This is a genomic window from Streptomyces sp. AM25, from assembly GCF_058146165.1.
In genome coordinates this window covers 1-333,339 of record NZ_JBKIWN010000005.1, presented here as the reverse complement: position 1 = coordinate 333,339, position 333,339 = coordinate 1, and the positions used below count along the sequence as shown (strand labels likewise).

General features: G+C 70.7%; 278 protein-coding genes, 13 pseudogenes and 2 riboswitches. Of the genes and pseudogenes, 147 read left to right on the top strand and 144 right to left on the bottom strand.

Annotated features, from left to right (window positions below; genetic code table 11):
• Together ACLHRZ_RS08975 and ACLHRZ_RS08970 are read left to right on the top strand one after the other, a co-directional pair.
• Positions 1-1,411, top strand: a 1,411-nt coding sequence (locus ACLHRZ_RS08975; RefSeq protein ID WP_490417760.1) for an alpha/beta hydrolase, incomplete at its 5' end; no start/stop codon positions are given.
• 42 nt (positions 1,412-1,453) lie between these two features.
• Positions 1,454-4,510, top strand: coding sequence for a hypothetical protein (locus tag ACLHRZ_RS08970; RefSeq protein ID WP_490417759.1), 3,057 nt, complete (start codon positions 1,454-1,456; stop codon positions 4,508-4,510).
• On the opposite strand, the gene ACLHRZ_RS08965 is transcribed toward ACLHRZ_RS08970, so the two are convergent.
• The 5 genes from ACLHRZ_RS08965 to ACLHRZ_RS08945 form a co-directional block, all read right to left on the bottom strand.
• Positions 4,511-5,020: a hypothetical protein gene (locus tag ACLHRZ_RS08965; RefSeq protein ID WP_490417758.1), complete on the bottom strand. Its 510-nt coding sequence runs from the start codon at positions 5,018-5,020 to the stop codon at positions 4,511-4,513.
• Between the two features lie 74 nt (positions 5,021-5,094).
• Entirely contained in the window at positions 5,095-6,231 is a 1,137-nt protein-coding gene (locus ACLHRZ_RS08960) for a NucA/NucB deoxyribonuclease domain-containing protein (RefSeq protein WP_490417757.1), read from the bottom strand.
• Between the two features lie 156 nt (positions 6,232-6,387).
• A complete protein-coding gene (locus tag ACLHRZ_RS08955; protein ID WP_490417756.1) occupies positions 6,388-8,073 on the bottom strand; it encodes a hypothetical protein in 1,686 nt (561 codons plus the stop codon).
• A complete protein-coding gene (locus ACLHRZ_RS08950; RefSeq protein ID WP_490417755.1) occupies positions 8,063-8,905 on the bottom strand; it encodes a T3SS effector HopA1 family protein in 843 nt (280 codons plus the stop codon). Before ACLHRZ_RS08950 ends, ACLHRZ_RS08955 begins: the two co-directional genes overlap by 11 nt.
• A 56-nt stretch (positions 8,906-8,961) precedes the next feature.
• Positions 8,962-10,752 (bottom strand): hypothetical protein, encoded by a 1,791-nt coding sequence (locus tag ACLHRZ_RS08945; RefSeq protein WP_490417754.1) that lies wholly within the window; start codon positions 10,750-10,752, stop codon positions 8,962-8,964.
• A gap of 366 nt (positions 10,753-11,118) precedes the next feature.
• Here ACLHRZ_RS08945 and ACLHRZ_RS08940 point away from each other — a divergent pair, with 366 nt between their 5' ends.
• Positions 11,119-12,582: a Cys-Gln thioester bond-forming surface protein gene (locus tag ACLHRZ_RS08940; protein WP_490417753.1), complete on the top strand. Its 1,464-nt coding sequence runs from the start codon at positions 11,119-11,121 to the stop codon at positions 12,580-12,582.
• A 215-nt stretch (positions 12,583-12,797) separates the two neighbouring features.
• Positions 12,798-13,994 carry a lantibiotic dehydratase gene (locus tag ACLHRZ_RS08935; RefSeq protein ID WP_490417752.1) on the top strand — a complete coding sequence of 399 codons (1,197 nt, stop codon included), beginning with the start codon at positions 12,798-12,800 and terminating at the stop codon, positions 13,992-13,994.
• A gap of 6 nt (positions 13,995-14,000) precedes the next feature.
• Here the strand turns inward: ACLHRZ_RS08935 and ACLHRZ_RS08930 are convergent, their stop codons facing one another.
• Entirely contained in the window at positions 14,001-14,960 is a 960-nt protein-coding gene (locus ACLHRZ_RS08930; RefSeq protein ID WP_490417751.1) for a hypothetical protein, read from the bottom strand.
• Positions 14,961-15,216: 256 nt separating this feature from the next.
• On the opposite strand from ACLHRZ_RS08930, the gene ACLHRZ_RS08925 reads away from it, so the two are divergent.
• From ACLHRZ_RS08925 to ACLHRZ_RS08915, 3 genes are read left to right on the top strand one after another with little or no spacing between them, the layout of a single operon-like run.
• Positions 15,217-16,626 carry a fibronectin type III domain-containing protein gene (locus tag ACLHRZ_RS08925; protein WP_490417750.1) on the top strand — a complete coding sequence of 470 codons (1,410 nt, stop codon included), beginning with the start codon at positions 15,217-15,219 and terminating at the stop codon, positions 16,624-16,626.
• 60 nt (positions 16,627-16,686) lie between these two features.
• On the top strand, positions 16,687-17,460 hold the full coding sequence (locus ACLHRZ_RS08920; protein WP_490417749.1) for a lytic polysaccharide monooxygenase: 774 nt from the start codon (positions 16,687-16,689) through the stop codon (positions 17,458-17,460).
• Between the two features lie 37 nt (positions 17,461-17,497).
• Positions 17,498-19,015: a hypothetical protein gene (locus tag ACLHRZ_RS08915; RefSeq protein ID WP_490417748.1), complete on the top strand. Its 1,518-nt coding sequence runs from the start codon at positions 17,498-17,500 to the stop codon at positions 19,013-19,015.
• A 19-nt stretch (positions 19,016-19,034) separates the two neighbouring features.
• Here the strand turns inward: ACLHRZ_RS08915 and ACLHRZ_RS08910 are convergent.
• The 4 genes and pseudogenes from ACLHRZ_RS08910 to ACLHRZ_RS08895 form a co-directional block, all read right to left on the bottom strand.
• Positions 19,035-21,676 (bottom strand): annotated as a pseudogene (locus tag ACLHRZ_RS08910) (SpoIIE family protein phosphatase).
• 184 nt (positions 21,677-21,860) lie between these two features.
• A pseudogene (locus ACLHRZ_RS08905) lies at positions 21,861-22,644 on the bottom strand (alpha/beta fold hydrolase).
• Between the two features lie 77 nt (positions 22,645-22,721).
• Complete coding sequence (locus ACLHRZ_RS08900; RefSeq protein ID WP_490417747.1) at positions 22,722-23,171, bottom strand: VOC family protein; 450 nt, start codon at positions 23,169-23,171, stop codon at positions 22,722-22,724.
• Positions 23,172-23,240: 69 nt separating this feature from the next.
• Positions 23,241-24,350 (bottom strand): PP2C family protein-serine/threonine phosphatase, encoded by a 1,110-nt coding sequence (locus ACLHRZ_RS08895; RefSeq protein WP_490417746.1) that lies wholly within the window; start codon positions 24,348-24,350, stop codon positions 23,241-23,243.
• A gap of 216 nt (positions 24,351-24,566) precedes the next feature.
• Between ACLHRZ_RS08895 and ACLHRZ_RS08890 the strand changes: the two genes are divergently transcribed.
• Together ACLHRZ_RS08890 and ACLHRZ_RS08885 are read left to right on the top strand one after the other, a co-directional pair.
• Positions 24,567-25,037 (top strand): VOC family protein, encoded by a 471-nt coding sequence (locus ACLHRZ_RS08890; RefSeq protein ID WP_490417745.1) that lies wholly within the window; start codon positions 24,567-24,569, stop codon positions 25,035-25,037.
• Positions 25,038-25,080: 43 nt separating this feature from the next.
• Positions 25,081-26,049, top strand: a complete 969-nt coding sequence (locus tag ACLHRZ_RS08885) for an NAD-dependent epimerase/dehydratase family protein (RefSeq protein WP_490417744.1) — start codon at positions 25,081-25,083, stop codon at positions 26,047-26,049.
• Positions 26,050-26,342: 293 nt separating this feature from the next.
• Here ACLHRZ_RS08885 and ACLHRZ_RS08880 read toward each other — a convergent pair whose 3' ends face one another.
• Positions 26,343-27,143, bottom strand: coding sequence for a TolB family protein (locus ACLHRZ_RS08880; protein ID WP_490417743.1), 801 nt, complete (start codon positions 27,141-27,143; stop codon positions 26,343-26,345).
• Positions 27,144-27,302: 159 nt separating this feature from the next.
• On the opposite strand from ACLHRZ_RS08880, the gene ACLHRZ_RS08875 reads away from it, so the two are divergent.
• The 10 genes from ACLHRZ_RS08875 to ACLHRZ_RS08830 all read left to right on the top strand — a co-directional run bounded on the left by ACLHRZ_RS08875 (position 27,303) and on the right by ACLHRZ_RS08830 (position 36,683).
• Positions 27,303-28,169 (top strand): ATP-grasp domain-containing protein, encoded by an 867-nt coding sequence (locus ACLHRZ_RS08875; RefSeq protein WP_490417742.1) that lies wholly within the window; start codon positions 27,303-27,305, stop codon positions 28,167-28,169.
• A 108-nt stretch (positions 28,170-28,277) separates the two neighbouring features.
• Positions 28,278-28,658: a rodlin gene (locus tag ACLHRZ_RS08870; protein ID WP_490417741.1), complete on the top strand. Its 381-nt coding sequence runs from the start codon at positions 28,278-28,280 to the stop codon at positions 28,656-28,658.
• Positions 28,659-29,396: 738 nt separating this feature from the next.
• Positions 29,397-29,594, top strand: a complete 198-nt coding sequence (locus ACLHRZ_RS08865; protein WP_390781596.1) for a hypothetical protein — start codon at positions 29,397-29,399, stop codon at positions 29,592-29,594.
• A 175-nt stretch (positions 29,595-29,769) separates the two neighbouring features.
• Positions 29,770-30,324, top strand: coding sequence for a MauE/DoxX family redox-associated membrane protein (locus tag ACLHRZ_RS08860; RefSeq protein ID WP_490417740.1), 555 nt, complete (start codon positions 29,770-29,772; stop codon positions 30,322-30,324).
• Between the two features lie 12 nt (positions 30,325-30,336).
• Positions 30,337-30,888, top strand: a complete 552-nt coding sequence (locus ACLHRZ_RS08855) for a TlpA family protein disulfide reductase (protein ID WP_490417739.1) — start codon at positions 30,337-30,339, stop codon at positions 30,886-30,888.
• Entirely contained in the window at positions 30,885-32,783 is a 1,899-nt protein-coding gene (locus ACLHRZ_RS08850; RefSeq protein WP_490417738.1) for an ABC transporter ATP-binding protein, read from the top strand. Before ACLHRZ_RS08855 ends, ACLHRZ_RS08850 begins: the two co-directional genes overlap by 4 nt.
• Positions 32,780-33,256, top strand: coding sequence for a S26 family signal peptidase (locus ACLHRZ_RS08845; RefSeq protein ID WP_490417737.1), 477 nt, complete (start codon positions 32,780-32,782; stop codon positions 33,254-33,256). The genes ACLHRZ_RS08850 and ACLHRZ_RS08845 overlap by 4 nt, the downstream gene beginning before the upstream one ends.
• Before the next feature lie 122 nt (positions 33,257-33,378).
• Positions 33,379-34,050 (top strand): GNAT family N-acetyltransferase, encoded by a 672-nt coding sequence (locus ACLHRZ_RS08840; RefSeq protein WP_490417736.1) that lies wholly within the window; start codon positions 33,379-33,381, stop codon positions 34,048-34,050.
• Positions 34,051-34,243: 193 nt separating this feature from the next.
• On the top strand, positions 34,244-35,374 hold the full coding sequence (locus ACLHRZ_RS08835; protein ID WP_490417735.1) for an amidase domain-containing protein: 1,131 nt from the start codon (positions 34,244-34,246) through the stop codon (positions 35,372-35,374).
• Positions 35,375-35,483: 109 nt separating this feature from the next.
• Positions 35,484-36,683 carry a cytochrome P450 gene (locus tag ACLHRZ_RS08830; protein WP_490417734.1) on the top strand — a complete coding sequence of 400 codons (1,200 nt, stop codon included), beginning with the start codon at positions 35,484-35,486 and terminating at the stop codon, positions 36,681-36,683.
• A 7-nt stretch (positions 36,684-36,690) separates the two neighbouring features.
• On the opposite strand, the gene ACLHRZ_RS08825 is transcribed toward ACLHRZ_RS08830, so the two are convergent.
• Positions 36,691-37,200, bottom strand: coding sequence for an LURP-one-related/scramblase family protein (locus ACLHRZ_RS08825; protein ID WP_490417733.1), 510 nt, complete (start codon positions 37,198-37,200; stop codon positions 36,691-36,693).
• Positions 37,201-37,331: 131 nt separating this feature from the next.
• Between ACLHRZ_RS08825 and ACLHRZ_RS08820 the strand changes: the two genes are divergently transcribed.
• Both ACLHRZ_RS08820 and ACLHRZ_RS08815 read left to right on the top strand, forming a co-directional pair.
• A complete protein-coding gene (locus tag ACLHRZ_RS08820; protein WP_490417732.1) occupies positions 37,332-38,144 on the top strand; it encodes an SDR family NAD(P)-dependent oxidoreductase in 813 nt (270 codons plus the stop codon).
• 106 nt (positions 38,145-38,250) lie between these two features.
• Complete coding sequence (locus tag ACLHRZ_RS08815) at positions 38,251-39,126, top strand: SAM-dependent methyltransferase (protein ID WP_490417731.1); 876 nt, start codon at positions 38,251-38,253, stop codon at positions 39,124-39,126.
• A gap of 3 nt (positions 39,127-39,129) precedes the next feature.
• Here ACLHRZ_RS08815 and ACLHRZ_RS08810 read toward each other — a convergent pair whose 3' ends face one another.
• The 8 genes from ACLHRZ_RS08810 to ACLHRZ_RS08775 form a co-directional block, all read right to left on the bottom strand.
• The gene (locus ACLHRZ_RS08810; RefSeq protein WP_490417730.1) at positions 39,130-39,876 is read right to left on the bottom strand and encodes a hypothetical protein; all 747 of its coding nucleotides are present in this window, start codon (positions 39,874-39,876) and stop codon (positions 39,130-39,132) included.
• 183 nt (positions 39,877-40,059) lie between these two features.
• Positions 40,060-41,526: a hypothetical protein gene (locus tag ACLHRZ_RS08805; protein WP_490417729.1), complete on the bottom strand. Its 1,467-nt coding sequence runs from the start codon at positions 41,524-41,526 to the stop codon at positions 40,060-40,062.
• Positions 41,523-41,885, bottom strand: coding sequence for a hypothetical protein (locus tag ACLHRZ_RS08800; RefSeq protein WP_490417728.1), 363 nt, complete (start codon positions 41,883-41,885; stop codon positions 41,523-41,525). Before ACLHRZ_RS08800 ends, ACLHRZ_RS08805 begins: the two co-directional genes overlap by 4 nt.
• Entirely contained in the window at positions 41,882-42,652 is a 771-nt protein-coding gene (locus ACLHRZ_RS08795; protein ID WP_490417727.1) for a thioredoxin domain-containing protein, read from the bottom strand. The genes ACLHRZ_RS08800 and ACLHRZ_RS08795 overlap by 4 nt, the downstream gene beginning before the upstream one ends.
• Positions 42,649-42,870 (bottom strand): hypothetical protein, encoded by a 222-nt coding sequence (locus ACLHRZ_RS08790; protein ID WP_490417726.1) that lies wholly within the window; start codon positions 42,868-42,870, stop codon positions 42,649-42,651. The genes ACLHRZ_RS08795 and ACLHRZ_RS08790 overlap by 4 nt, the downstream gene beginning before the upstream one ends.
• Positions 42,867-44,441 carry a hypothetical protein gene (locus ACLHRZ_RS08785; protein ID WP_490417725.1) on the bottom strand — a complete coding sequence of 525 codons (1,575 nt, stop codon included), beginning with the start codon at positions 44,439-44,441 and terminating at the stop codon, positions 42,867-42,869. The genes ACLHRZ_RS08790 and ACLHRZ_RS08785 overlap by 4 nt, the downstream gene beginning before the upstream one ends.
• 203 nt (positions 44,442-44,644) lie before the next feature.
• Positions 44,645-45,541, bottom strand: coding sequence for a trypsin-like serine peptidase (locus tag ACLHRZ_RS08780; protein ID WP_490417724.1), 897 nt, complete (start codon positions 45,539-45,541; stop codon positions 44,645-44,647).
• Positions 45,542-46,951: 1,410 nt separating this feature from the next.
• On the bottom strand, positions 46,952-47,818 hold the full coding sequence (locus ACLHRZ_RS08775; RefSeq protein WP_490417723.1) for an alpha/beta fold hydrolase: 867 nt from the start codon (positions 47,816-47,818) through the stop codon (positions 46,952-46,954).
• A gap of 103 nt (positions 47,819-47,921) precedes the next feature.
• Here ACLHRZ_RS08775 and ACLHRZ_RS08770 point away from each other — a divergent pair, with 103 nt between their 5' ends.
• Positions 47,922-48,401 carry a CGNR zinc finger domain-containing protein gene (locus ACLHRZ_RS08770; protein WP_490417722.1) on the top strand — a complete coding sequence of 160 codons (480 nt, stop codon included), beginning with the start codon at positions 47,922-47,924 and terminating at the stop codon, positions 48,399-48,401.
• A 241-nt stretch (positions 48,402-48,642) separates the two neighbouring features.
• Here ACLHRZ_RS08770 and ACLHRZ_RS08765 read toward each other — a convergent pair whose 3' ends face one another.
• The 4 genes from ACLHRZ_RS08765 to ACLHRZ_RS08750 form a co-directional block, all read right to left on the bottom strand.
• Positions 48,643-49,365: a Pr6Pr family membrane protein gene (locus ACLHRZ_RS08765; protein WP_490417721.1), complete on the bottom strand. Its 723-nt coding sequence runs from the start codon at positions 49,363-49,365 to the stop codon at positions 48,643-48,645.
• Positions 49,366-49,757: 392 nt separating this feature from the next.
• Positions 49,758-51,185, bottom strand: a complete 1,428-nt coding sequence (gene xylB / locus ACLHRZ_RS08760) for a xylulokinase (protein WP_490417720.1) — start codon at positions 51,183-51,185, stop codon at positions 49,758-49,760.
• A 1-nt stretch (position 51,186) separates the two neighbouring features.
• Positions 51,187-52,185, bottom strand: a complete 999-nt coding sequence (locus ACLHRZ_RS08755; protein ID WP_490417719.1) for a zinc-dependent alcohol dehydrogenase family protein — start codon at positions 52,183-52,185, stop codon at positions 51,187-51,189.
• Between the two features lie 57 nt (positions 52,186-52,242).
• On the bottom strand, positions 52,243-53,046 hold the full coding sequence (locus ACLHRZ_RS08750; RefSeq protein ID WP_490417718.1) for a DeoR/GlpR family DNA-binding transcription regulator: 804 nt from the start codon (positions 53,044-53,046) through the stop codon (positions 52,243-52,245).
• A 198-nt stretch (positions 53,047-53,244) separates the two neighbouring features.
• Between ACLHRZ_RS08750 and ACLHRZ_RS08745 the strand changes: the two genes are divergently transcribed.
• Positions 53,245-54,516 carry an MFS transporter gene (locus ACLHRZ_RS08745; RefSeq protein WP_490417717.1) on the top strand — a complete coding sequence of 424 codons (1,272 nt, stop codon included), beginning with the start codon at positions 53,245-53,247 and terminating at the stop codon, positions 54,514-54,516.
• A 79-nt stretch (positions 54,517-54,595) separates the two neighbouring features.
• Here ACLHRZ_RS08745 and ACLHRZ_RS08740 read toward each other — a convergent pair whose 3' ends face one another.
• The 3 genes from ACLHRZ_RS08740 to ACLHRZ_RS08730 all read right to left on the bottom strand — a co-directional run bounded on the left by ACLHRZ_RS08740 (position 54,596) and on the right by ACLHRZ_RS08730 (position 57,032).
• Positions 54,596-55,549 (bottom strand): alcohol dehydrogenase catalytic domain-containing protein, encoded by a 954-nt coding sequence (locus tag ACLHRZ_RS08740; protein ID WP_490417716.1) that lies wholly within the window; start codon positions 55,547-55,549, stop codon positions 54,596-54,598.
• Positions 55,550-55,558: 9 nt separating this feature from the next.
• On the bottom strand, positions 55,559-55,942 hold the full coding sequence (locus ACLHRZ_RS08735; RefSeq protein ID WP_490417715.1) for a hypothetical protein: 384 nt from the start codon (positions 55,940-55,942) through the stop codon (positions 55,559-55,561).
• Positions 55,943-56,051: 109 nt separating this feature from the next.
• The gene (locus ACLHRZ_RS08730) at positions 56,052-57,032 is read right to left on the bottom strand and encodes a GlxA family transcriptional regulator (protein ID WP_490417714.1); all 981 of its coding nucleotides are present in this window, start codon (positions 57,030-57,032) and stop codon (positions 56,052-56,054) included.
• A gap of 149 nt (positions 57,033-57,181) precedes the next feature.
• On the opposite strand from ACLHRZ_RS08730, the gene ACLHRZ_RS08725 reads away from it, so the two are divergent.
• Positions 57,182-57,478 carry a putative quinol monooxygenase gene (locus tag ACLHRZ_RS08725; RefSeq protein ID WP_490417713.1) on the top strand — a complete coding sequence of 99 codons (297 nt, stop codon included), beginning with the start codon at positions 57,182-57,184 and terminating at the stop codon, positions 57,476-57,478.
• 92 nt (positions 57,479-57,570) lie between these two features.
• Positions 57,571-58,005: a VOC family protein gene (locus ACLHRZ_RS08720; protein ID WP_490417712.1), complete on the top strand. Its 435-nt coding sequence runs from the start codon at positions 57,571-57,573 to the stop codon at positions 58,003-58,005.
• Positions 58,006-58,149: 144 nt separating this feature from the next.
• Here ACLHRZ_RS08720 and ACLHRZ_RS08715 read toward each other — a convergent pair whose 3' ends face one another.
• Together ACLHRZ_RS08715 and ACLHRZ_RS08710 are read right to left on the bottom strand one after the other, a co-directional pair.
• Positions 58,150-58,725: a peptidase inhibitor family I36 protein gene (locus tag ACLHRZ_RS08715; RefSeq protein ID WP_490417711.1), complete on the bottom strand. Its 576-nt coding sequence runs from the start codon at positions 58,723-58,725 to the stop codon at positions 58,150-58,152.
• A gap of 382 nt (positions 58,726-59,107) precedes the next feature.
• Positions 59,108-59,458: a winged helix-turn-helix transcriptional regulator gene (locus tag ACLHRZ_RS08710; protein WP_490417710.1), complete on the bottom strand. Its 351-nt coding sequence runs from the start codon at positions 59,456-59,458 to the stop codon at positions 59,108-59,110.
• An 88-nt stretch (positions 59,459-59,546) separates the two neighbouring features.
• On the opposite strand from ACLHRZ_RS08710, the gene ACLHRZ_RS08705 reads away from it, so the two are divergent.
• Together ACLHRZ_RS08705 and ACLHRZ_RS08700 are read left to right on the top strand one after the other, a co-directional pair.
• Entirely contained in the window at positions 59,547-60,371 is an 825-nt protein-coding gene (locus ACLHRZ_RS08705) for a polysaccharide deacetylase family protein (protein WP_490417709.1), read from the top strand.
• Positions 60,368-61,291: an NmrA family NAD(P)-binding protein gene (locus tag ACLHRZ_RS08700; RefSeq protein WP_490417708.1), complete on the top strand. Its 924-nt coding sequence runs from the start codon at positions 60,368-60,370 to the stop codon at positions 61,289-61,291. Before ACLHRZ_RS08705 ends, ACLHRZ_RS08700 begins: the two co-directional genes overlap by 4 nt.
• Positions 61,292-61,457: 166 nt before the next feature.
• On the opposite strand, the gene ACLHRZ_RS08695 is transcribed toward ACLHRZ_RS08700, so the two are convergent.
• The gene (locus ACLHRZ_RS08695; protein ID WP_490417707.1) at positions 61,458-61,823 is read right to left on the bottom strand and encodes a VOC family protein; all 366 of its coding nucleotides are present in this window, start codon (positions 61,821-61,823) and stop codon (positions 61,458-61,460) included.
• Positions 61,824-61,951: 128 nt separating this feature from the next.
• Between ACLHRZ_RS08695 and ACLHRZ_RS08690 the strand changes: the two genes are divergently transcribed.
• Positions 61,952-62,587, top strand: coding sequence for a nucleoside deaminase (locus ACLHRZ_RS08690; RefSeq protein ID WP_490417706.1), 636 nt, complete (start codon positions 61,952-61,954; stop codon positions 62,585-62,587).
• On the opposite strand, the gene ACLHRZ_RS08685 is transcribed toward ACLHRZ_RS08690, so the two are convergent.
• Positions 62,515-63,210: a helix-turn-helix transcriptional regulator gene (locus tag ACLHRZ_RS08685; RefSeq protein ID WP_490417705.1), complete on the bottom strand. Its 696-nt coding sequence runs from the start codon at positions 63,208-63,210 to the stop codon at positions 62,515-62,517. The genes ACLHRZ_RS08690 and ACLHRZ_RS08685 overlap by 73 nt on opposite strands.
• Before the next feature lie 215 nt (positions 63,211-63,425).
• On the opposite strand from ACLHRZ_RS08685, the gene ACLHRZ_RS08680 reads away from it, so the two are divergent.
• Both ACLHRZ_RS08680 and ACLHRZ_RS08675 read left to right on the top strand, forming a co-directional pair.
• Positions 63,426-64,472, top strand: coding sequence for a zinc-binding dehydrogenase (locus tag ACLHRZ_RS08680; protein ID WP_490417704.1), 1,047 nt, complete (start codon positions 63,426-63,428; stop codon positions 64,470-64,472).
• Between the two features lie 31 nt (positions 64,473-64,503).
• Positions 64,504-65,463, top strand: coding sequence for an alpha/beta hydrolase (locus ACLHRZ_RS08675; protein ID WP_490417703.1), 960 nt, complete (start codon positions 64,504-64,506; stop codon positions 65,461-65,463).
• 60 nt (positions 65,464-65,523) lie between these two features.
• Here the strand turns inward: ACLHRZ_RS08675 and budC are convergent, their stop codons facing one another.
• The 3 genes from budC to ACLHRZ_RS08660 all read right to left on the bottom strand — a co-directional run bounded on the left by budC (position 65,524) and on the right by ACLHRZ_RS08660 (position 68,267).
• Positions 65,524-66,297 (bottom strand): meso-2,3-butanediol dehydrogenase, encoded by a 774-nt coding sequence (budC, locus tag ACLHRZ_RS08670; protein WP_490417702.1) that lies wholly within the window; start codon positions 66,295-66,297, stop codon positions 65,524-65,526.
• Between the two features lie 104 nt (positions 66,298-66,401).
• Positions 66,402-66,839, bottom strand: coding sequence for a hypothetical protein (locus ACLHRZ_RS08665; protein ID WP_490417701.1), 438 nt, complete (start codon positions 66,837-66,839; stop codon positions 66,402-66,404).
• 105 nt (positions 66,840-66,944) lie between these two features.
• Complete coding sequence (locus ACLHRZ_RS08660; RefSeq protein WP_490417700.1) at positions 66,945-68,267, bottom strand: NsdA family TPR-like regulatory protein; 1,323 nt, start codon at positions 68,265-68,267, stop codon at positions 66,945-66,947.
• Between the two features lie 204 nt (positions 68,268-68,471).
• Here ACLHRZ_RS08660 and ACLHRZ_RS08655 point away from each other — a divergent pair, with 204 nt between their 5' ends.
• From ACLHRZ_RS08655 to ACLHRZ_RS08645, 3 genes are read left to right on the top strand one after another with little or no spacing between them, the layout of a single operon-like run.
• Positions 68,472-68,678, top strand: coding sequence for a hypothetical protein (locus ACLHRZ_RS08655; RefSeq protein ID WP_490417699.1), 207 nt, complete (start codon positions 68,472-68,474; stop codon positions 68,676-68,678).
• Positions 68,678-69,838, top strand: a complete 1,161-nt coding sequence (locus tag ACLHRZ_RS08650) for a phosphotransferase (RefSeq protein ID WP_490417698.1) — start codon at positions 68,678-68,680, stop codon at positions 69,836-69,838. Before ACLHRZ_RS08655 ends, ACLHRZ_RS08650 begins: the two co-directional genes overlap by 1 nt.
• Complete coding sequence (locus ACLHRZ_RS08645) at positions 69,835-71,877, top strand: lactate/malate family dehydrogenase (protein ID WP_490417697.1); 2,043 nt, start codon at positions 69,835-69,837, stop codon at positions 71,875-71,877. The genes ACLHRZ_RS08650 and ACLHRZ_RS08645 overlap by 4 nt, the downstream gene beginning before the upstream one ends.
• 90 nt (positions 71,878-71,967) lie before the next feature.
• On the opposite strand, the gene ACLHRZ_RS08640 is transcribed toward ACLHRZ_RS08645, so the two are convergent.
• The gene (locus tag ACLHRZ_RS08640) at positions 71,968-73,722 is read right to left on the bottom strand and encodes a fatty acyl-AMP ligase (protein WP_490417696.1); all 1,755 of its coding nucleotides are present in this window, start codon (positions 73,720-73,722) and stop codon (positions 71,968-71,970) included.
• Positions 73,723-74,118: 396 nt separating this feature from the next.
• Here ACLHRZ_RS08640 and ACLHRZ_RS08635 point away from each other — a divergent pair, with 396 nt between their 5' ends.
• A complete protein-coding gene (locus ACLHRZ_RS08635; protein ID WP_490417695.1) occupies positions 74,119-74,541 on the top strand; it encodes a GNAT family N-acetyltransferase in 423 nt (140 codons plus the stop codon).
• A gap of 94 nt (positions 74,542-74,635) precedes the next feature.
• Here ACLHRZ_RS08635 and ACLHRZ_RS08630 read toward each other — a convergent pair whose 3' ends face one another.
• Positions 74,636-75,340 carry an SDR family NAD(P)-dependent oxidoreductase gene (locus tag ACLHRZ_RS08630; RefSeq protein WP_490417694.1) on the bottom strand — a complete coding sequence of 235 codons (705 nt, stop codon included), beginning with the start codon at positions 75,338-75,340 and terminating at the stop codon, positions 74,636-74,638.
• Entirely contained in the window at positions 75,337-76,374 is a 1,038-nt protein-coding gene (locus tag ACLHRZ_RS08625) for an amidohydrolase family protein (protein WP_490417693.1), read from the bottom strand. The genes ACLHRZ_RS08630 and ACLHRZ_RS08625 overlap by 4 nt, the downstream gene beginning before the upstream one ends.
• A gap of 151 nt (positions 76,375-76,525) precedes the next feature.
• Here ACLHRZ_RS08625 and ACLHRZ_RS08620 point away from each other — a divergent pair, with 151 nt between their 5' ends.
• Positions 76,526-77,530: an Lrp/AsnC family transcriptional regulator gene (locus ACLHRZ_RS08620; RefSeq protein WP_490417692.1), complete on the top strand. Its 1,005-nt coding sequence runs from the start codon at positions 76,526-76,528 to the stop codon at positions 77,528-77,530.
• A gap of 17 nt (positions 77,531-77,547) precedes the next feature.
• On the opposite strand, the gene ACLHRZ_RS08615 is transcribed toward ACLHRZ_RS08620, so the two are convergent.
• The 5 genes from ACLHRZ_RS08615 to ACLHRZ_RS08595 all read right to left on the bottom strand — a co-directional run bounded on the left by ACLHRZ_RS08615 (position 77,548) and on the right by ACLHRZ_RS08595 (position 88,333).
• A complete protein-coding gene (locus tag ACLHRZ_RS08615) occupies positions 77,548-79,233 on the bottom strand; it encodes an acyl-CoA dehydrogenase (RefSeq protein ID WP_490417691.1) in 1,686 nt (561 codons plus the stop codon).
• A gap of 45 nt (positions 79,234-79,278) precedes the next feature.
• Positions 79,279-85,023, bottom strand: a complete 5,745-nt coding sequence (locus tag ACLHRZ_RS08610) for a type I polyketide synthase (RefSeq protein ID WP_490417690.1) — start codon at positions 85,021-85,023, stop codon at positions 79,279-79,281.
• A 32-nt stretch (positions 85,024-85,055) separates the two neighbouring features.
• Complete coding sequence (locus ACLHRZ_RS08605; RefSeq protein WP_490417689.1) at positions 85,056-86,729, bottom strand: methyltransferase; 1,674 nt, start codon at positions 86,727-86,729, stop codon at positions 85,056-85,058.
• Positions 86,730-86,834: 105 nt separating this feature from the next.
• The gene (locus ACLHRZ_RS08600; RefSeq protein WP_490417688.1) at positions 86,835-87,464 is read right to left on the bottom strand and encodes an NADPH-dependent F420 reductase; all 630 of its coding nucleotides are present in this window, start codon (positions 87,462-87,464) and stop codon (positions 86,835-86,837) included.
• A gap of 56 nt (positions 87,465-87,520) precedes the next feature.
• Complete coding sequence (locus ACLHRZ_RS08595; protein ID WP_490417687.1) at positions 87,521-88,333, bottom strand: inositol monophosphatase family protein; 813 nt, start codon at positions 88,331-88,333, stop codon at positions 87,521-87,523.
• A gap of 117 nt (positions 88,334-88,450) precedes the next feature.
• Here ACLHRZ_RS08595 and ACLHRZ_RS08590 point away from each other — a divergent pair.
• The 14 genes and pseudogenes from ACLHRZ_RS08590 to ACLHRZ_RS08525 all read left to right on the top strand — a co-directional run bounded on the left by ACLHRZ_RS08590 (position 88,451) and on the right by ACLHRZ_RS08525 (position 105,763).
• Positions 88,451-89,432, top strand: a pseudogene (locus ACLHRZ_RS08590) (LysR family transcriptional regulator).
• A 48-nt stretch (positions 89,433-89,480) separates the two neighbouring features.
• Entirely contained in the window at positions 89,481-90,017 is a 537-nt protein-coding gene (locus tag ACLHRZ_RS08585) for a GNAT family N-acetyltransferase (RefSeq protein WP_490417686.1), read from the top strand.
• Positions 90,018-90,451: 434 nt separating this feature from the next.
• Complete coding sequence (locus tag ACLHRZ_RS08580; RefSeq protein ID WP_490417685.1) at positions 90,452-90,967, top strand: P-loop nucleotide/nucleoside kinase family protein; 516 nt, start codon at positions 90,452-90,454, stop codon at positions 90,965-90,967.
• 264 nt (positions 90,968-91,231) lie between these two features.
• On the top strand, positions 91,232-92,338 hold the full coding sequence (gene speB, locus ACLHRZ_RS08575) for an agmatinase (protein WP_490417684.1): 1,107 nt from the start codon (positions 91,232-91,234) through the stop codon (positions 92,336-92,338).
• A 444-nt stretch (positions 92,339-92,782) separates the two neighbouring features.
• Positions 92,783-93,871 carry a cytochrome P450 gene (locus tag ACLHRZ_RS08570; RefSeq protein ID WP_490417683.1) on the top strand — a complete coding sequence of 363 codons (1,089 nt, stop codon included), beginning with the start codon at positions 92,783-92,785 and terminating at the stop codon, positions 93,869-93,871.
• 59 nt (positions 93,872-93,930) lie between these two features.
• Positions 93,931-95,142 (top strand): MFS transporter, encoded by a 1,212-nt coding sequence (locus ACLHRZ_RS08565; RefSeq protein WP_490417682.1) that lies wholly within the window; start codon positions 93,931-93,933, stop codon positions 95,140-95,142.
• Positions 95,143-95,897: 755 nt separating this feature from the next.
• On the top strand, positions 95,898-97,733 hold the full coding sequence (locus ACLHRZ_RS08560) for an amino acid adenylation domain-containing protein (RefSeq protein WP_490417681.1): 1,836 nt from the start codon (positions 95,898-95,900) through the stop codon (positions 97,731-97,733).
• Positions 97,730-98,683: a chlorinating enzyme gene (locus ACLHRZ_RS08555; RefSeq protein ID WP_490417680.1), complete on the top strand. Its 954-nt coding sequence runs from the start codon at positions 97,730-97,732 to the stop codon at positions 98,681-98,683. The genes ACLHRZ_RS08560 and ACLHRZ_RS08555 overlap by 4 nt, the downstream gene beginning before the upstream one ends.
• A complete protein-coding gene (locus ACLHRZ_RS08550) occupies positions 98,683-99,873 on the top strand; it encodes an alpha/beta fold hydrolase (protein ID WP_490417679.1) in 1,191 nt (396 codons plus the stop codon). Before ACLHRZ_RS08555 ends, ACLHRZ_RS08550 begins: the two co-directional genes overlap by 1 nt.
• Positions 99,870-101,270 carry an FkbM family methyltransferase gene (locus ACLHRZ_RS08545; protein ID WP_490417678.1) on the top strand — a complete coding sequence of 467 codons (1,401 nt, stop codon included), beginning with the start codon at positions 99,870-99,872 and terminating at the stop codon, positions 101,268-101,270. The genes ACLHRZ_RS08550 and ACLHRZ_RS08545 overlap by 4 nt, the downstream gene beginning before the upstream one ends.
• On the top strand, positions 101,267-102,496 hold the full coding sequence (locus tag ACLHRZ_RS08540) for a benzoate/H(+) symporter BenE family transporter (RefSeq protein WP_490417677.1): 1,230 nt from the start codon (positions 101,267-101,269) through the stop codon (positions 102,494-102,496). Before ACLHRZ_RS08545 ends, ACLHRZ_RS08540 begins: the two co-directional genes overlap by 4 nt.
• Positions 102,493-103,284 (top strand): thioesterase II family protein, encoded by a 792-nt coding sequence (locus tag ACLHRZ_RS08535; RefSeq protein WP_490417676.1) that lies wholly within the window; start codon positions 102,493-102,495, stop codon positions 103,282-103,284. The genes ACLHRZ_RS08540 and ACLHRZ_RS08535 overlap by 4 nt, the downstream gene beginning before the upstream one ends.
• Entirely contained in the window at positions 103,281-104,471 is a 1,191-nt protein-coding gene (locus tag ACLHRZ_RS08530; RefSeq protein WP_490417675.1) for an acyl-CoA dehydrogenase family protein, read from the top strand. Before ACLHRZ_RS08535 ends, ACLHRZ_RS08530 begins: the two co-directional genes overlap by 4 nt.
• Entirely contained in the window at positions 104,471-105,763 is a 1,293-nt protein-coding gene (locus tag ACLHRZ_RS08525; RefSeq protein ID WP_490417674.1) for a cation:proton antiporter, read from the top strand. The genes ACLHRZ_RS08530 and ACLHRZ_RS08525 overlap by 1 nt, the downstream gene beginning before the upstream one ends.
• A 479-nt stretch (positions 105,764-106,242) precedes the next feature.
• On the opposite strand, the pseudogene ACLHRZ_RS08520 reads toward ACLHRZ_RS08525, so the two are convergent.
• Positions 106,243-106,374, bottom strand: a pseudogene (locus ACLHRZ_RS08520) (helix-turn-helix domain-containing protein); the annotation flags it as partial.
• A gap of 113 nt (positions 106,375-106,487) precedes the next feature.
• Here ACLHRZ_RS08520 and ACLHRZ_RS08515 point away from each other — a divergent pair.
• Positions 106,488-106,901: a nuclear transport factor 2 family protein gene (locus ACLHRZ_RS08515; RefSeq protein ID WP_490417673.1), complete on the top strand. Its 414-nt coding sequence runs from the start codon at positions 106,488-106,490 to the stop codon at positions 106,899-106,901.
• Between the two features lie 34 nt (positions 106,902-106,935).
• Here ACLHRZ_RS08515 and ACLHRZ_RS08510 read toward each other — a convergent pair whose 3' ends face one another.
• The 3 genes from ACLHRZ_RS08510 to ACLHRZ_RS08500 are packed head-to-tail and all read right to left on the bottom strand — an operon-like array spanning position 106,936 to position 108,018.
• Positions 106,936-107,271: a winged helix-turn-helix domain-containing protein gene (locus tag ACLHRZ_RS08510; protein WP_490417672.1), complete on the bottom strand. Its 336-nt coding sequence runs from the start codon at positions 107,269-107,271 to the stop codon at positions 106,936-106,938.
• Positions 107,268-107,783, bottom strand: coding sequence for a hypothetical protein (locus ACLHRZ_RS08505; RefSeq protein ID WP_490417671.1), 516 nt, complete (start codon positions 107,781-107,783; stop codon positions 107,268-107,270). The genes ACLHRZ_RS08510 and ACLHRZ_RS08505 overlap by 4 nt, the downstream gene beginning before the upstream one ends.
• Positions 107,784-107,838: 55 nt before the next feature.
• Positions 107,839-108,018 carry a hypothetical protein gene (locus ACLHRZ_RS08500; RefSeq protein ID WP_490417670.1) on the bottom strand — a complete coding sequence of 60 codons (180 nt, stop codon included), beginning with the start codon at positions 108,016-108,018 and terminating at the stop codon, positions 107,839-107,841.
• A 321-nt stretch (positions 108,019-108,339) separates the two neighbouring features.
• Between ACLHRZ_RS08500 and ACLHRZ_RS08495 the strand changes: the two genes are divergently transcribed.
• Positions 108,340-109,755, top strand: a complete 1,416-nt coding sequence (locus tag ACLHRZ_RS08495) for an RICIN domain-containing protein (protein WP_490417669.1) — start codon at positions 108,340-108,342, stop codon at positions 109,753-109,755.
• Positions 109,756-109,824: 69 nt separating this feature from the next.
• Here ACLHRZ_RS08495 and ACLHRZ_RS08490 read toward each other — a convergent pair whose 3' ends face one another.
• Entirely contained in the window at positions 109,825-110,748 is a 924-nt protein-coding gene (locus tag ACLHRZ_RS08490; protein WP_490417668.1) for an SDR family oxidoreductase, read from the bottom strand.
• An 86-nt stretch (positions 110,749-110,834) separates the two neighbouring features.
• Between ACLHRZ_RS08490 and ACLHRZ_RS08485 the strand changes: the two genes are divergently transcribed.
• Both ACLHRZ_RS08485 and ACLHRZ_RS08480 read left to right on the top strand, forming a co-directional pair.
• On the top strand, positions 110,835-111,401 hold the full coding sequence (locus ACLHRZ_RS08485) for a TetR/AcrR family transcriptional regulator (protein ID WP_490417667.1): 567 nt from the start codon (positions 110,835-110,837) through the stop codon (positions 111,399-111,401).
• Between the two features lie 293 nt (positions 111,402-111,694).
• Positions 111,695-112,567 carry an SGNH/GDSL hydrolase family protein gene (locus tag ACLHRZ_RS08480; protein ID WP_490417666.1) on the top strand — a complete coding sequence of 291 codons (873 nt, stop codon included), beginning with the start codon at positions 111,695-111,697 and terminating at the stop codon, positions 112,565-112,567.
• Between the two features lie 101 nt (positions 112,568-112,668).
• On the opposite strand, the gene ACLHRZ_RS08475 is transcribed toward ACLHRZ_RS08480, so the two are convergent.
• Positions 112,669-113,622, bottom strand: coding sequence for a GNAT family N-acetyltransferase (locus ACLHRZ_RS08475; protein ID WP_490417665.1), 954 nt, complete (start codon positions 113,620-113,622; stop codon positions 112,669-112,671).
• A 293-nt stretch (positions 113,623-113,915) separates the two neighbouring features.
• A complete protein-coding gene (locus ACLHRZ_RS08470) occupies positions 113,916-114,521 on the bottom strand; it encodes a TetR/AcrR family transcriptional regulator (RefSeq protein WP_490417664.1) in 606 nt (201 codons plus the stop codon).
• A 249-nt stretch (positions 114,522-114,770) separates the two neighbouring features.
• On the opposite strand from ACLHRZ_RS08470, the gene ACLHRZ_RS08465 reads away from it, so the two are divergent.
• The gene (locus tag ACLHRZ_RS08465; RefSeq protein WP_490417663.1) at positions 114,771-115,211 is read left to right on the top strand and encodes a hypothetical protein; all 441 of its coding nucleotides are present in this window, start codon (positions 114,771-114,773) and stop codon (positions 115,209-115,211) included.
• A gap of 28 nt (positions 115,212-115,239) precedes the next feature.
• Here ACLHRZ_RS08465 and ACLHRZ_RS08460 read toward each other — a convergent pair whose 3' ends face one another.
• Entirely contained in the window at positions 115,240-116,625 is a 1,386-nt protein-coding gene (locus ACLHRZ_RS08460; protein WP_490417662.1) for an FAD-binding oxidoreductase, read from the bottom strand.
• 67 nt (positions 116,626-116,692) lie between these two features.
• Positions 116,693-117,973: a serine hydrolase domain-containing protein gene (locus ACLHRZ_RS08455; RefSeq protein ID WP_490417661.1), complete on the bottom strand. Its 1,281-nt coding sequence runs from the start codon at positions 117,971-117,973 to the stop codon at positions 116,693-116,695.
• A gap of 254 nt (positions 117,974-118,227) precedes the next feature.
• Here ACLHRZ_RS08455 and ACLHRZ_RS08450 point away from each other — a divergent pair, with 254 nt between their 5' ends.
• The 3 genes from ACLHRZ_RS08450 (at position 118,228) to ACLHRZ_RS08440 (ending at position 120,696) form a co-directional block, all read left to right on the top strand.
• A complete protein-coding gene (locus tag ACLHRZ_RS08450; protein WP_490417660.1) occupies positions 118,228-119,307 on the top strand; it encodes a glycoside hydrolase 5 family protein in 1,080 nt (359 codons plus the stop codon).
• A 115-nt stretch (positions 119,308-119,422) separates the two neighbouring features.
• Complete coding sequence (locus ACLHRZ_RS08445; protein WP_490417659.1) at positions 119,423-119,854, top strand: Rrf2 family transcriptional regulator; 432 nt, start codon at positions 119,423-119,425, stop codon at positions 119,852-119,854.
• A 95-nt stretch (positions 119,855-119,949) separates the two neighbouring features.
• Positions 119,950-120,696, top strand: coding sequence for an SDR family NAD(P)-dependent oxidoreductase (locus ACLHRZ_RS08440; protein WP_490417658.1), 747 nt, complete (start codon positions 119,950-119,952; stop codon positions 120,694-120,696).
• Between the two features lie 330 nt (positions 120,697-121,026).
• On the opposite strand, the gene ACLHRZ_RS08435 is transcribed toward ACLHRZ_RS08440, so the two are convergent.
• Entirely contained in the window at positions 121,027-121,791 is a 765-nt protein-coding gene (locus ACLHRZ_RS08435) for a thioesterase II family protein (RefSeq protein WP_490417657.1), read from the bottom strand.
• 15 nt (positions 121,792-121,806) lie between these two features.
• Positions 121,807-122,508: a GPP34 family phosphoprotein gene (locus ACLHRZ_RS08430; RefSeq protein ID WP_490417656.1), complete on the bottom strand. Its 702-nt coding sequence runs from the start codon at positions 122,506-122,508 to the stop codon at positions 121,807-121,809.
• 129 nt (positions 122,509-122,637) lie between these two features.
• Here ACLHRZ_RS08430 and ACLHRZ_RS08425 point away from each other — a divergent pair, with 129 nt between their 5' ends.
• The gene (locus ACLHRZ_RS08425; RefSeq protein ID WP_490417655.1) at positions 122,638-130,173 is read left to right on the top strand and encodes an SDR family NAD(P)-dependent oxidoreductase; all 7,536 of its coding nucleotides are present in this window, start codon (positions 122,638-122,640) and stop codon (positions 130,171-130,173) included.
• 138 nt (positions 130,174-130,311) lie between these two features.
• Here the strand turns inward: ACLHRZ_RS08425 and ACLHRZ_RS08420 are convergent, their stop codons facing one another.
• Both ACLHRZ_RS08420 and ACLHRZ_RS08415 read right to left on the bottom strand, forming a co-directional pair.
• Positions 130,312-130,665, bottom strand: a complete 354-nt coding sequence (locus ACLHRZ_RS08420) for a cold-shock protein (RefSeq protein ID WP_490417654.1) — start codon at positions 130,663-130,665, stop codon at positions 130,312-130,314.
• A 37-nt stretch (positions 130,666-130,702) separates the two neighbouring features.
• Positions 130,703-131,149, bottom strand: a pseudogene (locus ACLHRZ_RS08415) (alpha/beta fold hydrolase); the annotation flags it as partial.
• 95 nt (positions 131,150-131,244) lie between these two features.
• Between ACLHRZ_RS08415 and ACLHRZ_RS08410 the strand changes: the two are divergent.
• A complete protein-coding gene (locus ACLHRZ_RS08410; protein ID WP_490417653.1) occupies positions 131,245-132,240 on the top strand; it encodes a GlxA family transcriptional regulator in 996 nt (331 codons plus the stop codon).
• Between the two features lie 121 nt (positions 132,241-132,361).
• Here the strand turns inward: ACLHRZ_RS08410 and hpaB are convergent, their stop codons facing one another.
• The 3 genes from hpaB to ACLHRZ_RS08395 form a co-directional block, all read right to left on the bottom strand.
• Complete coding sequence (gene hpaB, locus ACLHRZ_RS08405; RefSeq protein WP_490417652.1) at positions 132,362-133,846, bottom strand: 4-hydroxyphenylacetate 3-monooxygenase, oxygenase component; 1,485 nt, start codon at positions 133,844-133,846, stop codon at positions 132,362-132,364.
• A 124-nt stretch (positions 133,847-133,970) separates the two neighbouring features.
• On the bottom strand, positions 133,971-134,840 hold the full coding sequence (locus tag ACLHRZ_RS08400) for an NmrA family NAD(P)-binding protein (RefSeq protein ID WP_490417651.1): 870 nt from the start codon (positions 134,838-134,840) through the stop codon (positions 133,971-133,973).
• Complete coding sequence (locus tag ACLHRZ_RS08395; RefSeq protein WP_490417650.1) at positions 134,837-135,265, bottom strand: nuclear transport factor 2 family protein; 429 nt, start codon at positions 135,263-135,265, stop codon at positions 134,837-134,839. The genes ACLHRZ_RS08400 and ACLHRZ_RS08395 overlap by 4 nt, the downstream gene beginning before the upstream one ends.
• A gap of 90 nt (positions 135,266-135,355) precedes the next feature.
• Here ACLHRZ_RS08395 and ACLHRZ_RS08390 point away from each other — a divergent pair, with 90 nt between their 5' ends.
• Positions 135,356-135,964 (top strand): TetR/AcrR family transcriptional regulator, encoded by a 609-nt coding sequence (locus tag ACLHRZ_RS08390; RefSeq protein WP_490417649.1) that lies wholly within the window; start codon positions 135,356-135,358, stop codon positions 135,962-135,964.
• 108 nt (positions 135,965-136,072) lie between these two features.
• Here ACLHRZ_RS08390 and nicT read toward each other — a convergent pair whose 3' ends face one another.
• Positions 136,073-137,203 (bottom strand): Nickel transporter NicT, encoded by a 1,131-nt coding sequence (gene nicT / locus ACLHRZ_RS08385; RefSeq protein ID WP_490417769.1) that lies wholly within the window; start codon positions 137,201-137,203, stop codon positions 136,073-136,075.
• Positions 137,204-137,235: 32 nt separating this feature from the next.
• A riboswitch (cobalamin riboswitch) is annotated at positions 137,236-137,412 on the bottom strand.
• A gap of 80 nt (positions 137,413-137,492) precedes the next feature.
• Here nicT and ACLHRZ_RS08380 point away from each other — a divergent pair.
• On the top strand, positions 137,493-137,855 hold the full coding sequence (locus ACLHRZ_RS08380; RefSeq protein WP_490417648.1) for an ArsR/SmtB family transcription factor: 363 nt from the start codon (positions 137,493-137,495) through the stop codon (positions 137,853-137,855).
• On the opposite strand, the gene ACLHRZ_RS08375 is transcribed toward ACLHRZ_RS08380, so the two are convergent.
• The 6 genes from ACLHRZ_RS08375 to ACLHRZ_RS08350 all read right to left on the bottom strand — a co-directional run bounded on the left by ACLHRZ_RS08375 (position 137,842) and on the right by ACLHRZ_RS08350 (position 145,269).
• Positions 137,842-138,636 (bottom strand): enoyl-CoA hydratase, encoded by a 795-nt coding sequence (locus ACLHRZ_RS08375; protein WP_490417647.1) that lies wholly within the window; start codon positions 138,634-138,636, stop codon positions 137,842-137,844. The two genes, ACLHRZ_RS08380 and ACLHRZ_RS08375, sit on opposite strands and share 14 nt — an antisense overlap.
• Entirely contained in the window at positions 138,633-139,562 is a 930-nt protein-coding gene (gene mmsB / locus ACLHRZ_RS08370) for a 3-hydroxyisobutyrate dehydrogenase (RefSeq protein WP_490417646.1), read from the bottom strand. Before mmsB ends, ACLHRZ_RS08375 begins: the two co-directional genes overlap by 4 nt.
• Positions 139,559-140,641: an enoyl-CoA hydratase/isomerase family protein gene (locus ACLHRZ_RS08365; protein ID WP_490417645.1), complete on the bottom strand. Its 1,083-nt coding sequence runs from the start codon at positions 140,639-140,641 to the stop codon at positions 139,559-139,561. Before ACLHRZ_RS08365 ends, mmsB begins: the two co-directional genes overlap by 4 nt.
• Positions 140,638-141,795 (bottom strand): acyl-CoA dehydrogenase family protein, encoded by a 1,158-nt coding sequence (locus ACLHRZ_RS08360; protein ID WP_490417644.1) that lies wholly within the window; start codon positions 141,793-141,795, stop codon positions 140,638-140,640. Before ACLHRZ_RS08360 ends, ACLHRZ_RS08365 begins: the two co-directional genes overlap by 4 nt.
• On the bottom strand, positions 141,792-143,291 hold the full coding sequence (mmsA, locus tag ACLHRZ_RS08355) for a CoA-acylating methylmalonate-semialdehyde dehydrogenase (protein ID WP_490417643.1): 1,500 nt from the start codon (positions 143,289-143,291) through the stop codon (positions 141,792-141,794). The genes ACLHRZ_RS08360 and mmsA overlap by 4 nt, the downstream gene beginning before the upstream one ends.
• Positions 143,292-143,506: 215 nt before the next feature.
• Positions 143,507-143,677, bottom strand: a riboswitch (cobalamin riboswitch).
• Positions 143,678-143,835: 158 nt separating this feature from the next.
• Positions 143,836-145,269: a short-chain fatty acyl-CoA regulator family protein gene (locus ACLHRZ_RS08350; RefSeq protein ID WP_490417642.1), complete on the bottom strand. Its 1,434-nt coding sequence runs from the start codon at positions 145,267-145,269 to the stop codon at positions 143,836-143,838.
• Between the two features lie 211 nt (positions 145,270-145,480).
• Here ACLHRZ_RS08350 and ACLHRZ_RS08345 point away from each other — a divergent pair, with 211 nt between their 5' ends.
• The 3 genes and pseudogenes from ACLHRZ_RS08345 to ACLHRZ_RS08335 form a co-directional block, all read left to right on the top strand.
• Positions 145,481-146,989 (top strand): MmgE/PrpD family protein, encoded by a 1,509-nt coding sequence (locus ACLHRZ_RS08345; RefSeq protein ID WP_490417641.1) that lies wholly within the window; start codon positions 145,481-145,483, stop codon positions 146,987-146,989.
• Entirely contained in the window at positions 146,989-147,894 is a 906-nt protein-coding gene (gene prpB / locus ACLHRZ_RS08340; protein WP_490417640.1) for a methylisocitrate lyase, read from the top strand. The genes ACLHRZ_RS08345 and prpB (ACLHRZ_RS08340) overlap by 1 nt, the downstream gene beginning before the upstream one ends.
• Positions 147,895-147,917: 23 nt before the next feature.
• Positions 147,918-149,048: pseudogene (locus ACLHRZ_RS08335) on the top strand (bifunctional 2-methylcitrate synthase/citrate synthase); the annotation flags it as partial.
• 109 nt (positions 149,049-149,157) lie between these two features.
• On the opposite strand, the gene ACLHRZ_RS08330 reads toward ACLHRZ_RS08335, so the two are convergent.
• Positions 149,158-156,156: an SDR family NAD(P)-dependent oxidoreductase gene (locus ACLHRZ_RS08330; protein WP_490417639.1), complete on the bottom strand. Its 6,999-nt coding sequence runs from the start codon at positions 156,154-156,156 to the stop codon at positions 149,158-149,160.
• A 469-nt stretch (positions 156,157-156,625) separates the two neighbouring features.
• Between ACLHRZ_RS08330 and ACLHRZ_RS08325 the strand changes: the two genes are divergently transcribed.
• Together ACLHRZ_RS08325 and ACLHRZ_RS08320 are read left to right on the top strand one after the other, a co-directional pair.
• Positions 156,626-158,008: an alpha/beta hydrolase family protein gene (locus ACLHRZ_RS08325; protein ID WP_490417638.1), complete on the top strand. Its 1,383-nt coding sequence runs from the start codon at positions 156,626-156,628 to the stop codon at positions 158,006-158,008.
• Between the two features lie 115 nt (positions 158,009-158,123).
• Complete coding sequence (locus tag ACLHRZ_RS08320; protein WP_490417637.1) at positions 158,124-159,674, top strand: RICIN domain-containing protein; 1,551 nt, start codon at positions 158,124-158,126, stop codon at positions 159,672-159,674.
• Between the two features lie 91 nt (positions 159,675-159,765).
• On the opposite strand, the gene ACLHRZ_RS08315 is transcribed toward ACLHRZ_RS08320, so the two are convergent.
• From ACLHRZ_RS08315 to ACLHRZ_RS08305, 3 genes are all read right to left on the bottom strand, one after another.
• Complete coding sequence (locus tag ACLHRZ_RS08315) at positions 159,766-160,653, bottom strand: hypothetical protein (RefSeq protein ID WP_490417636.1); 888 nt, start codon at positions 160,651-160,653, stop codon at positions 159,766-159,768.
• Between the two features lie 14 nt (positions 160,654-160,667).
• Positions 160,668-161,129: a papain-like cysteine protease family protein gene (locus tag ACLHRZ_RS08310; RefSeq protein ID WP_490417635.1), complete on the bottom strand. Its 462-nt coding sequence runs from the start codon at positions 161,127-161,129 to the stop codon at positions 160,668-160,670.
• A 66-nt stretch (positions 161,130-161,195) separates the two neighbouring features.
• A complete protein-coding gene (locus ACLHRZ_RS08305; protein WP_490417634.1) occupies positions 161,196-161,510 on the bottom strand; it encodes a hypothetical protein in 315 nt (104 codons plus the stop codon).
• 351 nt (positions 161,511-161,861) lie between these two features.
• Between ACLHRZ_RS08305 and ACLHRZ_RS08300 the strand changes: the two genes are divergently transcribed.
• Positions 161,862-162,653, top strand: coding sequence for an SDR family NAD(P)-dependent oxidoreductase (locus tag ACLHRZ_RS08300; protein ID WP_490417633.1), 792 nt, complete (start codon positions 161,862-161,864; stop codon positions 162,651-162,653).
• A 100-nt stretch (positions 162,654-162,753) separates the two neighbouring features.
• Here the strand turns inward: ACLHRZ_RS08300 and ACLHRZ_RS08295 are convergent, their stop codons facing one another.
• Positions 162,754-162,981 (bottom strand): hypothetical protein, encoded by a 228-nt coding sequence (locus ACLHRZ_RS08295; protein WP_490417632.1) that lies wholly within the window; start codon positions 162,979-162,981, stop codon positions 162,754-162,756.
• A 178-nt stretch (positions 162,982-163,159) separates the two neighbouring features.
• Between ACLHRZ_RS08295 and ACLHRZ_RS08290 the strand changes: the two genes are divergently transcribed.
• Positions 163,160-163,930 carry an alpha/beta fold hydrolase gene (locus tag ACLHRZ_RS08290; protein WP_490417631.1) on the top strand — a complete coding sequence of 257 codons (771 nt, stop codon included), beginning with the start codon at positions 163,160-163,162 and terminating at the stop codon, positions 163,928-163,930.
• Positions 163,931-163,946: 16 nt separating this feature from the next.
• Here ACLHRZ_RS08290 and ACLHRZ_RS08285 read toward each other — a convergent pair whose 3' ends face one another.
• The 4 genes from ACLHRZ_RS08285 to ACLHRZ_RS08270 all read right to left on the bottom strand — a co-directional run bounded on the left by ACLHRZ_RS08285 (position 163,947) and on the right by ACLHRZ_RS08270 (position 170,246).
• The gene (locus tag ACLHRZ_RS08285; RefSeq protein ID WP_490417630.1) at positions 163,947-166,778 is read right to left on the bottom strand and encodes an NHLP bacteriocin export ABC transporter permease/ATPase subunit; all 2,832 of its coding nucleotides are present in this window, start codon (positions 166,776-166,778) and stop codon (positions 163,947-163,949) included.
• A 1-nt stretch (position 166,779) separates the two neighbouring features.
• Positions 166,780-168,921 carry an NHLP family bacteriocin export ABC transporter peptidase/permease/ATPase subunit gene (locus ACLHRZ_RS08280; protein ID WP_490417768.1) on the bottom strand — a complete coding sequence of 714 codons (2,142 nt, stop codon included), beginning with the start codon at positions 168,919-168,921 and terminating at the stop codon, positions 166,780-166,782.
• A 104-nt stretch (positions 168,922-169,025) separates the two neighbouring features.
• The gene (locus ACLHRZ_RS08275; protein ID WP_490417629.1) at positions 169,026-169,832 is read right to left on the bottom strand and encodes a biotin/lipoyl-containing protein; all 807 of its coding nucleotides are present in this window, start codon (positions 169,830-169,832) and stop codon (positions 169,026-169,028) included.
• 195 nt (positions 169,833-170,027) lie between these two features.
• Positions 170,028-170,246: a hypothetical protein gene (locus tag ACLHRZ_RS08270; protein WP_490417628.1), complete on the bottom strand. Its 219-nt coding sequence runs from the start codon at positions 170,244-170,246 to the stop codon at positions 170,028-170,030.
• Between the two features lie 458 nt (positions 170,247-170,704).
• Between ACLHRZ_RS08270 and ACLHRZ_RS08265 the strand changes: the two genes are divergently transcribed.
• Positions 170,705-171,976 carry a xylan 1,4-beta-xylosidase gene (locus tag ACLHRZ_RS08265; protein WP_490417627.1) on the top strand — a complete coding sequence of 424 codons (1,272 nt, stop codon included), beginning with the start codon at positions 170,705-170,707 and terminating at the stop codon, positions 171,974-171,976.
• Positions 171,977-171,990: 14 nt separating this feature from the next.
• Here the strand turns inward: ACLHRZ_RS08265 and ACLHRZ_RS08260 are convergent, their stop codons facing one another.
• From ACLHRZ_RS08260 to ACLHRZ_RS08250, 3 genes are read right to left on the bottom strand one after another with little or no spacing between them, the layout of a single operon-like run.
• The gene (locus ACLHRZ_RS08260; protein ID WP_490417626.1) at positions 171,991-173,061 is read right to left on the bottom strand and encodes an MAB_1171c family putative transporter; all 1,071 of its coding nucleotides are present in this window, start codon (positions 173,059-173,061) and stop codon (positions 171,991-171,993) included.
• Positions 173,058-173,576, bottom strand: coding sequence for a ParH-like protein (locus tag ACLHRZ_RS08255; protein ID WP_490417625.1), 519 nt, complete (start codon positions 173,574-173,576; stop codon positions 173,058-173,060). Before ACLHRZ_RS08255 ends, ACLHRZ_RS08260 begins: the two co-directional genes overlap by 4 nt.
• Entirely contained in the window at positions 173,573-173,998 is a 426-nt protein-coding gene (locus tag ACLHRZ_RS08250) for an XRE family transcriptional regulator (protein ID WP_490417624.1), read from the bottom strand. Before ACLHRZ_RS08250 ends, ACLHRZ_RS08255 begins: the two co-directional genes overlap by 4 nt.
• A gap of 193 nt (positions 173,999-174,191) precedes the next feature.
• Between ACLHRZ_RS08250 and ACLHRZ_RS08245 the strand changes: the two genes are divergently transcribed.
• Positions 174,192-174,905, top strand: coding sequence for a ricin-type beta-trefoil lectin domain protein (locus ACLHRZ_RS08245; protein ID WP_490417623.1), 714 nt, complete (start codon positions 174,192-174,194; stop codon positions 174,903-174,905).
• Positions 174,906-174,948: 43 nt separating this feature from the next.
• Here ACLHRZ_RS08245 and ACLHRZ_RS08240 read toward each other — a convergent pair whose 3' ends face one another.
• Positions 174,949-175,815, bottom strand: coding sequence for a DMT family transporter (locus tag ACLHRZ_RS08240; RefSeq protein WP_490417622.1), 867 nt, complete (start codon positions 175,813-175,815; stop codon positions 174,949-174,951).
• Between the two features lie 205 nt (positions 175,816-176,020).
• On the opposite strand from ACLHRZ_RS08240, the gene ACLHRZ_RS08235 reads away from it, so the two are divergent.
• Complete coding sequence (locus ACLHRZ_RS08235; RefSeq protein ID WP_490417621.1) at positions 176,021-177,556, top strand: carboxylesterase/lipase family protein; 1,536 nt, start codon at positions 176,021-176,023, stop codon at positions 177,554-177,556.
• A 43-nt stretch (positions 177,557-177,599) separates the two neighbouring features.
• Here the strand turns inward: ACLHRZ_RS08235 and ACLHRZ_RS08230 are convergent, their stop codons facing one another.
• From ACLHRZ_RS08230 to ACLHRZ_RS08205, 6 genes are all read right to left on the bottom strand, one after another.
• On the bottom strand, positions 177,600-179,651 hold the full coding sequence (locus tag ACLHRZ_RS08230; protein ID WP_490417620.1) for a phosphocholine-specific phospholipase C: 2,052 nt from the start codon (positions 179,649-179,651) through the stop codon (positions 177,600-177,602).
• Between the two features lie 189 nt (positions 179,652-179,840).
• Positions 179,841-181,436 (bottom strand): serine/threonine-protein kinase, encoded by a 1,596-nt coding sequence (locus ACLHRZ_RS08225; protein ID WP_490417619.1) that lies wholly within the window; start codon positions 181,434-181,436, stop codon positions 179,841-179,843.
• Positions 181,433-183,010, bottom strand: a complete 1,578-nt coding sequence (locus ACLHRZ_RS08220) for a serine/threonine-protein kinase (protein ID WP_490417618.1) — start codon at positions 183,008-183,010, stop codon at positions 181,433-181,435. The genes ACLHRZ_RS08225 and ACLHRZ_RS08220 overlap by 4 nt, the downstream gene beginning before the upstream one ends.
• Before the next feature lie 171 nt (positions 183,011-183,181).
• Positions 183,182-183,769, bottom strand: coding sequence for a GerMN domain-containing protein (locus ACLHRZ_RS08215; protein WP_490417617.1), 588 nt, complete (start codon positions 183,767-183,769; stop codon positions 183,182-183,184).
• Positions 183,766-185,244, bottom strand: coding sequence for an ATP-binding protein (locus ACLHRZ_RS08210; protein WP_490417616.1), 1,479 nt, complete (start codon positions 185,242-185,244; stop codon positions 183,766-183,768). Before ACLHRZ_RS08210 ends, ACLHRZ_RS08215 begins: the two co-directional genes overlap by 4 nt.
• Entirely contained in the window at positions 185,241-185,951 is a 711-nt protein-coding gene (locus ACLHRZ_RS08205; protein ID WP_490417615.1) for a response regulator, read from the bottom strand. The genes ACLHRZ_RS08210 and ACLHRZ_RS08205 overlap by 4 nt, the downstream gene beginning before the upstream one ends.
• A gap of 224 nt (positions 185,952-186,175) precedes the next feature.
• Here ACLHRZ_RS08205 and ACLHRZ_RS08200 point away from each other — a divergent pair, with 224 nt between their 5' ends.
• The 5 genes from ACLHRZ_RS08200 to ACLHRZ_RS08180 all read left to right on the top strand — a co-directional run bounded on the left by ACLHRZ_RS08200 (position 186,176) and on the right by ACLHRZ_RS08180 (position 189,698).
• Positions 186,176-187,018 carry an SGNH/GDSL hydrolase family protein gene (locus ACLHRZ_RS08200; RefSeq protein ID WP_490417614.1) on the top strand — a complete coding sequence of 281 codons (843 nt, stop codon included), beginning with the start codon at positions 186,176-186,178 and terminating at the stop codon, positions 187,016-187,018.
• 41 nt (positions 187,019-187,059) lie between these two features.
• A complete protein-coding gene (locus ACLHRZ_RS08195) occupies positions 187,060-188,334 on the top strand; it encodes an acyltransferase family protein (protein ID WP_490417767.1) in 1,275 nt (424 codons plus the stop codon).
• Positions 188,331-188,843, top strand: a complete 513-nt coding sequence (locus ACLHRZ_RS08190) for a DUF1990 domain-containing protein (RefSeq protein ID WP_490417613.1) — start codon at positions 188,331-188,333, stop codon at positions 188,841-188,843. The genes ACLHRZ_RS08195 and ACLHRZ_RS08190 overlap by 4 nt, the downstream gene beginning before the upstream one ends.
• Positions 188,844-188,904: 61 nt before the next feature.
• Positions 188,905-189,150 (top strand): hypothetical protein, encoded by a 246-nt coding sequence (locus ACLHRZ_RS08185; protein ID WP_490417612.1) that lies wholly within the window; start codon positions 188,905-188,907, stop codon positions 189,148-189,150.
• A gap of 5 nt (positions 189,151-189,155) precedes the next feature.
• A complete protein-coding gene (locus tag ACLHRZ_RS08180; protein WP_490417611.1) occupies positions 189,156-189,698 on the top strand; it encodes a Clp protease N-terminal domain-containing protein in 543 nt (180 codons plus the stop codon).
• A 185-nt stretch (positions 189,699-189,883) separates the two neighbouring features.
• Here the strand turns inward: ACLHRZ_RS08180 and ACLHRZ_RS08175 are convergent, their stop codons facing one another.
• A complete protein-coding gene (locus ACLHRZ_RS08175; protein WP_490417610.1) occupies positions 189,884-191,404 on the bottom strand; it encodes a DHA2 family efflux MFS transporter permease subunit in 1,521 nt (506 codons plus the stop codon).
• Between the two features lie 32 nt (positions 191,405-191,436).
• Complete coding sequence (locus ACLHRZ_RS08170; RefSeq protein ID WP_490417609.1) at positions 191,437-191,856, bottom strand: hypothetical protein; 420 nt, start codon at positions 191,854-191,856, stop codon at positions 191,437-191,439.
• A gap of 141 nt (positions 191,857-191,997) precedes the next feature.
• Between ACLHRZ_RS08170 and ACLHRZ_RS08165 the strand changes: the two genes are divergently transcribed.
• Complete coding sequence (locus ACLHRZ_RS08165) at positions 191,998-192,492, top strand: MarR family winged helix-turn-helix transcriptional regulator (protein ID WP_490417608.1); 495 nt, start codon at positions 191,998-192,000, stop codon at positions 192,490-192,492.
• Positions 192,493-192,640: 148 nt separating this feature from the next.
• On the opposite strand, the pseudogene ACLHRZ_RS08160 reads toward ACLHRZ_RS08165, so the two are convergent.
• The 3 genes and pseudogenes from ACLHRZ_RS08160 to ACLHRZ_RS08150 all read right to left on the bottom strand — a co-directional run.
• Positions 192,641-193,147, bottom strand: a pseudogene (locus tag ACLHRZ_RS08160) (class I SAM-dependent methyltransferase); the annotation flags it as partial.
• Positions 193,148-193,185: 38 nt separating this feature from the next.
• Positions 193,186-193,359, bottom strand: a pseudogene (locus ACLHRZ_RS08155) (methyltransferase domain-containing protein); the annotation flags it as partial.
• 267 nt (positions 193,360-193,626) lie between these two features.
• Positions 193,627-194,385 (bottom strand): S1 family peptidase, encoded by a 759-nt coding sequence (locus ACLHRZ_RS08150; protein ID WP_490417607.1) that lies wholly within the window; start codon positions 194,383-194,385, stop codon positions 193,627-193,629.
• A gap of 569 nt (positions 194,386-194,954) precedes the next feature.
• Between ACLHRZ_RS08150 and ACLHRZ_RS08145 the strand changes: the two genes are divergently transcribed.
• A complete protein-coding gene (locus ACLHRZ_RS08145; protein ID WP_490417606.1) occupies positions 194,955-195,164 on the top strand; it encodes a cold-shock protein in 210 nt (69 codons plus the stop codon).
• Between the two features lie 162 nt (positions 195,165-195,326).
• Positions 195,327-195,713 (top strand): hypothetical protein, encoded by a 387-nt coding sequence (locus ACLHRZ_RS08140; protein ID WP_490417605.1) that lies wholly within the window; start codon positions 195,327-195,329, stop codon positions 195,711-195,713.
• A gap of 12 nt (positions 195,714-195,725) precedes the next feature.
• Here the strand turns inward: ACLHRZ_RS08140 and ACLHRZ_RS08135 are convergent, their stop codons facing one another.
• On the bottom strand, positions 195,726-197,267 hold the full coding sequence (locus tag ACLHRZ_RS08135) for an IucA/IucC family protein (protein ID WP_490417604.1): 1,542 nt from the start codon (positions 197,265-197,267) through the stop codon (positions 195,726-195,728).
• 48 nt (positions 197,268-197,315) lie between these two features.
• On the opposite strand from ACLHRZ_RS08135, the gene ACLHRZ_RS08130 reads away from it, so the two are divergent.
• Positions 197,316-198,815 carry an IucA/IucC family protein gene (locus ACLHRZ_RS08130; protein WP_490417603.1) on the top strand — a complete coding sequence of 500 codons (1,500 nt, stop codon included), beginning with the start codon at positions 197,316-197,318 and terminating at the stop codon, positions 198,813-198,815.
• Between the two features lie 18 nt (positions 198,816-198,833).
• Here the strand turns inward: ACLHRZ_RS08130 and ACLHRZ_RS08125 are convergent, their stop codons facing one another.
• Together ACLHRZ_RS08125 and ACLHRZ_RS08120 are read right to left on the bottom strand one after the other, a co-directional pair.
• Entirely contained in the window at positions 198,834-200,042 is a 1,209-nt protein-coding gene (locus ACLHRZ_RS08125; RefSeq protein ID WP_490417602.1) for a sensor histidine kinase, read from the bottom strand.
• 11 nt (positions 200,043-200,053) lie between these two features.
• Complete coding sequence (locus ACLHRZ_RS08120) at positions 200,054-200,719, bottom strand: response regulator transcription factor (RefSeq protein WP_490417601.1); 666 nt, start codon at positions 200,717-200,719, stop codon at positions 200,054-200,056.
• A 145-nt stretch (positions 200,720-200,864) separates the two neighbouring features.
• Here ACLHRZ_RS08120 and ACLHRZ_RS08115 point away from each other — a divergent pair, with 145 nt between their 5' ends.
• The 6 genes from ACLHRZ_RS08115 (at position 200,865) to ACLHRZ_RS08090 (ending at position 206,748) form a co-directional block, all read left to right on the top strand.
• Positions 200,865-201,350 (top strand): hypothetical protein, encoded by a 486-nt coding sequence (locus ACLHRZ_RS08115; protein WP_490417600.1) that lies wholly within the window; start codon positions 200,865-200,867, stop codon positions 201,348-201,350.
• A 25-nt stretch (positions 201,351-201,375) separates the two neighbouring features.
• Positions 201,376-202,437, top strand: a complete 1,062-nt coding sequence (locus ACLHRZ_RS08110; RefSeq protein ID WP_490417599.1) for a peptidoglycan-binding protein — start codon at positions 201,376-201,378, stop codon at positions 202,435-202,437.
• Positions 202,434-203,174, top strand: coding sequence for an ABC transporter ATP-binding protein (locus ACLHRZ_RS08105; protein ID WP_490417598.1), 741 nt, complete (start codon positions 202,434-202,436; stop codon positions 203,172-203,174). The genes ACLHRZ_RS08110 and ACLHRZ_RS08105 overlap by 4 nt, the downstream gene beginning before the upstream one ends.
• Positions 203,156-204,355, top strand: coding sequence for an ABC transporter permease (locus ACLHRZ_RS08100; protein ID WP_490417597.1), 1,200 nt, complete (start codon positions 203,156-203,158; stop codon positions 204,353-204,355). Before ACLHRZ_RS08105 ends, ACLHRZ_RS08100 begins: the two co-directional genes overlap by 19 nt.
• A 320-nt stretch (positions 204,356-204,675) precedes the next feature.
• The gene (locus ACLHRZ_RS08095; protein WP_490417596.1) at positions 204,676-205,119 is read left to right on the top strand and encodes an ATP-binding protein; all 444 of its coding nucleotides are present in this window, start codon (positions 204,676-204,678) and stop codon (positions 205,117-205,119) included.
• 75 nt (positions 205,120-205,194) lie between these two features.
• The gene (locus ACLHRZ_RS08090) at positions 205,195-206,748 is read left to right on the top strand and encodes an alanine/glycine:cation symporter family protein (protein ID WP_490417595.1); all 1,554 of its coding nucleotides are present in this window, start codon (positions 205,195-205,197) and stop codon (positions 206,746-206,748) included.
• A gap of 163 nt (positions 206,749-206,911) precedes the next feature.
• Here ACLHRZ_RS08090 and ACLHRZ_RS08085 read toward each other — a convergent pair whose 3' ends face one another.
• The 3 genes from ACLHRZ_RS08085 to ACLHRZ_RS08075 form a co-directional block, all read right to left on the bottom strand.
• Positions 206,912-209,188, bottom strand: coding sequence for a thiamine pyrophosphate-binding protein (locus tag ACLHRZ_RS08085; RefSeq protein ID WP_490417594.1), 2,277 nt, complete (start codon positions 209,186-209,188; stop codon positions 206,912-206,914).
• Between the two features lie 125 nt (positions 209,189-209,313).
• Entirely contained in the window at positions 209,314-210,321 is a 1,008-nt protein-coding gene (locus ACLHRZ_RS08080; RefSeq protein ID WP_490417593.1) for a 1-aminocyclopropane-1-carboxylate deaminase, read from the bottom strand.
• A 249-nt stretch (positions 210,322-210,570) separates the two neighbouring features.
• Positions 210,571-211,065: an Lrp/AsnC family transcriptional regulator gene (locus ACLHRZ_RS08075; RefSeq protein ID WP_490417766.1), complete on the bottom strand. Its 495-nt coding sequence runs from the start codon at positions 211,063-211,065 to the stop codon at positions 210,571-210,573.
• Between the two features lie 330 nt (positions 211,066-211,395).
• On the opposite strand from ACLHRZ_RS08075, the gene ACLHRZ_RS08070 reads away from it, so the two are divergent.
• The 4 genes from ACLHRZ_RS08070 to ACLHRZ_RS08055 all read left to right on the top strand — a co-directional run bounded on the left by ACLHRZ_RS08070 (position 211,396) and on the right by ACLHRZ_RS08055 (position 216,340).
• Entirely contained in the window at positions 211,396-212,649 is a 1,254-nt protein-coding gene (locus tag ACLHRZ_RS08070; protein ID WP_490417592.1) for a 2-oxo acid dehydrogenase subunit E2, read from the top strand.
• A gap of 70 nt (positions 212,650-212,719) precedes the next feature.
• A complete protein-coding gene (locus ACLHRZ_RS08065) occupies positions 212,720-214,240 on the top strand; it encodes an MmgE/PrpD family protein (protein ID WP_490417591.1) in 1,521 nt (506 codons plus the stop codon).
• The gene (gene prpB, locus ACLHRZ_RS08060) at positions 214,240-215,145 is read left to right on the top strand and encodes a methylisocitrate lyase (RefSeq protein ID WP_490417590.1); all 906 of its coding nucleotides are present in this window, start codon (positions 214,240-214,242) and stop codon (positions 215,143-215,145) included. Before ACLHRZ_RS08065 ends, prpB (ACLHRZ_RS08060) begins: the two co-directional genes overlap by 1 nt.
• A gap of 28 nt (positions 215,146-215,173) precedes the next feature.
• Positions 215,174-216,340, top strand: a complete 1,167-nt coding sequence (locus tag ACLHRZ_RS08055; RefSeq protein ID WP_490417589.1) for a bifunctional 2-methylcitrate synthase/citrate synthase — start codon at positions 215,174-215,176, stop codon at positions 216,338-216,340.
• A 327-nt stretch (positions 216,341-216,667) separates the two neighbouring features.
• On the opposite strand, the gene ACLHRZ_RS08050 is transcribed toward ACLHRZ_RS08055, so the two are convergent.
• The 5 genes from ACLHRZ_RS08050 to ACLHRZ_RS08030 form a co-directional block, all read right to left on the bottom strand.
• Complete coding sequence (locus tag ACLHRZ_RS08050; RefSeq protein ID WP_490417588.1) at positions 216,668-217,348, bottom strand: GntR family transcriptional regulator; 681 nt, start codon at positions 217,346-217,348, stop codon at positions 216,668-216,670.
• 407 nt (positions 217,349-217,755) lie between these two features.
• Positions 217,756-218,994, bottom strand: coding sequence for an ABC transporter permease (locus tag ACLHRZ_RS08045; RefSeq protein ID WP_490417587.1), 1,239 nt, complete (start codon positions 218,992-218,994; stop codon positions 217,756-217,758).
• A complete protein-coding gene (locus ACLHRZ_RS08040; RefSeq protein WP_490417586.1) occupies positions 218,991-219,677 on the bottom strand; it encodes an ABC transporter ATP-binding protein in 687 nt (228 codons plus the stop codon). The genes ACLHRZ_RS08045 and ACLHRZ_RS08040 overlap by 4 nt, the downstream gene beginning before the upstream one ends.
• A complete protein-coding gene (locus ACLHRZ_RS08035; protein ID WP_490417585.1) occupies positions 219,674-220,735 on the bottom strand; it encodes a peptidoglycan-binding protein in 1,062 nt (353 codons plus the stop codon). Before ACLHRZ_RS08035 ends, ACLHRZ_RS08040 begins: the two co-directional genes overlap by 4 nt.
• Positions 220,736-221,359 (bottom strand): hypothetical protein, encoded by a 624-nt coding sequence (locus tag ACLHRZ_RS08030; protein ID WP_490417584.1) that lies wholly within the window; start codon positions 221,357-221,359, stop codon positions 220,736-220,738. It abuts the gene before it with no gap.
• A 176-nt stretch (positions 221,360-221,535) separates the two neighbouring features.
• On the opposite strand from ACLHRZ_RS08030, the gene ACLHRZ_RS08025 reads away from it, so the two are divergent.
• The 3 genes from ACLHRZ_RS08025 to ACLHRZ_RS08015 are packed head-to-tail and all read left to right on the top strand — an operon-like array spanning position 221,536 to position 224,185.
• Positions 221,536-222,252 carry a response regulator gene (locus ACLHRZ_RS08025; protein WP_490417583.1) on the top strand — a complete coding sequence of 239 codons (717 nt, stop codon included), beginning with the start codon at positions 221,536-221,538 and terminating at the stop codon, positions 222,250-222,252.
• Complete coding sequence (locus tag ACLHRZ_RS08020; RefSeq protein ID WP_490417582.1) at positions 222,249-223,691, top strand: ATP-binding protein; 1,443 nt, start codon at positions 222,249-222,251, stop codon at positions 223,689-223,691. The genes ACLHRZ_RS08025 and ACLHRZ_RS08020 overlap by 4 nt, the downstream gene beginning before the upstream one ends.
• A complete protein-coding gene (locus tag ACLHRZ_RS08015) occupies positions 223,688-224,185 on the top strand; it encodes a hypothetical protein (RefSeq protein WP_490417581.1) in 498 nt (165 codons plus the stop codon). Before ACLHRZ_RS08020 ends, ACLHRZ_RS08015 begins: the two co-directional genes overlap by 4 nt.
• Positions 224,186-224,303: 118 nt before the next feature.
• Here ACLHRZ_RS08015 and ACLHRZ_RS08010 read toward each other — a convergent pair whose 3' ends face one another.
• From ACLHRZ_RS08010 to ACLHRZ_RS07990, 5 genes are all read right to left on the bottom strand, one after another.
• Entirely contained in the window at positions 224,304-224,672 is a 369-nt protein-coding gene (locus ACLHRZ_RS08010) for a helix-turn-helix domain-containing protein (protein ID WP_490417580.1), read from the bottom strand.
• Positions 224,673-224,783: 111 nt separating this feature from the next.
• A complete protein-coding gene (locus ACLHRZ_RS08005; protein WP_490417579.1) occupies positions 224,784-226,055 on the bottom strand; it encodes a sugar ABC transporter permease in 1,272 nt (423 codons plus the stop codon).
• Complete coding sequence (locus ACLHRZ_RS08000; RefSeq protein ID WP_490417578.1) at positions 226,052-226,855, bottom strand: ATP-binding cassette domain-containing protein; 804 nt, start codon at positions 226,853-226,855, stop codon at positions 226,052-226,054. Before ACLHRZ_RS08000 ends, ACLHRZ_RS08005 begins: the two co-directional genes overlap by 4 nt.
• A 29-nt stretch (positions 226,856-226,884) precedes the next feature.
• Positions 226,885-227,991 carry a substrate-binding domain-containing protein gene (locus ACLHRZ_RS07995; RefSeq protein ID WP_490417577.1) on the bottom strand — a complete coding sequence of 369 codons (1,107 nt, stop codon included), beginning with the start codon at positions 227,989-227,991 and terminating at the stop codon, positions 226,885-226,887.
• Between the two features lie 574 nt (positions 227,992-228,565).
• The gene (locus ACLHRZ_RS07990) at positions 228,566-228,982 is read right to left on the bottom strand and encodes an SsgA family sporulation/cell division regulator (RefSeq protein WP_490417576.1); all 417 of its coding nucleotides are present in this window, start codon (positions 228,980-228,982) and stop codon (positions 228,566-228,568) included.
• Between the two features lie 172 nt (positions 228,983-229,154).
• On the opposite strand from ACLHRZ_RS07990, the gene ACLHRZ_RS07985 reads away from it, so the two are divergent.
• From ACLHRZ_RS07985 to ACLHRZ_RS07965, 5 genes are all read left to right on the top strand, one after another.
• On the top strand, positions 229,155-230,003 hold the full coding sequence (locus ACLHRZ_RS07985) for a peptidoglycan-binding domain-containing protein (protein WP_490417575.1): 849 nt from the start codon (positions 229,155-229,157) through the stop codon (positions 230,001-230,003).
• Between the two features lie 86 nt (positions 230,004-230,089).
• Positions 230,090-231,583, top strand: coding sequence for an SDR family NAD(P)-dependent oxidoreductase (locus tag ACLHRZ_RS07980; protein ID WP_490417574.1), 1,494 nt, complete (start codon positions 230,090-230,092; stop codon positions 231,581-231,583).
• A complete protein-coding gene (locus tag ACLHRZ_RS07975) occupies positions 231,580-233,610 on the top strand; it encodes a hypothetical protein (protein ID WP_490417573.1) in 2,031 nt (676 codons plus the stop codon). The genes ACLHRZ_RS07980 and ACLHRZ_RS07975 overlap by 4 nt, the downstream gene beginning before the upstream one ends.
• Positions 233,546-234,262, top strand: a complete 717-nt coding sequence (locus tag ACLHRZ_RS07970; RefSeq protein WP_490417572.1) for a response regulator — start codon at positions 233,546-233,548, stop codon at positions 234,260-234,262. The genes ACLHRZ_RS07975 and ACLHRZ_RS07970 overlap by 65 nt, the downstream gene beginning before the upstream one ends.
• A gap of 246 nt (positions 234,263-234,508) precedes the next feature.
• On the top strand, positions 234,509-235,618 hold the full coding sequence (locus ACLHRZ_RS07965) for a sensor histidine kinase (RefSeq protein WP_490417571.1): 1,110 nt from the start codon (positions 234,509-234,511) through the stop codon (positions 235,616-235,618).
• 8 nt (positions 235,619-235,626) lie between these two features.
• Here ACLHRZ_RS07965 and ACLHRZ_RS07960 read toward each other — a convergent pair whose 3' ends face one another.
• From ACLHRZ_RS07960 to ACLHRZ_RS07950, 3 genes are all read right to left on the bottom strand, one after another.
• Complete coding sequence (locus tag ACLHRZ_RS07960) at positions 235,627-236,853, bottom strand: sensor histidine kinase (protein ID WP_490417570.1); 1,227 nt, start codon at positions 236,851-236,853, stop codon at positions 235,627-235,629.
• Between the two features lie 526 nt (positions 236,854-237,379).
• Positions 237,380-238,042, bottom strand: a complete 663-nt coding sequence (locus ACLHRZ_RS07955) for a M23 family metallopeptidase (RefSeq protein WP_490417569.1) — start codon at positions 238,040-238,042, stop codon at positions 237,380-237,382.
• 185 nt (positions 238,043-238,227) lie between these two features.
• Positions 238,228-239,883, bottom strand: coding sequence for an alanine/glycine:cation symporter family protein (locus ACLHRZ_RS07950; protein ID WP_490417568.1), 1,656 nt, complete (start codon positions 239,881-239,883; stop codon positions 238,228-238,230).
• A gap of 258 nt (positions 239,884-240,141) precedes the next feature.
• Here ACLHRZ_RS07950 and ACLHRZ_RS07945 point away from each other — a divergent pair, with 258 nt between their 5' ends.
• Genes ACLHRZ_RS07945 through ACLHRZ_RS07935 form a run of 3 tightly spaced genes read left to right on the top strand, consistent with a single transcriptional unit; the run spans position 240,142 to position 243,958 of the window.
• Positions 240,142-240,963, top strand: a complete 822-nt coding sequence (locus ACLHRZ_RS07945) for a PIG-L deacetylase family protein (protein WP_490417567.1) — start codon at positions 240,142-240,144, stop codon at positions 240,961-240,963.
• Between the two features lie 11 nt (positions 240,964-240,974).
• Positions 240,975-243,098 (top strand): UDP-N-acetylglucosamine 2-epimerase, encoded by a 2,124-nt coding sequence (locus ACLHRZ_RS07940; RefSeq protein WP_490417566.1) that lies wholly within the window; start codon positions 240,975-240,977, stop codon positions 243,096-243,098.
• On the top strand, positions 243,095-243,958 hold the full coding sequence (locus ACLHRZ_RS07935; RefSeq protein WP_490417565.1) for an HAD family hydrolase: 864 nt from the start codon (positions 243,095-243,097) through the stop codon (positions 243,956-243,958). The genes ACLHRZ_RS07940 and ACLHRZ_RS07935 overlap by 4 nt, the downstream gene beginning before the upstream one ends.
• Positions 243,959-244,064: 106 nt before the next feature.
• Here the strand turns inward: ACLHRZ_RS07935 and ACLHRZ_RS07930 are convergent, their stop codons facing one another.
• Entirely contained in the window at positions 244,065-246,335 is a 2,271-nt protein-coding gene (locus ACLHRZ_RS07930) for a hypothetical protein (protein WP_490417564.1), read from the bottom strand.
• Positions 246,336-247,437: 1,102 nt separating this feature from the next.
• The gene (locus ACLHRZ_RS07925; protein WP_490417563.1) at positions 247,438-248,853 is read right to left on the bottom strand and encodes a hypothetical protein; all 1,416 of its coding nucleotides are present in this window, start codon (positions 248,851-248,853) and stop codon (positions 247,438-247,440) included.
• 441 nt (positions 248,854-249,294) lie between these two features.
• Here ACLHRZ_RS07925 and ACLHRZ_RS07920 point away from each other — a divergent pair, with 441 nt between their 5' ends.
• The 17 genes from ACLHRZ_RS07920 (at position 249,295) to ACLHRZ_RS07840 (ending at position 267,505) form a co-directional block, all read left to right on the top strand.
• Positions 249,295-251,544, top strand: a complete 2,250-nt coding sequence (locus tag ACLHRZ_RS07920; protein WP_490417562.1) for a sensor histidine kinase — start codon at positions 249,295-249,297, stop codon at positions 251,542-251,544.
• Entirely contained in the window at positions 251,537-251,986 is a 450-nt protein-coding gene (locus ACLHRZ_RS07915; protein WP_490417561.1) for a roadblock/LC7 domain-containing protein, read from the top strand. Before ACLHRZ_RS07920 ends, ACLHRZ_RS07915 begins: the two co-directional genes overlap by 8 nt.
• 18 nt (positions 251,987-252,004) lie before the next feature.
• Positions 252,005-252,946, top strand: a complete 942-nt coding sequence (locus ACLHRZ_RS07910) for an ABC transporter substrate-binding protein (protein ID WP_490417560.1) — start codon at positions 252,005-252,007, stop codon at positions 252,944-252,946.
• Between the two features lie 6 nt (positions 252,947-252,952).
• A complete protein-coding gene (locus ACLHRZ_RS07905; RefSeq protein ID WP_490417559.1) occupies positions 252,953-253,996 on the top strand; it encodes an Lrp/AsnC family transcriptional regulator in 1,044 nt (347 codons plus the stop codon).
• A 394-nt stretch (positions 253,997-254,390) separates the two neighbouring features.
• Entirely contained in the window at positions 254,391-256,016 is a 1,626-nt protein-coding gene (locus ACLHRZ_RS07900) for a phage tail sheath family protein (protein ID WP_490417558.1), read from the top strand.
• Positions 256,017-256,081: 65 nt separating this feature from the next.
• On the top strand, positions 256,082-256,558 hold the full coding sequence (locus ACLHRZ_RS07895; RefSeq protein ID WP_490417557.1) for a phage tail protein: 477 nt from the start codon (positions 256,082-256,084) through the stop codon (positions 256,556-256,558).
• An 11-nt stretch (positions 256,559-256,569) separates the two neighbouring features.
• Positions 256,570-257,034 (top strand): hypothetical protein, encoded by a 465-nt coding sequence (locus tag ACLHRZ_RS07890; protein ID WP_490417556.1) that lies wholly within the window; start codon positions 256,570-256,572, stop codon positions 257,032-257,034.
• Positions 257,031-257,195 carry a DUF6760 family protein gene (locus ACLHRZ_RS07885; protein WP_490417555.1) on the top strand — a complete coding sequence of 55 codons (165 nt, stop codon included), beginning with the start codon at positions 257,031-257,033 and terminating at the stop codon, positions 257,193-257,195. Before ACLHRZ_RS07890 ends, ACLHRZ_RS07885 begins: the two co-directional genes overlap by 4 nt.
• Before the next feature lie 1,738 nt (positions 257,196-258,933).
• Positions 258,934-259,722 (top strand): hypothetical protein, encoded by a 789-nt coding sequence (locus ACLHRZ_RS07880; protein WP_490417554.1) that lies wholly within the window; start codon positions 258,934-258,936, stop codon positions 259,720-259,722.
• On the top strand, positions 259,712-260,158 hold the full coding sequence (locus ACLHRZ_RS07875; RefSeq protein WP_490417553.1) for a phage tail protein: 447 nt from the start codon (positions 259,712-259,714) through the stop codon (positions 260,156-260,158). The genes ACLHRZ_RS07880 and ACLHRZ_RS07875 overlap by 11 nt, the downstream gene beginning before the upstream one ends.
• A gap of 806 nt (positions 260,159-260,964) precedes the next feature.
• On the top strand, positions 260,965-261,693 hold the full coding sequence (locus ACLHRZ_RS07870) for a CIS tube protein (protein ID WP_490417552.1): 729 nt from the start codon (positions 260,965-260,967) through the stop codon (positions 261,691-261,693).
• Positions 261,690-263,420: a VgrG-related protein gene (locus ACLHRZ_RS07865; RefSeq protein ID WP_490417551.1), complete on the top strand. Its 1,731-nt coding sequence runs from the start codon at positions 261,690-261,692 to the stop codon at positions 263,418-263,420. Before ACLHRZ_RS07870 ends, ACLHRZ_RS07865 begins: the two co-directional genes overlap by 4 nt.
• 62 nt (positions 263,421-263,482) lie before the next feature.
• Positions 263,483-263,815, top strand: coding sequence for a PAAR domain-containing protein (locus tag ACLHRZ_RS07860; RefSeq protein WP_490417550.1), 333 nt, complete (start codon positions 263,483-263,485; stop codon positions 263,813-263,815).
• A gap of 2 nt (positions 263,816-263,817) precedes the next feature.
• On the top strand, positions 263,818-264,279 hold the full coding sequence (locus ACLHRZ_RS07855; RefSeq protein ID WP_490417765.1) for a GPW/gp25 family protein: 462 nt from the start codon (positions 263,818-263,820) through the stop codon (positions 264,277-264,279).
• Complete coding sequence (locus ACLHRZ_RS07850) at positions 264,266-266,218, top strand: putative baseplate assembly protein (RefSeq protein WP_490417549.1); 1,953 nt, start codon at positions 264,266-264,268, stop codon at positions 266,216-266,218. Before ACLHRZ_RS07855 ends, ACLHRZ_RS07850 begins: the two co-directional genes overlap by 14 nt.
• A 34-nt stretch (positions 266,219-266,252) precedes the next feature.
• Positions 266,253-266,864, top strand: coding sequence for a phage tail protein (locus ACLHRZ_RS07845; RefSeq protein ID WP_490417548.1), 612 nt, complete (start codon positions 266,253-266,255; stop codon positions 266,862-266,864).
• Positions 266,861-267,505 carry a Pvc16 family protein gene (locus tag ACLHRZ_RS07840; RefSeq protein WP_490417547.1) on the top strand — a complete coding sequence of 215 codons (645 nt, stop codon included), beginning with the start codon at positions 266,861-266,863 and terminating at the stop codon, positions 267,503-267,505. The genes ACLHRZ_RS07845 and ACLHRZ_RS07840 overlap by 4 nt, the downstream gene beginning before the upstream one ends.
• Positions 267,506-267,518: 13 nt before the next feature.
• On the opposite strand, the pseudogene ACLHRZ_RS07835 reads toward ACLHRZ_RS07840, so the two are convergent.
• Both ACLHRZ_RS07835 and ACLHRZ_RS07830 read right to left on the bottom strand, forming a co-directional pair.
• A pseudogene (locus ACLHRZ_RS07835) lies at positions 267,519-268,346 on the bottom strand (RNA-guided endonuclease InsQ/TnpB family protein); the annotation flags it as partial.
• Positions 268,347-268,833: 487 nt separating this feature from the next.
• Positions 268,834-269,514 (bottom strand): response regulator transcription factor, encoded by a 681-nt coding sequence (locus ACLHRZ_RS07830; RefSeq protein WP_490417546.1) that lies wholly within the window; start codon positions 269,512-269,514, stop codon positions 268,834-268,836.
• A 269-nt stretch (positions 269,515-269,783) separates the two neighbouring features.
• On the opposite strand from ACLHRZ_RS07830, the gene ACLHRZ_RS07825 reads away from it, so the two are divergent.
• Positions 269,784-270,470 carry a peptidoglycan-binding protein gene (locus ACLHRZ_RS07825; RefSeq protein ID WP_490417545.1) on the top strand — a complete coding sequence of 229 codons (687 nt, stop codon included), beginning with the start codon at positions 269,784-269,786 and terminating at the stop codon, positions 270,468-270,470.
• Between the two features lie 89 nt (positions 270,471-270,559).
• On the opposite strand, the gene ACLHRZ_RS07820 is transcribed toward ACLHRZ_RS07825, so the two are convergent.
• Positions 270,560-270,853, bottom strand: a complete 294-nt coding sequence (locus tag ACLHRZ_RS07820) for a hypothetical protein (RefSeq protein WP_490417544.1) — start codon at positions 270,851-270,853, stop codon at positions 270,560-270,562.
• A gap of 451 nt (positions 270,854-271,304) precedes the next feature.
• Between ACLHRZ_RS07820 and ACLHRZ_RS07815 the strand changes: the two genes are divergently transcribed.
• The 8 genes and pseudogenes from ACLHRZ_RS07815 (at position 271,305) to ACLHRZ_RS07780 (ending at position 280,795) form a co-directional block, all read left to right on the top strand.
• A complete protein-coding gene (locus ACLHRZ_RS07815; protein WP_490417543.1) occupies positions 271,305-272,186 on the top strand; it encodes an NADase-type glycan-binding domain-containing protein in 882 nt (293 codons plus the stop codon).
• Positions 272,183-273,484, top strand: a complete 1,302-nt coding sequence (locus tag ACLHRZ_RS07810) for a COG1470 family protein (RefSeq protein ID WP_490417542.1) — start codon at positions 272,183-272,185, stop codon at positions 273,482-273,484. The genes ACLHRZ_RS07815 and ACLHRZ_RS07810 overlap by 4 nt, the downstream gene beginning before the upstream one ends.
• A gap of 107 nt (positions 273,485-273,591) precedes the next feature.
• Positions 273,592-275,091, top strand: coding sequence for a peptide MFS transporter (locus ACLHRZ_RS07805; protein ID WP_490417541.1), 1,500 nt, complete (start codon positions 273,592-273,594; stop codon positions 275,089-275,091).
• 11 nt (positions 275,092-275,102) lie between these two features.
• Positions 275,103-277,091 carry a CocE/NonD family hydrolase gene (locus ACLHRZ_RS07800; protein ID WP_490417540.1) on the top strand — a complete coding sequence of 663 codons (1,989 nt, stop codon included), beginning with the start codon at positions 275,103-275,105 and terminating at the stop codon, positions 277,089-277,091.
• An 83-nt stretch (positions 277,092-277,174) separates the two neighbouring features.
• Positions 277,175-277,699 carry a PadR family transcriptional regulator gene (locus ACLHRZ_RS07795; RefSeq protein ID WP_490417764.1) on the top strand — a complete coding sequence of 175 codons (525 nt, stop codon included), beginning with the start codon at positions 277,175-277,177 and terminating at the stop codon, positions 277,697-277,699.
• Positions 277,696-278,391, top strand: coding sequence for an ABC transporter ATP-binding protein (locus ACLHRZ_RS07790; RefSeq protein ID WP_490417539.1), 696 nt, complete (start codon positions 277,696-277,698; stop codon positions 278,389-278,391). Before ACLHRZ_RS07795 ends, ACLHRZ_RS07790 begins: the two co-directional genes overlap by 4 nt.
• Positions 278,378-279,397 (top strand): annotated as a pseudogene (locus tag ACLHRZ_RS07785) (FtsX-like permease family protein); the annotation flags it as partial. The gene ACLHRZ_RS07790 and the pseudogene ACLHRZ_RS07785, both read left to right, overlap by 14 nt.
• Positions 279,398-279,763: 366 nt before the next feature.
• Complete coding sequence (locus tag ACLHRZ_RS07780) at positions 279,764-280,795, top strand: FtsX-like permease family protein (RefSeq protein WP_490417763.1); 1,032 nt, start codon at positions 279,764-279,766, stop codon at positions 280,793-280,795.
• 53 nt (positions 280,796-280,848) lie between these two features.
• Here ACLHRZ_RS07780 and ACLHRZ_RS07775 read toward each other — a convergent pair whose 3' ends face one another.
• Positions 280,849-281,823: a LysR substrate-binding domain-containing protein gene (locus ACLHRZ_RS07775; RefSeq protein WP_490417538.1), complete on the bottom strand. Its 975-nt coding sequence runs from the start codon at positions 281,821-281,823 to the stop codon at positions 280,849-280,851.
• 131 nt (positions 281,824-281,954) lie between these two features.
• On the opposite strand from ACLHRZ_RS07775, the gene ACLHRZ_RS07770 reads away from it, so the two are divergent.
• Together ACLHRZ_RS07770 and ACLHRZ_RS07765 are read left to right on the top strand one after the other, a co-directional pair.
• Entirely contained in the window at positions 281,955-282,506 is a 552-nt protein-coding gene (locus ACLHRZ_RS07770) for a peroxiredoxin (protein WP_490417537.1), read from the top strand.
• 5 nt (positions 282,507-282,511) lie between these two features.
• Positions 282,512-283,045, top strand: a complete 534-nt coding sequence (locus ACLHRZ_RS07765) for an alkyl hydroperoxide reductase (protein ID WP_490417536.1) — start codon at positions 282,512-282,514, stop codon at positions 283,043-283,045.
• Positions 283,046-283,239: 194 nt separating this feature from the next.
• Here ACLHRZ_RS07765 and ACLHRZ_RS07760 read toward each other — a convergent pair whose 3' ends face one another.
• From ACLHRZ_RS07760 to ACLHRZ_RS07745, 4 genes are all read right to left on the bottom strand, one after another.
• The gene (locus ACLHRZ_RS07760) at positions 283,240-284,571 is read right to left on the bottom strand and encodes an AI-2E family transporter (RefSeq protein WP_490417535.1); all 1,332 of its coding nucleotides are present in this window, start codon (positions 284,569-284,571) and stop codon (positions 283,240-283,242) included.
• Positions 284,572-284,728: 157 nt separating this feature from the next.
• On the bottom strand, positions 284,729-285,445 hold the full coding sequence (locus tag ACLHRZ_RS07755) for an aggregation-promoting factor C-terminal-like domain-containing protein (RefSeq protein WP_490417534.1): 717 nt from the start codon (positions 285,443-285,445) through the stop codon (positions 284,729-284,731).
• Between the two features lie 406 nt (positions 285,446-285,851).
• On the bottom strand, positions 285,852-287,174 hold the full coding sequence (gene phoH2, locus ACLHRZ_RS07750) for an RNA 5'-3' helicase PhoH2 (RefSeq protein ID WP_490417533.1): 1,323 nt from the start codon (positions 287,172-287,174) through the stop codon (positions 285,852-285,854).
• Positions 287,175-287,546: 372 nt separating this feature from the next.
• Positions 287,547-288,308: an isoprenyl transferase gene (locus ACLHRZ_RS07745; protein WP_490417532.1), complete on the bottom strand. Its 762-nt coding sequence runs from the start codon at positions 288,306-288,308 to the stop codon at positions 287,547-287,549.
• 109 nt (positions 288,309-288,417) lie between these two features.
• On the opposite strand from ACLHRZ_RS07745, the gene mgrA reads away from it, so the two are divergent.
• Positions 288,418-289,455 (top strand): L-glyceraldehyde 3-phosphate reductase, encoded by a 1,038-nt coding sequence (gene mgrA / locus ACLHRZ_RS07740; RefSeq protein WP_490417531.1) that lies wholly within the window; start codon positions 288,418-288,420, stop codon positions 289,453-289,455.
• Positions 289,456-289,962: 507 nt separating this feature from the next.
• On the opposite strand, the gene ACLHRZ_RS07735 is transcribed toward mgrA, so the two are convergent.
• Positions 289,963-290,688 (bottom strand): prepilin peptidase, encoded by a 726-nt coding sequence (locus ACLHRZ_RS07735; RefSeq protein ID WP_490417530.1) that lies wholly within the window; start codon positions 290,686-290,688, stop codon positions 289,963-289,965.
• Between the two features lie 58 nt (positions 290,689-290,746).
• Here ACLHRZ_RS07735 and ACLHRZ_RS07730 point away from each other — a divergent pair, with 58 nt between their 5' ends.
• Positions 290,747-291,088, top strand: a complete 342-nt coding sequence (locus ACLHRZ_RS07730) for a DUF192 domain-containing protein (RefSeq protein ID WP_490417529.1) — start codon at positions 290,747-290,749, stop codon at positions 291,086-291,088.
• Here ACLHRZ_RS07730 and ACLHRZ_RS07725 read toward each other — a convergent pair.
• The 12 genes and pseudogenes from ACLHRZ_RS07725 to ACLHRZ_RS07670 all read right to left on the bottom strand — a co-directional run bounded on the left by ACLHRZ_RS07725 (position 291,085) and on the right by ACLHRZ_RS07670 (position 301,897).
• Positions 291,085-292,239, bottom strand: coding sequence for a hypothetical protein (locus ACLHRZ_RS07725; protein ID WP_490417528.1), 1,155 nt, complete (start codon positions 292,237-292,239; stop codon positions 291,085-291,087). The genes ACLHRZ_RS07730 and ACLHRZ_RS07725 overlap by 4 nt on opposite strands.
• Positions 292,240-292,403: 164 nt before the next feature.
• Positions 292,404-293,018 carry an OmpA family protein gene (locus ACLHRZ_RS07720; RefSeq protein ID WP_490417527.1) on the bottom strand — a complete coding sequence of 205 codons (615 nt, stop codon included), beginning with the start codon at positions 293,016-293,018 and terminating at the stop codon, positions 292,404-292,406.
• A gap of 7 nt (positions 293,019-293,025) precedes the next feature.
• Entirely contained in the window at positions 293,026-293,610 is a 585-nt protein-coding gene (locus ACLHRZ_RS07715) for a hypothetical protein (RefSeq protein ID WP_490417526.1), read from the bottom strand.
• A gap of 35 nt (positions 293,611-293,645) precedes the next feature.
• Positions 293,646-294,191: pseudogene (locus tag ACLHRZ_RS07710) on the bottom strand (pilus assembly protein TadG-related protein); the annotation flags it as partial.
• Between the two features lie 32 nt (positions 294,192-294,223).
• The gene (locus ACLHRZ_RS07705) at positions 294,224-294,421 is read right to left on the bottom strand and encodes a Flp family type IVb pilin (protein ID WP_490417525.1); all 198 of its coding nucleotides are present in this window, start codon (positions 294,419-294,421) and stop codon (positions 294,224-294,226) included.
• A 416-nt stretch (positions 294,422-294,837) separates the two neighbouring features.
• Positions 294,838-295,734 (bottom strand): DUF5936 domain-containing protein, encoded by an 897-nt coding sequence (locus ACLHRZ_RS07700; RefSeq protein ID WP_490417524.1) that lies wholly within the window; start codon positions 295,732-295,734, stop codon positions 294,838-294,840.
• Positions 295,735-295,752: 18 nt separating this feature from the next.
• Positions 295,753-296,694, bottom strand: a complete 942-nt coding sequence (locus tag ACLHRZ_RS07695) for a type II secretion system F family protein (RefSeq protein WP_490417523.1) — start codon at positions 296,692-296,694, stop codon at positions 295,753-295,755.
• A gap of 6 nt (positions 296,695-296,700) precedes the next feature.
• Entirely contained in the window at positions 296,701-298,053 is a 1,353-nt protein-coding gene (locus ACLHRZ_RS07690) for a TadA family conjugal transfer-associated ATPase (RefSeq protein ID WP_490417522.1), read from the bottom strand.
• Positions 298,050-298,550 carry a TadE/TadG family type IV pilus assembly protein gene (locus tag ACLHRZ_RS07685; protein ID WP_490417521.1) on the bottom strand — a complete coding sequence of 167 codons (501 nt, stop codon included), beginning with the start codon at positions 298,548-298,550 and terminating at the stop codon, positions 298,050-298,052. Before ACLHRZ_RS07685 ends, ACLHRZ_RS07690 begins: the two co-directional genes overlap by 4 nt.
• A 1-nt stretch (position 298,551) precedes the next feature.
• Positions 298,552-300,195, bottom strand: coding sequence for a CpaE/TadZ family protein (locus ACLHRZ_RS07680; RefSeq protein WP_490417520.1), 1,644 nt, complete (start codon positions 300,193-300,195; stop codon positions 298,552-298,554).
• 13 nt (positions 300,196-300,208) lie between these two features.
• Positions 300,209-300,940: a Flp pilus assembly protein CpaB gene (gene cpaB / locus ACLHRZ_RS07675; RefSeq protein ID WP_490417519.1), complete on the bottom strand. Its 732-nt coding sequence runs from the start codon at positions 300,938-300,940 to the stop codon at positions 300,209-300,211.
• Between the two features lie 27 nt (positions 300,941-300,967).
• Complete coding sequence (locus ACLHRZ_RS07670) at positions 300,968-301,897, bottom strand: hypothetical protein (RefSeq protein WP_490417518.1); 930 nt, start codon at positions 301,895-301,897, stop codon at positions 300,968-300,970.
• A gap of 229 nt (positions 301,898-302,126) precedes the next feature.
• On the opposite strand from ACLHRZ_RS07670, the gene ACLHRZ_RS07665 reads away from it, so the two are divergent.
• Positions 302,127-303,812, top strand: a complete 1,686-nt coding sequence (locus tag ACLHRZ_RS07665) for a chitinase (protein ID WP_490417762.1) — start codon at positions 302,127-302,129, stop codon at positions 303,810-303,812.
• A gap of 286 nt (positions 303,813-304,098) precedes the next feature.
• Here the strand turns inward: ACLHRZ_RS07665 and ACLHRZ_RS07660 are convergent, their stop codons facing one another.
• The gene (locus ACLHRZ_RS07660) at positions 304,099-304,986 is read right to left on the bottom strand and encodes a S1 family peptidase (RefSeq protein WP_490417517.1); all 888 of its coding nucleotides are present in this window, start codon (positions 304,984-304,986) and stop codon (positions 304,099-304,101) included.
• 428 nt (positions 304,987-305,414) lie between these two features.
• Between ACLHRZ_RS07660 and ACLHRZ_RS07655 the strand changes: the two genes are divergently transcribed.
• From ACLHRZ_RS07655 to ACLHRZ_RS07645, 3 genes are all read left to right on the top strand, one after another.
• Positions 305,415-306,245 (top strand): helix-turn-helix domain-containing protein, encoded by an 831-nt coding sequence (locus ACLHRZ_RS07655; protein ID WP_490417516.1) that lies wholly within the window; start codon positions 305,415-305,417, stop codon positions 306,243-306,245.
• Entirely contained in the window at positions 306,242-306,439 is a 198-nt protein-coding gene (locus ACLHRZ_RS07650) for a DUF397 domain-containing protein (protein ID WP_490417515.1), read from the top strand. Before ACLHRZ_RS07655 ends, ACLHRZ_RS07650 begins: the two co-directional genes overlap by 4 nt.
• 196 nt (positions 306,440-306,635) lie before the next feature.
• Positions 306,636-307,709 carry an alpha/beta hydrolase gene (locus ACLHRZ_RS07645; RefSeq protein WP_490417514.1) on the top strand — a complete coding sequence of 358 codons (1,074 nt, stop codon included), beginning with the start codon at positions 306,636-306,638 and terminating at the stop codon, positions 307,707-307,709.
• Here the strand turns inward: ACLHRZ_RS07645 and ACLHRZ_RS07640 are convergent.
• Together ACLHRZ_RS07640 and ACLHRZ_RS07635 are read right to left on the bottom strand one after the other, a co-directional pair.
• A pseudogene (locus ACLHRZ_RS07640) lies at positions 307,667-307,846 on the bottom strand (hypothetical protein); the annotation flags it as partial. The gene ACLHRZ_RS07645 and the pseudogene ACLHRZ_RS07640 sit on opposite strands and share 43 nt — an antisense overlap.
• A 338-nt stretch (positions 307,847-308,184) precedes the next feature.
• The gene (locus ACLHRZ_RS07635; protein WP_490417513.1) at positions 308,185-308,346 is read right to left on the bottom strand and encodes a hypothetical protein; all 162 of its coding nucleotides are present in this window, start codon (positions 308,344-308,346) and stop codon (positions 308,185-308,187) included.
• 89 nt (positions 308,347-308,435) lie between these two features.
• Between ACLHRZ_RS07635 and ACLHRZ_RS07630 the strand changes: the two genes are divergently transcribed.
• Positions 308,436-308,717: an acylphosphatase gene (locus tag ACLHRZ_RS07630; RefSeq protein WP_490417512.1), complete on the top strand. Its 282-nt coding sequence runs from the start codon at positions 308,436-308,438 to the stop codon at positions 308,715-308,717.
• 19 nt (positions 308,718-308,736) lie between these two features.
• On the opposite strand, the gene ACLHRZ_RS07625 is transcribed toward ACLHRZ_RS07630, so the two are convergent.
• The 4 genes from ACLHRZ_RS07625 to ACLHRZ_RS07610 are packed head-to-tail and all read right to left on the bottom strand — an operon-like array spanning position 308,737 to position 312,322.
• Positions 308,737-310,116 (bottom strand): GntP family permease, encoded by a 1,380-nt coding sequence (locus tag ACLHRZ_RS07625; RefSeq protein ID WP_490417511.1) that lies wholly within the window; start codon positions 310,114-310,116, stop codon positions 308,737-308,739.
• Between the two features lie 19 nt (positions 310,117-310,135).
• Positions 310,136-310,540, bottom strand: coding sequence for a RidA family protein (locus tag ACLHRZ_RS07620; RefSeq protein WP_490417510.1), 405 nt, complete (start codon positions 310,538-310,540; stop codon positions 310,136-310,138).
• Positions 310,541-310,544: 4 nt separating this feature from the next.
• Positions 310,545-311,309, bottom strand: coding sequence for an IclR family transcriptional regulator (locus ACLHRZ_RS07615; RefSeq protein ID WP_490417509.1), 765 nt, complete (start codon positions 311,307-311,309; stop codon positions 310,545-310,547).
• Positions 311,306-312,322 carry a sugar kinase gene (locus ACLHRZ_RS07610; RefSeq protein WP_490417508.1) on the bottom strand — a complete coding sequence of 339 codons (1,017 nt, stop codon included), beginning with the start codon at positions 312,320-312,322 and terminating at the stop codon, positions 311,306-311,308. Before ACLHRZ_RS07610 ends, ACLHRZ_RS07615 begins: the two co-directional genes overlap by 4 nt.
• 203 nt (positions 312,323-312,525) lie before the next feature.
• Here ACLHRZ_RS07610 and ACLHRZ_RS07605 point away from each other — a divergent pair, with 203 nt between their 5' ends.
• From ACLHRZ_RS07605 to ACLHRZ_RS07590, 4 genes are all read left to right on the top strand, one after another.
• A complete protein-coding gene (locus ACLHRZ_RS07605) occupies positions 312,526-313,797 on the top strand; it encodes an amino acid deaminase (protein ID WP_490417507.1) in 1,272 nt (423 codons plus the stop codon).
• A gap of 420 nt (positions 313,798-314,217) precedes the next feature.
• Complete coding sequence (locus ACLHRZ_RS07600) at positions 314,218-315,819, top strand: N-acyl-D-amino-acid deacylase family protein (RefSeq protein ID WP_490417506.1); 1,602 nt, start codon at positions 314,218-314,220, stop codon at positions 315,817-315,819.
• Positions 315,820-315,895: 76 nt separating this feature from the next.
• Complete coding sequence (locus ACLHRZ_RS07595) at positions 315,896-317,107, top strand: pyridoxal phosphate-dependent aminotransferase (protein WP_490417505.1); 1,212 nt, start codon at positions 315,896-315,898, stop codon at positions 317,105-317,107.
• A gap of 75 nt (positions 317,108-317,182) precedes the next feature.
• A complete protein-coding gene (locus tag ACLHRZ_RS07590; RefSeq protein WP_490417504.1) occupies positions 317,183-317,578 on the top strand; it encodes an SCO4983 family protein in 396 nt (131 codons plus the stop codon).
• Between the two features lie 126 nt (positions 317,579-317,704).
• On the opposite strand, the gene ACLHRZ_RS07585 is transcribed toward ACLHRZ_RS07590, so the two are convergent.
• Positions 317,705-319,537 carry a phosphoenolpyruvate carboxykinase (GTP) gene (locus tag ACLHRZ_RS07585; RefSeq protein ID WP_490417503.1) on the bottom strand — a complete coding sequence of 611 codons (1,833 nt, stop codon included), beginning with the start codon at positions 319,535-319,537 and terminating at the stop codon, positions 317,705-317,707.
• A 257-nt stretch (positions 319,538-319,794) separates the two neighbouring features.
• On the opposite strand from ACLHRZ_RS07585, the gene trhA reads away from it, so the two are divergent.
• From trhA to ACLHRZ_RS07570, 3 genes and pseudogenes are all read left to right on the top strand, one after another.
• Positions 319,795-320,559 carry a PAQR family membrane homeostasis protein TrhA gene (gene trhA / locus ACLHRZ_RS07580; RefSeq protein WP_490417502.1) on the top strand — a complete coding sequence of 255 codons (765 nt, stop codon included), beginning with the start codon at positions 319,795-319,797 and terminating at the stop codon, positions 320,557-320,559.
• A gap of 695 nt (positions 320,560-321,254) precedes the next feature.
• Positions 321,255-322,493: pseudogene (locus ACLHRZ_RS07575) on the top strand (RNA-guided endonuclease InsQ/TnpB family protein); the annotation flags it as partial.
• Between the two features lie 27 nt (positions 322,494-322,520).
• Positions 322,521-323,162, top strand: coding sequence for a TetR/AcrR family transcriptional regulator (locus ACLHRZ_RS07570; protein WP_490417761.1), 642 nt, complete (start codon positions 322,521-322,523; stop codon positions 323,160-323,162).
• Between the two features lie 98 nt (positions 323,163-323,260).
• Here the strand turns inward: ACLHRZ_RS07570 and ACLHRZ_RS07565 are convergent, their stop codons facing one another.
• Positions 323,261-325,297: a thioredoxin domain-containing protein gene (locus ACLHRZ_RS07565; RefSeq protein ID WP_490417501.1), complete on the bottom strand. Its 2,037-nt coding sequence runs from the start codon at positions 325,295-325,297 to the stop codon at positions 323,261-323,263.
• A 579-nt stretch (positions 325,298-325,876) separates the two neighbouring features.
• Between ACLHRZ_RS07565 and ACLHRZ_RS07560 the strand changes: the two genes are divergently transcribed.
• Genes ACLHRZ_RS07560 through ACLHRZ_RS07550 form a run of 3 tightly spaced genes read left to right on the top strand, consistent with a single transcriptional unit; the run spans position 325,877 to position 327,923 of the window.
• Positions 325,877-326,860 (top strand): hypothetical protein, encoded by a 984-nt coding sequence (locus ACLHRZ_RS07560; protein ID WP_490417500.1) that lies wholly within the window; start codon positions 325,877-325,879, stop codon positions 326,858-326,860.
• Entirely contained in the window at positions 326,857-327,012 is a 156-nt protein-coding gene (locus ACLHRZ_RS07555; RefSeq protein WP_490417499.1) for a hypothetical protein, read from the top strand. The genes ACLHRZ_RS07560 and ACLHRZ_RS07555 overlap by 4 nt, the downstream gene beginning before the upstream one ends.
• The gene (locus ACLHRZ_RS07550) at positions 327,009-327,923 is read left to right on the top strand and encodes a hypothetical protein (RefSeq protein ID WP_490417498.1); all 915 of its coding nucleotides are present in this window, start codon (positions 327,009-327,011) and stop codon (positions 327,921-327,923) included. Before ACLHRZ_RS07555 ends, ACLHRZ_RS07550 begins: the two co-directional genes overlap by 4 nt.
• Positions 327,924-328,751: 828 nt before the next feature.
• On the opposite strand, the gene ACLHRZ_RS07545 is transcribed toward ACLHRZ_RS07550, so the two are convergent.
• The 4 genes from ACLHRZ_RS07545 to ACLHRZ_RS07530 all read right to left on the bottom strand — a co-directional run bounded on the left by ACLHRZ_RS07545 (position 328,752) and on the right by ACLHRZ_RS07530 (position 331,780).
• Complete coding sequence (locus tag ACLHRZ_RS07545; protein WP_490417497.1) at positions 328,752-329,561, bottom strand: phosphotransferase; 810 nt, start codon at positions 329,559-329,561, stop codon at positions 328,752-328,754.
• Between the two features lie 20 nt (positions 329,562-329,581).
• The gene (locus tag ACLHRZ_RS07540) at positions 329,582-330,553 is read right to left on the bottom strand and encodes a radical SAM/SPASM domain-containing protein (RefSeq protein ID WP_490417496.1); all 972 of its coding nucleotides are present in this window, start codon (positions 330,551-330,553) and stop codon (positions 329,582-329,584) included.
• Between the two features lie 323 nt (positions 330,554-330,876).
• A complete protein-coding gene (locus tag ACLHRZ_RS07535; protein WP_490417495.1) occupies positions 330,877-331,218 on the bottom strand; it encodes a DUF7848 domain-containing protein in 342 nt (113 codons plus the stop codon).
• Positions 331,219-331,513: 295 nt separating this feature from the next.
• Positions 331,514-331,780 carry a hypothetical protein gene (locus tag ACLHRZ_RS07530; protein WP_490417494.1) on the bottom strand — a complete coding sequence of 89 codons (267 nt, stop codon included), beginning with the start codon at positions 331,778-331,780 and terminating at the stop codon, positions 331,514-331,516.
• Between the two features lie 148 nt (positions 331,781-331,928).
• On the opposite strand from ACLHRZ_RS07530, the gene ACLHRZ_RS07525 reads away from it, so the two are divergent.
• Complete coding sequence (locus ACLHRZ_RS07525) at positions 331,929-333,095, top strand: helix-turn-helix domain-containing protein (protein ID WP_490417493.1); 1,167 nt, start codon at positions 331,929-331,931, stop codon at positions 333,093-333,095.
• Positions 333,096-333,339 lie beyond the last annotated feature (244 nt).

The following is a 333,339-nucleotide window of genomic DNA, read 5'->3' as shown; positions in this document are numbered from 1 at the left end:
ACGATCAACGAACTTTGCAATCGCCCTGGGGCAGAACCTCCTCCGGTGTACGAACGACGCGAACGAACTGAGCGGCATCTTCCCGCGCAATGCCGGCCGGGTGAAGCAGGTGATGGACGACAACACGGACTGTTCGCTGCTGGTCTACCACCCCTGGTTCAAGGGCCGCGGGCGCGCGGCCGTTGCCGTCGGCGACATGGAAACGGCCGAGTACGTGGCGGTCCTGGTGCCGGGCATGGGAAGTTCGCTGGAATCCCTCGGGGAACTGGTCGGCCACGCACGTCGGCTGCGCGAGCAGTGCCTGAGCACCCGGCCCCGGTCCAGGGTCGCCGTCGTGGCCTGGGTCGGCTACAAGGCTCCGGGGCTGAAGAAGGTGGCCTTCGAGGGGCCGGCCGGGGAAGGCAGCGAACTCCTCCTGCAGGACCTGGAGAAATGGCGCCTGTACTGGCGCCAGAGTGCAGTCCGCACGGGTCTGGGAATGGGCCCCTACCCCTTGCTGACCGTCAGCGGGCTGAGCTACGGGAGCGTGGTCACCGGGCATGCCGCCGCGAACGCCGGGAACGACACCGCGGGCAGACCCGTCATCGACAACCTGGTCTTCCTCGGCAGCCCCGGAACCGGGCTGCGTGCCCAGCACCTCGGTCGGTCCGACATCTTCGTCGCCGCCACCGCTTCCGACCCCGTCAGCTGGTTCAACTGGTTCAGCATCGACCCGGCGCACAAGAACTACGACAAGAACCATCCGGTCACCCGTATGAAGGTCGACTACAAGTGGACTGCGGCGAAGGACCTCACCAACCCGTTCACGAGTCACCAGAGTTACTACAATGCCGGCACCGAATCCCTGGCCAACATCGCCCGTGCCGTCGTCCGTAAATCGGAGGACATATCCCGGACGGAACAGCGCACCACACCTGTCGTCGCAGGTCACCGGAGCCTGGCCGGTCGTCCCGTCACCAGCCCGCCGGCCAAGATGCAGACCAGGAAGAAGCGCGACACGCGCGGCATGGACTCGCCGCACGGTGCTCCGGAGCCGACCGGGGCGACCGCTTCGTCGCAGGAGGATTCGTTCGCCGTCATCGATCCACTGCTGCGGGAGATCACCATCTCTTCGGAGGACAGAGCGAAGTCCTCGGCAAAGATCGACGAGATGATCCGGGCCGCCCTGGAGGCGGCGAGCGGATCGGCCGAAGCACGGACGGTGAACCTCAACACCCGGATCACCGCCACCTACCACAAGACCCTGCAGCGCTACGACCTGCACGATCCGCGCGGCATCCCGAAGAAGGAGCGCACCTTCACCCTGCGCGAGGTGCTGCTCGGCGAGATGCATCGCGAGAACGACCTGACCAGCAGTGGCTGGTCCCGCAGCTACACCACCCCGCCCGGCCACCTGCCCAAGGATCTCTGACGGGCGGCCACCGGCGACTCCGCCCGCCAGCAGGTCGGCACCATGGTCCTGGAGGACGCGCTCAAGGTCGTCGACACCGCGGAGAACAGATCCTCCTACCTGACCTACGCACGGAACCGGGTCGCGGGCGCACTGGGGAGACTGTTCAGCGAACTGCCGGACAGCAGCCCGGTGTCCGACGTGGTCGGTGCAGCCATCGCCGGCGAGCAGCAGCCCCGGCTCGTGGTCTTCAACGGTGAGGTGGTCCCCAACCTGGTCACGTTCGGATCCGGCGACGACCACCTGATCGTCTCGGTCGCCACCGGCGAGGCCCGGTGGCTGCCGCAGATGTTCTACTCCACGGACTGGGAGCGCTTCGTGCGCGAGCACCTGTCCGCGTACGAGAGCGGTCGCGTCTCCTCCAGCGACTTCAAGCCGCTGCGCGCGCGGCTGCCCACGATGGCCGGGTCGCGGGAGATCAAGTACATTCCGTTCACCTTCCGCACGTCGCCCCAGGTGTACGAGAACCTGTGGGACGCGGGTCTGGCCAAGGTCCGCAAAGATGCGGACGCACTCGTCTACACACCCGAGGAGCAGCGGCGCGACGAGGGGCTGCGCTTCCGGCGCAATCTGATGACCGCGGTGAGCAACCTGGCCACCTTGGCGGCGGTCGGCCTGACAGGCGGCGCGGCGCTGGCGGTCAGCCTGGTGGCCGGAGCCGCAGGTATCGCCTCCTCCGTCTATCAGGGGCAGTTGGGCAAGGTCGCCGACCGCGGGGACGTGCGCCGCCACGCGGAGGACGACGCCGCCCTGGGCATGGTCTTCGCCATCGGCGGCACGGTGCTGGACGCAGCTGCCGCAGCGAAGTTCCTGCGCGCCGCGGCGCCAGGAGCCAAGGCCGCCGCGGCCAAGAACCTCCGATCGGTGATCGCCAGGGGCCAGGAGAAGATCCTGTCCCGCAGGATCATCGGACGCATCGAGGGCGGGGTGACGGGGAAGGCACCCCTGGAGCGCACGTCCGCGTACGCCTCGGCCATCGCTCACCACCAGGACCTGCCGACGGCCGCGTTCCGGCGCGGCGACGTGTGCTGGGACGCGGCGATCCGGGTGGACGAGCTCGCGGGGGTCATCACACCGGCGGAGGCGGCGAGGCTGCGCTCCACGACCCGGGCGAACTCCTTCGACGCATTCCTCGGTGGCAAAGAGATGAAGCCGGTCGCCAACCCGGAGAGCCTGGGCCGCATTCCGGCCGGCGAGCGGGTGGCGATCGTCCGGGGCACCGGCAGTGAGCAGACGATGCTGCACGCCATGACCTCGACGGGCAACGGCCGGGTGGCCGGACTCAACAACGCGGGCATCAACCCGCGACTGAGCCCCGGCTACAGCGAGTTCGACCTGGTGAACGATGCGGGCCTGCGGTTCCGCAGCGACGGGGTGTGGGAGCTCGCCGACGGGCAGCAGGTACGCGTGTACGTGCATGCGGACGCACCGGAATTCCGTATCGAGTCGATGCGTACGCAGAATGCGGCACGACAGCTGGACGCGGCGCAGCAGCTGTCCGAGGCCGACCGTGCGCTGTCGGACAAGCTGGTGAAGTCCGCCGGGAAGGACCGTGACATCGGCAAGCTGATGGCCAACCCGAGCGAGAACTGCGAAAAGCTGATGGAGCCGGTGGGCCGCTTCGCGAAGAGGAAGGGTTTCACCGACATCCGCTACGCGGGGATGGACATCTGGGCCAACGGCGGTCGCAAGACCCTCAACGACAACCACTTCGTGGTGATCGGCAGCAAGGGCGGGCGGGAGTGGGTGTTCGACCTCTCGGCCGGTCAGTTCGCCAACAAGGGGATGCAAGGGCTCGACGGTCCGCTCGTCCTCCCCATGGAGAACTGGCTGTCGACGTACCGGCAGAGCACGACCACCAAACTGATGAAGATGCGGGAGTTCGGCAACAGTGGCAGTGCCGCGACGGAGTTCAGCACGCATGCGCCGCGCTGGGCGCTGGACTACCGGGAGGGGACACAGCTGCTGACCCGCCCGGCCTGGTACGACAAGGGGATGGCTGCACGTCTCGCGGACCGTACGGTTCGGGTGTCCGTCAAGGCCAACACCGTCCCGAAGGCGACGGCGAGCGCAGTGGTCGGAGGCACCCCGACGGTGACCCCGGCGGTGGGGCAGCGAGCCGGCACCGTCGACGTGGTGTTCCCCGGCTTCCTGGGGGAGGTCGCCGAGCTCGTGCTGCACCCGCGTGTGCGTTTCCACCTCAAGTACGCCGGGCGCATCATCAAGTGCACCATCGCCCCGAAGCGGGGCACGGCGGCCGTCGTGCGCGGCGGTGACGTGCCGGCCACCGAGGTCGGGTCGGAAGAGACCCGGACCGTGGAGTTCCCGGCGGGGACCGCCATCTCGCTGGAGGTCTTCCCCACCTACACCGTGCAGCAGGGCGACAGCCTGTGGCGGGTCGCGGCGGCCGAACTCGGGGACGGGGACCGGTGGCGGGAGATCTACACACTCAACAAGTCCGTCATCGGGAACCTGCCTGCGGGGAGGGAGTACCAGGCCGCGACCGTGCGGCAGGTGTGGCGGATGCCCGAGTCGGACGTGGAGTCCAATCGCCTCAAGGTTCAGAACCACATCTCGAACCGCTGGTGGGACAAGGCCTTCCAGGAAGAGGTGAAGCAGGCGGGGGATTCCAGCTGGGCCGTGGTCGCCGCGATGCAGCGCAGCACCGGCGTCATCGACGACGCCGAGATGCACAGGCTCGTCAACGTCACCTCCGCTCACGACTTCACCGCATTCCTGGGCGGGGAGGGCAGGGAGATCACGGACGCGTCGAGCTTCAGCCGGTTGAAGATGGGGTACCGCGTTGCCTTCGTGCGGGTGGACGGCGGGCGCCAGGAGATGATCCACGCCATGCTCAGCCTCGGCCACGGAGAACTGGTCGGCGTACGCAACGGGGTGCTGAAGGCCGGGCTGCCGGACACGCTGTCAAGGGAGTACCCGCTCGGCGACGAGTGGGAGACCCTGGAGGGGGCGCTGAAGTTCACCCCCCAGGGGGCGCAGCTCTCCGACGGACGACAGGTGCTGGTGCTGGCGGAATCCGGAGCCGTCCTCGCCGGCTGATCACTTCGTCCAGTGATGGGCCGTCTCGCTGGTGACCTTGATGACGTGCCCGGCGTCGTGCGGCGCGGCCCATACCTGGATGAGGTACTCCTCCACCGGATCGTCGTCCCCGCGGGGATCGCCGTCGTCGCGGTGGCGTCCGTGCACCCGCAGCCGGTAGGCGCCCGGGCCGGGCAGACGGAGGCGGTATGCGGGGTCGTCCTTCTCGCCGCTCGTACCGAAGTCGACGAACGGCGACCGCCATACGATGGGGACCTCGGCGACGTCCTCCCAGGCGTCGATGTCGGTGGTCAACGGAGGCGTGGCGTCCCACAGTTGCGCGGTGACGGCGACGGGGCCGATCTCCTGCCCGCACAGGATGCGGGCGCCGTCCCCGGCCGGGTCGGGCTCGACCAGGCCGTTGCCCGTCCACTCCGGTTCGAACTCCACCACCAGTTCGTCCCCGGCCAGGTCGACCGTGGCGGCGTCCACGTGCACGGTTGCAGCGGCCTGGCGGATCAGGTTGGGCATGGGACCACCTTCTTGTGAACGAGGAGGGTCGCACGCACCTGTGGCGCGTGCGACCACTCCGACAGTGTGCCGGTTCAGTCGTGGCCGCAGCCGACCGGGCCGTACGGGCCCGGCTCGCCGAGGTCCGGCTTTGCCTTCGGCACATTGACGACCTGCACATAGAACGCGTCGTTCTCCAAGACGCGTTGTCCGTTCAGATCGGCCTTGCGCACTGCACCCTCACGCGAGTTGGCCTGTGCGTTCAGGAAGTGGCAGCTGTAGTCCGGGTTCCGGCTGGCCCCCTCGTACGTCTGGGCGAAGGGGTACTCGTCGCAGGACAGATCGGGACGGTTCGGCGGGCGGGGCACGTCGCGGCCGCAGGCCACGTCGCGGTTGTTCCCCTGCAGCGTCGTGTCGAAGGTACGGTGCAGCGGGTAACGGCTGTTCACCACACCCCACGGATGCTTGAGGTTCCGCTGCGCCCACAGCACGTGCCAGCCGACCGCGGCCACGCGCGCGTTGGTCACGTCGATCTTGTACAGCGCGGGCACGTCCGGGTAGACACAGCCGCCGGTGGTCTGCGGCGTGATCCGCGGGGTGTTGTCGCACCGCGGCCGGAAGACCGAGCCGATGACGGCCGAGCCCTTGTCGTGCCGGGGTGCCGACAGTGTGGCGTACGGACGGATGCTGTCGCTCACCAGGGCACGGCCCGGTGAGGTCACGGTGAACTGGTAGGTGACGGTGAGGCCCGGGAACAAGTAGCGCTCGCCGGATGCGGGTACTCGGCAGTGGCCGCAGTCGAAGCCCACCGAGCCGTTCGTGGCGAACCCGGCCCACGTGGTGGGGTCGGTCAGGCGCAGCGCGACCGTCTGGTGCCAGGTGTACCGGTTGCGCGGGTCCAGCGTCGCGGTGGACTTGGCCCACAGAGTGGCGGTGCCCTCCGGCACCTTGTTGACGGTGTACTCGACCGGGATCCTCCAGTACGAGCACGACTGGGTACGGGTGAGGACGGACTCGCCCGGCTGGCAGTTCAGGTCGCCGGCGGTAGCGGCGTCGGCCTTCGTCACGGTGCGCAGCGGCTCCGGCGCACCGAGCTCGATGGCCCTGTGGCCGTCACCGGAGCCGGCAGGTGCGGCGGAGGCGGAGCCGCTGACGCCGAGCGGTATCAGCAGCGCGGCGCCGACCACGGCAACCAACCGGCGCAGTCGGGTGGTTGTTGCTCTCTTGCCCATGCTGGTGTGAGGTCCTTTCGCTGGTTCCGCGAAATTGACCTGCTCATGCTCAAACTGTTCTGACGATGCGTCAACGCGAACGGGAGACCATGGTCGAGAACATCACGCGTCCCCCGCCGGTCGCCCACGACCGGAACGTACCCGGCCGGTGTGTGATCAGCCGTCGACCCCGAGCCGGTCCTTCCACGCGTGGATGTGCTCGGCAGGCGCGAACCGCCCTGCATACGCAGGGGTGTTGAGCACCCGCTCGTAGGCCGCATGGTCCGCCGCCAGGCCGGACGCCTGCTTGGCCAGGTCCCGCCCATGCTTGCGGAACGCCTCGAACTCGTCCTCCGGAACGCCCCCGCCGAAGCACGAAGTGAACAGACCCCCGCGGGTACGGGCCTTCTCCGCCTTCCGCACGGCCGCCGCGAACTCCTCCGCCTGCGCCAGGTACTTCGCCTGCTCCTCCCGGAACAGGGCGTTCGCCCCGTCCCGGCCAAGGCGCGGAATCATGTCCCGCACCGTGCGGATGCGCTTCTCGTCCTCCACCTGCGACAGCAACTCCTCCAGCCGCTCCGCCGGATGGAAGCCGTGCACGTCCGCGATCCGGGCCCGCAGGAAGTCCGGCAGTTCGGCGGCCAGCTTCTGCTGGGTCTCCAGCGCGTGCGGACCGGTGAACGGAAGCAGGTACTGCAGCGCGAAGACCGTGCGCAGGTTGTCCTTGCCGGTGAGGAACAGGGCCTCGGCCTCCAGCTGCTTCAGCTTCTCGCTCTCCCGGTCCCGGTGGAACAACCGCAGCGGCATCGCGGCCCGCTTGCGCGCCAACCGGTCCTGGTGGCGGACCAGGAACTCCTGGACGTCGCCGGAGCGTGCGGCGGCGTGCTGGGCCCGGCAGCCCACCGCCGTCTCCCACAGCCGCCGCGACAGCGGATCCCGCAAGCCCGCCAGCCGCTCCACGTGGGCGTCGAGCTCCTGCCCGGGCAGGCCGGTCAGGGACGCGGCGAAGGCCCGGGCCTCCCGCTCGTGCAGCCAACTCCGGACGGCCCCGTGCACGGCACCGGCCTGTGCCGCCTCCGTCTTCCCGGACGCGGCGCCCGCCGCCTTGGCCAGCAGGCGTTCGGCCGCACGGACGGCCTCGACGGAGTGGCCCGCCAGGTCGAGGGCCGTCCCCGCGCCCACCGTCTGCCGTGCGGCGGCCGCGACGGCCGAACCGGCCACGTAGTCCTTCTCGTCGTCCGTCAACGTGTCCAGCTGCGGCAGCGTCGCCGCCAACTGGTCGGCAAGACGGCCCAGCTGCTCCACGTCGGCCTTGCGGCGGCGGCGCGCGAGACGGGCCCGCCGCGGCTGCAGCCCCGGCGGAAGATACTCCAACAGCCCCTTGTCGTGGTCGCGTTCGCGGGCCTCGGTGCGCCAGCCGGCCACGCGTCCCTCGGCCGCCGTCCGGTAGGCCTCCACGCCGCCCCGGGCGGCCACGGCCTTGAGCAGCCCCAGCCGCACCGCGGCCGCCGGATCGGCTGCCTGCGCGTCGTCCAGCGCGAGCAACCGCCCGGCCTCCCCGCCGGGCAACGGGCCCGCCTCCCGGGCGGGTTCCGCCCTCCCCAGCCCCCGGCGTATCCGCTCCAGCAGCGCGTCCGCCCAGCGCCGCGGCGCCGACCGGGCCGCACGCCGGCGCTCCCGCGCCTCCTCGTGCCGCTCCTTCTTCACCGCGGCCCGCGCCAGCTGACGCAGCTGCAGGTCCGCCAGCGACGTCTCCGCAGGAGCCGCGGAAGCCGCGGGCACCGCACCGGCCGGCCGCCCGGCGGCCGCCTGCGACCGCGCCGCGGACGACTTCTTCGGCTTCGGCAGCAGCTCATGCGTCATGGACGGCAGTCCTTTCGCTAGCCCCTTCGACGGTCCCGTCTACGGGTGGCGACGACAGATTGCGGGCGAGAGCCGCCGGGTCGATGCCCGCCCGGCGGCACGCCCGTGCCAGGACGTGCGGCAGATCGGCGCCCATGGGCGCCGTCGCCAGTGCCTCCGCCACCACCTCCGCCCGGTGCCGGCCGAACTCCGGCCGGGGGCCCGCGGGTTCCCACGCCACCGCCACCCCCGCCCCGAGCGGCTCCGCGAACCGGGACACCGAGGTGCCGACCCCGGGCAGCCCCTGCACGGCCGCTGCGACGGCACCGGCGGCATGCCGGTGCACGGCGGCGAGCCGCACCGTCAACGCGTCCCGCCGCGGATACCGGGCGGGATCCGCGAGGACGCGGGCGACGAAGGGCACGCCCGCTCCGTCCTCCAGCGCCCGCAGGACGGAACCCCAGACCGCCGGCGCGAGCACGGGGTCCGCGAGGTGGACGTACACGTTCAGCGCTTCATCTGCCGGTTCCTGCGCCCGCGACCCGTATGCCGTTGCCCAGCCGGGCGAGGCGTCCGGCACGGTCCGGCAGCCGGCCGGCACGGCCCCGGCGAGGTCCGCCGCGTACCCGGAGTCGTGACATGGCTCCGGCGGCGGTACCGGCGCGGGGTGCCCGACATGCAGGAGCGCGAGGAGCGCGTCGGCGAGCCCGCGCCGGAGCTCCTCGGGCGAGCCGCCGGGGATCCGGTGGCCCAGGACGTAGGCGGCGTGCCGGTCCTCGGCGATCTCGACGCCGCTCAGCGCCGTGAGCAGGTGGGTGGGGGAGCGGTGCGGGGCGGAGACATCGACGGTCACGCGGAAGGCCTTCCGGTGTCGTAAACCAACGGCTGAACATAGGAGATGACGGGACGTCAGTCTCGTAAGCACACCTCTTTGACGAGCCGGCGCGCGGCGTCCCGCCGTTCGCGCGGCACCGCCGCGACCACGTGCGGCGTGGCGATGCGCAGGCCCGTGGCGGCCGTGCTGACGTACGGCGTCATCTCCAGCACGGCCGGTACCACGATCTTCTCCGCCGCCCAGCCGGCGGCCTCGCCCGGCGTGCGCAGACGCCGCTCGCGCATGTACGCGGGCGGCAGCCCGCCTGCGACGGCGGCCTGCGCGTCCTTGACGCCCCGCACCCCCTGCAGCAGCCGGTCGACCGAGGTGGTGTCGACGGCCTGCGCGTGCGCGTCGTAGCGGACAGGCAGGCGGTTGACCGCCTCCTCGGCGGCTTGCAGCGGCGCCTTGTCCACGACAGCAGGTTTCTCCGCTCCGGCGTAATGGGCCACCATGCGCCCGGCGTTGGCCAGCCGGTACAGGTTCTTCACCGGGTTCACCACGACGCTCGGAACGGCCCCGCCCGTGACGGCGTTCACCGCGGCCTTGACGGGGGAGAACAGGTAGTCGAGGTACATCGCACTCTCCCACCACCGCTCCCAGGAGTCCTTCAGCCCGGAGAACGCGTGCGGTGCGCCGACCTTGCCCTTCACCCACGCCGAGTACGGGCTGTCGACCAGGTTCTTGTCCGCCACCAGTTCCTTCGGTTCGACCAGCAGGGTGCGCTGGGAATAGTCCCGCTGCCCCGACTGCTCGTGGCTCTTGCGCGGCTTGTGGCCGAACTCCCGGGCGACCGCCGACTCGTTGAGGCGCCACACCGTGTTGCGGGTCACGGCTGTCTCGTCGTACGTCCTCGCCAGGCCGGCCGCCTCCGTCGGCAGGGCGTCGCGGAAGGCGCGGGCGGTGCGCGAGGCAGCCTCGAAGGCGGGCAGCTGCAGGAAGTTGTCCGCGTGCAGGAAGGAGACGCCCGAGGCGCCCAGCAGCGCGTGCCGCAGCGCCGTCTTGTCGCCGAGCGCGATGGCGGCGCTGCGCGTGGTCGCGTACGTGCCGAAGGCGCCCGGCGTCAGCGTCCGCGGCACCGTGACGGGGGACGTGTCGTACGCCCCGGCCAGCATGTGGGTGGCGTGGCACAGCAGGCTCGCCAGCATCACCACCGGGCTCCACAGGAACGCGTCGGTGAGTCCGCCGAGTTGGAGCACGGTGGCGTACGGCAGGCCGACGACCGCACAGCTGCCGCGGCCGTCCCGCGCCGCCTCCGCGTCCTGCGGCACCACGGCCGTCGAGCGCACGTCGCGGCCCGCGTTGGCGATCAGCACCCGGATGTCCGCGGCAGGCCGGGGCGGCCCGCCCGCGGGATCGAGCTCGCGGAATCCGCCGTCGTGCGTGCGCGCGTCCTGCGTGCGTGCGTCACGCGTGCCTGCTCCGTCGGCGAGCGCCGGTACGGGCAGCAGCTTGGGCACTGCGGCCGTCAGCGCCCTGCCGGTGGGCACCTGTCCCAGCTGGTCGACCAGTTGCGCCGCGTACCCGGTGAAGGACAGCCCGCCGGCGGGCTTGCGGTCCTTCTCCCGGCCCCGGGACCGGCGCAGCGCCTCGGCGACCGGCAGCACGGTCTTCTGCAGGGCCTTGGTCGTCAGCCACGTGTCGGGCGCACCGTCGTGCCGGCGCTGCCAGTACGGCTGCGCGGCGCCGCCAGTCACCGACTCCAACGGTTCCTCGGTGCAGGCGATGCCGGGCGCGAGCATGACCGCGTCCACGTAGTACGGCTCGGGACGGCCGCTGCCCTGCTGTCTGTCCCCCAAGCCGGCGCCGCCGACGCGCGGGGGCATGGCCGCGGTCGTCGGCCGGGGGCCGGGAGCGCCCGGGAGCGCGCGGGTGCATGGCTGACTTCACGTGGACCCCCCATGGATTCTCGTTACAGGTGATCACGACGATCGCAGTATCCGCGGCCCCGGCCGAAGGACCGAAGGATGACAGCTGTGCATCAGAAGTTGACCGTCCGGTGGTCGGCGGGCCGGTGTCACCCCCGCCCGGCGACGAAAGAACATCAACCATCGACTGACACGCAGTCAACTTTACGGACTCTTTAACTCTCGTGGATCCGGGCTAGTTTTCGACCCGGTGCGGGGAACCTGATGTCGGATCGAGACCAACGCGAGGCATACCCCCGTCCGCCTCGCCCGGAAGGACAATCCATGTTCCGTGCACACAGCCGGCAGGCTGGTGCGGGTGCCGCCATGCGCCGGAGCCTCGTCGCGACGGTGCTCGCGGCGGCAGGAGTGCTCGCCGCCGCGGCGCCGGGGGCGGCGGACGGCAACAACGGCCTGTCCGGCGAGGGCGCCGGGGCCACTGCGACCCTCAAGGGCCTCGCAGCGGCGGGCACGGTGGAGCTCAAGCGCAACGGACGCCCGGAGCAGGTGCAGGCCGGTCTGTTCAACCTGGACGTCGCGGGAACGGGCACGCTGCAGACGTACTGCATCGACGTCTTCAACCCCACCCAGCCGCAGGCCCGTTACCAGGAGACGCCCTGGAAGCAGAGCTCGCTGCACGACAACCGCGACGCCGGAAAGATCAACTGGATCCTGCAGAACTCCTACCCGCAGGTGAAGGACCTCGCGGCGCTCGGCAGGGCGGCGGGCACCGGGACGCTCACCAAGGAGCAGGCCGCCGCCGGCACCCAGGCCGCGATCTGGCGGTTCTCCGACCACATCGAGACCCGCGCCAAGGACCCGGCGGCCGACAAGCTCGCCAAGTACCTGGAGAAGGCGGCCGAGCCCCTGCAGGAACCGCGCGCCTCCCTCACCTTCGACAAGCCGGCCGTCTCCGGCAAGAGCGGCGAGAAGCTGGGGCCGTTGACCGTCACCACCTCCGCCTCCGGCGTCCGCGTGGGACTGGACTCCCAGGAGAAGGACGTCAAACTGGTCGACGCCGACGGAAAGCCGGTCACCACCGCCTCCAACGGCACGCGCCTGTACGTCGACGTGCCCAAGGGAACCGCCGCCGGAACCGCCAGGCTCCGCGCCGAAGCCACCGCCACCGTCCCCGTGGGGCGGGTGTTCACGGGCGTCGGGCAGAACAAGTCCAGCCAGACCATGATCCTGGCCGGTTCCACCAGCAGCACCGTCACCGCCGCGGCCTCCGTGAGCTGGTCGGCCGACGCCAAGGCCGCCGTCCCCTCCGTCGAAGCGCGACAGAACTGCGGCAAGGGCACCGTCGACATCACGGCCACCAATAAGGGCGGCACGGAGTACACCTTCTCGATCGCAGGCAAGCAGCACACCGTCAAGGCGGGCGGCACCGTGACCGTCCCGGTCCCGGTCGCCGACAAGCAGACCTACGACATCAAGGTGACGCTGCCGGGCGGCGAGGAGCGCCGTTTCCAGGGCGTCCTGGACTGCCGCACCGTCGCCGAGGGCACCACGGGCAGCACCGGCGGCAAGCCCTCCGCCCCGGCCACGCCCGCCACGTCGAGCCCTGACGCCTCGCCCTCCGCCGGCACCGCGGGCGGCGGCTCGGGCAAGGCCCCCGGCGGCGACCTCGCGAACACCGGGGCCAGTACGACCACCGTCGCAGCGGGCATCGGTGCGGCAGTCCTGCTGGCCGTCGGAGCCGGTGCGGTCGTGCTGAGCAACCGGCGGAAGGCCCGCGCGGGCAAGTGACCTGGGGCGTCGGCCCCGTATGCGCGGACGCACGTCCGACGGGGACGGCCCCGGCAGGCGAAACCCTGCCGGGGCCGTCTCCCATTGCCTGCAACATGTCAACTTTGGAGAGCACCGCTCTCACCATCCGCCGACACGATCCCGGCCACCGGCCGCCTACAGTCGGGCGCCGGGGGAGGAGCCGCCCCGTCCCCGACCCCGAATGAGGCCCCCGGTTGCTGCTGGACGACCTCGACGCCGTACGCCGCTTGGCCGGACTGCTCGATCCCGACCTGCCGTTCAAGCTGGCCCTGTTGGCCATCCTGGACGACCGCTTCCCCCGGGGCACCGACTTCCTCACCCTCTACCGGTGCGTCCAACAAGCCGCCTGGTCACCGGCGCAGCCGGCCACCGGCCCCGGGCGCCTCGACGCCCATGAGCTCCAGGCGCACCTCCAGGGCCCACTCGCCCCGCACCTCGCCCTCCGGGACAGCACACTTGCCCCCGTCCGTCACCTCGACGAACTCCGCCGTCAGGCCTGGGAGTTCATGCGCTCCGTGTCGACGAGCCCGGCAGTCCTGACGGCGGACTGGCCCGCCCACGTGCGCGCACCGGAAACCGTCCGCTGCCATGTCCAGGACCTGCGGGCCGCCCCCGACGGGCCGCGGCTGGTCCTCAACGGTCTCGCCGTCGGCCGCGGTACGGACTCTGCACGCCCCGACAACGGACGGGTCCACGCCGAGGTGGGCATCTCGCCCGGTTCCACGGCCGATTACGTCATCGACCACCCCACGGACACCACCCGCCGAGCCCCCGCACGCCGGATCCCGCTCACCGACCTGACCGTGGTGCCCGACCGGCGACGAGGCGTACCGGTGCTGCGCTCCGCCGGGCTGGACGCCGAGGTGACTCCGCTGCACGCGGACACCCTCCCCGTCGCCCTCCTCCCGTCGGTGCTGCGCTTCCTGGTCCGCGGCTTCACCGTCCGCGGCACCATCGGCCGCCCCTTGTGGGTCCATGCACTCACCGGGGCCGACCGCCATCCGCGCGAGGTCCATCACCTGCCGCGCGCCACCCTGGGGCGGGTCGTCCTCGGCCGGGCGACGTGGTTCGTCCCCGCCCGTACCCTCCCGTCCCGGCTCACGGACGGCCTGCACGAACTCGGCCTCCCGCAGCGCTTCTTCGCCCGCACCGTGCCGGGTTGCGCCTGGGGGAAGGGGCCGCACCGCCTCGGCAGGCCGAACGCACCGCTGTACGTGGACGTGACGGCGCCGCAGCTGCTGGAATCCTTCGCGCGGCTGCAGCGCGGTGCCGCTACCGACGACGTCATCCTCCTCCACGAGGCACTGGAGACCGATGGTGCCGAGTACGCCCTCGACGTCTCCGCGTCGGAGCTGCGCGAGCGAACTGCCGCTTGCGCCGGCCCCGGGTGAGGCACTTCAGTACACGGTCACCGTGCCTGGCCCTGCCGGGATCCGTACCCAGGACATCCCCACCGCGCCCGTCACCCGCCACTGCCCCGGCCGGCCCAGGGCCACGTTCTCGGCAGCCCAGATTCCGCCTTCCAGAGCGCGCAGTTCGGCTGTCACCGTGCGGCCGTTCGCGACGTGAGTGAAGGTCAGGCCCACGGCCTGCAGGTCCCGTACGGTTCCGGAGCGGTCGGTGGCCACCGCGCGGACCGGGGATCCGCCGGAGTCGGCGCGGTCGAGGGTGACGCTGAGAACGCCCTTGCCGTGCAGGCCGCACAGTGACCCGGCGGCCGGATCGTAGCCCAGCGTGCCGGTCACCGGAGCCGTGCGCAGCTCCCGCGGTGTCGCGGGTGTCGCGGCGAGGTATCCCGACGTGCAGGCGGCCACGGTCACCGACAGCAGTACGGCGGCGGTGAGCACCTGGTGCCGTCCCCCGCGAGCGCGGCGCCACAGTGCGGCTCCCAGCACTGCGGCCGAGGCGAGCGCCGCCACCCTCGCCACCGAGGCCGCGCCGTAGCCGGTGTGCCACAGGGCCCATGCCGACCCCGCCTCGCCCACCGCCAGTCCGCCGGCACAGGCCGCCGCGACGGCCAGGGCGGCCAGGGCCCCACGCACTGGAGCGGTACCCCGGGGCCGTAGGCAGGCCAGCAGCACGGCCCCCAGCCCGTGGGCCGATGCGGCCAACTGGACGGCGGCGACGGCCGGGACGAGCAGTCCTGTTTCATCGGGGTAGGGGGACCGGGCCGCCCAGAGTGAGCTCAGGGCGAGAACCAGCGCCGCACCGCCCGTCCCGACTCGCGCACCGGGCCCTCCCGTTCCGCGCACGAGGCCGGTGAAGAAGCCCTTCAGGCGTGGTACGCACACGCCGGCGAGGAGCACGGCGGCCGTGAAGACCACGGCGTACGGGACGGCGGAGAGCAGCAGCCTCATGGATCCTCGGTCGGTGGAAGAGGGGCAGGGGGCGCCCTCGAAAGGGGCACGCGGTGTCCGACCGTAGGGAAGGGAATCGCGGATCACACGTGCACAACGGTGACGGCGGTCCGCCGAAGGTTGATCAAACGGTCCGTCAACTGTCAGCTATCGATGGTGGTCCGGCGACTTTCTGCGGACGCCGACAGGCCTGCGCGGTGGATAACTTGCCCGTGAACTCTCCCGTGCCGCCCGCGTTCCCGAAGAAGGACTGCCCATGCCCCTCCACAAGCGCCGGACTCGGCGGAAGGTCCTGATCTGCGCCGCGGCTGCCGCCGCGGCAGGTGCTCTGCTGCCGTTGGCCTCACTCGCGACCGCGGGGGAGGACACGTTCCAGGCCGAGCTCGACATGGGCCAGGCGACCACCTGGTGGTCCAACGCCGCCTTCGCCCTGAAGAACGGCACCTCGTCCGCCCAGAAGGACTGGACCCTCGAGTTCGAGGTGTCGGCGGGCACGGTCCAGATGAACTCCTCCTGGACCACCTCCGCCGAACAGCGGGACCGCCATGTGGTCCTCAGACCGACCGAGCACGGCGCCGTCGCCGCCGGGGCGCGTCAGCGCATCGACCTGGGCATCCAGGGCGACGGCAAGGCCGTCCCGGAGATCAGCGGCTGCAAGCTCAACGGCGAGCCGTTCTCCTGCGGCGGCAAGGACGACAAGCCCGACACCGAGGCCCCGACGGCACCCGGCAACCTCACCGGCAAGGCCGAGAAGGACGGCACCATCGCGCTGAAGTGGGGACCTGCCAAGGACGACCGGAAGGTCGTCTTCTACGAGGTGTTCGACAAGGACAAGAAGATATTCGCCACCAGCGGCGACGTCACCGACGCCGTGCTGACCGCGCAGAACGCCGGCATCCGTCCCGAGCAGCGCTACGAGTTGACGGTCAGGGCCGTCGATGCGGCCGGCAATGTCTCCGTGCCGAGCAACCGCATCACGGTCACCACCCCGGCGGACACCGGCGGGGACACCCGGCCGCCCACCGCTCCCACCGCGCTGGAGGCCAAGGCCACCGGGGCCACCACCGCCCGGCTGACGTGGAAGAAGGCCACGGGCACGGCGTCCCCCGTCGCCGGATACCGCATCTACCGGAAGGGCGTTGCGGAGCCGGTGCGTACCACCGGTCCGGACATGCTGGAGGCGGACATCGCGGGGCTGAAGGCGTCGACGGCCTACGCCTTCACCGTCAAGGCCTTCGACGCCAAGGGCAACCTCTCGCCCGCCAGCAACGAAGCCACGGTCACCACCGGCCCCGCCGACGAGCCGGCCCCCGGCGGCAGCGCCCCGGCGAACCTGGAGGCGAAGACCTGGGCGGTCGAGGACGGCCCGGCCGTCGTGCACTACCTCGGGCTGACCTGGGACGTCCCCAAGGGCCAGGGCGACATCCTGCGCTACGAGGTGTACGTGGACGGCAAGTTCAGCACGACCGTGAGCTACTACGACCCGGCCACCGCCACCGGAGTGCCGCCGGGCCCCGCCAAGGGCGGCAAGGCGCTCGCGGAGATCACGCTCGGCGGGGAGCCCGGCGCGACCCACAAGGTGAAGGTGCGGGCCCAGCTCAAGAACGGCAGCTGGGGCGAGTTCTCGGCCGAGAAGTCCGTGACCACCAAGAAGAACCCGTCCTGACCCCGACCCGCCCCCGGCCCGCCCACCGGCCCCACCCGTGAAGGAACACGAGCCCGACCCATGCGCATCCCTCACCTGAACCCCCGCCGCACCGCGGCCGTCCTCGCCGCCCTGTGCACCGTCCCCGCACTCGTCCTCGGCCCCGGCGCACCGCAGGCCACCGCCCACGGCTCCAACCAGGGCCCGATGTCCCGCAACTGGTACTGCGTCAGCGGTGCGGGCGGCAGCATCTGGAACCCCGACTCCATCAGCGACCCGGCCTGCCGCGCCGCCGCCCGTGCCAGCAAGGACCTGACCGCGTACGGCACATGGCAGCAGCTCGCCCAGGGCAACGTCGCGGGAAAGCACCGCAGCATGATCCCGGACGGGAAGCTGGCCAGCGCCAACGTCAAGGGCTTCGAAGGAATGGACCTGGGCCGCGGCGACTGGAAGGTCACCGACCTGTCCGCCATCCGCAAGAACGGCGGCGACTTCGAGTTCGTGTGGCAGGCCACCGCCTCCCACACCGGGCACATCTCCTACTACATCACCAAGGACGGCACGGACACCTCCAAGCCGCTCAAGTGGTCCGACCTCGAACCCACCCCCTTCCTCGTCGGCTACACCCACGCCGGGCGCACCACCTCCGGCGGCACCGCCGGCATGAGCGCCACCTACCGGCATTCCACCCGCCTGCCCGAGGGCAAGAAGGGCCGCCACGTCATCTACGCCATCTGGCAGCGCCAACTGCCCGCCGGCCACGACGCCTCACCCAACCACCGGCTCGAAGAAGAAATCTTCGGCTCCAACAACAGCGACGAGTCCTTCTACGCCACCTTGGACGTCACCCTCTGAACCCTCTGAACCGTCTGAACAGGAACAGGAGCTCTGCGTGTTCGACGCCATGCCCACCAGCACGACCCGCACGCAACAGCGACCCCCGGCCCCTCGTCCCCGGCCCGGCACGCCCGCCGCCGACGACCCCACCGTGGCAGCGCGCCGGCACCTGGCGGAGGCCGGGGACGACTGGGCGGAGGCCAAGCACCGCTACTCCGGCAGCCCGGCGGGCAAGGAGACCATGTGGAGCCTGGTCCGCTTCCGCAAGTGGTACGTCGACGCCAAACTCCTGGAACTGCGCTTCAGGTTCCCGGGCCTGCGCATCCGGTCGGTCGGCAGCGTGACCCTCACCTCCGACTACGACATCACCGTCAGCGGCCCGGGCGACGTGGACGCGGTCGAGTGGTTCAACGACACCTTCCGCCGGGAGTGGGGGAAGGAGTCCGCGACCGTCTTCGACACCAACCTCTACGTCAAGGACTTCATGCCGGAGCGCAGCAACTTCGCCCTCCCGCCGGTCGATACACGCGGCCCGGCCGCGCCCTGGTGGGGTCCGTCCCACCACCCTCGCCCCTGGAACCGTGACGCGGCCACGGGCGCGTGGCAGCCCGCGGGAAAGCCCCGCATCGACCCGGAGGGGACGGACACCCCTATCGCCCAGCCGCTCGCCGAACCGGGCCTCGGCGAGGCGGAGTTCGACCAGGACGTGGCCGCGCTCACCAAGCAGCGCACGTACATGAGCCAGGAGGAGTGGGACGCGTACGCCACCGACCTCGTCCGACGCACCGCGCCCGCACAGCGCGCCGCGGTCGTCACCCGCTACCGGATGGCCGACAGCGTGCACACCCGTGCCGTCACCGACCTCGCAGCCCAGCTCGCCGAGGAAACCGGCGGAACGCCGCACGGCCTCACCGGCCGGCAGCTGATCGACTTCCACGAGCACCACCAGCCCGACGCGGTCGTCAGGGCCCGCAACAAGCTCTACGTCCGCACGGCCCGGCAGGTACGCGCCACCCAGGCCGCCCACGCGCTCGCCCCCACCGACGCGCTCGCCGTGCTCGCCAAGCAACAGACGAGCTACTCCCTCTGCCACGCGATGGAGGCCTACCACTCGGAGGGAGCCGTCCGCCACGTCGTCGGCGGCCAGGCGGGCTCCGGCATCAGCGTCTCGGCGGCGCAGTATCTCCAGTCCTTCAACGAGCAGTTGGGCGACTTCCTCAAGGACCTCCTGCACCACCCGGAATCCGGGGAGGCCTTCTACCAGAGCGCCAAGTACTTGATGCGGCTGGTCGACGCCGCACAACGGGCGGTCGCCGCCACCGGCGCCACCCTCCGCGACGAGGACCTCGTCCTGCTGGAGCAGCTGTCCGAACTGGGCCACGACGACTACGTGCTGCTGCGCATGCGCAAGAACAAGGACCGCTTCGACGGCATGCCCGTGGCCGACAAGTCGGCCACGGCGACCTACGCCTACGAGTACGCCCTCGGCATCACCGACAAGGAGGAGCTGCGCCGCCGCGTCCTCGCCCTCGCCGCCGAGATCAACGCCCGCGTCCGCGGCCGGCTCGGCTGACGCGCCGGTCTCCGGCCTGTCAGCCGGAGACCGGCCCCGGGACCTCCTGCTCCGCCCAGATGATCTTGCCGGTCGGTGTGTAGCGCGTCCCCCAGTGTGCGGTGAGCTGGGCGACGAGGAAGAGGCCGCGGCCGCCCTCGTCCTCCATGGCCGCGTACCGCAGATGCGGCGAGGTGCTGCTGGCGTCGTGGACCTCGCAGGTGAGGCGGCTGCCGTACAGCAGGCGTACGTGGATGGGGGCGCTCGCGTAGCGGATGGCGTTGGTGACCAGTTCGCTGAGGACGAGTTCGGTGGTGAACTCCAGCTCGTCCAGGGACCATTCGCGCAGCTTCTGCAGGGCCCGGTTGCGGGAGTCGGCGACGGCGGCGAGGTCCGGCGGCACGTCCCACTGGGCGATGCGGTCGGCAGGGAGGGTGCGGGTGCGGGCGACGAGCAGAGCGATGTCGTCGTCCTGCCGGTCGGGCACCAGGGCGTCGAGCACGGCGGTGCAGGTGTCCTCGGGAGCGCGGCCGGGGCCGGTCAGCGTGGTGCGCAGGAGGGCGATCCGGGCGTCGATGTCGTGGGCGGGATGCTTGAGGAGGCCGTCGGTGTACAGGACGAGGCTGCTGCCCTCGGGCACGGACAGCTCGGTGGCCTCGAAGGGGATGCCGCCCACGCCCAGCGGCGGGCCCGTGGTCAGGCCGGGGAACTCCGCGGTGCCGTCGGGCCGGACGAGGACGGGCGCCGGATGGCCGGCCGTGGCGACGGCGCAGGTGCCGGTGGTGGAGTCGTAGACGGCGTAGAGACAGGTGGCACCGGCGACCTTCGGCTGCCCGTCGGCGGCCGCGGCCTCCTGGTCGATGCGCGCGGCCAACTCGTCAAGGTGACCGAGGAGTTCGTCGGGAGGCATGTCGAGGGTGGCGAAGTTCTGCACGGCGGTGCGCAGCCGTCCCATGGTGGCGGCGGCGTGCAGGCCGTGCCCGACGACGTCGCCGACGACCAGCGCGACGCGCGCCCCGGACAGCGGGATGACGTCGAACCAGTCCCCGCTCACCCCACCGGGAGCAGGAAGGTAACGGTGGGCGACCTCCAGTGCACGCTGATCGGGCATGCCGCGCGGCAGCAGGCTGCGCTGCAGGGCGACGGCCATGGCGTGCTCGCGGGTGAAGCGGCGGGCGTTGTCGATGCAGACCGCGGCACGCGCCGACAACTCCTCCGCCAGGGACAGGTCGTCCTCGTCGAGCGGGGCACTGTCCCCGGTGCGCCAGAAGGTGGCCACGCCCATCAGGACCCCGCGCGCGGCCAGCGGAACGGTGATGACCGAATGGAATCCGTGATCGAGGACGCGCCGGGTCACCGATGCGTCGGAGGACAGCGTGTGGGAGCCGGCCCGTACGTCCGCGACCAGGACGGAGCGTCCGGTGGCGAAGCTCTCGGCCGTCGGCGTGGTGGCGGGGCAGACGTGGAGTTCGTCCAGCCGGTCCAGGGGCCGGCCGTGCTCCTGGCAACTGGCCGCCACCCGCAGCAGTTCCGGCGCCGTGCCTTCCGCTTCCTGCGTGCCGGGCTGTGGCTCGTCGCCGCTCAGCACGGGTTCGGCGAGGTCGACGGTGGCGCAGTCGGCGAACCGGCGGGCCACATCGGCCAGTTCCTGGGCGGTGCGGCGGACGTCCAGCGTGGTGCCGATGCCGGTGCTCGCCTCGTAGAGCAAGCGCAGCCGCTGCTGGGCGAGTTCGACCCGCTCGGAGAGCACGTGCAGTTCCGTAGAATCCCGCAGTGTCGCCACGCCGCCGGGAGGGCCGCCGGCGCGGTCCGTCCGCCGGCTGTTGACCACCGGCCTCCGACCTGTACCACCTCGTCGCTCGTCGTCTGGCGGAAGCGCAGGAGACAGGACAGCCGGGGCGAGAGACCGAGGTCGCCGACCAGCAGACCTTCCACCTTGCGCGGCAGGCCGAGCAGCCGGCGGGCTTCGTCGTTGGCCATCCGGACCCGGCCGTCGCCGTCGACGATGATCACGCCTTCGCGGACCGAGTGGAGCACGGCGTCGTGGTGCTCGTACATGCGCGTCATCTCGGCCGGGCCGAGGCCGTGGGTCTGCCGCCGCAGCCGCCTGCTCACCCAGGCCGTCCCCATCGTCGACAGGGCCAGCGCCACCGCCCCGGCGCCCAGCATGATCGGCACGTCCTGCAGGACGGTACTGCTCACATGCCGGACCGTCACCCCTGATGCCACCAGGCCGACGACGGCGCCGCCCGCATCCGTCACCGGGACGATGGCCTGCACTTCCTGGCCCAGCGGGGAGGTGTCGATCTCGGTGGTGGCACGCCCCTGCAGCGGCGGGCCGAGTTCACCGTGGAACCTCTTCCCGATCAGCTCGGTCTTCCGGCTCGTGTAGCGGATGCCGTCGCGGTTCATCACGGTGACGAAATCGACCGCGGCCCGTGTACGGATGGCCTCGGTCAACGGTTGGAGCACCGCTGTGGGGTCGGGCCCGTGCAGGGCGTCCACCAGACCGGGGCCGTGGGCGAAGGCCTGGGCCGTGGCGGTGGTGTGCTCGCGTGCCGCCTGGATCCTGTCCGCCCGCTCCTTGAACAGCAGCGTGGTCGCCACGGCCGCGATGAGCAGCAGGGCGATCAGGAACTGCAGCACGAACATCTGTCCGGCGACGCTGCGCAGCCAGGCCATCGGGTCCGGACGCCGCTTCCCCGTCCTGCGGGAACTCCGGGAACTCCGGGAACTCCGGGGATCCGGGTCCGGCAGATCGCGCCGGGAGCGGCGGGGGAATCGGGACATGGCCACCTGTGTACCGCGCACCTTGTGCGAACACCGCCGCACACCACGCCGATTCCCCCGGCTGCCGCAGCGCCGGCTATCCGCAGCCGCCGCCGAGCGCCTGCGCGGTGGCGTGGACGAAGGCCTCAGGGTTGTCGAGCATGATGTTGTGCCCGCAGTCCGGGACCGGTATCAGCGTCACCCCGGCGGCGGCCAGCGCATCGGCGCCGGGAAGCGGCCCGTCGGCCTCGGGGAACAGGAAGGTGCGGGGAACCTCCAGGCCCAGCAGGAGTTCACGCATCGTGGGAACGGTGCCCCTGACGAGGTGGGCCGCGCTGCGGTACAGCGCCTCCCGTCCGGCCAGCCGCATCGTGGACCACCAGTGCGGCCCGACCCGGTCGCGGACCTCCTGCCAGCCCCGCTCCACGAACTCCCGCTCGGAGTACGCCGCGATGCCGCTGCTGCCGCCGGCGCCCGGCGCCCGGCGTGCGGGGCAGCGGGTCGAGGTTGGCGTCGACGAGCACCAGCCGCGAGACCGACTGCGGGTGCCGCGCGGCCAGGACGACGGCCACCGAGCCGCCCATGCTGTGCGCGATCAGCTCGGCACCGGCCACCCCGGCGGCGCCCAGCGCCTCGGCGAGGGCGTCGGCGTGCGACTCCAGGGTGTAGGAGAAGTCCGTGGGCCGGTCGCTGATGCCGTGTCCGAGCAGGTCGACGAGCAGGGACCGGCGGCCGGCCAGGAGCGGATGGACGGCGACCTCGGTGAAGTAGGCGGGCGAGGTCGAGCCGAGCCCGTGGAGGTAGACGCGGGACGGTTCCTCGCCGGGCAGTTCGACCCAGCGGATCCGGTCGCCTCCGGGCGTCACGGTGGCGTGGTGCATGTGGTGATTCCCCCTGTGACGGTGCTGATGGTCATGCTGGTGCCGGCATTCAAGATCGAGACGAGCCGCCGGTGAGGCTACTGCACACAGAACTCGTTGCCCTCCGGGTCCGCCATGGTCACGTGGCTGCCCGCCGGATCGTCGACGACCTGCAGCACGCGGGCACCGAGCCGTTCCAGCCGCTTCACCTCGCCCTCCCGCTTCTCAGGGCCCACATGCAGGTCCATGTGGAGGCGGTTCTTGCCCGGCTTGGACTCGGGGACGGTCTGGAACAGGATGCGGCGGCCGAGGCCGATGCCGGTCGATGCGTCGACCGGTTCCTCCGGGTGGCGCACCGCGGCGGCATGGATCCAGGCCTTGCGGCCGTCGACCACGGTCAGCAGGTCGTCGCCGATCGTGCCCGTGCCGAGCAGCCGCTCGATGAGCACGCTGTGGTCCTCCACCTCGTAGCCGAGGGCCTCGGCCCAGAAGGCGGTCAGACGCAGGGGGTCGGCGCAGTCGACGACGAGTTTCCAGTGCACGGCCATGGGGTCCTCCGGCGTCCAGGGGGACCGTCCGGTGCGCGGGCCCCTCGATGAGGGGATCATCGCGCAGGCCTATGACAGTGCGTCCGGGGCGATGACCAGGATGGCCACGTCGTCCTGGAAGACGAGCGTGTGCCGCGGGAGGTCGGCGTCGAGGAAGTCGACGACCTCGACGGGCCCGGGCGCCGGCCGCCCGGCGAAGCGGGCGTCGAGCCGGTCCAGCAGCGGATAGAAGGCGCCGTCCGGATCGCGGGCCTCGATCAGCCCGTCGGTGCACAGCAGCAGGACGTCGCCGTGGGCGACGGGATGGGTGTAGGCGACGGGACGCTCGGACGAGAGCGCCGCCAGCCCCAGTGGGAGGGAGGGCGGCCCGCTCAGGACGCGGACCTCGCCGCCGGAGATCAGAACCGGCTCGATGTGCCCGCAGTTGACGATCGTCACCCGGCGCGCGAGATGGTCGTACTCGACCAGGGCCGCGGTGACGAACAGTTCGTCGTCGGGGATCTCGGCGGCCTCGCGGGCGATGCACCGCTGCATGCTGGTGGCGACCGCCAGCAGCCCGCCGGGTTCGTGGGCGGCCTGCCGGAAGCAGCCGAGCAGGTCGGCGACGGTCCGTACGGCCTGCAGGCCCTTGCCGCGCACGTCGCCGATGACGGCGCGCTCCCCGGCCTCGGTGGCGCGGATGTCGAAGAGGTCGCCGCCGACCAGCGCCTCCGCGGGGCGGTAGAGGCCGGCCGCCAGCACCCGCCCCACCCGCTGCGGCACGGGGCGCAGCAGCGTGCGCATCAGCGCCTCGGCGACCGAGTGGGAGTGCACCAGCCGGGCCTGCTGATGCCGCCGGTGGGCGGCCAGGGCGGTGCCGAGGACGCCGACCAGGCCGGTGGAGACGTACGCGCCCACATAGTGGCGCTCGAACGCGAAGTGCGCCGGGCGCCCCGCGCAGCACAGGGTGCCGGCCAGGACGCCCTCCAGCGCGGCGGCGAAGACGGTGATGGCGGCAACGGCGACGGGCCCGTAGGAGTAGGCCGCCACCACGGGCAGCGCGATGAGCAGGAAGCTCACCGGCCATTCCACGGGGGTGAGCGGTTCGAGCAGCAGGACGAACGCGACGTAGGCGGCGGGCATCCAGCGCATCCAGCCCGGCGTGGTGGGCTCCTCGAGGACGGAGTCGCTCAGTCTCACCGCGCGGTGCTCCCCGGCCGTGGCGCCGCCCCGGTGTTGCCGGTTCACCCAATGCCCCCAGCGGACTCGCAGCTCAGGGCCCACAGCGTGCCGCGGCCGGGCGGCCCGCACCGGCCATTAGGCCGTCAGCGGCATGTCACAGACCGTCCGGCACGGTGGCCGTCGGGCCGGATATCCCCTCTACTGAGGCTTGACGGAGCAGCATGAGGAGACGCCATGCAGAAGATCACGACGTTCCTGTGGTTCGACGACCGGGCGGAGGAGGCGGTGGAGCACTACATGTCCTGCTTCGGCGACTCCCGCATCGTGGACGTGCGGCACTACGGAGAGGCGGGACCGGGCCGGCCGGGCGCGGTCATGACGATCCTCTTCGAGCTCGCCGGACAGCGCTTCATCGCCCTGAACGGCGGTCCCCAGTTCACGTTCAACGAGGCCGTCTCGTTGTCGGTCGACTGCACCACGCAGCAGGAGGTCGACGAACTGTGGGCGAAGCTCTCCGACGGCGGTGAAGAGGGGCCGTGCGGTTGGCTGAAGGACAAGTTCGGCCTGTCGTGGCAGATCGTCCCGCGCAGGCTCATGGAGCTGCTCGGCGACCCCGACCCGGACAGGGCGGACCGGGTCATGAAGGCCATGCTCGGGATGAAGAAGATCGACATCCAGGGGCTCGAGGACGCCTGCAAGCAGTGAGCCGGACGCGGTCGCGAGGGACGCGCGAGTAGGGTCAACGGCCATGAGGATACTCGTGCTTGGCGGCACCTCGTTCGTGGGCCGTGCCATCGTGGAGGACGCCCTGCGTACCGGGGTCGAGGTGAGCCTGTTCCACCGCGGCAGGACCGGGACCGACCTGTTCCCCGGGCTGCCCCGGTTCATCGGCGACCGGGACACCGGCGACTACGCCGCCCTGCGCGAGGGCAGTTGGGACGCCGTCGTGGACGTCAGCGGCTTCCGTCCGCGGGACGTCCGGCAGGCGATGGACGCGCTGGGCGACCGCGTCGGCCGGTACCTGTTCATCTCCAGCCACGCGGTGTACGAGAGCGCAGGGCTCGCCCCCGGCTCGACTGAGGACACCCCGCGGCGTGAACCCCTGCAGGACGCCGAGGTGCTCGACAACGACACCTATGGCCGCCTCAAGGTGGCCTGCGAGGACGCCGTCCTGGCCCGCCACGGCTCGCGGGCGACGATCGTGCGGCCGGGAAAGGTGGCCGGCCCGTACGACCCGACGGACACGTTCACGTACTGGGTGCGCCGGGCCGCGCGCGGGGGACGCGTGGCGTTGCCCGCCGACCCCGAGCAGCCGGTGCAGGTCGTCGACTCGCGCGATGTGGCCCGCCTGGTGGTGCAGTTGCTCGCCGACGACCGGCCGGGCGCGTTCCACGCGGTGGGCCCGGCCGAGCCGGTCACGCTCGGCGGGCTGATCGAGACGTGCGCGCGGGTGGCGGGCACCGAGGTGGAGGTCGTGCAGGTGTCGGCCGGCGGCGTGCCGCCCATGTTCCCCCTCGTGCGCCCGCACTGGCCGTCGCAGCAGCGCAGCCCGGCACGCGCCAGGGCGGCCGGAATGCCCGCCACCCCGCTGGAGGTGACGGCGGCCGACGTCCTGGCCTGGGACCGCGGGCGCGGTGAGCCGCCCTTGCAACGGGGGTTCTCCCCGGAGGAGGAGCGGGCGTTGCTCGCGCGTGCCGACGGGCGCCGCCCGGTTTAGGGAGCGTCGGGTGGGCGGCGGACGATTTGCCGGACAGTCGGCACGTCGACCCCGGCCCCGGAACTAAGCGGGCTTGGTGAAGTGCAGTGTGTGATCGCGCCCCAAAGGGGCGCGGGGAACTGCGCGAACAGCCACGACGAGCCCGCAGTTGACGCACTGCACTTCCCGCGGAGCGCTTAGTGATCTGGCAGCCGCCGTTGCGGAGGCGGCACGCCGGGACGGCATCGCACGCCGCTGAGGCGTCAGAGGCAGGAGGGGCCAGCCACCCGGAGGGTTGTCCGGCCCCTTGCCCGTCAGGGCAGGCGGCGCAGGAAGACGTCGCCGGCCTCGTTGGTATCGCCGGGGACGAGGTTGTGCGCCCAGCTGTCGAAGACCACGCGGTGACCGGACCGGTCGACCGAGATGCTGCCCGAGCCGGCGTCGCCCTCGGCTCCCTCGGCGGAGACGTCGAGCCGCTCGATGACGCCGGTGCGCAGATCCCGCATGTAGATGCCCCGCCGGCCGGGGGAGCCCGGAACCATGCTGCCCGGGACCGAGGTGAAGAACACCCGGCGGCCGTCCGGGCTCATGACCGGGTCGTTGCAGTCGCCGTCGGTCGGGGAGCCGTCCCGGGCGAGGTTGACCCGCCGGGTGGAACCCGTGCGCAGGTCCGTGACGTAGCAGTCCCAGGTGTAGGTGCCATGGTCGCGGCCCGGCGCGATGCCGGGCGTCCCGGAGGAGAAGGCGGCGTACCGCCCGTCGGGGGTGAGGCTCGAATTGAGCACGGTGTCGGCCGCCTTGCCGTCCCGGGTCCGGGCCGCCGGCACGGTGCGTCCGGTGCGTACGTCGTGGACGTAGAAGCTGGCCTCGGGCCAGGAGTGGAGCCTTGCCGCCCCCAGGTTGTCGGCCAGTGAGTCGAAGCCGATTCTGCTGCCGTCGGCACTGATCACCGGAGAGTCGGACAGCTCGTTCGCCCGGCTGCCGTCGGAGGCGATGCTCACGCGCTCGATGCGCGGGTGGTGGTGCTGTGCCGGGGCGTCCGCCGCGGCGGCGGGTAGGGCCGTCGCACAGGCCCCTAATGCGGCGGCGAGTACAGCAATTCGTCTGAGGCGCATGTCTTCCCTCCACGATGCCGCTTCGGTACGAACCGGGGCAGCCAATCCCGCGGGGCACGGGCAGTCAACAGGGACGGAGCGCCTCCGGCCACGGATACGGCCGTTGAGGGAGTGGGAGGGGCCACGTTCTCGTTCGATTGATTCGATTAAAGTGCCGCCATGCCGCCCCTGATCATCTTCTGCAGCGACCCCCTCGCGTCCCGCCGCGTCGACCCGCACTTCGCCGACGAGGCGCAGGCCGCCCGCGGGCTGGGGCTGCGGGTGGGGCTCCTCGACCACGATGCGCTCCTCGCCGGGGACGTGCGCGGTGCGATCGCAGGGATACCGCGCGATGCCGGCGCGGCGTGGTACCGGGGCTGGATGGTGCCCGCCGGGCGGTGGGGCGATCTCGGTGCGGCGCTCGCCGGCCGTGGGGTCACGCTGCTCACGTCCGTCGAGCAGTACCGCCGGGCCCATGAACTGCCCTGCTGGTACGGCACGTTCACCGAGGTCACGCCGCGCAGCGCGTGGTGTGCGACGGCCCCCGGCCGGGTGCCCGCCGCAGCGGAGCTGGCCGAGTGTGCTGCGGTGCTCGGTCCCGGTCCCGGCATCGTGAAGGACTTCGTGAAGTCGCGGAAGCACGAGTGGGACGAGGCCTGTTACGTCCCCGACCTCGCGGACACCGGCCGACTCGCGGCGGTGGTCGCCCGGTTCGTCGAGCTGCAGGACGCGTTCCTGGCGGGCGGCGTCGTGCTGCGTGCCTTCGAGCGCTTCGCGGACTCCGGCGAGGCGCGGGTGTGGTGGGTGGACGGCGTCCCCGTCGCCACCACGGCCCACCCCGACACCCCGGGCCGGCTGCCCGAGCCGGAACAGGCGGACGTGGCACCCCTGGTCGCCGCCCTGGACTGCCGGTTCGTCACGACGGACCTCGCGCAGCGCGAGGACGGTGCGTGGCGGGTCGTCGAGGTCGGGGACGGGCAGGTGAGCGACTGGCCGGCGGGAGCCGACATGGAGCCCCTGCTACGGGCCCTGGCCGCGGCCGGTTGAACGGGCGTCTGCGGCGAACGAGTGAGCGTTCGGAACTTCCCCGCCTGAGATCGGTTACCCAGGTGACCTCCCCTCGGAGGACATCCCTCGCAGGCGAAAGGCAAGAACGTGCTCAGGAAGGTACTCGCGACGGCCGCCCTGACGGCCTCGGCCGCCGGTGTCGTGGCCGCGCCCGCCGTGGCATCGGACAGCACCTCGGGACACGACGCGAAGAGCGCATACGGCGGCACGAAGACCGGGGGCGAGGAAAGCCCCACGTTGACTGCCCTGCAGGGCACGCTCAACGATCCGTGCATCGGCATCAGCGGACTCGGTGTCCAGTCGGTCCTGTTGCTCCTCAACATCGGGATCCAGGACGTTCCTGTGCTCACCTCGCAGCAGCAGTCGCAGTGCACCCAGAACTCCACCATCCAGGACGGCGACGACGCGCTGTCGCACCTGCTGGACGGGATCCCGGTGGTGTCCGGAAACGGCGCCGGCAACGGCTGAGTTCGTCGCCAACGGCCGGAACCGGCCTTCGTGGACCGCGGGGGCCGGTGTTCCGGTCGGCGGGGCCGGCGGGCAGAACGCGAAGTCACCCTGCTGCAGCCAGCGGTACCGGCCGCCGGGTGCAGCGGGAGGCGGACAGCCGTCGGCGTACGGCAGAGCCCGTCCGGAGTCCGGACATGTGGCCGCCGGGCGCCCACCGGCGGCGCATACGACTACGACACATGCGGGCAACGCGGGGCCGGGCGTCGACGCACATCCCCGCCGGCGCGCATCCGCGGGGTGCACTGCGGCGGAAATTTGGCCTGAACAAAGGCTGGACATGCGGCTGTTCGCTGCCCGGCCGGTGCAGAGGGATGCCGGTGCGTCCAGCCGGGAACCGGCTGCGCAGCGTCCGGAAAGTGCTCCCGTGGCTGCGGAGGGCGCCGTCCCGCATGGCGGAGAATCGTGGGTGCGCGGCGGCGGCCCGTGGTCCGGCTGCGAACCGGGACGGAGTGTCCGGTTCATCTTCGACAAGGGAATGTGCCGGTCCGGGGGGTGCCGCGGCTCCTGTGCCTGTCGTGCCCGTCTCCGATCGCCGGCTGTCGCAAGGGCTGCTTCCGGCTGCCCCGTGAACGCCGGGTGCTCCGCGCCGGCGCCCGCCGACCGGCCGGAAACAGCACTGTCCGCCCCGCCGCAACCCCATGAGACTCGGGCCGCGTAAGCACGAAACGCGCGTCCGATCAAGTGAGGAGTGTGGCAATGTTCGGGAAGGTCACCGGGATGGGCAGCCGCGTACTCCGGCTGTTCGTGCCCGAGATCGATGCCGAGGCCATGGAGATTCTCTCCTGCGGCAACTGGCCGGCCTGCTGGCAGTGCAGCGGCAAGTGCGGCTACAACGCGCCGTGTTGGGCCTGCTGTAACGACAACGGATGCCCGACGATCGTCTGCCAGTGCTAGGCGCTCCGCGGGAATCCGGTACTGCGGCTGCGGGCCGTCTTCGGCCGGCCGCGCAGTTCCCCGCCGCGCCCCTTCGGGGCACGGAACCGCATCGCCGGGTGAGAACGGCTTTTTACGGATAGCCGGTTGAAACGCCCCGACCGGGAACGCTGCGACGACAGCCGGAGGAGACGTCATGGAGTATCTGGCACTCGGAATCCGCTGTCTGATCGGTGCGGTGTTCCTCGCCTCGTTCTCCGGAAAAGTGGCGGGGCGAGGCGCATTCGGCCGGTTCGCGGCGTCGTTGCGAGACATGCAGGTGGTGCCTTCCCGCTCGACCCGGTCGGTGGCGCGGTGCGTGGTGGCGGCCGAGTGCGCCGTGTGGCTCCTGCTCGCGGTGCCGGTGCGGGTCGCCACCGTGGCGGGGTTGGCGCTGGCGGGAGGCCTCCTGGCCGTGTTCGCGGCCGGCATCGCGCTCTCCCTGCGGCAGGGCGTGCACGCGCCCTGCCGGTGTTTCGGCGTGTCCGCGGCTCCGCTCGGCCCGCGGCACGTCGCCCGGAACCTCACGCTCACGGCCCTGGCCGCCGTCGGCGCGGCGACCGCGCCCGCAGCAGGCGCGACCGCGGCCGGCGGCGCGGTCGTGGCCGCGGCCGCCGGCCTGCTCCTGGGCGGGCTGGTGACCGTGCTCGACGACATTCTCGACCTGTTCCTGAAATCCCCGGAAATCCCCGGAACCCCTGGAATCCCCTAGGAGACGACTTCCATGCCCGTCCTGATCGCGGCTGTGGTGCTGGTGGGACTGCTCTGTGCACTGGATCTGATCCTCACCCTGGGGGTGATCAAGCGGCTGCGCGAACACACCACTCTGATAACCAAGTTCGCCGCCAACTCTCCCGGCAGACCACCCGTCATCGAAGTCGGCACGGAAATCGGCGAGTTCAGCGCCGTCACCGTCGACGGCGCCGCACTGACCCGTGAGTCCCTTTCCGGCGACACCCTCGTGGCGTTCTTCTCGCCCAACTGCGGCCCCTGCCACGAGATGATCCCCAAATTCGTGGAGTACGCACGGGCGACCGCCGGCGGACGGGACCAGGTGCTGGCCGTGGTGGTCGGCACCACCGAGCGCTCCCGCGACCAGGTCGCCGCACTGGCACCGGCGGCCCGCGTCGTGCTCGAGGCCGGCGAACCCGTCGTGAGCGAGGCCTTCAAGGTCAGAGGCTTCCCCACGCTCCTGAAGGTCACCCAGGACCGCGACGGCCGCCAGGTGGTCGCCGGCAACCGGCTGGATCTCGACGCACCGGCAGTCGCGGCATGAACCACCGCGGCCCGGACGAGGCCGACCGGGCCCCTGCAGCGGCCCGCGGCGCAGCGGCGACCCTGCGGCGGATCGCCGCCGCGGGCGCCCTGGTCGCCCGAGCGGCTCCCGGCGTGCTCACCGTCCACGCGCTGCTCAGCCTGGCTGTCGGCGTGCTCCCCGTGGCCACCGCCTGGCTCACCAAGCTCATGCTCGACGGGCTGAGCAGCGGGGCCTCGTCGGCCCGGCTGATCGGACTGGGCGCGGGACTCGCCGCATCCGGGGTGGTGCTCGGCGTCGTACCCCAGGTCGACCGGTACCTGCGCACCGAACTCGACCGCAGGGTGGGGCTGTTGGCCGACGACCGGCTGTTCACGGTCGTCGAGGGCTTCGCCGGGCTGGGCCGGTTCGAGAACCCCCGGTTCCTCGACCGGCTGCGCCTCGCGCAGAACGCCGGAGGCGGCACCCCCGGCCAGGCCGTCGACGCCGCCATCGGCATCGCCCGGGCCGCCGTCACGATCGGCGGCTTCCTCGGCTCGCTCACCCTGCTCAGCCCGTGGATGACCGTCCTGGTGCTGGCCGCCGCCGTCCCCGCCCTGCTCTCCGAGGTCACGATGGCCCGCCGCAAGGCGCGCACACTGTGGGACGTGGGCCCGATCGAGCGTCGGCAGATGTTCTACAGCGAGCTGCTCTCCAGCGTGGAAGCGGCCAAGGAGATACGCCTCTTCGGCACCGGCGCCTTCCTGCGGGGGCGGATGCTGGCGGACCGGCGCACCGCCAACGCCGCGAAGCGGGCGGTGGACCGGAAGGAGGCGATCGTCCAGGCGGTGCTCGGGCTGCTGGCCGCGCTCGTCTCGGGCGGCGGACTGCTGTGGGCGGTCGGCGCCGCACACGCCGGCCGGCTCTCCGCCGGTGACGTCGTGCTGTTCGTGGCCGCGGTGGCCGGTGTGCAGGGCTCGCTGGGCGCGCTGGCGAGCGAAGTCGCCCGCGCGCACCAGGCGTTGCTGGTCTTCGACCACTATCTCGTGGTGACCCGCGCCGGACCCGACCTGCCCGTCCCCGAACGGCCCGCACCGCTGCCGCACCTGTCCCGCGGCATCGAGCTGCGCGACGTGTGGTTCCGCTACTCCCCGGACCTCCCCTGGGTGCTGCGCGGCACCAGTCTGCACATCCGGCACGGCCAGGCGCTGGCGCTCGTCGGGCTGAACGGCGCGGGCAAGTCCACGCTCGTGAAGCTGCTGTGCCGGTTCTACGACCCCGAACGGGGCGCGATCCTGTGGGACGGCGCCGACATCCGCACCGTCGACGTGGCGGAACTGCGGCGCCGGATCGGCGCGGTGTTCCAGGACTACATGCACTACGACATGACGGCGCAGGAGAACATCGCCCTCGGCGACCTGACGGCTCTCGGGGACCTCCCGCGTATCCGGGCCGCGGCCGAACGGGCCGGGATCCACGCCGCGTTGGAGGCCCTGCCGCACGGGTACGGCACGCTGCTGTCGCGGAGGTTCTTCATGGAGTCCGACAAGGACAACCCGGAGACCGGTGTCGTCCTCTCCGGCGGCCAGCGCCAACGCCTCGCGCTGGCCCGGGCGTTCCTGCGGGACCGGCGCGAGCTGATGATCCTCGACGAGCCCTCGGCCGGCCTGGACGCCGAGGCGGAGCACGAGGTCCACACCGCGCTGCGGCAGCACCGCGGCCGGCGGACCAGCCTGCTGATCTCGCACCGGCTCGGAGCGGTCCGCGACGCCGACGTGATCGCCGTGCTGGAGAACGGGCGCATCGTCGAACAGGGCCCGCACGACCGGCTCGTCGAGGCGGACGGGCGCTACGCGCGGCTGTTCACCCTGCAGGCCACCGGCTACCGGGCCGCCGGGGCGCCGGGCGATCCCGCGTTCACGGGGGACCTGCGGTGACGGCGGCGTCCGCACGATGGGTCCTGCCGGTCTGCGGGGTCCTGACCGTGGCCGGTCTGGTGGTGGCGGCGCGCAGGATCGTGGTGGTCACCGTGCACGGGGAGAGCATGGCGCCGGCCTTCCGCAACGGCGACCGGGTGCTCGTGCGGCGCAGCGGCCGGCAGCCGGCGGTGGGCGAGGTGGTGGTGGCCGAACGCCCCGCGACCGGCGGCACCTGGCCGCGGCCGCCCGTGCGCGCGGAGGACGGGGCGGCGGCCGTGCAGGGGCGGGTGTGGCTGATCAAGCGGGTGGCCGCGGTCCCCGGCGACCGGATCACCTTCCGCGGCACCGGCGGTGCCGAGCGCGTACCGCACGGCAGGCTGGTGCTGCTCGGCGACAACCGGGCGGTCAGCTGCGACTCGCGGCACCTGGGATACTTCCCGGCCGACCGCGTGCTGGGCCGGGTGCTGCAATGGAGGTCACCGGCCTCCTGAGCCCCGTTGCTCTTCGTTCACCCGGCCGTGGCCCGGCGTTCCCGGCCCGGCCTTTCATTCACCGCTGTCCTGACCCCATACTGAGCCGCCCACGTCACTTTCGTTGAAAGATCCACGACAGCGTGCCCATACCTGTTTTCCTCCACGGCCGCTCCGTGCGGCTGGAGCCGCTCGGCGAGCAGCACGTCGAGGCCCTGGCCGCTGCGGCCGGCGAGGACCGCAGCAGTTACCTCTTCACCCCCGTGCCCAGCGGCGTCGAGGCGATGGAACGTTACGTCCGCGACGCCCTGGAGGCCCGGGCGGCCGGCCGCGCGCTGCCCTTCGCCACGGTGCGCACCGCGGACGGCGCGGTGGTGGGCTCGACGCGGCTCTGCGAGCTGGACTACTGGCAGGGCCCGGTGCTCTGGCCGCCGGCCCCGCGCGGACCGCTGGGCGACCCGCTCACCGCGGTGCCCGACGCGGCGGAGATCGGCGGCACCTGGCTCGCAGCCGGCGCCCAGGGCACGGGGATCAACACCGAGACCAAACTGCTCCTGCTGCGCCACGCCTTCGAGGCCTGGGGCGTCCGCCGCGTCTCGCTGCGCGCCGACGCCCGCAACGTACGCTCGCGTGCGGCGATCGAGCGCCTGGGCGCGGTCCTCGACGGGGTCCACCGGGCCCACACCCGCGGCCTGGACGGCATGGTCCGGGGCACGGCGTTCTACTCGGTCCTCGACGAGGAGTGGCCCGCCGTGCGGGACGGGCTGGAGCGGCGCGTGGGGCGGCAGTTGCGCCCCCTCGTTCCGGCCGCGTAACAGAAGAACGCCCGATATCCACCGGTGTGTTCCGGTCGTCTCCGGGGCCGGATCCGGGTGTGTCACGGGATGTGTGGATTCACCGAACTGACGGGGTGTTTCACACGGTAACCAGCGCGTATTTGTATGATGGAAGTGTGTGCGAAGATTCCGTCTCCCGGTCCGCTCGGGCCGGGGGGCAAGGAGTCACTACGTGAAGAGAAAGACAAAAATCGCCGTCGGCGTGGCAGCGGCCGCGGGTGTGTCGGCAGTGCTGCTGCCGAGCACCTTCGCGAACGCGGGCGAGGCCCGCAACACCGTGGACAAGGCGACGACCGCGTCCTTCGGCCGTATCGCCGACGACGTGATAACCCAGCGCTCGGCCGTGCTGGTGGACGGCAACCGTCAGGGTAGCCGAATAGAGACGAACGAGAAGAAGGTCCGTCTCTCCAGCCGCTGGGAGCGCAACGAGGAGGACGGTCTGTCCTCGCTGCGGACCCGCAAGAAGCGCCTCAACTCGCTGGGCGAGGCGTACACCGGTGCCGAGACCCGGGTCACCACGGACAAGACCTCGGTCAAGGGCGGCCGCGCCACGGTCTACGTCACCGAGGTCACGGTCTACCACTACAAGCAGGTCCGTGGCGACGAGCCGCGCACGACCGGCTTCACGGCCCACCACGAGCTCAGCTTCCACCGCGTGTCGGGCGGCAAGTGGGAGCTCGCGGACATGAAGCCGCTGGACGACGGCCCCCGGGCCATCAACCAGCCCCAGAAGACGCCGACTCCGGCACCGGACAAGGGCGGCCCCCTCAAGGCGACGCCCGCGTCCATCAGCTGGCCCGCGCGTCAGATGCCCAAGTCCCAGAAGCCGGGCGGCTACGACTACAAGGCCATGGCCGCCTACGCGGAGAAGTACTGGCGGAACTACAACCCCCAGTACCGCGACTACAACGGCCAGGGCGGCGACTGCACCAACTTCATCAGCCAGGCCCTCAAGGCCGGCGGATGGAAGGACGAGGCCGGCGCGGCCTCGGACTCCCGCAAGTGGTGGTCCAACTCCAAGGGCGACTCCACCACCTGGGTGGGCGCCAACGAGTGGTCGTCGTACGCGATGTCCTCGAAGCGGACGACCAGCCTGGCGAACGTCTACCAGTTGGATGTCGGCGACATCCTCCAGATGGACTTCGAGGGTGACGGGTCCAAGGACCACTCCATGATCGTCACTCACCGGAGCCGCCTCGGCATCCCGTACGTGACGTACCACTCCACCAACACCTTCCGGAAGTCGGTGGCGAGCATCATCGCCGCCAACCCGGACGCGGTGTACTTCGCGTACCGCACCTGATGAATGGGCCGACCATGCACCTCCGGTGGGGGTGCATGGTCGGCTGCGGGTTGTGTGTGGTTGCTCGCGCAGTTCCCCGCGCCCCTGACGGGGCGCGTAGCATCCGCACATGTCGTTCGATCCCTGGTCTCCCGACTTCGTCGCCGACCCCTACCCCGGCTTCGCCGAACTGCGTGCCGCCGGCCGGGTCCACTGGTTCGCCCCGAGCGGGCAGTGGCTGGTGCCGCACCACACGGACGTCCGGGCCCTGCTGGGCGACCGGCGGCTGGGGCGGACGTATCTGCACCGCTTCACGCACGAGGAGTTCGGGCGCACCCCGCCGCCCGCCGAGCACGCACCGTTCCACGACCTCAACGACAACGGCCTGCTCGACCTCGAAGCCCCCGACCACACCCGCATCCGTCGCCTCGTGACACAGGCCTTCACCCCGCGCACCGTCACCGCCCTGGCGCCCGTGGTCGAACGGCTGGTGCGCGAGCTGGTGGACGGCCTTCTCGCCGAGGGCGGCGGCGACCTGATCGCGGACGTGGCCGAACCGCTGCCCGTGGCCGTCATCGCCGAGATGCTCGGCGTCCCCGCCGCCGACCGCGGGCTGCTGCGGCCCTGGTCGGCCGACATCTGCGGGATGTACGAGCTCAACCCGGACGAGGCGACGGCGCAGCGCGCGGTACGGGCCTCCGTCGAGTTCTCCGCCTACCTGCGCGAGTTGATCGCCGACCGCCGGGCCCGTCCCGCCGACGACCTGATCAGCGCGCTGGTGGCCGCCTGCGACGAGGGGGAGCGGCTGAGCGAGCAGGAGGTGGTCTCCACCTGCGCCCTGCTCCTCAACGCCGGCCACGAGGCCACCGTCAACACCACCGGGAACGGCTGGTGGGCGCTGTTCCGCCACCCCGACCAGCTCGCCGCCCTGCGCCGCGAGCCCGCGCTCGTCCCGCAGGCGGTCGAGGAACTGATGCGCTACGACACCCCGTTGCAGCTCTTCGAGCGCTGGGTGCTCGACGACATCGAGATCGGCGGCACCGTCGTCGAGCGCGGCAGCGAGGTGGCCCTCCTGCTCGGCTCCGCCAATCACGACCCCGCCGTCTTCCCCGACCCCGAACGCCTGGACGTGACCCGCACCGGCAGCGCCCACCTCAGCTTCGGCGCAGGGATCCACTACTGCCTGGGGGCGCCGCTCGCCCGGCTCGAACTCGCGGCCGCGTTCGGTGCGTTGCTGCAGCGTGCGCCGGGGCTGCGGCTGGTGGCGGAGCCGCAGTGGAAGCCGGGGTTCGTCATCCGAGGGCTGCAGGAACTGCGTGTGGAGTGCTGAACGCCCGTCACAGGTTGGTGAGCTTTTCGCCCTTCATATCCTGCAGGGTGTGATCCACGCACACCGCCAGAATGATCAGCAGCGTCGGGTCCTCCTGGCTCATCACGTCGACCGCGTAGGCGTCGCGGATGGTGAACCAGCGCCGGGAGATGTGGGCCAGGGTGACGCCCTGGTCCCGGTCCTGGATGTCGAACTCCTTGTCCCAGAAGTTGCCGGCGATCCGCAGCCGCCGCCCGTCGCGCAGGCTCACCTTGAAGCGGTCGCCGAAGAACGTGAACGCCCGCTTGCTGATCCGGGCCTCCACCACACCGTTCTGTTCGATGAGGATCGTGTGGTGGAGGGTGAAGAACTTCTTGACGATGCTGGCCACCTGGTTGCCCTGGGTGTCCACGAAAGCGAAGGTGCCGCGCAGCCGGAAGAACTTCCTGTTGACCTTGAAGATCTTCTCCCGGTGCTCGGTCTCGACCCACGCCTCCTCGTGGAAGGCGAGCATGCGGTCGCGTACCAGATAGCGCATTTTCCGAAACCCCCGTTCACCACGCCCTGTCCGGGCGGCGGCACTGTATCCCCTCCGAGCGTAGTCGGTCGGCGCGGGGGCTCCGTATGATCGAACACCCTGTACGCGATCACCCTGGAGGCAGGACGGCCATGTCGGACGGACGAGTTGTCATCGTGACCGGCGGGGGAACGGGCATCGGCGCCGCGACGGCGAGACTGCTGCGCGCCGACGGGCACCGAGTGGTCGTCTCCGGCCGCAGGCCCGAACCGCTGCAGCGCATCGCCGAGGAGACCGGCGCCCTGGCCCACCCGTCGGACGCCGCCGACCCGGACGCCGCCGCGGCGCTGGTCGAGGCGGCCGTCTCCGCCTACGGGCGGCTCGACGGGCTGGTGCTCAACGCGGGCATCGGCCGCAGCGGGGCCGTCGGCGACCTCGCGGTGGCGGACTGGGAAGCCGTCATGAGCATCAACCTCACCGGCCCGTTCCACCTCATGCGTGCTGCTCTTCCGCACCTGTTGCAGGTGCAGGGCTCCGTCGTCGCCGTCGCCTCCGTCGCGGCCCTGCGCAACGGGGTCGGCAACGCGGCCTATGCCGCTTCCAAGGCGGCCCTGTTGCAGCTGTGCAGCTCGCTCGCGGTCGACTACGGGCCGCAGGGCCTGCGCGCCAACACCGTCTGCCCCAGCTGGATCCGCACCGAGATGGCCGACCGGCGCATGGCCCGCTTCGCCGACGAGGAGCGGCTGGGGGAGGGGGCGGAGGGCCTGGAGGCCGCGTACGAGGAGACAGCCAGGCTCATCCCGGCCCGCCGTCCGGGCCGGCCGGAGGAGGTTGCAGAGGCGATCGGCTGGCTGCTGTCGCCGGCCGCCTCCTTCGTCAACGGTGCGGTGCTGACGGTCGACGGCGGGGTCACGTCCGTCGACCCGGGGACCGCGGGGTTCGCCTTCCGCATGGAGCCGCGCTGACGGTGCGTCAGGTCTGGAAGTTGCCTGGGGCTACGGTCTGGTGCGGACCGCCTGCACGTGCTTAGCATGGTCACCTGTTCAACGGGTTTGATCGCAGGAGGCGTTCGTGAGCACGGACCAGCAGTGGGACATCGTCTCGGGCATCGGCATCACCGCACTGGCAGTGGCGGCCGCCAGAGCCGTCGAGACCAGCCGGCCGGACGCCCTGATCCAGGACCCGTACGCGGTCCGCTTCGTCGAGGAGGCCCGGCCGCCCGTGCCGATGCCCACGACGGCGGCCGAGGCCGCGGCCGACGGCGCGCAGCAGTACTGGCCCGACACCTCCACGTACATCGCGATACGCACCAAGGCCTTCGACGACTTCTTCCAGGACGCCACCGCAGCCGGCATCACCCAGGCCGTGGTGCTGGCCTCGGGGCTCGACGCCCGGGCCGTCCGGCTGCAGTGGTCGGCCGGATCCGTCGTCTACGAGATCGACCAGCCGCTGGTCCTGGACTTCAAGCTGCGCGTCCTGGGCGAGCAGGGGGCGACCGCCTCCTGCGCACACCGCCCGGTCGCCGTCGACTTGCGCGACGACTGGGCCACGGCGCTGGAGGCGGCGGGCTTCGACCGTTCACGGCCCACCGCCTGGCTCGCGGAAGGACTCCTGCCCTACCTTCCCCCGGCTGCCGAGGACGAGCTCTTCCAGGAGATCCACCGGCTCTCCGCCCCCGGCAGCCGCTTCGCGGTGGAGGCCTTCGGCAACCCCTCGCCGGCAGCGCGGGGCGAGGAGGCCGTGAAGGGCAGTGTTCGCTCCCTGGGCGTCGACATCACCAGCCTGATCCACACCGATCAGCGGCCCGAGCCGGCGGACCGCCTCACGGACCTGGGCTGGCTGACGCGCAGCGTGCCGGCCGAGGAGACGGCCGTCGGCCATGGGCGCCCGCTGAGCGAGGAGTTCGCGAAGCGCGGAGCCGTGCACGTCTTCGCCCGGCTCCCGTAGCCGTCAGGCGGGTCCGCCGCTCCGGCCGGCTGCGTTCAGATAGGCGCCGGCCTGCGCCAAATAGAGCTCCCGGTAGGTGTCGTTGACCGCCATGAGCTCCTCGTGCGTCCCGCTCCCGACGACGCGCCCGCGCTGCAGCACGTAGATGCGGTCCGCCGCGGGCACCGTGGCGACGGCGAACAGCGGGAACAGCCACCACACCATGGTGGTCAGCGCCGCGCCGACCGCGACCGTCGTGGCGACGGCGCGCAGGGCGGTGACGAGCAGCGTCGGGAGCTGCGGAAGGTACGCCTGCGCGGCGGTGAGGGCGAGCCTGACCCGGTCGTGGAACCCCGGATCCTCGAACTCGGCCAGCCCGGCCTGCGCCGCGGCCGTCACGACCCGCTCCACCGCGTCACGCTCGATGCTCAGCCGGAACATCGACTGGTGGTATTCCAGGGCCTGTTTGACGATGCTGCTCATGAACCCCATGGCCAGCAAGGCCGCGATGTACCCGGCGGACGTGCTCAGTGACGGTGCGTGCGCCTGCTCGCCTGCCGATCCGGTCAGCCCGGACAGGGCGTTCTTCCCCACCAGGACCGCACCGCCCGCGCCCAGTGCCTGGACGCCCTGGAAGGCGAGGACGATGAGCAGCCGGCGCCGGTCGGCCCGCCAGGCGGCGGAGAGGCCGAAGGCGATGAGCAGCCGGAGGTCACCGAACGGGAGCCGCCGAGCGGTACCGCTGCGCGGGGCCTCGCGGTGTCTGCTCATCGGTTTCTCCTTCAGTTGCGGACCGCCGTGGCTGGTCGCGCAGTTCCCCGCGCCCCTTTGGGGCGCGGTACCGCTCAGCTTCCTTCGCCTCGGACGGGCGGCACAGGCATCCCGTGCCTGTGCCGCTGTGAGCCTCAGGTCCTCACTTGCCGGTGAGAGCCTTCAGCGCTTCTGCGTCCGCTGCTAGCCGCAAGCCCCCCGGCAGCAGTAGACCTTGTAACCGGTGACGCAGCACGCGCCCTCGCCGCAGGTGTCCGCACCACAGTTGTAGTAGCCCGACGGGCACATGCCCACGCAGAAGGGCGCCGTGCCGTTCCAGAAACAGCCGCCCTCGCGGGACGCGGTGTAGGACACCATGGTGATCCCGAGGCGTGTGGTGGCGATGTCTTCGAGGTTTCGCATGGTCGTGACTCCCTTTCCTTTCACGTGTGTTCGGTAATGTGCACATCCGTGCGCTGCCTCTATGCACGGTGGGTGCCGGACCGGCGCGGGGGCGGCTGCGGACGGGGGCTTTGGGACCGTGACGCAGGCGAACGCGGCATCGTGCCAGCGACGAACGGTGACCGGCCGCCTGCTGCCCGGCAGGTCGTGGCGCGACAGCCGGACGGCGGCCGTCGCCCCCGGGGCCATGTTCCACAACACGGCCTCGTTGCCGGCATGCAGGGTGGCGAAGCGAAGCCCGGCGGCGGTGCGCGGACCGACGGCCAGGATCTGCGAGGGAGTTGTCGGGTGGCCGTCGAGCCCTGTCACGTGCACGGCATCGTCGTCGACGACGATGACGGCGTGGCCGCCGTCGTGGTGCTGCGCCAGGACGGTCAAGGGTTCCCCGTGGTCGCTGTGCAGGAAGCGTCCGTGGTGCCGGTGGAGGAGGCGCTGCACGTCACCGTTCCAGGAGAGGACGTCGAAGCCGTCCGGACGCCCGGTGGCGAGGACGAGGTCGCCGAGCCACCGGAAGTCCAGCAGCGGGGCGTCGTCCAGGCCGATCACCTGCTCCCCGGCGCCGTCCGGCCGGACGGCGGCGACCAGGCCGGGTGCGTGGGCGGCGACCGCTCCCCGGGCGGTGGCACGGACGTCGCGGTAGCCGCGGGGCGCCAGACCCACGGGCCGGAGCGTGCCGGAGACGGGGTCGGCGAACCGGTAGTGCAGCCGCAGGTGTTCGGCGGTGGCCTCGGGCAGGGCCATCCGGATGCGCTGCCCCGGTTCGGCCTCGAAGAGGTACTGCGGATCGCGCCGCCGCGCGGGCGCGGCGGCGGGCAGGACGAGCGCGCCGCCGCTCCAGGCGACGGGTGTCCCGTCGCCCTCGGTCAGCGCCGCCGGGATGTTCAGCAGCCGCACCCGCCGCGTCCGCGCGGCGGCGATCCAGCAGCGGGGCTCGCCGCCGACGAGTGCCGTGCCCGCGAACCGTCCTGCGCTGTAGGCCGGTTGACCGAGTACGTCGTGGAGCTCGGCGGGCGTCCAGTGCCGCCCGTCCGGCGAGACGGTTTCCAACTGCCCGGTGCGCAGCCCGGCAGGAGCGCTGTCGGAGCCGGGCACGGCAGGCGGGTGGCGGTGCCGGTGCACCGCCCAGCCGTACCCCTCGCCGACCGAGCCGGTGACCGTTCCGGCCGGGCGGTTCAGCAGGGCGTGGACCGTCCGCTCGAAGCCGGTCATGGTTCTTCGGGGAACCTGGCGAGTTCGATCAGGTAGGTGTCGGGCGGCCGGTCGGTGTCGACCGGCACCCCGTCCACCGCGACCCAGGTGAAGACCGGGTACTCGCCGTCGTTCGCGGGCAACGGCTCGGCCCCCAGGACGAGTTGAGCGGGATACCCGCACTGCCGCAGGGCGGCGACGACGGCCGCGGTCTCGTCCATGGAGGTGCCGAAGCCGGACAGCAGTCGGCGCATGATCAGCACCGCGGTCACCGGCGGACGGCCCGTGGCCGTGCACGCACCGGACCGTTCCGCCTCCTCGATCAATTCCGGCAGCGTGTGCCGGCGCAGCCGCAGCGAGGTCCGCAGTTCCGCGATCATCGTGTGCTCCCCGTCATCGCGCGGTCGGCCGCGGAGCGCCGCAACATGTCGCGGATCGGCGACAGTCCGTGGACGGGCCCGGTCACCGGGACGCCGTCCCCGTCGTAGCCGACCACCGCCGGGAACGCCCGGCCGGCCTCTTCGGCGTCCTCCTCGGTGACCGCCTGCCGGAACTCCAGCGGCTTGTCCGTCAGCGCCGCGTACCTGCTGCGCTGGGCCTCCAGCGCGGCGCAGTACGGGCACGACTCCGCGGTGAAGACCACGAAGTGGTGGACGTCGCGCACCGGTTGGCGGGCGCGGGCGGCCGCGCGCCACCACAGCACCGCGGCCACTACGCTCGCCACCGTCACGGACGCGGCGGCCGCGACCGTGGCCGCGCGGACGGACAGGCCGCCGGGCACTCCGGTGAACGCGAGGGCGGCGATGCATGCGCAGCCCACCGCGTGCAGCGTGGAGAGGCGGGTGGGCAGCCAGCCGCCGAAGCAGGCGCAGCGGCGCCCGTGCAGGATCGTCGCGGCGGCCGCGTACGCGCTGAAGCACGCCGCGAGCGGCAGCAGCCGTACGGCCACCGGGAGCGGGGCCAGCAGCACGGCCACGACCACGGCCTCGGCGGCCGACACCGCTCCGGGCCCGAGGACCCGGCCGAAGCGGCCGGTCACCGGCCACACGATCCTCGCCGACTCGCGGTCGGCGAGCTTGGCCACCAGGCTGAGCCACAGCAGACCGCACCCCGCCGCGATGGCGGCCGCACCGGACAGGACGATCATGACCCCTCCTCGAACGACAGCCAGCCGTCCGCCAGGCCGCGGCGGATCTCCTCGGTGAGCGCGGGCGGCAGCAACCGGTGCACTGCGCCGCGCTGTTGGAGCAGGCCCGCGAGCCGGGCGCTGACCTGCTGGACGCCGAGCCGGGTGCGGTCGACGACGATGGCGTCGCCGAACGGCATCGTGACCAGGCACACTCCCTCCTCCAGTACCAGGGTCATTGCGGCACCGCCGTGTGCATGGCCTCGCCGTAGCGCTCCGCCGTGACGTACAGGCGGTGCAGGGCGGGCGCGTCGAAGAGGACCTTGCGGCTGTCGGCCAGCACGGCCTTGAGACGGTCGGCGTCGATCCACGGGCTCGACTCGACCCGGGCCAGCAGCCGGGCGCGCTGTTCCGCCGTCGCCAGCCGGCGCGTCACGAAGGCCGCCGCGAGCAGTTTGTCGCGCTCGGCCGGCGTGGTGTCGGCGGGCCGCCATCCCGCGGGCACCAACTCCCGCAGCAGCGGCACGGGATCGACGTAGCCGCCGCGCAGGCTTCGGCGCAGCCGGCCGTCGAGGGCGAGGTGTGCGATGGCCCCGACCACCATCGGGTGCGCGCTGATCAGTACCGGCTCGGGCCCGTCCGGCCTGCGCGTGGGCAGCGGCCTGGACTCCAGCGCGTCGATGACGGCGGAGAGCGTGGCGCCCGCGCCTTCGGCGGGCACCAGGTGGCTGCCGGCATCGGCGGCGCTGACCGGTGCCCGTGCCGCCCGCGCGGCCTGCGACATCCAGCCCGCGGGCTGCAGGAGGTCGCGCTCGGCGTCCGCCGGGGGAGGCGGCTGCGCGGCCGGGGGCGCCGCGGGAGGCTGAGGCAGCCAGGTGCGCCAGCCCCGCTGCCCGCGCAGAGCGGGCACCGGCGGGGCACCGGCCAGCCGCACCCAGCCGGTGCGCAGCCGTCCCGTGCCGGCGGGCGGCCCGGTCAGGGCCCGGGCGAGTGCCCGGCCGCTCAACAGACGGACCCGGCCCGGCCCGAGCAGGTCCGGGCCGGGCGGCCAGGGGTCGGCCTCGTGGGCGTAGCCGGGCCCGGTGCGGCCGCAGGCCCGCAGCCAGGCCCGCGTCCCGTCGATCAGGGTCGCGCCCGGGGCGATCCGTGCCCGCCTGCGCTCCAGCACCGGCACGTCCACGTGGAGGTACACCCTGCGCACCAGGTCGCCGCAGGCCGCTGCGACCGCCGCCGCCCCCAGGCCGCCGCCGTCCCCGAGCAGGCCGGCGACCGCGCCGTCCAGGGCGTCGGCACCGGCGTGGGCGAGCGCGCAGCGCAGTGTCGCCACCGGTCCGCGCCGCCCGGCCAGCCGCCGGGCGCGGTCGGCGAGTTCGGTGAGATCGAGTTCCGCGAGGTCCAGCCGTTCGCGCCCGCGGGTGACCGTGAGGGTTGTCCCGCAGGCCAGTTGGAAGACATTCTCGTAAGGGGTGAACGGTGCGGGCAGCACCGCTCCGTCCAGTGCCGCCGCGACCGCCGCCGGCCAGGGCTCCGCGGTTTCGCCGGCCAATTCTCCGAGATCGGTGGAGAAACGGACCGAATTGTTGAAGACGGAATAGAAGAGCGGGACCTGGGACAGTGCACCGCGCCCCAGCTGCCCGGTGCGCGGGCACACCCAGGTCTCGGCGATGCGGCCTGCGGCGGCGAACACCCCGGCCGTGACCGGATGTTCGCTGCTCTTCCCGGCCGCCGGCCGGTGGCGGTTGCCGCAGGAGCACAAGGCGTCCACGGCCACCCGCCCGTCCTCCACGACCCCCGCGAATCCGTTGCGCACACCTCCCGCGGCGCATGCGGCCAGAAAAGCCATCGGGAACCCCCATCCGAATGGCGGCGGAATTATGCTCCTTTCCGCGATGGTGGTCCTGCCCGCGTGAACGCGTCAAGGCATTGGAATGCCAAAAAAGACTTCCGATAATTGAATCGTCCTATTGGCCGCCCGTCGCATTGCCGCCGAATTCCCCGGGCTTTCGTACCGCGTCACCTCTCCTGGGCGACGGCCTGCCCGTAGAGTTTCTGGACCGAGGCGTCGAAGTAGGGGCTGTAGGAGACGTCGTCGGTGTCGCCGCCCTGCTGATAGCCGCCGATCACACCGATGACGGAACCGCTCTTGGTGGCCGGGTCGAAGCCGGCGAGCCACGGGCTGCCGCTCGTCCCGCCGCTGTAGCCCGTGCAGACGATGCGCATCTGGTGCGCGCTCTGCTGCGTGGTGCGGTTGCCGCAGGTGATCGGCTCGTTGCCGTTCTCCGGATAGCCCGTGATCCGCACCGCGTTGCTGAACCCCTTGTCGGTGCCCAGGGTGTTGGCGCCCAGCACCTCGGCGATGTGCTTGCCGTTCAGCGGCTTGAGCACGATGAACGCGACGTCGAAGTCCGGATCCCCCGTGTCGGCCCAGCGCGGGTCGACGACGATGGACGACGGCTGCCAGATCCCGTCCGGCGTCAGGCCGTTGCGGTAGGCGGGGGTGAAGACGATGTCGGTGTTGTCGCCGCCCTTGCCCCCGCTGTGCACGCAGTGCGCCGCAGTGATCAGGAGGGACTTGCCCGGGCTGGCCACGACGCTCGCCGTGCAGAAGTGGTCCCCCGAGGTGTCGTGGGCGAACAGCGCACCCACGCGCGCGTTGGACAGCGTCGGCTGTGCCGTGTGGGACGTGCCGGGATGGTGGACGAGCGCCTTCGCGTGCACCAGCCGTGAACTCGACCAGGGGCTCGGACGGGTCGAAGCGTCCAGCCCCGTCTCCTGCTCGTCGTGTTCCTGTCCGCAGCCGGCGAGGGGGAGCAGGGCGAGGAGGAGCGCGGCGGCGAACGGCCACGGGGTGCGCCGCCGGGGCGGCCGGGGCCTGTGCCCGGCGGCTGCCGGGCCGGTCGTCGAAGGCATCTGCGTCCTCGCGCTCTCTCGGTCCGGGGGATGCGGGTCTGCAGGGGGCGGCGCGGAATCAGGACGGAGGGTACACAGAATCGACTGCGACGTCCGGGATTTGACCGCCTTCGGCGGTCCGGCGGGTCGGAGACCACGGACGGCCCCGATGCGGTGTGCTCAGGGAATTTTCCGCCCATCGGAGGAATTCGCGGGTGAACTCTACTGCAGGCGTGGACGATTGAGCACGCTGTCCCGCGTGACGGTATGGCTGAGGACCGGATGTGCGGTGACGTTGACGGCACTGGCCGTGCTGGCGCCTGCGGGTGCCGCTGCCGCGGACGACGTGGGCGCGAACGCCGCGGTCGCCGGGGCGCCGGTGCTGTCGGCGGCCGCCAAGAACCTGCTCACCAGGAATCTGCCGCTCCGGGTGCCGGACCACCCGCCGTCGCACGCCCATGTGCGGGCGCTGGGAGGCGGGGTGACCGCGGATGCGGTCGACACCGGCCGGGGGCGGATCTGCGTGGACGCGCACGTGGTCGCCGTCGATCTGCACGTGGAGGTGACGCATCCGGGCCTGGCCTGCCCGAAACCGGCCCCTCCGGGGGCCGTGCCGCCGCCTGCGGCTCCACCTGCCCCCGCGCCTCCGCCTGCGGCCCCTCCTGCGCCTGCGCCGCCGCCGGGGGGAGCGCCTCCTGCCCCTGCTCCTCCGGGCGGAGCCCCGCCCGCTCCCGCTCCGCCTCCTGCGGCCCCTCCCGGAGGGGCGGCGCCTGCGCCCGTGCCGCCGGGGGGCGCCGTACCCCCGGCCCCGGCGCCGCCCGTTGGGGCGCCTCCTGCCCCCGCGCCTCCTGCGCCGGCACCGCCGGTCGTGGTGCCGCCTGCTCCACCGGCTCCGGCACCTCCGGCACCCGGGCCCGTACCTCCCGCCCCCGGTGCGCCCGGCCCGGCGGCTCCCGCTCCTGCCGGGCCGCCGGCCGGCGCCGTCCCCATCGTCAACCCCCCTGCTCCCAACCCGCCGAATGCTCCGTCCCCTTCCCCCTCCCCGTCTCCTTCGGCGCCGGTACCCAGGCCGCCCGCACACCCGCCGGTACCCCTGCACCCGAGCTATCACCACGCCTCGGCAGCCACCAACAAGCCACCCGCATCCGCGATTTCGCTCGTGACGTTCACCCTGCTCATCACCGCACCGGCCATCCTGGCCGCCGTACTGCTGCGCCCCCGCTCCGCCTCGGGGCAGAGTCGCTGACGCGGATCCGGCGAGGGCGCCGGGCCCTGTGCCCCATGTACGGAAAGGGGCTTCCAACGATGACGTGAGTCTTACGGCCGCCGCGGCCCGGCTTCGCCTTCAGTGACAGTACGAACCCGAGCAGGGGCGCCCGTAGCTGTTCCGGACCTACGTCATGTCGTCTTCCCCCCGCCGCGATCACTTGCTCAGCTCAGCACCCGCCCGAGGAAGCCGCGCAGGTAGCCCGCGACGACGTCCAGGTGGCTCTCCAGCAGGAAGTGGCCGCCGTTGATCAGGTGCACCTCGGCGTCCTTGGCGTCGCGGGCGAAGGCCTGCGCACCGGCCGGGCCGAAGATCTCGTCGTTGCGGCCCCACACGGCGAGCACCGGGACCTCGCTGGTGCGCAGGAACTCGTGCAGCAGCGGGTAGAGCGGGAGGTTGTTCCGGTAGTCGCGGAACAGCGCGAGCTGGACCTCGTCGTTCCCTTCGCGGGAGACCAGGGCGAAGTCGTGCTCCCAGGTGTCCGGGCTGACCAGGCTGGGGTCGGGCACGCCGTGCAGGTACTGCCAGCGGATGGCGTCGATGCCCAGTGCGGCGCGGACGGCGGGTTCGGTGGCGGGGCCGGGGTCCGCGCCGTAGGCCCAGACGTCGGTCCAGAACGATTCGACGAAACCGTCCTCGTAGCCGTTGCCGTTCTGGGTGATGAGGGCGGAGATCCGTTCGGGGTGCTTGAGTGCGAGGCGCCATCCGATGGGGGCGCCGTAGTCCTGGACGTAGAGGGCGTAGCGGTCCAGGCCCAGTTGGTCGAGCAGTCCCGTGGTGAGTTCGGCGAGGGCATCGAAGGTGTAGGTGAACTCGCCTGCGAGGGGGGCGGCGGAGTGGCCGAAGCCGAGGTGGTCCGGCGCGATGACGTGGTAGTCGTCGGCCAGCAGCGGGATGAGGTGGCGGAACATGAACGAGCTGGTCGGGTAGCCGTGCAGCAGGACGATCGTGGGGGCGTCTGCGGGGCCGGCTTCGCGGTAGAAGATCTCGTGGCCGTCGACGATGGCGGTCCGGTGGTGCACCGAGCTCATTTCTAACCCCTTCAAATGGTTGATCCGGTTAGCTATTCGCCATGCAAGCACGGGGTGAGCTAACCTGTCAAGCGATTCAATCCGGTTAGGTGGGTGGTACTCGATGGACGCGCTGCTGGACCTGCTCAACAGCAGGCCACTGGTCAACGGCGAGGAACAGGACGCGCTCGGCGACCCGGCCGGAGGCAGGCGCTGGGCGCGGGAGCACGGCGGCGAAGGCAGCCCCGCGGAACTGACGCTGCTGCGCCAGGCACGGGACACCTTGCAGGACGTCGTGCGCGGAGAAAGCCCGCCCGCCGCCTTGAGCCCCCTGCTCGCAGGGGTCCACCGGATCCCGGAGATCACTGCGGACGGTCTTGAGTGGACGCTCAGGACTCCGCCGCACGCCCGGCTGGCCGTCGAGGCGGTCCTCGCCTGGGCCGCCACCGAGAAACAACTGCCCGGCCGGCTGCGCCCCTGTGCCAACGGCGAGTGCCGGCTGTTCCTGCTCGACCGCAGCCGGGCCAACCGCGCCCGCTGGTGCTCGATGGCGGTCTGCGGCAACCGCGAAAAGGCACGCCGCCACTACGAACGCAACCGCTGACCCGGCCCCAACTCCATGAGCTGGGGCTGCCTCGGAGCCCTGCTCGGCTCCCTCGGCTTCGGATGCGACATCAAATCCTTCTTCCTCGGGCGCGGTGAACAAGTGAGGGGCGCACCCGCACCCGCCGCTCCGTAACACCGGAGCCTGCGGGGGAGTGCGCCCCACCATTTGTGGCGGCCCGTCGCCCAGTCGACGAGCCGCCACACCCGTATACGGCATGAAGGACGGCCGGCGCCGCGCCCTACCGAAGGGCGTGCAGCCCCGGCCGGTAGCGGTCGATCAGGAAGACCACCAGGCCCAGGACGTAGAAGGCCAGGCCGAAGGTCACGGCGTTGCCGAGCACGCCGAGGTAGCCGTGGAGGTCGACGTCGAGGAAGGGGTAGGGGTAGCGGCCGTCGGTGCCCGGGGAGAGGAGGGCGCCGCGGACGAGGGCGAAGGGGAAGTAGAGCAGCGGATACAGCAGCCACTGCGCCGCGAAGACGAACCGGAAGCGGCCCGGTGCGGTCAGCAGCAGCCAGTCGAGCACGGCGGCGACGGGGGCGACCGTGTGGAGGAGCTGGTTGGCGATCGATTCCAGCGGAGTGCGCTCGGCGGTCATGGAGAAGCCGCTGGAGGCGTTGTCGAGCACGAAGTGGAAGACGACGCCCGTGATGCAGATGTAGAGGAGGGCCGCGCCGGTGATCCTGGGGGAGAGGGCGGGCCGGGCGGTCCAGGCGCGGTGGGCGGACCAGGCGAAGACGAGCGCGATCAGGAGGTTGGACTGGACCGTGAAGTAGCTGAAGAGCCGCCCGAGGTCGTGCGAGTCGGTCACGTCGAAGGCGACACCGGTCAGCGCGGCCAGGGAGACGAGGGCACGGAAGACCGCCGCGACGGGACGGCGGTGCACCGGGACGACGGCCGCCGCCGGAACGCCTGCGGTGCTCGTCGTACCTATGCGGCTACGAGAGGAGGACGGTTCGATCATCCGTCCACGGTACGGGTGGGCCGGCGTGGATGATCCGCTCGCCGGCGGCGGGCGGGATGCGCGGGCCGGTGCGGCGGACCGGGGCGACCCGACGGATATCGCCGCCGCTCAACGGGCGTTCAGGAGAAAAAGGGGCACAACGCCCGGCGCCCGGGTTCTCGACCGAGGTCCGGCACTGTTATCCGTCCGTGACCGAATCCCCGGCGGTGAGGCTCGTGGCCTGTTCCGTAGCCACCCGAACCACCGCCCCAGCGCCCGCCTGCCCGCCATCCCCCACGCACACCCCTCGCCCCGCTGACCACCCACGGGCCGGCCACCGGCATCACGGCGGGGAGCAGATGGCGGGATCGGACGACCGACGTGCCAGGGAACCACCACCGCTCGTCGTGCGCTTACACGCCTGCGCCTGCGCCGTGGACCTGGGCGCGGGCCCGCGCATACGCGTGCCGGACCTCCCTCCCGGCCGCGCCCCCGTCGGCCGGTGCCGCTACGTCCGTGCCGTCGGGGCGGGGCCACGCGGGCGGTTCGGGAGTCCGGGCGAGGGCCCAGGCCGCTTGACGGGCGGCGCCCAGGGCCACGTATTCGTCGGGGCGCGGCACGGTCACCGGCATGCCGAAGATCTCCGCCGCAACCTCCCCGACCACCGGAGCCTTGGCGGCACCGCCGATCAGCAGCAGGCGGTCCACCGGCACGCCCTGCCCGCGCAGTTCGTCCAGGGCGTCGGTCATGCCGCACAGCATGCCCTCGACGGCGGCGCGGGCCAGGTTGTGCGGGTGCATGTTGCTCACCTGCATGCCGAGGAGACTGCCCGTGGCGTCGGGCAGGTTGGGGGTGCGTTCGCCGCCGAGGTAGGGCAGCAGGACCAGTCCTCCGGCGCCCGGTTCGGCCCGGCGGGCGAGGGCGTCGAGCTCCTCGAGGCCGGCGCCCAGCATGCGGGCCGTGGAGCTCAGCACGCGGGCGGCGTTGAGCGTGCACACCAGCGGGAGGAACTGCCCGGTGGCGTCGGCGAATCCGGCCACCGCACCGCCGGGGTCCGCCGTCGGGTGCGGCGAGCGGGCGAAGACGGTGCCGCTGGTGCCGAGCGAGACCACCGCCTCGCCGGGCGCGAGGCCGAGGCCCAGGGCGGCGCCCATGTTGTCACCGGTTCCCGCCGCGACGAGGGTGCCGCCGGGGGTGTGCCCGGCGGCCTCGTCCGGGGCCAGGACGCGCGGCAGTTGCGGGGTGCGGCCGCGGAAGGCGAGCCGCAGCAGGTCCGTGCGGTAACGGCCTTCGGCCGGCGACCAGTAGCCGGTGCCGGAGGCGTCGCCGCGGTCGGTGACGGGCTCCGCCGCGCCTCCGCCGCACAGTCGCCAGGTCAGCCAGTCGTGTGGCAGCATCACCGTCGCCGTACGGTCCGCGGCCCCGGGCTCGTGGTCGGCGAGCCAGCGCAGCTTGGCGGCCGTGAGGGCGGCGACGGGGACGGTGCCCACGGCATCCGCCCAAGCCTGGACGCCGCCCGACTCGCCGATGAGGTCGGCTGCCTGGGGCGCCGAGCGGGTGTCGTTCCACAGCAGGGCCCGGCGTACGGGCACGCCGTCGGCGTCGAGGGCGACGAGCCCGTGTTGCTGCCCCGCGACGGCGATGGCGTCGACGCCCTCCAGCCCCTCCGCCCCGGCGTCCCGCAGGGCCTGTCGGAGCGCCTGCCACCAGGCCTCGGGGTCGGCCTCGGTGCCCTCGGGGTGCGGGGCGCGGCCCTGGCGCAGTACGTCCCCGGTCTCCGCGTCGCAGACGACGACCTTGCAGGACTGGGTGGAGGAATCGACTCCGACGACGGTCGCCATGTCAGGCCGCCGGACGGATCTGGATCTTGCGGCCGGTTCCCTCGCGGAACGTCCGCAGCGCCTCGGGGAATTCCTCCAGCCCGAAGCTGTGTGTGATCATGGTGTCGGCGTCGACGACGCCCTTGCCCATGAGCTCCACGGCCCGGCCGAAGCTGTGCACCACGGCCATGGATCCCACGATGGTGATCTCGTCGTTGTACACGCGGAACGGCGAGATGCGTGCGGTCGCCCCGGACGGCGCGACGCCGAACTGCTGGAACGTCCCCCCGCGCCGCACCCGGGTCAGCGCGTCCTCGATGGCCGGGACGGCGCCCGTGCAGTCGATGACGACCTCCCAGCCCTGTGGCCGGCCCAGGTCACCCGAGCGCACCGCGACCGCGTCGGCCCCCAACTGCCGTGCGACCTCCAGCCGTCCGGGGTTGAAGTCGACGACGGACACGGAGGCCGCGCCCGCCTGGGCGGCGAGCTGAAGCATCATCAGGCCCATGGTGCCCGCCCCGTAGACGAGGTAGTGGGCGCCGAGGTCGCGGGGGAGCTTGTCGAAGCCGTGCACGGCACAGGACAGCGGCTCCACCAGCGTCCCCTGGGTGAGGGAGACGTTCTCGGGCAGCCGGTAACAGTTGGCGGCGGGCACCTTCACATACTGGGCCATCGCGCCGTCGACCGTGTCCCCGATCGCGCCCCAGTTCTCGCACAGGTTGCCCCGCCCGATGGCGCAGTAGTGACAGGCGCCGCAGAACAGCGAGGGGTCGACGGCGACCTTGTCGCCCTCGCGCACCCCGTGCACCCCTGCACCGAGCGCCACGACCTCGCCCGTGAACTCGTGTCCGGGGACGATCGGGTACGGGGTCGGGGCGAACTCGCCGTCGACGATGTGGATGTCGGTGCCGCAGATGCCGACCGCGGCGACGGCGACCACGACCTCGCCCGGGCCCGGAGTGGGGTCGGGCACCGTCTGGACGGAGAACTTACCCGGGGTCTCGACGACGAGAGCGCGCATGAGCCGGCTTCCTTTCGGCGGGGGTGGGGGGGTAACTCGGGGGTGGGGCAGGGGTGTTCAGTCGACGGGGAGCGGCACGCGCTCGACGGGCACGCCGAGCTCCTCGATCGCCCGGACCTCCTCCGGCGGGGCGGCCTCGTCGGTCACCACGAGGTCGTAGCCGGAGGCGTCGCCGTAGCCGTGGGTGGCCGTGCGCCCGAACTTGCTGTGGTCGACGGGCAGTACACGCCGCGCGGCGGCGTCCTGCATGGCCTCCTTGAGGTCGGCCCACTCCCGGACGGGGTGGTACAGCCGGCCCCGGTGCACCGAGGTGACGGAGGAGAACATCACGTCCGCCCGGATCCGGGCGAGCCGGCGCAGGGTCTCCGTGCCGGCGCAGGACTCGAAGTCGGCGTGGAAGCTGCCGCCGAGCAGGATCACCCCGGTGCCGTCGGCCGCGTCCTTGCCGACGATCCCCGCGACGCGCAGCGAGTTGGTGACCACGGTCAGGCGCTCGATACGGGCGAGGCGGCGCGCGAGCGGGAAGAGCGTGCTTCCGCAGTCCATCAGCACGGTCTGGCCGGGGCGCACCTGCCCCGCCAGCACCTCGGCGAGGGCTTCCTTGATCTGCAGCTGCCGGTCCTCGCGGAAGCGGGTGGCCGTCTCCATCGTGAGGCCGGCCAGCGCCACCGCGCTGCCGCGCCGCTTGTACAGCAGCTGCCGGGACTGCAGGTTGTCCAGATCCCGGTGGACGGTCATCGCGCTGACGCCGAGCTCGCCGGCCAGCGCGTCGATCCGTGCCTCGCCCTGCTCGATGACGCGCCGCAGCAGTTGCTGTCTGCGCTGCTCGACATCGGCTTCGGTGCCACGGCCGGCTGCCATGGTTTCTCCTTGCTCCGGGGTGCCCGCCACGGTGCGGACGCTGCCGAGATCACACACTTTCTGAGAAGTTCTGTCAATTCCATTGACAGAATGTGTTGCACAGAGCTTGTATCGGCAGCCGCTGCACCGCCGGCCGGGACTTTCTCCGTTTCTCGGGGCGAAGTGCGTGATTCCTGCTCATCTCCGGACGGAGCCCCCGTGTCCCAGGCCCCTGCCCTTCCCCGGTCCGCCGGCCCACGACGGCCGACGATCCTCGACCGGGCCGGCCTGCCCCGGCCCCTGCTCTGGGGCTACGCCGGACTCGTCCTGTTCATGACCGGCGACGGCATCGAGACCGGATACCTCGCGCCCTACCTCACCGGCCTCGGCTTCTCCGAAGGCGGCGTCGGCGCGATCTTCACGGTGTACGGAGCCGCCGCCGCGCTGGGCGCCTTCCTCGCCGGAGCCCTGGCCGACGCCTGGGGACCCCGGCGCGTGATGACCGTCGGCGCGGGCTTCTGGGCCGGCTGCCACGTCCTGCTGCTCACCGCCGCGATCCCGCTCGGCAGCTACCCGTTGATCACGGCCGTCTACGGGATCCGCGGGCTCGGCTACCCGCTCTTCGCCTACGGCTTCCTGGTATGGATCATGGCGGCGGCGCCGCAGCGGGGGATCGGCCGGGCGCTGGGCTGGTTCTGGTTCTCCTTCACCCTCGGGCTGCCGACCCTCGGCTCGCTGCTCGCCTCCGCGCTCGTGCCCGCCGTCGGCGCGTACGAGACACTGTGGATCTCCCTCGCCCTCGTCCTCACCGGAAGCGCCCTCGCCCTCGTACTGCTGCGGGAACCCACCGGCCGGCGGCCACTGCTGCCCGCCGGCCGCCGAGACGTGCGCGCGACGCTGCGGGGGAGCGTGACGATCCTCTTCAGCCGCCCCCGGATCGGCGCCGGCGCCGTGGTCCGGCTCATCAACACCACGTCCCAGTTCGGCATTTGGGTCTTCATGCCCTTCTACTTCACCGGCACGCTCGGCTTCGCGCTCTCCCAGTGGCTGCGGCTGCTGACCGTCATGATGGGCGCCAACCTCGTCTTCGTCCTCCTCTTCGGCGCCCTCGGCGACCGCTGGAGCCGACGCAGGACCGTCATGTGGTGCGGCGGCGTGCTCAGCGCGGCCGGATGCCTCGCCCTCTACTACCTACCCGCCGCCGCGGACCGGAACTTCCCGGTGGCGTCCGTGGCCGCCGCCGTCTTCGGCGCCGGCCTCGCCGGTTACGTACCGCTGCCGCCGCTCATGACGGCCCAGGCCCCCGACCGCAAGGGCCAGGTGATGTCGGCGTACAGTCTCGGAGCGGGCGCCAGCGTGGCACTCGGCCCGCTTCTCGGCACCCTGTTCATCGGCCCGATCGGGGTCGCGGGCGTGATGTGGATCTACGCGGGCCTGCATCTGCTCAGCAGCCTGCTGGTTCGGCTCCTGCCGGAGGCGGCGGACGGGTGAGCGCCCCAAAGGGGCGCGGGGCTGTTACATCTTGCGGCTCCGCCGCGTGGGCGCGACCAGCCACGACGGCCCGCAGTGTTCAGGTCAACAGGATGACCTTCCCGAACTTGCCCGGACCTGCCAGGCGTTCGTACGCCTCGGTGAACCGGTCGAGGGAGAAGGCCGCGTCGACGGGTACGCGCAGCGTGCCCCGCGCAAGCAGCGGTGTCACGGACGTCCGCACGGTGGCGGCGAGGACCGCCTTCTCGGCGGGTGAGCGCCCGCGGATGGTCGTGCCGATCAACTGGGCCCGCGCCAGCATGAGATCGAACATCCGCAGCGGCGCCGTGGTGCCGGCCTGGACGCCGACGACGAGGACCTTGCCCCGGCTGCGGAGCAGCGCGACCCGCTGCAGGCAGTCCTCGCCGCCGACCAGTTCCACGATCACGTCGTACGGCGCGTGCACGGCTTCGCCGTCGGGGGTGACGACGTCCAACCGCCCGCCGGGGGCGAGGGATTTCACCCGGCCGTGGAGTTCGGCCCGTCGCACACTGGCCACGGTATGCGCCCCGGAGGCCGCGGCGACCTGCACCATGGCCGTACCCACACCGCCTGCCGCGCCGGTGACCAGTGCCCGGTCACCGGCGCGGATCCCGGCCTGGACGACCAGGGCGTCCCAGGCGGTGCCGAACGCCTCCGGGAAACCGGCGGCCTCCTCCCACGACAGGCCCTCCGGCACCGGCATGAGGAGGTCGGCGGGGATCGCGATCCGCTCGGCGTGGCCGCCGCCACCGACCAGCGCCATCACCCGGTCCCCCGGAGCGACTTCCGTAACACCGGGTCCGGTCTGCTCGACCTCGCCGGCGACCTCCAGGCCGGGCACGTCGGCCGGCCAGCCCGGTGGCGCCGGGTAATCCCCGCGTGCCTGCTGCAGGTCGGCGGCGTTGAGCCCGGCAGCCCGTACCCGGACCACCACGGCCCCCGGCCCCGCGACCGGCTCCGGACGCCGCTCCAGCCGGAATGCTCCTTGAGGGTCGATCACCACGGTTCGCATGGGCGCAATCTATGCCCGGGCGCGGACGACCTTGTAACTGAGGGCCGGGGAGAAGAAGTTGCCCCACTGCAGGCTGCCGAGCGCGAAGGACAGGTCACTTGGCCGACCGGGCAGCCCGGTCCGGCAGTCGCGGTTGTAATAGACCTGGATATCGGCGGTGGTGAAGTTGACCGCGGACAGCGCGGCCTCCGGAAGGTTCTGGCAATCGGTGTTGCCCGTGTCGACCGGCATCTGTCTGCCCGTCAAGTCCTGGCCTGCGGAGAAATAGGCCACGGGGGCGTGGGGTAAGTCGGTCGCCGCGGCGGGCTGGGCGAGACCTAAGCCCATCAACAGCGCGGCCCCGGAGGCGGCAACAGCGCCACAGGTCAGATGCTTTTTCCTGAGTGCAGACATGAGTGTGCTCCCTTTCGGCAGAACGGTCCGGTCAGCGGCAAGCCGCTAAAGCCATTGCATCTTCAAACAAGAATATGGTGGCGTCAACTCTTTTCCCGCCGGGAGAAGTTCAGGAAGAATCCTGTCCCGAGCCGCCCTGGCGCAGCGCGTCCAGCGTGGTGCCGCGCTTGCGCCGCGCCAGCGCGCGCAAGGTGCCCACGTTGCGGTAGCCGACCCTGGTCGCGATCGCCTCGGCACTCAGCGAGGTGGTGCGCAGCAGGTAGGTGGCCTGGTCGAGCCGGACCTCCTGGACGAAGTCCAGCGGCGTCATGCCGAGCACGGCCTGGGCGGTGCGCTGGAGGGTCCGCTCGCTGACGCCCAGCTCCCGGGCGGCCTCGGCGAGCGGCGGCGGATCGGCCAGCCGGGCGCGCACCCAGCGTTCGAACGCGGTCATCATCGGGTCGGCCTGGGCCAGCAGCGTCGGCACCGCGAACGCGGCCTGGGAGGGCCGGTCGCCGATCAGCAGGTAGCGGGCGACCGTGTCCGCCAGTTCCGGGCTGTGGCGGCGCACCACCCACAGCGCGAGGTCGATGTGGGCGAAGGCGGCACCGGCGGTGGTCGCCCGGCCGTCCTGGACGAGGGTGCGGGACTCGTCCAGCAGCACCCCCGGGTAGCGACTGCGGAAGAACGGCCCCAGCCACCAACTGGTGGTGGCCCGCAGCCGGTCGAGCGCCCCGGCCTCGGCCAGGAAGAACGTGCCCGTACAGGCTGCGCCGACCGGCGTGCCGGCCTCGGCCAGCCGCCCGCCGAGCTCCAGCGCCCAGGCGTTGGCGGGTGAACGGACGGCCGCCAGCACCCCGTCGGGCGTCTTGAACCCGGTCGCGGGCATCAGCAGCAGGTCCGGCTGGTGCGGCAGCTCCCCGGCGGGCACGGTCGCCAGGGTGAGCCCGTTGCCGGTGCGCACCTCGGTGCCCGCCCCGACCACGGTCATCGTGAACGGCGGCGCCTCCTCGCCCTGGAGGCGCACCGCGTTCGCCGTGTTGAGCACGTCGAGGAGGGCGGAGAGTCCGGAGTCGAAGATGCCGTCGACGGCAACCATGGCGATGTGCATGGCGGAAACGGTAACGGACGTGTCGTTTCCGCCACTCGCGGGTCGATTTTCCGCCGCATAGCTTGTGATTCAGGCCGAACGCGAGGTGCGTACGGCCGGCCGGGGCCCACGATGCAGGGCCCGCCCGTCACGACACGAAGGAGACCGACATGACGCTCAAGCTGGGTGTGCTGGCCCTGCTCACCGCCAAGCCCGGCAAGGAGGCCGAGGTGGCCGCCCTGCTGGACACCGCCCGCGGCATCGCCGCCGAGGAGGCCGGGACCCAGGTCTGGTACGCCTTCCAGAGCGACGGCTCCACCTTCGGCATCTTCGACGCCTTCGCCGACGACGCAGGCCGCCAGGCCCACCTGACCGGCCGCATCCCCGCCGCCCTCGCCCAGGTCGGCCCGGACCTCCTCGCCGCCGACCCCGACATCCGCCTGATCGACATCCTTGCGGCCAAGTAGCCCTTCGCCGAACGCGGGCCCGCCTGTCCGGCACCAACATGCGGATCCGCACCGGGAGATCAACAACGGAGTCCCCCTGCTATGGTGCGCCGATGGCATCGGTCAAGAAGTTCCAAGTCACCTTCGACTGTGCAGAACCCGAGCGCGTCGCTCGCTTCTGGTGCGAGGTGCTCGGGTACGTCGTACCGCCGCCACCGGAGGGGTTTGCCACGTGGGACGACTTCAACAGCTCTCTGCCGCCCGAGCGGCAGGGTGCATCGTTCGCCTGCAGCGATCCCTCGGGCGTGGGCCCGCGGCTGTACTTCCAGCGTGTTCCCGAAGGCAAGGTCGTCAAGAATCGGGTGCATCTTTGCTCGCGGGTCGGCACCGGGCTCGTGGGTGAAGAGCGCCTCGCCGTGCTCGAGGCCGAGTGCACACGGCTGGTCGCGCTCGGCGCGGTACGCGTGCGAGTGCTGCTTGCCGATGAGGAGAACGAATCGTGCATCGTGATGCAGGACATCGAGGGCAACGAGTTCTGCATCGACTGAGTGAGGGTTGTCGCCGTCGAACTCACCATTCGGGACTGGGCGCGTAGGCCCGCTTCATCGAGAACGACAGAGGGGCGAGTACCGGTCGATGCGGGGCGTACGGGACCGTGCCCCGCATCGCCCCGCATGAGTGCGTCCGGCCGCTCAGTAGGAGAAGGTGGCCGAACTGGCCTGGTCGTTCATCGCGTCGCCCACGTAGGGGACGGCACCGCTGTAGGACTGGCTGAAGCCGAGGAAGTCGGCGTTCTGGTAGAGGGTGATGGCCCTGCAGGTGCCGGTGTTGACGGAGCTGACGCGGTCGTTCCAGTCGGCCGCGAAGCGGTTGAAGGAGCGGGTGTCGCAGCTGCTGCCCACGAGCGCGAGGGAATCGCCGCCGAAGTCCTTGTCCGCGTAGATCGTGGCGAGGACTTGGACCGACTGCGCTGCGGCCAGCGCCTTCCGGGCACCCGCCGAGCCGTTGATCCGGGTCTGGAGCGTCTTGTCCAGCGTCGCGGCCTTGGCGTCGTTCGGGGCGTCGGTCACCCGGCCGTGCGTGCCGAACGCAACGGCTTCCCGGTAGGTGCCGAAGCAGGACCGGGCACCACTGTCGACGTTGACCACGCAGTGCCTGGCTTCGGCGGCCTTGGGGGCGGTGCCCTGCTGCGCCAGGGCCGGGGTGGCGGCCGCCACGGTGGCCAGGGTGCCCAGCGCCAGAGCGAGTGCGGTGCGTGCGGATCTCATGTTTGCTCCATGGGTGAGGACGGTTTCCGAGGAGCCGGAGCACTGCGCCCGGCTGCTGGCATGGACACTGCTGCCTCACGTTCAACAAAGGGTCAACACGTGTCGCCGGCCGCCTCCGACGCCCGTCACCACGGAACGGGGCCGCCGTCGGCGCTGACTTCGCCCGGCGACGTCGAGCCGTCGTTCGTCGCAGGCCTGCGCCTGGCCGCCTACGCCGCCGTACCCGGCACCGAGGCCGTCGGCAACCTTCGCGGTAGCAGAGGGCACACTGACGGGCGGTTCAGGCCGCCGCTTTGAGCGGGTGTTCTGTGACGGCCTGCAGACGGTGGCGGTCTCCCGCCCGAACGGCGGTGGCGGGACGTGAGAGGGAGGCCGAGCGCGCTCAGTCGGTCTTGGACTCCTGGAATTCCGCCACGGCCGCGCCGTGCTCGTGAGCCCACTCGGTCAGCACGGCGATCGGCTTCACCAGCGTCCGGCCCAAGTCGGTCAGTACGTACTCGACCGTCCCGGCCCCGGCGCGGCGGTCGACCAGGCCGTACCCCTGCAACCGCCGCAGCGTCTGGGTCAGCACCTTCCGCGAGACCCCGCCGATCAGGCCGACCAACTCGCCGTGCCTGCACGGTTTCCGGCTCAGCGCGAACAGCACGGCCACCGCCCACTTGTCGGCGATGATCTCGATCGCCAGCCGGGCCGGGCAGTCGGCCAGGAAGACGCTGCCGGAGTATTCACGCATGCCCCGACGGTAGCCCGCTGCCGGGAACCTGGAGGTACCTGCCGCCTCACTAGCGTCCACAGCGGAAGCCACCGAGCAGGGAGACCGAATGAGGGCAGAGACCGAATGGCCGGGCGGGCGGAAGGTCGCCGCGCTGGTCACCGTCGCGTTGGAGCTGTGGTCACCGGGGCGCTGGCCCGCCTATGCGCCGATGGCCGCGGCGTGGCCGCTGTCCGGCATCGACGACACGCACAGCACCTCCTGGGCGGACTACGGCGTCACCACCGGCATCTGGCGGCTGCTCGACGTCCTCGGTGACCTGCCCGCCACCGTCGGCGTCAACGGACTGGTGGCCGAGCGGCACCCCGGGACCGTCATGGCCGTGCACGAGGCGGGGCACGAGATCGCCGCACACTCCTGGGCCCAGGACGTGGTGCCCGCGCTGCTCGATGCCGATGCCGAGCGGGCCAATGTCCGTCGTTGCACCGACATCCTTCGCCGAGTCACCGGCGTTCGCCCGACGGGGTGGATGAGCCCACGCGCCACCGGTTCGAGGCACACTGCCGGTCTGCTCGCCGAGGCCGGCTACCGCTGGACCGGCGACCACGGCGACCACGACCTCCCGCAGGTCCTGTCCACCGCTCACGGGCCGCTGGTCTCCCTCATGCACAGCGACCACTCCGACGTCCGCGACGCTGCGGCGGGCCCGTACGTCTACCGCGACCTGCACCGTGAGCTGCTGGACCAGCTGCTCGCCGCCCCCGGCCCAGGCGTCTTCCGCCTGACCGTCCACGCCCACGTCGGAGGCCGACCGCTCCTCGCGGGCATGGTCGGCCAGATCCTCGACCACATCCGTGAGTCCGGCGACGTCTGGGTCGCCACCCACGCCCAGGCGGCCGAACACGTTCTGACACACCAGGGAGGAACGCCATGACCCACGTCCTCGTCGGCGGCACCGGAGCCATGGGCAGCCACGTGATCCGGCACCTGTTGGCCACCACCGACGCCACCGTCACCGTCCCCACCCGCCACCCGCAGTCCGCCCACGCCACCGAACTCGCCGCCATCGCGCCCGGCCGCGTGCGACTGGTGCGCTCCGACTCGGCGGCCCTGGAAGTCCTGATGGGGCAGGCCGACCGCGTGTTCGCCAACACCGACTTCTTCGCGACGGGCAGCGCCGTGGGCGAATATCGGCAAGGGCTGCACTTGCTGGCCGCCGCGGAGCGGGCCGGCGTGGAGCGATTCATCTGGTCCTCGTTGGACAGCGCGGTGTCCCTGACCGGCCACCCCGTCCCGCACTTCGACAGCAAAGCCGCCGTCGCCGCCCACATCGACCTGATGCGGTCGGAGGAAATGCTCCGCAAGGAGACCGACGGCTGGTACACGGACCACGTCTCGGTACTGACCACCGCGCCGTACTTCGAAAACCTGCGGGACCGGCTCACCCCCCGACCGGACGGCCGGGGCGGCCTGACCTTCAGGCTCCCCCTCGGCACCGCGCACTACCCGCTCGTCGCCCTCGACGACATCGCCTGGTTCGCCGGCCACATCTTCGACAACTGGCAGTCCTGGGGCGCCCGCGACCTCGCGGTGATCGGCGACAGCCTCACCGGCGACGAGATCGCCGCCACCTTCGCACAGGTCACGGGCACCCCCAGCACCTACATCCCGATGCCGCACGACGACCTGCGCGCCGCCGTCCCCGACTTCGGCCACGACTACGCAGCGATGTTCCGGTTCTTCGCCGAGCGTGATCTCTACGCCCGGGACCGGGACATCAACCTCCTGCGCCGCCTGCACCCCGAGGTGATGACCTTCGAGGGCTGGCTGCACCACACCGGATGGACGGGATGACCACCCACGGCCCAGGGCACCTCCGCCGCGCAGCGCATGTGCGGCCACCGGGCGGATGCGGATCAGGGCGCAACGCTTGATGGGAGAGCCGTCGACGCCACCGTCATACGCAGCCTCCTGCTCCCCGCCGTCATACGGCCGGTCGGCAACGCCGATTGGCGGTCCGTCAGGCCCCGGTGTCCGGGAGCTCGTAGGCCACCTCGTGGCGGGGTTCGTACAACCGGAGTTCACCACCGCCCGGCAGGCGCAGGGTGGTCAGCAGGCCCCAGCCCTCCTCGCTGACGGGCTGGGTGAACTCGACTCCCTTGGCGGTCAGTTCGGCCATCGTGGCCCGTACGTCGTCGCACATCAGGAACAGTTCGTGGCCGCTCGGCTCGCCGGACGGGTGGACGGCGACCTCCGCGGGCGGGAGCTTGAAGATCAGCCATCCGCCGCCCGCATCGACGTGCGGATACCCCAGCATGTCCCGGAAGAAGGCGCGATCCGCCTCGGCGTCCCGGCTGAAGACGACGACGTGAGCACCGTTGATCATGCCCTGGCCCTTCAGGTCTCCAGATCTCCACGGTCGAGGATCTCCCGGCATCATCACACAGCCTGTGATCCGGCGCCCGATGACGGAAATCCCTCGTCACCCGCCGACGGGGCCGCTATACAGGCGGAATGACCACCTCGAACGCCTCCCGCCGCCGCTTCCTGCGCACGGCGGCCGTGGCCGCCCCGCTCTCCGCGCTCGGCGTGCTCGCCCCTCCCGCGAGCGCCCGGCCGCAGTACCGCAGCGGGGACTGGCCCGCGGACCTCGTGGACGCGGTGGAGCGCGCCATGCCCGTCGCCGTGGACTGGGCCGGCCAGGCCCACTGGCCCTACGGAGCCGTCCTCGTCGACACCGACGGCGGAGCCGTCGTGGCCGGCGCCCGCAACACCACGGACCTCTCCGGTGACCCCACGGAGCACGCCGAGGTCAACCTGCTGCGCAAGGCCGCCGAGAAGGGCCTGGACCTCGCCTCGCACGTGCTCGTCACCACCGCCGAGCCGTGCGCGATGTGCGCGGGCGCGATCCTGTGGGGCGGGGTGTGGGGCGTGGCCTACGGGACCTCCGTCGCCAGGCTCATCTCCTACGGGAACCCGCAGATCGACCTGTCCTTCACCGACATCGCCGGGCGCTCGCGACTGCGGGGACGGCCCACGGTGCTCGGCGACGTACGGACGGACCTCACCGACCCCCTCTACCGCCGGTCCACGGCGTCGGCCGGCGGCGCCGGTGGCCAGGCGGTGGGGGACAGCAGCCCGAGGACGTAGGCGCGGGCGACGAGCGCGGTGCGGTTGGGGGCGCGCAGCCGGCGGCACAGGCGGGTGAGGTGGTAGTTGACGCCGTCGTCGGTGAGACCGACCGTGCGGGCGACCACTGCCGTGGTGCAGCCCGCGGCAACCAACGCCAGGATCCGGGCCTCCTGCGAGCCGAGGAGAGGCGCCTCCGCATCGCGGTCCGGCGAGGCAGGGCGTTCGTCGATGTGCAAAGTGGCCAGCAGGGGCGGCGAATCACCGCCGGGGTCGCTCACCGGCTCGATGGTGAGCTGCCCCGAGTGCGTCGCCGCGCCCGTCGTCCAACGCACCCGGATGTGATAGCGGGAGCGCCGCCCCGTGGCCAACGCCCTCTCCGCCCGTGCCAGTTGGTCGGCGTCGGTCGGGGTGAACAGGTCCAGGAGGTTACGGCCCTCCAGCCGCCCCGGGGTCACGTCCCACAGGGCCGCGAGGGCCGGATTGACGACGGCGATCTCGCCCTCGGTGGTGCTGATCGCCGTAGGCATGGGGATGCGGTCGAACAGGTTCAGGAACCGGGTGCGCCAGACGGCCGGGTCCGACTCGGGGTCCGGCTCCGGGTCCGGGTCAGGGGCCGATGGAGGTGGGGCGGGAGGGCACATGGCGGGAGCAGCCTCTTCGTGTCGTGCGGGCCGTGCGATAGCACAATCCTGCTCCGGGCGAGCGGAGTGGCTCGGCCGAGCCACTACAAGATTTTGTGCGATCGGCGTGGCGTCGGCCGGCGGGCGGCGTGATCGTGGAAGCAGCAGCCGGCCGACGGCTCCCCGGAGCGGAGCCGGGCCGGCGGACCCCGCATGCAGTCAGGAAGAGACCGCCCATGCCCACCACCATGCGCGCCGCGCGCTTCGACACCGCCACCCGAGAACTGGCCGTACAGGACGTGCCCGTCCCGCAGCCGGGCCCCGGCGAGGCGCTGGTCAGGGTCGAGGCCTGCGGCATCTGTCACTCCGACCTCTCGCTGCTGCACGGCGTGGTGCCGGCCCGGCTGCCCGTCATCACCCCGGGCCACGAGGCCGCGGGCACCGTCGCCGCCCTCGGGTCGCCGGACTCCGGCTGGAACACCGGCGACCGCGTGGTGCTCGCATCGGGCCGCGCCTGCGGCCGGTGCACGACGTGCCGGGCGGGCGGGGCCTGGGACGACTGCCGTGACCTGCGGGTGATGGCCTTCGACTACGACGGCGCCTGGGCCGAGTACGTGCTCGTGCCGACCGTGGCCCTCACCCGGCTGCCCGAGGGCATCCCCATGGAACGGGCAGCGGTTCTCGCCGATGCGGTCTCGACCCCGTACGCGGCCGTCGTGGACACCGCCCGGCTGCGCCCGGCCATGGCGGTCGGTATCTGGGGCCTGGGCGGCGTCGGCGCCCACCTGGTGCAGATCGCGCGGCTGGCCGGCGCGGCCCCGATCATCGCCCTGGACCCGCTGGAGGCGGCCCGGCAGCGGGCCCTCGACCTGGGCGCCGACCACGCACTGGACCCCGCGGACGGTGAAGCGGTCGCGAGGATCCGGGAGTTGACCCAGGGGCGGGGCCTGGACACGGCCTTCGACGTGGTGGCCCGCCGGACCACGATGTCCCAGGCCGACGCCGCGCTGGGGCACCGGGGGCACCTCGTGCTCGTGGGCATCTCCACGGATGCCGTGGAGCTGGGCCCGGAGGCGGACTACGCCATCAAGCGACATGCCGTCACCGGTCACCTCGGCTACCGCAAGCGCCACATCGAGGAGTTGGTGACCCTCGTCGCCGCCGGGCGGCTGGACTTGAGCCGCTCGGTCAGCGCGGTGCTGCCCCTCGAAGAGATCGCGGAGGGCGTGCGCCGTCTGGAGGAGAAGGAGGGCAACCCCATCCGCATCGTCATCCGCCCCTGACCGCCTCCACCCCACGGAAAGGCTTTACTCCATGCCCCTCGACCCCGAAATCGCCGCCATCCTCGACCAGGCCAACGCCTTCACCGCAGCCCGCGTCCTCACGACCGACCCCGAGACGCTGCGCGAGGGGGAGCGCACCTTCTCCGCCGCGGTGGCGCTCGCCGAGCCGATCCGGGTCGGCTCCGTCGAGGACGGCACGCTGCCCGGCCCCGACGGCTCCATACCCGTGCGGGTCTACCGCCCCGAGGCACGGGGAGGTCTGCCCACGGTGGTCTTCTTCCACGGCGGCGGCTGGATCACCGGCGACCTCGACAGCCACGACGCGGTCACGCGCCGCCTGTGCCGGGACGTGGGCGCGGTCGTGGTCGCCGTCCACTACCGGCGGTCCCCCGAGCACCCCTTCCCCGCCCCTTACCAGGACTGCCTGGCCGTTACACGCCATGTCGCCGACCACATCGAGGAGTTCGGGGCACGACGCGACCGTCTGGCCGTGGCGGGGGACAGCGCGGGTGCCAACCTCGCCGCCGTGGTCGCCCAGACCTTCCGTGACGAGAACCGCCCCCTGGCCGCTCAACTCCTGGCCTACCCGGCGACGGACTTCGACGGGGACCACCCCTCCCGCGCCGAGAACGCCACCGGATACATGCTCACCGCCGAGAACATCGCCGACATCACATACCTTTACACCGGAGAAGACCCCGCCGTCCGCCGCTGCCCCCAGGTCTCCCCGCTGCGCGCCGAGAACCTCGCCGGGCTCGCTCCCGCGGTCATCGGCACCGCCCAGTACGACCCACTGCGCGACGAGGGCCTCGCCTACGCCGAGGCCCTCGGGACCGCCGGCGGCGACGTGTTCGTCCGCAACTACGACGGACTGATCCACGGATTCCTGAACATGTTCGCCGTCTCTTCCGCCGCTGACGCCGCCACCCGTGAACTCTTCGCCCAGCTCGGCCGACGGCTCGGCACCGGTGTCAGCCCGTCGTCGCGATGACGCAGGCGACGAAGGAGGACACCGTCGCCACTGATCATCTGCCCCCCTTCCGCTGAGTGCTCAGAACATGCGCGGTTGACCGTTGGATGCACCGAGCCCGCCGTCGACGGGAATATGGGCGCCGTTGACGAAGCGGGCGTCGGAGCCGGCCAAGAAGGCGATGACATCGGCGACTTCGGCCGGTTCGGCGGGGCGCTGCATGGGGATGCGCTGACGGAACGCGGCAAGTGCCTCCTCGTTCTCGACGATGGGTGCGGCCATCGGGGTGCGGGTCAGACTCGGGTGCACGGCGTTGACACGTACGCCCTCGTGGCCGTGGTCGAGCGCCATGGCGTTGGTGAGGTTGACCAGAGCCCCCTTGGCAGCGTTGTAGGCGGCCAGACCCCAGTCCGCCCCGAGCCCGGACACCGAGCCGACGTTGACGATGCAGCCGCCGACGCGACGCAGGTGGGGCAGCGCCGCCCTGGAGGCGAAGAAGACGCCGTCGATGTTGACCGCCAGGACGCGCCGCCACGCGGCGGTGTCGGTCTGCTCGACGGTTCCGGCCGCGCCGTGGCCTGCGTTGTTGACCAGCACGTCCAGCCGGCCGAATTCCTCGGCCACGCCGTCGATCAGCGTGGTGATGGCGGATTCGTCGGAGACGTCCGCGACGCGCGGGACGACCGTCGCTCCGGCGGGGGCACCGGCGGCGGCCTGCTTCAGCTTGTCCTCGGTCCGCCCGACGGCGATCACCGTGGCGCCTTCCCGCCCGAAGCGATACGCGGTGGCGGCGCCGATGCCGGAACCGCCCCCGGTGACGATGACGACCTTGCCGGTGAACCGGTTTCCGTCCACGGAAACTCCTCATGCGTAGGTGAGTTGCGTAGGAGGGACTCTGGCAGGTGGTGCGTGGCGCGGCCAGGGGCCGGTCCGGGGTCGTTCCCCGGCCGCGAAGGCGCTCACGCACCCATCATGTGGGGATCCATGGCTGTTTCCAGCATGATGAGGGTGTTTCCGTTGAGGCTGCTGTGAATGGTGCAGTCGTAGTGCTCGCAGCCCGGCCCCTCCAGTCTGCCGCTGGACATATGACTGTCCGGCGGGCCGCCCGTCACGGTAAAGGTGACGGGGCCATCGGCCACCTGGTAGCGGACTGCGGCTGCGCCGGACTCCCAGGGGAAGTGGACCGAGGTGACCCGGAACGTGTCCGATTCCCGGGGACTCAGGACGTGCCCTTCGTCCGGGGCTTCGTCGAACGATCCGGATACCGTCTTCGACGTCAGTACCAGAGCGTGAGCCGACTGGTTGCTGACAGTGACATCGTAGTGTTCGCGCTCCGGCATGGGGGTCCCGGTCGCGGTGGCTGTATCCCTGAGCTTCTTGGCGTATTCCTTGTTCATGCCGTCCAGCGTGCGCGCGGGAGCGCGGACGCCGGGTCATCCGGTCGTCGGGATGAGTGGGGGATCACCGGTCCTCCGATCGGTGGGGGAGTGTCTGCCCCTCCGCTACGTGACGAGCACGGCGGTCTTCTGCCGGAGACGATCCGCTTCGGGCATGCCGCGGAACCGGTTGAGCCGGGTACGCATGTCGCCGGCGGCCGTGTGGACTTTGACGGAACGGATACCGTCCGCGCAGTCGGCGAAGTCGTTCCAGGTGACGAGGGCGCCGTCGAGGTCGCCTTGGCGCAGGCGGACGCCGCCGAGGTCGGCGAGGACGATGGCGCGGGTGCGGCGGCGGTCGAGGCCGTGGATGTCGAGGGCGAGGCGGAGGTGTTCTTCGGCGGCATCGAGGTCGCCGAGGCGGGCGAGGATCATGCCTGATTCGTGGGCCCACCTGCCGGGCGAGTAGTGGGCCGCCCAGGACTCGCCTGCAATGGCGCCTGAGTGGCCGATGGCGGTCTCGGAGAGGGCGAGGTGTCGGGTGGCCAGCTTGTGGTCGTCGTCCTGGGCCGCGGCGTTGGCGAGGGTTGCTTGGTAGTAGGCGACGGCACGGGGGTTGTCGAGGTCCTTGCCGTAGCGCACGCAGGCTTCGCCGAGCTGGACGGCTTCGGCTCGGAAACCGAGGTCGGTGGCCTGGACGGCCAAGCCGCGCAGGGCGGTTGCGGAGAGTTCGGGGTCGCGGGCTTCGGCGGCGAGGCGGTAGGCGTGTGCGTAGTACTGCTGGGCCCGGCCCTGGTGTTCGGGGTCGTTGCCCTCGTCCTGGGCCATCCAGCCGGCGAGGTGGACGAGCTGGGAGGTGGCGGCGAACAGCTCGCGGCCCGTGGCTTCGGTGTACTTGCCGTTCAGCCAGGGGGCCACGTCGTCGGTGAGGTAGCGCACGGCCAGGTGGCGAGCGTGTCCGCCGCCGAGCTCGGCGGCGGCGTCACCCAGGGCCTTGACCATCTGCTTGACAGCAGCGACCTCGCCGGTGCCGACACGGAGGGCCCCGGCTGGGGAGGTTTTGGTGCGGCGGGTGATGCTGTCGAGGTCGGGCAGTGCGAGGGCGCTCAGGGCGTAACCGCTCGTGGCGGCCAGGAAGTTCCGGCGGTGCACGTCGCGCCTCCCCAACTGGATGACTGAAGCCACGGTATCGGTGGCCTCCGCCTCGCATGCGGCAGTCCGGGGCTGTCCGGAGGGCTCCAAGTCCAGGTCGAGGACCTTCGCGACATACGGGAGCCAGTGCGTCGGTGCCCGCTCGCCCTTCAGCCACCGGCGGGCGTACTGGCGCTCGATCGTGTCCGGAGGCTTCCCGGAGGCGATGCCGACTTCCCGGGCGAGCTTGGTGGGGCCCCAGCCGCGTTCTTCGCACGCGTGTCGGATGAGCTCGGCGAGTTCCTGTTTGGTCGGCACGATGCCGTCGCCTCCTGGCCTACACGGGCCTACAGCTGCCCTACATCCTGGCCCCTCTTCGCGCTGCCTGTACGGCCGTTCACTGAAGCTCACCGCCTGAGGTACGTGGGCGGACGAACGGCAGCGGGCCGTCTGCGTCCAACTGTCTCCTCGCCACGTCGGCGGCCCGCTGCCCCAACTCTCTGGGACGAGAAGGAGACGACGGTGACGTACACGTGCCGTACGACCGGCGGCAGGACGGCCCGCGGTGACTGGCTGGGACCCATGCCTGGCTGGATCCGGGCCCCGGGCAGCATCGCGGCGGCCGGCAGCCTGGCCGTCGTCGTCCACCACGGCCTCGACCGCCCCGGGCAGACCTCCGCCGTTCTGTCCCTGCCGACCGCGGCGACCACTGCGACGGGAGGCCGGTGATGACCGCCGGTTCGAGCGCCATCGCCGCCGCCGAGGTCTTCGCCTACGCGGACGAGAAGATCAAGCGGGCCGCCGCCGAATTGTGGCCCGGCGGCACCGTGCGGCTCGGCCGGCACACGCCCGGCGTCACCGCCTACGTCCGCCGCCTGACGGTGGACGGCCGCCCGTTGTACGCGAAGCTGTCGTTGCTGGGCCTGTCGCTGGTTTCCGTGTTGCGGGGCACAGCCGGGGACTGGGCCCAGATCCGCGCGGCCCAGGTGGCCTACCAGGGCTCGCCGGGGGCCCTGCTGGAGCGGGAGGCCAGGAGCCTGGCCATTGTGCAGGAGGCCGGAGCGCGGGCCTGCCCGGTGGCCGGTCTCCAGGGTGGGGTGCTGTTCACCGAGCCCGTTGCCGGTCCGACGCTGAGCGACTTGCTGGCCAAGGACCCGCACCGGGCCGGCGAGCTGATGACCCGCGTGATGGTCGAGCTGGCAGGGCTTCAGCGACCCGCCGTCGCCCGCGCCGTAGATGAGGTGGCCATCACGGAACGGGGCATCGGCTCGACCTTCGACCGTAAGTTCAACGGCATCAGCGGCCCCACCTACCTGCGCAAGGCCGGACAGGCCGGGGAGGTACTGGGCACGGTGGTCCTCCGGCTGCGACGGCTGCGGCCTGTTCCGGCGGCTGGGTACCGACCGGTCGTCTACGGAGACCTCAAGCCGGACCACATGGTCTTCCCCGACGGCGCGGGCGGGCGGCCGGTCTTCCTCGACCCGGGCCTGGGCCGGGGACGGCCACAGACGGATGCGGCCAGACTGGTCTCCCGGACCGTGCTCGGTCTGATCGCGTCCTCCCCGGATCCGGTGACGGCCGACGCGACAGCGACCGGGATCGAGGAGTTCACCGCCGCCCTCACGATCGACCTCGCCCCGGACGAGCGGGCTGCGTGGCTGCGACACCTGCTGGTGCTGTGGCTGATGGACACCGCCAACATCCTCAGCACCTACCTGACGTGCCCGCCCGATCTGCCCCTGCCCGAGCACGCCGGAAAGCTCACCGCCCGTGCGGAGACGGTGTGCGGCCTGCTGGACATCACGACGGCCGGTCTGGTTGCCGGGACGGACCCGCGGGCGGTCTGGCGGCTCGCTCTGGCCGACGTGGTGAAGGCGGCGAACCGGTGACGGCGGCCAAGGCCGGGGCGATCGGGGTGATCGGCGCCGGGGCCGTCGGCCAGAGCGTCGCCATGCTGCTGGCCGCAGGTGGCTGGTGCGAGTCCGTTCGCGTCGTCTCCCGTACGGGCCTCTCGGCCCAGGCCCTGGTGACCGACCTGGAGGACATGTGCCAGGTCACCGGCTCTCCCGTCCGGGCGATTCACGCCGCCGAACCGGGCAAGTTGGTGTCCTGCGAGGCGGTGGTGATCTGCCCGCGTGCCGAGTTCGTCAACACCAGCCATACCAATGTGCGGATGGCCGGGCTGAACGCGAACGCCCCCGTGATCGCCTCCCTGGCCCGCGCACTGGCCCACTATCAAGGGCTCGTGGTCATGGTGACCAACCCCGTCGACGTCATGACTCGCCTGTTCACCGAGGTCTCCGGCTGCCCTCGCGTCTACGGGGTCGGCTCGAACACCGACACCGCCCGCTACCGCCTCACCCTCGCCCACCTCCTGGGCGTGCCCGTCGAGGGCGTGGAGGGGCATGTGATCGGTGAGCACGGCGACCAGGCAGTGGTGTGCGCGTCGGCCACCCGTGTGAACGGCTGCCCGGTCGATGTCCCGGTCGGACGGGTCCGCCGCGAGCTGGCCGACCGCCCGGCCAGGATCAGCTCAGGACTCGGCCGAACCCGCTGTGGCCCCGCCGGCGCCGTCATCGCCGCCCTCCGTGCCGGCCTGGGCCTGGAGGACCGCGTGGTGGAGCTGTCCGTCAACCACGAGAGGCGGTGGGCGGGAATCGCGTTGCGATTCACCGCCGGAACCCCAAGCGTGTGCCTCCCCCGGCTCGATGCCGTCGAGGCCCGGCAGTTGGTGTCCGCGGACGTCAAGCTCCGTGACGCCTACGAACCGCTGGCCCTCCTGCACGTTCCCGTACGTCCCTCACGGAAGGAGAAGACCGCAGTGATCAGGACCGCTACCCGCATCGCGACGGCCGGCCAGGCCTTGACCGTCACCAGCAACAGCCCGGTGGTCACCGAATGGGCCCTCCGTTACTTCGGCCCCTGGTGGCACGCCACCAGTTCCACTGCTGACGACGACCCGCAGGTGATCGCTGACGTCAACCCGGCCGAAGTGACGGAAATCGCCCAGTACTTCGTCGACCACGGGCACGAGGAGACCGTCTACGCGAACTCGAGCATGCTCTTCGGCCGGGGCGACGACGGCACTGTCCTCGCCTCCCAGCCCGACGACGAGCTCGCCTACCGGGCCGAACCCGGCGGCCCCTTGCACATCTACGGCTGCGAGGACGTCCCCGTCGCCCTGGCCGCCGCCCGCCTCGCCCGCGAGGTCCTCCGTGGTCGGCTGGCGGCCGACGGTTGGTCAATCCTGCATGCCTCCGCTGTCGTTCGTGACGGGCGGACTGTACTGACGCTGGGCGACAAGGGCGCCGGGAAAACCACCGTGGGGCTCCTCCTGGCCCGGGCCGGCTGGCAACTGCTGGCCAACGACCGCGTCTTCATTCGCAGCGAAGACGACCGGCTGCGAGTGCTGTCCTGGCCCTCGGCCGCGGCCATCGGTCTCGGCCTGCTGGACGCCCTCGGCTGGTACGACCAGGTCCGCGAGCGCATCCTGCGCGGCGAACAGCTCCACCCCACCCAGCACCGGAAGGTCACCGACGCCCTCCACTCCGGCAGCCGCACACCCCTGTGGAAGGAGTCGGGCAAGGAGCTCAAGCCCCAGTTCTTCCCCGACCAGCTCGCCACCTGGCTCGGCCTGACCCTCGCCGCCGAAGGACACGCCGCCCGCATCCTGTTCCCCCGCATCACCCCGGACGCTGACCCGGCCCTGGCGGACACGGACCGAACCGTGGCCGTGGGCGACTTCTTCAGCGCCGGGACCGAAGACCGCTACCCCGATGTCTTCGGCCTCCTGCCCACCGGCGGTGCCGGCAGCCGGTCCCTGCTGAGCATCCTCGGCCGGCTGCCCCGGCACGCCGTGGCCCTCGGGCACGACGTGGCGGCCAACACCGCCTTCCTCCAGCAGATCACCGACCCGATCGCGGGCTGAACCGTCGCGAGCCAGATGCCCGGGAAGGGCGTCTGGCCCTCGACACCGCCCCATGCCCGCAACCCCATCACAGGGCGGCCCGCCCCCACGTCATCCGCGGGCGGTCACCGGTGCCAGATCACCGCCGGTGTAGAGCTGACGGCACGCGCGGCGCTGGACCTTGCCGCTGGTGGTGCGGGGCAGGGAGCCGCGCCGGATGACGACGACCTCGTCGACGTCCAGCCGCTGTCCGTCGTGGACGGCCTGCTGTACATTCTCGCGCAGCCGCGCAACTCCCGTGTCCCGCAGGACCCGTCCGTCCGCCTCGACGACGACCACCAGCCGTTCCGCGTCACCGTCGTCCACCGAGAACGCCGCAGCACAGTTGGGGCGCAGGCCGGGTGCTGCATCCTCGGCCGACAACTCGATGTCCTGGGGGTAGAAGTTGCGGCCGTTGCGGATGATCACGTCCTTCAGCCGGCCCGTGACGAACAGTTCGGTGCAGTGGAAGAAGCCGAGGTCGCCGGTGCGCAGGAACTCCGGGCCGTCGGGATCGTCGGCGAGGTGTGCCCGGAAGGTCTCCTCGGTCTCCTGCGGGCGTCCCCGGTAGCCGAGGGCGACGCAGGGTCCGCCGATCCAGATCTCGCCGATCAGGCCCGGTTCGAGGGGCTCGCGGGTATCCGGGTCGACGACGACGACGCGGGTGGGATACGACGCGAACCCCGAGCCGACCAGCGGCTGGGCACGCTCGTCCGCCTCGTCGAGCAGTTCGAGCCGGCCGTCCAGCAGGGCGGCGGACGAGGCCCAGAGGACCGTCGGCTCGTGGTCCGAGGGGCTGCCGGTGGCCTTGAGGGTGTTCTCGGCGAGTCCGTAGCCGGGAGCCATGGTCCGTGCGGCGAAACCCGAGCCGGCGAACGTTTCGGTGAACATCCGGACGGCCCGTCGGCGTACGGGCTCGGCACCGTTGACGGCGACGCGCCAGGAGGACAGGTCGATGTCGGGGCGGGCGTCCTCTGCGGTCTCCGTCCAGTCCTTCACGCACAACTCATAGGCGAAGCTGGGCGCGGCGGCGTGCGTGCCCCGGAACCGGGATATGGCCTCCAGCCAGCGGGCCGGCCGGCGGACGAACGCGGTGGGCTCCATCAGATAGGCGGGGACCCCCGAGCAGACGGGGACCAGGGCGCCGAAGAGCATTCCCATGTCGTGGAAGAGCGGCAGCCACGAGACGATGACGCCGTCCGGTCCGGTCGGCCACGTGTCCTCCAACTCCGCGACGTTCGCCAGGAAATTGGCGTGCGTGACCATCACCCCCTTGGGGTCGCCGGTGGAGCCGGAGGTGTACTGCAGCAGCGCGATGTCCGTCGGCTCGGGCGAAGGGACGTTCCACGGGCCCGAGGGCGTGAGGGACTCGGCGTCGACGAGCCTCAGTCCGGACTGTTCCAGGAAGGCGCCGAACTGCCGCTCCAAGTCCTTTTTGACGGCACAGGTGGTGAGAACGACGTCGGTCCCCGCGTCGTCGGCGATGCGGCGCATGCGCTCCAGGCCGCTTTCCCGGGTGGGTACCTGGATGGGGGCGACGGCGACCCGGGCGTACATGCACCCCAGGAGCGATCGGATGAATTCCGGCCCCGTCGGGCAGGCGAGCACGGCGCTGTCGCCGCCGCGGAGTCCGACCGTCTCCAGGGCCGCGGCCCGGCAGCGGGCGTCCTCCTCCAACTGCCGGTAGGTGAGACGCTCCTGCGGGGTCTCGCCGTCACGCAGGAATACGTAGGCGTCCTCGTCGGGCTGCTTGACGCTGCGCAATTGCAGGGCCTCCGTCACGGTGCCGACGACGGCCGCGTCGGTCGTGGGAAGGGTTCGGGCCATGGGGGCGGGTCCTCTCTTCAGCCTTGGGCGCCGACTTCCGGTCCACAGGGGCTTGTTGACCGTCATGCTCGGTATCGCCGCCGCAGTGGCACGCTATGGCCCGCGCGTTCGCAGCCGGTAGTGATTCCTGTCGCTTCTAGTGAAAGCCCTCGCGTTTACGCCGGGTAATGGTGTACGGCCGAAGTCGCGTTGGTTAAGAAGTGCGGATCGGCCGGTCGGGGCGGTCGACCCCGCCCGGACGCAGTTGCCGGTCGGGGTAGGGTGCTCGGGCTGTGTCCGCGTGCGGTCGTGGCGGGTCGCGCCCACGCGGCGGAGTCGCATAGGAAACCACCCCGCGCCCCGCACTTCACACGCTCTGAGCGAGTTGAGCGACCAGCACGCTGATAGCCTCGCGTCGTGACTGCGATGATCCTGCGTGCCGCCACTGCCGACGACGTACCCGAGATCCTCGCCTTCTGGAAGACCGCAGCCGAGGACGCCCACCGTCCGGCAGACAGCAATGAGACGGTTACGGCCCTGCTGACGCGGGACCCGGACGCCCTCATCCTCGCCATGGACGGCGAAACCATCGCGGGAACGGTCATTGCCGGCTGGGACGGCTGGCGGTGCAACCTCTACCGCCTTGCCGTCGCCCCCGAGCGACGACGGCAAGGCATCGGACGGACGCTCGTCCGCGCAGCCGAGGAACGGTTCGGGCGGCTGGGCGGAACGCGGGCAACGGCCATGGTGCTCAACGACAATGACCAGGCGCACCGCACCTGGGACGCCAACGGCTACACACCGCAGGCGGAATGGTCCCGCTGGGTGAAACCCTTGTGACCTGGCCCCGTATTGAGGCAGAAGACGAGCAGGGCCAGGCAGATCACCTGGGTGAGGGCGGCGAGAGGAGGGCGCGGCGAGGAGCGGCTGTTCCTCACCAGGCGACGGACCGGCCGCGGTAGTCGAGGTATTGCAGGCCGGCGCGGCCCCGTTGTGCATCGACGGTCGTGACGAGACGGGGAATGCTCTCGCCGATGGTGAGGCGAGCGTCGGGGCCGCCGAGCTCGGTCTTGACCCAGCCGGGCGCCATCAACAGCAGCGTTCGGTTGTCGTCGTGGTGACGGGCGGCGTAGCTGCGCATGAGTTGGTTGAGGGCGGATTTACTGGCGCGATAGATCTCGAAGCCACCGCGTTCGTTGTTGGCGATGCTCCCCTGGCCAGAGGACATGACCGTGATGGTGCCGTTCGGGTCGACGAGCTCGCCGAGCGTTTCGACGACCCGCATCGGGCTCAGCGCGTTGGTGATCATCAGGCGGGTGAACTCCTCGGTCGTCACGTCCGCGCTGGTCTCCTCCTGTCGATTGGTGACGCCCGCGTTGATGAAGAGCAGGTCGAACCTGCGGGCAGTGAGCCGGTCGCGGAGGGCTTGGACTTGTTCAGGCGCGTTGATGTCCACGTGCTCGATCTCCAGCCGCCCGTCGACGGTGTCGTGCAGCTCGTGCAGAGCGGTGCGGGCAGAGCCACGGACGGTTGCCACGACGCGGGAGCCCCGGTCGATGTATTCCGCCGCGATGGCGTGGCCCAGGCCGCGGGAGGCGCCGATGAGCAGAACGGTCGAGTTCTTCGAGGTCGAGTTCATGACTGCTCCTGGAGTCCTACTGCCGTCCCGGCCTTCGCCTCGGAGGGAAGCCGTTCAAGGCCGTAGAGCGCCTCGGCGTTGGCGTGGGCGATCTTGTGCTGATCCTCGCGGTCGGGAAGCGTCTGCAGGAAGTCCGTGATGGTCGCGGCGTCGAGCCGGTGGAAGGGATAGTCCCCCGAGAGCAGGATGCGGTCGGCGCTCGTGCAGTCCAGCGCATGACGGAGCAGACGCGGGGTCAGCATGCCGCTGGTCGCGACGTGGATGTTGGTGGCGAAGTACTCGGCGACCCGCCGCTCGAGGTGGGTTGCGATGTTGGAGAGGCTGTCGATCCGGTCGAGCCAGAACAGGAGCATCTCGCCCCAGTGCCCCAGGACGATCTGCAGGTCCGGGTGGCGGTCGAAGACGCCGCGCACGATGAGGCGGAGCGCCGCAAGTCCTGCTTCGACGTGCCACCCCCAGCCGAAGGTGGCCAGCGCGAGGCCGACGGTCGGGTCGAACCCGCGGTAGGACGCCTCTCGGACCGCGTTCGGGGGAATCTGCGGATGGATGAACACGGGCCGTCCCAGGCCGGCGGCGGTGGCGAGCAGTTCGTCGTAGGCGGGGTCGTCCAGCGGGCGTTCGCCGCTACGGCCGTAGGACATGATCCCCACGTGGCCGGGCATGTCCGCGGTGCGCAGCAGCTCGGCCACCGCTGCGTCCGGATCCGACATCGGCAACGTGGTCATGGCCCTCAGGCGGTTCGGATGGCGACGGACGGCTTCGCCGGCGCGGTCGTTCGCGTCGCGGCTCAGTACTGCCGCCTCGCGGGCCGGGAGCCCGTGAGTCCCCGGCGGGGCGATCGAGAGGATCTGGACGTCGATGCCCGCCGCGTCCATCGCCTCGATGCGTTGGTCGCCGATGTCGAGCAGACGCGCGGGGATGTCCCCGCGGTCGTTCAAACCCACGCTCTCGTCTCGCACCCCGGCCGGCTGCGCTCGCAGCGCCTGGTCGATTCCGGTGGTGTTCCAGTGTTCTTCGATGGCGATGACTCTCATCCCGCTCCTCCACACCGTTGTGTGTTCCGCCGTGCTCGTGCAAGCCTCGGCCACGCGCGGTGCACAACGGCCCGGGAGCAGCGATTTCTATAGTGTTGCCGCTATGACACGTCCCGTAATCGCTGATTCCGTCATTCTGGAGCCAGATGACGTGCGAATCCTTCGTGCTCTGCAGATCGATCCGCGGGTCGGGTTCGCGACCGTGGCGGCGGTCCTGGGGGTCTCCGAGCTGACCGTCGCCCGTCGATACCGCCGCATGCGGCGTGCCGGGGCGATCCGGGTGATCGGGGTGGTCGACCCGGGAGCGCTCGGGCAGAGCCGGTGGATGGTGCGCCTGCGCTGCCGGCCCGGCAGCGTCACGGCCATCGCCGAAGCACTGGCGCAGCGCGATGATGTCAGCTGGGTCGCGTTGAGCGCTGCCGGCTCCGAGGTCACCTTCGCGGTGCGCTCGCGATCACAGGAGCAGCGCGACGACCTGCTCGGCCGTCGGCTGCCCCGCACCGCCGCCGTGCTCGACCTGCAGGCATCGGTGATGCTCCGTCAATTCCTGGGCGGGCGCGGGCACTACTGGGCCGCACTCGCCGGAACCCTGACCCCCGAGCAGGAGTCCGCTCTCGGGCCCGCCGACGGACCGTTCATTGAACAGCCGGTCGTGCGGGATCAGCCGCCGGAGCTCAGCGCCCATGACGAGAAGCTGCTCGCGGCCCTCGCCGTCGACGGACGAGCCAGCCTCGTCGACCTCGCAGCCGCCGCCGACCTCACCCCGGGCCGGGCGTCTCGGCGTCTGCACGCACTGCTCTCCGGCGGGGTGGTCCACATCGACGTGGAGATCGCGCCGACGGCGCTGGGATACCGGGCTCGGGCGAACCTGTGGATGCGGGTCCACCCAGCCAAGATCAAAACTGTGGGGCGGGCGATGGCGCAGATGCCCGAGGTGGGATTCGTCGCCGCCGTGTCCGGACCGCACAACCTGCACGCCACCGTCCACTGCCGCGACCTCGACGGGCTGTTCGAGTTCACCACCGACCGCGTCGGAACCCTGCCCGGTGTCGAGGCCATGGAGATCAGCCCCGTCCTCCGCCAGATCAAGCAGGCCGGAACCCGCGTGGACGGTGACCGCCTGAGCGACCCGTTGAGTGATCACAGCCGCGGCTGACGTGTCCTTCCCGGCCGTCAGCGGACCGTGAGGAGGAGCCCGGCCGGGACGTCCAGCAGCTCGGTCAGGGCTTCGGCGTGGGGGAGGAGACGACGGCAGATTTCGTTGATCCGCTCGGGCAGCGCGAGGACCTGCTGCGGCGTGAGGAGTCCGTGTGCGAGGTACCAGCCGGTGTGGGGCGTTGCCTGCTGCAGGCAGTGGAGCCGGTACAAGTCGCGGAGCAGGGGCTGGGCAGCGTCGGGGGAGTCCGAGTCCGAGGCGCACAACGTCTCGCGCAGGGCCTCGGCCGTGGTGCGCGTCGCGTGGGCCCGGGCGAGGCGCTCGGCCAGTTCGGTCCGGGCGTTCCAGGACTCGAAGCGGACGGCCTGGTCGCCGTCGGTCCGCAGGGCCGAGACGAGTTCGGCGTGCAGGAGACGCTCGCCGGCGCGGAAGAGGCGTGACCAGTCGTCGGGCACGGACTCCTCGTCCGGCGGCCTGTACTCCGGGCCGGTGGCCATCGACCAGGCGGCATCGAGCAGGATGAGCCGGTTGTCGCCGCCGCCCGCTTGGAAGGCCGTGGTCAGGGCCTGGTATCCGATCATCCGGTGTTCCGGGAAGAAGCTGAGCGAACCGGATGCCGCGCGGCAGCGGGAGACGGCGGTGTCCGCGAGTTCGGCGACGGCGACCTTGTTCAGTGACAGTGTGCGCATCTCGGCGGCCGAAGGCCCGGTGCCGAGGCCGCCGCCGGGCGGAATGTGCCAGCTGCGTGCGGTCGTCCGGTGGGCGACCGCGGTGGCGGCCAGCGCGTCGGCCGCCGCGCCGAACAGGAGGCGCTGCTGGTTGAGATGGGCGATGGCCACGATGTCGCCGGCCAGGCGGTCGTTGGTGCGGCGGTGGCGGGCGTGGGTGAGCGCGAGGGCTGTGCTCGCCCGCGCGGTCGCGGCCAGGCCCGCCGTGACCGCACCGAAGGCGAAGCGGCTCATGCCGACGCTGCGTCGGCTGCGGGACTCGGGCCCGTCCAGCGGGTCGTGGAAGGACCCGTCGTCGGCGATGGACGCGCCGTCGCCGAGCCACCTGCGGTAGGGCACCCGGACCCGGTCGAACCGGACCTTGGCGAAGTCCATGGGGAGCGGCGCGTTCGGTGCGAACGGCTCGATCGTGACGCCCTCGCACGGTCCGTTCTCGTCGCGCAGGGGGACGAGGAAGAGCGCGGTCCCGCGATCGGTGCCGCCGGTCAGGAGGCGCGCGCTGACCACGGCCAGTTTGGCGAAGCCGTCCAGTCCTGCGGTGTTCGGCTGCTTGGCGGCCTCGGGGGTCGGGGTGTGCAGGACGAACTCGCGGGTGGCCGCGTCGAAGACCGCCTGGGTGCGGATGGCGGAGCTGCTGTTGCCGTGGGCGCGTTCGTCCATCAGGGCGGCGCCGATCCACTGCCCGGAGGCCAGGGCGGCCACGTCCTCGGGCGGGGCGCCGAAGTCGAGTGCGGGGCCGAGGGCCATGCAGTGGTGCAGGAGCATGGCGAAGAACAGGCGGGTGTCCGCCATCGCGCTCAGTTCCAGCACGGTCCGGAGTCGGATGGGGTTCGTCAGGAGCGGTTGCCGGTCGCCGAGCCGGGACTGGAGGTAGCGCAGCCCCGAGTAGGGCGAGGCCGGCGACGGCCCGTCGGTGGGGTGCGGCTGCGAGAAGAACACGTCTGTGAACAGCTTCGTGAGGTCGTCGTCGGCCATGACCGGTACTCCTGGGCACTGAGGATGGGCAGGGGGGCTAGGGGGCTAGCAGGGCGCATCCGTGATCCCGGCCCACCACGTTCGTATGGCATCGGCCACCGCGGTGGCGTGGGCGTCCAGCATGGTGAAGTGATCGCCTGGGACGGTGCGTTCGGTGTGCGGCAGCTGCCAGGGACGGGACCAGCGGTCGCCCTCCGTGAACCCGGGGTCGGCCTGCCGCGGGCGCAGCAGGAGCGTGGACGTACCGGCCGGTGCGGGTTCCCAGCCGTCCAGCAGGCGAAGATGGCCGCCGGCGGCGGTGAGCCGGTGGGCCGGGATGCCGTGCTCCGTGAAGGCCTGCTGTCGTACGGCTGCGCGGCCGAGGGCGTGGGGCAGCACCTCGTCCCGGAAGGCTCGGTCGGGCCACGGCGTGTCCAGCAGGACCAAGCCGCTTGCGGCGCGGCCCTGTTCCGCGAGCCGCGTGGCGACGGCGTGCGCGATCAGCCCGCCGGACGAGTGCCCGCACAGGAGGAACGGCACCTCGCCGGTGCAGCGGCCGACTGCCATCGCGTGCGCGGTGGTCAGGGCGTCGAGGTCGCGGGGGAGGGGCTCCTCCTCGGCGAAACCGGGCTGCGGGAGCGCGAGCACCTGGTGGTCGCCGTGCAACGCCTCGGCGAGACGGGCGTATTCGTGCGGTCCCGAGGCCGGGAGCAGTGAGGGGAAGCACAGCAGCGGGGGACCGCCTCCGGCCGGTCCGAGCCGGACGGGGCGGGGCGTGTTCTCCGGTGCGGACTCGGCGCCGAACGTGCGGCGCAGGCGAGCCGCTGCGCTGATCAGCTCGACCGCGGCCCGGCCTTCCCCGGTCAGACAGGCATGCCGGTACAGGGCGTCGAGGGTGTCCGGCAGTTCCACGTGCCGCTGGTCGCGCAGGAGGCGCCACAGGTGGGTGCCCAGTGCCCGGGGCGTGCGGTGATCGAGGACGACGGTGGAGGGCAGGGCGAGGCCGAGTGCGCGCGTCAGCCGGGCGCGCAGCTCGGCTGCGGCGAGCGACCCCGTGCCGATCTCGGCGAACGCCGTGTCCGGGCCGACCTGTCCGCCGTCGTGGAACCCGAGGACGACTGCGGCGTGGTTGCGTATGAGCGTCAGGAGGACGGATTCGCTGTCCGGGAGCGGAACTTCGTCGACGTCCTGGCGGGCCGGGACGGCCCCGGACGGGAGCCAGTGGCGCTCGCGCCGGAACGGGTAGGGAGGCAGTTCCACGTGATGGGCTGCGCGGCCGGTGAAGAGCTTCTTCCAGGCCACCGGAACTCCGTCGCAGTAGGCCTCCGCCGCGGAGAGCAGAAAGCGCCGTCGGTCGCCCTCGCCCCGCCGGAGGCTGCCCACCACGGAGACGGACCTGCCGGCCGACTCGGCGGTGTCCAGGACGGAGTGGGTGAGGGCCGGGTGGGGGCTGATCTCGATGAAGCGGGAGAAGCCGCCTTCCAGCAGCGCGCGGACCGCCTTGTGGAACTCGACCGGGCGGCGGAGGTTGCGGTACCAGTACTCCGAGGTCAGCCGCGTGGTGTCCAGCGGGCCCGGTTCGACGGTGGAGAAGAACCGCATCCGTGCGGGGCGGGGTTCGAGGCCGTCGAGCGCCTTCGCCAGGTGCCCCTGGAGGCTGTCCACGTGGGCGCTGTGGGAGGCGTAGTCGACGGCGAGGCCGGTCGCTCGCACGCCCCGGTCACCGAGTTCGTCGAGCAGGGCGGTGACGGCATCGGGGTCACCCGAAATCACGGTCGAGCCGGGGCCGTTGTCGGCCGCGATCGACAACACGCCCCGGCCGGTGTCCAGATGAGCGGGCACGTGGTCCCTGGACAGGGCGACGGCCGCCATCCGGCCCTGTGGCAGCTCCCGGACGGCTGCGGCCCGCCGGGCGACGACCTTCGCCGCGTCCTCCAGCGACAGGGCGCCGGACACACAGGCGGCGGCGATCTCCCCCTGACTGTGCCCGACCACGGCGTCCGGCACCACGCCCAGTGACTGCCACAGCTCGCTGAGCGCGATCATCACGGCGAACAGGGACGTCTGTGTGACGTCGACGCGGCTCAGAGGCGGCTGGCCGGCCTCCCCGCGCAGCACGGCGCGCACGGACCAGTCGACGTGCGGTGCAAGGGCCTCGTCGCATGCGGCCAATGACCGGGCGAACACCTCGGATTCGGTCAGCAGGTCCGCTGCCATGCCCTCCCACTGGGAGCCCTGTCCGGGGAAGACGAAGACGGTGCCGCCTCCCTGGGGACGGGCCGTGCCGACGGCCGCGTGGGCGGGCAGGGTGCCGTCGGCGATGCCGCGCAAACCGGCGAGCAGTTCGGTCCGTTGTCGTGCGACGACCACCGCACGGTGCTCGAAGGTCGACGGCCGGGACGTGGCCAAGGCCCGGCCCGCGTGGAACAGATCGGCCGACTCGGCGAGCGGCAGCAGCCGGGATGCCATGTCGCGCAGGGTGGGGGCGCTGCGGGCGGACAGTACCCAGGGCAGCGGCCGGTCGTCCTTCGGCTGTCCTCCGTCCTCGGCGGGAACCTCGACGGGGGCCTCTTCCAGGATCATGTGGGCGTTGGTGCCGCTGATGCCGAAGGCCGACACTCCGGCCCTGCGGATCCGGCCGGAGCGCGGCCAGGGCCGGGGCGTGAGCAGCAGCCGCACGCTGCCGGTCTCCCCGGCCTCGGGCGGGGACGGCAGGTCGGTGTGCAGGGTGCGCGGCAGCAGGCTGTGCCGCAGTGCCTGGACGGTCTTGATGATGCCGGCGATCCCGGCGGCGGCCTGGGTGTGTCCGATGTTGGACTTGACCGAGCCCAGCCACAGCGGCCGGCCCTCGGCGCGGTCGGTGCCGTACACGGCCTGCAGCGCCCCGGCCTCGATCCGGTCGCCCAGCGGAGTGCCCGTTCCGTGCGCCTCGACCGCATCGATCTGGCTTGACGTCAACTCCGCGTCGGTCAGCGCCTGCTGGATCACGTGCTGCTGCGCGCGCCCGTTGGGCGCGGTCAGGCCGTTGCTCGCGCCGTCCTGGTTCACGGCCGAACCGGCGATCACGGCGAGGACCGGGTGCCCGTGCCGTCGCGCGTGGGAGAGCCGTTCCAGTACCAGCACGCCCGCTCCCTCCGCCCACGCCGCGCCGTCGGCCCCGGCCGCGAACGCCTTGCACCGGCCGTCGGGTGCAAGGGCTCCCTGGCGGCTGAAGTCCACGAAGGAGGCGGGGGTGGCCATCACGGTCGCGCCGCCGGCCAGGGCCAGGGAGCACTCGCCGCGGCGCAGCGCCTGGACCGCGAGGTGCACGGCGACCAGGGAGGAGGAGCAGGCGGTGTCGACCGTGAGCGCGGGCCCGGTCAGACCGAGGGTGTAGGCGATGCGTCCGGAGGCGACGCTCGCCGCGTTCCCGGTGAGCAGCAGGCCGTCGAAGTGCTCGGGGGCCTCGGTCAGCCGGGGTGCGTAGTCCGGCGCCATCAGGCCGACGAAGACCGCGGTGTCGGAGCCGCGCAGCGCGGTGGGGTCGAGGCCTGCGCTCTCCAGCGCCTCCCAGCTCGTCTCCAGCAACAGCCGCTGCTGGGGGTCCATGGCCAGTGCTTCGCGGGGCGATATGCCGAAGAAACGGGCGTCGAACTCGGCGGCTCCGGCGAGGAAGTGGCCGTGGTGCGTGCTGGAGCGCCCGGGGCGGGCGGGGTCCGGGTGCCGGAGCCGGTCGAGGTCCCAGCCGCGGTCGTCCGGAAAGGGGGCGACCGTCTCCCGGCCGTCGACGAGCAGCTGCCACAGGTCCTCGGGGGAGCGGACGTCGCCGGGGAAGCGGCAGCCGATGCCGGTGATCACGACCGGGTCGTGGCCGGCGGGTGCCGGTGCGGTGTGCGGTTCGTCCCGTTCGTTCTGCGGCTGCGGCGGGCTCCCCTCGGCGAGGGCGACCAGGTGACGGGCCAGTTCCCCGGGCGTCGGGTGGTCGAAGACGACGGTCGTGGGCAGCACCAGTCCGGTCGCTTCCGACAGGCTCACGGCCAGACGTACCGCGGCGAGCGAGCCGATGCCCGATTCCCGGAACGTCCTCTGTGGCGCGGGGTCGCCCGGCGCATCGGCCGGCAGGAGACGGGCAAGCTGCTGGTGGATCAACTCCAGTGCGGCGTGGTGCCGTTCGTATTCGGGAAGGGCGGTGCCCGACTGCGGGCGGCGGGCGAGCAGTTCGGTCACGCGGGCGCGGGCGATCTTTCCGGTGGGGGTGAGCGGTACCTCGTCGACCAGGAGCAGCTCCAGCGGCTGCTGGTACTCGGCCGCGCCCTTGGCCGTCAGGTGGGCCCGTACCTCCTCCAGGCCGATGGCGGCCCCGGGGCGCAGGGCGGCGACCAGGCAGGGGTAGTGGCCGAGCCGGGCGTCGGGGCGGGCGGTGACGGCCAGCGCCGAGAACTGCGGCAGATCGCCGAGCATGGCCTCGATGTCGGAGGCGCTGACCTTCACTCCACCGACGTTGATCACTTCCGCGTCACGGCCCTGGTAGGTGAAGGTGCCGTCGGCGTTCCGGCGGGCCAGGTCCCCGGTGCGCAGCCAGCCGTCCGGGGTGAAGCTCTCCCGGGTCCGCTCGGGGTCCCCGAGATAGCCGAGGAACATGTGGGGGCCTCGGTACTGCAGTTGACCGGTGATGCCGTCGCGGCAGACGGAGCCCGTCTCGTCCACGACGTGCGCCTCGCAGCCGAGCAGCGGGCGGCCGATACTTCCAGCGGCGGCCTCCGGCGGGTCGTCGGGCCCGGTCACGGTACCCGCGCCCAGCTCCGACATGCCCCACTGGACGACGACGGACGCCCCGGTCAGCCGGCGCAGGTCCGTCACGAGCGGACCGGGCACCGCCGCGCCGCCCGTGCGCACCTGGCGCAGGTGCAGCCCGGAGGGTGCAGGGTCATCGCGCAATGCCGCTGCCAGATCCCGCAGTTGGGCCGGTACCGCGAACAGTACGTTCGCTGCGGTGCGGTCGGCGAGCGCGCGGAAGGCCGCGGCGTCCCACTGCGGCAGCAGGGCCTGCCGACTTCCGGTGAGCAGCGCCAGGTGGATGGACAGCAGGCCGAAGAGGTGGGTGAACGGGCCGGCGCTCACGATGGTGTCGCTGCCGCTCGCGCCGCCGTCCCGGGCCACCGTCGCGGCGTTCGACAACAGTGTGGCGTGGCTGTGCAGACAGAGCTTGGGACGGTTCGAGGTGGTGCCCGACGAGGGCAGCAGGGCGAACGGCATCTCGGCCGTCAGCTCCACGCGCCGGGGAGATGTCCGGCGGTGGCCGTCGACGAGCGCGTTGTACGGGACGATGCCGGTGTCCTGCCTTGCCGACGATGGCCGGGCCTCCCCGACGACCAGCACGCGTTCGAGCGAGTCCAGCTGCTCCAGCAGCCGCCGGCCCAGCGCGACACCGTCCACCTGCCGGTGGTTGGCCGGCAGGACGAGCACGCGGGCTGCCGCCCGCCGCATCAACGTCAGCAGATCCCGCTCACCGTAGGCGAGATGGAGCGGCAGGAGTACCGCCCCGGCCTCGGCCACCGCGGTGTGGGCGACCAGGAATTCCCAGCAGTTCGGAAGGTGGACGGCGACCACGTCGCCCACGCCGATGCCCCAGCTCTGCAGGCCCGCGGCCAGGGAGCGGGACTCGGTGCGCCACTGCGACCACGGCCGTGGTTCGCCGCAACCGACAACGGCCGGAGCATCGCCGTGCGCGTCGACGACAGCGGCGAAGATCTCCGGCAGTGTCCTACGGTCGCGTCCCTCGGCGGTGGCTTCCGAGGGAGCGACGAGATAGTCGTGGACCGTGACCGCCATGTGTGGATCCTTTCCTGCACCGGTACCGCCTGTCACCCCCGCCGGCGGGCGTGCAGCAAGTTGCCGTCCAGCGGCAGGCCCTGGACCGAGAGCAGTTCGAATCCGGCGGATGTCAGGAGGCATTCGTAGTGGCCGACCGTCCGCTCCTGGCCGCCCACGTTGCACATCATGTGCAGATCCCAGGCCACTGCCAGGGACGGCATCCCGGCGTCGGGCAACAGACGCTCCACCAGAAGGAGATGGGATTCCTCCCGCATGCTCTCGGCGCAGCGACGCAGGATGGTCAGGCACTGCTCGTCGTCCCAATCGTGCAGGACACGTGACAGCAGGTAGACGTCCCCGTCCTCCGGCACTGCGAGGGTGAAGTCGCCGGCCGTGAAGGAACAACGGTCGGCACAGCCCGCACCGGCCAGGTGCCGGCGTGCGCCCTCCAGCACGTGTGCCTGCTCGAAGAGCACGCCTCGCAGATGTGGCGCGTGGGCGAGAACCAGACCGAGCAACTGCCCGTTGCCCCCGGCGACGTCCACCACCACGCGGGTGTCAGAGAAGTCGAAGAGTCGGGGTATCGGCTCGAACATCGCCCCGCTGGCTGCCATCGCGGAGCCGAACAGTTCGGCCAGGCCGGGTCGTTCGGCGAAGTAGTCGAAGTGTCCCTTGCCGAAGAGCTCCTTGAACGCCTCCGTTCCGGTGCGGACGGCGTGGCTCAGCTCTCCGAAGGACTGGTAGAACGGCCCGCCGTACAGCAGTGCCAGGGAGCGCAGAGAGTGGCGGGCGTCCTGCCGGAGCAGCGCGCCGAGCTCCGTGAGCCCGTAGAAGTCGCCGACGGGAGTGACCACCCCGACGGCTGCGAGGTAGCGCAGCAGGCGGGTCAGGCCGGCCGGATCGACGGCGAGGCGGCCGGCCAGCTCGGCGACGGAGCCGGCCGCGGGCAACTGGTCGGCCAGCCCCAGCCCGGCGGCCACCGCGATGGCCTGGGTCGTCCAGGCCCCGGTCATCAGCTCCAGCAGCTGTTTCGCCGGATCGGCCGGCTCGGCGCCCCGGTGTGCGTCCAGGACCGTCCGGTGGTGGCCGCGGGACCGAAGTTCCAGGCGCTTGTCCGCACCGAGGAAGTACAGCACGGTGCAGTCCTCGACGGCGTTGTAGCCGCCGCCGTCGGCAGCCAGTCCACCGTGGTCGGCGAGGAGCGTGCGCAATCCCGCCAGCACCACGCCGTCCGGTTCCCTCACCTCGAGAGCGAGATGGGACTCATTCCGCTCCACCCGTTCCCTGGCGGCAATCCCGCACAGCTCCGCCCCCGGCGCCGTCTCCAGAACGAACAGCTCTATCTCACGCGGCCGTTGACCTGCGGTCGGCACTTGTGCATGCAGGATCGTGACGTCCAGCGCGGCGACCGGCACACCGTAGCGCCGGCTCAGCCGTTCTCGCACCACCACGCTGGGGATGGCGTCACCGACCGTGAAGCCATCGGCCCGGAGGCCTGCGGTCAGTCCGCCGGGCGAGGGCGGGAAGACCAGCGCGGCGGCATGAGCCACGTCGCAGTGCGCGGCGATGGAGTCCAACTCCCTTTCCGTGAGGCGGGGCAGCAGATCCCGCACGACAGCGCGTGCGTCCGCCGACTCGACGAGGGCCAGGGCGTCGTTGATCGCGGCAAGATCGGCCTGGTCGAGGCCGGCTGTGTGAACTGTCCGGCCATGCGGATCCAACAAGGTCAGCTCCCTCGACACGACAACCGGCTGGGCACCTCCAGCGTGCCCGCCGGGCACCGTCCGAACACCAACGCGTGGTCCGGCCGTCGGCGTTACGCAGTGGAGTCAGCGGGCGAGGGAGACGGCGAAGGGCTGGAAGCCGTGTCGGCGCAGGATGTGGGGGACCACCAGGACCAGGGCCTCGGTGGCGCGGGCCGTGGTGATGTCGCCGAGGTCCTCGATCCATGCGGGCTGCCAGCCCAGGTCGCCGAGCAGCCCGGTGACGGTCTTCTTCGCGTCTTCGTCGTTGCCCGAGAGATAGACGGTGGGCGGGGTGGCCAGGGTTTCGGGGGCGGTCATGACCATGAACAGCATGGTGTTGAGGGTCTTGACCACGCGGGTGTCGGGCAGCGCGGCCTGGAGCTGCTCGGCGAGGCTGCTGCCGGGGTAGCACAGGTCGCCGGGCAGGCCGTCGTCGGCGTCGCGGGTGGCGTTGGCGACGTCGACGAGGATCTTTCCGGCGAGTTCGGTGCGCAGGCCGGCGAGACGGTCCAGGGCGGTGTCGCCGGGCGTCGCGTTGAACACGATGTCCGCGGTGCGGGCGGCGGTGCGCAGGTCGGCGAAGGAGATGCCGGTCGCCGCGGTCTCCTCCTTCGGGCTCCGGCGGCCGAGGACGATGTGGTGTCCGGTTGCGGCGAGCTTGCCGGCGAGGTTGGCGCCGACGCGGCCCGCGCCCAGGATGCCGATGCTGCTCATGGGGCGATGCTCCTTGCGGTCTCGGGTGGGACGAACGGGAACGGGCCGCTTCGCGGTCAGGCGATCGGCGACAGGAGCGCGAGGGCGGCGGCGTGGATGCCGGGGGCGGCGGCCAGGAAGTCGCGGCTGCCCGTGCTCCAGGGCTCGCCCGCCAGATCGGTGACGGTGCCTCCGGCCTCGGAGACCAGCAGGGCGCCGGCGACCAGGCCGGAACGGACGTCGGAGAACTGCCAGAACGCGTCCATGCGCCCGGCGGCGACGTGGATGAGCTGCAGCGTGGCGGGAACGGACACCCGCACGACGAGTCCGCCTTCGAGCATGGCGGTGACCGATTCGCCGATCTGCCGGAAGGTGTGCTTGTCCTCGCCGGGCCTGGCCTGGCCGGTGCCGACGAGCGATGCGCCCAGGTCGGTCTTGGCGGACACCTTCAGGGGCCGGTCGCCCAGGCGGGCGCCGCCGCCGGCGACGGCGGTGTAGGTGTCGCCGGTGAGCGGCAGGTGGACGACGGTGAGGACCGGCCGGTTGTCGCGGACCAGGGTGGCGGTGACGGCCCAGTCCGGCATGGCGTGGACGTGGTTGATGTTGCCCTCGGCGGGGTCGACGACCCACCACTCCCCGGGCGGGAGCGCGCCGCCGGCCAGCTCGTCCTCGGCCCACTGCGATCCCCGCCGGGCCCGCAGCAGCGGCTCCCGCAGCACCTCCAGCACGGCGGCGTCGTTGGCGTGGATCTCCTCGACGACCTCGCTCAGGCTCACGCCGCGGGCGTGCGGGGTGCAGCGGTCGCGGAGCGTGAGGCCGGCGGTCCGCACCGCGGCGGTCACGTCGGACATGAGCGTCGTGCCGGCGTCGAAGGGCAGGGCTGTGCTCATGGCAGGCTCCCCGGATCCAAGTCGATGCGGGGCGGCTTCGCCCGCGCCCGCACGTCGAAGGTAGGCCGCCTTGCGAGTGTCAACAAGTGCATGCTCGGCACTCGTAGAGTTACTCGCATGCAATTGGACCTGAACCTGCTCACGGCTCTGGACGCGTTGCTGGAAGAGGGCAGTGTCGCCGGTGCCGCAGCCCGTCTCCACGTCACCGCACCGGCGATGAGCCGCTCCCTGGGCCGTATCCGCAAGGCCACCGGTGACCAGATCCTGGTCCGCACCGGCCGCAGCATGGTCCCCACCACGCGCGCGCTGGCCATGCGTGCACAGGTCCACACCCTCGTGCAGCAGGCCCACGAGCTTCTGTCCGCGCGGCCGGAAGTCGATCTGGCGGCTCTGGAGCGGGTGTTCACCGTGCGCTGGCACGACGCCCTGACCGCCGCGTGCGGCACCGCCCTGATCGCGGCCGTCCACCGCCAGGCCCCCGGCGTCCAGTTGTGCCTGCCCGCCGAACCCGGCACGGATTCCCCCGAGTTGCGACGGGGCGAGGTCGACCTCGAATCCAGCGCCGGCCGGCCGGCGCTCCCCCCCCCCCCTCCCCGACATCCGCCACCGCCTCGTCGCCCGCGACCGGCTCGTCGTCGCCGTCCGGCCCGGCCACCCGCTCACCGAAGGCCGACCGGACATCGAGCGCTACGCGGCCGCCGAACACTTCACGGTCTCGCGGCGCGGCCGCCTGCGCGACCCGATCGACGACGCCCTGGCGGCGTGCGGTCACGAACGCCGCGTCGTCGCCTCCGGCCCCGCCGTCGCCACCGCGCTGCAACTCGCCCTCGGCACCGACCTGGTGGTCACCCTTCCCGACGCGGTCACCCGCGCGGCCCGGGACGCACTGGGCCTGACCACGCTGCCGCTGCCGCTGCAGATGCCGGACGTCCCGCTGTACCTGCTGTGGCACCGACGCTACGACGACGACCGCGCCCACACCTGGCTGCGCGACCTGGCCACCGAAACCGTCCGGGCACTGTTCCCGCCACCGGCTGCGGGACCTGCTGCCGGGCCCGCCCGCCCGGAGCGGGTACCGGGGCCGTCGACGGGCGAGTGACTGCAGAGGCATACAAAGCCGAATGAAGCCTTATGTCATGATTTGCCTATGAAGCCCACGGATCATGTCGACATCATTCCCATGCAGCTGTCCCACCTGGACGGCGTTCTGAACCTCGGCTACCGCGCCTACGACGTGGACGCCATGCCGTACACCTCGTGGTCGCTGTCCTCGGTCGCCGTGCACTGGGACGCGCAGCCGGAGGCGTGCTGGGTCGCCGTGGACGAGGACGGGCTGCTCGGCTTCGTCCTCGGATCGCTCTCCTACGACGAGCGCGAGGACTGGGGCTATCTCGAATGGATCGCGCTGGACGAACGGGCGCAGGGCAAGGGCGTCGCGAGCGCGCTCGTGGAGCGGTGCTGCGCCGCGCTCTTCGCGGCCGGCGCCTCCCGGATCATCACCGACGTGGAAACCGGCAACCAGGCGTCGGCGGCCCTGATGCGCCGCAACGGCTTCACCGAGGGCGTCACCGTGACCCTGTTCGTGCGGCGCCACCCCGACAAGCCCGCCGGGGCGGCCGCCCACCCCACGCAGGACCCGGCCCGCGTCCGGCTGCGCCGCGCGGCCCGCGCCACCACCCGCTGACCCTGCGGGTGCGGGGGTGCACGCCCACTGTTGTCCCCGGTGTGCACCCTCCCGTTGAAGTCGCTGGTCAAAGGCTGATGTGACCGGTGCTCGGGGAGCTCACGCCGGCTGTGGGCGGCAGGCCGCTGCGCCCGCGAGGCTCGTCAAGAGGACAGGGTTGACTGCTGCGGGGATGAAGTCGACCGGAGCGTGAATGTCAGAGACGCAGCGGCCCTTCTGACCGGCCTGAACTCTCAGCGGGCGGGAGGCCGTTCGCGTCTGCCCAGCCGTAACGACGAGGAGTTCGTCATCCAGATTGGCCACCACACGCCCGGCCGATCTGGGTAAGCCCTTCACTGGCTTTGGCGTCGTCGATCTGCCTCTGTGTGACGGCCCGGACGGGCGCAGTCGCTGCGGCCCTGCCCGACGGCTTCGACACCCAGGGAAGGTCCGGCATGCCGATGCTCCACCTCGTGACCGGCGCCCCGGGCGCCGGGAAGTCCACCGTGCTCGCACACTTGGCGAAGTGCCCGTTCGCCGCAGTCGACTTCGACGAACTGCTCGCCCCCGTCAGCAGCCTGCTGGGCATCGACATCGCCTCCTCCGCAGCGAGCCCGGCGTGGCCCGGCTACAACGAGTTGTGGCTGAAGGTCATCACCATGCTGCTGCGTGCGGGCAGGCCCGTACTGGTCATGTGCCCTCTGTCGCCGGACGAATGGACGCGGGCGGTGTCGACCGCGGCGGACCCCGACCTGCCGGAAGCCGTCTGGGCGCGGCTCGACTGCGACGACGCCGACAGGCGGGCCCGCCTCACCGGGCGCGGCTGGGACCGGGGCCGGATCGAGAACGCGCTCGAGGACGCGTACGAACTCCGTCGTGTTGTTACCAGGGAGTTCACGACCAGTGGCCGTTCTCCGGCCGAGGTGGGTGCGGCTCTGGCCGCGTGGGCGGGCCCCTCCGGAAGTTGTTGAAGCCTTGACGGCGGCGGCCCTGTGATCGTCGGCGCGGTATTAGCCTGGAATGCAGAGGTGCACCAGTTGTCAGGGCCGCCATCTCGGCGCCCGGCGTCGTGGAAGGAACTCCCGATGGGTCACCGGTGTCCGAGAGACGAACGCCATCACCGCAATCCGATGCGTCCCGGTCCCGAACCGGCGGATCGAGGGGGAAAGCCGGACGTCATCGCGGCGAAGCGGGCGAGCCTTTCCGGTATGCGCGCCCGGCGACGTTTGAAAGACGTGCCCGGGGTCAAACGGCGCGAGATGGTCGAACGCGGGCTGGACCTCGGACTGGAGGCGGCGAGGTCGGTCAAGGACCGCAACATCTCACTGTTCTCCCGTGGCCTGGACCCGATGTTCGCGGGAGTCACGACCTTCCTGAAGTCGCCGTATGTCGAGAACATCCGCGATATAGGCCGCTACGACGTGGCTGTGGTGGGCGCTCCGTTCGACATGGGCACCACCTACCGCTCCGGAGCGCGCTTCGGCCCACAGGCCGTGCGGCGCATCTCGGCCCTCTACGACTCCTACAGCCCCGATCTCGGCATGGACCTCCTGGAGGAGATCAGCATCGGCGACGCCGGGGACATCTTCGTCATACCGGCCAACATCGAGAAGACCTTCGACCAGGTCGACCTCGGTATCTCCCACATTCTGGACGCAGGTGCCTTCCCCGTGATCATCGGAGGCGACCACAGCATCGGCTATCCGGACGCGAAGGCCCTGGCCAAGCGTATCGACGGCAAGCTGGGGATCATCCATTTCGACCGGCACATCGACACCGCCATCACGACGATGGACGAGCGCATGCACACCACGCACTGGTCCCATGCGACGGACCTGCCGAACGTGCCGGCGGCGAATCTCGTGCAGATCGGAATCGGCGGCTGGATCGGCAACCATTCCGGCGTCCAGGTCGCCGAAGAGCGCGACACCACGGTCATCACCATGTTCGACGTCGAGGAATTCGGCGTCCGGCACGCCATGGAGATCGCCCTCGAAATCGCATGGAAGGACGTCGACGCCGTCTACCTCTCCTTCGACATCGATGTCGTCGACCCCGGCTACGCCCCCGGCACCGGCACGCCCGAACCCGGGGGAATGTCCCCTCGCGAGGCACTGAAGGCCGTGCGCATGGCCGCTCAGCCGGGATTGGTGGGGATGGACCTGGTGGAGATCTCTCCGCCCTACGACGTCGCGGACTGCACGTCCCAGCTCGGCGCGCGCATCGTCATGGACACCCTCGCAACTCTCGTCGAGAACGGCCATCTCGGTACCCGCCTGAGCGCCGCTCAGCGTGCCGAGGCCGACGACCGGCGTGACCGCGCCGCAGGAATCACCGATTGATGATCGGGGGTCGGGTCACGGACCGTCCGCTGCTGAACGCATTCCTGATGATCATGTGGTTCTTCCTTTGCCTGCACGCGATCCGTCCCGCTTGGGCTCCGCTGTGCCCGCCGACACCGCCCGGCTGCCGTGGTACTGCTGGAATGCGAAGGCGGACAGGGGAATTTCAACGTTCGTGCCTCCCACCCAGTGGCCCCACCTGGACCCGACAACCTCTTTTGACCGCGGGTGTGTTGACGTGAAACGGGCCTCGCTGCCCTTCGCCTGTCCTCCTAGAGTGACCCAGCGGCAACAGCGCCGTCACAAGGGGGAAACATGGCCGTCGACGACATACCCGAGGCGGAGGTCCTGAAAGTGCCTCAGGACTTTCCGCCAGGCCCTCTGTTCACGATCCCCCCGGTCCTGGCAGAGTTGCGGGACCACCGCCCGGTGTGCCCCGTTCGGATGCCGAGCGGGAGGCGGCTCTGGCTGGTCACCCGGTACGAAGACGTCCGCTTCGTGATGTGCGACCCCCGGTTCTCCCGGGACCTGGTCTTCGCCGGGGCTCCGCGGATGGCCGGGGACGACCTCACCTCGGTCGCGGGATCCCTGTTCAACATGGAGGGCTCCGACCACACCCGATTGCGTACCGTCGTGGGCTCCGCCTTCACCCGCCACGCGGCGCAGGCATGGCGCTCCATGGCACGGCGGCACGCGCTCGATCTGCTCGACCGCATGGAGCGCTCGGGAGCCGGCGCGGACCTGGTCGCGGAGTTCAGCGAACCGCTTGTGGCCCGGTTCGCCGGTGATGTGATGGGCATCAGCCGCGAGGAGCACGCCTGGACGCAAGAGCGCATCCGCGAGCAGTTGGACCTGCTCGGCACCCCGGAGCAGATCGCCTCGGCCACTGCCGCCGTCGGTGACCTCGCCGCTCGCCTGGTGGACCGGGCCGACGACTCGGTGGAGGACACGGAAGGACTGGTGGCGGCGCTGGCGCGGGCCGCTCGTGCCGGGACCGTCAGCCGCCAGGAGGCCGTGGGCACTGTGGGCCTGCTGCTGATGAACGTCACCGACCCGCTCGTCCCGCCGCTGACGGTGGGCATCATGACGTTGCTGCTCCACGGTGACCAGTTGGCGGACTGCAGACGCGATCCCGGGCTGTGGCCGGAGGCGGTGCGGGAGGTGCTGCGCTACCACAACAATGGCATCACCAACTTCCCCAGAGTGGCTCTGGAGGACGTCGAACGGCACGGCGTCCTGGTGTCCCAGGGCGAAGGGGTGATCACCTCCGCGCTCGCCGCCGCGCACGATCCCCGGGCATTCGCCGCCCCCGGCGTCTTCGACATACACCGGGAGGAAAAGGGCTCGGTCTTCTTCGGCGCCGGCCCGCATTTCTGCCTCGGCTCGGCGCTGGCCACAGAGGTCCTGGCGATGGCCTATGAGACGCTCTTCGAGCGGTTGCCGGGACTGCGGCTCGCCGTGCCGCCGCACGAAGTGCGCAAGGCGGACGACAGTTTCTTCGCCTGCCCGGCAGCCCTTCCTGTGACCTGGTAAACGAGGGAAAGGCACACACTGCGCATGGTCCCCGCACCTGATGGCCGAGGGTTACCCGCATGACGGCCGCCGCACAGGACACCAGACCCGACGACACCGGTTTCCTCTCCCGGGGCACGCTGCTGCTGATGGCGGTCGCGACCGGTCTGTCCGTGGCCGGGAACTACTTCTCCCAGCCGCTGCTGGACGTCATCGCCCACCGCTTCGGCATGGGTTCCGGGACCGCCGCTCTCGTGGTCACCGTGAGCCAGGTCGGCTATGTGTGCGGACTGGTACTCCTGGTGCCACTGGGCGATCTGCTGGAACGGCGGCGGCTCACCGTCACGTTGTGCGCGACGACCGCTGTCGGCCTCGCCTGTACCGCCGCGGCGCCGGACACCGCGCTGCTGTTCGCCGGCCTCGCCCTGACCGGGCTGTGCTCGGTGGGCGCGCAGGTCATGGTGCCGTTCGCGGCCACCATGGCGGCTCCCGGGGCACGCGGCCGGGCCGTGGGCACCGTCATGGCCGGACTGCTGCTGGGCATCCTGCTGGCCCGGACGGCCGCGGGCGGCCTCGCGGAACTCGGCGGCTGGCGCACGGTCTACTGGGTGAACGCCACGCTGATGCTGGTGATGGCAGCGTTGTTGCGGCGCGTCCTGCCGCTCTTCCCCGCCGCCGAACGCGTCTCCTACGGCTCCGCGTTCCGCTCGATGGCCCGGCTGTGGCGCCACCATCCGGTACTGCGGTGGCGCACCCTGACCGGCGCGTCGAGCTTCGGTGCGTTCACGGTGCTCTGGGTCTCGCTGACCTTCCTGCTGTCGGGTCCCGGCTACGGCTGGTCCACCTCGGCCATCGGACTGATGGGCCTGGCCGGTGCCGCGGGTTCGGCCGCGGCGTCGGCCGCGGGGCGGCTGGCCGACCGGGGGCTGGTCCACACCGTGACGGGTGGCGGCGCGGTGCTGCTGACGGCATCCTGGGCCCTCCTGGCCGCCGGCGGGCACGCGCTCGCCTGGCTGCTCGCCGGCGTCCTGGTGCTCGACCTGGCCGTGCAGGCGGTGCACATCAGCAATCAGAATGTCGTCTACGCGCTCGATCCGCAGGCGCGCAGCAGGCTCAACTCCGTCTACATGACCACGTACTTCTTCGGCGGAGTGACCGGTTCCGCGCTCACCTCCGTCGTGTGGTCGCATGCCGGCTGGCCCGGGGTCTGTGCCCTGGGGGCCGGCTTCAGCATCGTCACCGTGCTGTCGTGTCTGGGGGAACGGCTCACGCGGGGCCGGCCCGCGCCGTAGCGCCCGGAGGAGCCGGGCCCCGGACGAGGGGCGCCGGGCGTGCCGATCCGTGCAGCGCACTGCCAGGGCGTCGGGAGAGCCGATGATGGAGGCCGCGAAGGGTGTTCGGCCGGTGTTCTGGTCGTGGCCGGTTCCGGGATCGGCGGTGCACGGGGTGAGCCGCATCCGGCCGAGTATCACGAAGGGCGCCACCCCGGAAGAGATCCGTCTGCCCCACCTAGAAGTTGACCGGACAACAATCACAACTGCCGACCGGACAAGTTCAGTCATGACGGTGGGCGGACGCGAGACTCAAGACGCACCGGCCGATCCCGGCCGGCACCCCGACGGCCAGCGGATTTGCCTCTTCCGTCGGGTTGACCCGCATGTCAACGCGACGTCGATCCGGCCAGGTTGGCAAGTGGCTTGAATTGCAGCCCGCCATGGATCGTCTTGCGAGAGGCGACTCGAAACCGCACGTCAGACGCATGTGCAAAGGCATGTTCCGAAAATGCGCGGCTCGCGATACGGGGCGAAGCGCATCATTGTGCTGCTTGCACGGGCGGTGCGGCTCGATGAAGATGCAGGAAGATGCGCAATCGTGGCCGAGGAGCCCGCTCGGAACGTGAACGGGACACCGGCCCATCTCGTGGCGCGCCCGCCTCAAAACCGTCGCGCTTTGGCGCGTTCCTGCCTCGTCGGGCCCACGCGCCGCCTTTCGTTCCGTCAATCAGGATGGATCCAGAGTGCAGTCAGGGCAACACACACTCGTCGATTTGTTCAAAGGCGTCGTCGCCCGCTTCCCCGACCGGGTGGCAGTGACGGCCGACGACCGAGAACTGACCTACCAGGAGCTCAACCGCCGGGCCGGCGCGGTCGCCCGGCGCCTGCAGGACGCGGGAGCCGGAACCGGCTCCCTGGTCGGCCTGATGGTCCCGCGCACCAGTGGGCTCGCGGTCGGCCTGCTCGGCATCCTCACGTCAGGTGCCGCCTACGTACCCGTGGACCCCGGCTATCCCGAGGAGCGGATCGCCTGGACTCTCAAGGACAGCAGTATCACCCACCTCGTCACGACGTCCGAACTCGCCGATCAGTCAGGCGACTTGGCTGTCGAACTCGTCGTACTCGACGACTCCGACTCCGGCGCCGGACCGGAGCCTGCCGGGGCTGCCGCGGACGACCTGGCCTACGTCATCTACACCTCCGGATCCACCGGCCTGCCCAAGGGCGTCCAGGTGGAGCACCGCAACGTCGTGCGGCTCTTCGACGTCACACGCGACTGGTTCGGCTTCGACGAGAACGACGTCTGGACGCTGTTCCACTCCACGGCCTTCGACTTCTCCGTCTGGGAGTTCTGGGGCGCGCTGCTGTTCGGCGGGCGGCTCGTCATCGTCCCGCAGGCGGCCGCGCGTTCGCCGCAGACGCTGCATGAACTGCTCCGTGCTCAACAGGTGACGATCCTCAACCAGACGCCGTCGGCGTTCGCCCGGCTGGCCGCGGCCGACGAACAGGCCGAGCAGCCGCTGACCGCTCTGCGCGTGGTGGTCCTCGGCGGCGAACGGCTCGAACCTGCCGGGCTGCGCGGCTGGCTCGACCGGCACGGCGGCGAACACCCGCGCCTGGTCAACATGTACGGCATCACCGAGACCACCGTGCACGCCTCGTACCGCCCGCTCACCGCCGCCGACACCGCTGCTTCCGGCATCAGCCCGATCGGGGTGCCGTTGCCGGACCTCGCCTTCCACGTGTTCGACGAGGGCGGCAGACCGGCCGCCGAGGGCACCCCGGGAGAGCTGTACCTGTCCGGAGCGGGGCTGGCCCGTGGATATCTGGGCCGTACCGCACTCGACAAGGACCGCTTCCTCGAACTCCCCGTCCCCGACGGCACGGTACGGCGCTGCTATCGCACCGGGGACCGCGTGGTGGCGCTGCCCGACGGCGGCTACGGCTATCTCGGCCGCACCGACGACCAGATGAAGATCCGCGGCTACCGGGTCGAGCCCGGGGAGATCGAGGCCGTCCTCCTCGGGGAGGCCGACGTCTCCGCCGCGGTGGCCATGGCCCACGGCTACGGCGAGGGCGACGTGCGAGTCCTCGCCTACGTCGCCTCCGGCACCCCGGCGGACGTCCTCGCCCCCCGGCTCGGCGAACGCGCCGCGACCGCCCTGCCCCCGCACATGCGCCCCTCGGCGTACGTCGTCCTGCCCGAGCTGCCGCTCACCCTCAACGGCAAGGTCGACAAGAGCCGGCTGCCGGAGCCGAGCGCCGAGGCGGCCTTCGCCCCGGTCGCCGTCGACACCGGCGAAGCCGCCGGACTCACCGACACCGAGCGGCGGATCGTGACGATCTGGCAGTCCGTCCTGGAGCTGCCGGAGGTCGGCCGCGACACCGAATTCTTCGACCTCGGCGGTACCTCGCTCTCCCTGCTGCGCATGTTCGCCCGGACCAACGAGGAGTTCGGCACGGATCTCGACATCACCGTGCTGATCGACGGCGCGACGGTGGCCACCCTGGCCCGCCACGTCGACTCCGCCGTGTCCGCCACGGCACCCACGCCCTCACCCCGGGCACACCGGCCCGCCGCACCGCACCTACCCCAGAAGGACATATGACCGCGCAACCCGCCTTCTCCCTGAGCCCCGACGACGTCGCCGCCTTCCACCGCAACGGTTACGCGGGGCCCTTCACGCTGTACGAACCGGACGAGATCAAGAAGACGTGGGGACGTACCCGGCTGGAACTCCTCGACCGCAGCGCCGCCGTCTACAGCGAGGACGCCGCCGTGTCGGCGGCGACGAACATCTCCAATTACGACCGTCACCTCGACCACCCGTTCCTGGCCGACCACATCACCCGGCCGGAGATCGTGCACCGCGTCGCCTCCGTCCTGGGCCCCGATGTGCTGTGCTGGCGTACCGAGTTCTTCCCCAAGCACCCGGGCGACGAAGGCACCGACTGGCACCAGGCGGACACGTTCGCCAACGCCTCCGGCACACCGCAGATCCAGTGGCCCGGCGGCTCCGACTTCGGCGGCACGATCACGGTGTGGTGCGCCTTCACCGAGGCCAGCGCCGAGATGGGCTGCCTGCAGTTCATCCCCGGCACGCACCGCACCATGCACTACGACGAGACCAAGCGCATGCACTACGCGCCCGAGCGGAACACCAGCGTCGACAAGGGCGGCATCCGGCGCGGCTTCTTCGGCTACGATTACCGCGAACTGCAGATCGACCCAGACTGGAAGCCCGACGAATCCCGGGCCGTCTCCATGGAGATGCGGGCGGGCCAGTTCATCATGTTCTGGTCCACGCTCATGCACGCCTCCCACCCGCACCAAGGCCGTACCCGGGACATGCGCATGGGCTTCGCCGCCCGCTACGTGCCCACCTCCGTGGAGATCTACCCCGGCACCGCCGCGATCGAGGAGTACGGCGGCCGGGTCGCCCTCGACCGGTACGGCGCGGTGCTGGTCAGCGGTGAGGACGCCTACGGCCACAACCGGCGGGCCGAGCGCACCACCCGCGACCACCCCTTCGTCACCCGGCCCCCGGCGGGGGTGTGATGCGGAGGGAACCCACAGGCGCCACCGCGCCCGATGACGGTTCGCCGACCGGGCTCGCCCGTGCCCTGCTGGACACGGCGTCGATCCTGCGCGCCGTGCCGCAGCGGATACGGGTGGCGCCCGCCGCGCCGCTCGCCGCAGGGGGACTGCCGTCCGCGCAGAAGCTGCTCGACCAGCTCGCCTCCGCCCTCGGCCTGCCCGAGGTGGAGGCGGTGGGCGAGCCCGACCGGCTGACCGCGACGGAACTCGCCGTCAGCCGGCGGCTGGCGCTGCGCGCACCCGGTGCCACGGCCGGCGACGAGCCGAAGCAGGCGGCACGGTCGGCCCTCTCCGCCTTCCCCGGGCCCGCCGTGGTCGTGCCCGCCCGCGACGGCACACCGCTGCGGTGCTGGGCCGCCGGCCCCGAGGACGCCCCGGCGGTCGCCGTCGTCACCGCCTGCGGCATGCCCGTCGGTCTCGCGGCGAAGTGGCTGGCCGCCCTCTCCCCGGAGCACCGCGTCGTGACCTGGGAGAGCCGCGGCCTGTTCGCACCGGACGACGGCACCGGACTCGGCGAGCCGGCCGCCCACACGCTCGACGCCCAGAGCGAGGACGTGCTGGCCGTCCTCGACGGATTCGGCATCGGCCACGCCCACGCGCTCGGGCTGTGCGGGGGAGCGGTGGTCGCCCTCGCGGCCGCCGCCCGGTCGGACCGGATCAGCTCCCTGAGCCTGTGGCACGGCGACTACGAACTCGGCGGCGAGGCCCCGAAGACGGCCCACCAGCGCGACGTCGAGTCACTGCTGACCATGGTCGCCCGGGGCCGCCCCCAGGCGGCCGCCATGCACCGGCTGCTGAACCGGCCCAGCACCCTGGAGGGGCTGCGCCCGGACATCGCCCACTACCTCATCCACCCCTACGCCACCCCCGAACTCCTCCACCGCTACGGCCTGCTGAACGGCGCCATCATGTCCGCCGACTGCCGTCGGCTGCTCGACGCCCCCCAGCCGGCCCTCGTCGTCACCAGCGACCGGGACACCACCGCCCACCCCGCCGGCTCGGCGTACGTCGCCCGGCACCTGCCCCGGGCCGAGCTGCGCACCCTACCCGACGGCGACCATCTCACCGCCTTCGACGCGGGGGGCGAACTGGTCGCCCTGGCAAAGGAGTTCCTGCACACCGTGACCGTCTCCGACCGGAAGGGCACATGAACGAGATCGCCGACAGCACCCGGAACGAGCGGCTGGCCGAGGTGCTCAGGGAACATCCCGCGGTGGCCGACGCGGTCGTCACCGACGGCCCCCACGGCCGGGGCGGGCACGCCCGGCTGCTGGCCGACCCCGTCGCGGCCCGGGTGCTGCACCGGTCCGCCGCCCTGGAGGCGGCGGACCGGCTCGGCGGCCTCGGCTGGCACGAACCCGCGGGCGAGATACGGGTGGCCGGCCTCAACCGCAGCGAGACCGAGTTCCTCCACCGCGAGATCTTCACCGACAACGCCTACTTCCGGCACGGCATCACCCTGCCCGGCGGTGCCGTCGTGGTGGACGTCGGGGCGAACATCGGCATGTTCACGCTCCGTGTCGCCCGGCAGAGTCCCGGCGCCCGGATCATCGCCGTCGAACCGGCCGCCGAACTCGCCGACGCCGTCGCACTCAACGCCGAACTGCACGACGTGGACGCCACCGTGCTGCGCACCGCACTGGGCAGCGCCGAGGGCGAGACCACCTTCACCTTCTACCCCAACAACAGCGTCATGTCGGGCCGGTTCGCGGACGCGGACGAAGACCTCGACGTGCTCAAGGGCTACTTGCTGACCGGGCAGAACGCGCGCCAGGGCGAGCACCTGGACCGGCTGGCGGCCGACCGGATGACCGCGCAGACCCGCCGGGTCCCCGTGACCACCCTCACCGCCGTCGCCCACGAGCACGGCCTCGCCCGCATCGACCTGCTGAAGATCGACGTGGAGAAGGCCGAGGCCGAGGTCCTCGACGGGATCGACGAGACCGTGTGGCCGCGCATCGAGCGGATCGTGATGGAGGTCCACGACATCGACGGACGCCTCGCGGCCGTCCTCGCGCAACTGCGCCACCGCGGCTTCACGGTCACGACGGAACAGGACCCCCGGCTGGTCCGCACCCCCTGCCACAACGTCTACGCCCGGCGCTCCGGCGCCGGCACCGCGCCCGCATCCCCCGCCGCACCCACCGGCGGCCCGACCCTGCGCCGGCTGGAGGAGGAACTGCGCGAACTGACCGCGCGGCGCCTGCCCTCGGCAGTACCGCCCAGCCACTACACCCTCACCGCCGACCTCACCCGCACCGACGACCACGAGCCCGCGGGGGAGCGGACTCTCTCCGCCTCCCCGCGGGTCGCCGTGCTCGCCCGCATCTGGACGGAGCTGTTCGGCCCGGACGCGGTACGGCCGGACGCGGACTTCTTCGACCTCGGCGGCGATTCCCTGACCGCCGTGCGTCTGATGGCGACCTTGGAGAGCGAACTCGGTGAGGACGCCCTCACCCCCGACCTGATCTTCACCGACAGCACCTTCGGCGCGCTGGCCGCCGCCGTCGAGTCGAGTGGAGAACCCGAAAGGACAGCGCACACATGAACTCCCTGCACCACCGGCTGAGGCAGGCCGCGCCCCCGTCCGCCGTCGCGGCCGGCCTCGTCGCCGTCGTGGTGGGCATCACCAGCTCGGCGGCGATCGTCTTCAGCGCGGCCAGGGCCGCCGGCGCCACCCAGGCCCAGCTCACCTCCTGGATGCTGGCCCTCGGCGTCGGCATGGGCGTGACCTGCATCGGCCTGTCCCTGCGGTACCGGATGCCCGTGGTCACCGCCTGGTCGACGCCGGGCGCGGCACTGATGGCCACCGGTCTGCACGGAGCGAGCATGGCGCAGGCCGTCGGCGCCTTCCTGCTCTCCGCGGCACTCATCACCCTGTGCGGGGTGACCGGCTGGTTCGAGCGGGGCATGAGCCGCATCCCCGTGCCCCTGGCATCCGGACTGCTCGCGGGCGTGCTCCTCGAGTTCGGCACCCGCCTGTTCAGCAGCATGCACGGCGACTTCGCCGTGGTCTTCCCGATGTTCGCGGTCTATCTTCTCTCGCGCCGCTGGCTGCCCCGCTACGCCGTCATCACGGCGCTGGCCGCGGGACTGGCCGCGGCGGCCGTCCGGGGCTCGCTGCATCTGGGCGGGGTGCGGTTCGCGGTCGCCGCACCCGTGTTCACCGCCCCGGACTTCTCCTGGCAGGTGCTGATCAGCGTGGGCCTGCCGCTGTTCGTGGTGACCATGGCCTCGCAGAACCTGCCCGGCGTGGCCGTGCTGCGCAACGACGGCTACAACGCGCCGGTGTCCCCGCTGGTCGGCTGGACCGGCGGCGTCAACCTGCTCCTCGCGCCGTTCGGCTGCTTCGGACTGAACCTCGCCGCCATCACGGCCGCCATCTGCACCGGCCGTGAGGCCCACGAGGACCCCGGCCGCCGCTACACGGCGGCCGTCTGGGCCGGCGTCTTCTACCTGTGCGTCGGCATCTTCGGCGGAGCCGTGGGCTCGTTGCTCACCGCCCTGCCTCCGGCCCTGGTCGCGGGCATCGCCGGGCTGGGCCTGCTGGGCACCATCGGCGGTTCCCTCAACGGCGCGCTCAAGGACGAGCGGTGGCGCGAGCCCGCCGTGGTCACCTTCCTCGCCACCGCCTCCGGGGTGACCCTGCTCGGCATCGGGTCGGCCTTCTGGGGCCTGCTCGCCGGCCTGGGCACCGCTCTTGTGACGCACCCCCGCCACCGACCCGCCCCGCGCCCCGCGCCGCAGCGGCAGCCCGACAGGAGCCGGACATGAACGTGAGCGCCGGGACACGCACCGCGGAGTCCGGACGCTGGTTCCACCGCCCGCTGCCCCGGCCCGACGCACGCCTCAGACTGGTCTGCGCCCCCTACGCCGGATCCGGAGCCGGGGTGTACCGGCCGTGGGCCGCACAACTCCCCGCCGACACCGAACTGGTCGCCGTACGGCTGCCGGGGCGGGAGAACCGGCTGCGGGAGCGGCCCGCGCAGGACTGGCCGTCGCTGGCCCGGGACTTCGCCGCCGCGCTCGAGGAGCAAGTCGCCTCCCCCTACCTGCTGTTCGGGCACAGCATGGGCGCGATGCTGGTCTACGAGACCGTCGTACGCTCCCCGGCCCGGCCGCCCGACCGGGTCCTGCTGTCCGGATGCCGCGCGCCGCACGTGCCGCGTGCCCTGCCGGCCATCCACGAGCTGCCGACGGACAGGTTCCGCGCGGAACTCGGCAGACTGGCCGGCACGCCCGAGGACGTCCTCGCCGACCCCCGCCTGATGGCCGTGCTCGACCCGATGCTCCGCGCGGACATCCGTCTCGCCGAGACCTGGGCCCACCCGGCACCGGACCCGCTGCCCGTGCCCGTCACCGTCTTCTGGGGCGCGCACGACGACGTGGCCCCGCCGGACGCGGTGGCCGCCTGGCGCACCCTCGCGCCGCACGGCTTCCGCGGCCACCGCATCGACGGCGGCCACTTCTTCCTGCACGAACGTGCCCGGGACCTGCTCGGACTGCTCGACGACGAGATCACGCTGTGCCTGGCGGAGCGGCAAAGGAGCAACAGATCGTGAGGTCACCCTATTTCGACGACACCCACGCCGCCTTCCGCGAGGAGGTCCGCGCCTTCCTGGCCGCCGAGGTGCTGCCGTACGCCGCCCGCTGGGAGGAACACGACACCGTGCCCGCCCCCGTGTGGAAACTCCTCGGCGAGCGCGGCTACTTGGGACTGCTGCACCCGCGTGCGGCCGGCGGCGGCGAACGCGACCTGTTCACCTCCGTCGTCTTCCTGGAGGAACTCGGCCGCACCGGATTCGGCGGGCTGCGGGCCGCCGTCTCCGTCCACGCCTACATGGCCACCCACTACCTCTCCCAGGTCGGCGGCCACGACCTGTGCCAGGAGTACCTGGCACCCGCCGTCCGGGGCGAGCGCCTGGCCGCCCTGGCGATCACCGAACCGGGTGCCGGAGCCGACCTGTCGGGGCTCGGCACCACGGCCGTCCGGGACGGCGAGCACTTCGTCGTCGACGGCACCAAGTCGATGGTCAGCAACGGCATGACCGCCGACTTCCTCGTCACGGCGGTGCGCACCGGCGCCGCCGCGGCCGGGCACCGCGGCGCGACCGGGCTGTCCCTGCTCGTGGTCGACACCGACCTGCCCGGCGTCTCCCGCACCCCGCAGCGCACCCTCGGCTGGCGCTCGGCCGGCACGGCCGGCGTCACCCTCGATGCGGTGCGGGTCCCCGCCGACCGGCTCATCGGCCGCCTCGGCAACGGCTTCTACTACCTCATGCGCGGGCTGCAACTCGAACGCCTCGTCGCCGCCACCCTGGCGCTCGGCGGCATGGACCGCAGCCTGGACGAGCTGAGCGCATTCCTGCGCGCCCGCGACGTCGGCGGTGAGGCTCTCGCCCGCAAGCAGGCACTCGTGCACCGCGTCGCCGACCTGGCCACCGAACTGGCGGCCGCACGGCACCTCGTGCACCACGCCGCGTGGCTGTACGAGCAGGGCGAACTCCCCGCTCTGGAATGCTCCATGGCCAAACTGCACACCACCGAGCTGGCCTGCCGACTGGCCGACACCGCCCTGCAACTGCAGGGTTCGCACGGCTACGCGGAGACCTCCTTCGCGGCCCGCACCCAGCGCGACGCCCGCGCCGCCACCATCGCCGCCGGCCCCAGCGAGGTGATGCGCGACCTCATCGGCCGGGCCGTCCTCAACCGGCCCGCCGAGCCCGTCACCGACGCCAGGACGCGGTGATGGGCGACCAGACCGCGTACTTCTTCCTGGCCCTGGCCGTCGTGCTCGGCGTGGCCCGGCTGTGCGGCGCAGGCGCCCGCAGGCTGGGGCAGCCCGCCGTGGTGGGCGAGATCGTCGCCGGCGTCCTGCTCGGCTCGACGCTGCTGTCCCACACCTGGGGTTGGCGGGACGCCGTGCCGTACGACGAGGTCCAGCCCCTCCTCGGGGCGCTGGCCAACGTCGGCCTGGCCCTGTTCATGTTCGTCATCGGCTACGAGATGGACCCGGCGTTCCTGCGCGGCAGCGGCCGTACGGCGCTGTACGTGGCGGCCGGTTCGGTACTGCTGCCCCTGGCCGGCGGCTGCCTCGCGGCACTGCCGTACGCGGCGGGCCACGCGCCCTCGGGCACACCGGGATTCGTGCTGTTCACCGGCGTGGCTCTGTCCGTCACCGCCTTCCCGGTCCTGGCGCGGATCCTCGCCGACCAGCAGCTCAACCGCACCCCCGTCGGCCGGATCGCCATGGCCGCCGCGGGCGTGAACGACCTGATCGCCTGGGCCTGCCTCGCCGTCGTCGCCGGGCTCTTCACCGCGGCTGCTTCCTGGCGCATGGCATTCCTGCCGGTCTACCTCGGGCTGCTGCTGTGGGGGGTCCGGCCGCTCGCCGCCCGGCTCCTGCGGGGCGGTGCACGCAGGGCGCCGGAGGCGGTGACCGCTGTGGTCGTGGTGGTCGCCGGGCTCATGGCCTCCTGCGCGGCCACCGAATGGCTCGGCGTCCACTTCGTCTTCGGGGCGTTCGCCTTCGGCGCGATCATGCCTCGCGACGGCGGCGGGGAGCGGATGCGGGTGGCGGTCATGGACGGGCTGGAGAAGTCGGCCACCCAGATCCTGCTCCCCGTGTACTTCGTGATCGCCGGCAACCGCGTCGACCTGACCACGTTCCGCGCCTCACAACTCGGCGGGCTCGCGGTGATGCTGGCGGTCGCCGTCGCCACGAAGATGGCCGGCGCCGGCCTGGGCGCCGTCGCGGCCGGGCTGCCCCGACAGGAGGCGATGACCGTCTCGGTGCTGATGAACACCCGCGGGCTCACCGAGGTGGTCATCCTCACCGTGGGGCTCCAACTGCACTTCATCGACGAGGCGTTCTACTCGATCCTCGTGGTGATGGCGGTACTGACCACCGTCATGACGGGGCCGCTGCTGCGCGCCCGCCGCGCCACGGCGGGAGACCGCGCGCCGGCGGATCGGGGGACGGGCTGCGCTCCCGGGCAGCCTGCGACAGGGGAGCCGTTGCACGGGGAGAAGCGGTCCTGATGACCCAGGAGACCTGACCGGAACGTGCCGTGCAGCGTCAGCTCACTCCCGGGCGCCGGGAGTTGGCGGTGCGAGCGGTGAAGCCGTGGCGTGGAGGGCAAGCCTGGTCGCGTTCGCCGTTGAACTCCTTCGGCTCCGCTGGTCCACGTGGCACCGCGCTTTCGAAGGCGCGGGCGTCGCCCCGCGAGCAGGACGTGGGCGGCATGCCCGGCATTGCCCCCCGTCGCCCCGGGCGCGGCGTCTTCGATCAGATTCCGCAGGGTGCCCTGCGTCCACCGGTAGCGCTCGGTCCGCAGTACGCCGGTGGAGGCAGTCTCGCGCGCGCGGATGAGGTGGCGGTTCTCCAGCTTGAAGCCGAGTAGCGCGTCAAGCAACGCGGTGATCCGTTCGCGTGCCGGTGCCCGGGATCCGAGCGGCGGCTCTTGTCCCTCCACGGCCTCGCGCACGGGCGTGAACTTCGCGTCCGACAGTGCGTCCAGGAGGCCGTCGCGACTGCCGAAGGCCCGGAACAGGGTCCCCTTCCCGACGCCGGCCGCAGCAGCGATCGCGTCCATCGTGACCGTGCCCGGGGCGTCGGCTTCGGCGAAGAGCGTGTCGGTGGCGGCGAGCACGAGCGCGGAGGGAACCGGGGGCCGGCCTCTCCGCGCCCTCGTTGCGGACGCAGCGTCCGAAGTATCGCTAGAGTGTTGTGGACTCACAGTCCGAAATTCTGACGGAGGGCCCCATGGCGCCTACGTCCGTTCTTCCCGAATGGCTCGCCGACGCGTTCGGCTGCCTTGCGGCCGGCGACGTCGACGGCTGGGCGAGGATCTACGCCCCCGACGCCGTACATGAGTTCCCCTTCGCGCCAGAGGGTCAGGTGAATCGGATCGAGGGCCGAGAGGCGATCGCCGCCCGATTGCGTCAGGTCTTCGATCTGACCGAAGGGCGCCTCCGTTTCGGCTCCTTCGACAACGTTCGCCTGCACGAGATCGGCGACGAGGTCATCATCGAGGGCGAAGGCCACCATCACCGGACCGTCGATGGAACCCCGGTCGACATCCGCTGCGTCTGGTTCATCACCCGCCGCGAGGGCATGGTGACGCACTTCCGCGACTACATGAACCCACTGACCCTCTCGACGCGCCGACCGGGGTGACCGCTGCACGCCTGCTATTCGCGCCCCGTTGGAGCTATGTCGGCTGGTCGGATTTCGGGCGCGGAGTCTGCTCGACGATCATCCGCAATGCCTCGACGTGCCGGAGAAATCGGTGTCTTCCTTCGTCGGTGGCTCGCGCTGTGGTCTTGGGTACCCGGCCAAGATACGTCCGCCGCTGCTCGACGTACCCTTCCTTGCGCAGCGTGGCCAATTGTTTGGACAGTGCGGAGTCCGACAGCGACACCGCGTCCCGCAGGAAGGTGAAGTCACACCACTCCACTGCGCACAATGCCGACATGATCGCCAGTTTGGTCGGATCCAACAGCCGGTCCAGTCCTGGTGTCTGGCCCGGCGGGACCGCGCCGCTCATCCGTTCGCCCGCCGCTGGGACGCCATGGTCAGCACTCGGCCCAGGGCGAACAGCCCGGTGAACGCCGCACCGTAGAGCACTCCCGATGCGGTGTTCGGGTAGTGACCCAGGCCGACCGAGTCGGCGACATGGTTGGCCACACCGGTGCCGTAGCGGGAGATCAGCGCCGCGCTCAGCCCACCGACGATCGCTACGGCGAGAAACACTCGCGGGTTGAACGACTGCCGGGGCTCCACCCCGCGCACCCGACCCAACAGTGACGACCCGGTGACGAAGGTGACCGCGAACGTGACCGCAAGCGCGGCCAAGACCACTGCGGCGATCAGCTTTGCGCCGCTGAGACTGACGAAGTCGTTGGCCGCCATGACCCCAGCGGTCAGGACGAACGTCGCCGCGTAGACCCACCACGGCACGTCGGCGGCCCGCCGGGTCCGGTCCTGGTGCTGCTGGATCGTCGCCAGAGCCTCCGCTGCCCGCCGGTCCTCGCCGTCCATGAATACCCCCTGGCCCATGACCCCTCCTTCGACTACTTTCCTAGTCGGCATGTGCTGATAAGGAATGTAGCGACTACTTGCCAGTGCGGCAAGTGGTCGAGGTGGAACCGATGACCCCGAGCTCGCCGCCCCGCAGATCCCCGTCGAGATGCCGCCCCGCGTCGGCCGTCCGCGCGTGACCCGGTGACGCGGCGACCTCGTCCGAACTCCCGCCCGCGTCCGCGACCTTGCCGGCCGCCCCATGCCGCAGCATGTGCGGGGACACCGCCGGCGACAGCCCCGCCCGCCGCGACGACCGCGTCAGCAACTCGGTGATGGCGTCCGGGCTCCAAAGCCTGGTGAGACAGCCTCACCCCCACCGTGCGCAGAGGGACTTCACCTGTGGCCACGCAGGGGCGCCGGCCAACCGCGCTTATTACAGGGCTCTTACCAAGTACGGCGAGGGCAGCCGATTCGCCGGTTCCGGTCCTAGCGTCGGAGTCGGGGCGCCCCGTCACCTTCCGGTGCCGGTGGGCTACCGGCTCCGCGCGATCGTCGCGGAGTTCACAACTCCTCATGAAGGAGAGCCCAAATCATGAAGTTCCATATGTTATTGCGCCGATGGCGGGCGAAGCGACCGCCTGAGGCGCCCACGATCCGGGCGCACGACAGACGGCCGCGCCGTGCAGCAGCCATCGTCGCCACCGCACTGATGCTCGGCGGCCTGCTGGTGGTGGGAGGAGGCACAGCGCAGGCGGCGAGTCCCGACAGTCACCGGCTGGTCACCTGGAACATGGAGAACGGGCGCGATCGCTGGGCCGGCGTGGCCACGATCGCGCAGACCAACAGCGTAGTGGCACTTCAGGAAGTGCCCAGTGTTCCGGCCCGGGGGGTCCGACAGCTGCGCTCGATCGGCAACGTCGAGGTCTATTCCTGGAGGATCGCCCGCAACACCTACCGCTACCTCTACATCCTCCCGCAGGCGTCACGGAACGTCGGAATGGTCACCTCGTTCCGCGCCGACCGGGTCGTGCAGATCGGCGGCAGGTACCGGGACGGGCTCGGTCTGGTCCGCCAGGCCGACAACGTCCTGTTCGCCAGTGTCCACGCCTCTGCCGGGCGGAACGGCGGGGGACGGGGTGCCGACGGGCCGTCGCTGGTGCGCAGGGTCGCCGCCGCGGCGGCGACGCGCAGCGTCACCAACTGGGTGGCTCTGGGGGACTTCAACCGTGATCCAGACCAGCAGAACCTCGGCGAATTCCCGACCGGATCCCGTATATACAACAGCGGCCAGGCCACCCAACGAAGTGGCGGTGAACTGGACTACATGGTCTCCAACATCCAGACGCAGAACTGGCAGGCCACCGTCCAGGCCAACGGCGGCAGTGACCACTGGCCCGTCTACTTCGGTTCGCTGCAGGCCGCGGCCGGGGCACAGGACCTCACCGTGACCTCGGCCCTGAGCGGCCTGAACCTGGACGTCTACCAGGACCGCCTGGGCGACGGGACGCACGTCGTCCAGTACCACGCCAACGGTGCCACCAACCAGTTGTGGAGCCTGCTGCGGAACGGGGGCATCGACACCAGCCCGCTGTACCGCTTGATCAGCTACAGCAGCCAGAAGTGCCTGGACGTCGACAGGGGGCAGCAATCCCGGCCCGGCGACGCCCTCAACATCTGGACCTGCCACGGCAGGGACGGCTCCCCGACCCCGGGCGGCCCGACGGCCGACACCCAGAACTGGACCCTGGTCCACCCCGACCCGTTCCGGCCGAACCGGACCGAGCTGCGGAACCGCTCCACGCGCCTGTACGCAAGCATCGACCACAACTCGAAATCGGACGACGCCACCATCGTGCAGCGTCACGACCAGCCGAGCGCCCCGCCGATCCCCGGCGAGATCTTCTACCTCCACCCGGACCCGGCCAGCGCTGCGGCCGAGCCGCCCGGCGGACCCGGGACACCCGGAGACCCCGGCGGCCCCGGGACACCCGGAGGCCCCTCGGCGTAAGCCTCGCCCCGGCCCAAGAGGGCGGTGGGCCCGCCGTTCACAGCGGCCGGACCCACCGCCCGTGGCTGATCAGGCGCTGGTGGCAGGGGTGTGGAAGTAGTGGCCCTTGTCGAGGTCTTCGAGCAGGCCGGGGTGGGTCGGTTCCCAGTCCAGCAGGTCGCGGGTAAGGGTGTTCGACGCTGTGGCGTCGAGGCCGAGGAAGGCGCTCAGCCAGGCGAAGTGCTCGGCCGCAGCCTCGGGGGCCACGGAGGTCACCGGCACATCGAGGTGACGGCCGATCACCTCGGCGACGTCGCGGATCGCGACACCCTCCTCCGCGACACCGTGCAGCACCGAGCCGGCGGGGGCCTTCTCGACCGCCAGGCGGAACAGCCGTGCGGCGTCGAGGCGGTGGACGGCCGGCCAGTGATTGGCGCCGTCGCCGAGGTATCCGGAGACGCCCCTGGCCCGGGCGATGGCGACCAGGGTCGCCATGAAGCCGTTGTCTCCTTCGCCGTGACAGGTCGGAGACAGTCGCACCACGCAGGAGCGCACGCCGCGCGAGGCGAGTGCGAGCGCCGCCTGGGCGGTGGCCGATCGGATCGAAATAGGCGAGCCGTCGATCGTGGGCATGTCCCGCTCGGTCGCCACGCGCCCGGGCGTGAGACCGAACAGGCCGGAGGCGAGGACGAAGGGGCGGTCTGTGCCGGCGAGTGCGTCGCCGAACGTGTCGACGGCGCGGCGATCGGCCTCGGCAGCGCCCCGGAAGTCGCCGGTGAAGGCGATGTCGTGCTTGAAGGCGAGGTGGATCACCCCGTCCGACGCGGCGGCCGCATTCCGCAGCACGGTGAGGTCGTCGACGGTACCGCGGACGACCTCCGCGCCGGCCGCGGTGAGCGCGGCGGCGGAGGTGTCGGACCGGGCGAGCCCGACGACCTGGTGTCCCGCGTCGATGAGCGCGGGAACGACGGCGGAGCCGATCCAGCCGGACGCGCCGGTTACGAAGATGCGCATGGGAAATACCCCAAACTGTCGATGTCAGCGACTGTCATCGACCCTAGCATCTGATGTCAGTCGCTGTCATCAAGTAGGATCTACACATGGGTAGATGGGAGCCGGACGCGCGCGGACGCCTGACGAAAGCGGCGTTGGAGCTCTATAGCGAGCGCGGCTACGAGCAGACCACGGTGGCGGAGATCGCCAGACGGGCCGGCCTCACGGAGCGGACCTTCTTCCGGCACTACGCCGACAAACGCGAGGTGCTGTTCGCCGGCTCCCGTTCGCTGGAGGAACTGTTCGTGCAGGCGGTCGCCGGTGCCCCGGAATCCGCGGCGCCGATCGACGCGATAGCGGCGGGGCTTGAGGCGGTCTCCAAGATGTTCGCCGACCGCCGCGAGTACTCCCGGCAGCGACAGGCCGTCATAGCGGCGAACGCGGAACTCCGGGAGCGCGAGCTGATCAAGCTTGCCTCGATCTCGGCCGCACTCACCGCCACCCTACGCCGACGAGGCGTTGCGGAGCCGGCCGCGAGCCTGACTGCCGAGGTGGGAATCGCCGTCTTCAAGGTCGGCTTCGAGCGCTGGATCACGGCGTCCGAGGAACGCGAGCTGTCGCAGTCGATGAGGGAATCGCTGGACGAGCTCAAGGCCGTGACCACGAGCGGCTAAACGGCGAACCGGCGGTCAGGACCGGCGGTGCCGGCAGTGGTGCCCCGCCTTTCCTCCCTCGGTGGTCAAGGGCGAGAGTGAGAGGGGGCGGGGCTCCATGCCGGCTCCCTTCGGGGTGTTCGTGGGCGTGACGCCCGGGAATCGCCCCAGGTCTCCGGCACAATTTCCATGACACAGCCGCACGTTGCCCCTCCCTCCGGCACCCTTGAAGGCAGGCTGTACAGCAGAAGCGTGTTCAACCCTGTGACGGGCGAGGCTGTCACCCGTCACAGGTGCAGCAGAAGGAGCCTTGAGTGACGGTACGCGCAGCACAGGGACGCCGGCGGGGGAAAGCCCTGTGGGCGGTGGCCCTGATCGGTGTCGCCTCGGTCCTCACCGCGGGTACCACTGCCGTCCCGGCACAGGCGGCCCCCGCGGGCGTGCCACGGGGCGCCGAGTACGTGGCCATGGGCAGCTCGTTCGCCGCAGGCCCCGGCATCACCCCGACCAAGCCCGGCAGCCCGGCAGCGTGCGGGCGCTCCGCGAACAACTACGCCAGTCGGGCCGCGGACCGCCTCGGTCTCGCGCTGACCGACGTCACCTGCAGTGGCGCCACCACTGCGAACATCCTCACCACCGGCCAGGACGGCCAGGCGCCGCAGATCTCGGCGGTCACCGCCGACACCCGGCTGGTCACCGTCACCATCGGCGGCAACGACGTGGACTACCTGGGCAGTTTGATGGCCTACTCCTGCCGGAACACCCAGCGCCCGCACTGCGACACCGTCGACCAGGACGCCATCGGTGCGGCACTCGAGACCGTGCACACCAAGATCGGCAACGTGGTCGCCGCGGTGCACCGGCGCGCGCCGGATGCACAGGTGCTCCTGGTCAACTACTTCACGGTCCTGCCGGCCGGTGGAAGCTGTTCCGGGGTGCCGCTGACCACGGCACAGGCCGGATTCGAGCGGCACGTGGCCGCCCGTCTGCGGTCGGCCACCCAGCAGGCGGCAACTGCCCAGCAGGCCACCGTGATCGACGTGGCCGGCGCCAGCAGCAGCCACAACGCCTGTTCGGCCACGCCATGGGTGGAGCGGTACGACGTCCCGTCCGGCCGCACGCCGTATCACCCGAAGCCGGAAGGCATGGCAGCCGTGGCCGACATGATCACGGCCCGGCTGGGCTGAGCCCACTTCCCGGAGGGTCATCTCGGTGGCGTCGGTCGAGGCAGAGATGGTCGGCTCGTCGTCATCCCGTAATTGACAGTCCTGGAACGGCCGTGCGGTGGTCACCGAAGGTCGTCGATGACGTAGGCGTCGGCACGGCAGTAGCCGTCCTCGTCGGGATTGAGCATGACCACGCCTTGGAGGAATGTCCTGTACCCCCGCTCCAGCATCCTGCGGTAGGCGTCGTGGCGGGCGACATTCACGCCCGCGACCATACGGCGCAGGCCCCGGTCCGCCGCCAGTCGCTCGCACGCCTCCAGCAGTCGTTCGAAGCGCTGTGCGGCGTTGCTGCCGGGCCGGACCGCACCGAACTTCACGAAGCAGGCGCCGGTACCGGCCTCGCCCGTGTCGCAGTGGCACACCGCGAACCCGGACCCGTCGTCCAGCAAGACGGTGTCGCCCAGGGACTGGTCATGCGTGGCGCGGATTTCGTGCTCGACGTCGAGACCATCGAAGATCGCGTGAGTGACGTCACGACAGGCGTTCAAGGCTCCAGGGCGTTCCGGGCCGGCGGTCTGCGAGTAGGTCGTGAACCGGGGCGGAGAGGCCGGTGGTGAGACGTCCTTTTCCATCACGGGAGTGAGCTGTCGCGGCCAGAAACCGAACTTCTGGTAGAGCCAGATGTGCTTGGTGCTCTGCGGGAAGGTGAACAAGCCTGCTTGACGAACCTGCCAGCTGTCGATCAGTTCGACGATCGGCTCCATCAGCCGGCTCGCGATGCCCCGGTCCCACAGATCGGGCCGCACCGTCAGCGGGCCGAAGAAGCCGAAGCTGCCCCAGCGCGTCGCAAAGTTCGAGCCGACCACTTCTCCCTCGCGCTCAGCGGCGAACGCCCAGTCCGGCGCAGCCGCGAACCGTGGGCGGACCAGATCCACGTCACCGAAGACAAGCATCGGATCCGGGGCCTCCAGAAAAGTGCCGAACGCCATTCGCATCACCTGGTCGGCGACTTCGAGGTCGCGCTCCTGGAGCGGGCGGATCGTCACATCGCTTGCTGGCTGCTTCGCCGACGTCATGTGTTCCCCTTGGGCCGTGGTCTGTGGTGTCGGGACAGGGCAGCGGCGGATTCCCGAGCCGAGACCCCGCGCTGTCGTTCGTGCGTGGCGGCGACGTCCGGGGTGAGTGCGGGCGGCAGCCGCGGGCCGGCAGCGAACAGACGGGGCATCGCATCCAGTGTGTCAATGCCCACCGTGGCCGGGGCACATCCACAGCGGCGGCCAAGGAGGCAAACGGTGCGACGTGTTCCCCCAGCCGCCGCCCGCCTCGACACCGCAATCGCCCTGTACGGCAAGCGGGAAGACGGCCGCGGTCACGACTGCCGCTGTGGGACGTTGCGCAGGCCGTCGATCAGGACGCCCACCATGCGCGTGCCGTGTTCGGAGTCTCCACCGGGTGCGGGCAGGCACAGATGGGCGATGGCGAACAGCAGGTCATGGGCGCCGACGTCGTCGCGGATCGCGCCGTCGGCCGCCGCGGTGGCGAGCAGCGCGGCGAGGGCGGGGGTGAGCTTCTGCAGGAAGTAGCCGGGCAGGGCTGCGTAGGCCGGGTCGCCCGAGTGCAGCGCTGAGGCAAGCCCCCGCTTGGTCTCCAGGAGTTGGGTGTACCGCTGGATCCACTTCACCAGTGCCGTGACCGGATCGTGTGAGGCGCCGAGCTGTGGTCCGGCAGCGGCGCAGGCGTCGATGCTGCTCTGCACCACTGCCTTGACGAGGTCGGAGCGCTGAGGGAAGTGACGGTAGAGCGTCCCGACTCCCAGCCCGGCCAGGTCGGTGATCTCCTTTGCGGGTGCGTCGACCCCCGAGGTGTCGAAGACCGCCTTCGCAGCCTTGAGCAACGCGGTGATGTTGCGTTGGGCGTCGGCGCGCCGGCGCGGCGCGGCCGGGGAGGCTTCGGGCAGTGACGCGTCCTCGGGCACGGGGCTCCTCCTCTTGCGTGACCGGAAAGGCTTTCCGTACAGTCGAGTTAAACGGAAAAGCTTTCCGTTTGACTCCAGAGCTCCAGGGTAGGACATCCCCCGGGAGACACCTCGCGCCACTGGACCGTGAAGCCGTCGAAGAGCTCCCTGCACCGCATGCAGCACGGCCCAGCCGATGATTCGTCATCCGACGGACCTGTCGTCGCGAACCCGTATTGCCACCATCCACCAGTGTGAGGACTCATCGTCATGAAGAATGCGCTCCGCACCGCACTGGCCGCCGCAATCGCGGCTACAGCTCTCGCAGTTGCCGGTTCACCGGCCGTCGCCGCCAACGCCACACCCCACCGGCCGGCGAGGGTGCCTTGTTTCGATATCCGCAGCGCCCTCGACACTCGAGACACTCTCGGCACCCGTGTGCCGGCCAACCCGAGTCAGATCAGCGCCGCCGCGTACAACCAGGCCCGGAGCATCCTGGCGCACGCCGGCAGCCGGACCGCGGCCAAGTCCCATCCCGTCCACGGCACCGGTTCCGTACCCGTGCGGTACGGAACCAGCCTCCTGACCTGCTCGCGGGACGAGTTCCGGCACGACGACCTCACTGCGCCGATCAAGCAGTCGGGCATGACGCCCTATCACTACCTCGCCATTCACGACGCGGCGCGGACGATGGGCATCACCCGCTGGTGAACCTGTCGGCGGCGCATCGGGATGACGTTCACGCTGTCGTCCCGGTGCCGTTCGGCAGCGGTATGGCGTGGAAGACGCCGTCGGGGTCGAAGCGGCGCTTCGCCGTGAGGAGCCGGTCGGTGTTCGGCGCGTAGGCGTACGCGATCTGTTCGTATTCATCGGGGGCGAGCAGGTTGGCGTAGCCGCCGGGCAGGGCCTCGGGTTCGAGGGCCGTGGACAGTCCACGGGCCCAGGCGCGATGGCCCTGCTCTCCGGCATCGCCCGGTTCCCAGAGGGCGATGATCTCCACCATGAGGTGCGGGGTGCGCTCGCCGAACGCCGTGTCGGTCGCGGGCACGCGGGCGGCGGCGCCGTGCAGGCTGTGCAGGTTGACGGCCGACAGCGGCGAGGTCAGGGTGCTGCCCGCGTCCTGGAAAGCCGCGCGTACCGCGGAGTTGAGTGCGGGGACGGTCCGATGGCGCATCTCGACGTGCCTGCCGGCGGGGAACGCGGCATCGGTGCCCGCCAGCAGGTCGGGCATGGTGGTGGGGCCGAGCCGGACGAACACGGGCTCGCCGAGAGCCTGCAGCCGTTCCAGGGCGCGTTCGCCCGCGCGGGCGTCGTCACCGCTCCAGGTCGGGGCGACGAAGACCACGCGCGCTCCGTCCGGGCCGGTGAGGATGCCCCACTGTATGGTCAACTCGTCCGGGCCGTCCGGCAGGAGACCCTCCAGCCGGGCCAGCACCGCCGGCGCCTGCGGCCAGGGAAACATGAGGGTGCCGGACAGGAGCGTCGGCACCGCGTGGAGCCGGACGCGCATCGAGGTGACCACGCCGAAGTTGCCACCACCGCCGCGCAACGCCCAGAACAGCTCAGGTTCCTGCGCGGCATCGGCTGTGACCAATGAGCCGTCGGCGAGCACGACGTCCACGGACAGCACATTGTCCAGCGCCAGTCCGAACCGTCCGCTCAGCGGCCCGTAGCCGCCGCCGAGACTCAGCCCTGCCATGCCGACCGCGCCGCAGGCACCGGTCGCCGCGGTGAGGCCGAACGGCTGGGCGGCACCGACGAGATCGGCGGCTGTCGCACCGCCGCCCACGTCCGCCACGGCCGAGGCCGGATCCACCCGCACCTGGCGCAGACCGGTCAGGTCGATCGTCAGACCGCCGTCGACCAGTGCCCGGCCGACCCAGTCATGACCGCCGCCGCGCACCGACAGCGGCACGCCGCACTCCTGGGCGGCCAGAACTGCCGCCTGGGCATGGGCCGGTTCGGCACAGCGGACGATCACGCCGGGACGGTGCCGGACCGCGCCGTTCCACAGAGCTGCGGCAGCGTCGTAGCCGGGGCCGGAAGTGACGACCCGGTCGGCGCCGATCACGCGACGCAGCGTGTCGGCCAGGCGGGCGAGCGTCTTCTCCGTCGATGGGGTCACGGGCGACCTCGCTTCGGCCGGTCAGGCAGGAATTTCAGAATATCCCGTGCCGTCGTCGTCGGTGCCTTCATGTCCTCGGTCCGCTCTCCGACTTGCCGGGGACGGGTTGGTCGAGCATGGCGCAGACCGCGGCGTCGACCACAGCCCGGTCGGCGGCGCCCGTCGCGGGTCGGGCCAGTCCGAAGACCGTGGAGGCGAAGACCGAGACCGTGCGACGGCCCGTGGCGTCGGTGTAGTCCTCGCTGGAATAGCCCGGTACCTGGCCGACGTGGCCCCAGACGGTGCCGCAGGGTGTGACGATCCTTTCCAGGCCGAGTCCGTACCGGTTCTTGATGGTCGGCTCTTCCGGGACCGTGGTGCGCATCTCCCGTAGCTCGGTCGCGGGGAGCAGCCTGCCCGAGAGCAACGCGGCGTCGAAGCGCGCCCATTCGGCGGCGGTGGAGACCATGGCCCCGGCTGCCCACTCCGAACTGAGGCCGATCTCCGTGGTGTCGACGTTGCCGCCGGGCCGGGCGGGGCCCGCGAAGGCCGTGCCTGCCGGAGTGCCCGGCGGCAGCAACGGCGCCAGACGGTCGGCATCGGGCTCGTACCCGTGCGCGAGACGCGGGGCGCCCGGCCGGGACGTCCCCGTGTCGAGGTAGGTGCTCTTCAGGTGCAGCGGTTCGGTGATGCGTCGGCGGATCAGGTCTCCCAGGCTGTGTCCGCCGGCCTTCTCGGCCACGAGGCCCAGCGCGATGTAGTTGGTGTTGCTGTAGGAGTACCGGGTGCCGGGGGAGAAGAGGGGTGCGTGGCGGACGGCTGCCGTGATCAGTTCCTGTGGTGTCCACGGCCGCGCGTCCTGGCCGGTGAACGCCTTCAGTGCATCAGAGTCGTTGGTGTAGTTGAACAGGCCGCTGGTGTGGTTCAGGAGCATCCGCAGTGTGATCGCCCGCCCGTCGGGCACGAGCCCGGGGAGCCATGTGTCGACGGGGTCGGACAGTGCGAGGCGGTGTGCGGCGGCCAGTTGCAGGATCACGGTGGCGACCATCGTCTTCGTGTTGGAGCCCATCTTGAAGCGGTCGCCCGCCGACAGCCGGTGGTCTCTGCGGGACCATGGTGCCTGCCGGGCAATCTCGACTGCCGGTCCCCGGCCGTCGTCGACGCGCACGACGACGCCGGGGGCACCCTCGTCCACGTCCCGCTGGACCAGCGCCGTCAACTCGCCCGGCCAGGCCGGGCGAGAGGTGTGTTCCGCTGTCGTGGCTGCGGGTGACGAGCATGTCGTGACGGCGGCAGTGAGAGCGGCGGCCGAGGTCAAGGCGAGTGCCGTGAGCCGGATGCGGCGCGAGGGCAGGGACTTCCCGTTCACGTACGTACTCCTTGTTCAGGGGCGGTAACTACCCTTCGTAGTCTGGGTGTTCATGCCGACGTGCCCCATGGGGCGGGCCCCCGGCTCCGGGGTGGGGCCGGCAGGAGTCGAGGATCCCCAGGGCGGCACCCTGCCGCGGGTTCGGCGTGTCCGAGGGATCCTCAGCAGGAACTCAGGGCAGATATTGCGGGTTCGGGAGAGCGAACTGTGGGGCGTAGGTTGATGTCGGCGGGATGCGCAGGGAGAGGAGCGGCATGGCCGCGCACGGGTACTTCACGCTGGACGTTTCGGCCCGGTGGCGGTTCATGACGCCCGGTGGAGATCCGTTCTTGTCCATCGGTGTCGTCCATGCGGACGACACGAATCTGCGGTATCCGCACAACGTGGGCCTGTTTGCCGAGCGTTACGGGTCCTCGCGTCGGCGTTGGCTGCATGAGGGTGTGGTGCCGGAGCTTTCGGAGTGGGGGTTCAACACGCTGGGGTGGAGCGCGGAGTACGTCAGCGGCAGTGGACTGTCGGCCACGCACGACGTGGTCGATCTCGGTCACTCGGACGGTTTGCCCGACGACGAGGCGGCCGGTGCCGGCCTGCCCTACACGCTGTCTCTGCGGGTGGCCGAGATCGAGCACTGGAACGGCCACCCGGCCTACCGCGACCCTCGGTCCGAGGCGTTCGCGCAGTGGTGCGACCACCTGGCCCGGACCCGGTGCCGGCCGGAGGATCCGAACCTGATCGGCTACTTCCTCGTCGACGCGCCGGCGTGGGCGCGGCACCCGGCCGGCGCGGGCTATTCCCGGAGCGAGCTCGGGGAGATCGCGGAGGCCTACTACCGGGTCTCGGCCCGGGCCATCCGCCGCCACGACCCGAACCACCTGGTCCTCGGCGACCGCTACGGGACGCGGGCGGGGATCCCGGAACCGGTGCTGGACGCGGCCGCGGCCCACGTGGACGTGCTGAGCCTGCAGAGCTTCCCGGCCGTCGACCAGGCGGCGATCGACGCGGTCGCCGACCGGTTCGACGCGTGGCACGCGCGCACGGGACTGCCGATCCTCGTGGCGGATACCGGCAACTGGTGCCCGACGGTCATGAGCCCTTCGCGTACCGGGTCGGCGCGCGACCAGGCCGGGCGTGGTGAGGGCTACCGGATGATCGCCGACACATTCGCGGCCCGGCCCTGGTGTCTGGGCTGGCACTGGTGCAGCTGGCTGGAGAACCCGCACCGCGGCTTCGGGCTCAAGGACCCGTGGGACGAGCCGTATGCCGATCTGGTGAGAGTCGCCGCGGAGACCAATCGGCGCTGGAGGGACGCGGTCGCCTCCGCGTCGCACGCATGATCCGGTACCCGGGGCCCGGGACGCCGCACGGGCTTCTGCTCGTGAGTCGGTGCGGGCGCATGCCGAGGACAGTCATAACTGTTATGGTTACAACCCGAAGGGAGGTGACGGACGCATGGGGGCCAACAGCAGACTGACCGTCGCCGCGCACGCCCTGACCTGGATCGGGCTGTATCAGCGCCGCGGTCACGACGTCGCCACCTCCGAGCAGATCGCGACAAGCGTCAACACCAACCCCGTGGTGATCCGGCGCCTGCTGGCCCAGCTGCGCAAGGCCGGCCTGGTCGACTCGCGAAGAGGCGCCGGCGCCGGCTGGACGTTGTCGCGGGGCCTGTCGGCGATCACCCTGCTCGACATTTACGAGGCGGTGGAGCCGGGGCCGGTCTTCGCCCTGCACCCCGCCGCACCCGACCCCGAGTGCGTCGTGGGCCACGGCATAGCGCCGGTGCTGGGCGTCGCCTACGACGGGGTCGAGACCGCTCTCCGCGCGGAGCTGGCGCGAACCACCCTGGAGGATGTACTGCGCGACGTACTGAAAGCCACCTAGCTTCGGCCGCAGGCCCCACCGGGCCGCGGCAGCAGGGCGCCTTTTGCGGCCCGAAATGTAACCACAACAGTTACATCAAGTATTCGGAGAATGTCATGGGACAGCTGGACAACAAGACCGCTCTGGTGACCGGGGCCTCTACCGGCATCGGCCTGGCCATCGCCCGCCGGTTCGCCGCCGAAGGAGCCACCGTCTACCTCACCGGCCGCCGCAAGGCCGAACTGGACGACGCCGTCGAACAGATCGGCGGCCGCGCCATCGGCATCCGCAGCGACGTATCGCAACTCGACGACCTCGACCGGCTCTTCGCCGAGATCACCGAGCGCAGCGGCCGTCTCGACATCATCGTGGCCAACGCCGGCGTCGGCGCCTCCGGCCCGCTCGGCACGATCACCGAGGAGGAGTACGAGCGCACCACTTCCATCAACCTCAAGGGCACGGTCTTCACTGTCCAAAAGGCACTTCCGCTACTGTCGGCCGGCGCCTCGGTGATCCTGCTCTCCTCCAGTGCGGCCCTGCGCGGTGTCCCGGGCCTGGGCGTCTACGCCGCCACCAAGGCCGCGATCCGCAGCCTCGCCCGCACCTGGGCCGCCGAGCTCGCCGACCGCGGCATCCGGGTCAACACCCTCACCCCCGGCCCCGTCACCACCCCCGGCGCCGACGAACTGCGCGCCGCACTCCCGCGAGACGGCCAGGCCGCCGAGCCCACCGCACCGACCCCCCTCGGCCGCGCCGGCCGTCCCGACGAGGTCGCCGCCACCGCCCTCTACCTGGCCGGGGGCCAGAGCTCCTTCACCACCGGCGCGGAACTGTTCGTCGACGGCGGTACCACCCAGCTCTAGGGCCTGTCCGATGGGTCAGCACAGACCCCGCGACGCTCCCCCAGCTACCGCTGGGAGGTGCCCCCAGGCACGGCACCTCGCCGCGTTGTCGCATCACCCGAGTACGCCCAGTACGCGGATGATGCTCCGCCTTGCGATGCTCCCCCAGCTACCGCTGGGAGGTGCCCCCAGCACCGGACGCCGCGGGGCCCGCACTGACCCATCGGACAGGCCCTAGTCACGCCAATCGCCCTCGGCTGCGGGGGGGGGGGGGGGCGGCTCCCGTGGCGAGGGCCTCTCCCAGGGCGCGGTCGGCACGGGCCCGCTCCAGGCCGACCCCGTGCAGCGTGCTCACGACGACCCGGGCGGGGAATGCGCGGCCTCGCGGTGCAGGGCGCGGGTGATCGGTTCGATGGCCTGGGGGGTGTTGAGGCAGTGGTGAGTGACGGGGAGGGTGTGGCGTGCGAGGGGATGGAGGGTCATCGGCTGCCACCGTTCTGCCGAGGTGGCGGGGACGACGGTGTCGTCGCGGGCACTCCATACGGTGATCGGGTACTCCAACGGCCGGGGGGAGGGGCCGTACTCGTAGGCATCGATCAGGGCAAGGTCGGTGCGCAGCGCCCGTAGTGCCGCTCCACGAGGCACGGGGATGGCCAGGGCGGTGGCGAGGCCGGTCAGGGCATCGTCGTCCATGGCCCGGCTGTTCAGGTCGAAGTCCCCGTATTCGGGCGGTGAGAAGGCCGCGCAGGCATGGAGGGCCAGGGCAGGCCGGCGTCGGCGGGCGAGGTGCCAGGCGGTCTCGTAGCCGAGGACCGCGCCCATGCTGTGACCGAAGATCAGCAGGGGTTCCGTGACGTGCTGCAGCAGGGTGTCGGCAAGCCGGGCCGCCAGTCCGGCAAGGCCGGCTGCCGGGTCAGGAGTCGCAGGGCCGGTCCGCCGCCCCGGACGGCCGGCGGACAGGATCCGGAATCCGGGGGTGAGGCGGCGGGGCCAGTGTGCGAAGTCCGCGGCGCTGCCCCCCACTCCGGGGAGGAGCAGCACGGCGGCGTCCGCGCTGCCGTACCACCCCTGCTCGGGCGTCAGGTCCGACAGCAGTCCGTCACCGAGTGCCCTCACTGTCGGATCGATTCCTTAGTCCTGGCCCCGCGACCGCTTGGGCACCAGCGCGGCGAGCACCTCGCTGGTGTCCCGCAGCTGCTTGGGTACGGATGCCACTGCCCCTGTCCCGCGGGCCCGGTCCAGCCCGCGCCGGATTGTGAGCCGTGGAATCCCCAGGTCCCTGTTCAGCTCGCTGTTGAGCACCATGTCGGACAGAAACAGCATGTGTGCGTCCAGTTGACGTCCCCCACCGGTGGCCAGAAGAATCCCGACGGCCAGGCGGACCTCGTTGATCAGCCTGTTCCGCATGGTCGGGTCCGGGTGATACCGCTCCCGCCGGAACCGTCCGCTGCCCGGCGCGTGCCGGATCAGACCGCGTGTGACGAGCGCGTCGCGGTGCCAGAGGAACGCGTTGCGCCGGCGTCGCCGCCGCAACCAGTTGTGTGCTGCCAAAGGCCCGCCCGTGTGCGCCAGTTCGGCCAGCAGCTCGTCGGCCCAGACCAGGCCGACCGGGGTGGCGTCGATCAGCTGGATCTCGGACGCGGGCGGGTTGTACGCGTCCAGGCCGAACATCTTGAACTTGCGCGGCCGGACCAGCAGCTTGCCGCGCAGCGCGAGCTCGCCGAGTTCTGCCAGCGCGCAACCGGTCTTGGCCTGGCCGGAGTCGATCACTTTGCCGGTGTCGGCGAGCGAGAGCAGCGCGAATTCCTCGGGCAGCATCAGCGGGCCAGCCATATGGCCATTCTGCCTGGACCAGGGGTGCGGACCGGAGGGTTCGCCTGTTCCGGGGGACGAATCTTTCCCTCACGGCATGGGCAGGTCTCCGACAGGCCAGTAGGGGAGTGTGCTGCCGTGGGGGCTGACATGGACGGTCGTGCCGAGGGCTGTGCGGGGGAGGCCGGCCGCGGAGGCGATGTGGCGGTCGTCGGGGTCGCTCTCCGCCTCCCGGGCGGTCTGAACAGCCTGGACACGCTGTGGTCCGCGCTCCTCGACGGACGGGATCTGGTCACGCGGATACCTGCTGACCGCTTCGACGCGCAGGAGTTCACCGACGCCGACCCGCGTCGGCCCGGGCGCAGTTATACGGCGGCTGCGGGGGTGCTCGACGACATCGCCGGCTTCGACGCCGAATACTTCTCCCTCTCCCCGCGCGAGGCCGGCCGCATGGACCCGCAGCAGCGGATCCTGCTGGAGCTGGCCGCCGAGGGGGTGGACGACGCCGGCATCGACCCGGCCCGCCTGGCCGGTTCCGGCACCGGGGTCTTCGTCGGGGTGTCCAACCACTCCTACGGCAACCTCCAGTTCAGCCGGCTGGAGACCGCCGACCGGCACACCATGACCGGGCTGGCGAGCAGCAACACCGCGGGCCGTCTCTCCCACGCCTTCGACCTGCACGGCCCCAGCCTGGCCGTGGACACCGCCTGCTCGTCGAGCCTGGTCGCCCTCCACCAGGGGTGCATGTTCCTCGGCTCCGGCGGGCAGCTGGCGCTGGCCGCCGGCGTCAACGTCCTCGTCGGGCCGCACGAGTTCGTCGGCTTCGCCAAGGCGTCGATGCTCTCGCCCACCGGCCGCTGCCGCGCCTTCTCCGCGGCAGCCGACGGGTTCGTACGGGCCGAGGGAGGCGTGCTCCTCGTCCTCAAGCCGCTCGGCCGGGCCCTCGCCGACGGCGACCGCATCCACGCCGTGATCGTGGCCACGGGGACCAACAGCGACGGCCGCACCCCCGGCCTGGCCCAGCCCAGTGCCCGGGCGCAGGCCGCCCTGCTGGGCCAGGTCTACGGCTCGTCGGGACCGGACGCCCGTGACCTGGTGTACATGGAGGCGCACGGCACCGGGACCCCCGTGGGCGACCCCCTGGAGTGCGAGGCCATCGCGGCGGCCCTGGCCGGCAGGTGCACGGTGGGGCCGCCGCTGCCCATCGGGTCGGTCAAGACCAACCTCGGGCACCTGGAGTCCGCTTCGGGGCTGGCCGGACTCCTCAAGGCCGTCCTCGTCCTGCGCCATCGCATCATCCCGCCCTCCTTGCACGGCCTGCCGGTCAACCCCGCCATCGACTTCCCCCGCCTGGGCCTGGCACCCGTGCCCGCGGCCACCCCGCTGGCGACGGCCTCCGGCGGGCTGGTGGGCGTCAACTCCTTCGGGTTCGGCGGCTCCAACGCCCACGCGGTCCTCGCGCCCGCCCCCGCGCCCGCCCCCCGGCAGGACCCGCCCGAGGGCCCACGCCCGGTGCTGGTCTCCGGACGCACGCCTGCCGCCCTCGCCGCAGCTGCCGCCGCGCTCGCCGACCGGCTCGACGCCACGGGCAACGACACCCGCACGTATTACGACATCGCCCACACCACCCTCATGCGGAGCGGCAGGCACCCCTGCCGCTCCGTCGTCCTGGCCGCCGACGCCCGCGCCGCCGCCGCGCGGCTGCGCGCCGCCGCCGGTGCGCCGCCCGCGCCCGCGCCCGCGCTCGCACGCGGCGCGATCGCCTTCGTCTACAGCGGCAACGGCGCCCAATGGACGGGCATGGGACGCCGGTTGCTCACTGCCTCCGAGCGCGTACCCGGGGCGACGGCGTTCCGCGATGCCGTCGCCGAGGCCGACGCGGCCCTGGCACCCCTGCTCGGCTGGTCCGTACAAGAGGAACTGGCCCACGGCACCGACACGGCCCGGCAGGCGCGGACCGAGATCGCCCAGCCCTTGCTGTTCACCGTGCAAGTGGCGCTCACCGCCGCCCTGGCGGCCTACGGGGTGCGCCCCGTGGGCGTGGCCGGGCACAGCGTCGGGGAAATCGCCGCCGCCCACGCCTGCGGCGCGCTCGACCTCGCCTCCGCCGCCCGGGTCATCACCCACCGCAGTCGCACCCAGGCCCGTACCGCCGGTTCCGGGCGCATGGCCGCCGTGGGCCTGCCTCCCGAAGAGGCGCTGAAGGAACTGGACGTCTTCGACGGCCTGTTGGAACTCGCCGCCGTCAACAGCCCCCGTGATGTGACGGTCGCCGGTGACGAGGCCGCTCTCGACGAGCTGGCCCGGAAGCTGGCCGCACAGGGCGTCTTCTTCCGGATGCTCGACCTCGACCACGCCTTTCACACCGCGCACATGGACCCCATCGAGGCGGAACTGCGCACCGCCCTGGCCACCGTGCACCCACAGGCCGGCACGATCCCGTTCGCCTCGACCGTCACCGGAGCCCTCCAGCCGGGAGCATCACTGACCGGGCCGTACTGGTGGCACAACATCCGCCGCCCCGTGCAACTTCCGGACGCGGTCAGGGCGCTGGCGGACGCGGGCTGCGACGCCTTCGTGGAGATCGGCCCGCACCCGGTTCTCGCCGGCTATCTGCAGCGCATCCTCGCGGACGAGGACACCGGGCCGACCATGGTGCTGCCGACCCTCTCGCGGGACCGGGACGGATCCGAGGCCCTGGAACGGACCGCCGCCGCCCTGCTCGCTGCCGGTGCCCGCACCGACGTCGGCGCCTTCTTCCCCGTACCGGGCCGGGTCCAGGACCTGCCCGCCTACCCCTGGCAGCACGAACGCCACTGGCACGGCTCACCGCGATGGTACGGGCGGGGCTGCGGCGACGGCCGGCAGCACCACCCCCTCCTCGGCGAGCGCACCGCCCACGCCGAACCCCTCTGGCACCTGCGCATCGACCCCACCCGCCACCGGTGGCTCGCCGACCACGTCGTCACCGGTGCGGTCGTCGTCCCCGCCGCCGCCTTCGCCGAGGCGGCCCTGGGCGCCGGCCGTCTCCACCTCCAAGGCACCGTCCAGCTCGAGGACCTGGCCGTCGAACGGGCCCTGACCCTGCCCTTCGACGACCCCGCCATGGACGTCCGCCTGCAGACCTCGCTCGACGCGGCCGACGGCACCGTGCGCATCACCAGCCGCGACGGCACCGGGCCCTGGCGCCCGCATGCCCGAGGCGTCGTACGCCGCCTGCTGCGCGACCGGCCCGCGGCGGAGGACGTCCGGGCCTTGCGCGCCCGCCTGCCGCAGACCGTCTCCGCGGCCGACGCCCACGCCCGGGCCGCCGCCGCAGGCATCACCTACGGACCCGCCTTCACCGTCCTCACCGGCCTGCACGTCGGTGACGGTGAAGTCCTGGCCCGGTACGCACTCCCCGAGCACCCGGGGCCGGCCGCGCCCGCCCCGTACGTGCTCCACCCCGCCCTCCTCGACGCGGCCCTCCAGGCGGGTGCCCCCCTGCTCGCCCAGGACGGCACCGGGGGAGGCCGTGCACCGGACGCTCCCTACCTTCCTGCGGCCATCACCACCCTGCGGGTATGGGCGGAGGCCCCCGCCGAGGGCTGGGCCTGCGTACGCCGCCGCGAGAGCACCCCGCGCGAGGTGACCTGGGACATCCGCCTCCTGGACGACCAGGGCCGCGTCACCGCCGAGGCCGACGGCTGCCGACTGCGCCGATTCGATGCCGCCGGCACCGCGCCGCGCCGCATGGTCACGGTCCTGCGCGCAGTGCCCCACGCACTCGACCCCGTCGCACCCGCCCCGTCCCTGCCCGCCCTGCGTGAACTGGTCCGTGCTGCCGAACGCACCTGCAACGGGGACTGGGACGGGGAGCGGTACGCCAACGCCGCCGTTCTGTTCGACCGGTTGAGCGCGCACTTCACCCTCCGCGCACTGCGCACTCTCGACCCCGGGGCCACCGCACACACGCCCGACAGCCTCATCCGTGCCGGTGCGCTCCCCGTCTACCGGCACCTGCTGCACGCCTCACTCGACCAAGGCGCACGCGCCGGGCTGCTGCACCACGACCGTGACGGGAACTGGGTGCCGACGGCCCTTCCCGAACCCCAGGGCGTTCTGGCGCAGTTGCTGCAAGCGGTCCCGGAGTGCGCCACGGAGGCGGTGCTGTATGCGTACTGCGGCACCCTGCTGCCCGAGGTGCTCCTCGGCCGTCGTGACGCCGTCGCCATGCTCTTCGGGGACAACGACCGTCACTGGGTGGAGAACTTCTACGCGACGAGCACCGTGGTCCGTCACGACAAGGCCCGGTTGGCCGCCCTCGTCCGCGAACTCGTCCGGCACTGGCCCGAGGACCGGCCCCTGCGCGTCCTGGAAGTCGGCGCCGGCACCGGAGCCCTGACCACGGCGCTCCTCGACGTCCTGCCGCCCGAGCGCACGCGCTACACCTTCACCGACATCTCCGCCACGTTCTTCCCCCGCGCCCAGGCACGCTTCGCCGGTCACGACCACATCGACTACCGCCCGCTCGACCTGGACCGGGACCCCGAAGGGCAGGGCTTCGCCCGGGGCGCGTACGACCTCGTCGTGGCCGACAACGTCCTGCACGCCACCACCCGGCTGCGCGAGAGCCTCACCCGCCTCGCCGGCCTGCTCGGCGAAGGCGGCCACCTGCTGGCCGCCGAGACCCACAACCTCGACCGGCTCCGCCCCTGTTTCGGCCTGCTGACGAGCTTCTGGAACGCCGACGACCCCGATCTGCGCCCGCGATCCCCGCTCCTGACGGCCGGGCAGTGGCACGAACTGCTCGCCGCCCACGGTTTCGACGAGACGGCTCAGGTGCATGCCGATGGCGCTGAAGACGACTATTCCGTCCTCATTGCGCGGCGGGCACACGGGCGGATCGGCCAACAACCCGCCAGAACCTCCGACTCACCGGCGGACCAGCGCATGGTCCCCGATCCTGCGACCAGTTGGATCGTCGCCGCCGAGCAACCGGACGACCCCCTCGCCCAGGCCCTCGCGACGGCCCTCGGCTCGGCGGACGACGCACCGGCGACCGTCGTCCAGGCCACCACCGACCCCGGTCAATGGGCGGCGCATCTACGGACCGGCCGGACCCGGCCCGCCCTGGTCCTCCTGCTCGCAGGCGGGAGCACGGACACCAACGGCGACGGTCCGAAAGGCCCGCACCACGAACGGACCGTCCTCGAACGGGCCGTCACCCGCACCGCCGTCCTGCGCGCCGTGGCCCGGAGCTGCGCACAGCTTCCTCGCCCGGTCGACCCCTCCTTGTGGCTGATCGCCCGCCCGTCGGGGGCCGTGCCCGGCACGGGAGCCGCGACGGCCCCGGCGGACTGCGTGCCCTGGGCGGCGGCCCGCTGCCTCGCCAACGAACAACCCCGGCCTGCCGTCAGGCGACTGGCCTTCGCACGCGGACCGTCGCCCGAGGACGACGCCGCCCGGCTGACACACGAACTGCTGGCCCCGACAGCGGAGGACGAGATCGTCCTCACCCCTGCCGGCCGCTTCGTCCCACGCCTGCGAGACCTGCCCGCCGCCACCGCCGCCGTCGGCGGGCGCTGTCATCGGCTGCGTCTGCGCCGCCCGGGGCTCGGCTTCGGCCTGGACTGGGTGCCCGCCCCCGCCCCGCCCGCCCCCGGCCCGGGTGAGGTGACCATCGAGGTGCGGGCGGCCGCACTCAACTACCGGGACGTCCTGCTGGCCACCGACTCACTGCCGCCGGGCGCCGAGGTCCCCGCCCCCGGGGAACACGGCCTGGGCCTGGAGTGCGCGGGCGTCGTCACCGCCGTCGGCGAGGACACGGAACCGACCGTCGGAGAACGCGTCTTCGCCTGCGCACCCGGCGCCCTGGCCTCGCACGTCGTGGTCCCGGCCGCATGCACCGGGCGCATCCCGGACCATCTGTCGTTCACCGAGGCGGCGACCCTGCCGGTCGCCTTCTTCACGGTCCAGCACTCCCTGGAACACCTGGCCCGCCTCGCCGAGGGGGAGACGCTCCTCGTGCACGGCGCCGCCGGCGGGGTGGGACTCGCCGCCCTGCAGTACGCCCGCCACGTCGGAGCCCGCATCATCGCCACCGCCGGCAGCCCTGCCAAGCGCAGGCTGCTGACCCTGCTCGGCGCCGACCACGTCCTCGACTCCCGCACGCTCGGCTTCGCCGACCAGGCGCTCGAACTGACCGGGGGCGACGGCGTCGATGTCATCCTCAACTCCCTTGCGGGCGAGGCCATCGACCGCAACCTCGGCATCCTGCGCCCCGGAGGCCGCTGCATCGAACTCGGCAAACGCGATATCCACACCGGAGGCCGCCTGGCCCTGCGGGCCTTCCGCAACAACCTGTCCTTCCACGCCGTCGACGCGCTCCAGATGTTCACGCGGCAAACACCGCTGTCGGCACGCCACTTCGCCGAACTCACCCACCGCGTCCAGGAGGGGACCTACCGCCCGCTGCCGCACCACCTCTACTCCGCCGACAACATCATGGACGCGTTCGCGCTGCTGCGCCGCTCACACCACGTGGGCAAGGTGGTCATCGACCTCACCCCCCGGCCGCACCTCACCGAGGCCCCCCGGCGCCTGGTCTGCGACCCCGACGCCACCTACCTGATCACCGGGGGCCTCACCGGTCTGGGAGCCGCCACCGCGGGTCTCCTCGCCGACCGGGGAGCCCGCCGTCTCGCTCTCGTCTCCCGCCGTGGCCCTGCAGCACCCGGCGCGGACGACCTGCTGGCCGACCTGGCCCGCAGGGGAGCCACCGCCGTCGCCCACGCCGCCGACGTGACCGACCCGACCGCCATGGCCGCCGTACTCGACGGCATCGCCGCCACCGGGCGGCCCCTGCGCGGCGTCATCCACTCGGCCATGGTCGTCGACGACGCAGTGCTGACCGAGTTGAGCGACGAGACCCTCGAAGCAGTACTCGCACCCAAGCTGAACGGCACCATGATCCTGGACCGGCTGACCCGCGACGCCCGCCTGGACTTCTTCGTCGTCCACTCCTCCATCTCCGCCACCATCGGCAACCGTTCCCAGTCCGCCTACGTCGCAGGCAACCTCGCCATGGAAGGCATCGTCCGCGCCCGCCGGGCGGCGGGACTCCCCGGCCTGACCGTCGGCTGGGGTCTGTCCGGAGAAGTCGGGATCGCGGCCCTGGACGACGTCGTCGAGGTGCTGGAACGCATGGGTCTCGCCCCCATGAGCACCACTCAGATCCTCACCGCTCTCGAAGACCTCATGACCCGCCCGGACAGTGGTCCCGACAACGATGCGAGCGTCGTACAGGCCGGGCACTTCGACTTCGCCCGCATGGCCATGATCCTGCCGCGCATGCACACACCGCGATTCACCGGACTGCTGCCCACCCGGACATCCCGCGGCGACCAAGCCACCGAGACCCGCCGCCTGTTGGCGGAGGGCAGCCCGGACATCACCGAGAACACGCTCGCCGACCTGCTCGTCACACTTGTCGCCCGCATCACCCAACGCGTCCCCGAGCGCATCGACCGCACCCGCGCCATGGACGCACTCGGCCTGGACTCCCTCATGGCCACCGAACTCGTCGTCGCCCTCCAGAGCGAACTGTCCTACGAGATCCCCGCCATGGAGGTCGTCAACGCCGACAGCATCGACGGCCTCGCCGCCCGCATCCTGACACTCCTCGGCACAGCGGGCCGCCCGTGAACCGGAGTGGACGGCAGAGCCGTGAGCGTGCTGTTCCGGTCGCGGGCGGACCCGTACGCGAGGCTCCGGCCGGACATGGGGACAGGCGCCTGTCCTGGGCTCGCCATCACTCGGTCGATCCCAGGACAGGTTCAACGGTCAGCCGCCGACAACGTGGACGTCCGTGGCCGTCAGGCCCTTCGGCCCCTGTCGGACGCTGAACTCCACCTTCGCGCCGGCGTGCATCCTGAAGATGTCGCCCGGAGCCACTGAGGTGTAGTGAACAAAGACTTCCTGCACGTTCCTGCCGATCCAGTAGGTGATGAATCCGAAGCCCTTCGCGGCATTCCACCACCTCACCACGCCGTGGCGGTCGGCGGACAACGTGCGGGCTGCGGATTCGTGGCCGGGGCCGGCGGAGGCGGCGGTTGCGGCGGTGCCCGCGACCGCGCTCCCGCCGACCAGGGCCAGCATCACGACGGTGGTGGCCAGGCCACGCTGTAGACGCTTCATCAGGTAATCCTTCGTTCTGGGCCGCAGCCATGACGGCGGCCTCGGCCGGGTCGACGTCGGCGGCGTAGACCTCGGCGAACTTGTCCGGCCGCAGGTAGGCCTCCTGCCCGCCCGGGTAGGCGCGGATGAGCAGGTTGCCGGGCGTGAGCAGGCTGCCGGGGAATGTGGAGTTGAGTTCGCTTGCAGTCTCGCCTGCGTCCTGCTGGAAGGCGGCCACGAACACCAGACCCCGCACGGCGGGGGTGAGCGCACCGGGATGGGACAGCACCGACCCTGCGTAGGAGTGCCCGGTGACGACGAGCGGGCCGGGCAGGCTCTGCAGGAACGCATGCAGGTAGGCGGCGTCGCCGGCGAGGCTGCGCATCGGGAGCGACGGTGCCACCACCCGGTGACCCGCGCTCTGGAGCCGGCCGGTGACGCCGCGCCAGACGGAGGCGTCGGTCAGGGCGCCGTGGACGAGGACGATCGCTGGTACCTCGGTCATGGCATCCAGTTTTGGCCGGGCCGCCTCGCTGCCGCGCGCGGCAGTCCTGCCACTCTTCGCAAGCATTCCGCCACACCGGTCGGTACGATTCTCCTATGACGCGGCATCGGCTGGTGGTCGTCGTCATCGACGATGTCCTTCCACTTGACATCGGCATTCCCCTGCATGTGTTCGCCAGGGAGGCGCCGGAGGCTTACGAGGTGGTCACCGCCTCACCCGGCGGCCGGCCGGTGCCGATGGCCGGTGGCATGACGGTTGTTCCCGACGGCGGGCTCGACCTCGTGCGCACCGCCGGGACCGTGATCGTGCCCGGCTACGCGGGGGCGGCCGACCGGCCGGCCGGCGGAGCCGTCGCCCGTGCGCTCGGCGACGCCGCCCGGCGCGGCGCGCGCATGATCTCCATCTGCTCCGGCGCCTTCGCGCTCGCGCAGGCCGGCATCCTCGACGGCCTGACCGCGACCACACACTGGTCGCTGTGCGACGCACTGGCCGCCCAGCACCCACGGGTCACCGTGGACTCCTCAGTCCTGTTCGCCGACAACGGCATGGTCCTCACCTCGGGCGGTGTCACCGCCGGCGTCGACCTGTGCCTGCACATACTGGCCAAGGATCTCGGTACCTCGGCCGCGCGGCAGGTGTCCCGCCGCCTGGTCATGCCGCCGACCCGGGGCGGCGATCAGCGGCAGTTCATCCAGACCAAGGCGGTGCCGCCCGCCGATGACGCGATTGCCGCCGCCCAGCAGTGGATGATCGCCTCCCTCGCCGAGCCGCTCACCGTCGCCCGGATGGCAGCCCATGCCCACATGTCCGAACGCAACTTCCACCGCCGCTTCACCGAACGAGCAGGCAACTCCCCGCTGGCCTGGCTGCGTGACCGACGCATCGCCCGTGCCAAGGAACTCCTCGAGGACTCAGACCTGTCAGTCGAGCAGATCGCGCGCCGGGTCGGCCTGGGCACCTCGGCCAACCTGCGCCTCCACTTCCACCGTGCGACCAGCCTGTCCCCCCAGGAACACCGACGCCGGTTCGCCTTCCCGGGTGTTCAGACCTCCGCATCCGTCAACCGTCCGATGGGGCGTGACCAACCCTGAACTGCGGTCGATGCGGCCGATGTCAGGTGCGGCTGTGGCGCATGCTCTGCGAAACGGCGGCCAGGGCAGAGGAGATCGGTTGCTGATCCTTCTCCACCCGGCGCTCCGCGCGGGCGTTCGCCTACCCGCCTGGCGCGAAAGGGCCGGCGGACGCCTCGTACCCGTCGAGGAACGCCCGCACTCTGGCCTTGCACGGCTCCCGGTCGTAGGAGGCGACGTACGCGCCGGCCATGCGGACCGGATCGCCGAAGAAGTAGTACTCGTACAGCGCCTGCCGGCCGGAGAAGGCCGAGATACAGGTGTCCCACACCAGCCGGAACAGCTTCACGCGCTCGGCTCCGGACAGCGTCGCCGACTGCAGGTAGGTGTCGATGTCACCGGCGGCCGGCCCCGTGACGTCGAACCCGGTGGGGGTGGCCATCAGCCCGGAGGCGCCGAGCTTGCGCAGGATCTGAGGGAAGCGCTGGTAGAGCCTGGGGTACAGATTGCGGGCGGCGTTCAGCGGGGCCCACGCCGGGGTCAGCACGCCGAACTCGTTGACCTGCGCGTCGGCTTCGGCGGCGCGCAGGAAGGCGCGGAGCGTCTCCAGGGTGGCGATGATCTCGGCGACGTCCTCCTGGACGTGCTGATACCCATCGATGCCGATGGCCTCCGTCAGCAGCGAGACCAGGCCCAGGACGTACTCGGTCTTCGTCACCGTCCGCGTGACGACCTGGTGGGACATGTGCACGACGGCCGACGTCCGGAAGAACAGGGCGTTGCACCTCTCGACGTCGCCCAGCAGGAAACACCGCTCGTACGGCACGTGCACGTCGTCGAAGACCACCACGCAGTCCGGCTCGTCGAAGCGCGAGGCGAGGGGGTGATCGTGGCGCGGCCGGCCGGAGTCGAGCGGTTCGCGGGCGATGCACCGCAGTCCCTCGGCGTCCATCGGGACGGCGAAGGCGTACGAGTAGGGCCTGTCCTCGGGGGTGCCGCGCAGCAACGTCGAGGGCAGGACGAGGAGTTCGTCGGCGAACGGTGCGATGGTCGCCAGCATCCGGGCGCCCCGGATCACCACCCCGTCGCCGTCCTCGCGCACGATGCGCGCGGCGACGCTCCCGCCGGCCTGCCGGGGGCCCGCCACGGCGCGGTTGACCTGGGGCGGGATGAGCGTGTGGCTGCACAGCAGGTCCTCTTCACGGACCTTCTCGTAGTAGCGGCGGATGTTGTCCCCGAAGGCCGGGTCGGCCCCGGCGAACCAGTCGGCGGCCGAGGCCAGGGCCATCAGGGCGCTGTTGAGGTAGTCGCCCGTGCGCCCGAGCATGCCGTTGCTGTGCTCGGCCCACACCCGGAACGCCCGGCGTCGTTTGACGAGTTCGTCGGGTGTGGTGGGGACGAGGAAGGAGGAGGCGACGGGCTCACCCGAGGTGGGGGAGCGGTACGTCAGAACGTCCTGGTGTTCGGCGGAGTGCTGCAAGTCGTACAACTCGGCGTACGTCTGCACGACGTTGCGGAACGCGGGATGGTGCTGGATCCCCCCGACGAACGTCTCCCCCTGGACGTGCACAGTGGGGCGGGAGTCGGCGAGCCGGGCGAGAAATTCCTCGCCGGTGCGTGCGGCCACTGGGGCTCCTCGGGGCTTTCCGTCAACGGTCACACCTCGGTCCACGCCGGATGCCCGGCGCCACGGCCGCCGCCCATCATGCCCGTATCCGCACCGGCCTTGCCAGTTGTCGAATGCGCGCGGTTCACGGCGCGGGTGCGCGCGTGGCGGCACATGGCGCCAGTTCCCGCTTCGCCACCGCCCGGAAGCCGTGCGGCGGGCGGCCGGTGAAGCGCTGGACGGTGTCGGTCGTACGGTTCTCGGAGCCCTCGGCGATGGCGCGGTCCATGCCGGCGAGCATCTCGGCGAACTCCAGGGGCATCCGCGCGGCCAGGCGGTCCCGCATCTGCTCGTACGTCAACCGGCGGTGGAGCACGGTCCGGTCCGTGGTCTCCGTGAGGATGGCGGCGATGTCGTCGTAGCCGAGTGCCTCCGGTCCGGTCAGGATCAGATCGCTGTTGGGCGCGTGGTCTCCGGTCAGGGCGTGGACGGCGACGGCGGCGATGTCGTCGGCGTCGACGAAGCCGACCCGGCCGGCCCCGGCCGCGGTCAGGATGATGCCGTCCTCGCGGATGCTGTCGGCGTGGAGGTGTGCGCCGGTGAAGTTCTGCATGAACCAGGAGGGCCGCAGTACCGCCCACTGGTCGAACAGTCCGGGCAGGGCCTGGTGTACCGCCCCCACTCCCGGCCTGCCTTCGGGGATGGCCGAGGAACTGAGCAGTACCGCACGCCGGACGCCTGCGCCGAGTGCTCGGTGGAGGAAGGGCAGCATGACGGTGGCGGGGTCCGGATCGCCGACCGGCGGGACGAGGTAGACGCGGTCGGATCCGGCGAGGGCGTCGTCGAAGGTGGCCGGGTCGTACCAGTCGAAGCGGACCGCTTCCGCACCCGGCAGCGGGGCGGGCCGACGGCTCGCGGCCCGGACGCGGTGGCCGGCGGCGATCAGACGGGCGGCCGTCCGGCTGCCGGTGGTGCCGGTGGCTCCGATGACCAGGATGGTGCCGGTGTCGGTCATCGGACGGCGCTCCCGGCGAAGTCCAGGCCGAGGTCCTGGACGGCGAGGGGGTTCCAGTAGTCGCGGTAGGAGGTGAAGAGCCCGCCCTGAACGGACACGACGGCGATGTAGGTCATGTCGAAGGGGGCTCCTGTCCGGACCAGGCGGCCCACCCCGCGCATCTCGACCACGATGGTCTCCGGCTGGGTGGTCCGGTGGATGTGCAGGTGCGGGAAGTCGTGCAGGTCGATGTGATCGGGATAGTCGCGCATGTAGGCGGCGATGGCCTCGCGGCCCTCCAGCCGGCCGGGTCGGCCCGGGGGCGCGAAGGGGAATTCCATGACGCCGCCCTCGGCCCACAGGCCGACCCAGGCGGGAATGTCCTTGTCGAGGAGCAGGCGCAGGCTGTGCCGGTAGAGCACTTCCGGTGAGGCGGGTGTGGGCATGGGGTTCCTCCGTCCCGTACGATACGGACCACTGGTCCGCTTCAATGAACGATACGGACCGGGGGTCCGTATCGTCAAGGGAGGAGTCACGTGACCGAGCGCAGACCGCGCAAGGACGCCGTGCGCAACAGGGCAGCCGTCTTTGCGGCCGCCGATGTGCTGTTCGCCCAGTGCCAGAGCCCCGACAGCGTCACCATGGCCGACATCGCGGCCGCGGCCGGGGTCGGCAAGGCCACCCTCTTCCGCGCCTTCGGTGACCGCACCGGGCTGATCCGTGCGCTGTACGAAGCCCGCCTCGAACCGGTCAGTACCGCGACCGAACAGGGCCCGCCACCCCTGGGGCCCGCCACCCCGCCCCTGGCGCGGGTGCCGGCCCTGCTCGATGCCGTGCTGTGCTTCAAGCTCGACAACCGCCACCTCGCCCTCGCCCTGGAAAAGACCGGCGCCGACAGCCCGTACGCGACGAAGCAGTACGAGCGGTGGCACACCCTGCTCCGGGAGTTGCTGGAGCAGGTCCTGGGGCCGGCCGACAGCGACTTCGCCGCCCACGCCCTGCTCGCCGCCACCCGGGCCGACCTCGTCGAATACCTGGTCGGCTGCAGGGGGGTGCCCCGCGAGGAACTGCGGGAGCAACTGGCGAAGTTCACCGCCACGGTCCTCGGCGCCCCTGCTCACCGGGGCTCGGCCGCCGACCGCTGACAGCGGCCGAGCCGTCTCCGGTGTATCCGGTGTCTGTGGCGGACTCGGTGCCGGTCCGGTCCGCCAGGGGCGCTGCGGTGAGGTGTGTGCCGGGTGCGCGGCGTCGTGTCAGGGTGCTGTCGGCGGTCGGTGTTGCCAGCGGCGTTCGACCCTGGCCAGGCGCCAGTAGCCCAGGGCGCAGGCCCATACTGCGACGAAGAGTCCGACGATGATGAAGCCGACGTTGTTGAGGTCGATGCCGGAGATCCAGTCGGTGACCGGGTCGTTGAGCGCGAGCTGGTCGTGCAGGACGCCGATGAGTTCGATGGTGCCGATGAGGAAGGCGACGGCGATCGACAGTCCGGTGATGGTGAGGTTGTAGTAGACCTTGCGGACGGGGTTGGAGAATGCCCAGTGGTAGGCGAAGTTCATGAACGTGCCGTCGAGGGTGTCGAAGAGGCTCATGCCGGCGGCGAACAGCAGCGGCAGGCACAGGATCGCGTACCAGGGCAGCCCGGCTGCGGCGCCGCTGCCCGCCATCACCATCAGGGTGACTTCGGTGGCTGTGTCGAAGCCGATGCCGAACAGCAGGCCCACCGGGTACATCTGGCCGGGACGGGTGATGGAGCGCGTGAGGCGGCCGAGGATGCGGTTGAGGAACCCGCGGTTGCCGAGGTGCTTCTCCAGCTCGGATTCGTCGAACTGCCCGGCGCGCATGGCCTTGAAGACGCGGTGGATGCCTGCCAGGGAGATCAGGTTGAGCGCGGCGATGAGGTAGAGGAAACCGCCGGAGACCGTGGTGCTGACCACGCCGAGGGTCTGGTGGGCACTGGAGTTGTCGTTGGTGAGCGTGCCGGCGACCTTGGCCCCGACGGAGATGAGGGCGGCGAGGACGACGATGATGGTGGAGTGGCCGAGGGCGAACCAGAAGCCCACCGATATCGGACGTTTGCCGTCGGCCATCAGCTTGCGGGTGGTGTTGTCGATGGCGGCGATGTGGTCGGCGTCGAAGGCGTGCCGCATGCCCAGGGTGTAGGCGGTCACGCCGAGGCCGAGGCCGAACACCTGCTTGCCGACGGTGTAGTGGTGCGGGGCGACCATGGCCACCAGGATTCCGAAGGCGACGACGTGGAGGGCGGCGATCACGGCCATCAGGCCGCCGGTGCGTATCCAGTCCTTGCGTTCCCATCGGAGGACCGGGGTGGCGGGGAGGGCCACGGCCTCGGCAGCGGTCGGGGGAGGGTTGTGGGGCGGAGTCATCTCGGGCAGCCTCTCCAGCACCTCGTGGATGGTCGTCGAGCGGTGCCGTGGCCGGTCTCCTGGCTGACGGGTCGAACGCTGCCGCACCGGCCTTCCAGGGCGAGGTGCCCCGTGGCCTTCCGCTGGTGCGCCGGCTTCCCGATCACAGTGGCGAGGGCCGCTCCGGCATCGCACCGGTCTTCCCGAACACCACGGCGCAAAAACGGTATTGGCCGAGAACCATCGCCTGCAAGACTGCGAAGGTATGCAGGTATCGATTTTCTGCCCAGCAATGGGCAAGGCTGAGATCATGCATCTGATCCCCGCGGAGCGTGCGCACCGGAGCGCGATCGACGAGCACACGGTCTGCGACGCCATCGAGGGCATCGGCGACCTCGCACGGGTCCGCGCCTGGTCGGAGCGGTTCGCCCTGCTCTCTGACCCCGGGCGGCTGGCCCTGCTGCTCGCCGTGCACCGGGCCGGGCCCATCGCCGTCTCCGACCTCGCCCTCGCCACCGGCATCAGGGACACCGCCGTGTCCCAGTCGCTGCGTCTGCTGCGTGCCGCCGGTGCCGTGGTGGCCGAGAAGGACGGCCGCATCGTCCGTTACCGTCTCTGCGATCAGGAGATCGCCGGACTCCTCGGCCGTCTCTCCACGTTCAGCGATGGGTGAAGCCCGGTGAGCGTTTCTCCACGAAGGCCGTCATGCCCTCCTTCTGGTCCGCTGTGGCGAACACCGCGTGGAACAGGCGGCGTTCGAAGCGCACGCCTTCCGTGAGGGTGGTCTCGAAGGCGCGGTTGACGGCCTCCTTGGCCATCATGGCGACCGGTGCGGACATACCCGCCACGGTCTCGGCGACCGCCAGGGCCTCGGCGAGCAGGTCGTCGGCCGGGACGATCCGGGACACCAGGCCCGCCCGTTCCGCCTCCTCGGCATCCATGGTGCGGCCCGTCAGGCACAGCTCCATGGCCTTGGCCTTGCCCACGGCGCGGGTCAGTCGCTGGGAGCCGCCGATGCCGGGGATGACGCCGAGTTTGATCTCGGGCTGGCCGAAGACGGCGGTGTCGGAGGCGAGGAGGATGTCGCAGAGCATGGCGAGTTCGCAGCCGCCGCCCAGCGCGTAGCCGGAGACGGCCGCGATCGTGGGGGTGCGGACCTGGGCCAGCCGGTCCCAGGCGGTGAACCAGTCGCTGAGGTACATGTCCATGTAGCTCTGCGGCCGCATCTCCTTGATGTCCGCCCCGGCGGCGAAGGCCTTCGCCGAGCCGGTGACGACGATGCAGCCGACCTCGGGGTCGCGATCGAGCGCCTCCGCCGCCGCGACGACCTCGGTCATGACCTGAAGGTTGAGCGCGTTGAGGGCCTTGGGCCGGTTGAGGGTGAGGAGCGCGGTGCGGCCCTTGCGCTCGACGAGGATGGTCTCGTACGTGTGGCCGGGGGTGTCGTCGCTCATGCCGGTGTTCCGTTCTCGTACTCGTGGGTGGGCGGTGCGGAGCGTCGGCGGATGGCCCGGACGATGCCGGAGAAGTCCTGTCCGGTTCCGTCTCCCTCCGCGAACTCGGCATACATCTGCGCGGCGCGCAGGCCCAGTTGGGCATCGACCGCACCCGCACGGGCGGCGTCTGCCGCGAGCCCGAGGTCCTTGGCCATCAGGGGCGCGGCGAAGCCCGGTGCGTAGTCGCGGTCGGCCGGGCTGCCCGGGACCGGGCCCGGTACGGGGCAGTTGGCGGTCAGGGCCCAGCACTGGCCGGAGGCGGTGGAGGCGACGTCGAAGAGGGCTTGGTGGGTCAGGCCGAGGCTCTCGCCGAGGACGAAGGCCTCGCTGACGGCGATCATCGAGACACCGAGGATCATGTTGTTGCAGATCTTGGCCGCCTGGCCCGCGCCGGCGGCCCCGCAGTACACGGCCTTCCTGCCCATGGCGGACAGCAAGGGCTCGGCCACGGCGAAGGCGTCCGCATCGCCGCCCGCCATGAAGGTGAGGGTGGCGGCCTCGGCGCCCGTCACCCCGCCCGAGACCGGCGCGTCGAGTGCCCGGTGGCCCAGGACGGTTGCAGCCTGGTGGGCGGCTCGGGCATCGGCCACGTCGATGGTGGAGCAGTCGAGGAACAGGGTGCCGGGCCGGGCGGCGGCCAGTAGCTCTTCGTCCCGGTAGAGGGCGAGGACGTGCCGGCCGGCGGGCAGCATGGTGATGACCACGTCGGCACCGTCGGCCGCGTCCGCCGCCGAGGAAGCAGCTTCGACACCCCTGTCGGCCGCCGTGCCGAGCAGGCCGGGCACCAGGTCGTAGCCGCGTACCCGGTGTCCGGCCCTGACCAGGCTGGCAGCCATCGGGCCGCCCATATGACCGAGACCGATGAAGGCTACGGTGCTGCTCACCAGGGCACCTCCTGCGACTGCGACGAACCGGCGCCGGCGAGCCGGAGTTCGCGCTCGCCGAGCGGGGAGAAGAAGCGTTCCACGTCCGCGTCCGTGACCTCGGCGAGGGTCGCGGGTGACCACTTGGGGGTGCGGTCCTTGTCGATGACCTGGGCCCGGATGCCCTCGACCAGGTCCGGCGAGGCGAGCGCCGCGCAGGAGACGCGGAACTCCTGCTCCAGGACCCGCTCCAGGGGGCCGAGGTCCCGCGCGCGGTGCAGCGCGGTCAGGGTGACCTTCAGTGCGGTGGGGGACTTGGCCAGGAGCGCAGCGGCGGCTTCGCTGGCTGCCGGGGCGCTGTCGGCGAGCAGCCGCTCCAGGACGGCCTCGACGGTGTCGGCCGCGTAGCAGCGGTCGATCCACTCGCGGTGCGCGGCGAGTTCGCCGGGCGGTGCCTCGCGCACGTACCGGGCGAGGACATCGTGCACGGGGTCGTGGGCCAGGTCGCCGACCAGTTCCGGCAGCAGCTCGGAGGGCACGTAGTGGTCCGCGAGTCCGCACAGCAGGGCGTCCGCCGCGCCCACCGCCGTGCCCGTCAGAGCGAGATGGGTGCCGAGCTCGCCGGGGGCGAGGCCGAGCAGGTGGGTGCCGCCGACGTCCGGGACGAAGCCGATGCCCGTCTCCGGCATGGCGATACGGGAGCGCTCGGTGGCGATCCGCACACTGCCGTGTGCGGAGACGCCGACGCCGCCGCCCATGACGATGCCGTCCATGACGGCCACGTAGGGCTTGGGGTAGTGGGCGATCAGGGCGTTGAGCCGGTACTCGTCGCGCCAGAAGTCCGCCGACGCCGAGCCGCCGGCCCGTGCGTCCTCGTAGATGGAGCGGATGTCGCCGCCGGCGCACAGGCCGCGTTCGCCGGCGCCGGTGATGACCACGGTCTCGACGGCCGGGTCCTTCTCCCATTCCGCCAGGGCCTCGTCGATGCGGCACACCATGGCGTGGTCGAGGGAGTTGAGGGCTTTCGGCCGGTTCAGTGTGAGGTACGCGGCGCGTCCCTCGGTATGCAGCAGGACGTGTTCGTCGCCGGTGGTGGTCATCGCACGGCCCCCGTCAGCTCGCGGGCCACGATCAGTTGCATGATCTCGTTGGTTCCTTCCAGGATCCGGTGCACCCTCAGGTCGCGGACGATCTTCTCGATGCCGTACTCGCTGAGGTAGCCGTAGCCGCCGTGGAGTTGGAGGGCCCGGTCGGCGACCGTGTAGCCGGTGTCGGTGGCGAACCGCTTGGCCATCGCACACAGCTGCGCCGCCTGTGGCAGCTTCCGGTCCAGGGCGTTCGCCGCCTGTCGCACGAGCGCCCTGGCCGCGGTGAGTTCGGTCGCCATGTCGGCCAGCCTGAACTGCAGGGCTTGGGCGTCCAGCAGCGGTGCCCCGAACGCCTCCCGGTCCCTGAGGTGGGTCAGGCTGTGGTGGAGGGCGCTCTGCGCGCCGCCGAGGGAGCAGGCGGCGATGCCGAGCCGGCCGCCGTTGAGGCCGTTCATGGCGATGCGGAAGCCGTCGCCCTCGGCGCCCAGGCGGCGGTCGGCCGGGATGCGGACGCCGTCGAGGATCACCTGGCGGGTGGGCTGGGCGTTCCAGCCCATCTTCTTCTCGTCGGGGCCGAAGGACAGGCCCGCGTCGTCGTGCCGTACGACGAAGGCCGAGATGCCGCGCGGCCCGGCCTCGCCGGTGCGGGCCATCACGAGGTAGAGGTCCGACGTTCCCGCGCCGGAGATGAACTGCTTGACGCCGGTGAGGACATAGTGGTCGCCCTTGTGCTCGGCACGGGTGCGCAGCGCGGAGGCGTCCGAGCCGGCGCCGGGTTCGGTGAGGCAGTAGCTGCCCAGGGACTCCATGGAGCAGAGTGCGGGAAGCCAGCGGACGCGCTGGTTCTGGTCGCCGTAGCGGTCGATCATCCACGCGACCATGTTGTGGATCGACAGATAGCCGGCGATGGACGGGCAGCCGGTGGCCAGCGCTTCGAAGACGACGACTCCGTCGGAGCGGATCAGGCCGGAGCCCCCGGAGTCCTCGCGGACGTAGATGCCGCCGAGGCCGAGCTGGGCTCCTTTGCGCAGGGTGTCGACGGGGAAGTGCTTGGCCCGGTCCCAGGCGACGGCATGCGGGGCGAGGTGTTCCTGGGCGAAGTCCAGGGCCGTCTCGGCAAGGGCGAGTTGGTCCTCGGAGAGCAGGGTGTCAGTCATCGCCGTCATCCCATCGTGGGGAGGGTGAAGCTCGCGCCCTCCTTGACCCCGGAGGGCCAGCGCGAGGTGACGGTCTTGGTGCGGGTGAAGAAGCGGATGGCGTCGGGGCCGTGCTGGTTGAGGTCGCCGAAGCCGGAGCGCTTCCAGCCGCCGAAGGTGTGGTAGGCGACCGGCACCGGGATCGGTACGTTGACGCCGACCATGCCGGTGTTCACCCGGCGGGTGAAGTCCCGGGCGGTGTCCCCGTCGCGGGTGAAGATGGCCACGCCGTTGCCGTACGGGTGCTCGCTCGGCAGGCGCACGGCCTCCTCGTAGTCGGCCGCGCGGACGATGCAGAGCACCGGGCCGAAGATCTCCTCCCGGTAGATCCGCATGCTTGTGGTGACGCGGTCGAAGAGGGACGCCCCGGCGAAGAACCCGTTCTCGTGGCCGGGCAGAACGAATCCGCGTCCGTCGACGACGAGTTCGGCGCCCTCCGTGGTGCCGATGTCCACATAGCGGCGTACGCGGTCGACCGCATCGCGGCTCACCAGCGGGCCGAAGTCGGCCTCCGGGTCGTCGGAGCGGCCGATGCGCAGCGTGCCGATGCGTTCCTTGAGCTTGGTGACCAGGGCGTTCGCCGTCTCCTCGCCGACGGGCACGGCGACCGAGATGGCCATACAGCGCTCGCCCGCGGAGCCGTAGCCCGCGCCGATCAGGGCGTCCACGGCCTGGTCGAGGTCGGCGTCCGGCATCACGATCATGTGGTTCTTGGCGCCGCCGAAGCACTGGGCACGCTTGCCGTGCGCGGCGGCGGTGGCGTAGAGGTGCGCGGCGATCGGGGTGGATCCGACGAAGCCGACGGCTTGGACGCGGGGGTCCTCCAGCAGCGTGTCGACCGCTTCCTTGCCGCCGTTGACGACGTTGAGCACCCCCGGCGGCAACCCCGCCTCCAGGAAGAGCTCCGCGAGGCGCAGCGGTACGGACGGGTTGCGCTCGGACGGCTTGAGGACGAAGGCGTTGCCGCAGGCGATCGCGGGTGCCGCCTTCCACAGCGGGATCATCGCGGGGAAGTTGAACGGAGTGATGCCCGCTGTGACGCCCAGGGGCGTGCGCAGTGAGTGGACGTCGATGCCGGTGCCCGCGTTGTCGGTGAATTCGCCTTTGAGCAGGTGCGGGATGCCGGCGGCGAACTCGACGACTTCGAGACCGCGTTGGACGTCGCCATGTGCATCGGCGATGGTCTTGCCGTGCTCGTCGGACAACAGCCGGGCCAGGGCGTCCCGTTCGCCTTCGACGATCTGGAGGAACTTCAGCAGGACCCTGGCGCGGCGCTGTGGATTCCATTCGCCCCACTCCGCCTGTGCCGATGCCGCGTCGGTGATCGCGGCCGTGGTCTCCTCGCGCCCGGCCAGGGGCACCTTGGCCTGCACCGTGCCGGTGTTGGGGTCGTGGACATCGCCGAAGAGCCCCGATATCCCGGGTGCGCGCTTGCCGCCGAAGAAATGGGTGAGTTCGTGGATCATGAACAACCTGCTCCCGTAGGTGGGATCCGGGGACGGCACGGCAGGCCGACGGCGGCACCGGGTGAGGTGCGCCGCGAGGGCAGCCGTGGGACGCGAAGGCGGGAGAGCCGTAGGAGCGTTACGGATGCGCGGTCGTTTCCGCGTCGTGCTCCGCCGGATCACCGGGGTCGTGGGTGCGGACCGGTGCCATGCGTGTCTGCTCCATCCTCGTGGACAACACGGAACATCCCGCGGCCGGTATCCTGACTCCCGGATCACCGCGTGCCGCCCGCCTTCCCGACGCATCGCGTCAGTGGCGTGCTCTCGACGGCACACTCCCCGGTCACAGTGGCGGGACCGTGCCGGATTCACACCGGCTTCCCTGCACCGCGGGCCTTGGTCACGAACATATAGTTGGACGTCCTAGTAAGTCCACCCCTCAAGCGCCTTGTCCGGGGGCGCGCCCAGTGGGTTCGCCGCGCCACGGAGAGGGCCGCACGGTGTGCTGGGTCGCCTTCACCCGGACCGAGATGCAAAACATGCCGGGCGCACGGGCCCGGCGCGGTCACAGGCTGCTGCTCTCCACCTGATACGGCACATACGTGCGCCGGTCCGGGTCGATGGCCAGCCGGCCGCCGGCCGGTGGCCGGGCCCGCTGTGCGCAGTTGCGCCGTTCGCAGATCCGGCAGCCCAGGCCGATCGGTGTCGCTGCGCGGGGGTCGTCCAGGGCGATGCCCTCGGCGTAGACGAGCCGGTGCGCGTGCCGCAGTTCGCAGCCGAGCGCGACGGCGAAGTCGGCACGCGGGGCATGGTGGCCGAAGCCACCCCGGGTGATGGTCCGTGCGATCCAGAAGTACCGCTTGCCGTCGGGCATTTCGGCGACCTGGGTCAGTATCCGCCCGGGTGCGGAGAACGCCTCGTACACCGTCCAGAGCGGGCAGGTGCCGCCGAGGCGGGAGAAGTGGAAGTCGGTCGCCGACTGCCGTTTGGAGATGTTGCCGGCCCGGTCGACCCGCACGAACGAGAACGGCACTCCCCGGTGACCGGTGCGTTGCAGCGTGCTCAGACGGTGACAGACGGTCTCGAAGCCGACGCCGAAGCGTGCGGACAACAGCTCGATGTCGTACCGCACCTCCTCGGCCGCGGTGTGGAAGACCGAGTACGGCATGAGCAGGGCGCCCGCGAAGTAGTTCGCCAAGCCGATGCGGGTCAGCGCCGCCGACTCCGGTGAGGACATGTCGGCGGCGTCGGCGAGTCGGCCGAGCAGCGGTGCGTGCTCCAGCAGGGCCAGCTGCGTGGCGAGTTGGAAGGCACGCTGACCGTCGCTGAGCCAGGGGGACAGGAACAGCAGTCCGGTGGCGGGATCGAAGTGCCGGGCGTCGGCCGAACGGCCCGGCGCAGCCTGGACCACCCGGACCCCGTGGCATTCGGCGAGGCGCGCGGTGAGCGGATCGGCGGTCCGGCCCGGCCGCAGTTCCATGGCGGTGGCCGTCTGTTCGGCCGCGGTGTCCAGCGGTCCGAAGTGGTTGTGGTGGGCGTAGAAGAAGTCCCGCACCTCGTCGTGCGGCTCCGCGGGCGGCAGCGGGACGCCCGTCCCGGGTGCAGCGAGGGCGGCGGCCTGTTCGGCGGTGTCGCGGTAGCGGCGGTGCAGCGCGACCAGGGCCCGGGCCACCTCCGGTTGGTCGCGGGCGGCCTCGGAGATCTCCTCGGCGGGGAGCGACACCCCGCACGCCTCGTCGGCGAGTGCGGTGCGCAGGTCGGCGGCGAGCCGGTGCTCGTCCGCCTCCGAGAAGAACTCCGCGTCGACGCCGAAGACTTCCGCGATCCGCAGCAGCACCGGGGCGGTCAGCGGGCGCTGGTTCTGTTCGATCTGGTTGGCGTAGCTGGTGGAGATGCCGAGCGCGCGGGCCAGGTCGACCTGGTTCATGCCTCGTTCGCGACGCAGCCGGCGCAGTCTGGCGTGGGCGTAGACCTTGCGGTCGGCCGGTCGCCGGGCCATGGCGCACCTCCTCGTCGCGAGCCGTCGGGCAACGGTACCGGAGGGCCGGGAAGTTGCGAACCCGGCATCCGCAGCATTCGCAGTCTTCGCAGATTCGCAGCTCCGTGCTGTACGGATTCCGCAGATTGGAGCGGTGGCCCGGCGGGCCGCACGCGGGCAGTCTTGATCACGTCAGCCCCCGCAGGACCGCCCGACACCCATGAGGAGTCCCGTGATCGAGCACCACGTCCGTGTCCACCCCAGTGCCGACCGGCTCCCGCGCGAGGACCAACTCGCCTGGAAGCTCGCGGCCGTGGCCACCGGCACCGAGGAACTGGAGGCCGACAGCGTCACGATGGCCGTCAACCGGGTCATCGACAACGCCTCGGTGGCCGTCGCCTCCCTGCTGCGCCGCCCGGTCGCCGTCGCACGGGCCCAGGCCACCGCCCACCGGGCAAGCACTGTGGGAGCGTCGGTCTTCGGCACCCGCGCCCGGGTCTCCCCGGAGTGGGCCGCGTGGGCCAACGGCACGGCCGTGCGCGAGCTGGACTTCCACGACACCTACCTCGCAGCCGACTACTCCCACCCCGGGGACAACATCCCGCCCCTGCTCGCCGTCGCCCAGCACGCCGGCCGTACAGGCGCCGACCTGCTGCGCGGCATCGTCGCCGCGTACGAGATCCACGTCGCCCTGGTGAAGGGCATCTGCCTGCACGAGCACCGCATCGACCACGTCGCCCACCTCAGCGCCGCCACCGCCTGCGGACTCGGCGCCCTGCTCCGGCTGCCGACCGAGGTCGTGCATCAGGCCGTTCAGCAGGCGGTGCACACCACGACCGCGACCCGGCAGTCCCGCAAGGGTGAGATATCCAGCTGGAAGGCGTTCGCACCCGCCTTCGCCGGCAAGGCCGCCATCGAGGCCGTCGACCGGGCCATGCGCGGCGAAACCTCCCCCTCGCCCGTATACGAGGGCGAGGACGGCTTCCTGGCCTGGATGCTCGACGGGCCCCGAGCCGACTACACCGTGCTGCTCCCCGAACCCGGCGAGCGGCGCCGCGCGATCCTCGACACGTACACCAAGGAGCACTCCGCCGAGTACCAGGCACAGGCGATCATCGACCTGGCCCGCCGGCTGCGCGAGAAGGCCGGCCCGCTGGAGGGGGTGCGCTCGGTGGTCCTGCACACCAGCCACCACACCCATCACGTGATCGGCTCCGGAGCGAACGATCCGCAGAAGTACGACCCCACGGCCAGTCGCGAGACCCTCGACCACTCCGTGCCGTACATCTTCGCGGTCGCCCTGGAGGACGGCACCTGGCACCACGAACGCTCCTACGCCCCCGAGCGCGCCCGCCGCCGGGAGACCGTCGAGCTGTGGCGGAAGATCACGACGATCGAGGACCCGGAGTGGACCCGCCGCTACCACGATCCTGACCCGGACCGCCGTGCCTTCGGCGGCCGAGCGGTGATCACTCTCGGCGACGGCTCGGTGATCGAGGACGAACTGGCCGTCGCCGACGCCCACCCCGCCGGTGCCCGCCCCTTCGACCGCCCGGCCTACGCGAAGAAGTTCCGCACCCTCGCCGAGGGTGTCGTCACCCCGGCCGGCCAGGACCGCTTCCTGGCCGCGGCCGAGCACCTCGCCGAGCTGACCGCCGTCGACCTCGACGGCCTGTTCCCGGCGGTCGACCCCCAGGCCGTCGCCGCGTACGACGAGTGTCTGCCGAAGGGCCTGTTCTGATGCTGCACACCCGCACCACTCCCGCGCAGCGCCGCCGCGCGCTGCGCGAACGACTGGCCACCGGACGCCTGTTGCTCATGCCCGGTGCCCTCAACCCGCTCTCCGCCCGCCTCATCCAGGACACCGGATTCGAGGCCGCCTACCTCTCCGGCGCCGTCCTCGCCGCCGATCTGGGCCTGCCCGACATCGGCCTGACCACCTCCACCGAGATCGCGGCCCGCGCCCAGCAGACGACCAGGGCGACCGACCTGCCCGTCCTCATCGACGCCGACACCGGCTTCGGCGAACCGATGAACGCGGCCCGCACCGTCCAGCTGATGGAGGACGCGGGCCTGGCCGGCCTGCACCTGGAGGACCAGGTCGACCCCAAGCGCTGCGGCCACCTCGACGGCAAGTCGGTCGTGCCGCGCGCGGAGATGACCCGCCGCATCCGCGCGGCCGTGGACGCCCGGCGCGACCCGGACTTCCTGCTGATGGCCCGCACCGACGCCCGCGCCGTCGAGGGCCTGCCCGCGGCGATCGACCGGGCGAAGGCATACGTCGACGTCGGCGCGGACGCGGTCTTCCCCGAAGCCCTCGCCGACGAAGCCGAGTTCGAGGCGTTCCGCAAGGCGGTCGACGTCCCGCTGCTCGCCAACATGACCGAGTTCGGCAAGAGCCGCCTGCTCGACGCCCGCACTCTGCAGGACCTCGGCTACGACATCGCCCTGTACCCGGTCACGCTGCTGCGCCTGGCCATGGGCGCGGTCGAGGACGGCCTGCGCACCCTCGCCGCGGAGGGCACGCAGGAGTCCCTCCTGCCCCGCATGCAGACCCGCTCCCGGCTCTACGAACTCCTCGGCTACGAGGACTACGCGGCCTTCGACTCGGCCGTCTTCGACTTCACCCTCCCGCCCAGCACCTGACGCCCGCACCGGAGGCACGACTCATGTCCACCACCGCGCCAGAGATCCACCGCGGCCTCGCCGGTGTCGTCGTCGACACCACCGGGATTTCCGCCGTCATCGAGGAGACCAACTCCCTCACCTACCGCGGCTATCCGGTCCAGGACCTGGCCGCCCGCCGCTCCTTCGAGGAGGTCGCCCACCTGCTGTGGTACGGAGAACTTCCCGACACCGCCGAGCTGCGGGAGTTCCGGGCCCGCGAACGCGCCCTGCGTCCCCTGGACCACACCACCTCCGAACTCCTCGCCCGGCTGCCCGAGACCTGCCACCCCATGGACGTCCTGCGCACCGCCGTGAGCTTCTTCGGCGCCGAGGACCCCGTCGAGGACGACGGCAGCCCCGCCGCCGACCGCGCCAAGTCCCTCGCCCTCCTGGCGAAGCTGCCCACGGTGGTCGCTGCGGACCAGCGCCGGCGGCGAGGGCTGGCACCGATCCCGCCGGACCCCGGCCTCGGGTACGCGGAGAACTTCTTCCACATGTGCTTCGGCGGCGTGCCCGACCCGGAGGTGGTCCGCTGCTTCGAGATCTCCCTCGTGCTGTACGCCGAACACAGCTTCAACGCCTCGACGTTCACCGCGCGTGTGGTGACCTCGACCCTCTCCGACCTCTACAGCGCGGTCACCGCAGCGATCGGTGCCCTCAAGGGCCCCCTGCACGGCGGCGCCAACGAGGCCGTGATGCACATGCTGGAGGAGATCGGCGACCCGCAACGGGCCGGGGAGTGGCTGGACGAGGCCCTGGCCGCCAAGCGCAGGATCATGGGCTTCGGCCACCGCGTCTACAAGCACGGCGATTCCCGTGTGCCGATCATGCAGGAAGCGCTGGACCGCCTGGTGGCGCGTGCCGCCGACCCGGAGGTCACACGCTTGGCCACGCTGCACGCGGCCCTGCGGCAGGCCATGCTCACCCGAAAGGGCATCCACCCGAACCTGGACTACCCGGCCGGACTCGCCTATCACCTGATGGGCTTCGACACCCCCGCCTTCACACCGATCTTCGTGATGAGCCGCATCACCGGCTGGACCGCCCACATCACCGAACAGCACGCGCACAACGCTCTCATCCGCCCACTGGCCTCCTACGACGGTCCTCGACAGCGCCCGGTGCCGGCCGTTCCACAGCGCGACCTCGGGGCGGGGCCGGGCAGCTCCCGCCGGCCACCGGCAGCAGGCGGCGCCATCGGTGCGTCCGATGCGGGCCGGGCAACCGGCCCGGCGTTCAACGTCAGCCCTCGGAGAGGAAGTCGGTGATACGAGGCCAGAGCGCATCCCACTGCTCGCCGTCGTGCCTGCTGTCGTGTCCGAGGCCGGGCACGGTAACGAGCGTCGCGTCGCGGCCCAGCCGCTTCGCCTCGGCGGCCAGGTCGCGGGCGTGCTCGACCGGGATGACTCGGTCGTCCTCGCCGTGCACGACGAGCATGGGGGAGACGACGTCGCCGAGCGAGGCCAGCGGCCGGCGCTCGGGGGCTGCGAAGTAGGAGGCCAGTTCGTCCGGTTCGAGACCGGGACGGGAAGGGACGAGGGAGCCCGGCCGGGCCTGCTCGGCCGCCACGAGCAGTGCCGGGTCGTACAGACCCATGAGCAGAACCGCCCGGTGCCAGCGGTCCGGTGCGCGCCCGAGCGCGGCGAGGGCGGAGTATCCGCCGCGGCTGGTGCCGAGCAGGCTCACCCGGGTGCCGTCGACCTCGGGGAGCGCTGCGAGGTGGTCGGCGGCGGCGAGGACGTCGGCGATGTCGCGGCCGCCCATCTCCGCCCGGGCCTCGAAGTCGGGGCCGTGCCCCGGGGCGCCGCGGTGGTCGACGGTGAAGACCGCGAAGCCCGCGGCCAGCAGAGGCGGGTGTTCGCTGACCCGGACGGGGTCGCCGTCCGCGTTCAGGGCACCGCCCGGGCCCGCGGTGCACACCACGACGGCCGGGTGCGGCCCGGGCCCCGGCGGCAGACTGAGGTGGCCGTAGACGGTCAGGCCGTCCGCCGACGCGAACTCGTGGGCGGTGGGGTCCCGGAAGGCGTCGGCCGGCACCCGGTCGAGTTCGTCCATCAGGAGTCCGACCAGGCCGGCCATGGTGAGGTTGCGCTGCAGCTTGACCGCGGGTACGGAGACGCCGAGCTCCTTGTGCAGCAGGACGCGCAGTCCGACGGCGGTCAGCGAGTCGATGTCGAACGGCTGGTCGTCTCCGAGGTCGTGGTCGGTCAGGCCGGTGCTCTGTTGCAGGATGGGCGCGAGCAGGGTGGGCAGCAGCGTGGCACGTTCCTCCGGGCCGAGGTCCTCCAGACGCGGCGCGGCCGGCCCGTCGCCGCCTGCCACGCCGGCCGGCACGACCGGGCGGACCCGCGGCAGCGGGGCGAGCTGCGGGTTGGCACGGGCCCAGCGCGGCCAGTCGATGTCGGCCACCGAGGCCTCGACGGGACGGGTTCGCAGCAGCGTTTCCAGCTCGGTCGTGAACCGGGCGGGTGACAGGCCGCCGTGCCCGTTGCGGCGGAGGTAGGAGCCGACCTCACCGTTTCCGCTGACCGCCACGCCGACGTCGTCGATCATGCCCCAGCCGACGCTGGTGGCGGGCAGGCCACGGGCGCTCCGGTAGCGGGCGAGGGCGTTCAGGAACTCGTTCGCGGTCGCGTAGGCACCCAGCGCGACGGAACCCAGTTGTGCCCCCACCGAGGAGAAGAGCAGGAAGAAGTCGAGGGTGTCCGGCCGGGTCTCCAGATGCAGGTTCCAGGCGCCGTCCGCCTTCGGCCGGGTGGCGCCCACCAGGCGCGCCCCGTCGGTGTCCGAGAGCACGGCGTCGTCGAAGTCGGCCGCGGCGTGGACGATGCCCCGGATCGGCGGCATCGTCGCGCGGACCCGCGCGAGCAAGGCGGCCACTTGGTCCCGGTCGGCCACATCGGCCTTCTCGATCCGGACCTCGACGCCCCGGCCGGTCAGTTCGGCCACCGTCTGCTCGGCCTCGGCCGTCGCGACACCGCTGCGCCCGACCAGGACCAGATGCCCGGCTCCCCGGTCCGCGAGCCGGCCGGCGACCGTACGCCCCAGGCCGCCCAGGCCACCGGTGAGCACATAGGTGGCGTCGGCCCGGACCGGCGATCCGGCGAGCGAGGAGGCGGGAACGGTGACCGGTTCACCGGCCAGGCGCACCACGATCTTGCCGAGGTGGTCCGGCCCGCCCATCGCCAGCATCGCCTTGTCGACCTGATCGGCGGGCAACTCGCTGACCGGCAGCGGGGCGATGACGCCCTCCTCGAAGAGGGCGGCCACCTCGCGCATGGCCGTGCGGACGTCCTCCGGCCGCAGCGCCATCAGCTGGTCGTAGTCGAACGAGTGGTGCGTCATCGCCCGCTGTGCGGGCCCGGCGTCGATGGCGGGCTTGCCCAGTTCGACGAAGCGTCCGAATGTGCGGAGGGCCCGGAGGTTGTGGTGGATCATCTCCCCGGGCAGCGAGTTGACGATGACGTCGACGCCTTCACCGCCGGTCCAGCGGAGCACCTCGTCGGCGAACGCCGTGGACCGGGAGTCGGTCACGTGCAGCACGCCCTGGTCGCGCAGGAACGCCCGCCGGGTCCGGCTGCCGGCGGTGGCGAACACCTCGGCGCCGAGCCGGCGGGCGATGCGGACCGCGGCCAGTCCGACGCCCCCGGCGGCGGAGTGGACCAGGACCCGGTCGCCCGGGCGCACTTGGGCCAGCCGTACCAGCGACAAGTAGGCCGTGGCCACCGGGAGCAGCGAGGCGGCCTGTGCCAGGGACAGGCCGACGGGCTTGCGCACCACCCGGACCGCGTCGAGCGTCGCGTGCGATGCGAACAGTGCCCGGCTGTGCGCGAACACCTCGTCGCCGGGGTGCAGTTCGGTCACGTCCTTGCCGACCCGGACGACGGTTCCCGAACACTCCAGTCCGAGTGCGTCCCGTGAATGGCTGCCCTCCCTCGCCTGTGGGGCGAGCAGTCCGGTCACCTTCAGCACATCCTTGAAGTTGACGCCGGCGTAGGCGATTTCGATCTCGACCTCCGTCGGGCCGGGCTCGCGCCGGGCGGCCGCGGCGTAGCGGAGGTTGTCGGCGGCGGTGCGGAGCACGCCGAGGCGGACCGGCGTGACGTCGGTGCGGGTGGTCACCTGGTGCAGCGGGGACAGGTCCCCGGCCGGTTCCAGCCGTCGGACGTAGCGTGTGCCGCCGCGCAACGCGACCTCGTCGAGCCCGTCGTGGAGGAGTTCCTCCAGCAGTGCGTCCTCGGTGCCCTCCCCGACGTCGATCAGGCGACAGCGCAGTTCGGGCCGTTCGGCGTTGACGACCCGGCCGAATCCCCACAGCGCGGCGGCACAGGGGTCGTCGGTCGGGTCCTCGGGGGAGACGCTCTGGGTACCGGTGGTGACGACGAACAGCGGCACTTGGGTGACCGGCATGGCCTGCACCAGCCGTAGCGGCTCGGCGACCGGTGTGCACACGGGCACGTCGGCCGTCCGGCGGTCCGCGACGCAGACCACGCCGCGGCAGCCCTCGACGCGTTCCGGCCAGTCCTCCGCGGCCGGGTCGGTGCGCACGACGGAGCCGCCCGAGGCGATGATCCGTCGTTCCAGCCCGGCTGCGATGTCCGAGGAGCCGACGAGGATCCAGGTGCCCTCGGCATCACCGGTGCGGTCGAGCGGTTCGGGCCGCCAGGCGTGCTCGTAGTAGAGGCGCTGCCCGGGTGCGGTGGTCACGGCGCCGTCGTCGGCCAGCCGTTGGGCGCGCAGGCCGGTCACCTCCGCGACCACCTCGCCGTCGTCGGTGACGAGGGTGAGGTCGCACTCGAACCGTCCCGGGACCGTGCTGTGCCGGTCGCGGCCGTGGACCCACAGCCGCCGGCCCGGTGCGCGGTAGTACCGGAGCCCGGCGATGCGAGCCGGTACGTAGGTGCCGGCCGCGGCGTCACCACCGAGCACGAGGGCCCCGGCGAACACGGCCTGGAAACCGGCGTCCAGGTGCACCGGGTGCAGACGGTGGCCCGCCGGGTCCACGGTGCCGAGGCCGATCTCGGCGAAGACCTCCCCGGTCTGCTCCCGGAGCCACAGCCGGTCGACGGCGCGGAACGCCGGTCCGTAGTTCAGGCCGCCGGCGCCGAGGACCGCGTACACCTCGTCGTGGCCGAGCACCGGCAGCGAACGGGTGTGTTCGGCCAGGGTGTTGGTGCGCGGCGGCGGAATCGGTGGTCCGGCGAGGTACGACCGGCGCAACTCGGTGTGCAGCGTCCAGTCGGGGGCGTCCGCCCGGTCGCGGCTGTGCAGGCTCACCTGCCGGCGCGCCGGGTCGTATCCGAGGCGCAGGGTGGTCACCGAGGACGGCGGGAGCACGAGCGGACGGTGGAAGGCGATGTCCTCCAGGAAGCAGGGCTCGTCGTCGGGGAACATCGCGAGCGCGGCCTCGACGTATCCGGCGCCCGGGAAGATGAGATCGTTGCCGATCCGGTGGTCTTCGAGGTAGGGGAGCTCGGTCCTGCCCAGTTCGACGTCCTGGACCGGCGTGGCCGAGGCGACGGTCCGGCCGGCCAGGGACAGGCCCGTGATGTTCAGCCGTGCCTGCCGGGAGGCGGGCGACTCGATCCAGTGACGGTCCCGCTGCCACGGGTAGAGCGGCAGGTCGAGATGGTCCGGAGAACCGGGGTGCACCCGCTCCCAGTCCGGCGTGACGCCGACCGCGTAGCAGGAGCCGAGCGTTTCCAGCAGTTGCCGGCGCTGCGGGCGGTCCCGGCGCAGTGAGGCCAGCCGCACCGCGTCGATGTTGCGCTCCGCCAGGGCCTCGTCCACCGCCGTGGCCAGGACCGGATGCGGCCCGACCTCCAGCACCGCTCCGGGTGCCCGGCCGAGCAGGCGCCGGAACGCGTCGGCGAAACGCACCGGCTGCCGCACGTTCCTCCACCAGTACTGGTTGTCGAGCTCGAAGCCGTCGACCTGCTCACCGGTCACCGTCGAGTACAGCGGCACCCGGGCCCGCCCCGGCCGGATCCCGGCCAGTGCCGTCAGCAGCGCTTCGCGGATCCCGTCCATCTGCGGGCTGTGGTAGGCGACTTCGACCCGTAGCGGCGTGACCGTCGCTCCCGCAGCCGCCAGCCGTCCGGCCACGGCGTCGACGGCCCGGTGATCACCGGCCAGCGTGGTCGCCGTGGTGCTGTTGATCGCGGCCACTGATATGTCTTCGGCCAGGTAGGGGGCGAGTTCGCCGGCGGGCAGGCCGACGGCGATCATGCTGCCGCGGCCGGCGAGCGTCGCCTGCAGGCGCGCTCGGTGGAAGCTCACCGTCAGCGCGTCCTCCAGCGTGTACACCCCGGCCGCATAGGCTGCGGCCACCTCGCCCACGCTGTGGCCCACGATCGCGGCGGGTTCGATCCCCCAGTCGCGCCACAGCGCCGTCAGGCCGGCCTGCACCACGAAGTTGGCGACCTGCGCGTAAAGGGTCCCGGTCAGCCGGGAGTCGGCCTCCTCGCGGAGCAGCTCGTCGCCGATCGAGACACCGAACCTTTCGAGCACCGCGTCGCACGCGGTGACGACCTCGGCGAAGCGTGCATCCTCCCGCAGCAGTTCCCGGCCCATTCCCCACCACTGCGGGCCCATGCCCGTGTAGACGAAGGCGACTGCGCACGGCTCGGCCCGCTGTGCAGTGATTTCGAGCTGCCGCAGCTTCCCGGCTGCCTCCTGGGCGTCGGCGGCGACCACGAAGGTCCGCAGGGAATGGTGGTCGCGCCGTCGTGCGGCGGCACCTGCGACGCGTCGCAGGGCCGGCGCGTCGGGCTGTTCGAGCAAGGACGCGTAGGCGTCGGCGAGCGCGCGCAGGGCCCCTTGGCTCCGCGCCGACAACGGGAGGAGCAGCGGCTCTCCGCCGTCCTTCCCGCCGGGCCGGCCGGGTCCGGCGGCCGGCGCCTCCTCCAGGAGGGCGTGGGCGTTCGTACCGCCGACGCCGAAGGAGTTGACCCCCGCCCGTCGCGGCCCGCCGTACCGCGGGAACGGGACCGACTCCGTGGGCACGCGCAAGGGCAACCGGTCGAAGGGAATCGCGGGATTGGGCCTTTCGAAGTGCACATTCGGCGGTACGAGCCCGTGGGCCAGGCACAGACTCGCCTTGATCACTCCCGCCACCCCGGCCGCCGCCTCGGTGTGACCGAAGTTCGACTTCACCGAACCCATCCAGTGCGTACGCTCCGAGCCCGCGAGCGCGTCACCGATGGCCGCCGCCTCGACCGGGTCTCCCACGGCGGTGCCCGTGCCGTGGGCCTCGAAATAGCCCACCGAACCCGGTTCGACACCCGTCGTCCGGAACACCCGCCGGATCAACGCACGTTGAGCCTCGGTGCTGGGCATCGGCACTCCGGGAGTACGGCCGTCGTGGTTCACCGCACTTCCGCGCACCACCGCGTGGATCCGGTCACCGTCGCGCCGGGCCGCGGAAAGCGGCTTGAGCACGACCATTCCCGCGCCTTCGCTGCGCACATATCCGTTCGCGCGGCGGTCGAACGACTTGCAGCGGGCATCCGGGGAGAGGAACTGCCCTTTCGCCATCGCCATCGTGGTGACCGGAAGGAACATCATGTTCACCCCGCCGGCCACCGCCAGCTCGCACTCGCCACGGTCCAGCGCGGAACAGGCCTGGTGGACCGCGACCAGCGACGAGGAACACGCGGTGTCGAGCGTGAAGCACGGACCGTGCCAGTCGAAGGTGTACGACAGCCGCGCAGCGAGCATGGTCATGCTCACCCCGGTCGGGGTGGCCACGCCGAGCAGATGCCGGTTCTGGTCGGCCATCGCCAGAGCCGCGGCGTCGAAAGTGAACCCGCCGACGAAGGTGCCCACGCCGCTGCCGGCGGTCGAACCCGGCGGAATTCCGGCGTCCTCGAAGGCCTCCCAGGTCACTTCGAGCAGCAGCCTCTGCTGCGGATCCAACGCGGCGGCCTCACGCGGCGGCATCCCGAAGAATCCCGCGTCGAACTCCTCCAGAGCCGAACGGAGAAACCCGCCCTGCCGGATGACCATCCGGCCCGGAGTGGCAGGATCGGTGTCGAAGAAACCATCGGCACCCCACCGGTCGGCCGGGATGTCGGTAATGGCGTCCGTTCCGGAGACGACCAGGTTCCAGAAGCTCCGCGGATCCGTGATGCCGCCGGGGAAGCGGCAGCCGATCCCGACGATCGCGATCGGCTCGGCCCAGCCGCGGTTCGTTCCCTCCCGATCATCAGCCGTGTCGAAGAGCTGCGTTGAGAAAGCCACCGAAAACTCCTCACTCACGGCTCTGACCACGGCTCCGACCGCGCAGGCGCGCCAGCCTACCCGCTGCGCATACGACGATCGGGGTGGAAGTGACCAGAGTTCTCGGACTGAAAGAAGCAGCCCAAACAGGCGGCGGCGAGCAAGATCGAGGCCTGCTGCAGGGGCAGTTCGGGAGCAGGAGAACACCCGTGTCGGTGGGCTTCGACGAGGAGCGATCGTCGTGGACGAGCATCACCGCAATGCGGTGGCCTACTCGTGCGCCGGGGCAGGACTGCGCCTGACCGATGCAGAGCTCGCGTTCATGTGGCCCGAGAACCTGACTGCGCCGCACTAGGCCAGCGTTGGGTGGTGCTATCCCCCCTCCCGCTGGAGGGCCTGCCGGATTGGCTGCCGTTGGCCTGTGCAGAAAGGTCGACGAGGAGCAACCGGCCGAGGCATTCGGTCGGGGCCTTGACGGTCAGGGGGAGGTATGCGGGCCTGGTGGGTCATGTGTCTCGTCGCGGCGCTGGCAGCGTTGGTGACGGCAAGCGGGGCGGCCGTGGCGGGTCCCGCCCGGGCGGGGGAGGAGAGCGAGCAGAGTGTGGAGTTCCGCAGCGGGGGCGTGACACTGCACGGCACGGTGACGGTACCCGCCGGGACGGTACGACAGGGGCGGCCCGGGATCGTGCTGGTGCACGGTTCGGGTCCGGAGACACGGGCGAAGTACCGGGCCGAGGCGCAGGCCATGGCCCGCTCCGGGTTCGTGGTTCTCAGCTACGACAAGCGGACCACGGGCTACTCGAAGACACGGCGGTCCTATGCCCAACTCGCCGACGACGCCCTGGCGGGTGTCCAGTTGTTGCACGGGCGCGCCGATGTGGATCCCCGCAAGGTCGGGCTCTGGGGGTTCAGCGAGGGCGGCTGGGTCGTTCCGCTCGCGGCTTCACGCTCGACGCAGGTCTCGTACGTGGTACTGGTCGGAGCATCCGGGGTGTCACCGGCCCGGGAATCGGCATGGTTCGTCGAGAACAGGCTTCGGCACGAAGGTGTCGCAGGATCACTGCTGCGGACTGCATCCGTCACGGGCACGAGGTTCCTCACGGACGCCGGTCTGCTCCCCGAGGCGGACTACGACCCGCTGCCGGCGCTGCGGCGCCTGCACCAGCCGGTCCTCGCCCTGTGGGGCAACGACCAGCAGTCGCCCCCGGCGGAGAGCGCCGTCGCCATCGAGAGGGCACTGCGGGACGGCGGCAACACCGATGTGACCGTCCGCTTCTTCCCGCACGGCGATCACAAACTGCGCACCTCCTCCGACGGGTTCCAGCGGGGCGAGCAACTGGTGCCCGGCTACGTCGACACCATGGCGTCCTGGGTCGCGGGACATGGACACCGGACCAACGATGCCCTGCCTCATCAGGCGAGGCGCAGCCATGCTCTGGCCCCTCTCCCTGAGTACGAGGCATCCACAGCACAGGTCGCAGCGTTTGCATTCATGGTCGTCTCGTTCGCTGCCCATCTTCTGGGTGAATTGGTACGCCGCTTGCGCAGGCGTCCCTGTGCTCCCGGGGTGGGCCGGGCACCTCGATGGCTGGCCGTGGCGGGACTGACCACCTTGCTCGGCTTCGTGGGCTACTTCGGCTTCGTGACGATGACGCTGACCGTCGGCCCGATGCTCGGCAACCGTCCGGTGTTCTGGCTCGTCCTGCACCTGCTCACCGCCGGGACGGCAGTGGCGGCCGTGGCAACGGCGGCGGTCTGGTGGCGAGTCAGGGCTTCGGTCTCCGGCCGGACCAACGCCCGGCTCGGGCTACTGGGTCTGACGAGCGCACTGTTCCTTCTCTGGGCGCTGTTCTGGGGCCTGGCGACGCTGTAGTTGCCGCACTCGCAGCTCAGCCAGGCCTGTTCATTCCGATTTCATCGGTCCGCGCACACTCACGGAGTGAGGACTGCAATCACAGGATGTTCACAGATTCACCACGGAAGGGCACATGCGTAGACACATCAAGGGCGTCAGACGACTCATAGCGGCCCCGTCGCTCGCCCTGCTCATGCTCACCACCGGCGTCGTCGCCACCACCGCCACCACGGCGCAGGCGGCAGACTCCGGTGCCTGGACGTTCGCCAATTCGAACGGCACTCTCAACGCGACGGGCAATGGTGACGGAAATCAGATCTCCGTCACCCCCGACGGCACCAACTACACGAACTGGCGTCTGATCAAGCTCGGTGACCCCGGCGCGTTCAACATCGCCAGCACCTCGTCCGGGAAGTGCATCTACGCCACCCAGCCGGCCACTCAGCAGTCCTGCGGCAAGGACGGCGAGCAGTGGCACTTCCGCCCCGTCGACGGCAAGCCCAACACGTTCGGCATCGTCCGCCGCGACGACAGCAGCAGCACCGAATGGTGCATGGACAACCGGGGCGGTCTGCACCTGTGGGGGATCCTCGCCCAGCCCAACATCTGCAACGGCAGCGCGAGCCAGGAATGGACGGTCCCTGCATCGAAGGCGGACGAGGCGAGGAAGCTCGCCCTCGACTACTACGCCGACCTGTGCTCCAAGAAGACCTCCACCTGCTCGTGGACACAGAAGTCCGAGGGGCAGCCCGAGGTCCTGCCCCGTCAGCCCGCTTCGTCGGTCTGGTACAACGACACTGCTTCGTCCATGAAGCAGGTCTTCACCACGATCTACCATTCCGGCTGGTCGCAGGGGTTCTCCGCGGGCGCGTCAACCTCCGTCGGTGTCTCCACCCCGGTCCAGGCCATGATCTCCAGCCAGCTGACCGCGACGACGGTGTACACCTCCGACGAGACGACGATCAACGGCATCGCCGTGGACGTCCCGTCGAAGAACTACGCCTGGGTCGACTTCGCGGCCGTCGGCAAGAAGGTCACCGGAACGTGGACGTTCGATACCGACAACCAGCCGTGGACCACGGACGCGACCGTCACCGTCCCCGTCGTCAACTCGACGGCCGGATCCACGATGTACGTCGCCCGCACCAGCACCGACCCGTCCGGCAGCAGTGGCAGTACGACCAGCCCTGATGTGAAGCCGCAGACCTTCGCCACGACCACGACGAAGACCTTCAGCCTTCCCGCGGGAAGTCAGGTGACGTCGTCCAACGGCACCGTCACCGCTACGGACACCGACGGCACTGTTGCCACCATCCTCCCCACCACACTGAAGGACGCCAACGGCACGACCCACAAGGTCGGCCTGACCGTCTCCGGCAACACGGTGACCCAGACCATCGAAGGCGTCACCGGCGACACGATCACCGGCACCATGAGCCCGCCGGTCTTCTCGGTGAGAGCAGCAGCCGCGCCGGCCGCCGCGAAGAAGACCCTGATGACGACGGCCGCCATGATGCGCCCCACTGCGTCCAGCGACAAGAGGGGCCGCATGAACTGCATCGGAGACAAGATGGGCGAGGGAGCCACCTTCGGCCTCCTCGGTGCTGCCCTGGGACAGCCCGAAGCCGTCCTGGGCGGAGTCTTCGGCGGCCTCATCATCGGCCTCGCCCAATGCACCAGATGACCTGACGACCTGAACGACCGCGTCCCCCCGCTTACGAACCGGCGGGGGGACGCGATGTTCTTCGAGGGAAAGGCGATGCCATCGCCTCCCGTCAGGCCGCCCGGCGTCGGCGCCGCAGCACCACCACCACACCCGCGCCCGAGGCCGCGAGCGCGACCGTGCCGAAAGCGGCGGGGAGCCACGAGGCGGAGGCGGCGGTGTCGTTCCGTACCGTGGTGTCCTCGGTCAGGGCGTAGCCGCCGGCCAGGCCCTTGCGGTCGTACGTCGAGCCGGGCAGCTTGTCGCCGTAGCGCTTGGCGACGAGCTGCCGGTAGGCGGCGAGCGTGACGTGCGGCTCGCCCTGCAGGGCCGTGGAGGCCTCCTTGTTGAGGGGTTCCACGGTTCCGGCGCCGGTCAGCCGGTACCAGGCGTGGAGCTGCGGCTCCAGGAACGTGCGGGCCTGGTCGGTGCCGCGTTCGGCGGCGTTGATGTCCGCTTCGCCGTCGCGGATGCCGGCCAGGTGCCACGAGCCGCTGCCGGGCCTGGGCATCAGGAGCACGGCGGCCTGGTGGCCGTCGGCGGCCGAGACGCGGGAGGCGAGGCCGGACAGTCGCAGCGCCGTACCGGCCGTGGGGCGGGCCTTGCCGGTGACGAACCCCGGGGCGAGTTCGTACAGGGGTACCGGCTTGCGGAGGTCGAAGTGCGGTGCAGCAGTGGGTTGTTGTACGAGTCCGCGCCGGTCGCCCCCGCCCGTGCCGCCGTCCGCACCGGCGGCCGGGGTCGGGTGCCCTGTGGCGGTCAGGAAGCGGGCCACGGTGGAGTGGACCTGGTCGGAGCGCAGGACCTGCTGGGCGGCGGCGTAGTCGGAGGCGGCGGGCACTGTGGGGCCGTCGGCGGCCTGCGCTGGGCCGGCCACGCAGAGGACGGTTGCGGCAGCGGCGGCGAGCAGGGTTGCGGCGGTGCGCCCGGTCATGTGCCGGGTCCGGATGTGGTGGTGCATGGTCGGTGGTCTCCTCAGCCCTGGATGCCGGTACGCGTGTGGGTCCACCGGAAGGAGTTGTTCCCGGCGTAGGTGGAGTAGTCCCACCACGTGTAGGTCTGCGTGCTCGGCCAGGGGTCGCCGACCGCGATCATGTTGCTGTTGCCGTCGTAGCCGTAGATGACGTTCATGTGGCCGCCGCCGGAGGTCCAGCCGATGCGGGCGGCGAACGGGCGCCCGCTCGCGATCTCGTTCTGCGTCTCGGAGAAGGACGCGTTGCGGTAGAGGTCGCGGCCGCTGTTGCGGAAGCCCATGTTGGCGAGGCCGTTGGCCATGTCGCCGAGCGTCGCGGGCCGGTTGTTGCAGTCGAGGCCGCTGTTGCCCTGGGCCGCCAGGCGGCAGAAGTCGTACTGGTTGTAGGCGGTGTAGCCCCAGTAGTTGGCGATGGTCAGCCCGGAGGCGTCCCAGCACCACTGGTCGCGGACCTGCTTCTGCATGCCGATGTTGAGCACCTTCTGAGCGGCAGGGCGGCTGGTGCCGCAGACCGGCAGGCCGCCGGTGTCCTAGCGGATGAACGCGTCGGCGAGGTAGTAGCCGCCTGACCAGATCCAGCGGGAGTTGTTCTCGACGACGTCGCCGGTGGTGCGGCAGACCATGGGAATGCGGTCGCCCGGCCGGGAGCTTCCGGTGACGCTGGAGGAAAGCGACGGCTGTGGACGCTGGTTGACCGTACTGAAGTTGCCTTGCCCGCCGATGACGGTTCCCGTGGCGGCGGCCTGGGCCTGGGGCCCTAAGGCCATCAACAGCCCGCCGGAGAGGGCGGCGACGAGGGTGGAGCGCAGCGCCTTCTTGCGCGCCGGTATGCGGGATCTGTGCATGGGGGGTTCCTTGGTCGTGCTGAGGACGTACTGAATCTGTGTGCTTCCTGTGTGAGGTGAGCGGGTGGCGGGAAGTGTGCCAGAACAGATGTGCTGTCAGGCAGTGGCGATTTCGCAGTGGGATGCGGCCGAAGGTCTCAGCCGATGAGGGGGAGGCGAGGGGACGCCGGGCAACTGACTTCGGAGTCAGGAGGCTTACCGGCCGGAAACAAATGGTCTGATCCAAGTCCCGCTGTTTTCCGATCCGTTGCTCAATGAGATCGTTATCGTGGAGCAGGAGAGTCCGGTTGTGTGCACTGGCCCTGAGTGGCGGCACTGTCACCCACGATCACTTCGACGGGAGTACGAGACATGGATCTGCGCGGCGCGAAGGTGTTGTTGACCGGGGCCACCGGCGGGATCGGGCGGGCGCTGGCCGTGGGCCTGGCCGCCCGCGGCGGCGAGGTGGTGCTCACCGGGCGCCGCGCGGACGTGCTCGAACCGCTGGCCGAGAAGCTGGGGGGACGAGCCATACCCGCCGACCTGTCCGACCGGGGCACGATCGACGAACTCCTGCAGGCGGCAGGCGAGATCGACGTGCTCGTCGCCAACGCCGCGTTGCCGGCGTCGGGTCTGCTGGCCGACTACTCCATCGACCAGATCGACCGCGCGCTCGACGTCAACCTCCGCGCGCCCATCGTGATGGCGAAACTGGCCGGTGAGCAGATGGCCGCACGGCGCCGCGGCCACTTGGTCTTCATCTCCTCGCTGTCCGGAAAGGCCGCGTCCGGGCAGGCATCCCTCTACAACGCCACGAAGTTCGGAATGCGCGGCTTCGCCCTCGCGCTCCGCGCGGACATGCGGCCGCACAACGTCGGTGTCTCGACGGTGTTCCCGGGCTTCATCAGGGACGCGGGCATGTTCGCCGACTCCGGCGCGCCCCTGCCCCGGGGCATCGGCACCCGTTCACCGCAGGACGTGGCGCGCGCGACCGTACGCGCCATCGAGCAGAACCTCGCCGAGGTGGACGTGGCCCCACTGGGCCTGCGTCTGGCCACCCTCATCGGCGGCGTCGCCCCCGGCCTGGCGGCCACCGTCCAGGGCCGCTTCGGCGGCGACAAGCTCGTCGAGCAGCTCGCCGAGGGGCAGCGTCACAAGCGGTGACGCTCCGCGGGGGGGGGGGGGGGGGCGTTGCGTCGGCTGCGGGTTCGTCGTGGCTGGTCGCGCAGTTCCCCGCGCCCCTTCGGGGCGCCAACGGCGCCTCTCACAGGAGCGGACGCGGGGTCCAGGGCTCCGCCTCGCGTTCCACGTTCTCCGCCGCGTAACGTCCCGTGTGCTTGGTCCACTTGTAGTATCCGGTGATCCAGTTCTGGAGGCCGGTGACGTAGCGGTCGGTGTCCGCTCTGACCTGCTCCGGCAGACGCTCGTACGGCTGTGACGTGCGCAGCGTCTCGTGGCGTCGCCGGAACCGGTCGATCGCGTCCTGGGCCATTCGATCGCCTCGTCCTTGCGCAGCCGGTTCTCGGCTTCGTGGATGTAGCTCACGAAGAACCGCTGGCAGCTCCGGAAGAACTGCCGGCACCAGCTGGTGGACATGCCGTCGGTCATGCGTGGCAGGCGTACGATCCGACACCGACAGCGAAGTCCGCCCTGGGACGAGGAGGGGCCGAGTGCCGTACGTCGACATCGGCGAAGCGCAACTCTGGGTCGAGGACAGCGGAGGCGACGGGCCGCCGCTCGTGCTGCTGCACGCCGCCGCGGGCAACAGCACCTGCTGGGCCGAGCAGCGCCCGATGTTCGAGGCCGCCGGCCACCGGGTCGTCACCTACGACATGCGCGGCTTCGGCAGGACACGCTCCGCCTCCGGAAAACGGGCCTCCGGATCCATGACCGGTGACCTCGAAGCCCTGGTGGCAGAACTCGGGCTGCGGCAGTTCTCGTTGGTGGGCACCGCACGAGGGGCCGTCTGCGCGCTCGAGTACGCCCTCGACAACCCGTCGTCGCTGAAGGCGCTCGTCGTCTCCACCACGTTCGGCGGGCTCGTCGACCCCGAGTTCGCCCGGTTCCGCGCGCGCTATGTCGACCCCGGCCTCCTCAGCCGCCGGACCGAGGAGCGGGAACTGGGCAGCACCTACCGGACGGCACACCCCGAGGGTGTGTCCGCCTTCCTGAACATGACGCAGGGCAGCGACTACGAGGAGCACGGCTCGTACCAGTCCGTCCGCGAGCCGATGACGCTCACCCGCCTTGCACGGATGTCCGTTCCGGCCATGCTCATCGCCGGGGACGAGGACCTCTACGCCCCGCCCCCGGTCATGAGAATGATCGCCGACAGCATTCCGGGCGCCCGCTTCGAGGTGGTGCAGCGCGCAGGGCACAGCGCGTACTGGGAGCAGCCGCAGGAGTGGAACCGTCTCGTGCGGGAATTCCTGCGGTCCTGACGGCCGAGCGCCCCCCTCACGTGATCTGCCGGCGCACCAGCTCGTGGAACAGGCCGGTCGTGTCCGCGAGGAGCCGGGCCGGCGGCCCCTGCTGGACGATCCGGCCCTCCGACATCACGACGACCCGGTCCGCGTCCATCACGGTGGAGAGCCGGTGGGCGATCACGATGCGGGTGGCCCGCAGGGCGCGGGTGGAGTCGATGACGATGCGCTGGGTCTCGTTGTCCAGCGCGCTCGTCGCCTCGTCCAGGAACAGGATGCGCGGCTTGCGGATCAGGGCCTGGGCGACCATCAGGCGCTGGCGCTGGCCGCCCGAGACGGCGCCGCCGCCGTCGGACAGCATGGTGTGCATACCCATGGGCATGGCCCTGATGTCGTCGGCCAGGCCCGCCGACTCGGCGGCCTCCCACGCCTCTTCGAGCGAGAAGCTCTCGGCCCCGCAGATGCAGTCGAGGATCGAGCCGGAGAACGGCTGGGCGTTCTGCAGGACGACGCCGCACTGGCGGCGAACGGCGGCCCGGTCGAGGGCCGCCAGGTCCTGGCCGTCGTACAGGACACTGCCGGCAGCCGGCCTGTCGAAGCCGATGAGCAGGCGCAACAGGGTCGACTTGCCGCAGCCGCTGGCCCCGACGATCGCGACGAACTCGCCCGGCTGCACCCGGAACGACACGCCGTCGAGGACGAGCGGGCCGTCGTCGGAGTACCGGAAGGTCAGATTCTTCGCCTCCAGGGCACCGCTGAGCGTTCCCGGCCGGACACTGGAGCCGCCCACCTCGGGGGCCTCCCGGAAGAGCGGTCCGACACGCTCGAACATGGGCTGCACGGCGGCAGCCGAAAGGAGCGCACCGGTCAGCTGGGTGACCGAGGACAGCAGCATCGTCATGGCGGTGCTGAAGGTCAGGAACGCGCCGGCGGACATGCTGCCCCGCGCCGGTCCCGCCAGCAGCGCGAACAATACGAGCGTGCACAGCGGCAGGCACACCGCGTTGAGCACCGTGACGACGTTCTTGATCCGGCCGATGCGCTGCTGCAGCACCCGCGTACGGGCGAACTCCCGCGCCCAGGCCGCGTACGCGAAGCTCTCGGCCGCGGCCACCCGCAACTTCGGCAGCCCGCGCAGGGTCTGGAAGGCACGATTGTTGAGCTTGTCCTCCAGCCCGATCAACTGCCGCTGGTAGCGCAGCTGCCACAGCCCCAGGCCCAGGAAGACCGCGGCGACGACGAGCAGCAGGGCGAGCGCCACCAGTGCCAGCGGCACGCTGTAGGCGAGCAGCAGCAGGAGGTTCACCGTCCCGACCGTGCTCGCCTGCACGACCACCGAGCCGATGCCCGACAGCACGCGGCGGATGGAGCTGATGCCCATGGCCGCGCCGGCCAGCTCACCGGTGGAGCGGCCGGTGAAGAACCGCGTCGGCAGCCGCAGCAGCCGGTCCCACACGGCGGGTTGCAGGGTGGCCTCGATGCGGCCCTCCAGACGGAGGACGGAGACGTTCTGCAGCAGCATGAAGGCGGCCGAGACGACACTGGTGGCGATGAGCGCCAGAGAGGTCTGCACGATCAGATCGTTCTCGGCCCGCGGGACGTACGTGCCGAGCACCCGTCCGGTGGCGACGGGCACGAGCGCACCCAGGCCCACCGCGACCAGCCCGCCCAGCAGCAGGGAGCGCAGCTCCCGCCCCGTCCCGCGCAGGCTGAAGCGCAGCAGCCGCAGCAGGCCCAACTTCCCGTCCGGCAGCGGGCGGTAGAACATCACGGCGCGCGGCGCGAAGTCGGCCTCGTTGGCCTTGCCGATGTGTTCGCGAGTGCCGGTGGCGGGATCGACGGCCAGATAGCCCCCACGTCGCCACAACAGCGCCACTGGCGCCTCGTCGTCCGCGCGCCGGCCCACCAGGGGCCCGCTGTCCTCCCGCCACCAGCGGCCGTCGAGCCCGACTGCACGGGTGCGGATCCGGGAGGCGAGCGCGATGCGCTCGACGGGATCCATGCGCTCAGAGCCGGCGGCACTGCTGCCGCCGGGCTCGGCCAGGGTGATACCGGCCGCCTCGGCGACCAGGCGGCACACGGCGAACGTCGCATCGTCCCCGGTGCTGCTGCGGTGCGCCGTGTCACGGGAACGGCCGATGGAGGCCAGCAACGCCCGGTCGGCCTGCGCGCGGGCGGCCTCGCCCGCTTCGATGCCGGCCGCCGCGCGGTCCTCGTGGGTGCGTTCGAGCTGCTCGATCCGGTCGTCCAGGGCGTACAGCAGGCGGTACTGCTGGTCGACCATGCCCTGCCACATCGCCGGGTCCATGAGGAGCACACCGGCGGTGTCGTGCCCTTCGTAGAGGGCGCCGTACTGCACGTCGCCGGGGGAGATCTGCATCCACAGAATGTCGTCGTCGGCCTGCGTGCCCTCCTGGTACAGGGCGCGCAGACCGCGCCCGACACCGAGCGCGAAGGCGTTCTCCAGGGGACTCGGTCCACCGCCGACGGCGCCGTAGGAGGCATGTCCGTACGGGTCGTGCCCGTACGGATCGTGGTCGTACGACGAACGCTGCAGCTCGCGCAGCTCCACGCGGCGCAGCCGGCAGCCGTGCACGGGCCGGCCGAGCAGGGTGTGCCGGGGGCCCTGGGCCGGGCCCAACAGCAGTGTGCCCGCTGCCAGTCGGCCCAGGAAGTGCCAGGGGCCGTCCTGCACCGCGTCGACCGCGAACAGATCCAGCTCGCCGTCCACGACGAGCCACAGGACGTGCGGCCCCTCCAGGGAGAGGCTGCGCATGCCCGCGCAGTCGACGGCGGTGCCGAGCCCGCCGAGTGCGTCCACGACCGGGTCGGTGGCGGCGGCCGTGGCGTAGTGGGGAGAGGTCACCTCAGTGCTCCTTGACCAGTCGGGCGTACGCGCCCTGCGCGGCGAGCAACTCCTCGTGCCGTCCGCGTTCGACGACCGTGCCCCGGTCGAGCACGACGATCTCGTCGCTGTCGCGCACCGTGCTCAGCCGGTGGGCGATGACCACGCAGGCGCAGCCGCGCCGCCGCAGGTTGTCCATGACGATCTGCTCGGTCGCCGCGTCGAGTGCGCTGGTCACCTCGTCCAGGACCAGGACACTGGGGTTACGGACCAAAGCCCGTGCGATCTCCAGGCGTTGGCGCTGGCCGCCGGAGAAGTTGCGGCCGTCCTGGTCGACACGGCTGTGGATGCCGCCGGGGCGCCGGGCCACGACGTCGTGGACGGCCGCGTCCTGCAGGGCGGCGACGACGGCCTCGTCGGGGACGGACGGATCCCACAGAGCCACGTTGTCACGGACGGTGCCCTCGAAGAGGAAGAGGTCCTGGTCTACGAAGGAGACGGAGGCGGCCAGCGCGCCGCGCGGTATGTCCTCCAGCCGCATGCCGTCGATGCGGACGGCACCTTCCCAGGGCGCGTACAGGCCGGACACGAGCCGGGAGACGGTGGACTTGCCGCTGCCCGACCCGCCGACGAGCGCCACCTGCCGGCCGGGGCCGACCGAGAGGGAAAAGTCCTTCAACAGGGGGGCGTCCAGCGGGCTGTAGCCGAAGGTGACGGCGTCCAGTTCGACATGACCCGTCAGGCGGCGGGCGGCGGTGAGGGGCTCGCGCCGCGCATGGAGCGGATCGGCGGGGAAGTTCTCCACGTCCTTGAGACGGGCGACGTCGGCGGCGAAGTCCTGGACGCGCCCGGCCACGCCGTTGAGGCGGGCGACGGGGGCGGTGAACCCCGTCACCAGGGCCTGGAAGGCGACCAACAGGCCGACCGAGAAGTGCCCTTCGACCGCCCGCAGGCCGCCGATCATCAGAATGAGCGCGCTGTTGAGCGCCGCCAGCGTGGGCGCGACGACCGCGAGCCAGGCACTGGGCACGCCGAGCCGCTGCTGCACGTCGAGGGTGACCGCGTGCCGGCCGGCCCACCGGCGGAAGAAGCCGTCCTCGCCGCCGGTGGCCTTCATCGTCTCGATGAGCTGCAGACCGCTGTAGGCGGTGTTGACGAGCCTGGCGTTCTCCGCGCGCAACTGCTCGGTCCCGGTGGCGCGTACATGAACGACCACCCGCAGGGCGACGACGTTGAGCAGCGCGATGCCGATGCCGACAACGGTGAGCTGCGGGTCGTACGTCCACAGCAGCACCGCATAGAGGATCACGACCACCGCGTCCACCGCCGCGGCGGCCACGTCCCGCGCCAGGGTCTCGGCGACGGCGTCGTTGGACTGCAGCCGATGGACGAGGTCGGCGGGGCTGCGCTGGGCGAAGAAGGTGACCGGCAGTCTGAGCAGGTGCCGCAGGAATCGGGCGCTGCCCAGGGTGGAGGAAATGATGCGCCCGCGCAGCAGGTTGGCCTGCTGCAGCGCGGTGAGTACGGCCGTGAGCAGCAGCGCGGTCGCCATCGCGGCGAGGAGCGCACCGGTCAGGGAGGTCCGGCCGCCGATCAGGAACGTGTCGATGTAGGTACGGCCGAGCGCGGGCACCGCCGTACCGACGACCACCAGCAGGAGGCTGGAGAGCACGGCGGCGAGCATGGTGCCCGACGTGCCGCGCAGGCGCGCGGGCAGGGCGGCGAGGACGCCGGGTCTGCGGCCGGTGCGGCGGAAGTCCTCGCCGGGCTCGAAGGTGAGGACGACGCCGGTGAAGCTGGTGTCGAACTCCTCCATGGGGACGAAGCGCCGTCCCTTGGCGGGGTCGTTGACGTACACGCCGCGGCGGCCGAGGCGGCGGCCCATGCCGTCGTAGACGACGTAGTGGTTGAACTCCCAGAAGAGAACGACCGGTGCGGGCACCCGGGCGAGGGCGGCCAGGTCCATCTGCATGCCCTTGGCCCGCAGCCCGTGGCCGCGGGCGGCCTTGAGGAGGTTGCCGGCACGCGAACCGTCCCGGGAGACGCCGCAGTCGATGCGCAGTTCCTCCAGGGGGACGAAACGCCCGTGGTGGGCGAGCACCATGCCCAGCGCGGCCGCGCCGCACTCCACGGCCTCCATCTGCAGCACGGTGGGGGTGCGCACGGGCCGCGGCGTCCTGCCCCTCGGCACGGACACGGTGGATGCGCCCCGGCGGCGCCGGTGGCCGGGGACGGGCGCGCGCAGCGGGGTGTTGTCCTGTGTCGCGGTCACGGCAGCAGCCAGTCGACGGGCCGCTGCGCGGCGAGGTGGACGGCGGCGGCGACGGGAGTCGTGGAACCGAGCCGGTACGGGGGACCGCCCGCGGAGGTCCACCGATAGCCCGACTTCGTGGCGGAGGAGCGCTCCAACTGCACGAGCACCGCGACGGGATCCCCCTGCCGGGAGAACTGCGCGGCGAGCCGGGCGTCACCGAGAAAGCTGCCGATCTGCGCCTGCGACTGCGGCGCTCGGCCGACGGCCTCGACGCGGCCGCGGAGCATGCCGAACCGTTCCCGGGGGACGGACTGGACCGTCAGATCGACCGCAGCGCCCGGGGAGATCGCGCCGCCGCTGTCGCCAGGTACGTAGAGCATGGCCACCAGCGGATCGTCCGGATTCCGCACGCGCTCCACGATCGCCACGTCCGCCCCTGTGGCGAGCACGCTGCCCGTCCTGGCGGCCAGTGAGGTGAGCTGTCCCTGCGCCACGGCCCGCACGGTCCGGGTGCCGTGGTCGGTGGAGACCTCGATGAGCGGGGTGCCCGGGGAGAGCAACTGGCCCTCCTTGGCGAGGACTGCGGTGACTTGCCCCGGGTAGGGGCTTTGCAGCAGGTAACTGCCGTCGGAGTGGATGAGGATGCCGGGTGCGCTCAGCCGGGAGGACACCGATCCGGTGAATACCCAGACACCGGCCGCGGCCATCACCAGGAGGGTGACGGCGAGGACGAGCCGCCCCTGCGGGCGGGCGAAGTGCACGGGCAGATCGAGCTCTTCGGGCGATTGCAGCTTGGAAAGCGCCTTCTGGCGGAACTGCACGGACTATTCCTTCTGTTCCTTCGACTGCAATCGTCGACAGGACTGTTGAATTACTCGGGGAAACGGCCATGAACCCCGGAACAGGGGAGGAGTTCCGGGGTCCACGGTTTTCCTGAGACACCTCACGGCAGCGCGGACGCGGCCGTCAGGCCGTGAAACTCACCGGACCGTGCGGCCCGGTGGCGGAGTTCACGCTCAGAGGCCGGCGACGCCGACGTTCAGGCCGGTGATGCCCTCGACCTCGCCGGGCAGGGCCTTGACGGCACCCACCGTGTTCAGCGAGGTCACCGTGTTCACCACGTTGTGGATGTCGCCGGTCACGGCGCCGAGGAGACCACCGGAGACGCTGACGCCACCGGCAATGGCGTCCAGCTCGGCGTCGGCGATCTCGCGGGTCTCGATGTCGATACGCATGATGTGTGCGCACCCTTCGTTCGTCTGAATCCTTGTCAAAAAGGCGGTGGGCAACGGAAATACCGTCGAACCGCCTCCCGCGTCGGCCCGGCCGAAATCGACCGCCGTTCTCAGGGCCGCCGCGGTGCCGCAGATATAAGCACGCGAACGGGCGATGCGGCCAACCGCGTTGACGGCAGGGCGCGGATGGTGGGGTGGCCCGACCAGTCAACTTTCCGATTCCTTTGCCGTATCGATACGCCTTCTCCATAGGATCGAGTAACAGATTCGGCCCCTCCCTCGCGCTCCCGGAACATAGCCGGACACAGCGTCATCAAGCTCGTCGGTCATAACCGGCATTTTGTGGAGTGGCCGGAGAGAGGGGGCGGTTGGGCGTCGCAGCTGTAAAGATTTTTTGAAGCGACGTACGGTGGCGGCACCGTCGCAAGCCGTGGCGGGCGGGAGTACCGTCGGATGTCGTGCGACGACATGAGGGGGACCGGTCGGGGACGGACCGTCGTGCGGCGGGGCTCCAGCCGGGCTGGGGTTTCACCCACACCCGGCACAGCGCGGACCACGGCACACCGGACGCCACCGGCAGGGCCGGCGCCCTGCTGTCCGTGCAACCCCTGCCGCAGAACCAGCACCTCATGGGCTGGGGCGCCGAGAACCCCGAACCGGCGCCCGGACGGTACGACTTCCAGGCCCTCGACGAGCGCGTCGCCCTGATGCGGGCCACCGGCGCCATGCCCGTCCTGACCCTGTGCGGCGCCCCGGACTGGATGAAGGGCGGACGCGCGGGGCACACCGACTGGTCACGGCTGGAGGCCGCGCCCGACCCCCGGCATTACGCGGACTTCGCACGGCTGGCGGGGGCGGTCGCCCGCCGATATCCGGACATCCGGCACTTCCTGGTATGGAATGAGCTGAAGGGCTTCTACGACGAGGACAAGCGCCGCTGGAACTACGAGGGTTACACCGATCTGTACAACCTCGTGTACGAGGAGCTGAAGCGGCAGAACCGGCAGAACCTGGTCGGCGGTCCTTATGTCGTCGCCGACCACGAGCCGCCCGGCGACGCGGACGGCTCCCCCGAGGTGCGGGGCCGCTGGGGCGGGCTCGACCGGCGCTCCGTCGACGTCGTCCACTACTGGAACGCGCACAAGGCGGGCGCGGACTTCGTCGTCGTCGACGGAGCGAGCTACACCCGTGAGGGCCACTGGACACTCCCCGACGAGTTCGCCGCCACCGAGAAGTTCGCGGACGTCACCCGCTGGCTGAGGAACGTCACGGGGCTACCGGTGTGGTGGGCCGAGTGGTACGTCGAGCCGCCCGCCGAGGACGACGGGCCGGGCGGCCGGGACGGCTGGAGCGAGCGGCACCGCATCGCCGTGCACGCCACCGCGCTGATGCGGCTGGCGGAGGGCGGCGCGTCGGCCGCCTTCTACTGGAATCCGCAGCAGACCGGGGACGACTGCCCCGGCTGCCTGTGGCGGAGCACCCAACTCCACGACGGCGGCGAGGGCTTGCCCATGGCCTGGCTGCTGACGCGGTTCGCCCGGGAGTTCCCTCCTGGCACCGCCTTCCGGCAGGTCGCCGCCACCGCGGCGTTCGGCGCCAGGATCGAGGTCCTCGCCGACGATGCGGCCGTGCTCGTCGTCAACACCGAACGCCGGCCCGTCGCGGCCCGGGTCGACGGGCGGGTGCTGGCCCTACGGCCGTACGAGGTGCGGTGGCTGGACAGGCCCTAGCCCAGGGCGGCTCGTCACGTGTCCGTCAGCCGGGCGAAGGCGCGGGAGACGTCGGCGAGCCGGGAGGCCGCGGCGTCGGTGCCGGGGGCGGCGTCCAGGGGGACCGGGCCGGGCAGGAGGCCCGTCGCCGGAGCAGGGGTACGCAGCGCAGCGGCGATCTGTACGGCCGCGGCGTGCACGGCATCGTCCCCCGAGGCGGCCGGCCGGAGGCGGGGGCGCAGCAGGAGCAGTCCGTCGTGGATCTCGATGACCCGGCGGTAGAGGGCGAAGCGGAGCCGGCGCGGAAAGAGGAGGCGGCGGTTCCCCGGGAGCGCCGTCTCGGGGAAGGCCCGGTGCAGCGCGGACCACAAGGGGCCCAGCGCCCGGTAGGTGCGGTGGCACCACCACCAGTGGCGCAGTGCGGGCCAGGCGGCCGCACTGCCTCCGGCGGTCACCAGGGCCGTGCACAGCAGGCCCAACGCCATCGAGACGGCATCGTCGCCGTCCGTGTGCCGGCCGGCGAACAGGGCCAGCCGGACGTCGTCGAGACCCCAGGCCGTCCACGCCAGCCCCGCGGCCGTGGCGGCGGTGAGCAGCCGCAGCCCGGTGCGCTGCGCGCCCGCGCCCGCCCGGCGGGCCCGTCGCCCGACCGTCCGGCACAGCGCCGTCAACTGCCAGGCGGGATAGAGCACGAGCACCGTGTCGTAGGCGGCCAGGACCGGACGGTGCCCTTCGTCGACGAAGAGCCGGCCGTCCACGTGGTGCAGGTGTGCCGCGGCGAAGAGTGCGGGCAGCGCGAGCAGGACCAGCGCCGCCACCGTCCCCTGACGCCGGACCGGCCTGTCGGTCAGCAGGCCCAGGCAGCAGACGGCGAGCATCCGCAGCACGTCCCCCAGCAGCATCGGCAGCCCCGGCAGACCGACCGCCCGCTCGACGGCGAGTGCGCCGGCCGGGGCGAGCACGAGCAGTGCGGTGCCCAGGCAGAAGGCGAAACGGTGCGCCTGGCACAGGGCGGGATCGGGCCGCCGGTCGCGTAACGCGGCTTTGCGGTACAGGCCGAAGGCGAACAGGGCCAGTCCGGCCAGACACGCGAAGACGTCGGTCATGACCGGCCCGTGCGGGGCGCGGGGCCGAGGAGGGGATCCGGCCGCCCGGCGGGGCCGTCCGTCCACACGGCGCGGTGGAGGATGAGCGATGCCAGCAACTCGGCTTCCTCCTCCTGCGGTTCGGAGTAGACCGTCCGGCCCAGGACTCGGCCGACGAGCCGGTCCGGGAGGTGGGGCAACAGCTCACCGGACGCCGTCCCGCGGTGTTCGCACAGCAGGTGGGCCAGTTCGTGGACGAGGATGTGCTCGCGGTGCAGCGGCGGGGTGTCGGCCACGTAGACGATGTAGTCGGCCTGGTCGGCGGTGACGAGCAGCCCGCACGGCAGCCCGGACCGCCAGTCGGTGGGCATCAGCTCGACGGGTCTGCCGCGGTGCTGCGCGACCGTTGCGGCCAGTTCGGCCGCGTCGAACGGTACGGGCAGGTCCAGGCCGGAGGCGAGCGCCCGGCAGCGGCGCAGCCGTTCGCCGGCCCGGCGCCGCGCTCGCAGGGCGCCCCACGGGGAGAGCGGTCTCACGAGGTCGGCCGGCGCCGTTCGGCCTCACGGCGCGCGATGGCGTCGATCAAGTCCCGTACCGTGCCCAGCCCGTCGGGGGACAGGTTGACCGCGCGCAGGGCGACGTCGCGCACCCCGGCGTCGCGCATGGCGGACAGGAGGGCGATCTCCTCGGCGACCGGCGCGCTCCGCGCGTCGTCGAAGAAGTACGCGACCGGCACTTCGAAGAACCCGGCCAGGGCTTCGAGATGGCGCTTGGTCGGATTATCCCGGCGGCCGGTGCGCAGCTGCCACAGGTACGTGGCGGAGAAGGTCTCGCCCGTCGACTCGCGGCAGCCCTTGGCCACTTCCTCGTTGCTGTACGGGGTGCGGTCCGGGCGGCGGACCGTCCGGAAAAGACGTTCTATGCGTTCTGCCAGTGACTGGTCTCCGGCCTCCGACACGGCCCCACCTCCGTTCGCACGGGCATCGTAACCGACATCTGCCGGACGACCGGAAGTCGCCCGATGTGGCAGCTGAGATGAATGGAACTACATCTTCCTTCACAACAGTTGACAGGTGATCGGGTGTCCAGCAGGCTTCGGATCGTTCCGAGAGCCCGACCGCTCAACACCTGTGAACGGAAGGAGCACCACCGTGAGACGCATCGCCGCCGCCTTATCGACGGCCCTGCTGGCCCTGGTTGCCGCCATCGGCCTGCCTGCCACCGCGCACGCCGACAGCCCCGGCAACTGCACCACCCACCACGACGGCCCGGCCGGCTTCGCGAGCTGCACCGGCGTCGCGCCGGGCACCATGTGGCGCGCCGAAGTCGCCTGCTTCTATCTCATCGGCAACCAGCCGGTCGACTACTGGGTGACGGGCACGGTCGTCACCGGCGACGGCACCTCGTCGGCCCTGTGCAACCGCCCCCGGTCCTGGGCGACCAAGACGATCCGCCCGGTCGTGGTCGGCGTGACCGGACAACAGGGCCGGCTCGTCGGCTACGGCGGCAAGTGCGCCGACATCCGGCACGGCAGCACCAACGTCGCGACTCCGGTGCAGATCCACGACTGCAACGGCACGGGCGCACAGTGGTGGACCCTCGGCACCGACCACACGGTCCGCGCCCTCGGCATGTGCCTGAACGTCGTCTGGGGCCGCAGCGAGAACGGCACCAACGTGGAGATCTACGACTGCATCCCCTCCAGCCAGGGCGAGCAGTGGATCCCGCAGGCCGACGGGTCGCTGAAGAACGTCCTCACCGGCAAGTGCCTCGACGACCTCGGCTTCAACACCGACAACGGCACCCAGCTGGGCATCTGGGACTGCAACGGCCTGCCCAACCAGAAGTGGACGCTGACGCCTTGACGCGTTGACGTACCGGACGTGACCGGCGGCCCGGGTCCGCCGGTCACGTCCGGTCCGGCAGGGGCTGCGACTCCACCCGGGGGAGCACCAGCACACCGGCAGTGATCATGAGCACCCCGACCGCCTCCGGGACCAGCCACCACCCGGTGCGCACGTGCTCCTCGTACACCAGAAGCCCCAGGGTGACGCTGACCAGCGCATCGCCCAGGGTGAGCGCGGGCTGCGAGGCGAGCAGCGGCCCCGATTCCATGGCGTTCGAGAGCAGGAAGAGGGAGATGGCGCCCACCACCACGAAGCCGTAGGTCTGCCAGGTGGCGAAGAAGGCGCCGGCGCCCCGCCGGGCGAAGGTGACCGCGGCGTCCTTCATCAGGGCGGCGGTCAGCGCGTATCCGATGGCGGCGGAGGCGGCGAACAGGGCGGCACGGGCCTTGCCCCGGGGCCGCGGCAGAGCGGCCACGACACACACCATCATCGCGGCGAGCCCGGCGGCCACGGCCGCCAGCCACCGCGCAGGGGCGACGTGCACATGCTCGCCACTGGGCGCGGCGGCGGCCAGAGCCAGCCCGAGGCCCCCGGCGACGGCCCCGATGGCGGCCCAGCCGTACCCGGGCAGCCGACGGCGCAGGACGGGACCGGCGATCAGCAGGGCGAACGGGAGCTCGCTGACGACGATCGGCTGCACCAGGGACAGGGACCCCAGCGAGAGCGCCAGGGCCTGGAAGACGGCCGCGCAGAGCACGGCGACGATCCCGCCGAGCCACACCGGGCTGTGCAGCAGGCGGCGCATCAGCCGCAGACTGAAGGCGTCCGACCGGGGCACGGTGCGGGCGGCCGTTCGCTGGAGCACCACGGCCGTGGCGTTGCTCAGCGCGGCCAGGACGGCGAACAGCACGGTGAGCACGTCTGCCACGGGGGTCCCTCCGGTCGCGGGCGGTCGTCGGCGCCACGATGACAGAGCCACCACCTGGCCTGCGCGGGGCGCCACGGGGGCGGTTGGCACGGTCACCCGGGCGCGCGGTCCGCCGCGCGTGCGGAGTGGCCCCGCCCGGTAAATGGCTGGCCCCTGCCCTGATCCGACGGGATGATGATGTCCCCCTGCCCGGAAAGGGAACGCGATGACGACTGCCGCATCCGAGCCGACCGGCTCCGACCCCGAAGTCCGCACTGCAGCCGGGGCGCTGCGCGGTCGCATGGAGGAGGGCGTGGCGGTCTTCCGTGGCATCCCGTTCGCCGAGCCGCCGGTGGACGCGCTCCGGTTTGCCGCGCCGCAGCCGGTCAAGGGCTGGGACGGGGTGCGTGCGGCCGTGTCGTACGGTCCGCCGCCTCCGCAGGCCGGGGCCTTCGGGATGGATGCGCTGTCGCGGGACGCGGCCGGGACCGACTGGCTGACGGTCAACGTCTGGTCGCCCGAGCCGCACGCGGGAGCGGGGCTTCCGGTGATGGTGTGGATCTACGGCGGGGCGTACATCATCGGCACCTCCGGCCTCCCCGAGTACGACGGGGCCCGCCTCGCGCGGGAGGGCGGTCTCGTCGTGGTGACGCTCAACTACCGCGTGGGTATCGAGGGCTTCGCACACATCGACGGAGCGCCCGCCAACCGGGGGCTGCTCGATCAGGTCGCCGCGCTGGAGTGGGTGCGCGACAACATCCGGGCCTTCGGCGGAGACCCGGACCAGGTCACGGTCTTCGGCCAGTCGGCGGGGGCGGGGTCGGTCGCCGCGCTGCTGGCCATGCCGCGTGCGGCCGGGCTCTTCCGCCGGGCGGTCGCGCAGAGCGTGTGCGGGACGTTCTTCTCGCCGGAGCTCGCTGCCGACATCACTGCCGCTTGCGCCGCCGAGCTGGGGCTGCGTCCCACCGTGGCCGACCTGGCGACCGTGGCCCCGGGGCGGCTGCCCGCAGTCGGTGATGCGGTCGCCGCCAAGTCGGCCTCGTTCGCGGATCGCTGGGGGCGGCCCGCGCACAAGTCGGTCCTGTTCTCGCCCGTCGTCGACGGTGACGTGCTGCCCGCCACGCCCTGGCAGGCCCTGGCCGACGGCGCCGGCCGCGGCATCGAGCTCCTCGTCGGGCACACCCGCGACGAGCAGCGGCTGTTCACGGTGGTCGGGGGCATGCTCGGCAAGGTGACGGACGAGCAGGCGGAGACCGCTCTGCGCCTCTTCGCCCCCGGCCCGGACGGCGCGCGCCGGTACCGTGACGGGTACCCGGCCGCAGGCCCGGCCGAGCTGTTCGAACTGGTCAGCTCGGACTGGCTGTTCCGCATGCCGAGCCTCCACCTCGCCGAGGCCCAGGCCGCCGGCGGCGGCCGGGCCCACCTGTACGAACTGGCCTGGCCCGCCCCGGGAATGGGGGGTGTCCTCGGCGCCTGCCACGGCCTCGACATCCCGCTCGTGTTCGGCAACCTGGACAAGGGCCAGCCCTCCGTGCTGTTCGGCGAGAGCCCGTCCCCTGCCGTGGAGGAGCTGTCCGCGCAGATGCGCACCGCGTGGACGTCCTTCGCCGCCCACGGCGACCCCGGCTGGCCCGCATACGACGCCGGACGACGCCTCACGCAGGTCTTCGACACGCGCTCGGCCGTCACCGCCTACCCGGAGGAGGCCTCCCGCCTGCTCTGGCAGGACCACCCCTTCCCGGTGCTGCCGCTGGTGGGTTGAGGGCGGCGCCTGCTGTCCGGCGCCACCCCCGCACCGACGGGCATCAATGCGTGATGATCCCCGGGTCGCTCACGCCCGGCTCGCCGTTCTCCACGTGGCCGGCGAAGCGGCGCAGGAAGCCGGGGTCGGTGTCGCACGACACCGACAGGTCGTACCACCGCTTGCTGTGCCCCAGGCCGACGGTGTGCACCTTGCGGGCCCCGGCACGCAGCGTGAACGTCTCGTGCTTGCTGCCGTAGGCACTGGTGACCGTCAGCCGGCAGGTGGTGCTGCCCGCGTTGGTCAGGGTCAGCTCCAGGCCGTGCTTGGTGTGGCGTGCGGTCACCTCGGGACCCTGTGCCTTCCCGGAGCCCTTGAAGGTGCGCAGGAAGCCGTTGGGGCCGAAGACCGACAGGTCGTAACTCCCGTGGGAGTAGGAGGTGTTCCAGGTGTCGGAGATCTTCTTGCCCGCCGAGGCGGTGTAGCTCCACGGGCCGTCGGTGCGGTTGGCGGAGGTGACGGTGAAGCACGCTCCGGCGGCATCGCCCCCGGCGAAGGTGAGGGTGATGCGGCCGGTCGCCGCGGCCACCGCGGAGTCCACCAGCGGGGCGTAGGGCAGCGGCCGGGTGGGCCGGGAGCCGGCCTCCTGCTTGGGCAGCGAGGGGTTGGCGGGCGGCTTGGGCACGTAGCTGCCGTGCCGGTCGTGGTCCTTGGGGACGTAGCCGGAGGTGTCCGGCAGCTCCGGGTGCCCGGTGCGGCGCAGCCGGAAGTCGAAGGCCGAGGTGAGGTCACCGCAGATGGCGCGGCGCCAGGGCGAGATGTTGGGCTCGTGCACGCCGAAGCGGCGCTCCATGAACCGGATGACGGAGGTGTGGTCGAAGACCTCGGAGCAGACGAAACCGCCGGTGCTCCACGGCGAGACCGCCAGCATGGGCACCCGCTGCCCCAGCCCGTAGGGGCCCTCGGCGTAGTGGGCGTCGCCCTTGAACCAGTCCAGCGAGGTGTCCACGGTGGAGGCGCCGCGGTCGGCGTTCGCGGGCGGGAAGGGCGGCAGGACGTGGTCGAAGTAGCCGTCGTTCTCGTCGTAGGTGATGAACAGGGCGGTCTTGCTCCACACCTCGGGGTTGGAGGTGAGCGCGTCCAGCACCTGGGAGACGTACCAGGCGCCGTAGTTGGCGGGCCAGTTGGGGTGCTCGCTGAACGCCTCGGGCGCGGCGATCCAGGAGATCTGCGGCAGCTTGCCGGACTTCACGTCCGCCTTGAGGATGTCGAAGAAGCCCTGGCCGTTCTTGGCGTCGGTGCCGGTGCGGGCCTTCTCGTGGAGCGGGTCGCCGGGCTTGGCGTTGCGGTAGTTGTTGAAGTAGAGCAGCGAGTTGTCGCCGTAGTTGCCCCGGTAGGCGTCGTTGATCCAGCCCCAGGAGCCGTGCGCGTCCAGTCCGTCACCCATGTCCTGGTAGATCTTCCAGGAGATGCCGGCCTTCTCCAGGCGCTCGGGGTACGTGGTCCAGTCGTATCCGGCCTCCTGGTTGCCCAGGACGGGACCGCCGCCCTTGCCGTCGTTGCCGACGTGGCCCGTCCACATGTAATAGCGGTTGGGGTCGGTGGCGCCCATGAAGGAGCAGTGGTAGGAGTCGCAGACGGTGAAGGCGTCGGCGAGCGCGTAGTGGAACGGGATGTCCTCGCGGGTCAGGTACGCCATGGTGCCGGTGCCCTTGGCGGGGATCCACCGGTCGTACTTGCCGTGGTTCCAGGCCTGGTGGCCGCCCGCCCAGTCGTGGTCCAGGCCCTCGATGAACTGCATGCCGAGGTCCTCGGCGTCCGGGTGGTACGGCAGGACCTCCTTGGTGCCGTCCGACTGGTGCCAGACCGGCTTGCCGCTGGGGAGGGTGACCGGTCGCGGGTCGCCGAAGCCGCGGACGCCGCGCAGGGTGCCGAAGTAGTGGTCGAAGGAGCGGTTCTCCTGCATCAGCACCACGATGTGCTCGACGTCCTTGAGGGTGCCGGTGCGGCGGTTCGCCGGGATGGCGGCGGCCCGCTCGATGCTGCTGGACAGCGCGGTGAAACCGGCGGTGGCACCGGCGATCTGCAGGAAGCGGCGTCGGTTGAGTTCAGGCATGGGCGTGGGAGACCTCGTGGAGCCGGGGGACGACCGTTGTGTTGGTCGCGGACGCGGACAGGATGCGTCAGAAGCGGCGGCAGGGGAAGTCTTGTGCACGTCTGGCAGGTGAATTCCAGGTGCCGTTTCCGGAGTCGGGGCGGTGCGGTGCCCCCATGACATCGAGAAAAGCGTCCTGCCGCTGTTCGGTCACTCCGCCCTCGGCGGCATCGCCCCCAGTGCAGCCCGCGCGATGTCCCGGGCCTCCGCCTCGCACGCAGGGTGCTTGGTGCCGTCCAGGTACACCCGTATCGCGAGGTTGCCGTCGCGGACGTTGAGCTGGCAGCTCTTCCGTTCGGTCGCGGAATGGGCGGAATACGCGGAGGTCAGCCAGTAGGCCTCGTCGCCGAAGCCGAGGCCGGTCTCGCGCCGTTCCTTCTTCGCGCTGTCGGCGAAGTCCTTCTGCTGCCTCTCCGTGCCGTTCTTGCGGGGGTCCGAGCGGAAGACTTCCCACGAGACGTCGGCGCTGGGGGACCAGTTCCAGCCGTCCGGCTGGGGCTGATCCCTGTCGTACCAGGAGCATTCGGTCTTCCCGGACGCCGAATCCTCGCGGGCGATGTCCTTGTCCTTCCTCCGCTCCTCCCGCAGCGGCAGCTTGGCCACGGCCTCCGAACACACCGGCATCGTCACGTACTTGTCCGGCGGGCCGCCACCGCTGTCGTCGCGCAGCAGCAGGTAGGCGCCCGCGCCGAGCCCCGCCGCGAGCACCGCACCCACCGTCACCCATGTCACGGGGCGCCGGCGGCGGGGCGGCCGGGCGGGGGCGTTGTACGCGGTGAGCACGGCCGTCCGCGGGGCGGCGGGGCCGGGGCCCCGCACGAGTGCCGTCCGTTCGGGGTCGCCGTCGAGGAGGCCCTCGACCCGGGCCCGCTGTTCGTCGACCATCCGGTGCACGGCGGGCGGCCACGGCCGGGCCGCCGGGGCCACCGGGCCCAGGAGGGCGAGCAGTTCGAGCGGCGTGGGCCGGTCGGCCGGGTTCTTGGCCAGGCAGCGGGCGACGATCCCGTACAGGGAATGCGGCACGCCGCTCAGGTCGGGTTCGGTGTGGATGACGTTGTAGAGGGTCTGGAGGGCGGACGGGCCGGCGAAGGGGCTGCGGCCGGTCGCCGCCAGGACGAGTACCGCGCCGAGGGAGAACACGTCGCTCGCCCCGGTCAGTTCGCGGCTCTCCGCCTGCTCGGGCGACATGAACGGCGGCGAGCCGACCACCCAGCCCGTGCCGGTGAGTTCGGTGGCGTCCCCGGTCTCCGCCGCCCGCGCGATGCCGAAGTCGATGACGCGGGCGCCGTCCTCCGCGAGCAGGACGTTCTCGGGCTTGAGGTCGCGGTGGACGAGGCCGGCCCGGTGGATCTCGCCCAGGGCCGTCGCCAGGCCCACCGCCAGGCGGTGCAGGGCCCCCTCCGGCAGTGCGCCCGCGCGCTCCACGGCCGCGCCCAGGGAGGGGCCGGCCACGAACACCGAGGCGAGCCAGGGCTGTTCGGCGTCCGCATCGGCGTCGAGGACGGCCGCGGTGTACGCGCCGGACACCTTCCGCGAGGCCTCGACCTCGCGCCGGAAGCGGGAGCGGAAGCCGGCGTCGGCCGCGTGCCGGGCGTGCACCAGCTTCACCGCCGCCGGCCGGCCGTCCGGCGCGAGCCCGAGCAGGACGCGTCCCATGCCGCCCCGGCCGAGCTCGGTGAGGAGGATGTACGGCCCGGCCTTCTCGGGTGTGGCGGGTATGCCGGGTATGGAGTGCGGTGCGTTCACAGGGACTTCACCGCCGCCACGCTCTGGCGGGCCATGTCCTTCGTGAGGTCCTCGCAGGTGCCCCTCGGGTAGTGGACGCCCTTGACTGCGACGAACAGCTCCAGGTTGACGTCCCGGGCGTAGAGCACGCAGCTGTTCTCGTCGGAGTCCTTGAGCCACATGCCTTCCTCCACGAAGCCGAGCCCGGAGTCGCGCGGGGTGCTGCCCCGCATGTAGAAGCCCTCGTAGTGCTTCTTCGCCTGCTCGGCACCGGTGGGTCCGCCCGGGTGGGAGAGGTAGAGGTCCCAGGTGATGTCGATCCGGTCGCCGGAGCGGGTGTCCCAGGTGCAGGCGTTCTGCGGGTGGGTGTGTCCTTCGCCGTCGCGGTACTGGAACACCTTGTCGGGGAAATTGCCCCCGGGTTTGCCGAAGGAGGACGGGGCCTTCATGCTGCGGGCGACCTGATTGCAGGTCGGGACCGTCTTGGTGTACTTGTCCCGCACCTGCGCGAGCGGGGTCGAGCCGGGCGTCGGTACCGGCTCGGGGAAGGCCGCGTAGTAGACGTTGTCCGGGCCGATCGCCAGGACCGCGGCCGCCGTCGTCGCGAGCACTGCGCCCGTCACGATCGCGGGGGTCCGCCACCGGGGTCGGCGGCGCGGCGCGGGAAGCACCGTCGGAGGGAAGGCGGGCGGGGGCGGCGCGGGGGCGGGCGTGGCCGCGAGCCGGTCCGCCCAGGCCCGGCGTTCCGCGATCTGCCCGTACACCGTTTCCGGCCAGGGGTGCGCGGAGGGGGCCAACGGGCCGATCAACTGGAGGAGTTGCGCGGGCGTCGGCCGCGCGGCCGGGTCCTTGGCCAGGCACGGTTCGACGATCCGGCGCAGCAGGGGCGGCACGGAGTTCAGGTCGGGGAGGTCGTGGGCGACGGCGTGCATGAGCGCGAACGGCGAGTCCCCGGCGAACGGGGTCCGGCCCGTGGCGGCCGTGACGAGCGTGACGCCGAGGGAGAACACGTCGCTGGCCGGGCCGGGCTGTTCGCCCCGGACCTGCTCGGGCGACATGAACGCGGGCGAGCCGATCAGGGCGCCGGTGTGGGTCAGCTTCGTCTCGTGGTCGGCCGCGCGGGCGATCCCGAAGTCGACGACCCGTACGCCGTCCTCGGTCAGGAGCACGTTGGACGGTTTGAGGTCGCGGTGCACGAGCCCCGCGCGGTGGATGTCGTCCAGGGCCTGGGCGAGTCCGGCGCCGAGCAGCCGCACCGCGTCCTCGGGCAGCGCCCCGCCCGCGTCCAGGGCCTCGCTCAGCGAGGGGCCCGCCAGGAACAGCGAGGCGAGCCACGGGGTCGGCGCGTCCGGGTCGGCGTCGACGACCGGCGCGGTGTAGGCGCCGGACACCCGCCGCGAGGCGTCCACCTCCCGCCGGAACCGGGAGCGGAACCCGGTGTCCTCCGCCAGGTCGGCGTGCACCCGCTTGACGGCCACGAACCGCCCGTCCGGGGCCACCCCGAGCAGCACCTGTCCCATGCCGCCCTGTCCGAGCACCCCGACCGTGCGGAACGGCCCCACGTGCGTCGGGTCGTCCACTCCGAGTGTGCGCATGCCGAATCGTTCCTCCCCCGTACCCCCGTGGCCTCCCCTGAGGCCCGGCTGGATCTTACTCAGTGGCATGCGCACGGCGCCGCTGCTGTCCGCCGGACTCGACCCCGGCGTGTGCGCGAACGAACTGGTCGACCCCTACGACCGCGCCGTGCGGTCCGAGTGACCGGCTGCTCAGGAGGCTTTGTTCCCCGGTCCCGTGGCCGGCAGGGCGGTGTCGTTCGGGCCGCAGCGGACGGTCCAGGGGCCCTGCTCGGCCGTGTTCTCCTGGATGCGGACACCGCTCTCGTGGATGCGGACATCGACCTCCGTGGCGGGCCGGCCGCCGGGAACGTCGGCATGGGCGACGGTGCAGACGATCTGGGAAATGGCCATCACATCGAGTTGGCCGGAGGCCACGCTCACCGGGACGCGGACATCCACGGCACCCGGCTCCGTCGTCGCACTGAACGTGCCGGACCCGGCCGGTACTTGGCTGACCAGGCCGCGGTCGCGTTCGGCGGCGTTGGGGCCGGCCAGGAGCAGGTCCAGAGCCTGCTGCGGGGTGACGGGCCGGTCCGCCGGCCGGGTGCTGGCGCGGATGCCGTACGGGCCCGCGAAGTACAGCCGTACGTCGTGCGCTTCGGTGCCGGGCTGCCGGATGCCCGACGCGGGGGCGCCCGCATGGACCGGGCCGGTGCCGGAGATGCCGCAGCCGGCGGCGGACGTGCCGAGGAGCAGCAGCGCCGCCGCGGTCGGGAGGAGCGTGTGCCGGGCTCTCATGTCGCCTCCGGAGATCGGGCGTCGAGGGGGAGGGCGAGGGTGAAGACGGCCCCGCCGCCGGGGGAGTTCGCGGCGGTCAGGGTGCCGCCGTGGAGCCGGGCGTTCTCCCGGGCGATGGCCAGGCCGAGGCCGCTGCCCTCGGAACGGGTGCGGGCGGAGTCGGCCTTGTAGAAGCGGTCGAAGACGTGCGGGAGCACGTCGTCGGGGATGCCCCGGCCGTGGTCGGTCACCGTCACGACGGCTTCCCCGTCCATGGCGCGCGCGGCGAGGGCGACCGGGGGACCGCCGTGGCGCAGGGCGTTGTCGAGAAGGTTGGCCAGCACGACGTCGATCCGGCGCGGATCGATGCGCACCGGCAGTTCGTCCGGCAGGTCGGCGGTCACGAGGGCGTTGTCGTTCCAGCCGCGCAGTTGGAGCGACTTGGTGACGACGGTCGTCAGGTCGACGTCGTCCCATGCGATGCGGGCCGCACCGGCGTCGAAGCGGGAGACCTCCATCAGGTCTTCCACCAGCCGGGCGAGCTTGCGGGTCTCGCTGCTGATCAGCCGGACGGCGTCCGCGGTGTCGTCGGGCAGGACCCCGGAGTCGGCGTCCTCGTCGAGGACCTCGGTCACCGCCGCCATCGCGGCCAGCGGGGTGCGCAGTTCGTGGGCCACGTCGGCGGCGAAGCGGCGGGCGCCCGCCTCCAGCCGGCGCAGTTCGGCGTCGTCCTTCTCCAGGGCCGACGCCATGGTGTTGAACGTACGGGTGAGGGAGGCGAGTTCGTCCTTGCCCGTGACGTCGAGGCGGGTGCCGAGCTCGCCGGAGGCGATCCGCTCCGCGCCCGCATGCAGGCGCCGCACCGGACGCAGCACGTGCCGGGCCGCGTACAGGGCCGGGACCAGGGCGAGCACGAGCGCCGGAGCGACGCCGAACTGCGCGGCCCCGATCAGGGCGGCGATGTCGGCCTCGTCGGCGTCGAGGGGGAAGGAGGCGTAGACGGTCAGCCCGCTGGGGCGGCCGGCGTCCTCGTGCGTGCGGTCGTCCGGCGCGTAGGCGACGGGCATGCCGACGGTGAGCCAGGTGTGCCCGTCGTACTCGGTGCGCTGGAAACCGGCCCGGCGGCCGTCCTCGACGTCCTTGCGCAACGCATCGGGGACGGGTGCCGCGGCCGGGGTGCCGGAGGCGGTGACCGGGGGACCGCCCGCGTAGGTGGCGGTGGTGCGCCAGTTGCGGGCACCGCCGGCCACGTCGAGCTGGGCGCTCAGGTTGCGGAGGTCCGCCTCCCCGGGAGGCGAGGGCAAACCCGTTGCGAGGGAGTCGAGTTGGGCCCGCAGATCGCGGACCGCGGACTTCTGGGTGCGGTCGACGATGGCCGAGCGGGCCTGGTGGACGATGAGCACCGCCGTGATCAGGGCACCGAAGGCCGTCGCGAGGAGAAAGGCGGAAACGAGACTCGCCCGCAGGCCGCGGGGGCGCCGGATCCCGCCGGTCATACGACGGGGCCGAAGCGATAGCCGAAACCGCGCACGGTCTGGATGTACACCGGGCTGCGCGGCTCGTCCTCGATCTTGGTGCGCAGGCGTTTGACACAGGCGTCCACGAGGCGGACGTCGCCGTAGAAGGAGTGCTCCCACACCTGTTCCAGCAGCTGCTGGCGGGTGTGGACCCGGCCGGGGGCGGAGGTGAGGAACAGCAGGAGCTTCAGTTCCGAGGGCGCCAGCGTGACGTCCGCACCGTCCTTGGCCACCATCAGCGCGGTGCGGTCCACGGTGAGCGCCCCGTACTGCTCCGCCCCGGTCCCGGCCGCCGGGTCCGCGCCCGGCGCGTCGTCCTCCGGGGGTACGACGCGCCGCAGCACGGCCTTCATCCGGGCTCCGAGGATCTCGCCGCTGGCCGGCTTGACGATGTAGTCGTCGGCGCCCGCCTCCAGGCCCACGACCGTGTCGATCTCGTCGCCGCGCGCGGAGAGGATGATGATCGGCAGCTGTTTGGACTCCCGGATGCGGCGGCACACTTCGAGCCCGCTCATGCCGGGCAGCATCAGGTCCAGGAGCACCAGGTCGGGCCGGAACCGTTCCAGGGCGAGCAGCCCGGTCTCGCCGCTGCCGGCCACCTCGACCTCGTGGCCGCGACGGCGCAGCGCAAGCAGGACGCCTTGCCGGACGGCGGGGTCGTCCTCGACGAGCAGCACTCGTGCCATGGGTCTGTCGCTCTTCTCCAACTGGTCCGATCGGGCGCCGCCGACCACCTTGCCGGACGCCTGTGACCGGACTTCGTGCGTCGTGTGATGGTTCGATGACAGGTGTGCCGGGCGGGGCCTTCGTGACCGGTGCGGGCGTGCTGTGTGACCGGGTGCGGCGCGGTGTGTGACGAGGCGATGACGGGCCTCCCGGCGGGCGGTGCGCGGGTGTTTGCCTCGACGGCATGAACAACGACACCACTGCTTCCCCTGCTTCCACCTGTGCACAGCGCCGCCGGCCCCGCGCAGCCGCCGCCATGGCCGCGGTCGCCGCCGTCACCGTGCTCGCCGCCGCCGGCTGCGGCGCGTCCGGCGACGACTCCCGCAAGGACTCCGGCGCCGCCGGCTCGTCCGGTTCCTCCGGCTCGTCCGGCTCGCAGGACAAGGGGAAGCTCTCGAAGCTGCTGTGGATGGGCGACTCCATCGCCGAGGGCGAGGCCCCCGCGGTGGGCGCCGCTCTGAAGGCGGGCGGCGTCGAGGTGACCTCCATGGCCGCCGCGGGCGGCGGCGGGGTCGTCGGCGACCTCGGCAAGTCGACGTGGGACACGCTCCCGCAGAAGGTGCAGTCGGTCCACCCCGACGTCATCGCCTACCAGATCACCACCTTCGACTGGGGCACGCCCGACGAACAGCGGGCGGGCTACGAGCGGTTGGCCAAGGCCGCGAAGGACGCCGGGGCCCGGCTCGTCATCGTCTCCGCCCCGCCGATCACGATCGACGACTTCTACAAGAAGCACGAGGCCGAGATGGGCACGGCGCCCAAGTCCGCCAAGGAGGTCGCGGACAAGAACCCGGACACGGTCCGCTTCCTCGACGCGTCGGCCCTGTGGGGAACCGACAGCAAGGCCGACAAGGCGCAGCGCAGCAAGGACGGCGTCCACGCCTGCCAGCAGGGCTCCGCGGCCTTCGCCAGCTGGTTCGGCAGGGAGCTCGCCCAGCCCTACGGGTTCACCCCGGCCGCACCCGACCAGTGGGCCAAGGGCTCCTGGACCGGCGACAAGGTCTATTCGAAGCTCGGCTGCAGCTGACGACCGCCCGGAAGGAGAGCAGGAAAGGACGGCTCGTGTCCGTGCAGACAGCAACACCCCCCACCCACCACGACGGCAGCCGGCGTCACCGGGCGGCCGGGCGGCACATCGCGCCGCTGGACGGTCTGCGCGGACTCGCCGTCCTGGGCGTCCTCCTCTTCCACGCCGGGCACTTCGGCGGCGGCTTCCTCGGCGTCGACCTGTTCTTCGTGCTGTCGGGATTCCTCATCACCTCCCTGCTGCTCAAGGAGGCGGCCGGCAACGGCGGGACCGTCCGGCTCGTCGCCTTCTGGGGGCGCCGCTGCCGCCGTCTGCTGCCCGCGCTGGCCGTCACGGTCGCCGGTACGCTCCTGCTGACCGCGGCCCTCGGTCCGCCCCACCTGCTGCGGTTCGCGCGCGAGGACACCCCCTGGGTCGTGGCCGACCTCGTGAACTGGCACTTCATCGCCGACCAGGTCGGCTACTGGGGCGCCGGCGACACCCGGGTCTTCGGTCACCTGTGGAGCATCGCCGTCGAGGAACAGTTCTATGTGGTGTGGCCCCTGGTCCTGATGCTCCTCGTGCGCGGCCGCACCACGCGCCGGTACCTCGCGCCCGTCGCCGGCGCGGGAGCCCTCCTGTCCCTCGCCCTCATGATCGTGCTGGTCGATCCCGCGGACACCACGCGCGTCTACGAAGGCACCGACACCCGCGCCTTCTCCCTTCTCCTCGGCGCCCTCGCCGCCACCGACCCCGTACGCGCCCTCGTCGCCCGCACCGGCACACGGGCGGCGAACCTGCTGTGCGCGGCCCTGGCCCTCGCGCTGGGCGCGTACTGGTTCCTCGTCCAGGGACAGGACTCGCCGAACCTGTTCCAAGGCGGGCTCTTCCTCCACGCCCTGGGCGCCGCCCTCCTCATCGCCCTCCTCGCCCACGCCCCCCGCACCCCGGTCGGCCGCGCCCTGGGCTGCGGTCCGCTGCGCGGGCTGGGGTCCGTCTCCTACAGCCTCTATCTGTGGCACTGGCCCCTCTACCTCCTCCTGGACGAGGACCGTCTCGGCCTCGCGGGGTGGTCCCGTACCGGCGTCATCGTCACCGCCTCGCTCGCCGCCGCCGTCCTGTCCAAGCTGCTGGTCGAGGACCCCGTCCGTTTCCGGGCCCGCTGGGCCACCGGCCGCCGCGGCCTGGCGGCCCTCGCCGCCACCTGCGCCGCCCTGCTCGCCCTGTGGGCCCTGCTGCCCCAACCGCCCACCGGCGCGGGCTCGGTCGACGTCACACGGCTCGCGGCAGCCCCGGACGGCCCCGCCGGAGCCGGTCGGCATACTGGGAGCCGATGACGACCTTCAGTTACCCCGAGGTGGGCGCCACCCGGCAGCACCAACTGCCCGACGGCTACCACCACCTGCGCGAAACCACGTACCTCGGCCGCGGCCGGGCGGTGTTCGAAGCGGCCGCCGACGCGGTGCTCGACTGGACCATGCACCGGGCCGCCGGCGTGCGCATCGCGCCCGGCACACCGTCCGCCGCGCCCGGCGTCGTCGTGACCCCCGTCCTGGCCCGCGGCCCGCTGCGGATCGCCGCGCCCTGCGAGGTGGTGTGGACCGTACGGGACGGACGGCGGGCCGGCTTCGCCTACGGAACGCTGCAGGGCCACCCCGAATGCGGCGAGGAGTCGTTCGTGGTGACCCTCGACGGGGCCGAGGACGTACGGCTGACGGTGACCGCCTTCAGCCGCCCGGCGCGCTGGTACACGCGGGCCGCCGGGCCGCTGGTCCCGGCCTTCCAGCGGGTGTACGCGCGCAACTGCGGGCGCGTGCTGCGCCGCAGGATCGGCGGCTCCGCGTGATGCTTCCCCTGTTGTGTCAGGGCGTCTTGACGCACCCGCGCTGTCAGGGAATCCTGACGGCATGAGCGCCGAGGACTCACCGGCCGCCGAACTGGCAGGCCGGGTCACCGACAAGGACCCCGCCATCGGGCTGCAGGCCGTCGTCTCGCTGCGGCGCCTGCTGGAGGAGCTGGAGCGCCTGCACGTGGACAACGCCCGTGAACAGGGCTGGACATGGCAGGCCGTTGCGACGGCACTGCAGGTCAGCAGGCAGTCGGTCCACGAGAAGCACGCAAGCCGGCGCAAGGCCATGGGCAAGGAGGAGTAGTCAACGTGTTCGATCAATTCACCGAGCTCGCCAAGCGGGCCGTGGTGGCCTCCCAGGATGCGGCTCTCTCCCTGGGGCACGACTTCATCGGCACCGAGCACATCCTGCTCGGCCTGGCCCAGACCGCGGGCACGGCAGGCGAAGTGCTCCGCGAACACGGCGTGGACCTGGTGCAGGCGCGCGAGGAGGCCGTACGGCTCCTGGCGGAGTCCGGGGTGACCGCGACCGGCGGCAAGGCGGCGAAGGACGCCCTCGCCTCGATCGGCATCGACGTCGCCGAGATCCAGCGCCGCGCCGACGACACCTTCGGCCCCGGGGCCTTCCACTTCCCGCGGCCCGCCTACACTCCGCACGCCAAGAAGGCCCTGGAACTGACCGTGCGCGAGGCGTGCGCCCTCGGGCAGCAGCGCATCGACACCGAGCACATGCTGCTCGGCCTCGTCGCAGAAGGCGAAGGCCTCGCCCTCGAGGTCCTGACCGCGCTCGCCGTGGACCCGGCGGCCCTGCGCACGTCGGTCCTCAACCGCGTGACGCCGCAGGCCTCGTAGGGCGCATCCCAGCCCGGTGGGAACCTGTGCTGGAAAATGCGGCCGCCCCGCACCAGCGAGCAGGAACGCGGCATCCGTGCGCACAAATTGCTGAAGGACCTGCTCCGGGGGGCTGGAACCCTCGCCGGACGTGGATGCGTCGCCGCCTGCTGAGTGCAGGCGGCGATACGCGGGGCGACGGGTTGTCAGGCGGGGATCAGGCTGTCGGTGTTCTCCTGCTTGGCGTCGGGGGTGTGGTGCCGGATGGCGTTGCTCTTGGGGAGGAAGAGCGCGGCGATGGCGCACAGGCCGTAGGCGGTGATGGTGACGAGGGTGGCGTGCAGGATGCCTTGTCGGATGCCGGGGAAGTCGAAGCGGGTGCCGATGGCGTTGAAGAAGACCACTCCGGTGACGGCGATGCCCAGGGACGCGCCGAGTTGCTGGAAGGTGGAGAAGACCCCGGAGGCGGCGCCGGCGTCGCGGGCGTCGACGGTGGCGACGGCGAGGTCGACCAGGGGCACGATGAGCAGGCCGAGGCCGATGCCGCCCAGGGCCATGGGGCCGATCAGGTCGGTGCCGCTCAGGTGGGTGTGGGCGGCGACGGCGTGCCGGGTCCAGAGGGTCGCGGCGGCCTGGGCGAGGGCGCCGAGGACGACCAGGGGCTTGCCGGCCTTGGCGGCCAGGGGCACCGAGACGGCGGACGCGAGCATGGAGCCGAGGGCGAAGGGCAGCAGGACCAGGCCGGCGCGGATGGCGGAGAAGCCGAGACCGAGCTGGACGAAGAGGGTGATGACCAGGAAGAAGCCGGCCATCGCGACCTGGAAGGAGAGGCTGACGATGCTGCCGGAGGCGAAGCCGCGGTCGGCGAACAGATTCATCGGCACGAGCGGGGAGCGGCCGGTCCGGGCGCGGCGGCGCTGGTGGACGGCGAAGATGCCGAGCAGGACGGGGGAGGCGGCGAGCATGGCCCAAATCCAGGCGGGCCAGCCCTGGGACCGGCCTTCGACGAGGGCGTAGACGCCCAGGGCGAGGCCGGTGCCCGACAGCAGTACGCCCACGATGTCGACCTTGAGGGGGTGGGCGGAGCGGGTGTTGGGCACCCAGGCCGCTGCGGCGGCGATGAGCAGCAGGCCAACGGGGATGTTGATCAAGAAGATGCCGCGCCAGTGGAGGCCGAAGGCGTTGGCGGTGACGAGCCAGCCGCCGAGGAGGGGGCCGATGACGGCGGCCATGCCGGTGACTCCGCCGATGATGCCGAGGACGGCGGCGCGTTCCTTGGGCCTGTACAGGGCGTGGGCGCTGGCGAGGACCTGGGGGACCATCAGGGCGGCGAAGGCGCCCTGGGTGATGCGGGCGGCGACGAGCATGGTGCCGTCGGTGGCCGTGCAGGCGGCCAGGGAGGCGACGGTGAAACCGGCCACGCCGGTGAGGAACAGGTGCTTGCGGCCGAAGATGTCGCCGAGGCGGCCTCCGGTGATCAGCGTGATTGCGAAGGCGAGGGTGTAGCCGCCGGTGATCCATTCGACCTGGGATGCGGTGGTGTGCAGGTCGTCGCGGATGGAGGGCAGAGCGACGTTGACGATGGTGACGTCCAGCAGGTCCATGAAGGACGCGAAGATCAGCACGAACATGGCCAGGCCGCGGCGGGTGGCCGCCGGGGCGCGCCTGGCGCCGGCGGCCGGGGGCGGGCCGGGCTCGGCGGTGCGGGGGGTGGTGCGGTGGGGCATGGGAGGGATTCCTTTGCGCGGTGCGCGGGTGATCAGGCGGCGGTGGCGAACGCGGCGGTGATCTTGTCGATCATGTCGGTCTGGGCGGGGCTGGTGCCCTTCCTGGCGGAGGCGGCGGCCTGACGGACCGCGGTGGTCACCGCCCGCTGGAACTCGTCCGCCGCGGCCGGGTCCTTGGCCCGGAGCGTGGTGAGAGTGGCCTTGACCGCGGCCAGGACGGTATCGGCGATGTCGGCGGTCGTGTCGCCCTTGAGATCGACCTTGCCCTTGCCGGACAGGACGCGGCCCACCGTGCCGGTGGAGCCGGTGAGGACCTTGGAGCCGACGATGTTCACCTTCGCCGAGGACCAGACGCCCGGGTAGGCCATGGAGACCAGGGTTACGGCGCCGTAGGCGGCCGTGCGCAGCGTGGTCTGCTCGTCGTCGGTCAGCGGGATGTAGATCTCGGGCATGGCGGGGACTCCTGGTGAAGGGGGAGGGAACGGGGCGAGGGCTGCGGGATCGCGCCGGCAACGCTCATCTATCGAGTAGCTCGGAGCTGAGGTATCTTGGTTTCCGAGCGATGTGGATAGCTTGAAAGGCGAGTGGCTCGAATGTCAAGTGAAATGCCGCCGGTCATGACGGAGCTGGGCATGGCGATCCGCGCCTACCAGGCATCCGTCGACGACTCCGACCGCGAGACGGCGCGCCTGATGGGCGTCAACGAGACCGACCTGCGCTGCCTGGAAATCCTCATCGAGGAAGTCGCCGAGGCCGCCCCCAGCCTCCTGGCCGCACGCCTCGGCCTGACCACCGGCAGTGCCACCACGATGCTCGACCGGCTGGAGAAGACCGGCTACATCACCCGCTCCCCCCACCCCACCGACCGCCGCAAGACGATCGTCCGCGCCACTCCCGAGGCCACCCGCCGCGCCTACGAGCTGCTCACCCCCCTCGTCGAGGAGGGGCAGCGGGACGTGCTCACCCGTTACAGCGTCGAGCAGATCAAGGTGATCACCGACTTCCTGCACCGCACCAGCGAACTCCAGGACCGCCACACCCAGCGCCTGCGCGCCACCCCCACCCCCGCGAAGAACCGCCCCGCCTGAACCGGCCGGCCCCCTCGTCCGCCGACAGCCTGCTCCGGCACCGCCGTGGAGCCGCTTCCGGCCCCGCACGGGGCGGTGCGTAGCGGATGGCGGCGGTGTCCTTGAGATCGGCATAGGTGCCGCCGGTCGAATCGTTCCTCGAACTTGATCACTCGTGGTGATACCTGCTGAGGGCGAAACGGGCCAGGGACAGGTCTTGGCGGGGGCGGTGTCCCTCGGCCTGCTCGATGAAGCGGCGCCGTGCACGTTCGCGTGCGGCGGGGTCGGCGGTGTGCAGCGGTTCGGCGAAGCCGTAGTTCAGGGCGCGCTGCCAGATTTCGGCGGGGTCGTCCAAGGGTTCGGGTTCCTCCCATACGATCCGCTGGATGTCCTCGGCCTCCAGGCCGAGAGAGATGGCCAGTTCGCGCAGCCGGTGTGTGGTGCCCAGCTTGGCGTGCGGGTCCGGCAGGTCGATGCCTTCGGCTTGTGCGGCCTGGCCCATCAGATGGTTGACGCTGACGCCCTCGGCTCGTGGCACGGTGAACACGATCGCCGCCCCGGGGCGTGCGACCCGGGCCCATTCCCGCATCGCGGCCGGGGCGTCCAGGTAGGGGAGGCCGGCGACACACATGACCAGGTCGAAGCGGTCCGCGCCGAACGAGAGTTGGTGGGCGTCGGCGACCGCGTGGAAGCAGTTGCCCGGTGAGCGCTCGTGAGCGGACGGAGCATACCGGGCGAGAGGTCCACGCCGATCACGCGGCCAACTCCGCCCGTCAGCGTGGCGGCCTCCCGCGCGGCCAGCCCTGTCCCGGTGGCCAGGTCGAGGACCCATGTGTGGGGGCGAGGCGCGGCCAGGCGGACGGCTTCTTGTGCCTGCCACCGGTGCATGGCACTGGCGTCGTACGTCGCTGCCCGCCGGTCGAACTCCGCGCTGATCCGCCCTCGCTCTCGTCGCACCCCCTACCCGTACCACACCGCCAACCACCGCCGTACCCGAGCAGTAGCCAGGCCGGTCAGCGACTGCGGAGCATCGACTTGACGGAGCGTTGCAGATCAATGGTCTGGCACAGCCGGCTACGCGGGGCGGGTCCGGGAGCGGTCAGGTCGGCGTCGGGATCAAGGCTGGTCCGAGTGCCGAGGACGGTGGGTGTGCGGTCAGGGGTTGATGACGGATTTGATCCAGTCGGCCTTGGCGATCACGTTGGTGTAGATGGTGGGGTCGACGTCGGGTTCGCCTCCGTTGCCGGATGTGGCGCCGGCCAGGGTCCACTGGCCGTCGGTCTTGACGAGGGCGGGGCCGCCGGAGTCCATGTTGGCTGCGCCACGGCCGTCGACAGCAGCGATGCACAGCTCCTTGTCGTGGACGATCCCCGAGCGGTCACACTCCTCGTCGGGCAGCCGCTTGGTGTCGAGTTCCCGGAGGTCCTTGGGCCAGTTGGCGGGGATCATCTCCTTTCCGGTCATTCCCCAGCCGAGAATGCGCACCGGGGCATGGTGCTCGGGGACGGTATCGGCGATCTTCACCGGTGTGGCCCTGGCAGGCCTTTTGAGTTTGAGCAGGGCGATGTCGTCACCCCAGTTGTTGCCGTCGGGCCAGACGGCGCGTTCGATGCCGATCAGTTCACCACCCCGGTCCATCCGGGGAGAACCGATCCTCACCTTCATGGTGTCAAGATCGCCGCGGTCCTTTACGCAGTGGCGGGCGGTGACCATCCATTCCTTGTCGACGAGGGTGGCACCACAGGCGTGTCCGTCGGGACGGGGCGAGTTGGGATTCTGCAGCGACCCCATGAAGGGGTAACGCTCCGTGGCCTTTTCGCCGTTGATGATGGCCTGGGCCTGGGGGGCCGCCACGAGCAACGCCGTCGCAGAGGCCAGGAAGGCGCACAGGGCGCCGCGCTTGAGGTAGGTCATGAAGGCAAGCCTGAAAACGGCATATGATCACTGAGTCATGACAAAGTGACTGTTTCATGATGATCATGCATCAACAGCGCATCACGCGAAACGAGTCCAGGCACACGGCCATCAGTCCAGCGGACCAACGCACCAGGCCCCCCACTCCGGACAGACCCCCGGGCCCGCACCCCGCCGCAGAACCGCGACCCGGCCCCGCCACCGCTGATCCAGCCGCCACTGCCCGGCCCGACGTGCCGCCGAGCAGAACACCGCCTCCGCACGGGCCTCCGGCCTCAACCGGCGGCCGCACTCCCGACAACGCCGCCCGCCGGCACCGGCCACCCACCCAACCCGGCCCCGCCACAAGGTCCATCACCCGATATCAAGCACAGGTTCTCCTGCAGGGCGGCCCCGAGGAGGCGCCGTCAGCGGTGGCCCAGCACATTGACCACCGGCCATGGGGATCGTGGACGAAGAACCGCTGCACATGCTTCGGGGGCGTGGCGCACTTGACGCGGGCCGTCCGACGGACATGAATCAGGGGAAGCACAGATCGAGCAGCGAACACCCAGCGTGAAGGAAGTGCGATGGCGACAGGGACCGTGAAGTGGTTCAACGCGGACAAGGGCTTCGGATTCATCGCCCAGGACGACGGCGGACCGGACGTCTTCGTGCATTTCTCTGCGATCCAGTCCGCCGGCTTCAAATCCCTCATGGACAACGACAGAGTCGAATACGACCTGACGCAGGGAGCGAAGGGGCCGCAGGCCGAGAACGTCGTGGTCCTCGAGCAGTAGGCAGCCCCTGTGCACGGGTCCGGGCGGAGGCCGGCAGGCCGCGCCCGGACCCGTTCGTCAACCGATGATCTCCGCACAACGTGACCGATACGACTGTCGGACGTTAGGGCAGGCGACCTCGCTCCCGCGGGGCATGCGGCTACGGAACGGAGACGGTTGACCATGGTTCGGCACGGCAGGATTCTGGCTGTTCTGGCGATTTCCGCCCTCGCCCTGTGCGGTGGTACGGGCGCTGCTTCTGCGCTCACCGGGGGCAGTGGCGGCGGCGAGGGAATCGGGAACGGCGTTCTGTCGAACACCGGCAGTGCCGGCAGCACGGGTCACAGTGCCCTGTGCGGAGACCCTCTCTCCCTCTTCTCGCCGGCGAACTGCACGGTCGGCGGCGACCGGCCGGGCTCTCACCGCGAGGGTGGTCAGAGCATCGGGGGCGGGGTCCTGTCCGGCGTGCTGAGCTGGAATTCGACGGGCCACAGCAACAATTGCGGAAACGCGCTCGTCGCTGCCTTCAACCAGACCACTTGCCTCACCGGGCACGGCGACAGGCACTGATTCCGTCCGGTCTCACGGCTGCACGGCCAGGGGATTGGGGACGGGGAGGTAGACGGGATCGGTACCGTCCGCGCCGATCCACCGGGACAGGAGGCTGGCCTTGCCCGGCAGCGTCGGCGTGGTGAGGAGCGCGGTGGTCCCCAGGAGGCCGCGCTCCTTCTCGTACCGTTCGAACTCCCCTCGCGCGAGGGGCCACAGTGCGTCCGCGGCCTTGGGGAAGCGGTGGACGAGGGCGTTCGCGATCTCGGTGAGGTTGTTGATCACGAGGCAGTAGGCCAGGCGCTGCGCGGCGGCCGCACCGGGCGTTCCGGGGAGCGCTCTGGCGCCCTCGGTGTCACGGAAGACGGCCTGGACGGGGAAGCCGTCCGCGTCGACGGCGATCAGGGTGTTCTGCAGGTGGCATTCGACCGCGACGCCGTGACGGTCGTAGGCCTCCAGCACGGGCGGGACGACCTGGCCCAGGTAGGCCGACCACCAGGGCAGCGGGTCGGTGAGACGGTCGAGGGGACTGCCGTCGAAGCCCTCGGTGAGGGCAGCGGCCAGCACGGCCGTGGTGCCCGGTACCAGGCGGCCGTCCAGGCCGTCGCGGACGAGGACGGGGAACGTCTCCTCGAGGCCGCGGACCGTGCGGTGCCCGCGCTCGCCCAGCCAGGCCGCGGGGCCGCCCATGGCCCGGAAGGCGGCGGCCACCAGCGGGTCGGTGCGGCGCACGTGCTGGAGCTCGTGCTGCCGGATCCGCCGGACGTCGTTGGTGATCTGCACCTCCAGGCTGAACTTCAGGAACAAGTCCCGGGTCCGCCCGGGGCGTTCGGGACTCCCGGGAACGTGCACCGTACGGACCGAGGACGTGGCCCTGGCCTCCCACGGCGTGACGCCCAGCCGTACGAGGCGGCCCTCGGCGAACGCGGCCCGCACGGCGGGCAGATGACGGGTGAGGCCGAACTGCCAGGGATGGACGGGCAGCAGACGATGGCCGGGCGGGGCCTGGCCCAGGGCGTCCAGGGCGTGCGTGTCGCCCTCGTCGATCACCGTGTCCTCGCGCACGCCCAGCAGGACGAGCGGGAAACGGCCGTACGCCTCGGGGGCGTAGCGCAGCCAACTGCCGGGCGGGCCACCGCCGGTGCGGGCCTTGGGGGCCGGGTGGTAGGGATGGCCCATGACCAGGGCCTGTTCGGAGCGCAGCCACGGGTCGTCGGGCGGCGTGGTACGGGCGCGGGCTACGAGGAGGGCCTCCACGGCCGCGCGGCTGGCGGTCATCTCGGCGGCCAGGGCGGCGTTGGAGTGCCCGGTGACGGCACGCATCTCCTGCACGGCCACCTCGACGAGACCGGAGTGGCACAGGTGTTGCCAGACCGTACCGGTCCACACTTCGGGAGCGGAGGGCCGGTGGCCGGTGCGGACACGCAACAGTCGGCCGCTCGCGCGCAGGCGGTGGACGGCGCGGCCGGCGGATGGTTCGCCAACTGGTGAGGCCGCTTCTCGGAGCAGGCAGTTGAGGAGGGGCGTGATGGCCAGTGTGTCGGCTGCGTCGGCTGTCCGTGCTGAATCATTCATCGACCGTCAGTATGTGTGGGAGGCGTTCGAATGCGGTAGGACACGCGCGTGTGCCGCACCGACACCGAGCGGGACCTCGTGAAGGAACTGGACAGCATCGGCCCGGAGTTGGCTGCCGCGTGCGACACCGCGCTGCCCGCGGCGCGGGCGGCGGTGCTGGCGCGGCTGTGGCGGGGGCTGGTCCACGAGCCGCTGCCCTGGGTCGCTGACCGGACCGCCGGAAGCGACGGCGTCACGCTGCATCTGGCCGACGGACGGCGGCTGCACGGCCCGCCGTCGGATCCCTGGGCCACGGGCACGGAAGTGGCCGTCCTGGAACTGGACGGACGCCCCTACGACCACCCGGCCCGGCTGCTGACGGCCCTGGCCGTGCCCGGCGGGGAGCGGCTGGCCGCCGAACTCGACCACAGCGTCGCCTCGCTGGCGCTCTCCCGCACGACGCCCCGCCCCGCGGGCCCGCCCGCGGCGCCGTGGGAGTGGGAGCAGCGGGCGCCGGACGGCCACCCCTACCACCCCACCTGCCGGTCCCGGCCCGGCTTCTCGGCCGCCGAGCAACTGGCGTACGCGCCCGAGCACCGCGCGGTGGTGAGCCTGCGGCTGGCACCGGTCACGCGGGCCACGGTGCGGGGCCCGTGGCCACGGCAACTGCGCGACGGTGAAGCCGTGCTGATCCCGGTGCATCCCTGGCAGGCCCGGCACGTCCTGCCCGGCCGCACGCTGCTCCCCGGGCCGCAGGCCCGTCCGCTGCTGTCCCTGCGCTCGCTCGACCTCGGCGGGGACGTGCACGTCAAGACCGCACTGAGCACCCAGCTCACCTCCGCCGTGCGGGACATCTCCGCCTACTCGGTCGAGAACGCCCTGGCCACCTCCGCGGTCGCCGCGTGCGTCGCCGACCGCCTGGAGGGCCGGCTGCACATCGCCCGGACGCTGGCGGCGGCCGGGGCCGGCACACCGGATCTGGCGGCGGTGCTGCGGGAGTCGCCGTACGTGTACGCGGGGGAGGGGGAACAGGTCGTGCCGGTGGCCGAGTTGCCCGCGGTCTTCGCCCCGCTCGCGCCCCCGGAACGGCGGGAGCGGATCACCGGGTTCGCACGGCTGGCCCTCGGGGTCTGCCTGGACCTGCTCGACCTGGGGGTGGCCGTCGAGGGGCACGGACAGAACCTCCTCGCCGTCGTCGACGCCGAGGGCCGGGCCCGGCGGCTGGTCTACCGCGACCTCGCCGACATCCGCATCAGCCCGGCCCGGCTGGCCCGGCACGGCTTCCCGGCGCCGCCGCTGACCGGCCGGCTGTTGAACGACGACCCCTGCGCCCTGCGCCGCAAGGTCTTCGCCTGCCTGCTCACCGGCGCACTGGGCCCGCTGGCCGGAAACGCCCCGGCACTGGGCGCCCTCCTCGAGGACGCCACCCGGGAGCTCGCCCCGACCGACGACCTGCGGTCGCTCCGGGAGGAACGGCTGCCGGTGAAGGCGCTCACGCTGATGCGGCTGTCCCCGGGACAGGACCACTGGGCGCTGCTGCCCAACCCGATGGCACCGGGGCGGGGCTGACGCGCTCGGCGGTGTCCGTCAGTTCTCCTCGGGGGAGGGGAAGGCGACCTGGACGGTCAGACCGCCGTCCGGGTTGGCCTCGGCGTCGGTACGGGCGTCGTGGGCGCGGGCGATCGAGGCGACGATGGACAGGCCCAGGCCGGCTCCCTCGCCGGGGCCGTGGCGGCGCTCGTTCAGACGGCGGAAGGGTTCGAAGAGGTACGGGACCGTGTCCGGCGGCACTTGGGGGCCGCTGTTGGACACTTCCAGGATGTCGTCGTGCACGGTGACCGTTACGTGGCCGCCGTCGTGGTTGTACCGGAGGGCGTTGCCGACGAGGTTGCGCACCAGGTGCGTCAGCAGGACCGGGTCACCCTGCACCGTCGTGGGCGAGGTGTCCGCCCGGACGGTGATTCCGCGCTCTCGGGCCTGACCCGATGCGGCGTACTCGGCGGTCACGGTGCGGGCCAGCTCGTCGAGGGCGACTGCTGCGCGGTGCTCCAGTCCCTGGTCGGAGACGGAGAGCAGCAGCAGGCCCTCGATGAGTTGCTCGCTGCTGTCGGCGACTTCGATCAGCTTGCGGCGGATGCGGGCGACGGCCTCCGGGTCGGAGGTGGCCAGCCCGATCTCCGCCGCAGCCCGTTGCACGGCCAGTGACGTGCGCAGCTCGTGCGCGGCGTTGGCGGCGAAGCGTTTCTGTGCGCCGACGAGATGTTCTATGCGGTCGAGCATGTCGTCGAAGGTGTCGGCGAGTTGCTTGAGTTCGCCTGACGGGGCGTCGAGGGCGATGCGTTCGTGGAGGTTCTCCCCGGACAGCCGCCGGGCGGTACGGGTGATCACGCCCACGGGACGCAGTACCCGTCCGGCCATCCACCAGGCCAGCGCGACCGAGAGGACGGCGAAGACGGCCAGGACGATCAGGGAGACGGACAGCAGTCTGCGCTGGGCGGCCTGTTCGGCGGCCAGGGTGAACGTTCTCGCTACCTTCAGGGCCGCCTGGTCTTCTGGGGACAGGGGGCCGCTGGGAGGGGATGCGCGGACGAACCCGGAGGTGGCGGCAGGGCTGGCACCGGCCTCGACGGGGCTCCGGGCCACGGCTGTGCTGATCGTCGTGTACAGGCCCTGGCTCACGAGGAAGTTGACCAGGCCGATGAGCATGGCTCCGGCGACGACGAGCAGTCCGCCGTAGAGCATCGTCAGGCGGGCCCGTTCCCCGCCGGGCAGCCGGACGCTGGAGATGCGGGGCATTGCGGGCCGTTTCACGCGCCGCCGCCGATGCGGTAGCCCTGCCCCGGCACGGTGTCGATGACCGGGGGCTCGCCGAGCTTGGTGCGGAGTTTGCTGAGCGTGACCCGGACCGCGTTGGTGCGGTAGCTGGTGTTCTCCTCCCACACCTGCTCGATCAGGTCGTCGCCGCTGACGACCGCACCCTCGGCACGCATCAGTACCTCCAGCACCCCGAACTCCTTGCGCGACAAGGCGAGATAGCGGCCGTCCCGGAAAGCCTGGCGGCGTGCCGTGTCCAGAGAGATGCCGGCGCGTTCGATGACGGGGGGCAGAGCGGGTCGGGCACGGCGGCCCAGCGCGAGCACGCGGGCGAGCAGTTCCTCGTACGCGAACGGCTTCGCCAGGTAGTCGTCCGCGCCCAGTCCCAGGCCCTCGACCCGTTCCCGCACGGAGCCGGCGGCGGTGAGCATCAGCACCCGGGTCAGCAGGCGCGCCTCGACGACGTGGCGGCACACCTCGTCGCCGTGCAGGCCGGGCAGGTCTCGATCGAGGACGAGCACGTCGTACTCGCCCAGGCGTAGTCGCTCCAGTGCCGCCAGGCCGTCGCGGGCGATGTCGACGGCCAGGGCGTCACGCCGCAGCCCCTCGGCAATCATGTCCGCCAGGAATTCCTCGTCCTCCACGACCAGCACGCGCATGACATCAGGTGTACCTGAGAGGGACCTTTCGTCGGTGTAAACGTCTCCGTTGAGAGAAACGAAACATGGCCCTGTGTGAGTCTCCGTGCCGTCGGACATCGGTCCTCGGACACGGAGGAATTCCATGGGGAACATCAGGTATGGCATGGCGGCTGCGTTCGTCACGGGAATGGCGTTGTTCGCCGTCGGTTGCACCGGGGGTGGCGGGGATTCCGGTAAGGACAACAGTGCGCAGGGCTCGGGCGGGTCCGGCGACGGCAAGGCGGAGGACGACGCCTACAAGCACCGTCAGTGCCTGCGCGATAACGGTCTGAAGATTGACGAGCCCAAGGATGGCCAGCTTCCGGGTATCCAGGGCGGGGACAGCAAGGCGATGAAGAAGGCCATGGAGGCGTGCAAGCACCTGCCCGGTGCCGGCGGCGGCAAGGAAATGAGCCAGGAAGAGAAGCAGAAGGCCCTCGACAAGGCGGTCAAGTACGCCCAGTGCATGCGCAAGAACGGCGTCGACATGCCGGACCCGAAGATGGACGAGGACGGCTCGTTGACTGCGCAGAGGGGAGACGTCTCCGATGCGAGCAAGGAGAAGATGGAGAAGGCCATGAAGGCGTGCAGTGATCAGAATGGGGAGTGAGCGCAGGCGTCCTCCCAGGAAGTATGTGATCGCTTCGCTGGTCGTGGCGAGCGCACTGGTGGGCGGGGCAGCCGTTGTGGCGACGAGCGGTGACGACGGCAAGGGGCAGGAGCGGCGCGCGGACGGTCTGCCGCAGAAGACCGACACGATCAAGCGGCAGGATCTGAGCAGTCGCACCCAGGTGGACGGGACCCTCGGCTACTCCAAGGAGCGCAAGCTCAACGGGGGAGCACAGGGAACGGTCACCTGGCTCCCGGACACCGGCTCGGTGATCAAACTCAATGAGGCACTCTACGAGGCCGACGGAGCCAAGGTCTGGCTGATGTACGGCGAGCGGCCCATGTACCGGAAGCTGAAGGCCGGGGACAAGGGTCCGGACGTCCGGCAGCTGAAGCAGAACCTCCGTGACCTCGGCTACGGAGCGGGCCTGACCGTGGACGAGACGTTCACCTCCGGAACCGCGGAGGCGCTCAAGCGCTGGCAGAAGTCCCACGGCCTGAAGCAGACCGGCGAGACGGGTCCGGAGCAGATCGCCTTCACACCGAGTTCGGTGCGGGTCAAGAAGAAGGAAGCGGCCGTCGGCGACCAGGTGGCTCCCGGCAAGCCGGTACTGACCGTCACCGGCGCCGAGCGCGAGGTGGAGATCAAGCTCGATGTCGCCGATGCCGGGCTTGCCGAGGTCGGCACCCGGGTGGAGGTCACCCTCCCCGGCGGCGACAAGGTCAAGGGGAAGGTTGCCTCCGTCGACCGCAGTGCCGGCTCGGACGAGGACAAGGGCCCAGGCGGCGGCGAGGACAAGTCCGCCAAGGTCATCGCGCGGGTGGCCTTCACCGATCCGTCGCAGGTCAAGGGCATCGACCAGGCCCCGGTCAGTGTCGAGCTCAAGGGTGAGACGCACGAGAACGTGCTGACCGTCCCGGTCAACGCGTTGCTCGCCCTGCCGGCCGGCGGTTTCGGCATCCAGGTCGTGGAGGACGGCAAGGCCCGCGAAGTCCCCGTCAAGCTCGGCCTGTTCGGGCAGGGCAGGGTCGAGGTCAGCGGTTCCGGTCTCAAGGAGGGCATGAAGGTCGGAGTACCCAAGACATGAGTACTGTCGTCGAACTGCATCAGGTCACCAAGGAGTACCCGGGCGGGGTCGCGGCGCTGCGCGGGGTGGACCTGTGCATCGGCCGCGGGGAACTGCTCGCCATCGTCGGCCCGTCCGGGTCGGGCAAGTCCACGCTCCTGCACATCGTCGGCACCCTGGACCGCCCCACCGCCGGGACGGTCGCCATCGCGGGCCACGACGTCGCGGCTCTGTCCGACCGCCGGCTGTCCGCGCTGCGGGCCCGGCACATCGGATTCGTCTTCCAGTCCTTCCACCTCGTCTCCGGGGTCACCGCCCAGGACAACGTCGCCGAGGGCCTGCTCTACTCCGGACTCACCCGGGCCGACCGTCGCAAGCGCGCGGCCGAGGCCCTGGAGCGGGTGGGGCTCGGGGACCGGATGCACCACCGCCCGCACGAACTCTCCGGAGGACAGCGCCAGCGGGTGGCCATCGCACGGGCAGTGGTGGGCGAGCCGGACCTGCTGCTGGCGGACGAGCCGACCGGCGCCCTGGACTCCGCCTCCGGCGAAGCCGTCATGCAGCTGCTGCACGACCTCAACGCCGACGGCGCCACCATCGCGGTGATCACCCACGACAGCGAGATCGCCGGCGCCCTGCCACGCCAGGTGCGCATCCGCGACGGCCAGATCGTCGAAGACAGGCGCATGGACACCCACGCGGACACACAGCCATTGGAAAGGGCGGGAGGCGAGGAACAATGCCACGCGACCGACTGACCCCGGCCCGGCTCGGCCCCCGCGACGTCCTGCACGTCGGCTCTGCGGGCCTGCGCAGCCGGCCGATGCGGGTCGTGCTCTCCGCGTTGGGCATCGCCATCGGCATCGCCACGATGATCGCGGTGGTCGGGATCTCCGCCTCCAGCAAGCAACAACTGCTGCAACAGCTCGACAGACTGGGCACCAACATGCTGGCGGTCGCTCCGGGTCAGGACATGTTCAGTGGTGAGAAGGTCAAGCTGCCCAAGGAAGCACCGGGCATGATCGGCCGCATCCCCGGCGTCGAGCACGTCGGCGCCACCGGCGACCTGGATCCGACGGTCCGGCGCAGCGAGAAGATCCCCAAGAGCAACACCGGCGGCATCACGGTGAAGGCCGCCAGTGAGGACCTGCTGAAGGCTCTGAAGGGCACCGTCGGTGCGGGCACCTGGCTCAACGATGCGACCGGGCGCTACCCCTCGGTGGTGCTCGGGAGTGTTGCCGCCGAACGCCTGGGCATCACCACGCCCGGACAGCAGGTCCTCATCGGCAAGCAGTACTTCACGGTCATCGGCATCCTCGACCCGCTGCCCCTGACACCCGAGATCGAACGGTCCGCACTGGTGGGCTGGAAGGCCGCGGAAACGCTCCTGGGCTTCGACGGCCACCCCACCAAGATCTACGAACGCTCCACGGACGCCTCCGTCGAAGCGGTCCGCAAGCTCCTCGCGCGCACCGCCAACCCGCAGGACCCGCAGAACGTCCAGGTCTCCAGCCCGTCCGCCGCCCTGCAGGCCAAGGCCGCCACTGAGGGTGCCTTCGACAGCCTGCTGCTCGGACTGGGCGGCGTGGCCCTGCTGGTCGGCGGCGTCGGGGTGGCCAACACCATGATCATCTCGGTGCTGGAACGCCGCCACGAGATCGGCCTGCGCCGCTCCCTGGGCGCCACCCGCGGACAGATCCGCATCCAGTTCGTCACCGAGTCACTGCTGCTGTCCGGACTCGGCGGACTGGCCGGCGTGGTGCTGGGCTCGGCAGCCACCTATGTGTTCGCCCTGTCGGGCGGCATGCCCTGGGTGGTCCCCCTGTGGGCGGTCGGCGGCGGCTTCGCCGCCACCCTCCTCATCGGGTCCGTGGCGGGGCTGTACCCGGCGGTCCGTGCTGCCCGCCTCTCGCCGACCCTCGCCCTCCAGGCGGCATAAACAGGCGGCAGTGGACGGTCACCATTCGGCGGGGCTGTGTGTACACGCACACAGCCCCGCTCGGGCGTGCCGCGGCCGCTGCGTGCAAGGCGACGCTTTTCTTTTTCAGCCGGTCTACTTTCGTCTCCCTTTCCACCCCATAGAAGATTGTTCCCCTCCCTGGGCCCGTGCTCTTCTTTTCGGTACAAGTTCCCGACCGGCGAGGAAGGGAACCCCCGGCTGAAGCGCCCGGGCCCTGAACACCATCGGGACCGGACGCCCTCTGGAAAGGTGCCGGACCCATGTCATCGGTTACCCGAGCATCCCGATATTGCCACGCCGTGACATGGACCCGGCACTGCTTCGGTGAGAAGCCCCTGCGCGATGCCCGACGACTGGCTCGCCAATGGCTTGTCGACCACGGGTGCGGCGACGATCTCGTCGACACCGTCGAGCTGGTCATCGCCGAACTGGCAGCCAACGCCGTCGAACACGGCGGACGCCTCACCGCACTGAGCCTCGACATCGTGCCGCCCCGGACCGGTGTTGCGGGATCCCTGCGGGTGAGCGCACACGACCCCAGCCCGGAACTGCCGCCCGTCGGCGGGGGAACGGGCGCCGGTACCGGTGCACCCCTTCGGGAATGCGGCCGTGGCCTGGGGATCGTGGCGGCCGTGAGTCACGCATGGGGAGCGGTCCGACATCAGGACCGGCACAAACACGTCTGGTGCGAACTGCTGGTTCCGCAGCTTGCGACCGGCGCCGGCAACCAGTCCCATCGATAGAGGAGTTCACATGCCAGACCGTGGTATTCCAAGACATTGCCAGGAAGTGGCACCTGACGTCCGAGGGGGCCGCTGATGTCTGCTCTGGACTCACTCACCTCCGGTATCGAGAACGCCGTCAACGGCGTCTTCAACCCGGTCTCCGAGAAACTCTCGGAAATCGTCTTCGGTGAAGTCACCGTCTTCGGTGTCACGTTCCCGTGGATCGTCGCCTGGCTGGTCGTCGCGGGCGCCGTCTTCTCCTGCTGGTTCGGGTTCATCCAACTGCGCGGGATACGCCTCTCCCTCGACCTGGTGCGCGGGAAGTACTCCCGGGAAGACGATCCGGGTGAGGTGAGCCACTTCCAGGCCCTGACCGCGGCCGTCTCCGGCACGGTCGGACTCGGCAACATCGCCGGTGTCGCGGTCGCCGTGACCATCGGTGGCCCGGGGGCCACGTTCTGGATGATCCTGTGCGGTCTGCTCGGCATGGCCACGAAGTTCGTGGAGTGCACACTGGGCGTCAAGTACCGGGAGGTCCACGAGGACGGCACGGTCTCCGGCGGCCCGATGCACTATCTGCGCAAGGGACTTGCCGAGCGCGGCATGGCAGGTCTCGGCAAGGTGCTCGCCGTTCTGGCATCCGTCGCCCTGCTGTTCTTCGGACTGTTCGGCGGCAACCTCTTCCAGGCCAACCAGAGCTTCTCCCAGCTGAAGTCCGTCACCGGCGGTGACGGCGGCCTCCTGGGCACCTCGGGCGGAGCCCTGGTGTTCGGACTGCTGCTGGCCGGCGTGACCGGCCTCGTCCTCCTGGGCGGAATACGCTCGATCGCCAAGGTCACCGTCCGCCTCGTGCCCTTCATGGCGGGCATGTACATCCTGGCCTGCCTGATCGTCATCCTGGTCAACGTGACGGAGATTCCGTCCGCCGTCGGCACCATCATCCAGGGCGCGTTCGCTCCCGAAGGCGTGGCGGGCGGCGTCATCGGCGCACTGATCGTCGGCTTCAAGCGGGCCGCCTTCTCCAACGAGGCCGGCACGGGATCCGCCCCCATCGCCCACTCGGCGGTCAAGACGCGGCACCCCGTCACCGAAGGCCTGGTGGCGCTGCTCGAACCGTTCATCGACACGGTCGTGGTGTGCACCATGACGGCTCTGACGATCGTCATCGCCTCCACCCCGAGCTGGGACAAGGCCCGTGCGGCTGCGGCCGACGGCGAGGCACCCGGAGGCGTGGTCCTCACCTCGGACGCCTTCGCCACGGTCATGCCCTGGTTCCCGTACCTCCTGACCGTCGCCGTGCTCCTCTTCGCCTTCTCGACGATCATCACGTGGGGCTACTACGGTCTGAAGGCGTGGACGTACCTCTTCGGGCGCAGCCGGGCCAGCGAGATCACATACAAGGTGATCTACAGCGTGTTCGTGGCCCTGGGCTCGCTGCTCTCCCTGACCTCGCTGATCGACATGGCCGACGCGGTGCTCTTCCTGCTCGCGGTCGTCAACATCACGGGTCTCTACCTGCTCGCCCCGGTGGTCAAGAAGGAACTCCACTCCTTCCTCGCCCTGGTGCGCAGCGGCAAGGTGGGGCCGGGTGCCGACGACGACCCGGAGCCTCCGAAGCGAGCGGAGGCCCCCGTCGCGATCGAGTGACCGCCGGAACCCGGCAGCCGAAGACAGGCTGAACGGTCCTTCCCTGTACGGCAGATGACGGCCCACCGTGCGCAGCACGGTGGGCCGTCATCATGTCGGGCTTCGGTGCGACGTGGGTGGTGCAGCGGGCCGCACATGCCTGACAGGACATACGAGTCACCGTTCAGTCGACAAGGTCGAGTGCGGCGGCGACCACGCTTGAGGCGTCGATGCCGTGGTACTGGTAGACCTCGTTCAGCGCTCCTGACTGCCCGAAGCGGCTGACGCCGAGAGTGGTGACGGTGACGTTGTTGACGGTGGCGAGGAACGCCAGGGTGTGTGGGTGTCCGTCGAGCAGGGTGACCATCGGGGCCGCCCGGCCGGCGGGCAGGACCTGGTCGAGGATCCAGCCCGGTTCACTCTCCACCCCCCGGCGCCCTTGGAGAGCCCGGAAGAGCAGGTCGGGGCTGGTCACGCAGACCACGTCCGCGTCGACGCCCAGGTCGGCCAGTCGTTCGGCGGCAGCCAGTGCTTCCGGCACGAGGGCACCCATGACGGCGATGGTGACCGTCGGCCGTTCTGCCCGCCGCAGGATGTACGCTCCGGCAACTGCTTGACGCCGTCGGCGCTCGCGGGCGGCCGGGTCGGTGGGCACTGCGGCGAGCGACTGGTCGATCGGCCTGGTGGACAGCCGGAGGTATGCGGAACTTCCGTCCGGCTTTCCGAGCTTGCCGAGCGTGGCCAGCAGGCACCATTCGGTATCGATGGCGAAGGCGGGCTCGTAGGCGACACAGCCGGGCTGTTCGATGCCGAGGGAGGGTGTGGTGATGGACTGGTGGGCACCGCCTTCGGGAGCCAGGGTGACGCCCGAGGGGGTTCCTACCAGGACCGACTGGCCCCCTGAGTAGATGCCGAACGACCATGGCTCCAGCGCACGGTTGACGAACGGGTCGTACACCACGCCGATCGGCAGCAGCGGCTGGCCCCAGCGGGACCAGGTGGCGCCCAGTTCCCCGAGCATGCCGACCAGATTCGTTTCGGCAATGCCCAGTTCGATGTGCTGACCCTCTGGCTTCTCCTTCCAGTGCAGGATGGTCTCGGCGTCGTCGGCGAACCAGTCAGTGCGCTCGGTGTGCGACCACACACCGACCTTGTTCAGCCAGCCGCCGAGGTTTGTGGACGAGCTGACATCCGGGCTGACGGTGACGATCCGGGCAGTAGCTTCGGGCGCTTGCCGTGAGAGGTCCAACAGAACCCGGCCGAGCGCCTGTTGGGTGTTTCCGGTCCCGGCTGGTGCGGTGCGTCCCAGGTCCTTGGGCAACGGGGGCGGCGGCGTCGGTGCGGATTGCGATCGGCGCAGCCGTGAGGCGGCGGCCGCACACAGTGCGGCTTCCGCGCTGTCAGCCGGGAACGGGCGCCACGGGTCATCGGCATCCGTCCCCAGATGAGCGGCCAGTTCCCGCATCTGGTCGGCGGTGAGCAGGGCGGAGTGGTTCTGCGGGTGCCCCTCGGTGGGCAGTCCGTGGCCCTTTACCGTGTAGGCGAAGATCACGGTCGGGCGTGTGTCGTCGACCGCCTCGTATGCGGACAGCAGAGCTCCGATGTCATGGCCGCCGAGGTTGCGCAGCGCTGCCAGCAGTGTTGCGTCGTCCAGGCCGTTGATGAGCCGGGCCACTGGTTCGGCAGTCGGGCCTGCGCCGGGCAGCCGTTCACGCAGTTGTGCGGCGTCGCAGCGCAGGAGTCTCTGGTATTCGGGGTTGCCCATGCTGTCGAGGCGGTTGCGCAGCTCAGGGCCGCCGGGTCGGGTGAACAGTTCGTGCAGCAGGCGCCCGTACTTCAACGTCTGTACCTGCCAGCCCGCTGCTGCGAACATTCCCTGCAGCTTGTCAGCGGCTGTGCCGGGCACGACGCGATCCAGGGACTGGCGATTGAGGTCGACGATCCACACGATCTCGCCCAGATCCTGCACCATCGGGTCTTGGACGGCTTCCCAGATCGCGCCCTCGTCGAGTTCGGCGTCGCCCAGGAGGGAGAACTGACGCCCGGTACCGGCGTTGCCGAATCGGCCGTCGACATATCGGCGGGCGATGGCGCCCCACACCGTGGCAGTCGCCCCGATGCCCACCGATCCGGTGGAGTAGTCCACCGGATCGGGGTCTTTGGAACGGCTGGGGTAGGAATGCAGGCCGCCGAAGGCGCGCAGCGTCGTGAGGTAGGCCGGATCGAGTTCACCCAGCAGATGGTTGATCGCGTGCAGCACGGGTGAGGCGTGTGGTTTGACCGACACGCGGTCGCCGGCGCCGAGGCTGTGAAACCAGAGTGCGGTCATGATCGATGTCATCGACGCACTGGACGCCTGGTGACCGCCCACCTTGAGTCCGGACGGGTTCGGGCGTATGCGGTTTGCGTGATCGACGATCGCCATCGCGAGCCATCGGACCCGTCGCTCGAGTGACTCCATCACGTCGAGTCCAGGAAGGGCCGGCGGATCGGGTGTCGAGTGCACGGGAGGCGGGCTGATCCTGGTGATACCCGTCATGTCGGACCCCTTTGCAAGTGGCGGCATGGGCTGCGCCGCGTTTTGGATCAGTGGAACAGGCCGCTGTAGGCGTTGAGGGCGGGCTGGCCGCCGAGGTGGGCGAAGAGGACGTTGGAGTCCTTGGGTATGTCCTTGCTTCGGACCAGATCGATGAGCCCGGCCATGGACTTGCCCTCGTAGACAGGGTCGATGATCATGCCTTCGAGGCGCCCGCTGAGCCGGATGGCATCCATGGTGGACTGGACGGGGATGCCGTACAGGTCGCCGGCCCAGCCGTCCAGGACGGTGATTTCGTCGTCACGGAGGTCGCGGCCGAGGCCGATGAGCTCGGCGGTATTCCGGGCGATCTTCTCCACCTGGGCCCGGGTCTCGGAGATCTTGGCCGAGGCGTCGATGCCCAGTACCCGGCGGGGGCGGTCCTGGCCGGCAAAGCCGGCGATCATGCCGGCGTGGGTGCTGCCGGTGACGCTGCATACGACGATGGTGTCGAAGAAGATTCCCAGTTCCCGTTCCTGCTCCTCGACTTCGTAGGCCCAATTGGCGAAGCCGAGTCCGCCCAGCCGATGGTCGGAGGCGCCGGCGGGGATGGCGTACGGTGTCCCGCCTGCGGTGCGGATGTCATCGAGCGCCTGCTGCCAGCTCTCCTTGAAGCCGATACCGAATCCCGCCCGGACCGAGCGTACGTCGGCTCCCATGATGCGAGAGAGGAGGATGTTGCCGACCTTGTCGTTCACCGCGTCCGGCCAGTCCACCCAGCTCTCCTGGACCAGGACAGCCTTCAGGCCCGCCTTGGCGGCGGCCGCGGCCACCTGCCGGGTGTGATTGGACTGCACCCCGCCGATACTGACCAGGGTGTCCGCACCCTGCTTGAGCGCATCAGGAATCAGGTACTCGAGCTTCCGGGTCTTGTTGCCGCCGAAGGCCAGCCCGCTGTTGCAGTCCTCTCTCTTGGCCCAGATACGGGCGCCGCCAAGATGATCACTGAGCCGGTCCAGCGGGTGCACCGGGCTGGGGCCGAACGGCAGCGGATAGCGCGTGAAGTCGTCGAGAGACACGGATACCTCCAAGGATGGCCAGGAGTTAGGGGATTGCCCGAAGTGGGTGAGCGCGGCGTGAACCACCATGGCTCTGTGGGTCTTCGCGCCTTCCGGCAACGCTCGATGTGATCGTGTGGTGCGTCAGGGCCGCCCGCTTCTGCGGCACCGACCCTTCCGGGCCGCGAGAGATCGACCCACATGCAATATATTGCATGCTGCCATCCTGATCCTGTCAAGAGTCCAGCCCAAGACCCCTCCCCGGATCGGTCAGCGCGGCGTGCCCGGATTTCCTTCTATGCGGCGCAGCAGCGGGGTGAGGCGGTACTGCACCAGTTCGCGCATAGCCACTGCAGAGGTGGTTCGTTCGACGCCGGGAACGGTGAGGATGTGTCCGGCTACCCGGTAGAGGCCCTCTGCGTCGCAGGCGACCACGCGGACGAGGAGATCGCCCTCACCGCTGAGGCCGAAGACTTCGACCACTTCGCGAATGCCCTCCAGTGCCCGGGCCACCTCGGCCAGGCGGTGCTGGTCCACCCGTGCTGTGACGAATGCGGTCAGGGGGTGGCCCAGTGCCGCCGGAGTGATGCGTCGTTCGAACGAGCCGAGAATGCCGCTTTGTTCCAGCTTGGCCAGCCGTGCATGGACGGTGTTACGCGACAGCGCCAGGGCGGATGCCAAGGCCACGATCGTGGCTCGGGGATCGTCCGCGAGGGCGAGCAGAATCCGTGCATCCGTGGTGTCGACTGCCGGGCCATTGTTCACAGTGTTCAAGTGCCGACCTCCATGTTGATTCTCGTCTGCGCAGATTGCTCAATTTTTGTGATGCATATTGCGCAGCCCTGGCGTCTCCTGTCTACATTTCGGCAAGCAGAACGGCCGTACCTGCTGAGCAGAGAGGCGCCAGCCGCCGCGGCCTCTTGCCGGAGGCCGATCGCGAGGGCCTGAGTCCTGCCGGACCAGGCAGTGGTGCTGAACCAGTCCTTTCGGAGGCCGCTCTCCCCGCGGTCGGCTGACGGCTTCCGAGTGTGATTTCCGGAAATTCCGGCCCCCGCGGCGTCTTCTCGTTGAAATGCATCATTAGGAGTGGCAACGATGACGATTTCTGTAACTTTGGCCGCGCTTGGTGAAAACGTAACCCAGGCCACCGTCACTCGCTGGCTGAAGAGTGAGGGCGAGCGTGTCGAGGCCGGTGAGCCGTTGCTCGAAGTCTCCACCGACAAGGTCGATGCCGAAATCGTTGCTCCCGAGGGCGGTGTGCTCGCCGTCATCAAGGTCGCTGAGAACGAGTCGGTGGGCATCGGCGTCGAACTGGCCGTCATCGACGAGGCCGGCGGTGCACTCGCTGCCTCCCGCATGCCGACTTCCAACGCAGGCGGCGCTGCTGCGCCGTTGGTACCGATCCCTGTCGAAACCGTCGGCTGCGCTGTACCTGCACCATCCGTTGGTGACGTGCCGGCTGCGCCCGCCACCTCCGACGCACCTTCGCTTCGCGGACAGACCGTCACGTTGACGCACATCCGCAAGGTGATCGCCGACAACATGGTCAAGGCGTTGCAGAAGTCAGCACAGTTGACCACTGTGGTCGAGGCGGACGTCACCGGCATCATGAACCTGCGAGCCAAGGCCATGGAGATACTTCGGGCTCAAGAGGGCATCAAGCTCTCCCCGATGCCATTCTTCATCAAGGCCGCTGCCGAAGCGCTCAAGGCTCACCCGGTGGTGAATGCCAGCCTCGACGAGGCGGAGGGCACCATCACCTACCACGACGTCGAACACGTCGGCATCGCGGTGGACACCGAGCGCGGCATGATGGTCCCTGTCCTCCATGACGTCGGCGAGCTGGACATCGTCAGCATCGCCAAAGGCGTCGACCACCTGGCCGCACGTGCTCGTAACCGCAACATCACCCTCGACGATCTGCCCGGCGCCACCTTCACCGTCACCAATACCGGTTCCCGAGGTGCCCTGTTCGACACCCCGATCGTCACCCTGCCTCAGGCGGCCATCCTGGGTGTCGGAGCGATCGTACGCCGCCCCGTCATCGCGCAGAGCGCCGAACTCGCCCCCACGATTGCCTTCCGTGACATGGTCCACCTGACTCTCTCCTATGACCACCGCATCGTTGACGGAGCGGACGCCGCCCGCTTCCTCAACACCGTCAAGTCCCGTCTGGAAGAGGTGGCCTGGTACAGCCGCCTCGACGGGATGCCGGTCACTCCCGCAGATCCGGTGCCCCCTCGACCGTCGGCTCCTTTTCGCAACCAGGTCGTCGGCGGACGGATCGGCCATGCGGCTGCACCGCATGTCCCTGCGGACTCGGCCTTCCTGGCTGATGACGAACAGTGATCAGCATCAGCCGTAACGCAGCAGTTCTCAACACCGCACACTGCCCAGGCCACTACCAAGGAGCATCCGTATGCTCGACCACCAGGTACACGTTCACCCGAGCGCAGAACGGCTGCCTCGCCAGCATCAACTTGCATGGAAGCTCGCCTCAGTTGCCACCGACCGTGAAAGCAATCACGTCATCGCCCCGGCTGCGGCCTCGATGGCCGTCAACCGGGTCATCGACAATGCTTCGGTTGCCACGGCCTCCCTTCGCCGCCGCCCGGTAGCGGTGGCCCGCTGCCAGGCGCTCGCTCACCCAATCGATCGCGGGGCTTCGGTCTTCGGTGCTCCCGAGGGTCTGCGCGTCTCGCCCGAGTGGGCCGCATGGGCGAACGGGACTGCTGTGCGTGAGCTGGACTTCCACGACACGTTCCTGGCCGCCGACTATTCGCATCCCGGCGACAACATTCCGCCGTTGCTGGCCGTGGCACAACGCACTGGACGCTGTGGCGCCGATCTGCTGCGCGGCATCATCACCGCCTACGAAATCCACGTCGCCCTGGTCAAAGGCATCTGCCTGCACAAGCACCGGATCGATCACGTCACCCACCTGAGTGCCGCGACCGCCTGCGGCCTCGGAGCCATGCTGGAACTGGACACCATGACCGTCTATCAGGCGGTCCAGCAGGCCGTGCATACCACCACCGCCACCCGGCAGTCCCGTAAGGGCGAGATCTCCAGTTGGAAGGCGTTTGCGCCCGCCTTCGCCGGAAAGTGCGCCATCGAGGCAGTAGACAGGGCCCTGCGCGGCGAAAGATCCCCTTCACCGATCTACGAGGGCGAGGACGGGGTCATCGCCTGGATGCTTGGCGGCCCCGATGCCGCCTACACCGTCTCCCTCCCGGAACCGGGTGAACCCCGTCGCGGCATCCTCGACACCTACACCAAAGAGCACTCCGCCGAATACCAGGCACAGGCGATCATCGACCTGGCACGCCGGATGCGCAACAGGATCGGACCACTGCACGAGATCCGCAGCATCGTGCTGCATACCAGCCACCACACTCACCACGTGATCGGCTCGGGCTCGGGTGACCCGCAGAAGTACGATCCCACCGCCAGTCGGGAGACCCTCGACCACTCGGTACCGTACATCTTTGCCGTTGCCCTGGAAGACGGCCACTGGCACCACGAACGCTCCTACCGTCCTGAACGCGCCCAGCAACCCACCACCGTGGAACTGTGGCGGAAGATCACCACTGTCGAGGACCCCGAGTGGACCCGCCGCTACCACGACCCCGACCCGTCACGTCGGGCCTTCGGCGGGCGCGCGGTGATCACCCTCGCCGACGGTAGGACCGTCGAGGACGAACTGGCCGTCGCAGACGCCCATCCTGCCGGCGCCCGGCCCTTCGACCACAGCGGCTACAGCGCCAAGTTCCGCACCCTGACGGACGACCTGGTCACCGGAGCAGCTCAGGACATATTCCTCGACGCGGCCGGACGGCTTGCCAAGCTGGACGCCGCCGAACTCGATCTGCTGTTCCCTGCCGTCGACACCGACGCAATCACGGCTAATGACTCCCTGCTCCCCAAGGGGCTGTTCTGATGCTCCACACCCGCACCACTGCTGAACAGCGCCGCTGCTCCTTCCGCGACCAGCTCGAATCCGGCCGCCTCCTGCGCATGCCGGGCGCGGTAAACCCCCTCTCAGCCCGCCTCGTTCAAGACGCCGGATTCGAGGCCGTTTACCTCTCCGGGGCCGTCCTCTCCGCCGACCTGGGCCTGCCCGACATCGGACTCACTTCCTCGACCGAAATCGCTGCCCGCGCCCAGCAGATCACCCGGGTCACCGATCTGCCTGCGCTCATCGACGCCGACACCGGTTTCGGTGAACCGCTGAACACTGCCCGCACCGTCCAGCTGATGGAAGATGCGGGCCTGACCGGACTCCACCTGGAAGACCAGGTCAACCCCAAACGCTGCGGCCACCTCGACGGGAAGACCATTGTGCCGCGCCAGGAAATGATCCTGCGCCTTCGAGCCGCCGTCGAGGCCCGCCGTGACCGCGACTTCCTGATAGTGGCCCGCACCGACGCCCGCGCAGTCGAAGGCATGGATGCCGCCATCGACCGCGCCAAGGCATATGTGGACGCGGGCGCCGACGCGATCTTCCCCGAAGCCCTCCAGAGCGAAGCCGAGTTCGAAGCGTTCCGCAACGCGATCGACGTACCTCTGCTCGCCAACATGACCGAATTCGGCAAGAGTCAACTCCTCGACACCCGCACATTGGAAGACCTCGGCTACAACATCGCTCTCTACCCGGTCACCCTTCTTCGTCTGGCGATGGGGGCTATCGAGGACGGATTGCACACCCTCGCCACCGAAGGCAGTCAGCGGTCGCTGCTCCCTCGCATGCAAACCCGCTCGCGACTCTACGAGTTGCTCGACTACCAGGAGTATTCGGCCTTCGACTCGGCCGTCTTCGACTTCACCCTCCCGCCCGGCCCGTGAAACCCGGCTTCACAGAAAGTGTGCGAAAATGACCGCCGCCACCAAGACCGCTGATATCCGCCGAGGGCTCACCGGTGTCGTCGTGGACACCACTGCCATCTCCACCGTCACGCAGGACACCAACTCCCTGACCTACCGCGGTTATCCCGTGCAGGATCTCGCCGCTCACTGCACGTTCGAAGAAGTCGCTTACCTCCTCTGGCACGGTGAACTGCCGAACGCCGGGCAATTGCAGGAGTTCCAGGCCTGCGAACGCGCCCTGCGCAGGCTGGACCGCACCACCGCCGAACTACTGACCCGGCTGCCCGAAACCTGCCACCCGATGGACGTGCTGCGCACCGCAGTGAGCTTCTTCGGAGCCGAAGACCCGATCGAAGAAGGCGACGACGCAACGAACCGTGCAAAGTCGCTGGCCCTGTTGGCCCGACTTCCGGTGGTGATCGCCGCCGACCACCGGAGGCGTCAGGGCCTGCCCCCGATCCAGCCCGACCTTACGCTGGGCCTGGCCGAGAACTTCTTCCACATGTGCTTCGGCACCGTGCCGGTACCCGAAGTCCTCCGGTGCTTCGAGATCTCACTGATCCTCTATGCCGAACACAGCTTCAACGCTTCCACTTTCACCGCCCGGGTCGTCACCTCCACACTCTCGGACTTATACAGCGCGATCACCGCGGCCATCGGGGCGCTCAAAGGACCGCTGCATGGTGGAGCCAACGAAGCCGTGATGCACATGCTCAACGAGATTGGCGACTCCGACCGCGTCGAGAGCTGGCTCGACGAGGCTCTCGCTGACAAGCGCAAGATCATGGGTTTTGGGCACCGGGTCTACAAGCACGGCGACTCCCGCGTCCCGATCATGCAGGAAGCCACCGATCATCTGGTGGCCTGCTCGAACAGCCCCACAGCGAGTCGGCTTGCCGACCTCCATTCCACCCTTCGGCAGGCCATGATCACCCACAAGGGAATCCACCCCAACCTCGACTACCCGGCCGGCCTCGCCTACCACCTCATGGGCTTCGACATTCCCACCTTCACACCCATCTTCGTCATGAGCCGGATTACCGGGTGGAGCGCGCACATCACCGAACAACTCGAACACAACGCGCTCATCCGCCCGCTGGGCGCATACACCGGACCGCAGCAGCGCAATGTCCCGGGTCGCTCCAGATCTGACGGGATACTCGGTTTGCAGTGAGGTGCCCGGCTGGATGCACTCGCGCGATGTGTGGCATGCCACGGTTCGGGCGGTGGGATGCCAGTGCTGATACTTTCGCGTTGGAAGCCACGTGGGAGAGGAGGTCGAGCAGCTGAAGGCCGCGCTCACCGCGCATGCCGTCGCGTTCCACCCGGACCAGGGAAGAGAGTGATGGACCTGAAGCCGGTAGCGGTCCCGCCCCGCGACGGCGCCATCTCAAGGTCGGCGTGCTGGAGTTGGTCGACCACACCACCGCCTCCGAGTGGTCGCTGCGGCAGGTCGCCGGCGTTCTCGGCCTCGATCACGTACGCATATCGCCATGTGTGCCTACACTGCAGGACCGTCGTCCGGCGCTAGGTTGTCGATCAGCGGCACCAGGGACTGCCAGTTTTCTCGGACTGCGGCCGCCGCGCCTTCCGCGTCACCGAGCTCACAGAGCTCGATGATCCGTCGATGCTGTGTGACGGAATCACGCCCGGATGCCGACGAGAACCGCAGCCGAGCCATGCGGCGCACCATCGGAGTGAACTGCTCCAGAACGTTCTGGATGGCCTTGTTGGCGCAAGCTGCAACGGCCACATGGTGGAATTCGTCATCGGCGGCCAGGGCTGTCGCAACATCCTTGTTGCGCAGAGCCGCGGCGAATCGGGTGTTTGCTGTGCGCATGGCATCGAGCTCGGCTGCGGACAGGTTCGGAGCCGCTTCCCGCATGGCCAGCTCGTGCATGGCGGCTGTGACCGATTGGGCGTTGTGCGTCGCCCGCACGTCCAGGGGGCTGACCATGGTGTGACGGCCCGGCTTCGTTTGCACCAGCCCTGCATGCTCCAGGCGGGTGAGGGCCTCCCGGATGGGTGTGCGGCTGACACCCAGCCAAGTGATCAGGTCAGCGTCATTGAGACGCTCGCCCGGGGCGAGTGTGCCATCGACAATGGCATCCCGAAGTGCGATGTAGGCCTTCTCGCGCAGAAGAGACCTGGCGACGAGTCCACGATCGGAGGGCACTGGCATGCAACATATTGTACGCAGGACTGCTGGGCTTTGAAGTCCAGGCGGCCCACCGTTCCGGCTTCGTCGCGGGTGTATCCGAGCAGACCGGCCAGGCCTCCGGGACACGAAGTGGTCAGCAGCCGCCGAAGGGCCGACGTGCTGGGCGTTTGCCGGACGGCGAGCGGTCCGGCGGTGCGGCAGCTGAGACGGGCCAGGGCGTCATGCGGAGCATGACGGGCCCACTGGCCCACTGCGGCAGGCCGGGACCGCATGGGGCGCGACCAGAAGCACCGATACCAGAGAGTGACGACGCCCACGCCGAACACGTGGCTATGGAAGACCTCCGGCACATCGAAGCTCCGGCTGTTCAGGTCGACTTGAAAGGTCACCCCGGCAACCGGAGTCTCGTTGTGTTCGACGCGCGCTGCCTACACCGCCGCCAGCGCCCGAGTGGGTTCCAGCCGCGCGGCCCGCGTCGCCGGATAGAGCCCGGCCAGCACGCCGATGAACAGCGTCGCCCCGAAACCGCCCACCAACGCCCACGGCGGCACCACCGGTGTCCACCCCTGGGCGGACGCGAAGGCGACGGTCGCCAGCGCACCGAGCACGGCCCCGCCGACTCCGCCCAGCGCGGACAACAGCAGCGATTCGCACAGGAATTGCGAGCGGATGGAACCGCGGGTGGCTCCCAGGGCCCGCCGCAGTCCGATCTCCGGCCGCCGCTCGAGAACCGACACCACCATGGTGTTGGCCACACCGACACCGCCTACGAGCAGTGCCACCGCGCCCAGCCCCAGCATCAGCGTCTGCAGCCCCTTGTCCGTGGCGGCCTTCGCCGCCAGCGCGTCCGACGGCCGGCTGACCTGCACCGTGCCCGGCTGGCCAGGGTTGACCGTGCGTGCCATGACCTGCTGCACGAGCGGAACCGCAGAGTCCTGCGACCGCGAATACACGGTCGTCGGATGCCCGTCGAAGCCGAGATACCGCTCAGCGGCGGCGAATCCGGTGAACGCGAAACGATCCAGGAGCGGTACCAGCTCGACCGGTGCCAAAATCCCTGTGACCACGAACCACTGGTCGTTGACGAGGATCTTCGCGCCCGGCTCGTGCACGCCCAGCCGCTGTGCGGCGACCGCCCCCAGGGCCACCGACGGCAGCCGCTCGCTCGCCGAGTCGAGCCACTTCCCCTTGGCCACCCGCCCGCTGACAGCCTCCAGCAGCCCGGGGCGGGCCGCCTGCACACCCACCCCCGGCCCGTACTCGACCGGCACCGCGTCGCTGCGCCGCACCTCGGCCTTCTCCACCTTGGCCGTGTCGGTCGCGGTCTCCACGGGCCTGATGCGCTCCACCATCGCGGAGACGTTCTTCGGCAGCTTCGGCGGCGGCTTGCCCTCGGGCGCGTTGGCATCGGCGGTGAGCAGGTTCGTACCGAGCCGGTCCAACTGCGCGAGCACATCGGCCCGGCTGGAGCTGGAGATGCCGACCACGGCGACCATGGTCGCGATGCCGATCGCGATACCGAGCGCGGAGAGCACAACCCGGCTGCGCCGCGCCCGCAGCCCCTCGGCCCCGACACGCAGGATGTCGGCGGGCCGCAGCCGGGCGGGCTTCGGCGGTGGCACGGCCTCCGGCTCCGGCACCGTCGGGAGCGGTTGCGTATCGCTCACAGCAGCACCGCCGTCTCGTCGGCGACGATCTCGCCGTCCCGCACCCGCACCCGCCGGGGCAACGCCGCCGCGATCTCGTTGTCGTGCGTGATGACGACCACCGTCGTCCCGCCCTGGTGCAGTTCGTGCAGCAGCCGCGTCACGACCTCGCCGGACTTCGTGTCCAAAGCTCCGGTCGGCTCGTCCGCGAGAAGCAGCCCGGGGCGCCCCACCATCGCCCGCGCGATCGCGACGCGCTGTTTCTCACCACCGGACAACTGGTGCGACAGGTGGTCGACGCGGTGCCCGAGTCCCACTTGCTCCAGCACCTCGTACGCTCGTGCCCGCCGTGTGCGCAGCGCCACGCCCGCATACAGCAGACCGTCGGCGACGTTGTCCACCGCGGTGCGGCCGGAGGCGAGGTGGAAGTGCTGGAACACGAAGCCGATGTGGGCGGCGCGCAGTGCCGACACCCCCGCGTCCGACAGCTGTGTGACACCGTGTCCCGCAACACGCACGACGCCTGTCGTCGGGCGGTCGAGGGTGCCGATCAGATTGAGCATCGTGGACTTGCCCGAGCCCGACGGTCCGACGATGGCCAGCAGTTCGCCCGCCTCGACTCTCAGGTCCACCTCCTGCAGGGCGTGGACGTCACCGGGGTACATCCGGCCGGCACCGATGAGTTCGATCATCGGGGTGGTCATCGTCCGGCCACCCCGACCTTCATTCCTTCCTGCAATCCTGTGCCCTTGACCTCGATCCGGCCGTCGGCGGTCACGCCGGTCTCGACCTTGACCGTGCGGGCAATCCTGCCGCCTTCGACGATCTCAAGACCGTAGCCGCCCTCGCGCAGTGCGACGATCGCGTCGACGGGGACGGAGAGCGCGTTGTCGCTCCGCTCGGTGATGATGGTGACAGTGGCCTGGTCGGGCTCACGATCCTTGTCGGTGATCTTCGGTCTGCCGTTCAGGGCGATCTCGGCCTTCGCCTCACCACCGTCGGCGTCGTCGTCACCGCGGGGAGAGACCAGCCGCTTCACCTTGCCTTTGGCCTTTGTGCCGCTGGGCAGTTGCACCTCGATCCTGGTGCCGGGCCGCACCAGCTTCTTGTCCTCGGCGGACACCGACATCTCCACCACCGGCACGTCCGAGCTCAGCGTCAGGACCGTCTTTCCCGGCTGCACCTGCTCGGCCTTCTCTGCATCGGCGGCCGCGATCCGCCCCGGACCATCGAGGAAGACGACGTCGCCCCGGGCCACCTTGCCGTCGGGCCGGTGATGCCCGAGGAACTTCTGCCAACGCTTGACGGCGTCCTCGGTCTCCTTGTCGAACTTCGGACCGAGGACGGTGGGCGGGCCGAACCCGAGGCTCTGCAGATTCCGCCGCAACTGCAGTACGTCGGGGCCGACGTCACCGGCCTTCAGGTCCCGGAACATCGGAGTCTCGCCGTACAGCAGGATCACGGGGCGGGCGTCCAAGTCGTACAACCGGTTGCCGCGGCCGACATTCTTCCCGGTCTCCGCCGCCCGCGTCACCGTGCCCTCGACGCTCGCCTTGACAGCGACACGGTCGGCATAAGTGACGGTCCCCGACAGGTTCTTGCTCTGCACGAGGTCGGTGCGGGTGATCCTGTCGGTGGCGGCCGGCACGCGCGCATCCTGGGTGGTGGCCGGGCGCTCCGCCCCGTCGAGCAGGGTGTACGTGCCGCCCCCCAGCGCGAGCACGGTGACGCCGACCGCGGCATAGATCGTCTGGCGCTTCACTCAGATCCACTCCCGGAATTCCTCGGGCACCTGCTTGTTGCAGGTGGTCTCGGCGCGCTCATAAACGTCGCGCGGGATTTGAGGGTTGGCGGGGTTCGGTTCGCCGCCCCGTGAGGGAATGCCGTCCTGCATCTGCGGGTTCTTGAACTTCGTGGCACCGTTGCTACGCATGCACTGGGCGAACTTCAGCATCGCCTCGTAGAGCTTCTGATTGTCGGGCTTCGGCTCGACCTCGTAGGCCGCCTTGAGCTGGTCGCTGCAGGTTTCCCGAGCATTGCGGACTTTGCCCAGCTCGGCGTCGCTGAGGTTGGGGTCCTTGGGCAGGCTCTGCATGTCCACCCGCTTCTTCGCATCGATTTCGGGCAGGCCCTTGACCCCCTCCTTGCGCAGACACTGATGGACCTTGACCAGCGCGTCGTGGTAAGCGGACTTCCCGCCCTGCGAGCCGCTGCCCTCACTCTTCTTGTCCTCTCCGGCCGTGGACGGAGTGGCTGTGGCTCCGTCGTCCGCCGACGCCACACCGTCCCCAGATCCGCTGCTGCCGCCACAGGCGGTGAGCAGGGCGAAGAGCGGGACGGTGACGACAAGTGCCCAGTGCGTCCTGGTGCGGGTTCGTGTGTTCATGCGAGCCACTTTCACCGAGGCGTTGTATGACCTGTGCATGGCTGTGTGATGGGCAGGTAACAAATATTCGCGGCTGCTGGATAATTCGCGTGATGAACGTGCAGCAGAGTCAGCGACGGCATATCTGAGCGATCTCAGCGGTCTGCCGGCGAATCAACCGCGGCATAATTGGCGACATGTCCCATGTGCTGCTGATCGAGGATGACGACTCCGTACGCGACGGCATGGCCCTCGTGTTGCGCCGCCACGGCCACCGCGTGGACGCATCCGCCACCGGAGAGGCGGGGCTGAAACTGCTGCAGCGGCCCGACAACGGCGTGGAGATCGTCGTCCTCGATCTGATGCTGCCTGGCATCGACGGTTTCGAGGTGTGCCGCCGCATCCGCGCCGTCGGCACCCTGCCGATCATCATGCTCACTGCCCGGGGCGACGACATCGACGTGGTCAGCGGCCTGGAGGCGGGTGCGGACGACTACGTGGTCAAGCCCGCAACGGCCCGGGTGCTGGAGGCCCGTATCCGCGCCGCTCTGCGCCGGGCGCCACAGCCCGGCAGCGACGCCGCCCTGCACTTGGGACCACAGAGCGCCCGGGAGGTGGAGGTGCACGACGAGCTGCGAATCGACCGGGACGCCCTCTCCGTCGCTGCCGGCGGCAAGCCGGTCGCCCTGCCGCCGACCGAGTTGCGACTGCTGCTGGAATTGTCCTCCACCCCCGGGCGCGTGCACACGCGCGAGCAACTGCTCCGCTCCGTCTGGGACCACGAATACCTCGGCGACTCCCGGGTGGTCGACGCTGCCGTCGGCCGGCTGCGCGCGAAGATCGAGCCGGTCCCGGTACGGCCTCGCTACATCCAGACCGTGCGCGGCTTCGGCTACCGCTTCGGGCCCATATGAGACGACTGCTCACCGCCCTCGGAGGCCTGCGCGGCCGGCTGGTGCTGGCCTTCACCCTGGTCGCCCTGATCAGCGCGGTCACGGCAACAGCGCTCGCCTACCGCGAAGCCCGCAACGCTCTCCTGGACCGCGCCCAGACCCGCACCGCCACCGAATTCCGCGAGCGCGTCGGCCAAGAGGCCGCCGAGCTCACCGCACCGCCGAACGAGAAGACGCTGCGGCGCCTTGCCGAGGCACTCGCGCAGCGGATGGAGGCCGACATCCAGGTCCGCTACGGCGACCTGTCCGCCGCCTCGAGCCAGGCCGCCGCCGACGCCCCGATCACCACCGACCTTCGCCAGTACATCGCCGACCGGGGACGGCTCGCCTTCCAACGGGTCGAGCGCGCCGGTGAGCCCTGGCTGGCCGTCGGCACCCCTGTCACCCTCAGCCGGACCGGTGACCGCTCCGTCCTGGAGGTGTACGCACTGGTCTCGCTCGTCCCCGAAGAGCGCGGCGGCGAGGCCATGCTGACCGCGGTACGCAGCGGCACCTTGCCCGTACTCGCCCTGGCCACCGTCCTCGCACTGCTCGCCGCCGCGACGGTGCTGCGCCCGGTCCGCAGCCTGGACCGGGCCACCGCGGAGCTGGCCGCCGGAAAACTCGACACACGCGTGCCCGCAAAGGGACGCGGAGAACTCGCCCGCCTGGCCCGCACCTTCAACTCCACCGCGGCGGCGCTGGAATCCTCCGTCGAGGAGTTGCGCGAACAGGACGAGAGAGCACGCCGCTTCGTGGCCGACGTATCGCATGAACTGCGCACTCCGCTGGCTGCGATGACGATGGTGGCCACGGTCCTCGACGAGGACGCCGACCAACTGCCACCCGACACTGCGGCGGCCGCCCGCACGGTGAGCGCCGAGACGGCCAAGCTCTCCAGGCTCGTTGACGACCTGATCGAGATCTCCCGCTTCGACGCGCACGCGGCACGGCTCAACGTCTCCGACACGGACATCGCCGACACGGTACGTGCCGCTCTCGCCGCACGCGGGTGGACCGGGCAAGTTGCAGCGGAGCTGCCCGAGGGCATCTGGGCACGGGTGGACCGGCGTCGCCTGGACGTCATCGTCGCCAACCTGGTCGGAAACGCACTGCGTCACGGCGCCCCGCCCGTCACCGTGGCGCTCACCGAGACCCGCGACGAGGTGCTGCTCACCGTCGCGGACTGCGGCCCCGGCCTGTCGCCCGAGGCCTGCTCGCGTGTCTTCGACCGCTTCTACAAAGCCGATGCCGCCCGTACCCGCTCCGAGGGCAGTGGACTCGGCATGGCCATCGCGCTGGAGAACGCGCGCCTGCACGGCGGCTCGATCGACGCCGACGAACGGCCGGGAGGCGGTGCGCTCTTCACGCTCCGCCTCCCGCATACTCTCCGGAACGAGGCGGAACCATGCGGAGCATGAGGGGCTGGTTCGCGACAGGCACCGCCCTGTGTCTGGCTGTCCTCACCGGCTGCGGCATCCAACCCAGCCGCGTCATCGACGCGGGCGCACCGGCCCCCGGCCCGTCCAACGGCATGCGGGTCTACTTCCTCCAGGGCGACAGGCTCGTCGGCGTCGAACGCCCCACCGACCAGATCACTGACCTGGACTCCGCGCTGGTGATGCTTTTCGCCGAACCGTCCGACGAGGAGCGACGACAGGGGATGCGCACCGAGGTGCACGTCTCCGGACCGGCATCCGAATGGAAGCCGGACGTGACGGCAGACGGCCCCGACATCCGCCTCGCGCTGCCCAGGGTCAAGATGCTCACCCGTGGCCTCGACCAGGTCACCTGCACCCTCGCTCGCGCCCAGCACGTGCTGCACCCCGAGATCCGCCCGGAACAAGTATCGGTCACCTTGCTCGACAAAACCGGTACACCTACGGGGCCGTATCGCTGCAGCACGGTGGGATGAGGCCCGGCATTCCGCGTGAGGCTCGACCTCGGGAGTGAGCCTGCGACACCGGCCCCAAGAGGACGCGCGATCGTCGTCCTCGGGGCCGGTGATTTCGTGACAAACCCTTCGGAAGAACTCAGCCGGAGCTCGGCTCGTCCGGACGGCGTGTCAGCGGTGTGGTCCAGAGCGGCGGACGAACCCCCGGCTGCCGGGGGATCAGCGAGGGGCCGGCGCTCGCCTCGTCGGCCGGCGCGGGTTTGGGCTTCTTCGGCCCACGCCAGGCGACCTTTTCCGGCTCGGGTATCAACAGATCGCCCACCTCGCAATCGAGGACGGCACAAATGACGTCAAGGTCTTTGAGCTTGATGGAGAGAGGCTGACCGGACCACAGCCCGGACATCTTCGCGGTCGAGACGACCAAGCCGTGTTCCGCCAGCTTCCGTTGCAGTTCGGCCGCCTTCCAGATGCCCTTCTTGGCAGCGGTCAGCCGCAGGTTCCAAATCATGAGCGGGAGTCCTTCCCAATCGCTGTTGTGGCACGTTGTCGGCCGTGCAGCCGGGCCGTGCCCCTGCCGTGTCCCCCCGCCGTGCTTTCCGTCGGCCCTCGGCATGGTCGGCTATGTCCGTCCTGCAGACTTCTGGGTCTTGCGGGAGACGGAGTCGATGACGACGGCGGCCAGTAGCACCGCGCCGGTGATCATGTACTGGACGGCGGAGGCGATGCCGAGGAGGGCCATGCCGGAGGCGATGGACTGGATGACGAGGACGCCGAGGAGCGCCGACCAGGTGCGGCCGCGGCCGCCGAAGAGGCTGGTGCCGCCGATGACGGCCGCGGCGATGGCGTTCATCAGCAGGCTGCCCGCGCCGGAGGACTGGTTGGCGGCGTTGATCTGCGAGGCCAGGAACATCCCGCCCAGCGCTGCCATCGTGCCGGACAGCGCGAACACCGAGATCCGCACGGCCGCGACGTTGATGCCCGCACGCCGCGCGGCCTCCACACTCCCGCCCAGGGCGTAGACGGTGCGCCCGTAACGGGTGCGCCGCAGCACGAAGTCGAGGGCGACGACCACCCCGAGGAAGATCACCACGGCCAGGGGCAGGCCCTTGTACTGGTTGAACAGCCAGGCGAGCACATAGGCCGGCACTGCGAAGGCGGCAGTCCGCAGGGCGATTTCGCTCAGCGGCCGGCTCGGCATGCCGGCCGCGTTCCGGCGCCTGCTGTCGCGGTACGAGAACAGGAAGAACGCCGCCACGCACAGGGTCGCCAGGCCGTAGGCCGCGGAGACGTTGCTGAAGTAGTGGTTGGTGAAGGAGGCGACGATGCCCGAGTCGTCGAGGTTGATGGTGCCGTTGGAGCCGAGCACTTGGAGCATCAGGCCGTTCCAGCCGAGGAGTCCGGCCAGGGTGACGACGAAGGCGGGCACGCCGATCCGCGCGAAGAAGAAGCCGTGCAGGGCACCGATCAGTGCTCCCGAGCCGATGGCCAGGACGAGCGCGAGCCATTCGGGCATGCCGTGGTTGATGTTGAGGACGGCGAAGACGGCGGCTGCGAGTCCGCTGACGGAGCCGACGGAGAGGTCGATTTCGCCGAGGATGAGGACGAAGACGATGCCGACCGCGATCAGTCCGGTGCCCGCGGCGGTGACGAAGAGGTTGGAGAGGTTCTCCGGGCCGAGGAAGGCGGAGTCCTTCAGCTGGAAGACCAGGCCGATGACGATCAGCCCGACCACCACGGGCAGCGAACCCAGTTCACCGCTGCGCAGCTTGCGCCCGAAGTCGCTCCAGTAGCCGGCGAAGCCCTCCTGGCGGACCAGCAGGCGCGGGTCGCGGCCAGGTGGGGTGTTGTCCGGAGGCTTGGGTGGGGTGATCTGGGAGAGGTTCATGCTCATTGCTGTGCCTTTGCAGTCTGGCCGTCATCTCCGCCGTCCTTCCGCGCCCGGCGGCGGGTGACGGCGTTGTCGGTGGCGCCGGTGATGGCCGAGATGATGTCTTCCTGGCTGGTGGTGCGGACGTCGAAGGTGCCGTTGTTGCGGCCCAGGCGCAGGACCGCGACGCGGTCGGCGACGGCTTTGACGTCGGCCATGTTGTGGCTGATGAGGATGACGGCGAGGCCGCGTTCGCGCAGCCGCTCCACCAGGTCCAGGACCTGGGCGGTCTGCTCGACGCCGAGGGCGGCGGTGGGCTCGTCGAGAATGACGACCTTGGGCTCGCCGAGGAGGGAACGGGCGATGGCGACGGTCTGGCGCTGCCCGCCGGAGAGCGAAGCGACGGGGATGCGGACGCTGGGGATGCGGATGGAGAGGGTGGCCAGCAGCTCACGGGCGCGGCGTTCCATCTCGACCTCGTCCAGCACCCCGGCGCGCACGGTCTCCCGGCCGAGGAAGAGGTTGCCGACGACATCGAGGTTGTCGCACAGTGCGAGGTCCTGGTAGACGGTCGCGATGCCCAGCTCCTGGGCGGTGTGGGGGCGGTCCACGGCAACCGGCCGGCCCTCCCACTCGATCACCCCCTCGTCCGCCGGGCCCACCCCGGCAATCGCCTTGACCAAAGTGGACTTTCCGGCGCCGTTGTCACCGACCAGGGCGACCACTTCACCGGCACGGATCTCCAGGTCGACCTCGGTCAGTGCCTGGACGGCCCCGAACCGCTTGGAGACACCACGCAACGCCAGCACGGGCACAGCGGACATGAGACATCAACTCCCTTTTGCTGCGCGGGCTACTTGAGGCCGGCCTTGGTGCAGTCGGCCTTGTACTTGGGCGTGCAGATGTCATCCAGGGTGAAGAAGCCTTCCTTGCCCACGTACTGCTTGATGTCGTCCTTGGTCAGGGCGAGCGGCGTGACGATGATGGCGGGGATCTCCTTCTCGGAACCGCTGTCGACGGTCGAGGTGGCGACGGAGTCCAGCTTCTCGCCGCGGGCGAGGGCGACGGCCAGCTCGGCGGCCGCGTCGGCCTCGGGCTGGTAGGGCTTGTAGATGCTCATGAACTGCTCGCCCTTCAGGATCCGCTGGACGGCGGAGAGTTCGGCATCCTGGCCGGTGACCGGAGGGAGTTTGTCGAAGCCGGCACTCTTGAGCGCGGTGATGATGCCGCCCGCCATACCGTCGTTCGCGGAATACACCCCGACGATGTTGTCCTTGCCGAGCGAGGAGATCGCGCCCTTCATGTTCTCGTTGGCGTTCTCCGGCTTCCACTCCTTGGTGTCGTACTCCTTGCCGATCTTCACCTTGCCGTCCAGGACGGAATGCGCACCGTCCTTGTACATCTTCGCGTTGGGGTCGGTGACGGAGCCGTTCATCATCACGATCTGGCCCTTGGAGGCGTTGTCGCCCAGCGCCTTGAGCAGCGACTCGGCCTGGATCTTGCCGACGCGCTCGTTGTCGACGGAGGTGTAGGCCTTCACCGGCCCCTCGGCCAGGCGGTCGTAGGCGATGACCGGGATGCCCTTGTCGGCGGCCTTCTTCACCGAGCTCGCTATCGACTTCGCATCCACCGCGTCCAGGATCAGCGCATCGACCTTCTTCGTGATCATCGTGTCGACCTGCTGCTGCTGAACCGACGCGTCCTGCTTGGCGTTGTCGTAGAGAATCGTGGTGTCCGCGCCCGCCAGCTCCTTGATCTTCTTCTCGATCAGTGGCTTGTCGAAGCGCTCGTAACGGGCGGTCTGGTTCTCCGGCAGCAGCAGCCCGATCGTCAGGGGGCCCTTCTTGTCCTTGTCCTTTGCTTCGCCGCCCGAGTCCTTCGCGCTACCGCAGGCTGCAAGGCCGACGGCCATGGAAACGGCTGTTGCTGCCACTGTCAGACGTCGCAGATTCTTGTTCATGGACTGATGCCTTCCTGACATGGCCGAATGTTTCGGCCTGGGTGGCAGGAATTCAACCCCGGAGGTCAAGAGAGCGTCAAGAAGTAAATTCTTGACGACACGGCAACAGGGTAGTTCGTTAGGTCCGTGAAGTAATGATCGAGCGAAGCGGGGTCGCGACTTCCTCGTGATCCGAGGGAAAATCTCGGACATGCCGATGAAATCGGAAGGCGAGGTTGGTTCCTGCCAAGGATTCAAGAGGCTGATCCTGCGGGCCCGGTGATCTGTCGAATGGCTCACATGGCGCCCCGTGCGGTAATTTCCTGAAGCAACGGGGAATCCGCATAGCTGAATCCGGAGAGGGTGTGCACAGCCACGTATGGGCCAGCTTTGCAGTATCGGGAATTTTCGGGCGCGCGGGGCAGCGCGAAAGGATATTCCTGACGCCAGAAGTCGACTGTGCCGACAGAGTCGCGGACGCGGACGCACGCAGGTCCACGGCGGGGGGCGTCGGCCCAGCACGGCGCCGGCAGCGGGCAAAAGAACCTTCATGATCTGTGGTGATTCCGCTGAGGGCGGGGGGGGGGAGAGGGCCTCACGGGTTGGTGAGGAGCTCGGCCAGGTCACTGTCGAAGTCCATTGCTTCAGAGCCGGGCGGGACCATTCCGTACGTGTGGCCCAAGAACCCGATGAGGGCGTGGGTCTGTACGACGGGGGCCAGGAAGCCGCCCCCTTGCAGAGGGTCTCCGGCCAGCATCAGGCGTGTCTCGTTGGGGCCCGCCCCGGGGCAGACCCGAGCGGCGTGCTGTCCCGTCTCCCGCGAGATTCCGAGGGCGAGGAGCTCGCGGCCGAGAACGGACCGGCAATATGCCCGGCTGTTCCTCAGCACTTCCACACCGATTTCATAAGGCGCCGCCCTCACGTACCGGAGGCGTAGATCCACGGGAAACCTGTGCCCCGTGTCCGTGGCCAGATAGGCCCGTATGTGCGCCTCGACAGCCGTGCTATTCATGGGCCATTCAGTCTCGCATCGGAAACCATGGAGGGCAGGCTACCGGCCGAAGTGATCGTTCTCGCAATCACCAAGGTTGATCCGGCCATGGCGGCGGTTGATTCAGCGGTCACTGTTCGACCTCGGATTCCAGCCCCATCGGCTATCGGTAACCACCACCTTGGGGGGCAAAATGGTGCCGTACCGGCGTGAGCCTTTGTCAAGGAATTTCGTCCTTTCGGCTCGGAGCCGGCCTGTCCGCGCTGCCTTGGCGGACCGAAAGGGGAGCGTCCGACCGATGAACGACCACGAGCGGCAGCCGCCGCCCGAACACGGCGAGACGGACTCGGAGACGACCCGGCCGCAGCGTCTCATCGTGCCGGAGCCTCCTTCCCACCGAAGGCGCGGCCTGCTGGCGCCCAGGCTTCCGGTGCTCGCTGCGTTGGGAGTCGTGGCCGTCCCCTGCATCGTCGTCGGTGCTGTCAACGGGCTTGACCGATCGTCGACTTCCGGACTCTCCGCCCAGAGCAGTCAGCGCCCCGAGCTGCCCGATGCGCAGGAGAGCGGGGCCGCGACCGGCGGTCCGGGTTCGCCGTCGCGGGGAAAGCCCGCCCGGGAGCACGCGGTGCCGTCCCCAACGCGGAGCGGTGACCGAGCGGGCAAGTCCGCGCGGGCCGAGGAGAACAGGCCCGGCCCGGCCCGGACATCACCTTCCGGCCGGCCGTCCTCCGGTTCGCCCTCTGCTGCGAACAGTCCCCAGGGGAAGGGGAGTTCCGCACCCACGCGTGAGTCTCCGTCGTCGCCGGGTGCTGCGGACGTTCTGAAGCGCGGCGACCACGGCCCCGAAGTGACGACCATGCAGCGCATGCTCCATCATCTCGGCTTCTACCACGGTCATCGCTACGGACATTTCGACAGCGCAACCGAGGAATCGGTCCGCAGGTTCCAGACGTGGTCGACGGTCGCGGACGAGGTCGTCGAGGACGAGCGGGGAACGTACGGCCCGGCCACCCGTGATGCGCTCGTGCGCCAGGCGTCCTGATGGCGCGCTCGCGGCTGTTACCCGATGCCGGCCCGGACCTCCGAGAAGCCGTACATCGTCCGCCTTCCGTGAACTGGTTGAGAAATATGCACCCAACTTCCCCTCCCGAGCGCACCGTCGCCGTCGTCCTGGCCGGCGGAACCGGGCAGCGCATCGGTCTCGCTGTTCCCAAGCAGCTGATCAAGGTCGCAGGCAGAGCGATCCTCGAGCACACGCTGCGCGTCTTCGACGACTCCCCGGACGTCGACGACGTCCTGGTCCTCATGCACCGTGACTTCCTCGCGCAGGCCGAAGAACTGGTGGCCGACGCAGGACTGCGCAAGGTCCGTGCCGTCGTCGCCGGCGGGGCCACCCGCAACGAGACCACGCAGCTCGCGATCGAGGCGGTCGAACAACTCCTGCCGGCAGGTGCGGACCCGAAGGTCCTGCTGCACGACGCCGTGCGTCCCCTGGTATCGCAGCGGGTGGTCTCCGACTGTGCGAGGGCGCTGGACAAGTACGACGCAGTGGACGTCGCGATCCCGTCGTCGGACACGGTCATCGTCACACGAAAGCACGGCGACGACGGGGAGTTCATCACCGACATCCCGCCCCGCGCCCGGCTTTCCCGGGGGCAGACTCCTCAGGCCTTCCGGTATTCGACTCTCCGCGAGGCGTACCGGATCGCTGCGACGGACCCGCGGTTCGAGGCGACGGACGACTGCGCCGTCGTCCTGCGCTACCTGCCCTCGGTCCCCATTCACGTCGTGCCCGGCGAGGAGCACAACATGAAGGTGACGCACCCGGTGGACATGTTCATCGCGGACAAACTGTTCCAGCTCTCCTGCCAGGTAGCGCCGGAGCACCGCTCGGAGGCCGCCTACCGGCAGGCGTTGGAGGGCAAGGTCATCGTGGTCTTCGGGGCCAGTTACGGCATAGGGGCCCACATCCGGGAGTTCGCCGAGGAGCACGGGGCCCGGGTGTTCGCCTACAGCCGCTCCGAGACCGGCACGTACGTGGAGCATCCCGAAGACGTGGAGAAGGCCTTGGCCGAGGCCCATTTCGAGGCCGGCCGCATCGATTACGTGGTCAACACCGCTGCTCTTCTCCGGATCGGAAAGCTGGCGGACAGCGACATGGGCAGGATCGCCCACGAGACCGCCGTCAACTACCTCGCTCCTCTCCACATCGCCCGCACCGCCCATCCCTACCTGGCCCAGACCGGGGGCCAGCTCCTGCTGTACACCTCCAGCAGTTACACCCGGGGGCGGGCGGGCTACAGCGTCTACTCCTCCGCGAAGGCCGCGACGGTGAACCTCACCCAGGCCCTCGCCGACGAGTGGGCCGAGGACGGGGTGCGGGTCAACTGCATCAACCCCGAGCGCACGAGTACGCCGATGCGGTGGAAGGCCTTCGGGCACGAGCCCGAGGACACCCTGCTGACGGCCCAAGAGGTCGCCCAGACCTCCATCGACGTGCTGCTCTCCGGCCTCACCGGCCAGGTGATCGACGTCCGCAGGCAGGAGTCTGCGGCTCCGCCTGCTCTCGTGGAGGGCACGTCCGAACCGTACGCCCCGTCCCTCCCCGGAGCCGTGGAGTGATACAGAGAGCCATCCGCCTGGCCCGGGTGGGCAGTCGAACCGAACTGGCCGCCGCCCTTGTGATGGGCTTCAGTTACCCGGTGCTGGTCCTGACCGCCGTCCTGCCCTCGCCTTGGGCGTTCGCGGTCGCCTGTTGCGCCTCATACGGAGCGGATCACCTTCTGCACCGGCGGCGCAGCTACTTGATCAACCGCCTCGGCAAGGTGCAGGTCGGTCTGACCTACCGGTTCCTGGTGCGTCAGATGCTGCTCGTCCTGCTGCTGGCGCGTTCGAGCTCCGAAAGCTCCTCCCCGGTCCACGTGTTGCTGGTCGGTCTGCTCCTGTTCCACGGACTCCAGGTCCTGCATACGGTGCCGGCCGTGCTCATCCGGATGCGGCGCAGGATGCCCGTCTCCACACGCAACATCGACTTGTCCGGGCTGCGGATCCCCGACGGCCCGCCTTCCCTGCTGGTGAACTGCTCCCGGCAGAAGATGGTCCATCTGGACGTGCCGTTGGCGGCGGGCACTCTGGCCACTGCCATCACGGGCAGCGGTGATTACGTGACGGCAGGCGCATGCGTCAGCGTCCTCGCAGCCCTGGTCTACGCGGCCGCTCTGGTCCCTTGGCTGCGACCGTCCCGCCTGCCGCCACGGACCGAGAGCGTCCTCGCAGCGGTCGACGAGTGGCTGCAGGAGCAACGGCCGCGGACAGTGCTCTATTTCTCGGGTTCCCAGGACTCCGCCTACCAGGTGAACATGTGGCTCGGGACCATGGCACAGCTGCCGGACCGACCGCTGATCGTGCTGCGGGAGCGCACTGTTCTCGACCGGCTCGCTCCCACCCCGCTCCCGGTGCTCTGCGTGCCGGGAGCCGTGCACCTGATGCAGATGGACCTGTCCAGCGTCCGCGTGGCGCTCTATCCCGCGAATGTCGGGCGCAACATCCACCTGCTGCGGGTGCCGACCATGAAGCACGCCTTCATCGGACACGGCGACAGCGACAAGACCGCCAGTATCAACCCGTTCAGCAAGGTGTACGACGAGGTGTGGACGGCCGGCCGGGCGGGCCGCGAGCGCTACCAACTGGCGAACGTGGGCATTCGCGACGCCGACGTGGCCGAGGTGGGCCGCCCGCAGCTGGGTCCCGTCCAGCCGTGGCAGGACGTTCCCGGAGACCGTGTCCCCACCGTCCTGTACGCCCCCACCTGGGAAGGCTGGGACGACCGTCCGGGCAACACCTCGTTGATCACCGCCGGCGAGAACATCGTGCGCCGTCTGCTGGAGTCCGAAACACCTCTCCGGGTGCTCTACCGGCCGCACCCCTTCACGGGTATGCGCAGTGCGCGGGCAGGAGCCGCCCACGCGCGCATCACAGCCATGATCGAAGCGGCCGCGGTACGGCGTGCCGCCGACCCGGCCTGGGCGGCGTACGCGGCCGACGACGGGCGCAGCGTGACGCAAGCCGGGCCGAACGAGACGTACTGGCGCTCCGTGGGCCGCTGGCAACACCATGTGATCACGGACAGCGGTCCGCAGCTGTACGACTGCTTCAACGAGGCGGACGCACTGGTCGCCGACGTCTCCAGCGTGGTGTCGGACTTCATCGCCAGTGGCAAGCCCTATGCGGTGACCGATTCCGCCGGTCTCGGTCCCGACCGATTCCGGGCACAGATCACTGCGGTCCGTGCCGCGGTGATCCTCGACACTGATGCCGAGCAACTCGACGATCTCCTCGAAGCGATAAAATCAAGGGGAACGGACCCGCTCGCCACCGCCCGCGAGGAGCTCAGGGAATACCTCCTGGGCCCTGGCAGGCCGGGTTCCGCCCAGCGTTTCAACGAGGCTGTCCGCAGACTCGCAACCGAGTCGGAGGCGCGGAACCGCACCGCTGCCGACGACCCCGCCCCGGGGAACCCCGGGCCGCAATCCTGGACTTCGTGTCTCAGGGGCACTCCTGCCGATCGAAAGGTGGACCTCCAGGGTGAGTTCACCCCTTGCCGCAGTGAAGGAAAAAGCGATGACCATCCGCGTTCTGATTGTCGATGACCAGAGCCTGATCCGCTCGGGTCTGCGCTCGGTACTCGAGGCCGACGAAGAATTCCTCGTCGTCGGAGAGGCGGCGGACGGGGTGGAAGCGGTCAGCGCGACCCAGGAGCACCGGCCCGATGTCGTCATCATGGACCTCCGCATGCCGCGCATCGGCGGGGTGGAGGCCACCATCCAGCTGATGCGGCTCGACAACCCTCCGAAGGTACTGGCTCTGACCACCTTCAATACCGACGACCTGGTGATCGAGGCCTTGAAGGCCGGAGCCTCCGGCTTTCTGCTCAAGGATCTCAGATCCGAGGAACTGACCGCTGCGGTGCGGACGGTGGCGGTGGGCGGCACGGTGATGTCGCCGGAGATCACGGCCAAGCTGGTGAGCCGGGCCCATGCGAGGATGCCGGCCGGAGCCAGCGGTCTGCAGGAGAAGATCGATTCCTTGAAGGAGAGCGAGCGCGAGGTCCTCGCCCTCATCGGCGCCGGCTACACCAACCAGAGGATCGCCGAGGAGCTCCACCTCTCCCTCGCCAGCGTCAAGACCTATGCATCCCGCACCCTCGCACGCCTGGGACTCGACAACCGGACGCAGGCCGCCATCCTCGCCTACGAAGCCGGCCTCGTGCCGGGCGAGAGGAGCCGGGATACCAAGGACTGACGGAGCTGTTCCGCAGGTAGTCAACTCTCTGCGCCCAATTGGTCAACTTCCGATGGGAAATAGACCTTGGTTCACGCAGGAAGTGCCGGTTGCGCCTCGGATACTCGGAAGACGTTTCCGTTCGACGAAAGCTTCCGTATGTCTGCCTCTCCCGCCAGCGAGGCCGATCCGATGGCCTATCACCCTGCGCCGTGCCTCGGAGTCCGGCCCGTTCTGGACCGACTGCGCTTTCCGGACCCACGTGTGGTGGATGCCGCAACCGCATCGGCGGCGCTGCTCCTCACGCTGCTCGCCGTCTCCGGTGAGTACCGCACCGGGCTCGTCACCGGCTACGCGGCTTCGATGGCCGTGGCCACCGGGTATGCCGCGACCCTCCTCGTACGCCGCAGGGTGCCCGAACTGGCGGCCGTCGGCAGCGTGCTGGCCACGCTGGCGACGGACGACACCACGCCGCTGATCTTCAGCACGTGGGCGGTCGCGCGCCACGGACGGCGCGCGCCGATCTGGTCGGTGTCCGCCATCGCCCTGGCGTACTACCTGACCAGGCCCCTGGTGGGGGAGACACTCTGGTCCGTTTCGGTGCTCTACCACGTCGGCGTGCACGTCGTGCTGGTCGCCGCGGTGGCCCGCGTACTGTGCCGGCAGGAACACCTCAACGCGTTCTTCTGCCGTCAGGTCGAGCGCATGCAGGGCACCGTCGACCAGGCCGCCCAGTATGCGGTACTGGAAGAACGCACCCGGCTGGCCTTCGACATGCACGACGGCATCGGCCATCAGGTCGCGGTGGTCAACCTGCAGGCGGCCGCAGTGAAGGTCAACGCACAGAGCCCGGAGAAGGTGCTCGAAGGGGTGGCCGCGATCGAGAACGCCTCACGGGCGGTCATGGCGGAACTGCGGGAGATCCTCGACATCCTGCGCAGCGACCCGGGCGACGGCTCCCCTCCCGCGCGCCTGGCCGAGACCGGCTACCAGGTGTTCCTGCAGTCGCTGGTGCGCAACATGAACGCCATCGGCGTCGAGGCGTCGTGCTCGTTCGAGGGCACTCCGGTGCGCCTTCCCCAGCAGATCCAGTCCGCTCTCTACCGTATAGGGCAGGAAGGACTGACCAACGCCCTCAAACACGCCCCCGGGTCCGCCATCCGCATGGTGCTCGCCTTCGAGGAGGGACAGGTCGGCTTCTGCATCGAGAACGGTCCTCCCACCAGCAAGAGCCCGGTACTCGGCGGAACCGGCATGGGTCTCGACAGCCTGTGCGCGCGGGTGCAACGCCTCGGCGGCCGCTTCCGGGCGGACCCGACGCCCACCGGAGGGTTCGTGATCCGGGCCCGGATACCGCTGCCCGACGAAGGCCGGTGACCGTGCGCTCAGGCGGCCGGTGACGGGCGGCGCCGTTCTCCGACATGCACCTGCCCGCCGAGCTCCTGCGGGGCGGGCAGAGCGATGTGCACCCTGAAGCCGCCGTCCACGGTGGGGTCCGCCTGGAGCCGTCCGCCTGCCCGGGACACCTGCTCCCGCATGCTGACCATACCGAGCCCCCCGGAGAGACGGGACACCACGGAGGCGCTGCCGGGGCCGTTGACCACCTCCAGGTGCACCTCCTGCTCGCTGAAGTCCAGTTGGAGGGAGATGGGCGCGCCGTGCCCGTGCTTCACCGCGTTGGTGAGCGCTTCCCGTCCGCAACTGCGGAGCACGTTGTCCGTACCTGGCGGAAGAGGACGTGGCAGGCCGGTCCGGTGGAACGAGACGTCGATGCCGGCGGCGGTGAGGTTCGACACGAGGGCAGCGGCGAACTGGTCGTAGGCCGGACCGCCGTGGGCCGAGGGATCGGACTCGCCGCGCAGGACATCGAGAATGTCCCGCATGTCCTGGAGCATGTCCCTGGCGCCCTCCTCCACCGCCGACGCCAGCGCGGACGCCTTCCCGGGCATCTCGGGCATGGTGCGCAGCGCTTCCGCCTGGAAGATGAGGACCGTCGCCCGGTGCCCCAGGCCGTCGTGGATGTCGAAGGCGAGCCGGGTCCGCTCCTCCAGCACCGCCTGGTGCGCGGCTTGGTCGACGGTATGTTCAACGGCCACCAGGCGCTGCTGGAGCAGCCCGGTCATCTCGCGCCGCCTGCGCATCAGTTCGCCCAGCACGGCGGGGAAGAACAGCTTGACGACGGTGTCGTAGGCCATGGCCGACGCCGACAGGGGCAACGGCTCCACCCACACCCGCGTGAGGACGTACAGGAACCCGCTGAGGGCGATCCCGGCCCAGCGGCTGCGTCCGCCGTAGTTGCCCAGGGCGTACGCGGCGAAGATCAGCAGGGTGGCCTCGTCGGAGGCCAGCGTGCTCAGCAGGGCGGCCGCCATGACCAGGGCAGGGGCCGTCCGCCGCAGCAGCAGGGCGCCCGAGGCGCCGCACACCACGAGGAACGAACCCCAGTAGCTGGGCACCATGCCGCTGTGATGGGCCTGCTCCAGGGCGAGGAGCGAGGCCGCACAGGCTGCCACGCAGGTGGCGGCATCCACGAGCCGGGGCTGCCGGACTGCGTCGAGGGCGCCGACGGCGAGGGTGCGACGAGGGTGCTCGCCTGAAGCGAAGGGACTCATTGTTCTGCTGCCGCTCGGACGAGATCTGATCGGGCCGGCACGGTGATGGGCCGCGCTCTTTGAATCTTCTCCGAGCCGGGGCCAAGAAGCCCTTATCAGCACGATCGATTCTTTTGCCGGGGCTGATCTGCACTTTTCCGCCGCGGAGGAGGAGTCGATCGGCGGAATCCGTTACGTGCAATTGTGCCGACCGGGGCGTCGCCGTGGCCCGGCGGCCGAAGGATGTTGACCGGCCGAATCCACCTTCGACTCCCGGAGTGAGCGGGCGCCCAAGATCTTCGACTTTCGGCAGATCCGGACCACGTGCCGACGGCCACATGCTGGATGTACTGGATCCGCCGCCTGCTCGGCCAGGCGCTCTTGCTCAGATGGGCGGTTCTCCGGAATGGAACTCACCAGGCGGGGCCGCGGTCACTCTTTTCTCGCGATTGTTCACCGTGCGGCCAGACAGTTCGTTCTGCGTGTCATGCGACGGAGCCGGAACAGGGACCCCGGCCGTTGACCGGCAACCGTGTCCGGTCCGGGATCAGGTGGAAACGCCTTTGCCGCGCAGGAACTTGACCGGGTCGACCGCGGAACCGTAATTCGGCGTGGTGCGGATCTCGAAGTGCAGGTGTGGGCCGCTGGAATTACCGGTGTTGCCCGACAGGGCTATCCGCTGGCCGGCCCGGACGGTGTCACCGACCTTCACATCGATCTTCATCAGGTGCGCGTACTGCGAGTAGGTTCCGCCCGCGTGCTTGATCACGATGGCATTGCCGTACGCCTTGCCGTCCCCGCCGCCGCCCGGTCCGGCCTTGACCACCTTGCCGTGGCCGGCGGCCGCCACGGGCGTACCGCTGGGTGCGGGGAAGTCGACACCGGTGTGACCGCGCGACCAGCGCCCGCCGGCATTGCCGAAGGCCGCGCCCGTGGCCCGGCCCTTGATCGGGTGCTGCCAGGGTTTGCCGTCACCGCCGCTGCTCTCGTCGCCGCCAGTGGCCGATCGCTGTCCGGTGCGCGACGGCGGCGCCGTGCGGGACGCCGACGGCGGCTGCTTCGTCTCCTCCTGGGACGGCGGCGGCGTCTCCTGCCCGGCTCCCGTCTCGCACCCCTCGGCCCCGGGGGAGGGACAGTCCTGGGAGGAGACCGGGGTCCCCGAGCCCGTCTGCCGGCGCTCCTGCGCCTTGTCGGACAGCGACGTGGCCAACAGGGCCACCACTACCGTGGACGCCGCGACAGCCGTCCCTGCGGCCTGTCGACCGAGCTCTCTTGCGCCCACCTTGAGCCTTTCCCAGTGTCCGTTGCGCACGTGCTGTGCTGAACCTACGAGCCGGACACCCCGGCCTGGAGCAGCAGGAGTTGACGCGGCACGACTGACGGATGAGCCCCGGTCTACCGAGAGCCGTCCGGCTGCGCGGCGTCCTGCGCGGCCTCCTTGCGCCTGAGGGTGCGCAGATGCTTGCGGTAGGCGTCGAACTCCCTGCGGACGACGGGCGCCAGCAGGAAGAGCCCGACGATGTTGAAGAGGGCGAGTGCGAACAGCAGGGCGTCGGCGAGTTCGAGCACCGCGCCCAGCGTCAGCAGCGAGCCGGCGATGGCGGAGCCGGCCGCCAGCAGCCGGTAGACCAGCAGGCTGGCGCGGCCCTGTCCGAAGAGGTGGGTCCAGCCCCGCTCGCCGTAGTAGGTCCAGGTGATGATCGTCGAGTAGGCGAAGAGGATCACGACCACGGCCAGGACGTAGGGGAACCAGGGCAGGACGGTGGCGAAGGCGTCCGAGGTGATGGTCACCCCCGTGGGGGCGTGCGGGCCGCCGGCGATCGCCTCGCGTGCCTCGACGAAGCTCTTGGGGTTGGCGATGACGATGGTCACAGCGGTGATCGTGCAGACGACCACCGTGTCGATGAGCGGCCCCAGCATGGCCACGAACCCCTCGGTGACCGGGTGGTTGGTCCGCACCGACGCATGGGCCATCGACGAGCCCCCGATACCCGCCTCGTTGGAGAACGCCGCCCGCTGGAATCCGGCGATCATGACCCCGGCGGCGCCGCCGATCACTCCTTCCGGGCGGACCGCGCCCATGACGATCGACTGGAGCGCGGCGGGGACCGAACCGAGGTTGGCGACGATGATCGTCAGGCAGGCGGCGAGATAGATGACGGTCATCGCGGGCACCACGCGCCCGGTGAACGCCCCGATCCACTTCATCCCGCCCAGCAGCGTCACCGCGATGAGGATCCCGGCCACGACACCGAAGGCCAGAGCGGGGGTCGAGTACTTGGAGAACGGACTGTCCTCGCCCCCTGTGGCCGCCGCCAGCTGCTCGACTGCCTGGTTGATCTGGAACATGTTGCCGCCCAGCGTCGCGAAGAGCGCGACGAGCACGGCGTAGATGCCGGCCAGGCTGCGGCCCAGCAGGGGCAGCCCGCGTTCGGTGAGGCCGCGGCGCAGGTACTGCATGGGGCCCCCGCGGACCGTGCCGTCCGGCAACTCCTCGCGGTACTTCACGCCGAGGGTGCACTCGACGAACTTCACCACCATGCTCAGCAGCCCGGCCACGACCATCCACAGCGTGGCGCCCGGCCCGCCGACGGTGAGGGCGATGGCGACGCCGGCGATGTTGCCGAGCCCCACGGTTCCCGAGACGGCCGTACTCAGGGCACGGAAGGGGGTGACCGCCCCCGGGTCCCCGGCATCGACGCGCCGCCGGCGCTTGCCGGACCGCACCAGGGAGACCGCGTGTCCGAACCAGCGGAACTGAACGCCGAAGAAATAGCAGGAGAACGTCACTCCGGCGAGGACCACCCAGGCGACGACCCAGGGGAAGGATGTGCCGAGAAAGGTGACTTCGGTGAAGAAGACACTGAACACGAAGTCCACGAACGGCTCGAAGACTTCGTTGAGCGTGTCCTCGACGACCTCTGCATGCTCGTCGGCGGGAGGCGGAATGTCGTCGGACGATGCAGCCCAGGTCCCGGAGTCGGCCGGGGAGAGCGCGGATCCGCCGGCCCGGTACGGACCCTGAGCGAACAGGGATCCGGCAGGCGTCATGAATGTTCCTCCATTGCTATTGACCGGCGGGCCGAGATTATGCGAACCGGTACGTCCGGATGGGACGTCGATGGTTGACGGTTCCTCATGCGAGTTGAAAGGGTCGTCACCGTCGGCCACACGCCTTCTGTCATCCGGCGGGACGTGAGGTCAACCGTGGGTGGTGGATGACAAGTTGCGTGGTCTGTAACTTCGAAAGAGCGGCTGAACGGGGTCGCCGAGGCAAGCTGGGACGGCTTCCTCGAAATCCACTGCATTATGTGCGCCGAGCCGCAAAGGGCTTTCATGACCAAGTTGATGATTCCTGGTGCGGTTCGGCGGAGCCGGGCAGCACACGAGCGGGGAGCCGGACGGCCGACGGTCCTGGCGGTCGGGGCGCATCCCGACGACATCGAGCTGGGTTGTGGGGCGACGCTGGCGGCTCATGCGGACGCGGGCGATCGTGTGGTCATGCTGGTGCTGACCGGCGGGGAACGCGGCCCAGGCGCCACGGAGGAGCTGCGGCGCCGCGAGCAGCTGCGGGCAACTGCGGTCATCGGAGCCGAGTTGCGGTGGGGGGCCTTCCCCGATGGCCGGATCCCCGACGGTGCCGAAACGATCGATGCGGTGGAAGCACTGGTGGCGGAGATCGATCCGGACATCGTCTACACACACACTCCGGACGACTCGCACCAGGATCACCGGGCCGTCTCCCGCGCCGTGGAGTCGGCCGCCCGCCGGGTGCCGAGGCTGCTCTTCTTCGAGTCGCCGACCGCGCTCGCCTTCACGCCCGCGGTCTTCGTGGACGTCACGGCCACGAGCCACCGCAAGCTCGCCGCACTGGAGGCCCATGCCTCGCAGGTCGCGGCGAGTAAACGCGTGGACCTCTTGGCCGTCCAGGCGCTGCTGCACCTCCGCGGGCAGCAGGGCAGAACCGGCTGTGCGGAGGCGTTCAGCGTCCGGCGGCTGACGTTGACCGCGCCCCACTTGACGGCCACCCAGCGTCATGTCCAGGCCGAAGTCCTGCTCTGCAACGGCATCACACCCGCTGCCCTGGTGGAACGGATACTGACCGCACCCCCGGTCCGTCCGGCCGTCTAGGAGAGGGAAAGATGGCGAGAATCCTGGTGACCGGCGCCGGCGGACCAGCCGGTACGGCCGTCGTGGAACACCTGCGCCGAAGCAGACACCTGGTGGTGGCCGCCGATGCTGCGCAAGACACTGCAGGACAGCGCTTGGCCGACACGGCAGCACAACTGCCTTTCGGCAACGACCCGTTGTTCTCCGACGCCGCCGTGGAACTGGTGGCCGAACACGGCATCGACGTCCTGGTGCCGACGCTGGCCGAGGAACTGGTCGCCCTGCACGAGAACGCCGCGCGGTTGCTCGAACTGGGCTGCAGCGTCCTGCTGCCCGAACCCGCCGCAGTCGAGGCGTGCCTGGACAAGTACGTGTTCGCCCAGCTGTGCGCGCGGTACGGCGTACCGGCCCCCGCGACCGTGCTGCCCGGTGAACTGCTGCCGCCCGCGCCGTGGATCGTCAAGCCCCGCCGGGGCCGCGGTTCGCGCGGCGTGCATCCTGCGGAGTCCGAGACCGCCGCGCGGCTCGCCGCCGAGAGCCACCGGGGCTCCGTGGTGCAGTCGCGGCTGCCCGGCCGGGAGTTCACGGTGGACGTGTTGTGCGGACCGGACAGAAGGGTCGTCCTCCAGGTTCCGCGCTGGAGGGAAGAGGTTCGCGGAGGCATCTCCAGCGCCGGTACGGCCTTCCGGTCGCCCGCGATCGAGCGCGCGGTCGAGCGTCTGGTGGAGATCCTGGGATTCCGTGGGATGGCCAACGTCCAGGGCTGCCAGGCCCCGGACGGCTCCTTCGCGTTCTTCGAGATGAACCCCCGATTCTCGGGCGGGCTGCCGATCTCGCTCGCTGCCGGTGCGGACTTCGTCGAGGCGTACATCGCCCTCGCCGCAGGCCGGCCGGTCCCCGCGGAACTGTGCGACTGGGAGCCGGGACACCGCGTGGTGCGCTACCTCACGCAGAGCACCCTTCCACGGTCCTCCCTCGCTTTCCGTCCTCCCGCGACGCAGGGGGCGAGGGCAGGACGACGACGGATCCTCATCCCGCTAGGCACGCGGCCGGAGGCCGTCAAGCTCGCCCCGGTCGTCCGCAGCCTGGGCGAACTGCACGACGTGCGCGTGGTCTTCACCGGCCGGCACACGTCCGTCGCGCTCGGGGAGCAACTGCTCGGGCAGTTCGGCGTCGATCCCGGTGAGCGGTGGGACACGACCTGGCCCGAGACCGCCTCGGCCGCCGAACAGCTCGGTCCGATGGTGACCGAGGCGGCCCGCAGCCTGAGCGTGCAGTGCCCGGACGCGGTCCTGGTGCTGGGGGCCACGCACACCGTGCCCGCCTTCTGCCACGCCGGCGTGGCGGCCCGGGTCCCCGTGATCCACCTCGAAGCCGGGCTGCGCTCCTACGACCCCCTGTCCCACGAGGAGGCCAACCGGCGCATCGCGGCCTCCTTCGCCGCCCTGCATCTGGCTCCCACCCTCCGGTGCGCCGCGGCGCTGCGCGCCGAGGGGGTGCCGGACGACCGCATCGAGGTCGTGGGCAGTCCCGGGCTGGACCCCTTGCGGGAACTGGGCGTCCGCGCGGTACCCGTCGAGGAGCGGCGGGGCGTGCTGATCACCGCGCACCGGCCGGCGACCGTGGACTCCGAGGAGCGGCTGGCCGAGGTCGTCCGCATCGTGGCCTCTCTGGTCCGGAACGTGGGGCAGGTGTTGTTCCCGCTGCACCCCAGGACGGCGGACCGGCTCCGGGAGTTCGGACTCGACGGTGCACTGGCCGCCACGGGGGCGGAGATCGGCGAACCGCTCCCGTACACCGAGCTCCTGGAGCGGTTGCGGCACAGCAGGGCGCTGGTCACCGACTCGGGAGGGCTCCAGGAGGAGGCCGCCTGGCTGGGCGTCCCCGCGGTCGTGATGCGCCGGTCGACGCCGCGCTGGGAGGGCATCGAGGCGGGGGTGGCCCGGCTCAGCCCGGTCCGGCGCGATGCGGTGTGCCGGGCCGTCGCCGAGGTCACCGCTCCGGGGACGGCCCCCCGGCTGTCGGCCCGGGACTGTCCGTACGGAGACGGCAGAACCGCCGAGCGCGTGGCCGCCGTCCTCGGCCGCGAGGCCACGTGGGAGCGCATACGGCTGCGGGAACCGGACTTCACCGACGGACGGGTGCCGGCGACATGAGCTCCGGTCCGCCGCGTGAGGTGTCCGAGGGCGGCCGGCCCGGGGATGACCGGGAAGAGACGGACGGCAGCGTGTCGGCCGGCATGTGCCGGGGGTGTGCCGAACCGACCCGGGCGACCTTCACCGATGCCGGGAACGGGCTGCGGCTCGCCGCGGTGTCCCTCGACCTGGACGACACCCTCTACGCACAGAAACAGTGGCTCGACGGGACCTGGCGGGAGGTGGCCCGCACGGCGGGCAGCCGGCTCGGTCTGCCCCGTCAGCGCCTGCACCAGGCCTTGTTGAGGGAGTCGGAACGCGGCAGCGACCGGGGCGGAATCATCGACCGGGCCGTGCAGGACGTCACCTCCGGAGATCCGGAGGAGGCCGAGACGTACGTGCCCCCGCTGGTCGAGGCGTTCCGCTCGTACCGGGGCACTGCGCTGACGCCCTATCCGGGAGTCCTGGCCACGCTGACGGCCGTACGCCGTGCTGGCCTGGCGACGGCAGTGGTGACGGACGGGAACCCTTCGCAACAGCACTACAAGCTTGCCCTGTTGGGCCTTCAGCGGCTGATCGACGTCATCGTGGTGTCGGACGAACTCGGAGGACGGGAGTACCGCAAGCCTGCGCCCGAGCCGTTCCTGACGGCGGCCCGGAGACTGGGTATCGAACCCGGCGCCATGGTGCATGTGGGGGACTGCCCGGAGAAGGACCTGGAGGGAGCCCGCGCTGCCGGGCTGCTCGGGGCGCTGCGGGTCCGTACCGGCGAATACGGCGAACGGCCGTGCGGAACACCGGGACTCGGATGCTTTCCTGACGCCGCCACTGCGCTGAGTCACCTGATGTGGATGACGTCGGGGCCGCGGTTGCTGCCCTGAGCGACTCGGCCATGTCGCCGGCCGGCATACGGCGAACCGGGCCGGTGCACTGAACGAGCGGAAAGGGTCCGCCAGCAAGCTGGCGGACCCTCACGCTAGGTCGAGGCTAGCTCCACTTCGCTACGGGTGTGGAAACCTTCTTGTCAGTCCATGTCCCCAGCACGACGGCCTGCATTTTTTCGCTCATGTCCTCCTGGAACTTCCTGACGAAGTTCGTCAGATATTCGGTCCCCCTGATGTACGGAATGTAAACGGAATCGGTGGTCTGCCCCAACTTGTAGACCTGCCAGCCGAGTTCGACTCGTTGGGCGAGGCTCCTGTCCCGCTTGGTGACATTACGGAGAGCCACGGTGCCGATGTCTGCCAAGCGTGCAGTGGCCCAGCGGACAAGGAGACCCGGCTCGCTTGCATTCACGCTGTCCACCACGTTGGTCCACTCTTTCGAGGTGTCGAGCCAGTTGTCGTTTTCGTCCAACAGCGTCTTCGGGTCCGACGACTTCTTCGAGTTGATGATATCGACCATTTCGGACCCTATGGCCGTCGCGAAGGCCTCGTCGCTCTTAACCTTATCCCTGAGCTTCTTGACGAGACTCTTCCGGATCCTCTCTGCGGCCCCCTGGTAGTACGCGCGCACTTCAATAATGGCGAACGGCTTGCCGTAGTACGCCTTATCCATGCTGTAGAGGATCCACGGAACCCTGAGCCCCTGAAGAACGACTCCGACCGGATTGTTCGGACTTGCGAGACATCCCACTCCGTACATGGCGTACCAACCGGCCTGGACGTAGCGGTCTTCCAGGATGAAGTTTCGCACGGCCCAAGCATCCGCAGCACCACCAATCGCCTTACCGGGCAGCCCCGGGGCGCTGATCTTTGCCTTTCCGGGGATCCCCGGAATCTTGACCTTGAAGGTCCCGCCGGGCCCCAGATCCTCAAGCTTTGCGCGGACAGCGGGGACCTTCTTCGCGCCTTCGGAAGCAGAGTCGGCCGCCGCCGACATCAGATCCACGACGGCCTGCCCCTTTTGCTCCCAGGTGTTACTCTCGTCCTCGAGCGCTTCCTTCGTATTCACGGCCTTCGAAACCGTGCTGGCGAGTGGTCCCGTAAGATCCAGGCTGGCCAGGCCAGCCAGATCCCCTACAAGATCCCCCAGAAGTGACCAGTCGACCGAATCAACGGATCCCTCGCTCAGTCCGTCCTTGGGCAGCCACGCGTCATGGGTGTCCTGCAGCCAATCCGGCAGAGTCGAAAGGAAGATTCCCGCGCTGTTGCCCTTGTACGGGATGAGCCGTGCATACGCGGGCTCGCTCCCACGGAGGGTTTCGTTGAACGACAGGCCGCCTGTCTTCGCCGTGAAATTGACTGTCTTCGGGTTCCCGTCGGCCTCGATGTCACCCAGGCCGTAGACCTTATTCCCGATGGTCACCACGAAGCGGAAGCGGTCGGCATACCCGTTCTCGTGGCACACGACAGTTATCGAGTTGTCCCCGGACCCCGGCTCGATCGTGCACATTGCGGGAACGTCAAGGAAATTGAAGCCGTCCAGCCATCCCTTCCCCGCCCCCTTCAGGTAATACCGCCAGGTGCCGAACGGCGGGCAGTCCAGTGTGATCTGGTTGTGGTCACCGAGAACCTGCGTCTGGTAGAACCACTTGCGATGCTCTCCCTCCGGAGCAGCGACTCCACTGGTCAGAACCGGCGTATTGTCCTCGGTCGGGACATCGTCGCCACCCTCATGAAACTCCGTCGGGTAGACGTTGATCGCGGCAGACCTGATCCGCTCGGCAGAGGCTATCGAGCCAGTCGCAGGGATATCGATATGCTCACTGCGGGAGTTGACTCCGCGGGCGTTCTGGATCTCCATCATGATGGAGACTTGCGCGGTACCGGGAACGGAGTAGAAAAAATCTTGGTCCCCGCCCAGCGTCCCGCTGAAATTACAGCCCCGCGGCGCCTTTATGCGTCCGTACCTGCTGAGGTCCCCCTTCGGCGACTCGGACAGCGGGACGAGGTAGATCATCTCAGAATCCCGCCGGGACTCGGCAGATTCATCCTCCCGGAACATCTCGACCCAGAGGAATGCCTCTTCGAGGCGCTCCCTGATGCGAATCTTCTTGGTTTCTCCGTCTGCCGGGAAAGTGTACGACTTGATGAAGGCGCCACCGCCCTCACTCTTCCCGGTCACAATGACTTCGTACTCGTAACCGTACCGCTCCTGGCACGTCACATCGAGATCGTGGCCACCTCCGAGGCTGCCCGCCACCTCGACCTCATTGGGGATCTCTCCCCAGCCGGTGTACGGGCCGGGGCGGCGGGAGACATTGAAGCCCACGCGCTGTCGATCGTCGGTGTAGCCAGGATAGTAGGAAGCCTTCATGGAGCGTCCACCTGTCGAGGAAGGAGTGGAGGAACTACGGACGTCGGTCATGTGTACACCCTCTCGGACGAGATTCCGGGTTTTGTCATTTACGCCTCAGTGAATTTCTCGGCGGGATTCCCGGATCAGCCGGTCCCCGTTCAGTCGCATCGGACAGAGCGGTTTGCCGGCAGGAATGTGAAGACGGCTCGCTCGTGATCGCCAAGCCGCCTAAAGCTAAACATGCCCCTGCACCTGAGGCACGGGTTGAAGGATGATCAACTGCCTCGAGCGCAGACAGCCCCTGTCAACTGACGGTTGGGCGATCACGGGTGCAGCTCTCGCAGCCACGCGGCGCCAGGTGCTGGCGGCATGCGCGGTGTGGGTCTTGATCGGCTCGCCCCTCATGGCCGATCTGCACCAGGGCATGGGCGGAGCGGGCGTCAACTCCCGTGCCGATGAGCCGCGGTCAGGCCGTTCGATGCTGGGCAGAGGTTGTCCGGCACCGGCCGGGGCAGGACCGCGCCGAAGAACTCGAACGCCTCGATGCAGGCAGCGCACCCGGCGTGCTGCTTCATCGTCGGAACCGGCCGCGCGAACATGTGCCGGAGGCGGCCAACACCGTGACGACGGCCCGGAGTCGGCCCGCCTCCCGGCCTTCGGGCCGGTCCGCAGCTCCATGAACCCGTAGTCGAGCTGGGCCTCCTCGGACGGGTCCGCCGGCCCATTCCGCCGCAGCGACGAGGCCGGGCCTCTGCGGGGACCGGGCCGGCGCCTGCGCAGACGGCGCCGCCCCGGTCCCCGCAGGACCAGGTCGCCGATGTGTTCCGGATCCGGAAGAACTTCGGCAAGGCTGTGGGGGAGACAGCGAGTGCCCACCACACCTGCATTCACGCCGTGTTCGTCCCGGCCGGGGAACCCGCAACCCGCGCCGGGAGGGGCCGTGCCCCTGGTTCTGGCGGACGGGACCAGGGACGTGTGCGGACGTACCCGCCGCTTGGCGGCCCGCGCCCGCGAGTGGCACACGGCGGCCGTCCAGGCAATGCACGCCCAGGGAGCGCCGACGGCCGCCACCGGCCGCGAACTCACCGGTACCCGCCTCCGACAGCCCCAGGATCACTGCCTACTTGCGGACCTTATTGACGACGGGCTTCGGCTCCAGAGATATATCACCGTCATCGACTCCGCCCTGCGGTTCGAAATGCATCGAATACTTGAGGTCGTAGTCCCACGTGCTCCCGGGGTTCAAGCTGGAGTGCTTGAACGTCTTCTTGAAGGAGAGAACTCCTCCGTACTTCATCAGATCCTGCTCCCCGCGGATCCTGTCCACATTGATCCTCTCCAGGACAGAGCCGAGCTGGTCGTCCTTGTCGGCATGGATGGCCAGCTTCACGACCGTCTCGGCCAGCGTCACCAGAGCACCGATACCATCCTTGCCGAACGCGATGGAGGCGAGGCTTGCCTTCGCGGCGTCAAGGCCGCTGTCGACCACGGCACCGGACACCTTGAACTGGGCGGGGGGAGCCACCCCCTGGCCCTGCTGACCCTGGGCCTCGACCAGGGCCTCGGCCAGGGCCAAAGCCTCGGTCTTGGCCCTGGCATCCGCTTCGGCCTTGGCCAGGGAATTGGCCTTCTCCAAGGCCAGGTACTCGGCCTTGGCCAGGGCATCGGCCTGAGTGTTGACCTGGGCCTGGGCCTGGGCCTTGGCCAGGGGGCCGGCCTGGGGGTCGGCCTCGGCCTGTGCCTTGGCCTTGGCCAGGGCATCGGCGTGAGCGTCGACCTGGGCCTGGGCCCGGGCCTTGGCCTCGGCCAGGGCCCGGACCTTGGCCTCGGCCTCGGCCAGAGCCCGGGCATCTGCCTGAGCCTGGAGCTTCTGCTCCAGGTCCGCCTTGGCAAACTTTCTTATCTGCGCGTCCTTGTCCTTCTGAAGGAGATTCTCAAGTTCGGTCTGCCTCTTCTCCTCTTCGCTGACGAAGCGTGAGGCGCTGTTCGAGCCGAGCATGGCATCGCCCACAGCGGTGCCGGAGTATTGCACCGCGATCGCGGGGGCGGCGGCCTTCGAAATCGTGGTGAACACGTCGCGAATGGCCTGCCGGTTCAGGATGTTCTCCTTCTTCTCCCACGCTGTGGGCTTGTCGGACTCCCAGAGCGTGAGTTCAAGCAGGATGCTCCCGGAGGTTGGGAGATCCCCTTCGAACAGGACCCGGTCAGTACCGGCCCACAGCATCGTCTGCCCCTTGCACATCGAGTGAGGCTGCGTCACGAATCTGTTGGACTTGATGCCTGCGATGACGCCACCAGTGGCGTAGATGTCATCGCCGCCATGGTCTTCAGTGTCACGGCACGTCAGCTCGTCGAGAACGATCCGCATCCTCACATTTCCAGGGTTGATTCCCTCCCTCTTCTTGTGGGTCAGCATCTCCACGGTCCCGTCGTTCTCCATTTGGAGGGCCGTCAGGGACGGCAAATTGACCCCGGCCACCCCGAAGGCCGGAGTCGTGATTCCCGGGAGCGACTTGGCTATGTTCGACTTGTCCATCCGAATCGATCCATCTCTTCGCGCTGCTACGGCAGCCTCATGGTATGGACTGACAAGGCGTCAGATCCGTACCGCAGGTTGACCGTTGACTCCCAACGGTGACTTTCATGAAGCCGACCGGAAAGGGTGTGTTATTCAACGGCATACCAGGATGTGGTGGCCGGGTTTGATTCCCCCGAGCAGTATGATCTGAGCAGGTTGGCCGTGCGCCGGGGGAAATGAATACGCGGGTGATTCCACTCGTCGCGCAGCGCCCACGGAGCTCTATCGGTTCCGCGCGCCAGGCCCCTTGTCCTGAGCCGGGGCATATGTGATCACCCTTCGACACCCGTTGTAGACCTCTGACACCGACTGATGCGGTTCCCGGTCCATAGGCTCGAAGCGTCCCGCAGCGTTGCGGGGAAGCGAGGATCACGGACAAACCCGGGACCTGTACTGCACATGAAGAACAAGACGAATCGTCCGGCGGGGGCCGGGAGAAGGCGCATCGCCAGAGTCGCGCGGCTGCCCCAGGACTGGAAGATCTCTACAAGAATGGCGATCGCGCTGCTGCTGCCCATCGCCCTGGCCCTGGGCCTTGCGGTTCCGGAGATCAGCGGTGCGTTGGACCGGGCGGAGCGGATGAAGGCCGACGAGGAAGCCAGCAGAATCGTCGTCGCGGCCGTACGGCTGGCGCACGCCCTTGAGAACGAACGGGACTTCGCCGCCCTCGCGAAACAACTGAAGGTCGACACGGCCCCGTACCGCGCCGAGACCGACAAGATGCTCGCCGCATACCAGGCCTTGGGCACGACGGGCGCGACGAACCGGGACATGGCACAACGGGTCGCCGATACGCGGAAGGCCCTGCAGGGCCTTCCGGAAACACGGGCCAAGGCGTACACGAAGGACTTCCGGTCGGTGGCCACCGACCTGGCCTATGCCGACATGATCACCCCGTTGCTCAGCCTGCCCATGGAAGTGGCGCGTGGCGGGGGCAGCAACGCCGCCGACATCTGGGCCCTGAGCTCGCTCTCCATCGGCAAGGCCTCCATCTCCAGCCAACGGGCCCTGCTGAACGCGGGCTTCTCCCGGTCCCGGGTGGAGGAGGACGAGCAGACGGAGGCGATGTCGCACGGCTGGCTGCAGAAGGTGAGCTTCCGCGAGTTCCGAACGGCCGCCCAGGAACAGGACGTTGCGAAGTTCAAGAAGGCCTTCGACGCCTCCTACGTCTCCGCGATGGTCGGAAAGGCCAGGACCGCCCATCCGTCGGAGCTCGACGCACGCCTGGTCAAGGAGTGGAACGGCTCGGCCACGCGCATCATCGACGACCTGCACGAGATCGAGCAGCAGATCGCCCGCCGCATCGCCGCCGCCGCGGCGCACGAGCGCTACGAGGCACAGAAGGCCGTCTGGTGGAACGGCGGAACGGTGGCCTGTGCGCTGCTGCTCACCTTCCTGCTGGCGGCCTGGATGGTTCAGGCCACGGTCCGGCAGCTCGGCCGTCTTCGCCGCACCGCGCTCAGGGCGGCACGGCAGGAACTCCCGGCCCTCGTAGGTCGGGTGGCCGAGCGCGGCACCGTCGACGACGCGCGCCCGGTGGCGCTGGACCTGGGGACGCGTGACGAGATCGGCGACGTGTCCCGGGCTTTCGAGCAGGTCTTCCGGGAGGCGGTCAAGCAGACCGCGGAACAGGCCGCCCTGAGGGCGAGCGTGAACTCCATGCTCGCCTCGATGGCACGGCGCAACCAGGTGCTGGTGTACCGGCAGCTCGACGTCATCGGAGCCGTGGGGCAGGAGGTGACGGACCCGGCGATGCTCAAGCAGGTGTTCCACATCGACCACCTGGCCACCCGGATGCGGCGGCACGGTGAGAACCTCCTCGTCCTCGCAGGGGAGCGGCCGGGCCGGGTGCACCAGGTGCCGGCGCCGCTGGTGGACGTCGTCCGGGCGGCTGCTTCGGAGGTGGAGCAGTTCACCAGGGTCGAAGTCGTTGTGAGCGGTGATGTGTGGGTTGCGGCCCCGGTGGTGCACGATCTGACCCATCTGCTGGCCGAGTTGATGGACAACGCGACGCAGTATTCGGATCCCTCCACGCAGGTGGTGGTGACGACCCGGCCGACGGTCAGCGGCGATGTCCTGATCGACGTCGAGGACAACGGTGTGGGTCTGTCCGCTCCAACGGTGGAGCGGCTCAACGAGGGCCTCGCGCGAACCTCGGCCGTCGACGCCTCGGTGGCGCGGCAGATGGGTCTGTACGTGGTCAGCCGGCTCGCCGCTGTCCACGGCATCCAGGTCCGTCTGAGCTCCCTGGGCAAGGGCACGACCGCCTCCGTGGTCCTGCCGGCCTCGTGCGTCGCGGCCGCCCGGCCACTGACCGGCGCCGTCGAGGAAACGGAGAACGATACGGAGCCGCCCGGCCCCCTCCCGCCCGAGGCAGCTCCCGCACCCGTACCGGCGTCGAAGTCGGCGTCGAAGCCGGCATTGAAGTCGGCGTCCGAACCGGTGCCGGAACCGGCACCGGACGGACTCCCGCGCCGTACCCCGCAGGCGACGATCCGGGAGCGGACGACGCTCGCACCGGCCGACGCGGACGGGGCGCCGAGAAAGGACGCAGCCGAACTGCGCCGCCGGGTGAGCGGCTTCTACGCGGGAGCGAACCGTGCCCGGCAGGAGCTCCGCGGCGAGAGGGAAGACCGGTCGGATGTCTGACGAGGGCGAGAGCATGAACACCGCGAACGGCACATCTGCCGGCGTGACCTGGCTGATCGACGAATTCACCGCCCGTACCCCGGGCGTGACCAGCGCGCTGCTGGTGTCGGCGGACGGCCTGACCCTTGCGGACTCGGGGGACCTGGCCGAGGAGCGCCTCGAGCACCTGGCGGCGGTCGTCTCCGGAATCGCGGTCCTGGCCCGCGGGGCGGTGTCCGTCCACGGCAAGGGCCGGATGAACCAGACGCTGGTGGACATGGACACCGAGGGCGGATTCCTCTGCATCATGACCGTCTCCGAGGGCTCCGTCCTGGGTGTGCTGTGCAGTTCCTCCTGTGACATCGGGCTGGTGGCCTACGAGACCGCCCGCCTGGTGGACAGAGTGGGCCCCGCCCTCACCCCACGCGTGCGCGCGGGGCTCCGACAGATGATCTTCGACTGAACACCCGGGTGATCGGACGTGCATATCTCATACCCGGGCGGTCCGGCGCGGTGGCTCCGGGCCACCGCGCTCGCACTCGCCTCAGGGCTTCTCACGGGGTGCCTGGGCACGCAGGTACAGGCCGATGCGGCGTCGTCGCCCGCCGGGTCCCCGGACCAGCGCAGCGCCCCGCTCTTCGGGATGCTGCCCGACAAACACCAGCGATCGGGCACGATCGTGGTGGGCATCGACAGCGTCGCTCCCCTGGTCTTCCCCGAGGGCGGCAGGACCGTGGGGGTGGAGGCGGATCTCGCCGCCGCACTGGGCAGACTGCTGGGCGTCGTCTTCGAATTCGAACACGTCGAGTTCTCCCAACTGCTCAGCGGCCTCCAGGCCCATCGCTTCGACCTGGCCATGTCGGGCATCCACGACACCGAGCAGCGGCGCCGGGGCGTGGACGACACGGGAGCCAGGACCGGACCGGGCGTCGACTTCGTGCGCTACTTCACCGCCGGCACCTCGATCGTCGTCCGGAAGGGCGGCGCGCAGGGCGTCACCGCTCCCGCCGGCCTGTGCGGCAGGAGAGTGGCCGTCCAGCAGGGCACGACCGTCGAGGACACCGCCCGCCGCCGTGCGCAGGCATGCACGGCGGCAGGACGACCGGACATCGCCCTGGACCGGCACGAGACCCACAAGGCGGTGCTCGAGTCCCTGGAACGCGGCAGGGCGGACGCCGCGATGATGGACTACCCGACCGCCGTCCACACCGCCAACCATGCCCATGGCAAGAAGGCCTTCGAGGTGGTGGGCAGTCAAATGGAGCCGAAACCCTACGGCATTGCGCTGCCCAAGGGCGCCGACAGGCTGCGTGAGGCGGTGCAGTTCGCGCTGAAATCCGTGATGGACAGCGGCGAGTACACCAGAATCCTCGAGAAATGGCAGGTCGCGGACGGCGCTCTGAAGGCGGACGACCTAGTCTGACCCCTGATGGACGCCACCCAGATCACCTCGCTCGACCTCGGGATCCTGCATGCGCTGCAGATCCACCCCCGGGCCTCCTGGGCCCTGCTCGGGGAGGTCCTGGAGGTCAGTCCGGCCACGGTGGCCCGCCGCTGGGCGCGGCTGCAGGAAGCGGGTCTGGCCTGGACGAGCGCCTACCCCACGCAGGTGCGGGAGGGCGCTTCGGACATCGCCGCCGCGTTCGTCTTCGCCTCCTGCACGCCGGGTACCGCACCGGCGGCGGCCGCCGCTCTGGCCCGGCACTCCGAGACCGTGTCGGTGGAGCTGACCGTCGGGGACCGGGACCTGTTCCTCACGATCGCGGCACCCGACCGCGAGGCCCTCGGCGACTACCTGCTCGGGCCGCTGGCAGCGGTTCCGGGACTGCGCTCCTTCGACACGACACTGCTGGCCAGGCTCCACCTGGAGGGCAGCCGGTGGCGGCTGCGGGTCCTGCCCCCGGAGGCCGCACACACCCTGCGCAAGGAGGCAGGGCGGCGCGAACGGACCCTGTCCAAACGGGCCGTCGACGAGGTGGACCGGCAGGTGCTCGCCGTCCTGGCCGAGGACGGCCGCGCGTCGTACGCCACGATCGCCGCCGCCTGCGGGATCGGCGAGGGAACGGCTCGCCGCCGTACGGAGTCGTTGCTGTCGGGAGGCACGATCTCCGTCCGCTGCGACGTGGCCGGAGAGATCGCGAGCCGGCCGGTCTCCGCGACCCTCGCCGCACGCGTCCCGGCGGACCGTCTGCTGGGAACGGCACGGGCCTTCACCGCGCTGCCGGAGGCGCGCCTGGTGGCCTCCTGCGTCGGGTCGGCGGACCTCCTGGTGACCCTCTGGCTGTCCTCCGTGCAGGACGTCTCCCGGGTGGCGGCCGCCGTCGCAAGCCGCTTCCCGGACACCGAACCCCGCCGCTGGCTGACCGGGGTCCGCACCGTCAAGCGCGTCGGACGCCTGCTCGACGCACAGGGCCGGGCCACGGGCTGGGTGGCGCCCTTCCAGAGCTCGCCGCCGTCCGCGTACGGAGCCTAGGCGCTCCGCCGGAAGGGCGGCTCGATGGCTGCGGGCCGTCCGTGGCCGTTCGCGCCCATGCGGCGGAGCCGCATGTTCAGCGGAGCCCCGCGCCCCTGCGGGGCACGGTACTGCTCGACGGCGCACCTCCCAGTTTCGCGTACGAGAACACGCCGGCCGGCAGGGAACGTTGATATCGGCAATCCAAGGTTGACGCTTTCCCGGCGTGCAATGACAGATCCGTTGAATTTCATTTCCCGGTGCATTTCGTTTGACAGTGCCCGAGTTTCGTGACGATGATTCAGGTCCGGGATCGCTGACTGCACGCGACCCGCCAATCCTCGTTGCACGCAGCCCAGTTGACGGTGGGCCAGTTTGCCGCGTGCCGTTGCCGAAAACCCGGAAGGAGTTCTGGATGGCGAAGTACTTGTCCCCCGGCGTGTTCGTGGAGGAGATCGCGGGAGGTTCCCGCCCCGTGGAGGGGGTGGGAACCGCCGTGGCCGCCTTCGTCGGCTTCGCGGCCCAGGGACCTGTGAACGAGCCGGTCCGGATCACCAACTGGGGCCAGTACGCCAAGACTTTCGGGGAGTCCGCCGAGGGCTGCTACCTCGGACACTCCGTCTACGGCTACTTCGCGAACGGCGGTGGAACCTGCTACGTCGTGCGGGTCGGCGCACAGCCGTCCGCCGGGGCGGCGGACGACGGCGGTGCCGGCAGCGTGCAGGCACCGGTGGTCCATGCGCTGGGCGGATTCCGGGTGACCGCACTGCCGGCTGCGTCCGGGCGTGACGTGTCCGTCGACGTGCGGCGCAAGCCGTCCAGGAACCGCCGTGCGCCTGCCGACGGTTCCGAGTCCGTCAAGGCCGCCGACGACACGGCCGAGCCGCCCGCCGGCACACCTGCCGACAACACCTACACCCTGACGGTCACGGTGGACGGTACACCGGCCGAGACTTTCGAGGTCTCCAGCGAGAAGACGTCGCCGCAGTACGTGGTGACACAGGTGCGCGAGCGCTCCCGGTTCGTCCTCTTCGAGGAGGCGGCCGCCACCGGTACCGCACTCGCGCTGCCCGCGCGCTCCTCCGTGGCGTTCAACGCCCCGGCAGCCGGGGAGCAGGGCACGCCCGACCCTGTCAAGGACGTGGTCGGCAGCTACGTCGGCGACGTGAACAGCCGCTCCGGCCTGTCGGGTCTGGAGGCGATCGACGACGTGACCATGGTGGCCGCTCCCGACCTCATGGCCGCCCACGAACGCGGCGCCCTCAGCCGCGAGCAGGTGAAGGCCGTCCAACTCGCCATGATCAACCACTGCGAGAACATGGCCAACCGCATGGCGATCCTCGATCCGCTGCCGGGCATGGGCCCCGCCGACGTGTACGAGTGGCGGCAGAACGAGGCGGGCTACGACTCCAAGTACGCGGCCTTGTACTACCCGTGGGTCTCGGTGGCCGACCCGTCCACCGGCAAGAGCTTCCTGATGCCGCCGTCGGGACACGTCGCGGGACTCTGGGCCCGCAACGACGAGATCCGCGGCGTGCACAAGGCTCCGGCGAACGAGGTGCTCCGCGGCGTGCTGGACCTCGGCATCCAGGTCACCAAGGGCGAGCAGGAACGGCTCAACCCCGCGGGCGTCAACTGCATCCGGAGCTTTCCCGGCCGGGGCATCCGGGTCTGGGGCGCCCGCACGCTGTCCAGCGACCCCGCCTGGCGCTACCTCAATGTCCGGCGCCTCTTCAACTACCTTGAGGAGTCGGTCTACCTCGGGTCGCAGTGGGTCGTCTTCGAGCCCAACGACGAGCGGCTGTGGTCCACCATCCGCCGGAACGTCGGAGCTTTCCTCACCGGAGAGTGGCGCCGAGGCGCGCTGTTCGGCAGCAACCCCGAGCAGGCCTTCTACGTCAAGTGCGACGCCGAGACCAACCCGCCGGACGTCATCGAGTCCGGCCAGGTCGTCTGCGAGATAGGCGTGGCCCCGGTCAAGCCCGCCGAGTTCGTCGTGTTCCGCATCTCGCAGGAGTCCCTTTCCGGGGCGGCGGCCTAGACCGGCTGCTGTCTTCGTACTGCGGATCAATTCCCTTCCTTCCCCACCACTCATGAGGAGTCACGATGTCTGATGACAACAGCCCGATGGCGGCGGACGACAACAAGCTGGGAAGCCCTTTCCGGGCCGATACGTTCAGCATTCAGATCGACGGGATCGTGCTGGAGACGCTCAAGAGCGTCAGCGGTCTGAGCCTCGAGGTCGAGGTGGAGACCAAGCACTACGTCGGAGCGCGCAGCGGTTCGCCGTTCATCGTGAAGACGCCGGGCCGGCGGAACGTGCCCAGCATCACGATCGTGCGCAGCCTGGACAAGAGCGATGAATTCACCAAGTGGATCACGGAGTCGCGAAAGGACACGATCAGCAAGGCGAAGAGGAACGTCACCATCGAGCTGCAGAACAGTGCGAAGGACGAGAAGCGGACCGCCACGCTGACCGGCGTCTGGGTGAGCAAGTGGAGCGTCGGCGAGCTCTCGGCGGGTTACAGCGGCGAGGTCGAGGAGACCGTTGTGCTCGAGTGCGACACCATCGAGTTCACGTGAGGCGAGGTCGTGTGACCGAAGGCGTGCCGGGTGCCGAGGCCGGGGCGAGTGCACCGGCCCCGGGCCCGGCCCCCTCGTACGAGGCGGCCGGCCCGCCCGGCGGGCCCGCGGTCCTCCGCACGGAGTTCCCGTTCACGCTCCCGCGCGGCTACGTGGACGCGCAGGGGAACGTACACCGTGAGGGCGTGATGCGACTGGCCACCGCACGTGACGAGCTGTTGCCGCTCAAGGACCTGAGGGTGCGCGAGAACCCGGCCTACCTCTCCGTCGTGCTGCTCGGCCGTCTGATCACCAGGCTCGGCACTCTGACGGATGTCGACGCGGGAATCGTGGAGCAACTGTTCGCGGCAGACCTGGCATTTCTGCAGCGCTTCTACGAAAAGGTCAACACGGACGGATCGTCCCTCGCTTCGACCGTGTGCCCCGGCTGCCACCACGAGTTCGAGGTCGACATGGGGAGCCGCCTGGGGGAATGACGGTGTACGCGGCCGACGATCTGCACGCCGAGATCGCGTACATCGCCCATCACTTCCACTGGCCGCTGACCGAACTGCTCGATCTGGAACACCTCCAGCGACTGCAGTACGTCGGCTGGATCAGGGACATCAACCAGCGTCTGACAGACGGGAACCAGTGACATGCTGCAGCGGATATTCGGGGTGAGCCGGGACGGGCATCAGCCCGCGCCGGCAGCCGTCCGCCGGGAGGGCCCGGGCGAGCGGGCCCGCGTCCCCGTGGCACTGCCCGGGAACATGCAGCGCCTCGCCGCCGGTCTGTCCCCTGTCACGGAACAACGGCGGATCACCACGCGGTTGCCGGCTTGGCGGGACCCCCGGCTGTCCGGGGAACTGGCGACGTCGGTCGACAAGGACCCGCCCCTGGTGTTCAGAGCGGTGCAGGGGCGGTGGGGAGCGACCGGCATGCCTCGGCACAGAAATGCGGTGGAGCTGCTCTGGCCGATCGACCGACAGGCGCGGGCCGAGGGGCTGTTGCATGCCGGCGCAGCCCCCACTGCACCGCACTCGTCCGGCTCTCCGGATGTCCGGTCCGGGCGCGCACAGCTGCAGAGTCCGGCGGGAGTGGATGACGTGGCCCGTGACCATGAGCAGGACGCTCCGTCGGCGCGGCGTCGCCGTCGGCGCACACGGTTCCGCGGTAGGCGGGCAGCGGCGGGGGAGGCGCCGGAGGCGGCCCGGGGCTCCGCGCCCCGGCCACCGGCCGATCCACCGGTGCCATTGGCCCTTATGCCTGGTCCCGTGCCCCTTCCTGGACCGGTCCCGGCAGCAGACCCGGCGGGCACGGGCTCGGCGGACATGGGCCCGGGACGGCGCGCAGCGGTGGACGGGCGGCACGGGTACCCGCCTGCGGCCGGTCCACCCGCCGTCGTGACCACGCCCGTATCAGCCGACGCCGTCGGTGAGCGGCGCACCGCATCGCCGTCGCTACAGGACCCTGCGACTGCTGTTCCGGCGCCGACCGGCAACCGGGAACCGCGGACGTCGTTCGCACGGAGCGTCGAACGATGGACCAGGGCGAGAGTGAACAAGCTTCGCATGGTGCCGACTTCACGCCCGGAACCGGACGAGTCCGGGAGGCGGGGTGACGACGCGCGGAACGCCGACGGCACAGAGCCGGGCGGCACACCACGACGGGATCGCTCTCTCCGGCGGCCCTCGTCCTCGGCCGCACGCGACAGCATGCCGCGCCGAACCGTGTCGCACGCCGCAGCGGTGGACACGACGGACACCACGAGCCCGGCGATGACGACGCGCCGGACGACGACAGGACCCGTCCTCGACCCCGAGGGCGGCAACGGCCACGGTGGCCCATCGGTCCGCCCGCCTCGGGCAGCGTTCTCGTACGGTGATTCGTTCAGTGCCTCGCCGACCGCATCGGTCGGCAGGCGGCCGTACCCCGGGGACATCGCACGGATCATGCTCCCCCCGCGTCCGCGCGGCGGCATCGGTGCTTACGTGCCGCCGCCGGCAGCAGGCCCGGGTGAGCAGCCATACCCGGTGGATGCGTCTGTTCCGGGCTGCACCCCCGTACCGGTTGATGCACCTGCTCCCGGCTGCACCCCCGTACCGGTCGCGCCGGACGGAGTCGTCCTGCCGGCTGTGTCTGCACGTGAACAGTCCGACAGGGGCGGAGCCGAAGCGCCGGCCCCCGAGGGTCCGGGCGGCGCAGGATCGCCCCGGATTGGCGGTGACTGGTATGCCTCACCGGAAGCAATCGCAAGGTCCGTGCGCCGGTTCGTCTTCCGTAGCAGCCGGCCTTCCGGCAAGCGGTTCACGGCTGCGCAGGAACCCGAACAGACAGCGCCGGCTGCGGCTCTCCGCAGCGGTGACCCCGAGCGGGGTCGGAAGGAACTACCGGTGGGACCACCGGGTTTCGACCCGGTCTCGGAGGGCCCTGGCGAAGCGGTGCCGGACCGGAGCAGAGCCGAGGCCGGGCAGTGCACGGCCGGGCCGGCCGACAAGAGCGTCGACGGAGCCTTGCACCACCGTACGGACGGCTCCATGTCCGTCCCGGTGCTGCGCCGTGCCGCACCCGACGGTATCGCCTCGGAACACCCGTACGTGTGGCCGGTGTCTGCACCCGTGGCGGACTCCGCGGCTGTGCGCAGGGCCGTGCAGCGGACCGGCTGGGCGCCGCACCGGGTACCGATCACGGTGCTGGAGTTGCACCGCGAGGTGCTCACCGGCTCCGGGACCGTGGCAGAGCCGGCCGCGGGGGAGACCGGCGTGCTGGGCCACCGAATGCCGCACGAGGCGCCGGTAGGCGTGCCACCCGCACGCCTCGGGCATGCGTCGTCGGTCGCCGCCGTCGGTGACGATGCTGGGACCACCGGACTGTCGGTTCAGACGTCCACAGTGCGCGATGAGGAACGCCGGCGCTTCGAACTGCCGGTGCCTGGGCGCGTCGTGCACCGCCATGCGGAGGAAGAGCGCGTCGTGCGGCCGGCCGGCCCTGTGACGCTTCCCTCCGCGGCGGCTGCCTGGCGCTTCACTGTCCACCGCACGGCAACGGTTCCTGCCGGCGCCGCTGCACACAGCCCGGGCCGGGCGGGAACACCGGGCATTCCCGTGAGCCGTCTCGCGGCGCCGGAAGGCTGGGGCATACCTGTCGGCCTCCTCAACGAAGGAGAGAAGAATGGCGATTGACGCGTTGTTGGCCAGCCACCAGTTCTCCCTCTCGATCGACGGGGATCCCTGGGGGTTCTTCACCCAGTGCACCGGACTCGCCTGCGCGATCGACCTGGACGAGCTGGACGTCGGAGGGATGGGCGACTCCCTCAAGCACCTCCCGAAGCACCTCACATACCCGTCCGTCACCCTCGCCAGACCGTTGACGGCGGACGCCATGAGGACATGCGAGTGGGTGCAGGAGACGGCCCGCCACCCCAAGCGCATCACCATGGGGATCGCCTGTATCGATGCCGGCGGCAAGCCGGTGGCGCAGTGGGATCTGCTGAACGCCATGCCGGTGGCGTGGCGAGGCCCCGTCCTGGACGCCGCGGGCGCCGGCAGAGCGATGGAGGAACTGGACGTCGTCCACGAGGGCTTCATGCGCAGCCGCTCCGGCGGCCCGAAGAGCTGAGAGGAAACATGGTGGACGAACCGGAACTGCCGGATCAGGGTCTGACGGACGAGCCTGAGCCGGACGCGCTGGACGCGCCTGAACCGGACGAGCCTGAGGCGGACGCGCCGGATGTGCCTGAGCCGGATGTGCCCGACGAGCCCGAGCCGGACGCGCCGGACGGCCCCGAGCCTCTGGACGATCCCGATGGTCCGAACGATCCGGATGCTCCGGCCACGGATGACGCCTCGGATACGCCGGAAACATCTGAGGCATCTAATGCGTCTGACACATCTGATGAGCCGGACTCCTCGGACGAGCCCGGGGCGTTGGACGCGACCGAGCCCCCGGAGGACCCTGGCCCCTCGGACGGCCCCGACGTGCCGCAGATGCCGTCCTTCAACCTCCCCGGCCTTCCTGGCTTCCCGAAACTTCCGAACCTCAACATCAACTTCCCCCGTCTTCCGAACCTGAACGTCAACTTCCCGAAACTTCCGAACCTCCCGAACTTCCCGAACCTTCCAAGCCTCCCGACTCTGCCGAGCCTCCCGAACCTTCCCGACCTTCCCCACCTGCCCGACGCTCCGCGTCTGCCCGACCTCCCGGGCGCACTGGATGTACCGCCCCTGCCGGGGGTGCCGGGCGCGCCGAATGTGCCGGGTGTGCCCGGCACACCAGGCATGCCGACCCCGCCAGGTGCGCGGAACATGCCGGGCACACCGAACACCCCCGGTGCAGCCGACGTGCCGGGTTCACCCAACACACCTGGATCCCTCAACACGCAGAGGGCGTCACCGCGTACGGCAGAGCCGTCGAGTACGTCGAGCATGTCGGTCAAGTCGGGCACACCGGCCGCGTCGGAAGCCGGCCACGACAACATGGTCGGTGCGGTCCTCGAGCTGTACGCACCACCCAGCGGTAGCGGAACCGACCCGGTGCTCGTCGAGGAAGTCCCGTTCCAGTTCAACCCGGCTCGGCTGGAACTGGTGAAGGAAGCGGCCTGGGCACGCCACAACGGCCGTTCCGCGCCGCACGCTTCCGTGCCGGAGTTCACCGGGAGCCGGCCGCGCACGCTGGCGATGACGGTGATGCTCGACGAGCCGGACCCGGGCCGGAGGACGGTCGACGAGCGGGTGAGCAAGCTGCTGGAGTTCTGCAGGCCCACCGAGGGCAGTCTGGATGCGAAGCAGCCTTCCACGCCCTGGGCGAGATTCCGCTGGGGCGGCTTCGAATCGGTCTCGTTCATGGCCTATCTGCGCACGGTCAAGGCCACCTACACCCGCTTCTCCCCGCAAGGGAACCCACTGCGGGCGGTGTGCGACCTCGTGCTGGAGGAGATCGGCGGCACGACGAAGAGGCAGAATCCGACATCGGGTTCCCCCTCGTCGCAGCGGTCCTGCACTCTCGTGCGCGGTGACTCGCTGCAGTCCGTCGCGTTCCGCAGCAGCGGCCGCCCGGCGGACTGGCGCCGTATCGCCGAACTGAACGGAGTCGAAGACCCCTCGAAGGTGCAGCCGGGCCGGACGCTGCTGCTGCCCGGAACGGAGCGCACATGACCGAGCGTCACACCGCAGGGCTGAGCATCCGGGTCGGCGGGCAGCCTCTGCCAGCGGTCTACGACACGGCGCTGGCTTGGGCATCCGTCACGGAGAGCGGCAGCACGCCCGCCGCTGCGGAGATCGGCTTCCGGGACCCCTACCGGATCGCTCTCCTGGCCGGGCCCGGGATCGGACTCGGCACCGTGATCGAGCTGGTCGCCGACTCCGACGGAGAGTTCCTGCTCTTCAGAGGCGAGGTCACCGGCTGTGAGGCGAGAGCGGCGGAAACCGGGGTCTTCAGCGTCGTCAAGGCCGAGGACCTTGCCCACCGGCTCCGGCGGGGCCACCGGACGCGCGCCTACCAGCAGGTGTCGGCGAGCCAGATCGCCGAGAAGATGGCGAGCCTCGCGGGGCTGGAGGTGGGCACGGTCGACGGCACCGACGTGGTGTACGAGTTCCTGACCCAACCGGCCATGTCGGACTGGGACTTCCTGGTCCACCTCGCCCGCGAGAACGGCCGCGATCTCTTCGTGCGCGCCGGGCAGCTGCACTTCGCAAAGCCGGCAAGAGCATCGGAGACTCCGACGACCCTGGAATTCGGGCGCGACCTGGTGAAGGCGACCTCCGCCGCAACACTGCGCGACCAGGTGACCGAGGTGTCGGTGCGCGGCTGGGACCACGAAGGCAAGAAGCCGCTGCGCGCCGACCGAACGCCTGCGCGGGCTCCCGGAAGGGAGGTGGCGTGGCAGGTGGATTCCGCCGTGCTGCGGGGAGAAAAACTGGTGCTGCCGGGGTTGCCGCGCGCCACGCAGCACGAGGTCGAGAAGGTGGCCGACGCGATGGCCCAGGAGATCGCCGCCGGGCTCACCGAAGTGCGCGCCGTCGTACGCGGCGAGCCACGGCTGAGGCTCCGGTCGTCGGTGTCCCTCAAAGGGCTCGGCACACAGTTCGAGGGCCGTTACACGGTCACCTCCGTCGTGCACGAGTACCACCCGGACTCCGGCTACCTGACGGAGCTCACGGTGCGCGAGGGCACGGACGGCACGGACACAGGGCGCCCCGGCGACGGCGAAGACGCCCTGCGCCGCTTCTGGGGTCTCATGCCGGCCACGGTCGTCGACATCCAGGACCCCGGACATCAGGGCCGAGTGACGGTCAGCCTGCCCTGGCTGGCGCCGCCGGAGGAGTACAAGAGCACCTGGGCCCGCACCGTCCAGCTCGGCGGCAGCCGGGGGCACGGCGTGGTCCTGCCGGAAGTGGGCGACGAAGTGCTCGTCGGCTTCGAACAGGGCAGTCTGGACCGGCCGTACGTCATCGGCGGCCTGTACAACGGCGTCGACCGGCTCGCGCCGCACAGCGTGGAGCTGTACGACTCGACCAAGGGGACCGTCAACCGGCGCTCCTTCGCCTCCAAGGAGGGGCACCGCCTCGAACTCCTGGACGCCGGCGGCCAGGGCATGGGAGCCGTACTCACCACCGGTGACGGCAAGTTGCGCATCGAACTCGACCAGCACAACACCCTCGTCTCCGTCGGGAGCGACGGAACGATCGAGATCACGGCAGCGCACGGCATCACTCTGGATGCCGGCAAGGCACCGCTGGAGCTGCGCGGCCAGTCGATCGACATGAATGCGACCGGACAGGTCAAGGTGTCCGGGACGGGCGTGGAGGTGTCCGGGAAGGACGTGACCGTCAAGGGCGGGGCCCGGACGGAGATCTCGGCCCCGCTCGTGAAGATCAACTGATGGCGCCCGGCGACCGCATGAAACCAAGCAGGGGCCACCGCGCCCGAAGGGAGAACACGACCGTGCCAGCCGCCGCACGCATCGGTGACGCCACCTCGCACGTCCCCAACCCGTCCCCGCTGCCCGTCCCAGCCGGAACGGGCGCCGTCACCGGCCCGCCCGTCGCCGCCAACGTCCTGATCGGTGGCCAACCCGCGGCCGTGGCAGGCTCCTTGGCGAGCTGCGCCTTCCCCGGGCACGTACCGCCGGTGCCCCCGACACCGCTGATCACCATGCCGGGAACATCCGGCAGCACCGTGCTCATCGGCGGCCTGCCGGCAGCGGTCATGGGCGACAAACTGCCCTGCGGTGCCGCCGTCGTCGGGGGCTGCGCCACCGTCGTGATCGGCCGATGAACATGTCCGACATGTTCATCGGCCGCGGCTGGGCCTTCCCGCTCGGCGTCAGCCCCTCCGGCGGCGTGGCCATGGCCGAGGGATCCGCCGACGTCGAGCAGGCCATCCGCCTCGTCCTGGGCACCGAACCCGGCGAGCGACCCATGCGACCGGAGTTCGGCTGCGCGATCCGCGACAAGGTCTTCGGCGTCTTCGACGCCTCCACCAGCGGCGCCGTCGCCCACGAGGTACGACGGGCCCTGGAGCGCTGGGAACCACGGATCGTCGTCGACGAGGTCGGCATCACCCAGGAAGCCGGGCACCAGGAAGTCCTGCACATCCACATCACCTACCGGCTGGCGAGCACCAACAGCCGCCGCAACCTGGTCCACCCGTTCTATGTGATACCTGCCCACGAGGGTGAGGGGCCGCCGTCCGGGCACGCACACGAACCCCTCCGGAGGAAAACCGATGTCCCTGCCTAGCCCGCACCTGGACGACCGCCGGTTCCAGGACCTCGTCGACGACGCCAAGCGCTTCATCCAGCGCCGTTGCCCGGAGTGGACGGACCACAACGTCTCCGACCCCGGCGTCGCGCTGATCGAGGCGTTCGCGCAGATGGTCGACCAGCTCTCCTACCGGCTCAACCGGGTGCCCGAGAAGATCCACCTCGAATTCCTGGACCTGCTGGGCGTCCGGCTCACGGCACCCCGCGCGGCGTGCACCGAGCTGACGTTCAGACTCTCGGCCCCCCGGAAGGCGGCCGTGACCGTGCCCGCCGGCACCGAGGTCGCCACACCCCGCACCGGGGCCGAGCCGGCCTGCGTCTTCACCGTCGACCGGGAACTCGCCATCGTGCCCACCGCGTTGCGGCACATCGGCACCGCACCGTCCGGCCAGGCCCCCGAGTTGGTCACGGAGCGGTTCGCAGCCGGCGAACCGGTGACGTGCTTCGCCGAAACGCCCGCCCCCGGCGACAGCCTGCTCGTCGGGCTGTCGGAGGCCGCACCGCGCTGCACGGTGGCGCTGCGCATGGACTGCTCGCTGGGCGGGGTGGGCGTGGACCCACGCCGCCCGCCCCGCGTGTGGGAGGCCTGGTGCGGCGAGGGCTGGGCGGAGTGCGAGATCGAGAGCGACGGCACGGGAGGACTCAACCGGGCCGGGGAGCTCATCCTCCACATACCCGACGGACACACCGCCTCCCTCGTCGGGCGGCGCCGCGCCGGCTGGCTGCGCTGCCGGGTGACCGAGGCCGGCCCGGACCGGCCGTCGTACTCCTCCTCGCCCCAGGTCCGCGCCATGGAGATCTGCACGATCGGCGGAACGACCACCGCGGCGGAGGGCGAGACGGTACCGCACGACGAACTCGGCATCTCCGACGGAACGCCCGGCCAGTCCTTCGCCGTTCACCGCATCCCCGTCGTCTCCGGCTCGCTGGCCACGGTGACCGTCGAGGCCGCGTCCGGGCCGCAGACCTGGACGGTGGTGCAGTCGTTCGTCGACTCCGCACCCGAGGACCGGCACGTGACCGTGGACGAGGTCAGCGGCACCGTCTGCTTCGGACCGGCGGTCCGTCAACCCGACGGCGGGGTACGCCAGTACGGCGCCGTGCCCGAGATCGGCGCACGGATCATTGCCGGCGCCTACCGGCGGGGCGGCGGACGCGCGGGCAACGTCGCCGCGTCCGCCCTGACCGTGCTGCGCACCCCGCTGGCCCTCGTCAGTCGAGTGGAGAACCGGTACGCAGCCGTCGGCGGAGTGGACGCCGAGTCCGTGGACAGCGTGCGCCAGCGCGCCGGGCGGTGGCTGCGGACCCAGGACCGGGCCATCACCGCACAGGACTACAGGACGATCGTGGTGGCGGCCTGCCGTGACGCCGGGCGCGTCGAGTGCATCGCCGAGACCGCGGAGACGGGCACGCCGGGACTGGTCCGCGTCCTGATCGTGCCCCGGGCGCGGGACGTCCGGGACGAGGACGGCTGGCGCGGCCTGGTGCCCTCGCAGACCATGCTGGCCACGGCGGCCGCCGCCGTCGAGGCCGCCCGTCCCATGGGTGTGGTGGTCTCGGTGAGCGGCCCTGCCTACCAGGGCATCACCGTCATCGCCGAAATCGAGGCCGTCAAGGGCGCGGACGGCCAAGAGGTGCGGGAACGCGTTCTGCAGGCGCTGTACGCCTGTCTGAGCCCGCTGCCGTCCGAGCAGGACGGCCGGCCCGGCTGGCCGCTGGGCCGGGCGCTGCGGCTGAGCGATCTGTACGGTGCCGCGGCGCGGTGCGAGGGAGTGGAGTCCGTCGTCAGGCTGGAGATGTACCCGGCGGACGTCGACTCCGGGGAACGGCAGCCCGCCGTCGAACGCCTCGACGTCGGCCCGGCCACCCTGTTCCTGTCCTACCGGCACCAGGTCGCGGTGCAGCAGCCCCGCTGACGATCCAGGCCGCCCGACACCCACGAAAGACACCATGCACGCACGTCCTTGGCCCGCCGAGCCGCCGGCCCCGCTGCCCGACCCCACCGTGCCCCCGCTCGTTCCCGGGAGCCGGTCCTTGCGCGCCATCCTTCCGGAGAGCTACCGGCAGGGCGACTTCGCCGACCGCTTCGTCTGCGGGTTCGACGACGTACTCGCTCCCGTGATCACCGCACTCGACTGCCTGGACGCCTACTTCGGTGCGCGCACGGCACCGGACGACTTCGTCACCTGGATGCTGCGGTGGACCGACACCGCTCTGCCGGCCTGCGTCGGAGCGGCCGGACGGCGCAACGCACTCCTGCTGGGACACCGGCTGCACGGGCTGCGCGGCACCAGGACGGGGCTCGAACTGCTCGTCCGCGACGTGCTCGGCGGCCGGGTCGAGATCACGGAGTCGGGCGGGACGCACTGGAGCGTGTGGCCCCAGGACCCTGTGACACCGGACGGGCGCGGGGCGTGGACACACGTACGGGTGCTGCTGCCGCACGGCATGACCCGCGGGCGCCCCGGAGCGATCGAGGAGGTCGAGGAGTTGGTACGGGAGTGGATCCCGGCCCATGCTGCCGCGTGGGTCGTGGTCATGGGCGGCGAGGAGCAGCCATGAACGTTGTCCGGCGAGCCGACAGGGCTCTCGAAGCGGAGCTGCTGCGCGGCCCGTTGCGCGGTGTGAACGCCCAGGTCGTCTTCGAGACGCCGGACGCCGACTGGGCCGCCCGGCGCCCGAGGCTGTGCGTCAACGCCTTCCTCCACGGCATTGAGGAGGACGCGTCCAAACGGCAGGCGGGCGAGAGCAGCATCATCGACGAGCAGGGTGTCGTGGTCGGCTACAGCAGCCCCAAGCGTTCGTTTCTCCTCAACTACGCCCTGACGGTGTGGGGTCGGTCTCCTCAGGACGAGCACCGCCTGCTCGGCACGCTGCTGGAATGGTGCGTCTGCACCGAGAAGCTCGTACCGTCCGGTGACGCGGCCGTGGTCGAAGACCTTGCGTTGAACCTGCGGGAGACCGGGCACGGTACGGAGACGCCCCTCTCCAGGATCTGGCCGAGTCTGGGTACGCCCGTCAGGCCGGCGCTCGACCTGATCGTGACGGTGCCCGTCGGCCGGCCCGGTGCCGAGGTGAGCACCGAGCCGGTGCGAGGCCTCACGCTCCGGACGCGTCGGACCGACGGGTCCCGCGCCGGAGCCGAGCCGCCCGGGCCCCGTCCCTCCGCCCGGCTCCGGCGCAGTGTCGAGGAGATCGTTTGACGTGTTCCCTGGTCTACAGTCCGGGGATTCCGGCCTGGGTCGTGTGACCCTTCCGGGGGCTTCCTGCTTCACCGCGCTGTGCGGGCACGTGTGCCCGTCTTACCGGCGCTCCACAGGCGTTGCGTGTCTCCGCCCGTCCGGCGGCGACGATACGGCGTCCTTCGACGAGGATGTTGCGGGCTGCATTGTGGTCGCGGTCGTGCACGGTGCCGCACGCGCCGCACATCCACTCCCGGACGTGCAGGGGTTTGGAGCCGTCCCGGAATCCGCAGGCCGAGCAGACCTGGGAGGACGGGGAAGCACGGTCCACCCTGGCGAAGGTACGGCCGTGTTTGACTGCCTTGTACTCCAGCATGCCGACGAACGCGGACCATCCCGCGTCGTGCACGGACTTGGCGAGCCGGGTGCGGGCGAGGCGGGACACCGCGAGGCCTTCCACGTACACCGCTTGGCTGTCGCGGATGATCTGTGTGGATGCCTTGTGGTGGAAGTCCCGGCGCCGGTCCGCCACCTTGGCGTGCCGGCGTGCGACCTTGATGCGGGCCGTGGCCCGGTTCTTCGGCCCGTTGGCCTTGCGGGACAGCTCCCGCTGAAGACGCCTGAGCTTCTTCTCCGCCCGGCGCAGGAACCGCGGGCTGCCGACCCTGCTGCCGTCGGACAGGACGGCGAAGGCGGACAGGCCGAGGTCGATACCGGCATCGGTGCCCGACTCGGGGAGGATGTCCGGTTCGGTGTCCACGACGAAGCTGAGGAAGTACCGGCCGCAGCTGTCCTTGGTGACGGTCAGGGACGTGGGCGCGGCCGGAAGCCGACGAGACCACCTGACCTTGAGACGGCCAACCGTCCGGGTATGCCCGGTAGTTGTAGCGCAACTGCATGACCGGGATCCTACTGCGACCGGCCTCACGGACGAGCAAAACGACTACATACGGGAAGACACGTAGCTCCGGCAATACACGTGCACTTGGACCTCGTGACGAAGCACCGAGCGAGGTCTCCAACGATGAGATGCTGACGCGCTGTGAAGAGATCACGCGCAACGTGCGTGAGAACTTCGAAGCGGAGCTGAAGGAGTTGGGCGTCTCCGCTCGCCTGATATGGCCGGATCTCACCGGCTGCATCAACTGCGCCATCATGCACAGCAACTGTGGTCGCTCTCGTACTTCTCGGCATCGTGTGGCAGAACGCCGCCAATGACCGTCCGGCAGTAAATCGAGCAGCAATATCGGCTCTAAAGTGTACGTCAGAGCAGCCTTGAAATGCATTCATCCCCGGCGTGAACGCCGGGTCTTTCTATAAGAGTCCAGGTAAGTCCCCGCCCGCAGACGTCACTTGGCCGCGGTGGCGGAGCGGCCGGCGCCGAGGAGGCCCGCTTCGTAGGCGAGGACGGCGGCCTGGGTGCGGTTGTCGAGGCCGAGGCGGGTGAGCATGCGGGAGGAGTACGTCTTGACGCTGGCGAGGGACAGGTGGAGCGTTTCGGCGATCTTCTGGTTGGTGTAGCCGGCTCCGATGAGGGCCAGGACGTCGCGCTCGCTGTCCTTGAGCGAATCGATCCTCCTGAGCATGACGTCAGTGCCGCCCGGCGTCCTCGTCTCGGCCCTGCCGACCAGTTTCGCCAGGACCGTGGGGGACATCACGGTGCCTCCGACCGCCACCGTCCGCACCGCGGCGATGAGTTCCTCCGAGCGGAGATCCTTCAGCAGGTAGCCTGCGGCTCCTGCCCGCAGCGTCTCGATCACGAGATCGTCGGTGTCGAAGGTGGTCAGGGCGAGCACCTTCGGGGGGACGTCCAGCCGCATCAGCTGGAGCGTGGCCTCCACCCCGTCGATGTGCGGCATGCGGAGATCCATGATGACGACGTCGGGCGCGTGCTCCCGGGTGGAACTGACCGCCTCCGCCCCGTCGGCCGCCTCCGCCACGACCCGCAGGTCTTCTGCCGCCTCCAGCACCGTCCGCAGACCGGAACGGATCAGACTCTGGTCATCGGCAATCAGAACTCGGATCGACACTGGCGGTTCCTTCGCTGTGAAAGAGGGGGGACTGCCCGGGGAATGAAGAGCCGCAGGACGGAGGGGCCCGTCGACAGGGAAAAGAGTTCCACAGCGCGCGCCTCTGAATCGCGTCAAAGGTTGACTGCTTGCGCAGGTGGTCCAGGATATTGCTATTCAGGTCGACTGGATCGGTCTTCGGTCGCAATGAAGGTCCCAAGTGATGCAGAATGAATCAGACTTGACAGCGATTCAGGTCCTGAACGTCGTGCCTATCGGAGGAGAAGAAGATGTCGACCAGGTATCCCGGAGCGCAGTACTTCGGCCCGGGGAAGTCCAACGACCACATCACCATGCTCGGCGGCCTTTTGATCAAGCGTGGCGGACGCCGCTTCTACCAGCAGGGTGCCGGGCCCCGTTGGGGTACATCGGACCTCAATGCCACGCGCGCCTTCCAGTTGGCGCAGGGGTGGACCGACAGTGCGGCGGACGGAATTCCGGGGCCGCGGACGTGGGACTACCTGGTGAACGGCAAGGGGAAGGACATATCCGCCGGCGCGTCCGCCGGAACGGCGGCCAAGTCCTCCGGAGGCGCGGTGACTTCGCCGGTCCCCGGATACCGGGTCAACTATGCCTTCGGCGCGAGCAACAGCCGCTACTCGAGCGGCTATCACACCGGCGACGACTACGCTGCGCCGACGGGCACCCCCGTGGTGGCGGTCCGGTCCGGAACCATCGCCTGGGCCAACGCGAACGGCGGTGCCTACGGCAGCTGGATCGGCCTGAATGCGGACAACGGCCGTACCTATGTCTACTGCCACCTCTCGGCCCGGTCGGTGACCGCCGGTCAGAAGGTCAAGGCCGGCGAGACGCTCGGCAAGGTCGGGGCGACCGGCAAGGTCACCGGCCCCCACCTCCACTTCGAGGACCGCCCGCGCGGTGGGGGGTACGGCCAGGTGCGCAAGCCGTCCTGGTGACGTCCGCGTACGGGCGTCCGGCGCGTCGTCCCGGCCACGGGGGACGGGCGGCGCGCCGGGCAGAGGCGATTGCCGTGAGGCCGGGCCTGTCATCCGCCGCTGGGATCCCAGTGGTCCCTCGACGCGGCATTGAGCCGGGCGGCGTTGCCGAGAAGCCTGCGGAATTTTCGCATATGGCTTGGCGGCGGATCGCCGATGGCAGTAGTGACGGCAGGATTCATGTCTTCGTCCGTCGGCCGATGAACCGAGGTGTCGAGGAGATCGCGGCGCAGTTCCTCGAGCTCTCTGCGCAGTTGGTCGATGCGGTCGGTCAACGGTGCTGCATGCACGGTCTCGGGGAGGGGTGCTGCCATCGGTTCTGCGGCCTTGTCCGGTTCGGCCATCACTTCGAACTCCTTGGCCCGGTGGGGAGATCTCTCGGTTCGGACAGTGTTCGGCGGAGTCGAGGCTAGGCAGGCATTCCATACAAGTGATCGGGAGATGGTTGACACTTGGGCACCGGAGTTGATTTGCAGTCAGTCGATCTTCACCGGGCCGGAAAGGGTTATTCTCGATCTCGACAAGGGGAGGTGGCACATCATGATGCCGTTCCCGTCCGGCGAACCGGCCCGGGAGACGCCCGGGAGCCGGGACATCTGCAGTTCTTGCGGAGTGCCTTCACACGAAGGGGAATTGTTCTGTGTCGCGTGCGGCAGCTATCAGGGATGGGATCTCGGCACGCCGGCCGGCCGCCCCCCGACCATCCCGGAGCCGCCCCTGGGCGCCCATCCGGTGGCCGCTGCGAGCGACCCACAGGTGTGGCCTGCCACTGCCGACGAGGATTCCGGACTCGGCATGTCCGCCGTTCCGGCATACGTGCCGCCGCACGACCCGTGGGCCGGAGGGCAGTTGTCCGACGCCGTACTGGAGGCGCGACCGGTCGTCCAACAGGCTCCGGAGACCACCGTCGACGGAGACGCCGTACCGCCGGTGTACGACGTGCCCCGTCTGGTTCTGTGTCCCGAGTGCCGGGGGAGCAACCCGGCGACGCGCACCTTCTGCGCGCCTTGCGGAGCTTTGCTGCGCCCGCGACCCGAGCCTCCGGCCCCGACGCGATGGCAGCGACTGCACAAGCAGTACCTGGAGCGGCCCAGGACGTGGCACTGGGACCGCCGTCTGATCCTGTTGCTGGCCGTCTTCCCGGTGTGCCTGGCCGGCTGCATGTCGGCAGGAGCCGCCGCGGGCGTCGCGCAGCAGGGGATGCCGCGCATCAAGGACCACTTCACCGACCAGAGCGTGGTCGCGCCGGAGTCGGTGGAGGCGTCGAGTTCGTCCAAGGGCTTCGACGCGGAGTATGCGACCGACGGTGTCGACAACCGGGCCTGGGCGCCTTGGGGGAGCGGCACCGACGCGGTCGGCCAGAACTGGACCGCCACGTTCCAGCGGCCGTTCCGGTTCACGACCCTCGTCGTCATCAACGGCGGATCCACCTCGCCCCGGGAGTTCCTGCAGACCGGCAGACCCACGAAGATCACCGCGACCGTGACGACGGCGGACGGGCGGCGGGTACAGAAGGAACTGACGCTCGCCGGCCAACCGGGACCGCAGCACTTCCGCATGGGCATCGACGCAGTCGTGGCCGTCGACCTCCGCATCGACGCCGTGCACAACGGCCTCAAGCCGGACATGCCGGTCGCCGTGGCGGAGGTCCAGTTCTTCATGCGGAAGACGTCATGACGGTACGGGCAGAGCTGATCGTCCCGGACGAGCCGGTGCCCCCGGGCGGCGCGGTGACGGCCCATCTGCATGTGTGGAACGAGAGCCGGATCGTCGATGCCTACGATCTCCGGCTGGTCGGGCCGCCTGCTCAATGGCCCGACGCCGAAGCGGCGTTGGGTCAGCTGCCCGTCTATCCGGGCAATCACGAGAAGATCAATGTGCCACTCACCCTGCCCCGCGACAGCGGCCTGGAGCCGGGAGCCCTGACGTTCGCCGTTCGCGTCGCATCGGTGGAGGACACCGCTGCGGTCGTCGTGCCCGAAGCCGCCGTCGTTGTCGGGGAGTTCTGCGATGTCGATGTGGAACCCTCCCGTTCACGGGTGGGCGGAGCGCTGTGGGGGACCAACCTGATCGTCCTGCACAACACGGGCAACTCGCCGGCGACGGTCCGGCTGAGAGTGACGGCGGAAGCGGCGGACGCTCCGCTGCGGATCAAGGCGCGCCGGACCCGGCTGACCCTCGAGGCAGGGGAGAAGGCACGCATCAGTGTCACCCTGCTGGTGCGCAGTCCCGTGTTCTTCGGTTCGGCCGCTCACTGGAAGATCGGTGTCAGCGCTGTCTGGGACACCGACGGGATGCGCACTGCCGACTTCGTCCACCGCCAGCGCGCCGTCCTGCCCAAACCCGCGCTCAAGGCGATTGCCGCGTTCACGGCCGTGGCCGCGGCGGCTGTCGCCCTGTGGTTCTCGCCCCTCGCCGGGAAGTCTCCGGAGGCCAAGACCGAATCCGCCAAGGGGCCGTCCCAGGCCGAGGCCGTCCAGAAGGCGGAGAAGAAGGCGGAGGCCGAGAAGAAGGAGACGGAGAGCAAGGCGGAGAAGGAGGACGAGGAGGCCGGTGCCCTGCGGAAGAAGAAGCTGCAGGAGTCGCTCTTCGTTACTTCCAAGAAGCAACGCCTGCAGGACGATTACCGGGTGGCCAAGGGCTACCGGCTGAATCTGAAGAGTGTGCAGATCACGGCTTCCGGTCCTGCATCGGGCACCCTTCTGCTCAGCGTCGGCTCCCGGCCGCTGGCGACGCTGAGCCTGGACAAGGCCAACGATTACGGGCTTGCTGAGAGCCCCATGAAGCTCAAGGCGGGAGAGAAGCTGACTCTCCGGCTGGACTGCGAGACGGCTGTCGAGCAGCCCGGATCGATCCCGTCCCCCTCGGCCTCGCCGCCTCCACCTGCCCCCTCGGCCTGCACGGCGACCGCGGTGGTCATCGGTGAGCTCATCCCGCTCGAGGGGCCGTTCGCCGAACCGGAGACCAAAGCATAGTCGAGGTAAAGGCATGCTAAATGTAGCATGATTGTTTATGATCCAATAAAAAATGATTTGGCTGGTATGTTCGAGGGCAATTCTCGCGGTAGATGAGGAGCAATGCCATGGCCGCTGCCGCCGCCGAAACCGCCCGCAAGGACAGTCCGCCGGGCGAAAGACGTTCCTTTCTCGACCACCCCAAGGGGCTCGGTACCCTGTCGGGCCTCGAGATATGGGAGCGGTTCTCGTTCCTCGGCATGCAGGCCATCCTGGTGCTGTACTTCGCCGACACCGTGGCCGCGGGGGGCCTCGGAATGGCACCCGGCGCGGCCGCCTCGGTCGCAGCGGCTTACGGGACGCTGGTCTACCTGGTCTCCGTCGTCGGCGGCTGGCTCGCGGACCGCATGCTCGGCACCTATCGCGCCGTGCTCTGGGGCGGCATCCTGATCGCCTGCGGGCACTACGCCATGGGTGTACCGACGAGCGCCGCCACTTGGACCGGACTCGGGCTGATCAGCGCCGGCACCGGACTGCTGAAGCCCAACGTCTCCACGATGGTCGGCCAGCTCTACCGGCCCGAGGACCGGCGCCGCGACGCCGGTTTCGCGATCTACTACATGGCCATCAACCTCGGCGCCTTCCTCGGTCCGTTGATCGCCGGCTGGCTCGGCCAGGAGAAGGGCTGGCACTGGGGCTTCTCGGCCGCCGCGGTCGGCATGACCCTCGGCCTGGTCCAGTACGTCGCCGGGCGCCGCAACCTGCCCGGCCGGGGCGGGGCGGGCCCCGGCGCCCTGCCGCCGCACGAGCTGCGCCGGGCCCGGAAGCTGATCGGCTACGGACTGCTCGCGGCCGCCGTCACCGCCGTACTGCTCGCCGCCGGGGACCTGTTGACGCTCGGACTCGCGGTCAACGCCCTCACCCTGATCGCGGCCGTGGCACCGGTCGCCTACTTCACGGTGATGTTCAGGAGCCCGCGGGTGACCGCGGAGGAACGCGGACGGCTGCGCCCCTACCTCGTGCTCTTCGGCGCCTCGGTCCTCTTCAACATGATCCTCTTCCAGGCCTATTCGACGATGATGCTGCTCGCGACGAACAACGCGGAGACATCGATCCTGGGCTTCGACTTCCCGTCCACCTGGTTCGCCTCCGCACTCGGCGCGTTCGAGGTGGCGCTGGCACCGGTTGTCGCCGCGCTCTGGGTGCGGCTCGGGCGACGCCAGCCGCACGCTTCCCGGAAGATCGCACTCGGGGTGGTCCTCGGCGGACTGTCCTTCCTGGTGATGGTGGCACCCACCCTCGGACGGAGCGGCACCGACTGGAAGATGGCCGCCTGGTGGGTCGTCCTGTCCTACCTGCTCCTGGGACTCGGCGACGTCCTGCTGCAGACCACGGGCCTGTCCGCCAGCACCAAGCTCGCCCCGGCGGCCTTCGGCAGCCAGACCATGGCCGTCTGGTTCCTGTCCATGGCTCTCGCCAACGGCATCCAGGCCCAGGCCGTCAAGCTCTACGGGCAGATCCCCGACCCCGTGTACTTCGGCCTCAATGGCACCGTGGCCGTCCTCGGCGGCCTGGCCGTGCTGCTCGCCGGGCCCTGGCTCAAGCGCACCATGCACCCCGTCCGCTGAAGGGACCGTCCATGAAGATCCGTACCTCCTTCCCGTACGAGACCACCTGCGAGGACGTCCGCATCCCCCTCGCGGACGGCACCCTCCTGTACGCGCGCATCTGGCGCCCGGTCACCGAGGAGCCCGTCCCCGCGCTGCTGGAGTACCTCCCGTACCGCCTCGGCGACTGGACCTCGCCCCGCGACGCACAGCGCCACCCCTGGTACGCCGGCCACGGCTACGCCTCCGTCCGCGTCGACATCCGCGGCCACGGCAACAGCGAAGGCCTGCCGGGCGACGAGTACGACGCCACCGAGCTCGCCGACGGCGTCGAGGTCGTCAACTGGCTTGCCGCACAGCCCTGGTGCACCGGCAAGGTCGGCATGTTCGGCATCTCCTGGGGCGGTTTCAACGCCCTGCAGATCGCCGCCCTCGCCCCCGAACCGCTGAAGGCGATCGTCACCGTCTGCTCCACCGACGACCGTTACGACAACGACGTGCACTACATGGGCGGATCGGTCCTCGGCGTCGACATGCACGCCTGGGCCGCGACCATGCTCGCCTTCACCTGCCGCCCGCCGGACCCCGCCCACCTCGGCGACGAATGGCGCACGCTGTGGCGGAAGCGACTGGAGACGCTCGAACCGCCGATCCACACCTGGCTCGCCCACCAGACCCGCGACGCCTACTGGCGCCACGGCAGCGTCTGCGAGGACTACTCAGCCGTCCGGGCCGCCGTCCTCGCCGTCGGCGGCTGGCACGACCCGTACCGCGACACCGTGCTGCGCCTCGTCGAGTACCTGCCCGGACCGGCGGCCGGACTGATCGGCCCCTGGTCGCACCAGTACCCCGACCGCGGACTGCCGCCGGGCCCGGCCATCGGCTTCCTCCAGGAGACCCTGCGCTGGTGGGACCAGCACCTCAAGGGTGAGGACACCGGCATCATGGCCGAGCCGAAGCTGCGCTCCTGGATCAGCGAGTCGCACCCGCCGGCCACCACCTACCCCGAGCTGCCCGGCCGTTGGGTGGGAGACCCCGCCTGGCCGTCGCCCCACGTCACATCCGTCTCGTACGTCCTGCCCGGCGCCCCCGTCGAGGTGGACTCCCCGATGCACACCGGCCTGGACGCCGGCCGCTTCTTCCCCTTCGGCAACGACGCGGACCTCCCGCCCGACCAGCGGGAGGAGGACGCCAGGTCGGCCTGCTTCGACTTCCCCGTCCCGGAGGGCGGACCGGTCGAGATCCTCGGCAGACCGCGCGTGCGCCTGCGACTGCACTCCCACAGCCGCCGCGGCCAGGTCATCGCCCGTCTCTGTGACGTCGCACCGGACGGCTCGTCCACCCTTGTGACCCGCGGCGCACTCAACCTCACCGCCCGCCACGGCCGTGACTGCATCGAACTGTGGCCCGAAGACGCCGAGGAGGACGTGGAGTTCGACCTCAACGCCATCGGCCACACCTTCCCGCCCGGACACCGCATCCGCCTCGCCGTCTCCTCCGCGTACTGGCCGTGGATCTGGCCCCAGCCCGGCTCCGCGGGCTTCCTCCTGCACCCGGACGGCAGCGCGCTGGAGCTCCCGGTCCGCACCCCCACCACGGATACGGTCGCTTTCGCCGAGCCCGAGCAGTCCGCCCCGCTGGACGTCGTCTTCCCCGAGCCGGAGCAGCAGCGCCCGGAGCGCCGCGTCGTCCGCGACGTCGCGGAGGGCACCTGGTGCCTGGAGGTCGACCCCCGCTACGGCGGCACCCGCATCTATCCCGACGGCCTGGAGTTCACCGAGAACGCGCTGGAGACCTACACCGTCCACGAGCGCGACCCGCTGTCCGCCCGGACCCGCTCGGACTGGACGATCCGCCTGCGCCGGCCCGCCCTCGGCTGGGACGTGACCATCGAGACCCGCTCCGAAATCCGTGCGGACGCCCAGGACTTCATCACCTCGGACGAAGTGACGTGCCGGGAGTCCGGTGAGACCGTCTTCCACCGCACGTGGAACCGGCGCATCCCGCGCACCTCCGGCTGACGGCCCCGACAGTCCAACAAATCCGGCGGCGGTCATACCTTGACTATGCATTGCATGTATACATGCCGCGTAGTGTCGTCTCCATGTCCATAGGTCACACCCTTCTCGCCCTCCTGGAGTCCGGTCCGCGGCATGGTTACGACCTGAAGCGGACCTTCGACGAGCATTTCGGTCACGACCGGCCGCTGCATTACGGGCAGGTCTACGCGACCATGTCCCGGCTGCTGAAGAACGGGCTGGTCGAGGTCGACGGGATCGAGCACGGCGGCGGGCCGGACCGCAAGCGCTATGCGATCACCGACGCCGGTGTCACCGACGTCGCCCAGTGGCTCGCGCAGCCGGAGAAGCCCGAGCCCTACCTGCAGTCGACCCTCTACACCAAGGTCGTCCTCGCCCTGCTCACCGGCCGCGACGCCGCCGACCTGCTGGACGCCCAGCGCTCGGAGCACCTGCGCCTGATGCGCGACCTCACCCGGCGCAAGCGCGACGGCGACCTGGCCGACCAGCTCATCTGCGACCACGCGCTCTTCCACCTCGAAGCCGACCTGCGCTGGCTGGAACTGACCGCCGCCCGCCTCGACCAGCTCGCCAGGGCGGTGCGCGCATGACCCCCGACGGCTCCCTGATATCCGCCGCCGGCCTGCGCAAGGCCTACGGACCCACCACCGCCCTGGACGGCGCCGACTTCTCCATCCACCCCGGCGAGGTCGTCGCCGTCATGGGCCCCTCCGGCTCCGGCAAGTCCACCCTCCTGCACTGCCTCGCCGGCATCGTGCGCCCCGACGCCGGCACCGTCCACTACAACGGCCACGACATGGCCACCCTCTCCGACACCGCACGCAGCGCCCTGCGCCGCCGCGAGTTCGGCTTCGTCTTCCAGTTCGGCCGGCTCGTCCCCGAACTCACCTGCCTGGAGAACGCCGCCCTGCCCCTGCGCCTGACCGGCCACAAGCGCAAGGACGCCGAAGCCCGCGCCCTGCAGTGGCTGGAACGCCTGGAGGTCGCCGACGTGCGCCACCACCGCCCCGGCCAGGTCTCCGGCGGCCAGGGCCAGCGCGTCGCCGTCGCCCGCGCCCTGGTCACCGAACCCCGCGTCGTCTTCGCCGACGAACCCACCGGCGCCCTCGACTCCCTCAACGGCGAACGCGTCATGCAGCTGCTCACCGACTCCGCCCGGCAGACCCGCGCCGCCGTCGTCCTCGTCACCCACGAAGCACGCGTGGCCGCCTACTCCGACCGCGAGGTCATCGTCCGCGACGGCACCGCACGCGACATGGCGGGGATGTATGACGCCGCCTGAGCCCACGGCCGGGGAGACGCCCCCGGCCGAACGTCCCTCCGGGCCGACCGGCGCGGCGGCCTGGGTCCGCGACCTGGCCATGGGCATCCGGTTCGCCGTCACCGGCGGCCGCGAGGCCTGGCTGCGCACCGCGCTGACCGCGGTCGGCGTGGGGCTCGGCGTGGCCCTGCTGACGATCGCGGCATCCGTGCCGCACATGATGTCCGAGCGCCACCAGCGCAGTGCCGCCCGCGCGGTGGACAACCCCTCGATGTTCGACAAGCGGCTCGCGCACGAACTCGAGCCGGGCAGCGGCACGTTCCTCTACAAGACCGCGGACACCGACTACCACGACAAGCCCGTCCTGGGCGCCCTGCTGCAGGCCGACGGCCCCGCGGCCCCGGCGCCGCCGGGTGTCGGGGCCATGCCCCGGCCCGGCGAGATGGTCGTCTCGCCCGCGCTCGACGAGCTGCTGCGCTCCGACGACGGGAAGCTGCTGCGCGAACGGTTCGAGGGCTACCGGACCGTCGGCACCATCGCCCCCTCGGGACTCGTCGGCCCCAGCGAGCTCTTCTACTACGCGGGCAGCGACAAGCTGGCGCCGGGCCCCGGGACGATCCGCGTCGACGGCTACGGCCACGCCGAACCGGACATCCCGCTGGACGCCGCGATGGTCCTGCTCGTGATCATCGTGTGCGTCGTACTGCTCATGCCGGTCGGCGTCTTCATCGCCACCGCCGTGCGCTTCGGCGGCGAACGGCGCGACCAACGGCTCGCCGCGCTGCGGCTCGTGGGCGCCGACGCGCGGATGACCCGGCGGGTCGCGGCGGGCGAGGCGCTGGGCGGCGCACTGTTCGGCCTGTCGGCCGGTGCCGGACTCTTCCTGGTCCTGCGGGAGTTCGCGACCGACCTCACGATCCGGGACAGCAGCGTCTTCCCCTCCGACATCGTCCCCGAGCCCTGGATCGCGGCGTCGATCGCCGTCGCCGTGCCCGTGTGCGCCGTGGTCGTGACGCTGTTCGCGCTGCGCCGCATCGCCATCGAGCCGCTGGGCATCGTGCGCAACACGGTCGCCCGGCGCCGCCGGCTGTGGTGGCGGCTGCTGATCCCGGCGGCGGGCGCCGCCCTGCTGCTGCCGCTGTTCCGCAAGTCCTCCGGCTATGCCGAGCACTCGGTCCCGCTCGACACGTACCAGATCGCCGCCGGTTCGGTGCTGCTGCTCGTCGGCGTGACGGCGCTGCTGCCGTGGGCGGTGGAGATCTGCGTGTCCCGCTTCCGCGGCGGCCCGCTGCCCTGGCAACTGGCCGCCCGGCGGCTGCAGTTCAACAGCGGGCCGGCGGCCCGTGCGGTGAGCGGCATCACGGTGGCCGTGGCCGGGGCGATCGCGGTGCAGATGCTCTTCGCCGGGGTGCAGAGCGACTACACGACGTCCGACGGCCACGACCCCGGCCACTTCCAGGTACGGGCCTCGTACCGCCCCGGCACGGCCGAGGAGACCAGCGCCTGGGCCGAGCGGTTCCGCGCCACCAAGGGCGTGGAGGCGGTGAGCGGTTACGTGGAGCGCTACGCCGAGAAGCCGGGCGACACCAACGCGGTCACCACGATCCATGTCGGGGACTGCGCCACGCTGCAGCGGATGGCGCACATCGACTCCTGCCGCGACGGCGACGCCTTCGTGGCCCAGGAGCCCGGCGGCGACGTCGACACGGAGCACCGCTTCGCACCCGGCACCCGGCTGACGACGAAGGAGTGGAGCGCCCCGTCCGGGCAGAAGGCGCGCGTCTACGACTGGACGGTTCCCGCCTCGGCCCGTGTGGTGACGACGCGGCCGGACCCGTCCGGCGATCACCCCTTCGGCATCCTGGCCACGCCGTCCGCCATCGACGTCGCGAAGATCCCGGATGCGGCCACGACGTTCGTGGCCCAGGTGAAGAAGGGCGACCTGGACGCGATCGAGGAGTTCCGCAACACGGCGGCCCGCATCGACCCGTCGATGCGGGTGTGGCGCATGGGCGGCGTGGTGAAGGACAACCACTACGCGACGGTCGAGAAGGGCCTGCTGATCGGCGCGGTGGCGACGCTCGCCCTGATCGCGGCAGGCATGGCCGTGACGACGATCGAGCAACTGCGGGAGCGCAAACGGCTGCTGTCGGTGCTCGTCGCGTTCGGCACGCGGCGCTCGACGCTGGGCTGGTCGGTGCTGTGGCAGACGATCGTGCCGGTCGTCCTGGGCATGGCCCTGGCGGTGGGCGGCGGCCTCGTCCTGGGCTGGGCGATGCTGCGGCTGCTGCACAAGGGCGTCCGCGACTGGTGGTCCTTCGTCCCGGTGGCCGGCACGGGAGCGGCGGTGATCCTGGCGGTGACGGTGCTGGGGCTGGTGCCGCTGTGGCGGATGATGCGGGCGGACGGCTTGCGGACGGAGTGACGGTCCCCAAGTGCCGGATGGGCTGGACATGTCAGCCCATCCGGCGCCGGCCCTCACCCCACGATCCGCACCGGCAACTTCCGCATCGCGTCCCGCAACGCATCGGCGAACTCCTCGAACTCCCCCTGCCGCGCCGCCCCCGCCCTCATCGCCAGAGCGATCCGCCGCGACGGCGCCGGATCCGCGAAGCAGCCCGTGGCGAGTTGATCGCTTCGCCCCGTCTCCACACGCAGCGCCGTCCGCGGCAGCAGCGTCGTCCCCAGCCCCCCGCCCACCAGTTGCACCAGCGTCGACAGGCCGGCCGCACTGGTCGTCGCCAACGCCCCCTCCGTGCGCCCCGCCTCCCGGCACACGTCGAGCGCCTGGTCGCGCAGGCAGTGCCCCTCGTCCAGGAGCAGCAGGTCCAGCTCGCGCAGGGCGCTGCGCGGAATGTCCTCGCGCCCGGCCAGCCAGTGGTCGTTCGGCATGACGAGCACGAAATCCTCGTCGAACAGCGGCAGTTCGACGACGCCCGGCGCCCCCAGCGGCACCGCGAGCAGCAGCAGGTCCAGCCGGCCCTGCGTCAGCCCCTCCAGCAGGGAGGCCGTCTGCTCCTCGTGGACCTGGAGGTCGAGGTCCGGGTAGCAGTCGTGCACCAGCCGCAGCACCGTCGGCAGCAGATACGGCGCCACCGTCGGGATCACCCCGAGCCGCAGCACGCCCGTGAAGGGCGCCCGCGCCGCGTCCGCCTCCTCCAGGAAGCCGCCCACCGCGTCGAGGACCGTGCGCGCCCGCGCCGCCAGCCGCTCACCCGCGGGACTGAGCAGCACCTTCCTCGTCGTACGCTCGAGAAGCTGAATCCCCAGGGACTCCTCCAGCGCCGAGACCGCCCCCGAGAGCGCCGGCTGGCTCATGCCGATCGCCGTCGCCGCGTCGCGGAAATGCAGGTGCTCGGCGACCGCGACGAAGGCCCGCAGCTGCGCCAGGCTCGGCTGCCGGGGCCGCGCCGGGGCGGCCTTCGCCTGTCCGGCGCCTATGTCCACCACCACTGATAACCACCTCCGATCAACACGACCCAGTCTAGCTATTTCCGCTATCAATGCCTCCTGTGGCACTGTGGGAGCCGTCCAACCCGCAGGAAACTCCTCACCCAGGGTTTCCTCCGCTGCAAGGAGAGCGCGTGCTCACTGTCGGTGACAAGTTCCCCGAGTTCGACCTGACCGCCTGTGTCTCGCTCGAGAGCGGCAAGGAGTTCGAGCAGATCGACCACAAGTCCCACGAGGGCAAGTGGAAGGTCGTCTTCTTCTGGCCGAAGGACTTCACCTTCGTCTGCCCGACCGAGATCGCCGCGTTCGGCCAGCTGAACGACGAGTTCGCCGACCGTGACGCCCAGATCCTCGGTGTCTCCGGCGACTCCGAGTTCGTCCACCACGCCTGGCGCAAGGACCACAAGGACCTCCGCGACCTGCCCTTCCCGATGCTGGCCGACGCCAAGCACGAGCTGATGCAGGCCTGCGGCGTCGAGGGGGAGGACGGCTACGCCCAGCGCGCCGTCTTCGTCGTGGACCCCAACAACGAGATCCAGTTCGTCATGGTGACCGCCGGCTCCGTCGGCCGTAACCCCAAGGAGGTCCTGCGGGTCCTCGACGCCCTGCAGACGGACGAGCTGTGCCCCTGCAACTGGAACAAGGGCGAGGACACCCTCGACGCCGTCTCCCTGCTTGCGGGCTGATCTCCATGGCGCTCGATGAACTGAAGTCCGCCGTACCGGACTACGCCAAGGACCTGAAGCTGAACCTCGGCTCGGTCATCGGCAACTCCGACCTGCCGCAGCAGCAGCTGTGGGGCACCGTCCTCGCCTGCGCGATCGCGACCCGTTCGCCGATCGTGCTGCGCGAGCTGGAGCCGCAGGCCAAGGAGAACCTGTCGCCGGAGGCGTACACCGCCGCCAAGGCCGCTGCCGCGATCATGGCGATGAACAACGTGTACTACCGCACCCGGCACCTGCTGTCGGACCCGGAGTACGGCAACCTGCGCGCGGGTCTGCGGATGAACGTCATCGGCAACCCGGGTGTGGAGAAGGTCGACTTCGAGCTGTGGTCGCTGGCCGTCTCCGCGATCAACGGCTGCGGCATGTGCCTCGACTCCCACGAGCAGGTGCTCCGCAAGGCCGGGGTCTCCCGCGAGGTGATCCAGGAGGCGTTCAAGATCGCCTCTGTCCTGCAGGCCGTCGGTGCCACGCTGGACGCCGAGGCCGTGCTCACTGCGTGAGGCTCGACTCGATGGGGCCCCGCCGATTCGTCGGCGGGGCCCTTTTCGTGCCCCGTCAGGGGCGCGGGGAACTGCGCGATCAGCCACGACGCGCCCGCAGATGAGATCCGGGGCGGTGCCTCGGCTGCGGGCCGGCGGTGGGCCGGTCGCGCAGTTCCCCGCGCCCCTGACGGGGCGCCCGGCTTACGGGGCGCTCAGCGTGGTCCCGGGACCCGGCCCGCCCCCGGGTCCGGCGAAGCCTGCGGTGTCGCGGACTCCTTCGCGTATTCGCGCAGGTACCCCACCACCGAGTTGATCACCGCCACCAGCGGGACCGCCACGACCGCGCCGCCGATGCCGGCGATCATCGAGCCGGCGGCGACCGAGAGGATCACGGCCAGCGGGTGGACGCGCACCGCGCGGCCGAGGATGAACGGCTGCAGGACGTGGCTCTCGATCTGCATCACCGCGAGGACGACCGCCAGCACCATCGCCGCCGTGAACACGTCCTTCGTCACCAGCGCCACGATCACCGCCAGCGCGCCGGAGGCCACCGCGCCGACGAGCGGGATGAAGGCGAACAGGAAGATGAAGACGGCCAGCGGCACCGCCATCGGCACGTCGAGGAAGAACAGCCCCATGCCGATGAAGATCGCGTCGATCAGGGCCACTATCACCGTGCCCCGCACATACGCGGTCAGCGTGGCCCACGCCCGCGGGCCGGCGCCCGCGACACCCTCGCGGGCGGCGCTCGGCACCAGCTTCAGCAGCCACTCCCAGATCCGCCGGCCGTCGTAGAGCAGGAACAGCGTGCTGAACATGGCCAGCAGGATGCCCGTCAGCACCTCGATGATGACCTGGACGCCCTCTATGCCCGCCGAGGTGATGTCCTTGGTGTTGGTGCCGATCGCCTGGCTGAGGTTGTCGGCGATGTTGTTGATCTGCGACTGGGTGACGTGGAACGGGCTGTTGAGCAGCCAGCGCTTGAGTTCCTTGATGCCGTGCTGCACCTGCGTGGTCAGATCGTCCAGGTGATCCGTCACCTGCCACACCACGAACCAGCCGACCAGGCCCATCACGATGAAGCCGGAGATGAAGGTCAGCGCCGTCGCGAGGCCGCGCGGCACGCCGTGGTTCTTGAGCCAGGCGACGGTGGGCTGCAGCAGCGCCGTGATCAGCAGGCCCACGACGAAGGCCAGCACCACCAGCTGGACCGCGCTGATCACCTGCATCAGCACCCACAACGTGCCCGCCAGGATCAGCAGTCGCCAGCCGGCCTCGGCTGCGACGCGGACGCCCCAGGGCACCGCGGCCACCGGGTCCGGCCGCGACGGAACGGCCGGCGCGTAACTGGGCGGCGGGGGTACGTGGTCGGCCACCGGCTCGGCCGCCGCTTCGGACTCCGACGCGGCAACAGCCGGTTCGGGCTCCGGTGCGGCAGGGACGGGAACGGGCTCGGCGACGGCGGCCTTGCGCTCGTCGAGTTTCTCGGCAAGCCGCGTCAGGCCCGCTCCCAAGCCGCCGACCCACTGTGGCAATCTGGACATTTCTCTTCCTCTACCCCACTCCCCCGTGGCCATCCGACCCGACGTTACCCGGGCGGCCGCTCCACGGCCGAAACGATCCGTCGGGGAAGACACCACAGGCCCCCGACCTGGTTGAGGTCGGGGGCCCGGAAAAGCCGGCGAGGTGCGGGGCCGAGGCCTAGTACCAGCCGTTGGCCTGGTGGAACGACCAAGCGGAGCAGGGGCTGCCGTAGCGCTCGTTCATGTAGCTGAGGCCCCACTTTATCTGCGTGGCCGGGTTGGACCGCCAGTCGTCGCCGGCGGACGACATCTTGGAGCCGGGCAGGGCCTGGACGAGGCCGTAGGCGCCGGAGGAGGAGTTGACGGCCGTGTAGTTCCAGGTGCTCTCTTCGTTCACGATGTTGCTGAAGCACTGGAACTGGTCGCCGGGGACCATCTGCCGGGCGATCGCCTGGACGTCGGAGACGGAGTACGAGCCCTTGACCGCGAAGTCCGAGGCGTCGCGCGACGCGGAGCGGCTGGCGACCTGGTCCTGCTCGCGCTCCTTGGCGGCCTTCTCCTCGGCCTCCTTCTTCGCCGCGTCGTCGGCCGCCTGCTTCTTCGCGGAGGCGTCCTCGGCGGCCTGCTTGCGCGCGGCCTCCTCGACGTCCTTCTTCGCGGTGGTGTCGGCGGCGTCGGCCTGGGTGTCGGCCTGCTGCGTCAGGGAAGCGGTCTGCGCCTGGACGTTCTGTCCGACGGGGATCTCAGCGAGGAGCGTCGTGTCCGCTGCGGTGGCCTCGACCCGGTCGGTCGTCGCGCCCTGATCGTTGCCCGCTGCGACGCCCACGACGGCGCCGACGGTGGTGACCGCGGTGGCGGATGCCACGGCGAATCCCCGGACCGAAATCCGGCTCACACGGTTTCCTTCCAGCAGCACCCGCATCGGTGACCTCGCGGGCGCAATCGTGCCCCTGGCACTGGCCTCCGTCAGACGCGGCCCCTCAACAAGCAGGAACCGGCTGGTCACTGGAGGCACGGACCCGGTGGGCCCTCCCGCGAAGGAGGTCCGCATGATGCTCGGGCGGCATACGGCGACGCTGTTCAGTTTGTGTTACGCACCGCCCTGAGGGGCTGAAGTGCCGTATGCGGGGCCTGACAGGACTGAGACTCTGCCCGACCGACACGCCCGTAGGCAATTCACGGGTACGTGGGAAAGCTCACACCTCGTTTACGCCAGGGGTTTTACGGAAAAGTCAGTGCCACGCAACAGCGCGCGGCTAAGCTCTACGGCTTTGCCGCGCACTGCGTTCAGACGAACTGGCCTAGATGCGACCGTCCTCCAGCATTTCGGTCACCAACGCCGCAATCGGCGAACGTTCCGAACGCGTCAGCGTCACATGGGAGAAGAGCGGGTGGCCCTTGAGCCGCTCCACGACGGCGACCACGCCGTCGTAGCGCCCCACGCGGAGGTTGTCGCGCTGCGCCACGTCATGGGTCAGCACCACACGGGAATTGGCCCCGATCCTCGACAAAACGGTCAGAAGAACGTTTCGTTCGAGTGACTGCGCCTCGTCCACGATGACGAACGCGTCGTGCAGCGAGCGTCCGCGGATGTGGGTGAGCGGCAGCACCTCCAGCATGCCGCGCCCGACGACCTCCTCGATGACCTCGGCGGTGGTCACCGCCGACAGGGTGTCGAAGACCGCCTGGGCCCACGGGCTCATCTTCTCCGCCTCGCTGCCCGGCAGATAGCCCAGCTCCTGGCCGCCCACCGCGTACAGCGGCCGGAAGACCATCACCTTGCGGTGCTGCCGCCGCTCCAGGACGGCCTCCAGCCCGGCGCACAGCGCCAGCGCCGACTTGCCCGTACCGGCCCGGCCGCCCATCGAGACGATGCCGATCTCCTGGTCCAGCAGCAGGTCCAGCGCGATGCGCTGTTCGGCGCTGCGGCCGTGGATCCCGAAGGCCTCCCGGTCGCCGCGCACCAGCCGCACCGAACCGTCCGCCGTGACCCGGCCCAGCGCCTTGCCGCGCTCGGACTGCAGCACCAGACCGGTGTGCACGGGCAGTTCGGCGGCCTCGGGGACGTACACCCGCTCCTCGGCGAAGAGTTCGTCGACCTGCCCGGCCGTGACGACCAGCTCCGCCATGCCCGTCCAGCCCGAGTCCGTGATGGCCCACTCCGCCCGGTACTCCTCGGCCAGCAGTCCCACCGCGGACGCCTTGATGCGCAGCGGGAGGTCCTTCGAGACGACCGTGACGTCGTACCCCTCGGCCTGGAGGTTGCGGGCGACCGCGAGGATGCGCGAGTCGTTGTCGCCGAGGCGGAATCCGGCCGGCAGTATGCCCGTGTCCGAGTGGTTGAGCTCGACCCGCAGCGTCCCGCCCAGCTCGCCGATCGGGATCGGCGCATCCAGCCGGCCGAACTGCACGCGGTACTCGTCGAGCTGGCGCAGCGCCTTGCGGGCGAAGTAGCCCAGCTCGGGGTGATGCCTCTTGGCCTCCAACTCCGTGACCACCACGACGGGAAGCACGACCTCGTGCTCCTCGAAGCGGCACATGGCTCCTGGATCGGCCAGCAGGACGCTGGTGTCGAGGACATAGGTGCGCCGGTCGTTCTCACGGCGCTTCTTGCTGGTCACCACGGGTGGACGAACCCCCTCGGAAGAGGTCGGGGCGCGACGGAGTCGCGGGGAGCGGTCCGGGAGCCTGCCGTGCGGGGAGCCGGACGCCGGCCCTCCGCGCCGACCGTGCGGCGGCCCCATGGGCCCGCGGGATCCACTCGGCTTCGCCGGATCCGCTTCCTGCTGCGCACGGTCGTCGTCTGGTGCAAAAAGGCCTCCCGGGCGGGCGGCCCGATGCCGCCTGCTGGCAGAGCGACGGCCTATGACCGGCCGTCGGCCTGGAGGGGATATTCCCGCTGTGCCGGGAGACCATGCAACGGCATATGCGGCTTTGACTCGAGCGGTGTGACGGAACTGCGGGTCACATGTGGTTGCTCACGCCCCTTACGGGGCTCAGAACCCGTAACGGCGGTGCCGTGCCGCATAGTCGCGAAGTGCACGCAGGAAGTCGACCTTTCGGAAGGCCGGCCAGAAGACTTCGCAGAAGTAGTACTCGGAGTGCGCGCTCTGCCAGAGCATGAAACCGGACAGCCGCTGTTCGCCGCTGGTGCGGATGATGAGGTCCGGGTCGGGCTGGCCGCGCGTGTAGAGGTGCTCGGTGATGTGCTCGACGTCGACCGTCTCGGCCAGCTCCTCGAAAGAGCTGCCCTTCTCCGCGGCCTCCAGGATCAGCGAGCGCACCGCGTCGGCGATCTCCTGCCGGCCGCCGTAGCCCACGGCCACGTTGACCAGTATTCCGCCTCTGCCGATCGTCTCCTGCTCGGCCTCTTTCAGGACGGACTGGGTCCGGGCCGGCAGCAGGTCGAGGGTGCCCACGTGGTGCACGCGCCAGCGGCCGTCGGCCGCCAGGCCGCGCACCGTGTTCTCGATGATCGTGAGCAGCGGGTGGAGTTCCTCGGCGGGCCGGTCCAGGTTGTCCGTGGACAGCATCCAGAGGGTGACGACCTCGACGTCCGTCTCGGCGCACCAGCCGAGCAGCTCCGAGATCTTGTCGGCGCCGGCCTGGTGGCCCTGCTCCGTCGTGCGGCCGTCGGCGCGCGCCCAACGACGGTTGCCGTCGAGGATGACGCCGATGTGCTTGGGCACCTGGGCGTGGTCGAGGCGGCCCTCCACCCGGCGTGCGTAAAGCCTGTACACCAGGTCGCGCAACTTCACGTCTTCCTGCCCCTCCATGCTCGGCGGTCGCCCGAAGGCGCCACCCTACTGCCAGCGTGTCGCGTGCACCCAACTCGGCCCGTCACAGGACCGTGATAGGCACATGGCCATGACCGATCCCTTGCTGTACCGAGCGGCCGAGACGCGCTACGACGCCATGGAGTACCGGCGTACGGGCCGCAGCGGCCTCAAACTGCCGGCCGTCTCCCTGGGACTGTGGCACAACTTCGGCGACGACCGCACCCTCGACTCGCAGCGCGCCATTCTCCGCCGCGCCTTCGACCTCGGCGTCACCCATTTCGATCTGGCCAACAACTACGGGCCGCCGCCCGGTTCCGCCGAGTTGAACTTCGGCAAGCTGTTCGCCCAGGACTTCCGGCCCTACCGCGACGAGCTGGTGCTCTCCACCAAGGCCGGGTACCTGATGCACCCGGGCCCGTACGGCGAGTGGGGCTCGCGGAAGTACCTGCTGTCGTCGCTGGACGCATCGCTGCGCCGGATGGGTGTCGACTACGTCGACATCTTCTATTCGCACCGTTTCGACCCGCAGACGCCGCTGGAGGAGACGATGGGCGCCCTGGCGTCCGCCGTGCAGCAGGGCAAGGCGCTGTACGCGGGCGTCTCGTCCTACAACGCGGAGCAGACCCGCGAAGCGGCCCGGCTGCTGCGCGAGATGGGCGTACCGGCCCTCATCCACCAGCCCTCCTACTCCATGATCAACCGCTGGACGGAGGGGGACGCCCTGCTGGACGCCCTGGAGGAGGAGGGCATGGGCTGCATCGCCTTCGCCCCGCTCGCCCAGGGCCTGCTCACGGACAAGTACCTGCACGGCGTCCCGGAGGGGTCGCGCGCCTCGCGGGGCACCTCGCTGGACCCGGGCCTGCTGAGCGAGGACGTCGTACGGCGCCTGCGCGGTCTGAACGAGATCGCGCAGCGGCGCGGCCAGTCCCTCGCGCAGCTCGCCCTCGCCTGGGTGCTGCGGGACGAGCGGATGACCTCCGCGCTGATGGGTGCGTCCAGCGTGGCCCAGCTGGAGGCCAATGTGGCCGCGGTCGGTGCGCCGGCGCTGACCAAGGAGGAGCTGGCGGAGATCGATGCGCTGGCCGTCAGCACGGAAGGCGTCAATATCTGGGCCCGCCGGGGGTGAATACGGATCGTTTTCCGGATCTGTCGATTCCGGAATGGGCTCCGTATCGGGCGATCGTCGCCCAAGGTCGCGCTCTTCCCTACAGAGAGTGACACGAAGGAAAGAAAACGGGCCGGTCCGTGGGGGGGATACGGACCGGCCCGAGGGGGGGTTTCCACCATAACCGCTCCGGGGCCTCTGTTTGTGCACCGATGAGGGTGACGGCGTGTGGCGAGCTGACCCGAAGCCACTTAGTTGATCTTGAACAGGCCTGTCGACAAAGCGGCTTCGGAACCCATAAGGCCAGCCAGTGCAGGGCATACACCGTATAACAGGTCAGGCGGTCGGATCCGAAGAACGGCCGCCGAGACTTTCCGGAATGTCTTCGAAAGTTTTCGGCGGATTGACGTGGCGAAGCCATTCGAGGGGCTCCGCGCAACGCCTCGCCCCGGGATGGACACGCAGCGTGATCCCCGATGGGCAATTTCCGATCACTCGATGCCCCGCACCTGATCGCCCCGCTCCGCCTCACACCGCTCCCCAGCCACCGGCGATCACCCCCGCCCAGGCCCCCGCGAGCAGGAACGGCCCGAAAGGGATCGCCGCGCCCCGGCCCGCCCGGCGCGTCACGAGCAGCGCCGAGCCGTAGAGGGACCCCGACAGCAGCCCGGCGAGGGCACCCAGCACGACGGCCGGCCAGCCGTACCAGCCCAGGGCACAGCCGAGGGCCGCCGCCAGCTTCACGTCCCCGAAGCCCAGGCCCGCGGGGTGCAGCAGGAAGAGCGCCCCGTAGCCGCCGCCCAGCACCGCACCGCCCAGCAGCGCGCCGCGCCACGACCCGGCCGCCCCGGGTATCAGCGCGGCGAGGCCCAGCCCGGCGGCCAGCCCCGCAATCAGCGGCAGCGTCAGCACGTCGGGCAGCCGGTGCACCGACCGGTCCACCGCCGCGAGCAGCACCCCCGCCGGCGCCGCCACCAGCCACACCACCAGCTCCGGCCGCGCCCCCGTGCCCGCGGCCAGCCCCGCGCACACCAGTGCCGTGACCACCACCGGCGCTCGCACCGGCACCCCGAACCCCTCGCCGCACACCCCGCACCGCGCCCGCCCGGCCCACCCGCCGACCGGATGCCCGCACGGACCCCACGACCGCCACCCCGCACCGGGCTCCACGCACAGCCGGTACCGCGCACGGGGCAGCAGCACACCGGCCACGGCCCCGTACAGCGCCGCGAGAACGATCAACACCGCGTCCATGCAACGAGGTTACGGCGCGTGAGCAATCTTCGCCCGTGCCTGTGGATAACCTGGGTGCATGGCTGACGACCCCCAACTCGACGTGACAGGAGGGGCGTCCGGGATCCCGCTGGAGATCGCGGCGTCCTGGCGGGCACGCACGCGCGGACTCCTGGGCCGGACCGGGATCGACGGTGCGCTGCTGCTCACCCCGGCCGGGAGCATCCACACCTTCGGCATGCACTTCACCCTCGACGTGGCCTACCTGGACCGGGAGTTCACCGTCCTCGACGTGGCCCGGATACCCCCGGGCCGGCTCGGCGCACCGCGCCTCCGGGCCCGCCACGTACTGGAGGCGGAGGCGGGGGCGATGGCGCGGTGGGGGGTGCGGCCTGGGGTGCGCCTGCGGGTGACGCCCTAGCCTCGGCGCCGGGCCAGCAGGGTCCAGGCCCCGAGGCCCAGGAGCAGCGCCGCCCCCGTGCCGATGCCCGCGTAACCGATCATCCTCAGCGGCTCGTTGTGCGGCCGGCCCGGTGCCGCCACCGCCGTGCCGCCCATCCCGCCGTGCCCCTGCCCGGCGGCGGCCGACAACCCGGCCGTACCGGCCACGTCCACCCGCAGCGTCACCGGCACCGCCTCCTCCCCCCGCCCCGCCTTCGGACTGACGCTGACCTGGAGGAACTGCCAGCCGGGCAGGGTGGTCGGGGCCTCGGCCAGGGAGAGCTCCGTCGGTGTGCCCCTGTAGCCGCCGGTCCTGTTCAGCACGTAGCCGCGGGTGCCGTTGTTCAGCCCGAGGCGCACCCCGCTGACCGTGTAGGCGGTCCGGCCGCTCAGGCCTCCGAACTCCGCTTCCGCGAAGAGCTGTTCGCCCTCGTCGACCGACACCCGGTAGAAACGGGTCTCGCCGGGGCGGAGGGCGTCCGCCCACACGCCGTCGCGCACCTCGGCGGCGTCGTTGAACCCCGTGCCGCCCGTCACCTTCCGCGGTTCGCCCTCCGGCATCGGGTGCCCCGCCCCGGACGGCGAACCGCCCTGCGCCGTCGGCCCGTCCGCCGGTTCCGCCGTCATGTACGCCAGCTCGACCGGCACCGGTGCCGGGTCGCCGCCCGTGGCGTCCCCGCGCTCCAGCACGAACCGGTACGTGCCCGCCGCCCGGCACGGGCCGCCCGCCTTCACCACGCGCTCCGCCGTGTCGGCGAGCGGATAGGGACCGCCCGCCGACAGGAACGTGCGGTGCCGGGCTGCTCCGCAGGGGGTGCCGTCCGCCGCCTGCAAGGAGACCGCGATGCCGTCGCGCAGGCCGAGGGTCGCGCCCGGGCGCGGGGCGGCCACGGCGGAGACGTACGCGCTGGACTCGTCGTCCAGCGCGACCGCGTAGTACTTCTTCTCGCCGGGGGCGATGCTGTCGGTGTACGTGCCGGTGCCCGGGCGCAGTTGCGGGGCCGTGTCCGCGGTGCCGGCGCCGCGGACCGCCTGGGCGCCCGGGGCCATCGTGTAGGCGGGCAGTTGGCCGCCCGGCGGTGCCGCCAGCACGCCCACTGCGGCCAGAATGACGACGATCCCGCCCCTCATCTCCCGCCTCCCTTGCCCCGGAGGCCCATCCTGCCGGTTCCCCTGCCGGGGTGGGGGCGATTTCGGGCGTAGCCCTGAGGCTGCGGGCAGTCTGTGGCTGGTCGCGCCCACGCGGCGGAGCCGCATATCGACACAGCCCCGCGCCCCTGACGGGGCGCACCCCGCTACGAGGCGCTCCCCCTCGGGAAGCTGATCTCCACCCTGCGGTTCTTTCTGCGGCCCTCCTCCGTCGAGTTGTCCGCTATCGGGTAGTCCTCCCCGTAGCCGCGGATCTGGTAGCTCACCGCCGACGAGCCCAGCTGGTCGGCGAGTTGGCGCTGGACCGACAGGGCCCGTTCCTTGGAGAGGTCCACCCCGTGTTCGGGAGAGCCCAGGTTGTCCGTGAAGCCGAAGATGCGGATGGTGGTGGCGTGCTGGCGGCGCGCCTCGTCGGCGATTTCCTTGATGCGGGTGTCCGCCGCGCCGCCCAGGCCCGAACTGTCCTTGTCGAAGAGGACCTCGGCCTGCACGGCGAACGTCACGTCCGCGTTGGTGTCCTCGCGGCGCTCGGTGCCGCCGTCCGTCTCCACCACGGACTTGATGTCCAGGACGCGCCCGGGCGCCAGCTTCGCCCCCGGGCGGAGTCTGAGGCCGTGCGCGCCGGGGTCGAGCTTCACGGGAGGGGTGGTGTCGGCGGGGCTGCCGGGGCCGGTGTCGGCGTGTGCGGAGGGGACGGCTGCCGTGCCGATGAGGAGTGCGGCCAGGACGGTGCCGCAGCGGACCCGCAGTGGTGTCGGCACGGTGTGCTCACCCCGAGAGCTTGATGTGGGCGGACGGCATGGCCGGCAGCTGGAAGTCGACCTCCGTGACGGAGTCGGGCGGCGCGGGGAACTGTGCGAAGAGCGGACGGCTCTCGCCGGGGCGGATGGTGACCAGGCCCGTGGTGCACAGGCATTCGCCGTCGGTGTCCCGCAGTACGAGGTAGCGCTTGCGGCCCGCCTCGTCGATGAGCGAGGCGCCCGAGACCGACGACTGGGACTTCATCGCCGTCTCCTTGGACCGCCAGGTCAGCGGGGTGAAGGGCTTCGAACCCCGGTTGATCACCGTCCCGTTGACCGTGACGAAGCCGCCCTTGTCCCGGGTCGCGGAGGTGAGGGAGACCACGACCCCGTCGGGGCCCTTGATCTCGCCGATGGACTCCGCCGTCGCGTTCGGGGCGGGCCCGTTCGCGCCGGAGGGCCCCGACACCGGCCGGGCGGAGGACGCCGCGGCGGGGGCCGCGTCCCCCTTTCCGTCGTCGCTCCCGCAACCGGTCAGCGCCGCCAGGGATATCAGCAGGGCCGTCGACAGCGTCGCCCGCGCCCTGCGTCTGCGGAACCGGAACCTCGTCATGGATACGTTCCTTTGCTGGTCGTCGGTCGGTCCGGTCACTTCGCGAGGTGGACGGTGAAGAGGTCCGCGGCCTTCACGACGGTGCCGGGGGGCTGCTTCCGGGGGTCGGCGTCGAGCACCCTTCCGTCGCAGGTCAGTTGCCCGGCCGCGGGGCCCGCCGCGCAGCGCGGCGCCACGACGGCCGTCGCCGTGGCCTTCGCGTGGAAGTGCTCGGTGCCCGGCACCACCGAACGGCCCACGGACGCGGCCGACTCGACGGCGACCGTGAACGAGCCCGGCCGGTCGCCCTCGTCGCAGGTGACGGACCGGCGGGCGCCGTTCGCGGCGGCGTACGAGGCTGCCGCCGCGCAGGCACGGGCGCGGTCGGCGCCGCGCCCGGCCAGCCAGTCCTGCCCGTCCGCGCCCGCGGCGAGCGCCGTCAGCAGGCCCGTGCGCAGCTGGTCGCGGTAGTCCTGCGCGGCCGCCAGGGCCGCCGCGTCGGCTGCGGTGCGGGCGCCGTTCTTGGCGGCTCCGGCCTGCCCCACGGCGAAGAAGGCCAGGGCCAGGAAGAGCAGGGCGGCCACCGCCGTGATGTACACGGGGAAGGCCTGCCCCGCGTCGCCGCCCGGCCGGTCTAACCGGTGATCTTGGAGATCTGGTTGGTGATGGCGGTGGCGATCATGGTGCCGAAGTCGGTGGTCGTCAGCACCAGGATGATCGCGACGACCACGGCGATGATGCCCAGGTACTCGACCGAGGTCTGTCCCCGGTCGTCCCGGAGCACCCTGACCGCCCTGACCGTGCGCGTGCGCGCTAAGTGCTGCTTCCGCATCGTGCTCCCCTTCATCGGCGACTTCACCGGCGGTGCCGTTCACGGCACGAGAAACGTACGCCGGAACGCCCGCCCCGGAACAGAGCACGCACCACCGTTCCCCCGTAAGAAGCCTTACGGGCAGCGGGAGTTGGCGACCACCGTGCCGCATCCGCCTCACCCCGCTTCCGTCGGCGGGGAGCCCTCACCCCGGCCTCCCCGCGCCGACTGTCCCACATCCGGTTGCAGGAGCGAAGGGTCTTCACACAACTCCGGCGGTGCCGCCCGGGCGCGTTCGGAGCACGGGGCGGCGTGATGGGGCGAGGTGTGCTGCGAGGCGTGCGCGGATGCGCTGCCCCGCGGAGGCGGCTGCATGACGGGGGTCTCCCTTCTCGTCGTCCGCTCTCACCATCGGCGTGCCAAGGGGTCCTGAAAGGTCACCGGCCTCCCGTGACCGCGCCGAAATCCATGCCCGAGCCCAGGAAGAACCCCGCGATCAGCAGGATCATCGTGCCCGGGACCATGAACGTCGTGATGACCATGGTGGCCTTCGGCACCGCCCGCGCCGCCCGCCGACGGGCCTGCTGGGCGTCGGTGCGGCGCATGTCCGTCGCGATGCCGATCAGCGTGTCGACGATGGGGGTGCCCAGCTCCTCGCCCTGCTGCAACGCCGTGACGAAGCGCGCCACCTGCTCGGAGTCGTTGCGCTTGCGCAGATCGTCGAAGGCCGAGCGGCGGCTGACGCCCATGTCCATCTGCCGCAGGGTGATGCGCAGTTCGTCGGCCCACGGCCCCTCGTAGCGCTCCGCCACCCGGTCCAGCGCCTGCCGGAAGCCCAGGCCCGCGCTGACGACCACGGCCAGGACGTCCAGGAAGTCCGGCAGGGTGCGCTCGATCGCGTCCCTGCGCTCGCGGACGGCCGCCCAGATGCCGACCTCGATCCAGAACAGCCCGAACACCACCAGCAGCACCGCCAGCAGCACCTGTCCCTTCAGCGCCATAACCAGCGCGCCGCCGAAGCCCAGCATCCCGTACACCGCCCGCCGGGCCGCGTACCGGTCGACGGTCAGACCGCCCGGGTTGCCCGCGCGGTCGATGCGCGTACGGACCCGCGCCACCCGCTTCTCGCCCATCATCCGCAGCACCAGCGGCGCGTACCGCATGCCGAGGCGGTCCACCGCGGACCCCACGGCCGTGGTGCGCGTCGCGCCGACCTCCAGGGCCAGCGCCAGGTCCGGCGGCAGCTTCGTCCCGCTGCGGCAGAGCGCGACGCCGTAGCAGACGCCCGCCACGCCGGCCGCGGCCGACAACGCCAGGAGGAGTCCCGTTCCCATGCCCGTCCGCCCCCGCCCTCAGACGTCGATCTTCGACATGCGGCGGATGAGGAAGAAGCCGAGCCCGTACAGCCCGAACGCGGCGATCACCGCCGTCTGTCCGAGCCAGGACCCCGTCATCCGGCCCAGCGAACCCGGCACGATGCGGTCCATCAGCAGCAGCGTGCCGATGCCCATCAGCGGGACCACGTACGCCGTCACCGTCACCTGCGACAGCTGCGTACGCACCTCCCGCCGCGTCTCCTTGCGCTCCTCCAGCGTCACGGTGAGGTTGCGCAGCGAGCTGACGACCGTGCCGCCCGCGCGGTTGGAGAGCACCAACGTCGTGACGAGGACGATCAGTTCGCGGGACGGCAGCCGCTCGGCCAATTCGCCCAGGGCCTCCTCGACGGAGTGCCCGATCGAGAGCCGGTCGGCCACCTCCGCGAGCTCCTCCCCCGCCGGGGCCTCCATCTCCTCCGCCGCCATGCCCAGAGCCGTGCGCAGCGCCAGCCCGGCCTGTGTGGCGTTGGCCAGGATGCGGGCGAGCTCGGGCAGCTGGCCGATGAACCTCTCGGTGCGTTTGCGCCGCTGCCAGCCCAGGAACGAGAAGGCCGCCCAGACGCCCACCGCCCCCGCCGGCGGGCCGAAGAACGGCGCGAGCGCGGCGGCCGCGACCAGCCACAGCCCGGCCGCGACACCCGCCGCGTACAGGGTGAACTCCCCTGCCGTGAGGCGCAGTCCCGTCGCGGCGATGCGCAGCTCCAGCCGTCTGCCGTACCGGGTGGTGCGCAGGTAACGGTCGAGACCGGCGAGCCGGCGGGCCCTCCGGGCGCCGGCCGCGGCGGCCGGGGCGTCGGACAGCCGGTCGACCAGCGAGCGGTGCTGCTCCCGGCCGGACGCGTACGCCCGGACGCCCGCGATGCCCAGCGCACCGGCCACGAGGGCGGTGCCGACGGTCAGCAGTGCCAGATTGTCCATGTGCGGCTACCTCTGCCTGGCCTCTCGGATCGTGAGCCCTTCGGGGAACGCGGCGACGCCGAACGCCGGCGGCACGGACTCGTTCGCCAACCGGAGCCGCTCCGCGGCGCGTTCGGGGAGCGGGAGGTGGGTGAAGCGGCCGCGGACGACACGGTCCGGGCCGAGGGGTTCGGCGTCGAAACGGCAGACGGTGACGAGGCGGTGGCCTCCCCTTTCGCCGCTGCCGTCGCTGTCGAGGAGGGCGACCTCCGTGATACGGCGGGCGCCGTCCGCGGCGCGGGTGAGCTGGACGATGCAGTCCACGGCGCTGTCGATCTGGTCCCGCAGCGCCTCGTAGGGGATGCGCACCTCGGACATGGACGCGAGCGTGCGCAGCCGCAGCAGCGCGTCCTCCGCGCTGTTGGCGTGCACGGTGGCCAGCGAGCCGTCGTGGCCGGTGGACATGGCCTGGAGCATGTCGAGCGTCTCCCCGCCGCGCACCTCGCCGACGATGATCCGGTCGGGGCGCATGCGCAGGGAGTTGCGGACGAGGTCGCGGATGGTGATGCGGCCCTTGCCCTCGACGTTCGGCGGGCGCGACTCCAGGCGGATGACGTGCGTCTGCTGCAGCTGCAGCTCGGCCGCGTCCTCGACGGTGATGATGCGCTCGCCCTCCGGGATCAGTCCCGAGAGCGCGTTGAGCAGCGTCGTCTTGCCGGAGCCCGTCGGCCCGGAGACGACGAGGCTGAACCTGGCCCGGACGAGCGCGGAGAGCAGGAGCAGCGTCTGCTCGTCGAGCGTCCCCAGGCCCATCAGCTCCCGCAGGGTGTACGCGCGGGGGAAGCGGCGGATGGTGAGGGTGGGGCCGTTGAGCGCCAGCGGGGGGATGATGACGTTGACGCGCTCGCCGCTCGGCAGCCGGGCGTCCACCATCGGGTGCGACTCGTCCACGCGGCGGTTGACGGTCGAGACGATGCGCTCGATGGTCTGCATCAACTGCTCGGCGGAGGCGAAGCGCACGGGGACGGCCTCGACGCGGCCGGCCCGCTCGACGAAGACCTGGTCGGGGCCGTTGACCATGATCTCGGTGACCGACGGGTCCTCGAGCAGCGGCTCCAGGACGCCCAGGCCGAGGGCCTCGTCGACGACGCGGCGGATGAGCCGGTCCCGCTCCGCGGTGGAGAGGACCGGGCCCTCGCGGCTGATGATGTGCCCGAGGACGCGTTCGAGGCGGGTGCGGCGCTCGGCGGTGGCGAGGGAGGACATCTCGGCGAGGTCGATCTCCTCCAGGAGCCGGGCCCGGTAGACGGGCACGAGATGCCCGGACTCCCGCCCGGCGTCCGGGACTTCGGGGGTGCCGATACGGGCCCGTAAGCTCATGGGCCGGCCTCCGCCGTGTCTGCGGGGCAGGGCATGGTGGCGTGCCTGGTGACGTGGAAGCCGGTGCCGGGGACGACGGCGGGGACGGTGACGGTGACCGTGGCCGTTGCCGCGCCCGGGCACTGTCCCGCCCGTACGGCGGCCCGTGCGCCGACCCACCCGGTCATCGCGCTGCGCGCGGCCGCCTCCGGCGAGGTGCGGGGGTCGTCGAGGGTGGCGGTACGAGCCGCTGCGCGGGCGCCGGTCGCCGCCTGTTGGGCGGCGAAGGCGGCGAGTCCCAGCGTGATGGCGCAGAGCGCCACGATCAGCAACAACGGCAGGAACCCGAGGAACTCGACGGAGGCGGATCCGCTGTCGGCTGCGGGCCGTCGGCGGCTGGTCGCGCAGTTCCCCGCGCCCCTTGCGGGGTGCGCCCCCTTGGTCGTACGGGTGCGGGTCGTTCGTGGTTGCTCGCGCAGTTCCCCGCGCCCCTTCGGGGCGCACCCCACGGCCACCACGTCAGTCCTCCCTCACCGCGCCGGCCGAACTCCTTACCTGCCACGGCCAGTCCAGCACCCCCGGTACCAGCACCGGAACCTTCAGCGAGACATCCGCAATCGCCACCCCGTCCGGGGTGGCCCCGCACCGCGGGGTGGCGCTCCATCCGCCCGGCAACACGGCCCGCGCCTCCGCGGCGCAGTCGCGACCCACCGCGCCCGCCCGCGCCCCCCGGTCCGCCGCATGCCCCGCAAGGGAATACGCGTAGCCGACCAGCACGCACTGCCACACCACCGCCAGCGCCACCAGGATCAGCGGCAGCAGGCCCGCGAACTCCACGGCGAGCTGGCCGCGGTCGCCTCCCCCGCGCCGCCGGAAGCGGCCCGGGGGCGACGGCGGGGTGGCCGGCACCGGGAGCAGCTGGTCCGGGCCCGTGCCGCCGCCGCGCCGGGGGGCGGGGCCCAGTGCGCGATGGCGGCGCACCGGCGCCGCCAGGCCCAGTTCCCCCGCCAGCGCCCACAGCGCCTGCCGCACCCCGGACCGCGGGTCCAGGTCCTGCATGCGGCCGGAGTCCACGGCACCCCGCAGCTCGCGGAAGGCCGCGGGGACGGTCGTCCGCGCCGTCGCCGTGCCCGTCGTGCGGGCCACCAGCGGCGGCTGGATCTCCGCGTGCCGCGCATAGCGGTTGACCACCGTCGTCGTCTCCTCCGCCTTCCGGATCTGCAACCGCTCCCACAGCCGCACCATCCGCTTGGCGGCCCGCACGGACACCACGTCCGGCGTGGTGACCAGCAGCGCCACGTCCGCCGTCTCGATCACCGCGGCACCCGCCGCGGTGATCTGCGTGCCGCAGTCCACGACGACCACCTCGTACCGGCTGCGCAGCGCCGCCACGACCTGCCGTGCCGCGTGGTCGCCGACCTCCTCGCCGCGCTCCCCCTCCGCGGGGGCGAGCAGCAGGCCCAGGCCGGTGGGGTGGGGGAAGACCGCGTCCTGCAGGACTTGGGGAGAGATGTCGGCGATGCCCGCCAAGTCGGCGACGGAGCGGCGGAATTGGACGTCCAGGTAGGAGGCGACGTCGCCGGACTGCAGGTCCAGGTCGGCCAGGGCCACGCTGCGCCCGGCGGCGCACGCGGCGAGGGCGAGCTGGACGGCGGTCACGGTCGTCCCGACGCCGCCCTTGGCCCCGACGACGGCGACGAGCCGCCCGCCGACGGGGCCGTCGTCCGCGGGGTACGCGGGTGCACCGCCCCCCAGGTGCTGCCGCACCCCGGTCGCCCAGTGCGCGGCGGCCTGCACCCGCGCCCCGAGCTCGTCGTACGAGGGCGGCAGCGCGGCCAGCCCCCGCGCGCCGCAGTCCATGGCGGCCGCGTACAGCGCCGGTCCGGCGTCGGCCGCGACGAGGACGACGCCGGTGGCGGGGAAGCGGAGGGCGATCTCCCGGACGAGTTCGAGGGCGGGCACGGGCCCGATGCGCTCGTGGACGAGGACGACCTCGGGCAGCTCCCGCACCGAGGCCGCCGCCAGTGCGGTGAGCGCGTCCAGCAGGCGCGTCGAGTCGGCGGCGGTCTGCAGCGGCTCCACGCCGGGCAGTTGGCCGAGCAGCCCGCAGACGGACCGCGCGGTCTCCGGGTCGCCGATGGCGGGGAGGATTCGGATCGTCACCGTGGCCCTGCCTCTACTTGTCGCCGTCGAGGGTGTAGGTGCGGTCGCCGCTGCCGACGCCGTCGTCGCCGCCGGGTGCGACGAGGGCGAGGCGTACGTGGGAGGCGAACGACTCGGCGTAGGCGACGCGTTGCGCGTCCTTGGTGTCGAGCGCGAAGGTGATCGGCACGGCGTCGCCGGCCCTGCGGACCGTCGCCCCGCCGCCGCCACCGCCGTCGCGGTCCCGGTCCAGGGGGGTGAGCTTGCCGACGTCCATGACCCGGGCGCCGCTGACGATCACCTTGGAGACGGGCTTGGCGCCCTGGCCCTGGTCCTTGCCGTCGAAGGTGGCGTAGATGTTGACCCGCGCCCCGGGGTTGATCTTCCCGGCGACGCCCGTCGCCGCGTCGATCATGATGGCGATCTCCTGCTGCCCCGGGCTCAGCGCCGGCCGTGCCACGATCATGTCGCTCTGCAGCAGCGAGCCGCGCTGCAGCGGGGTGACGGCGATCTTCCCGTTCACCTCGTCGAGGTCGGTGACGGCCGTCGCCGGCAGCCAGCGCCGCGGCATCGAGATCCGCTCGAACTCGCCGCCGTCGAGCGTGCGGTAGGCGGGGACGTCGGTCCGCAGCCGGTACGCGGTGACCTCGGGCCCTACCTTGGACTCGGCGTCGTGGACGACCACGAACACCCCGGCGAAGGCGCCCGCGGCACAGAGGGCCGACAGGACCAGGAGGACGATCCCGCGGCGCTGGCGTGAATTCATGGGGACGGCGAACCTCGTTCAGCTCGGTCAGCGGCTGTTCGGAGCGGCGGCGGCGATGGCGGTACGGGCCCGGGCCGGCGGCCCGATGGCGGGGGTGCTCCCGGCGCGCGCGAGGGGCGCGTTGCAGAACCCGCAGCGGTCGCCGATGAGTTCGCGCCCGCACCAGTGGCACTCCTCCCGCCGCACGGAGGAGACGAGCTGGTAGAGCACCGAGGGGTCGGGGATCGCGGCGGCGAACTCCACGGCCCGCTGCGTGCCCCACCAGCGCCGGGACTCCGCGGGCAGCGGCTGGACCTCCTGCACGCCGCGCACCTTCCAGGCGAGCGCGAGGGTGCAGGTGACCCAGTCCCGGGCAGGCTCCCGGCACGGCCTGCTGCGGGCGACGGTCAGCGTGGTCGCGAAGCCCGGCCCCTCGGGCACGGCCGCCCGCCCGGTGGCGCCCCCGGTGCGCAGCAGCGCCGGCACGGGGTGGACGAGCACGCCGAAGCGGGTGCCGGGCAGGAGGGCGGCGAGGTGACTGCCGAGCCCCACATTCACCCGGTCGAGGCGGGCGATGCCGCTCGTACCCGCGAGCTCGGCGCCCGTGTGGATGTAGTGGGCGAGCAGCCGGGGAGCGGAGGCGAGCACTCCGGGGCTCAGGTCGGAGGCCGACAACTGCCCTAACTGCCGGGCCAGTACGGCGACGGCGAGCGGCGGCAGCGCGACGGGCAGAAGAGCGACGCGGTCGCTCTCCAGCAGCGAGCGGACGGCGTGCAGCCGCCGCACGTGGGCGGCGTCCAGGGAGTCCGGGTAGAGCACGACGAGGTGGCCGCCCTGCTCCAGCAGCGCACCCGCCTCGGCGACGGCCGCCTCCAACGGCTGCTCCTGCGGCGGCCGGAGGACGGCAGCGGTGGGAGCGGGACCGTCCGGCGCGGGCAGCACCAGGTCGGAACTGGTGACCGCTATCGCAATCGGCACGTCGGCTTCCCCGTTCACTCCGGCCGCGGGGGCTTGTGGTGCTGTGGTGCCTCCGCACTTTATCCGTGTTGGGAGCGGCTGAGAACCGTTCCCCGAAACCCTTGACGAACGTATTGGACTAGACCATCCTCACGCGCTAACGGTGGCCACCGTTCCTGCACACCCCTACCCCTCGATACCCCCCATAACCACTCCAACTCCCTTCCCACCGGAGGCAGTAGTGCACGTCATATCCAGACACAAAAGGAGGAGCCGCCGTTCCGCCGGCCTCCTCGCCGCCCTGACCTTGGGCGTTGCGGGCCTGACCGCCGCCGGCACGGCGGCCCGTGCGGACGGCGGCAACCTCCTCACGAACCCGGGCTTCGAGTCGGGACTGTCCGGCTGGTCCTGTACGGGCGACAGCGGCACCACGACCGCCTCCCCCGTGCACAGCGGCTCGGCCGCCCTCAAGGCCACGCCCGCCGGTTCCGACGACGCCCAGTGCTCGCAGACCGTGAGCGTCCGGCCCAACTCCGCGTATGCACTGAGCGGCTGGGTCCAGGGCTCGTACGTCTACCTCGGCGCGAGCGGCACCGGCACCACGGACGTCTCGACCTGGACCCCGAGCGCGAGCAGCTGGCAGCAGCTGACCACGAACTTCACGACGGGCCCGAACACGACGACCGTCACCGTCTACACCCACGGCTGGTACGGCCAACCGCCCTACTTCGCCGACGACATCACCCTCACCGGCCCCGGCGGCGGCAATCCCGGCGACCCGGTGCCGGACGCCCCCGGCGGGCTGACGGCCGGGACCGTCACCTCGTCGTCCGTGACCCTGTCCTGGAACCCGGCCGCCCACGCGACCGGCTACAACGTCTACCAGGGCGGCACCAAGATCCAGTCGGTGACCGGCACTTCGGCCGTGGCCGGCGGCCTGTCCCCCTCCACCGCGTACACCTTCCAGGTCAGCGCGACGGACGCGGCGGGCGAATCCGCCAAGTCCGCGCAGGTCACCGCCACGACGTCCGCGAGCACCGGCGGCAACCCGGGCACCGTCCCGAAGCACGCGGTCACCGGCTACTGGCAGAACTTCGACAACGGCGCGACCGTCCAGAAGATCAGCGACGTCCAGGACCAGTACGACATCATCGCCGTCGCCTTCGCGGACGCCACCACCACACCCGGCGCCGTCGACTTCACCCTCGACCCCGCCCTGAAGTACAGCGACGCGCAGTTCAAGGCGGACATCGCCGCCAAGCAGGCGGCCGGCAAGTCCGTGATCCTCTCCGTCGGCGGGGAGAAGGGCGCGGTGTCGGTCAGCGACTCCGCCTCGGCGGAGAACTTCGCCTCCAGCGTCTACGCCCTCATGCAGAAGTACGGCTTCAACGGCGTGGACATCGACCTGGAGAACGGCCTCAACCCCACCTACATGAGCCAGGCGCTGCGCTCCCTGTCGGGAAAGGCGGGCGGCAAGCTGGTGATCACCATGGCGCCGCAGACGATCGACATGCAGTCGACCTCGGCCTCGTACTTCCAGACGGCGCTCAACATCAAGGACATCCTGACCGTCGTCAACACCCAGTTCTACAACAGCGGTTCCATGAACGGCTGCGACGGCCAGGTCTACGCACAGGGCTCCGTCGACTTCCTCACCGCCCTGGCCTGCACCCAGCTGGAGGGCGGCCTCGCACCGTCCCAGGTGGGCCTCGGCCTCCCCGCCTCGCCGCGCGGCGCGGGCAGCGGCTACGTGGACCCGTCGGTGGTGAACGCCGCGCTGGACTGCCTGACGAAGGGGACGAACTGCGGCACGTTCAAGCCGCCGCACACCTATCCCGACCTGCGCGGGGCCATGACCTGGTCCACCAACTGGGACGCGGCGGCGGGCAACACCTGGTCCAACGGGGTCGGACCGCACGTCCACGGCCTGTCCTGACCCGGCCCCTGACATACGTCAGCCCCCGGCGCCCCACACCGCTTCTTGAGCTTCGATCGTCGTCGACTGCCCAGTCCTCGATGTGCGCCCTTCCGGGGGCCTAGCCAGTTTGCCGAGATGGGGGTCACTCGGACCGATGGACGTCTCCACCGATTGGTGCGGCTCTCACCGGTTGTCTGGTGTAAATTCCAGTTTCCTCCCCATTTGACCGACGTCAAGGGGAGGAGAGAAAAACTTCCGCCCTGCTCACCGATGGTGAGCAGGGCGGACGGACGGTGAACGGACGCTACGCGTGGTGCGCGGCGGAACGCACCGCGTTGTCACCTTCGTCGGTCCCGCCCGGCTGCGGCAGCGTGCAGCCCGGCAGCCCGAGGTCCAGCTTGTTGCCGGTGCCGAAGCACTTGGTGATCCCGTAGGTCTCCTCGGCGTAGTTCGTGCCCTGGTGCACCGTGACGTTGCCGTTCTCGTCGACCTCGCACGGGTTGTTCATCGTGCACTGCTCGCCGTTCTCGTTCCCGGTGTTGTTGATCGCGACCACCTTGCCGGTGGACGCGTCGACGACCGGGGAGCCGGAGGTGCCCCCTATGACGTCACAGGTGGAGGTGTAGCGCACCGAGTCCTTCCAGACGTAGCCGGCCTCGTGCAGCTCGTGCACGAACCCGTCCACGTTGCAGGAGTAGGTCTTCTTCCAGAACCCGGAGACGACCTTGATGGCGGTGCCGGTGACCGGGTGGTCGGGCGACAGGTTCAGCGCGTCGATCCCGTACTGCTGCTTGATCTGCGCGTAGGTCGCGTTCAGCTCGTAGAACGTCACGTCGGTGTCGGTCATCGTCGAGTACGCGACCTTCGTCGCCTGCAGCGTGCCGGCCTCGCCCGCGGACGAGTTCAGGAGCTTGAACGTACGGGACGACGGCTGGTCGGTGACGACCGTGCCGGGGTCCGGCATGCCCGTCTCCAGACAGTGGCCGTTCGTCATCACGAGGGCGGGGTCGTTGTCGGCCGAACTCGGCATCCGGAGCAGCGATCCGGAGCAGTTGCTCAGTGCGACGGTTCCGGCGAAGTCGACGGTCCCGGCATCCCGCGGCGCCGCCGAGGCGGCGCCGGTACCGGTGCCGATGGCGGTCGCGCCGGCGAAGAGCAGCGTGGTGAGCGCACCAACGAGAGGTCGTCTCATGGGGGGTTGGTTCCTCTCCGAGAGAACGTGCAGCACGTTTTGACGTGTGCATTTCGACGTGTGCATTGTTGGTGCGGGTGGGGCCGGACGGCAATGAACCGGTCACAAGTGTCGGTGAACTTGGCCGGTTTCACCATCATCAGTGGACGGCACGGTGATGGCGCCCCATCTCCTCGATGCACCACTGGACGGCGGCGTGATTCCCGTCGCGGGACGCGTCGTGGTACGCCGCCCGGATACGGCGGCACTCCGCACACGGCGCGGGACGGCGACGGGTCGGCAGGGGTGGCGGGACGGATGACGGCATGGGGGTACCTCGTACGTGGGTTCAACTGATGGGTGTGTCACCAGGGTTGCGGCCAGTCCCTACGCTCCGGAAGAGGGTTCGTATCCCGGCCGGGACCTTGGGAGATCGGGGAGCTCTGCGGATGGCACGACGAGGACGTGAGCTGAAGCCGGACCGGTCGCCCCGGCACGCGTTCGGCGCGGAACTCCGCCGCCACCGCGAACGGGCGGGCATGAGCCTGGAGAAACTGGCCCAGATCGTCCGCTACAGCCGCAGCCACCTGGCACGGATCGAGGTCGCGGAACACATGCCGCCGCCGGGGCTGGCGGAGAAGCTGGATGCGGTGTTCGGGACGGACGGGATCTTCAAGCTGCTGTATGGGTTGGCGCTGCGGTGCTCGCATCCGGACAAGTACGAGCGCTTGACCGAGGTAGAGACCAAGGCCATCGGGATCCGGCAATACGCGGAAAGCTTGGTGCCAAGCCTTCTCCAGACACGGGACTACGCCCGCACCATCCGCCGCCTCAACGACCCCAGGAGATCAGAGGAAGAAATCGAAGAGTGGGTGGCGGCCCGAATGGCCCGCCATGGGCTTCTGCGAGCTGACCCGCCCCCAGACTTCTCCTACATTGTGGATGAGGCCGTCCTGCGACGGCCGATCGGTGGGTCTGAGGTCTGGAGGGCACAGCTCTCTGCTCTACTCTCGACCGTGGACACTCCGACAACCGTGCTCCAGGTCCTCCCCTTTGCTCACGGCGGACACGCTCTCCTCGGCGGCCATCTGACGCTCTTCACGTTGGGCGACGGCACCGTGATCGCCTGCGAAGAGGGCATCACCGCGACGGAGTTGTTCGAGGATCAGGACCGCGTTACTCGGCACAGCAGGAGGTTCGATCTGCTCAGGTCGTACGCCTTGCCGCCGAGCGACTCTGCAGCGTTCATCGAAACCGTTTTGAAGGAACTGCCCTCATGAGCACCGAATGGATCAAGTCCAGCTACAGCGGCAACGGCGAGCACCCCGACTCCACTTGCCTCGAATGGAAACCGGCCCGAATACCCTCCATACGGGACAGCAAAACCGCCCCTCGCGGGGCAACCCTTCACGTCCCGGCCGCCGCCTGGGCGGAGTTCGTCACGGCCATCCGCACAGGCACACTGTCGATCTAACCGGAACCCCCACTCCGACGGCACAAACCTCGATCCCCCCAGCCAAATTTTCATGGTTTTCGCCACCGGAACCACCAACTCCGGCCAGCTCCCCAGCTGGTGGCCTGAAGGGCATGGTCGTCACCGCCGTCCCGGCAACCGAATCCTCGCCGCGGCCCTCCTCACTGACGTCCCCAGAAGCGTCAGGAGGCGCAGCGTGATCAGAAGGCTCGCCGTGCTCGTCTCAGCCCTCGGGCTGTCCCTCATACCGATACTCGGAACAGCCCCGGCCCAGGCGGCCGAGCCCGCCCCGGGCCCGCCGGTCCTGGCCGACGGATACGGCCTCACCCAGGTCGGCTCCGCCACTGGCACCGCCAACGACTTCACCGTCACCGTGACGACACCCCAAGTCGCCGACACTCACCCCGTCCGGATCATCCTGCCGAGCGACTACAACGCCGATCCGGCCAAGCGCTACCCGGTGCTGTACTTCCTCCACGGCTCACCGGACGACCCGAGCCACCAGGGTGTTCCGGCCTTTTTCAAGACCAAGTCGATGATCACGGTCATCCCTGACGGCGGCCGGCGCGGCTGGTACGCCAACTGGCGTGACCAGGACACCGCCGCCGGCGCGCAGAACTGGGAGAACTTCCACATCGACCAGGTGATCCCCTTCATCGACGCCAACCTCCGCACGATCGCGGCCAAGAAGGGCCGGGCCGTGGCGGGCGTCTCCATGGGCGGTTTCGGCGCCTTCCATTACGCCCAGGACCACCCCGAACTGTTCAGCCAGACCGCCTCGTTGTCCGGTGACATCGACTTGTCCGTCGACTCCATGGACCTGCGCCTGGCCGTCGTCGCCTCGCTCACCAACGGCCTCGGCGCGTTCTGCGGCAACATCATCGGCGACTGCAACAGCCCCTTCGGCCCGACCGTGTCGAGCGACGCCCTCTTCGGCTCGCCGTACCCGGTATTCAACGCCGACCGGAAATGGAACGACGTCGATCCGTCCCGCCACATGGACAGGCTGAAGGGCAAGGACGTCGGCGTCTCGATCTACGTCGGGAACGGCAACGGCAATCCCGTCGAACCGGAATTCTGGCTCGAAGGTGCGTCCAAGCACGTGAAGGACAACATGGACGCCATCGGAATGCCCTCCTACTACGTGGACTACGGCAACGGTGCCAACTGGGCCCCGAACTGCAACGGCGGCCACAACGGCTACTGCTGGGCCCGTGACCTGGAGGACTACATCCCGCGCCTGGAGCAGGCCTTCGCCTCCGCCTCCTGAGCGCGCCCGCTGAGGCGGTCCTGCAGCCGGGCGTGCCGGAACTGGTAGACGGCACCGGCCTGGCGCAGCACGCCGCGTCGGTGGGCGTCGTCGAGAAAGGCGCCCACCGACCACGGCAATCGCCCCGCCAACGGCACCGGATCCTGCACCCTCCACCGCTGCTCTTCGCTCCGCCACCGTTTGCGCAGCGAATCGGCGAGCCGATCCGCGGCATCGTCCAGCACGGCCTTGGGCCTCGGAGGCGGCGGCAGCCCGATGTGCACCGAACCGGTGATCGTCCCGGCCTGGATCACAGGCCCGTGCACAGTGGCCCCGCGCACCGCGTTGTGCGTCGCGCGGCCGCGCGCGACCCGCCCCCACGCCATGGCCCAGATGGTGAGGCGATGTGCTTGAAGGTGTCAACCCGGCTCTGCGGTGGAGATGTTGATGCCTCTCCGGCCGTGGCCGAAGAGGCAGGACACGGAAGGCGGGGCGCTCAGAGCGACGGCAACTGCGGCAGTGGCACCGGCAACGTCGGCAATGTCGGCAGCGTCGGGGTCGGCGGAAGCGGGTCGGACGCCGAAGCGACACCGCCCAGGGCCACAGAGAGCACGGCGGCCAGAGCAGCCGCGCCGAGAAGTCTGGCAAATGCGGTCATCTGATTCACACTCCCTGCATGGTCGTGCGCGTACCCCTTCCACGCTACGCAGGTCGCCCGAGGGCGCAAACGAGGGCAGAGTTGTCTGCATGATCCGCAAACGCGTCACCGTCTCCGGCCTGGTCCAGGGCGTGTTCTACCGGGACACCTGCCGCAGCGAGGCCCAGGCACACGGCGTGGCCGGCTGGGTACGCAACCGGTCCGACGGCACTGTCGAGGCCGTCTTCGAAGGCCCCGCGGAAGCCGTCGACCGCATGGTCCGGTGGTCCCACCACGGCCCCGCCCGCGCCGACGTCCGGTCGGTCGAGGCGAACGACGAACCCCCGCAGGGCCTGACGGGCTTCGAAGTCCGGCCCACACCAGGCCCGTAGCCTGCGGCACAAGCCTGCGTCACACCAGCAGGCTCAGCACCCCCGCCGCCCCGAACCCCGCGACCGACAGCACCGATTCGAGCACCGTCCACGACAGCAGCGTCTCCCGCTCCGGGATGCCGAAGTACTTCGCCACCATCCAGAAGCCCCCGTCGTTCACGTGCGAGGCGAAGACCGAGCCGGCCGAGATCGCCACGATCACCAGGGCGGCGTGCGGTGGGGACGGGTGGGCCGCCGCCAGTACCGGGGACACGATGCCCGCCGTCGTCACGATAGCCACCGTCGCCGAACCCTGCGCCACCCGCAACGCGGCCGACAGCAGCCACGCCAGCACCACCACCGGCAGGCCCGCCGTGTCGCACAGGTCCGCCACCGCCTGGGCCACGCCGCCCGCCTTGAGGACCGCGCCGAAGATCCCGCCCGCGCCCACGACCAGCAGGATGTTGCCGACGGGCTTGAGCGACGCCGTCGACAGCGCCTCCAGCGACGCCCGCGACCAGCCGCGCCGGAAGCCCAGCAGCCAGTAGGCGAGGAACAGCGCGATCGTCAGCGCCACGAAGGGGTGCCCGAAGAACTCCAGCACCGAGCGTGCCGTCCCGGGAGCCAGCGTCACCGAGGAGAACGTCGAGAGGAGGATGAGGAGCAGTGGGGTGCCTATCACCGTCAACAGCACGGCCAGCGGCACCGGTTGTTCCTGCTGTTCCTGCTGTTCCTGTTGTTCCTGTGGGGCGGGGATCTGCTCCTCCAGTACCCCCTCCGGTATCGGGACGTTCACGCGCCTCGCTATCCACGCCGCGTACGCCCACGCCGCCAGCACCGCCGGTATGCCCGTCAGCGCGCCCATCAGGACCACCCAGCCCAGGTCCACGTGCAGCAGGCCCGCCGCCGCGACCGGGCCGGGGTGGGGTGGGAGGAAGGCGTGGGTCATCGAGAGGCCGGCCAGCATGGGCAACGCGTACCGCAGGATCGATCCGCCCCCGCGCCGTGCCGTCGCGTACACCACCGGGGCCAGGACGAAGATGCCCACGTCGAAGAAGACCGGGATGCCGAACAGCACCCCGGTCAGGCCCATCGCCAACGGTGCGCGACGCTCTCCGAAGAGCGTCAGCAGGCGGCCGGCCAGCGCCTGGGCGCCGCCCGAGGCCTCCAGGACGGAGCCCAGCATGGTGCCGAGTCCGATGATGACGGCGACGTGGCCGAGGGTGCCGCCCATGCCCGCTTCGAGGAGCGGGACGGCGTCCGACTTCTGGACGGTGCCGAAGAGTTGGGTGACGGAGAGGCCCGATCCCAGCCCCACGGCGATGGAGACGACCAGCAGGGCCACGAACGGCTGGAGTCTGACCTTGATGATCAGGAAGAGGAGGAGACCGACCCCCAGTGCGGCTATTGCCAACAGCATCCCGGCCTGCCCCGGTGTCTCAGCCCAGGACCGCGAGCGCGTCGATCTCGATCAACAGGCCCTTGGGCAGGCCGACGTAGACGGTGGTGCGGGCGGCGGGCGGGCCCTGGAGGGTGGCGAAGTAGTCGTCGTAGATAGTGTTCATCTCGGCGAAGTGGGCGGTGTCGGTGAGGTAGACGCGCAGCATCAGCACGTCCTCCCAGCTCGCGCCGCCCGCCTCCAGGACGGCCTGGACGTTGGTGAGGGTCTGGAGGGTCTGTTCGCGGAGGGTCGGGCCCGCGACGACGGGGGCCTGGCCCTCCATTGCGGGCAGGAAGCCGACCTGGCCGGCGACCTGGAGGATGTTGCCCTTGCGCACGCCGTGGGAGAACTTGGCGGGCGGGGTGGTGTGGCCGGTCGGCGTGACGGCGATCTTGACGGTCATTCGGTCACCTCGGTGCGTGGGTCGGTGGGGTGCGTCCCGCGTGGTCCGCGCTGATCGCCTCCGCGGTGCGGCGCACCAGCGGGAGCAGGGCGAGGAGTTCGTCGGCGGTGACGACGACGTTGGGCGCGGAGACGGAACAGGCTGCGACGACGCGTCCGTCCACACCGTGGACGGGGGCGCCGATGCAGTTGATGGACTCCTCGTGGCCGCCGAAGTCGGTGGCCCAGCCCTGTGCGCGGACGGTCGCCAGTTCCTTGAGGAATGCGGCGGCGTTCGGGGTCGAGCGGGGAGTGTACGCGGGGTAGTCGAGGCGTTCGGCGACGGCGCGCCGTTCGGGCTCGGGAAGGCCGGCCAGCAGGAGTTTGGCGACGGCGGCGACGGTGATGGCGACGGGCTTGCCGATGCGGGAGTACATGCGCACCGGGTAGCGGCTCTCGATCTTGTCGATGTAGACGACCTCGCCCTCCTCGTGGACCGCCAGGTGGACGGTGTGGCCGCAGAGTTCGTTGAGGGCGACGAGGTGCGGGTGGGCGGTCTCACGGATGTCGAGGCCCTCGGCGGCCTGCTGGGCGAGGGCGAACAGGCGGGCGCCGAGGCGGTAGCGCTGGTCCTGCTGCCGGTGGACCATGCCGTGGGCGTGCAGGGTGCGCAGCAGGCGCAGTGCGGTCGACTTGTGGACGCCGAGCCGCTGCGCGACCTGCTCCAGGTTGGCGGGGCCCTCGGCGAGCAGGGGCAGGATGCTGAGGGCGCGGTCGACGGTCTGGCTCATGCGGCGGGTCCTGAGTGTCGGGCGATGCGGAGGGCGTTCCAGGCGGTGTCGTCCAGTGCGGCCAGCCGGTCGGCGAGGTCGCGGGCGGGGGGCTCGCCGAGGTCGCCGGGCACGGTGAGCGCGGCTGCGGCCGTCAGGTGGCCGTGGCGGAGCCGTGCGGGCAGCGGGAGTCCGCGCAGGGTGGCGGAGAGGAACCCGGCGGCGAAGGCGTCGCCGGCGCCCACGGGGGCGACGACGTCGACGGCGGGGGCGGGGACGACGACGGCTCCGCCGTCCCGCGCGAAGGCCGTCGCTCCCTGTGCCCCGTGCTTGACGACCAGGAGGCCGGGTTCGGGCAGGGCGGCCCGGATCGCGGCGGCGCCGTGCAGGCCCCAGGCCGCTTCCGCCTCGTCCTCGCCGACGAAGACCAGGTCGCAGCGGCGGGCGAGGTCGGCGAGGACGGCGGGGCCTTCGGGGCTGCTGCGCCACAGGGCGGCGCGGTAGTTGACGTCGAAGGAGAGCAGGGGGCGGCCGGGGGCGCGGGCGGTCAGGTGGCGGAGCAGGTCGCGGCACCCGGCGGAGAGGGCCGCCGTGATGCCGGTGAGGTGCAGGATGCGGCCCGACCAGGCGGTTTCGCGCGGTACGAGTGCGGGGGACATCGCGGAGGCGGCGGATCCGGCGCGGTAGTAGGCGACTTCGGAGAGGGAACGGTCGGCGGCCAGGGTGGTGGCCCGCTCCCCCGCCGTGCGGAAGTAGACGCCGGTGGGGCGGTCCGGGTCGCGCTGGACGGCGGAGACGTCGACCCCGTGGGCGGCGATGGCGTCCACCAGGTGCGTACCGAAGCCGTCCGCGCCGACCCGGCCGATCCAGCGGGTGCGGTGCCCGCAGCGGGCCAGCGCGCAGGCCACGTTGGACTCGGCGCCGCCGATGCCGCGCTCGAAGGCGGGGACGTCCGCGAGGGGGCCGGGGCGCACGGGGCGGAAGGCGACGAGGGATTCGCCGAGGCACACGACGTCGGTTCTGGCTGTGCTCACCGGCCCCTCCGTCCGTCTGTCACGGTTCTGCTCAGCGTGATCGCGCCCCGACGTTTCCCGCTCCCGCGGAGCGCTCGACACCGTTGACCCGGTACTCGCGGGGATGTTAGACAGCGACGAGCGTCACACGCAACGGGCGTTGCACATATTGCAACGCGCCTCGTGCTCTTCGTGCTTCACTTCGTGCTTCACAGGGAGGCCCCATGTCCGACGCCGTCGCCCGCCTCGCCCTGGAACGGGTCGACCACCGCTTCAAGGGGCTTCCTCCGGATGCGGAGGGCCGCACGGTGGGCGAACTGGCGGCCGAACGGCGCTCGCTGTTCACCGGCGGGTTCACCGCGCCCGTGCTCGTCCTCTCCGCCGAGGCGCTCGATCACAACCTGCGCGTCATGGAACGCTGGTCCGCCGGGCACGGTCTGGCCTTCGCCCCGCACGGCAAGACGTCCATGGCGCCGCAGCTCTTCGAGCGCCAGATCGCACACGGCGCGTGGGGCATCACGGCCGCCACGATCTCCCAGGTGCGCGTCTACCGCGCCTTCGGGATCCGGCGGATCTTCCTCGCCAACGAGGTCGTGGACGCGGCGGCGCTGCGCTGGCTCGCGGGCGAGCTGACCGCCCACCCGGACGTCCGACTGGTCCTGTACGTCGACTCGGTGCGCGGCGTCGAGCTGATGGACGCGGCCCTGCGCACCGCCGGGGCCGCCCGCCCGCTCGACGTCGTCGTCGAACTCGGCGTCCAGGGCGGCCGCACGGGCGCCCGCACGGAGGCGGAGTGCGAGGCCGTCGCGGACGCGGTCGCGGCCACGGGCACCCTGCGACTGGTGGGCGTCTCCTGTTACGAGGCCGAGGTCCCGGACGCGAACGCCGAGCGCGTCGGCGCCTGGCTGCGCCGGCTCGTCGCCCTGGCCGCCGCCTTCGACAAAGCGGGCCGCTTCGCAGGCACCGAGGAGATCGTCGTCAGCGCGGGCGGCAGCGCGTGGTTCGACGCGGTGGGCGAGGCCTTCGCGGAACTGCCGCCCCTGTCGGCGCCGGTGCTGAAGCTGCTGCGGTCGGGGGCGTACATCACGCACGACGACGGGCAGTACCGCAACAAGACGCCGTTCAACCGCCTTGTGGGCGAGGGTGACTTGCAGCCGGCGTTCCGGCTGTGGGCACAGGTCGTCTCCTGCCCGGAACCGGGCAAGGCGTTCCTCAACGCCGGCAAGCGGGATGCACCGTACGACCTCGGCCTGCCGGAGGTCCACCTCGTCCGCTCGGCCCGGGACGGCGCGGTGCGGCCCGCCTCCGGCATGACGATCACGGCCCTGGCGGACCAGCACGCGTTCGTCGCCCTGGAACAGGGCGCGGAGCTGGAGGTCGGCGACTGGGTGGGGCTCGGGGTGTCGCACCCGTGCACGACGTTCGACAAGTGGCAGTTGATCCCACTCGTGGAGGAGGACGGGACGGTGACGGAGTTCGTGCGGACGTTCTTCTAGGGCGTGTCCGATGGGTCGGTGCGGGTCCTGCGGTGTCTGGTGCGGTGGATCGCAAGGCGGAGCATCATCCGCGTACTGGGCGTACTCGGGTGATGCGACAACGCGGCGAGGCGCCGTACCAGGCGCCGCAGGGCCCGTGCCGACCCATCGGACACGCCCTAGGGCCCCGGTCCCACCCTTTCGCCGCTTCCTGGGGGCGAGCCCCCAGTCCCCCTCTACGACTGCGGGTCCGTCGTGGCTGGTCGCGCAGTTCCCCGCGCCCCTTCGGGGCACGTACCGCACCTCGTGGTGTGGGCAGGCGTTCCGCAGGGCTGGGGGCACCTCCCAGCGGTAGCTGGGGGAGGGTGGGCACAACCCGACCACCGGCCGCAACCACCCCGCGGCCACCCCGTGTTACCCGCACACAGGAGGCACCCCGCCATGGACACCGTCCTCCGCAACGCCCGCGTCATCGACGGCACGGGCGGCCCGTCGTACCGGGCCGACGTGGCCCTGCACGAAGGCCGCATCGCGGCAATCGCCCGTGAGGGCAAAGGCCCGCGCCCCTCAGCACCCCGCACCCTGGACGCCACAGGCCTGGCGCTGGCGCCCGGCTTCATCGACATGCACGCCCACAGCGACCTGGCCCTCCTCACCGACCCCTCCCACGAGGCGAAAGCCGCACAAGGCGTCACCCTCGAAGTCGTCGGCCAGGACGGCCTGTCGTACGCACCCGTCGACGACCGCACCCTCGCCCGGGTCCGTGCCCAGATCGCCGGCTGGAACGGTGCGGGCCGCGACGCGGACTTCACCTGGCGCACGGTCGGCGAATATCTCGACCGCCTGGACGCCGGCACCGCCGTGAACGCCGCCTACCTGATCCCCCAGGGCACCGTCCGGATGCTGGCCGTCGGCTGGGAGGACCGGCCCGCCACCGAGGCCGAGACCGCGCACATGCAGGCGCTCGTCGCCGAGGGCCTCGAACAGGGCGCGGTGGGCCTGTCCTCGGGGCTCACATACACCCCGGGCATGTACGCCACCGATGCCGAACTGACCGCGCTGTGCCGGGTGGTGGCCCGGTACGGCGGCTACTACTGCCCCCATCACCGTTCGTACGGCGCGGGCGCCCTCGCCGCGTACGCCGAGATGATCGACGTCACCCGCACCGCCGGGTGCGCCCTGCACCTGGCGCACGCCACCCTCAACTTCGAGGTGAACAAGGGCCGGGCCGCGGAGTTGCTGGCCCTGCTCGACGCCGCGCTCGCCGAGGGTGCGGACATCTCGCTGGACACGTACCCCTACACCCCGGGCTGCACCACGCTCGCCGCCATGCTGCCGGGCTGGGCGAACGAGGGCGGTCCGGAGGCCGCGCTGGCGCGGCTGGCGGACGACGGCACCGCGGCCCGGATCCGGCACGCGATGGAGGTGGAGGGTTCGGACGGGTGTCACGGGGTGCCCATCGACTGGGAGACGATCGAGATCTCCGGGGTGGCCCGCCCGCATCTCGCCGGTCACGTCGGGAAGAGCGTCGCCGCATCCGCCCGCGAGCGCGGCGAGGAGCCGTGGGCGACGGCGCGGCGGCTGCTCCGCGAGGACCGGCTGGGGACGACGATCCTGCAGCACGTCGGCCACGAGGAGAACGTCCGGGCGATCATGCAGCACCGGGTCCACACGGGCGGAAGCGACGGCATCCTGCACGGAGCGAAGCCGCATCCGCGCGCCTACGGAACGTTCCCGCACTACCTCGGCCGGTATGCGCGCGAGCTGGGCGTGCTCTCCCTGGAGGAGAGCGTGGCGCATCTCACGTCCCGTCCTGCGGCCCGGCTGCGGCTGCCCGACCGGGGTCTCGTACGGGAGGGACACCGCGCCGACCTCGTACTCTTCGATCCGGAAACCGTAGCCGCCGGCTCCACTTTCGAAGCCCCGAGGGTGCTTCCGACCGGCATTCCTTTTGTCCTCATCGACGGTCGCTTTGTGATGAAAGACGGGCGCCGGACAGACATCCTCGCGGGCCGCTCGGTGCGGCGCACTCCGGCGGGCTGATCCGCGGCCGGCGGGCGCCGGAAGTGGGGTCGTAATGCCCGAGCGCCGGGCGCGCGGCGCCCTTAAGGTGGCCGTCATGCAGGTGATCCAGTCAACGAAGCTCGCCAACGTCTGCTACGAAATCCGTGGCCCGGTGCTCGAGGAGGCAACGCGGCTGGAGGCAGCAGGGCACCGCATCCTCAAGCTGAACACCGGCAACCCGGCGATCTTCGGGTTCGACTGCCCGCCGGAGATCCTCGAGGACATGCTGCGCAACGTCGGCAACGCCCACGGCTACGGCGACGCCAAGGGCCTGCCGGCCGCCCGGCGCGCGGTGGTGCAGCACTACGAGACCAAGGGCATCGAGCTCTCCGTCGAGGACGTCTACCTCGGCAACGGCGTCTCCGAGCTGATCCAGATGTCGATGCAGGCCCTGCTCGACGACGGCGACGAGGTCCTCGTGCCGGCCCCGGACTACCCGCTGTGGACGGCCTCGGTCTCGCTCGCGGGCGGCACGGCCGTGCACTACCGCTGCGACGAGCAGGCGGACTGGATGCCGGACCTGGCGGACATCGAGCGCAAGGTCACCGACCGCACCAAGGCGCTCGTCATCATCAACCCCAACAACCCCACGGGTGCGGTCTACGACGACGAGATGCTGCGCGGCCTGACGGAGATCGCCCGCCGCCACAACCTGATCGTCTGCTCCGACGAGATCTACGACAAGATCCTCTACGACGGCGCCACCCACACCCCGACCGCCGCCATCGCCCCCGACCTGCTGACCCTCACCTTCAACGGCCTCTCCAAGGCCTACCGGGTGGCCGGCTACCGCAGCGGCTGGATGGCGGTCTGCGGCCCGAAGGCCCACGCCGAGAGCTACATCGAGGGCCTGACGATCCTCGCCAACATGCGGCTGTGCGCCAACATGCCCGCCCAGCACGCGGTGGCCACGGCCCTCGGCGGCCGGCAGTCGATCAACGACCTGGTACTGCCGGGCGGGCGGCTGGTGGAGCAGCGCGACGTGGCGTACGAACTGCTGACGCAGATCCCGGGCGTCAGCTGCGTCAAGCCGAAGGGCGCGCTGTACGCGTTCCCGCGACTCGACCCCAAGGTCTACAAGATCAAGGACGACCGGCAGATGGTGCTGGACCTGCTCCGCGCCGAGAAGATCATGGTCGTCCACGGCACGGGCTTCAACTGGCCGGAGCCGGACCACTTCCGCCTGGTCACACTGCCCAGCACCAAGGACCTGGCGGACGCGGTGACCCGGATCGGGAACTTCCTGGACGGCTACTCCCAGGCCTGATCGCTTTGATTCCGGGACAACTTTAGACGCCGTCTAAGTTAGGATGGCCTTCAGAGGTAATTTTGGAGGCCATCCATGTACGAGCCGATCCGCACGAAGTCGGTCCATACGCACGGCCCTCACCGCGGCCCGCACCGCTCCCGCCAGGAGGAACTGGACGCGCGGCTGGCCTGGCATCTGACCGCACTGCTCACGGTCACGGACGAGCTGCGCGCCGTGGCGCCTGCGGCCGGGCTCGACGAGGCCGGGTGCCGCTTGGCGCGGCAGGTGGAACGTCTGCGGGGAGCCGCACCACTGCGGGCGGTGCCGACCGTTGCCGGGGGCACACCCGTCACGGCTCTGCACCAGCGAGCCCACATGCTGGCGGGCCAGGCACTGGTGGTCGCCACAGGACGCGGCGACGAGGAGGGCGCGGCACTTGCCGCGGAACGCATGCAGGCGCATGCGGAAGCGCTGGGCATCACGGAGTGAGCGCCCCTTAAGGGGCGCGGGGCTCTGCTGAATTTGCGGCTCCGCCGCGCGGGCGCGAGCAACCGCAGCCGACGCCGCAGTCGACTCACAACGGGGCCTGGGGGCTTGCCCCCAGACCCCCGCCCGTCAGCCGAGGCGCTGCACCAGCGCCCGGTACTCGTCCCACAGCTCCTTCGGCGTGTGCTCACCGAAGGTGTTCAGGTGCTCCGGCACCAGCGCCGCCTCCTCGCGCCACACGTCCGCGTCGACGGTGAGGAGCAGGTCGAGGTCGGCCTCGGAGATGTCGAGGCCCGCCGTGTCGAGGGCGGCCTTCGTCGGCAGGATGCCGATCGGCGTCTCGACGCCCTCCGCGCGGCCGTCGATGCGGTCGACGATCCACTTCAGCACGCGGCTGTTCTCGCCGAAGCCCGGCCACACGAAGCGGCCGCCCGCGTCCTTGCGGAACCAGTTGACGTAGTAGATCTTGGGGAGCTTGGACTGGTCCCCCTTGGAGATCGCAGCCTGGCCGACCTCGAGCCAATGGCCCATGTAGTCGCCCATGTTGTAGCCGCAGAACGGCAGCATGGCGAACGGGTCGCGGCGCAGCTCGCCGACCTTGCCCTCGGCGGCGGCGGTCTTCTCGGAGGCGACGTTGGCTCCGAGGAAGACGCCGTGCTGCCAGCTGAGGGACTCGGTCACCAGCGGGACGGCGGTGGCGCGGCGGCCGCCGAAGAGGATGGCCGAGATCGGCACGCCCTTGGGGTCCTCCCACTCGGGCGCGATGATCGGGCACTGCGAAGCCGGCACGGTGAAGCGGGCGTTGGGGTGGGCGGCGGGGGTGCCGCTCTCCGGCGTCCAGTCGTTGCCCCGCCAGTCGGTGAGGTGGGCGGGCTGCTCCTCGGTCATGCCCTCCCACCACACGTCGCCGTCGTCGGTGAGGGCGACGTTGGTGAAGATCGAGTTGCCCCAAAGGGTCTTCATGGCATTGGCGTTGGTGTTCTCGCCGGTGCCGGGGGCGACGCCGAAGAAGCCGGCCTCGGGGTTGATGGCGTAGAGGCGGCCGTCCTCGCCGAAGCGCATCCAGGCGATGTCGTCGCCGATGGTCTCCACCGTCCAGCCGGAGACGGTGGGTTCGAGCATGGCGAGGTTGGTCTTGCCGCAGGCGGAGGGGAAGGCGGCGGCCACGTACTTGGACTCGCCCTGGGGCGGGGTGAGCTTGAGGATGAGCATGTGCTCGGCGAGCCAGCCCTCGTCCCGCGCCATGACGGAGGCGATGCGCAGGGCGTAACACTTCTTGCCCAGCAGGGCGTTGCCGCCGTAGCCGGAGCCGTAGGACCAGATCTCGCGGTCCTCGGGGAAGTGCGAGATGTACTTGGTGGTGTTGCAGGGCCAGGGGACGTCCTCGGACCCCTGCTCCAGCGGGGCGCCGACCGTGTGGACGGCCTTGACGAAGAAGCCGTCCGTGCCGAGCTCGTCGAGCACGTCCCGGCCCATGCGGGTCATGGTGCGCATGGAGACGGCGACGTAGGCGGAGTCGGTGATCTCGACGCCGATCGCGGACAGCGGCGAGCCGAGCGGGCCCATGCAGAAGGGCACGACGTACATGGTGCGTCCGCGCATGGAGCCGCGGAACAGGCCCTTCTCCCCGGCGAAGATCTCCCGCATCTCGGCGGGCGCCTTCCAGTGGTTGGTGGGGCCCGCGTCCTCCTCCTTCGCGGAGCAGATGAAGGTGCGGTCCTCGACGCGCGCCACGTCACTCGGGTCGGAGGCGGCGTAGTAGGAGTTGGGGCGCTTGACCGGGTCGAGCTTCCGGAAGGTGCCCTTGGCGACGAGCTCCCCGCACAGGCGCTCGTATTCCGCTTCCGAGCCGTCGCACCAGACCACGCGGTCCGGCTGGGTGAGGGCGGCGATCTCGTCGACCCAGGAGAGCAGCTCCTGGTGGTGGGTGGGGGTGGTGGGAGCCGCACTGATGCGCGCCACGATCGCTCCGTCCCGCCGGGTCCACACTGCCCGGCGTCAGATGTTGAGGGTGGAACGGACTCGGGCCGGAACGCCGGAAAGTCCGCCTTTGCACACTGTCGCCCCTTGGGGGCTGCGACCCAGACGCTTCGTGACCGCTCATCCGGTGCCGCCCGCACTCATTTGATCATCCGACTCCGTTCAGCTTCTGTCCAGGGGGCACCCCCGTGACCATCGCCACGTGGTACTGATCCGTAACCTACGGTTGCGTAGGTAGCATGACGCCCATGACTCCCGCGCCCGACGCAGCGTCCACCGCGTCCTCCGCTTTCGCCGGTGCCGCGAACGCCGCCTCCACCGACGCCCCTGCCCCCGGCGCCCCGCAGGATTCCACTTCGACCCCGGCCCCGGCCAAGCCGCGGCTGCGCGGCTGGCTGCACGCCGGAATGTTCCCCGCCGTACTGGTGTCCGGCGTCCTGCTGACCGCCCTGGCCGACAGTCCCCGCGGCCGGATCGCCTGCGCCGTCTACGTGTTGAGCGCCTGCCTGCTCTTCGGCATCAGCGCGCTCTACCACCGCGGCAACTGGGGTCCGCGCGCGGAAGGCGTGCTCCGCCGCCTCGACCACGCCAACATCTTCCTGATCATCGCGGGCACCTACACCCCGCTGACCATGCTGCTGGTCCCCGGCAGCAGGGGCCGGATCCTGCTGTGGGCGGTCTGGGCGGCGGCGGCCGCCGGCATAGCCTTCCGCGTCTTCTGGGTCGGCGCGCCCCGCTGGCTCTACACCCCCTGCTACATCGCCATGGGCTGGGCCGCCGTCTTCTTCCTCCCCGACTTCCTGCGCAAGGGCGGCATCGCCGTCCTCGTCCTGGTGATCGTCGGCGGCCTGCTCTACAGCGCGGGCGGGGTGATCTACGGGATCAAGCGCCCCAACCCCTCGCCGCGCTGGTTCGGCTTCCACGAGGTCTTCCACTCACTCACCCTGGCCGCCTTCGTCGCGCACTACGTGGGCATCTCACTCGTCGCCTATTCGCACGCCTGACGCACCGCGCGCACCGCGCTCCCGACGGACCTTTCGCAGTGGCCGCGGCCTCGAGGCCGCGGCCACTCGCCATGCCAGGCCCCCGATCCCCGCCACGGCCACGGCCAGCACCGCGATCTCACCGGCGATCACATACCCCGCGACACACAGCACCACGAGCAGTGCATAGACGACGCCACTCATCAACGACCCCCTCTTTCCAGGCTTTTCGGTCTCACTGACCGTTCCCCTGCCCTGCACACAGGGTCACACACCCCACTGACAATCAGGGCGCCGTCAAGATCGACCGGCGGACACGGCGCCCTGCCCGGCACTGCGGCTTCCGCTGGAACACCGCGGCCGCGACCCTCATCACCTTCCTGCGGCTGCCCGTCACCTTCGGCATCATCCCCGCTATCGACGGCGCCCTCGGCACCCTCCCCCTCGAGCGCGCGGGCAGCGGCTCCGGGCTGCTGATGACGCTCCGCCAGATGTCCGGCGCGGTCGGGGTGGCGGCGCTGGACAGTCTGATCGCCGGCGTCCACCGCGGCCGACTCGGCTCCCTCAGGCCGGGGTTAGCGCGCCCTCGGGCCATGCCCGGCCGCCAGGCCGGGCGTTTTGGCGGATTCATGGATCTCTATCATGGAGCTACGTGTTTGTCTGCTAAATCCATAAGCATTCTCCGCGGTCATGGAACGGGCGATACGGTCCTGTGTGTGCAGCTCCGGTACAACTTCCGCGTGTATCCCGGGTCTTGTCAGCGCGTTGCGCTGGCGAAGGCGTTCGGGTGCGCTCGCGTGGTGTTCAACGACGGGCTCCGTGCCCGGCAGGAGGCCCATGCGGCGGGGCTGCCGTACATCAAGGACACCGACCTGCAGAAGCAGGTCATCACGCTCGCGAAACACACCGAGGAGCGGGCGTGGCTGTCCGAGGTGTCCTCAGTGGTGCTGGTGCAGTCCCTGCGGGATCTGCACACCGGCTACCGGAACTTCTTCTCCTCGCTCACCGGCAAACGCAAAGGACCGAAGATCGCGCCCCCGCGTTTCAAGTCCCGCAAAGACCGCAGGCAGTCGATCCGGCTCACCGCGAACGGTTTCAGTATCCGGCCGAACGGCCGCCTTTACGTGGCGAAGGTCGGCGATCTGCGGGTGAGGTGGTCGCGCACGCTGCCCGCCACCCCGACGTCCGTGACAATCACCATGGACGCTGCCGGGCGGTACTGGGCCTCGTTCGTCGTCGACACCGTCCCGGACATCCTTCCCGAGGCCGGCACGGCTACCGGGATCGACCTGGGCCTGAACCATTTCGCCGTCCTCTCCGACGGCCGTAAGATCGCCTCCCCCAGGTTCCTGCGCCGGGCCGAGAAGAAGCTCAGGCGCATGCAGAAGGCCCTCAGCCGCAAGGCCAGGGGCAGCAACAACTGGGACAAGGCCCGCAAGAAGGTCGCACGCCAGCACGCCCGCGTGGCGGACCGGCGCCGGGACTGGCAGCACAAGCTCTCCACCCAGATCATCCGCGACAGCCAAGCGGTGTTCGTGGAGACGCTCTCCGCCAGGGCCCTCGGCCGTACCCGGCTCGCCAAGTCCGTGCACGACGCCGGATGGACCCAGTTCGTCGCCATGCTGGAGTACAAAGCCGCCGGACATGGCCGGACCTTCGCCAGAGTGGACCGGTCGTTCCCGTCGTCACAGGTCTGCTCGGCCTGCGGCTTCCGGGACGGACCCAAGCCCCTCCACGTCCGCTCATGGACATGCGCCAGCTGCGGCACCCGACACGACCGGGACCACAACGCAGCCAAAAACGTCCTGATCGAAGGACGCCGGATCGTCGCCGCCGGACGGGCGGAGACACTAAACGCCTCGCCGAGCACAGGTAAGACCGGGGCCCCGGTCCCGGCACAGCGCGTTGAAGCAGGAAGCCACCGAGACGGTCAGCCGACCGTGGTAGGAATCCCCGCCTTCAGGGCAGGGAGCGCGTCAACGATGCCTGAGAATGCCCCCATGGCCTCAGCACAGACGTCCTCCCCCGCACAGCCCGGCCCCGGACTCGGGCTCCGCGAGCGGAAGAAGATCCAGACCCGGCAGGCGATCCGGCATGCCGCCTACCGGCTGTTCGAGAGGCAGGGCTACGACGCCACGCCGGTCGACCAGATCGCCGAGGCCGCGGACGTCTCCCCCAGCACGGTCTTCCGCTACTTCCCGACCAAGGAGGACATCGTCCTCACCGACGAGTACGACCCGGTGATGGAGGCGGCCATGCGGGCACGCCCGGCCGACGAGACCCCGGTCGTGGCGATCCGGCACTGCCTGCGGGAGTCTCTGCAGCACGTCGTCGACACGGACATCGTCGAGCTGCGGCAGCGCACGAAGCTGATCCGCGAGGTCCCGGCCCTGCGGGGCCGCGCCGCGGAGGGGCAGGCGGAGTCGGCGGTCATGCTGTGCCGCGTCCTGGCCGAGCGGACGGGGAGAACCCCGGACGACCTCGAAGTGCGGATCGTGATCGCCGCGGTGCTCGGGGCGATGCAGGAGGCGATGATGCACTGGGTCGACACGGGGCAGACCGAGGATCTGGCGGCCCTGTTCGACAAGGCGCTGGACGTACTGGGGCGCGGGCTGACGTTGTGAGCCGGCGCCCCGGGCGCCCCGTAAGGGGCGCGGGGAACTGCGCGACCGGCCACGACGCACCCACAGTTGACGTCCCCCGGGGTTTTGCCCCGCGCCCCTTACGGGGCACCCAGCTTCTCCGCCAGGAGCTTCGCGTCCACCGTCGGCGCGTCGCACGTGAAGTGCCGGCACACGTACGCCGCCGGCCGCCCGTCCAGCAGGTCCCGCCCCTCCAGGAGCGGCACCTCCACCGGGGCCGCGCCCGGTTCGCCCAGGGCCACCACCGCGCCCGGGGCCGGGGACAGCAGGGCCGTGCGGTGGAGTTCACGCGTGCCGGGGTGGTCGCCGGGGCCCACCACCGCCACCTCGCGGGGGCCGTCCAGCAGGGCCTCCGTCACCGCCAGGCCCCAGCCGATGAACCGCGGGGCCCGCGGGGCGAGGGTGCGGACGACGCCCAGCGCCTTCTCGGCCGCCTCGCGGTGCGGGGCGCTGCCCGTGTACGCCGCGTAGGACAGGAGCGCTCCGGCCGCGGCCGTCCAGCCGGACGGCACGGCGTTGTCGGTGGGGTCCTGCGGGCGGCGGATGAGCGCCTCGGCGTCGTCGGCGGTGTCGTACAACGTGCCGTCCTCCGCCGTGAAGCGGATCAGGACGGTGTCGAGGAGCAGGCCCGCGAAGTCGACCCAGACACCCTCGCCGGTCACGGCGGACAGGGCGAGGAAGCCCTCGGCGACGTCCGCGTAGTCCTCCAGGACGCCCGCATGGCCGCCCGCGGTGCCGTCCAGCGAGGTGCGGAAGAGCCGGGCCTGCCAGTCCATGTGGGTACGGACGAGCAGGTCGGCCGCGTCCGTGGCGGCCTGGACCAGGTCAGGGCGGTCGAAGTACGCGCCGCACTCGGCGAGGGCCGCGACGGCCAGGCCGTTCCAGGCGGCCACCACCTTGTCGTCCCGGCCGGGGCGCGGCCGCGCCTCGCGCGCGGCCAGCAGCCGCTCCCGCACGGAGGCGAGCCGTGCGGCGTCCAGGAGCTCCTCGGTGTCGGGGAGTTGGAGCACGGAGGCGCCCTCCTCGAAGGTGCCCTCCTCCGTGACGCCGAAGTGGACGGCGGCCAGGGCCGCGTCCTGCTCGCCCAGCACCGCGCGCAGCTGCTCGGGCGTCCACACGTAGTACGCGCCCTCGACGTGCCGACCGGTGCTGTCGTCGCTGTCGGCGTCCAGCGCGGACGCGAACCCGCCCTGGTCGGTGCGCAGTTCGCGGATCATGAAGTCCGCGGTCTCCAGGGCGATGCGCCGGGCCAGGCCGGACCCGGTGACGCGCCACAGGTGCGCGTAGACGCGGCACAGCAGGGCGTTGTCGTAGAGCATCTTCTCGAAGTGCGGCACCGTCCAGGTGGCGTCCACCGCATAACGGGCGAAGCCGCCGCCGAGCTGGTCGTAGATCCCGCCGCGCGCCATGGCCTCGCAGGTGGCCTGCGTCATCTCCAGGGCCGCCGCCGAGCCCGTGCGGGCGTGGTGGCGCAGCAGGAACTCCAGCGTCATGGACGGCGGGAACTTGGGTGCCCCGCCGAAGCCGCCGTTGACCGTGTCGAAGTCGCGGGTCAGGCCCAGCAGCGCGGCGTGCGCCTCCTCCTCGCCGGGTGCACGGGAGGTGTCGACGGTGAGGGTGCGCTCGGAGAGGTCGCGCACGATGCGCTGCGCGACCTCGCCCACTTCGTCGCGCCGGTCGCGCCAGGCGGCCCGCACGCCCTCCAGCACCTGCGGGAAGCCGGGCATGCCGTGGCGCGGGGCCGGCGGGAAGTAGGTGCCGAAGTAGAAGGGCTCGGCCTCGGGCGTGAGGAAGACGGTCATCGGCCAGCCGCCCTGCCCCGTGGCGGCCTGGACGGCCTCCATGTAGACGGCGTCGACGTCGGGCCGCTCCTCGCGGTCGACCTTGACCGCGACGAAGTGCTCGTCGATCAGCGCGGCGACCGCGGGGTCCTCGAAGGACTCGTGGGCCATCACGTGACACCAGTGGCAGCTCGAATACCCCACGCTCAGCAGCACGGGCACGTCCCGCCGCCGCGCCTCCGCGAAGGCCTCGGGGGACCAGGGCCACCAGTCGACCGGATTGTCGGCGTGCTGGAGAAGGTAGGGGGACGTCTCGTGCGCCAGGCGGTTGGACATGGGTCCATCCTGGCGCACGGGACATCACCCCGCCCCGTAAGGGGCGCGGGGAACTGCGCGATCAGCCCAGGACGGCCCGCAGCCGAAGATCAGGCCGCACCCTTGTCCCCCTGAACCGCACCGGCCCCCTCCGAATCCTCGACGAAGTCGACCCGCTTCATGTGCTTGTTCATGCTCTTTAAGCAGGTGACGAACCGTCTGTGCAGGTCAGAGCGCTCCATACGGGCTCTGACCTGTACAGATACCGTTTCAGAGCGTTTCACAGCGTCCCACGTTTTGCGGGCTCGAACCCCCCAAGTTCTCCCCCGCGCTCCCCCGATTCTCCCCAGATTCCCCCCAGGTTCGAGACCGGAGCGTGCCCCCGCCGGCGCCCCCTGGCGGGGGCAACTCGCGTCCAGGGCGGCCTCGAAGTCCCAGCCGATCATGGGGTACGGTGCCACGCATCAGGTTGCTTCGTGCCAGAAACGGAGCGACCCCCGGAGGTGCTGGTAACACCGACCGGGGGTCTTCACCACGAGGTCGCTAGGAGACCCCGGGATGCTTAGGCATGCTATCTCGCCTGCGCGGTTCTATTCGCAGGTGCCCAACGAGATCATTCGGCACCCCCGCCTGTCGTCGGACGCAGTCCGGCTGCTGGCCTGGGCGCTGTCCCTGCCGGACGAGGCGCTGGAACCGCTGTCGAAGACGGCGCAGCGGGCCTCCATCGGGAAGTCCGCGGTTACCCGGGCCAAGCGTGAGCTTGTTGCCGAGGGCTTTCTTCACGAGTGGCGCCGGCAGGCCGACGGGGGCCGCTGGGTCACGGACCAGATGATCAGCAACGTGCCGTTGACGGCCGCTGAGGCCGAAGCGGTCCGGGACGGGCGTCCGAGTGCCCCGTCTCCGGCCACCGGTGAGCCGAGCCGCCGGGCCGCCGGCCGCTCCCCTAAGAAGACTGAGAAGAAGACCTGCAACCTTCCCACCCCTGCCCCTTCGGATGAGCCGGAGCCCAGCACCGACGGCGCTCCTGCGGTAGCGGGGCGGGAGGGGGAAAGCTTCTCCGTCACGGCGCAGAGCCCGGTGTGCCCGGTGCCGCCGCCGGTGGAGCGCGGCGGGCTCGCTCTCGCTGCTGTCACGCATGCCGAACCACGTCTTCGTCTCTCCGGTCGGGACGTGGAGAAGCTTGCGCCCCTGGCCGGCGAGTGGTTCCAGCGTGGCGGCGGCATGCCGGACCTTCGCGAGGCGTTGACCTCGGGACTGCCGGACGTGGTGCGCAGCCCGGCCGGGCTGGTGCGCGACCGCCTGACGCGGAAAATGCCGTCTGCGGCGACCTTTGCTGAGCAGCATGAGGCCGACCGTCGCGCGGCTGCTGCGGCTGCGGGCCCGCGTGTGGCGCAGATGCGGGAGTGCGCCGGGGAGCACGTACAGCCGCGCCTTTTCCGGCCGGTGGACGGCGAGACGCTGTGCCCGTCGTGCCGCTGTGTGAACGCTGACGCCGGTGCCGTTGACGCCATCGATGCCGCGGTGCGCGGCGGCGCAGCCGTCCGTGAGCTGCTGCGTGCGCGCCGGGCGGAGGTGGCGGCGTGAACTACTACGGGCCTCTTGAGTGTTGGGACTGCGGCGACGACGCCGGGCCGTTCGTCCGCGTCCGTGGACAGTTCCTGTGTGAGACGTGCGATGACGCGGGCAACGCGGTCCTCGCCAGGCTGCGGGCGCAGGCGACGGAGGCGGGGCAGTGACCGACGAACGGATGCCCTGGTACCAGTGGCTCGTCCTGGCCAGCGCGCTCGCGATGTCCGCGCCGGGCGAGTATGACCTTGCGGTGGCCGCGGGCTGGGTACCGGCCGTGGCCTGGGTAATGCCCGTGGTGGTGTCGGTGTACGGGGCCGTAGCGGCCTACGCCGCTAGGAAAGTGCCGAAGGGCACGCCGGCACGGCGCTCAGCAGTGGCCGGCGCCCTCGCGGCCCTCGTGCTGGCCCTGGCCTTCCAGGTGACCGCGCACCTGATGGCTGCCGGGTACGTTCACGAGTCCGCATGGCTGGTGGCCGCCGTGTCCGCAACCCCGCCAGTCGTGGTGGCGCACCTGATGCACATGCCACACCCGACGGCCAGAGTGGCCGGTAGTTCGGCCGCTGCGACGGTGAAAAAGGCGAAGGCCATGGCTACTTCAGAGGCTGGTGGCCACCCGGCCGGGACGGCCGCCGGTACGGAGGCCGTGGCCGACGGCCCCGGGGCAGCTGCGGACTCGGCGGCCGTGAACGGTTCGCCGACCGCGGCCACAGTGGCCGCTGATGAGTCGGCGGCCATCCCGGAGTCAGTGGCCGCGGCCGCCGCAGCGGCCGGTGGCCGCCTGGTGGATGTGGCCACCCAGCCGGTAGCCACGGAGGCGGTGGCCAGGGAGGACACCTGCGAACCGGACACGCTCCCTGGCCTTGCTCTGGTGGCCTCTGACGGGCAGCCAGCCGCTGCCAGTAGCGGCCGAGGACACTGGGGCAACCGTGGCCGGAGCGTACCGGATGCTGCCACGATACGCGCGGCCATGGCCGACCTGGAGGCGCGTGGAGTCACGGTCACCGGCGAGACGCTGGGCGCCCACTTCGGGGTGGCCGCCCGGACGGGGCGGCGGTACATGGCCAACTCGGCAGCTTAGGGCATCTCCGATTGGTTGCGAGAAGACCTCTATCGTTCACTCAATCACTCAACAGCGCCGTCCGGGACGTTCGCTCAACTTCGCGGCTGTACCGACCTTGCTTGCGGCCTGGTGGGTTCGCGAGACGTGCCGGAAGCCGCCAGCCGGACCCTGGCCAAGGTCACCGTGAGGTCCTCGCGCATCCGCTGCGCGTCGGCGAATTGCCTACGAGCGTGATCGCTCATCCTCTGGGCCCGCTGGAGTACCGCGCACCGCTCTGATGTCGGCGGCATCCGCACTCACCCCCTATCTCACCAGAGGGCCCCATACTCCCCCGGGGCGCTGTCGAAGGTAGGGCCCACTGGGCCAAGAGGCGGAGCCGGCTGGCCCGATCGCCAACAGGTACCGGAAGCAGCGTCCGGACCGGCATACAACGTCACCGAACACCACTTTTGGTGCAGGGCCCGCGGACCCTTGTTGGAGCAGTGGTGCTGGCCAGGCGTCCCCGGCCAGCACCGGCTGCCCTGGCCGGCCAGAACAGCCGAGCCCTGAGAGACCGCCGGCCCGGGGTCCGGGGGCACGACTAGGTGCACAGCCCTACGGCCGGCCCACGGTCTCGGCTCGCCCCCAGTATCCACCGCGCCGTGGGATGCTGCGGCAGATTCGGACACTGGCATGGCCATCTCCTCGAACTCCGCCAGTACAACCCTCCGCCCAGACCACCCCGGCCGCGAACGGAGCAACGCGGCCCCCATTCCATTGCCCGAGTAGTCCCATATGACCTGTAGAAAGCAGGCCCTCCCCAGTGCTCCGGGAAGGGCCCGTGCGCGACCGGACAAGGGGTGCTTTCTACGCCCCGACGATGCCTCGGTGGTCCGCCCACGCCTGTCCCGCATCCGCCATGGCCATCAGCCACGACTCATCGGGACGTCGGTTGGCGATAGCACGAGCCATCCGCAGATCGGCCATGGCGAACACATCGATCGCCTTCGGGTCTGCGTTCGCCCATGCCGAGCATCCAGCAGCCCAAGACTCGGCGGACTCAGGAGAGTGGCCGGCTGAGATCAGCTGCACGACGAAACAGGCCGGATCGATGAAGGCAGGCCCGCACGTAGGCCATCCCCAATCGATGATCCACGAGCCTGCATCCCCTACCGTCAAGTTGGATGGGTTGATGTCGGTGTGAAGCAGGGAATCACCGCGGAGAAACGGCAGCTCGTCTTCGCTACTCGCGTACGCGTCCCACCGGTCCTCCCGCCAGTCCCGAGCGACGTCGGGCAGCTCTAGAGCCGACGCCCGGTTGAGGAGATCCACGGCGAGAGGCAGATCCGGCGATCCCGGTTCGAAGTCCAAGCCGCGCTCTTCGATCACTTCGAACGCGAGGATGATCCATCCGACGTCGTCTCCGCCATCAATGCTCCACAGCAGCGAAGGCGAGAGAGGCGTCACGTAGGGATTGATCTCCCGTTCTCGGAGAATGGAGTCCCGTCGTCCTCCCGGCTGGTTGAACACGGCCTTGACGAAGAACGAGCCCTTCTCACTGTTGATGACCGCAGCGAAGTCCGAACTGAACCCCCGGTCCGGAACCCGAACATGGGTGACTTCTCCGGTGTGCGGGTAGATCAGCGCTCGGAAGTGGCCATCGGGCAGGTCACCCACGTCGGGACTCCTCGGTTACGTCAGTTCTTGGGCCTGCATTCGCTGCGCGGGGTCCCCGGGCCGCACTCCGCATTCGGCTCGCACCCACGCGGGTCGCACGGATTCTTCGGGACACAGTCAGGGTTGCACGGCTTGCTCTGACCGCCGCCCTTGTCCTTACCCCCGCCCTTGCCCTTGCCCCACCCCCAGACCTCTCGGAGAGAGTTCACGGCGTCTGACAGGGTGGGACCGCTCAGGATAGAGGTGAGAGAGTCCTCGCGGACATTGCCGACACCCATCCAGGTGGAGAAGACGCAGGGCGAGACGTTGCCGCTCGGGTCGATCGCAGCCCTGCCGTCACCACACCCGCCACACAGAGCAGACGGGTCCGGCTCCTGGCTGCACGCAGCGCGCCCGAAGGGGCGGACGCGGTCCACACCGATCCGCTGGACGCCGAGCGATTCCAGATCGCGGCGCGCTTCGGCGATCTGCTGATCGGTCTCGCCGACGATGCCGGCGCGCAGCGGGATGCCGAGCCGGACGGCCTTTTCGATGTTCGCCCGGGTCAGGCGGTGGCTGCGCCGCTTCGTCATCGCGTCGTGCTCGTCAGCCTTGGCCGAGTAGTACGACGTGGCGAGCGCGCACCCTTCGCGCTGGAACAGGGTCCAGTGCGACGGAGAGATGTGGACGAGGTTGCTGTACACCTCGACGTCCAGGCCGGTGGTCAGCGCGTGGTCCACCAGCTCCGCGAAGTGCGAGTGCATGGTCGGCTCACCGCCGATGAACTGCACGTCGGTCACGCCGCAGCCGGCGGCCTGGTCCAGGACGCTGATCCAGTCCTCACGGGACATGGTGCCGTGAGTGCCGGTCGGCCCCGACGCGTTGTAGCAGTGATCGCATTCAAGCTGGCATTTCCGGGTCAGGTCCACCCACAGGAATGACGTGGTGATCCGCTCGGCGGGTAACGCTGGTGTCGCCATGCTCGTGCCCTTCCACTCGTTGACGTGGATCAACGCAGGGCCCTGCCCTGCGTCGTCGTGCACTTGCTGGCCCGCCCGGCCGACTCCCCTTCGCGGAACGTGCGACCAGGCGAGCGTCTGTGGGGCTCGCTAGCCCCGGTTCTTCTTCGCGTCCTTCTCCGCTGCTCGTCGCTCCGCGCGGTTCCCGTGCGGATTGGGCTCGGCCGTGCGGCTGGACTTGTCTTTGCGGGTGGACATACCGTCCGAACCCGTTCCGACCTTGCCGGCCCTGCGTTGGAAGACCACAGTTCTCCTTGGTTGGTGGGCTGGACCCACCCGGCCGCCGCCCATCGATAAGGGGGCGACCGGGCAGGCATCTAACGGGTTACGCCCGCACGTTCGAGCGCAGGTACTGGCGCGGGGCCGTCCAGGGCTCGGCAGTGCTGGACGGTCTCACCCCGTACCACCTTCGAAGGGTCGAAGTCCTCGGGCGGTTCAAGTTCAGCGAAGTCCGCGAAGAGCCGGCGGTACCGGAGATGGAACGTCTGCTCCGTGTGCTTCTTCATCCACTCTTCGATGTCGTCCGGGTGCCCCTTCCAACCGGACTTCTCACCACAGTCCGACTCGTCACCCGAAACGCATTGGGCCGCGTACTCCGGCCACGCCGTCAGATCTTGGGCAATCTTGAACGGAATGAATCGAAACCATCTGCGCGGCATAGTCATCTCCCCCGCCAACGGACAGACGACTCGACTCGGGCGAGGCGACGCAGAGCCGGAACGCTCGTTCGGTCGGTCTTCCGGCAGACCCTCACGACACTGTTCGGTTTCAATGCCACGGGCACGTGATCAGCGAAGTGCAGGAATCGGACCCGCGTCTCCTGCACCGCTCTCATGTCCTTCACCGGGCGCCAAGCACCATCGATACGGAACAGATCACCGACCCGAACCTGAGACGGCCCGATGATCCACATCCTCATGCCATCCGGCGGCATGGCCTCGCGAGGCGTCTCGCTCACCGACGGCTCGCCTCACCGGCCGCGGCGCCGTCCTCTTCCTGCTCCCAGACCCGGGCACGAACCCACCGGGCGAAGGAGTACGCGTCTCCGGAGCACAGAGTGATGTGCACCAAACCGTGTCCGTTGAGCATGCCGTCCGCCGTCACCTCACCGATCACCCTCATCTCTTTGAGGGCTTCCTCGATCTCCGGTACGGCGTTCTTGGCGATGGTGCGAGCCGATTCCTCTCGGGTCGGCGCATGCTGCTGAGTCGCAGTTCCCATCACTCATCCCCTTGATGTGACTGTCTGCTTACGACCAGTCAACTCCCGTTCGCCCCAGCCGAACTTGCACAGAAGTTGCACAGTGGTGGTGCACCCAGGCGCAGATCCGGGGAACATGGAAGCGACCCACCGCACCGAAGGGGACCTCATGACCCACGAGGAACGTATGCCGGGACCGGGGAAGAACGTCGCTGTCCTCCGCAAGGAGCACAACCTGAGCCAAGTGCAGCTGGCCCGGCGTGCTGGCGTGTCGTTGTCGATGCTGAGCAAGATCGAGGTTGGTGACCGAGCCCTGACTCAGGGGATGGCCGCCGCTCTCGCATCAGCAATGGACATCACTCTCGACGAGGTCTTGGGCAAAGCACCGGTGACGAGTGAGGACAACCTGAGGGAGCTTCGGGCGGCGATGCGCCGCTTCGATCTCGCAGGCGAACCGCCTCGTTCAGTCGCAGACCTGAAGGCCGACCTCGCGAGGCTCACCACACACCGCTTCAACACGGACCTTGCCGAAGTCCTCGCGCTCCTCCCGAGCCTCTTGAGCCGCGCCCAGAACCACGCACACGCCACCGGGACGCCCGAAGCCTGGACACTGGTGGCCGACACGTACAGCACTGTCTATTGGGTGGCGGCCCGTCACAGGTGGCTCGACCTCTGCGAACTGGCTTCCATCAAACAGGTGCTCGCCGCCGAGCGCGCCACGCCGCTGGTGGGGATCGTGGCAGCACGTGACCAGGCAGGCATGTTCCTCAACAATGGGGACTTCGCGGGCGGCCTGGCCGTGGTCGAGCAAGCCATCACGAAGGCGGAGTCCACGCTGAGTGGAGCCGAGCGGGCGTTCGGCCTGGGGTGTCTTCACCTTCGGGGCCTGACCCTCGCAGGCCGACTGCGGGACAAGAGGGCGGCTGATGAGCACATCGCGCGGGCGGAACGATACGCCGCTGAGTTCGATTCCGATGTGATGAAGCATGAGATGCACTTCGGCCCGCAGAACAGCGCGATCCACATCATCTCAACATCGGGTGACCTCAGGAGGCACAGCAAAGCACTTCAGGTCTCCCAGGATCTTCAGCGGCAGGAGATCACGCTTCCCGCGACGCGGGTGGGTCCGATGCACCTGGACACCTCGCGGGCACGCCTGGCCCTCGGGGATCGTGACGGCGCCCTGGAGTCCTTGGAAAGGGCTTGGGATGTTGCTCCGCAACTCGCCAAGGTTCACCCGACGAGTCAGGAGCTGTTCCGTGTGATGGTGTCGCTGCACAAGCGCAGCAACCCGCGGCTCAACAAGATCGCCAAGCGGGTCAAGATCTCGATTTGAGCCCGAGGCCGGGTACGACAAAACGGCCCGCCCCCGACTGCGGGGGCGGGCCGTTGTCGCTGTTCCAGACGTGCAGGCTCACGCCGATTGGTCGGCTTCAGTTGGCAGCCGTGGCCTGCCACAGGGGAATGACGACGCCGAGCAGGGCGATGAGGACAGCCAGGCTGGGCAGGGGCCAGCGGGAGCGTTCCAGAGACGCGAGTCGGCGTTCGTGGTTGTGGGCGCTCATGGAATTGACCCGGGG

Coding starts and splice junctions, on each gene's coding strand:
- ACLHRZ_RS08495 (WP_490417669.1), top strand. CDS start 108,340: ATGAAGTTCCATATGTTATTGCGCCGATGGCGGGCGAAGCGACCGCCT.
- ACLHRZ_RS07820 (WP_490417544.1), bottom strand. CDS start 270,853: ATGGCCGAACCGGACAAGGCCGCAGAACCGATGGCAGCACCCCTCCCC.
- ACLHRZ_RS08855 (WP_490417739.1), top strand. CDS start 30,337: ATGCCCGTCCTGATCGCGGCTGTGGTGCTGGTGGGACTGCTCTGTGCA.
- ACLHRZ_RS08055 (WP_490417589.1), top strand. CDS start 215,174: ATGACCGCCGCCACCAAGACCGCTGATATCCGCCGAGGGCTCACCGGT.
- ACLHRZ_RS08085 (WP_490417594.1), bottom strand. CDS start 209,188: ATGGAGTCACTCGAGCGACGGGTCCGATGGCTCGCGATGGCGATCGTC.
- ACLHRZ_RS08175 (WP_490417610.1), bottom strand. CDS start 191,404: ATGCCCCACCGCACCACCCCCCGCACCGCCGAGCCCGGCCCGCCCCCG.
- ACLHRZ_RS08205 (WP_490417615.1), bottom strand. CDS start 185,951: ATGGCACGAGTGCTGCTCGTCGAGGACGACCCCGCCGTCCGGCAAGGC.
- ACLHRZ_RS07960 (WP_490417570.1), bottom strand. CDS start 236,853: ATGAGTCCCTTCGCTTCAGGCGAGCACCCTCGTCGCACCCTCGCCGTC.
- ACLHRZ_RS08200 (WP_490417614.1), top strand. CDS start 186,176: ATGAACAACGACACCACTGCTTCCCCTGCTTCCACCTGTGCACAGCGC.
- ACLHRZ_RS07530 (WP_490417494.1), bottom strand. CDS start 331,780: ATGGGAACTGCGACTCAGCAGCATGCGCCGACCCGAGAGGAATCGGCT.
- ACLHRZ_RS07590 (WP_490417504.1), top strand. CDS start 317,183: ATGTACGAGCCGATCCGCACGAAGTCGGTCCATACGCACGGCCCTCAC.
- ACLHRZ_RS07615 (WP_490417509.1), bottom strand. CDS start 311,309: ATGAGCCAGACCGTCGACCGCGCCCTCAGCATCCTGCCCCTGCTCGCC.
- ACLHRZ_RS07805 (WP_490417541.1), top strand. CDS start 273,592: ATGGCCGCTGCCGCCGCCGAAACCGCCCGCAAGGACAGTCCGCCGGGC.
- ACLHRZ_RS08690 (WP_490417706.1), top strand. CDS start 61,952: ATGACCACCTCGAACGCCTCCCGCCGCCGCTTCCTGCGCACGGCGGCC.
- ACLHRZ_RS08065 (WP_490417591.1), top strand. CDS start 212,720: ATGCTCGACCACCAGGTACACGTTCACCCGAGCGCAGAACGGCTGCCT.
- ACLHRZ_RS07930 (WP_490417564.1), bottom strand. CDS start 246,335: ATGAAGGCTTCCTACTATCCTGGCTACACCGACGATCGACAGCGCGTG.
- ACLHRZ_RS08565 (WP_490417682.1), top strand. CDS start 93,931: ATGACGGCCGCCGCACAGGACACCAGACCCGACGACACCGGTTTCCTC.
- ACLHRZ_RS08970 (WP_490417759.1), top strand. CDS start 1,454: ATGGTCCTGGAGGACGCGCTCAAGGTCGTCGACACCGCGGAGAACAGA.
- ACLHRZ_RS07855 (WP_490417765.1), top strand. CDS start 263,818: ATGTCCGACATGTTCATCGGCCGCGGCTGGGCCTTCCCGCTCGGCGTC.
- ACLHRZ_RS08940 (WP_490417753.1), top strand. CDS start 11,119: ATGTTCCGTGCACACAGCCGGCAGGCTGGTGCGGGTGCCGCCATGCGC.
- ACLHRZ_RS08325 (WP_490417638.1), top strand. CDS start 156,626: ATGCGGGCCTGGTGGGTCATGTGTCTCGTCGCGGCGCTGGCAGCGTTG.
- ACLHRZ_RS07950 (WP_490417568.1), bottom strand. CDS start 239,883: ATGACGCCTGCCGGATCCCTGTTCGCTCAGGGTCCGTACCGGGCCGGC.
- ACLHRZ_RS07595 (WP_490417505.1), top strand. CDS start 315,896: ATGCAGGTGATCCAGTCAACGAAGCTCGCCAACGTCTGCTACGAAATC.
- ACLHRZ_RS07935 (WP_490417565.1), top strand. CDS start 243,095: ATGAGCTCCGGTCCGCCGCGTGAGGTGTCCGAGGGCGGCCGGCCCGGG.
- ACLHRZ_RS07650 (WP_490417515.1), top strand. CDS start 306,242: ATGAGCACCGAATGGATCAAGTCCAGCTACAGCGGCAACGGCGAGCAC.
- ACLHRZ_RS08875 (WP_490417742.1), top strand. CDS start 27,303: ATGCCGCCCCTGATCATCTTCTGCAGCGACCCCCTCGCGTCCCGCCGC.
- ACLHRZ_RS08705 (WP_490417709.1), top strand. CDS start 59,547: ATGAGGGCAGAGACCGAATGGCCGGGCGGGCGGAAGGTCGCCGCGCTG.
- ACLHRZ_RS08585 (WP_490417686.1), top strand. CDS start 89,481: ATGAAGCCCACGGATCATGTCGACATCATTCCCATGCAGCTGTCCCAC.
- ACLHRZ_RS07885 (WP_490417555.1), top strand. CDS start 257,031: ATGACGGTGTACGCGGCCGACGATCTGCACGCCGAGATCGCGTACATC.
- ACLHRZ_RS07525 (WP_490417493.1), top strand. CDS start 331,929: ATGACCCACGAGGAACGTATGCCGGGACCGGGGAAGAACGTCGCTGTC.
- ACLHRZ_RS07945 (WP_490417567.1), top strand. CDS start 240,142: ATGTGCGCCGAGCCGCAAAGGGCTTTCATGACCAAGTTGATGATTCCT.
- ACLHRZ_RS08615 (WP_490417691.1), bottom strand. CDS start 79,233: ATGGCCGACGACGACCTCACGAAGCTGTTCACAGACGTGTTCTTCTCG.
- ACLHRZ_RS08540 (WP_490417677.1), top strand. CDS start 101,267: ATGAACTCCCTGCACCACCGGCTGAGGCAGGCCGCGCCCCCGTCCGCC.
- ACLHRZ_RS08305 (WP_490417634.1), bottom strand. CDS start 161,510: ATGCACAGATCCCGCATACCGGCGCGCAAGAAGGCGCTGCGCTCCACC.
- ACLHRZ_RS07760 (WP_490417535.1), bottom strand. CDS start 284,571: ATGTCCAGATTGCCACAGTGGGTCGGCGGCTTGGGAGCGGGCCTGACG.
- ACLHRZ_RS07900 (WP_490417558.1), top strand. CDS start 254,391: ATGGCGAAGTACTTGTCCCCCGGCGTGTTCGTGGAGGAGATCGCGGGA.
- ACLHRZ_RS08425 (WP_490417655.1), top strand. CDS start 122,638: ATGGACGGTCGTGCCGAGGGCTGTGCGGGGGAGGCCGGCCGCGGAGGC.
- ACLHRZ_RS08430 (WP_490417656.1), bottom strand. CDS start 122,508: ATGGCTGGCCCGCTGATGCTGCCCGAGGAATTCGCGCTGCTCTCGCTC.
- ACLHRZ_RS08555 (WP_490417680.1), top strand. CDS start 97,730: ATGACCGCGCAACCCGCCTTCTCCCTGAGCCCCGACGACGTCGCCGCC.
- ACLHRZ_RS07995 (WP_490417577.1), bottom strand. CDS start 227,991: ATGAACAAGAATCTGCGACGTCTGACAGTGGCAGCAACAGCCGTTTCC.
- ACLHRZ_RS08945 (WP_490417754.1), bottom strand. CDS start 10,752: ATGCCCCCGCGCGTCGGCGGCGCCGGCTTGGGGGACAGACAGCAGGGC.
- ACLHRZ_RS08450 (WP_490417660.1), top strand. CDS start 118,228: ATGGCCGCGCACGGGTACTTCACGCTGGACGTTTCGGCCCGGTGGCGG.
- ACLHRZ_RS07815 (WP_490417543.1), top strand. CDS start 271,305: ATGTCCGCCGTTCCGGCATACGTGCCGCCGCACGACCCGTGGGCCGGA.
- ACLHRZ_RS08725 (WP_490417713.1), top strand. CDS start 57,182: ATGACGCTCAAGCTGGGTGTGCTGGCCCTGCTCACCGCCAAGCCCGGC.
- ACLHRZ_RS08475 (WP_490417665.1), bottom strand. CDS start 113,622: ATGACGTCGGCGAAGCAGCCAGCAAGCGATGTGACGATCCGCCCGCTC.
- ACLHRZ_RS07765 (WP_490417536.1), top strand. CDS start 282,512: ATGGCGCTCGATGAACTGAAGTCCGCCGTACCGGACTACGCCAAGGAC.
- ACLHRZ_RS07655 (WP_490417516.1), top strand. CDS start 305,415: ATGGCACGACGAGGACGTGAGCTGAAGCCGGACCGGTCGCCCCGGCAC.
- ACLHRZ_RS08100 (WP_490417597.1), top strand. CDS start 203,156: ATGCCACGCGACCGACTGACCCCGGCCCGGCTCGGCCCCCGCGACGTC.
- ACLHRZ_RS08270 (WP_490417628.1), bottom strand. CDS start 170,246: ATGCGTATCGACATCGAGACCCGCGAGATCGCCGACGCCGAGCTGGAC.
- ACLHRZ_RS08600 (WP_490417688.1), bottom strand. CDS start 87,464: ATGAGCAGCATCGGCATCCTGGGCGCGGGCCGCGTCGGCGCCAACCTC.
- nicT (WP_490417769.1), bottom strand. CDS start 137,203: ATGACTCCGCCCCACAACCCTCCCCCGACCGCTGCCGAGGCCGTGGCC.
- ACLHRZ_RS08765 (WP_490417721.1), bottom strand. CDS start 49,365: ATGATCGAACCGTCCTCCTCTCGTAGCCGCATAGGTACGACGAGCACC.
- ACLHRZ_RS08360 (WP_490417644.1), bottom strand. CDS start 141,795: ATGACGGCGATGACTGACACCCTGCTCTCCGAGGACCAACTCGCCCTT.
- ACLHRZ_RS08630 (WP_490417694.1), bottom strand. CDS start 75,340: ATGAACTCGACCTCGAAGAACTCGACCGTTCTGCTCATCGGCGCCTCC.
- ACLHRZ_RS08070 (WP_490417592.1), top strand. CDS start 211,396: ATGACGATTTCTGTAACTTTGGCCGCGCTTGGTGAAAACGTAACCCAG.
- ACLHRZ_RS08685 (WP_490417705.1), bottom strand. CDS start 63,210: ATGTGCCCTCCCGCCCCACCTCCATCGGCCCCTGACCCGGACCCGGAG.
- ACLHRZ_RS07985 (WP_490417575.1), top strand. CDS start 229,155: ATGGTGCCGTACCGGCGTGAGCCTTTGTCAAGGAATTTCGTCCTTTCG.
- ACLHRZ_RS08865 (WP_390781596.1), top strand. CDS start 29,397: ATGTTCGGGAAGGTCACCGGGATGGGCAGCCGCGTACTCCGGCTGTTC.
- ACLHRZ_RS08730 (WP_490417714.1), bottom strand. CDS start 57,032: ATGCACATCGCCATGGTTGCCGTCGACGGCATCTTCGACTCCGGACTC.
- ACLHRZ_RS07840 (WP_490417547.1), top strand. CDS start 266,861: ATGAACGTTGTCCGGCGAGCCGACAGGGCTCTCGAAGCGGAGCTGCTG.
- ACLHRZ_RS07565 (WP_490417501.1), bottom strand. CDS start 325,297: ATGTCCAACCGCCTGGCGCACGAGACGTCCCCCTACCTTCTCCAGCAC.
- ACLHRZ_RS08040 (WP_490417586.1), bottom strand. CDS start 219,677: ATGACCACCCCGATGATCGAACTCATCGGTGCCGGCCGGATGTACCCC.
- ACLHRZ_RS07980 (WP_490417574.1), top strand. CDS start 230,090: ATGCACCCAACTTCCCCTCCCGAGCGCACCGTCGCCGTCGTCCTGGCC.
- ACLHRZ_RS07940 (WP_490417566.1), top strand. CDS start 240,975: ATGGCGAGAATCCTGGTGACCGGCGCCGGCGGACCAGCCGGTACGGCC.
- ACLHRZ_RS07690 (WP_490417522.1), bottom strand. CDS start 298,053: ATGAGCTTACGGGCCCGTATCGGCACCCCCGAAGTCCCGGACGCCGGG.
- ACLHRZ_RS08700 (WP_490417708.1), top strand. CDS start 60,368: ATGACCCACGTCCTCGTCGGCGGCACCGGAGCCATGGGCAGCCACGTG.
- ACLHRZ_RS07915 (WP_490417561.1), top strand. CDS start 251,537: ATGTCTGACGAGGGCGAGAGCATGAACACCGCGAACGGCACATCTGCC.
- ACLHRZ_RS08675 (WP_490417703.1), top strand. CDS start 64,504: ATGCCCCTCGACCCCGAAATCGCCGCCATCCTCGACCAGGCCAACGCC.
- ACLHRZ_RS08485 (WP_490417667.1), top strand. CDS start 110,835: ATGGGTAGATGGGAGCCGGACGCGCGCGGACGCCTGACGAAAGCGGCG.
- ACLHRZ_RS07875 (WP_490417553.1), top strand. CDS start 259,712: ATGGCGATTGACGCGTTGTTGGCCAGCCACCAGTTCTCCCTCTCGATC.
- ACLHRZ_RS08135 (WP_490417604.1), bottom strand. CDS start 197,267: ATGAATGATTCAGCACGGACAGCCGACGCAGCCGACACACTGGCCATC.
- ACLHRZ_RS08220 (WP_490417618.1), bottom strand. CDS start 183,010: ATGCGCACACTCGGAGTGGACGACCCGACGCACGTGGGGCCGTTCCGC.
- ACLHRZ_RS08735 (WP_490417715.1), bottom strand. CDS start 55,942: ATGTCTGCACTCAGGAAAAAGCATCTGACCTGTGGCGCTGTTGCCGCC.
- ACLHRZ_RS08320 (WP_490417637.1), top strand. CDS start 158,124: ATGCGTAGACACATCAAGGGCGTCAGACGACTCATAGCGGCCCCGTCG.
- ACLHRZ_RS08750 (WP_490417718.1), bottom strand. CDS start 53,046: ATGGCAGCCGGCCGTGGCACCGAAGCCGATGTCGAGCAGCGCAGACAG.
- ACLHRZ_RS08850 (WP_490417738.1), top strand. CDS start 30,885: ATGAACCACCGCGGCCCGGACGAGGCCGACCGGGCCCCTGCAGCGGCC.
- ACLHRZ_RS08105 (WP_490417598.1), top strand. CDS start 202,434: ATGAGTACTGTCGTCGAACTGCATCAGGTCACCAAGGAGTACCCGGGC.
- cpaB (WP_490417519.1), bottom strand. CDS start 300,940: ATGAATTCACGCCAGCGCCGCGGGATCGTCCTCCTGGTCCTGTCGGCC.
- ACLHRZ_RS07920 (WP_490417562.1), top strand. CDS start 249,295: ATGAAGAACAAGACGAATCGTCCGGCGGGGGCCGGGAGAAGGCGCATC.
- ACLHRZ_RS08190 (WP_490417613.1), top strand. CDS start 188,331: ATGACGACCTTCAGTTACCCCGAGGTGGGCGCCACCCGGCAGCACCAA.
- ACLHRZ_RS07990 (WP_490417576.1), bottom strand. CDS start 228,982: ATGAATAGCACGGCTGTCGAGGCGCACATACGGGCCTATCTGGCCACG.
- ACLHRZ_RS08350 (WP_490417642.1), bottom strand. CDS start 145,269: ATGGCCCGGCGACCGGCCGACCGCAAGGTCTACGCCCACGCCAGACTG.
- ACLHRZ_RS07735 (WP_490417530.1), bottom strand. CDS start 290,688: ATGGACGCGGTGTTGATCGTTCTCGCGGCGCTGTACGGGGCCGTGGCC.
- ACLHRZ_RS08500 (WP_490417670.1), bottom strand. CDS start 108,018: ATGCTGCGGCATGGGGCGGCCGGCAAGGTCGCGGACGCGGGCGGGAGT.
- ACLHRZ_RS08960 (WP_490417757.1), bottom strand. CDS start 6,231: ATGGGCAAGAGAGCAACAACCACCCGACTGCGCCGGTTGGTTGCCGTG.
- ACLHRZ_RS07630 (WP_490417512.1), top strand. CDS start 308,436: ATGATCCGCAAACGCGTCACCGTCTCCGGCCTGGTCCAGGGCGTGTTC.
- ACLHRZ_RS08030 (WP_490417584.1), bottom strand. CDS start 221,359: ATGAACACACGAACCCGCACCAGGACGCACTGGGCACTTGTCGTCACC.
- ACLHRZ_RS08770 (WP_490417722.1), top strand. CDS start 47,922: ATGGACGCGCTGCTGGACCTGCTCAACAGCAGGCCACTGGTCAACGGC.
- ACLHRZ_RS08965 (WP_490417758.1), bottom strand. CDS start 5,020: ATGCCCAACCTGATCCGCCAGGCCGCTGCAACCGTGCACGTGGACGCC.
- ACLHRZ_RS07725 (WP_490417528.1), bottom strand. CDS start 292,239: ATGAGGGGCGGGATCGTCGTCATTCTGGCCGCAGTGGGCGTGCTGGCG.
- ACLHRZ_RS08015 (WP_490417581.1), top strand. CDS start 223,688: ATGAGGGGCTGGTTCGCGACAGGCACCGCCCTGTGTCTGGCTGTCCTC.
- ACLHRZ_RS07700 (WP_490417524.1), bottom strand. CDS start 295,734: ATGGGAACGGGACTCCTCCTGGCGTTGTCGGCCGCGGCCGGCGTGGCG.
- ACLHRZ_RS07870 (WP_490417552.1), top strand. CDS start 260,965: ATGTCGGTCAAGTCGGGCACACCGGCCGCGTCGGAAGCCGGCCACGAC.
- ACLHRZ_RS07695 (WP_490417523.1), bottom strand. CDS start 296,694: ATGGACAATCTGGCACTGCTGACCGTCGGCACCGCCCTCGTGGCCGGT.
- ACLHRZ_RS08740 (WP_490417716.1), bottom strand. CDS start 55,549: ATGCGAACCGTGGTGATCGACCCTCAAGGAGCATTCCGGCTGGAGCGG.
- ACLHRZ_RS07535 (WP_490417495.1), bottom strand. CDS start 331,218: ATGCCGCGCAGATGGTTTCGATTCATTCCGTTCAAGATTGCCCAAGAT.
- ACLHRZ_RS08090 (WP_490417595.1), top strand. CDS start 205,195: ATGTCTGCTCTGGACTCACTCACCTCCGGTATCGAGAACGCCGTCAAC.
- ACLHRZ_RS07850 (WP_490417549.1), top strand. CDS start 264,266: ATGTCCCTGCCTAGCCCGCACCTGGACGACCGCCGGTTCCAGGACCTC.
- ACLHRZ_RS08580 (WP_490417685.1), top strand. CDS start 90,452: ATGCCGATGCTCCACCTCGTGACCGGCGCCCCGGGCGCCGGGAAGTCC.
- ACLHRZ_RS08890 (WP_490417745.1), top strand. CDS start 24,567: ATGCAGAAGATCACGACGTTCCTGTGGTTCGACGACCGGGCGGAGGAG.
- ACLHRZ_RS08810 (WP_490417730.1), bottom strand. CDS start 39,876: ATGAGCAGACACCGCGAGGCCCCGCGCAGCGGTACCGCTCGGCGGCTC.
- ACLHRZ_RS08780 (WP_490417724.1), bottom strand. CDS start 45,541: ATGCCTTCGACGACCGGCCCGGCAGCCGCCGGGCACAGGCCCCGGCCG.
- ACLHRZ_RS08140 (WP_490417605.1), top strand. CDS start 195,327: ATGGTTCGGCACGGCAGGATTCTGGCTGTTCTGGCGATTTCCGCCCTC.
- ACLHRZ_RS08020 (WP_490417582.1), top strand. CDS start 222,249: ATGAGACGACTGCTCACCGCCCTCGGAGGCCTGCGCGGCCGGCTGGTG.
- ACLHRZ_RS08165 (WP_490417608.1), top strand. CDS start 191,998: ATGTCAAGTGAAATGCCGCCGGTCATGACGGAGCTGGGCATGGCGATC.
- ACLHRZ_RS08310 (WP_490417635.1), bottom strand. CDS start 161,129: ATGCAGAAGCAGGTCCGCGACCAGTGGTGCTGGGACGCCTCCGGGCTG.
- ACLHRZ_RS08125 (WP_490417602.1), bottom strand. CDS start 200,042: ATGCCCCGCATCTCCAGCGTCCGGCTGCCCGGCGGGGAACGGGCCCGC.
- ACLHRZ_RS08830 (WP_490417734.1), top strand. CDS start 35,484: ATGTCGTTCGATCCCTGGTCTCCCGACTTCGTCGCCGACCCCTACCCC.
- ACLHRZ_RS08805 (WP_490417729.1), bottom strand. CDS start 41,526: ATGACCGGCTTCGAGCGGACGGTCCACGCCCTGCTGAACCGCCCGGCC.
- ACLHRZ_RS08925 (WP_490417750.1), top strand. CDS start 15,217: ATGCCCCTCCACAAGCGCCGGACTCGGCGGAAGGTCCTGATCTGCGCC.
- ACLHRZ_RS07895 (WP_490417557.1), top strand. CDS start 256,082: ATGTCTGATGACAACAGCCCGATGGCGGCGGACGACAACAAGCTGGGA.
- ACLHRZ_RS08185 (WP_490417612.1), top strand. CDS start 188,905: ATGAGCGCCGAGGACTCACCGGCCGCCGAACTGGCAGGCCGGGTCACC.
- ACLHRZ_RS08720 (WP_490417712.1), top strand. CDS start 57,571: ATGGCATCGGTCAAGAAGTTCCAAGTCACCTTCGACTGTGCAGAACCC.
- ACLHRZ_RS08375 (WP_490417647.1), bottom strand. CDS start 138,636: ATGAGCGACGACACCCCCGGCCACACGTACGAGACCATCCTCGTCGAG.
- prpB (WP_490417590.1), top strand. CDS start 214,240: ATGCTCCACACCCGCACCACTGCTGAACAGCGCCGCTGCTCCTTCCGC.
- ACLHRZ_RS07790 (WP_490417539.1), top strand. CDS start 277,696: ATGACCCCCGACGGCTCCCTGATATCCGCCGCCGGCCTGCGCAAGGCC.
- ACLHRZ_RS08880 (WP_490417743.1), bottom strand. CDS start 27,143: ATGCGCCTCAGACGAATTGCTGTACTCGCCGCCGCATTAGGGGCCTGT.
- ACLHRZ_RS08235 (WP_490417621.1), top strand. CDS start 176,021: ATGACGACTGCCGCATCCGAGCCGACCGGCTCCGACCCCGAAGTCCGC.
- ACLHRZ_RS08695 (WP_490417707.1), bottom strand. CDS start 61,823: ATGATCAACGGTGCTCACGTCGTCGTCTTCAGCCGGGACGCCGAGGCG.
- ACLHRZ_RS08795 (WP_490417727.1), bottom strand. CDS start 42,652: ATGATCGTCCTGTCCGGTGCGGCCGCCATCGCGGCGGGGTGCGGTCTG.
- ACLHRZ_RS08550 (WP_490417679.1), top strand. CDS start 98,683: ATGCGGAGGGAACCCACAGGCGCCACCGCGCCCGATGACGGTTCGCCG.
- ACLHRZ_RS08665 (WP_490417701.1), bottom strand. CDS start 66,839: ATGAACAAGGAATACGCCAAGAAGCTCAGGGATACAGCCACCGCGACC.
- xylB (WP_490417720.1), bottom strand. CDS start 51,185: ATGGCGACCGTCGTCGGAGTCGATTCCTCCACCCAGTCCTGCAAGGTC.
- ACLHRZ_RS08400 (WP_490417651.1), bottom strand. CDS start 134,840: ATGACCGACACCGGCACCATCCTGGTCATCGGAGCCACCGGCACCACC.
- ACLHRZ_RS07570 (WP_490417761.1), top strand. CDS start 322,521: ATGCCTGAGAATGCCCCCATGGCCTCAGCACAGACGTCCTCCCCCGCA.
- ACLHRZ_RS08515 (WP_490417673.1), top strand. CDS start 106,488: ATGGCGCCTACGTCCGTTCTTCCCGAATGGCTCGCCGACGCGTTCGGC.
- ACLHRZ_RS07845 (WP_490417548.1), top strand. CDS start 266,253: ATGCACGCACGTCCTTGGCCCGCCGAGCCGCCGGCCCCGCTGCCCGAC.
- ACLHRZ_RS08505 (WP_490417671.1), bottom strand. CDS start 107,783: ATGGGCCAGGGGGTATTCATGGACGGCGAGGACCGGCGGGCAGCGGAG.
- ACLHRZ_RS08920 (WP_490417749.1), top strand. CDS start 16,687: ATGCGCATCCCTCACCTGAACCCCCGCCGCACCGCGGCCGTCCTCGCC.
- ACLHRZ_RS08050 (WP_490417588.1), bottom strand. CDS start 217,348: ATGCCAGTGCCCTCCGATCGTGGACTCGTCGCCAGGTCTCTTCTGCGC.
- ACLHRZ_RS07810 (WP_490417542.1), top strand. CDS start 272,183: ATGACGGTACGGGCAGAGCTGATCGTCCCGGACGAGCCGGTGCCCCCG.
- ACLHRZ_RS07635 (WP_490417513.1), bottom strand. CDS start 308,346: ATGACCGCATTTGCCAGACTTCTCGGCGCGGCTGCTCTGGCCGCCGTG.
- ACLHRZ_RS08145 (WP_490417606.1), top strand. CDS start 194,955: ATGGCGACAGGGACCGTGAAGTGGTTCAACGCGGACAAGGGCTTCGGA.
- ACLHRZ_RS07825 (WP_490417545.1), top strand. CDS start 269,784: ATGTCGACCAGGTATCCCGGAGCGCAGTACTTCGGCCCGGGGAAGTCC.
- ACLHRZ_RS08510 (WP_490417672.1), bottom strand. CDS start 107,271: ATGAGCGGCGCGGTCCCGCCGGGCCAGACACCAGGACTGGACCGGCTG.
- ACLHRZ_RS07605 (WP_490417507.1), top strand. CDS start 312,526: ATGTCCGACGCCGTCGCCCGCCTCGCCCTGGAACGGGTCGACCACCGC.
- ACLHRZ_RS08445 (WP_490417659.1), top strand. CDS start 119,423: ATGGGGGCCAACAGCAGACTGACCGTCGCCGCGCACGCCCTGACCTGG.
- ACLHRZ_RS07600 (WP_490417506.1), top strand. CDS start 314,218: ATGGACACCGTCCTCCGCAACGCCCGCGTCATCGACGGCACGGGCGGC.
- ACLHRZ_RS08210 (WP_490417616.1), bottom strand. CDS start 185,244: ATGACCGGCGGGATCCGGCGCCCCCGCGGCCTGCGGGCGAGTCTCGTT.
- ACLHRZ_RS08595 (WP_490417687.1), bottom strand. CDS start 88,333: ATGAGCACAGCCCTGCCCTTCGACGCCGGCACGACGCTCATGTCCGAC.
- ACLHRZ_RS08955 (WP_490417756.1), bottom strand. CDS start 8,073: ATGACGCATGAGCTGCTGCCGAAGCCGAAGAAGTCGTCCGCGGCGCGG.
- mgrA (WP_490417531.1), top strand. CDS start 288,418: ATGACCGATCCCTTGCTGTACCGAGCGGCCGAGACGCGCTACGACGCC.
- ACLHRZ_RS08790 (WP_490417726.1), bottom strand. CDS start 42,870: ATGACCCTGGTACTGGAGGAGGGAGTGTGCCTGGTCACGATGCCGTTC.
- ACLHRZ_RS08650 (WP_490417698.1), top strand. CDS start 68,678: ATGACCGCCGGTTCGAGCGCCATCGCCGCCGCCGAGGTCTTCGCCTAC.
- ACLHRZ_RS08545 (WP_490417678.1), top strand. CDS start 99,870: ATGAACGAGATCGCCGACAGCACCCGGAACGAGCGGCTGGCCGAGGTG.
- ACLHRZ_RS07925 (WP_490417563.1), bottom strand. CDS start 248,853: ATGGACAAGTCGAACATAGCCAAGTCGCTCCCGGGAATCACGACTCCG.
- ACLHRZ_RS08315 (WP_490417636.1), bottom strand. CDS start 160,653: ATGCACCACCACATCCGGACCCGGCACATGACCGGGCGCACCGCCGCA.
- ACLHRZ_RS08150 (WP_490417607.1), bottom strand. CDS start 194,385: ATGACCTACCTCAAGCGCGGCGCCCTGTGCGCCTTCCTGGCCTCTGCG.
- ACLHRZ_RS08680 (WP_490417704.1), top strand. CDS start 63,426: ATGCCCACCACCATGCGCGCCGCGCGCTTCGACACCGCCACCCGAGAA.
- ACLHRZ_RS08005 (WP_490417579.1), bottom strand. CDS start 226,055: ATGAGCATGAACCTCTCCCAGATCACCCCACCCAAGCCTCCGGACAAC.
- ACLHRZ_RS08640 (WP_490417696.1), bottom strand. CDS start 73,722: ATGGCCCGAACCCTTCCCACGACCGACGCGGCCGTCGTCGGCACCGTG.
- ACLHRZ_RS08490 (WP_490417668.1), bottom strand. CDS start 110,748: ATGCGCATCTTCGTAACCGGCGCGTCCGGCTGGATCGGCTCCGCCGTC.
- ACLHRZ_RS08775 (WP_490417723.1), bottom strand. CDS start 47,818: ATGAGCTCGGTGCACCACCGGACCGCCATCGTCGACGGCCACGAGATC.
- ACLHRZ_RS08715 (WP_490417711.1), bottom strand. CDS start 58,725: ATGAGATCCGCACGCACCGCACTCGCTCTGGCGCTGGGCACCCTGGCC.
- ACLHRZ_RS08420 (WP_490417654.1), bottom strand. CDS start 130,665: ATGAAGCGTCTACAGCGTGGCCTGGCCACCACCGTCGTGATGCTGGCC.
- ACLHRZ_RS08000 (WP_490417578.1), bottom strand. CDS start 226,855: ATGTCCGCTGTGCCCGTGCTGGCGTTGCGTGGTGTCTCCAAGCGGTTC.
- ACLHRZ_RS08800 (WP_490417728.1), bottom strand. CDS start 41,885: ATGATCGCGGAACTGCGGACCTCGCTGCGGCTGCGCCGGCACACGCTG.
- ACLHRZ_RS08025 (WP_490417583.1), top strand. CDS start 221,536: ATGTCCCATGTGCTGCTGATCGAGGATGACGACTCCGTACGCGACGGC.
- ACLHRZ_RS08825 (WP_490417733.1), bottom strand. CDS start 37,200: ATGCGCTATCTGGTACGCGACCGCATGCTCGCCTTCCACGAGGAGGCG.
- ACLHRZ_RS07795 (WP_490417764.1), top strand. CDS start 277,175: ATGTCCATAGGTCACACCCTTCTCGCCCTCCTGGAGTCCGGTCCGCGG.
- ACLHRZ_RS07715 (WP_490417526.1), bottom strand. CDS start 293,610: ATGACGAGGTTCCGGTTCCGCAGACGCAGGGCGCGGGCGACGCTGTCG.
- ACLHRZ_RS08525 (WP_490417674.1), top strand. CDS start 104,471: ATGGGCGACCAGACCGCGTACTTCTTCCTGGCCCTGGCCGTCGTGCTC.
- ACLHRZ_RS07625 (WP_490417511.1), bottom strand. CDS start 310,116: ATGCTGTTGGCAATAGCCGCACTGGGGGTCGGTCTCCTCCTCTTCCTG.
- ACLHRZ_RS08395 (WP_490417650.1), bottom strand. CDS start 135,265: ATGCCCACACCCGCCTCACCGGAAGTGCTCTACCGGCACAGCCTGCGC.
- ACLHRZ_RS08295 (WP_490417632.1), bottom strand. CDS start 162,981: ATGGCCCAGGACGCGATCGACCGGTTCCGGCGACGCCACGAGACGCTG.
- ACLHRZ_RS08300 (WP_490417633.1), top strand. CDS start 161,862: ATGGATCTGCGCGGCGCGAAGGTGTTGTTGACCGGGGCCACCGGCGGG.
- ACLHRZ_RS08900 (WP_490417747.1), bottom strand. CDS start 23,171: ATGGCCGTGCACTGGAAACTCGTCGTCGACTGCGCCGACCCCCTGCGT.
- ACLHRZ_RS07705 (WP_490417525.1), bottom strand. CDS start 294,421: ATGCGGAAGCAGCACTTAGCGCGCACGCGCACGGTCAGGGCGGTCAGG.
- ACLHRZ_RS08170 (WP_490417609.1), bottom strand. CDS start 191,856: ATGCCCGAGATCTACATCCCGCTGACCGACGACGAGCAGACCACGCTG.
- ACLHRZ_RS08010 (WP_490417580.1), bottom strand. CDS start 224,672: ATGATTTGGAACCTGCGGCTGACCGCTGCCAAGAAGGGCATCTGGAAG.
- ACLHRZ_RS08440 (WP_490417658.1), top strand. CDS start 119,950: ATGGGACAGCTGGACAACAAGACCGCTCTGGTGACCGGGGCCTCTACC.
- prpB (WP_490417640.1), top strand. CDS start 146,989: ATGCTGCACACCCGCACCACTCCCGCGCAGCGCCGCCGCGCGCTGCGC.
- ACLHRZ_RS08570 (WP_490417683.1), top strand. CDS start 92,783: ATGCCGAGCGGGAGGCGGCTCTGGCTGGTCACCCGGTACGAAGACGTC.
- trhA (WP_490417502.1), top strand. CDS start 319,795: ATGACGCCCATGACTCCCGCGCCCGACGCAGCGTCCACCGCGTCCTCC.
- ACLHRZ_RS08930 (WP_490417751.1), bottom strand. CDS start 14,960: ATGAGGCTGCTGCTCTCCGCCGTCCCGTACGCCGTGGTCTTCACGGCC.
- ACLHRZ_RS08610 (WP_490417690.1), bottom strand. CDS start 85,023: ATGGCGGTCACGGTCCACGACTATCTCGTCGCTCCCTCGGAAGCCACC.
- ACLHRZ_RS07620 (WP_490417510.1), bottom strand. CDS start 310,540: ATGACCGTCAAGATCGCCGTCACGCCGACCGGCCACACCACCCCGCCC.
- ACLHRZ_RS08755 (WP_490417719.1), bottom strand. CDS start 52,185: ATGCGCGCTCTCGTCGTCGAGACCCCGGGTAAGTTCTCCGTCCAGACG.
- ACLHRZ_RS08860 (WP_490417740.1), top strand. CDS start 29,770: ATGGAGTATCTGGCACTCGGAATCCGCTGTCTGATCGGTGCGGTGTTC.
- ACLHRZ_RS08260 (WP_490417626.1), bottom strand. CDS start 173,061: ATGACCGACGTCTTCGCGTGTCTGGCCGGACTGGCCCTGTTCGCCTTC.
- ACLHRZ_RS08120 (WP_490417601.1), bottom strand. CDS start 200,719: ATGCGCGTGCTGGTCGTGGAGGACGAGGAATTCCTGGCGGACATGATT.
- ACLHRZ_RS08230 (WP_490417620.1), bottom strand. CDS start 179,651: ATGCCTGAACTCAACCGACGCCGCTTCCTGCAGATCGCCGGTGCCACC.
- ACLHRZ_RS08380 (WP_490417648.1), top strand. CDS start 137,493: ATGCATCTGATCCCCGCGGAGCGTGCGCACCGGAGCGCGATCGACGAG.
- mmsA (WP_490417643.1), bottom strand. CDS start 143,291: ATGATCCACGAACTCACCCATTTCTTCGGCGGCAAGCGCGCACCCGGG.
- ACLHRZ_RS08215 (WP_490417617.1), bottom strand. CDS start 183,769: ATGAGAGCCCGGCACACGCTCCTCCCGACCGCGGCGGCGCTGCTGCTC.
- ACLHRZ_RS07800 (WP_490417540.1), top strand. CDS start 275,103: ATGAAGATCCGTACCTCCTTCCCGTACGAGACCACCTGCGAGGACGTC.
- ACLHRZ_RS08820 (WP_490417732.1), top strand. CDS start 37,332: ATGTCGGACGGACGAGTTGTCATCGTGACCGGCGGGGGAACGGGCATC.
- ACLHRZ_RS07905 (WP_490417559.1), top strand. CDS start 252,953: ATGGACGCCACCCAGATCACCTCGCTCGACCTCGGGATCCTGCATGCG.
- ACLHRZ_RS07865 (WP_490417551.1), top strand. CDS start 261,690: ATGACCGAGCGTCACACCGCAGGGCTGAGCATCCGGGTCGGCGGGCAG.
- ACLHRZ_RS07780 (WP_490417763.1), top strand. CDS start 279,764: ATGCTCTTCGCCGGGGTGCAGAGCGACTACACGACGTCCGACGGCCAC.
- ACLHRZ_RS08365 (WP_490417645.1), bottom strand. CDS start 140,641: ATGACCACCACCGGCGACGAACACGTCCTGCTGCATACCGAGGGACGC.
- ACLHRZ_RS08535 (WP_490417676.1), top strand. CDS start 102,493: ATGAACGTGAGCGCCGGGACACGCACCGCGGAGTCCGGACGCTGGTTC.
- ACLHRZ_RS08885 (WP_490417744.1), top strand. CDS start 25,081: ATGAGGATACTCGTGCTTGGCGGCACCTCGTTCGTGGGCCGTGCCATC.
- ACLHRZ_RS07730 (WP_490417529.1), top strand. CDS start 290,747: ATGGCTGACGACCCCCAACTCGACGTGACAGGAGGGGCGTCCGGGATC.
- ACLHRZ_RS08465 (WP_490417663.1), top strand. CDS start 114,771: ATGAAGAATGCGCTCCGCACCGCACTGGCCGCCGCAATCGCGGCTACA.
- ACLHRZ_RS07660 (WP_490417517.1), bottom strand. CDS start 304,986: ATGAGACGACCTCTCGTTGGTGCGCTCACCACGCTGCTCTTCGCCGGC.
- ACLHRZ_RS08710 (WP_490417710.1), bottom strand. CDS start 59,458: ATGCGTGAATACTCCGGCAGCGTCTTCCTGGCCGACTGCCCGGCCCGG.
- ACLHRZ_RS08410 (WP_490417653.1), top strand. CDS start 131,245: ATGACGCGGCATCGGCTGGTGGTCGTCGTCATCGACGATGTCCTTCCA.
- ACLHRZ_RS08115 (WP_490417600.1), top strand. CDS start 200,865: ATGGCGGCTGCGTTCGTCACGGGAATGGCGTTGTTCGCCGTCGGTTGC.
- ACLHRZ_RS08625 (WP_490417693.1), bottom strand. CDS start 76,374: ATGAGAGTCATCGCCATCGAAGAACACTGGAACACCACCGGAATCGAC.